The sequence below is a fragment of the Sphingomonas sp. Ag1 genome (genome assembly GCF_000980895.1).
GTDB classification, from domain to species: Bacteria; Pseudomonadota; Alphaproteobacteria; order Sphingomonadales; family Sphingomonadaceae; genus Sphingomonas; species Sphingomonas panaciterrae.
In genome coordinates this window covers 785468-1241272 of the sequence record NZ_LAZX01000094.1, presented here as the reverse complement: position 1 = coordinate 1241272, position 455805 = coordinate 785468, and the positions used below count along the sequence as shown (strand labels likewise).

General features: G+C 65.7%; 418 protein-coding genes, 12 tRNA genes and 5 pseudogenes (2 of these 435 only partly in view). 210 read left to right on the top strand and 225 right to left on the bottom strand.

Going from position 1 to position 455805, the window contains the following annotated elements; all coding sequences use genetic code 11:
• The 8 genes in view from XM50_RS18810 to XM50_RS18775 are tightly spaced (at most 11 nt apart) and all read left to right on the top strand, a layout consistent with a single transcriptional unit that may run on beyond the window.
• Window positions 1-586, top strand: the 3' portion of a protein-coding gene (locus XM50_RS18810; RefSeq protein WP_046411590.1) for an AAA family ATPase. Its footprint begins 548 nt before the window's first position; only the last 586 of its 1134 coding nucleotides appear in the window; its start codon lies off the left edge, out of view; it ends in the stop codon at window positions 584-586.
• Window positions 570-2210, top strand: a complete 1641-nt coding sequence (locus XM50_RS18805; protein WP_052742656.1) for a hypothetical protein — start codon at window positions 570-572, stop codon at window positions 2208-2210. Before XM50_RS18810 ends, XM50_RS18805 begins: the two co-directional genes overlap by 17 nt.
• 11 nt (window positions 2211-2221) lie before the next feature.
• Window positions 2222-3286, top strand: a complete 1065-nt coding sequence (locus tag XM50_RS18800; protein ID WP_046411587.1) for an AAA family ATPase — start codon at window positions 2222-2224, stop codon at window positions 3284-3286.
• 1 nt (window position 3287) lies between these two features.
• Window positions 3288-4127, top strand: coding sequence for an XrtA system polysaccharide deacetylase (locus XM50_RS18795; RefSeq protein WP_046411586.1), 840 nt, complete (start codon window positions 3288-3290; stop codon window positions 4125-4127).
• Window positions 4124-5149, top strand: a complete 1026-nt coding sequence (locus XM50_RS18790) for a FemAB family XrtA/PEP-CTERM system-associated protein (RefSeq protein WP_417158979.1) — start codon at window positions 4124-4126, stop codon at window positions 5147-5149. The genes XM50_RS18795 and XM50_RS18790 overlap by 4 nt, the downstream gene beginning before the upstream one ends.
• A 1-nt stretch (window position 5150) precedes the next feature.
• Window positions 5151-6290, top strand: a complete 1140-nt coding sequence (locus XM50_RS18785; RefSeq protein WP_046411583.1) for a TIGR03087 family PEP-CTERM/XrtA system glycosyltransferase — start codon at window positions 5151-5153, stop codon at window positions 6288-6290.
• Window positions 6287-7816, top strand: coding sequence for an exosortase A (gene xrtA / locus XM50_RS18780; RefSeq protein ID WP_046411582.1), 1530 nt, complete (start codon window positions 6287-6289; stop codon window positions 7814-7816). Before XM50_RS18785 ends, xrtA begins: the two co-directional genes overlap by 4 nt.
• Window positions 7816-9708, top strand: coding sequence for an XrtA/PEP-CTERM system amidotransferase (locus tag XM50_RS18775; RefSeq protein ID WP_046411580.1), 1893 nt, complete (start codon window positions 7816-7818; stop codon window positions 9706-9708). The genes xrtA and XM50_RS18775 overlap by 1 nt, the downstream gene beginning before the upstream one ends.
• A gap of 6 nt (window positions 9709-9714) precedes the next feature.
• Here XM50_RS18775 and XM50_RS18770 read toward each other — a convergent pair whose 3' ends face one another.
• A complete protein-coding gene (locus XM50_RS18770) occupies window positions 9715-11400 on the bottom strand; it encodes a M1 family metallopeptidase (RefSeq protein WP_046411579.1) in 1686 nt (561 codons plus the stop codon).
• Window positions 11401-11523: 123 nt separating this feature from the next.
• Between XM50_RS18770 and lon the strand changes: the two genes are divergently transcribed.
• The 3 genes from lon to XM50_RS18755 all read left to right on the top strand — a co-directional run bounded on the left by lon (window position 11524) and on the right by XM50_RS18755 (window position 14505).
• Window positions 11524-13920: an endopeptidase La gene (lon, locus tag XM50_RS18765; RefSeq protein ID WP_046411577.1), complete on the top strand. Its 2397-nt coding sequence runs from the start codon at window positions 11524-11526 to the stop codon at window positions 13918-13920.
• A 160-nt stretch (window positions 13921-14080) separates the two neighbouring features.
• Window positions 14081-14353 (top strand): HU family DNA-binding protein, encoded by a 273-nt coding sequence (locus XM50_RS18760; protein WP_046411576.1) that lies wholly within the window; start codon window positions 14081-14083, stop codon window positions 14351-14353.
• 77 nt (window positions 14354-14430) lie between these two features.
• Window positions 14431-14505: transfer RNA gene (locus XM50_RS18755), tRNA-Val, on the top strand.
• Window positions 14506-14668: 163 nt separating this feature from the next.
• Here the strand turns inward: XM50_RS18755 and XM50_RS18750 are convergent.
• A complete protein-coding gene (locus XM50_RS18750) occupies window positions 14669-15283 on the bottom strand; it encodes a class I SAM-dependent methyltransferase (RefSeq protein ID WP_046411574.1) in 615 nt (204 codons plus the stop codon).
• A 200-nt stretch (window positions 15284-15483) separates the two neighbouring features.
• Here XM50_RS18750 and XM50_RS18745 point away from each other — a divergent pair, with 200 nt between their 5' ends.
• The 8 genes from XM50_RS18745 (at window position 15484) to XM50_RS18710 (ending at window position 26143) form a co-directional block, all read left to right on the top strand.
• On the top strand, window positions 15484-16767 hold the full coding sequence (locus XM50_RS18745; protein ID WP_443024682.1) for an MFS transporter: 1284 nt from the start codon (window positions 15484-15486) through the stop codon (window positions 16765-16767).
• A gap of 43 nt (window positions 16768-16810) precedes the next feature.
• A complete protein-coding gene (locus XM50_RS18740) occupies window positions 16811-18034 on the top strand; it encodes an argininosuccinate synthase (RefSeq protein ID WP_046411570.1) in 1224 nt (407 codons plus the stop codon).
• Window positions 18035-18194: 160 nt separating this feature from the next.
• Window positions 18195-18458: a hypothetical protein gene (locus XM50_RS18735; protein WP_046411568.1), complete on the top strand. Its 264-nt coding sequence runs from the start codon at window positions 18195-18197 to the stop codon at window positions 18456-18458.
• 2 nt (window positions 18459-18460) lie between these two features.
• Window positions 18461-20053, top strand: coding sequence for a L,D-transpeptidase family protein (locus XM50_RS18730; protein WP_082103215.1), 1593 nt, complete (start codon window positions 18461-18463; stop codon window positions 20051-20053).
• A gap of 87 nt (window positions 20054-20140) precedes the next feature.
• Complete coding sequence (locus XM50_RS18725) at window positions 20141-21655, top strand: NAD(P)/FAD-dependent oxidoreductase (protein WP_046412021.1); 1515 nt, start codon at window positions 20141-20143, stop codon at window positions 21653-21655.
• Between the two features lie 31 nt (window positions 21656-21686).
• Window positions 21687-23573: a hypothetical protein gene (locus tag XM50_RS18720; RefSeq protein WP_052742655.1), complete on the top strand. Its 1887-nt coding sequence runs from the start codon at window positions 21687-21689 to the stop codon at window positions 23571-23573.
• Between the two features lie 18 nt (window positions 23574-23591).
• Entirely contained in the window at window positions 23592-25253 is a 1662-nt protein-coding gene (locus tag XM50_RS18715; RefSeq protein WP_443024681.1) for a hypothetical protein, read from the top strand.
• A gap of 152 nt (window positions 25254-25405) precedes the next feature.
• Window positions 25406-26143: a DUF2490 domain-containing protein gene (locus XM50_RS18710; protein WP_046411565.1), complete on the top strand. Its 738-nt coding sequence runs from the start codon at window positions 25406-25408 to the stop codon at window positions 26141-26143.
• Window positions 26144-26146: 3 nt separating this feature from the next.
• Here XM50_RS18710 and XM50_RS18705 read toward each other — a convergent pair whose 3' ends face one another.
• From XM50_RS18705 to XM50_RS18690, 4 genes are all read right to left on the bottom strand, one after another.
• Window positions 26147-27274 (bottom strand): GNAT family N-acetyltransferase, encoded by a 1128-nt coding sequence (locus XM50_RS18705; protein ID WP_046411563.1) that lies wholly within the window; start codon window positions 27272-27274, stop codon window positions 26147-26149.
• A 149-nt stretch (window positions 27275-27423) separates the two neighbouring features.
• The gene (locus tag XM50_RS18700; RefSeq protein ID WP_046411562.1) at window positions 27424-27888 is read right to left on the bottom strand and encodes a RidA family protein; all 465 of its coding nucleotides are present in this window, start codon (window positions 27886-27888) and stop codon (window positions 27424-27426) included.
• Between the two features lie 33 nt (window positions 27889-27921).
• Window positions 27922-28578, bottom strand: a complete 657-nt coding sequence (locus XM50_RS18695; RefSeq protein WP_046411560.1) for a hypothetical protein — start codon at window positions 28576-28578, stop codon at window positions 27922-27924.
• Entirely contained in the window at window positions 28575-28850 is a 276-nt protein-coding gene (locus XM50_RS18690) for a DUF3572 family protein (RefSeq protein ID WP_046411558.1), read from the bottom strand. The genes XM50_RS18695 and XM50_RS18690 overlap by 4 nt, the downstream gene beginning before the upstream one ends.
• Window positions 28851-28888: 38 nt before the next feature.
• On the opposite strand from XM50_RS18690, the gene XM50_RS18685 reads away from it, so the two are divergent.
• Complete coding sequence (locus XM50_RS18685) at window positions 28889-29251, top strand: response regulator (RefSeq protein ID WP_046411556.1); 363 nt, start codon at window positions 28889-28891, stop codon at window positions 29249-29251.
• 13 nt (window positions 29252-29264) lie between these two features.
• Here the strand turns inward: XM50_RS18685 and XM50_RS18680 are convergent, their stop codons facing one another.
• Both XM50_RS18680 and mgtE read right to left on the bottom strand, forming a co-directional pair.
• A complete protein-coding gene (locus tag XM50_RS18680) occupies window positions 29265-29669 on the bottom strand; it encodes a DUF1489 family protein (RefSeq protein ID WP_046411555.1) in 405 nt (134 codons plus the stop codon).
• Between the two features lie 39 nt (window positions 29670-29708).
• On the bottom strand, window positions 29709-31118 hold the full coding sequence (gene mgtE / locus XM50_RS18675) for a magnesium transporter (protein ID WP_046411553.1): 1410 nt from the start codon (window positions 31116-31118) through the stop codon (window positions 29709-29711).
• 137 nt (window positions 31119-31255) lie between these two features.
• Between mgtE and XM50_RS18670 the strand changes: the two genes are divergently transcribed.
• Window positions 31256-31711 (top strand): peptidylprolyl isomerase, encoded by a 456-nt coding sequence (locus tag XM50_RS18670; RefSeq protein WP_046411551.1) that lies wholly within the window; start codon window positions 31256-31258, stop codon window positions 31709-31711.
• 102 nt (window positions 31712-31813) lie between these two features.
• Here the strand turns inward: XM50_RS18670 and XM50_RS18665 are convergent, their stop codons facing one another.
• Complete coding sequence (locus XM50_RS18665; RefSeq protein WP_046411550.1) at window positions 31814-32704, bottom strand: LysR substrate-binding domain-containing protein; 891 nt, start codon at window positions 32702-32704, stop codon at window positions 31814-31816.
• 328 nt (window positions 32705-33032) lie between these two features.
• Between XM50_RS18665 and XM50_RS18660 the strand changes: the two genes are divergently transcribed.
• The gene (locus XM50_RS18660) at window positions 33033-35324 is read left to right on the top strand and encodes a CDC48 family AAA ATPase (RefSeq protein ID WP_046411548.1); all 2292 of its coding nucleotides are present in this window, start codon (window positions 33033-33035) and stop codon (window positions 35322-35324) included.
• Between the two features lie 54 nt (window positions 35325-35378).
• Here the strand turns inward: XM50_RS18660 and rlmN are convergent, their stop codons facing one another.
• The 3 genes from rlmN to XM50_RS18645 all read right to left on the bottom strand — a co-directional run bounded on the left by rlmN (window position 35379) and on the right by XM50_RS18645 (window position 37758).
• Window positions 35379-36560 (bottom strand): 23S rRNA (adenine(2503)-C(2))-methyltransferase RlmN, encoded by a 1182-nt coding sequence (rlmN, locus tag XM50_RS18655; protein ID WP_443024685.1) that lies wholly within the window; start codon window positions 36558-36560, stop codon window positions 35379-35381.
• 82 nt (window positions 36561-36642) lie between these two features.
• Entirely contained in the window at window positions 36643-37092 is a 450-nt protein-coding gene (locus tag XM50_RS18650) for a hypothetical protein (protein ID WP_046411547.1), read from the bottom strand.
• A 24-nt stretch (window positions 37093-37116) separates the two neighbouring features.
• Window positions 37117-37758 (bottom strand): histidine phosphatase family protein, encoded by a 642-nt coding sequence (locus tag XM50_RS18645; protein WP_046411545.1) that lies wholly within the window; start codon window positions 37756-37758, stop codon window positions 37117-37119.
• Between the two features lie 283 nt (window positions 37759-38041).
• Between XM50_RS18645 and XM50_RS18640 the strand changes: the two genes are divergently transcribed.
• Window positions 38042-38695 (top strand): outer membrane protein, encoded by a 654-nt coding sequence (locus tag XM50_RS18640; RefSeq protein WP_046411544.1) that lies wholly within the window; start codon window positions 38042-38044, stop codon window positions 38693-38695.
• A gap of 155 nt (window positions 38696-38850) precedes the next feature.
• Window positions 38851-39969, top strand: a complete 1119-nt coding sequence (gene dnaN / locus XM50_RS18635; protein WP_046412016.1) for a DNA polymerase III subunit beta — start codon at window positions 38851-38853, stop codon at window positions 39967-39969.
• Window positions 39970-40029: 60 nt separating this feature from the next.
• On the opposite strand, the gene recN is transcribed toward dnaN, so the two are convergent.
• Both recN and XM50_RS18625 read right to left on the bottom strand, forming a co-directional pair.
• Window positions 40030-41685 carry a DNA repair protein RecN gene (recN, locus tag XM50_RS18630; RefSeq protein ID WP_046411542.1) on the bottom strand — a complete coding sequence of 552 codons (1656 nt, stop codon included), beginning with the start codon at window positions 41683-41685 and terminating at the stop codon, window positions 40030-40032.
• Window positions 41686-41734: 49 nt separating this feature from the next.
• The gene (locus XM50_RS18625) at window positions 41735-42784 is read right to left on the bottom strand and encodes an outer membrane protein assembly factor BamD (protein WP_046411541.1); all 1050 of its coding nucleotides are present in this window, start codon (window positions 42782-42784) and stop codon (window positions 41735-41737) included.
• Between the two features lie 120 nt (window positions 42785-42904).
• Here XM50_RS18625 and XM50_RS18620 point away from each other — a divergent pair, with 120 nt between their 5' ends.
• The 5 genes from XM50_RS18620 to XM50_RS18600 all read left to right on the top strand — a co-directional run bounded on the left by XM50_RS18620 (window position 42905) and on the right by XM50_RS18600 (window position 47376).
• Window positions 42905-43729, top strand: coding sequence for a class I mannose-6-phosphate isomerase (locus tag XM50_RS18620; protein ID WP_046411539.1), 825 nt, complete (start codon window positions 42905-42907; stop codon window positions 43727-43729).
• 76 nt (window positions 43730-43805) lie between these two features.
• Complete coding sequence (locus XM50_RS18615; protein ID WP_231622025.1) at window positions 43806-44564, top strand: sulfite exporter TauE/SafE family protein; 759 nt, start codon at window positions 43806-43808, stop codon at window positions 44562-44564.
• A gap of 80 nt (window positions 44565-44644) precedes the next feature.
• Window positions 44645-45343 carry a cytochrome b/b6 domain-containing protein gene (locus tag XM50_RS18610; RefSeq protein ID WP_231622024.1) on the top strand — a complete coding sequence of 233 codons (699 nt, stop codon included), beginning with the start codon at window positions 44645-44647 and terminating at the stop codon, window positions 45341-45343.
• Window positions 45340-46095 carry a molybdopterin-dependent oxidoreductase gene (locus tag XM50_RS18605; protein WP_046412014.1) on the top strand — a complete coding sequence of 252 codons (756 nt, stop codon included), beginning with the start codon at window positions 45340-45342 and terminating at the stop codon, window positions 46093-46095. Before XM50_RS18610 ends, XM50_RS18605 begins: the two co-directional genes overlap by 4 nt.
• Window positions 46096-46146: 51 nt before the next feature.
• A complete protein-coding gene (locus tag XM50_RS18600; RefSeq protein WP_046411535.1) occupies window positions 46147-47376 on the top strand; it encodes an SAM-dependent methyltransferase in 1230 nt (409 codons plus the stop codon).
• 37 nt (window positions 47377-47413) lie between these two features.
• Here XM50_RS18600 and XM50_RS18595 read toward each other — a convergent pair whose 3' ends face one another.
• On the bottom strand, window positions 47414-48199 hold the full coding sequence (locus tag XM50_RS18595; protein ID WP_046411533.1) for an SDR family NAD(P)-dependent oxidoreductase: 786 nt from the start codon (window positions 48197-48199) through the stop codon (window positions 47414-47416).
• The gene (locus tag XM50_RS18590) at window positions 48196-48990 is read right to left on the bottom strand and encodes an enoyl-CoA hydratase/isomerase family protein (protein WP_231023644.1); all 795 of its coding nucleotides are present in this window, start codon (window positions 48988-48990) and stop codon (window positions 48196-48198) included. Before XM50_RS18590 ends, XM50_RS18595 begins: the two co-directional genes overlap by 4 nt.
• Window positions 48991-49123: 133 nt before the next feature.
• On the opposite strand from XM50_RS18590, the gene XM50_RS18585 reads away from it, so the two are divergent.
• From XM50_RS18585 to XM50_RS18575, 3 genes are all read left to right on the top strand, one after another.
• Entirely contained in the window at window positions 49124-49912 is a 789-nt protein-coding gene (locus XM50_RS18585; protein ID WP_046411530.1) for an SDR family NAD(P)-dependent oxidoreductase, read from the top strand.
• 73 nt (window positions 49913-49985) lie between these two features.
• Window positions 49986-51083 (top strand): acyl-CoA dehydrogenase family protein, encoded by a 1098-nt coding sequence (locus XM50_RS18580; RefSeq protein WP_046411529.1) that lies wholly within the window; start codon window positions 49986-49988, stop codon window positions 51081-51083.
• 20 nt (window positions 51084-51103) lie between these two features.
• On the top strand, window positions 51104-52303 hold the full coding sequence (locus XM50_RS18575; protein WP_046411527.1) for an acyl-CoA dehydrogenase family protein: 1200 nt from the start codon (window positions 51104-51106) through the stop codon (window positions 52301-52303).
• 125 nt (window positions 52304-52428) lie between these two features.
• Here XM50_RS18575 and XM50_RS18570 read toward each other — a convergent pair whose 3' ends face one another.
• The 4 genes from XM50_RS18570 to XM50_RS18555 all read right to left on the bottom strand — a co-directional run bounded on the left by XM50_RS18570 (window position 52429) and on the right by XM50_RS18555 (window position 54400).
• A complete protein-coding gene (locus XM50_RS18570; protein ID WP_046411525.1) occupies window positions 52429-52614 on the bottom strand; it encodes a hypothetical protein in 186 nt (61 codons plus the stop codon).
• 2 nt (window positions 52615-52616) lie between these two features.
• Window positions 52617-53753: a tRNA guanosine(34) transglycosylase Tgt gene (gene tgt, locus XM50_RS18565; protein ID WP_046411523.1), complete on the bottom strand. Its 1137-nt coding sequence runs from the start codon at window positions 53751-53753 to the stop codon at window positions 52617-52619.
• The gene (locus tag XM50_RS18560) at window positions 53750-54229 is read right to left on the bottom strand and encodes an EF-hand domain-containing protein (protein ID WP_046411521.1); all 480 of its coding nucleotides are present in this window, start codon (window positions 54227-54229) and stop codon (window positions 53750-53752) included. Before XM50_RS18560 ends, tgt begins: the two co-directional genes overlap by 4 nt.
• A 97-nt stretch (window positions 54230-54326) precedes the next feature.
• Window positions 54327-54400: transfer RNA gene (locus tag XM50_RS18555), tRNA-Gln, on the bottom strand.
• A 178-nt stretch (window positions 54401-54578) separates the two neighbouring features.
• Here XM50_RS18555 and XM50_RS18550 point away from each other — a divergent pair.
• Window positions 54579-55631, top strand: coding sequence for a Ppx/GppA phosphatase family protein (locus tag XM50_RS18550; protein WP_136452271.1), 1053 nt, complete (start codon window positions 54579-54581; stop codon window positions 55629-55631).
• Window positions 55628-56332: an RlmE family RNA methyltransferase gene (locus XM50_RS18545; protein WP_046411519.1), complete on the top strand. Its 705-nt coding sequence runs from the start codon at window positions 55628-55630 to the stop codon at window positions 56330-56332. Before XM50_RS18550 ends, XM50_RS18545 begins: the two co-directional genes overlap by 4 nt.
• 88 nt (window positions 56333-56420) lie before the next feature.
• Here XM50_RS18545 and XM50_RS18540 read toward each other — a convergent pair whose 3' ends face one another.
• The 3 genes from XM50_RS18540 to rpoZ all read right to left on the bottom strand — a co-directional run bounded on the left by XM50_RS18540 (window position 56421) and on the right by rpoZ (window position 59106).
• Entirely contained in the window at window positions 56421-57464 is a 1044-nt protein-coding gene (locus XM50_RS18540) for a ferritin-like domain-containing protein (RefSeq protein WP_046411517.1), read from the bottom strand.
• Window positions 57465-57474: 10 nt separating this feature from the next.
• Entirely contained in the window at window positions 57475-58470 is a 996-nt protein-coding gene (locus XM50_RS18535; protein ID WP_046411516.1) for a ferritin-like domain-containing protein, read from the bottom strand.
• A 291-nt stretch (window positions 58471-58761) separates the two neighbouring features.
• The gene (gene rpoZ / locus XM50_RS18530; RefSeq protein WP_046411514.1) at window positions 58762-59106 is read right to left on the bottom strand and encodes a DNA-directed RNA polymerase subunit omega; all 345 of its coding nucleotides are present in this window, start codon (window positions 59104-59106) and stop codon (window positions 58762-58764) included.
• Window positions 59107-59225: 119 nt separating this feature from the next.
• Between rpoZ and XM50_RS18525 the strand changes: the two genes are divergently transcribed.
• The 3 genes from XM50_RS18525 to XM50_RS18515 all read left to right on the top strand — a co-directional run bounded on the left by XM50_RS18525 (window position 59226) and on the right by XM50_RS18515 (window position 65093).
• Window positions 59226-60392 carry a phospholipase D-like domain-containing protein gene (locus XM50_RS18525; RefSeq protein ID WP_046412011.1) on the top strand — a complete coding sequence of 389 codons (1167 nt, stop codon included), beginning with the start codon at window positions 59226-59228 and terminating at the stop codon, window positions 60390-60392.
• 170 nt (window positions 60393-60562) lie between these two features.
• The gene (locus XM50_RS18520) at window positions 60563-62185 is read left to right on the top strand and encodes a hypothetical protein (RefSeq protein ID WP_046411512.1); all 1623 of its coding nucleotides are present in this window, start codon (window positions 60563-60565) and stop codon (window positions 62183-62185) included.
• Between the two features lie 94 nt (window positions 62186-62279).
• Window positions 62280-65093, top strand: coding sequence for a TonB-dependent receptor domain-containing protein (locus XM50_RS18515; RefSeq protein WP_046411511.1), 2814 nt, complete (start codon window positions 62280-62282; stop codon window positions 65091-65093).
• A gap of 45 nt (window positions 65094-65138) precedes the next feature.
• Here XM50_RS18515 and XM50_RS18510 read toward each other — a convergent pair whose 3' ends face one another.
• Window positions 65139-65801 (bottom strand): prolyl hydroxylase family protein, encoded by a 663-nt coding sequence (locus XM50_RS18510; protein ID WP_046411509.1) that lies wholly within the window; start codon window positions 65799-65801, stop codon window positions 65139-65141.
• Between the two features lie 129 nt (window positions 65802-65930).
• On the opposite strand from XM50_RS18510, the gene XM50_RS18505 reads away from it, so the two are divergent.
• From XM50_RS18505 to XM50_RS18425, 17 genes are all read left to right on the top strand, one after another.
• A complete protein-coding gene (locus tag XM50_RS18505; protein WP_046411507.1) occupies window positions 65931-66764 on the top strand; it encodes a type II secretion system protein N in 834 nt (277 codons plus the stop codon).
• Window positions 66761-68968, top strand: a complete 2208-nt coding sequence (gspD, locus tag XM50_RS18500) for a type II secretion system secretin GspD (protein WP_046411504.1) — start codon at window positions 66761-66763, stop codon at window positions 68966-68968. Before XM50_RS18505 ends, gspD begins: the two co-directional genes overlap by 4 nt.
• A 68-nt stretch (window positions 68969-69036) precedes the next feature.
• On the top strand, window positions 69037-70563 hold the full coding sequence (locus tag XM50_RS18495; RefSeq protein WP_046412009.1) for a GspE/PulE family protein: 1527 nt from the start codon (window positions 69037-69039) through the stop codon (window positions 70561-70563).
• Between the two features lie 38 nt (window positions 70564-70601).
• On the top strand, window positions 70602-71825 hold the full coding sequence (gene gspF, locus XM50_RS18490; RefSeq protein WP_046411502.1) for a type II secretion system inner membrane protein GspF: 1224 nt from the start codon (window positions 70602-70604) through the stop codon (window positions 71823-71825).
• A gap of 8 nt (window positions 71826-71833) precedes the next feature.
• Complete coding sequence (gspG, locus tag XM50_RS18485) at window positions 71834-72274, top strand: type II secretion system major pseudopilin GspG (protein WP_046411500.1); 441 nt, start codon at window positions 71834-71836, stop codon at window positions 72272-72274.
• Between the two features lie 36 nt (window positions 72275-72310).
• Window positions 72311-72811 carry a GspH/FimT family pseudopilin gene (locus XM50_RS18480; RefSeq protein ID WP_314470073.1) on the top strand — a complete coding sequence of 167 codons (501 nt, stop codon included), beginning with the start codon at window positions 72311-72313 and terminating at the stop codon, window positions 72809-72811.
• Entirely contained in the window at window positions 72804-73202 is a 399-nt protein-coding gene (gspI, locus tag XM50_RS18475; protein WP_046411498.1) for a type II secretion system minor pseudopilin GspI, read from the top strand. Before XM50_RS18480 ends, gspI begins: the two co-directional genes overlap by 8 nt.
• The gene (gspJ, locus tag XM50_RS18470) at window positions 73199-73831 is read left to right on the top strand and encodes a type II secretion system minor pseudopilin GspJ (protein ID WP_082103209.1); all 633 of its coding nucleotides are present in this window, start codon (window positions 73199-73201) and stop codon (window positions 73829-73831) included. The genes gspI and gspJ overlap by 4 nt, the downstream gene beginning before the upstream one ends.
• Window positions 73815-74792: a type II secretion system minor pseudopilin GspK gene (gene gspK, locus XM50_RS18465; protein ID WP_046412003.1), complete on the top strand. Its 978-nt coding sequence runs from the start codon at window positions 73815-73817 to the stop codon at window positions 74790-74792. Before gspJ ends, gspK begins: the two co-directional genes overlap by 17 nt.
• Complete coding sequence (gene gspL, locus XM50_RS18460) at window positions 74789-75892, top strand: type II secretion system protein GspL (RefSeq protein WP_046411496.1); 1104 nt, start codon at window positions 74789-74791, stop codon at window positions 75890-75892. Before gspK ends, gspL begins: the two co-directional genes overlap by 4 nt.
• 10 nt (window positions 75893-75902) lie before the next feature.
• Window positions 75903-76376, top strand: a complete 474-nt coding sequence (gene gspM / locus XM50_RS18455) for a type II secretion system protein GspM (RefSeq protein WP_046411494.1) — start codon at window positions 75903-75905, stop codon at window positions 76374-76376.
• A complete protein-coding gene (locus XM50_RS18450; protein ID WP_046411492.1) occupies window positions 76373-77098 on the top strand; it encodes a type II secretion system protein N in 726 nt (241 codons plus the stop codon). Before gspM ends, XM50_RS18450 begins: the two co-directional genes overlap by 4 nt.
• A gap of 100 nt (window positions 77099-77198) precedes the next feature.
• Window positions 77199-77275: transfer RNA gene (locus tag XM50_RS18445), tRNA-His, on the top strand.
• A gap of 92 nt (window positions 77276-77367) precedes the next feature.
• Entirely contained in the window at window positions 77368-78417 is a 1050-nt protein-coding gene (locus XM50_RS18440; RefSeq protein ID WP_046411491.1) for a Glu/Leu/Phe/Val dehydrogenase family protein, read from the top strand.
• Between the two features lie 157 nt (window positions 78418-78574).
• Window positions 78575-79300, top strand: coding sequence for a heme ABC transporter permease CcmC (gene ccmC, locus XM50_RS18435; RefSeq protein ID WP_046412001.1), 726 nt, complete (start codon window positions 78575-78577; stop codon window positions 79298-79300).
• Window positions 79301-79406: 106 nt separating this feature from the next.
• Window positions 79407-79841 (top strand): cytochrome c maturation protein CcmE, encoded by a 435-nt coding sequence (gene ccmE / locus XM50_RS18430; protein WP_046411489.1) that lies wholly within the window; start codon window positions 79407-79409, stop codon window positions 79839-79841.
• On the top strand, window positions 79838-80476 hold the full coding sequence (locus XM50_RS18425) for a tetratricopeptide repeat protein (protein ID WP_046411488.1): 639 nt from the start codon (window positions 79838-79840) through the stop codon (window positions 80474-80476). The genes ccmE and XM50_RS18425 overlap by 4 nt, the downstream gene beginning before the upstream one ends.
• Before the next feature lie 27 nt (window positions 80477-80503).
• On the opposite strand, the gene XM50_RS18420 is transcribed toward XM50_RS18425, so the two are convergent.
• The gene (locus tag XM50_RS18420; protein WP_046411486.1) at window positions 80504-80719 is read right to left on the bottom strand and encodes a DUF3072 domain-containing protein; all 216 of its coding nucleotides are present in this window, start codon (window positions 80717-80719) and stop codon (window positions 80504-80506) included.
• A gap of 145 nt (window positions 80720-80864) precedes the next feature.
• On the opposite strand from XM50_RS18420, the gene XM50_RS18415 reads away from it, so the two are divergent.
• The 3 genes from XM50_RS18415 (at window position 80865) to XM50_RS18405 (ending at window position 83452) form a co-directional block, all read left to right on the top strand.
• A complete protein-coding gene (locus XM50_RS18415) occupies window positions 80865-82772 on the top strand; it encodes a potassium transporter Kup (RefSeq protein ID WP_046411484.1) in 1908 nt (635 codons plus the stop codon).
• A complete protein-coding gene (locus XM50_RS18410) occupies window positions 82769-83311 on the top strand; it encodes a 2'-5' RNA ligase family protein (RefSeq protein ID WP_082103207.1) in 543 nt (180 codons plus the stop codon). Before XM50_RS18415 ends, XM50_RS18410 begins: the two co-directional genes overlap by 4 nt.
• 64 nt (window positions 83312-83375) lie before the next feature.
• A tRNA-Met gene (locus tag XM50_RS18405) sits at window positions 83376-83452 on the top strand.
• Window positions 83453-83662: 210 nt separating this feature from the next.
• Here XM50_RS18405 and XM50_RS18400 read toward each other — a convergent pair.
• Together XM50_RS18400 and rimO are read right to left on the bottom strand one after the other, a co-directional pair.
• On the bottom strand, window positions 83663-84205 hold the full coding sequence (locus XM50_RS18400) for a hypothetical protein (RefSeq protein WP_046411482.1): 543 nt from the start codon (window positions 84203-84205) through the stop codon (window positions 83663-83665).
• A 300-nt stretch (window positions 84206-84505) separates the two neighbouring features.
• Window positions 84506-85840, bottom strand: a complete 1335-nt coding sequence (rimO, locus tag XM50_RS18395; protein WP_046411480.1) for a 30S ribosomal protein S12 methylthiotransferase RimO — start codon at window positions 85838-85840, stop codon at window positions 84506-84508.
• Window positions 85841-85952: 112 nt separating this feature from the next.
• On the opposite strand from rimO, the gene XM50_RS18390 reads away from it, so the two are divergent.
• Window positions 85953-87056 (top strand): anhydro-N-acetylmuramic acid kinase, encoded by a 1104-nt coding sequence (locus XM50_RS18390; protein WP_046411997.1) that lies wholly within the window; start codon window positions 85953-85955, stop codon window positions 87054-87056.
• A 30-nt stretch (window positions 87057-87086) separates the two neighbouring features.
• On the opposite strand, the gene XM50_RS18385 is transcribed toward XM50_RS18390, so the two are convergent.
• The 8 genes from XM50_RS18385 to aroA all read right to left on the bottom strand — a co-directional run bounded on the left by XM50_RS18385 (window position 87087) and on the right by aroA (window position 94586).
• Entirely contained in the window at window positions 87087-87509 is a 423-nt protein-coding gene (locus XM50_RS18385) for a DUF4112 domain-containing protein (RefSeq protein WP_046411478.1), read from the bottom strand.
• 7 nt (window positions 87510-87516) lie between these two features.
• A complete protein-coding gene (locus XM50_RS18380) occupies window positions 87517-88896 on the bottom strand; it encodes an ABC transporter substrate-binding protein (protein ID WP_231622023.1) in 1380 nt (459 codons plus the stop codon).
• Between the two features lie 59 nt (window positions 88897-88955).
• Window positions 88956-89042: transfer RNA gene (locus tag XM50_RS18375), tRNA-Leu, on the bottom strand.
• A gap of 46 nt (window positions 89043-89088) precedes the next feature.
• Window positions 89089-89367, bottom strand: a complete 279-nt coding sequence (locus tag XM50_RS18370; RefSeq protein ID WP_046411477.1) for an integration host factor subunit beta — start codon at window positions 89365-89367, stop codon at window positions 89089-89091.
• A gap of 175 nt (window positions 89368-89542) precedes the next feature.
• Complete coding sequence (rpsA, locus tag XM50_RS18365) at window positions 89543-91255, bottom strand: 30S ribosomal protein S1 (protein WP_046411993.1); 1713 nt, start codon at window positions 91253-91255, stop codon at window positions 89543-89545.
• Between the two features lie 330 nt (window positions 91256-91585).
• Window positions 91586-92215, bottom strand: a complete 630-nt coding sequence (cmk, locus tag XM50_RS18360; RefSeq protein WP_046411475.1) for a (d)CMP kinase — start codon at window positions 92213-92215, stop codon at window positions 91586-91588.
• Complete coding sequence (locus tag XM50_RS18355; RefSeq protein ID WP_231622022.1) at window positions 92212-93198, bottom strand: alpha/beta fold hydrolase; 987 nt, start codon at window positions 93196-93198, stop codon at window positions 92212-92214. Before XM50_RS18355 ends, cmk begins: the two co-directional genes overlap by 4 nt.
• A 47-nt stretch (window positions 93199-93245) precedes the next feature.
• A complete protein-coding gene (gene aroA / locus XM50_RS18350) occupies window positions 93246-94586 on the bottom strand; it encodes a 3-phosphoshikimate 1-carboxyvinyltransferase (RefSeq protein WP_046411473.1) in 1341 nt (446 codons plus the stop codon).
• Window positions 94587-94687: 101 nt separating this feature from the next.
• On the opposite strand from aroA, the gene XM50_RS18345 reads away from it, so the two are divergent.
• Both XM50_RS18345 and XM50_RS18340 read left to right on the top strand, forming a co-directional pair.
• On the top strand, window positions 94688-95008 hold the full coding sequence (locus tag XM50_RS18345; protein ID WP_046411472.1) for a TIGR02300 family protein: 321 nt from the start codon (window positions 94688-94690) through the stop codon (window positions 95006-95008).
• A gap of 96 nt (window positions 95009-95104) precedes the next feature.
• Window positions 95105-95180 (top strand) — tRNA-Ala (locus XM50_RS18340).
• 258 nt (window positions 95181-95438) lie between these two features.
• Here XM50_RS18340 and XM50_RS18335 read toward each other — a convergent pair.
• The 4 genes from XM50_RS18335 to XM50_RS18320 form a co-directional block, all read right to left on the bottom strand.
• Entirely contained in the window at window positions 95439-95831 is a 393-nt protein-coding gene (locus XM50_RS18335) for an HdeA/HdeB family chaperone (RefSeq protein ID WP_046411989.1), read from the bottom strand.
• Between the two features lie 165 nt (window positions 95832-95996).
• Window positions 95997-97334, bottom strand: coding sequence for a ferredoxin reductase family protein (locus tag XM50_RS18330; protein ID WP_046411471.1), 1338 nt, complete (start codon window positions 97332-97334; stop codon window positions 95997-95999).
• Between the two features lie 104 nt (window positions 97335-97438).
• Window positions 97439-98035 carry an alpha-ketoglutarate-dependent dioxygenase AlkB gene (locus XM50_RS18325; protein WP_156167299.1) on the bottom strand — a complete coding sequence of 199 codons (597 nt, stop codon included), beginning with the start codon at window positions 98033-98035 and terminating at the stop codon, window positions 97439-97441.
• A complete protein-coding gene (locus XM50_RS18320; RefSeq protein ID WP_046411468.1) occupies window positions 98035-99297 on the bottom strand; it encodes a DUF763 domain-containing protein in 1263 nt (420 codons plus the stop codon). Before XM50_RS18320 ends, XM50_RS18325 begins: the two co-directional genes overlap by 1 nt.
• 198 nt (window positions 99298-99495) lie before the next feature.
• Here XM50_RS18320 and XM50_RS18315 point away from each other — a divergent pair, with 198 nt between their 5' ends.
• From XM50_RS18315 to XM50_RS18305, 3 genes are read left to right on the top strand one after another with little or no spacing between them, the layout of a single operon-like run.
• Window positions 99496-99753, top strand: coding sequence for a glutaredoxin domain-containing protein (locus tag XM50_RS18315; protein WP_231622021.1), 258 nt, complete (start codon window positions 99496-99498; stop codon window positions 99751-99753).
• The gene (locus XM50_RS18310; protein ID WP_052742654.1) at window positions 99750-100286 is read left to right on the top strand and encodes a TspO/MBR family protein; all 537 of its coding nucleotides are present in this window, start codon (window positions 99750-99752) and stop codon (window positions 100284-100286) included. The genes XM50_RS18315 and XM50_RS18310 overlap by 4 nt, the downstream gene beginning before the upstream one ends.
• A 24-nt stretch (window positions 100287-100310) precedes the next feature.
• Window positions 100311-101342, top strand: coding sequence for an MBL fold metallo-hydrolase (locus tag XM50_RS18305; protein ID WP_231622020.1), 1032 nt, complete (start codon window positions 100311-100313; stop codon window positions 101340-101342).
• A gap of 16 nt (window positions 101343-101358) precedes the next feature.
• Here the strand turns inward: XM50_RS18305 and XM50_RS18300 are convergent, their stop codons facing one another.
• Window positions 101359-102441 (bottom strand): ATP-NAD kinase family protein, encoded by a 1083-nt coding sequence (locus XM50_RS18300; RefSeq protein ID WP_046411466.1) that lies wholly within the window; start codon window positions 102439-102441, stop codon window positions 101359-101361.
• A 62-nt stretch (window positions 102442-102503) separates the two neighbouring features.
• Between XM50_RS18300 and gcvPA the strand changes: the two genes are divergently transcribed.
• A complete protein-coding gene (gene gcvPA / locus XM50_RS18295; protein WP_046411464.1) occupies window positions 102504-103898 on the top strand; it encodes an aminomethyl-transferring glycine dehydrogenase subunit GcvPA in 1395 nt (464 codons plus the stop codon).
• The gene (gene gcvPB / locus XM50_RS18290; protein ID WP_046411461.1) at window positions 103895-105409 is read left to right on the top strand and encodes an aminomethyl-transferring glycine dehydrogenase subunit GcvPB; all 1515 of its coding nucleotides are present in this window, start codon (window positions 103895-103897) and stop codon (window positions 105407-105409) included. Before gcvPA ends, gcvPB begins: the two co-directional genes overlap by 4 nt.
• Before the next feature lie 109 nt (window positions 105410-105518).
• Here the strand turns inward: gcvPB and XM50_RS18285 are convergent, their stop codons facing one another.
• Window positions 105519-106922, bottom strand: coding sequence for an aminotransferase (locus tag XM50_RS18285; protein ID WP_052742653.1), 1404 nt, complete (start codon window positions 106920-106922; stop codon window positions 105519-105521).
• A 187-nt stretch (window positions 106923-107109) separates the two neighbouring features.
• Here XM50_RS18285 and XM50_RS18280 point away from each other — a divergent pair, with 187 nt between their 5' ends.
• Window positions 107110-107883, top strand: coding sequence for an IclR family transcriptional regulator domain-containing protein (locus tag XM50_RS18280; protein WP_046411458.1), 774 nt, complete (start codon window positions 107110-107112; stop codon window positions 107881-107883).
• 90 nt (window positions 107884-107973) lie between these two features.
• Here XM50_RS18280 and XM50_RS18275 read toward each other — a convergent pair whose 3' ends face one another.
• The gene (locus XM50_RS18275) at window positions 107974-110184 is read right to left on the bottom strand and encodes a DPP IV N-terminal domain-containing protein (RefSeq protein ID WP_197075603.1); all 2211 of its coding nucleotides are present in this window, start codon (window positions 110182-110184) and stop codon (window positions 107974-107976) included.
• Between the two features lie 299 nt (window positions 110185-110483).
• Between XM50_RS18275 and XM50_RS18270 the strand changes: the two genes are divergently transcribed.
• Together XM50_RS18270 and XM50_RS18265 are read left to right on the top strand one after the other, a co-directional pair.
• A complete protein-coding gene (locus XM50_RS18270; protein ID WP_052742652.1) occupies window positions 110484-113315 on the top strand; it encodes a TonB-dependent receptor plug domain-containing protein in 2832 nt (943 codons plus the stop codon).
• Window positions 113316-113404: 89 nt separating this feature from the next.
• Window positions 113405-115183: a DUF885 domain-containing protein gene (locus XM50_RS18265; protein ID WP_197075592.1), complete on the top strand. Its 1779-nt coding sequence runs from the start codon at window positions 113405-113407 to the stop codon at window positions 115181-115183.
• Window positions 115184-115449: 266 nt separating this feature from the next.
• Here the strand turns inward: XM50_RS18265 and XM50_RS18260 are convergent, their stop codons facing one another.
• Window positions 115450-117138, bottom strand: coding sequence for a DUF885 family protein (locus XM50_RS18260; protein ID WP_156167298.1), 1689 nt, complete (start codon window positions 117136-117138; stop codon window positions 115450-115452).
• Window positions 117139-117428: 290 nt separating this feature from the next.
• Between XM50_RS18260 and XM50_RS18255 the strand changes: the two genes are divergently transcribed.
• On the top strand, window positions 117429-119066 hold the full coding sequence (locus XM50_RS18255; protein WP_052742650.1) for a DUF885 family protein: 1638 nt from the start codon (window positions 117429-117431) through the stop codon (window positions 119064-119066).
• Between the two features lie 21 nt (window positions 119067-119087).
• Here XM50_RS18255 and XM50_RS18250 read toward each other — a convergent pair whose 3' ends face one another.
• Window positions 119088-119996 carry a polysaccharide deacetylase family protein gene (locus XM50_RS18250; RefSeq protein WP_046411452.1) on the bottom strand — a complete coding sequence of 303 codons (909 nt, stop codon included), beginning with the start codon at window positions 119994-119996 and terminating at the stop codon, window positions 119088-119090.
• 86 nt (window positions 119997-120082) lie between these two features.
• On the opposite strand from XM50_RS18250, the gene XM50_RS18245 reads away from it, so the two are divergent.
• A complete protein-coding gene (locus XM50_RS18245; protein ID WP_197075591.1) occupies window positions 120083-121765 on the top strand; it encodes a DUF885 family protein in 1683 nt (560 codons plus the stop codon).
• A gap of 101 nt (window positions 121766-121866) precedes the next feature.
• Here XM50_RS18245 and XM50_RS18240 read toward each other — a convergent pair whose 3' ends face one another.
• Window positions 121867-122976, bottom strand: a complete 1110-nt coding sequence (locus XM50_RS18240; RefSeq protein WP_046411447.1) for an NADH:flavin oxidoreductase/NADH oxidase — start codon at window positions 122974-122976, stop codon at window positions 121867-121869.
• Complete coding sequence (locus XM50_RS18235) at window positions 122973-123932, bottom strand: dihydrodipicolinate synthase family protein (protein WP_052742649.1); 960 nt, start codon at window positions 123930-123932, stop codon at window positions 122973-122975. The genes XM50_RS18240 and XM50_RS18235 overlap by 4 nt, the downstream gene beginning before the upstream one ends.
• A gap of 142 nt (window positions 123933-124074) precedes the next feature.
• Here XM50_RS18235 and XM50_RS18230 point away from each other — a divergent pair, with 142 nt between their 5' ends.
• Window positions 124075-125211 (top strand): NAD(P)/FAD-dependent oxidoreductase, encoded by a 1137-nt coding sequence (locus XM50_RS18230; protein WP_197075590.1) that lies wholly within the window; start codon window positions 124075-124077, stop codon window positions 125209-125211.
• On the opposite strand, the gene XM50_RS18225 is transcribed toward XM50_RS18230, so the two are convergent.
• The 5 genes from XM50_RS18225 to XM50_RS18200 are packed head-to-tail and all read right to left on the bottom strand — an operon-like array spanning window position 125192 to window position 130703.
• A complete protein-coding gene (locus tag XM50_RS18225) occupies window positions 125192-125935 on the bottom strand; it encodes an amino acid ABC transporter ATP-binding protein (RefSeq protein WP_046411444.1) in 744 nt (247 codons plus the stop codon). The two genes, XM50_RS18230 and XM50_RS18225, sit on opposite strands and share 20 nt — an antisense overlap.
• Window positions 125913-126602 carry an amino acid ABC transporter permease gene (locus tag XM50_RS18220; RefSeq protein ID WP_046411442.1) on the bottom strand — a complete coding sequence of 230 codons (690 nt, stop codon included), beginning with the start codon at window positions 126600-126602 and terminating at the stop codon, window positions 125913-125915. Before XM50_RS18220 ends, XM50_RS18225 begins: the two co-directional genes overlap by 23 nt.
• Before the next feature lie 2 nt (window positions 126603-126604).
• Window positions 126605-128146 carry an ABC transporter substrate-binding protein/permease gene (locus XM50_RS19820; protein WP_197075589.1) on the bottom strand — a complete coding sequence of 514 codons (1542 nt, stop codon included), beginning with the start codon at window positions 128144-128146 and terminating at the stop codon, window positions 126605-126607.
• A 15-nt stretch (window positions 128147-128161) separates the two neighbouring features.
• On the bottom strand, window positions 128162-129931 hold the full coding sequence (locus XM50_RS18205; protein WP_052742648.1) for an FAD-dependent oxidoreductase: 1770 nt from the start codon (window positions 129929-129931) through the stop codon (window positions 128162-128164).
• 1 nt (window position 129932) lies between these two features.
• Window positions 129933-130703, bottom strand: a complete 771-nt coding sequence (locus XM50_RS18200; protein WP_046411439.1) for an SDR family NAD(P)-dependent oxidoreductase — start codon at window positions 130701-130703, stop codon at window positions 129933-129935.
• A gap of 101 nt (window positions 130704-130804) precedes the next feature.
• On the opposite strand from XM50_RS18200, the gene XM50_RS18195 reads away from it, so the two are divergent.
• The 3 genes from XM50_RS18195 to XM50_RS18185 are packed head-to-tail and all read left to right on the top strand — an operon-like array spanning window position 130805 to window position 133593.
• Window positions 130805-132232 (top strand): NAD-dependent succinate-semialdehyde dehydrogenase, encoded by a 1428-nt coding sequence (locus XM50_RS18195; protein ID WP_046411437.1) that lies wholly within the window; start codon window positions 130805-130807, stop codon window positions 132230-132232.
• A 9-nt stretch (window positions 132233-132241) separates the two neighbouring features.
• Entirely contained in the window at window positions 132242-132952 is a 711-nt protein-coding gene (locus tag XM50_RS18190) for a CoA transferase subunit A (protein ID WP_046411434.1), read from the top strand.
• Window positions 132952-133593 carry a 3-oxoacid CoA-transferase subunit B gene (locus XM50_RS18185; protein WP_046411432.1) on the top strand — a complete coding sequence of 214 codons (642 nt, stop codon included), beginning with the start codon at window positions 132952-132954 and terminating at the stop codon, window positions 133591-133593. Before XM50_RS18190 ends, XM50_RS18185 begins: the two co-directional genes overlap by 1 nt.
• A gap of 18 nt (window positions 133594-133611) precedes the next feature.
• Here the strand turns inward: XM50_RS18185 and XM50_RS18180 are convergent, their stop codons facing one another.
• A complete protein-coding gene (locus tag XM50_RS18180) occupies window positions 133612-134052 on the bottom strand; it encodes an Lrp/AsnC family transcriptional regulator (RefSeq protein WP_046411430.1) in 441 nt (146 codons plus the stop codon).
• Between the two features lie 140 nt (window positions 134053-134192).
• Between XM50_RS18180 and alr the strand changes: the two genes are divergently transcribed.
• From alr to XM50_RS18135, 9 genes are all read left to right on the top strand, one after another.
• A complete protein-coding gene (gene alr / locus XM50_RS18175; RefSeq protein ID WP_197075588.1) occupies window positions 134193-135317 on the top strand; it encodes an alanine racemase in 1125 nt (374 codons plus the stop codon).
• The gene (locus tag XM50_RS18170) at window positions 135314-136564 is read left to right on the top strand and encodes a D-amino acid dehydrogenase (protein WP_046411427.1); all 1251 of its coding nucleotides are present in this window, start codon (window positions 135314-135316) and stop codon (window positions 136562-136564) included. Before alr ends, XM50_RS18170 begins: the two co-directional genes overlap by 4 nt.
• A 14-nt stretch (window positions 136565-136578) precedes the next feature.
• Entirely contained in the window at window positions 136579-136929 is a 351-nt protein-coding gene (locus XM50_RS18165) for a RidA family protein (protein ID WP_046411425.1), read from the top strand.
• 91 nt (window positions 136930-137020) lie between these two features.
• Window positions 137021-139837 carry a monovalent cation/H+ antiporter subunit A gene (locus XM50_RS18160; RefSeq protein ID WP_046411423.1) on the top strand — a complete coding sequence of 939 codons (2817 nt, stop codon included), beginning with the start codon at window positions 137021-137023 and terminating at the stop codon, window positions 139835-139837.
• Window positions 139834-140190 carry a Na+/H+ antiporter subunit C gene (locus tag XM50_RS18155; protein WP_197075587.1) on the top strand — a complete coding sequence of 119 codons (357 nt, stop codon included), beginning with the start codon at window positions 139834-139836 and terminating at the stop codon, window positions 140188-140190. Before XM50_RS18160 ends, XM50_RS18155 begins: the two co-directional genes overlap by 4 nt.
• Window positions 140187-141716, top strand: a complete 1530-nt coding sequence (locus tag XM50_RS18150) for a monovalent cation/H+ antiporter subunit D (protein WP_046411421.1) — start codon at window positions 140187-140189, stop codon at window positions 141714-141716. The genes XM50_RS18155 and XM50_RS18150 overlap by 4 nt, the downstream gene beginning before the upstream one ends.
• Entirely contained in the window at window positions 141713-142201 is a 489-nt protein-coding gene (locus XM50_RS18145; RefSeq protein ID WP_046411419.1) for a Na+/H+ antiporter subunit E, read from the top strand. The genes XM50_RS18150 and XM50_RS18145 overlap by 4 nt, the downstream gene beginning before the upstream one ends.
• Window positions 142198-142467 (top strand): K+/H+ antiporter subunit F, encoded by a 270-nt coding sequence (locus XM50_RS18140; RefSeq protein WP_046411417.1) that lies wholly within the window; start codon window positions 142198-142200, stop codon window positions 142465-142467. Before XM50_RS18145 ends, XM50_RS18140 begins: the two co-directional genes overlap by 4 nt.
• On the top strand, window positions 142464-142877 hold the full coding sequence (locus XM50_RS18135) for a Na+/H+ antiporter subunit G (RefSeq protein WP_046411415.1): 414 nt from the start codon (window positions 142464-142466) through the stop codon (window positions 142875-142877). The genes XM50_RS18140 and XM50_RS18135 overlap by 4 nt, the downstream gene beginning before the upstream one ends.
• Window positions 142878-142915: 38 nt before the next feature.
• Here the strand turns inward: XM50_RS18135 and XM50_RS18130 are convergent, their stop codons facing one another.
• Window positions 142916-144166, bottom strand: coding sequence for a TetR/AcrR family transcriptional regulator (locus tag XM50_RS18130; protein ID WP_156167297.1), 1251 nt, complete (start codon window positions 144164-144166; stop codon window positions 142916-142918).
• Window positions 144167-144572: 406 nt separating this feature from the next.
• Between XM50_RS18130 and XM50_RS18125 the strand changes: the two genes are divergently transcribed.
• The 3 genes from XM50_RS18125 to XM50_RS21180 all read left to right on the top strand — a co-directional run bounded on the left by XM50_RS18125 (window position 144573) and on the right by XM50_RS21180 (window position 149392).
• Window positions 144573-147215: a TonB-dependent receptor gene (locus XM50_RS18125; RefSeq protein WP_082103189.1), complete on the top strand. Its 2643-nt coding sequence runs from the start codon at window positions 144573-144575 to the stop codon at window positions 147213-147215.
• A gap of 87 nt (window positions 147216-147302) precedes the next feature.
• On the top strand, window positions 147303-148766 hold the full coding sequence (locus tag XM50_RS18120) for an MFS transporter (RefSeq protein ID WP_046411410.1): 1464 nt from the start codon (window positions 147303-147305) through the stop codon (window positions 148764-148766).
• A 110-nt stretch (window positions 148767-148876) separates the two neighbouring features.
• On the top strand, window positions 148877-149392 hold the full coding sequence (locus XM50_RS21180) for a hypothetical protein (RefSeq protein ID WP_052742647.1): 516 nt from the start codon (window positions 148877-148879) through the stop codon (window positions 149390-149392).
• Between the two features lie 9 nt (window positions 149393-149401).
• Here XM50_RS21180 and dinB read toward each other — a convergent pair whose 3' ends face one another.
• The 3 genes from dinB to XM50_RS18100 form a co-directional block, all read right to left on the bottom strand.
• The gene (gene dinB, locus XM50_RS18110) at window positions 149402-150493 is read right to left on the bottom strand and encodes a DNA polymerase IV (protein WP_046411968.1); all 1092 of its coding nucleotides are present in this window, start codon (window positions 150491-150493) and stop codon (window positions 149402-149404) included.
• 63 nt (window positions 150494-150556) lie between these two features.
• Window positions 150557-153046 (bottom strand): ABC transporter permease, encoded by a 2490-nt coding sequence (locus XM50_RS18105; protein WP_046411408.1) that lies wholly within the window; start codon window positions 153044-153046, stop codon window positions 150557-150559.
• Window positions 153043-153720 (bottom strand): ABC transporter ATP-binding protein, encoded by a 678-nt coding sequence (locus XM50_RS18100; protein ID WP_046411966.1) that lies wholly within the window; start codon window positions 153718-153720, stop codon window positions 153043-153045. The genes XM50_RS18105 and XM50_RS18100 overlap by 4 nt, the downstream gene beginning before the upstream one ends.
• Window positions 153721-153818: 98 nt before the next feature.
• Here XM50_RS18100 and XM50_RS18095 point away from each other — a divergent pair, with 98 nt between their 5' ends.
• On the top strand, window positions 153819-154490 hold the full coding sequence (locus XM50_RS18095) for an arylesterase (RefSeq protein ID WP_156167314.1): 672 nt from the start codon (window positions 153819-153821) through the stop codon (window positions 154488-154490).
• A gap of 11 nt (window positions 154491-154501) precedes the next feature.
• On the opposite strand, the gene paoC is transcribed toward XM50_RS18095, so the two are convergent.
• The 4 genes from paoC to XM50_RS18075 form a co-directional block, all read right to left on the bottom strand.
• Window positions 154502-156721 carry an aldehyde oxidoreductase molybdenum-binding subunit PaoC gene (paoC, locus tag XM50_RS18090; RefSeq protein ID WP_046411406.1) on the bottom strand — a complete coding sequence of 740 codons (2220 nt, stop codon included), beginning with the start codon at window positions 156719-156721 and terminating at the stop codon, window positions 154502-154504.
• Window positions 156722-156725: 4 nt separating this feature from the next.
• Entirely contained in the window at window positions 156726-157676 is a 951-nt protein-coding gene (locus XM50_RS18085) for an FAD binding domain-containing protein (protein WP_046411404.1), read from the bottom strand.
• Window positions 157673-158326, bottom strand: a complete 654-nt coding sequence (paoA, locus tag XM50_RS18080) for an aldehyde dehydrogenase iron-sulfur subunit PaoA (protein WP_046411403.1) — start codon at window positions 158324-158326, stop codon at window positions 157673-157675. The genes XM50_RS18085 and paoA overlap by 4 nt, the downstream gene beginning before the upstream one ends.
• Before the next feature lie 206 nt (window positions 158327-158532).
• Window positions 158533-161313: a cation-transporting P-type ATPase gene (locus XM50_RS18075; protein ID WP_082103185.1), complete on the bottom strand. Its 2781-nt coding sequence runs from the start codon at window positions 161311-161313 to the stop codon at window positions 158533-158535.
• A gap of 137 nt (window positions 161314-161450) precedes the next feature.
• On the opposite strand from XM50_RS18075, the gene XM50_RS18070 reads away from it, so the two are divergent.
• Window positions 161451-162452, top strand: coding sequence for a 2-hydroxyacid dehydrogenase (locus tag XM50_RS18070; RefSeq protein WP_046411401.1), 1002 nt, complete (start codon window positions 161451-161453; stop codon window positions 162450-162452).
• A gap of 45 nt (window positions 162453-162497) precedes the next feature.
• Here the strand turns inward: XM50_RS18070 and XM50_RS18065 are convergent.
• Window positions 162498-162573 (bottom strand) — tRNA-Lys (locus XM50_RS18065).
• Window positions 162564-163070 carry a 2-amino-4-hydroxy-6-hydroxymethyldihydropteridine diphosphokinase gene (folK, locus tag XM50_RS18060; RefSeq protein ID WP_046411960.1) on the bottom strand — a complete coding sequence of 169 codons (507 nt, stop codon included), beginning with the start codon at window positions 163068-163070 and terminating at the stop codon, window positions 162564-162566. Before folK ends, XM50_RS18065 begins: the two co-directional genes overlap by 10 nt.
• A gap of 23 nt (window positions 163071-163093) precedes the next feature.
• Here folK and XM50_RS18055 point away from each other — a divergent pair, with 23 nt between their 5' ends.
• On the top strand, window positions 163094-163753 hold the full coding sequence (locus XM50_RS18055) for a uracil-DNA glycosylase (protein WP_046411400.1): 660 nt from the start codon (window positions 163094-163096) through the stop codon (window positions 163751-163753).
• A gap of 26 nt (window positions 163754-163779) precedes the next feature.
• Here the strand turns inward: XM50_RS18055 and XM50_RS18050 are convergent, their stop codons facing one another.
• From XM50_RS18050 to sdhC, 24 genes are all read right to left on the bottom strand, one after another.
• On the bottom strand, window positions 163780-164289 hold the full coding sequence (locus XM50_RS18050; RefSeq protein ID WP_046411398.1) for a CinA family protein: 510 nt from the start codon (window positions 164287-164289) through the stop codon (window positions 163780-163782).
• Between the two features lie 106 nt (window positions 164290-164395).
• The gene (locus XM50_RS18045; protein ID WP_046411396.1) at window positions 164396-165229 is read right to left on the bottom strand and encodes a S1/P1 nuclease; all 834 of its coding nucleotides are present in this window, start codon (window positions 165227-165229) and stop codon (window positions 164396-164398) included.
• Between the two features lie 156 nt (window positions 165230-165385).
• Window positions 165386-165459 (bottom strand) — tRNA-Gly (locus tag XM50_RS18040).
• 269 nt (window positions 165460-165728) lie between these two features.
• Complete coding sequence (locus XM50_RS18035; RefSeq protein WP_046411395.1) at window positions 165729-166145, bottom strand: cupin domain-containing protein; 417 nt, start codon at window positions 166143-166145, stop codon at window positions 165729-165731.
• A gap of 98 nt (window positions 166146-166243) precedes the next feature.
• Entirely contained in the window at window positions 166244-166765 is a 522-nt protein-coding gene (locus tag XM50_RS18030; RefSeq protein ID WP_046411393.1) for a phosphoribosyltransferase, read from the bottom strand.
• A 35-nt stretch (window positions 166766-166800) separates the two neighbouring features.
• Window positions 166801-167121 carry a DMT family transporter gene (locus XM50_RS18025; protein WP_046411392.1) on the bottom strand — a complete coding sequence of 107 codons (321 nt, stop codon included), beginning with the start codon at window positions 167119-167121 and terminating at the stop codon, window positions 166801-166803.
• A gap of 228 nt (window positions 167122-167349) precedes the next feature.
• Complete coding sequence (locus XM50_RS18020; RefSeq protein WP_046411390.1) at window positions 167350-169449, bottom strand: M13 family metallopeptidase; 2100 nt, start codon at window positions 169447-169449, stop codon at window positions 167350-167352.
• 170 nt (window positions 169450-169619) lie between these two features.
• A complete protein-coding gene (locus XM50_RS18015; RefSeq protein WP_197075586.1) occupies window positions 169620-171437 on the bottom strand; it encodes a DUF885 domain-containing protein in 1818 nt (605 codons plus the stop codon).
• A gap of 63 nt (window positions 171438-171500) precedes the next feature.
• The gene (locus tag XM50_RS18010) at window positions 171501-172277 is read right to left on the bottom strand and encodes an ABC transporter permease (protein ID WP_046411386.1); all 777 of its coding nucleotides are present in this window, start codon (window positions 172275-172277) and stop codon (window positions 171501-171503) included.
• Complete coding sequence (locus tag XM50_RS18005) at window positions 172274-173206, bottom strand: ABC transporter ATP-binding protein (protein WP_046411384.1); 933 nt, start codon at window positions 173204-173206, stop codon at window positions 172274-172276. The genes XM50_RS18010 and XM50_RS18005 overlap by 4 nt, the downstream gene beginning before the upstream one ends.
• Before the next feature lie 57 nt (window positions 173207-173263).
• Complete coding sequence (locus XM50_RS18000; protein WP_046411959.1) at window positions 173264-174226, bottom strand: L,D-transpeptidase; 963 nt, start codon at window positions 174224-174226, stop codon at window positions 173264-173266.
• A gap of 58 nt (window positions 174227-174284) precedes the next feature.
• The gene (gene odhB / locus XM50_RS17995; RefSeq protein WP_046411382.1) at window positions 174285-175535 is read right to left on the bottom strand and encodes a 2-oxoglutarate dehydrogenase complex dihydrolipoyllysine-residue succinyltransferase; all 1251 of its coding nucleotides are present in this window, start codon (window positions 175533-175535) and stop codon (window positions 174285-174287) included.
• Window positions 175536-175651: 116 nt separating this feature from the next.
• Window positions 175652-178630, bottom strand: coding sequence for a 2-oxoglutarate dehydrogenase E1 component (locus tag XM50_RS17990; protein WP_082103183.1), 2979 nt, complete (start codon window positions 178628-178630; stop codon window positions 175652-175654).
• Between the two features lie 198 nt (window positions 178631-178828).
• Window positions 178829-179713, bottom strand: a complete 885-nt coding sequence (gene sucD / locus XM50_RS17985; protein ID WP_046411381.1) for a succinate--CoA ligase subunit alpha — start codon at window positions 179711-179713, stop codon at window positions 178829-178831.
• 69 nt (window positions 179714-179782) lie between these two features.
• Window positions 179783-180745 carry a malate dehydrogenase gene (mdh, locus tag XM50_RS17980; RefSeq protein ID WP_046411380.1) on the bottom strand — a complete coding sequence of 321 codons (963 nt, stop codon included), beginning with the start codon at window positions 180743-180745 and terminating at the stop codon, window positions 179783-179785.
• 129 nt (window positions 180746-180874) lie between these two features.
• Window positions 180875-181969 carry a cell division protein ZapE gene (gene zapE, locus XM50_RS17975; RefSeq protein ID WP_046411378.1) on the bottom strand — a complete coding sequence of 365 codons (1095 nt, stop codon included), beginning with the start codon at window positions 181967-181969 and terminating at the stop codon, window positions 180875-180877.
• Window positions 181970-182132: 163 nt separating this feature from the next.
• Window positions 182133-182582, bottom strand: a complete 450-nt coding sequence (locus XM50_RS17970) for a PaaI family thioesterase (RefSeq protein WP_046411376.1) — start codon at window positions 182580-182582, stop codon at window positions 182133-182135.
• Between the two features lie 141 nt (window positions 182583-182723).
• A complete protein-coding gene (locus tag XM50_RS17965; RefSeq protein ID WP_046411375.1) occupies window positions 182724-183506 on the bottom strand; it encodes a succinate dehydrogenase iron-sulfur subunit in 783 nt (260 codons plus the stop codon).
• Between the two features lie 14 nt (window positions 183507-183520).
• Complete coding sequence (gene creD / locus XM50_RS17960; RefSeq protein WP_046411373.1) at window positions 183521-184900, bottom strand: cell envelope integrity protein CreD; 1380 nt, start codon at window positions 184898-184900, stop codon at window positions 183521-183523.
• Window positions 184901-184997: 97 nt separating this feature from the next.
• Window positions 184998-185570 (bottom strand): ClpP family protease, encoded by a 573-nt coding sequence (locus tag XM50_RS17955; protein WP_046411371.1) that lies wholly within the window; start codon window positions 185568-185570, stop codon window positions 184998-185000.
• 89 nt (window positions 185571-185659) lie between these two features.
• Complete coding sequence (locus tag XM50_RS17950) at window positions 185660-186634, bottom strand: C13 family peptidase (protein ID WP_046411370.1); 975 nt, start codon at window positions 186632-186634, stop codon at window positions 185660-185662.
• Between the two features lie 160 nt (window positions 186635-186794).
• The gene (gene sdhA, locus XM50_RS17945; protein ID WP_046411368.1) at window positions 186795-188597 is read right to left on the bottom strand and encodes a succinate dehydrogenase flavoprotein subunit; all 1803 of its coding nucleotides are present in this window, start codon (window positions 188595-188597) and stop codon (window positions 186795-186797) included.
• Window positions 188597-188977, bottom strand: a complete 381-nt coding sequence (gene sdhD / locus XM50_RS17940) for a succinate dehydrogenase, hydrophobic membrane anchor protein (RefSeq protein WP_046411367.1) — start codon at window positions 188975-188977, stop codon at window positions 188597-188599. The genes sdhA and sdhD overlap by 1 nt, the downstream gene beginning before the upstream one ends.
• Window positions 188977-189402: a succinate dehydrogenase, cytochrome b556 subunit gene (gene sdhC, locus XM50_RS17935; protein WP_046411365.1), complete on the bottom strand. Its 426-nt coding sequence runs from the start codon at window positions 189400-189402 to the stop codon at window positions 188977-188979. Before sdhC ends, sdhD begins: the two co-directional genes overlap by 1 nt.
• A 182-nt stretch (window positions 189403-189584) precedes the next feature.
• On the opposite strand from sdhC, the gene XM50_RS17930 reads away from it, so the two are divergent.
• The 4 genes from XM50_RS17930 (at window position 189585) to XM50_RS17915 (ending at window position 194087) form a co-directional block, all read left to right on the top strand.
• Complete coding sequence (locus XM50_RS17930) at window positions 189585-190940, top strand: methyl-accepting chemotaxis protein (protein WP_231622017.1); 1356 nt, start codon at window positions 189585-189587, stop codon at window positions 190938-190940.
• 71 nt (window positions 190941-191011) lie between these two features.
• Complete coding sequence (locus XM50_RS17925; RefSeq protein ID WP_046411364.1) at window positions 191012-192358, top strand: methyl-accepting chemotaxis protein; 1347 nt, start codon at window positions 191012-191014, stop codon at window positions 192356-192358.
• A 66-nt stretch (window positions 192359-192424) separates the two neighbouring features.
• Complete coding sequence (locus tag XM50_RS17920) at window positions 192425-193126, top strand: SDR family NAD(P)-dependent oxidoreductase (protein WP_046411362.1); 702 nt, start codon at window positions 192425-192427, stop codon at window positions 193124-193126.
• Between the two features lie 16 nt (window positions 193127-193142).
• On the top strand, window positions 193143-194087 hold the full coding sequence (locus XM50_RS17915; RefSeq protein WP_046411953.1) for a 50S ribosomal protein L11 methyltransferase: 945 nt from the start codon (window positions 193143-193145) through the stop codon (window positions 194085-194087).
• A 33-nt stretch (window positions 194088-194120) separates the two neighbouring features.
• On the opposite strand, the gene XM50_RS17910 is transcribed toward XM50_RS17915, so the two are convergent.
• Complete coding sequence (locus XM50_RS17910; protein WP_231622016.1) at window positions 194121-195635, bottom strand: acetyl-CoA hydrolase/transferase family protein; 1515 nt, start codon at window positions 195633-195635, stop codon at window positions 194121-194123.
• 109 nt (window positions 195636-195744) lie between these two features.
• Between XM50_RS17910 and XM50_RS17905 the strand changes: the two genes are divergently transcribed.
• Window positions 195745-196620 (top strand): LysR family transcriptional regulator, encoded by an 876-nt coding sequence (locus tag XM50_RS17905; RefSeq protein ID WP_046411359.1) that lies wholly within the window; start codon window positions 195745-195747, stop codon window positions 196618-196620.
• On the opposite strand, the gene phhA is transcribed toward XM50_RS17905, so the two are convergent.
• The 4 genes from phhA to XM50_RS17885 form a co-directional block, all read right to left on the bottom strand.
• Window positions 196590-197462: a phenylalanine 4-monooxygenase gene (gene phhA, locus XM50_RS17900; RefSeq protein WP_046411358.1), complete on the bottom strand. Its 873-nt coding sequence runs from the start codon at window positions 197460-197462 to the stop codon at window positions 196590-196592. The genes XM50_RS17905 and phhA overlap by 31 nt on opposite strands.
• Before the next feature lie 132 nt (window positions 197463-197594).
• Window positions 197595-198650 (bottom strand): ribonucleotide-diphosphate reductase subunit beta, encoded by a 1056-nt coding sequence (locus tag XM50_RS17895; protein WP_046411357.1) that lies wholly within the window; start codon window positions 198648-198650, stop codon window positions 197595-197597.
• 65 nt (window positions 198651-198715) lie between these two features.
• Window positions 198716-198916 (bottom strand): hypothetical protein, encoded by a 201-nt coding sequence (locus tag XM50_RS17890; protein WP_046411355.1) that lies wholly within the window; start codon window positions 198914-198916, stop codon window positions 198716-198718.
• Entirely contained in the window at window positions 198913-199209 is a 297-nt protein-coding gene (locus tag XM50_RS17885) for a hypothetical protein (RefSeq protein ID WP_046411950.1), read from the bottom strand. The genes XM50_RS17890 and XM50_RS17885 overlap by 4 nt, the downstream gene beginning before the upstream one ends.
• A 71-nt stretch (window positions 199210-199280) precedes the next feature.
• On the opposite strand from XM50_RS17885, the gene XM50_RS17880 reads away from it, so the two are divergent.
• On the top strand, window positions 199281-199532 hold the full coding sequence (locus XM50_RS17880; RefSeq protein ID WP_046411353.1) for a DUF2171 domain-containing protein: 252 nt from the start codon (window positions 199281-199283) through the stop codon (window positions 199530-199532).
• Between the two features lie 1591 nt (window positions 199533-201123).
• Here the strand turns inward: XM50_RS17880 and XM50_RS17875 are convergent.
• The 3 genes from XM50_RS17875 to XM50_RS17865 are packed head-to-tail and all read right to left on the bottom strand — an operon-like array spanning window position 201124 to window position 204962.
• Window positions 201124-203403, bottom strand: coding sequence for a xanthine dehydrogenase family protein molybdopterin-binding subunit (locus tag XM50_RS17875; RefSeq protein WP_046411351.1), 2280 nt, complete (start codon window positions 203401-203403; stop codon window positions 201124-201126).
• 12 nt (window positions 203404-203415) lie between these two features.
• A complete protein-coding gene (locus XM50_RS17870) occupies window positions 203416-204432 on the bottom strand; it encodes an FAD binding domain-containing protein (RefSeq protein ID WP_046411349.1) in 1017 nt (338 codons plus the stop codon).
• The gene (locus XM50_RS17865) at window positions 204429-204962 is read right to left on the bottom strand and encodes a (2Fe-2S)-binding protein (protein WP_052742646.1); all 534 of its coding nucleotides are present in this window, start codon (window positions 204960-204962) and stop codon (window positions 204429-204431) included. Before XM50_RS17865 ends, XM50_RS17870 begins: the two co-directional genes overlap by 4 nt.
• A 171-nt stretch (window positions 204963-205133) precedes the next feature.
• On the opposite strand from XM50_RS17865, the gene XM50_RS17860 reads away from it, so the two are divergent.
• Window positions 205134-205346: a DUF2945 domain-containing protein gene (locus XM50_RS17860; RefSeq protein ID WP_046411946.1), complete on the top strand. Its 213-nt coding sequence runs from the start codon at window positions 205134-205136 to the stop codon at window positions 205344-205346.
• 24 nt (window positions 205347-205370) lie between these two features.
• On the opposite strand, the gene XM50_RS17855 is transcribed toward XM50_RS17860, so the two are convergent.
• Together XM50_RS17855 and XM50_RS17850 are read right to left on the bottom strand one after the other, a co-directional pair.
• Window positions 205371-206684, bottom strand: a complete 1314-nt coding sequence (locus XM50_RS17855; RefSeq protein ID WP_082103279.1) for a YihY/virulence factor BrkB family protein — start codon at window positions 206682-206684, stop codon at window positions 205371-205373.
• A gap of 18 nt (window positions 206685-206702) precedes the next feature.
• Window positions 206703-206927, bottom strand: a complete 225-nt coding sequence (locus XM50_RS17850) for a hypothetical protein (protein ID WP_046411348.1) — start codon at window positions 206925-206927, stop codon at window positions 206703-206705.
• 30 nt (window positions 206928-206957) lie between these two features.
• On the opposite strand from XM50_RS17850, the gene XM50_RS17845 reads away from it, so the two are divergent.
• On the top strand, window positions 206958-208160 hold the full coding sequence (locus tag XM50_RS17845) for an MFS transporter (RefSeq protein WP_046411346.1): 1203 nt from the start codon (window positions 206958-206960) through the stop codon (window positions 208158-208160).
• A 27-nt stretch (window positions 208161-208187) separates the two neighbouring features.
• On the opposite strand, the gene XM50_RS17840 is transcribed toward XM50_RS17845, so the two are convergent.
• On the bottom strand, window positions 208188-211343 hold the full coding sequence (locus tag XM50_RS17840; protein WP_231622015.1) for a TRCF domain-containing protein: 3156 nt from the start codon (window positions 211341-211343) through the stop codon (window positions 208188-208190).
• 248 nt (window positions 211344-211591) lie between these two features.
• On the opposite strand from XM50_RS17840, the gene XM50_RS17835 reads away from it, so the two are divergent.
• Window positions 211592-211933: an SWIB/MDM2 domain-containing protein gene (locus XM50_RS17835; RefSeq protein WP_082103179.1), complete on the top strand. Its 342-nt coding sequence runs from the start codon at window positions 211592-211594 to the stop codon at window positions 211931-211933.
• A 54-nt stretch (window positions 211934-211987) separates the two neighbouring features.
• On the opposite strand, the gene XM50_RS17830 is transcribed toward XM50_RS17835, so the two are convergent.
• The 6 genes from XM50_RS17830 to XM50_RS17805 all read right to left on the bottom strand — a co-directional run bounded on the left by XM50_RS17830 (window position 211988) and on the right by XM50_RS17805 (window position 218934).
• On the bottom strand, window positions 211988-214903 hold the full coding sequence (locus tag XM50_RS17830) for a PAS domain-containing protein (protein WP_046411344.1): 2916 nt from the start codon (window positions 214901-214903) through the stop codon (window positions 211988-211990).
• 81 nt (window positions 214904-214984) lie between these two features.
• Entirely contained in the window at window positions 214985-215461 is a 477-nt protein-coding gene (locus XM50_RS17825; protein ID WP_046411941.1) for an OsmC family protein, read from the bottom strand.
• 81 nt (window positions 215462-215542) lie between these two features.
• Complete coding sequence (locus tag XM50_RS17820; protein ID WP_046411939.1) at window positions 215543-215863, bottom strand: DMT family transporter; 321 nt, start codon at window positions 215861-215863, stop codon at window positions 215543-215545.
• Window positions 215864-216034: 171 nt separating this feature from the next.
• Window positions 216035-216682, bottom strand: coding sequence for a TetR family transcriptional regulator (locus XM50_RS17815; protein ID WP_082103178.1), 648 nt, complete (start codon window positions 216680-216682; stop codon window positions 216035-216037).
• Between the two features lie 29 nt (window positions 216683-216711).
• A complete protein-coding gene (locus XM50_RS17810) occupies window positions 216712-217875 on the bottom strand; it encodes a CaiB/BaiF CoA transferase family protein (protein WP_046411936.1) in 1164 nt (387 codons plus the stop codon).
• Window positions 217876-218034: 159 nt separating this feature from the next.
• Window positions 218035-218934, bottom strand: coding sequence for an SDR family oxidoreductase (locus tag XM50_RS17805; protein WP_046411342.1), 900 nt, complete (start codon window positions 218932-218934; stop codon window positions 218035-218037).
• Between the two features lie 152 nt (window positions 218935-219086).
• Here XM50_RS17805 and XM50_RS17800 point away from each other — a divergent pair, with 152 nt between their 5' ends.
• Window positions 219087-220604 carry a class I adenylate-forming enzyme family protein gene (locus XM50_RS17800; RefSeq protein ID WP_046411340.1) on the top strand — a complete coding sequence of 506 codons (1518 nt, stop codon included), beginning with the start codon at window positions 219087-219089 and terminating at the stop codon, window positions 220602-220604.
• A 49-nt stretch (window positions 220605-220653) separates the two neighbouring features.
• Here XM50_RS17800 and XM50_RS17795 read toward each other — a convergent pair whose 3' ends face one another.
• Window positions 220654-222303, bottom strand: a complete 1650-nt coding sequence (locus XM50_RS17795; protein ID WP_046411934.1) for a S10 family peptidase — start codon at window positions 222301-222303, stop codon at window positions 220654-220656.
• A 195-nt stretch (window positions 222304-222498) separates the two neighbouring features.
• On the opposite strand from XM50_RS17795, the gene XM50_RS17790 reads away from it, so the two are divergent.
• Window positions 222499-223455, top strand: coding sequence for a manganese catalase family protein (locus XM50_RS17790; protein ID WP_046411338.1), 957 nt, complete (start codon window positions 222499-222501; stop codon window positions 223453-223455).
• A 157-nt stretch (window positions 223456-223612) separates the two neighbouring features.
• On the opposite strand, the gene XM50_RS17785 is transcribed toward XM50_RS17790, so the two are convergent.
• From XM50_RS17785 to XM50_RS17775, 3 genes are read right to left on the bottom strand one after another with little or no spacing between them, the layout of a single operon-like run.
• Window positions 223613-224812, bottom strand: a complete 1200-nt coding sequence (locus XM50_RS17785) for a CoA transferase (RefSeq protein WP_046411336.1) — start codon at window positions 224810-224812, stop codon at window positions 223613-223615.
• A gap of 1 nt (window position 224813) precedes the next feature.
• Window positions 224814-226016 carry an acyl-CoA dehydrogenase family protein gene (locus XM50_RS17780; RefSeq protein ID WP_231622014.1) on the bottom strand — a complete coding sequence of 401 codons (1203 nt, stop codon included), beginning with the start codon at window positions 226014-226016 and terminating at the stop codon, window positions 224814-224816.
• Window positions 226017-226027: 11 nt separating this feature from the next.
• The gene (locus tag XM50_RS17775; protein WP_046411334.1) at window positions 226028-226942 is read right to left on the bottom strand and encodes an SDR family NAD(P)-dependent oxidoreductase; all 915 of its coding nucleotides are present in this window, start codon (window positions 226940-226942) and stop codon (window positions 226028-226030) included.
• A 103-nt stretch (window positions 226943-227045) separates the two neighbouring features.
• Between XM50_RS17775 and XM50_RS17770 the strand changes: the two genes are divergently transcribed.
• Both XM50_RS17770 and XM50_RS17765 read left to right on the top strand, forming a co-directional pair.
• Window positions 227046-227816 (top strand): IclR family transcriptional regulator domain-containing protein, encoded by a 771-nt coding sequence (locus tag XM50_RS17770; RefSeq protein WP_197075583.1) that lies wholly within the window; start codon window positions 227046-227048, stop codon window positions 227814-227816.
• Complete coding sequence (locus XM50_RS17765) at window positions 227813-228976, top strand: acyl-CoA dehydrogenase family protein (RefSeq protein WP_046411330.1); 1164 nt, start codon at window positions 227813-227815, stop codon at window positions 228974-228976. Before XM50_RS17770 ends, XM50_RS17765 begins: the two co-directional genes overlap by 4 nt.
• Window positions 228977-229000: 24 nt before the next feature.
• Here the strand turns inward: XM50_RS17765 and pncB are convergent, their stop codons facing one another.
• Window positions 229001-230305: a nicotinate phosphoribosyltransferase gene (pncB, locus tag XM50_RS17760; protein ID WP_046411329.1), complete on the bottom strand. Its 1305-nt coding sequence runs from the start codon at window positions 230303-230305 to the stop codon at window positions 229001-229003.
• 106 nt (window positions 230306-230411) lie between these two features.
• Here pncB and XM50_RS17755 point away from each other — a divergent pair, with 106 nt between their 5' ends.
• On the top strand, window positions 230412-232298 hold the full coding sequence (locus tag XM50_RS17755; protein ID WP_046411327.1) for a gamma-glutamyltransferase family protein: 1887 nt from the start codon (window positions 230412-230414) through the stop codon (window positions 232296-232298).
• Here the strand turns inward: XM50_RS17755 and truA are convergent.
• Together truA and fmt are read right to left on the bottom strand one after the other, a co-directional pair.
• Entirely contained in the window at window positions 232295-233056 is a 762-nt protein-coding gene (truA, locus tag XM50_RS17750; RefSeq protein WP_046411326.1) for a tRNA pseudouridine(38-40) synthase TruA, read from the bottom strand. The two genes, XM50_RS17755 and truA, sit on opposite strands and share 4 nt — an antisense overlap.
• Complete coding sequence (fmt, locus tag XM50_RS17745) at window positions 233053-233964, bottom strand: methionyl-tRNA formyltransferase (RefSeq protein ID WP_046411324.1); 912 nt, start codon at window positions 233962-233964, stop codon at window positions 233053-233055. Before fmt ends, truA begins: the two co-directional genes overlap by 4 nt.
• A gap of 56 nt (window positions 233965-234020) precedes the next feature.
• On the opposite strand from fmt, the gene recR reads away from it, so the two are divergent.
• From recR to rmuC, 3 genes are all read left to right on the top strand, one after another.
• The gene (recR, locus tag XM50_RS17740; RefSeq protein ID WP_046411322.1) at window positions 234021-234617 is read left to right on the top strand and encodes a recombination mediator RecR; all 597 of its coding nucleotides are present in this window, start codon (window positions 234021-234023) and stop codon (window positions 234615-234617) included.
• Between the two features lie 60 nt (window positions 234618-234677).
• Entirely contained in the window at window positions 234678-235226 is a 549-nt protein-coding gene (gene def / locus XM50_RS17735) for a peptide deformylase (protein WP_046411321.1), read from the top strand.
• 62 nt (window positions 235227-235288) lie between these two features.
• Window positions 235289-236671, top strand: coding sequence for a DNA recombination protein RmuC (rmuC, locus tag XM50_RS17730; protein ID WP_046411319.1), 1383 nt, complete (start codon window positions 235289-235291; stop codon window positions 236669-236671).
• Window positions 236672-236723: 52 nt separating this feature from the next.
• Here the strand turns inward: rmuC and eda are convergent, their stop codons facing one another.
• The 8 genes from eda to XM50_RS17690 form a co-directional block, all read right to left on the bottom strand.
• On the bottom strand, window positions 236724-237329 hold the full coding sequence (gene eda / locus XM50_RS17725) for a bifunctional 4-hydroxy-2-oxoglutarate aldolase/2-dehydro-3-deoxy-phosphogluconate aldolase (protein ID WP_046411317.1): 606 nt from the start codon (window positions 237327-237329) through the stop codon (window positions 236724-236726).
• Window positions 237326-238294 (bottom strand): glucokinase, encoded by a 969-nt coding sequence (glk, locus tag XM50_RS17720; protein ID WP_046411931.1) that lies wholly within the window; start codon window positions 238292-238294, stop codon window positions 237326-237328. Before glk ends, eda begins: the two co-directional genes overlap by 4 nt.
• Before the next feature lie 83 nt (window positions 238295-238377).
• Window positions 238378-240213 carry a phosphogluconate dehydratase gene (edd, locus tag XM50_RS17715; protein WP_046411316.1) on the bottom strand — a complete coding sequence of 612 codons (1836 nt, stop codon included), beginning with the start codon at window positions 240211-240213 and terminating at the stop codon, window positions 238378-238380.
• A gap of 57 nt (window positions 240214-240270) precedes the next feature.
• The gene (gene pgl, locus XM50_RS17710) at window positions 240271-240978 is read right to left on the bottom strand and encodes a 6-phosphogluconolactonase (protein ID WP_046411930.1); all 708 of its coding nucleotides are present in this window, start codon (window positions 240976-240978) and stop codon (window positions 240271-240273) included.
• Between the two features lie 102 nt (window positions 240979-241080).
• On the bottom strand, window positions 241081-242544 hold the full coding sequence (gene zwf, locus XM50_RS17705; RefSeq protein ID WP_046411314.1) for a glucose-6-phosphate dehydrogenase: 1464 nt from the start codon (window positions 242542-242544) through the stop codon (window positions 241081-241083).
• A 69-nt stretch (window positions 242545-242613) separates the two neighbouring features.
• Window positions 242614-243528, bottom strand: coding sequence for an N-acetyl-gamma-glutamyl-phosphate reductase (gene argC, locus XM50_RS17700; RefSeq protein ID WP_046411312.1), 915 nt, complete (start codon window positions 243526-243528; stop codon window positions 242614-242616).
• A complete protein-coding gene (locus tag XM50_RS17695) occupies window positions 243525-243848 on the bottom strand; it encodes an SH3 domain-containing protein (protein WP_231622013.1) in 324 nt (107 codons plus the stop codon). The genes argC and XM50_RS17695 overlap by 4 nt, the downstream gene beginning before the upstream one ends.
• Window positions 243835-244173 carry a MarR family transcriptional regulator gene (locus XM50_RS17690; protein ID WP_046411308.1) on the bottom strand — a complete coding sequence of 113 codons (339 nt, stop codon included), beginning with the start codon at window positions 244171-244173 and terminating at the stop codon, window positions 243835-243837. The genes XM50_RS17695 and XM50_RS17690 overlap by 14 nt, the downstream gene beginning before the upstream one ends.
• A gap of 208 nt (window positions 244174-244381) precedes the next feature.
• On the opposite strand from XM50_RS17690, the gene secG reads away from it, so the two are divergent.
• The 3 genes from secG (at window position 244382) to XM50_RS17675 (ending at window position 247059) form a co-directional block, all read left to right on the top strand.
• Window positions 244382-244768 carry a preprotein translocase subunit SecG gene (secG, locus tag XM50_RS17685; protein WP_046411928.1) on the top strand — a complete coding sequence of 129 codons (387 nt, stop codon included), beginning with the start codon at window positions 244382-244384 and terminating at the stop codon, window positions 244766-244768.
• A gap of 85 nt (window positions 244769-244853) precedes the next feature.
• Complete coding sequence (locus tag XM50_RS17680; protein WP_046411306.1) at window positions 244854-246488, top strand: CTP synthase; 1635 nt, start codon at window positions 244854-244856, stop codon at window positions 246486-246488.
• The gene (locus XM50_RS17675; protein ID WP_052742644.1) at window positions 246481-247059 is read left to right on the top strand and encodes an NUDIX hydrolase; all 579 of its coding nucleotides are present in this window, start codon (window positions 246481-246483) and stop codon (window positions 247057-247059) included. The genes XM50_RS17680 and XM50_RS17675 overlap by 8 nt, the downstream gene beginning before the upstream one ends.
• 106 nt (window positions 247060-247165) lie before the next feature.
• Here the strand turns inward: XM50_RS17675 and XM50_RS17670 are convergent, their stop codons facing one another.
• Window positions 247166-247633, bottom strand: coding sequence for an Hsp20 family protein (locus XM50_RS17670; protein ID WP_046411925.1), 468 nt, complete (start codon window positions 247631-247633; stop codon window positions 247166-247168).
• Window positions 247634-247846: 213 nt separating this feature from the next.
• Here XM50_RS17670 and XM50_RS17665 point away from each other — a divergent pair, with 213 nt between their 5' ends.
• Window positions 247847-250348, top strand: a complete 2502-nt coding sequence (locus XM50_RS17665; RefSeq protein ID WP_046411923.1) for a TonB-dependent receptor — start codon at window positions 247847-247849, stop codon at window positions 250346-250348.
• A 6-nt stretch (window positions 250349-250354) separates the two neighbouring features.
• On the opposite strand, the gene XM50_RS17660 is transcribed toward XM50_RS17665, so the two are convergent.
• Window positions 250355-251242, bottom strand: coding sequence for a LysR family transcriptional regulator (locus XM50_RS17660; RefSeq protein WP_046411304.1), 888 nt, complete (start codon window positions 251240-251242; stop codon window positions 250355-250357).
• A gap of 129 nt (window positions 251243-251371) precedes the next feature.
• Between XM50_RS17660 and XM50_RS17655 the strand changes: the two genes are divergently transcribed.
• Window positions 251372-252085, top strand: a complete 714-nt coding sequence (locus XM50_RS17655; RefSeq protein ID WP_046411302.1) for a pirin family protein — start codon at window positions 251372-251374, stop codon at window positions 252083-252085.
• Window positions 252086-252193: 108 nt separating this feature from the next.
• On the top strand, window positions 252194-252796 hold the full coding sequence (gene wrbA / locus XM50_RS17650; protein WP_046411301.1) for an NAD(P)H:quinone oxidoreductase: 603 nt from the start codon (window positions 252194-252196) through the stop codon (window positions 252794-252796).
• Between the two features lie 47 nt (window positions 252797-252843).
• Here wrbA and XM50_RS17645 read toward each other — a convergent pair whose 3' ends face one another.
• Window positions 252844-253626 (bottom strand): M15 family metallopeptidase, encoded by a 783-nt coding sequence (locus XM50_RS17645; protein ID WP_046411299.1) that lies wholly within the window; start codon window positions 253624-253626, stop codon window positions 252844-252846.
• 49 nt (window positions 253627-253675) lie between these two features.
• Here XM50_RS17645 and XM50_RS17640 point away from each other — a divergent pair, with 49 nt between their 5' ends.
• From XM50_RS17640 to XM50_RS19300, 3 genes are read left to right on the top strand one after another with little or no spacing between them, the layout of a single operon-like run.
• A complete protein-coding gene (locus tag XM50_RS17640; RefSeq protein WP_046411298.1) occupies window positions 253676-254326 on the top strand; it encodes an RluA family pseudouridine synthase in 651 nt (216 codons plus the stop codon).
• Window positions 254319-254717, top strand: coding sequence for an alternative ribosome rescue aminoacyl-tRNA hydrolase ArfB (gene arfB, locus XM50_RS17635; protein WP_046411297.1), 399 nt, complete (start codon window positions 254319-254321; stop codon window positions 254715-254717). The genes XM50_RS17640 and arfB overlap by 8 nt, the downstream gene beginning before the upstream one ends.
• A gap of 50 nt (window positions 254718-254767) precedes the next feature.
• Entirely contained in the window at window positions 254768-255157 is a 390-nt protein-coding gene (locus XM50_RS19300; protein WP_052742643.1) for a hypothetical protein, read from the top strand.
• A 65-nt stretch (window positions 255158-255222) separates the two neighbouring features.
• On the opposite strand, the gene XM50_RS17625 is transcribed toward XM50_RS19300, so the two are convergent.
• Together XM50_RS17625 and XM50_RS17620 are read right to left on the bottom strand one after the other, a co-directional pair.
• A complete protein-coding gene (locus tag XM50_RS17625; protein ID WP_082103175.1) occupies window positions 255223-256443 on the bottom strand; it encodes a mechanosensitive ion channel family protein in 1221 nt (406 codons plus the stop codon).
• Between the two features lie 18 nt (window positions 256444-256461).
• On the bottom strand, window positions 256462-257412 hold the full coding sequence (locus XM50_RS17620; RefSeq protein WP_082103278.1) for a DNA topoisomerase IB: 951 nt from the start codon (window positions 257410-257412) through the stop codon (window positions 256462-256464).
• A 171-nt stretch (window positions 257413-257583) separates the two neighbouring features.
• Between XM50_RS17620 and XM50_RS17615 the strand changes: the two genes are divergently transcribed.
• The gene (locus tag XM50_RS17615; RefSeq protein ID WP_046411293.1) at window positions 257584-258135 is read left to right on the top strand and encodes a type 1 glutamine amidotransferase domain-containing protein; all 552 of its coding nucleotides are present in this window, start codon (window positions 257584-257586) and stop codon (window positions 258133-258135) included.
• Window positions 258136-258180: 45 nt separating this feature from the next.
• Entirely contained in the window at window positions 258181-258969 is a 789-nt protein-coding gene (gene fdhD / locus XM50_RS17610) for a formate dehydrogenase accessory sulfurtransferase FdhD (protein WP_046411292.1), read from the top strand.
• A 12-nt stretch (window positions 258970-258981) separates the two neighbouring features.
• Here the strand turns inward: fdhD and XM50_RS17605 are convergent, their stop codons facing one another.
• On the bottom strand, window positions 258982-259290 hold the full coding sequence (locus XM50_RS17605) for an HNH endonuclease (protein ID WP_046411918.1): 309 nt from the start codon (window positions 259288-259290) through the stop codon (window positions 258982-258984).
• Window positions 259291-259413: 123 nt separating this feature from the next.
• Between XM50_RS17605 and XM50_RS17600 the strand changes: the two genes are divergently transcribed.
• Genes XM50_RS17600 through XM50_RS17590 form a run of 3 tightly spaced genes read left to right on the top strand, consistent with a single transcriptional unit; the run spans window position 259414 to window position 262086 of the window.
• On the top strand, window positions 259414-260160 hold the full coding sequence (locus XM50_RS17600) for an SDR family NAD(P)-dependent oxidoreductase (RefSeq protein ID WP_046411290.1): 747 nt from the start codon (window positions 259414-259416) through the stop codon (window positions 260158-260160).
• Window positions 260160-261227 carry an oxidoreductase family protein gene (locus tag XM50_RS17595; RefSeq protein ID WP_046411288.1) on the top strand — a complete coding sequence of 356 codons (1068 nt, stop codon included), beginning with the start codon at window positions 260160-260162 and terminating at the stop codon, window positions 261225-261227. The genes XM50_RS17600 and XM50_RS17595 overlap by 1 nt, the downstream gene beginning before the upstream one ends.
• A 28-nt stretch (window positions 261228-261255) precedes the next feature.
• Window positions 261256-262086 (top strand): thioesterase family protein, encoded by an 831-nt coding sequence (locus tag XM50_RS17590; protein ID WP_046411286.1) that lies wholly within the window; start codon window positions 261256-261258, stop codon window positions 262084-262086.
• A 31-nt stretch (window positions 262087-262117) separates the two neighbouring features.
• On the opposite strand, the gene XM50_RS17585 is transcribed toward XM50_RS17590, so the two are convergent.
• The gene (locus XM50_RS17585; protein WP_046411284.1) at window positions 262118-263014 is read right to left on the bottom strand and encodes an alpha/beta fold hydrolase; all 897 of its coding nucleotides are present in this window, start codon (window positions 263012-263014) and stop codon (window positions 262118-262120) included.
• A complete protein-coding gene (locus XM50_RS17580) occupies window positions 263011-263808 on the bottom strand; it encodes an SDR family NAD(P)-dependent oxidoreductase (RefSeq protein WP_197075582.1) in 798 nt (265 codons plus the stop codon). The genes XM50_RS17585 and XM50_RS17580 overlap by 4 nt, the downstream gene beginning before the upstream one ends.
• 107 nt (window positions 263809-263915) lie before the next feature.
• Between XM50_RS17580 and XM50_RS17575 the strand changes: the two genes are divergently transcribed.
• The 4 genes from XM50_RS17575 (at window position 263916) to XM50_RS17560 (ending at window position 268402) form a co-directional block, all read left to right on the top strand.
• A complete protein-coding gene (locus tag XM50_RS17575) occupies window positions 263916-265253 on the top strand; it encodes a flavin-containing monooxygenase (protein ID WP_046411282.1) in 1338 nt (445 codons plus the stop codon).
• Entirely contained in the window at window positions 265250-266314 is a 1065-nt protein-coding gene (locus tag XM50_RS17570) for an acyl-CoA dehydrogenase family protein (protein WP_046411281.1), read from the top strand. Before XM50_RS17575 ends, XM50_RS17570 begins: the two co-directional genes overlap by 4 nt.
• On the top strand, window positions 266311-267510 hold the full coding sequence (locus XM50_RS17565) for an acyl-CoA dehydrogenase family protein (protein ID WP_046411279.1): 1200 nt from the start codon (window positions 266311-266313) through the stop codon (window positions 267508-267510). Before XM50_RS17570 ends, XM50_RS17565 begins: the two co-directional genes overlap by 4 nt.
• A 127-nt stretch (window positions 267511-267637) precedes the next feature.
• Window positions 267638-268402 carry an SDR family oxidoreductase gene (locus tag XM50_RS17560; RefSeq protein WP_046411278.1) on the top strand — a complete coding sequence of 255 codons (765 nt, stop codon included), beginning with the start codon at window positions 267638-267640 and terminating at the stop codon, window positions 268400-268402.
• A 1-nt stretch (window position 268403) separates the two neighbouring features.
• Here the strand turns inward: XM50_RS17560 and nth are convergent, their stop codons facing one another.
• A complete protein-coding gene (gene nth / locus XM50_RS17555) occupies window positions 268404-269081 on the bottom strand; it encodes an endonuclease III (protein WP_046411277.1) in 678 nt (225 codons plus the stop codon).
• Window positions 269082-269091: 10 nt separating this feature from the next.
• The gene (dapB, locus tag XM50_RS17550) at window positions 269092-269820 is read right to left on the bottom strand and encodes a 4-hydroxy-tetrahydrodipicolinate reductase (RefSeq protein WP_046411276.1); all 729 of its coding nucleotides are present in this window, start codon (window positions 269818-269820) and stop codon (window positions 269092-269094) included.
• 113 nt (window positions 269821-269933) lie between these two features.
• On the opposite strand from dapB, the gene XM50_RS17545 reads away from it, so the two are divergent.
• The gene (locus tag XM50_RS17545) at window positions 269934-270665 is read left to right on the top strand and encodes an NAD-dependent deacylase (protein WP_046411914.1); all 732 of its coding nucleotides are present in this window, start codon (window positions 269934-269936) and stop codon (window positions 270663-270665) included.
• Here XM50_RS17545 and era read toward each other — a convergent pair.
• The 3 genes from era to lepB form a co-directional block, all read right to left on the bottom strand.
• A complete protein-coding gene (gene era / locus XM50_RS17540) occupies window positions 270632-271528 on the bottom strand; it encodes a GTPase Era (protein WP_046411275.1) in 897 nt (298 codons plus the stop codon). The two genes, XM50_RS17545 and era, sit on opposite strands and share 34 nt — an antisense overlap.
• An 89-nt stretch (window positions 271529-271617) precedes the next feature.
• Window positions 271618-272307 (bottom strand): ribonuclease III, encoded by a 690-nt coding sequence (gene rnc / locus XM50_RS17535; RefSeq protein WP_046411273.1) that lies wholly within the window; start codon window positions 272305-272307, stop codon window positions 271618-271620.
• Window positions 272300-273148 (bottom strand): signal peptidase I, encoded by an 849-nt coding sequence (gene lepB / locus XM50_RS17530; RefSeq protein WP_046411913.1) that lies wholly within the window; start codon window positions 273146-273148, stop codon window positions 272300-272302. Before lepB ends, rnc begins: the two co-directional genes overlap by 8 nt.
• Before the next feature lie 157 nt (window positions 273149-273305).
• Between lepB and pgi the strand changes: the two genes are divergently transcribed.
• Both pgi and gorA read left to right on the top strand, forming a co-directional pair.
• Window positions 273306-274799, top strand: a complete 1494-nt coding sequence (gene pgi / locus XM50_RS17525; protein ID WP_046411271.1) for a glucose-6-phosphate isomerase — start codon at window positions 273306-273308, stop codon at window positions 274797-274799.
• A gap of 120 nt (window positions 274800-274919) precedes the next feature.
• Window positions 274920-276269 carry a glutathione-disulfide reductase gene (gorA, locus tag XM50_RS17520; RefSeq protein WP_046411269.1) on the top strand — a complete coding sequence of 450 codons (1350 nt, stop codon included), beginning with the start codon at window positions 274920-274922 and terminating at the stop codon, window positions 276267-276269.
• Window positions 276270-276292: 23 nt separating this feature from the next.
• On the opposite strand, the gene XM50_RS17515 is transcribed toward gorA, so the two are convergent.
• The 3 genes from XM50_RS17515 to XM50_RS17505 form a co-directional block, all read right to left on the bottom strand.
• A complete protein-coding gene (locus tag XM50_RS17515; protein WP_046411267.1) occupies window positions 276293-276748 on the bottom strand; it encodes a hypothetical protein in 456 nt (151 codons plus the stop codon).
• Window positions 276749-276800: 52 nt separating this feature from the next.
• Complete coding sequence (locus XM50_RS17510; RefSeq protein WP_052742641.1) at window positions 276801-277523, bottom strand: class I SAM-dependent methyltransferase; 723 nt, start codon at window positions 277521-277523, stop codon at window positions 276801-276803.
• Window positions 277524-277625: 102 nt separating this feature from the next.
• A complete protein-coding gene (locus XM50_RS17505) occupies window positions 277626-278075 on the bottom strand; it encodes a copper chaperone PCu(A)C (RefSeq protein WP_046411265.1) in 450 nt (149 codons plus the stop codon).
• A 169-nt stretch (window positions 278076-278244) separates the two neighbouring features.
• On the opposite strand from XM50_RS17505, the gene dnaK reads away from it, so the two are divergent.
• The 9 genes from dnaK to XM50_RS17470 all read left to right on the top strand — a co-directional run bounded on the left by dnaK (window position 278245) and on the right by XM50_RS17470 (window position 286772).
• Window positions 278245-280152, top strand: a complete 1908-nt coding sequence (gene dnaK / locus XM50_RS17500) for a molecular chaperone DnaK (protein ID WP_046411263.1) — start codon at window positions 278245-278247, stop codon at window positions 280150-280152.
• Window positions 280153-280219: 67 nt separating this feature from the next.
• Window positions 280220-281341: a molecular chaperone DnaJ gene (dnaJ, locus tag XM50_RS17495; RefSeq protein ID WP_046411261.1), complete on the top strand. Its 1122-nt coding sequence runs from the start codon at window positions 280220-280222 to the stop codon at window positions 281339-281341.
• Window positions 281342-281377: 36 nt separating this feature from the next.
• Window positions 281378-281749, top strand: coding sequence for a hypothetical protein (locus XM50_RS17490; RefSeq protein ID WP_046411259.1), 372 nt, complete (start codon window positions 281378-281380; stop codon window positions 281747-281749).
• Between the two features lie 59 nt (window positions 281750-281808).
• Window positions 281809-281885 (top strand) — tRNA-Arg (locus tag XM50_RS17485).
• 112 nt (window positions 281886-281997) lie between these two features.
• Window positions 281998-283023 carry an integrase gene (locus XM50_RS19810; RefSeq protein ID WP_082103173.1) on the top strand — a complete coding sequence of 342 codons (1026 nt, stop codon included), beginning with the start codon at window positions 281998-282000 and terminating at the stop codon, window positions 283021-283023.
• Between the two features lie 312 nt (window positions 283024-283335).
• Complete coding sequence (locus XM50_RS20235; protein WP_197075581.1) at window positions 283336-285141, top strand: hypothetical protein; 1806 nt, start codon at window positions 283336-283338, stop codon at window positions 285139-285141.
• Window positions 285142-285266: 125 nt separating this feature from the next.
• Window positions 285267-285797, top strand: coding sequence for a MucR family transcriptional regulator (locus XM50_RS17480; protein WP_046411257.1), 531 nt, complete (start codon window positions 285267-285269; stop codon window positions 285795-285797).
• Window positions 285798-286002: 205 nt separating this feature from the next.
• Window positions 286003-286347, top strand: a complete 345-nt coding sequence (locus XM50_RS17475; protein WP_046411255.1) for a hypothetical protein — start codon at window positions 286003-286005, stop codon at window positions 286345-286347.
• Window positions 286348-286586: 239 nt separating this feature from the next.
• A complete protein-coding gene (locus XM50_RS17470; RefSeq protein ID WP_046411253.1) occupies window positions 286587-286772 on the top strand; it encodes a hypothetical protein in 186 nt (61 codons plus the stop codon).
• Window positions 286773-287731: 959 nt separating this feature from the next.
• Here the strand turns inward: XM50_RS17470 and XM50_RS17465 are convergent.
• On the bottom strand, window positions 287732-288310 hold the full coding sequence (locus XM50_RS17465; RefSeq protein ID WP_046411251.1) for a recombinase family protein: 579 nt from the start codon (window positions 288308-288310) through the stop codon (window positions 287732-287734).
• Window positions 288311-288531: 221 nt separating this feature from the next.
• Between XM50_RS17465 and XM50_RS20230 the strand changes: the two genes are divergently transcribed.
• Complete coding sequence (locus tag XM50_RS20230; protein WP_156167294.1) at window positions 288532-290349, top strand: NACHT domain-containing protein; 1818 nt, start codon at window positions 288532-288534, stop codon at window positions 290347-290349.
• 536 nt (window positions 290350-290885) lie between these two features.
• Here XM50_RS20230 and XM50_RS17455 read toward each other — a convergent pair.
• The 6 genes from XM50_RS17455 to wecB all read right to left on the bottom strand — a co-directional run bounded on the left by XM50_RS17455 (window position 290886) and on the right by wecB (window position 297713).
• Window positions 290886-291623 (bottom strand): SDR family oxidoreductase, encoded by a 738-nt coding sequence (locus tag XM50_RS17455; protein ID WP_046411247.1) that lies wholly within the window; start codon window positions 291621-291623, stop codon window positions 290886-290888.
• A gap of 208 nt (window positions 291624-291831) precedes the next feature.
• A complete protein-coding gene (locus XM50_RS17450) occupies window positions 291832-293904 on the bottom strand; it encodes a catalase (RefSeq protein WP_046411245.1) in 2073 nt (690 codons plus the stop codon).
• Between the two features lie 181 nt (window positions 293905-294085).
• Complete coding sequence (locus XM50_RS17445) at window positions 294086-294328, bottom strand: hypothetical protein (RefSeq protein ID WP_046411243.1); 243 nt, start codon at window positions 294326-294328, stop codon at window positions 294086-294088.
• A 139-nt stretch (window positions 294329-294467) separates the two neighbouring features.
• Window positions 294468-295247: a metallophosphoesterase gene (locus tag XM50_RS17440; protein WP_046411242.1), complete on the bottom strand. Its 780-nt coding sequence runs from the start codon at window positions 295245-295247 to the stop codon at window positions 294468-294470.
• 68 nt (window positions 295248-295315) lie between these two features.
• The gene (wecC, locus tag XM50_RS17435; protein ID WP_046411240.1) at window positions 295316-296611 is read right to left on the bottom strand and encodes a UDP-N-acetyl-D-mannosamine dehydrogenase; all 1296 of its coding nucleotides are present in this window, start codon (window positions 296609-296611) and stop codon (window positions 295316-295318) included.
• On the bottom strand, window positions 296601-297713 hold the full coding sequence (gene wecB / locus XM50_RS17430) for a non-hydrolyzing UDP-N-acetylglucosamine 2-epimerase (protein ID WP_046411238.1): 1113 nt from the start codon (window positions 297711-297713) through the stop codon (window positions 296601-296603). Before wecB ends, wecC begins: the two co-directional genes overlap by 11 nt.
• Before the next feature lie 117 nt (window positions 297714-297830).
• Here wecB and galU point away from each other — a divergent pair, with 117 nt between their 5' ends.
• Window positions 297831-298703 carry a UTP--glucose-1-phosphate uridylyltransferase GalU gene (gene galU / locus XM50_RS17425; RefSeq protein WP_046411236.1) on the top strand — a complete coding sequence of 291 codons (873 nt, stop codon included), beginning with the start codon at window positions 297831-297833 and terminating at the stop codon, window positions 298701-298703.
• Here the strand turns inward: galU and XM50_RS17420 are convergent.
• From XM50_RS17420 to XM50_RS17390, 7 genes are read right to left on the bottom strand one after another with little or no spacing between them, the layout of a single operon-like run.
• Complete coding sequence (locus tag XM50_RS17420; RefSeq protein ID WP_046411234.1) at window positions 298692-299462, bottom strand: HesA/MoeB/ThiF family protein; 771 nt, start codon at window positions 299460-299462, stop codon at window positions 298692-298694. The genes galU and XM50_RS17420 overlap by 12 nt on opposite strands.
• Window positions 299453-299890 (bottom strand): hypothetical protein, encoded by a 438-nt coding sequence (locus XM50_RS17415; RefSeq protein WP_052742640.1) that lies wholly within the window; start codon window positions 299888-299890, stop codon window positions 299453-299455. The genes XM50_RS17420 and XM50_RS17415 overlap by 10 nt, the downstream gene beginning before the upstream one ends.
• A complete protein-coding gene (dut, locus tag XM50_RS17410; RefSeq protein WP_046411233.1) occupies window positions 299887-300324 on the bottom strand; it encodes a dUTP diphosphatase in 438 nt (145 codons plus the stop codon). Before dut ends, XM50_RS17415 begins: the two co-directional genes overlap by 4 nt.
• Window positions 300321-301553, bottom strand: a complete 1233-nt coding sequence (gene coaBC / locus XM50_RS17405) for a bifunctional phosphopantothenoylcysteine decarboxylase/phosphopantothenate--cysteine ligase CoaBC (RefSeq protein WP_046411231.1) — start codon at window positions 301551-301553, stop codon at window positions 300321-300323. The genes dut and coaBC overlap by 4 nt, the downstream gene beginning before the upstream one ends.
• On the bottom strand, window positions 301550-302659 hold the full coding sequence (locus XM50_RS17400; protein WP_046411229.1) for a hypothetical protein: 1110 nt from the start codon (window positions 302657-302659) through the stop codon (window positions 301550-301552). The genes coaBC and XM50_RS17400 overlap by 4 nt, the downstream gene beginning before the upstream one ends.
• 1 nt (window position 302660) lies before the next feature.
• Window positions 302661-304208: a 2-polyprenylphenol 6-hydroxylase gene (gene ubiB, locus XM50_RS17395; protein ID WP_046411227.1), complete on the bottom strand. Its 1548-nt coding sequence runs from the start codon at window positions 304206-304208 to the stop codon at window positions 302661-302663.
• 38 nt (window positions 304209-304246) lie between these two features.
• Window positions 304247-304978, bottom strand: a complete 732-nt coding sequence (locus XM50_RS17390) for a class I SAM-dependent methyltransferase (protein ID WP_046411225.1) — start codon at window positions 304976-304978, stop codon at window positions 304247-304249.
• Window positions 304979-305024: 46 nt separating this feature from the next.
• Here XM50_RS17390 and mutM point away from each other — a divergent pair, with 46 nt between their 5' ends.
• A complete protein-coding gene (gene mutM, locus XM50_RS17385) occupies window positions 305025-305840 on the top strand; it encodes a bifunctional DNA-formamidopyrimidine glycosylase/DNA-(apurinic or apyrimidinic site) lyase (RefSeq protein ID WP_046411222.1) in 816 nt (271 codons plus the stop codon).
• A gap of 95 nt (window positions 305841-305935) precedes the next feature.
• The gene (gene rpsT / locus XM50_RS17380) at window positions 305936-306199 is read left to right on the top strand and encodes a 30S ribosomal protein S20 (protein ID WP_046411219.1); all 264 of its coding nucleotides are present in this window, start codon (window positions 305936-305938) and stop codon (window positions 306197-306199) included.
• Window positions 306200-306310: 111 nt separating this feature from the next.
• Here rpsT and XM50_RS17375 read toward each other — a convergent pair whose 3' ends face one another.
• From XM50_RS17375 to XM50_RS17365, 3 genes are all read right to left on the bottom strand, one after another.
• Window positions 306311-307168 carry an SDR family oxidoreductase gene (locus XM50_RS17375; RefSeq protein WP_046411218.1) on the bottom strand — a complete coding sequence of 286 codons (858 nt, stop codon included), beginning with the start codon at window positions 307166-307168 and terminating at the stop codon, window positions 306311-306313.
• A 134-nt stretch (window positions 307169-307302) separates the two neighbouring features.
• A complete protein-coding gene (locus tag XM50_RS17370; protein WP_156167293.1) occupies window positions 307303-308829 on the bottom strand; it encodes a hypothetical protein in 1527 nt (508 codons plus the stop codon).
• A complete protein-coding gene (locus XM50_RS17365; RefSeq protein ID WP_046411215.1) occupies window positions 308826-309569 on the bottom strand; it encodes a MauE/DoxX family redox-associated membrane protein in 744 nt (247 codons plus the stop codon). The genes XM50_RS17370 and XM50_RS17365 overlap by 4 nt, the downstream gene beginning before the upstream one ends.
• 90 nt (window positions 309570-309659) lie before the next feature.
• Here XM50_RS17365 and XM50_RS17360 point away from each other — a divergent pair, with 90 nt between their 5' ends.
• Window positions 309660-310049 (top strand): MerR family transcriptional regulator, encoded by a 390-nt coding sequence (locus XM50_RS17360; RefSeq protein ID WP_046411212.1) that lies wholly within the window; start codon window positions 309660-309662, stop codon window positions 310047-310049.
• Window positions 310050-310114: 65 nt separating this feature from the next.
• On the opposite strand, the gene XM50_RS17355 is transcribed toward XM50_RS17360, so the two are convergent.
• Window positions 310115-310813, bottom strand: coding sequence for a class I SAM-dependent methyltransferase (locus XM50_RS17355; protein ID WP_197075579.1), 699 nt, complete (start codon window positions 310811-310813; stop codon window positions 310115-310117).
• Window positions 310814-311350: 537 nt separating this feature from the next.
• Window positions 311351-312358, bottom strand: coding sequence for a hypothetical protein (locus tag XM50_RS17350; protein WP_046411210.1), 1008 nt, complete (start codon window positions 312356-312358; stop codon window positions 311351-311353).
• Between the two features lie 880 nt (window positions 312359-313238).
• Here XM50_RS17350 and XM50_RS17345 point away from each other — a divergent pair.
• Together XM50_RS17345 and XM50_RS17340 are read left to right on the top strand one after the other, a co-directional pair.
• Window positions 313239-313643: a DUF1622 domain-containing protein gene (locus tag XM50_RS17345; RefSeq protein WP_046411207.1), complete on the top strand. Its 405-nt coding sequence runs from the start codon at window positions 313239-313241 to the stop codon at window positions 313641-313643.
• Window positions 313644-313705: 62 nt separating this feature from the next.
• A complete protein-coding gene (locus tag XM50_RS17340) occupies window positions 313706-313942 on the top strand; it encodes a hypothetical protein (RefSeq protein WP_046411905.1) in 237 nt (78 codons plus the stop codon).
• Window positions 313943-314025: 83 nt separating this feature from the next.
• Here the strand turns inward: XM50_RS17340 and XM50_RS17335 are convergent, their stop codons facing one another.
• Entirely contained in the window at window positions 314026-314226 is a 201-nt protein-coding gene (locus XM50_RS17335) for a hypothetical protein (protein WP_046411204.1), read from the bottom strand.
• A 143-nt stretch (window positions 314227-314369) separates the two neighbouring features.
• Between XM50_RS17335 and XM50_RS17330 the strand changes: the two genes are divergently transcribed.
• The 4 genes from XM50_RS17330 to XM50_RS17320 are packed head-to-tail and all read left to right on the top strand — an operon-like array spanning window position 314370 to window position 320598.
• Entirely contained in the window at window positions 314370-314555 is a 186-nt protein-coding gene (locus tag XM50_RS17330) for a type II toxin-antitoxin system ParD family antitoxin (RefSeq protein ID WP_046411202.1), read from the top strand.
• 1 nt (window position 314556) lies between these two features.
• Entirely contained in the window at window positions 314557-317394 is a 2838-nt protein-coding gene (locus XM50_RS17325) for a hybrid sensor histidine kinase/response regulator (protein WP_046411199.1), read from the top strand.
• Window positions 317391-318443, top strand: coding sequence for a PAS domain S-box protein (locus tag XM50_RS19295; protein WP_052742639.1), 1053 nt, complete (start codon window positions 317391-317393; stop codon window positions 318441-318443). Before XM50_RS17325 ends, XM50_RS19295 begins: the two co-directional genes overlap by 4 nt.
• Complete coding sequence (locus XM50_RS17320) at window positions 318406-320598, top strand: PAS domain S-box protein (RefSeq protein ID WP_197075578.1); 2193 nt, start codon at window positions 318406-318408, stop codon at window positions 320596-320598. The genes XM50_RS19295 and XM50_RS17320 overlap by 38 nt, the downstream gene beginning before the upstream one ends.
• A 330-nt stretch (window positions 320599-320928) precedes the next feature.
• Here XM50_RS17320 and XM50_RS17315 read toward each other — a convergent pair whose 3' ends face one another.
• On the bottom strand, window positions 320929-322398 hold the full coding sequence (locus XM50_RS17315; protein ID WP_046411198.1) for a helix-turn-helix transcriptional regulator: 1470 nt from the start codon (window positions 322396-322398) through the stop codon (window positions 320929-320931).
• A gap of 144 nt (window positions 322399-322542) precedes the next feature.
• On the opposite strand from XM50_RS17315, the gene XM50_RS17310 reads away from it, so the two are divergent.
• From XM50_RS17310 to XM50_RS17295, 4 genes are all read left to right on the top strand, one after another.
• Window positions 322543-322956, top strand: coding sequence for a YsnF/AvaK domain-containing protein (locus XM50_RS17310; protein ID WP_269430579.1), 414 nt, complete (start codon window positions 322543-322545; stop codon window positions 322954-322956).
• On the top strand, window positions 322956-323603 hold the full coding sequence (locus tag XM50_RS17305; RefSeq protein WP_197075577.1) for an OmpA family protein: 648 nt from the start codon (window positions 322956-322958) through the stop codon (window positions 323601-323603). Before XM50_RS17310 ends, XM50_RS17305 begins: the two co-directional genes overlap by 1 nt.
• 35 nt (window positions 323604-323638) lie before the next feature.
• The gene (locus tag XM50_RS17300) at window positions 323639-324493 is read left to right on the top strand and encodes a DUF2382 domain-containing protein (RefSeq protein ID WP_046411195.1); all 855 of its coding nucleotides are present in this window, start codon (window positions 323639-323641) and stop codon (window positions 324491-324493) included.
• 66 nt (window positions 324494-324559) lie between these two features.
• Window positions 324560-325924: a mechanosensitive ion channel gene (locus XM50_RS17295; RefSeq protein ID WP_052742637.1), complete on the top strand. Its 1365-nt coding sequence runs from the start codon at window positions 324560-324562 to the stop codon at window positions 325922-325924.
• 175 nt (window positions 325925-326099) lie between these two features.
• Here XM50_RS17295 and XM50_RS17290 read toward each other — a convergent pair whose 3' ends face one another.
• Window positions 326100-328253: a PAS domain-containing sensor histidine kinase gene (locus XM50_RS17290; protein WP_052742636.1), complete on the bottom strand. Its 2154-nt coding sequence runs from the start codon at window positions 328251-328253 to the stop codon at window positions 326100-326102.
• A gap of 334 nt (window positions 328254-328587) precedes the next feature.
• A pseudogene (locus XM50_RS17285) lies at window positions 328588-330004 on the bottom strand (IS3 family transposase).
• An 84-nt stretch (window positions 330005-330088) separates the two neighbouring features.
• Here XM50_RS17285 and XM50_RS17275 point away from each other — a divergent pair.
• The 3 genes from XM50_RS17275 (at window position 330089) to XM50_RS17265 (ending at window position 332362) form a co-directional block, all read left to right on the top strand.
• Entirely contained in the window at window positions 330089-330520 is a 432-nt protein-coding gene (locus XM50_RS17275) for a glycoside hydrolase family 15 protein (protein ID WP_052742635.1), read from the top strand.
• Window positions 330521-330732: 212 nt separating this feature from the next.
• Window positions 330733-331053, top strand: coding sequence for a 2Fe-2S iron-sulfur cluster-binding protein (locus XM50_RS17270; protein WP_046411193.1), 321 nt, complete (start codon window positions 330733-330735; stop codon window positions 331051-331053).
• A gap of 28 nt (window positions 331054-331081) precedes the next feature.
• Window positions 331082-332362 carry a cytochrome P450 gene (locus XM50_RS17265; protein ID WP_046411192.1) on the top strand — a complete coding sequence of 427 codons (1281 nt, stop codon included), beginning with the start codon at window positions 331082-331084 and terminating at the stop codon, window positions 332360-332362.
• Between the two features lie 37 nt (window positions 332363-332399).
• Here the strand turns inward: XM50_RS17265 and XM50_RS20595 are convergent, their stop codons facing one another.
• On the bottom strand, window positions 332400-333422 hold the full coding sequence (locus tag XM50_RS20595; RefSeq protein WP_197075576.1) for a HigA family addiction module antitoxin: 1023 nt from the start codon (window positions 333420-333422) through the stop codon (window positions 332400-332402).
• Window positions 333423-333716: 294 nt separating this feature from the next.
• On the opposite strand from XM50_RS20595, the gene XM50_RS20225 reads away from it, so the two are divergent.
• Entirely contained in the window at window positions 333717-333866 is a 150-nt protein-coding gene (locus XM50_RS20225) for a hypothetical protein (protein ID WP_156167292.1), read from the top strand.
• A gap of 3 nt (window positions 333867-333869) precedes the next feature.
• Here the strand turns inward: XM50_RS20225 and XM50_RS17255 are convergent, their stop codons facing one another.
• Genes XM50_RS17255 through XM50_RS17235 form a run of 5 tightly spaced genes read right to left on the bottom strand, consistent with a single transcriptional unit; the run spans window position 333870 to window position 336511 of the window.
• On the bottom strand, window positions 333870-334565 hold the full coding sequence (locus XM50_RS17255; RefSeq protein ID WP_052742633.1) for an HPP family protein: 696 nt from the start codon (window positions 334563-334565) through the stop codon (window positions 333870-333872).
• A 41-nt stretch (window positions 334566-334606) separates the two neighbouring features.
• Window positions 334607-334993: a DUF1971 domain-containing protein gene (locus tag XM50_RS17250; RefSeq protein WP_082103167.1), complete on the bottom strand. Its 387-nt coding sequence runs from the start codon at window positions 334991-334993 to the stop codon at window positions 334607-334609.
• A 13-nt stretch (window positions 334994-335006) separates the two neighbouring features.
• Window positions 335007-335408 (bottom strand): group III truncated hemoglobin, encoded by a 402-nt coding sequence (locus XM50_RS17245; protein WP_046411191.1) that lies wholly within the window; start codon window positions 335406-335408, stop codon window positions 335007-335009.
• Window positions 335405-335767: a hypothetical protein gene (locus XM50_RS17240; protein ID WP_046411188.1), complete on the bottom strand. Its 363-nt coding sequence runs from the start codon at window positions 335765-335767 to the stop codon at window positions 335405-335407. The genes XM50_RS17245 and XM50_RS17240 overlap by 4 nt, the downstream gene beginning before the upstream one ends.
• Window positions 335768-335821: 54 nt before the next feature.
• Window positions 335822-336511, bottom strand: coding sequence for an alternative oxidase (locus XM50_RS17235; protein WP_046411186.1), 690 nt, complete (start codon window positions 336509-336511; stop codon window positions 335822-335824).
• A 127-nt stretch (window positions 336512-336638) separates the two neighbouring features.
• Between XM50_RS17235 and XM50_RS17230 the strand changes: the two genes are divergently transcribed.
• The 5 genes from XM50_RS17230 to XM50_RS17210 all read left to right on the top strand — a co-directional run bounded on the left by XM50_RS17230 (window position 336639) and on the right by XM50_RS17210 (window position 341785).
• Window positions 336639-338141 (top strand): sensor histidine kinase, encoded by a 1503-nt coding sequence (locus XM50_RS17230; RefSeq protein ID WP_231622012.1) that lies wholly within the window; start codon window positions 336639-336641, stop codon window positions 338139-338141.
• Entirely contained in the window at window positions 338131-338742 is a 612-nt protein-coding gene (gene fixJ, locus XM50_RS17225) for a response regulator FixJ (protein ID WP_046411184.1), read from the top strand. The genes XM50_RS17230 and fixJ overlap by 11 nt, the downstream gene beginning before the upstream one ends.
• A 137-nt stretch (window positions 338743-338879) precedes the next feature.
• Window positions 338880-340091: an NO-inducible flavohemoprotein gene (gene hmpA, locus XM50_RS17220; RefSeq protein WP_046411182.1), complete on the top strand. Its 1212-nt coding sequence runs from the start codon at window positions 338880-338882 to the stop codon at window positions 340089-340091.
• A gap of 551 nt (window positions 340092-340642) precedes the next feature.
• On the top strand, window positions 340643-340825 hold the full coding sequence (locus tag XM50_RS17215) for a hypothetical protein (protein ID WP_046411179.1): 183 nt from the start codon (window positions 340643-340645) through the stop codon (window positions 340823-340825).
• A gap of 36 nt (window positions 340826-340861) precedes the next feature.
• Window positions 340862-341785 carry a hypothetical protein gene (locus tag XM50_RS17210; RefSeq protein ID WP_052742632.1) on the top strand — a complete coding sequence of 308 codons (924 nt, stop codon included), beginning with the start codon at window positions 340862-340864 and terminating at the stop codon, window positions 341783-341785.
• Window positions 341786-342097: 312 nt separating this feature from the next.
• On the opposite strand, the gene XM50_RS17205 is transcribed toward XM50_RS17210, so the two are convergent.
• From XM50_RS17205 to XM50_RS17180, 6 genes are all read right to left on the bottom strand, one after another.
• Complete coding sequence (locus tag XM50_RS17205; protein ID WP_156167291.1) at window positions 342098-342718, bottom strand: hypothetical protein; 621 nt, start codon at window positions 342716-342718, stop codon at window positions 342098-342100.
• 29 nt (window positions 342719-342747) lie between these two features.
• Window positions 342748-343314, bottom strand: coding sequence for a hypothetical protein (locus XM50_RS17200; protein WP_156167290.1), 567 nt, complete (start codon window positions 343312-343314; stop codon window positions 342748-342750).
• An 11-nt stretch (window positions 343315-343325) separates the two neighbouring features.
• Window positions 343326-343844: a hypothetical protein gene (locus XM50_RS17195; protein ID WP_046411173.1), complete on the bottom strand. Its 519-nt coding sequence runs from the start codon at window positions 343842-343844 to the stop codon at window positions 343326-343328.
• 7 nt (window positions 343845-343851) lie between these two features.
• Window positions 343852-344091 carry a hypothetical protein gene (locus XM50_RS17190; protein WP_046411171.1) on the bottom strand — a complete coding sequence of 80 codons (240 nt, stop codon included), beginning with the start codon at window positions 344089-344091 and terminating at the stop codon, window positions 343852-343854.
• A gap of 90 nt (window positions 344092-344181) precedes the next feature.
• Window positions 344182-344805, bottom strand: coding sequence for a hypothetical protein (locus XM50_RS17185; RefSeq protein WP_046411169.1), 624 nt, complete (start codon window positions 344803-344805; stop codon window positions 344182-344184).
• Window positions 344805-345317 (bottom strand): hypothetical protein, encoded by a 513-nt coding sequence (locus XM50_RS17180; RefSeq protein ID WP_046411166.1) that lies wholly within the window; start codon window positions 345315-345317, stop codon window positions 344805-344807. Before XM50_RS17180 ends, XM50_RS17185 begins: the two co-directional genes overlap by 1 nt.
• A 524-nt stretch (window positions 345318-345841) precedes the next feature.
• Between XM50_RS17180 and XM50_RS17175 the strand changes: the two genes are divergently transcribed.
• Both XM50_RS17175 and XM50_RS17170 read left to right on the top strand, forming a co-directional pair.
• Window positions 345842-346705: a hypothetical protein gene (locus XM50_RS17175; RefSeq protein ID WP_156167289.1), complete on the top strand. Its 864-nt coding sequence runs from the start codon at window positions 345842-345844 to the stop codon at window positions 346703-346705.
• Window positions 346706-347057: 352 nt separating this feature from the next.
• The gene (locus tag XM50_RS17170) at window positions 347058-347504 is read left to right on the top strand and encodes a hypothetical protein (protein WP_156167288.1); all 447 of its coding nucleotides are present in this window, start codon (window positions 347058-347060) and stop codon (window positions 347502-347504) included.
• A gap of 17 nt (window positions 347505-347521) precedes the next feature.
• On the opposite strand, the pseudogene XM50_RS21175 reads toward XM50_RS17170, so the two are convergent.
• The 7 genes and pseudogenes from XM50_RS21175 to XM50_RS17140 all read right to left on the bottom strand — a co-directional run.
• Window positions 347522-347659, bottom strand: a pseudogene (locus XM50_RS21175) (helix-turn-helix domain-containing protein); the annotation flags it as partial.
• A 447-nt stretch (window positions 347660-348106) separates the two neighbouring features.
• Window positions 348107-348814, bottom strand: a complete 708-nt coding sequence (locus XM50_RS17165; protein ID WP_046411160.1) for a hypothetical protein — start codon at window positions 348812-348814, stop codon at window positions 348107-348109.
• On the bottom strand, window positions 348811-349461 hold the full coding sequence (locus XM50_RS17160; RefSeq protein ID WP_046411157.1) for a hypothetical protein: 651 nt from the start codon (window positions 349459-349461) through the stop codon (window positions 348811-348813). The genes XM50_RS17165 and XM50_RS17160 overlap by 4 nt, the downstream gene beginning before the upstream one ends.
• Window positions 349462-349615: 154 nt before the next feature.
• Window positions 349616-351430 (bottom strand): site-specific integrase, encoded by a 1815-nt coding sequence (locus XM50_RS17155; protein ID WP_231622011.1) that lies wholly within the window; start codon window positions 351428-351430, stop codon window positions 349616-349618.
• Between the two features lie 85 nt (window positions 351431-351515).
• Window positions 351516-351591 (bottom strand) — tRNA-Glu (locus XM50_RS17150).
• A 71-nt stretch (window positions 351592-351662) separates the two neighbouring features.
• Window positions 351663-353036 (bottom strand): class II 3-deoxy-7-phosphoheptulonate synthase, encoded by a 1374-nt coding sequence (locus XM50_RS17145; protein WP_046411155.1) that lies wholly within the window; start codon window positions 353034-353036, stop codon window positions 351663-351665.
• Window positions 353037-353100: 64 nt separating this feature from the next.
• Window positions 353101-353880 (bottom strand): SDR family oxidoreductase, encoded by a 780-nt coding sequence (locus tag XM50_RS17140; RefSeq protein ID WP_046411884.1) that lies wholly within the window; start codon window positions 353878-353880, stop codon window positions 353101-353103.
• 119 nt (window positions 353881-353999) lie between these two features.
• Between XM50_RS17140 and XM50_RS17135 the strand changes: the two genes are divergently transcribed.
• The 3 genes from XM50_RS17135 (at window position 354000) to XM50_RS20220 (ending at window position 356609) form a co-directional block, all read left to right on the top strand.
• A complete protein-coding gene (locus XM50_RS17135; RefSeq protein WP_046411152.1) occupies window positions 354000-354476 on the top strand; it encodes a Fur family transcriptional regulator in 477 nt (158 codons plus the stop codon).
• Between the two features lie 61 nt (window positions 354477-354537).
• Window positions 354538-356457 (top strand): 1-deoxy-D-xylulose-5-phosphate synthase, encoded by a 1920-nt coding sequence (gene dxs, locus XM50_RS17130; protein WP_046411148.1) that lies wholly within the window; start codon window positions 354538-354540, stop codon window positions 356455-356457.
• Complete coding sequence (locus XM50_RS20220) at window positions 356454-356609, top strand: hypothetical protein (protein ID WP_156167287.1); 156 nt, start codon at window positions 356454-356456, stop codon at window positions 356607-356609. Before dxs ends, XM50_RS20220 begins: the two co-directional genes overlap by 4 nt.
• 33 nt (window positions 356610-356642) lie before the next feature.
• On the opposite strand, the gene XM50_RS17125 is transcribed toward XM50_RS20220, so the two are convergent.
• Window positions 356643-357308 (bottom strand): RBBP9/YdeN family alpha/beta hydrolase, encoded by a 666-nt coding sequence (locus XM50_RS17125; protein WP_046411147.1) that lies wholly within the window; start codon window positions 357306-357308, stop codon window positions 356643-356645.
• Window positions 357309-357487: 179 nt separating this feature from the next.
• Here XM50_RS17125 and XM50_RS17120 point away from each other — a divergent pair, with 179 nt between their 5' ends.
• The 5 genes from XM50_RS17120 to proC all read left to right on the top strand — a co-directional run bounded on the left by XM50_RS17120 (window position 357488) and on the right by proC (window position 360513).
• A complete protein-coding gene (locus tag XM50_RS17120) occupies window positions 357488-358222 on the top strand; it encodes a TlyA family RNA methyltransferase (protein WP_082103162.1) in 735 nt (244 codons plus the stop codon).
• Window positions 358223-358341: 119 nt separating this feature from the next.
• Window positions 358342-358863, top strand: coding sequence for a TspO/MBR family protein (locus XM50_RS17115; RefSeq protein ID WP_046411146.1), 522 nt, complete (start codon window positions 358342-358344; stop codon window positions 358861-358863).
• A 24-nt stretch (window positions 358864-358887) separates the two neighbouring features.
• Complete coding sequence (locus XM50_RS17110) at window positions 358888-359136, top strand: accessory factor UbiK family protein (RefSeq protein ID WP_046411144.1); 249 nt, start codon at window positions 358888-358890, stop codon at window positions 359134-359136.
• A 59-nt stretch (window positions 359137-359195) separates the two neighbouring features.
• Window positions 359196-359708 carry a YbjN domain-containing protein gene (locus XM50_RS17105; protein ID WP_046411142.1) on the top strand — a complete coding sequence of 171 codons (513 nt, stop codon included), beginning with the start codon at window positions 359196-359198 and terminating at the stop codon, window positions 359706-359708.
• 7 nt (window positions 359709-359715) lie between these two features.
• The gene (proC, locus tag XM50_RS17100) at window positions 359716-360513 is read left to right on the top strand and encodes a pyrroline-5-carboxylate reductase (RefSeq protein ID WP_046411140.1); all 798 of its coding nucleotides are present in this window, start codon (window positions 359716-359718) and stop codon (window positions 360511-360513) included.
• Between the two features lie 50 nt (window positions 360514-360563).
• Here proC and XM50_RS17095 read toward each other — a convergent pair whose 3' ends face one another.
• Window positions 360564-361070, bottom strand: a complete 507-nt coding sequence (locus XM50_RS17095; RefSeq protein ID WP_046411138.1) for a MarR family transcriptional regulator — start codon at window positions 361068-361070, stop codon at window positions 360564-360566.
• A gap of 64 nt (window positions 361071-361134) precedes the next feature.
• On the opposite strand from XM50_RS17095, the gene XM50_RS17090 reads away from it, so the two are divergent.
• The 9 genes from XM50_RS17090 (at window position 361135) to XM50_RS19285 (ending at window position 371907) form a co-directional block, all read left to right on the top strand.
• Window positions 361135-362226: a branched-chain amino acid aminotransferase gene (locus XM50_RS17090; protein ID WP_046411136.1), complete on the top strand. Its 1092-nt coding sequence runs from the start codon at window positions 361135-361137 to the stop codon at window positions 362224-362226.
• A gap of 46 nt (window positions 362227-362272) precedes the next feature.
• A tRNA-Gln gene (locus XM50_RS17085) sits at window positions 362273-362347 on the top strand.
• A 101-nt stretch (window positions 362348-362448) separates the two neighbouring features.
• Window positions 362449-364344 carry a DUF6538 domain-containing protein gene (locus XM50_RS19290; protein WP_156167286.1) on the top strand — a complete coding sequence of 632 codons (1896 nt, stop codon included), beginning with the start codon at window positions 362449-362451 and terminating at the stop codon, window positions 364342-364344.
• Between the two features lie 23 nt (window positions 364345-364367).
• Window positions 364368-365303, top strand: coding sequence for an HNH endonuclease (locus tag XM50_RS17075; RefSeq protein WP_231622010.1), 936 nt, complete (start codon window positions 364368-364370; stop codon window positions 365301-365303).
• A 244-nt stretch (window positions 365304-365547) separates the two neighbouring features.
• On the top strand, window positions 365548-368685 hold the full coding sequence (locus tag XM50_RS17070; protein ID WP_082103156.1) for a MobA/MobL family protein: 3138 nt from the start codon (window positions 365548-365550) through the stop codon (window positions 368683-368685).
• 250 nt (window positions 368686-368935) lie between these two features.
• Window positions 368936-369466, top strand: a complete 531-nt coding sequence (locus tag XM50_RS17065) for a hypothetical protein (RefSeq protein ID WP_046411132.1) — start codon at window positions 368936-368938, stop codon at window positions 369464-369466.
• A complete protein-coding gene (locus tag XM50_RS17060; protein ID WP_046411130.1) occupies window positions 369466-370098 on the top strand; it encodes a hypothetical protein in 633 nt (210 codons plus the stop codon). The genes XM50_RS17065 and XM50_RS17060 overlap by 1 nt, the downstream gene beginning before the upstream one ends.
• Window positions 370099-370158: 60 nt before the next feature.
• Window positions 370159-370695: a hypothetical protein gene (locus tag XM50_RS17055; RefSeq protein ID WP_156167285.1), complete on the top strand. Its 537-nt coding sequence runs from the start codon at window positions 370159-370161 to the stop codon at window positions 370693-370695.
• A 213-nt stretch (window positions 370696-370908) separates the two neighbouring features.
• Window positions 370909-371907 (top strand): AAA family ATPase, encoded by a 999-nt coding sequence (locus XM50_RS19285; RefSeq protein ID WP_052742630.1) that lies wholly within the window; start codon window positions 370909-370911, stop codon window positions 371905-371907.
• A 356-nt stretch (window positions 371908-372263) separates the two neighbouring features.
• Here XM50_RS19285 and XM50_RS20215 read toward each other — a convergent pair.
• The 3 genes and pseudogenes from XM50_RS20215 to XM50_RS17035 all read right to left on the bottom strand — a co-directional run.
• Window positions 372264-372353 (bottom strand): annotated as a pseudogene (locus XM50_RS20215) (IS5/IS1182 family transposase); the annotation flags it as partial.
• Window positions 372314-372724 (bottom strand): DUF4172 domain-containing protein, encoded by a 411-nt coding sequence (locus XM50_RS17040; protein ID WP_046411124.1) that lies wholly within the window; start codon window positions 372722-372724, stop codon window positions 372314-372316. The gene XM50_RS17040 and the pseudogene XM50_RS20215, both read right to left, overlap by 40 nt.
• A gap of 156 nt (window positions 372725-372880) precedes the next feature.
• Entirely contained in the window at window positions 372881-373177 is a 297-nt protein-coding gene (locus XM50_RS17035) for a hypothetical protein (protein ID WP_046411122.1), read from the bottom strand.
• Window positions 373178-373476: 299 nt separating this feature from the next.
• Here XM50_RS17035 and XM50_RS17030 point away from each other — a divergent pair, with 299 nt between their 5' ends.
• On the top strand, window positions 373477-374109 hold the full coding sequence (locus XM50_RS17030; RefSeq protein ID WP_046411878.1) for a tyrosine-type recombinase/integrase: 633 nt from the start codon (window positions 373477-373479) through the stop codon (window positions 374107-374109).
• 65 nt (window positions 374110-374174) lie between these two features.
• Here XM50_RS17030 and XM50_RS17025 read toward each other — a convergent pair whose 3' ends face one another.
• From XM50_RS17025 to XM50_RS19795, 5 genes are all read right to left on the bottom strand, one after another.
• Window positions 374175-374705: a hypothetical protein gene (locus XM50_RS17025; protein WP_046411120.1), complete on the bottom strand. Its 531-nt coding sequence runs from the start codon at window positions 374703-374705 to the stop codon at window positions 374175-374177.
• Between the two features lie 347 nt (window positions 374706-375052).
• Window positions 375053-375433 carry a hypothetical protein gene (locus XM50_RS17020; protein ID WP_046411118.1) on the bottom strand — a complete coding sequence of 127 codons (381 nt, stop codon included), beginning with the start codon at window positions 375431-375433 and terminating at the stop codon, window positions 375053-375055.
• Window positions 375430-375795 carry a DUF4431 domain-containing protein gene (locus XM50_RS20590; protein WP_197075575.1) on the bottom strand — a complete coding sequence of 122 codons (366 nt, stop codon included), beginning with the start codon at window positions 375793-375795 and terminating at the stop codon, window positions 375430-375432. Before XM50_RS20590 ends, XM50_RS17020 begins: the two co-directional genes overlap by 4 nt.
• A gap of 145 nt (window positions 375796-375940) precedes the next feature.
• The gene (locus XM50_RS20585; protein ID WP_197075574.1) at window positions 375941-376402 is read right to left on the bottom strand and encodes a hypothetical protein; all 462 of its coding nucleotides are present in this window, start codon (window positions 376400-376402) and stop codon (window positions 375941-375943) included.
• Window positions 376403-376619: 217 nt separating this feature from the next.
• Window positions 376620-377315 carry an META domain-containing protein gene (locus XM50_RS19795; RefSeq protein WP_197075573.1) on the bottom strand — a complete coding sequence of 232 codons (696 nt, stop codon included), beginning with the start codon at window positions 377313-377315 and terminating at the stop codon, window positions 376620-376622.
• Window positions 377316-378012: 697 nt separating this feature from the next.
• Here XM50_RS19795 and XM50_RS20205 point away from each other — a divergent pair.
• Window positions 378013-378384 (top strand): hypothetical protein, encoded by a 372-nt coding sequence (locus XM50_RS20205; protein ID WP_156167283.1) that lies wholly within the window; start codon window positions 378013-378015, stop codon window positions 378382-378384.
• A 262-nt stretch (window positions 378385-378646) separates the two neighbouring features.
• On the opposite strand, the gene XM50_RS17005 is transcribed toward XM50_RS20205, so the two are convergent.
• The 3 genes from XM50_RS17005 to XM50_RS16995 form a co-directional block, all read right to left on the bottom strand.
• Window positions 378647-380017: an AlbA family DNA-binding domain-containing protein gene (locus XM50_RS17005; protein ID WP_046411114.1), complete on the bottom strand. Its 1371-nt coding sequence runs from the start codon at window positions 380015-380017 to the stop codon at window positions 378647-378649.
• 70 nt (window positions 380018-380087) lie between these two features.
• A complete protein-coding gene (locus tag XM50_RS17000) occupies window positions 380088-382220 on the bottom strand; it encodes a CHAT domain-containing protein (protein WP_156167282.1) in 2133 nt (710 codons plus the stop codon).
• Window positions 382221-382747: 527 nt separating this feature from the next.
• Window positions 382748-383683: a helix-turn-helix domain-containing protein gene (locus tag XM50_RS16995; protein WP_046411111.1), complete on the bottom strand. Its 936-nt coding sequence runs from the start codon at window positions 383681-383683 to the stop codon at window positions 382748-382750.
• A 131-nt stretch (window positions 383684-383814) separates the two neighbouring features.
• Here XM50_RS16995 and XM50_RS16990 point away from each other — a divergent pair, with 131 nt between their 5' ends.
• The 7 genes from XM50_RS16990 to XM50_RS21170 all read left to right on the top strand — a co-directional run bounded on the left by XM50_RS16990 (window position 383815) and on the right by XM50_RS21170 (window position 389228).
• Window positions 383815-384333 carry a hypothetical protein gene (locus XM50_RS16990; protein WP_046411109.1) on the top strand — a complete coding sequence of 173 codons (519 nt, stop codon included), beginning with the start codon at window positions 383815-383817 and terminating at the stop codon, window positions 384331-384333.
• A 3-nt stretch (window positions 384334-384336) separates the two neighbouring features.
• On the top strand, window positions 384337-384942 hold the full coding sequence (locus XM50_RS16985) for a hypothetical protein (protein ID WP_046411108.1): 606 nt from the start codon (window positions 384337-384339) through the stop codon (window positions 384940-384942).
• A gap of 70 nt (window positions 384943-385012) precedes the next feature.
• The gene (locus XM50_RS16980) at window positions 385013-386023 is read left to right on the top strand and encodes a nucleotide kinase domain-containing protein (RefSeq protein ID WP_052742628.1); all 1011 of its coding nucleotides are present in this window, start codon (window positions 385013-385015) and stop codon (window positions 386021-386023) included.
• A 56-nt stretch (window positions 386024-386079) separates the two neighbouring features.
• A complete protein-coding gene (locus XM50_RS16975; protein ID WP_052742627.1) occupies window positions 386080-386898 on the top strand; it encodes a dCTP deaminase in 819 nt (272 codons plus the stop codon).
• Complete coding sequence (locus tag XM50_RS20200) at window positions 386891-387370, top strand: hypothetical protein (RefSeq protein WP_156167281.1); 480 nt, start codon at window positions 386891-386893, stop codon at window positions 387368-387370. The genes XM50_RS16975 and XM50_RS20200 overlap by 8 nt, the downstream gene beginning before the upstream one ends.
• Window positions 387367-388593: a nucleoside triphosphate pyrophosphohydrolase family protein gene (locus tag XM50_RS16965; RefSeq protein ID WP_052742626.1), complete on the top strand. Its 1227-nt coding sequence runs from the start codon at window positions 387367-387369 to the stop codon at window positions 388591-388593. Before XM50_RS20200 ends, XM50_RS16965 begins: the two co-directional genes overlap by 4 nt.
• 50 nt (window positions 388594-388643) lie before the next feature.
• Complete coding sequence (locus tag XM50_RS21170; RefSeq protein WP_443024684.1) at window positions 388644-389228, top strand: uracil-DNA glycosylase; 585 nt, start codon at window positions 388644-388646, stop codon at window positions 389226-389228.
• Window positions 389229-389415: 187 nt separating this feature from the next.
• On the opposite strand, the gene arsH is transcribed toward XM50_RS21170, so the two are convergent.
• The 5 genes and pseudogenes from arsH to XM50_RS16940 form a co-directional block, all read right to left on the bottom strand.
• Window positions 389416-390174 carry an arsenical resistance protein ArsH gene (arsH, locus tag XM50_RS16960; RefSeq protein WP_046411102.1) on the bottom strand — a complete coding sequence of 253 codons (759 nt, stop codon included), beginning with the start codon at window positions 390172-390174 and terminating at the stop codon, window positions 389416-389418.
• Window positions 390171-391235, bottom strand: a pseudogene (gene arsB, locus XM50_RS16955) (ACR3 family arsenite efflux transporter). Before arsB ends, arsH begins: the two are co-directional and overlap by 4 nt.
• Window positions 391235-391663, bottom strand: coding sequence for an arsenate reductase (glutaredoxin) (gene arsC / locus XM50_RS16950; protein ID WP_046411100.1), 429 nt, complete (start codon window positions 391661-391663; stop codon window positions 391235-391237). The pseudogene arsB and the gene arsC overlap by 1 nt, the downstream one beginning before the upstream one ends.
• A gap of 10 nt (window positions 391664-391673) precedes the next feature.
• Window positions 391674-392003, bottom strand: coding sequence for an ArsR/SmtB family transcription factor (locus XM50_RS16945; protein WP_046411098.1), 330 nt, complete (start codon window positions 392001-392003; stop codon window positions 391674-391676).
• Between the two features lie 152 nt (window positions 392004-392155).
• Window positions 392156-392986, bottom strand: a complete 831-nt coding sequence (locus XM50_RS16940; RefSeq protein ID WP_046411096.1) for an aldo/keto reductase — start codon at window positions 392984-392986, stop codon at window positions 392156-392158.
• Window positions 392987-393712: 726 nt separating this feature from the next.
• Between XM50_RS16940 and XM50_RS16935 the strand changes: the two genes are divergently transcribed.
• The 3 genes from XM50_RS16935 to XM50_RS20195 all read left to right on the top strand — a co-directional run bounded on the left by XM50_RS16935 (window position 393713) and on the right by XM50_RS20195 (window position 395303).
• The gene (locus XM50_RS16935) at window positions 393713-394246 is read left to right on the top strand and encodes a hypothetical protein (RefSeq protein ID WP_046411094.1); all 534 of its coding nucleotides are present in this window, start codon (window positions 393713-393715) and stop codon (window positions 394244-394246) included.
• A gap of 197 nt (window positions 394247-394443) precedes the next feature.
• Entirely contained in the window at window positions 394444-394722 is a 279-nt protein-coding gene (locus XM50_RS16930) for a hypothetical protein (protein WP_046411092.1), read from the top strand.
• A complete protein-coding gene (locus XM50_RS20195; protein WP_156167280.1) occupies window positions 394722-395303 on the top strand; it encodes a hypothetical protein in 582 nt (193 codons plus the stop codon). The genes XM50_RS16930 and XM50_RS20195 overlap by 1 nt, the downstream gene beginning before the upstream one ends.
• Before the next feature lie 301 nt (window positions 395304-395604).
• On the opposite strand, the gene XM50_RS16920 is transcribed toward XM50_RS20195, so the two are convergent.
• A complete protein-coding gene (locus tag XM50_RS16920; protein ID WP_197075572.1) occupies window positions 395605-399633 on the bottom strand; it encodes an Eco57I restriction-modification methylase domain-containing protein in 4029 nt (1342 codons plus the stop codon).
• Window positions 399634-399849: 216 nt separating this feature from the next.
• Here XM50_RS16920 and XM50_RS16915 point away from each other — a divergent pair, with 216 nt between their 5' ends.
• A complete protein-coding gene (locus XM50_RS16915) occupies window positions 399850-400395 on the top strand; it encodes a recombinase family protein (RefSeq protein WP_046411086.1) in 546 nt (181 codons plus the stop codon).
• Between the two features lie 158 nt (window positions 400396-400553).
• On the opposite strand, the gene XM50_RS16910 is transcribed toward XM50_RS16915, so the two are convergent.
• From XM50_RS16910 to XM50_RS16885, 6 genes are all read right to left on the bottom strand, one after another.
• Window positions 400554-401054 carry a DUF4411 family protein gene (locus XM50_RS16910; RefSeq protein WP_046411084.1) on the bottom strand — a complete coding sequence of 167 codons (501 nt, stop codon included), beginning with the start codon at window positions 401052-401054 and terminating at the stop codon, window positions 400554-400556.
• Window positions 401054-402247 carry a helix-turn-helix domain-containing protein gene (locus XM50_RS16905; protein WP_046411872.1) on the bottom strand — a complete coding sequence of 398 codons (1194 nt, stop codon included), beginning with the start codon at window positions 402245-402247 and terminating at the stop codon, window positions 401054-401056. The genes XM50_RS16910 and XM50_RS16905 overlap by 1 nt, the downstream gene beginning before the upstream one ends.
• A 41-nt stretch (window positions 402248-402288) precedes the next feature.
• Entirely contained in the window at window positions 402289-403968 is a 1680-nt protein-coding gene (locus tag XM50_RS16900) for a DUF6538 domain-containing protein (RefSeq protein WP_156167279.1), read from the bottom strand.
• Window positions 403969-404306: 338 nt separating this feature from the next.
• The gene (locus tag XM50_RS16895; protein ID WP_046411082.1) at window positions 404307-405602 is read right to left on the bottom strand and encodes a M20/M25/M40 family metallo-hydrolase; all 1296 of its coding nucleotides are present in this window, start codon (window positions 405600-405602) and stop codon (window positions 404307-404309) included.
• Window positions 405603-405822: 220 nt separating this feature from the next.
• Window positions 405823-406905 carry a winged helix-turn-helix domain-containing protein gene (locus XM50_RS16890; protein ID WP_269430578.1) on the bottom strand — a complete coding sequence of 361 codons (1083 nt, stop codon included), beginning with the start codon at window positions 406903-406905 and terminating at the stop codon, window positions 405823-405825.
• Between the two features lie 175 nt (window positions 406906-407080).
• Entirely contained in the window at window positions 407081-409429 is a 2349-nt protein-coding gene (locus XM50_RS16885) for a heavy metal translocating P-type ATPase (protein WP_082103149.1), read from the bottom strand.
• Between the two features lie 758 nt (window positions 409430-410187).
• Between XM50_RS16885 and XM50_RS16880 the strand changes: the two genes are divergently transcribed.
• Genes XM50_RS16880 through XM50_RS16870 form a run of 3 tightly spaced genes read left to right on the top strand, consistent with a single transcriptional unit; the run spans window position 410188 to window position 416437 of the window.
• On the top strand, window positions 410188-413157 hold the full coding sequence (locus tag XM50_RS16880) for a TonB-dependent receptor domain-containing protein (protein WP_231622009.1): 2970 nt from the start codon (window positions 410188-410190) through the stop codon (window positions 413155-413157).
• Complete coding sequence (gene ggt / locus XM50_RS16875) at window positions 413157-414884, top strand: gamma-glutamyltransferase (protein WP_046411080.1); 1728 nt, start codon at window positions 413157-413159, stop codon at window positions 414882-414884. Before XM50_RS16880 ends, ggt begins: the two co-directional genes overlap by 1 nt.
• Before the next feature lie 41 nt (window positions 414885-414925).
• On the top strand, window positions 414926-416437 hold the full coding sequence (locus XM50_RS16870; RefSeq protein ID WP_231622008.1) for an amidohydrolase: 1512 nt from the start codon (window positions 414926-414928) through the stop codon (window positions 416435-416437).
• A gap of 131 nt (window positions 416438-416568) precedes the next feature.
• Here the strand turns inward: XM50_RS16870 and XM50_RS16865 are convergent, their stop codons facing one another.
• The 4 genes from XM50_RS16865 to XM50_RS16850 form a co-directional block, all read right to left on the bottom strand.
• Complete coding sequence (locus XM50_RS16865) at window positions 416569-417435, bottom strand: aldo/keto reductase (RefSeq protein WP_046411079.1); 867 nt, start codon at window positions 417433-417435, stop codon at window positions 416569-416571.
• 153 nt (window positions 417436-417588) lie between these two features.
• Window positions 417589-418434 (bottom strand): type 1 glutamine amidotransferase, encoded by an 846-nt coding sequence (locus tag XM50_RS16860; protein ID WP_046411078.1) that lies wholly within the window; start codon window positions 418432-418434, stop codon window positions 417589-417591.
• Between the two features lie 118 nt (window positions 418435-418552).
• Complete coding sequence (locus tag XM50_RS16855) at window positions 418553-418879, bottom strand: hypothetical protein (protein ID WP_082103145.1); 327 nt, start codon at window positions 418877-418879, stop codon at window positions 418553-418555.
• A 191-nt stretch (window positions 418880-419070) separates the two neighbouring features.
• Window positions 419071-419147 (bottom strand) — tRNA-Pro (locus XM50_RS16850).
• Between the two features lie 208 nt (window positions 419148-419355).
• Between XM50_RS16850 and lepA the strand changes: the two genes are divergently transcribed.
• Window positions 419356-421152, top strand: coding sequence for a translation elongation factor 4 (gene lepA / locus XM50_RS16845; protein WP_046411076.1), 1797 nt, complete (start codon window positions 419356-419358; stop codon window positions 421150-421152).
• 182 nt (window positions 421153-421334) lie between these two features.
• Complete coding sequence (locus XM50_RS16840) at window positions 421335-423767, top strand: YecA family protein (protein WP_082103143.1); 2433 nt, start codon at window positions 421335-421337, stop codon at window positions 423765-423767.
• A gap of 199 nt (window positions 423768-423966) precedes the next feature.
• Here the strand turns inward: XM50_RS16840 and XM50_RS19280 are convergent, their stop codons facing one another.
• From XM50_RS19280 to aroQ, 8 genes are all read right to left on the bottom strand, one after another.
• Entirely contained in the window at window positions 423967-425004 is a 1038-nt protein-coding gene (locus XM50_RS19280; RefSeq protein ID WP_052742622.1) for a hypothetical protein, read from the bottom strand.
• Window positions 425005-425070: 66 nt separating this feature from the next.
• Complete coding sequence (gene purL, locus XM50_RS16830; RefSeq protein ID WP_046411862.1) at window positions 425071-427293, bottom strand: phosphoribosylformylglycinamidine synthase subunit PurL; 2223 nt, start codon at window positions 427291-427293, stop codon at window positions 425071-425073.
• Window positions 427294-427359: 66 nt separating this feature from the next.
• On the bottom strand, window positions 427360-428802 hold the full coding sequence (locus XM50_RS16825; RefSeq protein WP_046411075.1) for a phospholipase D-like domain-containing protein: 1443 nt from the start codon (window positions 428800-428802) through the stop codon (window positions 427360-427362).
• Window positions 428799-429119 carry an arsenate reductase family protein gene (locus tag XM50_RS16820; protein ID WP_046411074.1) on the bottom strand — a complete coding sequence of 107 codons (321 nt, stop codon included), beginning with the start codon at window positions 429117-429119 and terminating at the stop codon, window positions 428799-428801. Before XM50_RS16820 ends, XM50_RS16825 begins: the two co-directional genes overlap by 4 nt.
• Before the next feature lie 9 nt (window positions 429120-429128).
• On the bottom strand, window positions 429129-429818 hold the full coding sequence (locus XM50_RS16815; RefSeq protein ID WP_046411073.1) for a hypothetical protein: 690 nt from the start codon (window positions 429816-429818) through the stop codon (window positions 429129-429131).
• A 118-nt stretch (window positions 429819-429936) separates the two neighbouring features.
• A complete protein-coding gene (accC, locus tag XM50_RS16810; protein WP_046411072.1) occupies window positions 429937-431289 on the bottom strand; it encodes an acetyl-CoA carboxylase biotin carboxylase subunit in 1353 nt (450 codons plus the stop codon).
• A gap of 1 nt (window position 431290) precedes the next feature.
• Entirely contained in the window at window positions 431291-431779 is a 489-nt protein-coding gene (gene accB / locus XM50_RS16805; RefSeq protein ID WP_046411071.1) for an acetyl-CoA carboxylase biotin carboxyl carrier protein, read from the bottom strand.
• Between the two features lie 35 nt (window positions 431780-431814).
• Window positions 431815-432246, bottom strand: a complete 432-nt coding sequence (gene aroQ / locus XM50_RS16800) for a type II 3-dehydroquinate dehydratase (RefSeq protein WP_046411070.1) — start codon at window positions 432244-432246, stop codon at window positions 431815-431817.
• Between the two features lie 101 nt (window positions 432247-432347).
• On the opposite strand from aroQ, the gene thiS reads away from it, so the two are divergent.
• A complete protein-coding gene (gene thiS, locus XM50_RS16795) occupies window positions 432348-433355 on the top strand; it encodes a sulfur carrier protein ThiS (protein ID WP_046411069.1) in 1008 nt (335 codons plus the stop codon).
• Between the two features lie 45 nt (window positions 433356-433400).
• Here the strand turns inward: thiS and XM50_RS16790 are convergent, their stop codons facing one another.
• The 5 genes from XM50_RS16790 to rsmI all read right to left on the bottom strand — a co-directional run bounded on the left by XM50_RS16790 (window position 433401) and on the right by rsmI (window position 437255).
• The gene (locus tag XM50_RS16790; RefSeq protein ID WP_046411068.1) at window positions 433401-434015 is read right to left on the bottom strand and encodes a DedA family protein; all 615 of its coding nucleotides are present in this window, start codon (window positions 434013-434015) and stop codon (window positions 433401-433403) included.
• 122 nt (window positions 434016-434137) lie between these two features.
• Window positions 434138-435097 carry a glutathione synthase gene (gshB, locus tag XM50_RS16785; protein WP_046411067.1) on the bottom strand — a complete coding sequence of 320 codons (960 nt, stop codon included), beginning with the start codon at window positions 435095-435097 and terminating at the stop codon, window positions 434138-434140.
• Window positions 435098-435151: 54 nt separating this feature from the next.
• The gene (locus tag XM50_RS16780) at window positions 435152-435532 is read right to left on the bottom strand and encodes a YraN family protein (protein WP_046411066.1); all 381 of its coding nucleotides are present in this window, start codon (window positions 435530-435532) and stop codon (window positions 435152-435154) included.
• A 55-nt stretch (window positions 435533-435587) separates the two neighbouring features.
• Entirely contained in the window at window positions 435588-436280 is a 693-nt protein-coding gene (locus XM50_RS16775; protein WP_046411860.1) for a VIT1/CCC1 transporter family protein, read from the bottom strand.
• A gap of 129 nt (window positions 436281-436409) precedes the next feature.
• On the bottom strand, window positions 436410-437255 hold the full coding sequence (gene rsmI / locus XM50_RS16770) for a 16S rRNA (cytidine(1402)-2'-O)-methyltransferase (protein ID WP_046411065.1): 846 nt from the start codon (window positions 437253-437255) through the stop codon (window positions 436410-436412).
• Between rsmI and XM50_RS16765 the strand changes: the two genes are divergently transcribed.
• Genes XM50_RS16765 through XM50_RS16755 form a run of 3 tightly spaced genes read left to right on the top strand, consistent with a single transcriptional unit; the run spans window position 437254 to window position 440210 of the window.
• Window positions 437254-438495, top strand: coding sequence for a penicillin-binding protein activator (locus XM50_RS16765; protein WP_082103141.1), 1242 nt, complete (start codon window positions 437254-437256; stop codon window positions 438493-438495). The two genes, rsmI and XM50_RS16765, sit on opposite strands and share 2 nt — an antisense overlap.
• A gap of 36 nt (window positions 438496-438531) precedes the next feature.
• Window positions 438532-439182, top strand: a complete 651-nt coding sequence (locus XM50_RS16760; RefSeq protein WP_046411064.1) for a DUF47 domain-containing protein — start codon at window positions 438532-438534, stop codon at window positions 439180-439182.
• Window positions 439183-439196: 14 nt separating this feature from the next.
• Window positions 439197-440210: an inorganic phosphate transporter gene (locus tag XM50_RS16755; protein ID WP_046411063.1), complete on the top strand. Its 1014-nt coding sequence runs from the start codon at window positions 439197-439199 to the stop codon at window positions 440208-440210.
• Between the two features lie 101 nt (window positions 440211-440311).
• On the opposite strand, the gene XM50_RS16750 is transcribed toward XM50_RS16755, so the two are convergent.
• Both XM50_RS16750 and XM50_RS16745 read right to left on the bottom strand, forming a co-directional pair.
• Complete coding sequence (locus tag XM50_RS16750) at window positions 440312-440614, bottom strand: polyhydroxyalkanoic acid system family protein (protein ID WP_046411062.1); 303 nt, start codon at window positions 440612-440614, stop codon at window positions 440312-440314.
• The gene (locus XM50_RS16745; protein ID WP_046411061.1) at window positions 440611-441042 is read right to left on the bottom strand and encodes a VOC family protein; all 432 of its coding nucleotides are present in this window, start codon (window positions 441040-441042) and stop codon (window positions 440611-440613) included. Before XM50_RS16745 ends, XM50_RS16750 begins: the two co-directional genes overlap by 4 nt.
• 126 nt (window positions 441043-441168) lie before the next feature.
• On the opposite strand from XM50_RS16745, the gene lnt reads away from it, so the two are divergent.
• Together lnt and metK are read left to right on the top strand one after the other, a co-directional pair.
• Window positions 441169-442710, top strand: a complete 1542-nt coding sequence (gene lnt / locus XM50_RS16740) for an apolipoprotein N-acyltransferase (RefSeq protein WP_046411060.1) — start codon at window positions 441169-441171, stop codon at window positions 442708-442710.
• A 58-nt stretch (window positions 442711-442768) separates the two neighbouring features.
• Entirely contained in the window at window positions 442769-443977 is a 1209-nt protein-coding gene (metK, locus tag XM50_RS16735) for a methionine adenosyltransferase (protein ID WP_046411059.1), read from the top strand.
• Between the two features lie 64 nt (window positions 443978-444041).
• On the opposite strand, the gene XM50_RS16730 is transcribed toward metK, so the two are convergent.
• Window positions 444042-444686 (bottom strand): phosphatase PAP2 family protein, encoded by a 645-nt coding sequence (locus tag XM50_RS16730; RefSeq protein ID WP_052742621.1) that lies wholly within the window; start codon window positions 444684-444686, stop codon window positions 444042-444044.
• Between the two features lie 65 nt (window positions 444687-444751).
• Between XM50_RS16730 and trmB the strand changes: the two genes are divergently transcribed.
• Window positions 444752-445435 (top strand): tRNA (guanine(46)-N(7))-methyltransferase TrmB, encoded by a 684-nt coding sequence (gene trmB / locus XM50_RS16725; protein ID WP_046411057.1) that lies wholly within the window; start codon window positions 444752-444754, stop codon window positions 445433-445435.
• Here trmB and XM50_RS16720 read toward each other — a convergent pair.
• The 3 genes and pseudogenes from XM50_RS16720 to XM50_RS19275 form a co-directional block, all read right to left on the bottom strand.
• The gene (locus XM50_RS16720) at window positions 445432-446007 is read right to left on the bottom strand and encodes a CHAP domain-containing protein (protein ID WP_046411055.1); all 576 of its coding nucleotides are present in this window, start codon (window positions 446005-446007) and stop codon (window positions 445432-445434) included. The two genes, trmB and XM50_RS16720, sit on opposite strands and share 4 nt — an antisense overlap.
• Before the next feature lie 130 nt (window positions 446008-446137).
• Window positions 446138-446485, bottom strand: a complete 348-nt coding sequence (locus XM50_RS21165) for a M10 family metallopeptidase C-terminal domain-containing protein (protein ID WP_443024683.1) — start codon at window positions 446483-446485, stop codon at window positions 446138-446140.
• 65 nt (window positions 446486-446550) lie between these two features.
• Window positions 446551-448047: pseudogene (locus tag XM50_RS19275) on the bottom strand (right-handed parallel beta-helix repeat-containing protein); the annotation flags it as partial.
• Between the two features lie 420 nt (window positions 448048-448467).
• Between XM50_RS19275 and XM50_RS16705 the strand changes: the two are divergent.
• From XM50_RS16705 to XM50_RS16695, 3 genes are all read left to right on the top strand, one after another.
• On the top strand, window positions 448468-449319 hold the full coding sequence (locus XM50_RS16705; protein ID WP_046411054.1) for a polysaccharide biosynthesis/export family protein: 852 nt from the start codon (window positions 448468-448470) through the stop codon (window positions 449317-449319).
• Window positions 449320-449350: 31 nt separating this feature from the next.
• The gene (locus XM50_RS16700; RefSeq protein ID WP_197075571.1) at window positions 449351-450652 is read left to right on the top strand and encodes a GumC family protein; all 1302 of its coding nucleotides are present in this window, start codon (window positions 449351-449353) and stop codon (window positions 450650-450652) included.
• Between the two features lie 178 nt (window positions 450653-450830).
• A complete protein-coding gene (locus tag XM50_RS16695; RefSeq protein ID WP_125945814.1) occupies window positions 450831-451817 on the top strand; it encodes a CpsD/CapB family tyrosine-protein kinase in 987 nt (328 codons plus the stop codon).
• Between the two features lie 1514 nt (window positions 451818-453331).
• Here the strand turns inward: XM50_RS16695 and XM50_RS16690 are convergent.
• Window positions 453332-454141: a class I SAM-dependent methyltransferase gene (locus tag XM50_RS16690; RefSeq protein WP_046411052.1), complete on the bottom strand. Its 810-nt coding sequence runs from the start codon at window positions 454139-454141 to the stop codon at window positions 453332-453334.
• A gap of 49 nt (window positions 454142-454190) precedes the next feature.
• Between XM50_RS16690 and XM50_RS20190 the strand changes: the two genes are divergently transcribed.
• The 3 genes from XM50_RS20190 to XM50_RS16680 form a co-directional block, all read left to right on the top strand.
• On the top strand, window positions 454191-454382 hold the full coding sequence (locus tag XM50_RS20190) for a hypothetical protein (RefSeq protein ID WP_125945812.1): 192 nt from the start codon (window positions 454191-454193) through the stop codon (window positions 454380-454382).
• 124 nt (window positions 454383-454506) lie between these two features.
• A complete protein-coding gene (locus XM50_RS21005; protein ID WP_269430577.1) occupies window positions 454507-455127 on the top strand; it encodes a CatB-related O-acetyltransferase in 621 nt (206 codons plus the stop codon).
• Window positions 455124-455805, top strand: partial view of a glycosyltransferase family 2 protein gene (locus XM50_RS16680; protein ID WP_231622006.1) — the 5' portion only. It continues 197 nt past the right edge of the window; the window shows 682 of its 879 coding nt (coding positions 1-682); the start codon lies at window positions 455124-455126; its stop codon lies off the right edge, out of view. The genes XM50_RS21005 and XM50_RS16680 overlap by 4 nt, the downstream gene beginning before the upstream one ends.

Sequence of the window (455805 nt, the reverse complement as noted above, 5' to 3'; positions counted from 1 at the left end):
CGAGCGGTCCCGCACGATCCTGGTGGGGTCCGGCAAGCCTGGTGACGGCAAGACCTTCTGCGCGATCAATCTCGCGATCAGCCTCGCCGCCGAGCGCGATGTCGAGGTGCTGCTCGTCGACAGCGACTTCGCGAAGCCCGACATCATGGCCTCGCTCGGGCTCGATGATTCAACCGGCTTGCTCGACATCCTGGCGGACGAAACGCTCGATCCCGAGGCGTTTGTCGTCCGCACCGACGTGCCGCAACTGTCGCTGTTGCCCGCCGGCAAGCGCAGCCATTCCGATACGGAACTGCTCGCCAGCGCGCGGACCGGCGACGTGATCGATCAGCTGCTGGCCAACGATCCTCGCCGCATCATCGTATTCGATACGCCGCCGGCGCTCGCCGCGTCGCCAGCCTCCGTCCTCGCCCTGCTGGTCGGCCAGGTGATGCTGGTCGTTCGTGCCGACCGGACCACGGAAGCGGATGTGCGCGAGGCCGTCGCGCTGCTCGACGGTTGTGAACAGATCAGTCTGGTGCTGAATTCGCGGTCCTATGAGCCGGGCGGCGGCCGCTTCGGCAGCTATTATGGTCATCAGGGGTAACCCGGTGGGCGTGCGGCATCACTTGGCTGGCGGCGTCGCTCTGGCGGCGCTGGTCGCGTCCAACGCGGCTGAGGCGCGTACCCGCTATGTGCAGCCTTATGTTGAGCTTTCGCAGGTCGTTGCAGCGGATCTCACCAACGATGAAGTGCTGACCTATTCTCAGGTTGCGGTCGGGGTCGATGCCGGCGTCTCGGGCCGGAATGTCGAGGGGCAGGTCAGCTACCGCTACGAACGGCGGATCCAGTGGAACGATCGCTACGCCGACGATAGCGTGCACACCGGCCTCGCCCGTGCCTCGGCGCGGGTCGCCCCGGGCTTTTCCATCGAGGGCGGTGCCATCGCGACGCGGGCGCGCAGCGACATTCGCGGTGCGGCGCCAGGCACATTTGTCGGGCCGGCCGACAATCTGACCCAGGTCTATTCGCTCTACGCCGGTCCCAGCGTCACGACGCAGGCCGGGCCAGTGCGGATCGCAGCATCCGCCTTTGCCGGCTACACGAAGGTGGAAGCGCCGCGTGCGACTGGGGTCGCACCAGGGCAGCAGCGGCTCGATTACTACGATGATTCGCGCAACGTCGTGGCGCAGGCGTCGGCCGGCGTTGCGGCGGGCACCGTATTGCCCGTCGGCGTGACGGTCAGTGGCGCGTATGAACGCGAGGAGGCGGGCCAGCTCGACCAGGCATACGAGGGGTATTTCGCGCGGGGCGACGTGACGGTGCCGGTCAGTCGCACCGTCGCGCTCCGGGCGGGCGCGGGCTACGAAAAGATCGAAACGACCCAGCGCGACGCGCTGCTCGACGCGAGCGGCAATCCGGTGATCGATCGCAACGGACGCTTCGTGACTGATCCGGGCTCACCAGCGCGGATCGCCTACAACACCGACGGCCTCATCTACGATGCCGGGGTGATCTGGCGGCCCAGCCCCCGGCTCGAGCTTCAGGCCAACGCTGGATACCGCTATGGCGGCGACACCTATTTCGGCTCGCTCAACTGGAACATCGCGCGCGACAGCGGGCTCCAGATCGTGCTGTACGATGGCATCGGTACGTTCGGGCGACAGCTGCGCAACGGCCTGCGCGATCTGCCCACCGTCTTTCAGGGCTCGGCCAACCCGTTCGGTCAGCAGTTCAACGGCTGTGTCTTCGGCGGCAACCCCGGCGGAGGCGCCGTCGGCGGCGCAGGGGCATGTCTCAACGACGTCTTCCAGTCGATCTCCACCGCCAGCTATCGCGCGCGGGGCATCGACGGCGTGATCTCCACCCGTCGTGGCCGAACCGCATATGGCTTTGGCGCGGGCTACGCCAACCGCCGGCTCAACGTGCCGCAGCTTGCGGAGGGGACCGTCGCCTACGGGATCACCGACGAAAGCTATTATGCGCAGCTTTTCTGGTCACGCGCGCTCAGCCGCGTGTCGCAGGTCGATGCCAATCTGTTCGCCAATTATTATGAAAGCGGGCTGCCGGGCGCGGACGGCGTGTTCAACCTGGGCGCCACGGGCACCTACAGCCACCAGTTCGGCCGGATCGGCACGGTGGCGTCGCTGGGCGTTTACACCTTCGACCAGGAACGCTTCGATAGCCAATGGTCGGCACAGGCGCTGCTCGGCGCGCGTTATACCTTCTGAGGAAGCTTGGTATGTACGAGGATCATTTCGGCCTGACCGAACGCCCGTTCCAGCTGACGCCGGACCCGCGTTACTGGTTCGATTCGGCCACGCACAAGAAGGCGATGGCCTATCTCGGCTATGGCCTTGCGCAGGGTGAGGGCTTCATCGTCATCACGGGCGACATCGGCGCCGGCAAGACGACGCTGGTGGGCCACGTGACCGAACAGATTGATCCGGCGAACCTTTCGGTCATTACCATCGTGTCGACCGCGATCGAGGCGGACGATCTGTTGCGGGTGGTGGCGAGCGGGCTTGATATCGATCCCGTAGGCCGAACCAAGGCCGAGCTGCTGACGCTGATCGAACGCGGGCTTCACGCAGTCGCGCGGACTGGCCGGCGCACGTTGCTGATCGTCGACGAGGCGCAGGCGCTTCCTGTGTCGGCGCTCGAAGAGCTTCGCATGCTGTCCAACTTCCAGGCCGGCAACCGCGCGCTGCTGCAGATATTCCTTCTGGGTCAGCCCGAGTTCCGCGAGCGGCTGAACGGATCCGACCGGCTGGAGCAACTGCGCCAGCGCGTGATCGCCATCCATCATCTCGACCCGATGGAGCCAGAGGAAGTCGCCGATTACGTCGCCCACCGGCTACGCATTGCGGGGTGGAAGGGCACACCCGATTTCGCCGACAACGTGTTCCAGGTTTTGCACCGTGCGACCGGCGGCGTACCGCGGCGGTTGAACCAGTTGATGGGCCGTGTCCTGCTGCACGCAGCGATCACCGACGCGACGGTGATCGATGCGGCGCTGGTCAACACCGTGCGCGCCGACGCCGCCAAGGACCTGCCGAGCGCTGCACGGGTGACGCCGGCGGTGCGCGCCGTGCCCGACCCGATCCGGTCCGCGCCGTTGGAGGCCGTGTCTCCTAGCGCCGACACCGACGCCGAGCTGCGGCAGCGCATTGCCGCGCTGGAGTCGCGGGTGGAGGAGCAGGATGCCGCCCTGCGCCGCATCCTCACGCTGCTGGTCGACTGGGTGGAAAGCGACACGCCCGCCCCGCGCGGCAGCCTGGAGGCAGTACGCGGCGCGGCTGCATGACATGACCATCGTCAACGGAATGTCGGTCGACGTGGAGGAATGGTTCCAGGTCGGCGCCTTCGAACGCACCATCGACAAGAACGACTGGGACCGCCTCGAAAGCCGGGTCGTCGCGAACACCGGCGCCGTCCTCGACCTGTTCGGCGAGGCAGGGGTGACGGCCACATTCTTCACGCTCGGCTGGGTGGCGCATCGTCACCCGGCGTTGATCCGGCGGATCGTTGCGGAAGGGCATGAGGTCGCTAGCCACGGCTGGGATCATCAGCGGGTTTTCACCATGACCGCGGATCAGTTCCGTGCCGATCTGCAGCGGGCACGGATTGCGCTGGAGGATGCCGGCGGCGTCGCCGTGACGGGCTATCGCGCGCCCAGCTTCTCCATCGACACGCGCACGCCATGGGCGCATCCCGTGCTGGCGGAGGACGGCTATGCCTATTCCTCCAGCGTGGCCCCTGTGGCGCATGACCATTATGGCTGGCGGGAGAGCCCACGTTTTCCGTGGCGACCCCTCGCCGACGCATCGTTGATCGAGCTGCCGGTTTCCACTGCCGAGCTGGCGCGTCGGCGCATGGCCGTCGGAGGTGGCTTCTTCCGCCTGCTGCCGGCCGCGTTGACCGACACGGCGGTACGCCAGTCCAACCAGGCTGGCCACGCGGGCATGTTCTACTTTCATCCCTGGGAGGTCGATCCGGCCCAGCCGCGCGTCGCTGGAGCCCCGCTTCGCTCCAGGCTGCGGCACTACAGCCGGCTCGGCGCCATGGCCGGCAAGTTGCGCCGCCTGCTCGGACGCCATCGCTGGGGCCGTGTCGACGCCGTGGCCGTGCAGGAACGGCGCTGGTGAGCGGCGCGCTGGGTGCCGTCGCGGACCGGGTCCTCGTTCGCGATGCCGTCGGCGAGGATGAGCGTATAGATGCCTTCGTGCGCGCGCACCCGGATGCCACCCCCTTTCATCTGACCGGCTGGACGAAAGCGGTGGAGGTGGGTTGCGGGCAGCGTGGCCGTTTCCTGATCGCCGAACGCGACGGAGTAATTATCGGCCTGCTGCCGCTGACCGAGATGCGGTCCCCCCTCTTCGGCAAGGCGCTGGTATCGGCTGGCTTCGCCGTCGGCGGGGGCGTGCTGGGCGAAGGCACCCGGCCGCTCGCCGCCGCCGCCCGCGCGCTTGGCTGTCCCTCCGTGGAGTTGCGCGGCGGTCCGGTGCCGGACGGCTGGTCGAGCGACAGCAGCAGCTATCTCGGCTTTGCGCGACCGCTCGCGGCGGATGACGACGCCGAACTGCTCGCCATCCCCCGCAAGCAGCGCGCCGAGGTGCGCAAGTCGCTCACCAGCGATCTTGAGGTGGTCACCGGCGGCGCTGAACTCGCTGGCGAACATTACCGGGTATACGCCGAATCGGTTCGCAACCTGGGCACGCCTGTGTTTCCCCGCCGCCTCTTTACCGAGGCGCTGGCGCGTCTCGACAGTGACATTCTGACGGTGCGCTGGCAGGGCCGCGCCGTGGCGAGCGTCCTCAGCCTGTATTTCAACGGCGTGGCTTATCCCTTTTGGGGCGGCGGCACCGTGGCGGCGCGTGCGCTGCGCGCCAATGACCGGATGTATTTCGCGCTGATGGCGCATGCCCGCGCGCGTGGCTGCACGCATTTCGACTTTGGCCGGTCCAAGACGGGGACCGGGCCCGCGGCGTTCAAGAAGAACTGGGGGTTCGAGGGCGTGCCGCTGACCTACGCGCGATGGTCGGACGGCCCCGCGCGAGAGGTTAATCCCCTCAACCCGAAATATGCCCTGATGGTGCGCGGGTGGAAGAAACTGCCGCTTCCGCTGGCGACACTTGTCGGTCCCTGGATCAGCCGCGGGCTCGGCTAGGGTGGAGATCCTGTTCCTGGCGCATCGTGCGCCGTTCCCGCCTGACCGCGGCGATCGCATCCGCAGCTTCAACATCCTGTCGTATCTGGCAGCGCGGGCGCGGGTGCATCTGGTCGCCTTTGTCGAGGAGGACGGAGCCATTGCGCCAGAGCACCGAGCGCGGGTCGACGAATGCATCCTGGTGCGCCGGACCAAGTCGCAGGTGCGTGCCGCGGCCGAGGCACTCGCCACCGGTCGCCCAGTGTCGCTGACTGCCTTCGCCGACTGCCGGATCAAGACCGCGGTGAACGATCTGCTCGCCCGCCGGTCGATCGACGCGATCTACGCCTTTTCGGGGCAGATGGCGCAATATCTGCCGGGGCAGTTCCCGCGCGTCATCATGGATTTCGTCGATCTCGATTCCGCGAAGTTCGCCGCCTACGCCGCCGATGCACACGGACCGATGCGGTGGATGATGCAGCGCGAGGCACGGCTGCTCCACGCGTTCGAGCGGCAGGTTGCGGGTCGCGTTACCGCCAGCCTGTTCGTCAGCGAACCCGAGGCCGCGCTTCTTCCCGGAAGCCTGGCCGTCGAAAACGGCATCGACACGCTCCGCTACGATCCGGCGCTGGTCACGCCGGTGCCCGCAGCCCATCCGTTGATCGTCTTCACGGGCCAGATGGACTATCGCCCCAATGTGGACGCCGTTGCCTGGTTTGCCGAGCGGGTCATGCCGCTGCTCCCCGATGCGCATTTCGCGATTGTCGGTCGTGCGCCCACGCCCCGGGTTCGCGCATTGGCCGGCCCCCGCGTCACGGTGACGGGGGAGGTCGCCGACGTTCGCTCCTGGCTGGCCGCTGCGGACGTCGTCGTTGCACCGCTGCATCTCGCGCGCGGGATCCAGAACAAGGTGCTGGAGGCAATGGCGATGGCTCGTCCGGTGGTCGCCAGCCCTGCCGCGGCAGAGGGCATCGATCATGCCGGCACCCTTCGTGTCGCGGTGCAGCCGGAGGATTATGCGGCCACGATCCGCGAACTACTCGCCCGCCCTGAGCAGGCCGACCAACTCGGCACAGCTGCGCGGCGGCAGGTGATCGGCCGCTACGGCTGGGATGCCCGGCTGAAGCCGCTCGACACGCTTCTCGGTCTGGGGCCGGCATGAGGCTCGCGCTCTCTCGCCCCGCTGCCCCGGTAGCCGCAGCGTGGCGGGTGCACCTCTCTTTGCTTGTGCTGGCGTCGACGGCGATCCTCCTGCTGTTCCGCCGCGACGTTGCCGACCTTCTGACACTGTGGTGGACCAGTACGACCTACGGTCACTGCCTGTTCATCCTGCCAGTGGTCGGGTGGCTCGTCTGGACGCGGCGGCGGGAACTTGCCGTGGTGCGCCCCGCCGCTTGGTGGCCCGGCCTTGCGCTGGTGGCGGCTGGCGGGGCGGGATGGCTGATGGGGGAGGCCGCCGGGGTTGCGGCTGCGCGTCATTTCGGCGTTCTGATCACGCTTGAGGGTGCCGTCGTCACCATTCTGGGGCCGCATGTCGGCCGCGCGCTCCTCTTTCCTCTCGCTTACGCTTTTTTCGCGATTCCCTTCGGCGAATGGCTTGAGCCGCCGCTGCAACAGGTGACGGTGCGGATCGTCATGCCGCTCCTGCATCTGGCCGGTGTGCCGGCCGCGGCGGACGGCGTCCTGATCCATGCAGGCCCCTATTATTTTGAAGTGGCAGAGGCATGTTCCGGGTCGAAGTTCGTGCTGTCGATGCTCGCCTTCGCCGCGCTGGTGGCGAACACTTGCTTCCGGTCGCGCCGCCGCCGGGCTATATTCCTTGCGGTGTCGCTGGTTCTGCCGGTGCTCGCCAACGGGGTGCGTGCGTTCGGCACGATCTACGCCGCGCAACTCGTCGGGCTCCAAGCCGCCACCGGATTTGACCACATTGTGTACGGCTGGCTGTTCTTCGCGCTTGTCATGGCCGTTGTCATGGCGGTCGGCTGGCGGTGGTTCGACCGGGCGCCCGATGATCCCGCCTTTGATCCTGCCACGCTCCCAGCGCCTTCGACCAGGGTCATTACCGCGCCGGTCGCCGCCCTTCTAGTGATCGCCACCACCGCGATCTTTCCGGCATGGGCCGACGCACTTGGCGCGCGTACGCAACCATTGCCGAGAGAGATCGACCTGCCGGAGGTGCCGGGCTGGACGCGTGCACCGCTGAGCACCCGGGCGTCGTGGCAACCCTTCTATCCCTCTGCCGATCATCAGGTGATCGGCCGCTACGTCGATGCTCAGGGGCGCGCCGTCGACGTGGCAATTGCGGTGTTCGGCCACCAGGAAGAGGGCAAGGAGATCATCTCCTATGGCACCGGCGTCCTGCGCGAAGGGGATCGCTGGGTCCGTATCGCAAACCCGCCGCCCATCGACGGTGGTTCGGCCATGCGGATCACCGCGGCAGCAAGCGATGGGAAGCCGGTGGAGCGTCTCGTGGTCACATGGTACCGGGTCGGCGGAATCGTGACCAGCCAGCCCGCCATCGTCAAACTCGCCACACTGCGCGCCCGTCTGCTCGGTGGTGAGCCGGGGGCGGTCGCGCTTCACCTGTCCGCGGTGAAGGCGCCCGATGTCGATCCGGCAGCCGACGTGGCACGTTTCCGCGCGGCACTTGGCCCGCTCGATGAGGTAACCGCTGCGGTGATGCGCTGATGTGCGGCCTCGCCGGTCTCTATTATCCCGAGACGCCCAAGCCGGTCGATCCCGCGCGCATCCGCACGATGATCGACGCCATGGCCGCGCGCGGCCCCGACGGGGAGGGGGTGTGGACCGCGCCGGGCGTCGGCTTTGGTCACCGGCGATTGTCGATCATCGACGTCGAAGGCTCGCCGCAGCCGATGCACGATCCTTCGGGCGCGCTGTCGGTGCTCTTCAACGGCTGCATCTACAATTATCGCGAATTGCGCGCGGAGCTTGGCGCGAAGGGGTGGGCGTTCCAGACCGCGGGCGACACCGAAGTGCTGCTGGCGGCATGGTCCGCCTGGGGTCCGGCGATGCTGGACCGGCTCGACGGGATGTTCGCCTTCGTGCTGCACGACTCGAGATCGCAGCGTCTGTTCATGGCGCGCGACCGGCTGGGCGTGAAGCCGCTTCACTATGCCCGCCTTGCTGATGGCGCGCTGGCCTTCTCCTCCGAGCTGAAGGGGTTGCTGGCGCACCCGCTGCTGCGCCGCGTCGCAGACGTGCGCGCGGTCGAGGACTTCATGGCCTTTGGCTATGTGCCGGATGACGCCTGCATCATCGCCGGGGTGAGTAAGCTTCCGGCCGGCCACTACCTGTTGGTGGAGCGCGGCAAGCCTGTCCCCGCACCCATTCAATGGTGGGACGTATCCTTTGCCGATCGGCGGCGCGGCTCGGTGCGCGCGCTGGAAGAGGAACTGGTCGACCATCTGCGCACCGCGGTGCGGTCGCGCCTCGTCGCGGATGTACCATTGGGTGCGTTCCTGTCGGGCGGGGTGGACAGTTCGGCGGTGGTTGCCCTGATGGCGGAGGCGACCCCACAGGCGGTGCGCACCTGTACGATCGGCTTTGACGAGGCAGGCCATGACGAGCGTGGCTATGCTGCGCTGGTCGCGGATCGCTTTCGCACCGATCATAGCGAGCGGGTGGTCCGGTCCGACGATTTCGGTCTGATCGACCGCATCGTCGCCGCCTTTGATGAACCCTTCGCTGACGCTTCCGCGCTCGCCACCTATCAGGTCTGTGCCTTGGCGCGGGAGAAGGTGACCGTGGCGCTGTCGGGTGATGGCGCAGACGAGATATTCGCCGGATACCGTCGCTATCGTTTCCAGGCGGCGGAGGAACGCGTGCGCGCGATCCTTCCCGCTGAGTGGCGCCGCCGCGTCTTTGGAGCGGTAGGCGCCGCTTATCCGAAGGCGGATTGGGCGCCGCGGCCGCTGCGCGCGAAGACGACGTTGCTGTCGCTCGCGATGGACGGCGGGGAGGGATATGCACGCGCCGTCGGCGTGACCGATCCAGCGCTGCGACGCCGGCTGTTCACCGATGCCGCGCGTCGGGCGCTCGGCGGGCATCGGGCGGAGGATCGCTACGTCGCCGCCATGGCTGCGGCCCCCGCTCGCGACGCGATCGACCGGGCGCAATATGCCGACATCAAGATCTGGCTGCCGGGGGATATCTTGGCCAAGACGGATCGCACCAGCATGGCCGTCAGCCTGGAGGCGCGCGAACCATTGCTCGATCACCGGCTGGTCTCCTTCGCCGCGTCGCTCCCCGCCTCGCTTCGTCTGCGGCGAGGCGAGGGCAAGTGGCTGATGAAGAAGGCGATGGAGCGCTATTTGCCCAAGCAGGTGCTGTACCGGCCCAAGATGGGCTTCGTGACGCCGGTCAGCGCCTGGTTCCGTGGGCCGCTCGCCGGGGAAGCCGCGGCTCTCGCACGGTCGCGCACCCTCGCGGATACCGGCTGGTTCGATCTTGCCGCGCTGGCGGATCTCGCCGAAGCGCATCGCTCCGGCCGGGCCGAGCATGGACGGACCTTGTGGCAGTTCGTGATGCTGGAACGAAGCCTGCGGCGGCTGTTCGGCTGACCAGCACTACTGGCGCGCGCGCGCCTGCCACGTCTGATATTGCTCCACCGCTGACGAACGGCGCAGCACCCGCGCCATCGGGTCGATCACGACGTGCTGACCAGCGGGAACGGTCAAGGTGCCCCTGCCACCCGCCATCGCGACCCGTTCGACGCGATCGCCGATCTTCACCTCGATCGGCATCGGGAAGCGACTGCCTTCGCGCCAGTCCAGCCGCAACGTGTCACCGTCACGCCGTACGGTCAGGTCAGGCAGTTCGGCGCGGCGAAGATAGGCATCGAAGAACCAGCCGAGATCCTGGCCGCTTTCCTCCTTTACGATCCCTTCGAACTCTCGCGTAGAGCCGAACCGCGGCCGAAAGTTGCCGGGTGCAGGATCTTTACGGCCGTAGACCAGCCGGCGTACCGCACGATAAAAGGCGTCGTCACCGATCAGCCCTCGCAGCGTGTGCAGTGTCAGCGCGCCCTTATAGTAGATGTCGGTCCCGGCACCCCCGAGGGACGGCTCATACACCTCCTCCTCGCTCAGCAACTTGTCCCGGACAATCGGCGCGCGATTGGTGATCCGGTTGCGCTGTGTCTCCAGCATGGTGAGGTAACGCGCGTCGCCCTCGCGCCAGAGACCGTATAATGGCTGCATATATTGGGCAAAGCCCTCATGCAGCCAATAATCATCCCAGTTCCCCGCCGTTACTTGGTTGCCGAACCATTCATGCGCGAATTCATGGTGAAACAGCCAGTCGAAGCCTTCCGGTGCCTTGGCGTAATTGTTGCCATAGGCGTTGATGGTCTGGTGCTCCATGCCCATGTGCGGCGTTTCGACGACGCCGACCTTTTCATCGGCAAAAGGGTAGGGGCCGATGACTTGTTCGAAGAAGTCGAGGGTCGGCGCAAATTCGGCGAACAACGCCTTCGCCTGTTCGGTCTTTCCGGGCAAGTACCAGTAATACAGCGGGATTTCGTTGCCGTAGCGGCTGCGGTACGTGCCGGTGAGTTCCTCGAACGGTCCCACGGCGAGCGCGATGGCATAGGTATTCGGCTGCCGGGCGCGCCAGTTCCAGCGCGTCCGCCCGTCGCTGAGCGTATCGACGCCGATCAACCGCCCGTTCGACGGCGCCTTCAGCCCCGGTGGTACGGTGATGTGGAGATCGACCAGCGCCGGCTCGCCCGAAGGGAAGTCGAGGCATGGCCATAATTGGTCGCAGCCATAGCCCTGCGTGGTGGTGGCGACCCAGGGGCGACCATCGGGCGTGCTGCTCCAGACGATACCGTCATCCCAGGGGGCGTTCAGCGCGACGTGCGGCGTGCCGCCATAGGTGATCCGCGCCTGCACCTTCTCGCCGGCGGCCAACGGTTTCGGCAGCGCAATGACCAGCTGCCCCTCGGGATTGCTCCACGCCCGTTTCGACAGGGGCGATCCGTCGATCGCGATCGATGATACGGGAAGATTGCGATCCAGATCGATCACCAGCCGTGCCAATGGCGCGCGCGCGGTGAAGGTCAGGAGCGCATCGCCCCGGATGCGGCGCTGCCGCGGCACGACTTCGAACGACAGGTCGGCGTGGTCAAAGCGGACCGCAGTCTGCTCGGCCGGCCTCGGTCCGCCGGACATTCGGGTTTGGGCGGTCAGTGGTGGCTGGCCCTTGTCCGGCAGCGAGGATGCCGCCGCGATCAGCAGAAGAAGCGAGATCATGCAGAATAAGAATGCTGCAGCACGTTATCGGCTCCGCAAGCGACATGCGGCGATTGATGGACAAGCGCGCCACCCCATATACACTGCAAATCGCCGCCTGTTCGAAGCGGCGCCGGAGTTTGCATGACCCAGACCTACCCTCTTCTGCCCCTGCGCGACATTGTCGTTTTCCCGCACATGATCGTGCCGCTGTTCGTCGGTCGCGACAAGTCGGTCGCTGCGCTTGAGGCAGCGATGGCCGCGGACAAGGAGATTTTCCTCGTCGCGCAGCTTGATCCGGCCGAGGATGATCCCAAGGCGGACGACCTCTATGATATTGGCGTCACCGCGACGGTGCTTCAGCTGCTGAAGCTGCCTGATGGCACGGTGCGCGTGCTCGTCGAGGGCAAGCAGCGCGGCCGGCTCGGCGGTCTCGTCGACGCTGGCAGCTATGTGACGACCGAAGTGACTCCGATCGAGGAGGTTGAGGCCGAGGGCACCGAGGTGTCGGCGCTGATGCGGTCCGTGATCGACCAGTTCGAGAATTACGCCAAGCTCAACCGCAAGCTGCCCGCGGAAACCGCCTCGCAGCTGGGCGAGATCGAAGACGCCTCGCGCCTCGCCGATGCGGTGGCTGGCAACATCTCGATCAAGGTTGCGGACAAGCAGTCGCTGCTGATCGAGTCCGATCCTGCCCGCCGGCTGGAGATGGTCTATGCCTTCATGGAAGGCGAGCTCGGCGTCTTGCAGGTCGAGAAGAAGATCAAAAGCCGCGTCAAGCGCCAGATGGAGAAGACGCAGCGCGAATATTACCTCAACGAGCAGCTGAAGGCGATCCAGCGCGAGCTCGGCAACGAGGGCGAGGAAGGCGAAGGCGACGAGATCGGCGAGCTGACGCAGAAGATCGCGACGCTGAAGCTTTCCAAGGAAGCGCGCACCAAGGCCACGGCCGAGCTGAAGAAGCTGAAGACCATGGCGCCCATGAGCGCCGAGGCGACCGTCGTGCGCAACTATCTCGACGTGCTGCTCGGCCTGCCGTGGGGCAAGAAGTCGAAGCTGAAGAAGGACATCGCCGCGGCGCAGGCGATCCTCGACGAGGATCATTATGCGCTGGAGAAGGTGAAGGACCGGATCGTCGAATATCTCGCGGTCCAGGCGCGCACCAACAAGCTGAAGGGGCCGATCCTGTGCCTCGTCGGCCCGCCGGGCGTGGGCAAGACGAGCCTCGGCAAGTCGATCGCCAAGGCGACCGGCCGCGAGTTCATCCGCCAGTCGCTGGGCGGCGTGCGCGACGAGGCCGAGATCCGTGGCCATCGCCGGACGTACATCGGCTCGCTGCCGGGCAAGATCGTGACGAACCTGCGCAAGGCAGGGGCGGCGAACCCCTTGTTCCTGCTCGACGAGATCGACAAGCTCGGCCAGGATTTCCGCGGCGATCCCGCCTCGGCGCTGCTCGAGGTGCTGGATCCGGAGCAGAACAGCAAGTTCAATGATCACTATTTGGAGATCGATATCGATCTTTCGGACGTGATGTTCGTCTGCACGGCGAACACGCTGAACCTGCCGCAGCCGCTGCTCGATCGCATGGAGATCATCCGCCTCGAAGGCTACACCGAGGACGAGAAGGTGGAGATCGCCGAGCGTCACCTGATCGCCAAGCAGATCGAGGCGCATGGCCTGAAGGACGGCGAGTTCACGCTGACCCAGGAGGGCCTGCGCGCGCTGATCCAACGCTATACTCGTGAGGCCGGCGTGCGCACGCTGGAGCGCGAGATCGCCAAGCTCGCCCGCAAGGCGCTGCGCCAGATCCTTGAGGGCAAGGCGACCAGCGTCACCATCACGCCGGAGAACCTCCACGAGTTCGCGGGTGTGCAGAAGTATCGCCATGGCCTGTCCGAGGAGGAGAACCAGATCGGCGCCGTGACCGGCCTCGCCTGGACCGAGGTGGGCGGCGAACTGCTGACGATCGAAAGCGTGACGGTGCCCGGCAAGGGCGCGATCAAGCTGACCGGCAAGCTGGGCGATGTGATGAAGGAATCGGCGGAGACGGCGATGAGCTTCATCAAGGCGCGCGCGCCGTCCTACGGGATCAAGCCGAGCCTGTTCCACCGCAAGGACGTGCACGTCCACTTGCCGGAAGGCGCGGTGCCGAAGGACGGCCCGTCGGCCGGTATCGGCCTCGTCACCTGCATCGTTTCCACGTTGACCGGCGTGCCGGTGAAGAAGGAAGTGGCGATGACCGGCGAGGTCACGCTGCGCGGCCGCGTGCTGCCGATCGGTGGCCTGAAGGAAAAGCTGCTCGCGGCGCTGCGCGGCGGCATCACCACGGTGCTGATCCCGCAGGAGAATGAGAAGGACCTCGCGGACATCCCGCAGAACATCAAGGACGGCCTGAAGATCGTACCGGTGACGCATGTCGACGAGGTGCTTCGCCTCGCACTGACCGAGCCGCTCGAAGCGATCGACTGGACTGACGCGGACGAGCTGGCGGCGCAGCCGCCGGCCCCGATCGCGCCGGCCGGGGGGGAGCTTCACCACTAAGTTCCTTTAAGGCAGCGAAAACGGGACACGGCGGTTCATCGCGACCGCCGTGGTTTCGTTTGACACTGAACGGGCCAGCCGTCTTACTGGAACGAGCGGCCTCGCGCGGGCCGAATCCGTATTTTTTCGAATATCCGCAAAGCCAAACGGGGGTCGGTGCATGAATAAGCAGGAGTTGATCGCGACGGTTGCGACCGCGTCGGGACTCGCCAAGGGCGATGCCACGCGCGCGGTCGAGGCCGTGTTCGACACGATTACTGCGCAGCTCAAGAAGGGCGATGAAGTGCGCCTGGTCGGCTTCGGCACCTTCGCGGTGACCAAGCGCAAGGCGTCGACGGGTCGCAATCCGCGGACTGGCGAACCGATGACGATCAAGGCGTCGAGCCAGCCGAAGTTCAAGGCGGGCAAGGTGCTGAAGGATTCGTTGAACTAATTTGATGATGGCGGGCTGGACAGGCGGCGCGATGCCTCCTAAAGGCCCGCTTCCGGTTTCGAGCTGAAAGGCTCTCCGGGCGCGTAGCTCAGCGGTAGAGCACACCCTTCACACGGGTGGGGTCACAGGTTCAATCCCTGTCGCGCCCACCATATACAAAGCCCCGCAGGTCGATCGACCGGCGGGGCTTCCTGTATCACGGGGCCTGAGCTTCGTGCCTCAAGTCATTGTGGTGGCGCGACTTGTCACGCGGCCCGGCGGGCGAGGAGCGGCGATGCGCCTGCTCCCCCCAGACGGGTCAGATCCTCGCCGCGATCAGTCCTTCCAGCACCAGTAGAGCTGCGCCGGCGGGACGTTCCACCATTCCATGTCATGGTCGATGCGCGTGAAGTGCGGCGACAGGAAATCGCGCACCTTCGGGCTGAACTGATAGACGAGGAAGGCGCCGCCGGGGCGGATGACGCGGTGCGTCGCCTCCGCGATCGCCGGGCCGATCCCGGCCGGCAGCGTCGAGAAGGGGAGCCCAGACAGGACAAAGTCGGCCTGTTCGTGGCCATTTTCGGCCACGATCGCCTCAACGTCGGCCGCGGACCCGTGGACGGCCACGAAGCGGGAATCGACGATCGTGTGATCGAGATAGCGAACGAAATCCGCATTGGTGTCGATCGCAATCAGCGTCGCGTCCGGCGCCATCCGCTCCAGGATCGGGCGGCAGAAGGTGCCTACGCCCGGACCATATTCGACGAACACCTTGCAATTCGCCCAGTCGACCGGCGCCAGCATCTTGTCGATCAGCTTGGCGGAGGACGGGATTACCGAACCCACCATCACCGGATGCTTCAGGAAGCCGGAGAAGAACATCTGCCACGGCTTCGGCACGCCGGCCTTGCTGGTTCGGGCGCGGCGCACCGCACTGGTTGAGCTGGGCATGGAGGAAAAGTAACTCCCCGGAAAAGTCGTCAATTGTGCCGAACGCGGCACGGCCTAGACAGTTGCCATAGCGGGGTTGCGCGGCGCTCCCAAGCGCCTAATCGAGCGTCATGGTAGAGGAACGGGGGCACAAGCAGAGCGCCATCCCCAGGCGCCCGAGGATTCGACGCGCGTTCGACCGTCGGTTTGCGCTGATGTTCATGGTGATGCTGACCATCGCAGCGGGCAATACGGCACTGCAATCGGTACTCCCCGCATTGGGCCGCTCGCTGGGTGTGGCGGACAGCGCGGTCGCGGCGGCATTTTCGGTATCGGCGCTTCTGTGGGTGATCGCGGCGCCGTTCTGGGCCAATCGATCGGACCGTTATGGCCGACGGCTGATGATCCTGCTGGGCATGGGCGGATTCTGCGTGAGCCTCGCGACCTGCGGGCTGTTCCTGGCCGCGGGCATCAACGGGTGGATCAGCGGATCGGCGGCGTTCCTGCTCTTCATCATGGCGCGCCTGATCTATGGCACGTTCGGATCGGCCGCGCCGCCCGCGGTGCAGGCGATCGTGGCGGGCGAGACGACGCGCGAGGAGCGCACGCGCGCGCTGACGCTGATCGCCAGCGCGTTCGGCTTGGGCACGATCCTGGGACCAGCGATCGCGCCCTATCTGCTGCTGGGGCATATCGGGGAGATCGAGATCGGGCTGGCCGGGCCGGCGTTCGTGTTCACCCTGTTCGGCATCGCGATGTTCCTGACCGTGCGCACGATGCTGCCGGAGGATCGCGCCACGCCGCTGGGCGGCCACGGCGGGACGACCGGTTATCCGTCGATCGGCGGGCAGGGCACGGGGGCGAGCGTGCGCGGCGCCACGGCGCTCAAGGGCGGCGTCAAGGTCAGCTATTTCGATCGGCGGATCCGTGGCTGGATGATCGCCGGGCTGGTGATGGGCCATGCGCAGGCGATGACGGGCCAGGCAATCGGGTTCCTGGTGATCGACCGGCTGAACCTGCCGCCCTCGCAGGCGCTGGAGCCGACGGGCATCGTGTTGATGATGGGTGCCGGCACCGCACTGCTGGCGCAATGGGGCATTATCCCGACGCTGAACCTGGCGCCGCGCGCGCTGGTGCTGGTCGGCCTCGTCTTCGCTGCGGCGGGAACGGTGATGACCGGCTTTGCCACGTCGCTGTACGGCATCGCCACCGGCTATGCGCTCGCCAGCCTCGGCTTCGGCTTCACCCGGCCGGGCTTCACCGCCGGGTCGAGCCTCGCCGTCGGGCCCGCCGCGCAAGGATCGGTCGCGGGCAAGGTGACGAGCGTCAATGGCGCCAGTTTCGTGCTGGGGCCATCGATCGGCGTCGGCCTGTACGGCCTTTGGCATTCGCTGCCGTATCTGATCGCGGCGGTCGGCTGCGTCGCGCTGTTCGCTTATTGCTGGTTCGCGCTGCAGGAGCTCGATGAGCAGGAAGTCGCGGCATTCGACGACCCGGTGATCTAAACGCGATTGCCGTCAAGGCGGCGAGCGAATAGACGCGCGCGCCATGACCGACTCCTCCATCAAGCGCGTCGTGCTCGCCTATTCCGGCGGCCTCGACACCAGCGTCATCCTGAAGTGGCTGCAGCAGACCTATAACTGCGAAGTCGTGACCTTCACCGCCGACCTCGGCCAGGGCGAGGAGCTGGAACCAGCGCGCCGCAAGGCGGAGCTGGCCGGCGTGAAGCCCGAGCATATCTTCATCGACGATCTGCGCGAGGAGTTCGTCAAGGATTACGTGTTCCCGATGATGCGCGCCAACGCGACGTACGAGGGACTGTATCTGCTGGGCACCTCCATCGCCCGGCCGCTGATCGCCAAGCGCCAGATCGAGATCGCCAAGATGGTCGGCGCCGATGCCGTGAGCCATGGCGCGACCGGCAAGGGCAACGACCAGGTCCGTTTCGAGCTGGGCTATTATGCCCTTGCACCCGACATCAAGGTGATCGCGCCGTGGCGTGAATGGGATCTCACCAGCCGCAGCCGCCTGATCGAGTTCGCCGAGCAGAACCAGATCATGGTCGCCAAGGACAAGCGCGGCGAAGCGCCGTTCTCGACCGACGCGAACCTGCTGCACACCTCGTCCGAAGGTAAGGTGCTGGAGGATCCGTGGGAGGAAGTGCCCGATTACGTCTATTCGCGCACGGTGAACCCGGAGGACGCGCCCGACGCGCCGGAATATATCACGGTCGATTTCGAGCGTGGTGACGGCGTGGCGCTGAACGGCGAGGCATGTTCGCCCGCGACGCTGCTGACCAAGCTGAACGAGCTTGGCCGCAAGCATGGCATCGGCCGGCTCGACCTGGTCGAGAACCGCTTCGTGGGCATGAAGAGCCGCGGCATGTACGAGACGCCGGGCGGCACCATCTATCACCTGGCGCATCGCGGCATCGAGCAGCTGACGCTGGATCGCGGCGCGGCGCACCTGAAGGACGAGCTGGCGATCCGCTACGCTGAGCTGGTGTATAACGGCTTCTGGTTCGCGCCGGAGCGCGAGATGCTGCAGGCGGCGATCGATTATAGCCAGGAGAAGGTGTCCGGCACGGTGCGGCTGAAGCTGTACAAGGGCAGCGTCAACGTGGTCGGCCGCAAGTCGCCCAACTCGCTCTACAGCGAGAAGGTGGTGACGTTCGAGGACGACCAGGGCGCCTATGACCAGCGCGACGCGGAAGGCTTCATCAAGCTGAACGCGCTTCGCCTGCGCCTGCTCGGCCGTCGCGACCGCCTGTAATCGGCCTATCGCACGCCGGGGGAGGATTCCTGCCATCTCCGGCGTGCCGGCCACTGCGGACAACGCGTATGATCGTTGTCGATCAGGAACGATCCTGCCGCCATCGACGTTCTTTCCGCGCCTGGGGCGGCTCAAGGCCCCGAGTCTGAGGGAGATTGCGATGAAGGGTGCAACATTTGGCGCATTGCTGCTGGGGGCCACCGTGCTCACCGCCTGCGCCGAAAACCGCCAGGACGTGGTCGCTCCGGCGCCGCCGCTTGGCCCGGGTGCACTGGCCGGAACGGTCGCAGCTGATCGCAACGGCGATGGCCTGGTCGATGGCTATTACACGCCGGACGGCGTCTATGTAGCGTTCCAGGCGCCGCCGTGCCCGCCCCCGCCGCCGCCCCCGCCGCCGCCCACCCCGCGCGGCGAACGAGGCTGAGCTTGTCGGCCGGCGAGGGCGCGCCGGCGCGGCGCGCGAGCCGGCTGGCGCTTATCCTGTCATTGCTCCTGCCGGTGGCGGCGCTTCCCAGCGCCGCCGCCGCGCAGGACAATGTTCCCGTCGGTGAGGCGACCAACGCGGTTGCCCAGGCAATTCGCGGCCAGGTCGGCGGCCGGCTGAAGGATTTCTATCGCGCGCGCGGCTATTGGCCGCTGTGGATCGTCGATGACCGGCCCGGCCCGCAGGCCGAGGCACTGGTCGGCGTGATCGAAAGCGTGCGCGTGGATGGCCTCAACCCCGATCGCTATTCGCCCGATCGACTGCGCCGGTTGATCGATGAGGGGCAGGACGGCAATCCGCGCGCGCTCGCCTATCTTGAGGTGGCATTGAGCGGCGCGCTCGGCAATCTGGTTCGCGACATGCGCGAGCCGACGATCGATATCGAATATCTCGAGGAAACGCTGAAGCCGAAGCGCCTGCGCCCGGAAGAGGTGCTGCGGCGCGCGGCGCTGGCCAAGTCGATGGCCGATTATGTGCGCAACATGGGCTGGATGAGCCCGCTGTACGTGCAGTTGCGCGCGGCATTACCAGCGACGGCGCCGGACGATGAACGTGATGTGCCGGGGAGCGACGTCACCGTGCCCGGCGGGCCGTTGCTGAAGCCGGGGATGACGGGCGAGCGCGTGATGCTGCTGCGGCAGCGGCTGGGGCTGGCGGATGGCGACACTTACGATGCGGAGCTGAGGGCCGGCGTGCGCCGCTTCCAGGCGTCGCGCGGCTTGCCGGTCGATGGCATTGCGGGCGCACAGACGATCGCCGCGTTGAACGGCGAGGGCGGAGCGAGCGAGGACCGGATCGCGCAATTGCGGCTGAACCTGGAGCGGGCGCGGCTGCTGCCCGATGCCTATAGCCGGCATATCGTGGTCGACGCGGCCGCGGCGCGGCTGTGGTATTACGGCGGCGGGGCAGAGCAGGGCACGATGCGAGTCGTTGCCGGCACGCCCGAGACGCAGACACCGATGATGGCGGGGCTGGTGCGCTATGCGACGCTCAACCCCTATTGGAACGTGCCGGTCGACCTGGTGCGCAAGCGGATCGCGCCCAAGGTGCTGGCGGGTACCTCGCTGGAGCGGCAGGGCTATGAGGCGCTGTCGGACTGGACCCATGACGCCACCGTCATTCCCTCCTCCTCGATCGACTGGCAGGGGGTGGTGGACGGCACCGTGGAGCCGCGCGTGCGCGAGCTGCCCGGGCGGGGCAATTCGATGGGGTCGGTCAAGTTCATGTTCCCCAACGATCACGGCATCTACCTGCATGATACGCCGCAGAAGAATTTGTTCGCCAAGGCGGACCGGCATTTCTCCAACGGTTGCGTCCGGCTGGAGGATGCGCCGCGGCTGGGCCGCTGGCTGTTCGATCGCCCGCTGAGGCCCGACAGCTCCCAGCCCGAGCAGCACGTGCCCGTGCCTGAGCCGGTACCGGTGTATCTGATGTATTTCACGGCCAGCCCCTCCGAGACGGGACGCGGCGTGAAATATGTCGCCGATGTCTATGATCGCGATTCGCCCGCCCTGCAGCATCTCGCCAGCCGGTGATCTGGTGCGCCGCGCGGGCGGCGCATTAACCACGCCTCAATCATCGTCCTTCATTGCCGATGCTGCATTGCTATGGGGCAGCATCAGATGGCGAATCCTGTCGGCACGGTGGACGTGGCGATCATCGGCGCGGGACCGGCGGGGCTGACGGCGGCCTATCTGCTCGGAAAGGCGGGCTATTCCGTCACGGTGATCGAGAAGGACCCGCGCTACGTCGGCGGGATCAGCCGCACCGTCGAGCATGAGGGCTTCCGCTTCGACATCGGCGGGCACCGCTTCTTCTCGCGATCGAAGGAGGTGGTCGACCTCTGGAATGAGATCCTGCCCGACGATTTCATCGAGCGGCCGCGGATGAGCCGTATCTACTACGAGGGCAGATTTTACAGCTATCCGCTGCGCGCGTTCGAGGCGCTGTGGAACCTTGGCGTGTGGCGATCGGCGTTGTGCATGGCGAGCTTCGCCAAGGCCAAGCTTCTGCCCAACAGGAGCGTGAAGAGCTTCGAGGACTGGACCGTCAACGCCTTCGGATGGAAGCTGTATTCGATCTTCTTCAAAACCTACACCGAGAAGGTGTGGGGCATGCCGTGCGATGCGATGAGCGCCGATTGGGCGGCGCAGCGGATCAAGGGGCTAAGCCTGTGGGGCGCGGTGACCGACGGGCTGAAGCGGAGCCTTGGCCTCAACAAGCGGCCAAACGACGGGATGGCGGTGAAGACGTTGCTGGAAAGCTTCCGCTATCCGCGGCTCGGGCCGGGCATGATGTGGGAAGCGGCGCGCGATCATGTGGTCGCGCACGGTAACCATGTGCTGATGGATCACAAGCTGAAGCAGCTGGCGTTCAACGACGTCACGCAACAGTGGACGATGACCGCCACGGACGGCGAGGGTGCGCAGGTCGCGATAAAGGCGGCGCACGTCATTTCCTCGGCGCCGATGCGCGAACTGGCGAGCCGGCTCCATCCGCTGCCGGCTGCATTGCCGGAGGCGGCGAACCTCAAGTATCGCGACTTCCTGACGGTCGCGCTGATGATCCGCTCGCCCGACCTGTTTCCGGACAATTGGATCTACATCCACGATTCGAAGGTGAAGGTGGGGCGGGTGCAGAACTTCCGGTCGTGGTCGCCGGAGATGGTGCCCGATCCCGATCTCGCCTGCGTCGGCCTGGAATATTTCTGCTTCGAGGGCGACGGGCTCTGGTCAGCAAGTGACGACGAACTCGTTGCGTTGGCGACGAAGGAGATGGCGCAGCTTGGGCTATGCGAGGCGGAGCAGGTGGTCGGCGGAACGGTGGTACGGCAGGAGAAGGCCTATCCCGTCTATGACGAGGATTATGCCGCCAATGTCGAGGTGCTGCGCCAGGAGATCGAGACACGCTATCCGACGCTGCATTGTGTCGGGCGCAACGGGATGCACCGCTACAACAATCAGGATCACGCGATGATGACCGCGATGCTGACGGTGCGAAACATCGAAGCCGGCGCGCGGGTCTATGACATCTGGGCGGTGAACGAGGACGCCGAATACCATGAGAGCGGCAACGAGGGGGAGCGCGCCGCGCTCGCCAGCGTACGTGCGGTGCCGGAACGCCTGAAGGCGGCGTGACCTTGTGGGCCACCCGGCAGCAGGCGACGCGGTGACGGGCGCCCTCGTCGGGGGCGGGCGTGCGTCGGATGGACAAATCCTCGCCTCCCGCGCGCGAAAACGGGGCCGCGGGATCGTCCGCCCTGTCCTGATCGGGTGGCTGCTCTCCGCCATCGTTCTGCTGCTCGCCACTGCCGGCGATATTATGTCGCTGCGCTTTCCCGATCCCGATGACGCGATGCGCCTGATGGAGGTGCGCGACTGGCTTGCAGGGCAAAGCTGGTGGGATGTGGCGCAGCATCGGCTGAACGGCGGCGACTTTCCGATGCATTGGTCGCGGCTGGTGGACCTTCCGCTGGCGATTGTTTTGGCGGCGACGCGCCTCGTCATGAGCGAGGATGCGGCGACGCGCGTGACGATGGCGATCGTGCCCTTGCTGTCGTTGCTGGCCGTCATGGCACTGGTTGCGGCGATGACCCGGCGGCTCTCGGGCGCGGAGGCGGCGCGCTACGCCGTGCTGCTGGTGCCGCTGTCGGCGCCGCTGGTGTACCAGCTGCGGCCGCTGCGGATCGATCACCATGGCTGGCAGATCGTGCTGGCGCTGGTCGCGGTGGCGATGCTGATCAGGCGCGGGCGGGTGCGTGATGGCGCCGTGGCCGGCATTGCGCTGGCGATGCTGCTGACGATCTCGTTGGAAGGAATGCCGATCGCGGCGGCGATTGCCGGCGTCGCGGCGCTGGCCTGGGTGTGGCAGCCGGAGCGGCGCGGGTTCTTGCTTGGGCTGGTGTGGAGCCTGTTTGGCGGCGCGCTGCTGCTTCACGTGGCAACACGCGGGCCAAGCTTTTTCGCGCCGGCCTGCGACGCGGTTGCACCTAGTTGGCTGGCGATGCTGGGTACGGCGGCCGTTGGGACGAGCGTCGTGACGACGGTGTTTCAGCGCCGGCGGGCGGGCGTTAGACTCGGCGGATTGCTGGGGGTGGGGGTGCTGACCGCGGGGGTGTTGGTAGTGGTATCGCCGGGGTGTTTGGCGGGGCCGTTCGCGAGCCTGCCGCCGATCGTTCATGACATCTGGTATGTTGGGGTGAGCGAGGGGCGGCCCTTGTGGGAGCAGAAGCCGCACTGGGCGGCGATGACGATCGGGCTGCCGCTGGTGGGCCTTTTCGCCACGTGGCGCGGCTATCGTTCGACAAAGGGCGACGTCAGGGTCAGGTGGTTGCTTTTGCTTGCTATTCTAGCTCTTGCGACATTGGTGGCGGTGCTTGTCAATCGCGCGGGGGCGACGGCCAATGCGCTGGCCATCCCGGGGGCGGCGACGTTGTTGCTGACGCTGCTGAAGCGGGCGCGGGCGGTGCCGGGGGCCGGCAAGCGCTTGGTCGCGACGGCGGGGGCGTTGCTGGTCGCGTCCCCCGGACAGGTCGCGGCGATCGGCGTGGTGGCCGGGAAGGCAGTGGCCGCGGACGACCGATCGGCGGCGACATCCGGCCTGTCCCCGGCGAATATCGGCCGCGCCGGGACGGCGTCCGGCCAGCAGCGCCCGTCATGCGAAAAAGTCGGCGACGTTCGCGTGATCGGGCGGCTGCCGCCGGGCATTGTCTTTGCCCCCATCGACATTGGACCGGACATCATCGCGACCACCCATCATGACGCGATCGCGGGCGGATACCATCGCGCGCCGCGCCCGATGGAGCAGGTACTGACCGCCTTCACCGGGTCGCCCGAACAGGCGCGGGGGATCGTGATGGCGAGCGGGGCAGCGTATATCGCCGGTTGCCCGGGGCTGAGCGAGACGGAAATCTATCGCCGCGATTTTCCGGAAGGCTTCTGGGCGCGGTTGCAAGCTGGCGAGCGGTTCGACTGGCTGGAGCCGGTCGAGACCGGCACCCCGGCGCTGGCGTGGCGGGTCATTCGGCCCTTGCCCCCCGTCGCCCGACGCCCGTAAGGCAAAGCGATGGATCACATGGGGGCGCCCCTTCGTTGGTGGCAGACGCGCACGTTTGTCGTGATCGCGACGCTTATTTCGATCGTGCCGCTGATCTGGCCGGACATTCCGCCGCTGGTCGACCTGCCGGGGCATATGGGCCGCTACCGCGTTCAGCTGACGCCGGTGGAACAGGCGCCGTGGCTGGCCGAATGGTATAATTTCCAATGGTCGCTGATCGGTAACCTGGGGATCGACCTGCTGGTCGTCCCCTTTGCCAAGGTTTTCGGCCTGGAACTGGGCGTCAAGCTGATCGTGATGACGATCCCGGCGCTGACGGTGGCCGGTTTGCTGTGGATCGCGCGCGAAGTGCATGGCCGGATCCCGCCGACGGCGATGTTCGCGCTGCCGCTGGCCTATTGCTACCCGTTCCAGTTCGGTTTCGTGAATTTCTCGCTGTCGATGGCGCTGGCGCTGTGCCTGTTCGCGCTGTGGCTGCGGCTGGCGCGGCTCGGCCGGTTGCGGCTGCGCGCGATCATCTTCGTGCCGATCTCCTGCCTGTTGTGGCTGTGCCATACGTTCGGCTGGGGCGTGCTGGGCGTGCTCGCATTTTCCGCCGAGATGATCCGCCAGCACGATATCCGCAAGGATGCGGGATCGGGCCATTGGGTGGAAAGCTGGATCCGCGCGGGGCTGGGTTGCGTGCCGCTGGCGCTGCCGATGCTGCTGATGATCTTCTGGCGGTCGGGCGACCATGTCACCGGCCAGACGGCGGACTGGTTCAACTGGCAGGCGAAAGTCGCCTGGCTGCTGATGGTGCTGCGCGATCGGTGGGAGCTGTGGGACGTCGCCTCGACCGCGGTTTACCTGCTGCTGCTGTTCTACGCGGTGCGGGACCCGGTGCTTGGCTTTTCGCGCAACCTCGTGCTGTCGGCGCTGTTCCTGGCGGCGGTGTACGCGCTGCTGCCGCGGATCGTGTTCGGATCGGCCTATGCCGACATGCGGCTGGCGCCGTTCGTGGTGGCGGTGACATTGATCGCGATCCGTCCGCTGCCGGGAATGAGCGCGCGCAAGGCCGGTATCCTGGCGATGCTGGCGACCAGTTTCTTCGTCGCGCGGATCGCGGGCAATACGGTCAGCTACTGGCTGTTCGATCGCGATTACGACACCGAGCTTGCTGCGCTGGACGAATTGCCGGAGGGCGCGCGGGTCGTGACGTTCGTCGGCACCAATTGCCGCAACGAATGGAAGATGAGCCGGCTGGAGCATTTGCCGGCCATCGCGCTGACCCGGCGGCTGGCCTATGCCAATGACCAATGGTCGATGCCGGGCGCCCAGCTGCTGACCGCGAAATACAGCAAGGCGGGCATGTTCGCGCATGATCCCTCGGAGATCGTGACGCCGGGCTGGTGCCCGCGCGAATGGTGGAAGCCGATCGATTTTTCGATGGCGCGATTCCCGCGCGAGGCGTTCGATTACGTCTGGCTGATCCGCACGCCGCCGTTCAATGCGCGCTATGCCAGCGACCTCGATCGGGTCTGGCGGTCGCCGACCGGGGCGAGCGCGCTGCTGAAGGTGAACCGCGACCGTCCGACGCCGCAGATTGCCGACGAGGAACTGTACCCCAGATGGTTCCTCGAGCTGCGGGAGCGGCGGATGCGCGAGCGCAAGTCGGAGCTGCCGCCGCCACCGCGTTCGTGACGCCCCGAGCACTCGCCTGAACCCTCATAAAGCCGCAGCGCAAAAAAATGCGCCGCGCTGCGGCACCTTTCCGATCCTCAAGGTGTTGAAGAAGGAGAGGGGAGGACCGGCCTTTGAACCGATGCTGGGCGGCAGCTGTGGCTGCATGTGCGATGGGGGTTGCGCTACCGGTGGCGGCCGAGACCAACCACGGCGGGCAGATCTGGGGCGGGATCCAGGTGACGGCGCCGCTTTCCGACGATGTTTTCATCACCAGTGAGATACAGCCACGCTGGTCGACCAAGAATGCCGCGACCGCACCGATCACGGTCATCCCGCCGATCATTTCCTGGCGAAAGAGCGAGTCGCTGATCCTGTCGGCGGGGTATCTTTATGCCTTCATTGATGGTGCGCGGCTGCCGCAGGACCTGCACGAGAACCGGTTCCTGCAACAGGCATCCTATCGCATCGGGGCGATCGGGCGGGTCGGCGTCCGCGCGCAAACGCGCTTCGAGCAGCGCCAGCGATCGACCGGCAAGGACTGGAATTTGCGCGTGGCGCAGCAATTGCTGCTGGCGACGCCGCTGACCAAGAAGGAAAGCGGCGGGCCGGTGGGCGTCGTCTCGGTCGAACTGTACTGGAACCTGACCGACGCCGACTGGGGCGCGCGCAAGGGATATGACGACCTGTGGACCTTCGCCGGGGTGCGCACGCCCATTTCGGAGTCGGCGGCGCTGGAGCTTGGTTATCTGAACCAGCGACAGCGGGCAGTGAACGGCCGCGCCAACATGAACCATGCCGCAGTGATCGGCATATCGTTCCAGCTGTCCACCAAGATCGTCCCGCCCAAGGTGGTGCCGACGACCGGGCCGGGATTGCAGCCGCTGCCCGACCGCGAGCGCGTGCGGTAGCGATCAGCCCTTGCGGAAGGGAGTGAGCTGACCGAGGAATTCCTGGTCTGCCTCCACCGCGACGCGTTCGCGGGCGAGGAAATCGGCCACCGCGCGGCGGAAGCCGGGGTTGGGGAAATAATGCGCCGACCAGGTGGGGACGGGCGCATAGCCGCGCATCAGCTTGTGCTCGCCCTGCGCGCCGGCCTCCACCGTCGAAAGCCCGCGTTCGATCGCAATGTCGATCGCCTGATAATAGCACAGCTCGAAGTGCAGGAACGGCACGTCCTCCGTACAGCCCCAATAGCGGCCGTAGAGCGTGTCGGCGCCGATCAGGTTGAGCGCGCCGGCGATTGGCTGGCCGTCACGCTCTGCGAGGATCAGCAGCACGCGATCGCCCATCCGTTCGCCCAGCATCGGGAAGAAGGCGCGGGTGAGATACGGGCGGCCCCACTTTCGGCTGCCGGTATCCTGGTAGAAGGTCCAAAAGGCGTCCCATTCGCGCTTGCCGATCTGATCGCCGACGAGGTGGCGGATCGTCAGCCCCTCAACGGCGGCGGCGCGTTCCTTGCGGATCGCCTTGCGCTTTCGGCTGGCGAGGGTGGCGAGGAAATCGTCGAAACTGGCGAAGCCCTGGTTGCGCCAGTGGAATTGCGTGCCCTCGCGGATCAGCCAGCCGGCGGCCTCGAAGGCGTCGATCTGATCGGGGGCGACGAAGGTGGCATGGGCGGAGGACAGATCATGCTGATCGGTCACCGCCTCCAGCGCCGCAATCAGCGCCGGCGCGGCGCTGGGATCGCGCAACAGCAGCCGGGGGCCGGGCACGGGGGTGAAGGGGGCGGCGACCTGAAGCTTGGGATAATAGCGCCCGCCTGCGCGCTCCCACGCATCGGCCCAGGCATGGTCGAAGACATATTCTCCCTGGCTGTGCGCCTTTGCATAAGCGGGGGCGACGGCGATCGGCGCGCCATCCGCGCCATCGACGACGACGGGTACCGGCTGCCACCCGGTGCGACCGCCGACGCTGCCCGAATCCTCCAGTGCGGAGAGGAAGGCGTGGCTGACGAAGGGATGGGCGGTGCCGGCGCAGGCATCCCACTGTTCCGCCGAGATGCTGGCGACGCCGTGCATCATGCGGGCCGAGAGGTTCATTCGGCCACAGTCCCCGTCATGTCCGGGGGGCAGACAGGATGGAGGAAGCGCGCCAGCGCGCGGGGATAAGCCGCGGCTGGCGCCGATTCGGAAAAGATCTGGTCAGGCAAGCGCACGGCTTGGCCGGAACGACCGGGTAGCGCGAAGGTTCAGCGCGCCACTTCGATGATGGCATCGATCTCGACCGCAGCGTTGCGCGGCAGGGCAGCGACGCCGACCGCGGCGCGGGCGTGCTTGCCGGCATCGCCGAACAGCGCGACCATCAGGTCCGACGCGCCATTGGCGACTTCGGGCTGATCGCCGAAGCCGGGGGCCGAGTTCACGAACACGCCGAGCTTCACGATGCGCGCGACGCGCGACAGGTCGCCGAGCGCGGCCTTGACCTGCGCCACGACCATCAGCGCGCAAAGCACGGCAGCGTCCGAACCGGCGGCGACATCGAGATCGTCGCCGAGGCGGCCGGTCACGACCTTGCCATCGCGGAACGGCAGCTGGCCCGAGACATGGAGCAGGCCGCCGGCCTCGACCGTCGGGACATAAGTGGCGACGGGCGCAGCCGCCGTGGGGAGGGTGAGCCCGAGCTCTTCGAGCTTGCGATCGATACGGTCAGTCATGGTCCGGGGTAGAACACCAGCCGCCGTTCGCGGTCAACCGTGCGCGGCGGCGGTGCGCAGCGGGGTGGGCGCGTGCTGACCGCTGGCGAGACGATCGATGATCCAGGGAAGCGCATCCGGCCAGGCATCGATCCGCGCGTGCGCGGCCGGGGCGGCGGGCACGCCGGGGGCAAGCGCAGGCTCGGCCACCATGTGCAGGCGATGGACCTGCGGCGCATGTTCGGCGACCGATTCATGGTGCATCGGCAGATCGTCGACGAACACCGTTACCGGATTGCCATGCTCTGCGACGAGCGCGGCGACCGGGCCGCCCTTTGGCCCCTGGTTGCATTCCACGCGGTGCGCGATGCCGAAGGCGGCAAGCTGATCCATGCGGTGGGTGCGGCAGCTGTCCTGCAGGTTGGTGAGGATGACGATGTCAGCAACCTCGGCGATCCGCGCCAGCGCGTCGCGCGCGTGGGGGACCAGCGTCTGGCGGTGCATCTCGGCCGGGAAGAAGCCATCGAGGAAGCCGCGCATCTCCTCCCGGCTGGGGGCGTCGCCACCGCTGCGCCGGCGCATGTTGCGTCCCAGTTCCCAGCTCGAGGGCGTGAATTCGATATCGTGCGCCTCATCCAGCCAGTCGCCGAAATGGCGCACCATGTGGATCAGCACCTCGTCGCAATCGGAAATCAGCAGCGGTCGGGTCATAGCCTCTCCAGTTCGTGGCGGGCGCGCACCAGCGCCTCGGGTTTGCAATCCAGCACAGACGCGCAGGCGATGAGATCGGGTTCATGCGCCTCCAGAAACAGGAGGCAGGCGGCGAGGACGGAGGGCTCGCCAATGCGTTCGCGCAGATCATGGGGGTGAAGCCCGGTCAGCGCCAGCAGGCGTCCCGCGCGGTCGGAATCGGACAATGTCCAGGCCAGCGCCTGCAGCGCGAGCGCGTCGGCAGGTTCTCCGTTTGAATCGGCTATTTTCATTGCCTATTGTCGTTCACCAATCGGGGGATCTAACGCGCGTGGCAAAGAAGGTGCTCGTTGTCGAGGACAACGAACTCAACCTCAAGCTGTTCTGCGACCTGTTGCGGGCGCATGATTTCGAGGCAGAGCCGGTGCGCGACGGACGCGAGGCGGTGGCGCAGGCGCGCGCCTGCCTGCCCGACCTCATCATCATGGACATCCAGATGCCCTATGTGACGGGCTATGAACTGATCCTGGAGTTGAAGGCGGACGAGGAATTGCAGCGTATCCCGGTGATGGCGGTCACCGCCTATGCCGGGCGCGACGACGAGGAGCGGATCCGGGCGGCGGGGGCGGAAGCCTATGTGTCGAAGCCGATCAGCCTGGTGCGGTTCATGGAGACGGTGCGCGCGCTGATCTGATCGGCGCGCCCGCTTATACGAGGCCAAGCTCCGCCAGCTTGCCGAGCAGGGCGGGGGGCAAGGTCGCCATGCCGCTGCCGTCGCCGTCGAGGTCGGCGGGCGCATCGGCATCCTCAAGATAGCGCCAGCCCTGGTGCGCGCGCTTGGGCCGGGCGGCGACCATGCGAAGCACCGGATCGATGTGGATCGCGACGCGGCCGCCCTCCGCCTCGCCGAAGCCGAGGATCGGCGAACGGGCGACGAGCTGGTGCTTGATGATCCAGAACAGTGAGCCCTGGCCGGCGATCTCCTCATGCCGTTTGGGCAGATAGCGCGTGGTCAGGAACAGCGGGCCTTCCTCGCCGCGCTCACGCAGCCGATCGGCGAGATGCTCGACGGCCGTGTGGCCGAAAGCGACTTTCGTGATGTGAAGCGGCATGGCTCTCCGGCAGCAGGGGAGGCTGCCATGTGGGGAGTGTCAGCCCACCAGGCCAGAGGCGCTGGCGAGGCCGAGGAAGGCGAGGAAGCCGATCGAATCGGTGGTCATGGTGACGAACACCGAGGAGGCGACCGCGGGATCGGCGCGCAGCCGTTCCAGCACCACCGGCACGAGGACGCCGGCGAGCCCGGCGACGAGGATGTTGGTCATCATCGCCGCGGCAATCACGCCGCCCAAGAGGACGTTGGCGAAGATCAGCGCGACGCCGGTGCCGATTACCAGCGCGATGGTCGCGCCGTTGAGCAGGGCGACGCGGATCTCGCGGCCGATCGCGCGCGCGGTGTTGGATTGCGTCAGCTGGTTGGTGGCCATGGCGCGCACGGTGACGGCCAGCGTCTGCGTGCCGGCATTGCCGCCGACGCCAGCGACGATCGGCATCAAGGTGGCGAGCGCGACCATGCGTTCGATCGTACCCTCAAACCGGGAGATGATGAACGAGGCGAGGAGCGCGGTGAACAGGTTGGCGATCAGCCAGCGGACGCGCGCCTTGTAGCTGTCGAACACCGGCTCGTTGATGTCGCCTTCGCCAGCGCCCGAGAGCAAGAGCGCGTCCTCGCCGGCCTCTTCCTGAATGATGTGGACGATATCGTCGACGGTGATCATGCCGACCAGGCGGCCGGAATTGTCGACCACCGCGGCGGAAATCAGCGCGTATTTCTGGAAGCGGAGCGCGACCTCTTCCTGATCCATGTCGACCGGGATCAGCGTCTGTTCGCGCGCCATGACGTCCGAGATGGCGATCGCGCGCGGCGTGCGCAGGATCCAGGACAGCGCGCAGGTGCCGACCGGCTTGTGCTGCGGATCGACGACGAAGATTTCCCAGAAGTCGGTGGTGAGTTCCTCGTCACCGCGCAGGAAATCGAGCGTGTCGCCGACCGTCCAATGTTCCGGCACCGCGATCAGCTCGCGCTGCATCAGGCGGCCGGCGGATTCCTCCGGATAGCTCAGCGCCTCCTCGATCGCCGCGCGATCGTCGGGCTCCATCGCGCGGAGCACCTCGCGCTGGTCGTCGGCGTCGAGATCCTCGATGATCGCGACCGCGTCATCGGTGTCGAGTTCGGACGCGATGTCCGCGACCTGCCGCGCGTCGAGCGCGTCGATCAGCTGTTCGCGGACGTAATCGTTCATCTCGGCGAACACGTCGCCATCGAGCAGGTCGGCGACCGCCGAGGCCAGAGCGGCGCGGCGGTCCTCCGGCGTCAGCTCGAACAGGTCGGCAATGTCGGCGGGGTGGAGCGGTTCGACGAGGCGCTGCGCTTCCTCGGTATCGCCGCGCTCGACCGCATCGAGCACCGCATCGACAAAATCGGGCTTCAGCCGATCATCCGCGTCGAGCTGGCCTTCATCCTCGCCCGCGCGATCGGCATGACGGAGTTCGGTTTCGCTCATCGCTGGCCTCCTCCGGCGGGTTGATCCGTGCGGCTCCTAGCGGGCGGAAAGTCGCGTGCCAACCGCCTGCGGGTTTGCGTTCGGGAGGGCCGACGGGTAGGGCGCCGGCTTTCCGGATAACCCGAAGGAGGCTTGCGATGGCCGATACCTACAACACCCTGACGCTGACGCTGGATGGCGGCGACGTGACGATCAAGCTGCGCCCGGATCTGGCGCCCGAGCACGTCAAGCGCATCGCCGAACTGGCCAACGAGGGCTTTTACGACGGCGTCGTGTTCCACCGCGTGATCCCGGGCTTCATGGCGCAGGGCGGTGATCCGACGGGCACCGGCATGCACGGGTCGGACAAGCCGAACCTGAAGCAGGAGTTTTCGAAGGAGCCGCACGTGCGCGGCGTCTGCTCGATGGCGCGGACCAACGATCCGAACAGCGCCAATTCGCAGTTCTTCATCTGCTTCGACGACGCGCGCTTCCTCGACGGCCAGTACACCGTGTGGGGCGAAGTGACGAACGGCATGGAGCTGATCGACGCACTGCCCAAGGGCGAGCCGCCGCGCGAGCCGGGCAAGATCGTCAAGGCACGCGCCGAGTAAGCGACGGGTCACGCCGCCGGGTGGCTGCGTGACCGTTCCGCCGGGGTGCGGGCGGAGAGATCCGCCCGCGCCGTCCGGTGTTCTGCCGATACCCGCTGACAGTCAGACGTTCTCGGCCGCGAGCGTCGTCACGAGCCAGTCGCGGAAGATCCGCACCTGTTTGAGCTGCAGCGCCCGCGGGCGGCAGACGAACCAATAGCTGTACGGGCTCACCACCTCGATATCGAACAGCCGGACGAGGCGCGGGTCGGCCGCGTCCTGAAAATGGCTTTCGTGCATGAAGGCGACGCCGAGCCCCTGTGCCGCCGCCTCCAGCATCAGCGCGCCCGAATCGAAATGGTCGACCGCCAGCGGCTCGATATCGTGGAGCCCCGCCGCCTGGCGCCAGGCGGTGAAGGTGTCGGGCATCTCGCGATGGACGAGCGCGGTCAGCGTCGCGAGTTGCTGCGGCCGGACGATCGGGTCGGCGCGATCCACCAAGGTGCGGCTGCCGATGACATAGACGCTGTTGCGGTCGAGCCGGCGGGCATAGAGGCTGGGGTCAATGTCGCGGGCGAGCGCGATGACCGCATCGAGCCCCTCGCCGAGCCGGGCGATGCCGTGGGCGCCGGTATCGATGTCGAGATGGATTTCCGGGTGTGCGCTGCGCAACTCGCCCAGCCGCGGGAACAGGCGCTGCGAGGCGAACAGCGGGAGGACGCCGAGGCGCAGGCGCAGCACGTCGACCGCGCTGGTCATCGATTCGACCGCGTCGGACAATTGATCGAGCAGCGGCGCGATCTGCGCCAGCAGCCGTTCGCCATCGCCGTTCAACACCATCGCCTGATGCCGCCGGTCGAACAGGGGGCGGCCAAGGAAGCGTTCGAGCGTCTGGATCCGGCGGCTCAAGGCAGGATTGGACAGCGCCAGTTCCTGCGCGGCGGCCTTGATCGAGCCCAGCCGTGCCACGGCCACAAAGGCCTCGATCGCAGTCAGCGGCGGCAAACGGCGCATGGACTGATCATTCCCCTATATCCGGCCATCATGAGACCGGCCCGGTGCCGGAACAAGCGGCACGAGTGACGATTGCAGGTTTTGCATTCATCATTCGTTTCTTCGCACTTGCACAAAAGACACCCCGACGGCAATTAGGGCGGGCCTTTCAGGCATCCTCTCCTAAAAACTTTCATGGGCTGGTCTTCGGACCGGCCCTTTTTTTGTGCCTGTCGCGCGCGCGCGGGCACGTCGTCGGACCCGAAGCGTTACGATCACGGGTGGCACCCCTCTAAAAACGCGGGCGCGCTTCCATATCTATCGTCGCCTAGCCCGGAGGAGAAGTGCATTGGCGGACGTCGAGACACAGGCGCAAAAGCTGCAGGTCGCGAATTCGAGACCGGAGGACAGCGGCCGGGGCATCGCCCACCTGCCGCGTGCGTTCATGGCATCGCTGGGCCTGACGGAAGGCGATGTGATCGAGATCGTCGGCAAGAAAACGACTCCGGCGCGCGCGGTTGGGCCCTATTCTGAGGACGAGGGGCTGGCGATCGTCCGGATCGACGGCCTGCAGCGCGCCAATGCCGGCGTCGGCTCGGGCGATTTCGTGGAAGTGCGCAAGGCCGAATCGAACCCCGCGACGCGGGTGGTGTTCGCGCCGGCGGCGCAGAATTTGCGGCTGCAGGGATCGACGGTGGCGCTGAAGCGCACCTTCATCGGCAGGCCGCTGGCGCAGGGCGACGTGGTGGCGACCGCAGGGCATCAGCGCGTGGCGAACATGCCGCCGGGCATGCAGCAGTTCGTCAACGCGCCGGCCTATGCGCTGCAGGAGATCCGCCTGGTCGTCGTCTCCGCGGCGCCCAAGGGCATCGTCCACATCGACGAGAATACCGAGGTCGAGCTTCGGCCCGAATATGAGGAGCCGAACGAGGCGCGGCGTGCCGACGTCACCTATGACGATATCGGCGGCATGGCGGCGACGATCGACCAGCTGCGCGAGATGGTGGAGCTGCCGCTGCGTTACCCGGAGCTGTTCCAGCGGCTGGGCGTCGATCCGCCCAAGGGCGTGCTGCTGCACGGCCCGCCCGGCACCGGCAAGACGCGGCTGGCGCGCGCCGTCGCCAACGAGAGCGACGCGCAATTCTTCCTGATCAACGGCCCCGAAATCATGGGCTCCGCCTATGGCGAGAGCGAGGGGCGGCTGCGGCAGGTGTTCGAGGAGGCGTCCAAGTCAGCGCCGTCGATCGTGTTCATCGACGAGATCGATTCGATCGCGCCCAAGCGCGGGCAGGTATCGGGCGAGGCGGAGAAGCGCGTTGTCGCGCAGTTGCTGACGCTGATGGACGGGCTGGAGGCGCGGGCGAACCTGGTCGTCATTGCCGCCACCAACCGACCCGAGGCGCTGGACGAGGCGCTGCGTCGGCCGGGGCGGTTCGATCGCGAGATCGTGGTCGGCGTGCCGGACGAGCGCGGGCGGCGCGAGATTCTGGGCATCCACACCCGCGGCATGCCGCTGGGCGACAAGGTGGACCTGGGTGAGCTGGCGCGCACGACCTTCGGCTTCGTCGGTGCGGACCTTGCCGCGCTGACCCGCGAGGCCGCGATCGAGGCGGTGCGCCGGATCATGCCGCGGCTGAACCTGGAGGAGCGGACCATCCCGCCCGAGGTGCTCGACACGCTGGCGGTGACTCGCGAGGATTTCATGGAGGCGCTGAAGCGCGTCCAGCCGAGCGCGATGCGCGAAGTGATGGTGCAGGCGCCCACGGTGCGCTGGGACGATGTCGGCGGGCTGGACGATGCCCAGATGCGCCTGAAGGAAGGCGTCGAGCTGCCGCTGAAGGACCCGGATGCGTTCCGGCGCCTCGGCATCCGGCCGGCCAAGGGCTTCCTGCTCTATGGCCCGCCGGGCACCGGCAAGACGCTGCTGGCGAAGGCGGTGGCGCGCGAGGCGGAGGCGAATTTCATCGCCACCAAATCGAGCGACCTCTTGAGCAAATGGTATGGCGAGAGCGAGCAGCAGATCGCCCGCCTGTTCCAGCGCGCGCGGCAAGTGGCGCCGACGGTGATCTTCATCGACGAGCTCGACAGCCTGGTGCCCGCGCGTGGCGGCGGGCTGGGTGAGCCGCAAGTGACCGAGCGGGTGGTGAACACCATCCTCGCCGAGATGGACGGGCTGGAAGAATTGCAGTCGGTGGTGGTGATCGGCGCGACCAACCGGCCCAATCTGGTCGATCCGGCGCTGCTGCGGCCCGGGCGGTTCGACGAGCTGATCTATGTCGGCGTGCCGGACGAGGCCGGGCGGCGGCGGATCCTTGGCATCCAGACCGCCAAGATGCCGCTGGCGCATGACGTCGATCTCGACGTGGTGGCGCGGCGGACCGAGCGGTTCACCGGCGCTGACCTTGGCGACGTGGTGCGGCGGGCGGGCCTGATCGCGCTTCGCCGGTCGCTGGGTGCGCGCGAGGTCTACATGGGCGACTTCGAGGCGGCGCTGGGCGAATCGCGCGCCAGCGTTACCGACGAGATGGAGCGCGATTACCAGCAGATCGCGTCCCGGCTGAAGCAGGACGCGGCATCGATCCAGCCGATCGGCTTCATCTCCCCGGGGCAGCTCAGCCCACGCGGCGACCGCCGCGACTGAACGCAAGAAGGGGAGGGCAATGCCCTCCCCTTCATGGCGTTTGTGCCGATGGGATCAGGCGGCGGCAGCTTCGGCCGCTGCTTCGCGATCCAGCTGGGCGCGGCTCTTGCGCTCGGCCGCGGTCTTGAGCTGGCCGCAGGCGGCGTCAATGTCGCGGCCGCGCGGGGTGCGCACCGGCGCGGAAATGCCCGCTTCGAAGATGATGTTCGAGAAGGCGCGAATCCGCTCCGGCGTCGAACATTCATAGGCGGTGCCCGGCCAGGGATTGAACGGGATCAGATTGACCTTTGCCGGCAGGCGATAGTGGCGCAGCAGGCGCACCAGTTCACGCGCGTCATCGTCCGAATCGTTCTTGTCCTTCAGCATCACATATTCGAACGTGATGCGGCGGGCATTGTTGGCGCCGGGGTAGTCGGCGCACGCCTGGAGCAGTTCCTCGATGCCGTATTTGCGGTTGAGCGGCACGATCTCGTCACGCACCGGTTTCGTCACGGCGTGGAGCGACACGGCGAGGTTGACGCCAATCTCCGCCCCCGCGCGCGCCATCATCGGCACGACGCCCGAGGTGGAAAGGGTGATACGACGCTTAGACAGGGCAAGGCCGTCGCCGTCCATCACCACCGAGAGCGCGTCGCGCACATTGTCGAAATTGTAGAGCGGCTCCCCCATGCCCATCATCACGATGTTGGTGAGCATGCGGCCTTCCGGCTGGCTGGGCCATTCGCCAAGGCCATCGCGCGCCAGCATGACCTGACCGACGATCTCGCCGGCGGTAAGATTGCGCACGAGCTTCATCGTGCCGGTGTGGCAGAAGGTGCAGTTGAGCGTGCAGCCGACCTGGCTGGACACGCACAGCGTCCCGCGGTCCGCATCGGGGATGAAGACCATTTCGAAATCCTGGCCGTCGTCCGAACGCAGCAGCCACTTGCGCGTGCCGTCCGACGACACCTGCGCCTCGACCACCTGCGGGCGGCCGATGACGAAGCGTTCGGTGAGCCACGGATGCTGCGCCTTGGCGATGTCGGTCATGGACGAGAAATCGGTCGCGCCGCGATTGTAGATCCAGTGCCAGATCTGCTTGGCGCGCAGCTTTGCCTGACGCGGCTCAAGCCCGGCGGCGGCGAGCGTTTCGCGTAATTCGTCCTTGGACAGCCCGACAAGGTCAATGCGGCCATCGGCGCGCGGGGTGACCGCACGGGCAACGGGCACGGGATCGAAGTGCCCCGGGATGGGCATGGGCGCGGCCGACACTGTCTGCATCGCGCGCATATAGCGCAGGACAGGGGGAATTTCCAGCACGGCCGCCGGACAGCGGCGCCTAGCCGGCGCAGCCCAGCGTCGCGGCGTCGATGGCGGTAGCGGCGCCGCCCAGCGCATAGCTGTCGGCAAAGGGGCGGCCGGCGCGGTTGAGCGTCGAGACGCTCATGCTGCGCGCGCCGCGCATCGCCGCGACGATCGCGCGGTCGGTGGCGGCGTCGGGCGACCACACAGAGCGATCGTTGCCGGTCAGCACGAAGCGCCGCTCACCGATCGCCAGCGTGACCGGCGCTGCCGCATCGCGCGGGCGCGACAGGCGGACGTAGAGCGCGGGGCGGCGGCTGGTGCCGAAGCGCGCGGCGATGCTGGCGAAAGCGCCGCTGCCCGAGCGCACGGGAGAGGTGATCGCGTAACAGCGCGGCGGCGACCCGGTGCGAAACGCGCCCCACGCGTCGTACACGCCGATCGCCGTCGGCTCCCCGGCGAGCAGGAGCGCGGCGACGAGGATCATGCTCACAGGACCACGCGGCCAGGATCAGGCCGGGGCGTGGCCGGTGCCCAGATGCACCACCGTCTCGCGGCCGCGCTCGATCATCGTCACCGTGCCCTGTGGGTGGCCGGGCAGCACCGGCGCGCCGCACGGATCGATCGGCGCACCCGTCATCACCCCGCGCATCACGCGGCTGGAGATTCCATGCATGATGACCAGCCGATCGCCATCGTCGTCAGCGGTATCGGCGAGCCAGCCGCCGACCCGCGTCGCAATCGCCTCATAGCGCTCGCCGTCGGGGGCGCAGCGCAGCAGCCCACGTTCGTCGATTACCGGGCCGACTTCATCGACGACATCGGCGTAATAACGGCCACCCCATGCGCCCATGCCGATTTCGATCAGCCGGTCGTCGTGGCGCGCATCGTGCCAGTCGAGTTCGAGATGCTCGGCAATGATCGCCAGCGTCTGCAGCGCGCGACCCGTCGAGGAGGCCCACATGGTCAGCTTCGGCCTGGCGCCGAGATGCGCACGCAGCGCGCGGCCCATCTCCTCCGCCTGAGCGAAGCCGGCGCGGGTGAGGGGGGTGTGCGGGGCATCCCCCTGCAGCCGGCGCGCGGCGTTGAAGACGGTTTCGCCGTGACGGGCGACGAAATCGCGGCCACGCCGCTGGGTGGGATCGATTGCCATGGCGCTGCTTTTGGTCGGACGGGACGCGAAAGCAACGATTTTTGCCGATCGGGCGCGCGCGAAAACAGTCAAACCGGTCGTCAAGACGTCGCGTGTCCGAGCGAGGTTCCAACGAAACAAATGGCTTGTCCGGATAGGTCGGCAGGATCGTTGTTCAAGCCCCTGTGGCGCAAAAACAACGAAAATCCTTGTTTATCTGAGGTTCATGCAACGGCCCGCGAAATTCATCATTTGACCGTCACCCGCCCACGCTTGTGGGACGGAAACGCAAATGGAGTTGTTTATGCGTAAGCTTATCCTGGCGACGCTCGCCGCCACCACCGCTGCCGTTGCTGTTCCGGCTGCTGCGCAGGACGCCGGCCCGTTCACCGGCCCGCGCGCCGGCGTGATCCTGGGCTATGACGCGCTGCGCCCCGGCGACACGCAGGATTCTCTGATCCGTGGCGATCAGGGCAGCGACGGTTTCCTGTACGGTGGCGACATCGGCTATGACGTGGCGTTCAACAACCTGGTGGTTGGCGCCGAGGCCGAAATCACCGGTTCGACCGGCAAGGTGACCAACGATCCGCGCAACCCGAACGATTTCGGCTATGGCCGCGTGAAGGCTGGCCGTGACCTGTACATCGGTGGCCGTATCGGCGTGATCGCCGCCCCGACCACGCTGATCTACGGCAAGGTCGGCTACACCAACGCCCGCCTCGACCTGACCCGCGACGACACCACGACGGTGACCGGCCGCAACTTCAACCTCGACGGTTTCCGTCTGGGTGCCGGTGTCGAGCAGTCGCTCTCGCCGAACACCTACGCCAAGCTCGAGTATCGCTACTCGAACTACGGCGAGGCGAAGCTGCGTTACCCGAACGGCGCGACGACCGGCACGTTCGGCGTTGACACCGACCGTCACCAGGTGGCGGCCGGCCTCGGCTTCCGCTTCTGATGCGGACGGGCGCGGCCGTTGGCCGCGCCCGACAGGCGGTGGATGTGAACAATCCACCGAAAAGAGGGCCGGGGCGCTTGCTCCGGCCCTTTCTGTTTGGCTAGGAAACGGGCGAGTTGCCCCTGGTCGAATCCGGCGGGCCGGGGGATGAAGTGATGAAGGCGACGATCGAACGCGCAACGCTCCTGAAGGGGCTGAGCCATGTCCAGTCCGTGGTGGAACGCCGCAACACCATTCCGATTCTGTCCAACGTGCTGATCGAAGCGACGGCCGAGGGTGCGCTGCGCCTGATGGCGACCGACCTCGACCTGCAGATCAACGAGAGTGTCGCGGCATCCGTGGAACAGCCGGGCGCGACCACCGTGTCGGCGCACACGCTGTTCGACATTGCGCGCAAGCTGCCCGAGGGCGCGCAGGTGTCGCTGAGCGCCGCCGACGGCCGGATGACGATCGTCGCCGGGCGGGCGCGATTCTCGCTCGCGACGCTGCCGCGGGACGATTTTCCGGTGATCGCCGAGGGCGAGCTGCCGACCCAGTTCGAGATGCCGGCTGAGGCGCTGAAGCAGATCATCGACAAGACGCGATTTGCGATCTCGACCGAGGAAACGCGTTATTATCTGAACGGCATCTTCCTCCACGTGTCGGAGGATGGCGGATCGCAGCCGGTGCTGAAGGCTGCCGCGACCGATGGCCATCGCCTGGCGCGCGTCACGTTGCCGCGGCCCGAAGGCGCGGAGAACATGCCGGATGTGATCGTGCCGCGGAAGTGCGTGGCGGAGTTGCGCAAGCTGCTCGATGAGGTGGACGGTTCGGTCGGCGTGTCGCTGAGCGGCACCAAGATCCGGTTCGACCTGGGTCAGGCGATCCTGACGTCCAAGCTGATCGATGGTACCTTCCCGGATTACAGCCGCGTCATCCCGACCGGCAACGACAAGATCCTGAAGCTCGACCCGTCGGCGTTCATGGAGGGCGTGGATCGCGTGTCGACCATCGCCACCGAGAAGACCCGCGCGGTGAAGATGGCGCTGGATCGCGACAAGATCACGCTGTCGGTGACGAGCCCGGAGAATGGCACCGCAGCCGAGGAAGTGCCCGGCGAATATGTCGCCGCACCGTTCGAGATCGGCTTCAACAGCCGGTATCTGATGGACATCCTGGGCCAGATCGATGGCGACGTGGTCGAGGTGCACCTGGCCGATGCGGCGGCGCCGACGCTGATCCGCGAGAATGACAAGGCGCCGGCGTTGTACGTGCTGATGCCGATGCGGGTCTGAGCAGCGAGCGAGAATGGTGCCGGGGTGATGAGCCCCGGTGCCGACCTTAGGCGTTTCCGATCAGGCTGTTTCGATGAGGCGGTCGGCCTGCGCCCGGGCCTCGTCGGTGATCGTCGCGCCGGACAGCATCCGGGCGATTTCCTCGCGCCGTTCCGAATTGTCGAGCTGACGCACGCCGGTGCGCGTGACGATGCCGTCATTGCGCTTGGCGATCAGCAGATGCGCGGCACCGCGGGCGGCGACCTGTGGCGAGTGGGTGACCACCAGCAGCTGCGCCTGCGTGGCGAGGCGATGCAGCCGCTCCCCGATCGCCGAGGCGACCGCGCCACCGACGCCGCGATCGATTTCGTCAAAGATCATCGTTGCCGCGCCGCCTTCTTCCGCGAGCGCGACCTTCAGCGCGAGGATGAAGCGTGACAGTTCGCCGCCGGACGCGATCTTGATCAGTGCGCCGAAGGGCGCGCCGGGATTGGTCGCGATCTCGAACTCGACCCGATCCTGGCCGGCCGGGCCCCAGAGATCCTCGGGCAGCGGCGCGATGGTGGTGCGGAAACGCGCGGCATCGAGCTTGAGCGGGGGAAGCTCGCCAGCGACCGCGACGTCGAGCCGCTCGGCGGCGGCCGCGCGTGCCGTGGACAGGGACGCGGCGGCGGCGAGATAGAGGTCGCGCGCCGCCCGCGCGCGCTGCTCCAGTGCGGCGATGCCTTCCTCACCCGCCTCGAGCCGGTCGCGGCGCTCGCGCAATTCATCGGCCAAAGCGGCGAGATCATCGGGCTGTACGCGGTGCTTGCGGGCCATGCCGCGCAGGTCGAACAGCCGCGCCTCGTCCTGTTCGAGGTCGCGGGGGTCGAACGCCAGCGCGCGGCTGGCCTCGCTCACCTGATCGCCGGCGTTGCCCGTTTCCACCATCGCACGGTCGAGCGCGGCCAGCGCCTCGGTCAGCGCCGGATGGTCGGGGGCGATTCGGTCGAGGATGCGCGCTGCCTGGCGCATCCTGGCCAGTGCGCCGTCCGAGCCGTCGAGCGCGTCGACGAGCGCGTTCAGATCCTCGGCGATCTTTTCCGACCGTTGCATGATGCGCCGGCGCTCGGCGAGCGTTTCCTCCTCGCCGGGCTCGGGCGCGAGCGAATCGAGTTCGGTGACGGCGTGGTCGAGCCACTCGCGATCGCGGGCGGCAGTCTCGATTTCGTCCCGCGCCGACGCCAGCGACGCTTCGGCGGCGCGCCAGTCGTGCCAGGCGGCAGCGACGCCTGCGGTGTCGAGTCGCGCGAAGGTATCGAGAAGCGCACGGTGGCCGCGCGGGTTGAGCAGGCCGCGATCGTCGTGCTGGCCGTGGATCTCGACTAGCCGGCTGCCGAGTTCGCGCAGGAGCGCAGCCGAGGCGGGCTGATTGTTGACGAACCCGCGGCTGCCGCCGTCCGCCTTCACCACCCGGCGGATGATCAGCGGTTCGCTATCCTCCGCCTCAAGCCCGTTGTCGTCGAGCAGCGCGGCGATGCCGGCGGGCGGATCGAAGGTGGCGGTGACGCTGGCCTGCGCCGCGCCGTGCCGCACGAGTCCGCTGTCGCCGCGTGCGCCGAGCGCCAGGCCGAGCGCGTCGAGCAGGATCGACTTGCCCGCGCCGGTTTCACCGGTGAGCACGCCAAGCCCGGGGCCGAAATCGAGGTCAAGCGCCTCGATCAGGACCACATCGCGAATCGAGAGCGCCGTCAGCATGAAGGGCCCAACGCCCGAACGGCCGGGCGGTGCATCAGCGGTGCTGCGCTCACTGGTCCTGCGGCGGCGGGACGTCCGCTGGAGCGGGGGGCGTGCCCGGCTGCACGCCGGTCGGCGTCGCGGTGGACGGGGCGTTGCCACCCGGCGTCGCGCCGGCGCCGCCGCTGGTGGTTGCCGGCGTCGGGGCGCCCGGCGCCTCGGCACGCGGCGTGGGCGTTTCCTCGACCGGCAGCACCTCCACCTCCTTGCGGATCGGCGCCTCGGGCGCGGGGACGGTCGCCTGGGGAATGATCTGCTCGCCCGGGGCGAGCGGACGAATCGGCGTGGTCGGGTTCTCGCCCAGCAGATCGTAGGCGCGCTTGTACCACCAGGTTTCGGGATAGTTGGCGCCGAGCACCGCCGCGGCGCGCTTTGCCTCCTCGCGCACGCCGAGCGCCAGATAGGTCTCGGTCAGGCGCATCAGCGCCTCCGGCGTGTGGGTGGTGGTCTGATAATCGTCGATCACCTTGCGGAAGCGCAGCGTTGCCGCCAGCCACTGGCCACGCCGTTCGTAGAAACGGCCGATCTCCATTTCCTTGCCGGCGAGGTGATCGCGCACGAGATCCATTTTCAGCCGGGCGTCCGCGGCATAGCGGCTGTTGGGATAGCGGCGGGTGAGCTCGCCCAGCGCATCCTGTGCCTGCGCGGTGATCTTCTGATCGCGCGTGACGTCGTTGATCTGCTCATAATAGCTGATCGCGATGAGGTAATAAGCGTAGGGAGCGTCGCGATTGCCCGGGTGGACCGACAGGAAGCGCTGTGCGCCCTGGATCGCCTCCGTATAATTTTTCGCCAGATAGTTGCTGAACGCGCCCATCAGCTGCGCCCGGCGGGCCCAGACCGAATAAGGGTGCTGGCGCTCCACCTCGTCGAACAGCGCCGCCGCCAATTTGTACTGGCCCTGGTCCAGCTTCTGCCGGGCCGCGGTGTACAAGGTGCCCACGTCGCGCGCGACGTACGGGAGATCGCCGGCGGCGCGATTACGCGCACAACCTGCGATCGGCAGTGCCATCGCCGCAAGGAGCAGGGCGACGAGCGGACGGGACGGGAGTTTACGCATCGTTGTGGCCTTTAGCGCAGGGCCGCGCACGCGAACAATGCTGAAACGTCGTGAATGAAACGCATTGAGGGCGGCGGCGTTCGGCGGATAGGACTAAGCCTTATCATTATGGGACCTCATATGACTGCAACCTTGCTGGCCACCAAGCGGGTCGAGAAGCCGTGGGGGCGGCATAGGCTGTACCCGGGATTTCCCGATCCGGCCCCCGGGGGGGAACCGATCGGTGAGGTGTGGTTCCAGTCGCCGCATCCCGAAGAGCCGGAATTGCTGATCAAATATCTGTTCACCAGCGAGAAGCTGTCGGTGCAGGATCACCCGTCGGACGAGGAGGCGCAGAAGCGCGGCCTGCCGCGCGGCAAGGACGAATGCTGGCTGATCCTGGATGCCGAGCCCGATTCGACGATCGCGATCGGGCCAAAGCAGCCGATGACCGCGGACGAATTGCGCCAGAGCGCGCTGGACGGGTCGATCGAGGACAAGCTCGACTGGAAGCCGGTGAAGGCGGGCGACTTCTATTACTCGCATTCCGGCGTGGTCCACGCGATCGGCGCTGGACTGACGCTGATCGAGGTGCAGCAGAATTCCGACACGACCTATCGCCTGTACGATTATGGCCGACCGCGTGAATTGCATCTGGATGACGGCATCGCGGTCGCCGACCTGCAGCCCTATGTCGCGCCGCCGCGGCCGGGCGAGATTGCGCCGGGGCGAACGATCCTGGTCGAAGGGCCCAAGTTCGTGCTGGAACGCTGGGGCGGCGGCAAGCGCGAGATCGACCTTCCTGAGGGCAAGAGCGGGTGGCTGGTGCCGATCCGCGGCGAGGGTGTGGTTGGCGGCGTTGCCTGGCGCGCGGGCGAGTGCGTGATGGTGACGGGTCCCGAGCTGCTCCATGCGTCGGAGGATGCCGACCTGCTGTTCGCCTATACGGGTACCAGCCGAATCTGATTCGCGGGGGGCCGCGCGGTCCGTCGCGGCAACACGGCCCCTCGACAAGCAGGGCATGCGCGGCAAAGAGCCGCGCGTGCCTGATCTTGCCATTATTGCCCTTGTCACCGGTGCCGGATTCCTGGGCGGCGCCATGAATGCGCTCGCCGGCGGCGGATCGTTCGCGACCATGCCGGCGCTGCTTGCCATCGGGCTGCCGGCGAACATCGCCAATTCGACCTCCAATTTTGCTGTCCTGCCGGGCGCGGCGATGAGCAGCTGGTCGTTCCGGCATGAGCGCACGCCGCTGGGCGGCGTCGACCTGCGCGTGCTTGGCTGGGTGACGTTCGTCGCGGGGCTGGTCGGCAGCATGTTGCTGGTGCTGACGCCGGCGACCACGTTCGACGTGATCGTGCCGTGGCTGGTGCTTTACGCCTTTGTCGTGCTGGCGATCGGCAAGCGCGCGTCCGTGTGGCTCGCGCAGCGAGTGACAATTGGCGGGCGCACGCTGATCGCGGCGCAGGCGCTGCTGGGCATTTATGGCGGCTATTTCGGCGGCGGCGTCGGGCTGATGATGACAGCGACCTATGGCCTGCTCGCCGGGATGGACCCGCGGGCGATGTTCGCGCCGCGCACGCTGATGCTGGCGGTGGCCAATGCCGCGGCGGCGATCGTTTTTGTCGCGGCTGGGATGATCCACTGGGGATCCGCGGTGCCGATGCTGATCGGGGCGCTGGTCGGCGGCTGGGCTGGGGCGGTGATCGGCAAGATGCTGCCCGCGGCGGTGATCCGGTGGTGGACGCTGCTGCTGTCGGGCGCGACGACGATCGTTTTTTTCTGGCGCGCCTACGGCTGATTTCGGCGGCGGCGCGGCCGCCTTCCGGCGACAATCGGCCACGGATGGACGCCGCGCGGAATGATGGTAGCCTGCGGCCGATGCGCGCCGTTTTCCGCCACCGTCTCGCCACCCGATTGTGGCATTGGATCAATGCGGTTGCGATTTTCGTGCTGATCGGATCGGGGCTGGGCATCTCCAACGCGCATCCGCGATTGTACTGGGGGCGCTATGGCGCGAACTTCGATGCGGCGTGGCTGGAGCTGCCGCGCTTTCCCGCCTGGCTGACGATCCCGGCGAACTACAATCTGGCGCTGTCGCGGCGCTGGCATCTGTTCTTTGCGCTGGTGCTGGGCTTTGGCCTGCTGGCCTATATGATCGTCAGCCTGCTGAACCGGCATTTCGCCCGGGACCTGCGGGTGCGGCGGCGCGACTTGTCGCCGCACAACCTGGCCGCGGACGTGCGCGAGCATCTGGCGCTGCGTTTCCATGATCCGGCCGATCCGACCGCGTACAATATCTTCCAGAAGCTGTCGTACGTGACGGTCGTGTTCGTGCTGTTGCCGCTGGTGATTTTTAGCGGGATTGCGCTGTCGCCGATGATGAACGCCGGCTTCCCCTGGATGCTCGACCTGTTCGGCGGGCGGCAATCGGCGCGGTCGATCCATTTCCTGTGCATGGTGGGGCTGAGCGTGTTCATCGTCGGCCATCTGGCGCTGGTGATCCTTGCCGGGCCGGTCAACGAGGTGCGCGCGATGATCACCGGCTGGTGGCGGGTGCCCGAGGAGCTGCGGCCATGATCGTCGGACGACGCGGCCTGATCGCCGGCGGCGTGGCTGGCGGCGCGGCGATGCTGGCGGGGTGCGACAGGGTGCTCGAGCATCCCGCCGCGCGCCGCATCCTGTTCATGGGGGAGGATATGCAGCGCGGGCTGCAACGCGCGCTGGTCGACCGCAACGCATTGGCGCCCGAGTTCACGCCGGAGCAAAGATCGCCCTTCTTCCGGCCCAACGGCACACGTGACCCTGGAACGCCCGAATATGATGCGCTGCGCGAGGGCCGGTTTGCCGACTGGCGACTGCAGGTCGACGGGCTGGTAGCGCGGCCGCTGTCGCTGGCGCTGACCGACCTTGCCGCCTTTCCGCAGCGCGCGCAGATCACGCGGCACGATTGCGTCGAGGGGTGGAGCGCGATTGCCAAATGGCAGGGGCCGAAGCTGGGCGATGTGCTGAAGGCGGCGGGGATGCGCGACGGCGCGCGCTACATCGTGTTCACCTGCGCCGACATGTATGGCGGGGCGCCTTATTATGAGTCGATCGATCTGGTGGACGCGTTTCACCCGCAGACGATCCTGGCCTGGGCGCTGAACGACCGCTTCCTACCGGTGATGAACGGGGCGCCGTGCCGCCTCAGGGTCGAGCGGCAACTGGGCTACAAGCACGCCAAATATCTGATGCGTGCCACCGCGGTCGCCAGCCTGGCCGGGATCGGCAAGGGCAGGGGCGGCTATTGGGAGGATAATGTCGACTATGACTGGTATGCCGGGATCTGACGGGTAGGTACGTACTGGTAACGATCGGACGAGGCGGCTAGCAGGTGGCCCATGGCGCTGATCGATCTGTTTCTCTCGCGCGCGGTGACACGCGGTACCCTGACCCTCCATCGTCCCGATGTCGCGACCAAGACCTTCGGCACGTCCGAAGCCGGCTTCCCCGATGTGGTGATCCGCTTCACCGACAAGAATGTCGGCCGCTCGATCGTGTCCGACCCCGGGCTGGGCGCGGCGGAGGCGTTCATGGATGGCCGGCTGGTGATCGAGCAGGGCGACATTCGCGCGCTGGTCGAGCTGCTGACCTCCAACGATCCGTGGGAGGACGGGCGGTCGGCGCTGGCGGCGAGCCCGCTGCGCCGCGCCGTCGCGGCGGCGGCGCATCGCTTCGGCCGGATCAACATGGAGCGCGCGTCCAAGCGCAACGTGGCGCATCATTACGACCTGTCGGATCGCCTCTACGACCTCTTCCTCGACGCCGACCGGCAGTACAGCTGTGCCTATTTCACCGATCCGGCGAACAGCCTGGAGCAGGCGCAGGCCGACAAGAAGGCGCATATCGCCGCCAAGCTGGCGCTGAAGCCGGGGATGCGCGTGCTCGACATCGGCTGCGGCTGGGGCGGGATGGCGCTGTACCTGCACCAGAAGACCGGCGCAGAGGTGCTGGGGGTGACGCTGTCCGAGGAACAGCTGAAGGTCGCGCGCCGCCGCGCCGAGGAAGCGGGCGTCGCCGACAAGGTGCGGTTCGAGCTGATCGATTATCGCCACGTGACCGGGCAGTTCGACCGGATCGTGTCGGTCGGCATGTTCGAGCATGTCGGCGTGAAACATTATCGCGCCTTCTTCGGGAAGTGCCGCGAGCTGCTGACCGAGGATGGCGTGATGCTGATGCACACGATCGGGCGGCTGGGCGGCCCGGGCGTGACCGACCAGTTCACGCTGAAATACATCTTCCCCGGCGGCTACAACCCGGCGCTGAGCGAGATCGTTCGCGGTTACGAGGGGATGCGGCTGTTCCCGACCGATATCGAGGTGCTGCGCGTCCATTATTCCTGGACGCTGGACCATTGGTACGATCGCACGGTGACGGCGAAGGACGAGATCGTCGCGCTGTACGACGAGAAGTTCTTCCGCATGTGGACCTTCTACCTCGCCGGGGCGGCGGCGGCGTTCCGGCATGGCGGCCTGTGCAATTACCAGGTGCAGCTGACGCGCGGGCGATTCTCCGTGCCGGTGACGCGCGACTATATCTATGAGGAAGAGCGGCGCCTGCGCGCCGAATGACGGCCATGCCGGGCGGGGCCCGGCATGGCGTGTCCGATCAGCCGCCGCCGTGGAGGTTGATCTTCTGCCCGTTGGCATATTCGCCATCGGCCGAGACGAAATAGGCGACCGCCGCGGCGACATCCGCCGGGGTGGAGACGCGGCCGAAGGGCGATTGCGCGGCGAGATCGTGGATGTCCGCGACGCCGCGGGTCGCCTTCGCCAGCCGTTCGCCCATGTCAGTGACGGTGAGGCCCGGGGCGACGATGTTGGTGCGGATGTTGTTGCCGCGCTCCTCCTTCGACAGCACCAGCGCGAGCGCCTCGGCCGCGGCCTTGCCCATCGAATAGGGCGCACCATTGGGGGCATGATAGAGCGTCGCAACGCTGGAAATCATGATGATGTCGCCGCGACCCTTTTCTTTGGCGCGTTCACGCATCGAGGGGAGGACGAGCTTCGACATGTAGTGCGGCGCGAAGCAGTGGGTGCGCATGACACGCTCGAACTCGGCCGGGTCGGTATCGGCGACGCTCTGCCCACGGCTGGCGATGCCGGCGTTGTTGACGAGAATGTCGATCCCGCCGAAGTCGGCGACGACCGCGTCGACCAGCTTCTCGCAATCCTCGAAACGGTCGACCGAGCCGGCATAGGCCTTGGCGCGGCGGCCGAGGCCCTCGATCTCGCGCACGACTTCTTCGGCGGCCTCGGCGTCGCGGCGGTAGTTCACCGCGACGTCGGCGCCGTCGCGCGCCAGTCGCAGCGCGATCTCGCGCCCGATGCCGCGGCCCCCGCCGGTTACCAGTGCAACGCGTCCTTCCAATCCCCGCTCGTTATTGGCGCTCATGCAGCCTGCTCCTTCTTCTTGGTATAATCCGGGCGGCGCTTCTCGAAGAACGCCTTGATCCCTTCGCCGAAATCGGGGGAGGTCGCGCACAGGATCTGGTTGCGGTCCTCCATCGCCACCGCTGCCTCGAGGCTGGGCGCGTCAATCGACATGCGCAGGCACTCCTTGGTGAGCCTGAGGCCCATCGGCGAGGTGGTGAGCATCTGTTCGATCAGCGGCGCGGCGGCTTCCTCCATCTGATCATCGGGCACGACGCGGCTGACGAGGCCAGTGGCAAGCGCGCGATCGGCGGTGATGAAATTGCCGGTAAGCATGAATTCGGCCGCCACGCTCGCGCCGACCAGACGTGGGAGGAAGTAGCTGACGCCGATGTCGCAGGCGGAAAGGCCGATGCGGATGAAGGCGGCGTTCATGCGGACGGATTCGCCGGCGATGCGGATGTCCGACGCGAGCGCCATGGCGAAGCCGCCGCCGCACGCGGGGCCGTGGACGAGGCTGATGATCGGTTGCGGGCAATAGCGCATCTTCATCACGATCTCGGCGATCGAGCGCTGGTGCGCGAGGCGGTCGATCGTGTCGAATTCGGAACGGCCGCCCTCCTGCAGATCGAGGCCGGCGCAATAGGCGCGGCCGGCGCCCTTCAGCACGACGACGCGGCAGTCGCGATCCTTGTGGAGCGCGCCGAAATAATGGTTCAGTTCCTCGACATGGCGATCGTTGAGCGCGTTCAGGACGTGCGGGCGGTTCATCGTCACCCAGTCGACTTCGCCCCGGCGCTCGACCGAGATCATCTCATATTCCACGATGCCTCTCCCACTCATGCTTGTTGCGATGCTTGTTGACGGCGCACTCTACATAACTAAAGTTATCCTGCAATCGCGGACGGCCAATGGGGCCGCCGCCAGGAGTTTAGGGGAGAGGGGCGTGAAGCTCGGACCGGATATTGCTGCCGTCATCACCGGGGGGGCCTCGGGACTGGGGCTGGCCACCGCCAAGGCGCTGCGCGCGCAGGGCGTGAAGGTCGCGCTGTTCGACAAGAATACCGAGATCGGCCCGGGCGTCGCGGAGGAGATCGGCGCGGTGTTCTGCGAAGTCGATGTGATGGACCAGGCATCGGTGGACGCCGGCTTTGCCAAGGCGCGCGCGGCGAACGGCCAGGAGCGTGCGCTGGTGAATTGCGCCGGCGGCGGCTTCGGTGGGCCGAACAAGACGGTGGCGCGGTCGAAGGAGGACGGATCGATCGTGCCTTATCCGATCGAGAATTTCCAGAAGACGCTGGAATTGAACCTGGTCGGATCGTTCCGCTGCATCGTCGGATCGGTTGCCGGGATGATGACGCTGGACCCGACCGAGGACGGGGATCGCGGGGCGATCGTCAACACCGCCAGCGTCGCGGGCGAGGAAGGGCAGATCGGGCAGGTGGCCTATGCCTCCGCCAAGGCGGGCGTGATCGGCATGACGCTGAACGTCGCGCGCGACCTGTCGGCCGAGGGCATCCGCTGCAACACGATCCTGCCGGGCATTTTCGACACGCCGCTGCTGGCGCGCGCGAAGCCGCAGGTGAAGGCGGCGCTGTCGGCGATGGTGCCGTTCCCCAAGCGGCTGGGCATGGCGGAAGAATATGCCGCGCTGGCGGTCGAGATGCTGCGCAACGGCTATTTCAACGGTGAGGACGTGCGGCTGGACGGCGCGATCCGGATGCAGCCGAAGTAACCAACAGGATGGCAGCTTCCCGTTCGTGCTGGGCATGGCCGAAGCACGAACGGCGCGGGCGGGGAGAGTTTAGATGAACTTCGATTATTCCGACGACCAGAAGATGCTGAAGGACGAGGCGCGCAAGTTCCTCGCCGCGAAGTGCGACGCCAAGGTGGTGCGCGGCGTGCTCGACCATGACGACTGCGCCTATGACGAGGCGCTGTGGAAGGGCGTCGCGGAGCAGGGGTGGCTGGGCGCGGCGATCCCCGAGGAGTTCGGCGGGCTTGGCCTTGGCCATGTCGAGCTGTGCGCGCTGGCCGAGGAGCTGGGCCGTGCGTGCGCGCCGATCCCGTTCGCCTCCACGGTGTATTTCGTTGCCGAGGCGCTGATGAAGTTCGGCTCGCAGGAGCAGAAGGCCAAGTGGCTGCCGAAGATCGCCGCTGGCGAGGTGATCGGCGCCTTTGCGACGACCGAGGGCAAGGGGCCGGTGACGGCGCGGTCGATCAAGACCAGCGTGTCGGGCGGCAAGCTGACCGGCGAGAAGATCCCGGTGACCGATGGCGATGTCGCTGACCTGATTGTGGTGCTGGCGAAGGACGGGCTGTACCTGGTCGAGAAGGGCGAGGGCGTATCGGCCGAGGTACTGACGACGCTGGACCCGACGCGATCGGCGGCGAAGCTGACCTTCTCCGGCGCGCCGGCCGAGCGGCTGGGGGACGAGGACGGCATTGCGGCTATGCAGGCGGTGTTCGACCGCGCGGCGATCCTGCTGGCGTTCGAGCAGGTCGGCGGTTCGGACAAGTGCCTGGAGATGGCCAAGGCCTATGCGCTGGAGCGCCATGCCTTTGGGCGCGCGATCGCCGGCTATCAGGCGATCAAGCACAAGCTGGCCGACATCTATGTGAAGAACGAGATCGCGCGGTCGAACGCTTATTATGGCGCCTGGGCGCTCAATACCGATGCGGGCGAGCTGCCGCTGGCGGCGGCGACCGCGCGCGTCGCGGCCAGCGAGGCGTTCTGGTTCGCCGCCAAGGAAAATATCCAGACGCATGGCGGTATCGGCTTCACCTGGGAAGCGGACCCGCAGCTTTATTACCGTCGCTCGCGGCAGCTCAGCCTCGTGGCGGGTGCGCCCGCGACGTGGCGTGAGCGGCTGGTGAGCCAGCTTGAAATGAAGAACGCCGCCTGAGCGCGTGAGAGGATAGCGAGATGGACTTCAACGATACCCCGGAAGAAGCCGACTATCGCGCCAAGGCGCGCGCCTGGCTGGAAAAGAACGTCGCCGAGCACAAGGCGATGAACCACGCCGACGACATGGCGGCGGGCAAGGCATGGCAGCGGCGCAAGGCCGAGGCGGGCTATGCGCAGATCACCTGGCCCAAGGAATGGGGCGGGGCCGGCGGCACGCCGATCCAGTCGGTGATCTTTGGCCAGGAAGAGGCCAAGTTCCCCGTTCAGTACGGCTATTTCACCATCGGCCTTGGCATGTGCGTGCCGACGGTGATGGCGTTCGCCGATGCCGACACCAAGAAGCGCTTCGTCGGGCCGGCGCTGCGCGGCGAGGAGATCTGGTCGCAATTGTTCTCCGAGCCCGCCGGTGGCTCCGACGTGGCGGCGATCCGTACCCGCGCGGTGCGTGACGGCGACGATTGGGTGGTGAACGGCCAGAAGGTGTGGACGTCCGGCGCGCATTATTCGGACTATGGCATCGTCCTGGTGCGCACCAACCCGGACGTGCCCAAGCACAAGGGCCTGACGATGTTCTGGCTCGACCTGAAATCGCCGGGCGTCGAAATTCGGCCGATCCACCAGATGTCGGGCGGCTCGAACTTCAACGAAGTGTATTTCACCGACGTTCGCATTCCCGACGCACAGCGGCTGGGTGCGGTGGACGACGGCTGGAAGGTCGCGCTGGTCACGCTGATGAACGAGCGGCTCGCGGTCGGCGGGGCGAGCGGAGCGAGCCCGAAGGAGATACTGGCGCTGGCCAAGGATCTGGACGCGGCGGACGGCCCGCTGATCAAGGACAGCGCGTTCCGCCAGCGGCTGGCCGACTGGTACGTCCAGTCCGAGGGGCTCAAGAACACCCGGATGCGCACGATGACCGCGCTGAGCCGCGGGCAGACGCCGGGGCCGGAAAGCTCGATCGGCAAGATCATCGCCGCCAACGTGCTTCAGGACCTGGGCAATGCCGCGGTCGAGGCGGAGGATCAGTATGGGATCATCAACGATCCCGCGCTGCTGCCGCTGAAGGGGCTATTCCAAGGCGCGGTGATGAACGCGCCGGGCCTGCGCATCGCGGGCGGCACCGACGAGATCCTGAAGAACATCATCGCCGAGCGGGTGCTTGGCCTGCCGGGCGAGATCCGGACGGACAAGGATGCCGCGTTCAAGGATCTGGCGGGCTGAGGGGGAGCGGTGATCGGATCCGCGTGCCGCGGGGATGATCGCCGGTCGACCGGGGCGCCGTCGCGGCGGCGCAAACAGAAGCGAGGGCGTGTCGCTGGCCGAACCGGCGCACGCCCGTTGTCGCGTCAGTCCTTCTTGCGGGTGAAGAGGACGGCGGCCGCGATGGCGGCGGAGCCGATGCCGACGCCGAGCCCGATCTTGCCCAGATCCCAGCCACGCTTTTGACGCGCGGCCTTGGCATCCTTGGCGGCGGTTTCATGCTGCTTGGCGGCAGCGGCGGCGGCGAGAATTTCGTTGGGTTCGTCAGACACGCTTACTCTCCTTTGCCGCGCTGGTACCGCGACCGGAACGCATCGGCAAAGGCTTTGAGCCTCTGTTCGGCGATCGCAGAGCGCAGGTCGGCCATCAGCGTTTCGTAGAAGAAGATATTGTGCTCGGTCATCAGCATGGCGCCGAGGATCTCGCCCGCGCGGACCAGATGATGGAGGTAGGCGCGGCTCCAGGTGGCGCAGGTCGGGCAGCCGCATTCGGGATCAAGCGGACCCTGATCCTCGTTGAAGCGCGCGTTGCGGATGTTGATCGGACCCGAGCGGGTGAACGCCTGACCGGTGCGGCCCGAGCGGGTCGGCAGCACGCAATCGAACATGTCGATGCCGCGCTCCACCGCGCCGACGATATCGTCGGGCTTGCCGACGCCCATCAGGTAGCGAGGGCGATCGGCGGGTAGCTGGCCGGGGGCGAAATCGAGGCAGGCGAACATCGCCTCCTGCCCCTCGCCGACCGCGAGGCCGCCGATCGCATAGCCGTCGAAGCCGATGTCGATCAGCGCGTCGGCGGAGGTGCGGCGAAGCCCCTCGTCGAGCGCGCCCTGCTGGATGCCGAAGATGGCGTTCTGCGCGGCATGATCGCCGCCGCTGTCGAAAGCGTCGCGGCTGCGGCGTGCCCAGCGCATCGAGCGTTCCATTGCCGCGGCCTGCACCTCGCGCGTCGACGTGGTCGGCACCAGCTCGTCGAATGCCATGACGATGTTGGAGCCGAGCAGCCGCTGGATCTCGATCGAGCGTTCCGGGCTGAGCAGGTGGCGGGTACCGTCGAGGTGCGATTTGAAGGTGATGCCTTCTTCCGACCTTTTGGTGAGATCGGACAGGCTCATCACCTGATAGCCACCCGAATCGGTCAGGATCGGCTTGTTCCAGCCCATGAAGCGGTGAAGCCCGCCGAGCCGCGCGACCCGCTCCGCGCCTGGGCGCAGCATGAGATGATAGGTGTTGCCCAGGATGATGTCCGCGCCCGCCGCCTCGACATCGGCCGGCTTCATCGCCTTCACCGTGGCGGCGGTGCCGACCGGCATGAAGGCGGGGGTGCGGATGGTGCCGCGGTGCATGGCGATGCTGCCGGTGCGGGCAGCACCGTCAGTGGCGGCGATGGTGAAGGCAAAACGATCGGTCATCGGCGGGAGCGCTTCTTCTTCTTGCCGTCGGGCGGCAGATCGGGGGTTGAGCGCGTGGCGTTGGCGCGGATGGTGAGCAGTTCGGCCCGAGTCACGACCGCGTCGCGATCGCGATCGAAACGCGCGAAATAGCCGGCCAGCGTTGCCTGAAGCTCATCCAGCGTGATCCGGTTGTCGGCGTTGCGATCAGTCTCGAACGGGCTGGGCAGGGCATTGCGATCGCCCAGATACCGCTCCGCCCAATCGGCAAAGGCGATATAGCCAAGCGAGCCGGTGCGACCGGTGTCCATCGCCTCGAAGGTGCGGCGAACGCCGGCCTCAAGCTCCGCCTTGGTAACGCGGGCGTCGCCATCGGTGTCGAAGGTCGCGATCAGCATGCCGACCGGTTCCACCACCATGGTTGCGGGTGGCTGAGGCGGCAGGCCGGGCGTGGGCGTGGCAACCGCTGCCTGGAGCAGCAAGGACAGGATCAGCATGGGCAACCCGCGCGCTATTCAGGAAAACAGGGGGCGCCGTGGTGGCTTGCCAGCAGGAACGTCAGCGGCCTTTGGTGCGCCGGCGAAGATAGAAAGGTGGATGCCCGACAAGGATTCGAACCTTGATTGACGGAGTCAGAGTCCGCTCTCTTACCATTAGAGGATCGGGCAACAGCCGCGTCGCAGCGATGAAGCAGCGACAGGAGGGCGCCTCTAATCCCGCTGTTTCGCAAGGTCAAGCACCTGATTGCGTGCGCGGGTTGCAGTGGGGGGCGGTGCACGCTAGCTTCGCTACCAAGCACCGGGCGGGCCAACCCGCGACGGAAGAACAAAAGAAAGACGACGGCACGTGGCGCATCATCACGCCGACCTGCCGTACCGGCGCGATCATCGCCGCGCCCGTTCGGCACTGGAGGGTCACCAATCGGCCCCTTTTCGCCAGCATTTCGCGCGCCATTATGCCGCGCTGGATCTCGGCACCAACAATTGCAGGCTGTTGATTGCCCGGCCGCAGGGCGATGGTTTCGCGGTGGTGGACGCCTTTTCGCGAATCGTCCGGCTGGGCGAGGGGCTGGCGACCAGCGGGCGACTGTCGGACGCGGCAATCGAACGGACGATCGGCGCGCTTCGGATCTGCGCCGACAAGCTGAAACGGCGCAACGTCACGCTGGCGCGGTCGGTTGCGACCGAGGCCTGCCGGCGCGCCACCAACGGACCGGCGTTCATCGAGCGCGCTTATGGGGAAACGGGCATTCATCTCGACGTGATATCGGCAGAGGAAGAGGCGCGGCTGGCCGTGCTTGGCTGCCATGTGCTGCTGGAACCGGGCAATGCCCCGGCGCTGGTGTTCGACATCGGCGGAGGATCGACCGAACTGGTGCTGATCGATACCTCCACGACCGTGCCGACGGTGATCGACTGGCATTCGGCCCCCTGGGGCGTCGTGTCGCTGACCGAGAGCGCTGGCGGCGGCGACGGTGATGGCGCGGTGGGCCTGGCGAGCGCCTATGAGCGGATGTGCAACCTGGTGCGCGAAAGCTTTGCGCCCTTTGCCGCGCGGCTGCCGAAGGTCGAAGGGCCACGGCGGCTGCTGGGCACGTCGGGGACGGTGACGACGCTGGCCAGCGTCCACCTGGGGCTGGACCGGTATGACCGTGCGCAGGTCGATGGACTGATCGCGCCGGCGGCGTCGATGCGTGCGATCAGCCAGCGGCTGGCGCATCTGCCGATCGCCGAGCGCGCGAAGCTGCCGTGCATCGGCCGCGAACGCGCCGATCTGGTCGTCGCAGGATGCGCCATCCTGGAGACGATCCTGGACCTGTGGCCAGCCGAGCGGCTGGGCGTGGCGGATCGTGGCATTCGCGAGGGCATCCTTCGCCGCCTGATGGCGTCTGCGGCATGAGGGGTGGGGGCGGACTTCGCACGCGCGTGAAGACGGCGCGTGGGCGCACGGCGCAGTCGACGCGCTGGCTGGAGCGGCAGCTGAACGATCCGTACGTCAAGCGCGCCAAGGCCGAAGGGTATCGCAGCCGGGCGGCGTACAAGCTGATCGAGCTGGACGAGCGCTTCGGCTTCCTGCGTGGCGGCAAGCGGATCGTCGATCTGGGCATGGCGCCGGGCGGGTGGAGCCAGGTGGTGCGGCGCAAGCTGCCGGGGGCGGCGGTGGTCGGCATCGACCTGTTGCCGGTCGACCCGCTGGACGGCGTGACGATCCTGCAGATGGACTTCATGGCGGACGAAGCACCCGACCGGCTGATCGCCGAACTGGGCGGTGCACCCGACATCGTGCTGTCCGACATGGCGGCGAACACCGTCGGCCATCCGCAGACCGATGCGTTGCGCACGATGGCGCTGGTCGAGGCGGCGAGCGACTTTGCGATCAGCGTGCTGAAGCCGGGCGGGACGTTCGTCGCCAAGGTTTTCGCCGGGGGTGCGGATTCGACGCTGGTTGCGCTGCTGAAGAAGAATTTTGCCACGGTGAAACACGCCAAGCCGCCGTCGAGCCGCAAGGGATCGGTGGAGTGGTTCGTCGTGGCGCAGGGCTTCAAGGGCCGGCGCGGCGACGTGGCTGAGCGAGACGAAAGCGACGCCGATCAGGATTGATCGGCCGCGGAACCGGCAGGCTCCATAACAAATGCGGCCGCATCACGGGGGAGGTGATGCGGCCGCCGCTGGCTAAGGCTGACGAGGCTTACGGGCCGCCGCTGTCACGGATTGTCCCGTTCACACCCGAGGGGAAGAAGCCGCCGCCCTGCGTAGCCGCCGGGTTGAGATAGACGACGTTCAGCACTTGCCGCCCGGTTCGCCCGAGGACGAGGCCGCCCGGATCGGTCGGGACCAGATTGGCGACCGCTGCATTGCCGATGTCCTGATCGAGATCGAACGAGCCATCGAGCGCGTCGCGCCCGGCGGAGAGCCGCGCGACGGCATCGTAGATGGCGGGTACGGTCAGCCCGCGCCGCCACAGTTCCGCCCGGATCACCCCGTCATGGTAGCATTCGGTGGCGAGGATGCCGGCCGATGCCTCCAGGAAGGTCTTGTTGGTGATGAGCCGCGCCGCGCCGCGATAGGCGCTGACCCCGACGTCGGTGAGGAGATACGACCCGATCAGGAAGTTCTCGTCATTGGCGAAGGGATCGAAGATGGCGTTGGGCCCGACCACGCCCGCCGCCCGGGCCGCCGCGGTGAAGGCGCCAACCGGCGTTGCATTGCCCACCGTTACCGTTGCGCTGCCCGACAGGTTGATGACCGGTTGCGCCGTCGCTGCGCTGCCCAGGGCGCCGCGCAGCAAGGTAATATGGCCGATCTCGTCAAAGGCGATTTCGCGCGCATATTGCTGAACCACTGGATCGGTGAAGGACACCTGGCGTGCCGCGCCTGGACCCGTCCCTGTCACGACATTGCCCTGTGCGCCCGTGCCGGTCTGCAGCGCGGCGGGGATGCCCTGTCCGGAGACCGCATAGGAATAATAATTGCCCTCCAGATATTCGAGCTGCAGCGCGAAGTTCAGGACGTCCTGATCGGTCAAGGCCGGCGGGGTAGGAGAGGGGCCGGGCCCGGGCGGGGGCGGGGGTGGGAAGGGGCCATCGTCATCGTCGTCATCGCACGCCGCCAGCAGTGACAGGCCGCCGGTCATCGCTGCTGCTCCGCCGCACAGGCGGATGAAGTTGCGCCGCGCCTGCCGCTGGGTCTCGGCACGCTCCATGAGGTCGAGGAATTCCATCTTGTCGCTCATCGCCGCCTCCTCAGTTCGCGCCCGAGCGGCGCAGCGCCGGGTTCGGATTGTTGGTCCCGTTGGGGAAGAAGCCGCCCGATGTCGCCGCATTGGGCGTCAGGTACGCGATGTTGTGCACCTGTTCGGCGTTGCGGCTGAAGACGATCCCGTTGCTGTCGGTGGGGACGAAATTGGCGGTGAGGCCGAATTGCGTCTGCACCGGCGAGACACCGGAATCGTCATTGGCGACACGCTGGGGCGGTCCGGGCGAATTGACGTTGCCGTCGACCTGATTGCGCAGCGCGGAAATCTTGTCGGTGTCGGTCCACAAGGCGGGGATTTCCACCCCGCGGCGATAAAGCGCGCCGCGGATGATCCCGGCATGGAAGCCCTCCGCCGCGAGGATGCCGGCCGCCCCGTCGATATTGTCGATATCGCTGAGCAGCGGCGCCGCACCCTTGTAGGCTGTGACGCCGACATCCTCGAAAATATAGGCGGCGAGCAGGAAGTTATCGTCGCTGGCATAGGGATCGAACACCCCGCCGCTGGCCGACAGGTCGATCCCCGCCAACGTAGCGGCGGTGGTGAAGATCTGCGGCGACAGATCAATCGCCGGCTGGGCAACGACGGCGGAGCCCAGCACGCGCCGCAGCGTGGTGACATGCGCCAGTTCGTCCGAGGCGATTTCCCGCGCATATTGGATCACCACCGGATCCTGCAGGTTGGCCTTGCGCGCGCCGGTGGCGGCGCCCTGCGTCTGCGTTCCGGTCAGCAGATTGGGTGGAATGCCGGTGCCGATCGCGGCGAAGCTGTAGAATTGCGCCTCGAGATATTCGAGGTTGAGCGCGAAATTGAGGAGATCGGTATCGCTGGGCGCGGTGGATTGGGCCGCTGCACGCCCGGCGAGCCCGGCGGCGCCCAGACCGACCGCACCCGCGGCTGCCAGCTTGAAGAAGTCACGCCGCCCGGCGCCCCGCCGCGCCGCGCGTTCCTCGCGCATCAAGGTGAGTTGCTCGCTTTCAGCCATGGGTCTCTCCTTCCCGACATGCGCGATTCTGGCGGCCTGCTTCGTGCGCCACGCGCCGGAAGAGCTACAATCATCGAAGAAGGAAGGAGCCGCGATAGGGGAATAGACCTATCCGCCGTCGCGTAAGTCGCTGAATCCTCAAGCAGCTACTGGCGGACCTCGGCGACAGGAGGCCACGCCATCAACTCTGCGGGCAGCGAACGAGGACAACAAAAAAGCCGCGACGGATGCCGCGGCTTTTTTGGTTTTCAACGCTGGTGCGGCCGATCGCTGCGCCGGCCGACGCGGGCGTCAGCCGTCGTAGTCGGCACCCAGGTTCTGGTTGCGCGGCGGGGCAGCGGCGGTGAGGCGGAGCGCCTCTGCCGATGCGGCCAGCGAGCCGACGGCATCCGCCTCTTCCTCGTCGTCGATCTGGACGCGCTGCAGGCTCTGCACCACGGCTTCCTTCAGATCCTTGGGCTTGACCGTCTGTTCAGCGATCTCGCGCAGCGCGACCACCGGGTTCTTATCCCGATCGCGATCGATCGTCAGCTCGGCGCCACCGGACACCTGCCGCGCACGCTGTGCTGCGAGCAGAACCAGATCGAACCGGTTCGGGATCTTGTCGACGCAATCCTCGACCGTGACGCGCGCCATAGACGCTTCCTTCGCTTAACTATCGCTGGATGAAGGACGGCGATCTAGGGGAGGGGCTTGGGGAAGTCAAGAAAAGCGCGTCCTTGCCGCTGCGGGCCCGGACGGCCAAGGCAGGGCGGATGAACCATGCAGCGCCCTTCACCGTAGACGGAAACCGATTGCGCCTGCTGGTCGAGGGTCCGGAGCGGCTCGACGCGCTGATCGACCTGATCGCGGGGGCCACGCGATCGCTGCGCATTCTTTATTATATCTACGCCGATGATCAGGCGGGAGAGCGGGTGAATGCGGCGCTGATCGCGGCGGCGCGCCGCGGTGTCGACGTGAACCTGATCGTCGACGGATTCGGCAGCGACGAGGCCGCCGATCGGCGCTTCTTCGATCCGCTGGACGAGGCGGGGGTCCATGTCTGCCGCTTCGTACCGCGGCTGGGCCGACGCTACCTGCTGCGCAACCACCAGAAGCTGGCGCTGGCCGATGCGGAGGAGGCCAATCCGCGCATCATCATCGGCGGGTTCAACATCGAGGACGATTATTTCGGCACCACCGGCGACCAGGCGTGGCGCGATCTTGGCCTGTTGATGGAGGGGCCGGCGGCGGCGCGGATCGCCGGCTATTTTGACGCGCTTCGGGCCTGGGTGCGGTCCGATGACGGCAAGCTGCGCCACGTGAACCGTGCGTTGTCGCAGTGGAGCGAACATGCCGGGCCGGTGCGCTGGCTGATCGGCGGACCGACTCGGCGCCTGTCGCCCTGGGCCCGCGCGATCCGACGCGACATGAGCAAGGCACGCAGGATCGACATCATCGCGGCCTATTTCACGCCGAGCCCCAATCTGCTGCGGCGGATCGACAGGGCCGGGCGGCTGGGACAGCAGGTTCGTGTCGTCACGGCGCGCAAGTCCGACAACAATGCGACGATCGCCGCGGCGCGCTTCACCTATCGCGGGCTGTTGCGGCGGGGCATCCGGGTGTTCGAATATCTGCCGACCAAGCTGCACACCAAATTGTACGCGATCGACGATGCGGTTCACATCGGCAGCGCCAATTTCGACATGCGCAGCCTGTTCATCAACCTCGAGCTGATGCTGCGGATCGACGACCCGGCGTTCGCCGCCCATGTCCGGCAATATATCGATGGCGAGATCGCCCAGTCGGAGGAGATCACGCTGGACCGCTACATGGCGGCGACCGGCCTGTGGCAGCGGGCGAAGCAGTTCATCGCCTATCTGCTGGTCGGTGTCGCCGACCCGCTCGTCTCGCGCAGCCTGAACTTCGGCATCGACGAATAAAGCCGGCCGTGCGCTGTCACGGATCCGAAACAGTATCGTCACGCATCCGACCCTGAACCTCCACGCGGCTGTCACGCGCCGCGCCTAGCGGCGCTGGGGAGGGCGGCGGGCAATCAGCTCGACTCGCTTCCGGTCCAGGGGACGGACCGTCTGTTCAACGGGAGTGAGACATGCTGAGCTTCAGCCGCCGCAATCAGTTTCTTGCCGGTACCGCCTGCCTTTTGCTGGCCGCTTGTGGCGGCGCTGACGGCGTCGCTTCGCCGGGCGCGGGCAACATCGACGTGATCGTCACGCCGGCCCCGACCCCGACCCCCGCGCCGACCGGCACGCCGAACCCCGGCCCGATCACTGCGGCGCAGTTCGCGCTTGCGACGACGCAGAGCGGCGTCACCATCACCGCCGAAGAGCAGCTCGCCATCGTCAACGCGGGCGCCAACAACAACGTCAACGGCTTCGCGGGGCTGAACGGTGTCTATCCGGTCAGCGCGACCTCGCTGACCCCGGCGACGAACCCGGCCACGATCAACCCGTTCTTCACCGCGACGAACTTCGTCGGCGCGCTGAATGGCCCCAATGACACCTCGTTCCAGGGCTGGACCTGCAATTCGACCTCGGCGAATTTCGGTGGCACGACGGCTGCCTGCACCGCGGTGCCGAACATCGGCACGCTGGCGGCGGGCACGGCCTGCCCGACTGGCACGATCGATGACAATGTGACCGTCGGCGGCTTCAAGGCATGCCGCCTGCCGCAGACGATCACCACCAGCCTGACGCTGCCGAAGATCCCGGGGGTCTTCTACCGCTTCCGCGGGCAGACCGAAGTGGGCACCGATGTCGGCTCGACCGGCGCCGCCTCGGGCGTGGTGCTGACGATCGCGCCGGGCGTGGTGCTGGCGGCGGATTCGAGCGAGAGCTCCAACGACCTGATCCTCGTCAACCGCGGCGCGCAGATCAACGCGGTCGGCACCGCCGAAGCGCCGATCATCTTCACCGCGCAGCAGAATTTGACCAATAACGGGGTGTCGGAAGCCTCGCAGGGCTTCTGGGGCGGCCTCGTCATCCTGGGCCAGGCGCCGACCGCGGTGTGCGCCACGGGCACCGGCCCGAACAATGCAGGTGGCACCAGCACCAGCTGCCAGAACCCCATCGAGGGCGTGACCGGCCGCTTCTATGGCGGGCCGAACCAGGCGAGCAATTCGGGCACGCTGCGCTATGTCCAGATCCGCTATACCGGCATCGCGATCAGCGAGGGCAACGAGCTGCAGGGGCTGACGCTGGGCGGCACGGGCAGCGGCACGACGATCGACCACGTGCAGAGCCACAATTCGGCCGATGACGGGATCGAGATCTTCGGCGGCACGACCAACCTCAAATATTTTGCGGTGACCGGGTCGGACGACGACGCGTTCGACGTCGACAACGGCTGGCGCGGATTCATGCAGTTCATCATCGCCGCGCAGAAGCCGTCGGGCACGACCGCCGATTCCTTCGCGACCGAAATCGATTCGAACGGTTCGGAAGACCTGCTGCCGCGCACCTACGGCCGCTACGCCAACTTCACCTTCATCCAGACCACGCCGTCGGCGCCGGCCGCGATCCGCCTGCGTGGCGGTGCGGACTTCGCCTTCATCAACGGCGTGGTGAAATCCGCCGCCGGGCAGGCGTGCATCAACATCGTCGCCGGTGCGGGCGAGGGCGCGAACCGCACGACGATCCGGCCGGCGAATGCCGACCTGCAGGATGTCGGCCCGCCGACCTTCAACTCGGTCTATTTCCAGTGCCAGGGCCGCTGAGCCCCCTTCGGCATCCATGACCAAGGCGGGCCCCGGCGAGCGTTTCGACGCGGCCGCGGGCCCGCCCATTGCCATCTGACCGGAAGGCCCGACCATGCTGCGCCAGCGCACCGCTTATTCCACCCTGCTTCTTCTCACGACCACGCTGGTCGCGCCGGCCGCCCTGGCCCAGGTCGCGCCCTCCACGAGCACGCCTGCCGGGCCGCCGGCCACCAGCACCATGTCGACCGGCGTCGATCCCGCCCGGCCGCAGGTAGAAACCGCCGCTCAGCCCGACGCCGAACAGGGCGTCCCGGAGGTCTCCGCGCCGGGGATCGACGCCTCGTCCGGCGGTGACATCGTGGTGGTGGGGCGCAACATCCCCAATACGGTGCGCTCGACGGCGCAAGTCATCAGCGTACTGTCGAGCGCCGACATCGCGCGGACGGGTGAGGGCGACATCGCGGGCGCGCTGACGCGAGTCACCGGCCTGTCGGTGGTCGGCAATGGCTATGTCTTCGTACGTGGCCTCGGCGATCGCTATTCCTCGGCGCTGCTCAACGGATCGCCGCTGCCCAGCCCCGAGCCGCTGCGCCGCACCGTGCCGCTGGACATCTTCCCGACGACCATCGTCGGGTCGGCGCTGGTCCAGAAGACCTATTCGGTGAATTATCCGGGTGAGTTCGGCGGCGGCGTCATCAACCTGACGACCAAGGCGATCCCGGACGAGAATTTCGTCACGATCGGCGCGTCGGGCGGGATTGATACCCAGACCACCGGCAAGCTGGGCTATACCTATTACGGGTCCAAGACCGACTGGCTCGGTTATGACAATGGCGAGCGCAAGGTGCCGGATTTCATCCGCAACGGGGCGCAGGGCAGCGGCATCATCCCGACCGAGCAGGTGGCGCAGCTGTCCAATGCGCGCACCACGCTGCTCCAGCGCAACGGCGACATCCCGGCGAACTGGTCGGCCGACATCAACGTCGGCCTGACGGGCGATCTGGGAGCGGGGCGCGTCGGCATGATCGCGACCGGCAGCGTCTCCAACACCTGGCGCACCCGCGCCACGTTGCAGCAGGATACGATCAGCGAAGACGGCACGCTGCGCAACGATTTCAACACCGTCATCACCGACATGCGCGCGGTGGTGAACGGGATGCTCGGCCTCGGCTATGAGTTTGACGAGAACCGCATCCGCTGGACCAATGTCTATATCCACGACACGCTGAAGCAGGGGCGTGCCTCGGCGGCGACGGTGTACAACAATTCGTCGGGCAACCCGCTGTTCCAGCAGAACACCAACTGGTTCGAGCGGCAGCTGATCGAGACTCAGCTGGTCGGCGAGTTCAAGCCGGTCGAGGATCTGTCGCTGGACGTCCGCGGCGCTTATGCCAATTCCAAGCGCAATTCGCCGTACGAGCGGCAGTTCGTCTATAACTGCAACACCAGCTACAATGTGACGGGCGCCAATTCGGTCGGCGGGTCGGAGCTGCAATGCCCCGGCGTGTGGGAGGCGAGCAACTCGTTCGGCCGCTTTGCCACGGTGGTGTTCAGCGAGCTGAACGAGGATCTGTATTCGGGGCAGGCGGACGTCGCCTACAAGCTGCCGGGCGACCGGCCGTTCACGCTGTCGGCGGGCTATTATTACTCGCAGAACGAGCGGACCTCGACGCGCCTGCCCTACACCTACCAGACGGTCGCAGGCGGGGCGATCCCGTTCCCGTGCAACCTGTATCGCCCCGATTACCTGCTGTCGCCAGAGGTGCTGAACGGCTGCCCGGTGGCGACCACGGGAACACCGGCGAGCAATGCGGTGCAGCTGCGGTTCGATGCGGGCCTGAACGGATCGACCCGCTATGATGCGAGCCTGCTGATCCATGCCGGCTATGTGCAGGCCGAGGCGGAGGCGATCGACGGGGTGCGCGCGATCATCGGCGTGCGTTACGAAACCGCCAAGCAGACGGTGACACCGCTGGCGGCGCCGTCCACGCGGCTCAACAACGATTATTTCCTGCCGGCGGCGACGCTGACGTGGAATTTCGCGGCCGACATGCAGCTGCGGCTTGCGGCGGCAAAGACGATCGCGCGTCCGCAGTTCCGCGAGCTGGCGCCGCAGGCGTTCCGCGACTTCGAATCGGATCGCCTGTTCTTCGGCAACCCGTTGCTGCGCGACTCGGAGCTCTACAATCTGGAAGCGCGCTACGAATGGTTCTTCGACCGTGACCAGCGTCTGACCGCAGCGGGCTTCTACAAGAGGATCGACAATCCGATCGAGCAGGTCGGCTTCTATCCGACGCCGGATGCACGGTTGCAGACCGGCTTCACCTATCTGCCCAAGGCGACATTGTGGGGCGGCGAGATCGAGGCGCAGAAGTATTTCCCGCTCGATTTCATCTCGGAGAGCCTGGGCGGCAAGCGCGCGGTCCTCATTGCCAACTACACCTACACCCAGTCCAAGATCACGGCGAATTCCGAATGCGTGCCGAGCGTGCTGGGTGTGTCGCTTGGCGGATGCCCGGGTGGCTTCGCGCCGGCGAACCTCCAGTTCCGTGACGGCGCGCCGCTGACGGGGCAGTCCGACCATCTCGTCAACCTGCAGCTGGGCTATGAGGACAAGGACAATGAAACGCAGCTGACGCTGCTGTTCAACTACGCCAGCGACCGCGTGACCAACCGCGGGCCGTCGCTGCTGGGCGGTGTCGGGTTCCAGCCCGACATCATCGAGCGGCCCGGCATCCGGGTCGATTTCGTGGCGCGCCAGACGGTCGACTTCCTTGGCACGCGTGTCGAGATCAAGGGCGAGGCGCGCAACCTGTCCGGTACGAAATATCAGGAATATCAGACGTTCGAGGGCGGGCGCCGGGTGTATATCAACCGGTTCGAGCAGGGCCGGCTGTTCACGCTGGGCGCCAGCGTCACCTTCTGATCGGCCGGATGATACGGCTCTGCGCGCCCGGTGCGGCGCGCAGGGTCAGCCCCACGGGCGCTCGCGAAACCATTTGGTGATGACGTATTTGACGCCGGCGCGCACCTTCATCCCGTGGTGAATGGTGGCGGGATTGGGCGTGCCGTCGTCGCGGCGGTTGTTCCAGGCGACGAGCTTGCCCGGTTCGGGCTGGATCGTCTTGTCGAGCGCCTTGAAGCGGGTCGCGCCGCCGGCCTCGGGCGCGTTCAGATAGGCCATCACCGTCCAGGTGCGGTTTCCGGCGACCGCGCAGTAACGATGAAAGTCGATCCCGCCGGGCTCGAAATAGTCCGTGTGCGCCTTGAACTCCTGCCCGATCGCATAGCGCTGGCCCTGCAGCGGTTCGCCATAGGCGGGGTCGATCCCGGTCAGTTCGGCAATCGCCTGCTCCACGCGGTGAACCACCGGATGGGCCGCGGCAAGATCGCAGGTCTCGCTGGTGCGATATGCCGAATCGCCATTGGCGTCGGAGACGGTGGAGGGGCGGCGATCGGCCTCGATCAGCGCGATCAGCGCCGCGCAGGTCTCGGCATCCAGAAAGTCGCGTAGCAGGAACAGGCTGGCGCGCGGGGTAGGTACACGCTGCACCCCCGGGACAGCGGTGAGCCGTGCGGCGACGGTGCCATCATGGTCGCCGACGAGCCGGGGGTCGGGAGCAATATTCCGCATCGCCGCAGGGTGTGCCAGCCGATCGCGAGAGGGGCCAGTGCGGAATTATTACACTTGGCTGCAATCGCGCTGTAACATCACGGACATAGCGGCGGCCGGGCGGCGGCCGGGGCGGGGATTGGCAAGCACATGCGATTGAGTTTCGACGCTCGTGCGCGAGCGCTTCTGCGGCGGATCCCCGTGGTGAATGTGTATTCGCTGGCGGAACTGGCGCTGCTGGCGGCGCTGGCGGTGCAGGGCGCGCGGCTGGTGTGGACGGTGGTGACGCCGGTGACCCCGCTGGGTGAATGGCGGCCGGCGGGGCCGACATTGCCGATCGCGCCCGGCGAGGTGCTGCGCGGTTTCGATCCGTTCTACCGCATCAGCGGGGCGGCGAGCAGCGGTCCTGCCGTGGTGACATCGTTGCAGCTGAAGCTGTTCGGCACCCGCATCGACGAAGCGACCGGACGCGGCTCGGCCATACTGGCGGGCCCCGACGGGGTGCAGCAAAGCGTCGCGGTCGGCGAGGAGATCATCCCCGGCGTGGTGCTGCGCGCGGTGGCATTCGACCATGTCACGCTGGAGCGCGGCGGGGCGCGCGAGGACCTGTTCCTCGATCAGTCTGACGGCGCAGCGGCTGCCGCTGTCCCGGCTCCGGCGCCCGGCGTGCCGCAGCCGGCCGCCGCACCTACGACGGCAGGGATCACGGTCCAGCAGTTCCAGAACGAGATCGGCTTCGTGCCACGCGTCGAAGGCGGCCGGATGAACGGACTGGTAGTCCGGCCGGCGGGATCGGGCGCGGCCTTTCGGGCGGCCGGCCTGCGCGACGGCGATATCGTGACCGAGATTGGCGGGCGGGCGGTGCAGGGACCGGGTGACATCGAGCGGCTGTCCGCGCAATTTGCCGGTGGGGGCACGATCGGCCTGACGGTGGAACGAGGGGGGCAGACGGTGGCGTTGAGCGTTCAGGTGACCGGACAATGAAGCACTGGATCCTGGCATCGGCGCTCGCGCCGGTGCTCGCCGCAGCCGTGCTTGCCGCGCCGGTGCAGGCGCAGACCACGCTCAACGTGCGCGACGCCGACATTCGCGCGTTCATCGCCGATGCCGCCAAGGTCACGGGGCGTACCTTCATCATTGACAGCCGGGTGCAGGGCAAGGTGACCGTCGTCACTGACCGACCGCTCAGCCGATCGGAATATTTCGAGGTGTTCCTGTCCACGCTGCGCGCCAACGGGCTGGTGACGGTGCCGACCGCCAATGGCGCGCTGCGCGTCCAGCCGATCGAGAATGCCGCCGCCAATCCGGGGCGGATCGGCAGCGCGGGCGCGGCGCGCAACCAGTTCGTGACGGAGATCGTGCGGCTTCGTTCGGTCGATGCGCAATCGGCGGTGGATACGGTGCGGCCACTGGTGTCGGCGCAGGGATCGGTCAGCGCCAATCGCGCCGGCAGTTCGATCGTCATTGCCGATTTCGCCGACAATGTGCGCCGCGTGCGTGAAGTGCTGCGGCGGATCGATACCGACAACAATTCGACGCGGGTGATCGCGCTGCGCAATGCCGGCGCGCGCGATATCGCGACGGCGCTGCAGGGCCTGATCGGGACGCCCGCGCAGGGGCAGACGGCGACGGCCAGCGTGGTCGCGGTTGAAGGCGCCAACTCGGTCGCGCTGCGCGGTGACCCGACCACCGTCGCCCGGCTGGCGCAGGTCGCCGCGGATCTCGACCAGAAGGCAAAGAGCGGGACCGAGATCCGGGTCGTGTTCCTCGAACATGCCGATGCCGGGCAATTGCTGCCCGTCCTGCAGCAACTTGTCGGGCAAACGCCCGATACGATCCCGCAGAATCAGCTGAGCCAGTCGAATTTCGGCGCCTCTACCAATGGCGGAAACGCCGGCGGTCAACCCACGGTGAACACCGGCGGGCAAACGCAGAGCCAGGCGGCGCCGGGGGGCGGGGCCAGCGGCACGCCGGCGGTGCAGGCGCAGGGCGGCCGCGCGCCGGCGGTGGTGACACGCTTCGTCGGCGCCAATGCGATCGTCATCGCGGCGCCGGCCGATATCCAGCGCCAGTTGAGCGAGGTGGTCCGCCAACTGGATACGCGCCGCGAACAGGTGCTGGTGGAGGCGATCGTGGCGGAAGTGTCCGATCAGACGGCCAGCCGGCTCGGCTTCCAGTTCCTGCTGGGCAGCCTGTCGGGCGGGGCGTTCGGGGCGACGAGCTTCTCCAACACCGCGCCCAGCCTGTTGACCATCGCTGGCGCGGTCGCTGCGCGCGAGATCGGCGGGACCACCACCACCGTCGTCGGTGCCGATGGGTCGCGCACCACGACGAGCACGCCCAATCCCGCCGCCGACGCGCTGGCGCAACAGGCGCTGAATTCAGTGCTGGGGGCGAGCGGCGCCTTTGGCGGTTATGGCGGTACGCTGGGCGGCGACACGGTGTTCGGCGCGATCATCAATGCGGTGAAATCCGACACGACATCGAACCTGCTGCAGGCGCCGAGCCTCATCACGCTCGACAATCAGGAAGCGCGTATCCTGGTCGGCCAGGAAATCCCGATCACCACCGGCGAGGCGCTGAGCCAGAATTTCGACAACGCCTTCCGCACGGTGCAGCGCGAGAATGTCGGCATCCAGCTGGAGGTACGGCCGCAGGTGAACTCCAGCGGGTCGATCAAGCTGTTCCTGCACCAGCAGGTCAGTTCGATCGCCGGCCCGGTCAGCAACGACAATTCGGACCTGATCCTCAACAAGCGCGAGGTGGAGACCACGCTGACCGTCGACGACGGACAGATCGCGATCATCGGCGGCTTGCTGAGCGACGACGAGCGGCGCACATTGGAAAAGCTGCCGCTGCTGGGTGACATTCCGGTGCTGGGAAATCTGTTCCGATCAAAGGGCAAGCAGCGCACGAAGACGAACCTGATGGTCTTCATTCGCCCCACTATCCTGCGCACACCGGAGGACAACCGCCGGGTGACCGAGCAGCGCTACGGCTATCTGCGGTTGCAGCAGGGGCTGCATGATCCCGCGCGCGAGCCGTCGATCGACGAACTGGTGCGCGATTACATGGGGGCGGCGGCGCCGATCCCCTCCGCGCCGGTGCCGGGCAATATCGAGGATCCGAGGATCCAGGTGCCCGTGCAGCGCAATTCCGCCGTCACCATCAAGCGGCGCGACAGATGATCCGCACCGGGCACGACCTGTCTGTCGACGCGGAGGGGGCTGGTGTCGCCGGCACCATCCCTGACGCCATGGTCGTGCCCGATATCGGGGCGGATGCGCCGGACCCTGTGACCGGGTCTGCTGTCACCCCGGTGCTCGAGCTGGACTTTGTCGCGCTGCCCTATGCCTTTGCGCGCAAGTTCGGCGTGACGCTGTCGGGCGAGGCGGTGGCGTTGCGCGAGGGCGGAGATCCCAAGGCGCTGATCGAGGTGCGGCGTGTGCTGGGGCGTCCGTTCGACGTGGTCGTGCTGGAACCGGCGGCCTTCGACCGGCTGCTGGGCGACAATTATGCGATGGACGGTCAGGCGACCGCGCTTGCCGCCGTGGGCATGGGGGATGAGCTCGACCTGCTGGCCGACGGCATCCCCACTGCCGAGGATCTGCTCGACACGGCGGACGATGCGCCGGCGATCCGCCTGATCAACGGCGTGATCGCCGATGCGGCGCGCAACGGCGTGTCGGACATCCATATCGAGCCGTACGAGACCGGGCTGGTCGTGCGGATGCGGATCGACGGCGTGCTGCGCGAGACGCTGCGCATGCCGCCGCATGTTGCCCCGGTGGTGGTGAGCCGGATCAAGGTGATGGCGCGGCTCGACATTGCCGAGCGCCGTGTGCCGCAGGACGGGCGGATGGGGCTGACGCTGGGCGGCAAGCTGCTCGACGTGCGCGTGTCCACGCTGCCGAGCCGGGCGGGCGAGCGGGTGGTGCTGCGTATCCTCGACAAGGACAATGCCGGGATCGATCTCGACGCTTTGGGCATGTCGCGCGCGATGCACGATCTGCTGGAAGGGGCGATCAACGAACCAAATGGCATCGTGCTGGTGACCGGCCCGACCGGCAGCGGCAAGACGACCACACTCTACGCCGCGCTTCGTCTGCTGAACGACGGCAGCCGCAACATCCTGACGGTTGAGGACCCGGTTGAATATGCCGTCGAGGGGGTCGGCCAGACGCAGGTCAATGCCAAGGTCGGGCTGACCTTCGCCGCGGGACTGCGTGCGATCCTGCGTCAGGACCCGGACGTGGTGATGGTCGGCGAAATCCGCGACCGCGAGACGGCCGAGATCGCTGTGCAGGCCTCGCTGACCGGCCATCTGGTGCTCTCCACGGTGCACACCAATGACGCGATAGGCGCGATCACGCGCATGCGCGACATGAAGGTGGAGCCGTTCCTGCTCGCCTCCACGTTGCGCGCGGTGATCGCGCAGCGGCTGGTCCGGCGGCTGTGCCCGGCGTGCCGGCGCGCGGTGCCAGCGCATGACACGGTGGCACCGCTGCTGGGCATCGCGCGCGACGCGACCGTTTATGCTGCGCAGGGCTGTGCCGAGTGCAACGGCACCGGATACAAGGGCCGGGTCGGCGTGTTCGAGGCCATCCGCATCGACGATACCATACGCCGGATGATCAACGACGGGGCTGATGAAAGCGCCATCGCCGCCCATGCCTTTGCGCGCAGCGACACGCTGACCAGTGCGGCCCGCCGGATGGTGGAACAGGGCGTGACCACGGCCGAGGAGGCCGTGCGCGTGTCACGCCGTGATACCGATGGCTGAGCGACCCCTGGCCGGCGTCCGATCCATGGCGCGTTCGGATGGCTGATTTCGACTATCTGGCGATCGACACGCGCGGCCAGGAAATGCGCGGGCATATTGCCGCAGCGAGCATGGAGGCGGCGCGCGCGACGCTGGATCGCCGGCGGCTGTACGTGGTGAGGATCGCGCCGGGCAGTGCGCCGGCAGCGCGCGGTCGCCCGCTGTTCGGCCTGCAACTTGGCGCGCCGAAGATGTCGGCCAAGCAGCTGACGCTGTTCACGCGGCAGCTGGCGACGCTGTCGCGAGTCTCGCCGCTGGAAGAATCGCTGCGGACGATCACGCGCCAGACCGAACAGGACAAGGTTCGCGCCGTCGTGGAGAATGTCCATGCCGGCGTCGTCGAGGGGCGGCGGCTGGCCGATGCGATGGCGCGCGAGCCACGAAGCTTTCCGCCATTGTACCGCGCGATGATCGCGGCGGGCGAAAGCTCCGGCACGTTGCCGGCGATATTGGAACGGCTGTCGACGCTGCTCGAGCGGCAGACAGAAATACGCGGCAAGTTGCTGACCGCGCTCGCCTATCCCGTCATTCTCGCGCTTGTCGCGACTGGCGTGGTGGCTGCGCTGATGATCTTCGTCGTCCCGCAGGTGGTGGAGCAGTTCGACACGGTGGGGCAGCAACTGCCGCTGCTGACCCGCATCGTGATCGGCATCTCGGACTTGCTGGTCCGCTGGTGGTGGCTGATGCTGCTGGTGCTTGGCGCCGCGGTCGCCGGGTTTGTCGTCGCGCTGCGTCAGCCACCGATCCGGCTGGCGTTCGACAGCTGGTTGCTGCGGATCCCCTTGCTGGGACGGCTGCTGCGCGATCTTCATGCCGCGCGCATGGCGCGTACTCTGGCGACGATGGTGGCGAGCCGTCTGCCGCTGCTCGAGGGGCTCACGCTCACCGCCGGCACGATCCACAACCGGCGGCTGAAGCTGGCGTCGGATGAGATCACCGACGCGATCCGTGGCGGCGGCAGCCTGTCCGCGGCGATGCGGCGCGCCGGCGTATTCCCCCCGCTGCTCACCTATCTTGCGGCGTCGGGCGAGGCGGCGGGGCAGCTCGACGAAATGCTGGAGCGCGCCGCCGACTATCTGGAGCGCGAGTTCGATCGCTTCACCGCGACGGCGATGTCGCTGCTGGAACCGGCCATCATCGTCGTCATGGGCGGCGTGGTGGCGACGATCGTGCTAGCGATCCTGCTTCCCATCCTCCAGCTCAACACGCTGGCCGGGCAATGAGAGACATTATGCGAACACAGACCAACAAGCGTCGGAAGAAGAACGGCTTTACCCTCGTCGAGCTGATGGTGGTGATCGTCATCATCGGCCTGCTGGCGACGATCGTCGCGCTGAACGTGATCCCTTCGGGCGATACGGCGCGGGTGCAGAAGGCGAAGGCCGATATCGCCACGATCGAGCAGGCGCTGGAAATGTACCGGCTGCAGCAGAGCAATTACCCGACCACGGCGCAGGGGCTGGCGGCGCTGACGTCCGCGCCCGCCGGGCTTGCCAATCCGGCGGCCTATCAGGCGGGCGGCTATATCAAGAAGCTGCCGGATGACCCGTGGGGCAATGCCTATCTCTACGCCTCGCCGGGCAAGCATGGCGCGTTCGACGTCTGGACCAACGGCGCCGACGGGAAGGAAGGCGGCGAGGGGATCAATGCCGATATCGGATCCTGGCAGTAAGCGGCCGATAGAGGCTGGCCAGAGCGGCGAGGCCCGATGATGCGATCAGCCCGGTCCCGATACTGGACCCGCGAGCGCCCCGGTCCGGCGTGGCGGCGCGATGCGGGGTCGCGCGGGTTCACGCTGGTCGAACTGATGATCGTCATCACCATCATCGGCCTTGCCTCCGCCATTGCCGTGCTGGCGATGCCCGACCCGCGCGGCCGCCTGATCGATGAGGGCGCGCGCTTTGCGACGCGCGTGCGTGCCGCGCATGATGCCGCCGTCATTGGCGGGCGGCCGGTCAGCGTCTGGGTGGATCGCAGCGGCTACGGCTTTGACGAGCGGCGCGGTGGCCAATGGATGGCATTGGCGGACAAGCCGCTGCGCGTATCGCAATGGGGGGAGGGGACCGAGGCGCTGGTGGCCGAGCGGACGCGGGTGACATTTGATCCGACCGGCATGGCCGACCGCGCACTGGTGGTGCCGTTGCGGCGTGAGCGGACCCGCGTGACGGTGACGCTGGGGTCGGACGGAGGCGCGCGGGTCGATGGCTGAACCTGCTCCGCGAGGCGGCGGCAGCGCCGGATTCACGCTGATCGAGGTGATGGTCGCGCTGGCGGTGTTCAGCCTGGCTGCGCTGGCGCTGATCCGGCTGGAAGGCGCGACGATCCGCTCCACCGCACTGCTCGGCGATACGGTGGTCGCCCAGATGGTGGCGCGTAATGTCGCAATCGATGCGGTGACGTCGGCGCGCGCGCCGGCGCTCGGCCGGGCGGCGGGGGTGGAGCAAAATGGCGGGCGGGCATGGCGCTGGGTGCGCGATGTTCGCCCGACCGGCGACGCGCGTATCCTGAGGATCGACGTCGCGGTGGCGGATGCGCAGGGGCGGCCGCTGGGTCGATTGACCATGATCCGGCCGCCGCAGCTCGAGGTTCAGATATCGTGACCGCCCGGCCCGCCCGGCGCCGCGCCAACGGCTTCACCCTGGTCGAGGTGATGGTGGCGCTGATGATCTTTGGCATGATCGCCTCCGCCGGGGTCGGGCTGCTGGCGTTCAGCGTGCGTGCGCAGGGTGCGACGGTCGAGCGGCTGGACGATGTCGGGGCGCTGGCGCGCCTGTCGTCATTGATGGGGGCCGATCTGGCGCAGGCGATCGACCGGCCGGCACGTGACGAGCGGGGCACGCGCTTTCCCGCCTTTGTTGGCAACGAGAATAGCGTGACCCTGGTGCGTGCCGGCTGGAGCAATATCGACGCGCAACCACGATCGACGCTGCAGAAGGTCAGCTATCGGCTGGCAGGCGACGCGCTGGAGCGGATCGCATGGCCGATGGTGGACGGCGCGCCGGCGCTGCCGGCAGCGACGACGATCACCGGCGTCCGGGGCGTGCGGATGCGTTATCGGGTCGCTGGCGCCTGGAACGACCGCTGGGATGGCGTGCCGGGTGCGCCGCTGCCCCAGGCGTTCGAGCTGGCGATCCAGCGTGATGACGGCACGGTGTTTCGCCAGATGTTCCTGGTTGGGAGCGGTGCGCCGCCGCGGCCGCGTGAGCAACCCGATGCGCCGCAAACGTGAGGGGGAGCGCGGTGCCGCGCTGCTTACCGTCCTGCTGCTGGTGGCGATCATCGCGGTGATGGCGGCGACCGCGCTGGAGCGATTGCGGCTGTCGACACGGCTGACCGCCAACGCGGTCGCACTGGATCAGGCGCGCGCGCTGGCCTTTGCCGCAGAGGCGCTGGCCACGGGGCGGATCACCGACATGCTGCAACGCGAGCCCGGCCGGATCACGTTGGCAGGCGGCTGGAGCGACCGACCCTATACGATCCCGCTGCCGGGCGGGGTTGCCACCGCGCGCGTGACCGACGGGGGAAACTGCTTCAACCTCAACAGCCTGGTGACCGATCTTGATGGCGTTTATGTCGCCGATCCGACCGCGGTGACTCAGTTCGCGCGGCTTGCCCGGCTGCTCAACGTGCCGGGCGGCGACGGAATTGCCGCCGCCGCAGCGGACTGGATCGACAGCGATGACCAGCCGCTTGGCGCGGGGGCGGAGGATAGCGCTTATGGTGGGCTGGCGACGCCGTACCGGACCGGCGGCACGCTGATGGTCGACCCCAGCGAGTTGCGTGCGGTGGCCGGCGTGACGGCGGAGGCCTATGCCAAGCTGCGCCCGTGGCTGTGCACGCTGCCCACCGCCGAACGATCGCGGCTGAACGTGAACACGCTGACGCCGGAGCAGGCGCCCTTGATCGCCATGCTGTTGCCGGACACGCTGGGCGTCGATCAGGCGCGCGCGTTGCTGCTGCGCCGTCCGGCGGCTGGCTATGGCGAGATAGCCGATTTCTGGAAGCCCTTGTCCGAACAGGGGATTACGCCCGATCCGGCGGCGCAGCAGCAGGCCGATGTGAAGACGAAATGGTTCGACCTGCGGGTCGACGTGACGGTCGCGAACAGCGAATTGCAGGAGCGGGCGTTGATCGACGCGACGCGGCTGCCGGCACGGCTTGTTTCGCGGCAATGGGGGGAATTGTCATGACGGCCACGCTGCTTTTCCTGCCGCCCGGCGCCGATGATCCGTGGCAGTGGCTTCGGATCGACCGGGATGCGATCGTCGATCGCGGTGAGGGGCTGCCCGAGGGAGACGCGGGGACGGTGATCGCGGTGGCGCCGGCCGATGCGGTGACGCTTCACTGGGCGGATATCCCGGCGCGCTCCGCCGCGCAGGCCGCCGCCGCGGCGCGCATTCTGGTCAGCGATGCGAGTGCGTCGCCGATCGAGCGGCTTCATGTGGCGGTGGGGGCGGCCGAAGCGGGGGGCGGCGAGACCGACCCGCGCGAGCGCCCGATCGGCGTGGTGGCGGCCGAGCGGATGCGCGCGTGGCTCGACGCGCTGGCCGGAATCGGCATCGATCCGTCGGCCGTTATTCCGGCACCGATGCTGCTGCCGCGGCCCGATAGCGGATATGTTCGGGCACAATTCGGCCCCCAATCTGTGGTGCGTGGCCCGTCGAGCGGCTTTGCCGATGAAGCGCGGCTGACCGCGCTGATCACTGGCGACGATTCGCCCGAATCGTTGGGACGCGATGCACTGGATGCCGCCATCGTGTCGGCGGTCAGCCGGCCCGAGCTGGACCTGCGGCAGGGGCCGTTTGCGAAGCGTCGGCGGCGGGCGATCGACTGGCGGCTGGTGCGTCGGCTGGCGGTGCTGGGCGGGTTGATCCTGCTGGCCACGCTGGCGATCGACGTGGTTCGGATCGCCAAATATTCCGCCGCTGCCGACGCCGCCGACGCGCGGGCCGAGGCGATCGCGCGTGACGGATTGCCGCGCGGCGCGGATCAGGGCGATGCGGATCGATTGCTGGCGGAACGGCTGGCGCGGCTGCGCGGACCCGGCGCCGGCTTCACCGCGACCGCGGCGGCGCTGTCGAGCGCGGTGCGCGGCGTCGCGGGCACCGAATTGGTGGCGCTAACCTTCGAGCCCAACGGTACCTTGCGCGCGACCGTCGCGGCGGAAGGGGAGGCGCAGGCCAACCAGATCGTTGCCCGGCTGCGCGAGGCCGGGTTCGTCGTGACCGCGAGCACGTTCGAGTCGAACGGCCAGCGCCTGCGCGGCGATGTGACGGTGGCGCTGCCATGAGGGCCCTGCGATGAGCAATCTGATGAGCTGGTATCAGGGGCGGTCGCTGCGCGAGCGGCGGTTGATCCTGGTCATGCTGGCGCTGCTGGTGGTGACGATCCTGTGGGCCGGCGTGATCCGCCCGGTGCGCGACGGCCTGGCATCCAGCCGCGAGCGATATGCGACTGCCGTCGTTCGGCTGGGCGAGGTTCAGCGCGAGGTGGCGCAGGTGAAGGCGATTCAGCGCGCGCGGCCCAGCCCGATCGAAGGCCCGCTGCCCGATGCGATCCGCACGCGCGCCGACGAGGCAGGCTTTACGCTGACCACGCTGGAGCCGGACGGCAATGCCGTTCGCATCGCCATCGCCACCGCGAAGCCCGGCGCGCTGCTAGGCTGGATCGCCACGCTGGAAGCGGACGGGCTGCTGGTCGATGCGACCACGATCACCGGCAATGGCGACGGCACGGTATCGGCGACGATGACGCTGAGGGGGCGCGAGGCATGAGGCGTATCCGGCTGAAGACAGGACCCAACGCGCTGTTCCTCGCCATGTTCGTGGTGGCGTTGATCGTGTTCCTGCCGCTGCGGCTGGCGCTTGGCTGGTTCGGGCTGGCGGAGCAGGGGCTGACCGCGCGGTCGGTGAGCGGCAGCATCTGGTCCGGCCATTTGCGCGAGGCACGGTTCGGGCAGATCGCGCTGGGTGACCTGTCGGCCGGGGTGTCGCCGCTGCCGTTGCTGCTGGGGCGTGCGCAGGTCGTGCTGGATGGTGTCGCCGTGCCGCCGGCGCCGCGGCTCAGCGGGTCGATCGCGGTCAGCCGGCACAGCTTTGCCCTGGACGACATCACGGCAACGCTGCCGGTGGGAACGGCATTTCGCCCGGTTCCGGTGACGGTGCTGGATCTGGAGCAGGTCAGTGTGCGGTTCAGCGGCGACCAGTGCGAATCGGCCGAGGGACGGGTTCGCGCCACCCTTGCCGGCAACATCGGCGAATTGCCGGTGCCGGCGACGCTGACGGGCAATGCGCGCTGTGACGGCGGGGCGTTGATGCTGCCGCTGGTCAGCGCGGCCGGGAATGAAGGAAGCACCATCAGGCTGTGGCCGGACGGGCGGTACCGTGCCGAACTGACGCTGCAACCGAGCGATCCGGCGGCGGCGCTGCGGTTGCAGGCGGCCGGCTTCGTCCAGACCGACACGGGCATGGAACTGGCGATCGAGGGCAGGTTCTGAACGAACCACGCTGACGCCGCCGAGTGGGAGTTTTGAGGTTGGGGCGAGCCAAGTCCCTTGACGCCGCCAGCGCCCGGCCGTAGGGGCGCGCATTCTGACGGCGATCGTAGCTCAGTTGGTTAGAGCATCGGTTTGTGGTACCGAGGGTCGCGGGTTCAAGTCCCGTCGATCGCCCCATTTCCCCTCCTTGCAATTTCATCCTCGCCTTTTGGCGGTGGCAACATTATTGCGCCGGTCGACAATATTCGTACGACCACCGGAGGGTTGAAATGACCGCGTGGGGCTTCCCCGATTTCGACGACCATGAGGGCGTCCATCTGTTCACTGACCCGGCATCGGGTCTGCGCGCGGTCATTGCCGTGCATTCGACGGCGCTTGGCCCGGCCGCGGGCGGCGTGCGCTTCTGGCATTATGCGACCGACGCTGCCGCGATCACCGACGCGCTGCGCCTGTCGCGCGGCATGAGCTTCAAGAACGCCATGGCCGGCCTTGCGCTGGGTGGCGGCAAGGGCGTGGTGCTGGCCGACAAGCCGGGTGCGACGATCACCGAGGAGCAGCTGCGCGCGTTCGGCCGCGCGACCGAATCGCTGGGTGGCCGCTATGTGACCGCCGAGGACGTCGGCATGTCCGAAGCCCGGATGAAGGTGATCTCCGAGGAAACGCGCTACGTGTCCGGCCTGCCAGTGGCGAGCGGTGCGGCGGGCGGCGACCCCGGGCCGTACACCGCGCTTGGCGTATATCTGGGCGTGAAGGCCGCAGCGAAGCGCGGGCTGGGCGCAACCGACATGAAGGGCGTGCGCGTCGCGATCCAAGGTGTCGGATCGGTCGGTGGCGGCCTCGCTCGCCTGCTGGCGGCCGATGGCGCGGTGCTGACGCTGGCCGATGTGAACGCCGATCGCGCTGCGGCGCTGGCGGCTGAGCTTGGCGCGACGGCCGTATCGGCCGAATCGATCCTGGCGTCGGACGTCGACCTCGTCAGCCCCAATGCGCTGGGCGCGGTGCTGACTGAGGAATCGATCGCGGCGCTGAAGGTGAAGGTGGTTGCCGGTGGTGCGAACAACCAGCTTGCCACCCGTGAGGACGGCCGCCGCCTTCATGAGCGCGGCGTGCTGTTTGCGCCCGATTACGTCATCAACGCTGGCGGCATCATCAACGTCGGCCTGGAATATCTGGGGCAGGGTGACGAGGCCGAGGTGAAGGCGCGCATCGCCCGCATCCCGGATCGCCTGGTTGAGGTGTGGGACGAGAGCGACAGCAGCGGCGATCCCGCCGCCGACGTCGCCGACCGTATTGCGCGCCGCCTGATCGGCCGCGCCTGAGGTAACGGGTGGAGGCGGCCCTGGCTGCCTCCGCCGCTTTCCGGGCGCCGGCGTGTATCGCGACGCCCGCCAGGCCGGCCCCGGGGCGATCAGCGCGCCGGGCCGATGCGTTCAAGCAGATGACGCGCCGCCAATTTCCCCATATGGGAAGCCCATCGTGCCTGCCCTTCACGCCCTCGCCAATCCTGCGCGCTTTCTGAAGATCGCCCGCCCGCTGACCCCCGTCCTGGGGTGGCTGGGTCTCGTGCTGATCGCGGTCGGCAGTTGGGCGGGGCTGACGCAGACGCCGCCCGATTACCTGCAGGGCGAGACCGTCCGCATCATGTACGTCCATGTGCCGTCGGCCTGGCTGGGCATGGGCGGATGGAGCGGCATCGCGATTTCCAGCATCGCCTATCTCGTCTGGCGCCACCCGCTGGCTGACGTGGCGGCGCGCGCGATCGCCCTGCCGGGTGCTGCCTTTGCCGCCATCTGCCTGCTGACCGGCGCGATCTGGGGCCGGCCGACCTGGGGCACGTACTGGCAGTGGGACGGGCGGCTGACGTCGATGCTGCTGCTGTTCTTCGTCTATCTCGGCTATATCGCGCTGGCGCGGGCCGACCGCGAGCGCGGCGGCGACGGGCGGATCGCGGCGCTGTTCGGCGTGGCGGGGACCGTCCTGCTGCCGATCATCCGTTATTCGGTGGTGTGGTGGAACACGCTGCACCAGGGGCCGAGCATCGGCCTCACCCATTCGACGATCGACCTGTCGATCCTGTGGCCGCTGCCGATCATGCTGTTCGGGTTTTCGTTCCTGTTCGGCGCGGTGGTGCTGATGCGGATGCGCACGTTGCTGGCGGTGGCAAAGGCAGAGGCGCGGATGCGCCGGAAGGCACGCGCATGATCGCCTGGCCCTATGTCATTGCCGCTTATGCGGTCGCGCTGTCCGCGACGGCGGTGATCGTGCTCGTCAGCTGGCGCGCGATGCGCCAGGCGGAGAAGGGCGGCAAGTGAAGGCGAAGCATCAGCGACTATGGCTGGCGGGCGCCGCGCTGCTGGCGATCACGCTGGCGGCGCTGCTCGCGCTGTCGGGGCTGCGTGACCAGGCGGCGTTTTTTTATGCGCCGTCCGACGTGACGCAGGAGGTGCTCGCCTCCGACCGCGCGGTGCGGCTGGGTGGCATGGTGGCGGCGGGATCGGTGGCGCGCGCGGCCGACGGCGTGACGATCCTGTTCACGGTCAGCGATGGCCGCGCGACGACACCGGTGCAGTTCGCGGGGATCGTGCCGAACCTGTTCCGCGAGGGATCGGGCGTGGTGGCGGAGGGGCGTTTCCGCCCGGATGGATCGTTTATCGCATCCAACCTGCTCGCCAAGCATGACGAAAAGTACATGCCGCCCGAACTGGCCGGGAAGATGCACGAGACGAAGAGCCTGGAGCCGTGAGCGGCTTCATCGGCCTGGCGCTGGTCGGCGCGCTGGTCTTTGCCGCGCTGGTCGTGCTTCGGCTGCCGCGGCTGCTGTGGTCGTTCGCGGGAGCGGCGCTGTTCCTGGGCGCGGCGGGCTATGCCTGGCAAGGACGGCCGGGGCAGGCGGCGGCCCCGGCCAAGCCGCGAGTCGACGCGGTGGCGATCGAGCCGGAGGCGATCATGCTGCGCGAGCGGCTGATGGGCCGCTACACCGCCGATACCGCCTATATCGTCGCGTCGGACGCGATGCTGCGCGCGGGCGACAAGCGCGCCGCCGCGCAGGTCGTGCTGGGCGGGGTGCGGGCGTTGCCGCGCAGCTTCATCCTGTGGACCCAGCTGGGCAGCACCCTCGTGATCCTGGATGGCGACCAGATCTCGCCGGCGGCGAAGCTGGCGTTCGGGCGGGCGTTTCAACTGGCGCCCGAGCATCCGGCGCCGCCTTATTATGCCGGGATCGCTTATGTCCGCGCCGGCGACCTGCCGGCGGCGCGGCGGATGCTGGCGCGCGCGGTGAGCCTGTCGCCCGAAGGCATGGATTACCGCACCACCATCGCCAACCAGCTCAAGGTGCTGGACCAGTTCATCGCCGCGACGGAGCAGGCGGGCCGCTGATCCGCAAGCCCGCGGCGACGAATCGCCTCAGCGTCCGCGGCCTGTTTTCTCCTGAAGCGCGTCGATCCGCTTTGAGGCGTCGGCCTTGCTAAGTTGTTCCTCGAACGGTTCGCCGGCTTCCTCGCTCAACGTCTTCAAGTAACTTGCCTGCGCGCCGGTCATCGGCTCGTCGCCGGTCGTCCAGTCGTCGGGATCCTTTTCCGCGTTTGAAAAGGGTTCGCTCTTTGGGTTCGAGTCGCTCATGAAACTCTTCCTTTCAGGAGCAGCAACTCCTATGTTCTTGTAACGTTCCCGCTTGCGCGGATGGGAACAAGTGCTAGGCGCGCCGAGGCTTTGACAGGATGACGGTGGCTTTCTTCCCCTTGAACCTGGCGTCAGCGGCGCTTTGATGAGCCCGGCCGCCGGCGCAGCTGTGCCCCAAGCGCATGGCCATCATCACAGCGATTCGCTGCGCAAGCTGGCGCTGGGCGCGATCGGTGTCGTCTATGGCGATATCGGGACGAGCCCGCTGTATGCGATGAAGGAGGTGTTCGTCGGGCACCATCCGCTCGCCGTCGACCAACTGCATATCTTTGGCGTGGTGAGCCTCGTCTTCTGGTCGCTGGTGCTGATCGTCACGTGCAAATATGTGATGACCATCCTGCGCGCGGACAACAATGGCGAGGGCGGAAGCCTGGCGCTGCTGGCGCTGATCCAGCGGCGCAGCGGGGCGGGCAAACGGTGGGAGCCGGGGCTGGTCGTGCTGGGCGTGCTCGCCACCGCACTGTTCTTTGGCGACTGCATGATCACGCCGGCGATCTCGGTGCTATCGGCGGTGGAGGGACTGGCGACGGTCGAGCAGCGGTTCGACAGCTTCGTCATCCCGATTTCGGTCACGATCCTGATCGGGCTGTTCTACCTGCAATCGGTCGGCACCGCGCGGGTGGGGCGGCTGTTCGGGCCGATCATGACGATCTACTTCGTCACGCTTAGCGCACTTGGCCTGTACCATGTGGTGGCGCAGCCGGAGATCCTGCTGGCGCTTGATCCGCGCTGGGCGTTCCGTTTCGCCGCGGCCGACGGGATGCTGGCGTTCCTGGCGCTCGGCTCGGTCGTGCTGGCGGTGACCGGCGCCGAGGCGCTCTACGCCGATATGGGGCATTTCGGGCGCAAGCCGATCGCTTATGCCTGGCTGTGGTTCGTGTTCCCGGCGCTGATGCTCAATTACCTGGGGCAGGGCGCGCTGATGCTGAGCGACCCAACGGCGGCGAAAAACCCGTTCTTCCTGATGGCGCCCGAGCAATGGCGCCTGCCGCTGGTGATCCTGGCCACCATGGCGACCGTCATCGCCAGCCAGGCGGTGATCACCGGCGCCTATTCGGTGGTGCAGCAGGCGGTGCAATTGGGCCTGATGCCGCGCATCCGGATCGAACATACCAGCGCGTCGGCCGCGGGGCAGATCTACATCCCGTCGATCAACTGGGCGCTGCTGACAATGGTGCTGCTGCTGATCCTGGGCTTTCGCGAATCGTCCAACCTTGCGGCGGCCTATGGCATCGCGGTGACGGGGACGATGTTCATTTCCACCTGCATGGTCGCGGTGCTGATCCAGCGCGTCTGGCATTGGCCCTTGTGGGCGGTGGTGCCGTTCGTCGCGGTGTTCCTGTGCATCGACGGGCTGTATTTCTCATCCAACCTCACGAAGGTGCCCGACGGCGGCTGGTTCCCGCTGCTGGTGGCGATCATCGTCTTCGTGCTGCTGACCACCTGGGCCACGGGCCGCAAGCTGATGCTGGAACGGATGCGCGAGGGGGCGATGCCGATCAAGGTGTTCATCGGCTCCGCCGCGGGCAGCGCGACGCGGGTGCCGGGGACGGCGGTGTTCATGACCTCCACCCCCGAGGGCGTGCCGCACGCATTGCTCCACAACCTCAAGCACAATCGCGTGCTGCACGAGCGCGTGATCCTGCTGACGGTGAAGGTCAGCGACATGCCCTATGTCGCCGAAGAGTGGCGGTTCGAGCACAAGGCGCTGGGCGAGGGGTTCCACCGCGTGATCCTACGCTACGGCTTCATGGAATCGCCGGACATCCCTGCGGCGCTCAAATCGTTTGACGAATGCGGTGGCGAGTTCCGCATGATGGAGACCAGCTTCTTCCTGTCGCGCCAGACGCTGCTGCCCTCCGCCCGGCCGGGCATGGCGATCTGGCGGGAGAAGCTGTTCGCCTGGATGCTGCGCAACGCCGAAAGCGCGATGGAATTCTTCCGCCTGCCGACCAACCGCGTGGTCGAGCTGGGCAGCCAGATCGAGATTTGAGCGAGCCCGCGCCCATCCAGCCGCCGGGCCCGCTTGCGGCGCCGATCATCATCGCTGCCGTGTTCGGCAAAGCGGACCAGGCATGGTTCGATCAACAGCGCGCGGCGCACTTCCCGCCGGAGCGTAACGTTCTCGCCGCGCACCTGACGATGTTCCACCATCTGCCGCCCAGCATGGCGGCAGAGGTGAAGCAGCGGCTCATCGCGGAGACACGGGGTGTGCCCGCGCCGGCCGCACGCGTGGAAGCGCCATTCTCGCTCGGGCGCGGCGTCGCCTACCGGATCGCCAGCGACGAGCTGTGGGCAATCCGTGCGCGGCTCGCGGATGGCTTTGCCGGCGTCCTGACGCCGCAGGACCAGGCCGGATGGCGCCCCCACGTGACGGTGCAGAACAAGGTGGAGCCGGCGGTTGCGCGCGCGCTGCTGGCGCAATTGCAGGGCGGGTTCCGGCCGCGCGCGGTACAGATCACGGGACTGGCGGCCTATTGGTATCGGGGCGGCCCGTGGGAGTTGTTGTCGCGGCACATGTTCAGCGCTTGACGCCCCGCGAACCCCTGCTATAGCCCGCGCCTCGCGAGCGGTACTTGCCCCTTCACGAAGGCGCGGCGGAGTAGCTCAGCTGGTTAGAGCACGGGAATCATAATCCTGGGGTCGGGGGTTCAAGTCCCTCCTCCGCTACCACTCGCGACGTATATGAGGTTGGTGATCTGCTTCGCTCGCTAGTGGATTGCCTAGCTTCATTCGAGACAAGTTCAAGGCGTGGCTGCGAATACTTCCCCAGTCGAGACTGGGATCTCACTAAGCTCTATGGCGCGGGCTCAATTGCAGACGGAATGCAAGCCTACTATCAGTTTAGGTGGGAACGATCTGATGATAATTCGTTCATATGAATTATCTCAAGATAGTATATGTCAAATAGGCTATCACATAAACTCCAGCGAGTAGTACCGCGCACCCAGCGGTATGAATTGAATGGTTAAGATCGGTGGCGTTGCGTTCGGCCAAAGCTGCGTTCTTGACGATTTGACCGTTTATAGTGCGCGCCTGCTCTATTCGTGCCTGCCTAAAGTCTCGTGTTCTTCCGCTTTCCCAATGCTCGGGTAGCCAGTTCTGGGGAAGGTTACCAGGCATGCCGTATTTGCGTGGACGAACCGCCCGCACGGCGTAGTATCCTGAGATGGCCATGAGAATGGCGCCCGCCCCGGAAATTGCTGCAAGCGGTAGTTGTTTTCCGTCGATCGCAAGACTTGCGCTTCCGCCAATCGACGCAATTGCGATCGTAAGAACAAAGCCGGCCCAAGTGAGTGCACGTTGATCCGAGGCTGTGGCTACGCTGAGCTGTGCGGCCATCATCAGCTCGCCCTCCCTGACAACCTCCTTAAGGATGTCGTCGTCGAACTCTCTAAGCCCGTCGAGGCTCTTGAACTGATCCATGACATCTTCATACGTTGTGTCATGGCACGACCACCAGACGATCAATCGCGTAAGAAGAATGATTGGGCACGGCCCGCACCGCCGCCGCCGCCGCCGCCACCCCCGCCGCCACCCTCGCCTAAGAAGTAAGCGTACAGTGGAAGTTCGAGCCGCTCGCCACACGGCTCCGCCATCAGGTTCAAAAACATTCGAGCGGGGACACAGGAAGGTTGGCACCGCGCAGAGCGGTGCGCGTGCGTTGCTTGCCGTCGAACATGAGGGAGCCGGGGCGGCGCATTGCTGCGGCCGCCCGGCTGATTGTCAGTTGGTGACGGGTACGCCGAACAGGTCGTGTTCGTCGGCGTCCTCGATCGTGACGCGGACGATGTCGCCTTCGTTGAGGTGGCCGGCGTCGCGCAGGTGGACTTCGCCGTCGATTTCCGGCGCGTCGGCATAGGAGCGGCCGGTGGCGCCCTCATCGCCCACGGCGTCAATGATGACGTCGAAGCTGCGACCGATCTTGGCCTGGAGCTTGGCCGCGCTGATCGCCGCCGTCTTGGCCATGATGCGGGCGTAGCGTTCTTCCTTCACCTCCTCTGGCACCGGGTTGGGCAGCGCGTTGGCGCTGGCGCCCTCGACGGGTTCGAAGCGGAAGGCGCCGACGCGGTCGAGCTGCGCCTCGTCGAGCCATTCGAGAAGATATTCGAAGTCCGCCTCGGTCTCGCCCGGGAAGCCGACGACGAAGGTCGAGCGGATCGCGATATCGGGGCAGATCTCGCGCCAGCCGCGCAGCCGGGCGAGCACCTTGGCATCGTTCGCCGGGCGCTTCATCGCACGCAGCACGTTGGGCGCGGCATGCTGGAACGGAATGTCGAGATACGGGAGCACCAGCCCCTCGGCCATCAGCGGGATGACCTGATCCACGTGCGGGTAGGGGTAGACATAGTGCAGGCGGACCCAGGGCGCGATGCGGCCCAGTTCGCGCGCCAGATCGGTCATGTGCGCACGCACGTCTCCCCCGCCCTTGAGCGGGTAGCTGGCATGACGCAGGTCAAGGCCATAGGCCGACGTATCCTGGCTGATCACCAGCAGCTCGCGCGTGCCGGCCGCGACCAGCTTCTCCGCCTCACGCAGGATCGCGTCGGGGCGCCGGCTGACCAGGTCGCCGCGCAATGACGGGATGATGCAGAAGGAGCAGCGGTGGTTGCAGCCCTCCGAAATCTTAAGATAGCTGTAGTGACGCGGGGTCAGCTTCAGCCCGGCATCGGGGATGAGATCGATATAGGGCGACAGGTTCGCGGGCGCCGCCTCATGCACCGCCTCCACCACCTGCTCATATTCATGCGCGCCGGTGATCGCGAGGACGTTGGGGAAGCGGGCACGGATGACATCGGCTTCCTTGCCCATGCAACCGGTGACGATGACGCGGCCGTTCTCCGCGATCGCTTCGCCGATCGCCTCCAGGCTCTCCTCCTTCGCCGAATCGAGAAAGCCGCAGGTGTTGACGAGCACGACGTCAGCGCCGGCATAGTCGGGCGACATCTGATAGCCGTCTGCGCGCAGCTGGGTGAGAATACGTTCGCTGTCGACCAGGTTCTTGGGACAGCCGAGCGACACCATGCCCACGCGGGGCGGTGAGGGAAGACGCGTTGCCATGAGTGGTGGCGCACATAATGTGCAATGCACCATTTTGCCATATCTGCGCCGCTATGCGCGTTGAAAGGCTGGCCTTATCGCGGGACAGCGCAGGCAAGATGGGGACAAGATGATGCTGGCGATCGGGCTGATGTCCGGCACGTCGCTCGACGGGATCGATGCGGCGCTGATCGAAACGGACGGCGAGGCGATGGTGAGGGCGGTCGCATTCCGTGGTGAGCCTTATTCGGACACGGCGCGCGCGCAGCTTGCCGCGGCGACCGCGTTGGCGCTGACGTTCGACCGGCCACGCGCCAACCCCGACATGGTGGCGGCGGCGGAGCTGATCACGCGGACGCACGTGCTGGCGGTGCAGAAGCTGCTGCGCGACGCAGGGCTGAGCGCCGCCGATGTCGACGTGATCGGTTTTCACGGGCAGACCGTGGCGCATCGCCCCGATCGTGGCTGGACGTGGCAGATCGGCGACGGACAGGCACTGGCGGATGCCACCGGGATCGTCACGATCGCCGATCTAAGGAGCGCGGACGTGGCAGCGGGCGGGCAGGGCGCGCCGCTGCTGCCGATCTATCACGCCGCGCTGACTGCCGGACTGCCGCGGCCGCTGGCGGTGCTGAACCTGGGCGGGGTCGCCAACATCACCTGGATCGGCGCGGACGGCGAGCTGGTGGCATTCGACACCGGCCCCGCGAACGGGCTGATCGACAGTTGGGTCGAGCAGGAGACGGGGGCGCGGTTCGACGCCGATGGCGCGCTGGCGGCGAGCGGGCGCGTCGACGAGGCGATCCTTAACGCGATGCTGGACCATCCGTTCTTCGGGCAACCGGCGCCCAAGTCGCTCGATCGCAACGATTTCACCGTGCAGCCGGTGCGCGGGCTGGGGGCGGCCGATGGTGCGGCCACGTTGACGGCGTTCACCGCAGCGACGGTGACGGAAGCGCTGTCGCACCTGCCCGAGCGGCCGCTTCGCCTGCTGGTGGCGGGCGGCGGGCGGCACAATCCGGTGATGCTGCGGATGATCGCGGAGCGGACCGGCCTGGTGCCGGAGCCGGTCGATGCCTTGGGGTGGAACGGCGACGCGATGGAGGCGGAAGGCTTCGCCTATATGGCGGTGCGTACGCTGCGCGACCTGCCGATCTCCTTCCCCGGAACAACCGGCGTGCCAGCGCCCATGACCGGTGGGGTGCAGCACGACCCGGCGAGCGCGAGCGCCGGCTGAGCGGCGGGACGGCAAGCCCCGCCAATTCGATCAGCGCTCGACCGTCACCGTCGAGGGGTGATGGCGGTCGAGGTGGCGCCTGATCGTCTTCAGATTGCGGGTGTTGGAACGATAGAAGAAATCCGCGGCGTCGCCGACGAACGGGACGATGCCCAGCAACGTGTCAAAGCCGACGCGCGCGCCCATCCGCGCGAGTTGAAGCCGGCTCATCCCGAGGTTGCGCGCTTCCCATACGATCCACGCGCCGAGCGCCGCAGCCACCGCATCGCCGACCACGGGGATGAGGCCGAGGAAGAAGTCCAGCCCCACCTTGCGGTTCATGCCGGGGACGTCGACCACGCCCTCCAGCAGGCGCTCCATCGCCTCGATCCGGCGCCTGACGGACTCGGGATCGCGCCCGAGCGGCAGCGTCGCGGCGAACGCCATGGGCGAATTGGGATCGGCTTTGATCATGATGATATCAATTGGGGGCGCGGCGCAGCAGGTTCAACGGGTGCCACGCGCGGTCGTTGGGCTGCCACGCGCGCAGCCGCTGCGCCACCAGCGCCCAGCGGAACGGCCGGGCGAGCGGGATGAAGGCGACATCCGCGGCGAGCGCCTCGTCCGCGGCGGCAAGCTCGCGCGCGCGGATCGCCAGCGTTGGCGCGACTCGCGCGGCCTCGATCGCGACGGCGGCGCGTTCGTCACACGGCCGGCAGGCCTGGTCCACGTACCAGCGGGCGCTGTCATAGGGGGCGACCAGATCGACCAGCCGCAGGTCCGCGTCGTCAGTGGCGCTCACGCGGACCGGGCGCACCCCGATCGCGAACAGATCCGCCGCCAGCCGCGCCCACAGCAGCGTGCCACCCGAGCCGCCGGGTAGGGCCAGGCGCAGCGTCGGGACGGGATTTCCCGCCTCGCGCCATGCGCTGACGCGGGCCTGCGCGGTGGCCACCCGGTCGGCCGGGCGAACCGCCTGCCAGGCCCCGTGGGCAGGCGGCGCGGCTGAATCGAGCGCGGCCGGCAGCAGGTCCTCCGCCGGGCGCCAATCCTGGCTGAAGCTGCGGGTAAGCGCGGTGCGGTCAATCGCCATGGCGATGGCGGCGCGATTCTCAGGCAGCGCCAGGAAACCCTCCCGCCGGCTGACGGCCAGCCCGAAGACGCCGGCCGCCGGATCGACGCGGATGTTGACCTGCGCCACGCCGGCCGCGGCGACCAGCGGCCATTCGGACAGTCGCCCGCCGGCGAACAGATCGGATTTGCGCTCCGCGAAGCGGGCGATGCCCGCAGCAGGACGCTCGGCCACCAGCAGAACGTCGTCCTCGGGCACTGGCTCGTGCTGTTCGTCGGCGGCGCGGTTCGGGTCCGGACGCGGGGTGAGGCGCGTGACATTGCCGGCCTGGCGCACGATCCGCATCGGGCCGCTGCCGATCGCGCGGGCGGGGTCGACCAAGGTCATCTCTGGCTGGGCGAACAGCTTCAGCAGATCGGGGCGGGGGCGGGACAATTCGACCTGGATGACCTGCGGCGTCATCTCCACCACCGAATCGACCGCGGTGAGATAGTCGGCGAGCGGGTTGCGCGCGCGCTGCTGCAGCCGGCTGCGCAGGATGGTGACGATCTCTGCCGCGCGGACCGGGCGCCCGTTGGTCCATGTCATCTCGCGCAGGCGGAAGATGTAGGTGCGCCCCTCGTCCGTGACGATCCAGCGTTCGGCAATGCCGGGTTCGATCTGCCCGGCGGCGTCGAACCGGACCAGCCCCTGCGCTGCGGCATCGGCCAGCAGAAGCCCGGCGAGGTCGTCCGGTGCCGGGATCACCGGGCTCAGGCGCGGCGCGGTGCCGGCAGCGCTGACGATCACCGCGCCGACATCGGGCCGACGCTCACAGGCCGTAGTGGCCAGGAGCAGGGAGAGAGCGATGGTGCGGACGGCGGGACTCGAACCCGCACGCCCCTGAGGGCAGAAGATTTTAAGTCTCCGGCGTCTACCGGTTCCGCCACGTCCGCGCATCACGCCCGACGAAAAGCGGCAGGGAAGCGCCGCCGTCAAGCGTTACACGTTCAAGCGAACGCGCATTTCCTTGCCAGGCTTGAAATATGGGACGCGCTTGGCGGTCACTTCGACCACCTCGCCAGTGCGCGGGTTGCGCCCGGTACGCGCGTCGCGGGCCCGCGTCGAGAAGGCGCCGAAGCCGCGCAGCTCGACCCGGCCGTTCTCCGCCAGGCGGCGCACGATCTCGTCAAAGAACGTGGAGACGATCGCCTCGACCTCGCGCAGGGAGAGGCTCGGGTTGGCCTCTGCCAGATGCTGCACCAGTTCCGATCGGATCATCTGTCCCGTCCTTGATCTGCCCGTGGCCGTCGCCGGCTTCGATTCACCTTAATACAGATAAAGCTTTATCAGAATAGGGCCGAAACGAAAGTTTAATTATTACGCCCGTGAAACGACAAGGGGCCGGGCGGCATGTGCCACCCGACCCCCCTTTCGGTAATCCTGGGATGCAGGATTACTGCTTGTTCTGACGAGCCTTGAGCGCTTCGCCCAGGATGTCGCCGAGCGAGGCACCCGAGTCGGACGAGCCGTACTGCGCCACAGCCTGCTTCTCCTCGGAGATCTGCATCGCCTTGACCGAGAAGGTCGGCTTCTTCGAACGATCGAAGCCGGTGACCATCGCGTCGAACTTCTGGCCGACCTGGAAACGCTCCGGACGCTGCTCGTCGCGGTCGCGGCCGAGATCGGTGCGCTTGATGAAGCCGGTCGCGCCATCGTCGCCCGCCTGAACCTCGAGGCCCGCGTCGCGGACTTCGAGAACGGTGACGGTGACAACCTGGTTCTTCGACAGGCGATCGCCAGCGGTGGCACCGCCCACGACCGGTGCGCCACGCTCCAGCTGCTTCATGCCGAGGCTGATGCGCTCCTTCTCCGGATCGACGTCGAGCACGATCGCCTGAACGGTCTCACCCTTGCGGTGCAGGTTGAGCGCGTCCTCACCCGACACGCCCCAGGCGATGTCGGACATGTGGACCATGCCGTCGACGTCGTTGTCGAGGCCGATGAACAGGCCGAACTCGGTCGAGTTCTTGACTTCGCCCTCGACGGTCGAACCGACCGGATGCTCGGCGGCGAAACGCTCCCACGGGTTCTGCTGCGCCTGCTTCAGGCCCAGCGAGATGCGACGCTTGTCGGCATCGACCTCGAGCACCACCACGTCGACTTCCTGCGAGGTCGACACGATCTTGCCCGGGTGGACGTTCTTCTTGGTCCACGACATTTCGCTGACGTGCACCAGGCCTTCGATGCCCGGCTCCAGCTCGACGAACGCACCATATTCGGTGATGTTCGTGACGCGGCCCGACAGCTTCGCGCCGACCGGATACTTGACCGATGCGCCATCCCACGGATCGCTCTCGAGCTGCTTCATGCCCAGCGAGATGCGCTGCGTGTCCTTGTTGATGCGGATGATCTGCACCTTCACCGTGTCGCCGATGTTGATCATCTCCGACGGGTGCTGGACGCGCTTGTAGGAGAGGTCGGTGACGTGCAGCAGACCGTCGATGCCGCCCAGGTCCACGAAGGCGCCGTAATCGGTGATGTTCTTCACCACGCCTTCGATGATCTGACCCTCGGCCAGGCTCTGGATCAGGCCCGAACGCTGCTCGGCGCGGGTCTCTTCCAGAACGGCGCGACGCGACACGACGATGTTGCCGCGCTTGCGGTCCATCTTCAGGATCTGGAACGGCTGCGGGATGTCCATCAGCGGCGTGACGTCACGCACCGGACGGATATCGACCTGCGAGCCCGGCAGGAAGGCCACGGCGCCGTTCAGGTCGACGGTGAAGCCACCCTTCACGCGGCCGAAGATCACGCCCTCGACGCGCGCGGTCTTGGCGAATTCGGTCTCCAGCTTGTCCCATGCAGCTTCGCGGCGTGCGCGGTCGCGCGACAGCATCGCTTCGCCATGCATGTTCTCGACGCGGTCGACGTACACTTCGACTTCGTCGCCGACCTTCAGCTCGGCCTTCTGGCCCGGCGCCGGCGCGAATTCGCGCAGCGGCACGCGGCCTTCGCTCTTCAGACCGACGTCGATGACGGCGAGGTCATTCTCGATGCCAGTGACGGTGCCGAGCACCACGCGGCCCTCGAAGCTGTCGGCGCCGCCGAACATGTCATCGAGCATCGCCGCGAAATCGTCCCGCGTGGGAGCTGCCGTTGAGGCCATAAAATCGTTCGTCCTAGTCAGTTCGTTTCCGGCCAAGCGGTTGGTTCCGCTGGTCTTGGCCATCGTTGCCGCGGCAGCCGCATGCCGTCGCAGCATCCGTGCAACCGGGGTGGGAAGGGCCAAGACGCACGAAATGCGAAAAGGGCGCTGGAGTGCTCCTCCGCGCCATGCCTCCACGAACCCAGGTTCGCCGGACGGTGCGCCATACTGCAAAGGAGGGGCGGGAGCAAGGTTGGCGTAGCACCGGCGTGGGAGCAAGGTGGGGCGGACAAGCGGGGCGATATTGCGGGGCGCTCACCGCGCCACCGACCAACCCCTGGCCCCGAGTCGTCAGCCCTCCTTGCGGCGCCGTGCCTCGACCAGGGCGATCGCCTTTTCGATCGACGCCTCGATCGACAGGAAGCTGGTGTCGAGCAGCGCCGCGTCATTCGCGGGCACCAGGGGCGCGGTCGAGCGGGAGCTGTCGCGCGTGTCGCGCGCCCGGATGTCGGCGAGCACCTGGTCGAAGCTGACCGATGCGCCGTGGGAAATCAGTTCATTGTGGCGGCGGCGGGCGCGGATCGTAGGCGTCGCGCGGATGAACAGCTTGGCATCGGCATCAGGCGCGATGACGGTGCCGATGTCACGCCCGTCGAGGACGGCGCCGCCCTCCTGATGTGCGAACCTTTTCTGCCGCTGGAGCAGCGCGGCGCGGACCAGCGGATGCGCGGAGACGACGGAGGCGAGCTTGCCGATCTCCTCCTCGCGCAGCACCGGGTCTGCGAGCGTCAGTTCGTCGAAGTCGCACGCGGCGACGGCATCGGCCTCGCGCGTCGGATCGAGTTCCAGCCGGCGCACCGTCGCGGCCACCGCGCGGTACAGCAGCCCGGTGTCGAGATGCGGGAGATTATAGTGGCGCGCCAGTGCCTTGGCGATCGTGCCCTTGCCCGACGCGGCGGGGCCATCAACGGCGATGATCATGCCAGCACGTCCTGCCGGGCGAGCCAGGCACGCAGCATGCCGATCGTCTCCGCCGGGCGATCGTTGAACAGGCCGTGGGCGGCCCCCGGGACGACGCCGAAGCCGGCGCCGGGCACCCGCGCGGCGAAGGCGCCGACGGTGACGGGGCGTGCCTCGTCATACTGACCGCAAAGGAACAAGGTACGCTTCCCCTCGAGCTTGGCGAGCAACGGCTCGCCATCATAATCCTTGAGCGTCCCCGTCGAAACGAACTCGCTGGCGCCCCACATCGCGCGATACAGCTCCGCGTTGAAGCCGCGACCCTGCCCCGTGTAGGCCTTGATATCAGGTGCCGGCGGCTCGCGCCGGTTGAACGCCGCATAGAATGCACGGGTCGGCTCGTCGCAGCTGGGCGGCGGGGCGGGCAGGGTGAGCGCGCCGCAGCGACGCAGCTCCTCCTGGATGGGGGCGGGCAGTTCGCCGATCAGCGCGCGCGCATCGGCCAGCCAGCTGCGGGTCGAGATCAGCGGGCTGGCGAGCACCAGCCCGGCGAGCGCCGCCGGCCGGCGGGCGCCATATTCGAGCGCGATCGTTCCGCCCCAGCTTGCGCCGAGCATGTGCCAGCGAGCGACACCCAGCGCGGCGCGGATCGCCTCCAGCTCATCTACGAAGCGCGAGACGCGCCAGTTGGCAGGATTGTTGGGGTGATCGGAGCGGCCGGAATCGAGCTGGTCGTAGAGGATCACCGCCCGCTCGCCAGCGAGCGCGAGCGCTTCGAGGAAGCTCGCGTGCGTTCCCCCGGGGCCGCCATGGGCCATGATGATCGGCGCGCGCGCGCCGGCGAGGTCGCCATCGACGCGGACATAGACGCGCCCGCCCTCGACCGGGACCATCAGCTCGCGCGTCGGCCGCGCGAGATCTCGCGCCCGCGCGGGGCCGGCACCGGCCAGCGCGACGCCCGCCAGGCTGGCACCGCCAGCGATCAGCGCGCGGCGGTCGATCAATGAGGCGCCGGTCGGCCTCCTGTTTGGCCCCCTGTGCAGGCCCGTGCTCAGGCCCATGTGACGCGGCCGCCAAGCTGGGTCAGCAGATCGAAGAAGCTGGGGAAGCTGGTGGCGACGGGGCTCGCGTCGTCGATCGCGACCGGCTGCGCGGCGTGGAGGCCGGCCACCGCCATGCTCATCGCGATGCGATGGTCGAGCCGCGAGGCAACCGTGCCGCCGCCGGGGATCGGGTCGCCGCCCGTCCCCTCGATCGTCAACCCGTCCTCATGCTCCTCGCAGGGGACGCCATTGGCCTCCAGTGCGGCCTTCATCACCGCGATGCGATCCGATTCCTTGACGCGCAGCTCGTCCGCGCCACGCGCGATCGTCCGGCCGCTGGCAAAGGCGGCGGCGACGAACAGCACGGGATATTCGTCGATCATCGACGGCGCGACATCATGCGGCACCTCGATCCCCGACAGCGCGGCGTGGCGCACCCGCAGGTCGGCGACCGGCTCGCCGCCGACGACGCGCGGATCCTGTTCGACGATGTCCGCGCCCATCAGGCGAAGCACGGTGACAAGGCCGGCGCGGGTCGGGTTCAAGCCGACGTTCTCGATCACCACGTCGCTGCCCGGGACGATCGACGCGGCGACCATCCAGAAGGCGGCGGAGGAGGGGTCGCCCGGCACGACGATCGACTGTGGGCGAAGCTCCGCCTCGCCCGTGAGCGAGATGATGCGCCCTTCATCGCTCTCCTCGACGCTGATCTCCGCGCCAAATCCGGCCAGCATCCGCTCGCTATGATCGCGCGTCGGCACCGGTTCGATGACGCGCGTGATGCCGGGCGTGTTGAGGCCGGCCAGCAGCAAGGCGGACTTCACCTGCGCCGAGGCGACCGGCAGGCGATAGGTGATCGGCACCGCAGGGCACAGGCCGCGCACCATCAGCGGCAGCCGGCCGCCCGGCGAGGCGGTGAACTCCGCGCCCATCGTCGAGAGCGGATCGATGACGCGGTTCATGGGCCGCGTTGACAGCGACGCGTCGCCGGTGAAGGTGGCGGTGATCGGATGGCTGGCGACCAGCCCCATCAGGAGGCGCGTCGAGGTGCCCGAATTGCCCATCTCGAGCGCGGCCTGTGGCTGGAGCAGCCCACCGACGCCGACGCCGTTGATCCGCCAGATTGCGTCATCGCCGCGTACGATGGTGGCGCCCATCGCGCGCATCGCGGCGGCAGTGGCGAGCACGTCCTCCCCTTCCAGCAGTCCCTCAACCTGGCTTTCGCCAACCGCCAGCGCGGAGAGCATCAGCGCACGGTGGCTGATCGACTTGTCGCCTGGGACGCGAATGCGGCCGGCGAGGCGAGGGGCCGAATGAACGGAGACGGGACGGGGATCAGGGTGCGCCATTGCGCGCCGCGCCTTGCCAGCGGGGTTGCGCTATGGCAAGGCGCGCGCCACTTCACAGGTCAATACCTGCTGAACCAATTTTCCGAAAGGCAAGAGACGGCATGATCAAGCCGGAATGGGGCACGAAGCGGACGTGTCCGAAATGCGCGACGCGTTTTTACGACCTGCAGAAGGACGAGCCGGTCACGTGCATCGAATGCGGCTACGCATGGGAGCCGGAGCCGATCCTCAAGTCCAAGCAGCCGATGCCGTTCGAGGCGGCGAAGTCCGAGAAGGCAGCCGACAGCGATCTCGCTGGCGATGACGATACGGATCTGGTCGAGAACGAGGACGAGGAGCCCAACGCTGACGACGAAGTCGATCTGGGCGGTGACGACGATCTGGGCGTGGAAGCGCCGACCGACGACGACGACAACAACTGATCGTCTGAAGAAAAATAGGCTGGCAGGCGGCTTTCTTCAAAAAGGCCGCTTGCCAAGTCTGAAGCGCCCCGTTAGTGGGCGCCTTCCCAACGGAATGGGGCCGTAGCTCAGCTGGGAGAGCGTCGCAATGGCATTGCGAAGGTCAGGGGTTCGATCCCCCTCGGCTCCACCATTTCCACCACATTACGATCCATCCACCAGCGCGTGATCGCGCGGTGAGGCGCACTTGCGAGCCACACGGCTGCAGCGTGCCGCGGCGGCTAAACCGTCGCCATCCCATCGGAACGATCACGATCCCAAGTTCGTGCGAGCGTCAGTCCGCCAAGACGGTACCGTCGTGCGCGATCCGTGCCGGCCATTATCGATCGGGTTCACGCAACCGCGCCAAAAAGTGTGCCGACGCGGTCAGCGCCGGCACCGAGGCGGGGAGTTAACGTTTCATGCCGGCACGCTGCTGCGCCATGGCACGGCGGACGGCGGCGACGAAATTGTTGCCCGGGGTTGCACGACAAGCGTCCACCACGACTGGCACGACGCTGGCGACGCCGTCGACGGTGACCGACGGATCGGACATCTTTCCCTTCGGGCCATAATTCGCGGCAAAGACGACGGCCTGCGGGCGATAATTGACGTCCACGAGGTTGAAGTCGCGGCAGGTGATCGTCTCCATCTTCTTGTTCACCTTGAACACGTCGATGTAGGTCATGCCGTCCTTCTGCGGCACCTGGGCCTGCCGTTCGATCTGGGGCGTCGTCTGGGCCGAACCGGTGGTAGCTGCGCAGGCGGCCAGGATTGCCCCCGCGATTACAAAGCTTCGCGTCATCGGAAACTCCTTCGAGTAGGGCAGCACGGGTTGAACGCTGTCCCGAAACCAGAGTTCAGCGGATCAGCGCCGAGGTCTAGTGAGGGGATGCACGGATGGCTCGGGTGGCCGTGGCCATTACAGGGCACGACGACAGGTGCTGCCGCCACGCGGCTGGGCAGGCGGCTAGCGCAGCTCAAAGAATTCCTGATGGAAGCGGGACGCCGGAAAGCCGTTGGCGATCATGCCGCCGCGCATCGCATCCCCGAAGGCGGCGGGGCCGCAGAACCAGACATCGGCACATCGCCAGTCGGGCACCATTTCCTCAAGGCGTGGAACCGTCAGCTGCGGGTCGGGCGGGGTGACGAGCAGGTGCAGCCGCACGCCGGTGCGATCGACCAGCTCGGACAGACGATGCAGCAGTGCATCGTCGCGCATCCTGGTGGAATAGATCAGGTCGACGCTGGCTGGCCGATCCTCATCCGCCAGCCATTCGAGCCCGGCGACGAAGGGGGCGATGCCGATCCCGCCGGCGATCCACAACTGGCGGCGGCCGGAATCGAAATCGAACCGGCCATAGGGCCCCTCGATCGTGACGGTCTGTCCGGGAAACAGGCGGTCGGGCAGCGCCTTGGTATAATCGCCCAGCCCCTTGATGCCGAAGCGGAGACGGCCGTCATGGCGCCAGGCAGAGGCGATCGAAAAGGGGTGCGCGCCCTCCCGGTCGCCAAAGTCGACAAAGGCGAACTGGCCGGCAAGATGCCCGGGCCAGGCAGTCGTGAGGCGGACGACCACCTCGGTCACGTTGCTGTCACGATAATGCTCGACCGCCTCGATCGTACCCGTCGCACGGCGCGATTTGCCGATGCGGTGGAACAGCGATGCCATGGCCGCGACCGATGCGGCGGCCATCAGCACGCTCAGGAAAGGCCCGATCGGCGCCGCCCAATAGGTGCGCCCCATGAGGATCGTGGCGTGGAACACCAGCACGAGAAAGACGACCGAGAGCAGCCGGTGGGTGGTGAAGAACAGCCGATAGGGAAAGCGTTTCCACAAGGCGATCAGCACCAGCGCGATCATCAGGTACAGCGCAGGCTCCGCCACGCTGACCGCGGCGCCATGCCAGTCGCGGAACGGGTCGAAGCCGGCCGGTACTGCGGCGCCGCTTCGTGGGCGGCGCACGGGTGCTTCCAGCCAACCCCAACGCACAAAATTGCGCGGCAGGATCTCGATCAACCAATGGATGATCGCGACGATCGTCGCCGCGATCCCGAACCATTTGTGCAGGCGGTAGTATTTATCCAGCCCACCCAGGAAGCCTTCGATCTGGACGGGGCGCGCGGCCAGGATCAACCCGACGGACATGAGCCCGATCGCCACCAGCCCGGTGTAATTGATCAGCGTATGGCGAACCCCCCAGAAGCCGCCGGAGCCTGGGGTGCGCATCATGCTGAAGGCCCACAGGATGCTCAGCAACAGCGGTACGGCGACAAACGCGAGCACGATCCGCGCGCGATGCGCCATCTCCTGTCCTCCGCTCCCGTTGGCTTTTTGTCCGCTGTGCGGATCACAGGGAATGACAGGCCGTGCGCGCGGGTGCGCTCAGCAATCTTACGGAGGGGCGACCGTCAGCGCGCGTCTCCGGCCGCAGTGCGCAGGCTGCGCAAGGTGATTGACCAGCGGGTTTCCTCCATCGCGGCGATGCTATGTTCCCAGTCGTCGCGTGCCATGCCGCTGAGGTGATAGGCGCCGCGCGGCGCCAGCGGCACGGTCACGCGGGAGAATTTCGCGCCTGCCCGGCGACGAAAGCGCATCGCGGCCGGCGCGCCGAGCGAGATGCCGAGCACATGGCCGAAGGCAGGCCGGTCGCGATGCCAGCCGATGCCAGCGCCGGGATCGTAGCGGATGAGGAGCGCCTGGACGAGATCAGTGGCGGCAATGCCGGCAAAGGCGGCGGCCCGGTCGCGGATCGGAATCAGCCAGTCGGGAAAGGGCACCCCCGGCTCCAGCCGACCGCGATCGAAATCATAATGCCAGCCAAAGGAGCTGGTCAGCCGCTTGCCGGTCCAGCCTTGGAAGCGGAATGGCGCGAGCGCCGTCGCATCGATCGCGGCGATCAGTTGCTGCTCCTCCGCTGCCGTGACCAGATCGCTGGTGGTGGACAGGCCGGGAAGGGCAGGCTGCGCAGGCATGGCAGGCAGGTCGAACAGCATGTCCATGGCCATCATTGTGCCCCGGCGTCGCGCGGCGCGACTTCATGGCCGAACACGCTGCGGCCGCCGTAGGCGTGCGACTGGCGGCGTTCCTCGGCGATGAATGCCTCGACTGACGGGCCGCGCGCACGCGCCTCGAGCCGGCGTGCCTGTCGATCGAGGCGGCGGAGCGCGGCGCTTTTCTCATCCTGCCCGAGCCGTGCGGCCGTGACGGCCGCCTTCATCACGCCGATCGTCTGATCATAAACGTGCGTCGGCACCGGGAAGGGGTGGCCGTCCTTGCCGCCATGCGCCAGACTGAAGCGTGCCGGATCGCTGAACCGACAGGGTGCGCCGTGCACGACCTCCGCCACCATCGCGAGCGCGCGGACGGTACGCGCACCGATGCCGGGGATCAGCAGCAGCTCCGGGAAGTCCGCCGGCCCGCGCTCAGCCGCAGCGGCAAGCGCACCATGGAGGCGGCGGGTGACGACGTTCTCCGACCTGACATCGTGATGGGCCGGCATCGCGAGATGCGGCAGCATCGCCTGCGGATCGGGCGGCGCGGGTCGGTGGCCGCCCGCTTCCGGATCGATGTCGCGGAGCAGCCCGACAACGCCGTCCGGGCCCTCATCACGCAGCAGCGACAGTTGCCGGTCGCGGGAGGCGGCGGCGCGGGTGTCTGCCAGGTTCACGATTCGCCCGCGGCTGTTCCCCTCGATTGCGGCATGGGGCGCATCGAGGAAGCTTTCCATCCCTTCCGACAGCCAGTGGTAACGCCGGGCCTGACGGCGATCGCCATTCATCCCCTGCTGGATGACCACCCAGCGCCCGTCGTCGCCGACGATGAAGCCGTGAAGATAGAGATCGAACCCGTCCTGCACCGCCGCGCTGTCCACCTTGGCGACCAGCCGGCTGGCGCGGGCAAGCGCGTCGCCGTCGATACCGACGCGCGCACCCACCGCGGCGAGTTCCGCCGGCGTGGCGCGGCTATGGCGGCCGCGCCCGCCGCAGACGTGGAGGCCAAGGTCGCCCGCGCGCGGCGCCGGCCCCCGCTTCAGCGCGCCGAGCACGCTGGTGGTGATGCCGGAGGAATGCCAGTCCATCCCCATCACCGCGCCAAAGGATTGAAACCAGAAGGGGTGGGCCAGCCGGCGGAGGAATTCGTCGCGCCCGTATTCGATTACGATCGCCTCCGCGATAACCGCGCCCAGTCGCGCCATCCGCTGCCCCAGCCACGCAGGCACGCGGCCGCCATGCAGCGGCAGATCGGCACTGCCCCCGCGCCGCGCCATCAGCGGTGATCCGCCAGGAGCGCGCGGTGGGGACGGCGGGTGATCGGCCGGCTCGGCATGGCAGCGGCTATAGCCGATCCGGAACGAAGGTGGAACATCGAATCGCCGCTCATGGTCGGTGGCTGACCGGGGCGGGGCGGCCATGGGAACTGACGACGCCATCCTGCGCTGTGTTCCGGGACAAGGATCATTGATGTGATGGAGACGCTGGTGGCGGATCAAAAGTCTGCGATTTTGTACCGGATGGTGCTGCCCGACCATGTTTGCCCGTTCGGGGTGCGTGCGAAGGAGATGCTGGAAACGGCGGGATATGCCGTTGACGATCGCATTCTCTCGACGCGCGAAGAGGTGGATGCGTTCAAGGCGGACCAGGGTGTGGAGACCACGCCGCAGGTCTTCATCGATGGTGAACGGATCGGCGGCAGCGACGATCTGCAGCGGTATCTCGGCGCATGATCGCCGCCCGCACGCAGCCCGCGACTGGGCTTTCGCGCGTCGCCGCAGCGACGATCGTTGCTGGTGTCATGGGCGTGAGCGCGCTGGTCGGTCGACGCAACGCCCCTGACAAGAGCCACCCCGGCATCCGCGGGTGGTATCGCCGGCTGGACAAGCCGTCGTTCACCCCGCCCGACGCCGCCTTCGGTGCGGTCTGGCCGGCACTCGAAGCGAGCCTCGCGGTCGGCGGCTATCGCCTGCTCCGCGCACCCGCGAGCACGAGCCGTAATCTGGGCGTTGGCCTGTGGCTGCTCAACACCGGGATGATCGGCGGCTGGACCGAATTGTTCTTCCGCAAGCGCGCGCTTGGCGCGAGCACCGCGGCATCGGCGATGATGATGGGCACCGGCGCAGGCTATGTCGTCGCGGCGAGCCGGGTAGACCGACCGGCCGGGCTGCTCGGCGTGCCGTTCGTCGCCTGGCTCGGCTTTGCCACCCTGCTCGCCGAACAGGTGTGGCAGCGCAATCCCGATCGCGGCGCGGCGGCGGCGTGAGCGCGATGCGCGCGGGCGTCACCTTTGCTGGATCGGTCGAGCGTCGCTGACGGCGTGGCGCGCAACCGTTGTTACCACGGGCCCCCGACCGACCATTTCGACGGCACCCGCTTCTTCAACCCCGGGCAATCGGGGCCGGAGGGCGGGCTGCGCGCCATCTTGCGGTGGAAACTGGCGGGGGGCGCAGCACGCTGGCCCGAAACGGTGCCGGTATCGCCCGCGGTCCCCGACGCGCACGTGCCAGGGATCCGCATTACCATGGTCGGCCATGCCTCCACGCTGATCCAGGCGGCGGGTTGGAACATCCTGACCGATCCTGTGTGGTCGCCGCGCGCCAGTCCGTTCAGCCGGCTCGGGCCCCGACGTGTGACGGCGCCCGGCATCCGGTTCGAGGATCTGCCGCCGATCCACGTCGTGCTGATCAGCCATGCGCATTACGATCATCTGGATATCGCGACGTTGCGCCGGCTGCAGGCGGCGCATGATCCGCTGATGGCGATGCCGCTGGGCAATGACGCGATCGTCCGCGCCGGCGTGCCCGGCGCACGCTGTCTCGCGGGGGATTGGTGGGACACGCTGCGGCTGGGCGAGGGCGTGGCGACGACGCTGACCCCCGCCTATCATTGGGCGAACCGCTGGCCGACGGACGTGCGCATGTCCTTGTGGAGCGGCCATTATCTGACGACGCCGGCGGGGACGATCTGGTTCGCCGGCGACACTGGCTATGGCGACGGCGCGATCTTTGAACAATTGCCCGAGCGGCTCGGCAGCCCGGACGCCGCGCTGATCCCGATCGGCGCCTATGCCCCGCGCTGGTTCATGGCGCCCCAGCATGTTGACCCGGCCGAAGCCGTGCGCATCTGCGAGCAGGTCGGCGCGGCACAGGCAATCGGCATCCACTGGGGCACGTTCCAGCTCACCGACGAACCGCGTGAGGAGCCACCGCGGCTGCTCGCCGCCGCCGCGCGTGCGATGGGCTTTGCGCCGGACCGGTTTGTCGCTGGAGAGCCCGGCGATGCATATGACATCAGGCGCTCATCACCGCGCGGGGCGTGAGCAGAAGTCGCCTGGCTCAAGCGGCGCGCAGCTTCATCATCATCGAACGGCCGGGCGCGGTCCGCACGCGGACATAGCCCTCCATGGCGCGGTCCAGCGCAGCGTCGCCGCTGTCGACCAGCAATGTCGCATCGCTGAGCGCCGCCAGCTTCCCGGCGTCCGCCAGGACGATCAGGCCCTGCGGCGCAGCGCGGGCGATCACCGCGGCGTCGATCTGCTGGTTGCCGCGGCCAAGGACGAAGCCCTGCCCGCCGATCACGCCCAGCACGAGGCGCGGCGGCGTATCGGCGGTCAGCCTGCGCAGCGTCGCGGCACGGGCGTCGATCGCCACCGGCTCGCCATGCGCAAAGGCATCGACGCCCAGCAAGGTGCCGCATCCCGCCAGCGCATGCTTCACCATCATCATCGTGGCGCCAGGACCGATGATCGCCAGCGGTTCGCCGCGCAATTCGCGCGCCAGCGCGGCGGCGGCACGCTCCAGATCAGCGGCCGAGGTACTGGCCGATGTTGCCTTGGCCGCCTGCATCCCGCGCGCCCGCGGCACATGCAGTACGCCATATAGCGTGATAGCACCCCGGTCATCGCGATCCATCACGTCCGCCGCAACGGGCGGGCGACCGTAGCCGGTGAGGCAGCTTTTCAGGATGGTGCCAGCCGTCGCGGGACTCGTCGCAAAGACCGCACTGTGCATCTTCACCCCGGCGGGTATGCCGATGACGGGCAAGCACCCCAGGTCAGCGGCAAGAAGGTCACGTGCCGTGCCGTCCCCCCCTGCAAAGACCAGCAGGTCGACGCCGGCGGACAGGATCGCTCGCGCTGCCGCAATCGTGTCGGCTGAGGTGGTCCGCTCGGCAGCTGCCGCGTGGGCCAGGTCGCACGGTAGGGAGGCGGACCGGGCGGCATCCTCGCCCATCGCGCCTGCGCTGGTCACGATCGTGCACGGTTCGCCGGCAAGCGCGGCCAGCGCCGCCGCGGCACGCGCCGTTGTCAGCGACGGAGCCGTCGTCGCCAGCGCGGAGCCGCTCACGCCATCGGATCCCTTCAGCGCGAGCGGCCCGCCAATCCCGGCGACCGGGTTGACAATCAGGCCGAGGCGCACGCAAGTCCTGTTCGCACAGCAATCATAATGTGCGCTGTTAGCACAAATCCATGAGAGACTCCATGCCAGCACCGGATCGCGCGCATCCTTACATGCCCAATTCGACGGCCGAGCAACGCGCAGACCTGCTGCGGGCGATTGGCGCCGACACGACCGAGGCCCTGTTTGGGCAAATCCCAGATTATCACCGCCTGCGCACGCCGATCGAAATGGCGCCGACGCTCAGCTCCGAGGTGGAGCTGGCGCGGCATCTTGACGGGCTGTTGGCGCAGAACCGGCCGGCGGCGTCGATGACGAGCTTTCTTGGCGGGGGCTGTTGGCAGCATCACGTCCCCGCCGTGGTGGACGAGATCGTCAACCGCGCCGAATTCCTGACGCCGGTGTGGGGCACGCCCTCGTCCGACTTCGGGCGCAACCAGGCCTGGTTCGAATTCACCAGCCAGCTCGGCGCGCTGCTCGAGCTCGAGATGGTCGGCCTGCCGGTGTACAGCTGGGGCTGTGCCGCCGGGCACGCGCTGCGCATGGCGGCGCGGCTGAACGGCCGACGCCGCGTGCTGGTCCCGGCGCGGATGTGCCCGGAGCGGCGCGCGGTGCTCCATTCCTATTGCGCCTCCGCCGGTGCCGACCGCGGGATCGTGGTCGAGACATATCCGTGCGACCTGCTGGGCCGCGCCGATGTCGATGCGCTGCGTACGCTGGCGGATGACGGGATCGCGGCGGTCTATTTCGAGAATCCTGCATTCCTCGGCGGGCTGGAGCATCGCGTGGCCGATATCGTCGATATCGCGCACGCCGTGGGTGCCGAGGCGGTGGTTGGTGTCGACCCGATCAGCCTGGGCGTCATTGCTGCACCGGGCGCCTATGGCGCGGACATCGCAGTTGGCACGATCCAGACGCTGGGCATCCACATGCATGCTGGCGGCGGTCTGGGCGGCTTCATCGCGTCGCGCGACGAGGAACGCTACACCGCCGAATATCCGACGCTGCTGAACAGCATCACCGAGACGGTCGATGGCAAGATGGCGTTCGGCATGATGCGGTTCCACCAATCCTCCTACGGTTCGCGTGAGGAGGGGAAGGACTGGACCGGCAATTCGACCTACCTCTGGGCGGTTGGCGCCAGCGTGTACATGGCGCTGCTCGGCCCGGCCGGCTTTCGCGAAGTGGGTGAACTGATCCTCGATCGATCGCACCGCGCCGCCGAGCGGCTGGCCGGGATAGCCGGGGTCTCGGTTCCGGAGACCGAAGGGTTCTTCAAGGAGTTCCCGCTTTCCTATGATCGCGCCGATGTCGCGAGCGTCGACGCGGCGCTGCGCGCGCGCAACATCCTGGGCGGGATCGACGTGGGCAAGCTGTGCCCCGAGCTGCCGTCGGCCGCGCTTTACGCCTTCACCGAAATTCATGACGACGCCAGTGTGGATGCGCTGGGCGTCGCGCTGCAGGAGATCCTGGCATGACGCTCCGTCGCTATCACGCACCCGTCTGGGACGAGCCGATCATCATGGAAATGGGCGCGCCGGGCCGGCGTGGACAGCATTTCCCGCGCGTGGAGGGCGGCGCCTCCCGCGTGCCCGCCGCGCTGCGCCGTGCGAACCCGCCAGCGCTGCCGGAAAATTCCGAGCCGGACGTGCTGCGCCATTACCTGCGCCTGTCGCAGGAGACGATGGGCATGATCGGCATCAGCCTGTTCGGCACCTGCACGATGAAATACAATCCGCGCCGCGGCGAGCAATCGGCGATGCGGCGCGAGATCGCGGGCGTCCATCCGGCGCAGCATCCCGATACGATTCAGGGCCTGCTGGCCGCGGTTCATGGGATGGAAGAGGCGCTGCGCGCGCTGTCGGGCATGGACGGTTTCACTTTCCAGCCGGCGGGCGGGGCGGACGCCGCCTATACGCAGGCGTGCATCACGCGCGCGTGGCACGCGTCCCGTGGCGAGGCGGGGCAGCGCACCGAGATCATCACCAGTATCCAGTCGCACCCGTGCAACCCGGCGACCGCCGCGACCGCCGGTTTCGATGTCATCACGCTTCCGCTGGGGCCGAACGGTTATCCCGAACTGGACGCGCTGCGCGCCGCGGTGTCGTCAAAAACGGCAGCGCTGATGATCAACAACCCCGACGACATGGGCGTTTATAACCCCGAGATCGATGAGTGGGTGCGCATCGTGAAGGCCGCCGGTGGCCTCGCTTTCTACGATCACGCCAATTTCAACGGCGTGATGACGAAAATCCGGGCGCGTGACCTGGGCTTCGATGCGTGCATGTTCATGCTGCACAAGACGTTCGGCGTGTCGAAGGGCGGCGGCGGTCCGGCGGTTGGCGCCTACGGCTGTTCGGCGGAACTGCTGCCGTTCCTGCCGGGGCCGCGCGTGGTGCGTGCCGAGGATCGCTTCACGCTTGAGGACGGATCGGTTGATGCGCCCAAGGTGCGCGAATATCTCGGCAACCTGCATCAGGTGTTCAAGGCATATGCCTGGGTCCGGGCGATGGGCGTCGAGGGGCTGTCCGAAGCGTCCGACATGTCGGTGCTGCTGAACAATTACATGGAGAAGCGCCTGCTTGAGGTGCGCGGTGTCACCCGCTCACACCCGGACATGCCGGGCTGGCGTCTGGAAATGACGCGCTTCAGCATGGAGAAGCTGTTCGAGGAAACCGGCGTCAGCGCGCTCGACGTGCAGAACCGCATGGGCGATTTCGGCATCGACGCCTTCTGGCTGAGCCATGAGCCGTGGCTCGTCCCACAGCCGTTCACGCCGGAGGCGGGCGAGATGTGGTCGCGCGAGGACGTGGATTACTGGATCGACGTGCTCGCCCATGTCGTGGACGAGGCCTATCGCGATCCGGAGATGGTGAAGACCGGCCCTCACAATCAGGTCGTGAAGCCGCTGGCCCCCCGCAACCTGGATGATCCGGCGATCGGTTCGACCACTTGGGCCGCGCATCAACGGAAGAACGCCCGCGCCTGAACGGCAGTCGTGACCGCAGATGGAAAGGGGCGCGGACCGATATGGTGCGCGCCCCTTTTCGCTTGTCTGTGCCGCCGCTTTTTGGGGTGCGGCGGCACCGAGTTTCAGATCAGGCGTCGCCACTGCCGCGCAGCTCGGCCAGAACCTGATCCGCGGCATCGCGGAACGCAGCAACCGAGCGATCGATCTCTTCGCGCTGGATGACGAACGGGGGCGAGAAGGCGACGGTGTCGGCCGACGGCAGCGCGCGGCCGATAACGCCGCGGTCCAGCGCGCCCTTCACGATGCGCGCGGCGACCTTCAGCGCCGGATCGAAGGCAACCGGCCCGGTGTCGCGGATTTCCTTCACGAACTCGACCGCGCCGATCAACGCTTGGCCGCGCACTTCGCCGACCAGGGGATGATCCGCAAAGGCAGTGCGCAGCGCCGCCTGCATATGCGCACCCTCGTCGGCGACGCGGGCGAGCATGTTCTCCTTGTCGATCAGGTCGAGGTTGGCGAGCGCGGCGGCCGCGCCCAGCGGGTGGCTGGAATAGGTGTAGCCATGGCCGAAGGCGCCGAACTGGCTGCCCGCGCCGCTCAGCACGTCCCACACCCGCTGCCCGACGATACAGGCGGAGAGCGGGAAGTAAGCGGAGGTCAGGCCCTTCGCGACGGTGATCATGTCTGGCTGCATGTCGAGCAGCTCGGACCCGAACATCGCGCCCAGGCGCCCGAAGCCGCAGATCACTTCGTCGGCGATCAGCAGGATGTCGTGGCGGCGAAGCACGTCGCGCATCGCGGCATAATAGCCCTCCGGGGGAGCGATCACGCCGCCGGCGCCCATCACCGGCTCCATGATCATCGCGCCGATCGTGTCCGCGCCCTCGCGCGCGATCAGTTCCTCGAGGTCCGCGACCAGCTTGGCGGTGAATTCCGCGTCGGTCAGGCCATGGCCTTCCCACAGGCGGCGCGGGGCAGTGGTGTGGCGCACCATCGGCAGCGGTAGGTCGAACCCGGCGTGGAGGCCCGGCAGGCCGGTCAGGCCGGCGGTCATGATCGTCACGCCATGGTAGCCGCGCTGGCGGGCGATGATCTTCTTCTTCTGCGGGCGGCCCAGCGCATTGTTGTAATACCACACCAATTTCACCTGGGTGTCGTTGGCGTCCGAGCCCGAATTGCCGAAGAACACCTTCGACATGCCGGCGGGTGCCATGTCGATCAGCCGCTGGGCGAGCAGGGCGGGCTTGTCGCTGCTCATCGAGGAAAAGGCGTGGCAATAGGAAAGCTGATTGGCCTGATCGCGCAGCGCGTCGGCAATCTCGCTGCGACCATAGCCGACGTTGACGCACCACAGGCCGGCCATCGCATCGACATAGTCGATACCGCGCTCATCGGTCAGGACGGCGCCCTTGCCGTGCGTGATCACCACGGGTGGGCCGCTGCGCTCATGGTCGGCCAGCATGGTGAAGGGGTGGAACACGAACTTGCGGTCGATCTCCGCCGTGCTGAGACCGGAACTGCTCACTGCCATTACGTAAAACCCCTCGCTCGTCACGCGAACACATGTGCGCTATGTGGTAATAATGCCGCGGGGCGCGATCGCGCAAGGGGATGGCGCATTCTGCGCTGCGCGGAATCGACGCAATGGCTGAAGCATTGTAGGCCGGGTTCAAACAACGCCGCCTCGATCGACGGTCGGGCACGGCAAAGGAGTGAATATGGTTTCAGCCGAACAGGACGTCAGTGATCGCGATTATGTCAATTCGCTGGCCCGCGGGCTCGAAGTGATATCGTCCTTCACGCGTACACGGCCGAAGATGACCTTGAGTGAAATCTCCCGGGCGACTGGTATGACGCGCGCCACGGTGCGGCGGTTCTTGCTGACGCTGGTGCGCGAAGGATATGCCGAAAAGGACGACAAGCTTTTCAGCCTGAAGCCCAAGGTGCTTGAGCTTGGCTATTCGGCGCTGTCGTCGATGGGTATTCTCGACGTCATCCAGCCCGTCATGAATGACCTTTCGCGAGAGCTTCAGGAATCGGTCTTCGCCGCGGTCCTGACGGGTGACTACGTGACCTATATCGCGCGGGCGACATCCGAACGGCTGGTGAACGTAAGCATCACGATCGGCAGCACGACTCCCGCCCATGCGGTGTCGACGGGGCGCGTTCTGCTGGCGGCCGAGCCGAACGATGCGCTGGAACGCTATATCGATCGCGTGAAGCTGGAGCCGATCACGCCGCACACGGTCACGTCCAAGGTCAAGCTGCGTGCCGAGATCGAAAAGGTCCGGCTGGAAGGCTATAGCTTCGTCGACCAGGAACTGGAGATCGGGCTTGGCTCGCTGTCCGTCCCGGTGCGCAACCGAGAGGGCCGGGTGCTCGCCGCCCTCAACGTCTGCTGCCCGACGGCGCGCGTTACGTCGGAGGACATGCGCAAGAACATCCTGCCGGAACTGATCGCGGCGTCGCAGACGGTGACGCGCGGCATGTAAGGAAATCGCCTCCCGCCGGCGTCATGCGGGGCGGGGGGCAGGAGGACGAGCGGCCGGCGAAGTACGCCGGTCCGCTCGCCTCCCGATCGATCAGTTCGCGCTTGTCAGCGCGGCGCGTGCCGGCGGCGTGGCATCGCTCCGGTTGAATTTGGGCGTGCTTTCCCCGCGCAGCGTGCGCACGAAGAAGCTGTACTGGCGACGCAGCACGTACTCCATCGGCTCCTCCGACCGGCCCACGCCGTGATCGGCGCCCGGTACCACCAGCAGGTCGAAATCCTTGCCCGCCTTGATCAGGCGATCGGCCACCTGCATCGTCACCGCCGGATCGACATTCATGTCGAGCTCGCCGGAGATCAGCAGCAGGTCGCCCTTCAGGCGCCAGGCATTGTCGACGTTGGACGACCGCGAATAGCTTTCGTCGATCGGCCAGCCCATCCACTGTTCGTTCCAGCTGACCTTGTCCATGCGGTTGTCGTGGCAGCCGTTGTACGCCACCGCCGCCTTGTAGAAATCGGGGAAGAACAGCAGGCCGCCCAGCGCGTTCTGCCCGCCCAGCGAGCCGCCGTACAGGCCCACGCGATCGGCATCATAATAGCTGTACTTGGCCGCGGCGGCGCGGTGCCACAGGATGCGATCGGGCGCGCCGCCTTCGCCGACATTCTTCCACGTCACGTCATGGAACGCCTTTGACCGGTGCAGCGTGCCCATGCCGTCGATCTGGACGACGATGAAGCCGAGGTTCGCCTGGGCCTGCATGCCGACCACTTCGTCGCCGCCGGCGTGGAAGCCGAACGGCCACCATTTCTTCGGCACGAAGGCGTCGAAGCCGGCGCCGTAAATGTTCTCGATCACCGGATATTTCTTGGTCGGGTCGAAATCGGCCGGGCGGACGATCACGCCCCAGATGTCGGTCTTCCCGTCACGGCCCTTGGCGACGAACGTCTCCGGCGCCTTCCAGCCAGCGGCGAGCAGGCGCGAGATGTCGGCTTTCTCGATCGTGTCCACCAGCGAGGCGTCGGCGGTGCGGCGCAGCTCGGCGACCGGCGGCATGTCGGTGCGCGAATAGATGTCGACATAATGCTGCCCGTCCGGCGAGAAGACGACATCGTGGAACGCGTCCGCCTGCGTCAGCCGCGTCAGGCCGCGGCCGTCGAAGCCGATGCGGTAGAAATGCTGGAGATATGGATCGCCGCCCTCGCGGCCATTGGCGGTGAAGATGATCGTGCGGGTCGCGGGGTCGACGCTGACGATGCGGCGCACCACCCAGTCACCCTTGGTGATCTGGTTGCGGATCCTGCCCCCGCGCCCGTCGACCAGGTAGAGGTGGTTCCAGCCGTCGCGCTCCGACATCCAGATGATCTCGCGCCCGGTGCCATCGACATCGCGATGGTCCATGCGGGGCGCATAGACGAAGGTGTCGGACTTCTCCGCCATCACCTCGCGCGGCTTGCCGGTACGCGCATCCACCTCGATCAGCCGGTACACCGCATGACCGCGCTGATTGTAGGTGAAGGCGAAGCTGGCGGAATCCTTGCGCCACGTCACCTTGCCCAGCTGATAGGGATTGTCGAACAATGCCGGGTCGACGTCGATCTGCTTGGCGGCAGCGACATCGAACAGGATGGGGCGATCGATATCGATCACGTCGCCGGGCTTCGGGTACAGCTGGGTGATCAGCTTGGGTTCGAGCTGGTCGGTGGGCGAGCTCGCCACGCGATAGATCTCGCGGCGATGCCCCGGGCGCACGCGGTTGATGACGAGGCGCGCGGAATCCGGCGACCAGGTGATCGTTTCCGGATCGTAGAAATTGCCCGGTGAGCCGTCGCCGCTGCGGACCAGCTCGCGTCCGTCGGCCGTTGCGCGCACCACCAGATTGTCGCCCTCAACCATCGCGACGTAGCGGCCATCCGGTGACACGCGCGGCGTGTTGTCGGCCGGCACGCTGAGGTCACGCAGCACGCCGATCGCCTTGGGACGACCCGGCGCGGTCGAGGTGGGGCGACAGACATAGGTGTCGAGCGCGCAGGTGAGCCGCCGGTCACCAACCGCGATCAGGATCGCGCGATCGTCGGGTGAGAGCGCGAACTCGCTGAACGGCAGGCGATCGGCGCGATAGGTGTCGCCAGTGATCTTGCCGATCGCACCGCCAAGACGCGCATGATCGAACGCGTCGCGCTTCTCCCTGTCCGCCAAGCGAACACTGATGAAGCGAAAACCGTCCTTTTCGGTCCGACGATAGTGGAAGTGGCTGCCGTCGTTTGACCAGACGGCCGCATCCGCCACCCCATCGGTCAGGTACATCGTGCGCTCACGCAGGCTCAGCGCGTCCTTGTAGGCGGCTTCGTTAGGCTGGGCGGCAGCCGTCCCGCTGCATGCCAACAAAAAAACGCCGGCTGTTGCAGCCCGAACTAAGCGCATCAGATCCCTCCAAAAAGTTCCACGAAGTGCGAGGAAATCGCAAATTTGTTGTGCCCCGCGTTCGAACTACGCAGGAAAATGCTTGACGACAAGTGCGCTCTACGAACAAAACTGCGCCTTGCGAACGAAAAGAGCAAAGGGGTTTGTTGATGACTAGGGCTTCCGCAGCCAGGCGTATCCTGTTGACCACTGCTGCGCTGTTTGTGTCGATTCCGGCGGCCGCGCAGGACGTGGGCGGTGAACTGGCGGGCCAGCCCGCCGCGGACAATGGCGGCGGCGATATCGTGGTGACCGGCTCGCGCATCGCCGTGCCGAACCTCCTGTCGAACAGCCCGATCAACACCACGGATTCGCAGGAACTCGCGCTTCAGGGCACTGTCAACGTTGAGGATTCGCTGGTCGAAATTCCGCAGGCGACGCCTGGCACCAGCAGCACCAACAACAACGGCAGCAACGGTACGACGACCGTCAACCTGCGCGGCGTTGGCGATATCCGCACGCTCGTCCTCGTCGATGGCAAGCGCTGGATGCCGTCGGGCAACACCGGCGTGGTCGATCTTAACACCATCCCGGTCGCCCTGCTGAAGCGGGTCGAAGTCGTCACCGGCGGCGCATCGGCCGTGTACGGCTCGGACGCGCTGGCTGGCGTCGTCAACTTCATCTTCAACGACCGCTTCGAGGGGGCGCAGCTTGGCCTGACCTCGCAGATCACCGAGCGTGGCGACGGGCATCTGTTCGACGCAAACCTGACGGTCGGCGGCGAATTCGCCGACGGTCGCGGCCACATGACCATGTGGGGCGGCTATACGAAGCGTGAGCCGATCTTCCAGGGCCAGCGCGAATTCTCGCGCTACGCACTGCAGCCGAGCCGCGACCGCACCAGCCTGATCCGCGCCGGCTCCACCACTTCCTTCCCCGCGAACATCGTGCTGTCGGCCCCGGGTAACCGCGGCATCGACGCCGATGGCGACGGCACCGTCTCGTTCGGTCCCGGCGGCACGCTCAACGGCGAGGCGAGCTTCTACAACACCAATCCGGTCAACTATTTGCAGGTCCCGCAGGAGCGCTGGCTGGGCGGTGCGAACGTCCGCTATGACGTGACCGACGATATTGAGGCGTTCGGCCGCTTCACCTTTGCGCACAACCGCGTCTCCACGCAGCTTGCGCCGAGCGGCACCTTCTTCGCCTCCTTCGGCCTCAATCCGGACAATCCGTTCCTTGCGCCGGCGACCGTCGCGGCGCTGCGGGTCGAGGCGGGTGCCGGCGGTGTCGACGCCAACGGCAATCTGCGCACGCAGATCGGCTATCGCTTCGCCGCGCCGCGCTTCTCCGAATTCACCCGCAACGCCTTCCAGGTGCAGGGCGGCCTGCGCGGCAAGGTGGGCGGCTGGAACTGGGAAGTATTCGCCCAGCATTCGCGCACTGACCTCAACACCCAGCTGACCGGCGACGCCAACCTTGGCCTCATTCAGCAGGCGCTGCTGGTGCGTGACGTCAACGGCACGCCGCAGTGCATCGATCCGACCGGCGGCTGCGTCCCGCTCAACATCTTCACCAACGATCCCTCGTCGGTGAGCCAGGCCGCGCTCGACTTCATCTCGCTCGACCTTCAGGTCCAGGCGATGACCCGTCAGACGGTCGCCGGCGGTACGCTGTCGGGTGACCTCGGCAACATCCGCTCGCCGTTCGCCGACAATCCGATCGGCCTCGCCTTCGGTGTCGAATATCGCGAGGAAGGGTCGAGCTATCGCCCCGACGCCAATTACGAGGCAGGCCGGTCGGCCGGCTTCGGCACCGCGGCGACCGTCATCGGTAACTTCAACGTGAAGGAAGCCTTTGGCGAAATCCGCATCCCGCTGATCGAATCGCGCCCCTTCTTTGAGGCGCTGTCGTTCGAAGGCGGCTATCGCATCTCGGACTATTCGACGGCCGCCGGCACGGTCCACACCTTCAAGGCAGGCGGTGACTGGGCCCCGGTCCGCGACATTCGCTTCCGCGGCCTGTACCAGCGCGCGGTTCGTGCCCCGAACATCAACGAGTTGTTCCAGCCGCGCGTCGAAACAGCCGTCACCGGCATCGATCCGTGCGCGGGCATCAGCCCGACTGCCAGCCAGTCTTTGTGCGAGGCGACCGGCGTCCCCGGCGGCCGCTATGGCGCCGTGCCGCTGCCCCCGGCCGGCCAGTTCCAGGGCTTCACGGGCGGTAACCCGAACCTGAACGTCGAGAAGTCGGACACCTATACGATCGGCGCGATCTTCCAGCCGTCGTTCATCCCGCGGCTCGTCGTCTCAGTCGATTATTACAGCCTGAAGATCGTCGATGCGATTGAATCGCTGGCGGGCGGCGCACAGAACGCGCTCAACGCCTGCTATTTCAACACGCAGAACATCAATTCGGTGTTCTGTCAGTCGATCCTGCGCGATCCGATCAACGGTTCGCTGTTCGGTGGCAATGAGACCGGCGTTTACGCCACGCTCGTCAACACCGGCCGGATCGAGACCAAGGGCTTCGACTTTGCCGTCAACTATTCGGTGCCGATCGGCTCGGGCCAGGTCCGCTTCGGCGGCAACGCGACTTATGTCGACAGCTTCATCCGTCAGGGCGGCGAAGGGCTGCCGGCCTATGAATGCTCGGGCCGGTTCGGCGCGATCTGCAACGGCCTGATTCCGCAGTTCAAGTCGACCAGCCGTCTCGCGTACGAAAATGGCGGCACGATCGTGTCGCTGCGCTGGCGCCACATCGGCAAGGTGGAGCTCGATCGCTTCGCGCTCGGCACCGATACGCGTCCGTCGCCGGTCACCAGCCTGCGTGCGGCGAACTACTTCGACCTCGATACCTCGCTCAACGTGTCGGAAGCCTTCACGCTCACGGCAGGCATCTCGAACCTGTTCGATCGCCAGCCGCAGGTGTTCGGCAACGACGTGGGCGGCCTCGGCGCCACCGCGAATACCTATCCGGGCACCTATGACGGCCTGGGCCGCATGTTCCGGATCGGCGCTGTCGCGAAGTTCTGAGGCAAGGAAGCAGTAAGATGATGGATCGGCGGAGCCTTCTGAAATCCGGCGTTGCGTGTGCCGCAGTCGCCGCACTTCCCGGCGGGGCCATGGCCCGCGCCGGGAAGGGGGCTCCCCGATCCGATCCTGCCACGGCGGCGCGGCTCGATGCTCTTTATGCCCGTGTGTGGCGCGAAGAGATCGCGTCGTCGCCGCAGCGGCTGACCTCGCTCGGGCTGGACCGCGGCGCGGAACATGCCGCGGCACGGCGCCTGCTGAACGACCGGTCGGAGGGCGCGTTCGCCCGCTCGATGGACACGCTGCGGCGTGCCCGCACGGAGCTGGCGCAGATCGACACGACGAAGCTGGCCGGGATCGACCTGGTCAATCATCGATCGATGAAATTCTACGCCGACATCACCCTCGAGGGGTATGACCGGTTCAAATATGGCGAGCCGGGTTACCCGCGCGCCTATGCCGTCAACCAGCTCGATGGCACGTACAACAACATCCCCGACTTCCTCGACACCGCTCACCGGGTCGAGACGGCGGAGGACGCCGAGGCTTATCTCAGCCGCCTGGATGCCTTCGCGACGGTGCTGGATCAGGACACCGAACGCTCGCGGCGCGACGCCTCCAATGGTGCGTCGGCCCCCGATTTCATCCTCGATACGTGCATCAGGCAGATTTCGCTGCTGCGCGGCGTGCCCGCGGCGCAATCGATGCTCGCCACGTCGGTGGCGCGGCGGGCGACTGCGCGCGGCGTAACGGGGGACTGGGCGAAGCGATCGACCGAGCTGGTCGAGAAGCGCGTCTATCCCGCGCTCGACCGCCAGATTGCTGAGCTGCAACGCCAGCGACAGACCGCCAATCACGATGCCGGCGCGTGGCGCCTGCCGGATGGCGAGGCCTATTACGATTGGGGCATCCGCCTCTTCAACACCAAGGCCTTCAGCGGTGACGAGATCCACCGCCTTGGCCTGGAGATGGTGGCGCAGAACACCGCCGATATCGAGGCGATCCTGAAACCGGGCGGCTATACCCGAGGCACCCTGGGCCAGCGCATCCACGCGATGGCGATCGACATGAACGGCGTGTACGAGAATTCGGACGCCGGCCGGGAGAAGATGCTGGTCGATGCCACGCGCCAAATCGAGGAGATCAGCGCGCTGCTGCCGCGCTATTTCCGCACCCGGCCACGCGCATCGGTTGTCGCCAAGCGGATCCCGCAGGCGATCGAGGCCGGCAAGGCAGGCGGCTATTACAGCCGCGGCAGCATCGACGGCAGCGTGCCGGGCTCCTATTTCATCAACATGCGCGAGATGGAGGATCGCTCCATCGTCGGACTGGCCACGCTCACCCATCACGAGGCCGTTCCGGGCCACCACATGCAGATTTCGCTCTCGCAGGAGAATGAAAGCATCCCGATGTGGCGCCGGACGATGGAATGCAGCGCCTATGTCGAGGGCTGGGCACTCTACGCGCAGACCGTCGCCGACGAGATGGGCGTGTTCGAGAAAGATCCGCTTGGTCGCCTCGGCTATTTGCAGAGCGAATTGTTCCGCGCGGCGCGCCTGGTGGTCGACAGCGGGCTCAACCACCATCGCTGGAGCCGTGAGAAAGCGGTCGATTATATGGTCGCGGCCACGGGCAGCAGCCGCGATTCCGTTACGTCGGAGGTCGATCGCTATTGCCTGATCCCGGGGCAGGCGCCGAGCTACAAGATCGGCCAGCGCGAATGGATCCGCCTGCGGGAGGACGCACGTCGCCGGCTCGGCGCGCGCTTCGACATCCGCGCCTTCCATGATGCGGGGCTGTTGTCGGGCATCATGCCGCTCGGCGTGCTGGAACAGCGGATCGAGGAATGGATCGGCACGCAAGCGATCTGAACAACCACATCAGGCAACGGAAAAGGGCGCGGGGGCTGATGCTCCGCGCCTTTTTTGTGCTTGTCGCCAGTTAAGTGCTTGACCCGCCGATTTAACAAGTCACAAATGACACATCACGTCCGGCCCGCGGCCGGGACGAAAAAAAGGGGGCCGACCATGGCCGGTCAGCACCCCTGAGTTTCTGGGTTCCCCCGGCGCGGGAACATGCATGATGACACCGGGGAAAGGTGCCGCCATCGCTGGGGAGCGATGGCGGCCGTTTCCGACTACGCCCCTCCGGGGAGAGGGTCGCGTCGCCAGAAAGTGGACACTTCGTCGTCGTTGCCGGTCATCTCGAATCGGATCAGCGACAAGGGTATGCGGCCGATCGTCATCATGCGATCGTGGAAATCGCGGAGGACGAACTTGTCGCCCTGGTGCCGGCGAACGTCACCCAGCAATTTCTGCATCTCGACCATGCCGATCGTATAGCCCAGGCCGTAGCCGGGCGGCCGCCGCAGGTAGATTTCGGCGTCGACACGCGCCACGTCCGCATCGAGCCAAGGCGTATATTTCTGCCACTCGGCCACGACCTGCGAGACATTGGCGCGGTTGAGCTGCAGGTCGAGGTCGCCGGCGACGCGTACCGCGCGGAAGATGCCGAACAGGTCGATCAGCTCACGCGTGCGCGCGCGATCCTTGTCGAAGAAGCCGAGCCGCTGGGCCGCTTCCTCCAGATACGTGCCCCAGCCTTCGGTCCGCACGCCATCGTCGATCTTGCTGCGGATCGGGTGGGTGTCGCGCTTGTCCATCTGCCCGTCAAAGGCGTGGCCGGGGATGGTGGCGTGGAACAGGTCGGGGCTGGGATCGCGATACTGGATCTGCTCCCAGAAATTCGGCCCGTTCGGCCGCACGATCCACGGAACGTTGACATAGAGATAGCCGATGTCCGCCGGGACGGTGATGATCTCCTCGTCCTTCAGGAAGGCGTGGATGTCGCGCAGCGTGTCGGCCTTGCGCTTTTCATAGTCCGCCTCGCTCGCCGGCAGCGGCAGCTCGGGCAGGTTGCGGTTCCGATGCTTCTCCAGCGCATGCATGCCCCACAGTCGCTCGGTCTCGCGGTTGCCGATCGTGCGCAGCTGGTCCGTATTGTACGGCAGCAGCTTCACGTTCTTTACATACCAGTTGAAATTCGCCTCGCCGACGCCGGCCGGCGCGGTCATCTTCGGCCGCTCCGCTTCCAGCCACGTGCGAAGGTCCGCCGCGGCGGCGCGCGCGGCGCGAATGTCGGGGAGGATCGCCGGCTGCGTGGTTTTCGCACGCGCTTCCAGATCGTCGAACCAGCCGATGATGCCGGCGGGCGGCACCTCGCGATACGGATGGCCATGGCCGACGCCATCGGCGTTGGTCAGGTTGTGCAGCGCCAGGTCGGCATAGTCGCCGGGCACGTTGCGCAGCGTTGCCTTGGCGCGCGCTACGATCGCCGGCATCTCCCGCAGCTGGCCGCGCAGCGTGATCAGCGCGGCGCCCTTGGCGGGCAGTTCGGTGAACGACACGCGCAGCATCTGGTCGACGTAGAAACCGGGATCACGCTCCCACGGCTTCGAGACGCGCAGGAGGAAATCCTCCTCGTTCATCTTGGCGCGCGCGGCGAGCCAGTCGACCTGCTGCGCCCGCTCCCAGCCGGCGACGTTCATATTCTCCATCGCGCTGAGGTAGCCCCCCACTTGCGCACGCCTTGCCTTGGTCGCGACGGGGGTGAAATCCCTGCTCTTGGCCTGCGCGGTGCGCCATTCCAGGAACTCACCCCAGGTCCGCAGCAGGTCCTGGTAGCTGCCTTGGCCCGAGGGCGGGCGTGCGGTGGTGGATGCCGCGGCGAGCGTCGTTCCGCCCTGAGCAACGGCAATGCCCGGCACCGCGGTCGTCACCAGTGCGGCAGCGATCACCAGCGTCATTGGCCGGCGTTTCAAGGACATGGCATCGACTCCTTTTAGCATCTTGTTGCTTCGCGCAGTGTGCACGTCGGCAGGTCCGGGCGCCGATCCAACCGTGGTCGCTCAGCGAACATCCTGCTCTCTGTGCGTACTATCGTGTGGGGGCATCCGAACTGTCAAGAAAGATATCATCAGGCGAACACATAGCCGCTGTGCGCACATAGTGTCTGGTGTGACCACTGCTGCTGTGTCATGGCCGGCAAAGGCAAGATGCCGGTGCGCCTGATGGATGACCGGCGGGTGCCCGGTACCGCGCGGGAAGGGGATGGTAGATGAAACATGGTTTGTTGCTGGCGGCGGCGATGATGGGGACGATGGCGGCGCTCGCCGTGCCGACCCCGCTGGCGGCGCAGGTACGGCACGACACGCTGGAGAGCGTGTTCCGCGACTGGCGCACGCTGCAGCTTGGCGAGGTGAAGAACGGCGCGACGGATTACAGCGCCCCCGCGCTGGCGCGGCAGGCGGCGGGGCTGAAGCAGCTTCGTGCCCGGCTCGACGCGCTGCCCACCACCGGCTGGACCGTGTCGCAGAAGGTCGATCGCGAGATCATCCGCGCGGAGATGAACGGCCTCGATTTCGACCTGCGCGTCGCGAAGCCGTGGGAACGTGACCCCGCCTGGTACCTTTCCGTCTGGGCGGCGCAGAGCGATACGCCCGCGCACGAAGGCCCGGTCCACCCGATGCCGGTCGAACTATGGACCTACAGCTTCCCGCTCGATGCCGCCGCGTCGAAGAAGTTGGCGGGCGAGCTGGCGCATATCCCCGAGCTGCTGCGCCAGGCGCGCGTCAACCTGACCGGCAACGCCCGCGACCTGTGGACCGCGAGCCTCGTCACGCTGGGCGGCCAGCAGGAGGCGCTCGACGACCTTCAGCGCAAGGTTGCCGGCGGCGATCCGAAGCTGGTGCGCGCCGTCAGCGATGCCGCGACCGCCACGCGCAGCTTCATCGCCTGGGTGAAGGCCGAGGCGCCGCGCAAGACCGGCCCGTCGGGCGTTGGCATCGAGAATTACAACTGGTTCCTGAAGAACGTTCAGCTGTCGACGCTCACCTGGGCCGACGAGGTCGCGATCATGCAGCGCGAGCTGGATCGCTCGCACGCCGCCTTGCGCATGGAGGAACAGCGCAATCGCAACCTGCCGCAGCTGGTCGGCGCCTCCACCCCGCAGGAATATGACGCGCTCGCCGCCGCATCGGTGCGCAAGTACATGCAGTTCCTGAAGGACAAGGACATCCTGACCATCCGGGACTATATGGAACCGGAGCTGATGAAGCGGGTGGGCAGCTATGTCCCGCCGGAAAAGCAGAACTTCTTCCACATCGTGATGCACCGCGCGCCGATGACGCTGTGGACGCATTATTATCACTGGTGGGACCTGCGCATGATGCAGGCCGATCCGCACCCGAGCGAGGTGCGCCGCGGGCCCCTGCTGTACAATGTGTGGCTCAACCGCTCGGAAGGCATGGCGACTGCGGTCGAGGAACTGATGCTCCACGCCGGGCTGTTCGACGATGAGCCTCGGTCGCGCGAATTCGTGTGGATCATGCAGGCGCAGCGCGCCGCGCGTGGCCTCGCCTCGCTGTATGCGCAGGCCAACATGATCGACCTGAAGGCGGCGATGGACATGCAGGTCGCGCGCACGCCCAACGGCTATATGTCGCCGACGCTGCCGCTGCTCGGCTTTGAACAGCAGATGTACCTGCGGCTGCCGGGCTACGGCCCCAGCTACATCACCGGCAAGGCGATGGTCGAGCGGCTGCTGACCGAAATGGCGGAGGATCGCGGCCAGCAATTCCGTCCGCGCGAATTCTTCGACGGCCTGAACCGCCACGGGATGATCCCGCTGTCGCTGATCCGCTGGGAAATGCTGGGCAAGACCGACGAACTCGAAAAGCTGGGGATCAAGCCGTAACCGATGAAGGGCAGCCGGTGGCTATTCGCCCCGGCCGCCCAGCCCGCCGGCGTCGCGCACCCAGCGCGCGATGTCGGCATGGGTGGCGAACCACGCGCCGCCCAGATCCTTCGCCGCCTCGATCAGCGCCTCCAATATCCAGATGCGCGATCGGTAGCCAATGACGAAGGGGTGCATGACCAGCTGGAACACGCTGCCCTCGACCGCCGCGGCTTCCAGCTCGCGTTTGAAGATTGAATAGACGTCGTCAGGGGTCATCCACGGGCGGGTGGCGGGCGTCCGGTTGAACATCATGTAGACGGCATCGTCGCGCAGCCATTCGACCGGTATCTCGACGACCCCCGTGGCCCGCCCGTCGAGCAGCAGCTCGTACGGGACCTCGTCCGCCATCAGCGAACTGTCGTACAGCAGCCCCATTTCCGCGACGATCGCGATCGTGTTGGGTGACAGGTCCCAGTTGGCGGAGCGGAAGCCGACCGGCGGCGACCCGATCAGCGGGGTGAGCACGTCATGCGCGCGCAGCATCAACTCGCGCTCGGTCGCCGCGTCGAGCAGGCTGTTATTCTCATGCACCCAGCCATGCATGCCGACCTCGTGACCCGCGCCGATCAGCCCACGCGTCTCGTCCGGATCAAGGATGGCGCACAGCGCAGGCATGAAGAAGCTTGCCGGCACGTCATGACGACGCAGCACGTCCAGCACGCGCGGCAGGCCCACCCTTCGCCCGAACTCGCCCCAGGCGAGGCGCCCGATCGCACGCCCGCCGGCGCCGATCTCGAACGATTCATGATCGCAGTCGAACGACAGCGCGACGGCGAAGCGCGCCCCGTCCGGCCATGATGCGGGCTGCAACGTTCGTCCCGCGCGTACGCGGTTGATCAGCGAACGTAACTCGTCCTGCGGGATCATCCACGGCTTGGCATCCTGCATCGCCGATCCTTCTCACTTAAATGCGCCATGCGAACTTGCGTTCGCACTGTGATCGTGTTTCGGTTGGCGGACAAGGGAGGGGTTTGATGAATAGAATGTTCCGGGGAATGATGAGCGCGTCGCTGGCGCTGATGGTGCCGCTCGCCCCAGCTATCGCGGCTCCCGCGGCGCTTCAGGCCGCGCCATCCATGACGACGCCGACAGGCAGCGTGCGCACGCATGACGGTCTGGTCGCGCTCTATCAGCAGGCGCGCAAGAACGTGGACTTCACCGTCCGCAACCATGTGCCCGACGTGTCCGAAGCGGCGATGGCCGCGCGGCAGCAGGCGGCGCAGCGTGCGGTCGCTCAGATCGGCGCGATTGATGACAAGGCGTGGCCGATCCCGCAGCGCGCCGACCTGATGCTGGCGCTTGCCGAAATGCGCGGGGTCGATTTCGAACACCGCGTCCTGCGCCCGTGGGCGCGCGACCCAAGCTGGTGGTCGACGCTCGACCTTGGCTGGGGACCGAAGGTGAAGACCGCTTTTTCCCCGCCCAAGCTGCCGATCACCGACGCGGCCGCAAAGGCGACATTTGCGGCGCAGTTGCGGGCAACGCCGACGATCCTGGCCAATGCGCGCCTGACGCTGACCGATGCGCGCGGCGACCTGATCGACCTCGGCATCATGCACCATGATATTGAGACGCGCGTCTATGGCCGGATGGCGCGCGATCTGGCGAAGCATCACCCAGAGTTGGTCGGCCCGGCGCGTGCCGCAGAAAAGGCCTCGAGCGACTTCGCGGCATGGCTGCGCGCCGAAAAGCCGCGGGTGAAGCAGCATGCCGGCATCGGCGTTGCGGACTTCGATTGGTACATCAAGAATGTCATGCTGATGCCGTGGACCTTCGCCGAGCTGAAGGCGCTGGGCGAACGCGAATGGGAACGCAGCATGGCCTTCCTCGCGCTTGAGGAACATGAGCATAAGGCGACGCCGATGCCGGCGCCGGTGACGTCGCTCGAGGGGTTCGAGGCGCTTCGGCGTGAGGCGGATGAGGATCTGCTGCGCTTCCTGAAGGAACGACGGATCATGACCGTGCCCGACTGGCTGACGGTGCCGCCGCCCGAGGGCCCCTATGTCATGCCCGCCAACCAGGACCCCGCGGTGCCGGGGCCGTTCGACGCGCCGATCGACCGCAACTTCTTCCGCGAGGCGGAGGATCGCGATCCGCGCAGCCTGCGCGCGCACAACCTGCCGGGGCACATCTTCGACAGCGCCTATCGCAAGCGCGACACCCGGCCGATCCGCGGCGACGAGCGACTTGGGTTCATCGACAGCGGACGGCTGGAGGGCTGGGCCTTCTATCTGGAGGAAATGCTGCTCCAGTCCGGCTGGCTCGACGATCGGCCCAAGGCGCGTGAGATCCATTATGTGCTGCAGGCCAATCGCGGCGCACGGCTAAAGGCGGAGCTGCTGGCGCAGGCGAATGAATGGACGTTCGACCAGGCGCTCGAGTCACTCTCCGGTCGCACCCCGCGCTGGATGGAAAAGACCGACGACACCGCGATCTACGACATGGCGCTCTACCTGCGTCAGCCGGGACTTGGCATGAACTATTATTTCGGGAAGGTTCAGCTCGAACAATTGCTGGCCGAGGAGCGGCTGGCCAAGGGCGACGATTTCGATCTGACCAAATTCCATGATCGCTTCATCCAGTCGGGTATCATCCCGATCGCGCTGATCCGCTGGGAAATGACCGGCAAGGACGATCAGGTTCGCACGATGCGCTGATCGCCGGAGCCCCGTCGGTAATACCGGCGGGGCTCGGGACGAAACGAAGACGCCCGCGCTGCCAGGGGCGACGCGGGCGTTTCCTTGTCGGTTAAGCGATCTCAGCGATACCGCCGACGCTCCAGGAAGAAGGCGTAGTTACGCGGGAACACCGCATTGGGCCGCTCCATCCCCAGCTCGGCCGCGGCGCGATAGGCAAAGTTGCTGTCGGCCAGCAATTCGCGCCCGATCGCGACCAGATCGGCACTGCCCGACGCGATCGCCTGCTCGGCAATTTCGGGCGTGACGATCAGCCCCACCGCCATGCTCGCGACGCCGCCTTCGGCACGGATGCGCCCTGCATGGGGCACGAGATAGCCGGGGGAGGGAGGGGCATCGGCCACGCCCGAGCTGCCGCGTACGCCGCCCGACGAACAGTCGACCACGTCGACCCCCGCCGCGCGCAGCGCCGCTGCCAGCCGCACCATGTCATCGACCGTCAGCCCGCCGTCGACGCCGTCGAACAGCGACAGGCGATAGAAGATCGGCATGCCCTCGGGCAGCTCGGCGCGCAGCCGCCGCACGATCTCCAGCGGCAGCCGGAACCGCCCGGCCTCGTCGCCGCCCCAGCTGTCGCTCCGCTGGTTGCTCAGCGGCGAGACGAAGCTGTGGATCAGATAGCCGTGCGCGCCATGCACCTCGACGAAATCGAAGCCAGCAGCGACCGCGCGCTGCGCAGCGGCAGCGAACGCATCGATGACGCCGGCAATCTCATCCTCGCTTAGCGCATGCGGCGTCGGCCAGCCATCGAGGAACGGCAGCGCGCTCGGCGCTACCCTCTGCCACGCGCGCGGGTCCGCCGGGTCGATCGGCTGCGCCCCGTCCCACGGCACCTCTGCGCTCGCTTTGCGGCCGGCATGGGCCAGCTGGATGCCGACGGCGGCACCATGATCGTGGTACAGCCTGGTGATCGTCGACAGCCCGGCGACATGATCGTCGGACCAGATGCCAAGGCACCCGGGCGTGATGCGCCCGTCCGCCGTGACGCCCGTCGCCTCGACCAGCGCGCCGCCCACGCCCCCCAGCGCGAGCCGCGCATGGTGGGCACGGTGCCAGTCGGTGACGTGCCCGTCCTGCGCGACATATTGGCACATCGGCGACAGGATGATGCGGTTGCGGAACGCCACGCCCCGGCACGCAAAGGGCGTGAAGAGGACGGGCGTCTCGCTCACGCGGCGGTCCCGACGGTGTCGGTCTTGCGCGCGTCAATGTCCTTCATCAGCGCGTCGATCTCCTCGAAGATCGCGAGGATCGCGGCCAGCTTCTGCTTGCCCTCATCCCCCAGGCTGGCGAAGGTCGTCAGCGGCTGGCGCACATCGCCGACTGGATGGCCGACCGCAGCGGCCAGCGCCTTGGAATAGCATTGATGGCCATAGGTCGGGTGGCCCTCCGCGATGATGCGATCGGCGCGGTGCACCAGATGCTGGATCGCGGCGGCATCGCGCACGCGCCCTTCCTCCAGCAGCTCCCACATCCGCGTCGTCGAATAGGGCAGGTAATTGCCGTAAGGGTTCACATAGCCGACCGCGCCTAGCAGGAAGCTTTCCACCGGACGCTCGCCGGCGAACACGTTCATCACCCCGCCGGTTTCCTCGACGATGTCGTACACCCGGGCGACGTCCATGCTCGCCTCCTTGATGTAGCGGACCTGCTCGAACGCGGTCGTCAGCCTGGCGATCAGCGCCGCGCTCATGTCGCGGTTCGACGTCACCGGATTGTTGTACACCATGATCGGCACGGTGACCGCGTCGCAGATGGCGCGATAATAGGCGAAGATCTCGTCGTCGGTCGGCGTGTAATAATAAGGCGGGATGATCATCAGGCCATCGGCGCCCAGCGCCTGCGCCTCTGCGCTGTGCGCGACGGCGTTGGGCGTATAGGCATCCATCGTGCCGACCAGCACGTCCATGCGGCCATCGACATGCTTCACCGTCTCCTCGACGATCGTGCGGCGTTCCTCGCGGCTGATGGTCAGGAACTCGCCCGTGGTGCCCAGCATGATGATGCCGGGCACGCCGCAGTCGATCTGCCAGTCGAGGAAGGAGCGAAGCGCGCCCACATCGACGGTGGCGCCATCGGTCGAGAACGGCGTGACCGCGACGGTGTAGCTACCGCGGAATTTCTTCATGAACCTGCTTTCTGTCTGGGGACGCATGACGGATATGCTTTCGTCATGCGATGCGATAAGCGAACACTTGTAACCATAGCGCCCAACTTTGCAGTGGCAAGATGGGAACGTTACGGTGTTGGTTAATAACGGGAGCATGCGCGTGGACGAGGTGATCGTGGTCGGCGGCGGAATCGCCGGATGTGCGACGGCCTATTATCTGGCGCGTGATGGCGTTGCCGTGACGCTGGTCGAACAGGCGGGGCTCAGCGGCCTGGCGAGCAGCGCCAATGCCGGGAGCCTTCACGCCCAGATCCCGCACGATCCCTTCCGCAATCTCGGCCCGGAATGGGCGCAGAACTATGCGCAAGCGATCCCCTTCTACATGGCGTCGCTCGACATCTGGCGCACGCTGGAGGCGGAGCTTGGCACCGATCTCGAAATCGGCTTCGGCGGCGGCCTGCTGGTCGGCGCGACCGAGGCGGAGATGGCGGAGATCGCGGCCAAGGCGCAGGTTGAGCGGGTTGCCGGGCTGCCGATGGAACTGCTCGACAGCCGTTCGCTGCGCGAACACGCACCCTATCTTTCCGAATCGCTGATCGGCGGCGCGCTTTGCCCGATCGAGGGGAAGGCCAATCCGATGTTGGTCGCCCCCGCCTTCGCCCGCGCCGCGCAGGCGGCGGGCGCGCAGATCGCCAGCTACAGCGGCCCAGCGGCGCTCCGGCGCGAGGCGGGGGCCTATACCGTCACCACCGACACTGGCCGCTACACCGCCGATCGGATCGTGATCGCCGCCGGCTCGGCCAGCGGCGCGCTGACGCAGTCGCTGGGCGTGACGCTGGGCGTTCAGGCCTTCCCGATCCAGGTGAGCGTGACCGAGCCGGCCGCGCCGCTGATCAAGCATCTCGTTTACAGTGCTGGCGAAAAGCTCACCATGAAGCAGACGCGCGCGGGCAGCATCTTGATCGGCGGCGGCTGGTCGGCGCGGCTCGACGCGGAGGGGCGGCCGGTGGTCGATATCGAAAACCTGGCGCAGAACCTGTCGCTCGCCCGCGCTGCGGTGCCGGCGATCGGCGGGCTGAAACTGGTGCGCAGCTGGGCGGCCTTCGTCAACGGCACCGATGACTGGCTGCCGATCCTGGGCGAGCTGCCCGGCGCGCCCGGCGTGTTCCTGAACTATGTGCCGTGGATGGGCTTCACCGGCGGCCCGGCGGCGGCGCGCGCGATCGCCAGCATGGTGCAGGGCAAGGCGCCCCCGATGGCGGCGCCCTTAGACGCCTTCAGGCCGCGTGCCGGATGACGGCACCGACAAAGGCACGCGTCCGCTCCATCTTCGCGGCGGTGAAGATCTCCGCCGACGTCCCGGTCTCCACCACCTGCCCGGCATCCATCATCACCACGCGGGTCGATATTTCGCGTACGAACGCCATTTCGTGGCTGACCAGCAGCATGGTGATGCCGTCCCCCGCCAGCGCGCGAACCGTGTCCAGCACTTCGCCGACACGCTCGGGATCAAGCGCTGAGGTCACTTCGTCGAGCAGCAGAATCTCCGGCTCGACCGCCAGCGCCCGGGCGATCGCCACCCGCTGCTGCTGGCCGCCCGACAGCTGATCGGGATAGCTGTCGCCCTTGTGCCCCAGGCCGACCTTCTCCAGCAGCGCCATTGCGCGCTCCTCCGCCTCGCGCTTGGGCACGCCGTGCACCTTCACCGGCGCGATCGCGACATTGGCCCGCGCGGTCATGTTCTGGAACAGGTTGAACTGCTGGAACACGATCGACATTCGGCTGCGCAGCGCGCGCAGGCTGCGCTTGTCGGCATAATCGACCGCTGTGCCGCCGATGCAGACCGCCCCCGCCGTCGGCGGCGTCAGGCCGATCAGGACGCGCAGCAGCGTGCTCTTGCCCGATCCCGACGGGCCGATCAGGCTGACGACCTCGCCCTTGTCGGCGGACAGGGTAACGCCGCGCAGGACAGGGTTGCCGGCATAGCTGGCTTCAAGGTCACGGACGTCGAGATGGTGCAAGGCGGTTCTCCAGGCGCTTGGCGAGCAGGCCGAGCGGCCAAGACAGAAGGAAATAGAGGATCAGGACCGCGCCGAAGCCCAAAGTCGGCGGGAAGCCGCGGTTCACCAGGATCTTGCCCGAAAAGGTCAGTTCCACGACGCCTAGGTGCGAGGCGAGCGAGGTATCCTTGATGAACATGACGATGAAGGCGGTGGCGGGCGGCAGGATGATGCGCCAGCTCTGCGGCAGGACCACCAGCCAGAACACCTGCCAGGCGTTGAAGTTGAGCGCCTCGGCGCCCTCCACCTGGGTACGCGGCACGGAATCGAGGCCGGCGCGGATGATCTCGGACAGATAGGCGGTGGCATAAAGCGTGATCGCCACCGTCGCGATGCCGAGCAGCGACAGCTCCGGCGCGATGATCTGCGTTGCGAACAGCGACAGGATCAGCAGCACCAGGAAGGGCAGGCGGCGGAACGTCTCGACGACCAGCATCGCGGCGAACCGCAAGGGCGCCAGCGCCGGCGCGCGGGTGCGCCGCAGGACGGCCAGTCCCATGCCGAACGCAAAGCCGAGCGAGCAGCCGATCGCCGTCATCACGATCGTTCGCCACAGCGCGCCGAGCAGGAACAGCGCGACGCCCGGCGTGAAGAAGCGCGGCGCGCTTTCGACGATGGACTCGATCATGGTCAGGCCCCCGTGCGGACGCGGAAGAAGGTGCGCCCGAACCACGCCAGCGCCGCGGAGGCGATCAGGGTCAGGGCGATGTAGATGAGGCCCGCGACGGCGAACGTCTCGATCGTGCGCAGGCTCGTGGTGCTGACGTTGATCGCGCGGCCGGTCAGTTCCTCGACGCCGAACAGCGCGGCCATCGAGCTGCCGAGCACCAGCACGATGAAGAAATTGGCCAGCGGGCGGTACACCGTGCGCAACACGTGCGGCACGATGACATGAGTCATCACGTCGCGGCGGTGGAGACCAAGGACGCTCGCCGCCTCGAGTTCCGCCGGCCGCACCGATGCGACGCCCGCGCGGATGATCTCGGTCAGATAGGCGCCGGCGTTAAGCGTCAGGCCAATGACCACCGCAGTGAACGAGCCCAGTTTGATCCCCGCGTCCGGCAGCGCGTAATAAATGAGGAAGATCTGCACCAGCGCAGGCGTGTTGGTGAATAGCGTCACATAGCCGCTGACGAAGCTGCGAACCGGCCCTGCCGCATAAAGCAGCGCCATCGCGCCGCCGAGGCCGATCGAGGCGCCGATGATGAAGGCGAGGAACGCGATCTGCAGCGATATCGCCGCGCCGCCCAGCAGGTAGGGGATCTGGCCGATCACCCCGCTGAAATCGAAGGCGTAGCCGCTGCTCTCCGCCTGCGTGGCGGCGGGACGATCGCGCAGCGCGGGCGCGATCTGCTCCTCGCCCACCGGCACGCTCATGTCCGCGGCATAATGGTTGCGCCACATGGCGGCGATGCTGCCGTCCTTGTGCAGCGCATGGAGCACGCGGTCGAGTTCGGCCTGAAGGCTGGCATTGCCCTTGGCGACGCCAATTCCGCACCAGGCGGCGAAGATGGGGTCGGGCAGGACGCGCCATTTGACCTCGGGATAGTTGCGCGTGAAGCCCAGGAAGAAATCGGTGTTCTCGATCAGCGCGTCGGCGCGCCCCTGCGCGATCGCGCGGATCGTGTCGGCGTTGCCGTCGACCAGCAGGCGGCGGGGCAGGGGCAGCTTTTCCTGCAGCACGCTGACCGACTGGTTGCCGCGCATGTTGACCAGCGTGATGTCGGGGCGGTTCAGATCCTCCCAGCGCTCCGCCTTCACGCGATCGGTGGTGATGACCCCCATCGCTTCCGAATGGAGCGGAATGGTGAAATCGATCAGCGCCTGGCGTTCGGGCGTGATGGTCAGCGCGCCCATCGACATGTCGATGCGGCCCGACACCAGGAACGGGACCCGCTGCGCGGCCTCGGTCGGCACCAGCGTCAATTTGACGCCGAGCGCGTCGGCGATGCGCCGCGCCACATCGACGTCGAAACCGGCGAGCCGGTTGTCGTCGCCATAGCTGCTCATCGGCGGGAAATTGGGGTTCACCCCGACGCGGATCTCACCCGATTGGCGGACATCCTCCAGCGTGCGCGCATGCGCCATCCCGCCTGCCACCACAGCAATCAGAAACGATACGATCCAGCACAGGCGCAGCACGGCAGCCCTCCCCGCTGCGTCGAATGACAATGACCCTCCGGCCAGTCAATGTTCTTCTGTCGAACTTTCGTTCTTTATGCGACCATTCGTTGCGGTAGCGACGATCTGATCGATCGTCGTCGGCTTGAACGGGGCGCGCGGCGCAAAGCCCGGCAGCGCGGTGGCCACGTTGCCCTCGCCGGCCGCTTTCAGGCGCGCTTCGATCACGGCGGCGCAATATCTTCCCCCGCACGCGCCCATGCCCGCGCGGGTTGCGCGCTTGATGGCCGAAATATCCCGCAGACCGGCCGCCAGCAGCGAATTCACGGCCGAAACAGGCACGCTTTCACACCGGCACAGCAGCGCATCAGGCCGCAAATTCGGCAGCCCCACGGGCGCGTAGATGCGCCACAGCGCATCCTGGAACACACGATGCCGCCCCAACTCGCGAACCGCCTTCGCACGCTCCGCGGCGGCAACAGGTCGCCCGCCCAGCGCCTCCACCAGCGCCGCGCCGCCAAGCACGCCCTGCGCCATCGCGATCCGCGCGCCGCCCAGCCCGCCGCCGTCGCCGATCACCTGAACATCCTCGATCGTGGTGTGCCCGGCATCGTCGCGCACGACGCGGATCGTGCCGTCGGCGCTGCTCTCCGTCGCGCATCCCAGCGCCCGCGCCGCCTCCGCTTGCGGCAGGAAGCCATAGCCCAGGCACACCGCATCAACCTCGAACGACCGCTCGCTGCCGGGGACGATCGTACCGTCGGCATCGGTCCTCGCGACCGTGACCCTCTCCGCTTTGTCGAAGCCCTCGATCCCGGTCACCACATGGCCGTACAGCATCGGCACCTTCGCCCGGCGCAACGCAGCCAGCATCCCCGCGCCATCCATCACCAGCCTTGGTGCAGCCTTGGCCATGCGAAGCACATCGAGCGTGCGTCTGGGCCCCGGTGCCGGTGCAGCCTCGACCAGCGCCACCACCTCACATCCTGCGCGCAGCAATTCGCGCGCAACCTGAATGTTGAGCGGGCCATTGCCCGCCACCAGCACGCGCCGCCCCGGCGCGGTCGCATAGGCGCGCAGCAACGTCTGCGCCGCCCCCGCCGTCATGACGCCCGGCAGCGTCCAGCCGGGCACCGGCCACGCCCGCTCATAGGCGCCCATCGCCAGCACCAGCCGCTTCGGTCGAACCACCACCGCGCCTGCATCACCGGAAAGGCTGATCGACAGCTGCCCCGCCTCGTCTCGTGTGGCGGCCCACATCGTACGCCCATGCAGCAGGCGCGCGCCGGCCGCCAGTGTCTGCCCAATGAGCGCTCGCCCCTCGGCGGTCTGCCGATCGCTGCGTTCAGGATCGATCGCAAAGGCACCGGCCGGCTGCTTGAAATACTGCCCGCCCGCCATTGCGCGCTCGTCCGCGATCAGGACGTCGAGCCCGGTGGCTGCCGCGATGCGCGCGGCGGACAAACCCGCCGGTCCAGCGCCGACGACCAGCACGTCGGGGGTCTCCACCGTAGCCGCGCGGGGGGCGGGCAATATCGTCCTTTCGCCTGCCACGACGCGGTTAGGCGCCTGCTTGATCTGCTGGTCAGGTTTCGCCGGGGTCATGCAGGCGAGGCGCACTGCGCCGTCCACCTCCACCCGGCATTCGCCGCACACCCCCATGCCACACCACATGCCGCGGCGCGCGCCGGTAGACGCCTCCCGCAGCGCGCGCTTGCCCGCCGAGGTCAGCGCAGCGGCGACGCTTTCGCCCGGCCACGCCTTGATCGTCTCCCCATCAAAGGTCAGCTCGAAGGGTGAGCCGCGGCGTTCCGCTCCGGGCAGGGTGATGCGCATGTCAGCGGATGTACGTCGCGCCGTTCACGTCCAGCGTCGCGCCCGACAGCTGCCGCGCCGCGCCGCTGGCGACGAAGGCGACGATGTTGCCGACTTCCTCAGGTGTGACCCATTCGCCGCTCGCCAAGGTGGCGTTGACCGCCTCCTCGCCGCCCTGGCTGGCGGCAAACTCCTCTGACAAGCGCGTGCGGACGACGCCGGGCGCGATGATATAGGCCTGGATATTGTCGCGAGCGTAGGCGCGCGCGATCGACTGGGTGGCGGATCGCACCGCCGCCTTCGACGCACCATAAGCGATGGTGGCCGGATTGGTGACGCCGCGCTGCGCTGCCCAGCTCGAAATGGAGACGATCGCACCACCTCCGGCCTCTTTGAAGTGGTTCACGGCCGCGCGCATCAGTCGCGCTGGCCCGCGCACGTTGACCTCCAGCGACTGGTCCCACGCCGCCTCGAAATCCTCATCCGGCCCATCGAAGGCGCCGTTGAACGGCATCACCGCCGCATTGTTGACGAGCACGTCGATCCGCCCACGCCACGCAAGCGCCGCATCCCACAACGCCAGCGTCGATGCGCGGTCGCCGAGGTTGGCGGAGAGCAGCGTCACGCGGTCTTCGGGATAGCCGTCGACTGCCCGCCGCGCGCCGGCTTCGTCGCTGCCATAATGGGCGATCAGGTGCGCGCCGGCATCGAGCAGGATGCGCGCCGTTGCTGCCCCGATGCCCTTCGACGCGCCGGTCAGAAGGATGGTCTTTCCGCTAAGTGCTTCAGTCATGGTAGAGCCATATCGCCGCGAATTTTGCTCGTAAAGCGAACTTTCCGGCGCTATGCGAACATCAACAGTCGGGGCGCAACGATCGTCCCGCGCGGAGGATTATGGCTTACGATACTGAATTGCAGTTGTTCGTGGACGGCGCGTGGCAGGGCAGCGAAGGACGCGACGCGCAGCCCGTGCTGAACCCGGCAAACGGCGATGCGATCGCGGCGGTACCGCTCGCCTCCAAGGAAGACCTCGACCGGGCGCTGGACTCGGTCGGCCGTGGTTTCGTGACGTGGCGCAACACCGAACCTGCGCAGCGCGCGGCGGTCCTGCACAAGGCGGCGACGCTGATGCGCGAGCGGGTGGAGGCGATCGCCACCTTGCTGACCACCGAGCAGGGCAAGCCGATCGGCGAGGCGCGCGGCGAAGTGGGTGCCAGCGCCGAACTGCTCGATTTCTATGCGGCGGAAGCGACGCGGATCGACGGACGGGTGCTGATGCGCCCGGCGGGGTCACGTTCGATCGTGATTCGCCAGCCGGTGGGCCCGGTGGCCTCGTTCACGCCGTGGAATTTCCCGGTTTATCTGATGATCAAGAAGCTGGCACCGGCGCTGGCGGCGGGCTGCTCGGTCGTGGCCAAGCCGCCCGAGGAGACGCCCGGCTGCACCAGCGCGGCCGTCCGCTGCCTGCTCGACGCCGGCCTGCCGGGCGAGGTGCTGCAGCTCGTCTTCGGTGATCCGGATCTTGTCAGCCGGCACATCCTGGGATCGCCGGTGGTACGCGCGCTGAGCTTCACCGGATCGGTGCCGGTGGGACGTCATTTGATGAAGCTGGCGGCGGAGGACCTGAAGCGTACGACGATGGAATTGGGCGGTCATGCGCCGGTCCTGATCTTCGACGATTGCGATCTGGAGCGTACGCTCGACATGGTCGTGCCGCAGAAGTTCCGCAACGCGGGCCAGGTCTGCGTGTCGCCGACGCGCTTCTACGTCCAGCGCAGCATCTACGAGAAGTTCGCCAATGGCTTTGCGGCGCGTACGCGCGGCGTTGCCGTGGGCAACGGCATGGACCCCGACACCAAGATGGGGCCGCTGGCGCATGGTCGCCGGCCGGATGCGATCGAGGCGCTGGTTGACGATGCCGTGTCTCGCGGCGCGCGGGTGATGGCGGGTGGCGGCCGGATCGATGGCGGCTTCTTCTATCAGCCGACCGTGCTGGCCGACGTGCCGCTGGAGGCGGACATCATGTCGAACGAGCCGTTCGGCCCGGTCGCCCTGATCCAGCCGTTTGACACCGAGGAAGAGGCGATCAGCAGCGCCAATCGCCTGCCGTATGGCCTGGCATCGTTCATGTTTACCGAGAACGGACGCCGTGCCGCGCGTGTGTCGGATGCGATCGAGGCAGGCATGGTGGGCATCAACAGCTTTGCCATCAGCGGCGCGGATTCGCCGTTCGGCGGGGTCAAGCACAGCGGCTTCGGCAGCGAGGGCGGGCGCGAGGGGCTGGAGCCGTTCCTGAACGTCAAGGCAATCCACCAGGCCTGAGGCACGGCGATGCGCTCCAAGATCTACGACAGCCCGGCAGCGGCGCTGGAGGGCGTGCTGTTCGACGGCATGACCATCATGTCAGGCGGCTTCGGCCTGACGGGCAACCCGGAGAGCCTGATCCCCGAGATCAGGGCCTCCGGGGTCCAGCGGCTGACGGTCATCTCGAACAACGCGGGCGCGAACAACTTCGGCCTGTGGATGCTGCTCCAATCGCGGCAGATCACGAAGATGATCGCGTCCTATGTTGGCGACAACAAGCTGTTCGAGCAGCAATATCTGTCGGGCGAGCTGGAGCTGGAGCTGACGCCGCAAGGGACGTTGGCGGAGCGCATCCGTGCGGGCGGGGCTGGCATCCCCGCCTTCTACACCGCAACGGGGGCGGGCACCCTGCTGGCCGAAGGCAAGCCGGCGGAGATGTTCGAGGGGCGGGACTATGTGCGCGAGACTTGGCTGCGCGCAGACCTTGCCATCGTGAAGGCGTGGAAGGCGGACCCCGCGGGCAATCTGGTGTTCCGCCGCACCGCTCGAAACTTCAATCCCGAGATGGCGACCGCAGCCCGAGTCACGGTCGTCGAGGTGGAGGAGATCGTGCCCGCCGGGAGCATCGACCCCGATCTGGTCCATACGCCCGGCATCTACGTCGACCGCATCGTCCAATGCACGATCAACGAAAAGCGCATCGAGAAGCTGATGACTCGACCCCGGGAGGTGGCGTGATGGCCTGGACTCGCGACCAAATGGCGGCGCGTGCCGCGCGCGAATTGCGCGATGGTGATTACGTCAACCTGGGCATCGGCATTCCGACGCTGGTGGCCAATCACATTCCGGCAGGGATCGACGTGATCCTTCAGTCGGAAAACGGCATGCTGGGCATGGGGCCATTCCCCTATGACGATGAGGTTGATCCCGACCTGGTCAATGCGGGCAAGCAGACGATCAGCCTGCTGCCGACATCAAGCTTCTTCTCCTCCGCCGACAGCTTCGGGATGATTCGCGGCGGGCATATCGACCTGACCATCCTTGGGGCGATGGAAGTCTCGGCGCGCGGTGACATCGCGAACTGGACGATACCGGGCGCGATGGTGAAGGGCGTCGGCGGGGCGATGGACCTGGTGGCCGGCGTGAAGCGCGTGATCGTGGTGATGGATCACGTGTCGAAGCATGGGAAGCCGAAGGTGCTGGAGAATTGCACCCTGCCGCTGACCGGCGCGCGCTGCGTCGATCTGGTGATCACGGACCGGTGCGTCATGCAATGCGGTGAGGAGGGGCTGACCCTGGTTGAGCTGGCACCCGGCGTCACGCGGGACGAGGTGCGCGCATGCACCGGCGCGCCGTTTCGCGAGCTTGCCGTCGCCTGATCCAGGCGCCGCGTGACCTCAGGCCTTGCGGTGGCTGCGCATCGCGAAACTGGACGTGATGCGCGAGACCCCCGGCAGCCGCGAGAGCACTTCGCGGTGGAAGGTCGCATAATCCTCCATGTCGGCGATCTGCACGCGGAGTAGGTAATCGCCCATCCCGGTGAGCAGGTACCATTCGCGAATCTGGGCATGTTTGCGCATCGCGGCCTCGAAGCGGGAGAGATATTCCTCGGACTGGCGCAGCAATTCGACCTGGACGATGGCGACCGTCCCCTCATCCGTATCGACGCCAGCGACCACGGCAGTGTAGCCGCGGATGACGCCCGATTTCTCCATGATCTTCAGCCGTCGAAGGCAAGCGGATTCCGACAATCCGACCTCCCGCGCGAGGGCCGTATTCGTGATCCGCGCGTTGAGCCGCAACTGGTTCAGGATGCGACGATCCACCGCGTCGAGCATGGTTGCAGAATCCTTCGAAGATTGAGCGGTTTTTGCTAATGAACACCATATTTCGCAACATCCGTCGCAGAAAGGAGCGGACATTTGCAGGTGCCGCATCCACCATGCGCGCAATAATGCCAAGGGCGATGACGCACGAAATGACCTTTTCCAGCGAGCTGACGATCGATCTGGACGCGCTCGCGGCAAACTACCGGAACCTGCGCGATCATGTCGCGCCCGCGCAATGCGGCGCCGTCGTCAAGGCGGACGCTTATGGCCTTGGCGCACGGCGCGCCGTACCGGCCCTGTACCAAGCGGGATGCCGGACGTTCTTTGTCGCGCAATTGTGCGAAGCAATCGAGCTTCACGACGTTCTTGGCGACGATTGCACGCTCGTGATCCTGAACGGGCTCGATCCGGGGGCAGAGGACCTCTGCGCAGACCATGGCTTCGTTCCGGCGCTCAATGCGCCCGGCGCGCTCCAGCGGTGGCGTGAGGCGGCGCGTCGGCGCGGGCAGCGTTTGCCGGCTGCGCTGCAGTTCGACACCGGGATGTCGCGTCTGGGCGTGGATGGCGCCACAGCGCGGCGGGTGGCCTGTGATCCGGGCTTTGCCACGGAGGTGGAGCTGCGGCTGGTGATGACCCACCTCGCATCGGCCGACGAGCCGGGTGCGCCGAGCAATGCCGCGCAATTGAGCACCTTCGATGCGCTTACCGCGCTATTCCCCGGCGTGCCGCGATCGATCGCGAACAGTTTCGGAAGCGCCTTGCCGGCGGCTTTCCACAATGACGTCGTGCGTGCCGGAATTGCCCTGTACGGCGTGCCACTGCCGCCGGGCGCGGCGGTGATCCAGCCGGTGGTGGGCCTGCGCGCGCGCATCCTGCAGACGCGCCAGATCGCTGCTGGCACCGGCGTAGGCTATGGGTTGACCTACACCGCACCGGATACGCGGCGGCTGGCGACGCTGGCCATTGGTTATGCGGACGGCTGGCCGCGCGCGCTGAGCAACCGGGGCGCTGCATGGCACGACGGCAAGCGACTGCCGATCGTCGGCCGGGTCTCGATGGACAGCATCATGGTCGATATTACCGCGCTGGACGAGGGCGCGCTGGGCGAGGGTGACCTCGTCGAACTGATCGGCCCTGGGCAGAGCCTGGACCAGGTCGCCGCGGATGCCGGCACCATCCCCTACGAAATTTTGACAAGCCTGGGCCGGCGGCACGCGCGCTTCTACAAGGAGCACGGCATGGCCACCGCCTGCATCGCTGGAGAGGTACGTTGAAGGTCGTCGTTCTCGGCGCCGGTGTGATCGGCGTGACTGCTGCTTACTATCTTCGGCAAGAGGGGCATGAGGTGGTCGTGGTCGACCGCCAGCCTGCCGCCGCGCTGGAAACCAGCTTCGGCAATGCGGGCGAGATTTCGCCCGGTTATGCCTCACCCTGGGCAGCGCCCGGCATCCCGGCAAAGGCAATCAAATGGCTGATGATGCGCCACGCGCCCTTGATCCTGCGGCCCAAGCTGGACCCGCAGATGCTGGCGTGGCTGGCGATGATGCTGCGCAACTGCACCGAGCAGCGTTACGCGCTGAACAAGAGCCGCATGGTGGGACTGGCGGAGTTCAGCCGCGATGAATTGCGCGCGCTGCGCACGAGCCTGGGCATCGCCTATGACGAACGGGCGCAGGGTACGCTGCAGCTGTTCCGTACGACCAAGCAGGTTGAGGGCAGCGCGAAGGATGTCGAGGTGCTTCGCTCCTACGGCGTACCATTCCAACTGCTGGACGCCGATGGCTGCGTGCGGGCGGAGCCGGGTCTTGCCTCGTCGCGGCACCTGATCGCCGGCGGCCTTCGTCTGCCCAATGATGAGACCGGGGATTGCCACATCTTCACGACCAAGCTTGCCGAGCGATTGGCGGCCGAGGGGGTGGATTTCCGCTGGTCCACCAACGTGGAGGCGCTGGAGCAGGCAAGCGGAGCGATTACCGGCGTTCGGACGAGCGCCGGGGTGATCCGCGGCGACGCCTATCTGGTGGCGATGGGCAGCTATTCGCCGCACGTCGTCGCGCCGGTTGGGCTGCGGGTGCCGGTGTACCCGGTCAAGGGTTATTCGATCACCGTGCCGATCACCGATACGACGCGTGCACCGGAATCAACGCTGCTGGACGAAACGTACAAGATCGCGATCACGCGATTGGGCGATCGGATCCGCGTCGGGGGCATGGCGGAGATTTCCGGATTTGACCGCTCGCTCCCCCCGCGCCGCGAGGCGACGTTGCTCCATTGCCTAAACGATCTCTTCCCGGGCGCGGCGGAAACGCGCGAGACCGGGTATTGGAGCGGGCTGCGCCCGATGACGCCGGACGGCCCGCCGATCATCGGCGCCACAAAGGTGAAGAACCTGTTCCTCAACACCGGCCACGGCACGCTGGGGTGGACGATGGCGTGCGGATCGGGCGCGGTTGCCGCGGCGATGATCAGCGGAAAGCAGCCGCCCATTCCCGTCGATGGGCTGGGCCTCGACCGCTACTGAAGGGAAGAAACGCGATGACGATTACCCGGATCGACCAGGATGGCCGGATGAGCCAGGTCGTGATTCACGGCCGTACCGTGTATCTGTCCGGCCAGGTGGGCAATCCCGGCGAGGACATTTCGGCCCAGACCCGGACAACTTTGGCCGAAATCGACGCACTGCTGGCCCTGGCCGGGACCGACAAGTCGAACCTGCTGCATGCGACGATCTGGCTGGCGGACATCGCCGACTTCGACGCCATGAACATGGTGTGGGAAGAGTGGATCGGCGGCGGCAATGCCCCGACCCGCGCGACGGGCGAGGTGAAGCTCGCATCCCCGGACTATAAGGTGGAGATCATCGCCACCGCCGCCCTGCCAGACTGACACGTCACGGCGCTGGCTTGGTCGGCGGATCAACGCAGGTCGACCTGAGCGCGCAGGCATGTAAGAGGGGCCAGACGATGCAGGATCTCGTTTGACCCTTCTTGTTCTTCTGGCGCTGCCGTTCGCAGCCGCAGTCGCGATCGGCCTGTTGGCGCGCTTTCCGCGCTCGGTGCACGTCGCCATTGCGGCGTCGGCCAGTGCGACCGGGCTGGCGCTGCTGCTGTCGCGTGCGCAGGAGGTTCTGGCAGGCGCGCCGATTGCGGTGCAGGTGCCGTGGGTACCGGCGCTCGGCCTCGACGTCAGCCTGTGGCTTGATCCGCTGGGGCTACTGTTCGCCGGGCTGATCCTTGGCATCGGCCTGCTCGTCGTCATCTATGCGCAAGGATATCTGGCGCGGGCGGAGGCGACGGGGCGGTTCCTGTCGTTCCTGATGCTGTTCCAGGGCGCGATGATCGGCATTGCCCTGTCGAGCAACCTGCTGCTGATGCTGATCTTCTGGGAACTGACGAGCCTGTCGTCGTTCCTCCTGATCGGTTTTTGGCGCGACCGGGCCGACGCGCGACAGGGCGCGCGGGTGGCGCTGGCCGTGACGGGCGGCGGCGGGCTGGCGCTGATCGCCGGGGTGCTGCTGCTGGGGCAGGTCGCCGGCTCCTATGAGCTGCCCGCAGTGCTGGCTCAGCGCGAACTGGTGCAGCAATCGCCGCTCTACCCGGCAATACTGACGCTGATCCTGCTGGGCGCGTTCACCAAATCGGCGCAATTCCCGTTTCACTTCTGGCTGCCGCACGCGATGGCCGCGCCAACCCCGGTGAGCGCCTATCTGCATTCGGCGACGATGGTGAAGGCGGGCGTGTTCCTGCTCGCGCGGCTGTGGCCGGTGCTGGCCGGTACCGATTTGTGGTTCGCGCTGGTGGCGACCACCGGGCTGGTCACGTTGATCTTCGGCGCGAGCGTCGCATTGTTCCGTGACGATCTGAAAGCGATCCTGGCCTATTCGACGATCAGCCAGTTGGGCCTGATGGTGATGCTGCTCGGCTTTGCGACGCCCGCGGCGGCAGTGGCGGCGATATTCCACATCCTCAACCATGCCGCGTTCAAGGCTGCGCTGTTCATGAACGCGGGTATCGTCGATCACGAGACCGGAACGCGCGACATCCGTCGGCTGGGAGGGCTGGCGCAGTTGATGCCGCTGACCGCAGTTGGCGGCACGCTGGCTGCCGCGGCGATGGCCGGGCTGCCACCGCTTGGCGGGTTCATTTCCAAGGAAATGATGCTGGAGCAGAGCGCCCATACCGTGGCGTTGGGGCAGCCGTGGCTGGTACCGGCGCTGGCGGCGATCGGTGCGACGCTGTCGGTGGCCTATTCCTTGCGCTACGCCATCGGCCTCTATGTCGGACGTACGCGCACCGGCGATGTGCCGGCGCCGCATGACCCCGGCGCGCTGATGCTGGGACCCTCGCTGCTGCTGGCTGTCCTGGCGCTGGCATTGGGGCTGCTGCCGATGGCGATTGCCGGGCCGCTGGTGATCGAGGCCGCAGCGGCAGTGACCGGTGGCGCAGCGGTGAAAGTCGACCTTGCGCTTTGGCACGGGGTCAACGTCGCCCTGGTGCTGAGTATCGGTGCGGTACTGGTCGGTGCCCTGCTGTTGTCGGGTTATCCGCTGCTGGAACGACGCGTCCGGGCGTGGAAGACGCCAGATGCGAAGACCCTGTTCGAGCATTGGCTTGAGGCGTTGATAGCCGCCACGCGGCGGATGACGCTCACCATCCACGCGCCGTCGCTGCAACGCGCGCTGCTGATGGTTTTCGCGGTCGCGGCGCTGTTCGCCGTCGATGGCGCCGGCGTGGCCGGCACGATCGTCACCGGCGACCGGGCGACAACGCCGGCGAGCATGACCGCAATCATTGCCTGGCTGCTGCTGCTGGTCGCGACGCTGGCGGTTGTCCTGATGCATCGGCAGCGGTTCCTGGTGCTGATCTTCATCAGCGTCATCGGGCTGGTGATGGCGCTGGCGTTCATCCATCTGTCCGCGCCGGACTTGGCGCTGACCCAGATCGCGGTCGAAGTGGTCACGATCCTTTTGCTGCTGCTCGCGCTTCACCTGATGCCCAAGACGCCGCGGTTGCTGTCGGGCAGGGGGCGGCGAGTGCGTGACGGGCTGCTCGGGCTGTTCGTCGGCGGCGCCGCTGGCGTGGGCGCCTGGGCGATCATGACGCGGGTGCAGGGCGACACGATTTCCGCCTTCCATTGGGCGAACAGCTACGCCGGTGGGGGCGGGACCAATGTGGTCAACGTGACCCTCGTCGATTTTCGCGCCTTTGACACGTTGGGCGAGATCATCGTGCTTGGCATTGCCGGGCTGGCGATCTTTGCGCTGCTAGAGCCGGCGGTGCGCGGCGTGGCGGGGCGGCGGCTGCGCGCGTGGCGCAGCGACATGCCGCATTCGCCCGAACGCCACCCGGTGATGTTCGTGATGGTGACGCGGCTGCTGCTGCCGATCGCATTGTTGGTCGGCATTTACATCTTCCTGCGTGGCCACAATCAGCCCGGTGGCGGGTTCGTCGCGGCGCTGGTGTTCGCCATCGCCATCCTGCTGCAATATCTGGCGTCCGGTTTCGACTGGACCGACGAGCGGCGGAAGATCGGCGAGCATCCGCTGATCGCCTTTGGCGTCCTGATCGCGGTGGCGACGGGGCTCGGCTCGCTCGCCTTTGGCGCGCCGTTCCTGTCGAGCAGCTTCGGCTATTTCCACCTGCCGCTGATCGGCGAGTTCGAGCTGGCGACGGCAATGCTGTTCGATACGGGCGTTGCTTGCGTGGTGCTGGGCGCGGTTACCATGGCGCTGGCGCAACTGAGCCATGTGGCGCAGCGCGCGGCACGCCAGCCCGACGACGGGGGCGCGTCATGAGCCTGGAATTCCTGGTGGCGACCGCCATCGCCGCGCTGGTCGCGGGCGGCGTCTATCTGTCGCTGCGGGGCCGCACCTTTCAGGTCGTGCTGGGGCTCACCCTGCTGTCCTATGCGGTAAACCTGTTCCTGTTCGCGGTCGGGCGGCTGATCGTCAATCGGCCGCCGCTGTATGACAAGGCGGTCGCGGAACATACCGATCCGCTGCCCCAGGCGCTGGTCCTGACCGCGATCGTCATCACCTTTGGCATGACCGCCCTGGTGGTCATCCTGTCGCTGCGCAGCTTCCTCGAAAGCGGCTCCGACCAGGTCGATGGCCGGATCGAGCCCGACGAGATCGAGGGCCAGCCATGACGCTGGTCGATCAACTGGTGATCGCGCCGGTGGTGCTGCCGGCGATCACGGCGGCGGTGGCGCTGCTGGTGATGCGTCGGCGCCGGCATCTGGGCGCGGGCGTGTCTTTGATCGGCTGCATCCTGTCGCTGCTGGCGGGCATCGTCCTGTTCGCGCAGGCGGCCGACGGGGTGATCCGCACCTATCCCCTGGGCAATTGGCCGGCGCCGTTCGGGATTGTCCTGGTGCTCGATCGCCTGTCCACCGCCATGCTGGTGCTGGCGGGGGTGCTGGGCGTGATCGTGATGATTCATGCGCTCGCGACCGGCGCTGATCGGCGCGGCTGGCATTTCCATCCCTTGTTCCAGTTTCAACTGCTGGGGCTGAACGGCGCATTCCTGACCGGCGACCTGTTCAACCTGTTCGTGTTTTTTGAGGTCCTGCTGATCGCATCCTATGGCCTGATGCTGCACGGGCAGGGCGCGGCGCGGCTGAAGGCGGGGGTGGCCTATGTCATCGTCAATATTGTCGGATCCGCGCTGTTCCTGATCGCGCTGGGCCTGCTGTACGGGCTGACCGGTACGCTCAACATGGCCGATCTGGCGAGCCGGGTGGCGGAGGTGCCGCCTGGCGACGCTGGCCTGATGCGGGCGGCGGGGCTGCTGCTGACGGCGGTTTTTGCGCTGAAGGCGGCGGCGGTGCCGCTGCACCTGTGGCTGCCGCGGACCTATAGTGCGACCATGCCCGTCGTGGCGGCGTTGTTCGCGATCATGACAAAGGTGGGTGTCTATGCCCTGATCCGTGTGGTGCCGCTGATCTTCGGCGCCGGGGCAGGCGCAGCGGCATGGGTGCCGTCGCCCTGGCTGTTTCCCGCCGCGCTGCTGACGGCGGCGCTCGGCTTTGCCGGGGTGCTGGCGGCGCGGGGCTTGCGTGAGCAGGCGGCGTTTGCGGTAATGGGATCGACCGGCACGGTGATGCTGGTCCTGTCCGACTGGACGCCGGTGACCACGGCGGCCGCGATATATTATCTGATGCATTCGACCTTTGCCGGCGCGGCGCTGTTCTTGGTCGCGGACGTGACGCTGCGGCTGCGCGGTCAATATGGCGAGGCGGCGGTCGCGGCCCCGCGCTTCGCAGGGCAGCAGGCGACGGGATTCCTGTTCCTGGCGGCGGCGATCGCGGCGGCGGGGCTGCCGCCCTTGTCGGGCTTCATCGGCAAGCTGCTGATGCTGCGTGCCACGGCGGACATGCCGGCCCAGGCTGCGATCTGGGCAACCATCCTTGTCACCACCTTGCTGGCGGTGATCGGGTTCGCGCGCACCGGCAGCACGATCTTCTGGAAGGCGGCGGCGCCGGGTGCGGCGGCGATCACCGCCGCGCCATTGTCGCGCGCCGCGTTTCTCGGGCCCGCACTAGCGATTGCCGCGCTGGTTGCGCTGACGATCGCGGCGGGCACGGCGAGCGGCTGGGCAGTGGCGGCGGCCGACCAGCTTTTCGACACGCAGGCCTATATCACGGCGACGCTGGGATCGGCGGACGGGCGATGAGGAAGCTGTTGCCCCATCCCGGCCTGTCGGCCCTGCTGCTCGTCATCTGGCTGTTAATGGCCAACACCCTGTCGGTCGGGGCGCTGGTGCTGGGCGCCGTCTTCGCGGTGGTGCTGCCGCGCTTCACCGCGCCGTTCTGGCCCGACCGGCCGAAGGTGCGGTTCGGCCGCGACCTGCTGGTCTATACGGCCATCGTGCTGTTCGACATCGTGGTCGCCAATTTCCAGGTCGCTGCTGTCATCCTGTTCCGCCGCAATCGCGACCTGCGCGCGCGCTGGCTGGTGATTCCGCTGGAGCTCGACACGCCCGAGGCGATCACGGTGCTGGCGGGGACGATCAGCCTGACGCCGGGGACGGTGTCGTCCGACGTGTCGGCGGACGGCCGCTTCCTGCTGGTCCATGCGCTGGATGTGCCCGATCCCGAAGCCGAGATCGCGCGCATCAAGCAGCGGTACGAGGCGCGGTTGCAGCGGGTGTTCGCATGATCGGGACGGCGCTCCACCTCGCCTTTGCCGCCGTGTCCCTGGCGCTGTTGTGCAATTGCTGGCGGCTGATGCGCGGTCCGGCGCTGGGCGACCGGATCGTGGCGCTGGACACGATGGTGATCAATGCGATCGCGATCATCATCCTGATCGGGATGATCGGGGAGACCAACGCCTATTTCGAGGCGGCGTTGCTGATGGCGATGGTAGGGTTTGTCGGCACGATCGCTTATTGCAAGTTCGTGCTGCGCGGGGACATCGTGGAATGAGCATGGCGGTGGAGGCCCTCATTGCCTTGCTGATCCTGCTGGGCGCGGCGTTCGTGCTGATCGGCAGCTGGGGGCTGGTGCGCCTGCCGTCGACGATGGAGCGGCTGCACGGGCCGACCAAGGCGACGACGCTGGGACTGGGAGCGCTGCTGATCGGATCCATGATCTTCTTCCAGGCGCGGCTGGGGGTGTGGACGGCGCATGAGCTGCTGATCTGCGTCTTCCTGTTCATCACTGCGCCGATCTCCGCCAACATGATCGCCAAGGTGCACCTGCACCGGCTGCGGACCGGGGCGATCGTCGAGCCGAACAGTATTGCGGGCGATCCGCCGCACCCGGGCGGGGAGGGCGACTGGGCGACGTTCGAGGCACCGCCCCCGGGCCCGGCGGCGACGGCGGCGGATCGATAGCGGAGACCATTGGCCTCGCCTGCGTCAGCGGCGGCCGCCTAGTGGAAAATTCCGGCCCGCAACGGTTCGAGATAGGCCTGCACCGCCGCGACCGGATCGCGCGCCTGCGCCCAGCGCCGCATGTCGGACGCCGCGCTGACCGCCGCCATGACCGTCTGGCTGGCGACCAGCGGGTCGACCGGCCGGATCGAGCCATCGGCAATGCCGTCCGCGATCGTGCCGGCGACGTGGCGGGTGAGCTGCCCGGCGAGCGCGAGCATGTCGCTGCGAAGCTCCAGTGGCAGCGCCTGATAGGCGCTCATCCGCAGCAGCGGGCTGTCGTCAGTGAACTGAAGGCCGATCAGCGACGCGAGGCTGATGCCGAGGCGCTCGCCCTCGTCATGGCCGAGCCTGTCCCCTTCGGCCTGGGCGGCCTCGATTGTGTCGAACGAGCGCCGGAAGCAGGCGAGGACCAGATCGTCCTTGTTGTCGAGATGGTGGTAGAAGCTGCCGGTGCTGACCCCCAGTTCGGCCGCGATCCGCTCCACGCTGGCGCCGGCATAGCCATGGGCGTTGATGAGACGGGTGGCGGCGGCGAGGAAGCGGCCCTGCGCGCTGTCCGCCGCATCCACCGGCAGCGGTTCGACGCTGGCCGGCCAGGGCGCCGCGCCGCGCGCGAGGCCATGCGCGAGAACGTCGTAGAGCCGTTCCTCCACCCGTGGGAAATCACGTGTCTGGTAACGGTCGATCCAGGCGGGGAGCCATTGCAGGCTGGCGGCGAGGTGAGTCGCCGCAATCGCCGAGCCCGATCCCGACGCCGGCGTGCCGGCGGGGGCGAAGAAGCCGCGGATGATCGCGAAGCTTTCGAAATAGGCCGCCTCCAGCGGCTCGCGGATTTTGGCGTCCAGCGCGCCGATGTCGGACAGGACGGCGAAGTCGCCGGCCTTCCCCTCGCGCGCGCGGCGATAGAGATCGAATTGCGCGGCGATCAGGTGGCGGACCCGCGCCTCGGCGGTCGGCTGGCGTGCTGCCTCCCGCGCCGTGTCGAGCGCCCAGTCGAGCGTTCGTTCGTAGCAGGCGGCGGCGAGCTGATCCTTGCGCTTGAAATAATAAGTCACGCTGCTGGTATCGAGGCCGAGCGCCCTGGCGACGGCAGTCAGCGTCATGCCGCGCGCGCCGTGGCGGTTGATCTGCGCCGATGCCGCATCGAGGATCTGCGAGCGCCGCTGCGTGAAGCGGGCGGTACGATCGTGATCCGAGGAGATCCTGCGTGTCACGGCACGAACATAGGCCATTTCGGCGCGTGGCACTACCCATAGCCATTATTGAAACTTGACAGTCGCGACAGTTCTTCCAAAACTGGTTACGGAGAGGAAGATCATGCGGCGGTACGCGGAACCATTCGCGCCGGCCATCGGTCAGGCATGCCGGATCGGGCCCATCGGGCCGTCGATCGGCGCAACGATGCCGCGAGGCATCGGCCACCACGCGTGTGATCCTTCACTCTTTCGTCTCGACCCTTCGGCATCGAACATCCTGCCGCGCACAAGCAGGTGGCGGTGGCTGGCGTGGTCGACGACGGCATCCCGCATCGCGCGTCCGAATGGCGCGGTGAGCCCCTCAATACATGGAAACGAGAAGCTGATGACCTTGGTCTAGCGGACACGGGAGCGACGCGAGCGCCCCCGGCCGCCTCTTTCAGGAGGAGGAACGGCGATGAAGGCGAGGATGCGGGCAGGCGCGACAGCGATCGCGCTGCTGAGTGGGCATGCGGCGGCGCACGCGAGCGAGCAAGGGGGCGTGCAGGCGGTTCCCCCGAGCGACCCCGGCAATCCCCCGGCGCCAGGAGGCGTTGCCGGCGCTCCACAGGCTGGGCCACAGGCGGGGCCACAGGCGGGGCCACAGGCGGGGCCGCCGGCGCCATTCGATCTTGCGACAATCAACGACATCGTCGTCACCGCGCAACGCCGGGCCGAATCGATCCAGGACGTGCCGATCGCGATCAGCGTCTTTGAGTCGAGCGACCGGGACCGGCGCGGCATTCGGTCGATCCAGGACTTTGCGAACTTCACGCCCGGGCTGACCTTTTCATCGTCGCTCGACCGGCTGTCGCTGCGCGGCATCGGGCGGCTGACCAACACGATCGGATCGGACCCGGGCGTCGCGATCTACAATGACGGTTTCTACACCGCGTCCAATGCCGAGGCATCCAAGACGCCGATGTTCGTCGAGCGGGTGGAGTTCCTGCGCGGGCCGCAGGGAACGCTCTACGGCCGCAACTCGGTGGGCGGTGCCATCAACGTCATTTCAAAACGGCCTACGGAAGAGCAGGCCGGAGAGTGGCGCTCGTCCGTCGATAATCTGCAGCTGGTATCGGAAGGATATCTGTCGGGGCCGATCGTGGGCGGGCTGAAGGCCCGGCTGTCCGCGCAGGTCACGCGGGCGACGGGGTCGCGGTACGAGAATATCGCGCGCACCGCGACGTCCCGCGACGAGGGGTTCGTCAATCGCTTCTTCCTGGAAGGGCAGCTTCAGTATGATTTTTCCGACACCACGCAGTTGTGGCTGAAATACAGCCATGCCGAGTGGAACGACAGCAATCCGATCGGCGCGCAGGTCAGCCCCTATGTCACCAATGACATTGACGGGGCGACGGACAATTCGCTGACCCCGGCAGCGGCATTCGGCTATGGTGTTCCCAATCCATCGGTCACCGACCCGCGGCGGATCAACAGCAACACGCTGAACCAGTCGCTGCTGAGCGACAATCATACCATCGTCGCGAACTTCACCGCGGATATCGGCGGCGTGGCGCTGAAATATGTCGGGGGGTACACACAGTATAAATATCAGGCGTTCGCCGACCTGGATTATACCGCCAACCAGCTGGTGGTGACCAATTTCGGTTCTGCGCCGATCCCGGCATTGGCGCCATTCGGGCTGGCCAATGCGTTTCGTACCTATTCCTACAATGCAACCTATGTGCAGGATTATCAGGAGGACAAGAAATACTACACCAACGAGCTGACGTTATCCAATGCGACGCAGGGCCGCTTCAACTGGATCGTCGGCGCGTATCAATTCCACGAGAAATACTTCCAGCCAGTCACCTGGTTCGTCGATGGGGACAATAGCGACACGCTGAGCCAGCGGATTGCGGCGCCGATCTGCGTTGCGCCGGGGACCTTCGCGATCGTGCCCAATTGCCCCACCAATCCGCGGCGCGCCTTTTACGACGGATCGGGGGATTTGCGCACCGACGGCCTCGCGGGGTTTGGCCAGGTCGATTACGAGCTGGTCGATGATCTGAAGGCGACCGCTGGCCTGCGTTATTCCTGGGACAAGAAGCGCGGGTTCGAAAGCTATCGCGTGATCCAATGGCAGCCGGCGGGCGCGGCGACCTATTGCACGCTGACGCCGGGGGCAGATGCGGCCGTCGTCGGGCTGGGCGCGTGCGGCGCGGCGGCGGCGGCGCAGGACCTGACCCGCTTCCTCCTAAACCTGCCGGGCGTCGGCGCGGCGACGCGCGAGCTGGAGGACAGCTGGTCGGGCTTTTCCTGGCGGCTGGGGCTCGACTGGAAAGCGAACAACGACACGCTGGTGTTCGGCAGCTACAGCCGTGGCCTGAAGGCGGGCGGATTCAACCTGGGGAGCTATGCCGACAGCCCGGTGGTCGACAAGGAGATCGTCGACGCATTCGAAGTGGGCGTGAAGAGCCGCCCGCTGTCGTCGCTGATGCTGAACGTCACCGGTTTCTATTACGATTACAAGAATGCGCAGATTCCGATCGTGGTGGTGCGGCCGGGATCGACGCTGACCACGACCAATTTCTTCAACATCAACAAGTCGCGGTCGTGGGGCATCGAGGTGGAGAGCGCGTGGAACGTCACGCGGTCGCTGGAAATCTCCGCCAATTATTCGTTCAACGACACCAAGATCCTGCGCGCGCCGCGGCGGTTCGACGATGAGGGGATGCCGGGCAACATCCTGGAGGACATCACCGGCAACCGGCTGCCCGCGGCATCGAAGCACAAGGTCGCCATTTCCGGCCTCTACGATATCGAGGTGGGCGCCAACGACCACATCTTCCTGGCGGCGAGCTACGCCTATCGGTCAGACGCTTATTATTCGGTGTTCGAAAGCCCGATCAGCCGTGCGCCGGGGTGGGACCAGGTCGATGCGCGCATCACCTACACACGGCCGGACGATGGCATCACCGTGATCCTCTACGCCCGCAACCTGTTCGACACGCTGGGCTATGACGGTGCCTTCTCGACCGGCGCGGCGACCAATTACCGCCAGGTCTACAGTTACACCTTCCCCCGCCAGGCCGGGGTGGAAGTGCAATTCAGGTTCTGAAGTTCCGCAGCGGACGCCCCAGCATTGGGGGCGCCGCTGCACGGCATTGCAAGCCTGGGGCATCCAGGCGCACGGTAGGAGAGGATCATGGCCACCATTGCAGCCGGCGTGGCGGAGACACCGAGACGGCCTGCGCCCGCGTCCCTGCCGTTGTCGACGAAGGTCGCGCATGGTTCGGGCGCGATCGCGGGCGGATCGATCATCTATCTTCGGTCGCTGATGCTCCTGTTCTACAGCCAGGTCGTCGGGCTGGAGGCGTGGACGGTGAGCCTTGCGCTGGGCATCGTCATCGCCTTCGATGCGGTGTGGGACCCGGCGATCGGGCATTTTTCCGATACGCTGCGATCGCGCTGGGGGCGGCGGCACACGTTGATGTTCGCCGCACCGATCCCGACCGCGATCCTGTGCGCCATGTTGTGGAACCCGCCGGTCGGCATGTCGCCCGGCATGACCTTCGCCTGGCTGCTGGCGTGCGCCATGCTGCTGAACCTGTGCTACAGTTTCTTCGAGGTGCCGGCCAATGCGCTGACGCCGGAACTGGCGCCGGGATATCATGTGCGCACCAATCTGGTCGCCTGGCGCTGGGTGCTGGGCACGGTGGGGGCGATGATCACCGCCTTCCTTGGCCTCGGCTGGTTCCTGTCGCCCGAGGCCGGCGCGGTCGGGCAGCTGGTGCGATCAGGCTATGGCAAGCTGGGAATTGCGTCCGCGCTGCTGATGCTGACCGCGATGTTCGTCAACGCATTCGGCACGCGGCGGTACCGCAGCGTCTTGTACGAGCCGCCCGAGCGCACCGGCGGGTGGCGCCAGTCGCTGCGCGAGGCGGCGGAGACGCTGCGCAACCGGAACATGGCTGTGGCGGTGGTCGCCGGGGCGCTTGCCGGCATCGGCTTTGGCATCCGTACCGTGCTGGAGGCCTATGTCGCGACGTTCATCTGGGGGCTGCCGGCGTCGGCCTTGCTGCTCACCACGGTCGCGGGGTTCGTCGCGACGCCGTTCGGGGCCATCGTCGGCGCGATGCTGTCGCGGCGGTTCGGCAAGAAGCCGGCATGCATGGGGCTGTTCTTCGTCGGGACGATCCTGGTCAACACGCCGCTGCTGCTGCGGCTGTCCGGCCTGTTCTTCGACAATGGCGATCCGCGGCTGCTGCCGACGCTCGTCGGCTTCGCCTTCTCCTCGGCGGTGCTCTATTATGGCGGGTTCATCCTGGTCAGTTCGATGATCGCGGACATCGTGGAGGATGCGCAGGCAAAGACCGGGCGGCGGTCGGAGGGGCTGATCACGGCGGCCGACCAGTTCATCCAGAAGCTGATCACTGCGATGGGAACGGTGATGGGGGGCTTGATCCTGACGCTGATCGCCTTTCCGCCCCGCGCGCTGCCGGGGCAGGTGCCAGCGGAAACGCTGGCGTCGCTTGGCTGGACGTTCCTGACATTGGTCACGGCGCTGAGCTTCCTGTCGATCGCGGTGTGGAAATTCTACCGCATCGACCGCGCGGGGCATGAGGCGCGGCTGAGCGCGCTCGATGTGCCGGAGGCGCGGGGGATCTAGGGAAGAGAAACCCTGACTCAGGTTAAGAGCGCAGGCGGGATGCGGAACCGGGATGCGGCGTCACGGCTTGTTCCGTGACGCAGAAACGATAGCCGCCAGGAGGCAATCCGATGGCCGACCCCGACACGCGCATCTATGGCATGGCGGATTCCTCCAACCACCAGGCGCCTGGCGACAATGGCATGCGCGGTGAGGGCGCGGCGGATCGCGCGGCACCGGGCTATCACCGAACGGTCGACACGGTGGACGAGGTCATTGTCGTCGAGGAGGTGTCCGGCGTCGCCTATGCCGAAGCGCTCCGCCCCACGCCGGGCGGTCGCGATCGGGCCCGGGAGACGCGCAGCACCATGCTGCCGTGGATCCTGGTCGCGCTGGTGCTGGGCTATGCCGCCGGACGCCTGCGCCGCGAGGAGGATGACGAGGACGATCGTCGCGACCAAGTGGCCTCCGCGCCGCCCGCGGCACTGGCCCGGCCAGCGGGCGAACAGGGCGGCTTCAGCCAGGTGCGCGACGCTGGGCCCGAGGCGATCCGCGATCCGCAGCCGCGCTGGTCCGAAGTGGACGAGGCGTCGGACGAAAGCTTCCCCGCGAGCGATCCGCCGTCCTTTTCGATGCCGGGGCGCTGATCCCGCCGATCAGGACGTGGCGGCGTCGAACAGCGGCAGATCCTGGGGATCGTCGCGGGCGGCAGTGTCGAAGTTCGAGACGGTGACGCCGACCAGCCGGATGCCGGTTTCGGGCGGGTAGATCGAGCGGACGAGATCGAGGCTGGCGCTGACCAGCAGGTCGCGGCTGTCCACCACCTGGCTGTGGCTGCGGCTGCGGGTGATCTGGCGGAAGCTCTGGAACTTGATCTTCACGGTCACGGTACGGCCGAAGGCCTGCGCCTTTTCGCACCACGCCCAGACGTCGTCGGCCATGCGGATGATGCCGGCCTCAATCTCCTGCGGGTCGGTGAGATCGCGGTCGAAGGTGGTTTCGGAGCCGGAGGATTTGCGCACCCGGTTGGGGTTGACCGGGCGGTCGTCGATGCCGCGTGCGATGGCATGATACCAGCCGGCGGAACTGCCGAAATGCCGTTCGAGGAAGTCGCGCGACTTGGCGCGCAGATCAGCGCCGCTTTCGATGCCGAGCCGCTTCATCTTTGCGGCGGTGACCGGGCCGACGCCGTGAAAGCGCGAGACGGGAAGCGTTTCGACCCAGGCGGCGCCCATGTCGGGCGTTACCGCAAACTGGCCATTTGGCTTGCGATGGTCGGAGGCGAGCTTCGCCAGGAACTTGTTGTACGATACGCCGGCCGAGGCAGTGAGGCCGGTTTCCTCCAGGATGCGCGCGCGGATTGCCTTTGCGGTGGCCCAGGCGGTGGGGAGGCCGGCGCGGTTCTCGGTCACGTCGAGATAGGCCTCGTCGAGCGACAAGGGCTGAATGAGGTGCGTGAATTCGGCGAAGATCGCATGGATCTGCCGCGAGACGGCCTTGTACACATCGAAGCGTGGCGGGACGAAGATGAGGTCGGGACAGCGGCGGAGCGCCGTGACCGAAGGCAGTGCGCTGCGCACGCCAAAGGCGCGCGCCTCGTAGCTGGCGGCGGCCACCACGCCGCGCGCCGCGGCATGGCCGACCGCGACGGGACGGCCGCGCAGCGCGGGATCATCGCGCTGTTCCACCGACGCGAAAAAGGCGTCCATGTCGACATGGATGATCTTTCGAGTCGGACCGCCGGACATGCGGCACGCCATAGCAGCGCGAGAACGGACAGGGAACGATGATCGTCGGGCTGGGCGCGTGCCTCAGTCGCTACGCAGCCCCTCTGCGGGGGAGGCGCGCAGTGCGGGCAAGCTGCTGAGCACGCCGATGCCAAGCGTGGCGACGATCGCGGCGCCAAGCGTCAGCGCGATCACAAGCGGGTCGGGCGCCCATGTCAGATCGAGCACCTGCGTGACGACGTACCAGCCCCCCGCCATGCCGATGAGCAAAGCAACCCCGGCGAGCAGGAGAGCGAGGAGGGCATATTCCAGCGCCTGCCCGGTGAGCAGCTGCGCGCGGCTGCCGCCCAGCAGCTTCAGGATGATAGTGTCGTATCGCCGCGACTGTCCCGAGGCGGTTACCGCGCCGATGAGGACGACAATGCCGGCAACGACGGTGACGGCGGCCGCGGCGCGGATCGCGATGGCGACGCGGCCGAGCAATTCGCTGATCTGGCCGATCACGTCGCCGGTGCGGAGCATGGTGACGGAGGGGAGCGCGCGGGCCACTTCACCCGCGATCGCGCCGTCGCGGCCGGCGGGGGCATAGACGCTGGCGAGAATGCCGTGGGGTGCTTCCTCGATATAGCCCGGCGAGAAGATCAGCGCGAAGTTGAGGCCGAGCCCCTGCCAGTCGACCTTGCGCAGCGCGGCGATACGCGCGGGGACATCGACGCCGAGTACCGCGACGGTGATCGTGTCGCCGACCTTCAGGCCGAGCTGCTGCGCGGCGCGATCCTCCAGCGAGATGAGCGGGGGACCGCGATAGTCGCGCGGCCACCATTTGCCCGCCACCACGCTGTTGCGCGGCGGCACGGTGGCGGACCAGGTGATGGTGCGGTCGCCGCGGACGATCCATGCATCCTCCGGCAGATTCTTCATGTCCGCCACGCGTTGCCCCTTGAGCGCGACGATCGAGCCGCGCAGCGAGGGCACCGCCTCGATCGTCGCGGCAGGGGCGGCGCGGCGGACGGCGGCACGGAAGGCAGGTTCATCCTCCGGCTGCACATCGATGGCAAAGAAGCGGGGGGCCTTGGCCGGCGCGGCGCTGGCGAGCTCGTTCGACAGGCTGGTGTCGATGACGGCGAGCGCCACGAACAGGGAGAAGCCGAGGCCGAGCGCAACGACCAGCCGGTCGGTCTGAGCACCCGGACGATAGAGGTTGGCGAGCGCCAGCCGGAACAAGGGGCGACGCGGACGGGGAAGGCGGGACAACGCCGCGCGCAACGCGATCCCGAGCAGCCAGAGCAGCGCGAGCACAGCCCCGGTTGCGGCGGTGAAGCCCAGGGCGATCGCGCGGTTGCTGGCGGTCAGCACGGTCAGAGCGACCAGCAGCGAAAGGACGACGCCCATGCCGGCGAGGACGCGGGACGACGGCCGCGTCACGCTGCCGATGGCGTCGCGCAGCAGGCTGGCCGCCGGGACCGAGCGCGCGCGCGCAAGGGCGGGCAGCGAGAAGAGGAGGGCAACGAGCAGGCTGAGGCCAGCCGCGACCAGCAGCGGCGCGGGATAGATGCCGAGGCGTGGTGGCACCGGCAGCGCGTCCCCCGCGAGCTGTGCGACCAGCCACGGGATCGCGGTGCCGAGCGCCAGCCCGGCGACCACCGCCAGCAAGGCCACCAGCCCGAGCTGGATCAGGAACACCGCGGCGATGGTGCGCGAATGCGCGCCCAGCACCTTCAGCGTGGCGATCATCCGGCTCTTGCGGTTGAGATAGGCGCTGACCCCGCTGCCGATGCCGATGCCGGCGATGACCAGCGCGGCGAGCCCGACGAGCAGCAGGAACTGGCCCAATTGGTCGATGCTGCGCTTCACATTGCCGGAGGCGTCCTCCGGCGTCCGCGCGCTCCACCCGGCGCTGGGGTAGCGGCGGGTGACGGTGTTGCCGACCGATGCCGGATCGAGGCCAGGGCGCAGCAGGATGCGGGTGCGCGCCTGATAGAGGCTGCCGGGTTGCAGCACGCGGGTGGCGTCGAGCCCCGCCATGTCGACCAGGGCCGTCGGCCCGAAGCTGAACCCGAGGGCATCGGGTTCGTCGGCGATCAGGCCGATGATGCGCATCGGGGCGGCGCCGATCCGGACGGTGTCGCCGACCTTCACGTTCAGCCGCTGCGCCAGTGCGGGGGCGATCGCCACCTGGTTGCCGGCAGGGCGTGGGCGCAATGCCCCCGGCTCCAGCGTGAAGCGACCGATCAACGGCCAGGCATGGTCGACGGCGCGCAGGTTGATCAACGCCGGGGTGCCGCCGGTGAGCGGCTGGGCCATGGTGTTGACGGCAATCGTTTCCGACGTTCGGCCGAAGCTGGCGAAGGCGGCGTTTTCCTCCACGGTGGCGCGGCGCTGCGACACGCGCAGTTCGAGATCGCCGCCGAGCAGCTGGCGGCTTTGCGCGTCGAGCGCGCCAGTGATCGAGGCCGACAGCGACCCAATGCCCGCCAGCGCGGCGGTGCCGAGGAAGAGGCAGATCAGCAGCAGCCACAAGCCGCGGCCGCCGGCGCGCAGATCACGCAGGGCGAGCCGCCAGGCGTTGGTCATGCGGCGGCGTTGTCGCTGACGATGCGACCGTCGGCTAGGGCGATCACGCGTCCGCAGCGCGCGGCGAGCGCGGGATCGTGGGTGATGACGAAGAGCGTGGTGCCGGCGGCGGCATGGCGCGCGAACAGCAGGTCCATGATCGCGGCCCCGGTTGCGCCATCGAGATTGCCGGTCGGCTCGTCCGCGAAGAGGAGCGCGGGGCGCGGGGCGAGCGCGCGGGCGATCGCGACCCGCTGCTGCTCGCCACCCGACAATTGGGAGGGGTAGTGGGTCAGGCGATGGCCGAGGCCGACGGCGGTCAGTTCCTCCTCGGCGCGGGCGAACGGCTCCGCCATGCCGGCAAGTTCCATCGGCACGGCGACATTTTCGAGCGCGGTCATCGTCGGCAGCAGGTGGAACGCCTGCAGGATGATGCCGATGCGGCCGCGCCGCGCGATTGCGAGCTGATCCTCGCTCAGCCGGTCGAATTCGAGCCCGGCGACGCTGACGCTGCCGCCGGTGGGCCGTTCCATGCCCGACAGGAGCGCCATCAGCGACGATTTGCCCGATCCGGACGGGCCGAGCAGCGCGACGCTTTCCCCTTGCCGCACCGTGAGGTCGATACCGCGCAGGATCTGCGTGCGGGCCGGCGGACGGCCGAGCGCCAGCGTCAGATTGCGCGCGTCGATGACGATGGTATCGCCGGGTCTGCCGTCCGGGCGGTCATCCGGGCTGGCGCCGGTCGGCGAAGGAGAAGCGGATGCTGTCACAATGGCGCGGATACAGGGCGATGATGGCCGCTGTCCAATCCCCGGCTGTCGCATTGCTGGCCGTCCCGTTGCTGATCGCGGGCGTGCTGCTGGTGGCGACGCCGGTGCGGGCGGAGCGGCTGGTCTGGGCGTTCGGCGACAGCCTGACGGCCGGCTATGGCCTGCCACCGGCGCAGGGCTTTCCGACGCGGCTGGAGGCGGCGCTGCGCCGGTCGATGCCCGACGTAACGGTGCGCAATGGCGGCGTCGCCGGCGACACCTCCGCGCAGGGACGGGCGAGGCTGGCCTGGGGATTGCGCGGGTTGAAGCGCAAGCCGGACCTGGTGATCGTCGAGCTGGGCGCCAACGACATGCTGCGCGGCCTGCCGCCCGCCGCGACGGAGAAGAACCTCGACCTGATCCTGACCGAGCTGAAGCGGCGCGACATCCCGGTGCTGCTGGTCGGGATGCGCGCGGCGCCGAATCTTGGCAGTGATTATCGGCGTGCCTTTGAGGGGCTGTATCCCCGGCTGGCGCGCAAGCATGGCGTGCCGCTCTATCCGTTCTTCCTGGAGGGCGTGGCGGGCAACCAGGCGCTGTTCGAGGCGGACGGGCGGCACCCCAATGCGCGCGGGGTTGAGATCATCGTTCGCCGCATCGTGCCAGCGGTGCGCCAGGCCCTGCCGGCCCGGCGCAGCGCCGCCACGCGTCGCTGAAGCGTCGCCGGTCAGGCGACCGCCGGCAGCTTGTCGAGATATTTGTCGAGCGTGAGCGGGTAATCGCGCACGCGCACGCCGGTGGCGTTGTAGATCGCGTTCGCCACCGCCGCGCCGACGCCGCAGATGCCGAGTTCGCCGACGCCCTTGGCCTTCATCGGATTGGCCTTGTCATCGGCCTCGTCGAGGAAGACGACCTCCTGATGCGGGATGTCGGCATGGACCGGCACCTCGTAGCTGGCGAGATCGTGGTTGACGAAGAAACCGAAGCGCTTGTCGACGGCGAGCTCCTCCATCAGCGCCGAGCCGACGCCCATCGTCATCGCGCCGATCACCTGGCTGCGCGCGGCCTTGGGATTGAGGATGCGGCCCGCGGCGCAGACCGCGAGCATGCGGCGGACGCGGGTGACGCCGGTATAGGCGTTGACGCCGACCTCGACAAAATGCGCACCGAAGGTCGACAATTGCCATTCGTCGTCGAGCTTGCCGAACTCGATCTTCTCCTCGGCGACCAGCTCACCCTGGGTGGCGGCATCGCGCAGCGCGGCGGCGCGATTGCCGCTGGTGACTCGGCCGGCGTCGAACACCGCATCGGCCGAGTTGAAGCCGAGCCGCTGGGCGACCTGCTCGCGCAGTTTCACGCAGGCGGCGTACACGCCGGCGGTCGAGTTCGCCGCGCCCCATTGCCCGCCCGACCCGGCCGAGACGGGGAAGGAGGAATCGCCCAGTTTCACCACGACCGCCTCGGCCGGCACGCCCAGCATCTCGCCCGCGGTCTGCGCGAGGATCGTGTAGGTGCCGGTGCCGATGTCGGTCATGTCGGTTTCGACCGTCACGATGCCGTCCGGCGACAGGCGCACACGCGCGCCCGACGTCATGTTGAGGTGGTTGCGGAAGGCGGAGGCGACGCCCATGCCGATCAGCCACTGGCCATCGCGCACCTGCGCCGGCTTCGCCTGGCGGCGGTCCCAGCCGAAACGCTGCGCGCCGTCGGTGAGGCAACGGACGAGTTGGCGCTGCGAGAAGCGGCGCTGCGGTTTCTCGGGATCGACCTGCGTGTCGTTCTTGATGCGGAAGGCGACGGGATCCATGCCGAGCTTCTCGGCCATTTCATCCATCGCGATCTCCAGCGCCATCATGCCCGGTGCCTCGCCCGGCGCGCGCATGGCATTGCCCTCAGGCAGATCGAGTACTGCAAGGCGCATCGCGGTCATGCGGTTGGGGCCCGCGTAGAGCAGCTTGGTCTGCTGCACCGCCGTCTCCGGGCCTCCATCGGGCAAGTCGCCCGAGCCGCTTTCATGGGCGATCGCGGTGATCGTGCCGTCCTTCATCGCGCCCAGCCGGACGCGCTGATGCGTGGCGGGACGATGCGTGGTGTTGTTGGCGATGAGCGGGCGTTGCAGCGCGACCTTCACCGGGCGCTTCGCCGCGCGCGCACCAAGCGCCGCCATCAGCGCGTCGGCGCGGACGAACAGCTTTCCGCCGAAGCCGCCGCCGATATAGGGCGAGATCAGGCGGACCTTGTCCTCCGGCATGTTGAGCGTCAGCGCGACATCACGCTTGCTCCAGGCGATCATCTGGTTCGATGTCCACAGCGTCAGCTCGTCGCCGTTCCACGCCGCGATCGAGGCGTGTGGCTCCATCATCGCGTGGCTGTGATCGGGGGTGTGATATTGCGCGTCGAGCTTCACCGGGGCGGCGGCGAACGCCTCCTCGAACTTGCCGACGCGCTCCACCGGCGAGCTGCCGCTGTTCGGGCCGCCCGACCCGCCGACGAGCGGCGCGACCTTCAGCTGTTCGGTGAGGTCATAGCGGCCATTCGCGCGCGCATAATCGACCCGTACCAGACCGGCTGCGGCACGCGCCTGTTCGAAGGTTTCGGCCACCACCAGCGCGACCGCCTGATGGTAATGTTCGACCTCGGGGCCGGCGAGCAGCTTCGCCGTGTTGTTCTTGCCCTTGCCGAGCTTGCCTGCATCGGCCGCGGTCACGATGGCGATGACGCCGGGTGCGGCCTTTGCCGCCGCGGTGTCGATACGGGTGATGCGCCCCTTCGCCACGCCGGCGCCGACGATATAGCCATAGGCCGGATTCTCGATCCCCTCGTGATGCTCATAGGCGTAGGGCGCAAGGCCGCTGGTCTTGAGCGGGCCGTCGATACGGTCGTGCGCACGACCGACGACCTTCAGGCGGTCGATCGGGTTCTGACCCTCGGCAGTTTCGAACTTCATGGGATCAGGCCTTCGCTTGAGCGATCACGGAAGCCAGCGCGCGCGTGGCGAGCGGCAGCTTGAACGCATTGTCCTTGGTGGGGGTGGCGCCCTGGAAGGCGCGCGCGGTAACAGCCGCCGCGCCCTGCGGCAGCAGCGCCTCCGCCTCCTCCACGCGCCACGGCTTTGGCGCGACGCCGCCAAAGGCGACGCGGCCGGTGCCATCGGGCTGGATCACCGCCGCGACCGAGACCAAGGCAAAGGCGTAGGAGGCGCGATCGCGCACCTTTTCATAGAAATGCTTGCCGCCGAGCGGGGCGGGAAGGGTGACCGCAGTGATCAGCTCATCGCGACTGAGCACCGTATCCTGTTCCGGCCGGTCGCCCCACAAGCGATGGAAATCGGCAATCGGGATCGAGCGGCGCTGCCCCTGCGGGTCGACCGTTTCCACCACCGCATCGAGCAGCCGGAGCGCCACGGGCATGTCGCCGGGGAAGGTGGCGATGCATTTGTCGGACACGCCGATGACGCCAAGCTGGCGCGAATAGCCGCCGATCGCGGCGCAGCCTGAGCCGGGCTTGCGCTTGTTGCAGGGCATGTTGACGTCGTAGAAATACGGGCAGCGCGTACGCTGGAGCAGATTGCCGGCGGTCGACGCCTTGTTGCGCAGCTGGCCGCTGGCGCCGGCAACGATCGCGCGGGTCAGCACGCCATAATCGCGGCGTACGCGATCGTCGGCGGCGAGCGCGGTGTTGCTGACCAAGGCGCCGATGCGCAGGCCGCCCTCGGGCGTCGCCTCGATCCGGTCCAGGTCGAGATCCTGCACGTCGACAAGATGGGTCGGTGTTTCCACCTCGATCTTCATCAGGTCGAGGAGGTTGGTGCCGCCGGCGATGAACTTTGCCCCCGGCTTCGTCGCAACGATGCGCGCGGCGGCGACGGGATCGGTCGCCCGTTCGTAAGTGAACGCCCTCATGCCTTTGCCCCCGCGACGTCAGCGCCAGCGACCTCGGCCATGGCATCGGCGATGTTGGAATAAGCGCCGCAGCGGCAGATGTTGCCGCTCATCCGTTCGCGCATTTCAACGGTGGTGAAGCCCGGACGCTGGGCAACGTCTGCCTGAACGTGGCTGGGAATCCCGGCCTTGATCTCCTCCAGCACGGCGACCGCGGAGCAGATCTGACCCGGGGTGCAATAGCCGCATTGATAGCCGTCGTGCTTCACGAAGGCGGCCTGCATGGGATGCAGCTTCTCCGGCGTGCCGAGCCCTTCAATCGTGGTGATCGTGTCGCCTTCGTGCATCACCGCGAGGCTGAGGCAGGAATTGATCCGCTGCCCATCGACGATCACGGTGCAGGCGCCGCACTGGCCATGATCGCAGCCCTTCTTTGTGCCGGTGAGCGTGAGATGCTCCCGCAATGCATCGAGCAGGGTGGTGCGCGGATCGAGCGTCAGCGAACGCGGTTCGCCGTTCACGGTGAAACGGACGGGCATCATCGGCGCCTCCGGCTTCCTGGGCGGGGGAAGGGGCGCACCATGCGCCGGCGTGGCAGCGACCGCGACCGTGGCGGCGCTGCCGGCAAGCACGCCGCGGCGGGACACGCCCATTTCAATCTTGTCCGACATGGACAGTAATTCTCCTATTGGATCAGCTTTGCGGCAGCGCGCTGGACATGCGCATGTGCAGCATAACGTCGGTCATGGCGATTGGAGCCGTAAGCCGGTCAAGACGCAAGAATAAACACCGATCGTGCATCGGCCCGCGGTAATAGAGAAAAGCAGCGTTTCCGTCTTACCTCAGGCCGTCGAGTGTTCGGGCTCGACAAGAGGGATCAATCGCGCAGTTCGGAGAACCAGCCGAGCCGCCGCATCAGCAGCTTTTCCAGTTCCAGCACGATCATCAGCGTGGCACCGACGGCAATGATCATCATGCCATCGACCAGGGTCAGCGGACGACTGCCGAACACGCGGTTCATGAATGGTGCGAAGGTGAACAACAATTGCAGCGCGATCAGGACGGCAATGGACAACAATACCAGCGGCGTTCCGAGCACGCCTGTCCAGCTGAACGACGTGAGGTGAAGGTAACGCACGTTGAACAGGTAGAATATTTCGCCAACGACGAACATGTTGACGACCATCGTGCGGGCGACCTCAAGCCCTCGCCCCTGATCCAGCGTGTAGAAAAAGATGCCGAGCGTGGCGATCGCCAACAGGATCGACACGATCACGACCCGCCATAACAGAAAAGGCGAAAGCAGCGGCGCGTCACGACGGCGGGGCGCTCGCTGCATCACGCCGGGCTCCGACGGCTCGAAAGCCAGGACGAGGCCGAGCGTTATTGACAGCACAAGATTGATCCACAGGATCTGCGTCGCGGTCATCGGCAGTGCAAAGCCAAGGATGATGGCGAGGACGACCGTGAGCGTTTCCCCCCCGTTGGTGGGGATTTCCCAGGTAATCACCTTGCGGATGTTGTCGTACACGGTGCGCCCCTCGCGCACCGCGCTGACGATCGAGGCGAAATTGTCGTCGAGCAGCACCATTTCTGCGGCTTCCTTGGCCGCAGCGGTGCCCTTGATGCCCATGGCGACCCCAACGTCGGCCTGCTTGAGCGGGGGCGCGTCATTGACCCCGTCGCCGGTCATCGCGACGGTCAGCCCGTGCGACTGGAGCGCGCGCACGATGCGCAGCTTGTGCTCCGGGCTGGTGCGCGCGAACACCGCGGTGCCACGCACATTGGCGGCGAGCGTCGCGTCGTCCATCGCCTCGATCTCGACGCCGGTCAGCGCGCGCGGATCGAGCGCGAGATCGAGCTGGCGCGCGATGGCGAGCGCCGTGGCGGCGTGATCCCCAGTGATCATCTTCACATCGATGCTGGCCGAATGCGCCTGCGCGATTGCCGACGCGACCTCGTCCCGCGGGGGATCGATGAAGCCGATGATGCCGAGGAAGGTGATCCCGCTCCTGACATCATCAAAGGTGAGGGTGCCGTGATCGTCGGCAAAGGTCTTCATGCCGAAGGCGAGGACACGTTCACCCGAGGAAGCGGCGTCGGCCGCACGCTGCGTCCATCGGTTGATGTCGAGCCCGGGCGCCGCCATGCCGAACAATGTTTCAGGCGCGCCCTTGATATAGGCGACACGGCCGCCGTCGGGATCCTGGTGGAGCGTCGCCATGAAGCGGTGCGCCGCATCGAAGGGGATGGAGTCGCAGCGCGGCCAGCTGCTGCGTACCGCGTCGACATGCTCCCCGGCTTTGCGGGCGAGGACGAGCAGCGCGCCCTCCATCGGATCGCCCTCGACCCGCCATTCGCCGTCCTCCTGGTGCAGCTCCGCGTCGTTGCACAGTTGCGCGCACCACAGAAGCTCCGCCCCCGCCGCGGCGATTGCGGGCGTGCCGCGCACCTCGCCGGCGGCGGGATCATAGCCCGCACCGGTGATCGACCACTGCCCCGTGGCGGCGATCACCGAGCGGACGGTCATTTCGTTGCGCGTCAGTGTGCCCGTCTTGTCGGTGCAGATGACGGAGGTGGCGCCGAGTGTCTCGACCGCGGGCAGCTTGCGAATGACAGCGTGGCGATGCGCCATCCGTCGCACGCCGATCGCCAGCGTGATGGTGATGACGGCGGGCAGCCCCTCCGGCACGATGCCGACTGCGATCGCCACCACCGCGATCAACGCGTCGATCCAGTCATAGCCGCGCACGGCAACGGCAAAGGCGAACAGAAGGACGCCGCCCATCAGAACGAACCAGGTGAAGCGCCGGGCAAAGTGATCGATCTGTTCCAGCAGCGGCGTCGCCATCGGGGTGACGGCGTGGATCATCGTGCTGATGCGGCCGATCTGGGTCGCGACGCCGGTCGCGACCACCACGCCCGTCGCTTGGCCCGCGGCGACCAGCGTACCGGAGAATGCCATGTTGTGCCGGTCGGCAAGCGGGGCGTCGGCGGGAAGCGGCGCGACGTCCTTGCCCGCGGTGACGGATTCGCCGGTCAGCAGTGCCTCGTCCACCAGCATGCGATGTGTTTCAATCAGGCGCAGGTCGGCGGGGACGCGATCGCCTGCCTCCAGCAGCACGATGTCGCCGGGCACCAGATCGGCGACCTCCACGGTCACGCGGTGGTCCTCACGCAGGACCGAGGCATGGGGCGCGACCAGTTCTTTCAACGATTCCAGCGCACGCTCCGCGCGGCCTTCCTGGATGTAGCCGATCACCGCATTGGCTAGCACCACCGCGATGATCACCGCGGCGTCGATGGCATGATCGAGCAGTGAAGCGGCCAGCGCACCGCCGAGCAGGACGTAGATCAGCGTGTTGTTGAACTGCGCAAGGAAGCGCATGAGCGGGTTGCGGCGAGGCGGGGCGGGGAGGAGGTTCCGGCCGTAGCGTTGCCGGCGCTCCGTGATGCTGTCCGGAGAAAGCCCGCCCGGGCCGGTTTCAAGCGTGGCGCAGACGTCCTCTGCGGCCAGGGCGTGCCATGCGTGATCGTTTCCCGCGTCCGTCAAGACGCCGCCGCGCAGCCGTTGGCGCTTGTCCTGCGCCGGGTTGCCCGTGCGATCGCTGCCATCATCACCCGCTTCTCCCCGGATGTCGCCGTCATTCCAACGCATGGTGTGGTAAAGCGCTCCCCCTTCGGCCGCCCCGGCGTGCGGGCATCGTGCCGATCACGCGGTTGTGCCGTGCCGCTGGGCGTGCTGCTATCCGTGCGGTCCGCACGTTGACGATCACGAACCGAGGGAGATGACAGGTGAAGATCGCGGTTTTCAGCGCCAGGTCGTACGACCGCACGTTCCTGTCGCAGGCCAACGAAAGGCTGGGCAACCAGCACGAACTGGCCTTCCTGGAGCCACGGCTCGAGGCCAAGTCGGCGACGCTCGCGGCGGGGGCGCCGTGCGTCTGCGCCTTTGTCGACGATCACCTCGATGCCGAGACGCTGGCGACCCTGCATGACGGGGGGACGCGGCTGGTGGCGCTGCGCAGCGCCGGGTACAACAACGTGGACCTGGCGGCGGCGCGCGCCCTGGGGATCGTGGTCGCGCGCGTCCCGGCCTATTCGCCCGAGGCGGTGGCGGAGCATACCGTCACGCTGATGCTGTCGCTCAACCGCAAGATCTATCGCGCGCGAGACCGGGTGAGGGAGGGCAATTTCGCGCTCGACGGGCTGATCGGGTTCAACATGCAGGGGCGGACGGTGGGGATCATCGGGACCGGCCTGATCGGCCTGGCGACCGCGCGCATCCTCGCCGGGTTCGGGTGTCGCCTGCTGGCAAGCGATCCGGTGCACCAGCCGGCCTTCGAGGCGCTGGGCGGCAGCTATGTCGAGGTGCCGGAGCTGCTGCGGGAATCGGATATCGTCACGCTGCACTGCCCGCTGACCACGACCAATCATCACCTGATCGATCATGCGACGATTGCCGGCATGAAGCGCGGCGCGATGCTGATCAACACCAGCCGCGGCGGGCTGATCGATACGCGCGCGGTGATCAACGGGTTGAAATCGGGTGCGATCGGCACGCTGGGGCTGGACGTCTATGAGGAGGAGGACGGGATGTTCTTCTCCGACCAGTCCAACAGCATGATCCAGGATGACGTGTTCGCGCGGCTGCTCACCTTTCCCAATGTGCTGGTCACCGGGCATCAGGCGTTCTTCACCGTGGAGGCGATGACCAGCATCGCCGAGACCACGATCCGCAATGTGAGCACGTTCGAGGCCACGGGACGCCCCGATCACGAGGTGCAGGCCGACTGAGCGCCGGAACGGCGCGAGGAGGGCGCTGCGGATCGAGGGGGATGCTGGTGGGTCCGCCGGGGCTCGAACCCGGGACCTCTCGATTAAAAGTCGCTTGCTCTACCGACTGAGCTACGGACCCGCACCAGCGCCGCTGCGCCTAGGCAGAGCGCGGCGGCTGGTCAACCGGGCATTGAGCTGTCGCATGGTCAAACCGCTGATCGGATCGCGCCAGCCGGGCACGATCCGCACCAGCGGGCCCAGAACGAAATCGCGGGTGCGAAGCGCGGCGTGCGGGATGATGAGGCCTGGTTCTGCCCAGCTGCCCCCGCTCCACAACAGGATGTCGAGATCGATCACCCGCGCGCCCCAGCGTTGTCCACGCCGGCGACCGAAGGCCCGCTCGATCGCCTTAAGGCGGCGGAGGAGGTCGCCGGGCGCGCAATCGCTCTCGATCACGGCGACCGTGTTGGCAAAGCGCCTGATCGAGGGGCCGAGCGGCGCAGTGACGATGATCGGGGCAAATACGACGAGGCGGCCGGGAAGCGCGGCCAGCGCGGCGGCAACCTCCGCGGTAGGGGAGCCATGTCGCCCGCGCCGGTTTGAGCCGATTCCCACGACATAGGTTGAGCGCGTCATGCCACTGCGCCTATCGGACGGCGATGGATCACGCACCCTCTGCCTTGCCAGCCACCGAACCGCCGCACGATTGCCCGCTGTGCCCACGCCTCGCCGCCTTCCGCGACGCGCTGCGCAGCGAATACCCGGGTTGGTGGAATGCGCCGGTGCCAGCGTTCGGCGACCCCGATGCGTGGCTGGTGATCGTCGGGTTGGCGCCGGGGAAGCATGGCGCGAACCGCACCGGTCGCCCCTTCACCGGCGATTATGCGGGCGAGTTGCTGTACGCAACGCTCGCCAAATACGGGTTGAGCGAAGGGACGTTCGAGGCGCGACCTGATGACGGCCTGCAGCTTCGCGGGGCGATGCTGGTCAATGCCGTCCGCTGCCTGCCGCCCGAGAACAAGCCGACGCCGGAGGAAATCCGCACCTGCCGCCCGTTCCTGGAAGCACCGATCGCCGCTTTGCCAAAGGCGAAGGTGTTCGTCGCGCTGGGGCAAATCGCGCATCAATCGACGGTGAAGGCGCTGGGCGGGCGGCTGCCGAAGGCGAAGTTCGGCCATCTGGCGGAACATCGCATGCCGGACGGACGGCTGCTGATCGATAGCTATCATTGCTCGCGCTACAACCAGAACACCGGACGCCTGACGGCACCGATGTTCGAGGCGGTGTTTGAACGCGCGCTGGCCTGCCGCGACGGCTGAGACTGGTAGCGGTGTCGCGGGCACCGTCAGACGGGCGTTGGGGCGGGTGCGGCCTTCAGCGTGTCAACGAGGAAGGTGAGGGCGGTCCGGGCAAACGCCTCCATGTTGGCGATGCGGTCGGGCGATCCGGTGTCGACCGTGATTGCCCGCGCGACGTCCGGCCCCACCACTGCGATGCAGCTGCGGCCCGTCGGCGCACCGCGTGGATGCTGATCGGGGCCGGCGGAGCCGGTTTCGGCGATGCCCCAGTTGGCACCGAAACGGTCGCGGATGCCTCGCGCCTGGAGAAGCGCATAGGCTTCGGTGACGGACTCCATGCCGGTCAGCGCTTCACGCGGCAGGCCGAGCAGGATGTCGCGCCCCTTCAGCGAATATATGACGCCCCCGCCGCGGCAGAAGCGCGTCGCGCCCGGTACCGTTAGCAGCCCTGCCAGGATCAACCCGCCGGTTGCACCATCAGCGACCGCAATCGTCTGGCGTCGCTGGGTCAGCAGCGTGGCTGCTTGTTGCGCGAGCGGGTGAAGGGCGTGGAGCATCGAAGAGCCTTCGTTGTTGGGGCGACACGACCCACCATCCGCGAGTGGGAGCGCAAGCGCAAACCTCGATTAACGTATGGCCCGCTCGGCGGCTGATCCGATGCAGCTATTCCGCGATCGTCGATGATGAATGCGGCGACTTGTCGGGGGCGCCCGGCGAGAACAGCCAGTTCAGGTAGCTTGCGATGCGTATGCCCGCTTGCTTGAGGCGGCCGTCGAGTGCCGAACGATGCTGGTAGGCGTACGACCAGGAGAGTTTGGGGTCCTGCGGGTAGATCTGCTCACGCAGCTTCACGCTTTCGGTCATCCAGGTGTCCGGGCGCGGATCGCTCCAGGCAATGACATCCTCTGGGGTGATCGCGCGCGAGAGGAAGCTCGCATATTCCGAGAAGGACAGCTGCTTCTGTTCGATCAGGCCAGAGTCCCAAAGCGAGTGCAGGTTGGTCGGTCGGTTGAAGAAGGCCACCGGCGTATCGTTGCCGCCGCGATCGTTACCGCGACCGACATGAAGCGGCTGATGCAGGTCGCCGATGATGTGAACGACAAAGCGCAGCGCGGTGCGCTTGTCCTCGATCGACGCCGCCGGATCCTGCAGCGTTGCGGTGAACGCGCCGAGCGCGGTAATCGCGTCGCCTTCGGGTGGCGCCATGCTCGCCTTGTAGGCGTCGCCATGGGCGACGGTGACATAGTGCCACGGGCTGGCCGTCTTCTGCCAGAACGGCGCGGGATCCGACTTCATGTCGTCCGGCCATGTCGCAGCCTCCGCCAGGGTTTCGGATCCAATCAGCAGTTGCACATTGGCCTTCGCCAGCCCGCTCAGATTCTGTTCGGCGATAGCGCCGGTGATGCGGTGGCCGTTGGCGCCCCAGGCGAGGGCGGGGAAGGCAGCCAGCAGCGCGCCGGCGGTAATCAGGATACGCGTCAACATCGCCGCGCGCATAGCGGCGGGAAGCTGAACGGCCGCTATCTGACGGGCGGCGGGATAACGCGGCGTCGATTATATTAGCGGCCGGGAAGCGCCCGGGATCGTGCCTGCTCGTCCCGGTGGATCAACGTTGGAAGGCTAGACCTGGTGCGCGCTTTTCAGATGAGCGGCTGGAGCGGGTGAAGGGAATCGAACCCTCGTCGTAAGCTTGGGAAGCTTCTGCTCTACCATTGAGCTACACCCGCCTGACCAGCGGCTGGCCGCTGATGCCTGATCGCGTCCGCAGTCTGGAACTGCCTCGCGACGGGCGAGCAAGTGCCACGGTTCGGGGTGGGTCGTCAACGTGGATCCGCTGGCTTCGTTCACCGACGGAATGAGTCTCTTGGACGGACGAGTTCGGAAGCCACAGGAGGAGGTTGGCTGTGGCGTAGTAGAGCCCTGAGCCTTGGTTCGGCGAAACGGCGTAATTGGTGAACGGCGCCGCGGGATCGAAGGCGACGCCGTTACGGAGCGGTCAGCGGCCGACGGCTTCCTTTACCTTGTCGGCGGCCTTGGCGAGGAGGCCCTTTTCAGCCTCTTCCGCTTCCGCCTTGGTCTTGAAGGCGGCGCCCTCCGGTTCGGCGGGAGGCGCGTAGACCGAGAACAGTTTCAGCGCGCCGCTGCCCTTGTTGATGATATTATGCTCCGCGCCCTTGGGGATGACCACCATGTGGTTCGCGGTCGCCTTGGTCCGGTGGCCGTCCACGGTGACCTGCGCCTCGCCGGCGACGATGAAGGTGGTCTGGTCGGCAGGGTGCGTTTCGAGGCCGATTTCCTCGCCGGCGGGAATGCTCATCAGCACGACCTGGATCTTGCGATCGCGATAGACCTCCTTCTGCCACAGGTCGTTCTTGGTCGCGAGTTCGATCATGTCCTTGTTGAAGATCGCCATTCCCGGTCCTTTCGATGCCGCAATGCCGCCCAAACGCGCAGGGGAGCGAAGGGATGCGAGCGCCGCGACTGGTGCCGCAGGCCGGATGCCAGAGAGCTTCAGCTGGTGCGTTCGGGTATCTCGGCGGCATCCTGTGCGATTGCGTCTGCGGTGGCGACCGCTTCCCACGGGAAGACGAACCAGTCCTTGACCACGCGGCGGTCGATGACGCGGGCGCGGTAGGACACCTGTTGAGCGGACACTTCATTGTCGAGCAGAGTGGCGAAACGGACCGAGCCGGGCTGAGCGCCGGCCTCGTCTACCCAGGTGCGCAGCAGTCCGAGCGTGCGGCCGGTGTCGTTGATGTCGTCGACGAACAGCAAGCGTTCGCCGTCACGGGTGCGAGCGGCGAGGCGGGTCAGCAGATCATCGCCCGCCTGCGGGGTTTGCGCGGACAGATCGTAGGATGCCATGGGAAGGCCGGTAGCGTGGCTGAGGTAGACGGCCGGCACCAGGCCGCCGCGGCCGATGCCGACAATCAGCGTCGGCTGCCAGTCGGTCGACATCGCGAGCGCTGTCGCCAGCGCCCGAATGTCGGCAACGAAGTCGTCATGGCTGATGAAGGTGTAGATCGGCTGCACAAGTGCCTCGCGTAGATGAAAGTGTCGCCGGGCGATCAGCTGTCGGCAAAGGCCTTGGTTCCGACCACGCCGATAATGATCAGCGCGATAAAGGCGATCTGCACCGCGTTGACCTTTTCATTGAAGATCAGCGTGCCGAAGATGGTGACGCCGACGGCGCCAAGCCCGGTCCACACGGCGTAAGCGGTGCCCGCGGGCAGGCCTCGCATCCCCAGCGCGAGCAGGCCCATGTTCACGAAGCTGAGCGCAATCGGGATCGCCGAAGCGGCAAGGCTGGCCTGCATGGCGGCCCATTTCAGGCTCAAGGCCCAGATGATTTCGGTCACGACGGCAACAGCCAGAATCAGCCACGCCATAGATTTCTCCTGATGCGGGCTCGAATTGGACGTGTCGGCCGGAAACCCGAAAGAGGCCGGACAGCGTGGGCTTGGACACATGGGTCACGAAGCGGATGGCGCGATAAGGTTGTCGGGCGCGCGCGTAAAGCCCGGAGTAGCGCGACATCGCGCGCTATGGGGAAGGGGGGCTGCCCCCGTCCCACCGCATAGCGGCAGGACGGGGACAGGCACCCGATCAGCGACGTCTTACCAGATGCGAACGCGGTCGCCGGGGGCGACATATTGCTTCTGGTCGGGCGTGATCTTCCACGCGGCATACCAGGCGTCGATGTTGCGCAGCGGATTGACCGCGCGGATCTGGCCCGGTGCGTGCGGATCGCTGACGAGCTGCTGGCGAAGTGCCTCGTTGCGGAACAAGGTGCGCCAGACCTGGCCCCAGCCGAGGAAGAAGCGCTGCTCCCCAGTGAACCCGTCAAGCACCGGCGCCGGCTTGCCGCCCAGCGAGGCATGATAAGCGTCGAGCGCCATCAGCACGCCGCCGAGATCGGCAATATTCTCGCCCATCGACGCCTTGGCGTTGATGCGCAGGCCGGGCAGGCCCTCGAACTCATAAGCCTCGTACTGCGCGCCATAGCGAGCGGCCTGCGCCTCGAACTTGCGCGCGTCGTCCGCGGTCCACCAGTCGCGCAGCACGCCGGCGCCGTCCGACTTGCGGCCCTGATCGTCGAAGCCGTGGATGATCTCGTGACCGATCACGCCGCCGATGCCGCCATAATTGATCGCATCATCCGCCTTGGGATCGAAGAACGGCGGTTGGAGGATCGCGGCGGGGAAGACGATCTCGTTCTTCACTGAGTTGTAATAGGCGTTCACCGTCTGCGGGGTCATGCCCCATTCGGCCTTGTCCACCGGCAGCGCGATGCGGTTGCGGCGGTAATCCCATTCGAACCGCGCGGCCCGCTCGGCATTGCCGACGAGGTCACCCGGAACGATGCGCAGGGCGGAATAATCGCGCCACTTGCTGGGATAGCCGACCTTGACGCTGAAGCCTTCCAGCTTCTTGAGCGCTTCCTGCTTGGTCTGCGGGCTCATCCAGTCGAGATTGCGGATGCGACCGGCAAAGGTGCCACGCAGGTTGGAGACCAGCGTGTCCATTTTCGCCTTGGATTCAGGCGGGAAGTAGAGCGCGACGTAATCGCGGCCAATGCCCTCACCGATGCCGTTTTCGGCAAAGGCGACTGCGCGCTTCCACCTTTCGCGCTGCTGCGGCTGGCCGTTCAGGAACTTCGAGCGGAAGTCGAAATGCGCGTCCACGAAGCGCTTCGACAGGAGCGGCGCGATGGCATCGGCCGTGCGGAAGGCCTCCCACGCCTTCAGCGTGTCGAGATTGGTGTCGGCATAGACCTTTGCGATCCCCGGGAAGGCGGTGTTCTGCGCGACGATCACGCGCTCCGCCTTGCCGATGCCGGCGGCCTGCCAGAACGGATCCCAGGCGAAGCCGGGCGCCAGCGCCTTGAGCTCGGCCAGCGTCATCAGATTGTAGGTCTTGTCGCGGTTGCGGCTTTCCGCGCGGGTCCAGTGCGCCTGCGCGAGCTTGGTTTCCATCGCCACGACGTCGTTGGCGGCCTTTTCCGGGTTCGGCCAGCCAGCCATGGTCAGCATCTGCGCGACATATTGGCGATAGCGCGCGACCTGCGACTGGAACTTGGGATCGACGTAGAGGTCGCGATCTCCAAGGCCGAGGCCCGACTGGCGCAGGTAGAGCGCATAGGTGTCGGGGTTCTTCGCGTCATCCGACACGCCCGGGCCGAAGAAGCTGGCGCCGAAGCCGCCGATCGAGCGGCCCATGACCGTCGCCATGGCGTTCTTGTCCTTCACCGCCTTGATCGCGGCGAGGCGCTGGACGAGCGGCTTCGCGTCGAGCTTTTCCGCCGCTGCCTCGTCCATGAAGCCGCGATAGAGGATCGCCGCCTTCATCCGGTCGGGATTGGCAGCGTCGTCGGCGCGATAGCTTTCGACAAGGGTGCGCAGCCGCTGTTCGGACAGATCGCGCAGCACGGCGAAGGCACCGTAGGACGAGCGGTCGGCCGGGATCTCGGTCTTGTCGGCCCAGCTGCCGTTGACGAAACGGAACCAGTCATCGCCCGGACGCACCTTGCGGTCCATGCCAGCAATGTCGAAGCCCCAGCTGCCATAGCTTTCAGCGGCAGCAGAAGTGGCGGGCGTGGCGGCCGGTGCGGCTGCCGGCGCGTTCTGGCCAGCGCCCTGCGTGCCGCGGCTGAAGGCCGGCGCGCCGAGAAGGGCAAGGGATCCGGCAGCAGCAAGAAGGATGTGCTTTTTCGTCAAGAAATGAACTCCTGTAGCGCCGCGAAATCGTCCGCGGCGCTGGTGTCGGTCGAAGTGGATGCGGGCGTCCTAGCCGACGCCAGCGTGACAGAAGCTGAACGAGTGATGTCCCGTCGACAGATGCCGATGGTCCGCCGCCGCGTTATGGGCACGCGGCGGCGGATCAATGGTCAGGTGCGGGCGGCAGCGATGTAGGCGTTCACCTGCGCCTCGAGCAGATCGAGCGGGAGTGCGCCCTGGCTCAGCACCGCCTCATGGAAGTCGCGGATGTCGAACTTGTCGCCAAGCTCCCGCTCTGCCTTGCGGCGCAGTTCAGCGATTTTCAGCTGGCCGACCATGTAGCTGGTCGCCTGGCCCGGCCAGTTGAAGTAGCGGTCCACCTCGCGTGCGATGTCGGTGTCGGAGACCGAGCTGTTCGCCTTGAAATAGGCAATCGCCTGCTCGCGCGTCCAACGCTTCGAGTGAATGCCGGTGTCGAGCACCAGCCGGATCGCGCGCCAGACCTGAAGCGACAGCATGCCGAAGCGATCATAGGGATCGGTGATGACGCCCATCTCGTCGCCGAGCCGCTCGGTGTAGAGGCCCCAGCCTTCCATATAGGCGCCAAAGCCGCCGAACTTGCGGAACTTGGGAAGGCCGGTCAGTTCCTGCTGACGCGCGATCTGGAAGTGGTGGCCGGGCGCGCCCTCATGCACCGAGATGCCGGCGACCTGAACCTTCTGCGTCTGGTTCATGTCGACCAGATTGACGTAGTAGATGCCGGGCCGCGACCCGTCGGCCGAGGGCGGGTTGTAGAAGGCGGTGGAGGCAGTGCCCTCGCGCCATTTCTCGACCGCGCGCACCTCCAGCGGTGCCTTGGGCAGGACGCGGAAGTAGCGCGGCGCGACCTCCATCACCGAGGCAATGATCTTGCGCGCGTCGGCCAGATATTGCTCACGACCGGCGTCGGTGTTCGGATATTTGAACTTCGGATCGGTTCGGATGTGGTTGAAGAATTCTTCCAGCGTGCCGGTGAAGCCGACCTGCTTCTTGATCGCCTCCATCTCCTGCCGGATCGCGGCGACCTGCTGCAGGCCGATGTCGTGGATCTGATCGGCGGTGAGGCTGGTGGTGGTCGAACCCTTCAGGCGATCGTTATAGTAAGCTGCGCCGTCGGGGAGGTTCCAGGCGCCGAAATTCCCCTTCGACAGCGGCTCGATCTCGTCCAGTGCGACGAACAGCATGTCATAGCCGCGCTTGAACGGGCCGGTCAGCGCAGCGCTGGCATCGGACAGCAGCTTCTGCTTCGTCGCGGCGGGAGCATCGAGCGCAGCGACCTTCTTGCGGAAATCCGCCATCACCGTGGAGTCGGCGCCACCGTCGAACGGCGCGCCGGTGACGACCTTGCGCGCGTCGGCGCGGGCAGGGGCGAAATTGACCTTGTTGGGGATGATGCCGGCCGCCGCCTGCTTGCGCATCGTCGCCGTCACTTCGCGCATCACGCGCTCCGTCTCGCGGAGGCGGGCGATATACGCCTGGGCATCGGCGACACTGTCGACTTTGTGATTGTTGATCAGCAGGACGGGGATGGCACCCGCGGGGCTGCCGTTGGTCGACACTGGGAAGCGCAGGTTGCGGAAGCGGAAGGATTCCCGATCCCGCTCCACCTGATGTTCGAAAAGGCGGTAGCTGACCCGCGCGCTTTCACCCAGTTGCTCCGGCTTGAAGCGGGCGCGCATCTCCTTGAGCTGCTGCTCCGCCAGGTCGCGCCGCCTTACGTTCGCCGCGTCCGTATAATCGTCGAGCTTGTCGTAGTTGGTCTTGAACCCGAGGTGGGTCTGCGATTCCGGGCTGAGCGCGAGCTGGGCGTCGAAGGCAGCGTCAAGGAACTGAAGCAGCGCGGCGTCCTTCGCGCCCGGCTGCGCCGCAACCGGCGCCTGGGCGGCGGCGGGAACGGCCGCAACGACAGGAAGCAAGGGAAGAAGCATGAGGGCAAGCGTGCGACGCATCGAAATCTCCTGAAGATCAGATGCTTCTTGCCGCCCGCGCCCGCCGGCGCAATGCCCCCCGCGTCAGTTCTTCAGGCGATAGCCGGTGCGGAAGATCCACCATACGGCGGTGAGGCAGACGGCGAAGAACGCCGCCGTCACCGCGAGGCTTGCCGGCGGCGACACATCCGCCTGCCCGAAGAAGGTCCAGCGGAAGCCGTTGATCAGATAGGCGATCGGGTTGAACAGCGACACCGTGCGCCATGGCTCCGGCAGCATGTCGAGCGAATAGAAGGCGCCGCCGAGGAAGGTGAGCGGCGTAACGATCAGCAGCGGGATCACCTGCAACTGCTCGAATCCCTTTGCCCAGATACCCAGCACGAAGCCGAACAACGAAAAGGCGCAGGCGACCAGCACCAGATAGGCCAGCATGATGACGGGATGCGCGATCTCAACGTCGACAAAGAGGTTGGCGGTCAGCAGGATCACCAATGCGACCATCAACGCCTTGGTCGCTGCCGCCCCGACATAGCCCAGCACGGTTTCGAACGCGGACATGGGGGCGGAGAGCAGCTCATAGATCGTGCCGGTGAACCGGGGCATGTGGATGCCAAAGGCGCCGTTGAAGGTGCTTTCCTGAAACAGCGACAGCATCATGAGGCCCGGCACGATGAAGCTGCCGTAGGGGATGCTGCCCACCTCGGTCATTCGAGAGCCGATCGCCGAGCCGAACACGACGAAATACAGGGTCGTGGTGATGACAGGGACGGCAAGGCCGGTCCACAGCGTTCGCCGGAAGCGGTGCATCTCGAACCGATAGAGGGCCCAGACGCCGGCGGCGTTGAAACGGGGCGCCTTCATGCCGCGCGCCTTCCATGAACGAGGTCCACGAATATTTCCTCGAGCGAGCTTTGATGGGTGCTGAGGTCGGAGAAGTTGATGCCGAGATCGCGCAGACGGCCGAGCAGGGAAGGAACGCCGGTACGCTCCGCGTGACGATCGAAGACGTAGCGCAGCTCACGTCCCTCCGCCGTCAGCTCGAGATGCCAGTCGGCGAGTTCGGGCGGGATTGCGGGAAGCGGCTCGGCGAGTTGAACGATCAATTCCTTGCGCCCCAGCTTCTTCATCAGCACCGATGTTTCTTCGACCAGGATCAGCTCGCCGCCAATGATCACGCCGACGCGGTCGGCCATCTCCTCGGCCTCCTCGATATAATGGGTGGTGAGGATGATGGTGACGCCGCGATCACGAAGTTTGCGAACCATCGCCCACATGTCGCGGCGAAGCTCGACATCGACGCCAGCGGTCGGCTCATCGAGAAACAGGATGTCGGGTTCGTGCGCCAGCGCCTTCGCGATCATCACGCGCCGCTTCATGCCGCCGGACAGCTCGCGAATCTCGTTGTCGCGCTTGTCCCAAAGCGACAGGTCGCGCAGCACCTGTTCGACCAGTGCGGGATTCCTCGGCCGTCCGAAGAGGCCGCGGCTGAACGCCACCGTCGCGCGAACGGACTCGAACTGGTCGGTATTCAGCTCCTGCGGGACAAGGCCGATGCGCGCGCGGGCCTCCCGATAGTCGCGCACATTGTCATAGCCGTCGACGGTCACGCTGCCGCCGGTGGCGTTCACCAGGCCGCAGATGGCGCCGATCATGGTTGTCTTGCCCGCGCCGTTCGGCCCAAGCAGCGCGAAGATCTCACCGCGCCTTATGTCGAGATCGACACCCTTCAGCGCGCGGTGACCGGATGCATATGTCTTCTGAAGGCCCTTGATCGAAATGATCGGCTGCATGGAGATCCCGGGAGCTTCCTGCGCCAGGACGGCGCGCATGAGGAGGGTAGCGTCCCCTTATTTGGAGTCGGTCACCAGAACCGCAAGCTTGCTACCGGTCCCGCTGGTCGCAAGCGTTTCGCGCGTCACCAGCATGGTGGCGCCGGGGGCGAGGATCCCTTCCAGTTTCTGCCGAAATTCGTCTGGCACGTGCCCCTTGGTCCGCTCGTCGGCGGTCAGCTCGCCGCCGGTTTTGTTGGTGCCGTCGGGAAGCGGCAGGCGCATCCAATGCGCGCCATCCGCGTCGATCGCACGCAGCGTGAACGCCTCGGTATTCGCGACCGGCACGTCGAGTGTTACCGGCGCGGAGCCGATTTCCTTGCCATTGCGCAGCACCACGATCCGGCGATCGCGCCCGCTCACGATGATCGAGACTGGGCCGGTGGGCGAGCGTTCGGGGGCCCAGCTGTAGCCCGCCTGGTTGAAGTGTCCGTCGGTCGTGACCGGCGGCAGCGGGCTGGCCGCCGGGGATACTTCGGGAACGAGGCTTTCGTCGGTGATGACCACCGTCAGACCAAGGTTGGTCACGCCGTAGAGCAATTTGGCAAAGGCCATCGGCAGGCGGACGCAGCCGTGGCTGGCGGGATAGCCCGGCAGCGCGCCGGCGTGGAGCGCGATGCCGTCCCACGTCAGCCGCTGCATGTAGGGCATTGGCGCGTTGTTATAGAGGTTGGATTTGTGATCGACCCGCTTTTGCAGGATCGTGAAAACGCCCGTTGGCGTTTTGTGACCCGGCTTGCCGGACGAAATGGTCGTGACGCCGATCGGCACGCCATTGCGGTACACATAGGCGCGCTGAGTCTTCAGGCTGACGATCATCGTGACCGGGCCGGCGGGCGCGATCTGTGGCGCCCAGAAGAATTCGCCCGGTTTCAGCCGCTCGATCGCGCCGGCTTCCATCATCGGGCCGCGCTGCTGCTGGGCGGCAGCGGCCGGGGCGATCAGCAGCGCCAGAGCGGCGAAAGGCAACAAGCGACGCATCTTCACCCCCGGCGCGATCAGAACTCCCGCCGGCATCCTACCGGCGGGAGCGATCGATTTACAGGTCGATCAGGATACGGGTCGGATCCTCGATCGCATTCTTGAGCGCGACGAGGAAGGTCACCGCCTCGCGGCCATCGATCAGACGGTGATCGTAGCTGAGCGCGAGATACATCATCGGGCGCACCACGACCTGGCCGTCGCGAACCACGGGGCGATCCTCGATGCGGTGCAGGCCGAGCACGGCCGACTGTGGCGGGTTGATGATCGGGGTCGACATCAGCGAGCCGAACACGCCGCCGTTGGAGATGGTGAAGGTGCCGCCCTTCATCTCGTCCATCTTGAGCGTGCCTTCCTTGGCGCGCTTGCCGAAATCGCCGATCGTCTTCTCGATGCCCGCGACCGACAGGTCCTGCGCATCGCGGATCACCGGCACGACGAGGCCGCCCGGCGAGGACACCGCGACCGAGATGTCGGCATAATCGTGATAGACGATCTCATCGCCCTCGATCGAGGCGTTGACGGACGGGATGTCCTTCAGCGCCATCGTCGCGGCCTTCACGAAGAAGCCCATGAAGCCAAGGCGGACGCCGTGCTTCTTTTCGAACAGATCCTTGTACTTGGCGCGTGCCTCGATCACCGCGGTCATGTCGACGTCGTTGAACGTCGTCAGCATCGCTGCGGTGTTCTGCGCGTCCTTCAGGCGCTTGGCGATCGTCTGGCGCAGGCGCGTCATGCGCACGCGCTCTTCCTTGCGGCCACCGGCGGCCGCGACCGACGGGGTCGGCGCAGCGGCGGGGGCGGGAGCGGCGGCCGGACGCGAGGACGCGGCGGTTGCGACGTCTTCCTTGGTGATGCGGCCGTCGCGGCCGGTGCCCTTGATCGTTGCAGGATCAACGCCATGCTCCAGCACCGCGCGGCGGACCGACGGGCTGAGCGCGGCGGGGGCGTTGCTGTCGACCGGGGTGGCGCCATGGTTGCCGTAACCGCCGGCCGCCGGCGCAGGCTGTTCAGCCGCCGGGGCCTGAGTCACGGCCGGTTGCTGGGCGCTTTCGGCCGCGGGCGCACCATCGCCGGCCTCGACCGTCGCGAGCATCGCGCCGACCTGTACGGTGTCGCCGACGGCGACCGCATGCTGGCCCATGATGCCGGCGACCGGGCTCGGCACCTCGACCGACACCTTGTCGGTTTCGAGGCTGGCGATCGGCTCATCGGCGGCGACCTTGTCGCCCGGCTGCTTCAGCCACTCGCCCAGCGTTGCTTCGGTGATCGATTCGCCCAGCGTTGGGACCAGAACTTCGGTTGCCATTCCCGTTTCCTTCCACCCCGCCTTTTGCCGGGGCCCTGTTGCGAGCGGGTGTTGCTACCCGCGCCGCTTGATCAACGTTTCGTGCACCGGCGCCCGATGGCGCCGGCACCATGCGCTCAGCTCGCCGCCTTGCCAGCCTTCTTGGTGGTCTCGGCCGAGCGGGTGCGGCGGATTTCCTCGCGCACGCTGTGGCCGAGTGCGTCGGCGATCAACGCGCCCTGTTCCGCCTGGTGGCGCTTCATCAGGCCGGTTGCCGGCGACGCCGCCGCCGCACGGCCCGCATAGCGGGCGCGCTTGATCGCGCAGCCGGCCTCGGCCAGCGCGTCCTCGATGAACGGCTCGACGAAGAACCAATAGCCGTTGTTGCGCGGCTCTTCCTGCGCCCAGACCACGTCCTCGAGGTTGGGCATCCGCGCGATGCGCTTCGCCAGCGCCTCGGTTGGGAAGGGGTAGAGCTGCTCGATGCGGACGATCTGCGTATTCTCGTCACCAGCCGCGTCGCGCGCCTCGATCAGGTCATAGGCGACCTTGCCGGTGCACAGCACCAGCCGCTTCGTCGCCTCGTCCGCCGCGCCGTTCGTGTCCGAGAGGATGCGGCGGAAGTGCGAGTCACCGACGAAGTCCGCGCGGCTCGACACCGCCAGCTTGTGGCGCAGCAGCGACTTGGGCGTGAAGATGATCAGCGGCTTGCGGAAGCTGCGGTGCATCTGCCGGCGGAGCAGGTGGAAATAGTTCGCCGGGGTGGTGCAGTTCGCGACCTGGATATTGTCCTGCGCGCACAGCTGCAGGAACCGCTCCGGCCGTGCCGAGCTGTGTTCCGGACCCTGGCCCTCGTAGCCGTGCGGCAGCAGCATCACCAGGCCGTTGGCGCGCAGCCACTTGGCCTCTCCGCTGGCGATGAACTGGTCGATCATGATCTGAGCGCCGTTGACGAAGTCGCCGAACTGCGCCTCCCACAGCACCAGCGTCTTCGGATCGGCGAGCGCATAGCCATATTCAAAGCCGAGCACGCCATATTCGCTCAAGGGGCTGTCGAGCACCTCGAAGCGGCCATGTTCGATGTTCCACAGCGGCACGTACTTGTGCTCGTCATTCTGGTCGACCCAGACGGCATGGCGCTGCGAGAAGGTGCCGCGGCCCGAATCCTGACCCGACAGGCGAACGCCGAAGCCCTCCGACAGCAGCGACCCGAAGGCGAGTGCCTCACCAGTGGCCCAGTCAAAATTCTCGCCGGTGGCGAACATGTTGCGCTTGGCATCGATCACGCGCGCCAGCGTCTTGTGGATCGCGAGGTCCTCGGGAACGGTGGTCAGCGTGCGACCGATCGAATCGAACAGTTTCTGTTCGATCCCGGTGTCGAAGCTGCGGCGCGCGGTTTCCGGGTCAGCCGGCACCGACAGGCCAGACCAGCGGCCGGCGAACCAGTCCGCCTTGTTGGGCTTGTAGCTCGCGCCAGCCTCGAACTCGCCTTCGAGCAGGGTGGTGAACTGCTTGACGTTCTCGTCCATCCACGCCTGGTCGACGACCTTCTGCTCGATCAGGCGCTTGCCGTAGATCTCGCTGACGGGCGGGTGGTTGCGGATCGCCTTGTACATCAGCGGCTGGGTGAAGCCCGGCTCGTCGCCCTCGTTGTGGCCGAAGCGGCGGTAGCACCACATGTCGATCACGACATCGCGGTGGAACTTCTGCCGGAATTCGATCGCCATCTTGGTGGCGAAGGTCACCGCCTCGGGATCGTCGCCGTTGACGTGGAAGACTGGCGCTTGGACGCCCTTTGCGACGTCCGACGGATAGGGCGAGGAGCGCGCGAACTGCGGGCTCGTCGTGAAGCCGATCTGGTTGTTGATGACGAAGTGGACGCAGCCGCCGGTGTTGTAGCCCCGGATGCCCGAGAAGCCGAGGCATTCCCAGACGATACCCTGGCCGGCGAAGGCCGCGTCGCCGTGGATCAGCACGGGCAGCGACTTGGTATGATCGGTAAGGTCGCCGGCGATCGTCTGGATCGCGCGCACCTTGCCCAGCACCACCGGATCCGCCGCCTCGAGGTGCGACGGGTTGGCGACGAGCGACATGTGGACCTTCACACCGTCGAACTCGCGGTCGGTGGAGGTGCCAAGGTGATATTTCACGTCGCCCGAGCCGCCGATGTCGTCCGGATTGGCCGAGCCGCCGGCGAATTCGTGGAAGATGACGCGCAGCGGCTTGCCCATGACGTTGGCGAGCACGTTCAGGCGGCCACGGTGGGCCATGCCGAACACGATCTCGTTCACGCCGGCGGCGCCGCCGTACTTGATGACGCTTTCCAGCGCCGGGATCATCGATTCACCGCCGTCGAGGCCGAAGCGCTTCGTGCCGACGTACTTGCGGCCGAGGAACTTCTCCCACTGCTCAGCCTCGATGACCTTGTTCAGGATCGCCTTCTTGCCCTGCGGCGTGAATTCGATCGCCTTGTCCTTGCCCTCCATGCGCTCCTGGAGGAAGCGGCGCTCCTCGACATCGGCGATGTGCATGTACTCAAGGCCGACGTTGCCGCAGTAATTGGCACGCAGGATGTTCACGAGCTCACGGATGGTGGCCCATTGCAGGCCCATCGTGCCGCCGAGATAGACCGGGCGGTCGATGTCGGCGTCGGTGAAGCCGTGATATTCGGTGCGCAGATCGGCCGGCAGCTCGCGCTGGGTGTTGAGGCCGAGCGGGTCGAGATTGGCCGCCAGGTGGCCGCGCACGCGATAGGTGCGCACCAGCAGCTGGGCGCGGATCGCATCGCCCGCCGCGCGGACGATCTCGTCCTGAGACGGAGCGGCGGCTGCCGGGGCGGCCGCGGCGGGCGCGGGCTTGCCACCCTTGGCGGGCTTGGGCGCGGGCTCCATCTGGGTCGGGTCGAGCGCCGCGGTCAGATCGTCGGTGGTGGTGAGCGGCCAGCGATCGTTGCGCCAGCTGGGGCCGGACGTGCCGCTTTCCAGCCCTTCGAAGAAGCCGCGCCAGCCGGGCTCGACGCTGTCGGGCGAGGCCTTGTAGCGCGTGTAGAGCGCGTCAATGAACGCCGGCGATACGCCGCCGGCAACGTCCAAGAAATCCTGACCTTCGTAGCCCATCACCAACTCCACTCCCTTCCCTCCGGCAGAGGGAGAGGGTCGCGCGGACGACGCCCAAGCGGGCACGTCCAAGCCGGGAGAGGGGCAGGGGTCACTGACCTCGGCAGGCACTGGCCTGCACGACCCCTCTCCATCTTCGTCTAGGCAACGACTTGCCTCGACTTAATATCCCCTCCCCGGCGGGGAGGGGGTGTCCAATCAACCCTTCAGCACCGACAGCAGCGTGGAGCCGAGCTCGCTCGGGCTTGCCGCCACCTTGATGCCGGCAGCTTCCATCGCCGCGATCTTGTCCTCGGCGCCGCCTTGGCCGCCCGAGACGATCGCGCCGGCGTGACCCATGCGGCGGCCCGGAGGCGCCGTACGGCCCGCGATAAAGCCGGCCATCGGCTTCTTGCGGCCACGCTTCGCTTCGTCGCGCAGGAACTGGGCTGCTTCTTCCTCGGCGCTGCCGCCGATTTCACCGATCATGATGATGGATTCGGTCGCATCGTCAGCGAGGAAGAGCTCGAGCACGTCGATGAAGTTCGTGCCGTTGACCGGGTCGCCGCCGATGCCGACCGCGGTGGTCTGACCCAGGCCGGCGTTCGAGGTCTGGAACACCGCCTCATAGGTCAGCGTGCCGGAGCGCGAGACGACGCCGACCGAGCCCTTCTTGAAGATGTTGCCCGGCATGATGCCGATCTTGCACTCACCCGGCGTCAGCACGCCCGGGCAGTTCGGGCCGATGAGGCGCGACTTGGAGCCCGTCAGCGCACGCTTCACGCGCACCATGTCGAGCACCGGAATACCCTCGGTAATGCACACGATCAGCGGCACTTCGGCGTCGATCGCCTCAAGGATCGAATCCGCGGCGAAGGGCGGCGGGACGTAGATCACGCTGGCGTCGGCGCCGGTCTTCTCCACCGCCTCGGCAACGGTGTCGAACAGCGGCAGGCCGAGGTGGGTGCCACCACCCTTGCCCGGGGTAACGCCGGCGACCATCTGCGTGCCGTAGTCGAGCGCCGCCTGGGTGTGGAAGCTGCCGGTGTTACCGGTCATGCCCTGCGTGATGACCTTGGTATTCTTGTCGACGAGAATGCTCATTGGCTCTCCAATCACTCAACCCGGCGCGCGCGGCCGGATGCCGGCGCGCACCGGGTATTCAATCCGGCGTTATGCCAGGCTCTCGTCGATGCCCTTGCAGGCGACGAGCAGTTCCTTGACCGCGTCGACCGACACCTGAAGGTTGCCCTTGGCTTCGTCCGACAGCTTCACCTCGACGATCTTCTCGACGCCGCCGGCACCGATCACGACCGGGACGCCGACGTACAGGTCGTCGATGCCATACTGGCCGGTCAGGTGTGCTGCGGCCGGCAGGATGCGCTTCTGGTCATAGAGATAGGCCTCTGCCATCGCGATGCCGCTGGTGGCGGGCGCGTAATAGGCCGAGCCGGTCTTCAGCAGGGCAACGATCTCGCCGCCACCGCCGCGGGTGCGCTTCACGATCTCGTCGACCTTCTCCTTGGTGGAGAAGCCCATCTCGATCAGGTCGCTGACCGGGATGCCGGAGACGGTCGAATATTCGAGCACCGGGACCATCGTGTCGCCGTGGCCGCCGAGCACGAAGGTGTTCACGTCCTTCACCGACACCTTGAACTCGTCGGCGAGGAAGTGGCTGAAGCGTGCCGAGTCGAGCACGCCCGCCATGCCGACCACCTTGTTGTGCGGCAGGCCGGAGAATTCGCGCAGCGCCCAGACCATCGCGTCGAGCGGGTTGGTGATGCAGATGACGAATGCGTCGGGCGCATTGTCGCGAATGCCTTCGCCGACCGCCTTCATCACCTTCAGGTTGATGCCGAGCAGGTCGTCGCGGCTCATGCCCGGCTTGCGGGCGACACCGGCGGTGACGATGATCACGTCGGCGCCAGCGATGTCCTTATAGTCGTTCGAGCCGATGATCTTGGCGTCGAACCCTTCGACCGGGCCGCACTGCGACAGGTCAAGCGCCTTGCCCTGCGGTACGCCTTCGACCACGTCGAACAGAACGATGTCGCCAAGCCCCTTGAGGGCAGCGAGGTGCGCGAGCGTGCCGCCGATATTGCCGGCGCCGATCAGCGCGATCTTCTTGCGGGCCATCCAATCCCTTTCCGTAACGTGAGGTCGTGATTGGAGAGGTCGGGTACGCCCTTTGGTCGGTCGGCACAAGCCACTAAAGGCGCATAGGACGCTTTTAATCGATAATCGTTCGCAATAGCAATAAGGCTGTCACTCGGCGCCGTGGCCTTGTGCCAGATAGTCCTCGGATCGCATTTCCTCGAGCCGGCTGACGGTTCGCTGGAATTCGAACCGTCCGTCGCCAACGGGGTAGAGATCGGCCGGTTCCGCATCCGCCGCGGCGAGGAGCTTCACCTTATATTCGTAGAGCGCGTCAATCAGGCTGACGAAGCGTGCGGCCTCGTTTCGGTTCTCCGGGCCGAGGACGGGGATGCCGACGAGGATCACGGTGTGGAAGCGGCGCGCGATGGCTAGATAGTCGGCGCTGCCGCGCGCTTCGCCGCACAGCTTCTTGAAGCTGAAGACGGCGACGCCCTTCAGCGATTTTGGGACGCGCAGCGAGCGGCCCTGAACGATGAGGTCCTCGCTGGGCACGTGGTCGCGATCTTCGGGCGGATAGTCGGTGAGGCGGAAGAACGCTGCCGACAGTTGCGCCGTCGCCTCCGGCCCGTTGGGCACGAGCCAGGTGTTTTGCTGGCCCAAGCGATCGCGGCGGTAATCGACCGGGCCGTTGAGCGCTAGCACGTCAAGCCGCTCCTGGATCAAGGCGATGAAGGGCAGGAAATGCTCGCGGTTGAGGCCGTTCTTGTAGAGGTCGGTAGGGACGCGGTTGCTCGTCGTCACCACCGTCACCCCCGCCTCGATCATCGCAGTGAACAGGCGCGAGAGGATCATCGCGTCGGGCGAATTGTTGACGATCATCTCGTCAAAGGCGAGCAATTGCGCTTCCTCTGCCAGCGCGGCGGCTACGGGAAGGATCGGGTCGCCCGCCTCCTTGCGTCGCTCCGCCGCGATCCGGCCGTGCACCTCCAGCATGAACTCGCCGAAATGGACGCGGCGCTTTCGGGCGACGTTCACGTTGGCGAAGAACAGGTCCATCAGCATGGATTTGCCGCGGCCGACGTCACCCCACATGTAGATGCCGCGCGGCGGAATCACTTTCTTGCGGAAGAAGCCGGTGGTGCGGGGATGTTCGAGCTCGACGGCCAGCGAGTCGAGCCGCGCCGCCGCGGCGGCCTGTTCGGGATCGGGCCGCAACTCCCCGGCGGCAATCAGGGCTTCATAGGCGTTGAGAACTGCGGCCACGACAAACTCCGTTGGGGGAAGGGGGCTCCCCACTGCGCCGACATGGGAGCGCCGGCGAGTTTCGCGCAGGGGCGTGCGGACGGATCGTGCCTGAGGTGCCGGTCCGCCGCGGCCGCGCGAGTATTTTGCGGGCCCTTTAGGAGATTGTGCGCCGCGAGACCAGTTAACGCTTCGTCGGCTTCCGGATCGTGCCGGAAAACTCCGCCACCGGGCCGTCGCCCTGGACGACCAGGCCGCGCATGAACAGCAGGCGGCCGGTTTCGCGCAGCAATTCGACCTGCGCCTCCAGCGGGTCGCCGATCTTTCCTGCGCCGACGAAATGCGTGTTCAGGTCCAGCGTCACCGCGGTGCCCGCCTCGATCAGGCCGAAGCTGCGCGCGGCGGCGAAGAGCGCGACGTCGATGAACCCGAGCATCGCGCCGCCGTGCACATTGTTGCCGAGGTTGGAGTGGCGCCGTTCGGGCAGCATGCGGACACGGCAGGTGCCGTCCTCGACGCGGACCATCATGTCGCCGAGGAAGGTATTGTAACGATCCGAATTCTTGAGGCCCCAGCGGTGCCACCCGGGATGGTCGGGATGTTCCTCGTACAGAAATTCCGGCTTGTCAGTCATGGCGCCGCTTGTCCTGAGCGTGTCGGCTGGCGTGTCAGGGATGACACGGCGGGGGCGTGCGTCGGGAGGACCGGCACAAGCGGGAGAGATGGCTCCCGACAAAAAGAAGGGAGCCGTGCGGCTCCCTTCTGGATGCGTGGATCAGAGAACCCGCTCGACTTCCATCTTCTTGATCTCGGCGATCGCCTTGGCCGGGTTCAGGCCCTTGGGGCAGGTGTTCGCGCAGTTCATGATCGTGTGGCAGCGATAGAGGCGGAACGGATCCTCCAGGCTGTCGAGCCGCTCGCCGGTCATCTCGTCACGGCTGTCGGCCAGCCAGCGATAGGCCTGGAGCAGGATTGCTGGCCCCAAGAACTTGTCGGAGTTCCACCAGTAGCTCGGGCACGAGGTCGAGCAGCAGGCGCACAGGATGCACTCGTAGAGACCGTCGAGCTTTGCGCGGTCCTCCGGCGACTGCAGTCGCTCCTTGCCGGCGGGCGGCGGGGTCACCGTCTTCAGCCACGGCTGGATCGAGGCATATTGCGCGTAGAAGTGCGTGAAGTCGGGGACGAGGTCCTTGATCACGTCCATCGCCGGCAGCGGGGTGATCTTCACCTCGCCCCTCACATCCTCGATCGCGGTGGTGCAGGCGAGGCCGTTCTTGCCGTCGATGTTCATCGAGCAGGAGCCGCAGATGCCCTCACGGCACGAACGGCGAAACGTCAGCGACGAATCCTGCTCACTCTTGATCTTGATCAGCGCGTCCAGAACCATCGGGCCGCATTCGTCGAGATTTACCTCGAACGTGTCGTATCGCGGGTTCTCGCCGCTGTCCGGATCGTAGCGGTAGATCTTGAAGTTGCGCATCGTCCCGCCCGGTTCAGGCGAGGGAATCTTGCGACCGCCCTTGATCTTGCTGTTCGCCGGCAGGGTGAATTCGGCCATTTTCCGTTCCCGCTTCAGTCGGTTGAGGACTGGGCGCGCAAACCGCTCCAGTCGAGGTTACGCGTCAGATACATAACACCGGCCAAGGCCGCAAACAGAAGCAGCGATCCGATGAGCAGCGAATAGGCTTCGAGGTTCAGCAGGACGTAGAGAATGGCGTACAGCGCCGCCAGCAGGGCCGCGATGTAGCCTGCGCGGCGCCAGCTGCGGAGGACCGCAGCGGAATAGCTGGTGAGGAGCGCGATGATCGCCCCCGCCGCGATCAGATAGGCCAAGGTGAAGCCCACGACCTCCGCAAAGGCGAGCAGGAGCGCGAAGAACAGCACCAGGCCGGCGCCGACCAGCAGATATTCGACCGGCGACACGCGCACTCCGCCGATCACGTCGAACAGCAGAAAGGCGAGAAAGGTGAAGCCGATGAACAGGAAGCCGTATTTCACCGACCGGTTGACCTGGCTGTAGAGATCGACCGGGGAGACGAGCACGACGCGGGCCTCGTAGGCGTTGGCCGGAGTCGCCACTGGCTGACCATCGGACAGGTCGGGGCGCGACTCGGGCACGACATCGCCGGACGAGACGAGGCTGCGCCCCAGCGCCAGATTGCCGACGCGCCAAGTGGCGGCGAAGCCGTCCGTGTTCACGCTTTGCGCGGTGGGAAGAAAACCGCCCTGGAAGCTGGGATGCGGCCAGGTGGAGGTCACGCGCCAGCGCGTGTCCCCCGCCTGCGGCGCCAGCGCGAGCCAGCCATTGCCCCGGAACGCGAAGCTGTACTGCACGCGGAGCGGCCGGCTGCGGATGCTGCCGGCGTCGAGCCAGGTGAAAAAGCCGGCGTTGTTGGTCGCCGGCGAGCCCTTTCCGGGTTGAAGGCGCAGTTGCTGGCCATCCACCGACACCATCGGCGGCCGCCCGAACAGTCCGCGCGGATCCTGCAGCCCGAAGCGGAGTTCCGCGCGATCGAAGGCGAGTTCGTCGGGGGTGATCCCGAAGCGGGCGAGATCCGGTGGCAGATCGAAGCGCGCGGTGCCCGTGGCCGCGGCCTCGAACACGACGGCTTCGTAGATCGACCGGCGCCGTCGTTCGGGGGTGAGTTGCGTGCTGAGATCGGCGACTTGAGGGGACAGCGTCAGCTCTCGCCAGACCTGAGTGGTGCGGGTGACCTGACGGCCGCCCTCCGTGACCGTCTCGGCGGCTTGGGCCTGATAAGGGATGACGAGCACCGGCCCGGCGATCGTCTGCGGCCCGCCCCAGCCTCGCGCTATCGAGGCGCGGGCCGTGGCGGACTGATCCTGCCGATCATATACCAGCAGGTAGACGGCAAACAGCGGGATCGCGAGCAGCATGGCGATGAGGATCGCCATGCCCAGCTTGCGCCCGGGGGTCGGGTCTTTGCTCATTCCGCCTCGCTCGGTTGCCGGTTGCTTATCCGGCGGGCGCGGGTGCGTGACAAGGTGGAGATGGGCAAGGTGGAGGTGGAAGGCTGCCCGGGCAGCGTCAGATCAGGTCGAGGACCAGGCCAAGATCACGCGCCTCTTCCGCCTCGATATACCAGTTGGACGGCGCCTTTGCCTTCAGGGTTTCGAGCGTTACCTGCGAGCCTTCGACAAGGGCGGCGAACCCTTCGTCCTGGATGCGGATCGAATCCTCGATCTCGTTCAGCTTGGCCAGCAGGACGGGGGCCAGGGTGTTGAGCGGGCCGGACAGCTGGATGGTCGAATTCATCAGCCGTTCGTGGATCATCAAACGCGTGCCGCGCGTCAGGAAGCGCTTGTCGGCGGGGAAAGCGGACATGAAGGTGGCGCCGGCCGAGTAAACAGCGACCTTGCCAAGAAAAAGCGTCTCACGGCCGGTATATTCGCGCAGCAGGCGTACCGTATCGCCCATCGCGCGGGCCATTTCCGGATCGCCCCCCAAGGTTGTGATCGAGAAGATCAATGGGCCATCGGATGGTGCCGCGGCGACCTGATCCTTGAAGCTTGCGTACATGGCCTCGTCGACCGTGCCGTAAAGCTGGACATGCGGGCTGGCGAGGAGCGGATAGTTGCTGGCGTTGCCGGTGGAGTTCATGGCGACGCGAACCGCGAATGGGGCGCACCGGTTCCGAGGTGGCGGAAAATATCGCGCGCTGCGGTGGCGGTTTGGTTTCACAGCGGGGGCTAATGCTGCGCCATCAACACCGCGTTGGCGGGGCGGCCGACCGGCGCGGTTGCACTGCGCGGCGCGCGGGCGTCGAGCACCGCCAGCCAGCGCGCCGCACCGGCACCAATCGCGACCTGCGGCTGCGAAGGCTCAAGCTGGCCGTCGCGTTCCCATGTCGCGATGGTGCTGGTGGCTTCTTCGACGGCGGCGGCCAGCGGCTTTGGCTGGCGGAGCGCGCGATTGACGAGCGCGTCACCAAAGAAGGTCCAGTCATTGTCGGCGACACAGCCGAAGGAGCTTCGATCCGACGAGGCGGCGGTGATGATCGCGGTGGTATCACTGGAGAGGAGCGGTACGAAGACGCCGGCGTAACAGGCGGAAATCATGATCAGCCGATTGCGGATGCCGAGCTGGGACAGGGTCTGCCACAGCCGCGCCGGCGAGATCGCGCCAAAGCCCTGGTCGGCGTCATTGTAGACGATGCCGAAGCGTGCGCCGTGGCTGGTGGTGTAGAGGATCAGCACATCCTCGTTCACGTCCATAAGCTCGGCCACGCGGGCGAGCGCGACGTCGAGATTGGAAGGGGAGCCCATGGGCAACGCGCTGTCCGCCCTGCCGTCGGTACCGGCGAGGACGATCGTGCGTCCTTCGGCGCCATAGCGGCGCGCCAGGACCTTCGCCGCCTCTCGCGCCTCGCGGCCGAACACCGGGTCACTGTCCAGCGCGGCGCTGATGACGAAGGCATCGGTGGTACCCTTGCGGTGCGGCTGCACCGTGGCGAGCATGGCGGCGAGGCGGCGATGCTCGGCCAGCTGCCACCCGGCCTTGCGATCATATTCGATCGCGCCGCCCTGATCGGCGAGCTGGACAAGTTCCGCCTCGCCACCGCGGGCAATCAGCGGGGCGGGGCGGCTGTGCTGGGGAGGAATATAGGTCTGCGCCGGCACCGAACCGGCGCAGGCGGCAAGAAAGACGGTCAGCAACCTCTTCATCGCGAGCCCCCTCCACAATGGAAGGAGTGTCGCGGTGGGCGGCGATCGGAGTCAATAGTTTACCACCGCGCAACATTCGAAATGTTGCGCGCCATGGCAGCAGATATTTGAGTTCGTGTCCCGGAAAGGAGGCGCGGCCCGGTAGGCCGCGCCATTTGCCTTAGTACACCCGCTTCTTCGGCTTGATGTACTCGGCGTCGTCGGTGAGCGTGTAATCGTGCACCGGACGGTAATCGAGCGAGCAGCTGCCGCCCTTGCCGCCCCAACCATCGAAGGTCGCGATGGTGTGCTTCATCCAGTTCACGTCGTCGCGCTCGGGATAATCCTCGTGCATGTGCGCGCCGCGGCTTTCCTTGCGGTTCTCCGCACCGCGCATCGTCACGACCGCCTGGCTGATGAGGTTGTCCAGCTCCAGCGTCTCGACGAGGTCGGTGTTCCAGATCAGCGAGCGATCCTTGATGCCGACGTCCTCCATCGACTTGTAGATCGCGTCGATCTTGGTAACGCCCTCGGAAAGCAGCTCGCTGTCGCGGAACACCGCGGCATGGCGCTGCATCGTCTTCTGCATCTCGGCGCGGATCTTCGCCGTCGGCGAGCCACCCGTTGCGTTGCGGAAATGGTCGAGCCGGCCGAGCGCCATCTCTTCCGAACCCTTGGGCAGCGGATTGTGCGGCGTGTTCGGCTTCAGCGTTTCCTTGAGGCGCAGGCCGGTGGCGCGGCCGAACACGACGAGGTCGATCAGCGAGTTGGAGCCGAGGCGGTTCGCGCCGTGCACCGACACGCAGGCCGCTTCGCCGACCGCGAACAGGCCCGGGACGACCGCATCCGGATCACCGTTCTTCAGCTGGACGACTTCGCCGTGATAGTTCGTCGGGATACCGCCCATATTGTAGTGGACGGTCGGCGTGACGGGGAGCGGCTGGCGGGTGAGATCGACGCCCGCGAAAATCTTGCCCGTCTCGGTGATGCCCGGCAGGCGTTCCGCCAGCACCTTCGGATCGATGTGATCGAGGTGAAGGAAGATGTGATCCTTGTCCTTGCCGACGCCGCGGCCCTCGCGCATCTCGGCTGCCATCGATCGCGACACGACGTCGCGGCTGGCAAGGTCCTTCGCGCTCGGCGCGTAACGCTCCATGAAGCGCTCGCCCTCGGAATTGGTCAGGTAGCCGCCTTCGCCACGCGCACCCTCGGTGATGAGGACGCCCGCGCCGTAGATGCCGGTCGGGTGGAACTGCACGAATTCCATGTCCTGCAGCGGGAGCCCGGCACGCAGCGCCATGCCGTTGCCGTCGCCGGTGCAGGTATGCGCCGAGGTCGCCGACTGGTACACGCGGCCACCGCCGCCCGTCGCCAGCACGACCGCATGGGCACGGAAGCGATGGATCTGCCCCGTTTCCATGTTCAGCGCGATCACGCCGCGGCACGCACCGTTCTCCATGATGAGATCGAGCGCGAAAAATTCGATGTAGAAGTCCGCGTCATACTTCAGCGACTGCTGGTACAGCGCGTGGAGCATGGCGTGGCCGGTACGGTCGGCCGCAGCGCAGGTGCGCTGCACCGGCGGGCCTTCGCCCATGTTCTGCATGTGGCCGCCGAACGGACGCTGGTAGATCGTCCCGTCCTCGTTGCGGCTGAACGGTACGCCGGCGTGCTCCAGCTCGTACACCGCGGCCGGGGCCTCACGCACCATATATTCGATCGCGTCCTGGTCACCGAGCCAGTCGGAACCCTTGACGGTGTCGTACATGTGCCAGGACCAGTGGTCCGGCGAGTTGTTGCCGAGGCTCGCCGCGATGCCGCCCTGCGCCGCCACTGTGTGGCTGCGGGTCGGGAACACCTTGGTGATGCAGGCGGTCTTGAGGCCCGCCTCCGCGATGCCCATCGTGGCGCGGAGGCCAGAGCCGCCGGCGCCGACGACGACCGCGTCGTACGTATGGTCGATGATCTGGTAAGCGGCGGGCATCAATTTGCTCCGAAGGCGATCTTCAGGATCGCGAAAAGGGCGGTGCCGGTGACGGCAGCAGTGAACAGGTTGAGGAGGACCATGGCGACGACGCGGCGTTCGTCACGCTGGTAATCCTCGATCACCACCTGAAGCCCGAGGCGGAAGTGGTAGAAGACCGAGACGACCAGCAGGATCATCGGGATCGCGACCCAAGCCGAGGACAGCCAGTCGCGCATCGTGCCGTAATCGTAGCCGGGGCGACGGGCGAGCGAGATCATCAGCCAGCTCATCAGCAGGATGTTCGATCCCGCCGTGATCTTCTGATGCCACCAGTGATGCGGACCTTCGTGCGCGCTGCCGAGGCCGCGGACGCGGCCAATCGAGGTTCCCGTACCCATTACTTGGTTCCCACGTAGAGCCAGAAGGCGAGGGTGAGCAGCGTCGAGCCGACGAAGGTGAGCCGCGCGAGATTGCGGTTCAGCTTCAGCTCGAACGCGGCGCCGGTATCCAGCACGAGGTGGCGGATACCGCTCATCATGTGCTGAAACAGGCTGAACGTCAGGCCGACTCCGATGACCCAGCCCAAGATGTTCAGACGGCCATCCGACAGGGTGAAGACGTCACGGAACGCGGCATAGGCCTCTGCCCCCGACGCCAGCGCGGCGAGGAACCAGACGAGCAGCAATGCCCCCAGTGTCGCCATCCCGCTACCGGTGGCGCGGTGCAGGATCGACACCGTCATCGCCGCGCTCCAGCGGTAATGGAGGGCGAGCGGGCCGCTGAAGAGATGCGGACTTTTGGGGCGGGCGGGTTTTGTGGCCAAGGCTACGGTTTCCTGCGGTAAGCCGACGGTTTGGCGCGGTCTATGAGACCCGAGGGCCGATGTTGCAAGCGGGAGTGACCTCCTGCGAATGAATCGCATGGCGGATGGGCGCCGCGCCTCAACCAGCACTTAACGATCAATCCCCTATGACCCGGCCGATAATGAACCGGGAGCGCAACAACTTGTCCGCCGATCTGCCAGCACCGGGCCAACTGGCCCGCTCGATCGATCTCGACACCCGCCTGCGGGCGTTCGACTTTGACGGCACTCTTTCGACCGCGTCGCGAGAGGTGTGGGACGTGCTGGAACCCGAGGTGCGCCAGATCGCCGAGGCGTATTGGGAACATGGCCGGCGGTGCTTCCACGAGGAGAAATCCTGGGTCGAACAGGACGCCGCCAGGATGATCGATCTGGGCTGTGCGTTCTTGCAGGATCGTTTCCTGCGTACCGACCAACGTGCGTGGGTCGAATCGATCGAGCGATCGGTGGCTGCCGCCTATCAGAGGCAGGTCTCACCGCTGGCGTTGCTGTCGATGATCAGCGCAAGCGATCGCGCGGCGCTGCGCGTCCTGATGGCGCGGTGCGAACCAGCGGACCCGCGCCTGCCGGTCATGATCGACACGCTGATGCGGCTGTCGGCGCTGGAAGGGGAGATCACCGTCGCGCTGTACGGCGACTATCGCAAGCACAGCTCGCAGACTGCACGCGATCGCCTGGCGGCGGATTTCCGAGGGGGAATCGCGACGACGGTCGGCGATGCGACGGCCGAGGGGGCGACGCTGCGCGACCAGGCATCCACCGCCTCCCGGTCGGCGCGAGGCGTTCTGGGGAAGGCGAGCGAGGTGGCGGCGGCGGCCGAACAATCCGCGCTGGCGATGCGCGATGCAGCCTCCACGGCCGCGGGGCTGATCCGCGCGATCGGCGATGCACGAAGCGAGGTGGAGGCGGCGGCGGATATCGCGACGCGGGCGGCGGTCCAGGCCGACGAGGCGGTCGGCGTGACGGAGATGCTGAATGACCATGCCAAGTCGATCGAGTCGATCCTTGGCCTGATCCGCGACATTGCCGGGCAGACCAACCTGCTTGCGTTGAACGCAACCATCGAGGCGGCACGCGCGGGGGACGCGGGACGCGGCTTTGCCGTGGTGGCGCAGGAGGTGAAGAGCCTGGCCAGCCAGACGGCGCGCGCCACGGACGATATCGCCGCGAAGATCACCGCGATCCAGACCGCCACTCAGGTGACCGTGAACGCCAATGTCGGCATTCGCGCGACCGTCGACGAGGTGCAGGTGTCCGCGACGCGCATTCGCGACGCGATGGAGGCGCAGGCGCATACTGTGACGGCAATCACTGCGGCGGTCGACGAAACGGCGCTCGCGGCGGATTCCATGTCCAGCACGATCGCAGCGATCCATTCGGACACCGAAGCGGTCGCAGGTGAGATCGACTCGCTTGGCGCCGGGTTCGACCGACTGGCGGGGCGCCTGGTCCTGCTCAATCGAAGCGCCGGTGACTTTGCCGAGCGCGTGGCGGCCTGACGATAGGGCAGGATGGACGATGCCCCGGCGGAGACACGGGGCACGCGAGATAATCAAGGGGAGGAACCACGATGCCGATCTGGGACAGTGTGGCCCGTTCGATCGCGGCGCAGGTTCGCGAATATGACTGGGATGGCACCATTGGTGCCGCGGCGGCGGACATCGACGCTCTGCTGACCGCTGCCGATTGCGAGGATATCGCCCACGCATTCTGGCAGCAGTACCGGAGCCTTCCGGCGACGAAGAAGATGCTGGAGGGGATCGAGGACGTCTGGCTGCAGCGCCAGCTGGCGCGGAGCGCACGCTACATGCGGATGAAATATTCTGCGCCGTTCGATGAGCAATGGGGGCGGTCGGCCACCAAACATGCGGAGATGACGCGCGAAACGGGCGTGCCGCTGGCGGCGCTGCTTTCCGCGCTGGCCTTTGCCCATGCCCGGACGCTGGCGATCCTGGAGACTCGCGTTGAAGGGGACGTGGCGCGGATGCGGCGCTTGTCCGATGTTGTTCAGCGACTGGCGCTGATCGAGGCGGATGTCATGGCGGCGCATCTTGGCCGTAGCGAGCGGGCGCAGGTGGCGGAGGAACGCGCCGCCCATGCTGCGGCCTTTCGCCTGCATATCGCCGATGCGATCGAGGGGGCGGCGGTACTGGGGGAACGCGTGCGTGCGCAGGCGGCGAGTGCCACACAGTCGGTCGGATCGATGGTCGGGCGCGGCGCCGAAGTGGCGGCCGCGGCCGGCGAGTCGGCGCTTGCCATGCGCGATGCGGCGTCGACCGCAGCGGGGCTGATCCTGGCGATCGAGGATGCGCGCGGCGAAGTGGAGGCGGCAGCCGACATCGCGTCGCAGGCGGCGGCGCAGGCGGACCGGGCGGTCACGGTCAGTGAGGCGCTGAGCGCCCATGCCAAGTCGATCGAGTCCATCCTGGCGTTGATCCGCACCATTGCGGGGCAGACCAACCTGCTGGCGCTGAATGCCACGAGCGAGGCGGCGCGGGCGGGGGATGCCGGGCGTGGCTTTGCCGTGGTGGCGCAGGAGGTGAAGAGCCTGGCTAGCCAGACCGCGCGGGCCACCGACGATATCGCGGCGCAGATCGGCGCGATCCAGGCCGCAACTCAGGTCACGGTAGAATCGAGCGCCAGCGTCCGCGCGACCATCGATGACGTGAAAACGTCGGCCACCAGGATCCGGCGGGCGATGGAGGCGCAGGCGCAGACCGTGACCGCGATTACCGCTGCCGTCGACGAGACCGCGCTGGCGGCGGACGCAACCGCGGGCAACATGACCGCGATTATGCGCGAGGGGGCGGGCCTGGCACGCGACGTCGATACGCTGGGCACCGAATTCGCGGCGATCGATGATCGGCTTGCCTCGCTGCGCAGCGCGGCGGAGGAATTCAGCGCGAAAGTTGCCTGACGGTCGTTTCTGTCAACGAGGCGGTGCCGGGATGACGGGCTGCTTGCCAGCTTCTATGGACGCGGCATGACCAATGTTCTTCTTACGGGTGCTTCGCGCGGCATCGGGGCTGCTGCCCGCAGCGCATTGTCCGGCAGCGCGACGGTTCTGGGGCAGGCGACGCGCGACGCGGACGGCCTGATTGCCGCCGATCTGGACACGCCGGGTGCTGCCGCAGCCTTGTGGGCGGAAACGATCGAGCGTCTGGGGCATGTCGATGTGCTCATCAACAATGCTGGCGTGTTCGAGGCCAATCCACTCGACAGCGCGGATGACGAATGGCTTGCCGGGTGGGAGCGCACGATGCGCATCAACCTGACCGGCGCGGCGCAATTGTGCCGCCTCGCGGTGCGTCACTGGCACGAGCGCGGTGTCGGCGGGCGGATCGTCAATGTCGCCAGTCGCGCCGCCTATCGCGGCGACAGCCCGGCGCACTGGCATTACGCCGCGTCAAAGGCCGGCATGGTGGCGATGACGAAGACGATCGCGCGCGCCTATGCAAAGGACGGCATCCTGGCGTTCGCCATCTGCCCCGGCTTTACCATGACGGGCATGGCGGATGATTATCTCGCCAGCCGCGGGGGCGACAAATTGCTGGCGGACATTCCGCTCGGCCGGGTCGCCATGCCTGATGAAGTGGGCGAGATGATCCGCTGGCTCGCGCTTGATGCGCCCGAGTCGATGACGGGCGCGGTTCTGGACGTGAACGGGGCCAGCTATGTCCGCTGAGGAGGCAAATGCGTCCATGAGCGGCGCGGTCGACAGCTGGCGCGTGTCGCTGCCATGCACGCGCGCGGAAGCCGAGGCGATCGACGCGGCGGATGACCTCGTGATCGACGCCGTCCTGATGACCACCGAGGAGGTGGAGGACGATCGCGAGCGGTGGCGGCTGGACGCTTATATGGAGCGCGAGCCGGACGCGGCGGCGCTGGCGGCGATTTGCGCGCTCGTGCCCAGCGCGTCGGGCACGGCGCCAACCGTCACTGCCCTCGCCGAACAGGATTGGGTGGCGCTGTCGCAGGAGGGGCTGGAGCCGATCCGCGAAGGACGGTTCGTCGTCCATACCAGCGCGCATCCCACGGCGGCGCCGGAGGGAGGATGCGCGCTGCTGATCGACGCTGGCCGCGCCTTCGGCACGGGGCACCATGCGACGACCAGCGGCTGCCTCGCGATGCTCGACGGGCTGGCGGAGAGGAGCTTCGCACGGATCATCGACGTGGGCACGGGTACCGGCGTGCTGGCCTTTGCCGCTGCTTTCCTGTGGCCGGACGCGACGATCGTCGCGACGGACATCGATCCGGCGGCGGTCGAGGTGACGCGTGCCAACGCCGCCGCGAACGGGATCGCGGATCTGGAACTGCTGGTAGCAGACGGCGCGCTGCACGACGCGATCACGGAACGCGGGCCGTATGACCTTGTGATCGCCAATATCCTGGCCGGGCCGCTGGTTTCGATGGCGCCGGAACTTGCGGCTATTGCGGCACCGGGAGCAGCCATCGTCCTCGCCGGGTTGCTGGAAACTCAGCGCGGGCAGGTCATCGAGGCCTTTGCCGCGTGCGGTTGTACGCTGGAGGCGGTCGACCGGCGGGGGGACTGGACGATCCTGCGGCTGGCCGCTGGCGCCACGCGCTTCGTCCCCGCAACGCCGCCCGATCCCAAGGGGCGGGACGGCTGGGCGCTGGACCTCTGACCGTCCTCGGTCTTGCGTGAAGATGCGGACGGGTCAGCCCGTCCGCATCGTTCCGTGCTCCATGAACCGCTGGTGCCATGACAGCGCCTCGCCCGGCAGCGAGGGGGCATGGCGGCCGTAGGCGCCGCGTAGCGCGCGCTCATAATAATCGCGCAGGCCGTCGCGATAATCGGGATGGGCGCAGCGTTCGATCACCAGCGCCGCGCGCTGCTTGGGCGGCAGGCCGCGCAGGTCGGCCAGGCCCTGCTCGGTCACGAGTACCGCGACATCCTGCATGATGTGATCGACGTGCGAGACCTGCGGTACGATAGCGGAGATCGCGCCGCCCTTCGCCGTCGAGGGCGTCATGAAGATCGAGATGAAGGCATTGCGCGCAAAGTCGCCGGAGCCGCCAATGCCGTTCTGGATGCGCGATCCCATCACACAGGTGGAATTGACGTTGCCGTAGATGTCCGCCTCGATCAGCCCGTTCATCGCCAGGCAGCCGAGACGACGGATCAGTTCGGGGTGATTGCTGATCTCCTGCGGACGCAGGATCATCTTGCTGCGATACCGCACCATCTCATCGTTGATCCGCTTCGCCGCGTCCGGGCTGAGCGAGAAGGCGGTGGCGGATGCCATGCGCAGGCGACCCGCGTCCATCAGGTCCAGCATGCCGTCCTGGATCACTTCGGTGTAGGCGGTCAGATCGTGGAACGGACCGTCCACCAGGCCGGTCAGGACAGCATTGGCAATGTTGCCGACGCCGGACTGGATCGGCAGCAAGGATGACGGCAGGCGTCCCTTGGTCACTTCATGCGCGAGGAACTCCAGCAGATGCTCCGCGATCGCCTTTGCCGAGGCGTCGGGCGGCGCGAAGGGGAGGTTGCGGTCGGGTGCGTCGGTCTCCACCACGGCCACGACCTTGTCCGGGTCGCAGCGCAGGTAAGGATCGCCGATGCGGTCGTCCGGGCGCAGCAGCGGGATCGGCACGCGGTTGGGCGGCAGCGCCGTGCCGTAATAGATGTCGTGCATCCCCTCCAGCGCCGGATTCTGCCAGCGGTTGACCTCAAGGATCACCGACTTGGCGCGATCGAGCCACGTCTTGTTGTTGCCGACTGAGGAGGAAGGGACGACGCTGCCGTCGGCGCGGATCGCCGTCACCTCGACGACCGCCACGTCGAGTTGGCCCAGAAACCCCTGCCAAGCCATCGGCGCGACCTGGCTCAGGTGCATGTCGAGATAGTCCATCTCGCCGCGATTGATGCGTTCACGCGCGATCGGATCCGAATTGTACGGCAGGCGAAGCTCGATCCCGTCGGCCTCTGCCAGCGCGCCATCCAGTTCGGGCCCAGTGGACGCGCCGGTCCACACCTTCACCCGCATCGGTCGCCCGGCGGCGTGTTCGGCAGAGATCCGCTTGGCGAGCGCGGTCGGCACTGCTTTTGGATAGCCGGAGCCGGTGAAGCCGCTCATGCCGACGGTGTCGCCCGCCTGTATGAACATCGCAGCGTCCTCCGCGGACATCACGCGGCTGCGCAAGGTGGGGTTGGCAATACGATCGATCACGTCTGGCTCCTCTCCGACCCCTCACGCGGGCCGTGCTGCCCTCATCATCTTAACGTTTGCGATAAACAATAGGTGCTTTCCGTGCAGCGCTTGAACTATATTCGTTCAAATGTCGGACCTGGTACGCACACTTCGCCTATTCCTGAACCTGCGTGACCAGGGCAGCTTTTCCGTCGTGGCCCGACAACAACGATTGAGCCACACGACGGTGGCACGCGCGATCGACGAACTGGAGGAGCGATTCGGCGTGCGGTTGTTTCACCGTTCGACCCGGCGGCTGCGCCTGACGCATGACGGCGAGCGGCTGGCCGAGCATGCGTTGCGGATCCTTGAGGATGTGGCCGCGGCGGAAGCGGATCTTGCCGGTGTCGTCGCGGCACAGGGTTTGGTACGTCTTGGTGTCACGACCGCGCTTGGCCTGCATTATGCGAGCAAGCTTGTCCGGCTGCGTGAAGCTCATCCGGGGCTGACGATCGAATTGATGGTGGCTGACTGGCGGGAGATGGCGGGCAATGAAGCGCTCGATCTCTGGCTGCGCGTCGGCGATGAGCCGGGCGGGAAGCGGCTGGGAGACGTGCCGCGCATGCTGGTTGCGGCGCCGGCGTATCTCGCGCCGCGCGGCAATCCAGAGGCGGCGGGCGATCTCGCCGCACACGATTGCCTCACCTATGGCTATGCGGCGCGGCCGGGCGGGTGGCCGATCGACGGCGCGACAGTTCGGCCGCGCGCCTGGCTGCGCGCGAACAGCAGCGAAGCGGTGCATCGGGCGGCGCTAAGCGGCCTCGGCATCGCGTTGCTGCCACACCTGCAGGTGGCTGAGGACCTTGCGGCAGGGCGGTTGGTGCCCGTGTTGCCGCAAGCAGTCATTCCGGCGATCCCGATCACGCTCATGACGGCGGCGCCGGCCGATCGCCTGCCGATCCGGGTGAAGGTGGTCGCCGATTTCCTGGCTGACTATTTTCCGGATGCGCGAGAGCGGGCGTAATCCTGCGTGCCGCGGGTGATCACTTCGTCGTCGCTGATGATCTGCGCGACGGGAATGTCCGGCTGTTCGCGCAGGCTGTCGTAGAGCGGTGCGAAATCGGTCTCGACGGTGACGCGCAGCAGTTCGTCAAAGCTGGGAATGACGAAGTAATTCTGCTGGAAATCGTCGATGCGATAGTCGGTGCGCATGACGCGTGCGAGATCGAAGCGCAGCCGATGCGGCGACGGATCATCGAGCGCGAAGCGACTTTCGGCATAGCTGGAGACAATGCCCGAGCCGTAGATCCGCAGCCCGTCCGGTTCCGCGATCAGGCCGAATTCGACCGTGTACCAGTACAGGCGCCCGAGATATTTCAGCGCGTCGTGCTGCATCGCCCGCTGACCGCCGCGACCATAGGCCGCGAGATAATCCGCGAATACCGGGTCCGCGAGCATCGGGACGTGGCCGAACACGTCGTGGAACACGTCGGGTTCCTGCAGATAATCCAGCTGATCCGGGCGGCGGATGAAATTGCCGGCGACGAAGCGGCGGTTGGCCATGTGATCGAAGAAAATCTCGTCCGGAACCAGGCCGGGCACGGCCACGACCTGCCAGCCGGTGAGCTTCATCAGCCGTTCGGACAGTTCCTCGAAATCGGGGATGCCGGGCTTCGAGAGTTTCAGGACATCCAGCCCGCGCAGCCATGCGTCCGACGCGCGGCCGGGCAGCAGCTTCGACTGGCGCGCGAAGAGCGTGTCCCAGGTGGCATGTTCCTCCGGCGTGTAGTGCGACCAGTTCTGCGGGACGGTCCAGTCCGAAGCAGCGCCCGGCGGTGGGGAGAGCACGGTGGAATGATCAGCCATCGGATCGACATAGCACAGGCCGGTCAGCCTGCAAGATGGTTGCATATGTAACCACCGCCCGGTTCGGTGGCAGTGGCGCCGTTTCGGTCCCACTGCCACCGTTTCCCTGCGCACCGCTGCCGGGCGGCGGTGTTACTCCGCCGCGACGCCGGCGCGGGAGAACATGTCGCCTTCCAGCGCCAGATCTTCGTTCGCCGCCGGCACGGACTTCGCTTTCTGCCGCTTGTCGAACGAATCCCAGACGTCGCTCCACTGGCCCTTGGTCGCTGCCTTGGAATATTCGGTCGCGCGGGTTTCGAAGAAGTTCGCATGCTCGACGCCGTTCAGCAGCGGGGTGAGCCAGGGGATCGGGTGTTCGTCGATCATGTAGATCGGCTTCAGCCCGAGCTGCCCCAGCCGCCAGTCGGCAATGTAGCGAATGTACTTCTTGATGTCCTTCGCGGTCATGCCGTTCACCGGGCCCATCTCGAAGGCGAGATCGATGAACGCATCCTCCAGCCGGATCGTCGTCTGGCACTGATCGGCGATATCGTCCTTCACCGCTTTGGTCAGGCAGTTGCGCTCCTTCACGAAGGCGTGGAACAGCTTGATGATGCCTTCGCAGTGGAGGCTTTCATCGCGCACCGACCAGCTGACGATCTGCCCCATGCCCTTCATCTTGTTGAAGCGCGGGAAGTTCATCAGCATCGCGAAGCTGGCGAAGAGCTGAACGCCCTCCGTGAAGCCGCCGAACATGGCGAGGGTGCGCGCAATATCCTCGTCATTGTCGACGCCGAACTGCTGCAGATAGTCGTGCTTGTCCTTCAACTCGGCATATTCGAGGAAGGCGCCATATTCGCTTTCCGGCATGCCGATCGTGTCGAGCAGGTGGCTGTACGCCGCGATATGCACCGTCTCCATGTTGCTGAACGCGGTCAGCATCATCTTGACCTCGGTCGGCTTGAACACGCGGCCGTACTTTTCGTGGTAGCAATCCTGCACCTCGACGTCCGCCTGGGTGAAGAAGCGGAAGATCTGGGTCAGCAGGTTGCGTTCGTGATCGGTCAGCTTCTGCGCCCAGTCACGACAATCCTCCCCCAGCGGCACTTCCTCAGGCAGCCAGTGGAGCTGCTGCTGACGCTTCCAGTACTCGAACGCCCAGGGGTATTCGAATGGCTTGTACTGCTTGGAGGCTTGGAGGAGGGGCATGGGTTACTCCGACCGGAAATTGTGAAAGTTCATAAAGATTGCGCGTGTGAGGGATAGATGGGGGGTCATGCCTCCATGCTCCACTGCCACATGGCGGTGGCGCTCATCGCGAGGACGGCGGCGCCGGCGAGGGCCATGATGCCGACCATGCGGAAGGCATAGACCTGACCGGCGGTGCGCGGACGGGCGAGGGCGACCAGCAGCGCCGTGCCGACGATCGCGAGCGCCAGCGCGACCGCATACATGACGGGGACCTGCCAATTCATCGCCGCACCCGACGCGTGACATGGACGGTACGCGTGCTGCGCGCGCCGACGCCGAGGAACACGATGCCGACGAAATAGCCGAAATCATACCAGCCGCCATTGTTGGGCACGGCATAGATGGCGACGTCCGGCATGAACAGGCTGAGCACCCAGGCGGCCGGGAAGATGAAGCCGTGCCACAGGCCGAGCAGGAAGCCGGGCGTATCGGGCGTGTGCGCCACCGCGGACGGCGCCTGCGTGGCGCAGCCCGCCAGGAACAGGGCAAGCGCGACAAGGGACCAGCGCGCGATCATGCCGCCACCCGCGCGATGCATCCAAAGCGGCGATCTGTCGTTGTGTTGCCGACCCCAAGAGGAGATCCACGATGCACGATCACAGCAACATCAAGGAGCATATGAAGGTCATCGGCGCGGACGGCGTTCACGTCGGTACGGTGGATCACGTCGACGGTGAGCGGATCAAGCTGACCAAGCAGGACAGCCCGGCCACGCAGGACGGGACCGGCGCCAAGCACCACTATCTGCCGGCGGGCCTGGTGGCGGCGATCGAAGGCGACACGGTTCGCCTGTCGGCGACCGCGCAGAACGCCGTGGACATGTTCGAAGAAGCGGAATGACGCTGTTCCCGCGCCACGGCGCGGGGCGAACCGGGCGCTGCCCCCGCGAGGCGTAGCGCCAGACGGGCGAGCGACGGCATGAAGAGGGGCGGTTCCGGGAGGCCGGAGGCGCCCCTTTCGATCGCTTGTTGTACGATCATGATGACCCGTGAAGGGCCGCGCTGCGACGCGTTGCAAAGCTGCCCTCCGGCCCATGATCTGATCCATCCGCCGCACGCCTCTTGCCGAACGGTACCGCGACTCTCATGATCCGTGAGCGAGCCCCGGATCGGACGGACTTGATACCGTTCTTCGCCCCGCAGTGCCACGGCTAAAATGCAATATCTGGTAATTGGCGCATCCTTGCAGCCCCACATCTAGACACGGACGCGCCGGGCGCCGCGTCGCGCCAAGCCGCCTGCCGATTCGTGATGTTCGCATAATGTTCCATGGGCGCTTCCTTGGGTCAAGCCGGCGCGCGTGCGCCTGCGTTGATCCCATCAGCGATGCCACGGCGTACGGGCCCTCGACGGCGGCTATCAAGGAACCGCTAGCATTAGCTTCGATTGCCATGATCGCATCTACACGTGCAGCTTCGAGAGCAGGAAGGCTGAGGCCGTGCGGAAGCTGGTGATAGCGCTCGGAGGTGTCGCATGAGCGGCATGACCCTCAACGATTGTTGACTGGAAGCCATTGACGCGAGCAAGGAACGCGTCGCCTTCCCCGAAAGCTATCCCAACAAGTCGATCAACAAGGGTAGTAAGACCAAATACGCCGACTGGTGTGACAAGCATAGCCTTCGCGTGGAAAGAGGGTCCGAAGAAGTGATTTCGTATCTGCGCCGCCGCTTGTCGACAGTCTCCTTGTCGACTTTAGCGTGCGTCCTGTAGGATATGCACCATACCGGCAGCACAGCCGCGCTTAGAAGGTGCGTATCTGACGGCCAAAGCGGCGGCTACAATAAGGGCAGGTAATCGGTAGGTTATCAGAGCCGTGAGGCCCATCCAGGGATGCCCCGACGAGGTGAATAGCTTCACCGTCTCTGTTTCACGCGATCGGGTGAACCGGTGTATGAGGTCGGGATAGTGGCGCCTCGTGAAAATATACAGGCAAACACCATCCCCGACCAAACAATGTCAGCGGCCACTTCCAGCCGCCACCCACAACGAAGCCCCGAAAGCCGTCACCCGGCCTCGGGGCTTTCCTTTGCTGCGCCTGCCGCGCCTTCACATAGATCTAAGTCAGCGACGGTAGATCATCCCTGTCCGACAATTGTGCTGCGCCCATTCGATAATCCTGATGGCGGACCATAAGAGCGATGCGCGCGACGGTCGTTTTGCGACGCGCGAGACCCATGGGGCGCTCGGCGGCGGCTACCAAAGGGCTGCTACCGTCATGATCGGCCAGAGGGTGGGGCTAAGCCGCGGCGACTGCCGCGCATAGCGGGAGTGCGAGCATATCCCCCGGCAGCGCCTGCGGCATGAGGCGAACACGCGCGACTGCCGCCCGGGGCGCTGCGGTCCAGCCGAGGATCATTCACGGTGATGGGCGGGATGTGGTCACGCGCGGGCAGGAGCGGGCCCGACGGATGGGTCAGGCCCGCTTGCCGTTGTCAGTCGGCGTCAGCGGCGAGCAATTTGTCGATCGTGATCGGGAGCGAGCGGATGCGCTTGCCGGTGGCGTGGTAGATGGCGTTGGCGATCGCCGCGGCGGTGCCGACGATGCCGATTTCGCCGAGGCCCTTCACGCCGAGCGGCGTCACCTCGGGATCGGGTTCGTCGACGAAGATCACGTCAATGTCATGGACGTCGGCATGGGCGGGCACGTGATATTCGGCGAGGTTGTGGTTCATCCACCGGCCGAGCTGGCGGTCGGCGAAGGTTTCCTCATGCAGCGCCATGCCGATCGCCATGACGACGCCGCCCAGGATCTGGCTGCGCGCGGTCTTGGGATTGATGATGCGTCCGGCGGCGACGGCGTTGACGACGCGGGTGACGCGGACCTGGTTGAGTTCCTCGTCCACGCGCACCTCGCAGAAGATCGCGCTGTGCGTGTTGCGTGACTTGCGCGCCATCGAGATCATGTCGCCGACCCCCGGAGTCGCGGTTTCCTCGACCTCGATGGAGGGGAGGCCAGCGGCGCGCATGATCTCCGTAAAGGGCATGGCGGCGCTGCCGTCGCGCAGGCGAAGCTCGCCGTCGGCGCAGGTCACGTCATCGAAGGAGGCGTGGGCGAAGGGGCTGTCCTTCAGCTTGTGCGCCGCCTTGAACAATTGCTTCGCCACGGCCTCGCACGCCAGCTGGACGGCGGCACCGGTCGAGGCCGCGGCCCACGAGCCGCCCTGGACGGGGGCGGTCGGCAGGTCGCTGTCGCCGAGCCGGGCGGTGATCCGCTCCGGCGGCAGGCCCAGCGTGTCGGCGGCGACCTGCGCCATGACGGTATAGGTGCCGGTGCCGATGTCCGACGTGGCGCTTGCGACCTCGAGATCGCCGTTGGCGCTCAGTTTTGCCGAGGCGGCGGTCTTGGAGAATTGCGCGTCCCACATGCCGGTCGCGACGCCCCAGCCGATCAGTTCGCGCCCGTCGCGCATCGAGCGGGGCTCTGGCGAACGGCGTTCCCAGCCGAACCGTGCCGCGCCCTCGCGATAGGCCTCGCGCAGCGCCTTCGACGTGAAGGGCGTGCGGTTCATATTGTCGATGTCGGAATAGTTGAGCAGGCGGAATTCGAGCGGATCAACCTTCGCGCGATAGGCCATTTCGTCCACCGCGATCTCGAACAGGGTCATGCCGGTCGCCGCGCCCGGCGCGCGCATGTCGGCGGAGGTATAGGTGTCGCGCGGGGCGATCGTATATTCGCCGTGGATGTTGGGGCTGGCGTAATTCATCATGCCCCAGGTCACGATATCCTCCATGTTGCTTTCAAAGCGCGAGGTGGAGGTGGTGGCGTCGCCGAGCACGGCGCTGAGCTTGCCATCGGCATCGGTGCCGAGCCGGATCGAATAGGTGCATTCGGGGCGATGCGCGTGGGTGAACATCTGCGCGCGCGTCATGACCACGCGAACCGATCGTTCGAGGTGGATCGCGGCCATGGTGGCGAGCTGCACCTGCCATTGCGGGCGCAGGCCGGAGCCGAAGCCGCCGCCGACATAAGCGTTGACGACGCGGACGTTCTTCTTGCCGAGGCCGAAGGCGCTGGCGAGATAGGCCTGGACGCCCTGCGAGCCTTGCGTCTTGTCATAGACGGTGATCGTGCCGTCACCGTGCCATTCGACCGTCGAGGCGTGCATCTCCATCGGATTGTGATGCTCGGTCGCGAGATGATAGGTCGCGGCGTGCTTCAGCGGGGCGGCATCATAGGCGGCCTGCGCGTCGCCATGGTTCTTGGGCGGGTGGAAGGAATTGCGCCGGCGCAGCGGGAGCGGGAGGAATTTCTCCGCCAGCGAGGCCTCGAAATCCACGTTGTGCGCCTGTTCCTCGTAGGAGACGTCGACGAGGCTGGCGGCATATCGCGCCGCCTCGAAGCTTTCCGCGACGACCACGGCGATCGGCTGGCCGGCGAAGAGGATTTCGGCATCGTGCAGCGCCTTGAACGGGTCGCCCGGAATGGCGAGTTCATCCTTCCAGTTGCGGTCGAGCCATGCCTGTCTGGGGCGGTTATTGTGGGTGATGATGTCGACCACGCCGGGGACGGCGCGTGCCGCCTCCTCGTCGATCGCGGTGATCCGCCCCTTGGCGATGCGCGACGAGACGGCAACGCCGTAGAGCAGGCCGGGGACGTGATATTCGGCTGCATATTTGGCCGTGCCGGTCACCTTGGCGAGGCCGTCGACGCGCGACAGGGCGGTGCCGATGCCGACCGGGGCGGCGGGAGCGGGGGATGCGTTGCTGGTCATCGTATCGGCTCCTCAGGCGATGCGCTTGTCGATCTGCGACTGCGGCGTGCCGGCCGCGGCCTGGGCGAGCGCGCGCATGATCGCACGGCGGGCGAGATCGATCTTGAAGTCATTGTCGCCCTGGCCGCGGGCGCCGGCGAGCAATGCGCGGGCTGCGGTGTCGAACGCCTTTTCGCCCGGCGGCTCATTGCGGATCGCCTCTTCCGCCTCGCGCCGGCGCCAGGGCTTGTGCGCGACGCCGCCGAGCGCGATGCGCACGTCGCCGATGCGGCCATTGTCCTCCAGCCGCATCGCCACCGCGACCGAGACGAGCGCAAAGGCGTAGGACAGGCGATCGCGCAGCTTGAGGTAGGTGTAATTGTGCGTGAAGCGCTCGGCCGGAAGGTCGATCGCAGTCACCAGTTCGCCGGGGCGTAGCGTGTTGTCGCGCCACGGCTCATCGTCGGGCAGGCGGTGGTAGTCGGCGAAGGGGATGGTGCGGCTGCCGTCGGGGCCGGTCACCTGTACCTGCGCCTCCAGCGCGGCGAGCGCGACGCACATGTCGGAGGGGTGGGTGGCGATGCACTGCGGGCTGGCGCCGAGGATCGCGTGGATCCGGTTCACCCCGCCAATCGCGCCGCAGCCCTCGCCGGGGTTGCGTTTGTTGCAGGGCGTGTCGACGTCGTAGAAATAATAGCAGCGGGTGCGCTGGTTGAGGTTGCCGCCATTGGTGGCGGCGTTGCGCAACTGCGGCGAGGCGCCGGCGAGGATCGCGGAGGACAGCAGGGGATAATGCTGTCGCACGCGCAGGTCGTAGGCGGTGTCGGCATTGGTGACGAGCGCGCCGAGGCGCAGGCCGCCGTCCTCCCGTTCCTCGATCTGATCCAGCGGCAGGCGATTGATGTCGATGACGTGGAGCGGCCGGGCGACATTCTCCTTCATCAGATCGACGAGGTTGGTGCCGCCGGCGAGGAACGCGGCGTGCTGGTCCCCCGCGGCGCGCACCGCCTCCGCGACCGCCGTGGGCCGGGCATAGTCGAAGCGGATCATGCCTGCTTCTCCTGCCCGAGCACGTCGAGCACCGCGTCGGCGATGTTGGTGTAGGCGCCGCAGCGGCAGATGTTGCCGCTCATCAATTCGCGCACATCGTCGCGGCTGCGCGCCTGCCCTTCGTTGATGAGGCCCTGCGCCGAACAGATCTGGCCCGGGGTGCAATAGCCGCACTGGAAGGCGTCCCGCTCGATAAAGGCGGCCTGCAGCGGGTGGAGGCTGTCGGCGCTGCCCATGCCCTCGATCGTGGTGATCTCGCTGCCGTCGAGGGTGACGGCGAGCTTGAGGCAGGAATTGATCCGTTTGCCGTCGACCAGCATGGTGCAGGCGCCGCACTGGCCGTGGTCGCAGCCCTTTTTGGAGCCGGTCAGGGCGAGCGTTTCGCGCACCAGATCGAGCAGCGTCGTCCAGGGTTCGACCGCCAGATCATGCGGCGTGCCGTTGATCGTCAGGTGGATCGAGACGGTGCCGATCGGCCGGGCGGCGACCTTTCGGGCGATGGTGCGGTCCAATGTCGCGGTTTGATCCATGGTCGACGCACTCCTCGATCGGGCAAAGGGGGCGGGCGCCCCGGTCGCAGGGGAGAACCTTTGGTCAGGCATTCGGTTCACGGCCTTTGAAAACGGCGCAGCGCCCGCACGCATGCGGGAGACGGATGCCGGGCGGCGCGTTTGCCGCTCATCACTGCCAAGGAGCGGCGCATGACCGACAAGACCTTCACGTCCGGCGATCACGTGAAATGGGACACGCCGCAGGGCGAGACGCACGGCAAGGTCGTGCGCAAGGAGACATCGACCGCCAAAGCCGGTGGGCATGTCGCCAAGGCGACCAAAAAGGACCCGCAATATCGCGTGAAGAGCGACAAGTCGGGCAAGGAGGCGATCCACAAGCCCGAGGAATTGCGCAAGGCCTGAGCCCGGCGGGATCAGCCGGCGGGGTCAGCGTCGTGCGCTGCCCCGCGCGGCCGGCTTTGCCTTGGGTCGCGTGATCCAGCGCAACCCGCCCGACGTGGCGAGAAGCGTGACGCCCAGTGCCGCCTTGTCACGCCGCCCGATCAGCGCGAGGCCGCAAGTGGCAAGCGCGGTGGGGAGAAGACCGGCCTTTCCAACCCGCGCGATGCGCAAGGCGCGATTGGTGCCCTCCGCCGCGAGGAGGCTCTGGCGCATCCCCGGCGCGGGTGGGGCGGCGCGGGCCGGCTTCGCTGCGGCGGAAGGGGGCGCGGGCTGCTGGTGGGCGGCGAGCCCGGGGGCGGATTGCGCCTCCGGCCCCTCGGCCACCGTATCGGCAGCGAACGCGCCGCGGCTGCCGAGCGGCTGTTCCGGGCCAGTGGTGGTGTCGCGCGCCGTCTGGCGTTCAAGCTCGCAATTGAACTCCGCGCCGAGCAGCAGGACATAGGCCGACAGATACAGCCAGGTGAGCGTCACCACCGCGGCGCCGAGCGAGCCATAGGTTGCGTCATAGCTGCCGAAATTCGCGACATAGATGCCAAAGCCAAAGGTCATCAGCACCCAGCACAAGGCGGCGAGGACCGAGCCCGGTGTGAGCCAGACCCAGCGCGCGTGGCTGCGGTTGGGCGCGAACCGATACAGGCTGGCGGCGGCTGCCGAGCCGACCACCGCCATCAGCAGATAGGGTATCAGCCGTGCGAGGAAGGCGAGCGGGGCGGGAAGCTCGGGAAATAGCGTCTCGACAGCCGCCATGGCGGTGATCGAGAAGATGGCGAGCACCGCGACCAGCACGGCGCAGGCAGTGATGCCGAGCGCCACGAGGTTGAGGTGGATGAAGCCGCGCGTCTCCTCCTCATCATAAGCGACGTTGAGCGCGGTGATGATCGCGGTCGCGCCCTTCATGGCGCCGTAGAGCGCGATCGCCAGCGCGATGAGGAGGCCAAAGCCCTTTTTCCCGTCCGACGTGCTGACGATATTGGCAAGCTGCTCGCCGATCAGCCGGGCAGCCTCGGCCGGCATGACCGAGGTGAGCGAGCGGACATTGGCGAGCACAGTGTCGGGGGTCGCGATCAGACCGTAACTGAGCACCACCGCGCCCAGCATCGGCACCATGGCGAGGATGGCGCAGAAGGCGACGCCCGACGCGATCAGGCTGATATTGTCCTGCCCGGATTCCTTCCAGCTGCGCAGCGCAACGTCTTTCCAGCCGCCCGCGGGGATCGCCCAGGGACGCGTTGCTGCATGTCCGTGATCCTGTCCGGTCGGCTGCCGGTGCCCATCCCCATCGATCGTCGCCTGCGTCATCAATCCCATCCCTGTGTGTCAGACGAACCGGTTGGACAGGCGAGCGTTCCACAGGCGCGGGGAATTGCCGAGGCGGCTTGAGCCATGGCGATCCGGCAGGCGGCGTTGATTTTGCAGTGCAGCATGACGATAATCGGGCGGCAGACGCACGGTGAAGTGCCCGACGCCTGGCGAAGCCCGGCCAACATCCCCATCGGAGAACAGCATGCAGCCGCCGTCACGGGCCCGCGTGTCCATTGCCATTTGCCATTGCGCCGCGTGCGGGGCCTGAGGATGTCGCATCCTGCCAATGCCGCCGCCGGGCATCACGTCAACGTTCCCATGGCGTTGCTGGCGCTCGCGATGGGCGGCTTCGCAATCGGCACCACCGAATTCGCCTCGATGAGCCTGCTGCCGCAGCTCGCCGGCGGGCTGGGGATCGACGAGCCGACGGCGGGGCATGTCATCAGCACATATGCGCTGGGCGTTGTCGTCGGTGCGCCGCTGCTGGCGGTGCTGGGCGCGCGCATGGCGCGGCGTACCTTGCTGATCGCGCTGATGAGCTTCTTCGCGCTGGCCAACGGGCTGTCGGCGCTGGCGCCCGACCTTGGCTGGATGCTGGTGTTCCGTTTCCTCAGCGGATTGCCGCATGGCGCCTTTTTCGGGGTCGGCGCGCTGGTCGCTGCCGGCATGGTGCCGCACGAGCGGCGCAGCCAGGCGATATCGCGCATGATGCTGGGGCTGACGCTGGCGACCGTCGCTGGCGTGCCCTTCGCCAATGTAGTCGGTCAGGCGCTCGGCTGGCGCTGGGGCTTCGGCATCGTCGCGCTGCTGGCGGTGGCGACCGCGGTGATGCTGTTCGCCTTTGCGCCGCGCACCCCGGCCGATCGTACGGCCAATCCGATGCGGGAGCTGGGCGCGCTGCGCAACGGGCGGGTGTGGTTGACGCTCGCCACCGGGGCGATCGGCTTTGGCGGGTTGTTCTGCGTCTATACCTACCTTGCCTCCACCATGACCGCGGTCACGGGGGCGCCGGGGCTGATCCCGGTGGCGCTGGCGCTGTTTGGCGTCGGCATGACGCTGGGCACGATCCTGTGCGCCTGGGGCGCGGACCGCGCGCTGATGACCACCGCGGGGCTGACGCTGGCGTTCAGCGCCTTGTCGCTGTCGCTCTATCCGATGGCGGCGCAGCAGAGCTGGTCAATCTTGGGGGTGGTGGTGCTGATCGGCATGGGCGGCGGGCTGGGCAGCGTGCTCCAGACGCGGCTGATGGACGTGGCGGGCGAGGCGCAGATGCTGGCCGCCGCGCTCAACCACAGCGCGTTCAACGTCGCCAATGCGCTGGGGCCGTGGCTGGGCGGGATGGCGATCAGCGCGGGGCTTGGCTGGACCTCGACCGGGTGGGTCGGGATGGCGCTGGCGCTGGGCGGGCTGGCGATCTGGGCGGTGTCGCTGCTGCTCGACCGGCGGCGGCCGACGCGCGCCGCCGCCGCCTGATCGCCGGACCGGCCGCCTCGCCAGCGGTCAGGCGAGCAGGGCCGCCAGCCGCTCCAGCCGCTCGGCCGCATCCTCATGCGGCTCCTTGAGGAGGAGGCGGCCATCCTTTTCGACAAGGCCGTCGATCTCGCCCAGCGCGGGCGGTGCGTCGCGTCGGGGGGTGAGGGCGATGGCGGCTGGGCCAGCGTCGATCCGGGCGATGCCCAGTGCGCGAGCGCGCTCCCGCACCCGGGCAATCGACAGGAGCAGCGCCGCTTCCTCCGGCAATTCGCCGAAGCGGTCCTCCAACTCCGCCTCGAAGGCGTCGAGATCGGCATCGCTGCGCAGCCGGCCGAGGCGCGCGTAGAGCGAGATGCGCAGATCCTCGTCAGGGATCCACTCGGCAGGCAGGCGGCCGTCGATGCCGAGGCGAAGGTCCGGCGTCCATCGCTCCACCGTCTCGCCGCGCGCGGTGCGCAGCGCGTCCTCGAGCAACTGCTGGTAGAGTTCGACGCCGATCAGCCGCATGTGCCCGGCCTGCGTGTCGCCGAGCAGGTCGCCAGCGCCGCGCATGTCGAGATCGCGCGCGCTGATCGCGAAGCCAGCGCCAAGCCGGTCGAACGCCTCCAGCGTGCGCAGCCGCTTCAGCGTGCGCGGGGCGATCGCATCGTCAGCCTCGGTGAACAGCAGCACCTGACCGCGGCGGTGCCCGCGCCCGACGCGGCCGCGCAACTGGTGAAGCTGCGACAGGCCGAACCGGTCGGCGTGGATGATCGCCATGGTGTTGGCGCGCGGCACGTCCAGCCCGGCCTCGATGATGTTGGTGGCGAGCAGCACGTCGCCGTCGCCATGGCCGAAGCGGACCATCGTGTCGTCGATGTCGGCGGCCGGCATCTTGCCATGCGCGTGCAGGATCTCGAGCTCGGGAACGAGCGTGGCGAGCTTCTCCGCGAGCGGGGCCATGTCGGCGATGCGCGGGACCACGACGAAGCTCTGGCCGCCGCGCGCGCGCTCACGCAGCAGCGCGGCGCGCAATGTCTCGGGCGCGAAGGCGGAGACGGCGGTGCGGATCGGCTGGCGCCGCGCGGGGGGCGTCGCAATGACGGACAATTGCCGCAGGCCGACGAGCGCCGCCTGAAGCGTGCGCGGGATGGGGGTGGCGGACAGCGTCAGCACATGCCCGGCGGATAATGCCTGTAGCTTGTTCTTGTCGGCGGTGCCGAAACGCTGTTCCTCGTCGATAATGACGAGCGCGAGATCCTTGTAGGCGACGCCCTTGCCGGCGACCGCGCCGGTGCCGATGACGATATGGATACTGCCGTCGGCGAGCCCCGCCTTCACGCGGCGCTTGTCGGCCGCGCTGGTGAGGCGCGACAGGCCGGCGACGACCACGTCGGTGCCTTCGAACCGTGCCGTGAAGCTTTCGAGGTGCTGGCGCGCGAGAACGGTGGTGGGGGCGGCGATCGCCACCTGCTTGCCGGCGAGCGCGGCGAGCGCGGCGGCGCGCAACGCGACCTCCGTCTTGCCGAAGCCGACGTCGCCGATGACCAGCCGGTCCATCGGGCGGCCGGAGGAAAGGTCGTTGCGTACCGCCTCGATCGCGGCGAGCTGATCGGGTGTTTCGGAAAAGGGGAAGCCCGCGGCGAACCGCTCATAGGCGGCGACGGGGGGATCAAGCACGGGGGCGGTGCGGGTGGCGCGCTTCTCCGCGAGTTCGGTCAGCCCGCGCGCGGTTTCGGCGATGGCGGCCGCAATCTCTCCGCGGCGGTCGTGCCAGCTCTTTCCGTCGAGCGTGTCGAGCGTGACGGCGTCGTCCTCCGCGCCGTAGCGCCACAGGCGGTCAGCCTCCGCGACGGGAACGAGGCGGACGGCGTCCTTGGCGTAGATGAGCTTGATCGTGTCGCCGCCGACCCCCTCGCCGGCGGGCAGCGGCTCGATCCCGTCGACGACGCCGATGCCGTGATCCTCATGGATGACGGTGTCGCCGACGCGGATCTCGGCGCTGTGGACCAGCGACAGGTCGACGCGGTGCGCGCTGCCGTCCTCGCGCTCCGCCCGGCTGCCGATCAGGTCGGCGGCGGCGATGGCGAGCACGCCGTCGCGGCGGAAGCCCTGGTCGGCGGGGCCGGTGAGGGTCAGCAGGGTGCCCGGCGCGGCGGCGCCGACCCCGGCCCAATCCGCCACCGCCTCGGCCGTCAGCTTCAGCCGCTGTTCGATGCGGCGGGTGAGGAAACGAACGTCCCGCTCGCCACCGATGAGGACGACGCGCTCGCCGTCGGCAATGGCGGCCTGCGCGGCGCGGGCGAAGGCGGCGAGCGGCGCGCGCTGTTCGACGAAGCGGGCGGGGGGCTCGCCGGCGCGGTCGAGCGATGCAGCGTCGCGGGCGGCCAGCGCCTTCTGCCAGGCGGCATCGGCGATCATGTCGGCGGGAGCACGGCGGCTGCCGCGCTTGGCCGTATCCGCGCTGAGCAGCAGCAGGCGGCGGCGACGCTCGTCGGCCGCGGCGGTGACGACCACCAGCGCGCCGGGAAGGTGATCGAGCAGCGTCGTGCGATCGCCGTCGAGCGGCGGCTCCATCACGCGGCCGAGTTCGTGGCGTTCCATTTCGTCGGTGCTGCGCTGGTCCGCCGGGTCGTAGCCGCGGATGCCGGCGATCACGCCGTCGACGACCTCGATCCTGAGCGGCAGGTCGCTGTCGGCGGGAAAGACATCGAGCACCTGGCCGCGCAGCGCGACTTCGCCAGGCTCGTCGACGCGTTCGTCGGCGACATAGCCGAGCGACAGCAGGTCGTCGTGCAACTGCGCCAGATCGCATGGCTGACCCACGGCGACGGAAGGGGGCTCGGCGTCGAAGGCGGCAGGCGCCGGATAGGCGCGGGCGAGCGCCTCGCCCGACGTGATCAGCGCGATCCGGCCGGGCGCCTCCGCCTCCAGCGCGCGGCGTATGGCACGGAGCGCGGACACGCGCTGCCCGACATTGGCGGGGGAGGCAGGGGCATTGTCGCCGGGGAGCGCGTCACTGCCGGGGCAGAACATGGTGGTCGCATCCGGGACGAGCGCCGCGACCATCCGCGTCAACGCCAGCGCGCGAGTCTCGTCGGCGACGGCGACGATGACGTTCGCGTCGGCCAGAAGCTCCGCCACCGCCGCGCTCGCCTCCGCGATGCTGAGCGTCGGGGCGGGCACGTCGGCGCGCGGAGTCATTACGGCAATCTCCGCTTCGGATCGGGGGCGCATGCCGGGTGGTTGCATCCGCTGTAGTGAGGTTCACCGAACGGGCGGCGCGGCGCGGCGTTCCCGCGACCGCAGCGAGGATGCGCATCGTCCTGCCGCCCGCCAGCCACGCCGGGGCTGCCGCTCGCCAGCGACAGGGAACCATGAAGGGCGATGGCGCTTAAGGACGGTGGCTCCGCCGCCCAGTGCGCGGTGGGTGGCAGAGGAGGATGAATATCATGGCCCGTACGGCGGAAAAACGCGGCAAGGACGAAACCAAGGCGGCCGAGAAGAAGGTCAAGTCGACCGGGAAGTCGGCCGGCGGCGCGCGCGGCGGCATCACCGCGCCCGTGACCCCGTCCGCCGAACTGGCCGAGATCGTCGGCAAGACCGACCTGCCGCGCAGCGAAGTGGTCAGCAAGGTCTGGGACTATATCAAGAAGAATGACCTGCAGGACGCCAAGGACCGGCGGCAGATCAACGCCGACGACAAGCTGGAGAAGATCTTCGGCAAGAAATCGGCGAGCATGTTCGAGATGAACAAGCATCTCAGCAAGCATCTGACCGCCAAGAAGGATTGACGGCAATCCCGGCCGACGCGCGGCGATGCTGCCCGCGTGCGCGTCGGCGGGTGATCAGTCCATGATCTCGCGGATCCGCGCGGCGAGCGCATCCATCGCGAATGGCTTCGTCACCAGCGCCATGTTGGGCGCGAGCTGATCGCTGCCGATCACGGCATTTTCGGCATAGCCGGTGATGAACAACACCCTCAGCGTGGGCCGCAGGCTGAGCGCCGCGTCGGCGATCTGGCGCCCGTTCATGCCGCCGGGCAGCCCGACATCGGTGATCAGCAGGTCGATGCCCGGATGCGCCTGCAGGATGCGCATCGCGCTCTGGCCGTCGAACGCCTCCAGCACGTCATAGCCGAGATCCTCGGCCACCTCGACGACCAGCATGCGCACGGTGGGTTCGTCATCGACGACGAGGATGCAGCCGGCATCCGCCTGCGCATCCTGTTCCAGCATCGACGATCCGGTTCCGGCCTGCGCCGCCTCCACATCCGGCGCCTCCATATGGCGCGGCAGGTAGATGCACATCGTTGTGCCCGCGCCCAGTTCGGTGTCGATCCGGACATGGCCGCCCGACTGGCGCGCGAAACCGTAGATCATCGACAGGCCAAGGCCCGTTCCCTCGCCGATCGGCTTCGTGGTGAAGAAGGGGTCAAAAGCGCGTGACACGACATCGGGCGGCATGCCGGTGCCGGTATCCGTGACCGAAATGGACACATATTCGCCCGGCGCGAGATCACGCTCCCGTGCGTCACGATCGTCGAGGCGGCAATTGGCGGTCTCGATCGTGATACGCCCGCCGTCGGGCATGGCGTCCCGCGCATTGATGCACAGGTTGATGATCGCGTTTTCGAGCTGGTTCGGATCGACCAAGGTCGTCCACAGGCCGGTCTTGCCGGCGGTTTCAACCTCGACATGCGGGCCGACCGTGCGGCGGATCAGTTCCTCGACATCGAAGATCAGCCGGTTGACGTCGGTCGGGCGGGGATCGAGCGTCTGCCGGCGCGAAAAGGCGAGCAGCCGGTGGGTGAGCGCCGCGGCGCGGCGCACCGCACCCTGCGCGGCGACGGAATATTTCTCCAGCTCCGCAACCCGGCCCTGCGTGATGCGCACCTGCATCATCTCCAGCGCGCCCGAAATGCCGGTCAGCAGATTGTTGAAATCATGCGCCAGGCCGCCGGTGAGTTGGCCGACCGCCTCCATCTTCTGCGACTGGCGCAGCGCCTCCTCTGCGCGGTCACGCTCCGCCGTGGTCTCCTCGATCTCGTGCACGAGCCGCTGGTGTTCCTGCTCCAACAGGCGCTCGGTCGCCTTGCGCGCCGTCACGTCGAGGAGCGCGCCGACCATGCGGATCGGCGCGCCATCGCCGTCGCGGATCAGATAGCCGCGGTCGAGCACGTCGGCGTAGCTGCCATCCTGCCGCTGGAAGCGATATTCGTCCGACCAGTCGGTGCCCTGGCTGTCGATCACCAGATGGATGCTGGCATAGACCCGGGCGCGGTCGTCGGGATGAATGTGGTCCAGCCACCACTGGCTGGTCTCCTCCGTTTCTGACGGCGGGTGGCCGTAGACCGCGTGCAGCGCCTCGTTCCAGGTCACGTGATCGGTTCGCAGATCCCAGTCCCAGATCGCGTCGTTGGTCGCCCGGCTGGCGAGGCGCAGGCGTTCGCTCACCTCGCGCAGCGCGGCGGTCGCCTCGCGGTCGCGGGTCACGTCCTGCACCGTGCCGATGAGGCGGGTGGCAACGCCATTTTCGAAGAAGGCGAGGCCATGCGCGCTGACGTAGCGCAGCACGCCATCCTCGATGCCGATCGTGCGATATTCCGCCGCGAACCGGCCCGGCCCGGCGGGGTCGAGCGCGGCGTTCACCGCGGCGACCGCCCCCGCCAGATCATCCGGGTGGACGCCGGCCATGAAGGATCCGTCGTAGCTGACCGGGACGCCGGGCGAGAGGCCGAACAAGGCGCGGCAGCGATCATCCCATGTCAGGCGTCCTTCGCGCGGCCGATAATCATAGCGGCCGAGATCAGCGGCGGCGGCGGCGGCCTCCAGTTCCTCCCGGCTGCGTTCCAGCGCGCGTTCGGTGCGCTTGCGCAGGGTGAGGTCGGAAAAGAGCACCGCGACATGATGCTCCTCGGGCGCGTCGAGCGGGTAGGCGTTCACCATCAGCCAGCGCCCGTCGCGGGTCGTGGCGGGCAGTTCCACCTGCTCGGGAATGCCGGTCTTGGCGATCCGGCCGTATAGGTCGAACCAATGCTGTTCGTGATCGGGCGCGATGTCGCGCATCCAGCGGCCACGTGCATCGGCAATGCCGGTCTGCGCGGCGAACGCATCGTTCACCTCGAGAATGCAATAATCGCTGGCCCGGCCATCGGGATCGAAGCGCACCTTGATGACGCAAAAGCCGATGTCGATCGCGTTGAACAATTCGCGATAGCGTTGCTCGCTGGCGCGCAGCTGCCCCTCCGCACGCGCGCGGTCGAAGGCGTCACGCACGCGCAGCGCGACATCCTGCACCAGCGTCACCTCCTGCGCGGTCCAGGCGCGGGGCGAAGGCTCCTGCACATACACCACCGCGTCGAGCCTGCCGTAGCGAAGCAGCGGGAAGACGATCATCGCCTGGGCGCCACCGGGGACGTCACCCTCGGATTGCGGGTCGGCGGTGACTTCGGGAATGATCAGCGTCTCGCCAGCGCGCAGCAGCGCCAGCGACGGCGCACTGATCAGCTTCGCGCCCGGTATCCGGCCCATGAGTTCCGGGAGGGCGGGGGACCAGTCGGCCTCGATCTGAAGCGTCGCGCCGTCATCGCACACCGTCGCATAGCCGCAGCGGCCCACGCCCAGCTTCTGGCCCAGCGCGGCGAAGGCCGTCGCCACGATCTGCTGGGGATCGCTCAGGTCGTGCAACTGATCCAGCAGCCGAAGCTGGAATGTCTGTCGGTCGAGCAATTGCTCGCGGCTAAGCTCTTCTGATCGCGACATTCGGCGTAGGCCTATCGATGGACGGGCAGAGATACATGGTTTGTTCCGCAAAAAGCAATCGGGGTGCCCCGCAGGCAGCGGCTAGGTCGCGGGCGCCACTTCGATGACGGGCGTGTGGTGGATCGGGAAAGCGACAGACCGGGCGATGAAGCACATGGCATGGGCGCGTTCGTGCAGCGCGGCCGCCAGGGCCGGGTCCGAACTCGCGGTGATCGTCACGGTCGGGGAGAGCGTTACCGCGGTGAACTGCCCCGCGCCGTCCGGCTCCTCTTCCATGACCCCTTCCGCGCCATCGCGATAGGCGAGCACGGTGACCCCCGCCTGCGCGCACAGGCCAAGGTACCAGAGCTTGTGACAGGCGCAGATCGAGGCGAGCAGCAGCTCCTCCGGGTTCCAGCGTGTCGGATCGCCGCGAAAGGCGGGGTCGGAGGAGCCATGGATCGGCGGCTTGCCGGGCACAGTGATGCGATGATCGCGGCTGTAGCCAGCGATCGTCCGGGTGCCTTCCCCGCGATTGCCGGTCCATTCGACATCCAGCGCGTAGCGATGAACCTTCATCGGGGCCTCCAACCGTTCGCGATCGACGGGCGAGAGGATGAAGTCCCGCGCCGCCGCGATCAAGCGGCAGCCAGGCAGGTGTCAGGCGGGGGAGGACAATTTCATCAGGACAAGGCCGCCGACGATCATCGCGGCGGCCAGGATGCGCATCGGGCTGGCCTGTTCGCCGAGCAGCAGCACGCCCGCGACAAAGGCGCCAACCGCACCGATCCCGGTCCAGATCGAATAAGCGGTGCCAAGCGGCAGGGTGCGCATCGACAGCGACAACAGGCCGAAGCTGACGAACATGGTCGCGAAGGTGATCAGCGTCGGCTGCCATTTGGTGAAGCCGTCGGACTGCTTCATGAAGAAGCTCCAGACCACTTCGAGAATACCGGCAACAACAAGATAGATCCACGCCACAGCAGCCTCCATTCAGGACTGCCGGGCCGTCCCGGACTTGACACCCTTGGCGGGGCGGGAACGTGGTCGCCGCGGTGCGGCGTCTAGCGGCGCGGCGCCGACGGGTCAATCGCGGAGAGCTGGCCGTGACCTGCGCCCCGCGATCAACGCCCCGCGATCAACCCCCAGGGATCAGGCGCGAAGCCCGTTCAGGATCACGTCGAGCACCGCGGACGGGAAATCATGCGCGAACGCCTCGTCGCTGAGCTTGCCGTCCATGATCTCCGTAAAGGCGACGCGTGAGGAGAACAGATATTGGCAGGCGCCGACGATGATGAAGTAGAGCTTGTCCGGGTCGATCGGGCGGAACTGCCCGGCCGCCACGCCTTCCTCGATGATCCGCCGCTGCGCGTCGATCAGCGGGATCACGAAATTGGCCTTGATCTGGTCCGACCCCTCCGTGCGGGATTCGCGCAGCAGGTGGTTCAGGAGCCCGACGAGATAGGGGTAGCGGCTGTAGGTGCGCACGATGCCGGCGATGTGGATCTTCAGCTTCGCCAGCGGATCGATCGCCATCGCGTTCAGCCCGTCGAGCTGCGCCAGCGAGCGCGACGTGTCGCGTTCGACCAGCGCCACCAGCAGCCCCTCCTTGCTGCCGAAATAATATTTGACGAGCGGGGCGGTGACGCCGGCGCGCCGTGCAATGGCGTGGAGCGATACTTCCGGCGTGCCTAGTTCGATCATCAGGTCGCTGGCGGCCTGTAGCAACACCTCCCGCGCCGGTCCTTCGCTCCGCCCATTATGTGCCCCCGGGCTACTACTTTCGACCGCTTTCGCCATTCTGTCCCCTTGTTCGGCCTTTACGACCGTTATGCCGCCGTCTTGGCGGTCTCGATACCGAGTTCTTCCCGGATTGCATTGCCATCGGCATCCAGTGCAGGCGCGAGCCGCGCGGACGGGCGGTGGGATTCGAAATCGATCGGCGTGGCGGGGAGGCGGATCTCGCCCTGCGGCCCGGCGACGTCGACATAGCAGCCGGCGGCGAGCGCCTGCGGATCACGGGTGGCCTGCGCCACGCTCTGCACCGGCCCGAAGATCACCTTCTCCGCTTCCAGCGCGACCTGAACCTCGGGCCAGGTCATCGCGCCGAATGCCTCATCGAGAATGCCGACCAGCGCGGGCCCATTGCTGCGGCGATCGCGCACGCCGGTGAAGCGCGTGTCCTCCAGCAATTCCGGGCGGCCGATCGCGCGGGCGATGCGCGGCCAGTCGCCCGACCCCTGGCGTGGCACCATGACGAACCACTGGCCGTCCGCGGTCTTGAAGAAATTGTTGAGCGGATTGACCGCCTCCGGCCGCGACTTCGTCGAGGCGAGCTTGTTCATCTGAAGCTGGATCGCATGTTCGCAGGAGGCGGCGTAGATGCCCATGCGCAGCAGCGAGGTTTCCAGTTTCTGCCCCTCGCCCGTGCGCGCGCGGTGGAACAGCGCCCCCATGATCCCGGCGACCAGGCCCATTGCGGCCATGTGATCGCCGATGCCAGTGCGCAGTTGCGCCGGATCGCCGTTCTTCACCGTGGTAAGCGAGCAGAGGCCGGAGCGCGCCCAGAAGGCGGTGATGTCGAAGCCCGGCTTGTCCGCCTCAGCACCCTCGCTGCCATAGCCGGTGAAATTGGCGAAGATCAGGTCCGGCTTGATCGCCTTCAGCTGCTCCCAGCCGATGCCGAGCCGTTCCAGGCTGGCGGGGCGGGTGTTGGTGACGAAGACATCGGCGGTCGCGACGAGGCGGCGCAGCACCTCGGCATCCTCCGCATTCGTCAGGTCGAGCGCGATCGAGCGCTTGCCGCGATTGTCATTGTCGAACACGCGGTTTTCGGTGTTTTCGAGACCGATCGAGCCGAAGAACTGGCGGAAGGGATCGCCCGCTGGCGGCTCCACCTTGATGACCTCTGCGCCCCAGTCGGCCAGGATCCCGCATGCGCCTGGCGCTGCAACGTAGCTGGCCAGTTCGACCACCCGGATGCCCTGCAACATGATTTCCACTCCCGTCCTGCGCCCGGCTGTCGCCGATCGCTTGTGCACCATTTAACGTGCTGGTTTCTGATTGTTCAAGCAAAGCCTGAACGTTGGCGTAAAAGTTTCGCGTGCCGTAAAGTAATCGGCGGCACGGCAATATCGCGCGCGGCGCGATGGTCAGGCGGTTCGTGCGGCCTTGTCCTTCGCGGTGGTGGCGCGGATCGAATCGCGCGCCGCGGCCCATTGTTCGTCGCTCCACGACCGCATCGAGGAAAAGTTGCCGCCGGTCGCGAGATAACGCGCGCCGTCGATCGCGATCGTCTGGCCGCTGACATATTCCGCCTGCGGCGACATGAGGAAGGCGGCGAGATTGGCCAGTTCCGGCATCCGCCCGACGCGACCCATCGGGTAATCAGTCGTGTCGCGGAACGCCTGCTCGCCATCGGTCGGGCGCAGCCGGGCGGACATGCCCTCGGTCGGGAAGGTGCCCGGTGCGATGCAGTTGAGACGGATGCCGCGATCGGCCCATTCGACCGCTAGGCTCTGCGACATTACGTTGACGCCCGCCTTCGACATGGCGCTGGGCACGGTGAAGGCCGAGCCGTTCCACACCCAGGTGGCAAGGATCGACAGCACGGAGGCGGAGACGCCCTGGTCGATCCAGCGCTTGCCGCAAGCCAGCGTCATCGCGAACGACCCGCGGAACACGATGGAGGAAATAGCGTCGAAACCGCGCATTGAGAGATCTTCGGTGCGGCTGACGAAATTGCCCGCGGCATTGTTGACGAGGCCGGTGAGCGCGCCGCCATTGTTCCAGATACGGTCAAGCATATCCTCGATCGCGGCTTCGTCGCGAATGTCGCAGGCGAGGCCGACCATCTTGCCGCCATGCGCGTTCATCAATTCATCGGCCGTCTGATCGAGCACGCTGCCACGACGCCCGCAAATGAATACGTCGGCGCCGAGGATCAGGAACGCCTCCGCCATCACTTTGCCAAGGCCAGTGCCGCCGCCGGTGACCAGGATGCGATGACCCTCAAGCAGATTGTCGCGGAACATCAGATCGTCGCGGTTCATCGTCTCTCTCCCAACATCGGGCGGGCAGCGTGCCATGCGCATCCGCTCCCTTGCCAATTTGTCTTTATGGTCGTTAAAACAGGCGGAGGGGAGCCGCAAGCCGAAATGCGCCTGTGGTTTTACCGGATGGAAAAAGGCGAGAGGAAGCTGCGGTGAGCGACGAACATCTGTCCACCCTATCGAACGTGATTGCGCGGCGCGCGGCGGGCGCGCGCGATCACGTGCTGCTGATCAGCGACGACGCACGGGTGACCTATGGCGAGATGAACCGGCTGGGTGCCCGGATTGCGGCCGCGCTTCGTCGATCAGGCGCCAGCGCCGGGGACACGATTGCGGTGCTGGCCGCGAACGGGCCAGCCTATCTGGCGCTGATGGTCGGGGCGGCGCGGGCCGGCATGGTATTGGCGGCCATTCCCGTGTCGGCGGAGGATGGCGCCAAGCAGGCGATGATCCGCGATTCCGGCGCGACGCTGCTGTTCACCGACGAGGCGCTGCCGTTCAAGGTTTCAGCCGAGGTCGTGATGCTGGGCGAGCCGTTCGACCGGTGGCTGGCGCAGGACGGCGCGGCCGATGCGGACGATGCGGCGCCGGTCGCGGTGGATGGCGATGCGCCGATGACGATCATCTATTCCTCCGGCACCACCGGCACACCCAAGGGAATCGTCCAGCCGTTCCGCTATCGCGCGCGGATGCTGGAGAGTGGCGGCGCACGGGGGTACGGCCCCGATGCCGTGACGCTGCTGGCGACGCCGCTTTATTCCAACACCACGCTGTCGGCGCTGGTGCAGACGATCGGCGCGGGCGGGACGATCGTGCTGATGACCAAGTTCGACGCCGGCCGATGGCTGGCGCTGGCCGAACGGCATCGCGTAACCCATGCCATGCTGGTGCCGGTGATGTGCGCCCGGCTGCTGGCGTATCCCGATTTCGACCGTACCGACCTTAGCGCGTTTCGCGTCAAATATTGCACCTCGGCGCCCTTCGCGCCGGCGATGAAGCGCGAGATGCTGGATCGCTGGCCCGGCGGGCTGGTCGAATATTATGGCATGACCGAAGGGGGCGCGAGCTTCGTTCTGTTCGCGCATGAGCATCCCGACAAGCTGCACACGGTGGGCCGGATCGCGCCGGGTGGGGGCGAGGTGCGGCTGCTGGATGATGATGATCGCGACGTTGCGCCGGGCGAGCAGGGGGAGATCGTCACCCGCTCCGCCGGCATGATGATCGGCTATCACAATCGGCCCGGGGAAACCGCGGCCAGCCGCTGGATCGCGCCCGACGGCAGCGTATGGCAGCGCACCGGCGACATCGGGCGGATCGACGAGGACGGGTTCCTGACGATTGTCGACCGCAAGAAGGACATGATCATTTCCGGCGGGTTCAACATCTACCCCTCGGATATCGAGGCGGTCGTCGCAGCGCATCCGGAGGTGCAGGAGGCGAGCGTGGTCGGCGTGCCGAGCGAGACCTGGGGCGAGACGCCGGTCGCCTTCGTGGTCGCCCCGGGTGCTGACGCGGGTGCGATCAAGGAGTGGATCAACGCGCGCGTCGGCAAGATGCAGCGCGTGGCGGACGTGAGCATCGTCGAGGAATTGCCGCGCGGCCCGATCGGCAAGGTGCTGAAGCGTGAGTTGCGCGACCGCTATGTCGGTGCGTTGAAACTGGCCGCCTGACGCCGCCGGGATACCCGCTCACCATGTGGCGAGCGGGTATCCGGCAGGTTCAGTTCGGCGTGTTGCCGGTCATCGTGCCGGCCTGACCCGACACTGGCACCGGCGGGGTGGAGGAGCGCGCGTCGCTCACCGCCTCGTCATACCAGCTCGCCAGATCACGCTTCATGTCGCGCAGCGCGTCCGGGTTCAGATAGGTCATGTGGCCCGCCGGATAATAAGTGTACTTCAGGTTGGCTTGAAGCGCGGGTTCCAGCATCATCCGGCCGAGATCGTTCTCGGTGCCGAAGAACGGCGTCGCCATGTCGTAATAGCCGTTCAGCGACAGCACTTTCAGATAGGGATTGGTGCGCATCGCGGCGGCGAGATCGATCGCGGTGTTGGGATTGTTCTGGCTGCCATAGCCGCCGCCCGGTGCCCGGTGCGCCCAGTTCCACTTGAACCCGGCGCCGTCGCGCGCCGACAGGCGATACGGCAGGTCGGTCTTGTAGCCGAGCGTCGAGTGCACATAGTCCTGGAACGAGGCGATATATGCCCCCGACACCGCGTCTGACGAGGCATCGGTTTCCGGACGTTCGCCCACGGCATCGGTATCGATCCCCATGTAGCGCGAATCGAAGCGGCCGACGGTGCGGTTGGAGCCACGCAGCAGCTCCTTCTGGAAGCGCGGCAGGTCGACGCGCAGGTTCGCCCGCTTGATGAAATCGGCGCTGAGGCCGGTCAGCTGGCTCATCTGCTCGGCCACCTGATCGCGCTCCTGCGGGGAGATCAACTGCCCCTTGGCGAGCGCGGCCATGTACGGCCCGGTGGCAAAGGCGCGCGCCTGGGCGACGATCGTGGCGACATCGGCGGGGCGGTTCTGCACGCGATTGTGATACCAGGCGGTCGCGGCGTAGCTGGGCAGGTAGTTGATATAGACTTGGTCCAGCCCCGGCTGGCGATAGCCGTAGTTCATGATCGAGCTGAGCAGCATCACGCCGTTCAGCGCCATGCCGCGATCCTGCAGCTGATACGCCAGCGCCCCGGCGCGCAGCGTGCCGTAGCTTTCGCCCAGGATGAACTTGGGGCTCATCCAGCGGCCGTATTTGGTGACGTAGCGCATGATCGCGCGCGCGAAGACGTCGACGTCCTCATCGACCCCATAGAAATCGCCGGGCTTCGCATCCCCCAGCGGCCGCGAATAACCCGAGCCGATCGCGTCGAGGAAGACGAGGTCGGTCTTGTCGAGCAGCGAATCCGGGTTGGGGCCGACGTCATAGGGCGCCGGGCGGACGAATTCGGGATTGGTGGTGCGGATGCGGATCGGGGCGAACGATCCCATGCGCAGCCAGAAGGAGGGCGAGCCGGGGCCGCCGTTGAACAGGAAGGTGATCGGCCGCTTCGTGCCCGGCTTCGTCCCGTCCAGCGTATAGGCGGTGTAGAACATCGAGGCGGTCGGCTTCCCCTCATTGTCGCGGGTGGTCAGCGTGCCGGCGGAGGCGATGTAATTGTACCGCTTGCCGTTGATCGTGACGCTGTCGCGCGTGCGGGTCTCGGTTTCCTCCACCGGCGCCTTGGCCCAGCCGGCCTCCGCCTCCGCCTTCACCGTCTCGGCATAAGAGCGGGCGGGGGGCTGCTTGGCGTCGGATTTTTCCTGAGCTGCGAGGGGGGCGGCAGAGAGGGCGGACGTGGCGATGAGCGCGAGAAGGAAGTGCTTGGTCACGAACAACTCTTCTTGTGGAGATAGGCCACCTCCATTGACCCATCCGCTGGTGCACGCAAGGCCGCCATGCCCTGGAGGAAGGGATGGCAAAGGATCGGAATAGATGCTGCGGAATGTTTTGAGCGCGGCGGAACGCTTATGTCGCTGGTTCGCTCTGGCAGGGCGAAAAGTCGTTACTTTGCCGGAGTTTAACCTATGTTTATGCATAACAAGCGCCTGCAATACACCGTGCGCGTCGCCGAGCCGAACCCGCGACTTGCAACATTGATGATGGAGCAGTTCGGCGGCGCCGATGGCGAGCTGGCCGCGGCGATGCGCTATTTCACGCAGGGGCTGGCGGAGGATGATCCCGGCCGCAAGGACATGCTGCTCGACATCGCTACGGAGGAACTCAGCCACCTCGAGATCATCGGGTCGATCATCGCCATGCTGACCAAGGGCGTGAAGGCGCAGCTGGCCGAAGGGCAGATGAAGGAGGCCGAGCTGTACCAGCTGGTCGGCTCGACCGGGACCAGCGCGAAGGAATCGATCCTGTTCGGCGGCGGCCCCGCCCTGTGCGACTCCGCCGGCGTACCGTGGACTGCGGCCTATGTGGATTCGCGCGGCGAGCCGACCGTCGACCTGCGATCGAACATTGCCGCCGAGGCGCGCGCGAAGATCGTCTATGAGCGGCTGATCAACATCACCGACGATCCCGGAATCAAGGATGCGCTAGGCTTCCTGATGACGCGCGAAGTGGCGCACCAGAAATCGTTCGAGAAGGCGCTCTACGCGATCGAGAACAACTTCCCGTCGGGCAAGCTGCCGGGCGTGGAGAAATATGCCAACATGTACGTCAACACCTCGCAGGGGGAAGGCGACACCACCGGGCCGTGGAATAGCGGTGATCAATGGGAGCGGGTGGACGACCTGCAGCAGGTGATGCCGGCCGATGGCGGCGACGGCACGGCCAGCGTGACGCTGCCCGCCAAGGACAAGAAGGTCGCCACCAAGATGGCGGAGCGCACCATGTCCGATCCGACGGCCGATCCGACGACGGGCGCGGACCTTGGCGCCGGACCGGGCGCTGGCCGCACCAAGGGCGGCGACATGGGCGGCGCGCCGGACATTCATTCGGCGCCGGCGATGGCCGAGGCGACCGTCGGCAAGTGAAGGAGGAACCAGCGCCCGCCGATCGCGGGCGCTGGTTTCTGCGCCAGATCCCGTCAACGCGAGATCCGTAATGGACCGCAGCGTTGCTTCGGTCTTTCGCGCTACGACACGGTAAGACCGGTCGACCGCAGAGATACGGCGGCCCCCGTCGCGGCCTCTACTTGGTCGTGGCGGCGATGCCCGTGTCGAACAGGCGCGCGATTTCGCCGGACGAGAGGCCGAGCGTTTCGGCAAGTATCTGTTCGCTGTGCTGGCCGTTACGCGGGGCGGGCGCGGGCGGGCGGCGATCCTCGGCGGGGAGCGTCGCGAAGGCGCCGACCGCGGGGTAGCGCGTGCCGCTGGGGTCATCGGTAGTGCCGAAGATCGGGTTGTTGGTGACCAACCGGGGATCACGCACCGCATCCGCCATGGTGCCGTAAGCAGAGTGGACGATGCCGCCCGCATCGAAAGCGGCGGCGAGATCATCATGGTCGCGCGCGGCGATGGCGGCCTCGAACAGCGGGAACAGCGCGTCGCGATGCGTGAAGCGGAGGCCATCGTCGTGCGCAAAGCTGGCCCCGCGGTCCGCCTCTACCCGCGCGATTGCATCGCCGAGGTTCAGCGCGGCGATGAGGTTGGCCCATTGGCGATGCGTGACGACGACAATCATCGTCCGCTTGCCGTCGCGCGTCGTGAAATCGCGCCCGAACAGGCCGAAGACCGTGTTGCCGAGGCGTGGGCGATCGGTGCCGGTGTGCATCACCTCGGCAATGCCGCCGAGATTGGCGGCCGTGCCGATCGCGACGTCGGACAGCGGTATGCGGATCTCGCCACCTTCGCCCGTCGTGTCGCGGCGGCGCAGCGCGGCCATCATCGCGAAGGCGGCATAGGCGCCGGTCAGAAGATCCCAGGCGGGGAGGACGTGGTTGACCGGGTCGGGTCCCGCCCCGGTCAGCATTGGATAGCCGACCGCATTGTTGACGGTATAGTCGAGCGCCGGGCTGCCGTCCGGCCAGCCCATCACGCGTACGGTGATGAGATCGGGACGCCCCTGCGCCAGTGTTTCATGCGCGAGGAAGCCCTTCACCGGGAAGTTGGTGACGAACTGCCCGGTCGCGCGGACCAGCGCCTGGAGCAATTCGCGCCCCTCCGGCCGGCCGAGATCGAGCGCCAGGCTCTTCTTCGCGCGGTTGAGATTTTCCCAATAGAGGGAATCGCCGCCTTCCGTGACCGGCCAGCGGCGGAAATCGGGCCCGCCGCCGATCTGGTCCACGCGGATAACCTCCGCCCCCATCTGCGCCAGATAAAGCCCGGCGGTGGGCGAGGCGACGAAGGACGACGCCTCGATCACGGTCAGGCCGGGGAGGAGGTTGTACATCTCAATTCACTCCGGCGTTGAACTCGCGCAGCATGTGCTTGGCGATCTGCAGCTGCAGGATCTGGGTCGTGCCCTCGTAGATGCGGTAGATGCGCGCATCGCGGAAGAAACGCTCGGCGTCATATTCGGCGAGATAGCCCGCGCCGCCATAGATCTGCACCACGCGATCGACTATCCGGCCGCATGCTTCGGAGGCGAAGACCTTGGTCGCCGCTGCCTTGCGCAGCACCGGCTCGCCAGCGTCGACGCGGCGGGCGCAATCGGCCAGCATCGTCTCGGACGCGTAGATCTCGATATCGCTGTCGGCGAGCATCTGCTGGATCAGCTGGAAATTGGCGATCGGTTCGCCGAACGCCTTGCGCTCGGTGGCGTAGCGAAGCGCCGAATCCACCGCGCGGCGGGCATAGCCCATCGAGGCCGCAGCGACCGACAAACGGCCGTTGTCGAGGCTCTTCATCGCGGTGACGAAGCCCTTGCCTTCCTCAAGCCCGAGCAGCGCGTCGGCGGGAAGGTGAACGTCCTCCAGGATGATGTCGGCGATATGCGTGCCGGCCTGGCCCATCTTCTTGTCGGGCTTGCCGACCGTCACGCCCGGCGTGTTCATCGGCACGATGAAGGCGGAGACGTGCGCGTTCTTGGGCAGCGCCTCTTTCGACGTGCGCGCCATGATGACCGCCATCTCGGCGTCGGGCGCATTGGTGATGTAGCGCTTCGTACCGTTCAGCACCCAGCCGTTGCCGGTACGCACCGCCATCGTCTGCATGCCGGCGCTGTCGCTGCCCGAACCGGGCTCGGTCAGGCCGAAGGAGACGATCATGCCCGCCGCCATCTTGGGCAGCCACTCGGCCTTCTGCTCCTCGGTGCCGCCGTTGCGCAGCGCCGAATTGACCATGCCGATGGTGATCGAGATGATCGAGCGGAAGCACGGCATGGCATAGGCCAGCTCGCGGATTGTCTGGGTATATTGATAGGTGTTCATCCCCGCGCCGCCATATTCCTCGGGGATGGTGAGGCCGAACAGGCCCATCTCGCGCATCTCGTTCAGGATCTCGTCCGGGATGCGGTCGGTCTCGAGGATTTCCTTCTCGGCCGGGATCAGCCGGTCGCGCACATAGCGGCGCAGCTGGTCGATGAACTGGTCGAACGTCTCGGCGTCCATGCCGGGATTCGGGCCGCTGTTCGGGGCGGGGTTGAGGGTGGACATGATGATGGTCCTCAGATCGGATCGTAGGGGAAGACGTTGGCCGACACTTCGTCGGCCCGCGCGAAGCTGGGGCGGAAGGAGGGGATCAGCTCATCCGCGATCGCCTGCGCCGACCAGCCCTCAAGCTTGGTCATCGAGCGGATCGGGCGCGGCTTGGAGAAGAGCACGATCTCGTTCTTGCGCACCGCGAAGATCTGGTTGCTGACGTCCTTCGACAGGTCGGATGCGAGGAAGGCGACGAGCGGCGCGATCTTGTCCGCGCTCATCGTCTGGAGGCGGGCGACGCGCTCCTTGGCCTCGGGCGTTTCGGCCGGGATGGAGGCGGTCATGCGGCTCCACGCGAACGGCGCGATGCAGTTCGACCGGACGCCGGCGCGTGCCATGTCGAGCGCGATCGATTGCGACAGGCCGACTATGCCGAGCTTCGCCGCGGAATAATTCGCCTGGCCGATGTTGCCGATGAGGCCGCTGGTCGAGGTGAAGTGGACGAAGCTGCCCGATTGCTGCTCGCGGAAATAGGGCGTGGCGGCCTTGGACACGTTGAATGCGCCGTTCAGGTGAACGTCGATCACCGCGCGCCAATCCTCATGGCTCATCTTGTGCCAGATCGAATCGCGCAGGATGCCGGCGTTGTTCACCACCGCATCGATGCGGCCGAACTGCTTCACCGCATCCTCGACGATCGTCGCCGCGGCCGCGGGATCGGCGACGCTGGCGAGGTTGGCGATCGCCTTGCCGCCAGCGGCGACGATGTCCGATGCGGTCTGCTCCGCCGGACCAGCCTCGCCGCCTTCGCCGCTGCCGCCGACGCCCGGATCGTTGATCACCACCGCGGCGCCCTCACGCGCGCACAACAGGGCGATCTCACGCCCGATGCCGCGGCCTGCACCCGTCACAGCCACGACCTTTCCGTCGAGAATGCCCATGCTCCACCTCCTGAAACTGATCGCCGACGGGTTACGGCGCGGGGGACGCTATTTCAAGATGGCGCATTGCGGTTTCACTCCAATGAAGTTTATGCATCGGGTGATGAGTTCGCCAGTCCCCTCGGTCGTTCAGGCCTTTGCCATCATGCGCGCGCTGGCGGACGGCCGGGCGCTGACGCTGTCCGAAGTGGCGCAAAGCTGCGGGATCAGCCCGTCGAGCTGCCTTGGCCTGCTGCGCACGCTGGTGGGGGAGGGCGTGCTGTCGCTGGGCGAGGGCAAGCGGTACGCGCTGTCGCCGCCCTGGTCGGAAATCGCCGCGAGCGACCTCGATCGGTCGACCCGGCTTGTGGCGCGGGCACGGCCATTGCTGGAGCGGGCGGCGCGTAGCTGGCACGCGCCGATCGGCTTGTGGCGCGTCACCGGGCGGGACCGGCTGCAACTGGTCGCACTGGGCCAGAGCGTCGCCGCGACACGGATCCATATGGAAGAGGGACAGCGCCAGCCGATCGGCAGCGGCGCGGTGGGCCGTGCGCTTGCCGCCGCGCAGCGCGTCGGCCGCGAGGAACTGGCCCGGCGTTTCGCGGCGGTGCGCTGGCAGCGAGCGGTGGCCTTTGAGGATTATGCTGCCCAGGTCGCGGCGGCGGTATCGCAGGGCTACGGCGTCGACGACGGGCTGAGCTACGCCGGCATATCGTCGATCGCGGTGTGCCTGCCGGATGAGGCGCAGTCGCTGTGCGTCTCCGCGTCCGTCTTTGCCGGATCACGCAGCGAGGCGGAGTTCGCCGACCTTGCCGCCGCACTGGTCGCGCTTGCCGCCGAGATCGCGGCGCTCGACCACAAACCGTCACCGCCGTCCAGAAAGGCCCGTGCATGATCCCCGCCGCCCGCAACGATTTCCCCGAAATCCGCGATGCCGTGCGCGCGCTCGTCCGCGAGTTCGGCGACAGCTATTTCCGCGAGGTGGATGACCAGCGCGCCTATCCCGAGGCGTTCGTCGACGCGCTGACCAAGGCGGGCTGGATGGCGGCGCTGATCCCCGAAAGCTATGGCGGCGCGGGGCTTGGCCTGACCGAAGCGTCGATCATCATGGAGGAGATCAACCGCGCGGGCGGCAATTCGGGCGCCTGCCACGGCCAGATGTACAATATGAACACGCTGCTGCGGCACGGATCGGTGGCGCAGAAGCAGCGCTTCCTGCCCGAGATCGCGAGCGGCGCGCTGCGCCTGCAATCCATGGCGGTAACCGAACCGACCACCGGCACCAACACCACCGAGCTGAAGACCCGCGCCGAGCGCCGCGGCGACAAGTATGTCGTCAACGGGCAGAAGGTGTGGATCAGCCGGATCCAGCATTCCGACCTGATGATCCTGCTCGCGCGCACCACCCCGCTCGACGAGGTGAAGAAGAAGGCCGACGGCCTGTCGATCTTCCTCGTCGACCTGCAGGCGGCAATCGGCAATGGCATGGAGATCCGGCCGATCCGCAATATGGTCAACCACGAGACCAACGAGGTGTTCTTCGACGATCTGGAGCTGCCTGCCGACAGTTTGATCGGCGAGGAGGGCAAGGGTTTCCGCTACATCCTCGACGGGCTCAACGCCGAACGCGCGCTGATCGCGGCGGAGTGCATCGGCGATGGCTATTGGTTCGTCGAACGCGCGGTGCAGTACGGGTCGGAGCGGATCGTGTTCGACCGGCCGATCGCCAAGAACCAGGGCGTTCAGTTCCCGATCGCGCAGGCCTATATGGAGGTCCGCGCGGCGGACCTGATGCGCTACGAGGCGTGCCGGTTGTTCGACGCGCATCAGCCGTGCGGCGCGGAGGCGAACATGGCCAAGCATCTGGCGGCGGAATCATCGTGGAAGGCGGCCAATGCCTGCCTTCAGACGCATGGCGGCTTCGGCTTTGCGGCGGATTATGACGTCGAGCGCAAGTTCCGCGAGACGCGATTGTATCAGGTCGCGCCGATCAGTTCGAACCTGATCCTGAGCTTCGTCGGCGAACATGTGCTGGGGATGCCGCGAAGCTTCTGAGGCACGGGCGCGCCCGTCACGCGGTTAGACCCTGACCGTCTGGTCGACCCGCCCGGCCTCGCCGAACACGCGCAAATAGCGGGCGATTTCGGCGGGGTCGCCGGTCGCCTTGGCCGGATTGTCGGACAGCTTGACCGCCGACCGGCCGTTGACGCGCGTCACCTTGCAAACGAGCGACAAGGGGGCGAGCGGCGCGTCGCCCTCCGGATCGCAGCCGCGGAAATCGTTGGTCAGGTTGGTGCCCCAGCCGAAGCTCATCCGCACCCGGCCGTCGAAATGCCGGTACGTCGCCGCGATACTGTCGACATCCATCCCGTCGGAGAAGATCAGCAGCTTGCCGCGCGGATCGCGGCCCTTGTCCTGCCACCAGCGGATGATCTGCTCTCCCGCCTCGATCGGTGGCAGGCTGTCGGGGCGAAAGCCGGTCCAGTCGGCGACCCAATCGGGCGCGTCGCGCAGGAACGCCGCAGTGCCATAAGTGTCGGGGAGGACGATCAGCAGGTTGCCGGCATAATCCCGCTGCCATTCCTCCAGCACGCGGTAGGGGGCGTGGGCGAGCGCGGCATCGTCCGCCGCCTCGGCTGCGGCGACCATCGGCAGTTCATGCGCATTGGTGCCGATCGCCTCCAGGTCGGCGTCCATCGCGAGTAGGACGTTGGACGTGCCGATCAGCCGCTCGCCAAGCCCCTCTTTCAACGCCTCGACGCACCAGCGCTGCCACAGGAAGCCGTGGCGGCGGCGGGTGCCGAAATCCGACAGCGCAAGCTCGGGAAGGTCACGCAGCCGTTCCACCTTGCTCCACAGCCGCGCCTTCGCACGCGCGTACAGCACGTCGAGCGCGAAGCGGCCGCGATGGCGAAGCGCGGCGCGCGATCGCAGCTCGTTGACGATCGCCAGCGCCGGTATCTCCCACAGCGTCACGTCCATCCACGGGCCGGTGAAGCTCAGCTCGAATTGGCCGTCGACGCGGCGTAGCTCATAGTCGGGCAGGCGATAGCGCGCGAGCCAGGCGATGAAATCGGGCCGGAACATGCGCTCCACGCCATAGAAGGTGTTGCCGGCGAGCCAGATCAGCTCCTTCTTGGTAAAGCGGAGCGTGCGCGCATGATCGAGCTGTTCGCGAAGCTCCGCCTCATCGATTACTTCCGCCAGCCGGACGGTGCGGGTGCGGTTGATCAAGGAGAAGGTGACGTTCGTGTTCGCGTGACGCGACCAGATCAGCTGAAGCATCAGCAGCTTGTAGAAATCGGTGTCGAGCAGGCTGCGGACGATCGGATCCAGCCGGAAGCTGTGATTGTAGGTGCGTGTGGCCAGATCGGTGACGGTCATCGCCGATGGAGTGCCCGAGCGGCCCCTTTCGTTCCCTGATGTCGGGGCCGCTGCTTGCGGCGCCCGGCGTTTGTCGCGACAAGGTGCTGAAAACGGGGAGCCTTCCATGCGACGTAGAACCTTTGTTGCCACGCTGCCGGCGCTTGCCCTTGCTCCATCGCTCGCGCGGGCGCAGCAGGGGACGCCCAGTCAGTCGCAGGGGACCGAGGGGCCGGGGCAGGGCGGCGCGCCGCAGCCCGCCACCGCGAAGGCGGGCGATCAGCCGAAATATTGGAAGCCGGGCGAGGATCGCTTCATCCGCCCCGATGTCCATGCCGGCGACCGGCCGGTCGGCGCCAGCTTCGCCTCGCGTACCGCCGTCTATGGCCTGAACGGCGCGGCGGGGACGGCGCATCCGCTCGCCACGCAAGCCGGCATCGACATGCTGAAGCGCGGCGGATCGGCGGTCGACGCGGCGATCGCGATGAACGCCTGCCTCGGCCTGCTCGAGCCGACCGCCAGCGGGATCGGCGGCGACGTCTATGCGATGATCTGGGATCCCCGGCAGAAGAAGGTGGTCGGCCTCGCCGGATCGGGCGCCAGCCCGCGCGGCCTGTCGCTGGAAACGGTGCGCGGGCGTGCGAAGAACGGCTCGCTGCCGCCGCTGGGCGCGATCACCGTCTCGGTGCCGGGAACGGTCGACGGCTGGTGGACGATGCACCAACGCTACGGCAAGCTGCCGTGGAAGGTTCTGTTCGAACCGGCGATCGCGATGGCGGAGGCGGGGACGCCGGTACCCGACATCATCGCTTATTATATCCGCCGCAGCATGGCGAACTTCGCCCGCCCCGGGAACGGGGTGGAGGAGACTGCCAATGCGCTCAAGACATGGGGCATGGCGGACGGCAAGGGGCCGGCGGCGGGGCAGGTGTTCCGCAATCCCGACCTGGCGCGCACCTATCGCGCGATCGCTGCCGGCGGGCGCGATGCCTTCTACGCCGGCGATCTGGCGCGCACGATGGACCGCTATTTCAAGCGGATCGGCGGCTGGCTGCGCTATGAGGATCTGGCGGCGCACCGCTCCGAATGGATCGAGCCCAGTCACACCGATTATCGCGGCACGACGGTCCATGCACTGGGGGCCAATACCCAAGGCATCGCAACGCTTCAGATGCTCAACATCCTCGAGCATTTCGACCTGAAGGATGCGGGCTTCCAGTCGCCCTTGTCGATCCACCTGCAGGCGGAGGCGAAGCGGCTGGCCTATGAGGATCGCGCGCGCTTCTATGCCGATCCCAAATTCGCCGACGTGCCGGTCGATTGGCTGGTGTCGAAGGAATATGCCGCGCAGCGCGCCAAGCTGATCCGCCCCGACCGAATCCTGACGCCGGTCTATCCGGGGCAGGCGCCCAGCCGCGGCGACACCACCTATTTCTCCTGCGCCGACGCGGACGGCATGATGGTGTCGATGATCCAGTCCAATTTCCGCGGCATGGGATCGGGGCTGGTCGCCGATGGCCTCGGCTTCATGTTCCAGGATCGCGGGCAATTGTTCAGCCTGAAGGACGGCCACCCCAATATCTATGCGCCGGGCAAGCGGCCGTTCCAGACGATCATCCCCGGCTTTGCGACGCGCGGCGCGGACCCGTGGATGAGCTTCGGCGTGATGGGCGGCGACATGCAGCCGCAGGGTCAGACGCAGATCATCGTCAATCGCGTCGATTACGGCCTGGAGGCGCAATCCGCCGGCGATGCGCCGCGCTGGCACCATGAAGGATCGTCGCAGTCGATGGGCGAGGATGATCCGGGGCTCGGGCCCAAGGGGCGGTTGCGGCTGGAAAGCGGCGTGCCGCTGGCGACGCGGCAGAAGCTCGCCGAGATGGGCTGGTCGATCGGCGATCCCGACGGCAGCTTCGGCCGCTATCAATGCGTCGAGCATCGCATGGACGGTGCGACGCGGGTCTATGGCGCGGCGAGCGAAATGCGCGCCGACGGCTGCGCGCTCGCCTATTAGGCCGCCGCTTCGGGGCGCGCGGGATAGCGCGCGCCCATGAAGAACAGCCCGTCGGGCGGGGCGTTGAGGCCGAGCCGGGCACGATCCGCCGCCTCCAGCGCGTCGCGCAGGTCAGCGGCGGACCAGCGGCCCAGGCCGACAAGCGCGAGGCAACCGACCATCGAGCGCACCTGATGGTGGAGGAAAGATCGCGCCGCCGCCTCCACCATGATGCGGTCGCCCTCCCGCCGGACGGCGAGCCGGTCGATCGACTTCACCGGGCTGGCCGACTGGCAATGCGCCGAGCGGAAGGTGGTGAAATCGTGCCGCCCGACCAGCAATTGCGCGGCATCGTGCATCGCCGCGGCATTGAGCGGCTGGGCGACCTGCCACGCCAGTCCCTTTTCCCATGTCAGCGGCGCGCGGCGGTTGACGATGCGATATTCATAGGCGCGGCCAAGGCAGGAGAAGCGCGCGTGCCAACCGTCGGGCACGATCTCGCAGGCGAGGATCGCGACCGGGTTGGGGCGAAGCCGGGCGTTCAATGCCTCGCCCAGCCGGAAGGCGGTGATCGGCTTTGCGATGTCGACATGCGCGCGCATCGCGGTGGCGTGGACGCCGGCATCGGTGCGCCCGGCGGCATGGACCGTGGTGCGCTCGCCGGTGACGGCAAAGGCCGCGTCCTCGATCGCCTGTTGAACGCTGGGGCCGTGATCCTGCCGTTGCCAACCCATGAAGGGCCGGCCGTCGAACTCGACGGTCAGCGCGAAGCGGGTCACAGGCGGGTGCCGGCGGGGATCGCAAAGCCGCGAAGCAGTTCGTCGACGCTCATCACGCCGCGCCCGGCGCGCTGGACGCGGGTCGGCCGCAGCGCGCCGCTGCCGCAGGCGATCGTCAGCCGATCGTCGACTACCTCGCCGGGCGCCGCCGGGGCGCCGGCATCCGCGATCACATCGGCCGCCAGCAGCCGAACCCGCTCACCATTCACCTCGAACCACGCGCCGGGCGGGTTGAAGGCGCGGACCTGCCGTTCGACCACCTCGGCACCGGGCGTGAAATCGAGCCGCATCTCCTCCTTGGCGATCTTGGCCGCATAGGTGACGCCGTCCGCCGGCTGCGTGACCGCGGGGTGCGCATCGAGATCGGCCAGCACCTCCACCATCAGCCGCGCGCCCATCTGCGCCAGTTCGTCGGTCAGCTCTCCCGCGGTCTTGCCGGCGATCGGCGTGCGACCTTCCAGCCTGACCGGGCCGGTATCGAGCCCGGCCTCCATCTGCATGATGCCGACCCCGGTCTCTGCGTCACCCGCCAGGATCGCCCGCTGGATCGGCGCCGCCCCGCGCCAGCGCGGCAGCAGCGATCCGTGGATGTTGAGACAGCCGAAGCGCGGCGCATCGAGGATCGCCTGCGGCAGGATCAGGCCATAGGCCGCCACCACCGCGACGTCCGCCTCCAGCGCGGCGAACGCCGCCTGTTCCTCGGCGTTGCGCAAAGACACGGGCGTATGCACCGGAATGCCGCACGCCTCGGCCGCCGCGTGAACGGGGGAGGGCACCAGGGCGCGTCCGCGCCGCCCGCCGGGCCGTGGCGGCTGGCTATAGGCCGCGACGACCTGATGACCGGCGGCAACCAGCGCTTCCAGCGCCGGCACGGCGAACGCGGGCGTGCCCATGAAGATGATCCGCATGGGGCGCGCTTCAACGCGCTGGCGGACGCGGACGCAACCCCCTATCTGTTCACGCGATGGCATCACAGGAGATCGAGGCGCTGACGGGCGCGTTGGCGCGGCTGCCCGGGCTGGGGCCGCGATCGGCACGGCGGGCGGTGCTTCACCTCGTCAAGAAGCGCGAAGGCGCGCTGATCCCCTTGCTGTCCGCGCTTCAGGCGGTGGAGGAACGGCTGGCGACCTGCTCGATCTGCGGCAATGTCGATACCGTCGACCCCTGCGCGATCTGCGCCGATCCCCGCCGTGATGCGCGTTCCTTGTGCGTGGTGGAGGAGGTGGCGGACCTCTGGGCGCTCGATCGATCGCGCTTGTTTCCGGGGCGCTTCCACGTGCTGGGCGGGCGATTGTCCGCGCTGGAGGGTGTCCGCCCGGAGGATCTGACGATCGATCAGCTCGTCCGCCGGATCGAGGCGGGCGGGATCGACGAAGTGGTGCTGGCGATGAACGCCACGCTGGAGGGGCAGACCACGGCGCATTACATTGCCGAGCGGCTGGAACGCTATCCGGTGCGGCTGACTCAGCTGGCGCACGGCCTGCCGGTCGGCGGCGAGCTCGATTATCTCGACGAAGGAACGCTGGCGCAGGCGCTGCGCGCGCGCCGTCCGGTGGCGTGATCGGGGCGCGGCGCACCCCCTTCGCTTGATTCGGCGGACTGCTGCCAATATCTGCCCGCCATGGCCGTTCTTCCAATCGTAGAGATTCCCGATCCCCGCCTTCGCCAGATGTGCGAACCCATTGCCACGATCGATGACGAGGTGCGTCAGCTCGTCTCCGACATGAGCGACACGATGTATGACGCGCACGGGATCGGCCTTGCCGCGATCCAGGTCGGCGTGCTGCGCCGCGTGGTCGTCATCGACCTGCAGGACCGGCAGAGCGACGAGCCGGTGGAGGAGGGCGAGGCGCCCACCACCGTCCGCGATCCCAAGGCCTACATCAATCCCGAGATCCTGTGGGTGTCGGACGAGCTGTCGCGCTATCAGGAAGGCTGCCTGTCGATCCCCGAGCAATATGCCGAGGTGGAGCGCCCCGCGCGCTGCCGCGTCGCGTGGCTCGACGTCGATGGCAATCGCCACGAAGAGGAAATGGACGGGCTGCTCGCCACCTGCATGCAGCACGAGATCGACCATCTGAACGGCGTGCTGTTCATCGATCACATCACGCGCCTGAAGCGCGACATGCTGCTGAAGAAGCTGGCGAAGGCACGCAAGAACGCCGCCTGAGGCGGCTTGCCACAACAGGATGTGCCGGATAGGTTCGCGCTTCGTTCCAGATTGGAGGAAGCGTGGAGCCTGTCGCCGTCCTGCTCATCTTCGTGGCGCTGGTGCTTGGGCTGGCCGCGGGCTGGTGGTTTGCCAGCCGCACCGCTGCCACGCTCCGGGCCGAGCGCGATGCCCGCGCCACGGAATTCAAGAAGGCGATTGTCGATCTGGCCGGCGCGGAGGAGCGCGCCCGGGCCGCTGACGCGCTGCGTCAGGAACTCGCCGCGATCCGCGACGATCGCGATGCCGCGCGCGCTCATATCGCGCGACTGGAGGCGGAGGCGCGCGGTTTCGACGCGCGGCTGACCGAGCTTCGCGAGGCAAAGGACGCGCTCGCCGCGCAATTCGGCCAGGTCGGGCAGAAGCTGCTCGCCGAGGCGCAGGACCGCTTCCTTCAGCGCGCCAACGAACGCTTCCGCGAGTCAGAGGAAACCGCCGGGCAGAACCTGAAGGCGATGCTGCAACCGGTAAGCGACCGGCTGCAACGCTATGAGGAAGGCGTGGCGAAGGTCGAGGCCGAGCGCCGCGACGCCTTTGGCGAGCTTCGCGGTCAGATCGAACAGATGCGGCTTGGGCAGGAAACGGTGCGCAGCGAGGCGGCGCGGCTGGTCAACGCCTTGCGCAATGCACCCAAGGCGCGCGGGCGCTGGGGCGAGCAGCAGCTACGCAACGTGCTGGAAAGCTGCGGCCTGTCCGAACATGCCGATTTCCAGACCGAAGTGTCGGTAACCGACGCGGAAGGTGCGCGCTTCCGCCCCGATGTGATCGTGCGGATTCCCGGCGGCAAGTCGCTGGTCATCGACGCCAAGGTGTCGCTCAACGCCTATCAGGATGCGTTCGGCGCGGTGGATGAGGCGGAACGGACCGCCGGCCTCACCGCCCATGCCGCCGCGATGCGCGCACACGTCAACAGCCTGGGTGCCAAGGCCTATTGGAACCAGTTCGAGGACGCGCCCGATTATGTCGTGATGTTCGTGCCCGGCGAACATTTCCTGTCCGCCGCGCTGGAGCATGATCCGTCGCTGTGGGACTATGCCTTCGACCGCAAGGTGCTGCTCGCCACACCGACCAACCTTATCGCCATTTCGCGCACCGTCGCGGCGGTGTGGCGGCAGGAAATGCTGGCCAAGGAAGCGCGTGAGATCGCGCAGCTGGGGAAGGACCTGTACGCGCGGCTGTCGGTGATGGGCGGCCATGTCGCGAAGCTGGGCAAGAACCTCGACACCGCGATGACGGCGTACAATCAGTTCGTCGGCAGCCTGGAATCGCAGGTGCTGACCCAGGCGCGCCGGTTCGAGGCGCTGAAGATCTACACCGCGGGCAAGGCGATCGAGGCGCCGCCAGTGGTGGAACAGGCGGCGCGCCCGCTCACCAAGCTGATCGCGGAGGCAGACGCCGCCGAGTGAATGCCGCCCCGGCCGCGCACCGCAATGGCGCGGCCCGCGGAGGGGAGAGGCGTCAGCCGCGCAGCGCGGCGGCGGCGCGCGCCTTGGTCTCGATCTTCGCCGGGGTGCCGCTGGCGACCCAGCTGCCGCCGACGCACAGCACGCGATCGAAGCCGAGCCAGGCCGGCGCGCTTTCCTCGGTAATCCCGCCCGTCGGGCAGAAATGGCATTGGTAGAAGGGCGCGGCGAGCGCCTTCAGCGCCTTCAGTCCGCCCGATGTCTCGGCCGGGAAGAACTTGAAATGAGTCAGGCCGAGGTCCAGCCCGCGCATGATGTCGCCCGCAGTGGCCACACCCGGGAGGAACGGCACGCCGCTGGCGATGATCGGATCGGCCAGCCGCTCGGTCAGGCCGGGCGATACGATGAATTCGGCGCCGGCATCCATCACCTGAACGAACTGTTCGTTCGTCACCACCGTGCCGGCGCCGACGATCGCGCCGGGCACCTGCTTCATCTCGCGGATCGCGTCGAGCGCGGCGGGGGTGCGCATCGTCACCTCCAGCACCTTCAGCCCGCCGGCGACCAGTGCTTCGGCCATCGGCCGTGCGGCGGCGGCGTCGTCGATGACGAGCACCGGGATCACCGCGCTCGTCCGCATGATGGTGCCGATCTCGCTCATGCCGTATGTTCCTGTGCAAAGGCAGCGGCGGCACCGAACAGGCCCGGCTGCGGATGGGTGACGAGCTTCACCGGAATGCCGCTCATCATGGATTGGAAACGTCCCTTGGCGACGAAGCGGTGAGCAAAGCCGGAACGCAGCAGCCGATCCTTGATCCTGAGGCCAAGGCCGCCGCCGATCACCACGCCGTTGGCGCCATGCGCCAGCGCGAGGTCACCCGCCGTCGCGCCCAGGGCGAGGCAGAAACGGTCGAGCGCCGCCAGCGCGATCGGATCGGTGCCCTCCAGCGCCTCGGTCCAGATCGCCTTGTCGTCGCGCATGCGCACCGGGCGGCCTTCCATCTCGGCCAGCATTTCATAGATGGCGACGATTGCCGGGCCGGCGCAGATCCGCTCGGCCGACACGCGCGTGTAGCTGCGCCGCAGCCGCTTGAGCAGCGCGTCCTCGATATCGTCCAGCGGGGCGTAATCGATGTGGCCCCCTTCCGTCGGCAGCACGTGATAGCTGCCGCCGGTCTTGAATACCTGCGCCACGCCCAGCCCGGTGCCCGGGCCGCAGACGGTGGTCACGCCGCTGGAGGGGAGGGGGATTTCGGGGCCGCACAGATGATCGAAATTCTCATCGGGAAGCTGCGCCACGGCATGGCCGATCGCGCCGAAATCGTTGATGATCGTATAGCTGTCGACGTTCAGCCGCTCGGGGATCAGCGAGGGGCGGATCACCCAGGGGTTGTTGGTCAGCCGGATGATGTCGCCGGTGACGGGCGATGCCACCGCGATCGCCGCGGCGCGCGGCACCGGACGGTCCAGCTTCTTCTCGAACATCTGCCACGCGGTCTGAAGGCTGGCATATTCGGCGGTCTTCAGCGTGATCGGCTCGCCCAGCGACACGACGCGGCCGTTTTCCACTTCCGCGATGGCGAAGCGGGAATGCGTGCCGCCGATATCGACCGAAACGATGTCCATCATTCAAACTCCCAAGCCGCGCGGCACCGCCGTACGCAAAACACTGTCATCGACGCGCGGCGGTCATTGCGCGCGGCTTCGGCTTACAGCCCGGCACATGCCAGCACGGCGGACGCGCCCTTTTCCGCTTCGTCCGCCAGCCCGCGGAACATGCCGAACAGCTCGCGCCCGAACCCGTCGGCCGCGGGCGGCGCCTCGGCCGGGGTGCGCGCGGCCCACTCCGCGGGGTCGACCAGCGCCTCCAGCGTTCCCGCCACGGCGTCGACCCGGATGATGTCGCCGTCGCGGATCAGCGCGATCGGCCCGCTGACACCATTCAGCCCCGGCAGCGCCTCCGGCGACACATGGATCGCCGCGGGCACCTTGCCCGACGCGCCCGACATGCGCCCGTCAGTGACGAGCGCCACGCGATAGCCCCTGTTCTGCAGCACGCCGAGCGGCGGGGTCAGCTTGTGCAATTCGGGCATGCCATTGGCGCGCGGCCCCTGGAAGCGGACGACCACCACCACGTCACGGTCCAGTTCGCCACGCTGGAAGGCGGCGAGCACCGCTGCCTGGTCGCAGAAGACGGCGGCTGGCGCTTCGACGATCAAGCGGTCAGGGTCGACCGCCGACACCTTGATGCAGGCGCGGCCGATGTTGCCCGCCAGGATGCGCATGCCGCCGTCGGCGGAGAAGGGCTTGTCCGGCGTGCGCAGGATCGTGTCGTCGCCGCTCGGCCCCGGATCGCGCCAGGCGAGCCGGTCATCCTCCAGCACGGGCTTGGCGGCATAATCGGCCAGCGACGTGCCGCCCGCGGTCAGGATGTCGCCATGCAGATGGCCGCTGGCGAGCAGCTCCCGGATCACGAACGCCATGCCGCCCGCCGCCTCGAAGCCGTTCACGTCGGCGGCGCCATTGGGATAGACGCGCGCGATCAGCGGCACCTCGCTCGACAGCCGGTCCATGTCCTCCCAGTCGATGACGATGCCGGCCGCGCGCGCGATGGCGGGCAGGTGGAGCAGGTGGTTGGTCGAACCGCCGGTGGCGAGCAGGCCCACGGCGGCGTTCACAATCGCGCGTTCGTCGACGCAATGGCCGATCGGGCGGTAATCCTCGCCGCGCCAGCCAAGCCCGGCTACGCGATGCACGGCGGCGCGGGTCAGCTCCTGACGCAGCTTGGTGCCCGGATTGACGAAGGCGGCGTTGGGAATGTGGAGGCCCATCACCTCCATCATCATCTGGTTGGTATTGGCGGTGCCGAAGAAGGTGCAGGTGCCGCGCGTGTGATAGGCGGCGATCTCGCTGTCGAGCAGCTCCTCGCGATCCGCCTCGCCGACGGCGAACCGCTCGCGCACCTCGGCCTTGCTCTTGTTGGAAATGCCGCTCGGCATCGGGCCGCCCGGCACCATCAGCATCGGGAGGTGACCAAAGCGAAGCGCACCCATCAGCAGGCCGGGCACGATCTTGTCACAGATGCCGAGCAGCAGCGCGCCCTCGAATGTGCCATGGCTGAGCGCGATCGCTGTGGACAGCGCGATCGTGTCGCGGCTGAAGAGCGACAACTCCATGCCGGCATAGCCCTGGGTCACGCCATCGCACATCGCCGGCACGCCGCCCGCAACCTGCGCCGTGGCACCGACCTCGCGCGCCCACACCTTCATCTGCTCGGGATAACGGTAATAGACCGCGTGCGCCGAGAGCATGTCGTTATAGGCGGTGACGATGCCGATGTTCATGCCCTCGCCCGTGCGCATGGCGGGGCGGTCCTCCTCCGTCCCGGCATAGGCATGGGCAAGGTTGGCGCAGCCAAGCGCCGGGCGGCCGATCCACTGGTCGCGCTCGCGCAGCAGAAGGTCGAGATAGCGCGCGCGGCTGTCACGCGATCGCGCGATCACGCGATCGGTGACGGCGGATACGATGGCGTTCAGCTGGGGCATTGTTGCACTCTACTTCCGTTCACACGAGCCTGATGACGCGCCAGCGCCCGCCAGGCGCTATTCGGCCCAGTGGATGTCGACCGGCAGTTCCGCGTCGGCCAGCACGCGGCCGATCGGATAGGCCGAGCCGGCGCCCTGAGCGATTGCGTCTTCCAACACCTTGCGCTTGCTGGCGCCGGTGACCGCGATCATCAGCGCCTTGGCCGAGATGATTCCCGCGCACGACAGCGTGACGCGGGCGACCGGCGCCTCCGGCGGCAGCGGATCGGGCATGACGCCTAGCGCGCGGCGTTCGCGCGGGCCGTTCAGTGCCTCGTCATAGTCGGGGCCCGGGAAGATCGACGCGGTGTGCCCGTCACCGCCCACGCCCAGCAGGCACAGGTCGAGCGGCCAGTGCAGGTCCTGCATCAGCGCATCCGCCGAGCGGCCGGCGGCCTTGTAGTCGTCCGTCGCGCCCGGCACGATCGGGATCACGCGCGCGCCCTTCGGGATGAAGGTCTTGCCGATCATCGTCACGTTGCTGAGCGGATCGCCCAGCGGCACGATGCGCTCGTCGGTCGGCACGATCGTCACGCGCTTCCAGTCGAGCTTCGCCTCCGCCAGCTTCTTGTAGATCGGGATGGGGGTCTTGCCGCCAGACAGCGCGACGACGGCCGCGCCGCGCGCGTCAATCGCGCTTTCGATGATGAACTGGATGTCGCCGGCTACCGCCTCCGCCATCTCCTGCGCGTCGTCATATTCCCACCATTCGATTTCGTCGCTCATGATGTCACTTTCGTTGTTCCGCACGGGGCGGACCCTGTTCTGGAACCGTGCCCCCGATGATGGAGGACGAACGGCCGAGGGACCGTGCAAGGTCCCCGCTTGTTAATCGTCCTGCCAGCTCACGCCGTCACGCTCGGTCAGCGCGATCGAGGCGGCGGGCCCCCAGGTGCCGGCGGCATAATGTTTGGGCTTCATGTCGTTCGCCTTCCACCCTTCGCGGATGGCGTCGATCCAGGTCCATTGCGCCTCCACCTCGTCACGGCGGACGAACAGCGTCTGGTCGCCCTCGATCAGGTCCAGCAGCAGGCGTTCATAGGCGATGCGGCGGCGCTTGCCGGCGAATTCGGCATCGAGGCTGAGGTTCAGCGGCACTTCGCGCAGGCGGATGCCCTCGCGGTCCAGCCCCGGCTCCTTCGCCATCACCAGCAGCTGGATATATTCCTCCGGCTGCAGGCGGATGATCAGCATGTTGGGCTGAAGCAGGCCGCCGCGGCCGGCGAACATCGAATGCGGCACCGGCTTGAACTGGATCGCGATCTCGCTGCGCCGGGTCGGCATGCGCTTGCCGGTGCGCAGGTAGAAGGGGACACCCTGCCAGCGCCAATTGTCGACATGCGCCTTCAGCGCGACGAACGTCTCGGTGTTGGAATCCTTGCCCAGCTCCTCGTCATATCCCTTGACGATCTCGCCGTTGATCGCGCCGCCCAGATACTGGCCGATCACGCTGTTCTGCGGGACCTCCTCCGGCTTCAGCTGGCGCAGCGAGCGGAACACCTTGGCCTTTTCGTCGCGGATCTCGGCCACATCATATCGCGCCGGCGGCTCCATCGCGATCAGCGCGACGAGCTGCAGGATATGGTTCGCCACCATGTCGCGCAGCGCACCCGCGCCATCGTAATAGCTGGCGCGATCCTCCAGCCCGACGGTTTCGCTGACGGTGATCTGGACGTTGTCGATCCCGCGCGCATTCCACACCGGTTCGAAGAACGAATTGCCGAAACGCAGCGCCATGATGTTCTGGACGGTTTCCTTGCCCAGATAATGGTCGATGCGGAAAATCCGCTCCTCCGGGAAGGCGGTGGCGACGGTGTCGTTGATCTCGCGGCTGGAGGCGAGGTCATAGCCCAGCGGCTTTTCCAGCCCGATGCGCACCGTCTCGCCGGCAAGGCCGGCGCCCTCGAGCCCGCGGATCACCTGCTCGAACAGGGACGGCGCGGTCGACAGGAAAATGGCGAGCCCGCCCGACACGTCGCCGACCTTCTTGGCCAGCGCGTCGTAATGGTCGGTGTCGGTGGCATCGAGCGGCTGATATTGCAGCCGCGCGACGAAGGTGTCGATCGTGTCCGCATCGCAGCGATCCTTGGGCACGAATTCGTCCAGCGCCTTGCGCGCGAACTCGCGGAAGCTGTCGTCGTCATGCTCCGAACGCGCGGTGCCGGTGATCGTCAACCCATCGGGCAGCAGCTTGTCGGCGTGGAGGCCGTAGAGCGAGGGCAGCAGCATGCGCTGCGCCAGGTCGCCCGTCGCGCCAAACAACAATAGCTTCCCGACCGGGTTGCGCTGCATGTTTGCTTCTCCTGTTGGCTGTCGGCGTTCGCCCTTGGGGAACGCGCGACGACTTATGCCGGTCGCGGCTTAATAGACCAGCCCGGTCAGCGGGTCGGCCCCGATCATCAGGTTCAGGTTCTGGACCGCAGCGCCCGACGCTCCCTTGCCGAGATTGTCGAGCGTGGCGACGAGCCGGAACTGATCCCCCGCCGGGCTGCCGAACACGTGCAGCGTCATGCGGTCGGTGCCCGCGTCATCCTCGATCCGGATCAGGGTCACGTCGTCGGTCGACACGCGCACCAGCGGCGTATCGTCGAAGGTGGCGGCCAGCGCGTCGCGGATCGCCGCGACCGTGGTGCCGGGGGCGAGCTGCGCCGCGTGGATCGGCACCTCGATCACCATGCCGCGATGGATGTTCGCGACCGACGGCAGGAAGATCGGCGCACAGGCAAGCGCGGCGTGGCGCGTCATTTCCGGCACATGCTTGTGCCCGAGGTGCAGCGCATAGGCGCGGTGGGCCGAGCCATTGCCCGCCTCGAACTCGGCGATCATTGCCTTGCCGCCGCCCGAATAGCCCGACGTGCCGTGCACGACGAGGCCAGCGTCCGGCATGATCAGCCCGGCGCGCACCAGCGGCGTGACGAGCGCGAGAAAGCCGGTGGGGTAGCAGCCCGGGTTTGACACGCGCTGCACGTCGGCAACGTCGAAGCCAAGCTCTGGGAAGCCATAGGTCCAGCCGTCGGCGACGCGGTGCGCGCTGGACGCATCGATCACGCGAACGCGCGGGTTCTCCACCAAGGTAACCGCTTCCTTCGCCGCCTCATCGGGCAGGCAAAGGATCACGGCATCGGCGTCGTTGATCGCTTCGCGCCGCGCGGCGACGTCCTTGCGCCGATCCTCGCCCAGCGTGACCAGCCTGATGTCGCTGCGACCTTCCAGCCGCTCCCGGATCTCAAGCCCCGTCGTGCCGACCGCGCCATCGATGTAAACGGTTGCAGTCATGGCTGCTCCTCGAGCGCCGCGGCCGGAACATAGCCGACAAAGCCGGACGCGGGGGCAATGCCCCATGCCGTGTCGCCGGTGACGTCGAGCAGTTCAAACGCATCGCCTGGCGCGAGGGTCGCGAGCACACCCGAATCGGCCGCGCGCGCAGTGCGCAGATCGGCGGCAACGGCGGCACGGCGCGGCTGGTGCGCGGCATAATGCGGGGCGAATACCTGATCGGCGAGCCGCACGTCGGCAAGGTCGCTGCGCACGGCAAAACGAGTCGGATCAAGCGTGCGCGAACGGCCGACCAGCGCGAACGATCTACGCGCTGGCACCTGCGGTTGCGCTGGCGCGGCTGGGGACTGGCTCATCGCCGTCGCCGAGAAACTGGCCGAACTCCTCAAGAAAATTTGCCCCTTCGGATGTGCGTGCGACAAAGATGTTGCGCTTGTCGCTGTCGTCGCGTTGGCGGCGCAGATAGCCGAGCGCGCCAAGTCTGTTCAAGGCGCGAGTGACGACCGGCTTCGACACGTTTAGGATCCGCGCCAGGCCGCGCACCGTATGCGGGCCCGGTTTCAGATAAACGACCAGCAGAAGCGCCATCTGGCGGTTGGTCAGGTCGGGCTCCCCCGAGCGGACATAGTCCACCAGGGTGTTCATCCAGGAGCTCAATTCGGAATTCGCGAGAACTGCCACAATGCGTCATCCGGATACCAGGCGGCTGATGCGCGCCGTTCGCAACAGATAACGTCCACCCGCGCGGCTGGTTTCAGTACTGTCACGAAATCCGGCAATGGTTGATCGCGCGGCTCGCCGCGCCTATGTGCGCGCATCGGCCAGCCAGCGCCGGCACAACATCGGATTCGACATGTTCACCTTCCTTCTCGTCGTTCAGGCGATCATTGCCGCCGCCCTCGTGACGGTGATTCTGATGCAGCGATCGGAAGGTGGCGGCCTGACGACTGGCGGTAGCCCGTCGGGCCTGATGTCGGCGCGCGGCGCGGCGGATTTCCTGACGCGGGCGACTTCGGTGCTCGCGGCGCTGTTCGTGCTGATGTCGATCGCGCTGGCGGTGCTGGCGGCAACGCGTGGCGGCACCAGCGTCGACACCTCGCTCGAGCGGCGTGCCCCGGTCAGCCAGACGGCGCCGCAGCCCGAGGGTGATGCCGGCCTGTCGGCGGCAGAAGCCGCGGCGGCGGCAGCGGCGGCGAACCAGACGGCCCCGGCCGACAACGGCGTTCCGCTCGCCCGCTGATCCCCCCGGTTCGCCGGAATTTCATCGCGTCCGTGAAAGCGGGCGCTTGTCCCCCATGTTTGTTCGAGGCTAAGTCGATATCCCCATGGCGCGGTTTATTTTCATCACCGGCGGCGTGGTCTCCTCGCTCGGCAAGGGTCTCATGGCGGCGAGCCTCGCCGCATTGCTTCAGGCGCGCGGCTATCGCGTGCGGATCCGCAAGTTCGATCCCTATCTGAACGTCGATCCGGGCACGATGAGCCCGTACCAGCATGGCGAGGTGTACGTCACCGACGACGGGGCGGAGACCGACCTCGATCTTGGCCATTATGAACGCTTTACCGGCGTCGCGGCGCGGCAGAGCGACAACGTTACGTCCGGCCGCATCTATCAGCAGATCATCGCCCGCGAGCGGCGCGGCGATTATCTGGGTGCAACGGTGCAGGTGATCCCGCACGTCACCGATGCGATCAAGGCATTCGCCAAGGACCAGACCGACGACCTCGATTTCGTGCTGTGCGAAATCGGCGGGACGGTCGGCGACATCGAGTCGCTGCCGTTCATCGAGGCGATTCGCCAGCTGAAGAACGAGGTTGGCCGCGGTAATGCGATCAGCGTCCATGTCACGCTGGTGCCATACATCGCCGCCGCCGGAGAGCTGAAGACGAAGCCGACGCAGCATTCGGTGCGCGAGCTCGCGGCGCTGGGCGTGCAGCCCGACGTTCTGGTCTGCCGCTGTGAAAAGCCGCTGCCGCCGTCGGATCGCGCCAAGATCGCGCTGTTCTGCAACGTGCCCGAAACCGCGGTCATCCCGGCGCTCGATGCGAAGAGCATCTATGCCGTGCCGCTGCAATATCATGGCGAGGGGCTGGATACCGAGGTGCTCCGCGCCTTCGGCATCACCCCGTCCTCCGCGCCGGACCTGTCGCGCTGGACCGAGATTGTCGATCGCCTGACCAATCCGGAAGGCGAGGTCACGATCGGCGTGGTCGGCAAATATGTCGGCCTGCAGGATGCGTACAAGTCGCTTAACGAGGCGCTGGTCCATGGCGGCATCGCCAACCGGGTGAAGGTCAACATCAACTGGATCGACGCCGAGCTGTTCGAGAATGACGACGCGGAAATCGCCGCGCAGCTCGAGCCGTGCGACGCGATCCTGGTGCCCGGCGCCTTCGGTGAGCGCGGCGCGGAAGGCAAGATCGCCAGCGTGCGCTTCGCTCGCGAGCGCGAGATTCCCTATCTCGGCATCTGCTTCGGCATGCAGATGGCGTGCGTCGAGGGCGCGCGCGATCTGGCCGGGATCAAGGAAGCCTCCTCGACCGAATTCGGCCCCACGACCGAGCCGGTGGTTGGCCTGATCACCGAATGGATGGGCCGCGACGGGCTGGAGAAGCGCGAGGCCGAGGGCGATCTGGGCGGCACGATGCGGCTTGGCGCCTATGAGGCGAAGCTCGCCGGCAACAGCGTCGTCGCCTCCATCTATGGCGACACGACGATCTACGAGCGTCACCGCCACCGTTACGAAGTGAACACGGCTTATAAGGAACCGCTGGAAAAGGGCGGCCTGGTGTTCTCCGGCATGTCGCCCGACGGCACCTTGCCCGAGATCGTCGAGCGGCCCGACCACCCCTGGTTCGTCGGCGTCCAGTTCCACCCGGAGCTGAAGTCCAAGCCGTTCGATCCGCATCCGCTGTTCGCCAGCTTCATCGCCGCGGCGGTGAAGCAGAGCCGGCTTGTCTGACACGCGCGAGGGCGACCTGCCGGCATGGCGGGTCGAGGCATCGCGGCTGGTGGTCGATGACCGCTGGCTGCGGGTGCGCGCCGATGATTGCGTGACGGCGGAGGGGGTGCGGATCGCGCCCTTCTTCGTCACCGAATATCCCGATTGGGTGATCGTGGTCGCGCTGGACGAGGCGGGCGACCTGCTGCTGGTCGATCAATATCGCCACGGCTGGGGCGTCACCTCGCGCGAGCTGCCGACCGGCGCGATCGATCCCGAGGACGCGGACCCGATCGCCGCTGGCCAGCGCGAATTGCTGGAGGAAACCGGCTTTGGCGGCGGCGCGTGGCGGCTGGCCGCGACGCTCGCGCCCAATCCCGCGACTCAGGCGAACCGCTGCCACACCGTTCTCGCCACGGGCGTTCGCCGGCTGGCCGAACCGGTGGACGAGCCGACCGAGCGGCTACGCCTGTCGATCAGGCCGGTGGCGGAGGTAATCGCGCAGGCGCGCAGCGGCGCGATCGTACACGCAATGCACGTTGCCGCGCTCGCCATGGCGCTGCCGCAACACTGGGCCGCGCCGCTGGATTGAGCGCAAGCGACGCGCGCCACGTGATCCCGACAAAGCGAAGGCGCCCGAGCCGATTGGCCCGGACGCCCCACGACGCCTCGAAAGGGAGCAAAGAGGCGCCGAACAGTTACGCGGCCTGCGCGGTCTCGCCGGACTTGTCCTCGACGACCGTCGGCTTCTGGCCGGTCTTGATGGCGATGCTCTTGGGCTTCATCGCCTCAGGCACTTCGCGCACCAGGTCGATCACCAGCAGACCGTCGTTCAGCCGAGCGTCCTCGACAAAGACGAAGTCCGCCAGTTCGAACCGGCGTTCGAAGCTGCGGGTGGCAATGCCGACATGGAGGAAGTTCGGGCCAGTGGCCTTGTCGTCCTTCTTGCCGGACACCAGCAGCAGGTTCTGCTGTGCCGTGATCTCGATCTCGTCGCGAGAGAAGCCGGCCACGGCAAGCGTGATCCGGTAGCGATCATCAGCGACGCGCTCGAGGTTGAAGGGGGGATAATTGTCGCTCGCATTGCGGGCGTTGGTTTCGATCAAGTCAAACAGCCGGTCGAAGCCGATGGTCGAACGGCGGTAGGGGGTAAGGTCAAGACGCATCTTCAATTCCTCCAATGAGCGAGTTGAAAGCGGAGGCGCACGACCAGCGTCGCGCCACCGTCTGTACGGCCCGGCATCGGCGCCGCACGGAGGAAATCTGGTAAGGTCAAGACATATTTCAAGAGGCCTCTCAAAATCCCTCTAAGTTGATCGGGTATTGCAATCCCCACTTTGTTGATGGACGTTGCATCAACAGTTCAGGGGACGATGTCGATGTCGATTACGCTTGCCATCCTGTTGGCCGCTCCGGCCGCTTCTCCATCCGAAAGCGTGACGCAAACGGCACAGGGACAGTCACCGGCGCCGGCCGCGGATCAGGACCCTGCATCAGTGCCGGAGACGGAGACGGGGGCGGCGGGGCGGCTCGGCCCCGCGCAGCAGGGCGGCGGCGACATCGTGGTCACCGCGCGGCGCCGCGCCGAAACGGTGCAAAGCGTGCCAATCGCCATGTCGGTGATCGGGGGTGAGGCGTTGGCGGAAACGGGCGCCTATAACGTCAATCGCCTGACCCAGCTTCAGCCCACGCTGCAATTCTATTCGACCAATCCGCGCAACTCGGCGGCCAACATCCGCGGGCTCGGCGCGCCGTTCGGCCTGACCAACGACGGGATCGAGCAGGGCGTCGGCATCTATGTCGACCAAGTCTATTACAGCCGCATCGCCTCTGCGACGTTCGACTTCACCGACACCGAACGGATCGAGATCCTGCGCGGCCCGCAGGGGACGCTGTACGGCAAGAACACGACCGCCGGCGCGATCAACATCACCACCCGCCGGCCCAGCTTCGATCCCGAGGCCCGGGTCGAGGTGAGCGGCGGCAATTACGAATTCTTCCAGGGCAAGTTCTCGGTGTCCGGGCCGATCGTCGCCGATGTGGTCGCCGCCCGCATCTCCGGCTCGATCACCACGCGGCGCGGCACGGTGTACAACACGCTCCAGCGCGAATGGCAGAACAGCCAGGACAATGTCGGGCTGCGCGGCCAGATGCTGTTTCGCGCCAGCCCTGACCTCGATGTCACCTTGTTCGCCGACTACAACCGCCAGAACCCCAATTGCTGCGTGCAATATTATGCGCGGGTAGGGACGACGCAGCGCCCGGTCAGCCGGCAGTTCGCCGCCCTCTCCGCCGCCTTCGGCTATGCGCCGCCGTCGACCAACGCCTTTGACCGATTGACCGACGTCGATACCGATCTGCGCGCCGAGCAGGAGCTTGGCGGCGCATCGGCGCTGGCCAATTGGACGCTCGGCTCGGGCACGCTGACCTCGGTCACCGCGTGGCGCTTCTGGCACTGGAACCCATCCAACGACCGCGACTTCATCGGGCTGCCGATCACCCCTGTTTCGGCCAACCCGTCGCAGCAGAGCCAGTTCACGCAGGAGATCCGCTACGCCTCGGATACGAAGGGGCCGGTCGATTATACGGTGGGCGCATTTTACTTCTACCAGACGATCGACACGCAGGGGCTTCAGTCACAAGGGTCGGCGGCCAGCCGCTTCCTGCTCAATCCCGGCAATCCGCCCTTCGGCCCCAATGGCTGCGCCACGCCGACGACCGCCGCGTGCAATCCGGCGGTGCTGAACGGGCTGACCTCGCGCAACACGATCGGCTTCAAGAACACCTCGGCCGCGCTGTTCGGCAAGCTGACGTGGCAGGCCGCCGACCGGCTGGAGATCGCGCCGGGCCTGCGCGTCAATTACGACAAGAAGGAGGGCGATTATGTCGCCACCGTCACCAATGGCAGCGGCAGCCCGGTACTGACCAACGACCAGCGCGGCGTGTTGGCGCCGCAGAGCTATCAGCCCGAATTCGACAATTGGAACATCTCGGGCGACATCACCGTGTCGTACGATTTCACTCCCGACATTCATTATTATGCGACCTATGCGCACAGCTATAAGTCGGGCGGGATCAACCTGTCGGGCCTGCCGCTGGATGCCGCCAACAACCCGATCCTCGCGGTCCAGACGATCGATCCCGAAACGGTCAATCACTTCGAACTGGGGCTGAAGACGCAATTCTGGGATCGCCGCGCGACCGTAAACCTCGCCGCCTTCTGGACCGAGATCGACGATTACCAGGCGACGGTGAACAACCAGCAGGTCGGTGTGCTGCGCGGCTATCTTGCCAATGCGGGCAAGGTGCGCACGCGCGGGATCGAGGTGGACAGCGCGTTCCGGCCGGTGAGCGGCCTGAACCTCTACATCAACGGCGCCTATACCGACGCCAAATATGTCCGCTTCGTCGATGCGCCGTGCCCGCCCGAATTGTCCGGCGGCCCCGCCGCGGCGCCGGGGCAGCGGCCAGGCCCCGCCGGCGTCCCGGGCGCGCTCAGCCCGCCGTCGTGCGACATTTCGGGGCAGGTGCTGCCGGGCGTGTCCAAATGGGCGTTCAGCTATGGCGCGGAATACGGCATCCCGACGTCGATCGCCGGCCGCGAGGGGCAGGTCTATATCGGCTATGACGGCAGCTATCGCTCCCGCTTCTCGTCCAATCCCTCGCCATCCGCTTATACCTGGGTTGATGGCTATGCGCTGTCCAACTTCCGCCTCGGGTTCAAGACGGACGACGGGCTGAACCTGTTCGCCTGGCTGCGTAATGCCTTTGACGAAGATTATTACGAGCTGCTCGCCACCCAGTCGGGCTCGACCGGGCTGATCGTCGGCCAGCCGGGCGACCCGCGCACCTGGGGCTTCACGCTGTCGGCCGCCTTCTGAGCGGGCTCAATCCCGCAGGCGCTCGCCCAGGAACGCGATCAACGCTTCGACCCGGGCGGGGCGCAACGGGCTGGGCGGGGTGAGGAGGTGGAGGCCGACCGGGGCGGGTCGCCAGTCGGGCAGGATTTCCACCACCTGCCCGGTCTCCATCGTGTCGCCCAGGATGAAGGCGGGCAGGCGGGCGATGCCGAGCCCGGCGACCAGCGCAGGGATCAGCGCCTCGCCGCTGTTCGCGGCCAGCGGCCCTTGCGCCTTCACCGATACCTCGGCGCCGCCAGGACCGCGGAAGCGCCAGGGGCCGGACAGATTGGTGTAGCCGAGCAGTTCATGCTCCCCCAATTGGCCCGGATGGGTCGGAGTGCCCCGCCGCTGGAGATAGGCGGGCGCTGCGACCAGATAGGATTGGATCGAGCACAGCCGCCGCGCCCGCAGCGAGCTGTCGGGCAGTTCGGCAATGCGCAATGCCACGTCAAACCCTTCCGCGACGATATCGACCCGCGCGTCGGACAGGTGCAGCTCCACCTCGATCCCCGGGTGCGCGCTCAGGAAATCGGCGAGCAGGGGGGCGACATTGCTGACGCCGAAGGTCATCGGCGCGGCCAGACGGACCCGGCCTACCGGTGTGCGCGCCGCGTCACGTGCCGCCTCTTCCGCGGCATGTGCCGATGCCAGGATCATCGCGGCACGTTCGGCGAGCGGGCGGCCCGCCTCGGTCAGCGCCAGGCGGCGCGAGGTGCGGTGGAACAACGACTGGCCCAGATCACTTTCCAGCCGCGCGATCGCTTTCGACACCGTGGCCTTGCTGAGGCCCAGGGTCTCGGCTGCTCCGGTGAATGACCGGTGTTCGGCCACGGTGGCGAAAATGGCCCAGGCCTCGAGGTCGGGTAAGCGCATCTGTGGCGTCTCCAAAGAACGTCACCCCGCATAGCCTCAACCTCACTACGGAAACAATACGTTTCAATCGTTTCTGTTTTCGCGATGCAGGGTTGATCCTATCTCCGCAGCAACACTTCGGAGGTTCTCATGACCGACATCCGCACCCGCATCGAACGCCGGCCTTTTGCATCGCTTGGCCATGCCGACCACGGCTGGCTCGACGCCCGGCATCACTTCAGCTTCGCCAACTACTACGATCCCGCCCGCATGGGATGGGGCGCAATCCGGGTGTGGAACGATGACACGATCGCGCCGCAGACCGGCTTCCCGCCGCATCCGCACCGCGACATGGAGATCATCACCTACGTCCGCAGCGGCGCGATCACGCATCAGGATTCGATGGGCAATGCCGGTCGCACCGGCGCCGGCGACGTCCAGGTGATGAGCGCGGGCTCCGGCGTGCGCCACGCGGAATATAATCTGGAGAATGAGCCGACCACGCTGTTCCAGATCTGGATCGAGCCGCGCTCGACCGGCGGCAGCCCCAGCTGGGGCGCGAAGCCCTTTCCAAAGGGCGACCGCTCCGGCCGATTCGTCACGCTCGCCAGCGGCTTTGCCGAGGATGCCGACGCGCTGCCGATCCGTGCCGACGCCCGCGTCATGGGCGCGACGCTGAACGCCGGCGAGCAGGTGACCTATACGGTGGGTGAGGGGCGCCACGCCTATCTGGTGGCGGCGCGCGGCGCGATCACCATCGACGGTGAGCCGTTCGACGCGCGTGACGGCGCGGCGCTCGGCGGCGGCACGTACGAGATCGTCGCCCGCGAGGATGCCGAACTGGTGCTGGTCGACGCTGAGTAAGCGGGCCGGGCCAGCCGGCCGCAATAGGTCGTTCTACACTTAATCGGGCCCCTGGCCCGGCAAATCAAACGCCTTTCCGGCGCGGAAAGGGAGCAAGGAGCAATCACGATGACCAAGGTTCTGGTGCTATATTATTCGTCCTACGGCCACCTGGCGAAGATGGCGGACGCTGTGGCCGAGGGCGCGCGCGAGGCGGGCGTCACGGTCGACGTGCGCCGCGTGCCGGAGACTGCCCCCAGGGAGGTGGCGGAGGCCGCAGGCTTCCAGGTCGATACCTCGCATCCCGAGATCGAGGGCGTGAACGCGCTCGCCGATTATGACGCGATCATCATTGGCGCGCCGACCCGCTTTGGCCGCATGCCGAGCCAGATGGCCGCGTTCCTCGACCAGGCCGGCGGCCTGTGGGCGAGGGGCGCGCTGAACGGCAAGGTTGGCGGCGCCTTCACCTCCACGGCAACCCAGCATGGCGGCCAGGAAGTCACCCTGTTCTCGATCATCACCAACCTGCTGCACTTCGGCATGACGGTGGTCGGTCTCGACTATGGCTATCAGGCGCAGATGAACATGGAGGCGATCCACGGTGGTTCGCCCTATGGCGCGACGACGCTGGCCGCCGGTGACGGCAGCCGCCAGCCGAGCGACATCGACCTGGGCGGCGCGCGCTATCAGGGCAAGCGCATTGCCGAGGTTGCGGCCAAGCTGAAGGCCTGATCACGAGCTTCCCTCCTGCACGATCCTTGGCGTGCGGGGGGAAGACATCAGTCGCGGCGTCGCTCCTTGCGGCGCCGCTTTTTCTTGCCCTTCTCGTCAGCGGGCGCCTGCTCGATCGTCCGCACCACCACCGGGGGTACGACGCGCGGCAACACCGGGTCGATCGCCGGATTGGCGGGAAAGGCCGCGCGCGCCTTGGCGAACAGGAAGCGCGCGCGCGCAGCGCCAGGCTCTGCGCTCGACGTGCCCACCCAGCGCCAATGCCACGGCTCCCATTTCACGCCCTGCTTGTTGCTGGTGGGGAAGGACAGTTCGAAGCCGAAGCGGGGGGCATTGGCGGCGAGCCAGCGAAACGCGGGCTTGGCCGCCATGCACGCCTCGGCATCGGGGCAGCCGTCGGCCGGGCGCACGGTGAAATCCACGGCATAGCCAGTGCCATGTTCGCTGTGCCCGGGCGGCGCGGCGGAGATGGCGCGATCGACGCCAGTGGCGCTCTCGCGCGTCCGGCAGAAGGTCCATTGCTGGTGAACGAGCGAGCGATGGCAGGAGAAGGCGTAGAGCCGGCCCTGCACCGCCGGATGCCCCGCCGCGGCGGTCAGCAGGCGCTGCAGCGCGGCGGCGGCTTCGGGCCGCAACCGGCATGCGCCGATCGCCATCGACGGCAGTACCGCCATCAGAGCGTCGGGAGCAGCATCGCCATAGGGAAAGTGGCCGAGCGCACGGCCGTCCGGGCTTTTGGTGATACTGACGCCATTGCACAATTGCGCCTGCGCCGGCCCACCGGCGACAAGTGCGATCGCGGCGAGAGAAAGAGGAAGGTGTGGTTGCATCCGTGTCTCTCTCTGGCCTCCGCGCGGTCGCGATGGCAAGGGCAGTCTCATGCTGAATGAACGGGTATTGTTCCTCGATGGCGAGGCGTTGATCATCGACAAACCGGCGGGGCTGCCGGTCGATCCCCCGCGCGCCGGGGGCATCAGCCTGGAAAACCATCTGGCGAACCTCACCTTCGGGTTTCGCCGCTGGCCCCGCGCGGTGCACCGGCTGGATCGCGACACCAGCGGCTGCCTGCTCCTGTCGCGCAATCCGAAGGCGCACGCGCGATTGCAGCAGGCGTTCGAGGCGGGGACGGTGCGCAAGCGCTACGTCGCCATCCTCGACGGCGTGCCGCAGGGCGCGGAGGGGGAAATTGACTTGCCGCTGGTCAAGATTTCGTCGGCCGAGCGTGGTTGGCGCATGACGGGCGATCCGGCCGGCAAGGCAGCGCGCACGCGCTGGCGCCTGCTGGGTGAGAAGGACGGCAAGGCGCTGGTCGAGCTTCATCCCGCGACCGGGCGCACCCATCAGATCCGCGTGCACGCGCTGGAGGGGCTCGGCGTGCCGGTGCTGGGTGACCCGGTGTACGGCACGGCGCATCCCGCGGGCATGATGCTCCACGCCGCGGAACTGGTCGTGCCGCGCCCCGGCAAGCCGGACGCGGCGGCGCAGGCGCCATGGCCGGCGCGCTTTGCCGAGATCGGCTTCGATGGTTGATGTGCCGGAGGAGGCGCTGGAGGAGCGCTTCCTCGCCGCCACCGGGCCGGGCGGGCAGAACGTCAACAAGGTCGCGACGGCGTGCCAGCTGCGCGTCGACGTCTCTCGGCTGGGGCTGCATCCCGAGACGTTTCGCCGGCTGAAGCTGCTGGCGGGATCGCGGCTGACCGCCGCCGGAACGCTCGTTCTCACCGCGCGGCGCTACCGCACGCAGGAGGCCAACCGCGCCGACGCGCGCGCCCGCCTCGCCGAATTGCTGGAAAAGGCGGAGGAACGCGAGGCGCGGCGCGTGAAGACAAAGCCGTCGCGCGCCGCCAAGGCGCGCCGCGTCGATGCCAAGAAGGGGCGCAGCGCGGTGAAGGCCGGCCGCGGCAAGGTGCGTGACTATTGAACAAGTTCGTTGGTGTATTATGTTGCCGAAACACCAGCGGACAGGACGGTATGGCGAAGAAGGACAAGAAGGGCTTTCGGATCCCCAAGGAAATCGGCGGGATCAAGGTGCCCAAGGAAGCACGTCGTGCCGGTGAAGCATTGATCGAGAAGGCGAGCACCCCGGCCGGTCGCCAGGCGATCGCCTCCGGCCTTGCCATGGCAGCGACCGCCGCTGCGGCCGTCGCGGCACGGCAGGCGCGCGAGCATGGCTGCAAGAATGATCAGCGCGCCGCCGCCAGGGACCAGGCGACCGGCGCGGACAATGCGCCCGGGGCGGACGCTGGCGCTGCCGGCGCTCCCGGTACCGGGGGTACCACGGTTGATCCCAGCCGCGTGGTCGACGCGCTGAGCGATGCGGCCGGCGTTTTCATGTCGAGCCTGTTCGCCAAGCAACGCTAAGAAAAAAGGCACCATGCTGCTCGCATGGTGCCCTCTTTCCGTCTCAATCCAGCGGTCAGTCGTCCTCAGACGATGTTGCTGCGCTTCCCGCTCGCTCGTTCCGTGTCGCCATGGCCCGGCGCCGTCACGTCGCGGATCGGCTGGACGTCGGGGAAGGGCATGATGAGCCGCCCGTCGGGCGCGGCGGTATAGGTGGTCTGCGTCGGATAGGGGATCGAGGCCCCCTCCTGATCCAGCCGGCGATACAGCGCCATGCCGACATTGTGCCGCCCATCATATGCCTCCTGATAGTCTGCCGACGGCGACTCAAATTCCAGCTCATAGTCGAGCGACGAGGCGCCGAAGGAGACGAACCCGGCGCGCACGAACGCCAGGCCCTGTTCCTCGACCACTTCCTTGAAGATCTCCGGCAGACGCTGGAGCACCTCGCGGTCGGTCTCATAGGCGACGCCGATCGCCAGCTTCGTGCGGCGGCGCTCCCGCTGCGAATTGTTGATGATCTCCTTGTCGAGCAGGTTGCGGTTGGAGATGATCCGCTGCTCGCCATTGACGCCGCGAATGCGGGTCGACTTCAGCCCGATCTCCTCGACCGTGCCCGAGCTTGAATCGTAGGTGATGGAATCGCCGCGACGGAACGGCCGGTCGAAGATGATCGCCAGTGCCGCGAACAGATCGGCGAAGATGCCCTGCGCCGCCAGACCGATGGCGATGCCGCCGACGCCAAGGCCAGCGACGAGACCCGTCACGTTGACGCCAAGGTTGTCGAGGACAACCACCAGCGCGATCGCAAAGACCACGATGGTCACGAGGAGGCGGATCAGCCCCATCGCGTTCATCAGCGCCTCGCCGGAGTAATTCTCCGCGCGCGTACGGTGCTCGATGGCGCCCAGGATCAGCTCGCGGGCCCAGATCGCTGCCTGGAAAACGGCCGCCACGGTGAAGAGGAAGTGGATCGTCCGGGCGACGATCTCGGGCGGGTCCGCATAGCCGACGACGAGGCGGGCGGCGACCATGACGATGAAGAAGGTGCTCGTGCGCGCGATCACCCGGCCGATGATCGCGGACCAGCCGGCGCCCGACGTCGATCGTCGGGCGAGGCGTGGCCCCAGGTTGCGCAGCCAAAGCAGGGCAAGAACGATGCCGGCGCCAATGGCGGCGGCAATCGTGATCTGCAGCCAATGATCCTTGATCCAGTCGATACTGGTGAAGGAAAAGGTGGAGATCTGCCGCTCGACCTCTTCCGAGGAAATCTTCGGTAACGACGCCTCGGTTTTCTTTGCTGTCATTATGACCTTCTGGTTCAATCAGGCGGCTTGCTGCGCGCTGCCGTTCTCACCCGTTTCAAGGAAGGCGATCAAGCCGCGTTCGGCGCGGCTGAGCCAGCGGGTCGAGCGCGGCAGGTGCAGCGCGGCGCGGAACGCCTCCTGCCCATCCTTGATCAGCGCGATCAGCGCCGGGTGGACATAGGATTTGCGCGCGATCGCCGGCGTGTTGCCCAGCTTCTCCGTGACGGGGGCGAGAAGCGTCTTGAGGCTGATGTCCTTGTCCGCCTGCGCCAGCGTCTCGAACGCGATGACGCTGGCGCCCCAGGTGCGGAAATGCTTGGCGGTGAAATCCCCCTTCATCGCTTCCTTGATATAGGCGTTGACGTCGCAGGAGGTGACCGGACGGGGCTCGCCGTCCGCGTCGACATATTGGAACAGCTTCTGCCCGGGCAGGTCCTGGCACTTCTTGACGAAGCGGGCGAGGCTGCCGTCGGTGATCGTCAGCGTGCGCATCTTTCCCGACTTGGCGCGATATTGCAGGCGCAGCGTGCTGCCCTTGATCCGGGCATGACGATCACGCAGCGTCGTCACGCCGAAGCTCTTGTTGCTCTTCGCATAGGTCTCGTTCCCGATCCGCAGGTGCGCGGTGTCGAGCAGCTTGACGATCGCGGCGATCGTCTTCTCCTTGCTGTGCCGGCGGCTCTTCAGGTCCTGCTCGACCCGCTCGCGCAGTCGCGGAAGGCCGCGCCCGAATGCCGCGCACAGATTATATTTCTCATCCTCGCGCGCGGCGCGGAATTCGGGATGGTAGCGATATTGCTTGCGGCCCTTTTCGTCCCATCCGACGGCCTGGATATGGCCCATCGGGTCGGGGCAGAACCACGCGTCGCGATAGGCGGGGGGCAGGCCGATGCTGTTCAGCCGGTCGATCTCCTCGCGATCGGTGATGCGGGCACCATCGGGGTCGAAATATCCCCAGCCATGCCGCATCTTGCGCCGGGTGATCCCGGGTTCCTCATCGTCGTGATAAACGATTGTCGTCGATGCCACTGGAAAGACCTCCGCGTGGCACAGGAAATGCGCGGGCTATCGCACGGTTCCGGAACGGCGGTCCCGCCGGCGGGTTGTGAAGGGCAATTCCCCGAGACAGGAGCTACCCCTATGGCCGATCTTTCGCGTGCCCGCGTCCTAATCCTGGCAACCGATGGCTTTGAGGATTCCGAACTGTTCGAACCGCGCCAGGCGCTGCTGGATGCCGGCGCACAGGTGACGCTGGCCTCGATCAAGACCGATCCGATCCAGGGTGTGAAGGGTGACAAGGATCCCACGCGCACCATCACGCCGGACCTGACGCTGGATCAGGTCGATACGGAGGAATTCGATGCGCTGCTGCTACCCGGCGGCGTCGGCAATCCCGACACGATGCGCATGAACGATCGCGCCGTGTCGATCGTTGGCGAATTCATGGACGACAACAAGATCGTCGCCGCCATCTGTCACGCGCCCTGGCTGCTGGTCGAGGCCGACGTGGTCGAGGGGCGCCGCGTGACCAGCTGGCCATCGGTGCGCACCGACCTGGAGAATGCCGGCGGCGATGTCGTCGACGAGGAAGTCGTGATCGACGAGAACCTGATCACCAGCCGCAAGCCGGATGATATCCCGGCCTTCAACCGCGCGCTCCTGTCCGCGCTGGAGGAGGAACTTGCCGGCTGAGCTTCATGCCTTGCCCCGCCCCCGGCGCGGGCGCAGGGTAATCTCATGACGCAGCTGCTCGATGATCGTACCGCCGCCGCGCGGCCGTTTCGCCTGATCGTCGCTGACGGGGCGCAATCAGCGGCCACGCGCCCGGTACCGGAAGAACGGCCGATCGCGATCGAGTGCAACGGCATCGGCTATGCCGTGCTGATGGCGACACCGGACGCGCTCGAGGATCTGGCCGTCGGCTTCGCCCTCACCGAGCGGTTGATCGACACGCCGGAGGATGTCCGCGCGATCAACGTTCACGAGGCCGGGGGCGGCGTCGTCGTGCGGCTGACGCTCGCCCGGCGCGTCGCGCAGCGGGTCAATGATCGCGTGCGCCATCGCGCGTCGGACGCCTCCTGCGGCCTGTGCGGCATCGCGACGATGGAACAGGCGATGCGGCCGCTGCCCCCGGCCGCGCGCTGGGCGGGGGAGGATGCGGCGATCTTCCGCGCTTATCATGCCATCGCCGCGCACCAGCCGCTGAATGCCGCTACCGGCGGGGTGCATGCGGCGGCGTGGTGCAGCGCCGACGGCACGATCCTGATGGTTCGCGAGGATGTCGGCCGGCACAATGCCTTCGACAAGCTGATCGGCGCCGGTGCCCGGGCGGGCCTCACCTGGAACGGCGGCTTCGCGCTGCTGACGTCGCGCTGTTCCTACGAACTGGTGGAGAAGGCTGTTCTCGCCCGCTGCCCCCTGCTGGCGACCATTTCCGCACCGACGCGCCTCGCGCTGGATCGTGCGGCGCAGGCGGGCCTCGCGTTGCGGGTGTTGGTACGCGGGGATTCGCTGCTCGCCGGCTGAGATCGCGGTGGGTCAGCGCGCGCGCCGCGTCGGCGCATGAAAGTCGGCCGGCTTGTGCGCGATCCACTTCAAGAACCGCGCGATCGCTGGCAGGCTTTTCAATGCGGCAAGATCACCCAGCCGCGCCAAGGTCGCATTGTCCGCCGCGGCGTGAATGGCGCGGTGGCAGATCGGGTGCAGCGGCGCGGTCTGCGTACCACCCTCGCTCCGCGGCACGACATGATGCCATTCGGTCCGCACCCCCAGCGGCCGATCACACAGCGCGCATCGCTCGGGCGCGCTGGCAGCCACCCGCCGCTCGGCCTCCCGCAGCCCCATCATCCGCTTCACGCGTCCCATCGCCGCCAAGATAGGCATCGCCCGCGTCACTTGCAGCCGCCGCCGCAATCGGCATAACACACTTAAGTCAGCCGGCTTACGATCGGCGACGCTTAGGAGACGAGGATGGCCGTACCACATCCGTTGTTCGACCTATCGGGCAAGGTTGCGTTGATTACCGGTGGCTCCCGCGGGCTGGGGCGCCAGATGGCGCTCGCCTTCGCGGATGCCGGCGCAGACATTATCGTGTCGAGCCGCAAGGCAGACGCCTGCGAGGCGGTGGTTGCGGAGGTGGAGGCGAAGGGCCGACGCGCCGTCGCGATCCCGGCGCATGCGGCGAAGTGGGACGAGATGGATCGGCTTGCGGACGAGGCATGGGCTGCGTTCGGCAGGCTCGACATCCTGGTCGCCAACGCCGGCATGGGGCCGCTGGTCCCCAGCCATGAGGTGTCGGAGGCGCTGTTCGACAGCGTCGTCGGCCTGAACTTCAAGGGCCCGTTCCGGCTGATGGCCAACATCGCCCATCGCATGGCGGAGGGGAAGGGCGGGGCGATCCTCGCGACCTCGTCGATCGCCTCGTTGCGCCCCACCCCGCGCGTTGTGCCTTATGCCGGGGCGAAGGCGGCGCTGAACGCGATGGTGGTCAGCATGGCGCATGAATATGGGCCAAAGGTGCGGATCAACGGCATCGCCGCCGGGCCGTTCCTGACCGACATTTCCAAGGCCTGGACCGAGGAGGCGCGCGAAACCGCCGACAACGCCGCTGGCCGCCCCGGACGTCCCGAGGAGATCGTGACCAGCGCGCTCTACCTCGCGAGCCCAGCGTCAAGCTTCGTCACCGGCAGCGTCATTCGCTGCGACGGGGGCTGCTGATGAGCGCCGATCTAGAGGCAGGCGCCGTCGACGCTGCGTGGCTGACCAAGCGGCTGCGCGGGGCAGGCGTGTTGCAGGAGGCCAGCGTCGTCGACGTCACCGCGACCCCGGTCGGCGTCGGCATGCTCGGCGATTCGATCCGCTTCGAAGTGCGCTATGACCGCGACGAGGGGGCGCCCGGATCGTTCGTCGGCAAGTTCGCCAGCGCTGATCCCACCAGCCGGCAGACCGGCGCGGGCTTCGGCCTCTATGAGCGGGAAGTCGGCTTCTACCGGCATATCGCGGATTCGGTGGCGATCCGCTCGCCCGGCTGCATCACGGCCGAGCATGACCCGGCCGACGGCACCTTCGCCTTGTTGCTGGAGGACCTGACGCCTTCACGGCCCGGCAACCAGCTGACCGGCTGCGACATCGCCGATGCCGAACGCGCGATGGAGCAGGCGGCGGCGCTGCACGGGCCACGCTGGAATGACGTGACGCTGCGCGACCATGCCTTCCTCAACGTCAGCGGCGCGCGCGATTTCGTGATCAGCGTTTTTCCCGACTGCCTTGCCGAGTTCCACCGCCGCTATGACGGCATCCTGGAGCCGGAATATATGGCGGTGTGCGATCGCTATGGCGCGTTGATCGCCAGCGCGAAGACGCCGGAGCCGGGCAATTTCACGCTGACCCATGGCGACTTCCGGCTCGACAACATGCTGTTCGACGCCCGCGATGGCGAGGTGCCGCTGGCCGTGCTCGACTGGCAATCGCCGGCGATCGGGCTCGGCGCCGTCGACGTCGCCTATTTCATGGGCCTCGCCATCTCGATCGAGGATCGCCGCCGGCATGAGCGGCACCTGCTGGAATATTACCTCGATCATCTTCGCAGCTATGGCGTGCAAGATTATGATTACGACGACCTTTATCGTGACTATCGCCTGACGCTGTTGTCCGGCGTGTCGACCGCGGTTTTCGCCTCGGCATCGACCAAGCGTACCGAGCGCGGCGACGCGATGTTCCTGGCCATGGCGCGGGGCGGGTGTGCGCAGGCGATCGACTGCGATGCTCTCGCGCTGATGGCATGATGCGGCGTACCGCGAAGGGCGTCGCATCATGGCAGGGCTGATCGAGGCAACCGCGCTACGGGCGGCGGGCGATGGCTATGTCGCCACGCTTGATCGCGACTGGGAAATCTGGGGGCCGGCCGGCGGCTACCTTGCGGCCATAGCGTTGCGCGCCGTGCGGGAACGGGCGCTGGACGGCCACCGGCCCGTGACTCTGACCGGCCAGTTCGTGCGCGTGGCCCAGCCGGGCGAGCTCCAGATCTCGATCACGCCGCTCAAGGAAGGCGCGTCGGCACTCTATGCGGTCACATTGTCACAGGACGGGCAGCCGATCTTCCTGTCTCAGGTGTGGACCACCCGGCGTGCCGAACCGTCCGCTCCGATCCAGCCGGTGATGCCGGACGTTCCCCGCCCGGCGGTGCTGCGCAACCAGGAGGAGCTGAGCGCCGAGCGAGGTATCCAGCCCGGCAAGTTCTGGAAGAACCTGGAGGGCCGCCCGGTCGAGTTCCGCCTCCACGATGATCCGCCCGCGCAGCATCCCAACCAGCGCCGCTGGATGCGGTTTACGCAGTGGGACGAGGGGCAGGCCGATGACCTGTTCTTCGATGCGATGCGGACCGCGCTGTTGATCGACCTCGGCATCTGGCCGGGGCATTGGCATCGGCTGGAGGGAGCGGCCGGCTATCTTGCCCCATCGCTGGACCTGACCGTCTATTTCCACGGCAGCGAGCCGGCGGGCGCGTGGCTGTTGAGCGATGCCGACAGCGACGTGTCCGGCGACGGGCTGATCAGCGGGCGGGTGCGCATCTGGAGCGAGGCGGGCAGGGCGCTCGCGACGGGCAGCGGGCACTGCCTCGTCACCACGCCGCGCAGCCGCTGAGCGGCCCCGCGCCGGCCCGTCATGCCCGCGATCACTCGTCCGCGCGCGGCAGCCAGTCCATCAGGATCGCATTGACCTTTTCCGGGGCTTCCTGCTGCACCCAATGCGATACGCCGGGCAGGCGACGGATGGTGAGGTCCGCGACGTAGCGGTCGGTGCCGTCGAGCGTTTCCAGACCGAGCGCCTTGTCCTGCTCCCCCCAGACGATCAGCGTCGGCACATCGACCTTGCCGTCGCCGATCCGCATGCTCGCGCGATGGCGGGCAGCGGCGCGGTACCAGTTGATCATGGCCGTCAGCGCGCCGGGGCGCTGGGCGGCCTCGGCATAGACGTCGAGGACCTGGTCGGGGAACCGGCTCTTGTCGATCGCCATGCCGCGGAATGACTCGCGCACGCCGCGCGCATTGCGGGCACCCATCATCCGTTCGGGCAGGAACGGCAGCTGGAAGAACGCCATGTACCAGCTGCGCCGGCGCTGCGGCCCATGCTTCAGCGCCTCGGCAAAGCACGCGGGATGGGGCAGGTTCATCACGATCAGCCGCTCGATCGGCCGTTTCTTCCAGATCGCGAACAGCCAGGCGATTGCCCCGCCCCAGTCATGCGCGACCAACGTCAGCTTCCTGGCGCCGCTGGCGTCGAACAAGGCGGCGGCATCCTCGACGATCTTGTCGGCCGTGTAGGATGCGACCCCCTTGGGCCGGTACGACGCGCCATAACCGCGCTGGTTGGGCGCCCACACGCGATATCCCATGCCGGCCAGCAACGGCATCTGGAAACGCCAGGAATAATTGAGTTCGGGAAATCCATGGAGGCACAGGATGAGGTGATCACCCTGGCCAGCCTCCGCCACTTCAAAGGTCTGGCCATTGGCGACGACCTCACGAATGGTGATGCCGCTTTCGGGGGCGGGGGACCAGCTGGGCGTCATGCGGTTTCTCCTGCGGCGGCTGATGCGGTTGCGGCAAAGCGTAGAAGGTTGGGCTGGCCGGTCCAGGCGGTCTGGCCACCATCGGCGACGACAATCGCACCCGTGACATAGGAGGCCGCGTCAGAGGCGAGGAAGGCGATCACGTCCGCCATCTCCTCGGGCGTGCCCGCGCGGCCCATCGGGATGGTGTCATGCCATGCCGCCTCCAGGCCCGGCATCGCCTTCGCACCGGCAGTGAGCGGGGTGGCGATCAGGCCCGGGCACAGCGCGTTGACGCGAATGCCCTCTCGCGCATGGTCGATCGCCAGGCTGCGGGTGTAGTTGATCACCCCCGCCTTCGCCGCATTATAGGCGGTGAAGCCATAGTCGCCGGCCATGCCGGAAATCGAGGCGGTGTTGACGATCGCCGCCTTCCCCCCGGTCATGTGCGGGATTGCGGCACGGCAGGCGTAGAAGACCGCGTTGAGGTCGATCGCGATCACCCGTTCCCAGTTGTACGGCGCGAGATCGGGCGTCCGCCCGAAACAGCCGATGCCGGCATTGTTGACCAGGATGTCGATCCGCCCGTGGCGATCCACCGCGGCCTCGACGAACGCCTCCACCGACGCGCGGTCCGCCACGTCCGCGGTAATCGCGGTCCCGCCAATCTCGTCCGCGACAGCGCGCGCCGGCGCCTCGGCCAGATCGACCACCACGACCTTCGCCCCTTCGCGGGCCATCAACCGCGCCGTTGCTGCGCCGATGCCGGAGCCGCCGCCCGTGATCACGGTGACCCTGTCCTGAAACCGCATCATCCTCTCCCCTGCATCCTCTTCCGCCGGCGCCTGTTGATTCGGCCTCCGCTTCAGGCCATCATAACTTTCGTTATGGCTGCCGGGAAAGAGCAGCCGGGGAGAGGGAAATGACGACTAGCAAGCGCGCCTGCATCATCGGTGCCGGCTGCTCGGGGTTCACGACGGCGAAGCGGTTGCAGGATGAAGGGATCTCGTTCGACTGTTTCGAGATGTCGGACGATATCGGCGGCAACTGGTATTATCGTAATCCCAACGGCCGGTCGGCCTGCTACCAGTCGCTGCACATCGACACGTCGAAATGGCGGCTCGCGTTTGAGGATTATGCGGTCCCGGCCGACTGGCCCGATTTCCCCAGCCACGCGCAGCTTTGCCAGTATTTCCGCGACTATGTCGATCATTTTGACCTGCGTCGGCAGATCACGTTCAATACCGAGGTGACACGCGCGTCGCGGCGCCCCCGCGGCGGCTGGGACGTCACCCTGTCCACCGGCGAGACGCGAAGCTACGATGTGCTGTTCGTCTGCAACGGCCATCACTGGGACCCCAACGTGCCGGAATATCCCGGCACGTTCGATCGGCCGCACTTCCACGTTCACAGCTATCGCGATCCCTATGATCCGGTCGACCTGCGCGGCAAGAACGTCGTCGTCGTGGGCATGGGCAATTCGGCCATGGATGTGGCGAGCGAATTGTCGCAGCGGCACCTGGCGAAGAATCTGTGGGTGTCGGCCCGCCGCGGCGTGTGGGTGCTGCCCAAGATGGCGGGCGGCAAGCCGATGGACAAATCCGCCATGCCTACCTGGATGCCGCGCAAGCTCGGCAAGGCGCTGGCCCGCCGCGCGATCAAGAAACTGGTCGGGCGAATGGAGGATTATGGCCTGCCCAAGCCCGACCACGAGCCGCTCGACGCGCACCCCAGCGTCTCGGGCGAGTTCCTGACCCGGGCAAGCTGCGGCGACATCAAGTTCAAGCCCAATATCAAGGCGCTGGAGGGCACACGTGTCCGCTTCGATGATGACAGCGTCGAGGATGTGGACGCGATCATCTACGCCACGGGCTACCGCATCAGCTTCCCGTTCTTCGACGATCCGGCGCTGCTCCCCGACGCGCAGAACCGGTTCCCGTTGTTCAAGCGCATGGTGATCCCGGGCATCGACGACTTGTTCTTCATGGGCCTTGCCCAGCCGCTGCCGACGCTGGTCAATTTCGCCGAGCAGCAGTCGAAGCTGGCGGGCGCCTTCCTCGCTGGCCGCTACGCCTTGCCCAGCGTCGAGGACATGCGCCGCATTACTGCCGAGGATGAGGCGGTGGAGCTGGGCGATTACTACCAGTCCACGCGCCACACGATCCAGGTCGATTTCGCGCGCTACGTCGCCGATCTCCACAAGGAGATCGCCAAGGGCGAGCGGCGCGCCAAGGCCCGCACGGGCAGGATTGCGGCATGACCGACACGTTGGTGCGTGCGGCCGCGCCGGTCGCGCTCGATGCAGGCGAGCGGGCGGCGTTGGTCGATACGGTGCGGCGACTGCTGGCGGAGCGGTGCACCGAGCAGGACGTGCGCCGGATCATGGACAGCGAGAGCGGGCACGATCCGGCGCTGTGGCGCGCCCTGTGCGATCTGGGCCTGCCGGGCTTGCTGGTCCCCGCAGAGGCGGGCGGCACCGGGCTTGGCCCGATCGAGCTTGAACTGGTGATGGAAGAGGTCGGCGCCGCGCTGTTGCCCGCCCCGATCATCTCGTCCGCGATTGCCGCCACTTTGTGTCCCGACTGGCCGGGGCTCGCCACCGGATCGTGCATTGCGGCGGTTGCCTTTGCCGGGCGGCACGACTGGGCAGGGCATAGCACGGTCGCCTGGAATGGGGAGCGGCTGACCGGCGTCGCCCGCTTCGTGCCGGACGCCGCCATTGCCGACACGGTGTTCGTCGTCTGCGATGACCAGATAGTCGCGGTCGCGCGCGATGCCATGACTGTCACCCCGCTGCCGGTGTTCGACCGCACCCGCCGCGTGGCCGACGTGACGTTCCACGGCCCGGCTGAGCTGGTGTCGGATGCCGCGCGGATCGCCGCGGCGAAGGACATCGCGCTCGTGGCGCTCGCCGGTGAGCAGGCCGGGGGCGCCCGACGGATACTGGAAATGACGGTCGCCTATGCCACGGAGCGGCATCAGTTCGGCCGCGCAATCGGCAGCTTCCAAGCGATCAAGCATATGGCCGCCGACCTGTTGCTCGAAAGCGAGTCCGCCACCTCCGCCGCGCGAGACGCCGCGCGCCAGCTGGCCGAGCGGACGGAGACGAAGGACGCCGCCATCGCGCTCGCGGCCTTCGCCTGCGCCGACGCCTTTGTCCGCGTGGCGAAGGACGGCATCCAGATGCACGGCGGCATCGCCTTCACCTGGGAGCATCCGGCGCATCTCTATCTCCGGCGCGCGCGATCGGCGGCGCAGCTCTACGGCGACAGCCAGGTCTGGCGCGAACGCTACCTTCAGGCGCTGGAGGCGCAATCATGAGCGACGACGTGACGAACGACGATCTGCGCGCGGAGGTGGAGGCGTGGCTCGCCGCGCACTGGACCGGGCTTCCCGCCCACCACGAAAGTTTCGGCCGCGATCCGCGCAGCAAATGGCTGGCCAAGGTGCGCGACGCCGGCTGGGCCGTGCCGCGCTGGGCGCCCGAATGGGGCGGGCGAGGGCTGTCGAACGAACAGGCCCGCATTGTCGAGCGCGCCTTTGCCGCGGCCGGCGCACCGGGCGCGGGGCAGGACCGGTCGAACCTGTGGGCCAACACCGCGCTCGCCCACGCGACCGACAGCTTCAAGCGCAAGATCGTGCCGCAACTGCTCGCCGGGGAGGTCGGCATGTGCCTCCTCTATTCGGAGCCGGGCGCGGGCTCCGATCTGGCCGCCGTCCGCACGCGCGCGGAAAAGGTCGAGGGCGGCTGGCGGGTCACCGGGCAGAAGGTGTGGACCTCGGGCGCCGCGGTTGCCGATTACGGCATGCTGATCGCCCGCACCGACTGGGACGTGCCCAAGCATCGCGGCATCAGCTTCTTCTTCCTGCCGATGCGGCAGGAGGGCGTCGAGGTGCGCCCGCTGCGGCAGATCACCGACGAGGCGCATTTCAACGAGGTGTTCATCACCGACGCCTTCGTGCCGGAGGAGAACCTTCTGGGGCCGCTGAATGGCGGCTGGGGCGTGCTGCAGACGGCGCTCGCCTATGAGCGGTCGGTCATGGGCGATGCGGCGCGCGGCCCGCGATCCCGCGCTGGCGGGCCGAAGGGTGATCATGCGCTGCTCGGCCTCGCGCGGGAGGCGGGGCGGCTCGCCGACCCGGTCGTGCGGCAGGACGTGGCGCAGGTCATCGCCTGGCGAGCGCTCAACAAGCTGAATACGCAGCGCGCCAAGGCGGAACTGGCACAGGGCACCTCGTCGCCGATCATGTCGCTGGGCAAGCTGGCGATGAGCCGCATCCTGCATGAGGAGGCACGCGTGCGCACCATGTTGCTGGGCGCGGAAAGCCTGCTCGAAGGGCCCGATCATCCGCGCGCGGAGGACGCCAACTTCCTCACGCTGAACGCCTATTTCACCTCCATCGGCGGCGGCACCGACCAGATCCAGCGCAACATCATCGGTGAGCGCGTGCTGGGGCTGCCGAAGGAGCCGGAAGTCGATCGGACGATCCCCTTTCGGGAGGTCCGCGCGGGATAGGCGACGGCGTGCGGCTCGCGCGCGATGGGCCGCACGCCATCGCACGACAGGCACAGGCACAGGCACAGGCACAGGCACAGGCACAGGCACAGGCACAGGCACAGGGAACGGGCGGGGGAGGCACGATATGCGTTCGATCTTCATCACTGGCGGCGCGTCGGGGATCGGTCTAGCGGCGGCACGGCGCTTTGCCCGCGAAGGGTGGACGGTCGGGATCGGCGACATTGACGAGATCGGGATGCGCCGCGCCGCCGAAGAATTGAACCTCTCCACCTATCCGCTCGACGTGCGCGACCGGGGCCAATGGCGCAGTGCGCTGCAGGAGTTCGTCGGGACGACCGGTCGCCTCGACATCCTCCTGAACAATGCGGGGATCGCGCGCTACGGCATGTTCGAGGATGTGACCCCCGACGAAAGCGACCTGCAGATCGACATCAACGTCAAGGGCGTGGTCAACGGTGCCTATGCCGCCCTGCCGCACCTGAAGGCGACGCGCGGCAGCCGGCTGGTCAACGTGGCGTCGGTCGCCGGCATCGTCGGATCGCCCGGCCTCGCGGTCTATTCGGCCACCAAGCACGCGGTGCGCGGTCTGACCGAGGCGCTCGACGCCGAATGGAGCCGGCATCGCGTCGACGTCACTTGCGTCATGCCGTTCTACGTGGAGACGCCGATCCTCGACGCGGGGTCGAAGGGCAGCAACCAGACGATCCGCGACGCGATCGGCAATTCACCCGTCTATACCGTGGAGGAAGCGGCCGAGATGGTGTGGCAGGCGGCGCATGGCAGCGAGCGCGAATATATCGTCGGCAAGGCTGGCCGGCAGGCGCATTTCGCCCGCCGCTTCATGCCCGGCCGGCTACGCAAGCGGCTGAAGGCGGCCTTCGCCTCCTGATTCAGGGGGCGGTCGCCGCAGCCACCTTGCTGGGCGGCGCTGCGGGTGCCGGGGTCTTGGGCCGGAACGCGCACAGGTCCGCCACCGGGCAGCGCCAGCATTCGGGCTTGCGTGCCTTGCAGATGTAGCGCCCGTGCAGGATCAGCCAGTGGTGAGCGTGGAGGCGGAATGGCTGCGGCACCACCTTTTCCAGCTTCAGCTCGACGGCGAGCGGCGTCTTGCCCTTGGCGAGCCCGGTGCGATTACCGACGCGAAAGATATGGGTATCGACGGCGAAGGTCTCCGCGCCGAACGCGACGTTCATCACCACATTGGCGGTCTTGCGACCGACCCCGGCAAGCTGCTCCAGCGCCTCGCGATCCGCCGGCACCTCGCCGCCGTGCTGGTCGACCAGCGCCTGGCTCAGCGCGATGACGTTCTTCGCCTTCGCGTTGAACAGGCCGATCGTCTTGATGTGCTCGCGCAGCCCCTCTTCGCCCAGTGCCAGCATTTGCGCCGGCGTCTTCACTTCCGCGAACAGCCGGCGCGTCGCCTTGTTGACTCCGGCATCGGTGGCCTGCGCCGACAGGACCACCGCGACCAGCAACTGATAGGTGTTGCCGGATTCAAGCTCCGTCTCTGGGTGCGGGTTCGCCTCCGCCAGCCGTCGGAAGAATTCGAAGACGTCGGCGCGCTTCATCGGGCGGGCGTCACAGCCCCAGCACCTCTGCCATGGAATAGCGTCCGGCCGGCCGGTCGGCGAGCCACAGCGCCGCCTTCACCGCGCCGCGCGCGAAGATCGATCGATCCTCCCCGCGATGGCCCAGCTCGATCCGCTCACCCTCGCCGGCGAACACCACCAGATGGTCACCGACGACGGTGCCGCCGCGCAGCGAGGAAAAGCCGATCGTCCCTTCGGTGCGCGCGCCGACCAGACCGGCGCGGCCATCGACCCGCTCCTCGTTCAGCGTCGTGCGGCGCCCACGCGCCGCCGCTTCGCCCAGCAAGACGGCAGTGCCGGATGGCGCGTCCACCTTGTGCCGGTGGTGCATCTCGACGATTTCGATGTCCCAGTCGGACCCCAGGCGCTGCGCGGCTTCCTGCACCAGGATACCCAGCAGCGTGACGCCCAGCGAGGTATTGCCGGTCTGCAGCACGGCGATCTCCTGCGCCGCGCGGTCAATCATGGCGTGATGCGTCGGCAGCAGGCCAGTCGTGCCGATCACCATCGGCGTGCGCGCGGCGACGGCGGCGGCGAGATGAGATTCCAGCGCTGCCGGGGTGGAGAAATCAACCAGCACGTCCGCTGCATGGGCCAGCGGGACGGGATCGCCACCCGCATCGACGCCGCCCGCGATCCGCGCACCTTCATCTTCCGCGATGGTGGCGATCACGCGCCCCATGCGGCCTTCGCTTCCATAGATTCCGATCGCGGTCATGCGCGTCCTTCGGTGTTCATGCGGGCTCCCGATATCGTTGCTGTTCCGGCACGTCGAGTGGGACGCGGCGGTTGCAGTCGCGTGTCGAGGACCGAACGCTTATGCTGCCACCGATGAACGAAAAGAGAAGCATCCTGATCCTCACCGGCGCAGGGATTTCGGCAGAGAGCGGCCTCGCCACCTTTCGCGGTCCCGGCGGCTTGTGGGAAGGGCATCGCGTCGAGGATGTCTGCACGCCCGACGCGCTGGCCGCCGATCCGGCGCTGGTGCATCGGTTCTACGATCTGCGCCGGGCCGCGCTCAACGCGGTGGCGCCCAATGCGGCGCATGAGGCGCTGGCGCGGCTTGACGCCGAATGGGGCGGGGATCTGCTGATCGTCACGCAGAATGTTGATGACCTGCACGAGCGTGCCGGGGCGCGGCGCCTGCTGCACATGCACGGCGAGCTGCGCTCCGCCTTGTGCCCCGCCTGCGGCGAACGGCGGGCGTGGCCCGATCCCTTGCTGCCGGGGGTGCGATGCCCGGCGTGCGCAGCGGGGGACCTGCGTCCCGACATCGTGTTCTTCGGGGAAATGCCGTACGGCATGGAGCAGATCGAGGCCGCGATCGCGACCTGCGACCTGTTTGTGTCGATCGGCACGTCGGGCGCCGTGTATCCGGCGGCTGGCTTCGTCCAACTGGCCAACCATCATGGCGCCCGGACGCTGGAGCTGAACCTCGATCAATCCGCCGGCAGCGGCTGGTTCGATGAAAGCAGGCTCGGCCCGGCCAGCACATTGGTGCCGGCCTGGGTGGACGAATTGCTGGCGGGTCAGTCGACCCAGTCGAGCCCGATGTCGCGATAGACCCCGCGATCCTCGTCCCAGCCCGGCTTCACCTTCACATGAAGGTAGAGGTGGACCGGGCGGTCGAGCAGCACGGCAAGCTCCGCGCGTGCCTTGGCCCCGATCTCCTTGATGCGCGCGCCGCCCTTGCCCAGCACGATGGCGCGCTGCGTCGGCCGTTCGACCAGGATCTGCTGGTGGATCTCCGCCGCACCATCGGCGCGATCGGTGAACTTCTCGGTCTCCACCGTCGCCGCATAGGGAAGCTCGGCATGGAGCTGGAGGTAGAGCTGCTCGCGCGTCACTTCCGCGGCCAGCGTCCGCTCGCTGGCGTCGGACACCTGGTCCTCCGGGAAATGCCACGGCCCCTCGGGCATGGCGGCGGCCAGCGCATGCTTGAGCTCCGGCAGGCCATCGCCGGTCGCCGCGCTGATGAAGAAGGTCTGCGCGAAGGGGACAAGCGCGTTCAGCTTTTCGGCGTGGACCAGCAGCTTGGGCTTGTCTGCCAGGTCCACCTTGTTGAGGATCAGGAACTTGGGCTCGGGCCGGTCCTTGATCCGCTCCGCAATGTCGGTGACCTTGGGGCCGAGGCCACCCTTGGCGTCGACCACCAGCGCAACGACGTCCGCGCCTTCCGTTCCGCCCCAGGCGGCGGCCACCATGGCGCGGTCGAGCCGGCGCTTGGGATCGAAGATGCCGGGGGTATCGACCAGCAGGAGCTGCGTGTCGCCTTCGATCGCGACGCCCAGCAACCGCGTGCGGGTCGTCTGCGCCTTCGGACTCACGATCGCCACCTTCTGCCCGACAAGCGCGTTGACGAGGGTGGACTTGCCGGCGTTCGGGGCGCCGAGCACGGCAACAAGGCCGCAACGGGTCATGGTCATTCCTTGCATTCTTCGCCATCGCCATACTGGCCGCGACGGTCAGCGTCGAGGCCGTAGCGCTCCGCAGGCAGGCCGGCGGGCGGCCGATCCTAGGCCTTCTTGCGCTTCGGCGCGGCCGCCGTCAGCTCCTTCAGCAGGGTGCGTGCGGCATGGGTTTCCGCCTCCTGCTTGCTGCCCCCGTCGGCGACTGCCTCGGCGAGTTTCGGGATCGTCACCCGGATCGTGAAGCGCGGCGCATGCCCCGGTCCGGACCGGTCGACCACCTCATAGACCGGCGGCTTGCGATTATTTGCCGCCGCCCATTCCTGCAGTGCCGACTTGGGATGCTGCGGCGCAACGGCTTCGGCATGGAGCCGCGAAGCCCAGAGCCGCCGGACGACCGCGCGGGCAGGATCAAGACCGCGTTCGCGGAACAGCGTGCCGAGCAGCGCTTCCATGACGTCGCCCAGAATATTGTCGCTGTCGCTCGCCCCATCGTCGCGCGCCTGCTTGCCGAGCCTGAGATGCGCCTGCACGCCGATTTCGCGAGCAATGTCGGCGCACACGATGCCCGAGACGAGCGCGTTCAGACGCTTCGACAGCGCGCCTTCGGGCTCATCCGGGAACTCATCGAACAGCCATTCGGCCATCGCGAGGCCGAGCACGCGATCACCCAGAAATTCCAAGCGTTCATAGTGCACGTCGCCGCGGCTCGCATGGGTGAGCGCGCGTTCCCAGAGCTTCAGATCCTGGGGGGATTCACCGAAATTGTCGGTGATCCATTGCCTGAGGTCACTCAAAGCCGCCGCCCAGTCGATCCCACCGCGCCGCGGTGAACCACGTCCATGGCAGCAGCCAATTTGCCGAGCCGTCGGTCGACCAGAAGATCACCAGCGCCTTGCCCTCGACCCGCTCCATCGGGATGAAGCCCATGCCCTGCACCTGGCCCGGCAGTGCTTCCTCTGCCGCGGGGAAGCGGCTGTCGGCGGAGTCGTCGCGGTTGTCGCCCATCAGGAAGACGTGACCCTCAGGCACCGTGTAGACGCCCGTGTCGTCGGCATCGGGGATGTAATGCTGGTCGAGCACATAATAGCTGCGCCCGCCCGGCAGCGTTTCGCGGTAGCGCGGAATGCGGCAGGTCGGTCCCTGCACGTCATTCTTGACGAAATCCGCCTCGCATTCGCGCGTGGTGAAATTGGGCGAGAGCGGCAGGACGAAGTCGGCCACCCGCTGCTTCGGGATCGCCTGACCGTTCAGGACCAGACGGCCCCCGCGCATCTGCACCGTGTCGCCGGGAAGGCCAATCACCCGCTTGATCACGTCATGATCGTCAGCGCCCTTGGATCGGAAAACGACCACGTCGCCGCGTTCTGGCGTATGGGGAAACAGGCGTCCGGGTACCGGCGGGAAGCCGAACGGCATCGACCAACGCGAATAACCGTAGTTCCACTTCGAAATGAACAGATAGTCGCCGATCAGCAGCCGCGGCAGCATCGACTCCGACGGAATCGAGAAGGGCGCGAGGACGAAGCTGCGAAAGATCCACACGACGAGAGCGAGCTTCAGGAGGAAGCGGATCGTCTCCGACATTTCGGACTTTTTCGCGGGCGAGGCACCCGTGGCGGGTTTGGGATCGGCCATGGATCGCGCGTTGCCGAACGCGGGCTGCACGTCAAGCGGCGGAACGATATGTTGCGCCTCCCGTTCGCGCTGAACTTGCCGTACGCCGGCTTTTTCGTTCTTACGAAGAACGATGCCGCGGGGCCAAATCGAGATCCCGCCGAATGGAGTTAGCAGCATGGCCGACTGGTCCACGATCGAAGCATTGCCCCAGACGAGGATCGAGCGCTTGTTCGCCGACGATCCCGAGCGGCTTAGCAAATTGTCGCTGGACGTCGCCGGCATTCATTTCGACTGGTCGAAGACGCACCTGACGTGGGACGCGATCAAGGCGTTCGAGGCGCTGGCGGCGGAGCAGGACCTGGCGGGCAAGCGCGAAGCGATGTTCGGCGGCGCGCACGTCAACGTGACCGAGGATCGGCCAGTCGAGCACACCGCGGAGCGCGGCGAAGGCAATCCGGAGAGCGTGGCGCGGGCAGCCGATTACCACGCCCGTATGCGGATGCTGATCGATGCGATCGAGGCGGACGCTTTCGGCCCGGTGCGCCATGTGCTGCATGTCGGGATCGGCGGCTCCGCGCTGGGCCCCGATCTGCTGGTGGATGCGCTTGGCCGGGATTACGAGCGGTACGACGTTGCGATCGTCTCCAACGTCGATGGCATGGCGCTGGAGGATGTCTTCGAGCGGTTCGATCCTGCTGCAACGCTGCTGGTGGTCGCGTCAAAGACGTTCACCACGACCGAGACGATGATGAACGCGGAAAGCGCCATCGCCTGGATGCAGCAACATGGCGTTGACGATCCCTATGGCCGGGTGATCGCGCTCACCGCGTCGCCGGACAAGGCGATCGAATGGGGCGTCGACGAAACGCGCATCCTGCCGTTCTCCGAAGGGGTGGGCGGCCGCTACTCCTTGTGGTCGTCGATCGGTTTTCCGGCCGCGATCAAGCTGGGTTGGGATCAGTTTGAAGAGCTGCTGGAAGGCGCGGCGGAGATGGACCGCCACTTCCGCCTGACTGCACTGCATGAGAATGCGCCGGTGATCGCCGCCTTTGCGGACCTGTACTACACGCAGGTGCGCGGCTGCGAGACGCGCGCACCCTTCGCCTATGACGAGCGGCTGCGGCTGCTGCCGAGCTATCTTCAGCAATTGGAGATGGAATCGAACGGCAAGGGCGTGACGGCGGACGGCACGCCGGTGGGGCGCCCGACCGCACCGATCACGTGGGGCGGCGTCGGCACTGACGCGCAGCATGCGGTGTTCCAACTGCTGCATCAGGGCACGCACCTCGTTCCGGTCGAATTCCTGGCCGTGATTGAGGCCGGCGACACGCTTTCGGATGAGCATCACCGCCAGCTGCTGCTGAATGCCTTTGCGCAGGGCGCGGCATTGATGAAGGGGCGGGCGAACCCTGACGATCCCGCTCGCGCCTATCCCGGCGATCGTCCCTCCTCCACCTTGTTGCTCGACGTGCTCGACGCGCGCACGCTCGGCGCGCTGATCGCCTTCTACGAGCATCGCGTGTTCGTGAACGGCGTTCTGCTGGGCATCAACTCCTTCGACCAGTTCGGCGTCGAACTGGGCAAGGAGATGGCGAAGGCGGCAGCGAAGGGCGGTGGTGACTTCGATCCCTCCACCACCGATCTGATCAACCGGGCCGGGCTGGCGTAACCGGCGATCGCAGGTTCCGACCAGACGTAGCATCTGGCGGCGCGCTGGTAGGCGCGATCCCATCTGCCTTGGTCCTTTCCTGTTCCTCTATATGCGGGCGCCAGCCCAGCGGAGATCCTTATGCCCGATTTCGACTATGACCTTTTCACGATTGGCGCCGGATCGGGCGGGACGCGGGCGTCGCGCGTGGCGGCGGCGCATGGCGCGCGCGTTGCGGTGGCGGAGGAATATCGCGTCGGCGGTACCTGCGTCATTCGCGGCTGCGTGCCCAAGAAGCTGCTGGTCTATGGCGCGCATTTCGCCGAGGACTTGAAGGACGCGCAACGATTTGGCTGGCGCGTGCCCAACGAATGCGAATTCGACTGGAAGTGCTTGCAGGCAAATGTCCTCGCGGAGGTCGATCGGATCAATCAGGCCTATACCACCACGCTCGAGTCCAACGGGGCGGAGATCATCCACCAGCGTGCGACGATCGTGGGCCCGAACGAGATCCGGCTGGCAGACGGCACTACGAAGTCGGCGAAGAACATTCTGGTGGCGACCGGCGCGCGTCCGCATGTGCCAAGCTTCCCCGGGTGCGAACATGGCATCACGTCCAACGAAGTATTCCACCTGGACGCCATTCCGCGGCGCGTGCTGATCGCGGGTGCGGGCTATATCGCCAATGAGTTTGCCGGGATCTTCCACCAGCTTGGCGCGCATGTGATCATTATGAACCGCACCAAGGACATCCTTCGCGGCTACGACCTGCAGATTCGTGACCGGCTGTTGCAGATCAGCATGATGAAGGGACTGGAATTTCGTTTCGACGCTACGTTCGAGAAGATCGAGAAGCAGGACGACGGCTGCCTGAAAGTCCATATGATGGGACACGAGCCGGTCGTGGTCGATTGCGTGATGTATGCGACTGGCCGGGTGCCCAATACGGAGGGGCTGGGGCTGGACGCTGCCGGCATCGACGTGGACGACAAGGGCGCGGTACCGGTCGATGACGACAATCGTACGTCATGCCCGTCGATCTATGCGGTTGGCGACGTCACCAACCGTATCCAGCTGACCCCCGTGGCGATCCGCGAGGGGCAGGCATTTGCCGACAATCTGTTCGGCAAGGGCGGGGTGAAGGTGGATTATGATTGCGTGCCGGCGGCATGTTTCAGCCATCCGCCGATCGCCGGCGTCGGCATGACGGAGAGCGAGGCGCGGCAGAAGCTGGGCTCGGTGAAGATCTATTCGTCCGATTTCCGGCCGATGAAGAATGTGCTTGCCGGACGCGACGAGCGATCGCTGTACAAGATGGTATGCGATGCTGAGACCGATCGGGTGGTCGGCATCCACATGATCGGTCCCGACTGCCCCGAAATCATCCAGGCGGCGGCCGTCTGCGTGAAGGCGGGGCTGACCAAGGCGCAATTCGATGCCACCGTCGCGCTTCACCCGACGATGGCGGAGGAGTTGGTGCTGCTGAAGTAGCCCGACGGGAGGGGCTGCACTGTTCAGCGGAAGACGGATAGCAGCCCCTCATATTGGCTGAGCGGCGGGGCGCCGAGGATCGTTGCGCCTTGCCGCAGCATGAAAGCGTGACGGACGATCTCCGCCTGCTGTTCGACCCCGTAGCGCTTGAGCGGCCAGCCGGGCACGAAGCTGTAATGATAGCGGCAGAAGGGGTGGCGCGCGAGCGGCAGGAAGACGCCGCGCTGGTGCTGCCAGACGTGACACATCTCATGCACGAACAGACCCTGCAGCCCGAGATGTTCCTGGCTGAAGTCATCGCTCCAGGTGGTGGCATCGGGATGGAAGTGGATGTGCCCGCGCGGCGCCATGACAATGTCACGCGGCTGGAGGAACCACCAGCGCCGGCGCCGGACCTCCACGCGATCAAGGTCGATCGCATCGGCAAAGATGGATCGGGCGAGTGCGCGTTCGCCGATCGTCAGGCTGCGGCTGGTCATCGCCTTCAACGTAGGAAGCGGCGCGGCATGATCCAGTCGAAGCGAACGGCTTCTAGCAAGCGGGGGTGTAGAGAACCCAGTCGCTGCGATCCGCGGCCGCCGTCCAGCGCTGACCATCCTCGAACGCGCTTCGGTTGAGCGGGTTGACGTAAACGATCACCACCGGATCACCCTGCGCGGCGCGCGTCTCCAGGCGGCTCAACACTTCGCGTAGGATCACAGTGCCGAAGCTGTTGTAGATATAGGCGAAGATCGGGCCGGTCGGGGGTTCGTAGCTGCCCGCGTCGCCGAGGATGAACTCGCAGCGTGTGCTGGATCCGCCAGCGGACGTGAACCGGCGGCCATTCGCGAGTGCGATGTCATGCAATTCGGGCGCGAATTCGACGCCGATCGCGCGCTGAAAGCCCCGCGCGGCGGCGATCATGACGGCCCGGCCCTTGCCCGAGCCATAATCGATGAAGCTGTAGCGCGCCGGATCGATGCCGGCCCTCGTGACGGCTTCGTCCAGTGCCACACCATTGCTGGCCTGGTAGCCGAAGCCGAGCAGCGCCCGGTCCCGCGCGACGCTGAGTGCCGATAGATTGACCGTGCCACTCGTGTCGGTGCCCCAGCGGCGGTCAAAAGCCTGATCGGCGCGGCGCGCGCGTGCAGCGGCCGGGCTGATGCCGCGGGCGGTATGACGCACCGTCTTCAGCGTCAGTGAGACTACTTCGGCCGGCGTACGTCCGTGCAATCGGCGTTTTACATCGTCGATGATCGAGGAGAGCTTGGGCATAGCTTTGCCCATAGACGTTCAAAGGTTACGGAGGCGTGAGTTAAATATTTCCAATCAATGCTGGCGCTTCATGACTGTGGAAGGTCAGCTCTCCCGTCAGTTTTAGCTGCCGGCAGGCACCGGATCTGCGGGGCCAACGACCCGCGCCTTCTGCTCGACACGCTTGCCGTCCGAGAAGGTGAAGGCAAAGGTCAGCGTCCCGCCCGGCTTAACATTCGGCGATACTTCGAACAGCATTGCGTGCTTTCCGCCAGGCGCGAATACAACACGTTGGCCAGCCGGCACCGGAACGGAGGAGAGCGAATCCATCGCCATGCCGCCACTTTGGGTCATGCGGCTTTCGTGCAGCTCGGTACGGGCGGCCTCGGCCGTGGACACGCTGGTCAGCGATGTATCGCTGCCGCCGCCCTGAATGGTGAAATAGCCTGCGGCAGGACGACCATCGACGGCAGCCAGGCGAACCCATGCGTCGGTGACCTGCAGCGACTTCTGCTGCGCGCATCCCGCGATGGCCACCGAAGCGAAAACAAGCGTGGCAGCGACGCGGAACATGGGCCTTCTCTCCAACCGAAACGATGCGTGCGCGCTACTTCGGCCGGTGCCTTGCGGCAAGCGGAGCGTCACCTATATCGCGAAGCGTCAACGCTGTTCCGTCGCCGTAACGGGGCGTGACAGCACATCTTTTTGGTTTTTTGTTCAAGCAGGGGCTGGAAGAGCACTCATGGCAAAAGTTATCGGTATCGATCTCGGCACCACCAACAGCTGCGTGGCAGTGATGGAGGGCGGCAAGCCCAAGGTGATCGAGAACTCGGAAGGCGCGCGCACGACGCCGTCGATCGTCGCCTTCGCGAAGGATGGCGAGCGACTGGTGGGGCAGCCGGCGAAGCGTCAGGCCGTCACCAATGGCGACAACACCATCTTCGCGGTGAAGCGCCTGATCGGCCGCCGTTTCGACGATCCGGTGACGAAGAAGGACACCGAGCTGGTCCCCTATCACATCGTAAAGGGCGCCAATGGCGACGCGTGGGTGCAGGCCGGTGGCAAGGACTATTCGCCGTCGCAGATCAGCGCCTTCACCCTGCAGAAGATGAAGGAAACCGCCGAGAGCTATCTCGGTGAGACCGTCACGCAGGCCGTGATCACGGTGCCGGCGTACTTCAATGACGCGCAGCGCCAGGCGACCAAGGACGCCGGCCAGATCGCGGGCCTCGAAGTGCTGCGCATCATCAACGAGCCGACCGCGGCTGCGTTGGCCTACGGCCTCGAGAAGCAGGACGGCAAGACGATCGCGGTCTATGACCTTGGCGGCGGCACGTTCGACGTCTCGATCCTGGAGATCGGCGACGGCGTGTTCGAAGTGAAGTCGACCAATGGCGACACGTTCCTCGGCGGCGAGGATTTCGACAACAAGCTGGTCGATTTCCTGGCAGAGAGCTTCAAGAAGGATGAGGGCATCGACCTCACCAAGGACAAGCTCGCGCTGCAGCGCCTGAAGGAAGCTGCCGAGAAGGCGAAGATCGAGCTGTCCTCGGCCGCATCGACCGAAGTGAACCTGCCGTTCATCACCGCCGACCAGAACGGTCCGAAGCACCTCGTCAAGACGATCAGCCGCGCGGACCTCGAGCGTCTCGTTGACAGCCTCATCCAGCGCACGATCGAGCCGATGAAGAAGGCACTCGCCGATGCCGGCCTCAAGGCCAGCGACATTTCGGAAGTGGTGCTGGTCGGCGGCATGACCCGCATGCCCAAGGTGCGCGAAGCGGTGAAGAACTTCTTCGGCAAGGATCCGCACACCGGCGTGAACCCGGACGAAGTCGTCGCCATGGGTGCGGCGATCCAGGCCGGCGTGCTTCAAGGCGACGTGAAGGACGTGCTGCTGCTCGACGTAACCCCGCTGTCGCTGGGCATCGAGACGCTTGGCGGCGTGTTCACCCGCATGATCGATCGCAACACCACGATCCCGACCAAGAAGTCGCAGACCTATTCGACTGCCGATGACAATCAGCAGGCGGTGACGATCCGCGTCTTCCAGGGCGAGCGCGAGATGGCGGCCGATAACAAGCTGCTCGGTCAGTTCGATCTCGTCGGCATCCCGCCGGCGCCGCGCGGCGTGCCGCAGATCGAGGTGACGTTCGACATCGACGCCAATGGCATCGTCAACGTCTCCGCGAAGGACAAGGGCACCGGCAAGGAGCAGCAGATCCGCATCCAGGCATCGGGCGGTCTGTCCGATACCGATATCGAGAAGATGGTGCAGGAAGCCGAGCAGTTCGCCGAGGAAGACAAGAAGCGCAAGGCAGGCGCCGAGGCGAAGAACAATGCCGAGAGCCTGATCCACACCACGGAGCGCCAACTCGCTGACAATGGCGACAAGGTGGACGAGGCGCTGAAGGGCGAGATCCAGTCCGCGATCGATGCCGCCAAGGCAGCGGTCGAGGGCGGTGACGTCGATCAGATGAACGAGAAGAGCCAGGCGCTGGCACAGGTCGCGATGAAGCTTGGCCAGGCGATCTACGAGAAGCAGCAGCAGGCGGAAGCGTCGCCGGCTGCCGACGCCGGTACGGCGCCGAAGGACGATGACGTGGTCGACGCCGAATTCTCGGAAGTCGACGACAACCACAAGGCGTAAGCGATGATCGAGCCGCCATTTGCTTCGGCGAGTGGCGGCTCGTTCTGTCGTTGCGCGGGGGCGCTGAATGACTGAAGTCGATTTTTACGAACTGCTTGAGGTCGACCGTTCGGCCGATGCCGGCACCATCAAGTCGGCATACCGCAAGCTTGCGATGAAGTATCACCCGGACAAGAACGCCGGGTGCAAGGATTCCGAAGCGAAGTTCAAGGCGGTGAGCGAGGCATATGAATGCCTCAAGGATCCGCAGAAGCGTGCGGCCTACGACCGCTTTGGTCATGCCGCGTTCCGCAATGGCGGCGGTGGCGGGGGCGGCCATTCGCAGGACTTCTCCGGCTTTTCCGATATCTTCGAGAGCGTGTTCGGTGAATTCATGGGCGGCCGCGGTGGCGGGCGCCAGCAGGTGCGCCGCGGCGCGGACCTGCGCTATGATATGGAGATCACGCTGGAGGAGGCCTATCATGGCAAATCAGCGGAAATCACCATCGACGTCACCGCGGTGTGCGATACCTGCGAGGGCAGTGGCGCACGTGCCGGCAGCCATCCGCACACCTGCAACACCTGTGCCGGCCACGGCAAGGTGCGCGCCCAGCAGGGCTTCTTCGTGGTCGAACGCGCCTGCCCTGTCTGCAACGGCTCGGGTCAGGTGATCGACGATCCGTGCCCGGACTGCCGCGGGGATGGACGGGTCGAGCGCACCAAGACGCTGAGCGTGGAGATACCGCCCGGCGTCGATGAAGGCACGCGGGTGCGCATGACGGGCGAGGGTGAGGCGGGTGCTCGCGGTGCCCCTCCCGGTGACCTCTACATCTTCCTTCACGTGAAGCGGCACAATCTGTTCGAACGTGAAGGCACGACGTTGTTCGCGCGCGCGCCGATCAGCTTCACCACCGCTGCGCTTGGCGGATCGCTGACGATCCCGGGCCTCGACGGCCGCAGTCACGAACTTCGCATTCCGGCCGGTATTCAGTCCGGCAAGCAGCTGCGCCAGCGCGGGGCAGGGATGCCGGTACTGCAAGGACGCGGTTTTGGTGACTTGGTGGTCCAGATCGACGTCGAGACGCCGACCCGCCTCAGCACGCGTCAGCGCGCCTTGCTGGAAGAGTTTCGCGAAACCGAGACGGGTGAGGAATGTCCTGAAAGCCAGGGCTTCTTCGCGCGGCTAAAGAACGCGTTCGCAGGAGATTGATCCGGCGCGGAGCCGGGACTGCAAAGGAGAAGGGTCATGCGTTTGCTCTTTCCGGCCGCCTTGGCGCTGGCAGTGGCGGCGGCCCCAGGGGCGGCGCGCGATCGCAATGCCGTCCCGGCTGCGACCCCGGCGGGGAAGCCGCAATCGTGCATTCCGCTCCGTAACATTCGCGAGACGCTGGTGCGCAACGACCAGGTCATTGATTTCCGGATGACGGGTGGCCGCTATTATCGCGTCACCCTCGACCAGCCTTGTCCTCAATTGGGGTTTGAACGGCGCTTCAGCTACGCGACGTCGCTGAGCCAGTTGTGCCAGCAGGACATCATTACCGTGTTGGTGGGTACGACGGCAATGCCGGGTGCGAGTTGCGGCCTGGCGCCATTCCAGCCTGTCACGCTGGCAAAGTAGCGCCGCTAACGAAAATCGCTGGCGCCCTCGATCCGCCCCTGCTAGGCGCATCGCTCCCAGCACCCGTAGCTCAGCTGGATAGAGCGCTGCCCTCCGAAGGCAGAGGCCACAGGTTCGAATCCTGTCGGGTGCGCCAAAGCTAAACTGCTGATAGCTTTGGATTTGTGGAGTTGCTGACACGGCAACTCCTCCGTCCAGAATGGCTTTCGACCGCTCCTGTACACATCCGTGACACAGGAGGCCGCCGAATGGCGACAATCACAAAACGAAAAAATGGCTGGTTCGCGCAGATTCGCAGACAAGGGTATGAACCCGAGTACAAAACGTTTCGCTTGAAGACCGAGGCCCAGAAGTGGGCTAGAGAGCGGGAAGCTAGGATCGACCAAGGAGCACCGGCGGTAAGTCAGCGGGTTCTTCGTGGAACTACCCTTGGCGATTTAATCCGTAGATACATAGATGAAGTGACGCCCACGAAGCTTGGGGCGGAGAGTGAGCGATTAAGGCTCTCTAAGCTGCTCGCAGCACCTATGTGCGACATAGCGCTTAGCGACCTCACTAGCGCCCCCATAGCTGCCTACAGGGACGCTCGGGCTAAGGTAGTTAAGCCGGGCACCATCGCGCGCGAATTAGGTCTCCTACGGACGATAGTTGAGGTAGCACGGCTTGATTGGGGCGTAAGCATTGCCACCAACGTTGTGTCGCAGGTTCGCCGTATACCGGTGAAGAATGCCCGCGATCGAAGGCTTAATCCTGGCGAGTTCGATCGTTTGATGGTTGCCCTTCAAACCACAAGGAACAAGCAGGTGCGCCCGGCGGTCTTGTTGGCAGTAGAAACGGCCTTAAGGCGTGGTGAACTGCTGAACCTAAAGTGGAGCGAAATAGACCTAGAGCGTAGGACAGCGAATATACCGCATACAAAGACGGGTTACGCTAGAACCATACCGCTTACAGATGCTGCCTTAATGGTCCTGTCTTCTATGCCCCGCGACGGAGATAGGTTGTTTCATATAACAGCTATGTCCCTGCGTTTGGCTTGGAACCGCGTTAGGGAGCGGGCCGGAATGCCCGATCTTAATTTTCATGACCTCCGGCACGAAGCTATTAGCAGGTTTGCTGAAATGGGTCTTACGACCGTCGAGTTAGCTGTAATCTCCGGTCATCGTGATATGCGCATGTTGATGCGCTACACGCACCTTAAACCTGCTGACCTCGCCCGGAAGCTGGCAGGAAGGTCTTGGAACATAGAATCCGGTCACAGCAATGTGAGCGTCTAAGTCTCGACATAAAACAGGCTGGAAGAAGACGTTCCGCAACACTTTTCACCGATGAAAACGACGTTGTTAGTGATCTCTCTCGTTAAAACACGCGGGGCAGTGTTTCAGAATTTAAGTTAAATTCATTCTCTTCACGGTTTAACTTGAATGTTAGTTAAATAAATTAAACCCTAGTGCCCCCGGCGCTATAGACATTCCGAAATCTCGAGCCTAGATCGTTGCCAGCCGCCAAGTCTGGCGGCGAAAGTTCGCATGTCGCTCTATAATACTCTTAGAGAGAAAGGAGAACTTTTATCAAGCAAGGAAACTAATATGACAACTACTACTATACATGATTTATCGAAAGACTCATTGGCTTATTTCAATTTTTCAATGTCTTCATTTGGAATATTCCAGGATAGTGAAACCCAAGATTCCATCGAAGAACTGATGGAGGCTTATTCCAAGGCCATGCATGGTGCTTTGGAAAGGAAATACTATCTTTCCTCTCTTGATCCCGGATGTGGAAAAACAGAGTCTATTATATCCTTTTTGAAGGCTTGGAAGAATGAGGGATACAGTCCTGCTAGTGGGGTCCTAATATCCTTTGGTTCTAAGGATCAGATACTCTCCTTCATTGGGAGATTGGATTCTCTGAAAATCCCTTATTCCTGCTTAACTTCTGATGACGATATCAACAGGTGTGGAAATGGTGTATATAATACCGGTAGTTCTCATGTTCTAATAACGACTCATCAGATGATACGCTCCCGGTGCAAGGGGACGTCGTTTGAGCATTTGGAAGAGTTCTTCTTTGATGATAAGCCTAGAGCCTTGCGGATTTGGGATGAGGGCTTGGTTAAGGCAGAGCCATTGTCCATCAAGGTTCTAGATTTGCAGTTTGTAGCCTCAATTTTGCGGCCTCCCTATCGCCGGTTTGCAGAAGATTTGGTCAGCCTTGCCGCATCTGCGATCAATGGTAAGGCTGGTGATAGGTTCACCGTCAGCGGCGATATGACATCCTCGGCGCGGGCTATTTGCATAGCCAAGCCGGGCTATCTACCAAAAGAAGCATTAAGAACTCTTGAGGCCATCGCGAAGGCTCGGGGTATCAGCCTGCGGCTAGGCTCCTATGGCGGTACTAGTTCTCTTGCCCTTGTCGGAGCGTGTGACCCTCTGCCTGATGACTTCGCACCAGCATTCATCCTCGATGCGTCGGGGAGGGTTCGCGGCACCTACGCGATATGGGAAGATACCTGCGGTGATCTGGTGCGCCTGCCCAGTAAGGCTAATGATTATAGCAGTTTGACAGTTCACCTGTGGCGTATCGGGAGCGGGAATGATGCTCTTTTGGATGCGGATAGGAGCCGAACGATTTTTCGAGAGGTAGCAAAGGTAATAGAAGAAGACCGCTACGAACCGACGTTGCAAATCAGTAAGATGCCAGATGATCGCCTTGATACGTTTAAACTTACAAAAGACCATTTATCACGGCACGATGATGTAGAATTAGAGTTCCTTCATTGGGGAGGGCATTTAGCTACAAACAAGTATAATACAATTGAGCGAGTCATAATGATTGGCGCTTATGACTATGGCAGGCAGGCTAGAGACGCTTTGGCATCCGCTGCTGCCGGATGTACCGGCATTGCACCCGACGAAAAGGTCGCAAAGTCGCTATTGAAGTCGGAGTATCAACATAATCTGTTGCAGGGATTGATGCGCAGCAATGCCAGGAACGCCAAGAAAGGTGTCTGTGGTAAATGCGAAGCATATGTAGTTGTGCCAGAGTACATCACTCCTGCTGATATCGAGAAGGTATTTCCGGGGTGTACGGTCAAAATATGGTGTGATCCCCCAGCACTATCTACCGGAGAGCAAAGGATGGTAGATGCAATCAGTAGACTTCTGTCGGCCTCTTCTACGGGAAAGATCCGGAAGGGACTAGTAACGAAAGAAGCCGGCGTCGACAAAAGCTTCATTTCGCGTGCATTGAAAAAGCTGGAAGTAAGAGAAAAGCTTCACTCTCTAGGTATAGAATGGAATACTAGACACTTCTATAGAGGCCGTGACGGCAAGGTTGTTGCCCTGCGGCGAACTGATGATAGTTCAAGTCGGCAGATAAATCTGCCCCTATAATGTCTTTAGAAGCCCGTAGAGCGCGCACGACCACCGTAGGCTACCCAGCTAGCAAAAGGGCGTACTTCGCGTTGTACGGGCTTCAAAACGCAATCTAGAGCATGTTTCAAGGTAGAGGGTTCTGCATGAGCAACGAAACCACCAGCCACGTCGAACTCGCAACCGATGTTACCGTTGCATGGCTGTCTAATCCCAACACGCGCGCCGACGTGGACGACATACCGACGTTCTTGAAGACGGTGCATGATGCCCTTGGCGCACTAATAACACCTGTCGTTGATGCGAGCGACCAAGAACCCGGAGTGGAATACACGCCTGCTGTTAGCGTGCGGAAGTCGCTGGCTGATCCGAACTTCATTATCAGTTTGCTTGATGGTGGACATTACAAGGCGCTCAAGCGGCACCTTGCTGCCCACGGGCTTACGCCAGCCGAGTACCGTCAACGCTACGGCTTGAAGGACTCCTATCCGCTGGTAGCGCCAGCTTACTCCGAGGCGCGCCGCAAAGTGGCGAAGAAGCTGGGGCTAGGGCGCAAACCGGGGCAAATGGTTTGGAACGAAGCTGCCGCCGCCGCTAAGCCTATAGGCAAGAAGCGGAAGAGCGCCGCCGACGCAAAGGCGGCTGCCGTGGCTCACCTTCGCGGCGGCGCCGAATAGCCCGCAGCCAAGAGATGGAATGGTAAGTCGGTTGCCGAAGCCAAGGCGGCGGCAAAGGCTCACCGTAGTGGGGGCTCCGAACGACTTCGCTTCGGAAATGCGCCGCGCGTCGGCGCGGTATCGCTTTGCAACACATTGGAGAGTATCCGGAATCAGTGAGCGCACGCGCGATCTTGCTCTGGAACGTAGTAAGCTGGGGAAAGCCATGAAGATGAAGGTTGCGTTCGCTTTGAGTGGAGCGGCTATAGCGGCAAGTGGAGGCGGCGCCTATGATTTGGCAAACCGCATGAAGAGCCCGGAGGGCTTCATCGAAGGGCCGCGTTCCCTGTTTGATGCAGAAGAGTGCATCGTGCTCAATGTAGACGCGACGTTCGCGCCCGTTGTCTATCGGCGACCAGATCGACCGGACGAAACACTCATATACTACGCTAATCGGGGATCGGAGCCTGTAGCGTTCGGCCTCAAACGAGTGGGGGCCGTCACGAAGGTGACGATCTACAACGGTCTCAAATGGAAGGTGCCGGTTCAGCGCTGTTTGGATGCAGAATAGCGCCGCACGTCGCCGCCGCCGAGTAGCTTTGCTTACAGGATGACGCGGGGAAAGCGCGCGCCAGGCTTAACCGCACTGCAACTGCCAGCACGATAGATCGCTCTTTGCACCTGTGATGCGCATCAGGGTTTGCCGATATAATCCCCGCCAACCCGGTTGATGGTAAGATCGCCCACCAAGGCGCTGTCTAGGCTCGACGTAGAAGCATAAGGATCGTTGAGAGAGCGCATTAGCATCCCTTGCGGCAGCGCCTCGGCAACGCGGGTGCGGCGATTGCCACCAGCCTGATGCGCTCGCTGCCCCAGCGGATCGGTATCGCCATCTGGTACCATGCATCCAGCAAGCGGGGTACGTTGGTGGCGCCACCGATTGCCGCATGGAACGGCGTCACAATCGATGACAGCCACATCCTGCGGGTGGTGTGAGGCTGCGGTTAGAAATGGGTCGGCAGAGACTTGGCTCCGTTGTCCGCTACTCGCCTCCTTCTAGGAGTTCGGCTTTTTGCAGGCGGAACACCCTCGATCATAGCTGCCGGGTCGACCTTCAACGCCTGTACGATGGACAGCAATAAGCACACGCCTCGACGGTCCTTAGATCGGGATGCCTGGCGATTTAGGCAGTGCACATGCGCAGTAGGGGATGCGGATCAAATACCTCCATCACTGGCGAGGCCTGCGCTCATCACCCGCATGATACGAGCCCTTGAGTAGATGGCCGCCATAGTGGCGTAGATGCGCTATGGGCTTCTTAGGACAGATCAAGCAGCGCATATCTTTATCCGCTGATCGCCGCGCGCGAGACGCCGTATTTAGCCGCCATGGCGTCGAAGGAAGCGCCTTCGGCACGCGCTGCCCTGATTTACTGCTGCGATATGCTATGAATTAGTGACCGACTAGCGCTTGGCAAATAGCGGTCTATGTGATACTTGCCACGTACCATTCTAATGAAAGTTCGGCAATGAGGCTCGGACTATAAGTAGATCGGAGAACTTAGACGAAGAAATAAACGAATATGACTAGAAAACAAGCTATGGATGCCCATTGTTCTGGCTGCGGATACGATCCATTTTCATCGGGCACCGCCAAGGAGCAGGTTGCCCTTTGCGTATCTGTTGATTGCAACCTCCACCCATTCCGACCGATGCCGCGCCACTGTCGGAAGAACGGCGTAATCGATAAGGCGGCAATCAACGCGATTGCGGAAAAGCTAGACGCTGCCGAAGCGCGTAGGGTCAACCGGTAAAAACCATCCGATTTTTGCAGGGAAAGCCTGTCAAAATGCGCGCCACAGCCGCGATCGGAAGGTTTAAGGTGTCTCGGGTACCTAGCCAGCGATCTACGCTGTGGCGCTCAAAATTACAGGTTTTTCGCAAGGCCTCGAAGGCTCAATCGGGCGAGCAATAACGCTTCACGGTGGCGGTCGACAGTCCGAACTGCGCCGCTGTCTCGGCGATGCTGGCATCGTTCACCTTCCGCCATGCGACGACCTCATCACGATCCGCCGCCATCGGCCTACCAAGGCTTACCTTTCCCTTATGCGTCCTGCCGGTCGCAATTAGCGAGGCCCGGGCAGCGGCGCGACCAGCATCGCAGCGCTCCTTGATCCTCTGGCGCTCCATGTCGGCGATTTGCGCAAGAACCGCGACGATCAATTCGCCAACACCTTTGCCGATAGGGCCAAGCCCCCGCACGTCAACCGTGACGCCCTTCTCTAACAAGCGGCGAACCGTTGCCTGTACATCCAGCGCATCACGCCCAAGGCGATCGATCGAATAAATGCAGAGGGTGTCGCCCTCGCGGGCATACGTAAGCAATGAGGCGAAGCCAGGACGATCGGCAGCAAGGACGCTACCGCTTACCCCTTCGTCTGCAAACTCCTTGTCGAAAGAACCGCCAAGCGCGTTGCGCTGTGCTTCGATGCTCTGATCAGAAGTGGAAACACGGAAGTAGGCTAGGCGGCTCATAGATCAGCGACTCGCTCATAAGATATGTCTCCATTAATGAGCCTAGCACTTAACGAGTCAACATATCTTATGAGCCGATCCGCCACCGCCGATATAACCTAGCGCAGAACGTACAACTTCTGTCTCGTCACCTCCGCTACGTTGCAACAGAGACCCATAAGCGCGCATACGTAAAACTCGTCGGGTATATAGCGGCGCATAGACCTCAACGGAGCGCGATAGTGGCACAACTTGAAAAGTTTCTAGACAAATTCGCCAAGCTAGGAGGCGATGCGGTTAAGAGACAGCGTGCCGAAATGTTTCGAGCGCTTCAGCCCGAGCTTATAGCCACCATACGGCGAGTATCCGAGATCAAGAACCTTCTGTACCGACAGAAGTCCGCTCCGCTAAGAAGCGTTTTTGTTGAGCCAGTTATTGTCTTCGAAGAAGAAAGCTTTGGCCTAGATAAAATATATAGTGAGTTCCATAATAGAACTAGACTGGTGCTTAGGGGTTCCGCAGGTTTGGGGAAAAGCGTTCTTCTCAAATATATGTGTCTTCACCACATAGATAAAAACTCGGAGTTTGCTCCACTCTTTTTGGAATTGCGCAAGATCGACTCTGCCCATGCCATGGACATTGTAGCCGCTCTTCACGCCGCATATTCTGGTTCGAAAAGCTCTTTGAACTACGATGATTTTAAGAAGGCCATATCGGAAGGTGTTTTTAGTGTCCTTCTGGACGGCTTTGACGAAATTCAGCCAGACATAAGGGAGAAGGTTGAAGGCGCAATCTTACGCTTTGCCTATGATAATCCGGGAACACCCTTAATAGTATCAGGTAGAAGTGAGCGCAGCTTTCTTTCGTGGGAACAGTTTACCGTTGTAGACATCGCGCCTATGACGCAAGAGCTTACGGTGAAGTTGATAAACAAACTTGAATACAATGAGACATTAAAGAAAAAGTTTATAGACAACGCTATACCAAAGCTTTACTCGAATAGAGACAGAAGCTTTGTGCAAACCCCGCTTCTTGCGATACTCATGTTGCTGACATATGAGACGTACGCTGACGTTCCCGATAAGATGTACGTTTTCTATTCAAACGCCTTTGAGACATTGATAAGAGAACATGATGTAACAAAATCTCAATTCAGGAGGCCGCTTTCTAGCGGACTTGCAGAAGAGGATTTCAAAAGGCTTTTTGCAGCTTTCTGTGCCGCTACATATTCAGCTAGGCGTTTTGAGTTTTCGCGCTCCGACATAGAAGGCTATATCTTAAAAAGTCTTAGAGCAACATCCCTAACGGCAAGTGCAAGCAAAGTGATAGACGATCTAACTCTTAGTATTTGCGTTATGCAGTATGAAAACTTGGAGTACAGCTTTGTTCACCGCTCTTTTCAGGAGTATTTTACCGCCGTATATCTGCGAGACTCTCCGTTCTCCGTGGTCAGACTTTTCTTGCAGCGAAATAGGTCGGGATCACGAGAAAACGTTCTTCCGATGCTTATGGGGATGGATCGAGATCGCATCGAGAAGGAATGGTCGTACGACGCGATCAATGAGCTACATAAAGCTATTTCTGGTAGTGATATAGAAGATAGAGTCATTGCGGTATTCCAAAACTACTGGGTGGGCATGGAGTTTGGAATCGACGCGTCGGGAGACGTTATATACTTAGGCGTTCCGGAAAGTGAGTTATTCCGTAAAACTTCGGTTTTAGACTATATGTACCCGGTTAACGAACATTACATGTGGTGGCTGCAAGACTTTGCATCTTTAGCTAAGTGCTATCAGAGCTATCTTCAATTAAGTAAAGAAGAAGGCCTGCCGGTTGAAACCGTTGAACGAAAAGAGAAAGACGAATTGCGAAATGACAACAACATGGCGTATCGGATACCGGGTTCTGCAATAACTCTTGAGACCGCTAAGAAGACGGGTTTATACGATGTTGCCGTCTATTTGATTAATACTGTAGATAGATGCAGACGTGACATAATAAAGCGTGTTGAGTCAAGGGACTCCTTTGCAGATAATCTGTTTGGCGATGACAACAGCTAGGAACTATCGATGTAGGGCCGGTTTCGTTGACACGGCAGTGCTTAAGACTTCTAGTTTAGGATGGAGGGGCAGGGGCAACGCCATGGATATATGCAAGGAGTCGTTTGCTAGCACTGCTGTACCGCAGAAGGATTTCAACGCAGGTTTTTAGTTTGTTGGGTGGGGTGTTGGTGCGCCCTCTAAAGGGCAGTCATTGATGTTACGTGAGCAGTGACTTAGGAAAAGGGGGGGGTGCCGGAGCGGGAGGGAGCTCGTCGGGTCACTCGCCCATCAATGGTCCGCTACATCGTGTCGATAGGTTCAGGGCATGTGACGCAAAAGCTAGCACAAGAGTGATCTTGAAGAACGGCTACGGGTTGCGGTATCAGGAACGTAGGAGTGATCGAAACCAAGCGCTGTCAGTAGCTTAAGTTTTGTGCTTTCCCGCGCCTCCCCTCCGAAGGCAGAGGCCACAGGTTCGAATCCTGTCGGGTGCGCCAGCTTCCCTTGCCGATGTTTCGGCAGTGAATGCCACAGGCTCGGGCAAAACTTTCCTCTCAAAAGTGCGCTAGATAGCCCCCGTCGACGGCCAGGACTTGTCCGGTCACATAGGATGCGGCTGGCGAGGCGAAGAAGAGGACGGCGCCCACAACCTCTTCCGGGCGGCCCCAACGGCCCAGCGATGTGCGGCGCTGGAGATGTTCGGCAATGGCTGGATCGGCAATCATGGCCACATTGGCTTCGGTGGCGAAATAGCCGGGCGCGACTGCGTTGACGGTGATCTGGGCGGGGCCGAGTTCGGCGGCGAGCGCACGTGTCAGTGCCTCCAGACCACCTTTCGACATGGTGTAGGCGGCGTCGCCGGACCGGGCGATTTGGCCGGCGATTGAACTGATGTTGATGATGCGTCCGCCGGGTTGCATCCCGGCGCTGAAGCGACGGGCGAGGTCGAAGGGGGCGACGAGATTTGTCTCAAGCAAATCTCTGACCGACGCCCGATCGATCATCTGCAGCGCGCGGCGGTCGCGCTGGCCGGCATTGTTGACCAAAATATCGACCGCGCCGTGGTGAGCGAGCAGCGTCGAGGCCGCATCATCCGCGCGAAGGTCTACCGCCGCAACGGCTGCCGATCCACCCAGCGTCGTCAATGTCTCGCCTAGAGCGGTAAGCCGATCCAGATTGCGTCCTTGGAGGATGACATGGGCGCCCGCCCAGCAGAGGCCGCGCGCGATCTCTGCGCCCAGTCCGCCGCTTGCGCCCGTCACCAATGCGACCTTGCCGTCCAGCTGGAACACGACTCTTCCCGTAATTGCGCCGACCGTCGGCGCCCGGCTGGAGTGGCCGCAATCCACATCCCTTGCAACGCGTCTGCCTGATATCGGGCGCAGCGTTTGTGAGAAGCTCTGCTCGTCGTGATCACCGATGTGCAGGGGAATGGGAGGGGCTGCCCTTCCCAATCCCGTACGCTCGGCGATGCGAGCGTGCGGGATTGAGGGAGCCAGATCAGGCAAGCATCCGGATCGCAGGCTCCCGGTCGTAGAAGCGGCGTTTGGCCGCCGACACGAAGCTGCCGTCCGGCGTGGTCACACCTTCGTCCTTCTGCACGTCAGCCTTGTCCAGCAGTGGCTGCGCCTCCGCGCTGGCGCCGATCGCCTTGAGGTGCCCGAACGCATCCATGACAAACTGAACAGCGGCGGCTTCCTTCAACAGCGCTGCACAGCCGTCTTCCGAGACCACTACCGCAATCGCGTCGAACAATTGGGAGGGCGTTCCGGCCAATTGTCCATCGGCCTTTCTTTTGCTGCCGTCTGACAGGGGGGCGCCATTTACCTTTGGAGAGACCAGTACCGCTTTGCCGCCTTCCGCTTCAACAGCGGCGACCAGGCTATCGAGTGTCGATGCGTCGCTTCCTTCTGCGAAGAGGATGCCGACGGCGCGCCCGTCGAGGGTTTCCTTCATGTTCTTGTGGATCGACAGAGCGCCGGAGGATGGCAGGTCCACTGGCTCACGTGCGGCTGGTGCCTTTTCCGGAAGGTCGATTCCGAGCCCGTCCGCGACACGCCTCGCCAGATCTTCGTCAACGTTGCGAAGGTTGGCGACCATGCGGGGCGGTACCTGATCAAGCAGGCCGACCTTCGACAGTTCGAACACGAATGATGAGGCTATATGCGCCTGCTCGGCTGGCGTCTGCGAGCGGTAGAATAGCCGGGCCTGGCTGTAATGGTCGGCGAACAGCTCGGCCCGGACGCGCAGCTTCTCTCCCTGTTCGTCGCTGCCGGATGGCGCAGTGACGGTGCGAAAGCCACGATCCCGGGATTCGCGAGGACCACCTTCCTCTCCATGCGCTGCCAGGCTGTTTGGCTCGTAATTGGCGCGGCCCTTGGGGACCTGTGTCTGCATCTTTCCGTCCCGCTGGAAATTGCCGAAGGGGCAGCGGGGCGCGTTGATCGGAATTTGATGGAAGTTTGTGGTGCCGAGGCGCGAGTTTTGCGTGTCGAGGTAGCTGAACAGACGTCCCTGGAGCAGCGGATCATTCGTGAAATCGATGCCGGGGACGATGTTCGTTGGCAGGAAAGCCACCTGCTCGGTTTCCGCGAAAAAGTTGTCGGGGTTTCGGTTCAGCGTCAGCGTACCGACGATCCGGACGGGAACATCCTCTTCCGGGATCAGCTTCGTTGCATCAAGAACGTCGTAGGGCTGCGCTTCGGCGAAGGCTTGGTCGAACACCTGGATTCCAAGATCCCATTGCGGGAATGCCCCCGTGTCGATCGCTTCCCACAGATCGCGGCGCTGATAATCATTGTCTGCCGCCTGCAACTTCAAAGCCTCGTCCCAGATCGTCGATTGCAGGCCCAGTCGAGGTTTCCAGTGGAATTTGACGAAGCTGGCGTGTCCGTCGGCGTTGACGAGCTTGAACGTGTGGACGCCGAAGCCCTCCATCATCCGGAAGGAGCGGGGAAGGGTGCGGTCCGACATCGCCCACATCAGCATGTGGGTGGATTCGGGCATCAACGACGCCCAGTCCCAGAATGTATCGTGCGCGCTTCCGGCCTGTGGATAGGCGCGATCGGCCTCCATCTTTACCGCATGCACCAGGTCCGGGAACTTGATGGCATCCTGTATGAAGAAAACGGGTATGTTGTTGCCGACCAGATCCCAATTGCCTTCGGTGGTGTAGAACTTCACCGCAAAGCCACGCACGTCGCGCGGGGTGTCGACCGACCCTGCGCCGCCGGCGACAGTCGAAAAGCGAACGAACACCTCGGTTTTTTCGCCCTTCTTGAACACTGCTGCCTTGCTCAGTTCGCTGATATCGGCAGTGGCCTCGAAGAACCCATGCGCGCCGGAGCCACGAGCGTGTACGATGCGCTCAGGGATGCGTTCGTGATCGAAGTGGAATATCTTCTCCCGAAGGACGAAATCCTCGAGAAGGGTAGGTCCGCGCCGCCCGGATTTCAGGCTGTTCTGGTTGTCGCTGACAGGCACGCCATGGTTGGTGGTGAGCACCTGCTCGTCACCGCTAGCCTGCTGGTGCGGCTCGCCACCGGCACCGTGGTTCGTTGCGCCGTTGCTCATTACCGTTTCCTTGCCTCAATTACCTGGATCAAGGCTGCAAACGAATGGGGTCGCGAAACGGTGCTGGCTGACGCGGTTATTCTTTGAAGGAAATGACGTCCAAAGGGCCGTGTGGGCTCCCGCCGTTCAGACAAAAAAATAGCGGCCCGAAAGCCGCTATTTCATCATCCTGAGTCGAGACTCAGTTGCTGTCGGAGTCGTCGTCCGAGTCAGCGATGATCACGATGCCGGCGATCACTGCAGCAGCAGCGAGAACGGCAACGATCACGCCGCCGCCAGCAGCCTTGTCGGCCTTGGCGGTGGAGGTGCTGGCGCGAGCAGCCTTGGCAACCGACAGGCTGGATGCCGAGGTCGGAGCCGCAACAGCAGGAGCTGCAGCCAGCGAAGCAGCGGCAACAGCCGCGAGGTAACCACGAACCTTCATCACGAACTCCCTTTTTTGTCCGTCACGGCCATCTGACAGAGTTTGCAGTGCAGCGCAATCTCATATGTTGGTCAACAGCGCTCAGAACGCTTTCCAATCAAGGCATTTCCGCAACACTTTAGCGGAAATGTGATGAACCTCACGTGCCACTTTCATGATGATCAACAGTATCGATGATCCAACGGTGCTCGCCCTCGATTCCAAGCGCGGTTAGCCGGCCCGTTCGGTAGGCGCCCGTATCTATACCGATTCGGTTGACCCGCTCATCTACCCCATCCGTGATGGTGTGGCCGTGGACGACGTACTTTCCGTGATGACCGCCATGTTCGAGGAAGGGCTGCCTTATCCAGCGCAGGTCGCGGGAGGTCTGCTGCTCCAGCGGTAGCCCCGGGCGTATGCCAGCGTGAACGAACAGATAATCTCCTTCCAGGAGATAGTCGTCGAGAGACCGGAGGAAGGCGATCTGCTCTGCCGGTATGTCTCGGGCCATCATGTCGACGAGTTCGGGTATGGTGGCCTGATCGATGGCAGCTGCTTTCATGCCGTAGCTGAGCAGCGTTTCGTGCCCGCCTGCCCGGAGCAGGAGGCGAACGAGGTCCGGATCCCCGTCATAGGCGCCGAGGAAGATTTCCTCATGATTGCCGCAAAGGCATCGCACGTCCTGTCGACTGGCGCACATCTGCCGAACGCGCTCCACCACACCAGCGGAATCAGGCCCGCGATCCACGAGATCGCCGAGCAGGATGATTCCTGTTTGCGCTCCGCCGCGCGACGCGTCGTCAGCGTCGATGCGCCGTAGTAGTTCGTCAAGAAGATCAAGTCGGCCGTGCACGTCGCCAATCGCATAGAGGCGCCGGCCCGCCGGAAGCTGGGCAGGTGGTGCACTCGGACGACGGCGTGAAAGCAAACGCGAGAACATGGCAGGCAGATCTTTGTGCAAAGAGCCGACCAACTAGCCGAGCGGGTCAGCCCCCGCAACAACGCCGATCAGCTTGTCCGTCGTCCTAGTGGAGCGTCCGAACGTAGCGGCGGTTGGTCGGGCCAGATGCCGCGGGTATCCAGAACGCGCTTGTCGGCGCGTTCCTCGAGCGGAATCGATCGGAATACGTCATGGTCGACGAGGACGATCATGATTGGACACGTTTCGATTGCCGCATCCACGTCAATTAGCCGCGCACCGGTTGCCTCGAAGGCGTTCGGCAGATTCCGGGCATAGGGTTCGACAATTTTGATCTGGTCGGGGAATTGCCGCGCCAGCGCCAAGGCGACTTTCAGCGCAGGGCTTTCGCGGAAATCGTCGATATTTGCCTTGAAGGCGAGCCCCATGCACGCGACGGGTACACCGGGGTTGGTGGCTATCATCGCCGCCGCTGCTGCGATCACGTGGTCTGTCTTGCCGTCATTCACCTCGCGCGCCGTCCGGATCAACGGCGTATTCTCCGGGTCCGCTGCGACCAGAAACCACGGATCGACGGCGATGCAATGACCCCCTACGCCCGGTCCGGGCTGAAGGATGTTGACACGCGGGTGACGATTGGCGAGCCGGATGACCTCCCAGACGTCAACGCCCATCGTGTCGGCAACCAGGCTCAGTTCGTTGGCAAAGGCGATATTCACGTCGCGGAACGCGTTTTCGGTGAGCTTCGTCATCTCCGCTGCCCGAGCGCTGGTCGTGATACATGCGCCTCGAACAAAACGGCGGTAGAAGGTGAGCGCCTTGCGCGCACAACGGGGTGTGATCCCGCCGATGACCCGATCATTGTCGATCAATTCGACGAGAATGCGACCAGGCAACACCCGTTCGGGGCAGTAGGCGACCGCATAGTCCGAGCTTTCGCTGATGCCCGGCGCACGTAGCTCGGGGCGCAGCTCAGCGAGCAAATCGCGCACGTGCTCGGTGGTGCCGACGGGGGAGGTTGATTCAAGGATCACCGTGTCTCCAGCCTTCAAGACGGAGGCGACCGCGCGCGCCGCCTCGAGGACAAAGCCCGTGTCGGGTCTGCGATCCTCGGCGAAGGGCGTGGGAACGGCGATGACGAACACGTCCGCCGGTTCCAGCGCGGTTGATGCGCGAAGGTAGCCCCGCCAGACCACACCCGAGACGAGCCCGTCTAAGTCCACTTCCTCGATGTGGACCTTGCCCGAATTGACCGTGTCGACCACGTTCTGATGAACATCAATGCCAAGCACGCTCGCGCCAGTGCGAGCAATCACTGCCGCGGTCGGAAGGCCGATGTACCCGAGCCCGAGAACCGCGACCTTGAGCTCGTTATCAGACAGCATTGGCAATGATCTCCGCGATCCGTTCACTCGCACGGCCATCGCCAAAGGGATTGTGGGCGCGGGCCATTGAGGCGTAGGCGCGCTTGTCATCGAGAAGCGTGAATACTTCGGAAACGATCCGCTCCTCAGCAGTGCCCACCAGTTTAGCGGTCCCAGCCACTACACCCTCAGGTCGTTCCGTCGTGTCTCTCATTACCAGCACAGGTTTGCCGAGCGCGGGCGCCTCCTCCTGAACCCCGCCGGAATCGGTGAGCACCAAGGTGCAGGCGTTCAGCGCTCGGATAAAGTGGGGGTAATCAAGCGGTTGGATGCGCGCCACGTTAGCGCGAGCGCCAAGCGTCTTTTCCATGACGGAGACGACGTTAGGGTTCGGGTGCATCGGAAACAGCACTGCAGCGTCCCGATCCTCGGCGATGCGGGCGATCGCGCGTGCAATGGCCGCCATACCGTCGCCGAAGTTTTCCCGCCGATGAGTGGTAATCAGCACAATCCGGCGGTCAGCAAAGCGGCTCAGGATGGGGTCCAATCCCGCGGCGAGCGAAGGATCAAGTGAGATCCTGTCGTTCGTCCAATGAAGGGCGTCGATCACGGTGTTCCCCGTGACATGGACGCCCGAGAGGATGTTCTCACGCGCGAGCGCCTCTGCGGCGGTCGCGGTGGGTGCGAAATGAAGATCTGCGATTGGCGCAACGATGCGGCGATTCACTTCCTCTGGCCACGGATGGTAGATGTTGCTCGAGCGAAGGCCCGCCTCCACATGAGCAACGGGAATCTTGCGGTAATAGGCCGCCAGAGCGCCTGTCATCGCCGTCGTGGTGTCGCCCTGCACGATGACGCGGTCTGGCTGCTCGCGATCGAGCACCTCGCCAATTCCTGCCAGCAAGCGGCTGGTCAGCCGGTCGAGAGTCTGGCCAGGCTCCATGAGGTCGAGATCGATGTCCGGTGAAAGCCCAGCGATCGCCAACACCTGATCGAGCAAGCCGCGATGCTGGGCGGTGACGCAGGTGCGAACCTGAACGCCTGGCTTCGCCTCTAACGCCCGCACCACGGGAAACAATTTGATTGCCTCTGGCCGGGTGCCGAAAATCACCAAGGTCTTCATGGCGGACACCTAGCACATGGCGCGTTAAGAGCAGACTAAATCCAAATTTGCGTCAGCGGCTTTGCCCTTCACCGCAGCCTCGCTAAAGCTCACCGCAACTATCGGGAGAAAACAGCGATGTCCTCTTTCAAGCCGGTGCGTAAGGCCATTTTTCCTGTGGCCGGGCTTGGGACGCGCTTCCTTCCGGCCACCAAGGCGATGCCGAAGGAGATGCTGACCGTCGTCGACAAGCCGCTGATCCAATATGCGGTCGAGGAGGCTCGAGAAGCTGGGATCGAGCAGATCATCTTCGTCACCGGTCGTGGCAAGGGGACGCTCGAGGATCATTTCGATGTGTCCTTCGAGCTAGAGGCAACGATGAAGAGTCGCGGCAAGGGCCTGGAGTTGATCGACAATATCCGGCAGGCGCCGGGTTCTCCCGTCTATGTCCGCCAGCAGGAACCCTTGGGTCTGGGCCATGCCGTCTGGTGTGCGCGTGAGATCGTGGGCGATGAGCCCTTTGCCGTTCTGCTGCCGGACGAGCTGATGGTCGGAACGCCGGGCTTTCTGGCGCAGATGGTGGAGGCGTATGAGCGCGTCGGCGGCAATCTGATCGGCGCGCTCGAGGTTTCCCCCAGCGAGACTCACAATTACGGGATTATCACTCCTGGTGCCGTCGACGGACCGCTAACGGAGATTTTGGAAGTTATCGAGAAGCCTGCGCCGGGAACTGCCAAGTCAAACCTGATGACACCGGGCCGGTATATCCTGCAACCGGAAGTGATGAAGATCCTCGATACTCCGGTGAAGGGCGCGGGCGGCGAGATACAGCTGACCGATGCCATGGCGCAATTGATCGGCAAACAGCCATTTCACGGCTACACCTTTTCGGGACGCCGGTTCGATTGCGGGGGGAAGTCCGGCTTCATCAAGGCGAATCTTGCCTTGGCACTTGAGCGGGACGACATTGGGCCCGAGGTGCGCGCCTTTGCGGAAGCGTTACTCGCCTGAGCGTGGAGAACAGGCGGGGCAGGCCGGATCCTTCGGCACACGGATGGTACGAAAGCGACAGTCCAGCAGGTCGATCAGCGTCAGCCTGCCCGCGGGATCGGCGCCGAAAGGGGTGATGGCGCGGATCGTTTCCAGTGCCGCCATGCTGCCGAGGACGCCGGTGACCGGGCCAAGAATGCCCTGTTCTGAGCAGGTTGCCTCGTCGCGATCGGGTGCGCTGCCGACGAGGCAGCGGTAGCAGGGGAGGTCAGCTTCCCAACCGCGGTATACGGCCAATTGCCCCTCGAACTGGCCGACTGCAGCGGAGACAAGGGGGATCTGGAGTTGTAACGCCGCATCGGCAACGATGAGGCGGGTCGCGAAATTGTCGCAGCCGTCCAGAATAACATCGGCCCCGTGCAGCAATTCTTCCGCATTGCCGGCGTTGATCCGGCGAACAATGGCCGCGGCTGTCACGAAGGGGTTGCGGCTTTCGGCCGCTTTTGCAGCCTGTTCGGCCTTGAACGCGCCGGTGTCGGCCACGTCGAACAGAATCTGGCGTTGAAGGTTGGAAATGTCGACGCGATCCTCGTCGATGATGCGAATTTCGCCAAAGCCGGCACCCGCGAGATAGGCGATTGCCGGCGCGCCAATCCCGCCAGCGCCGATCACCGCGACCGTAGCCCCTTTCAAGCGTCGCTGACCCGAGCCGCCGATTTCGCGCAGGATGATCTGACGCGCGTAGCGCTCGCGCTCTTCCGGCCCGATCGTTACTGCCACTGGAACAGCAGGGATGTGCGGAACCAGCGAGTTTCGCCGACCGGCAGAAGGTTGGCGCGCGCCATGCTGAGCATCACGCCGGACGCATATTGTTCGACGGTGGGGCAGCCGATCGCTTGCGGATGGATCCGGCGCAACTGGCCGTCCTCGGCGACAAGCACTGCAAGATTGACCCGCAACCTTTTGTCGGCCGCCTCGCAGCGCCGCGCCGCGACCTCATCCCGGACGAAGGAGGAGAGGGCGGGCGGCATCGCGCGCCGGCGACGGAACTTCAGTTCGGGAAGACCGGACAGGTCGCCCGGGACGCTGGCGGCGCTTTCCTGCGTCGCAGCCACAGTCAGCGCCGGCGGGGCCTCCTCGCCCTCTGACCGGGACACGAACGCCGTCACCTGCGCCGCTTGCGCGAGTGCCAGGAGGATGACGCTCACCGCCCCGTCGACCCGAAGCCGCCACTGCCGCGATCCGTCTCGTCCAGGTCTGCGCTTTCGATCAGCGCGGCCCGCGTGACCTGCGCCGGGACAAGCTGCGCGATGCGATCGCCACGTTTGACCTCAAAAGGTGCATCGCCAAGATTGGCGAGGATCACCTTCACCTCGCCCCGATAATCGGAATCGATCGTGCCGGGGGTGTTGAGGCAGGTTATTCCATGCTTGAGCGCGATGCCGGAGCGGGGGCGCACCTGAACCTCGAAACCTTCCGGAATCGCGATCGCAAATCCCGTCGCCACCGCATGCCGTGCGCCGGGCGCAAGGGTGACATCCTCCGCAGCGACCACGTCCATGCCAGCCGCGCCCGAGGTTGCATAAGCAGGAAGGGGGAGGTCGGCACCATGCGGCAAACGACGAAGGCTGATGGTGATCACGACACATTCTCCAGCGCGTCAGCAATGCGCGCGGCGAGACGATCCGCCACGGCCTGCTTCGGCATATGTTCCCACGTTTCTACTGCGGCCGCGGACACGAGGTGGACCGCATTGGCCTCGCCGCCCATGACGTCTCCCGAGACGTCATTGGCGACGATCCAGTCGGCGCCCTTTCGCGCGAGCTTGGCCTGGGCGTGAGGAACGACATTCTCGGTTTCAGCGGCAAATCCGATCAGGAGACGTGGACGCTGTGAGCCACGACCGAGCCCGGCGAGGATATCGGGATTCTCCACGAGACGCAGATCCGGAAGCGTTCCCGTGCCGTCTTTCTTTATCTTCTGCTCGGCCGCGCCGTCCGAACGCCAGTCCGCAACCGCCGCCACCAGCACCGCGGCATCGGCGGGAAGGGCGGCGTCGACTGCGGCGTGCATCTCGCGCGCGGTCTCGACATCGATACGGCTCACACCAGGTGGGGTCGGCAGTGACACCGGGCCGGCAACGAGCGTCACGCGAGCGCCAAGCGCCGCCAGTGCGCCGGCGATCGCGAAGCCCTGTTTGCCGGAGGAGCGATTGGCGATGTACCGCACCGGATCGATCGGCTCATGTGTCGGACCGGCGGTGACCAGCACATGCTTGCCGGCAAGGCGAGCGCCCGGTGCCGTGATCTGACCGACGGCATCTGCGGGCGCCGGCGCCAGGCCAAGCTGTCGCTCCACCTCGGCGACGATCGCTCCCGGCTCCGGCAGTCTGCCGGGTCCGAATTCGCCGCACGCCATCGCCCCTTCATCGGGGGCCATGATCCCGACTCCGTCGGCGCGCAGCCGCGCGACGTTGCGCTGGGTTGCGGGGTGCTGCCACATGCGCACGTTCATCGCAGGCGCGGCAAGCACGGGCTTGTCCGTGGCGAGCAGGAGCGTGGTGGCGAGATCGTTCGCCAGTCCGCCGGCCATGCGGGCGAGCAGGTCTGCGGTGGCCGGCGCGACGAGCACCAGATCGGCCTGCCGGCTGAGCTGGATATGGCCCATCTCCGCCTCGTCCTTCAGGTCCCACAGCGTGGTGTGGACTTCCTGTTCCGACAAGGCGGCCAGCGTCATGGGCGTGACAAAGTGGCTGCCGCCCTCGGTAAGGACGCAGCGGACACTGTGCCCGCCCTTGCGGAGCAAGCGGATGATCTCACACGCCTTATATGCGGCAATTCCGCCGCCGACGATTAGGAGGATGCGGCTCATGAAGCCGTTCTTGTCACGGTGATGCGGCGTCTGTCGAGCGCTGCGCGCAGCAGATCGCGCAGCGCATCAGGGATGAAGATGAGCCCGATCAGCGAAACAGGCGCAACAAGATTGGCAGGGTCCGACAGGTCAGCCGGCGCCACGAGCGACAGGAAGAGGAGATATCCGACGAGCGTCGCCAGCACGCGCGCGGCGAGGGGATTGCGCCAGGCGGTCCATCCGGCAATTGCCAGGCCCATCGCGATAGCCGCGAGGGACAAGGGCGCGATCGACAGGAGCGTCGCCATGATAAGCGAGCGAACCGCAAAGCCGAAGCCCAGGATGCCGGGCCACCCGATCCACGGCTGATCCAGCGGTCCGGTGACGGCGCCGACGGCGCGGGCATGGAACCAGAGCGCGGCGGCAAAGACGATGGCCGCGATGGCCCAGCCCAGCATCTCGCGCCCATTGCGTTCCGCCAGCGCGAACGCAGCCATGATGATGGCGAACAGCGCAGCGCCCTCATGAATCAGCATCGCGCACAGGCCGATCGCGACTGACGCCATGGTGCGTTCCGGCAAGCGAATGGCCAGTGACAGGGCGATCAACAGCCCTGCCCATAGTTCGTGTCCGGTGACCTGCTGCCCGAGCAGCGCCGTCCCCATGCCAACCGCCGCCAACAGCGTCGCGGCGAAGCGGGGGATCGGGCGCGGCAGAATGTCGCGAAGGCGGCGCCACCATGACGCGAGCGTCAGCAGGGCAAGCGCGTAGAGCAGAAGCGCCGCCGCGACGCGGCTGACGCCGGCCTGGATCACCGACAGCGTGGGGAGCCGCACCGCGACCCAGGGCCGGACCGGTTGGTCGCCCGCACGCAGCGCGTCGATGACCGCGGAATAATAATCCGCGCCGTGGCGCAGCGCGTCGACCGTCGAGCCATAAACGATGGCACCGGCCTGATCGTCGACCGGGGCTGCGGCCTGTTGCAGCGACGGCGTGCCGAGCGCCGTCAGAGAGGCGAGCAGAAGCAGCGCCAGCAGCGCCAGGAACAGGCGCGCGCGCGGTCGCGGCAATCCCGCAAAGCGGGACGGCGCGGCGAGCAGGAGAGGGCGGCCGACGGCCGTACGCATGTCAGCCGATCATCGTCCAGGTTGCGGCAATCCCGGCGAGCGCGCTGGCGAGGCCAACCGCGGCATAGCGCCAGCCACCGCCGATCCGCACGACCTCAATCTCGCGCAGCGGGGGCGCTGGCGGCGCGCCACCGGGCGGCGGGAAGCGTGCCTCGATGCGGCGGACCAGTTCGGGCAGGCGGTACAGCGTCTTTACGTCCGAGACGATGCGGTCGGCGATGGCGGCTTCCGGCCCCAATTCGGTGCGGATCCATTCCTCGACCAGCGGACCGGCGGTCTCCCAAAGGTTGATGTCGGGATCGAGCGCGGTCGCGACACCTTCGACCATCACCATCGTCTTTTGCAGCAGCAGAAGGTGCGGCTGGGTGACCATGTCGAAGTCGCGGGTGATCGAGAAGAGCCCATCGAGCATCATCCCGATCGACATTTCCTTCACCGGGAGGCCGCGCATCGGCTCACCCACGGCGCGCAACGCGGTGGCGAACTCGGCGACATCATGGTGCGGCGGGACGTAACCCGCCTCAAAGTGAATCTCGGCGACGCGCCGGTAATTGCCGGTGATCAGCCCGTAGAGGATCTCGGCGAGCCAGATTCGCGCCCGCCGATCGATCCGGCCCATGATGCCGAAGTCGACCGCCGCGATGCGGTTGCCGGGCAAGGCGAAGAGATTGCCCTGATGGAGATCGGCGTGGAAGAACCCCTCCGCGATCGCCTGGCGCAAAAAGGCGTGGATCAGCGTCTGGGCGAGCAGCGGAAGGTCGTAGCCGGCAGCCGCGAGCGCCTCGCGGTTCGACAGCTTGATGCCATCGATCCATTCGAGCGTGAGCACCTTTCCTGATGTGCGTGCCCAGTCGATCGCCGGCACGTGGAAATTGGGCTCCGAGGCCATGCCCTCTGCCAGTTCGCTGGCGGAGGCGGCTTCGCGGCGGAAATCGAGTTCGCGCGCGGTCCAGCGCTTGAAGGTGGCGATGACGAGTCGCGGCTGGAGCCGGGTGATCTCGCCGCCGCCGTTGCGATCCGCGGCCTCAAGCTGAGCCGCGGCCCATTCATAGGTGTCGATCGCTTCGGCGAAATCAGACTCGACGCCGGGGCGCTGCACTTTGACCGCGACGGAACGACCGTCGATAGTGACGGCGCGGTGGACCTGCGCGATCGACGCGGCGCCGACTGGGGTTTCGTCGAAGCTGGCGAAGAGGGTTTCCAGCGGGCGGCCGAGGCTCTTCTCAATCTGCGGCTTGATGACGCTGAACGGTAGGGGCGGGAGCGCGTCCTGCAGGCGCAGGAGGTCGAGCGCCGCCTCGTCGCCGACGATGTCGGGACGGGTGGCGAGCGTCTGGCCGAGCTTGATCGCGGCGGGGCCGATCGCCTCGAACGCATCGGCATAGCCCGGCTGCGCGGGCACGCGCGCGCCGAAGCGGGCGAGGCGCAGCATCCGCCGCACGCGGGGCGGCGTGTTCGGATCCTGCTCCAGGCCGCGTAGCGCACCGTGACGGGCGAGCGTGCGGCCCCATTTGAGCAGGCGCCAGCTATGGACGATCGAACTGGTCACTTACCTCTCCCGCGCCGGGGAGAGGGGACGGGCAGCGATCATATCTTCCAGCCGCTGTGGATCGCGACCAGCCCGCCGAGCAGCGGCTCCACCTTCGTCTGGGTGAAACCGGCGTCGCGGATCATGCCCTCGAACGTCGGCATGTCGGGGAAACGGCGGATCGATTCGATGAGGTAGCGGTAGCTGTCGGCGTCCTGCGCCAGCAGCTGGCCCAGCTTCGGCACCATCTTGTGCGAATAGGTGTCGTACACCTCCTTGAACCCCGGCCAGGTGGTGGTCGAGAACTCAAGGCAGAAGAAGCGGCCGCCACGGCGGAGCACGCGATGTGCCTCGCAAAGGGCGGCGGGAATGTCGGTGACGTTCCGGATGCCGAAGGCGATGGTGTAGGCATCGAAGAAACGATCCGGAAAGGTCAGCGATTCGGCGTTCGCCTCCGTCCAGACCAGGCCGTCGATGCCGCGGTCCTGCGCCCGCTTCATGCCGACCTCAAGCATCGCGGGGTTGATGTCAGCGACGGTGATCGATGCGCCGGATGTCGCGAGCCGGAAGGCGATGTCGCCGGTGCCGCCGGCCATGTCGAGGATCTGCTCCCCGGCGCGCGGCTTCACGCGGCGCACGAAGCGGTCCTTCCACAAACGGTGCATGCCGCCTGACATGGCATCGTTCATCAGATCGTAGCGGCTGGCGACGTTGGTGAAGACGCCGCCGACGCGGGCGGTCTTCTCCGTGGCGGGGATGTCCTCGTAGCCGAAGGAGACGGTTTCGCTCATGGTCGCGGCTCTAGCCCGGTGCAGCGCAGCGGGCTAGGGGGCGCAGGTGCCGGAATTACCTGAAGTCGAAACCACGGTGAGAGGGCTGCGCCCCGTGCTGGAAGGCGCGCGGGTCGTCTCGCTGGAGCTGCGCCGGCCCGATCTGCGCCGGCCCTTCCCGGATGACCTGAGGCAGGTAATGACCGGCGCGACGATCACGAGCCTCGGGCGACGGGCGAAATATGGCCTGATCAATACCGATCGCGACCAGGCGATGATCTTTCACCTGGGCATGTCGGGGCGGTGGCGGGTCGATCCGCAGGAGCTGCTGCCGCACGACCACCTGGTGATCGAGACCGACGCAGGGCGCCGTGTCGCGCTGAACGATCCGCGCCGATTTGGCTCGGTGGACCTGTGGCCGAGCTCGGACATCGGGTCGTTTCCGGCGTTCATCGGCCTGGGTCCGGAACCACTTGGCCCCGAACTGACCGCCGGCGGCCTTAAACAGGCGCTGCATGGCCGGCGGGCATCGATCAAGCTGATGCTGCTCGACCAGCGCATCGTCGCGGGCCTCGGCAATATCTATGTCTGCGAGGCGCTGTACCTGGCGCGCATTTCCCCCAAGCGCGCGGCGGGGCGAATATCGCTGGCGCGACTCGAGCGACTCGTCGAGGCGATTCGGGCGGTTCTGCTGTCGGCGATCAAAGCGGGCGGATCGTCGCTGCGCGATTATGCCCGGCCGGACGGCGAACTGGGGTATTTTTCCAAGCAATTCGCGGTTTATGGCCGCGAAGGGCAGCCGTGCGCTTGCGGCGGAACGGTGCAGCGTTATGCAGAGGGCGGACGTTCCACCTTCTGGTGTCCGACGTGCCAGCGCGGTTGACCAAGACGAGCGATATCGTTAAGGGCAGCGGCTTCCAGGGCCGATGGGTGTTCCCGCCGCCCTTTTTTCATCGACCGATATTTCGAGGACTGTAAATGGCGAACACGCCGCAAGCGAAGAAGCGCATCCGCCGCAACCAGCGCCGGGCCGAAATCAATGGTGCGCGCGTGAGCCGCATCCGCACCTTCGTGAAGAAGGTCGAGGCAGCGCTCGCAGCGGGTGACAAGACGGCCGCATCGGCAGCCCTTGCAGCGGTTCAGCCGGAACTGCAGCGTGGCGTCGCGCGTGGCGTGCTCCACCGCAACACTGCCAGCCGCAAGTTCTCGCGTCTGACCAAGCGCCTGTCGGCGCTCGCCTGATCCAGCGGGCCTTCCCGGAAAAGGGGAGGCCGAGGATAGCGAAAAGGCCGGGTGGCTTTGGTGCCACCCGGCCTTTTGCCGTGCGCGCTCGTCGCGTCGCAACTCGCCCGATCAGAGGAAGGCGCGGCCGCCGGTGACCGGGATGGTCGCGCCGGTGATGTAGCTGGCCTCGTCGCTGGCGAGCCAGACATAGGGCGGAGCCACCTCTGCCGGCTGGCCGGCGCGGCCGATCGGCGTGTCGCTGCCGAAGTTCTTCACCTTTTCGACCGGCATCGTGGACGGGATCAGCGGCGTCCAGATCGGGCCCGGCGCGACCGCGTTCACGCGGATCTTGCGATCGGCCAGCATTTTCCCGAGCCCGGCAGTGAAATTGTAGATCGCGCCCTTCGTCGTCGCATAGGCGAGCAGTTGCTCGCTGGGATCCTCGGCATTGATCGAGCTGGTGTTGATGATCGAACTGCCCGGCTTCATGTGCGCGACGGCTGCCTTCGCCAGATAGAACATAGAATGGATGTTGGTGGCGAAGGTCACCTGCCATTCTTCGTCGGAGATATCCTCCAGCCGGGCAAAGGTGGCCTGATGGGCGGCATTGTTGACGAGGATGTCGATCCGCCCGAACGCCTCTGCCGTCTGGGCGACGATGGCGCGGGCATGGGCGGGATCGCTGATGTCGCCGGGCAGCAGGATTGCGCGACGGCCAGCGTCCTCCACCAGCCGCTTGGTCTCCTCGGCATCCTCATGTTCGTCGAGATAGCTGATCGCCACATCGGCGCCCTCCCGGGCATAAGCGATCGCGACGGCGCGGCCGATGCCGCTGTCGGCGCCAGTGACGAGGGCGCGTCGGTCGAGCAGGCGGCCGTGGCCAACATAGCTATCCTCGCCATGATCGGGGCGGGGATCCATCGGCGCGGTGCGGCCGGGCATAGGCTGCTGCTGTTCGGGGTAGGGCGGTTCGGGACGGCGGGGCATGGCATTCCTCATGATGGGGATGCCATCAACAAGTCGCGGGAACGGTGGCCGTTCCGCGCGATCCACGCTCCCTAAACACAGATCAGCCTATCCGGCGGCTGCGGGCACGCAAGATGCCGGCAGCCGCCGCGTGCCTAGCGCAATGAGCGATTGCCGAAGTTGAGCCGGGTATAGACCATGAAGCTCTTCAACCCATCGTCGCCGTAGAAGGGCTTCAGCGCGTCGGGATAGGCATAAGCGCTGGCGAGACCACCGAAGGCGAGGCGCACATCGCGGGTGACCGGCACTTCGACCTGATAGCCGAGGCTGAGCTTGTTCACCGTGAAGATGTCATGGTGAAGCGGGTTATCCTCCCCGAACAGCTCGCCCTGATCGTTGCGTTCTGCGCGGGCGTAGACGGTGTGCTTGTCGTCCCAGCGAATGAGGCTTTCGGCGAGCCAGGCGTTGAGCACCGGGCCGGGCTGCAGATCCTTGCGGCTCCACGCGACGGTCGTGGCCCAGTTCGCGCCCGGCCCGAGCGGCTTGTTCCACGTCGTCGAGGCGGTGGTGCGCTGCTCGTTTTCGTCAGGGTGCAATTGTTCGGGCGATTTCAGGAAGCCGGTGGACGCCTGGAGCGACAGATTGGCGGTCGGGTTCCAGAACGCACGGACCGACCAGCTGTCGAGCCGTGGTGTTTCGATGTCCCAGCGCTTTTCGTCCGGCTCGCGGCCCTTGAAGGCGCTGGCCTCGATCTTCCAGGTGCGGGTGGAGAAACCCGCCGTGATGACGCCCCAGGTGATGTGGGTCGAATCGAACCAATGGTGGCCGAGCGGCGCCTCCGGATTATCGAGACCGGAGAGGCGGTGCATGAAGGTGGGCGGGCCCAGCGCGGGCTCACCGGGGAGGCCGGCATAAAGGAATGCCGCGCGGCCATCGCCCAGATCGTGCGAATAGCTGACCGCAAGCTCCATGAACAGATCGTGCGGGTGCTGGCGATCGACCAGCTTGTTCACGCCGTCCGCCGTTTCGCCAACCGCGAACAGCAAGGGATAGCCGCGGCGACCCATCAAGGGATCGAGCGACAACATGCCGCGAAGGCCCAGCCGGCCATGCTCACCGATCGGGCGGTTGGCCATGACCATCGCCATCGACTCGACGAAATTGTGCCGGTCGCCGCGCGGGCCGCCCTGGTCGGAATGAACCAGCGTCGCATTGCCCTGCGCCATGCCCATCCAGTCGCCGGCGTGGAACATGGTGGCGAGCACCGGCGAGCTATCCGGCTGCCACGCCGTTCCCGATGCCTCGCGGCTCATCCCATAGGGGCCAAGCATCGCCGGCATCTGATGATCCGCGCCATGGTTCATCGCGGCGGCGCCATGGGCGGCATGATCCATCATGGGCGCGTCGTGTTGCGGTTGCTGGCCGTGGCTGCTGTGGGCGGCGTGCGCGCCCGCCTGAGGCGTTACGGCCTTGCCCATCTCGTGCCCGGCGTGGGGGGCGCCCTGCGCGGCCGGGGTGGCGGGTGAGGGCGGTGCTGCCGGCGTGGCAGGGCCGGTGTGATGATGGCCATGGCCTTGTGCCGTATGGGCCGCGGCGGCGGCGGCCTGCGCTGGCTCCTGCGCACGGGCGGCCGCCGAGAGGGCGATCGCAGCGCCGGCGACCAACGTCATCATCGTCTTCATCGTACAAGCATCCAGATCGCCATCCCAAGCATGAAGAGGTTTTCGGTAAGAGAGACAAAGCCAAGCGGCACGTTGCTCGACCCGCCGACACAGGCGCATTTCAGCGTGCGCCGATCGATATAGACCGCCTTGAACACCGACACCGCGCCGACGCCGCCGAGCAGCAGCGCGAGCGGGATCGAGATCCAGTCGAGCACGCCCGCCGTCATCAGCACCCCGGCCAGCGCCTCCCCGAAGGGATACAGATAGGCATAGGGCACCCAGCGCCGGGCGAGCAGGTCGTAGGAGAGGAACATGGTCGAGAACCGTTCCACGTCCTGCAGCTTCAGCAGCGCCAGCACGCACATCGACAGGCTGACGAACCACATCGCCGCCTGTTCGGTAAAGGGACTGCCGAAGGCGGCGAGGCTGGCGGCAAGCGCCATCAGTGCCGTCATCGCAAAGACCGCGATCACCGGGCGGTAGCTGGTCTCTCCCGGCGCGGGCATCCGCTTGCCCAGGAAGCGTGTCAGATCGTCGTTGCCGCCGATGCGCTGCCCGTCGATGAAGGTCTGCGGCGTGGTCTGTACGCCGTGCGCCGCCTTGAACGCGTCCACCTCCGCGCGGGTGCGCAGCGGGCGATCCTCGACGACATAGCCATGACGTTCCAGCCGCCATTTCAACTTCAGGCCGGAGGGGCACAGATGGTCGGGCAGCACCATCCGGTATAGAACGGCTGTCTTGTCGCGCCGCATGGTCATTGAAGCTCCTTACGCGCCGGTCCTTGTTCGGTGCGTTCGGAGGCCGATATAGGTTCTGTACTATGGTACGGAGTCAATGGGGTGGCAGGCATGGGATCGATGACGATTGCCGGACTGGCGCGCGAGGGCGGCGTCGGGGTCGAGACGATCCGTTATTATCAGCGCCGCGGACTGCTGAGCGAGCCCGAGCGGCCCGCCAACGGCGTGCGACGCTATGACGGCGAAGATGTGCGGCGATTGCGCTTCATTCGCGCGGCGCAGGGTGCCGGTTTCTCACTGGAGCAGATCGGGGAATTGCTGGCGTTGGACGCTGCACAGGACCGGGCGCGTGCCCGGGCGCTGGCGGAGGAGCGGATTGCCGAGTTGGATCGCCCGATCGCGGACCTGCAGGCGGCGCGCAACTGGCTGAGCGAGTTGGAGCGCGACTGCGCCTCGGGCAATGCCGGGCCGTGCCCGATCCTGAAGGCGTTTGCGGGGTAGCGGGCTCACGTTCTGGTGCGCTCGCCGACAAGGAAATGAAGGGCGCTGACGCGCGCCGCCGGGCGTCAGCGAATGGCGATCAGTGACTTGGTCAGCCCCATAACGCGTTCGCGCTCGATGACGGCATCGGGAAAGAGATGCTGCATTTGTCGTGCGGTCAGGAGGTTGACGGACTGCACGTTCGCGATCGCTGCACCCACGTTGTCCTGGCGGGCGCGAAAGCCAAAGCCGCGGCGCATCAGCAGTTCCATTCGCAACGCCTCCGGCAACCAGTGAAACCCGAGGGTGCGGAAATGCGGCTCCAGCGGGAACCACATGTTCGGGGTTTGAACAAAATAGTGTGGGGCGAGGCGGCGGACTTCCGCAGCCATTGCCGTCATCTCGCGCCAGTGACCGACATGCTCGATCACGCTGTTCGAATGGACGATGTCGAACGTGTTCGCGGGATGATCTGCCATGTGGCAGGCGTCGCCGGGGCGCAGGTGATAACATCCGTCATCCAGTGTCGGGGCGCCCAGGTTGACGATGGTGATATCGAGATCGAGCCGTTCCCAGACTGGTCTGGTCGTCTGCCAATAGGCCTTTGACCCGCCCAGATCGAGCACCCGGATCTGTCGCCCATCCGTCAGACAGTGCCGTTCCATATGATCGACAAAGCGCTGGAGCCGCCTTCGCCGGTAGGATGAGCCATCGATCTCTGCCTCGATCTCCTTGTCGGCGCGAGTCGTGGGCGCAGCGAGACTCACCATCGCCGACTCGCGCATAGACCACGGGCGCCGAGGGCAGCGAACAGCTTGTCGGGGTAGGCGGGATTATTCCTCCCAGTCGTTTCGTCGCGCGCGTCAAGCCACCGCATGAAGTCCCCCCTTGGTCAATCGTCGCCGGGTTGCAGCACGGTCACCTGCGGTCGGCAAGGTTGCAGGTCGGTCTTCTCGCCCGATACGGATGAGAAAATCCGGCGAGCTCTGTTGGATACCGCTTGCGGCGGGAGACGCCGTGATGCGGTTGATCTTGATCGGCGGCGGGAGACGCCTTGCACCGGCAGCGTGGCACGCCCGGAGGCTGTGCGCTGGTGACCCCTACGGGAGGGGTGACCTACTCAGAAAATCGCCGCTTTTGGCGCGTTTCCGAATAGCACGCTGCCTGGCTGTACCTGTTCGCTGTACCAGTTTGCTGGCTCTATTTAGGTGTAGCGTAGCATTCCGTAAAGAACCGGCGGGGACGGAGCCGATCTGCCAACGTGAGCACCGGGTGTAGGTCGGGCAGGGCGCGCCGCCTTGGTTGGGACGGCGCGCAACGTGTCAGCAGGACCCGAGGAGTTCCCCGTTCGCCGTGAACGGGATCGGGGAACAGGCGAGTTTCACCATCGCGCACCCCTGCCAGGAGTTGAAAACCGCCGCAATCACGGCGTCCTGAAGCAGCGGGTGCCGCGAGAACTCGCCAGCGGCCCGGCCGGCCGATGTGGCATCGACGGCCGTGTCCCGCAGGATCACGTGCTCGCCCGAAAGCTCGACGCCGCCGCCGAGGTCGGCGACACCGCGCACGATCCCGTCAGCCCAGAAAAGGCCAACGTGACCGCGCTCGCCGCGCACACCAGCGCCGTACCAGCTCTGCTCGAGCGTACGGGCGATCGTCCGCAGCGCAGCCTGGCGGCCCTGCGGAATCCGGTCCAGCGCCACGAGCGCGAGCGGATCGACAAAACCGATCGCGCCGACGGCGAGCGCGGCGTCGCGCGCTGCGCTCCGACCACGTTGCCGATCGCGGAATCGCGCGACGTCTTCGGCGACGTCCTCGAGCGAGTTCACGTGCCACTGATCCCGGAAGGGACGCAGCATGTTGCACGCTTCGCCTTCGACGACGATCTCAACCCGGCCGAGGCCGAACGCCGACGGCAGATCGATCGGGCTCAACCGAGCCTCGATCACGCGGCCGCGAACGCCGGATCGAGCCAGGCGGCGCAGGCGCGCGCGCGCATCCTTCTCGGCGGCTGCGCGCAGCGCGAGCGCATCGTCGAGGCGTGCAAGCACCTCCGCCAGGCGCGAGCGCACCTCGTCCACGCTGTCGCGCAGCTCGGCTTGGTTGGGCGTGAACGCCACGACGATCCGCTGATGCCCGCCGGGAGCGAGGTGCAGATCCACCTCGAGGCCGAGGTCGCCTTCAGCAAGCGCGCGCACACGATAGTCTTCGGGATACGGCGCGAGCAGATCGTTGTGCTTCAGCGAAGCCAACGCCTCCTCGAGCATCTCCGAGAACGTGTGCACCGCGTTTGCAACAGCCATCGGCTGAAAAAATTCGAACTCGTTCGACATTTTTGATATCCTGATATCAACTTCGGCACTGGTTGCCGTCCCGGTTTTCATCCCTCGGATGATCCCCGTTCGCGTCATCCAGACGCCTTCGTCCGTCGCCTGCAGGCGACGCGGGCGCTGCCTTCGCAGCGCCCGATAACGCGCGCATGAGGGCTTGACAGGTTTTCGAACGTCGGTAGAATTGAAAAGTATTTCATCTCACGCCTCTGTCTCACGTGAGTACTGATCAAGCATCGGGCTTCGTAGCCGTGGCGCTGTGATCTCCGACCGATACTTGCAAGGTTGCGCGGGGAGGGGCGACCACTCAGGCTACCTGTTCCTCGCGTCGCCAGCCATAGTGTTGCGAGTACCAATGCGATCCCCAGATCGTGGTTGGTGCCGCTCCAACGTCGGCACATTCGCGACAAGCGATCTGGCGCCAGGATCTAACAAGCATACGCGAGCGCTGCCGTGAAGCGCCCGTCGGCGCTGCGCAACCTCGCCGCGAACCGTCCGCTTCGACGCATACCCGGTCATTCACGCGCCCCTTCCCGCTGCCCGAGACCTGCCGCTCGCTCATATGAGCGGACGGATCGCTTGGAAACGCCTTGCCAGTACCGCGGAATGACTGAGATTGGGGACTTTTCTGCCCGGCAGCTATCGGCACCTTAATGTAGATAGCCGCCGTAGGCGGAGCTCTCCTGCATATTGTTTCCCGAAATGGGTTGATGAACGTTGGCCCGCGGTAGGGGCGGCTCGAACACCGGGCAGCGGGCGCGTTAATCCCGTATTCGTAGGTGATCCATCGCGCTGCGTTCGAGTTATCGTTTGAGAATCACCTCGCGGAAGAACACCGAGCTTATATTCTAGTTGCCATGCACCCGCTTTTTAGGACCGCGTAATGACCAGCGAAGGGGATTGGATTCATCTCGTCACCCGAGTTGTCGAGATCGTCGGCATCGCCATCATCGTAGCGGGTTCCTTCGGTGCCTTAGCTGTTTTCCTGTCTAGGATGGCGAAGGGCGGCGCGCCCCGGGAGACCCTGGTCGCGGCGTTCCGCTCCAACCTCGGTCGCTCGATTCTGCTCGGGCTGGAGTTCCTGGTCGCGGCCGACATCATCAACACCGTTGCCGTCGAACCGACCGTTCACAGCCTGATCGTGCTTGCTGGCATCGTGCTCATCCGGACGTTTCTCAGCTTCTCCCTCGAGGTGGAAATCGAGGGGCGCTGGCCCTGGCAGAAGGCCGTGAAGCCGGCCGACGCTGATAAGGATCAAGGTCATTCCGGCGACCAAACCGGGTCATGACGGCAAACATTGGAACGGGAAGCGGCATCCGCCAGTTCGCATCGGAAAGCAGGAGTTTAACGATGCAACAGCCGGGTCTCCACGGTCGCCATCGCGACAAGAACGACGAGATCAGCCGCAAGCACGGCAACACGTTAGTAAGCACCCTGCGCAAGATCTACGGTTCGTCGTTCGCATCCGGTGCGCAGCCGGGAGAAACGCTGTCCGAGGTACTTGCTGAGATGGATGAGCCATCTCTCTCCAAACTTGTGCACGATCACGAGCGTGGCGATTTCGAACACAGGATTTCTGCCGCATAGGCTTGGAGCAGAGAGACGGAAGACGTTTGTTTATCGCGGTCCCAAGTTGCGGCCGCCGCGAATAAACCCGTGCTGTCGCGACATCACCGCATTTGGGACCACTGCGTCCACCACGGCAGAGTGTCTGGAAGCATGCCCTCCCGATCGGCGAGCTCCTCAAGGGCGAAACGGAGATGCCCGACTATCTGCCCGATCAGCAGCGCGGCGTCCGTTCCCTCCAGCTCAGCGCAAGCTCGCGAGAGGTGGGCAATGTCCGCTGCCAGTGTCTCAAGGTCGGTGAGCATCGATCCTACCTCCTACGAGCCTGCTAGCGCATTTAGCGCCTGGAAAGGTTGTTGCACATCGGAAGTGGACGCTGTCGAGACCCACTTCCCGGAGCGCCCATAACAAAGATTGACACAACTAGGCTTCTGCCTGAGGGCGTGACATGGCTATCCGGCAAACCCGTAACGTATCCCTGACCCCAGAACTCGATGCCTATATCGACGCGCGGGTTTCCGCCGGTGACTACAACAGCGCCAGCGAGGTCGTGCGCTCTGCGGTGAGGCTGTTGCGCAAGCATGAGCCCGCGTCGCAATCGCCTGTCACCATGGTTGTCGCCTCAGCGAACTGACATGCCAAACAATCCGAAACAGCAGGCTGCGCTCGCGCGCGCGGTCCTCACCAGCGCGACCGATTTCGCGATCATCACCACCGACCTCGCGGGTCTCATCACGAGCTGGAACCCGGGCGCCGAGAAACTGCTCGGCTGGTCGGAAGATGAACTCTGCGGTGAGCACGCCTGCATCTTCTTCACGCCCGAAGATCGGGCGGCGGACCGCTGCGAGCTGGAGATGGTGCTCGCCCGCGATCAAGGCCGCTGCGAGGACGAGCGTTGGCACATGAAGAAGAATGGCTCGCGCCTGTGGGCGTCGGGTCTGATGATGCGCTTCGAGGATGATGAGACGGGCGAGCATATCGGCTATCTCAAGATCCTGCGTGACCGGACTTCGCAGCATGAAGCCAACGAGGTCATGCGCGAGAGCGAACGCCAGTATCGCGCACTGACCCAGGCGCTGCCGGGCTTCGTGTTCGCGACCGATACCGCTGGTCGCAACATCTTCTCCAACGAGAACTATCAGGATTATACGGGCCGGGATCTCGCCGGACTGGCGGGTGAAAACTGGGCCGACACCGTCCACCCCGACGACCGCGACAGCATTGTGCAGATGTGGCGAGCCGCGGTGGAAAGCGAGGGCAACTTCGCCGAGAGCATCCGCTTCCGTCGCCACGATGGAGCGTATCGCGCGTTCCGATGCCGCGCGATCCCGGAACGGAACGATGCGGGCGAGATAACGCGCTGGATCGGCACCTGTGTCGACGTCGAGGATCAGCAGCAGGCGGAGAGCGACCTAGCCTATGAGAAGGGTCTGCTCGATGCGGTGGTGAGTCAGGCACCGATTGGTATCTCGATCGCACCCGCCTCGCCCGATCGCCAGCCAGTCATCAACGAGAAGCTCAGGGCGACGCTTGGTCATGGAGCGAAGGGCGAAGGTCTCGAGCGCTACTCCAATTACGGGGCCATCAGGGAAGACGGCAGTGCGTACGAGCCGCGGGATTATCCGACTGTCCGCGCGCTGACGACAGGCGAGCGTGTGGACCGCGAGTTGATGCGCTACCGCGTCGGCGAAGAGGGTGACCATCCCGCCGGTTCGCTTCGGCGGCTGGAGGTAAGCAGCGGACCGGTACTTGATGGGGGCGATGCCATCGTCGCGGCTGTCACCGTCATACAGGACATCGAAGACGCGCTCCAGGCTGCGGACGCGATGCGATGTCTGGAAGCCGAGCGCGAGCGCAACCGTGCCGAGCTCCAGCTCGCGCTCGATGCCGGCAAGCTCGGGACGTTCTCGATCAGCGTTCCCGACCAGGTGCTCACCACCTCGCGCCAGTGCCGAGTCAACTATGGCCGTAATCCTGACCTGCCCTTCACGTTCGAAGAGCAGCAGGCATGCATCCACCCGGACGACCGTGAAGACCGGATGCGCGCGATCCAGCACAGCGTCGACACCGGTCAGGAATATGACATCGCCTTCCGGATCCGCTGGCCGGACGAAACCGAGCATTGGATTCACTCGCGCGGACAGGTGGTGCGGGACGCAAACGGCGCGGTTATCGCGCTCGGCGGGGTCAGTGCGAACGTCACCGCCGAGAAGATGCAAGAGGTCGCCCTCAACCGGCTGAACCTGGATCTCGAGCATGCTGTCGACCGCCGGACGGGCGAGCTGCTCGCCAAGAACGAAGAGCTGCTGGCCCAGATTGCGGTGCGAGAGCAAGCGGAAAGCGCGCTCCGGCAGGCGCAGAAGATGGAGGCGGTGGGCCAACTCACCGGCGGTGTCGCACACGACTTCAACAATCTGCTGACGATCATCAAGTCGTCGGTCGAGCTGCTGTCGCGCCCCAACATCACGGAGGAGCGCCGCAAGCGCTACACCGACGCGATCTCCGAAACCACAGACCGCGCAGCCAAGCTCACCGCGCAGCTCCTCGCCTTTGCGCGTCGTCAGCCACTCAAGGCCGAACATTTCGACCTCGGCAATCAGTTGCTGTCGTCGCTCCCGATCCTGCGCACGACGACCGGATCGCGGATCAACATCGTGACGAGTGCCATCGCGGTCGGTGCCGGGGTGGAGGTTGACCGCAACCAGTTTGATACGGCCATCCTCAACATGATCGTCAATGCCCGGGACGCGATGCCCGAGGGCGGTGAGATCCTGATCTCGACGGGCCAGTCCGACCGTATTCCGGCGGTGCGCAACCATGTCGAGGCGATTGGCGATTATGTGACGGTGACCATTGCCGACACCGGGACAGGCATGGATGCCGGTACGCAAGCGCGCATCTTCGAGCCCTTCTACACCACCAAGGAAGTCGGCCGGGGCACAGGATTGGGACTGAGCCAGGTCTATGGCTTTGCCAAGCAGTCGGGCGGTGAGGTCATCGTGAGGAGCGAGGCAGGCGTCGGCACCGAATTCATCCTCTATCTGCCTCGCGCGCAGGGCGCGTCCAGTACGGTGAGCGTTGCGGCGCCGCATGAGGAACGGGTCTCGTCGCCCGGAGAAGGCTGCGTTCTGGTTGTCGAAGACAATCAGCTCGTCGGTGAGTTCGCGACCCAGTTGCTGGAGGATGTCGGTTACGGCACCGTGTGGGCGCCTAATGCGCAGGTCGCGCTCGACCGGATCAACGAGCAGCCGGACCGCTTCGATGTCGTATTCACCGACGTCGTGATGCCGGGGATGAGCGGGATCGAGCTGGCGCAGGAACTGCGCCGCCTCCATCCCGAGCTGCCTGTCGTGCTCACCTCGGGCTACAGCCAGGTGCTGGCCCAGGAAGGTGCACATGGCTTCGACCTGCTCCAGAAGCCCTATAGCGTCGGCAAGGTTGTCGACGTCCTCAACCGGATCAAGCGCGGATGACCGAGACAAGTCAAACCGGCCTCATGGCTGATCAGGACGATCGCGAACGCCGTCGCTTGGTGGCGCTCGAGCAGTATGGCGTGCTCGACACCCCGCGCGAGACAGCCTTCGACGAGGTTGCCGAACTGGTGGCGGCGATCTGTGAGGCCCCGATTGCCGTCGTTAACTTCATCGCCGACGGTCGCCAATTTTTCAAAGCGGAAGTGGGCCTTGGCGTGCGCGAGACGCCGCTCGAGACGTCCTTCTGCGCGCGTGCGATCCTCGAGGAGGACTTCCTCCTCGTGCCGGACGCGACCCAAGACCCGCGGTTCGACTGCAACCCGCTCGTGACGGACGAACCGCATCTGCGCTTCTATGCGGGAGCATTGCTGAAGTCGCCCGATGGGCTGCCGATCGGTACGTTGTGCGTACTCGACCACAAGCCGCGCGAACTGACCGATCTCCAGATCAGGACGATCAAAGTCCTGGCGCGGCAGGTCATGGCGCAGCTCGAGCAGCGCGTCGCCGCGCGGCGTACTGCCAACACCGAAGCACGCCACCGTGCCATCGTGGACAGCGCACGCGATTTTGCGATCATCGCGATGGATCTGGGCGGCATCATCGTCGAATGGAGCCATGGAGCAGAGCAGGTCCTCGGCTGGACCGAGGCCGAAGCTCTGGGCCGAGATAACGCCCTTATCTACACCGAGGAGGATCGCGCTGCCGGCGTACCCTTGCGAGAGATCGAGTGCGCGAGAGAGGAAGGACGGGCGGTCGACGAGCGCTGGCACGTTCGCAAGGGCGGCGAACGCTTCTGGGCGAGTGGTGAGCTGTCGCCGCTCAACGACAGGTCGGGCACCCACACCGGCTATGTGAAGATCCTGCGCGACCGCACCGAGCAGCATCTCGCCGGTCAGGCGCTCGAGGCAAGTCAGCTGAACCTCCGCTGGGCTCAGGAGGCCGGCGGGGTTGGCGTGTTTCACGTCGGTATCGATGGCATCCTGCACGCCACCCCTGAGTTCTGCCGGCTCTATGGTATGGATGAATGTGCATCCAGCGCGGGTCTTTGAAGATCTCGTGATCTCCGAGGACCGGCATCTGGTGTCGGACCTTGAGTCCCGTGCGGGCGGCTCCGCTCCGACAGATGTTGAGTACCGCATTCGCCGGGCCGACACCGGTGCACTGCGCTGGATCGCACGCAAGGGTTCGATCCAACGCGATGAAAGTGGGAAGCCGGTCAGCTTTGCCGGCGTTGCCCGTGACGTGACCGATCAGCGTGCTGCGCGCGATGCGCTGGCGCGCAGTGAGGAGCGCTTCAAGACGATCGTTGAGACAATCGAGGCGGCCTTCGCGGTCGTCGAGGTCAAGTTCGACGCTGACGATCGCCCGATCGATTACCGGTTCCTTGAAGCCAATCCCGCCTTCGAGCGCCAGTCGGGGGTCGACCTGCGTGGAAAGTGGGTCACTGAGTATGCGCCGGACCTGGAACAGTTCTGGTTCGACACCTACGGCCACGTTGCCAAGAGCGGCGAGCCTGCGACCTTCGAGAGCTATGCAGAAGCATTCAAGCGTTGGTTCGATGTCCGCGCGGTGCGCGTCGGCGATCCAGCCGATCGGCAGATCGCCATTTTCTTCAGCGACAGCACTCCTCGCAAAGACGCAGAACGGCGTCTCGTTGAGCTGAAAGATACGCTCGAGCAGGAGGTTCAGGCACGCACGACCGAGTTGAACCGGCTTTGGCAAACATCGCCCGATCTCCTGCTGTTGATCGACTTCGAGGGCTATTTCCGCCGGGTAAATCCTGCATGGACGAGCATGCTCGGTTACGAACCGGACGAACTGATCGGCCACCATGTCAACGAGTTCGTCCTGACGGACGATCACAGTGAGACGGTCGACGCCTACACGCTGGCAGCCGAGGGCGGCATGCCGCGTATCGTCAACCGATATCGCCACAAGGACGGCTCCGTGCGCTGGATCTCCTGGGTTGCGGCGCAGGGAGAAGACGTCACCTACGCGACCGGACGCGATGTAACGGCCGAGAGACAACAGGCCGCGGAGCTGGCGCAGGCGCATGAGCAATTGCGTCAGGCGCAGAAGATGGAGGCAGTCGGCCAGCTCACGGGCGGCATCGCACACGACTTCAACAACATGCTGACCGGCGTGATTGGGAGCCTCGATCTCATCCAGCGCCATATCAAGACGGGCAGGATGGAGACGGTTGATCGCTATGTCGATGCGGCGAACACGTCAGCCCAGCGCGCGGCAGCACTGACTGCACGCCTCCTCGCCTTCGGGCGCCGACAGTCGCTCGACCTCAAGCCCATCGACGTGAATGGGCTGGTGAGCGGCATGGAGGATCTGCTGAGGCGGACGCTCGGCGAACAGGTTGCGCTCGAAACCCACTTCGCAACCAACCTTTGGGCAGGGCACACCGATGCGCACCAGCTCGAGAGTGCGCTGCTCAATCTGTGCATCAACGCGCGTGACGCCATGCCGGACGGAGGCAAGCTGACGGTCGAGACCGCGAACACCCACCTCGACGAACGCTATGCGCGCGAGCACACGGACGTGTCTCCCGGCGACTATGTCGTCATCTGCGTATCGGACACCGGGATCGGCATGGCGCCCTCAACGGTCGAGAAGGTATTCGAGCCCTTCTTCACGACCAAGCCAGTGGGTCAGGGCACAGGCCTTGGCTTATCGATGATCTACGGCTTTGCTCGTCAGGCAGGGGGGCATGTCCGCATCTATAGCGAGCTTGGTCAAGGCACGACCATTAAGCTCTATGTTCCCCGCTTCGAAGGAGAGGTCGAGGTGGCAGCCGGCGAGGGACGGCAAGCCCCAGACGGAGACGGGGAGACCGTGCTGCTCGTTGAGGACGATCCCTCGGTGAGGATGATCGTACTCGAGGTGCTCGAGGAGCTGGGTTATGTCTCGATCGAGGCCTCTGACGGACGCGCGGCCATTCCGATTTTGCAGTCGGATCGCAAGATCGATTTGCTGATCTCCGACGTTGGCCTGCCTGGCCTGAACGGGCGACAGATCGCTGAGATTGCGCGCGAGCACCGTCCCGAGCTGCGGGTCCTGTTCATCACTGGCTATGCACAGAATGCGGCGGTGCGTGGCGGCTTCCTTGACCGTGGTATGGAGATGATGACGAAGCCCTTTGCCGTCGACGCGTTGGCGACCAAGATCCGGCAGATGCTTCAAGGCAGAAATTAGCGCCCGTCTTGGGCTGTTGAAAAAACCGGTCGCCGCACGTCAATCTCTCTCGTTTTGGAAGGTTCAGGGAGACCGCCAAGGTAGGATCCGTTTTCCAATGCCTCCGGCTGGGCCGTTTTCTCAAAGCCTGTTCCCGATTGCGTTTTCCCGGAATGGTCCGTTGAAAATGGAGAAACGGGACTGCTGCGAGTTGTTGGAACGGCCGGTTAAGGGATGTCGCGCCGATCTACCCAACGGCCGGGAATGGTCGTGAGCTGCTACGGGTGGCGGGCCGCTAAGGCGTACTCCGTCGAGACGCTACGTTCAGGAACGTGGGACGGAGGAGCCTGCTCAAGCAAGCCCGCGCTCCCGCGCCCAGACGATGGCGCCAGCACGACGGTTCACCCCGATCTTTGCATAGATGCTGGCAACGTGGTTGCGGACGGTGTTCGATGAAAGCGAGAGCCTGCCCGCGATCGCCTTGTCGTCTAGGCCTTCGCAAATGAGGCTCAGAACCTCCCGTTCCCGAGTTGTAAGCTCCGCAGAGGGTTGCCGCTCTTCCGACCCTCGCGGGTTCTTCAACGTGGCGAGCTTGTCCATGATGGAGCGGCTGAACCAGCTCGCATCCTTCATCACGGCCTCGATCGCACTGACCAGGTCGAGTTCGCTGCTCCGGCGATCGCTGATGTCCTGGAACAGCCAGAGCGTGCAACGTTCGCCGCGAAGAGTCATCCGCTCGGCAGAGAGCAGGCAGTCGACAGCCTGTCCGCTGGCGTCGAGCAATCGCACGTCGCGATTGCGCACGCCACCGCCGCGATCGATCTCCGCCTCCGCCGCATTGCGCTCGCCGACGTCGGCCCAGAGCTCCGGATCGCCCGCGGTACGCCCGAGGAAACCCGCTGAGGTGTAGCCCGTAAGCTGCCAGAATGCGTCGTTCGCCTCGATCATCCGGTGGCCGTCCGGCGAGGTCAGTGCCATTGCGACGGGCGCCATCCTGAAGAGGGTGGAGAAGTGTTCCTCACCGTCGCGCAATGCACGCTCTGCGCGCCTCCGTGGCTCCAGGTCGGCAAAGGTGAACAGCATGCACTTATCGTCGCCGACCTCGATCGGCTGGCCCGCCAGGATCACGAGCTTCGTATGCCCGTCGGGCATGGGCAGTTCCGCCTCCATCTGCGGAATGGTGCGGCCCTCCTTGAGGCGCTGCTTCGCAAGCTCCAGACGTTCGGCCTCGTTTAGGATATCGAACTCGTAGAGGCTGCGCCCGATGACGCCCGTGGGGGCCTGCCCGGTCATCTCCAGGAAGCCGCGGTTGGCACGGACGAAGCGCTGATCGCTGAGCCGCAGGATCAGGGCTGGCGCTGGATTTGCCTGGAACATGGCTTCGAAGCGGGCTTCCGCCTCACTCTGCTCGGACAGGTCCTGGATAACGAGCGCCAGGCAGTCGGGTTCGTCGTCGTCGCCGCTCATGACCACATCGCGGATGTGGTGAGTCCAGCGCGGCTCGTCCGTTCCGGCTGCTGCGACCCGGACGACGAGATCCGGGCAGCTCTCGCCTGCAAGCACCCGCATGACTGGATATTCGCGGCTAGCGAGGCGATGCCCGTTGGGCATCGTGAGCGCGAACCGCTTCACATATTCGTCGGCTGTACCGCCGAGATCCCCGGTCTTCTCGACACCATGCATGCTCAGCGCGGCATCGTTGCACCAGACGATCGAACCCGAGAGATCAATCAGGATCACGCCGGCGGTAAGGCCGTCGATCAGCTGTTCCAGGTGACGCAGCGTGCCGCCGGCCAAGGAGGTGGGGAGAGGGGCAGCCATACTCCGGGAAGCGCCCGCCGCTTGCCGTTGTTCCGCGGCAGGACGCCAACGCAGGTCGAATATCTACTGGTCAGTCTAGTACAGCTCTACCAAGTCTAACCCGCATAATCGACGCACTCCGGGAGCTATCGGAGCGCCCGGCAGTTGAGCGAACGAACTGCAAGGCAAGCCATGTCCGACGATCTGCATATCCCGATTATTCAGGAGGAAGCCCACGTCACCAAACGTGCGGTCGAAACCGAGCATGTCCGGGTGCAAACATCCTTGGCGGAGGAGAAGGTAGTCGTTCGGGACGCCCTGCGCCGTGAGCATGTGGAGGTCACACGCGTACCAGTCGACCGCGAGGTGGCCGAGGCGCCGCCCATCCGCAGCGAAGGCGACGTCACGATCGTGCCGGTGCTGGAGGAGCGTCTGGTAGTCGAGAAACGCCTGTTTCTCGTCGAGGAGCTCCATCTCCGCCGGATGGTGACCACCGAAGGCGTCGAGCTCCCCGCGACGCTGCGCCGGACGCACGTGGAGGTCGAGCGGACCCAACTCGATCAACAGGAGAACACTTGATGCCCGCACCCAACGACCATCGCGACGGCGCGCCTAGCCACATCCACATCGAGAAGAAGAAGGGCTTCAACTGGCTGCCCTGGGTTCTCTTGGCACTCGGCCTGCTGGCGCTGCTGTTTGCGCTTAGCCGCTGCGGCCGCGATGATGCAGCCATCGCCCCGGTAGCAACGTCGACAGACACGACGGCGGCCGCCCCGGCGACCAACGGCGCGGTGGTCGCGACGACGCCCAATGCGGCGACTTCCGCTGCTGCCGTAGGAACCTCCGCCCTCGGCGGTTACCTCGCTGGCAGCGAGCCGGCACCGCGCACCTTCACGTTCGAGAAGCTCAACTTCGACACGGCCAAAAGCAATATCCGACAGGCCGATGCCGCAGAGGTGAACGAGGTGGCCGCGGCCCTCAAGCAGTATCCGAACGCCAGAATCCGCATTGCGGGCTACGCCGACGCGCGCGGCGGCGATGCGGCCAACATGGCGCTCGGCAAGGCTCGCGCTGATAGCGTCAAGTCGGCGCTGGTCGCGCAAGGGATCGATACCGGCCGTATCGAGACCGTCTCCGGTGGCGAGACCGATCCGGTCGACACCAACGCCACCGCCGGCGGTCGCTTTGAAAACCGCCGCACCGAACTCGTCGTGACGGCGAGGTAAGCCGCCAATCCGTTTTCAATCGCAGGAGAAAGATCATGTCCAGCACCATCACCGCCCTGTTCGACAGCCGAGCCGACGCCGAGGCCGCCAAGGACCGGCTAAAGAGCGCCCGGGTCGACGCCGACCACATCCATATCCACGACAAGTCGAGCGCCGGCTACAAGGAGACAGGCTACTCGACGCATGAGGACCGCGGCTTTTGGGACTCGATCAAGAACGCGTTCGTGCCCGACGAGGACCGCCACACCTACGAGGAAGGCGTGCGCCGCGGCGGTGCGCTGCTGACCGCTGACGTCGATGATGATTGCGTCGACGAGGCGGTGCGAGTGCTCGAAGAGGCCAACTCGATCGACATCGATGACCGTTCGAGCCAGTGGCGTTCGTCGGGCTGGGATTATCCCGGCGCTGGTGCCGCTGCAGGCGCGACCGGAGCCGCTCTCGGCAGCTTCGACCGTCGCGAAACCGCCGGCCGCACGGCCGAGCAGGAAGAGGTGATCCCGATCGTCGAGGAGCAATTGGTTGTCGGCAAGCGTGACGTGAGCCGCGGCGGGGTGCGCGTCCGCTCCTATGTGACCGAAACGCCGGTTCACGAGCAGATTCGTCTCCGCAACGAGCGCGTCAACGTGGAGCGTCGCTCAGTCGATCAGCCGCTTTCGGCGGCCGATACCGACGCGTTCCGCGAGAGGACGATCGACATGACCGCGACCGGTGAGGAAGCGGTGGTCGGCAAGACCGCTCGCGTCGTCGAGGAGGTCGTGGTTTCCAAGACGGCCGAGGAGCATGTCGAGGAGGTCGACGACACCGTGCGCCGCACCGACGTGGAGGTCGATCGCGACACCGACGCCGAGACCCGCGGCTCGACCTTCCGAGACACCGACAAGCGTATCTAGTCGGTGGAGCCCGGCGCGGTGACAGCCGCGCCGGGCTCACACGCCTTGCCAACAGGGGAGACGGCGATGAACCCGAACTATGTGACAGCGGACGGCATGATCGCCGGCACCCGCAACTTCGGCGACACCGCCGTTCTTTATCTTCAGGAGTGGGGGCCGCGCGTTCTTGCCGCGGCCGTCATTCTCCTGATCGGCTACCTTCTGGCGAAAGCGGCCAAGTGGGGCGTCGCCGCGCTGGTCAACAAGACGCCGCTGGCGCGTCAGGCGCACCGGCAGTCAGGCATCCCTGAGACGGGTCGCAATCCCAAGAGCGTCGGCGCGCAGGTCGGCGACGCGGCGTTCTGGATCGTGATCCTGATCGCGCTCGTGCTTGCCGCGCAGCCGCTCGGCCTGGCCGCTGCCACCAGCCCGGTCGGCCGCATGCTCAACCAGTTCGGCGCCGCCATCCCCAACATTATCGGCGCGGGGCTGATCTTCTTCGTCGGCTACATCGTCGCTAGCGTCGCCAAGAAGGCGGTGGAGGCGGTGCTGACCGCAGCGCGCACCGAACAGCTTGCCGAGCGCGCCGGCATGGCCAAGGCCGATCCTTCGACGCTCCCGCGGATGGTTGGGGGCATTGTGTTCGCGCTCATCATCATCCCGGTCGCAATCGCCGCGCTCGATCAGCTCAACATACGCGCGATCTCCGAGCCGGCGACCGCAATGCTCCGGATCATTCTCGACAGCATCCCGCATGTCGTCGCGGCCGCGATCATTCTCGCGCTCGCCTATGTGATCGGCCGCTTTGCGTCGCAACTGCTCAGCCAGTTCCTGAGCGGCACCGGCTTCGATCGCACGATCAGCGCGCTTGGCGTGTTCCCCTCAAGCACGACGCCCGCCCCAGGGGTCCCATCGACGTCGGCGGGAACGCCGGCAACCCCGGCGCTGGTGCCGTCGAAGCTGCTCGGCCACGCCGTGTTCGTCGCCATCATTATCTTCGGCCTGATGGAGGCGTTCCGGCAGCTCAACTTCGCTTATGGCTCGCGTATGATGGCGGAGATCCTGACCCTGCTCGGCTCGGTCATCTTCGGCGCTGTCATCATCGCCGCAGCAATCGCCATCGCGAAGCTGGTCTCGACAGTCGTGCGCGCGAGCGGCGGGGCTAATGCGGAGCTGACGGCGAAGATCGTGCATATCGCGATCATCGTACTCGGCACCGCCATTGGGCTGCGTTTCATGGGACTCGCCGACGACATCATCAATCTCGCCTTTGGCCTGATCTTGGGTGCTATGGCTGTCGCATTCGCGCTCGCCTTCGGCCTTGGTGGACGCGAAGCGGCGCGGATGATGGTGCAACGCCTTTCTGGCACGACGGGAACGCCCGGCATCCCTCCTCAGGCACAGACAACGCTCCGGCCGCAGTCACCCGAAGGATCACCTCGCGACCTCTAATCAGTTGTGGGCGCGTACGCGAGGCGGAGGATCAGTTCCTTCGCCTCGCAGCCGATCCGAATGGACGGCAGGTTTCAGGCGACGTGCGTTGATCAACGAAGGCCGAGGTCGGGTCGATAGCTGCCGACACGCGCGCCCGGGCGGCACCCACAAGCCGTCAACGTAATGGCTCGGTTCAGGCAGCGCCCACCACGTCCTGCACCGCCACCAGCGGCACCTGGAACAGACAGGTCACACCTTCCGGCGCATAGTCGATGTTCACCGATCCGCCGAGCTGAGCGCCAAGGCTGCGCTCGAGAAGCCGGGTGCCAAAGCCCTTTCGCGTCGGTACAGCCACCGCAGGGCCGCCTCGTTCCCGCCAGCGCAGCTGGAAGTTCGCCTCCGCATCGATCTCCCACTCGATCGTGACGTGGCCGCCCTCGACCGACAGCGCACCGTATTTGGATGCGTTGGTGCAAAGTTCGTGGAGCGCCAGCGTCATCGCCAGGGCGGCGCGGGCAGCGATCTCGATCGCAGGACCCGAAAGGGTGAAGCGCTCCGGGCCGGCGCAATGCGGGATGGTCGCCCCGGTCACCACATCCTCGACCGGCGCGGCGGTCCAGCCGGCCTTTGTCAAAACGTCGTTCGCATGCGCAAGCGCGACCACGCGATTGGCGAACGCGCTCTGCGCCTCGGGCGTGGCTGCATCCTTGAAGGTCTGTGCCGCAATCGCCTGGATCATCGCCAGCGTGTTCTTGACGCGATGCTGAAGCTCGTTGGCTAGCAGTCGCTGGTGATCCTCCGCCCGGAGCCGCTCGACGGCATCACGCGTACGCTGCGCCACGTCACGCACGAAGTCGACCTTGGCCCGCGACCAGTGGCGCACCTTGTTGTCGTGGAGGAAAAGGATCCCGACCAGCCGCCCATGCTCCATCACGGGTACGTTGAAGAGTGCGCGAATACCGAGCCGCCGCAAGCGCGGCAGATCGCTGCTAGTGCGGGGATCCTCTTCGACGTCGTCGATGACGACGGTGCGGCCCTTGCGCAGGTCTTCGTTGAACGAGCCGTAGTCTGCGAAACGATGCCGCCCGGCGATGCTCTGGACGTCGGACGCCGTCCAGTCACGGTCCACCTCGACGAAGCTGCCGGTAGGATCGACCGAGCCGTAGCCGCCCCGGGTCAATCGCAGCACCCGGCCGAGCACTTGCGCCGTGATGGCAGTGATCTCCGCCGTGTCCTCGACGTCCCGAAAGCGATCACTCAGCTCGACCAAGGCCGCCTGCCGGTCCTCGGCGAGTTTACGGTCGGTGATGTCGATGCTGGCGCCTGGGAAGCGCACCGGCGTCCCATCCGCGTCGCGAACCACGTTGCCGCGGGCGAGCAGCCAGCGAAACGAGCCATCGGCCTGTAACACGCGATATTCGTGCGAAAACGGTGTCCCGTCCTCCAGCGTCTTCTTCAGCGCCAACTCGAAACCCGGCAGGTCGTCGGGATGAAACCGATGCGTATAGTCCGCCAGGGGCGCACCGCGCCCGGCGAGCTCCGGATCGATGCCGTAGATGCTGGCAAAGTTGGCGTCCGCGTAGATCAGGTCGGTCGCGAACTCCCAGTCCCAGATACCGACCATGACGGCGGCGCCGAGTGCCAGCTCGAGCCGCTCTTCGATGCGGCGGCGATGCTCCTCCGCCTCGCGTTCCTGGGTGCGGTCACGAAGGATCTTGAGGAAGCCGCGGACCTCGCCGTCGACCTTGAGCGGCATGAGCAGGCCGGCAGCCCAGAAGCGGCGGCCATCCTTGCGCATGTGCCAGCGCTCGTCCGAGGCGCGTCCGTCGCGCAAGGTGAGGCTCATCTCGGTCTGCGGCCGCCGCTGCTCCCGGTCCTCAGGCGTAAAGATGATGTCAGCCCGGGTTCCGAGCAGTTCCTCCTCGGGCCAACCGAGGATCTGGCGGGCGCCCTCGTTCCAGGTGGTGATCACCCCGTCCAAGTCGGTGGCGATGATGGCGTAATCGGTGGAGCTGTCGAGGATCGCGCGATAGCGCGCCTCGCTGAGCGACAGCGCCGCACCGATCTGGCCGAGCCAGTCGTTGAGCGCCTGCAACTCGTCACGATGCGCTTCGACCAGGTCGTAACGGCCCTGAGCGGCCTCAGCGGCGCTGCCCGCCTGCTCCTCCGCTTTCCGGGTGTTCGCATGCCTCGCCGCGAACGCATCTGCGTGGCCTAACACGGATAGTGCAGCGTCGGCTTGCGCGCGCTCGGCATCGATCCCCGCCTGCACGAGCAGCGATCTCAGTCTGACGATCTCGTCACGAAGTGCGTCGGCGTCGAAGCCGGCAAGTTCCTGATTGTCCAAAGCCCGTCCCGTTTATGCCAGCGCTATCGATCCCCCGCGGGCCCAGATCTTATAACTGGTTGGCTTACCTACGACAATCTCACAGCGTCGAACCCACGAGAGCTTCGAGCCGTGCCCGTAAAAGGCCGCGCCTGCGGGACCCGGATGGCTGCCGCGACGTTAACACACATCGCAAGAGGGAAACGCGCCAGTGTGTCACGTACTGATCATCGAAGATGAGCCGTTCATCGCGATGATCCTCCAGGACCTGCTTGAAGAAGTGTCCGTCGTCAGAACATTCGGCACAACTCGCGGCGTAGATTAGCGGAGTGCGGACCTCGTCAGGGGGTTGATGTTAGGCGGCGAACTTGCGGTGCTGCAAGCGCCGATGTTCGATGGTCTGTCGCTTGATCCTTTCGCGCAGTTTGATGATTGCCGGAGCCCTGCCGAAGTAGGCGTCGGCAGGCGTCACGTTGGCCAGGCTCTCGTGGTATCGCTGGTGATTGTAGTGCTCGACGAAGGCCTCGATGTGGGCTTCGAGGTCGCCGGGCAGGAAGTAGTTTTCCAGCAAGATGCGGTGATGTGGGCTTCGAGGTCGCCGGGCAGGAAGTAGTTTTCCAGCAAGATGCGGTTTTTCAGGGTCTGGTGCCAGCGCTCGATCTTGCCCTGGGTTTGGGGATGACACGGGGCGCCGCGCACATGGCTCATCTTCCGGGCCTCGATGTATTCCGCCAGCTCACCCGCGATGTAGCTGGGGCCATTATCGCTGAGTAGCCGGGGTTTGTGCAGCACCGTGGCGCTGTCGCAACCAGAAGCCGCCAGGGCGAGGTCCAGCGTGTCGGTGACGTCCTCGGCTCGCATGTTGGTGCACAGCTTCCAGGCGATGATGTAGCGCGAGAAGTCGTCGAGCACGGTCGACAGATACATCCAGCCCCACCCGATGATCTTGAAGTAGGTGAAGTCGGTCTGCCACATCTCGTTCGGCCGCGTGGTTTTCGTGTGGAACTGATCGGCAGCCTTGATCACGACATAGGCCGGGCTGGTGATCAGGTCGTGGGCCTTCAACAGGCGGTAAACCGTGGATTCCGACACGAAGTAGCGCTGCCCATCGGTGAAGCGCACGGCCAGTTCCCGGGGGCTCAGCTCAGACTGTTCCAGCGCCAGCTCGATGATCTGGTCGTGGATGCCCGCCGGGATGCGGTTCCACACCCGGCTCGGCGCCGATGGCCGATCTTCCAACGCCTCCGGCCCGCCTTCGAGGTAGCGATCATACCAGCGGTAGAATGTCCGACGAGGGATGCCGAGTTGGTCCAGCGTGCGCTTGGCCGACAGGTGCGACTGCTCGACGGTTCTGATGATCTCGAGCTTCTCGGATGCGGGATATCTCATTCGTCGTTGCCCCCATCCGCGACCATGCTTTTTTTGAGCAGACGGTTTTCCAGTGTCAGATCGGCCACGCATTCCTTCAGGGCCCGGGCTTCGCGGCGCAGGTCCTGGACCTCTCCGGTGGTCGCGGCACGGGCGGTGTCGCCGGCCAGGCGGCGCTTGCCAGCTTCCATGAACTCCTTCGACCAGGTGTAATACAGGCTCTGGGCAATGCCTTCCTTGCGGCATAGCTCGGCGATGCTGTCTTCCCCGCGCAGGCCATCCAGCACGATGCGGATCTTGTCCTCGGCCGAAAAGTGGCGCCGCGTCTGCCGCCGGATGTCCTTCACCACCTGCTCAGCAGGGGCCTTCGCCGACGATTTTGCATTGGAGGATCTGGGCTTCATCTCGTTCCTTCGTCACTACGACGAAGCCTAGATCCTCCTTAAATCACAACCTCAAATCTGTGCCATTGGTGCTGACGGCGGACAGTGCAGGAGCGGGGCGGGCGCGAGCTGGACGCGGCGTTGCTGATGATGCCCCTCGTCCGCTTCGTATCATCGACCGATCCCGTGTGGCTTCAGACGCTCGATGCGATCGGCGAGCAATTGTGCGATGACGGGCTGGTCTACCGCTACCGTGTCGACGACGCGCTCGAAGGCGATGAAGGCGCCTTTACGACATGCACATTCTGGTTTGCGGAGTGCCTGGCGCGCGCCGGCCGCTTGGATGAGGCGCGGATGCAGCTTGCCAAGGGTGCGGCTTATGCCAACCATCTCGGCCTGTTCGCCGAGGAGGTAGACGTGCGCGGCTTGTCGTCGGGAAACTTTCCCCAGGCGCTCACCCATCTGGCCTTCATCAGCGCCGCGCACTTCCTGGATCGGCGTTTGGACCCAGCGTACCGGCCAAGCTGGCAACCGTAAGGAAACCCCGCTCGATGCGCCGGCAACTGTTACTCACCTTGCAACGCTGGGACGCGCTGTTCGATGGGCCGAGTCAGGTAAGCCGCCATCTTCACGATGCGCGGATGCGACCTCACGACCCGACACTCTCCTATTGTCACGGCTGTCAGTAAGGATTACGCCTGTATCAACAGACCTTCCACTTCGTGGACGAACGGCACCGAGAGGAACCGATGGCAACGATCATCTACGTCGAGCACGACGGCACGCGTCATGAACAGCAGGTCACCGACGGCTGGAGCGTGATGGAGGGCGCGGTAAAGAACGGCGTGCCCGGTATTGATGCCGATTGCGGCGGCGCGGCCGCCTGTGCAACGTGCCACGTTTATGTCGATCCAGACTGGCTGACGGCGACCGGTGAGCGCACCGAGCAGGAAGCCGAGATGCTGAACTTCGCTGAAAACGTGGAAAGCAACAGCAGGCTGTCGTGCCAGATCGAGGTTACGCCCGCGCTCGACGGGCTGATCGTCACCATGCCCGAAAGCCAGCACTGAGCCCCATCATCCCGGAAGGATCCGTCGCATGAGCACCGCCGCCACTGCCGCCTTCGCCGCCACCAATCCCGCCCGCGACGCCGCCTATGCGACCCCGCTCGACAAGCTGGATCCGTCGCGCCCCGAGCTGTTCGCTGCCGACGAGATGTGGTGGAATTTCGAGCGGCTGCGTGCCGAGGCGCCGGTCCACTACACCGCCGAAAGCGCTTATGGGCCGTTCTGGTCGGTGACGAAATATAACGACATCATGGCGGTCGACATCGATCACCAGACCTTCTCGTCGGAGCCGGGGATCATGATGGTCCCGCCGCTAGCGCCCGGCGAAACGCCGCAACTCGAAGGGCTGGCGATGTTCATCGCGATGGACCCGCCCAAGCACGACGTGCAGCGCAAGGCGGTCAGCCCCGCCGTGTCGCCCACCAACCTTCAGATCCTGGGTCCGTTGATCCGCGAGCGTGCCGCCGCGATCCTCGATGGGTTGCCGATCGGCGAAGAGTTCGACTGGGTCGACAAGGTGTCGATGGAGCTCACCGCGATGACGCTTGCGACGCTGTTCGGCATGCCGCAGGAGGATCGCCGCAAGCTGACCTATTGGTCCGATGTGGTCACTGCGGAGCCGGGGCATGGCGTGGTCGAGACGCGCGAGCAGAAGATGGGCATCTTTCGCGACTATCATGCCTATTTTACGCAGCTGTGGAACGAGCGCGTCAATGCAGAGCCGACCGGCGACCTCATCTCGATGCTCGCGCATGATCCCGCGACACGCGGTATGTCGCCGATGGAATATTTTGGGAACGTCATGCTGCTGACGGTGGGCGGCAACGATACCACACGCAACACGATGACCGGCTCGGTCTATGCCTTGTCCAAGAACCCCGATCAGTACGCCAAGCTGATGGCCGATCCGTCACTGCTGCCGTCGATGGTGTCGGAAACGATCCGCTGGCAGACGCCACTGTCGCACATGAAGCGTCGCGCCACCCGCGATGTCGAATTCCGCGGCCAGCAGATCAAGAAAGATGACACGGTTGTCATGTGGTACGTCTCGGGCAATCGCGACGATGAAGTGATCGAGCGCCCGAACGACTATATCATCGATCGTCCCCGTCCGCGCCAGCACATCTCGTTCGGCTTCGGCGTCCACCGCTGCGTTGGCAATCGCCTTGCCGAACTGCAGCTGCAGATCGTGTGGGAAGAGATCATGAAGCGTTTCCCGGAGATCAATGTGGTCGCGGAGCCCAAGCGCGTCCGCTCGAACTTCGTGAAGGGCTATGAATCGATGCGGGTCGTTATCCCGCGCCGGTATTGACCGTTACGCTGCCTACTTGAGGCACGTTTCGGTTTTGTCACTCGACCGGGCGCTTGTCGTCAAGGAGGTCTCCGCCCTGGGTTTCGGCGCGTTCCTCGTCGACCAGCTTGGCGATATGCGCGTCGGGCGCAGCATCGTGCGCGATCCTCTGTTGCGACACAGCCGGTTTCGGTGGTTTGGCGACTGGGGCGTTCGACGCGCTTTGGGTCGGAACGGCGGCACCCTGATCAAAACGCAGGCGGTAAATCGGTTCGGGCAGGGCAAAGCCGTGAGCTTCCAAACTACGCTTGGCTGCATCTAGCGCCAAACTGCGCCCTTTCAGATAATCGGTGCGCGACTGGTTCACCCAGCCGAAGAAGCGCAGGACAATGTTCGAATCCCCCACGTCGCGGATGATCGCGCTGGCGGCTGGCGCGTCCAGCACGAAGTCGAGATCACGGATCGCCTGCAGCCCCACCGCTATGCCGTCCACCGGATCGTCATCCGCGTCGATGCCGAGATCGAACTCGAACCGCCGCTCGGGATCGGCCTTGCCTTTGATGTCTTCGGTGACGCCAAACTCCCAACCGGAATGGCCCGATGGCACCCAGGGTGTCGCCTGCGTTGCCGTAACCTCTCCATCCCAACCAGAGCGCTCGCTATCGTCATTGCCGGGGAACTCGACCTTAATCAGGCCGACCCCAGTCGAGTTCACCAACGTTCTGATGAACACAGCCAGCCGTTGGCGAGGGGTGACGCCCGTCGTCGCCCACCGGGTGATGTCGGCACCCTTAATCTGCAAAAAGGGCGGCACATAAGACTTGGTAATCGCCGCCGAGCGGGCTGTGGTTTTGGCAGCGTCCCACGCGCTTTGAACGTCAAGTAAAGTGCGGGCAGATACGCCGAAAGCTCGTTCTAATCGAGCTGCCATCTCGGTTGAGAGATCCGCTTTCCCGTTGAGAAAGTTTGAGAGCGTTGGACGGCTGACATCGATCAGCTTGGCCGCTGTGGTGACGTTGGTGCCAACAGGAATGACGTTGGTTCGGACATACTCGCCCGGATGGATAGATTCATTTTTCATACGTGTAGTGCATGACGCTACACGATGCATGTCGATGGCAATGTAGCGTGATGCGCTACACGCTACATCAAGGTTTAGGCTAATGTCATTTCCAATCCGTGCCGACATCAACGCTCAGACCATTCGAAGTCTGCGGCTGCCGACTCTCACGCCGAAATGCGCTGACTGCTGACGGTCAAGTTTCGCCGTCGACTGAGAATAGGATGGTTTACGTCCGATCCGCTCGTTCGAGTGCCGTAACCTGCCAGTCCAAAACCGGCCCACTTCCAGCCGCTCAGCGCGCCGGATGTTAGGATGGCAGCTCCTGGGCCGCTTGCCGAATGTCCGCTTCGCGGTGAGCAAGCCTGGAAAGCGGCCGATCGGCTGGAGGCGCATTTGCCGAACGGCTATGCCTCGATCACGTCAGCCGTGCTGGAGCGGTCTGGTCGTGAAGAGTCCAACTAGCCCTCAACGTGGCTGGTTCACCCGCTTATCGTCCGCACGGCTAACGAGCTCCAAGTAGAGCATCTCGAGATCCTTCCGGCTGATGTCGAGTACCTCTCCGTAATCGGCGAGCACCGCGTCGAAATCCGCTTCGGTCAGCAGGTTCGCCGGATGCGCGTGCGGATGCTGCGTTGCGTGAGCGCGATGCGGATAGGATCGGCCCAGCGCCCGATTGCAGATGATAGCCGCGATCACCAGCAGCACCGAGTTGATCAGCACCGGCAAGAGGACGAAGAAGAAGCCTTCTCCGATCGTCTGCGGCATGGCGAGGACGGCCGTCAGCGCACAAGCACCGCCTGGAGGATGCAGGCACCGCAGCAGCGACATCGCGGCGATGGCTGCGCCGACAGCCAGGCTCGCTGCCAGAACGGGTGACGACTCGGACATCGCAATCCCCACACCGATCAAAGTGGAGAGGACATTGCCGCCAAGAACCGCCCAGGGGCGCGCCAGCGGGCTGGCGGGCACCGCGAACAGCAGAACGGCGGACGCCCCCATAGGGGCCATCAGGATCGGCAGGCTTGATGAAGGGCCCACGACCAACGTCGTCAACGCGCCCATGGCGGCAATGCCGATCAACGCGCCGGCTGCATTGCGCGGCCATTCCCCCGCCACCACGCGAGCGAAGGTCGATGGAAGGCGGCGGACGAAATGACGCATGGCGCGGCCCGTTGGCACCGGTCGGCCGCGATTTGAACCTCTTAGCGGCGGGAGCGTTCACGATTCTCCTGCTTCGCCAACTTCTCATGCTGGCACAGCGGAACGGGCGTGGCAGAGTTGCGCAGGAACTCGACGTGAAAGCGCACCAGCCCGATCGGCTCCACGTGATGCAGGATTGTCGGCTCGACCACGCCGGGACCGGTCTCCGGCGTCAGGTCCCGCTCGGTCGGCAGGCGGCGCGGATCGGTCACGCGGTAGCGTAGCACGCCCTGCTCGACGCAAATTAATCCCCAACTTCCCGCCTTGGTCGTGTGGTCCTTCCGCAGGCCGGCCGGCAGCGTCTCCTCGGTGAACGAGACGGTGCGGCTGTAAGATTCGAGCCCTTCAGGAAGGTGGGTTGCCGGCGCTACGGGTTGGTCGCTCGCCATCTCCAGTCTCCGTTCAATCCGCCGCCGCGAGTTCGGCCTCGCGGGCCTGGTAAAGCTGGATGCCGAGCGCCAGGCTCTCCGCGATCCGCTCAGCCCTGTCCTGCATCGCCGCCGCCGCTTCGGCCGGCAGAAGCTCCCGCGTCGTCTCGTCCCACAGCTCCAGCCAGCGGGCGAAGGCAGCGGGCGTAATCCGCGCCGCATGGCGCACATGGGCGGGCATCGGCTGCCCTTTGTAGCGGCCGCTGGCCAGCATGACGGAAGACCAGAAGGCCTGCAGCTTCTCCAGATGCTCCGGCCAATCCCCGATCGCGTCGTTGAAGATCGGGCCGAGCATCGGGTCCTTGCGCACCTTCGCGTAGAAGGCGGGGATCACGGCGGCGATCTCCGCCTCTGAAACCACGCCGATGCCAATCATGCTGCCTCCTGCTGCCGGACCACGCTCCGAAGCGCCCGTGTCAGATCGTCGGTCAGCAGCGGTTTTTCCACCAATGTGATTCCGGCCGCGTCCGCCCGATCCCGTATGGCGCGGGTCGGATTGGTCGCCAGAAGCACGGCCGGAGCCGAGCATCCGCTGGCCCGAAGTTGCTTCAGATGGCCGAGCCCGTCGCCCGAACCATACCGCTGTTCGATGATCAGGCATGCGGCTCGGCGCGGATCGGCCTGGGCGCTCGTCCCGTCGAGCACGCAATATCCCTCCAGCGTCAGGGCGAATTTGAGCGAGGCGAGGACCGATCGGTCCTGCTCGTACACCAGGATCGGGCGCGAAGGGATCATGCTCGGTTCTCGCCAAAGGATGGGGCCGGCAGTCGCCCGCCGGCCCGTTTCGGTTCAGGCCGCCTGCTTCCAGGTCGGCTCCAGCGCCACGTGCGGCGGGCATTCGGCCACCTTGCCGACGGGAAGCCCGGCCAGCTCGTTGGCGTAGCCGTGGTTCACATCACGGTGGTGTGCCTCGTCCGCCCGCACCACCAGTACCACGTCGCGCAGGGTCGCGTCCTCGGCCAGGCCCCAATAGCGCTTGGCGATCTCCGGCGCCGACACGTTCGGGCTGCGGCCCTCATCGATCTCGGCGAGGTAATGGGTGTAGCTGATCACCGCCTCTTCCTCGAAATAGCCGACCACGCGGTGCGCCGTCTTCGAGCTGACGAGATAGAGGGCGAAGAAGAACAGGTAGAACACCCACTGCACGCCGATGATCACCGCCCGCTCGAACATTGTGGGCTTGGAGATCTCGATGAAGGTCATCAGGTGCATGCGCTCATTTTCGGCCTCATCCATGAGCGTCTTGATCCAGCCCTTGTCGTCGCACATGCGGCGCAGGCACGCGAGATGGTTGATCGTCGCGCCGACCATGCCGGGCACCGCGGCGACCGTCTCCAGCACCACCGCGCGGTGGCCGTAACGCTCCGCGAAGAAGGTGTCGGCGCACCAGCGCAGCGCCTTGGTGAAGCCGAACGCGACCCGGTCGGAAAGCCCACGGGGCTTGTGATGGACGCCAAGGTCGATGAAGGGGGCAACCATTGATAGTCTCCGTCTGAGGCGGCGCGTTCACTGGTGCGTCGCTGTTGGAGGCCATCTACGCTTGCCGAGGGAGCCGGAACATTTGGATCTTGTCCCTACCCCTCATCCCCTAAGGGCTATCCCGGAGGTGGGGCGGGCGCGCTTCGCCAGCCGTTTCCTGCCGCGCCTGTCGGTCTCGACGGCGCTGGTCCTGGCCGTGTTGGCGATCGCGGCCGGGGCGGCCGTGCGCCTGGTGTTCGGCGAAGAGCTGGGCCAGCGCGCGACTTACATCTTCTTCGTGCCCGGGGTCGTGGTGGCGAGCGCCCTCTCGGGTCTGCGCGCCGGCGCGGTGGCGGCGGTGGTTGGTGCCGGCGTGGGGCTGTGGTGCGACTGGCTCAGCGGGCCGATCGAGAACGGCAGCTTGGTCGCGGCAGCGGCATTCGTGGCGATCGGCCTTGCCGTGGCCCTTGGCGGCGAGTGGTTTCAGCACGCCCGGACGGAGACCGAAGCCGCCGCCGCGCAGCTTGCGCGGCGCGAAACGCATCTGCGTTCAATTCTGGACACCGTGCCGGATGCGGTGGTGGTGATCGACGAGCGCGGGCTGATGCACGATTTCAGCCCAGCGGCCGAGCGGCTGTTCGGCTGGACCGCGGAAGAGGCGAAGGGGCGCAACGTCGCCATGCTGATGCCCTCCCCCTACGCCGAAGCGCACGATTCCTACCTGGAACGCTACTATCGCACGGGCGAGCGCCGGATCATCGGCACTGGCCGCGTAGTGGTCGGCCAGCGGAAGGATGGCACCACCTTTCCGATGGAGCTGGCTGTGGGGGAGATGCGGCTGGACGGGCGGCGCTACTTCACCGGCTTCATCCGCGACCTGACTGAGCGGCAGCAGACCGAGACGCGTCTGCAGGAGTTGCAGAGCGAACTGGTCCACGTCTCCCGGCTCACCGCCTTGGGCGAGATGGCCTCCGCCCTCGCTCACGAGCTGAACCAGCCGCTCTCCGCCATTGCCAACTACCTGAAGGGCAGCCGCATGCTGCTCGCGCGCGAGGAAGTGCCGCACGACAAGGTCGCCGATGCAGTCGAGCGCGCCGGCGAGGAGGCCCTGCGCGCCGGCGCCATCATCCGCCGCCTGCGCGATTTCGTCGCGCGCGGAGAAACGGAGCGCACGGTGGAAAGCCTGCCCAAGATCATCGAGGAAGCCAGTGCATTGGCGCTGGTCGGCGCGCGGGAACACGGCATCCACATCCACTATTCCTTCAGCCCGGAGCTCGATCTTGTGTTGGTGGACAAGGTGCAGATCCAGCAGGTGGTGGTGAACCTCGTCCGCAACGCGGTCGATTCCATGGTCGCCGCCGATTTGCAGCGGCGCGAACTCACCATCCGGGTCGAGCCTGACGGCGACGAGATGGCACAGATCACAGTCGCCGACACCGGCCCCGGAATCAGCCCCGACGTGGCCGATCAGCTGTTCCAGCCGTTCGTCACCACGAAGCCCACGGGCATGGGGGTCGGCCTGTCGATTTCCCGAACCATCGTAGAGGCGCATGGCGGCCGCATCCGGGCGGAGGCGAACGAAGGCGGCGGCGCGCTGTTCACCTTCACAGTCCAGCGCGTGGGGAAAGAGGAGTTGTTCGATGGCGAGTGAGCCGGTCGTCTATGTGATCGATGATGATGAAGGCGCGCGCCATTCGCTCGAGTTCCTGATCGACTGCGCCGGGCTGAAGGCGCGCTCCTTCCCCTCCGCCGATGCCTTCCTCAAGGCGGATCCGCCGCTGGAGCATGCCTGCGTCATCACCGATGTGCGCATGCCCGGCATGAACGGCATAGAGCTCGCGCAGGAGCTGAAGCGGCGCGGAAGCCATGTGCCGGTCATCGTCATCACCGGCCATGCAGACGTGCCGCTGGCTGTGCAGGCGATGCATGCCGGCGTCTCCGACTTCATCGAGAAGCCCTATGATGATGAGACGATGCTGGGTGCCATCCGCACCGCCATTACCCGCCAGGCCGATCGCGATGAGCTGCAATCGGAGCGGGACCGGGTGCAGGAGCGGCTCGCGACACTCTCGATGCGAGAGCGGGAGGTGATGGAGGGCCTCGTCGCCGGAGAGGCGAACAAGGCCATCGCCTATGACCTCGGGATCAGCGCGCGGACGGTGGAAGTCTACCGTGCCAACGTCATGCTGAAGATGCAGGCGAAGACCTTGTCGGAACTGGTGCGGATGGTCACGATCGCCCGCCTCGCCTGACCCGGCGGGCCGCCGCGCACCTCCGGTACGGCCCGTAGGGACATGACCCAAAATGACGGTTTGCGCCGCTGCACCTAGGTGGATGCAAGGGCGATACACCGCCGTGCATCTGCCAAGCAAACCAGGAGCAAACCCCCATGTCCCGCACGCTCAGCGAGCAGACCATCGCCATCGTCAAGGCCACCGTTCCGGCGCTGGAGGCGCATGGGCTGGACATCACGCGCGCCATGTATGCCCGCCTGTTCCAGGACCCGGCGATCCGCGACCTGTTCAATCAGTCCCACCATGGAGAGACCGGCTCCCAGCCGAAGGCGCTTGCCGCCGCGGTGCTCGCCTATGCGCAGAACATCGAGAACCTCGGCGTCTTGGCCGAGGCGGTGGAGCGGATCGCGCAGAAGCATGTCGGCCTGCAGATCCTGCCCGAGCACTACCCTGCCGTCGCCACTGCCCTGCTCGCCGCGATCAAGGATGTCCTCGGCGACGCCGCGACGAACGAAATCCTCGAAGCCTGGGGCGAGGCCTACTGGTTCCTGGCCGACATCCTGATCGGCCGCGAAGCGCAGCTTTATGAAACGCTGGCCGATCAGCCCGGCGGGTGGCGCGGCTGGCGGGACTTCGCCGTGGTCGAAAAGCACCAGGAGAGCGAGATCATCACCTCCTTCGTGCTGCGCCCCGTCGATGGTGGAGCCGTCGTCCGGCACAAGCCCGGCCAGTACCTCACCCTCTGGCTGGACATCCCCGGCGAACACCCCCTCAAGCGCAACTACAGCATCTCCGCCGCGCCAAATGGCGAGACCTACCGCATCAGCGTGAAGCGGGAGCCTCAGGGCATCGCCTCCGGCTGGCTTCACGATCATGTCGAGGTTGGCGCAACGCTCAAGGTCTCCGTCCCGGCGGGCGAGTTCTTCCTTGCCGACGCGGCCGAGCGGCCCATCGTCCTGCTGAGCGGCGGCGTCGGCCTGACCCCGATGGTCAGCATGCTGGAAAGCCTGGTGCGGGAAGGCGCATCCGTGCCGATCCACTACGTCCACGGCACGCTCAACGGCTCCACCCATGCGATGCGCGATTATGTCCGGGCACTGGCGGAACAGAGCAGCGATGTGCGCGTCACCACCTTCTATCAGCAGCCGCGCACGGAGGACGTGCAGGGCCGGGACTATGACCAAGAGGGCCTGATCACCGGAGACTGGCTGCGCGCGAACACTTCGTTCGCCGCGGCCAATTACTACCTGTGCGGCCCCAAGCCCTTTCTGCGAGCTTTCGTGGGCGAGCTGACCCTCGCAGGCGTCCCGCGGGATCGGATCCACTTCGAGTTCTTCGGCCCCGCCGACGAGTTGATGGCGGCCTGAGGCTAATTTGCAGGACACGCAAGTTTCGGAATAGCCGACAAAGGGCACGCGGCCGAGCTCCTCGCACACGGTCCGACATCCACGATCGTGCGTCCGCTGCGCAGCTGGTACGAAAGCGACGCACCCGCAAGCACGCCCTCATGGCCCCCCGAAGCCGCGACGAACTTCGAGCCGGCCGCTCCACTGCTCTGCGGTGCCGAAGCTCTTCTCGACGAAGCCGCCGAGCTCGGCCGTAGCGTCCACATTCCCCAGACCAACCAGTGCATCTGCTGGCGGTCGCGCTCTTCCCCCTTTCGCTCGCGACGCCGACAGGCAGCTTTCAGGCACGCTGCAGTGGGGGGTAAGCGACCGAAATTGGGCGCATAGCTGCCGACCAACCGGGCCTGAACGAAGGGCCGCTTACGTTGCTTTGGCGCTCCAAAGCGGTCGGGCTGTAATCCCCCAAACTTTGCCGAAGGCAGTCGCAAGGCTGTGCGAACGCACTGGCATTGATCTAGTAGCGGTCAGCAAGAAGGCTTGAAAGAACATCACGGGAACGCTATAAGGATCGCGTGTCCAATGTGCTGATCGGCCTTTTGCAATTCGACGAGACGGTCGAGCCGGATGCGTTTCGCCGCGCGCGCGTGGGCGCCGATGAACGCAGCTACGACACTCGTCCTTCGTTCGAACATACGGCGACGGCCACGCTCTGCCGCACCGTGATCCGACCACCAGCGGGATGGCAGGCCTCGTAGTTTCTTCTCCAGAACTCAACCTTTCTGGAGAATGTCATGACAATCAAATCCTACGCGCCTTCGGTGAAGGTGCCCGCCACGGGCGAGCTGTCGCCGAAGCTGCTAGCCAAACTCGCAAAAGGTGCTGACAATTTTATTGCCTCGCGCCTGAACGGCAGAGCGCGCACGCCCGCTGCGCTCGTCAACAAGTTGGAGCAGGTGTACACGAGCATCCGGTTCGCCGTGTTCATGCGCCATTACATCGAGCGGTACTTCTCGCTCGACGACCACCAGGTGGTGGATCCTTGCGGAGGCGACGGAGCGATCGCGGATGTAATGCCCGCCGATACGATCGCGATGGATGTCGATCCGCAGTTCCACACCATCATCAAAGCGAACTATCTCGCAACGACGATCGTGTCCGACCGGCAGATCGCCGTCGTGGGTAATCCGCCGTTCCGTCTGGCTGTCCCGTTCTTCAATCACGCGGCAAAGCAGGCGAAGGTCATCGCCATGATCGTGCCGTGCACCTTCCGCAGGGACACGGTGCTTCGTCAGCTCCACGACAACTTCCACCTCGTCGCCGAGACGGACGTTCCGGCATGGGCGTTCTTGCGGGCAGGTGCTCCCTGCGACGTGCCGGCCATTCTCCAGATCTGGGAAAGGCGGCCCACAAAGCGCGTGAAGCCGCCCCTGATCACGCGCCACAGCGATTTCGTCTTCGGTGCCTCAGAGGGCGCACTGATCGGCATTCAGCGGATCGGTGCCAACGCCGGCCGCCTACATCACGAATTCTACCGTGAGAACAACGCGCACCTCATGACCAAGGCGTCAGATCCGCAGCGCAGTTCGCTTGTGGAAGCCATGTTCAACACCCTTGATCTGGCCGACATGGCGAAAAACACGTCTGCCGTGCCGTTCATCAGCCGGGCCGAGATCTACGCTATGTACAGCGAGCTCGAGCGCACCATCGGTCGTTAGCTCGAGATCGACGATTATAAGCTCGCATCGCAGAAGGCGACATTGTCCTTTGCGATGCGAGCCAATCTATCGTCCAGCGGAACGCTGCCCGGTCCAGCATATGTGCGCCGTCAGCCACGTTGAGCGACTTTCGTCGATCAACGGCTGACGGGCACAACCATGCAGCCAGCGCGCGCACATGGTACGTTTCGGCTCCTGCTGCCCGATGCCGGGTGAGTTGACCCGTGATCGCGGCCGTGAGCAGCATGGCAACGCTGATCCGGAAAACGAGTGGCATCTGTCGTAACCAGTTGCCGCATCGACAATTCGCCTTCATGCGGCCTCGACCTTGGGCATGTTCGGTCGGTTGGCACGGCACCAGTTCTCCCATGCGGCCTTGCCCGCGGCGTTGCTGCGGGGCGAGCACCATTGGTGCCGCAGCGAATGCCACAACTGCTCGGTGCGCGGCGTGGGGATACCGAACATGCAGTTCAAGCCGTTCTGCTCGTCTCGATCCGCCTTCGTTCGGCGCTGGCGCGCCGCAAGCAGCATGCGGCCCATCCGGTATTCGGCAGGCGCCTCGAAGAGCGAGTCCCAGACCTGATGCCGAGTGCGCTCCGCGACGACCTGCGCGGCTCGCTCGATCTCGTCGCGATCCTTGTCGGTCGCGTGCTCGCGTGCGAGCTGTTCGAGATCGCTGAGGAAGTTGTCGCGATCGACGATGACCGCGCGGTAACCGGCTTCGAGATCCGCGGCGAGCTGCCGAAGCGCCGCTCCGTAGCTCTTGGCACCGCGGGAGGCCAGCTTCACCATGGGCCGGAGCTCGAGCTGGAAGCGGCCATCGGCATAACGGTGGACGATCAACGCGTCGTCGATCGCGGTCAGGTGGCGGCGGTATTCGCGCGCGGTGTACATGGGGTGGATGACAACGAGCTTGGGCGGGTGGGTGTCCATGGTGGTGCTCTCTTGTGTTTGTAACCGGGTCAGCGGTCGAAATTGCGGGGGAGGGGGGTCGCGAAGGGCGAGCCCGCGAAGGTGAGATGCTGCAACAGCGCCTGACCGGTGGCGATGCCGACGGTCAGGTCGGCCTTGCTGCGGAAGGGCGACATCCCGACCGGGGTGAGACCACGGGCGTCGATGCTGATGACCGGGTCGTCACCCTTTGGCGCGACGAGGTACGCGCCGCGCTTCTCGACCAACCACAGCCGCAGCGACGGATAGTGCACGGCGTCGCCGTCCTTGCTGAGGACGACGTCGATCTCGAACTGGTGCCCGGACAACATCTTGTCGGTCCAGGTCGCGACGACGTTGAGATTCTGCTCGATCGCGAACGCCTTGAGCGCGTACGGGTCGAGCGCGTTGCTCTCATCCCCGGCGGCGATCGCTAGGTGCTGCGGCGACAGCACGAGCGCTCTGGAGACACGAGGGAAGTAACGCTCCTTGCCGTCGTCGCTGACGAGGCTGGCGAGCGCGTTGATCGCGTGATCGCGGCAAGCGCTGGGATATCTGATCATCTGGTGGCCTTCTGTTCTCGCCCGCGGCGCGGGCATTTCACCGACCCTCACCGGGTCACCACCTGAGCCACCGTCTCCATCCAGGCCGCCGCACGGCCGAACCCTGAGTCCCGCTCGCCCGTGAACGCCCACGGTGCGGGCGCCGCGTGGTGCAGCGCGTTGACGAGCCGGAAGCCGAGCACCCCGTTGTCGGCTTCGGTCGGCACCAGCCACGGCTCGCCGGCCTCACCGAGCCAGAGTGCGAGCGGGGTAGTCCACACCGTCTCGCGCCGCGCCCACGTCGCCATCGCGAACGCGGGCGTGCCCTGATCGGGCAGCGAGACGATCAGGGCGTCGCTGCGGGTTTCGCGCACCACGGGCTCGACCTGCCGGACTGCAAACTCGGTGCCGCTGGTCGTCGGCACGAGCAATAAGTGCGCCGCCTCGACGTAGAGAAAATGGGTGAAGCTGGAGCGCGGCAGCGGGCCGCGATCGAAGCGCCATCCCGTCTTGGCGGCGAGGACAAGCGCCAGGTGCAGCGCGCGGGCTTCCGCCGCGGCGCGTCGTCGGAACAAGGACATGATCATTTGCCTTTCAGGAGTAGGTGTCGGGCACCCGCCACATCTTCACTCTGGGCAGCGGCAGCGTGCCCGCGATCTCACGCAGCTGACGAAGGCGGGCGATGTCGATCGACTGACGCAGCGCATTGCCGATCGACTGCCCGTCGAGCTCCGGAGCCGATCGCTCCAGCGCGGGCGAAATCGTCCGGCTGCTGTGGCGGCAGCGAGCGCGGCCATATCGCCCGCGTCCGCCGGGCACCGCGCCTTGCGGCATCGATCGCCAGTGCCGAGCACGCCAGCATCGCGGCGAGCCGATGAACGTGAAGAAGGCGGCCGATCTCGGCCACCTTCCACATGACGTTGATCAAAGCGTCGCGAGCAGCCCGTCAAAGCGCGCTCGCACCATCGACCAGACCCGGTCGCCGTTCAACGCGGCGACGTAGCCGCCCCAGCCGATCGCCGTCAGCGTGCGAGTGCCGAAGAGGATGTGGCAGTGCGGCGTGGCCGTGTTGGCGACAAGCTGCGGCACGTGCTGCACCACCAGCGCGGGGACGGCGTACTCCTCGACGAGATCCGCTGCCAGCACGCGGGCGAGCCGCCAGGCGTGATGCAGGCGCGCCGGCGTCCAAGTCAGCGTGACATAGGTGAGAAGCGCCTTGCCGTGCGGCACGTGCGCCGCGTCGATGTCGGCGAACAGTACTTTCGGGCAGGTGAACCGGTCGTCGGCATCACGTGGCAGGATGACCTCGTGCCGATACGCGCGGGACCGCCACGGCTGATCGGCCGCGTCGACGTCGATCAGCAGCTTGGCGGCGGCGAACGCGGCGGCGCTGTTGGTGCGCTCGCGGTGGACCGGGCGAAGGGTGCCCGCCATGCACCGGGGCTCCGCCACGTCGGCGGGATCACCGTTGAGGATGAGCCAACTATGCGGATTGCTCTCGCTCACCGGGGTGTCGCCGTTAATCACGACCGGCTTGGACGCACCCATCAGCGCACCTCCACCGGCTGGAGGATGCGCGCCACGTCGCCAGCGGCTCGCCTGACCCCACGCTCGCGCTCGGCAAGGGTGGAGAAGGGCGGCATCATCTCGAGGAAGAAGCCGGCGGGCGTGATCGACACCGAGGGACCGACCCGCTCCGGCACGAGCCACAGGCCGCTCGCGTCGCGGTACAGCGCGAAGTCACGCTCGACCCAGACGGCGCACGGCAGCGAGCCGAGCGCGAAGTCGGCACCGGTCACGCCGCGCGCAGTCTCACCGATTCGGAGCAGGACAACGTCGAGCCGGTGCTCGGCTGCGATCGCCTCCAGGCTGCCGGTGAACATCGGCGAGGCGGCGGTGGTCACCGCGATGAGCGCGTCGCGCTCGGGCACATGTAGGGCCAGCGCCGGCAGGCCGCGGACCGGCACATAATCGTAGGTATCGCTGGCGCCGAGCGCTTCCAACAGCAGCCCGGTCGCGACGCTCGCCGGGCTGCAGCCCAGCGGGGTGGTCATATCCATGTTCAGGGACTTTCGCTTGCGTGGCCGCCCGCCATCGCGGCGAGCGGCAAGCCCCTTCGAATTTCACTTCACCATCGGGGCTCGATCGAGCCCACACCTTCTAACCGTCACTTCACCGGTGCCGAAGGCAGCGCCGCCTTCCGGAACCCGTCGCAGCCGGGTGGAGGACCTGACGCGGCCACGCGGCACAAACCCGGTCAAATCGATGGTCGATGCAACCGGCAGGGTAGGGGGCTTCGACCCCGATCCCCTCGCGCGCACGCGCGCGTGAGAGCAAGGTAAACATGCCTGCGGCATATTTACGGTATTGCGCCCGACTTTCTAAGCGTGTCAGAATCGACGATCTGACATGTCGTAGAAGCACTTTCCTCATCATAGAACACGAATATGACACGCTGTTTTCGTGTTAGCACGCCGCGACGAGGTGCGTGTCAAATCAAAAGACTACGTAGGGCTGGTTGACGTTTTAACTGACTTGGGTCCTCATCATGGCGCGAAACGCCGGGGTGCTATGGAGAATCGTTGTGTCGATTGAAGGCGAAGCTGTCAGTTATCCGTTTGGATTGATGGACGGCGAGGCCAGCGGTCAAGACGAGCGCGATGAGCAGATCGCGGCTGTTTCCGCAACAGGCGGTAGCAGCGCTCTCGTATTCAATCTGCACATATTGCCGTTGCTGCGCACAGAGGAGGATCGCGTAGCGTACCTCAATGCAGTTGCGACGGCGATGACGCCTGATCGGATCGACCCGAAGTTGTGGGAGCGCTGGCTGGGCGGGGGGCCAGGGCCTTACGACCGGTCGGCGCCTAAGCGACCAACGACTCACGGACAATCCTTATCGCGTGACCTGGAGCGGCAGTCTCAAACGGTTTCCCGTGCGGACTACGACGTCACCAAGGCCAGGGAGTCCCTCAAGCGGGCGCAGGAGCGGGTCGACTTGGCTGAAGCTGCGCTGGTCAAGGCAAAGGCGGACGATCAAGCCACTCTGCAATCAGCGGTGTATAAGGCGCTACGCTCAGAGATGGAGCCAATGTTCGCGATGGGTCCGGCGTGGGCAATCATGCGCGCGTTGAGCGGCGCTGTACCATCCGAGGAAATGGCAGATGAACTACGCCTTGAGCGGAGTGAGGAGAAAAGAGCGAAGTTAGAAGCTGTTGTCCGGGAGGAACGTCGAGCAGAAACCGCGCAGATCATGTCGGTGCTGTACGCGTGGGTCGGCGACTACGCGTTCGAGCGCCAACTGCGAGATGCTATCCTTGGCGTCGTTAAAACACACGAAAAGCTCAACCCTCCGCGAAGCAGTCAGGACATGCAGAGCTTCAAGCGTGCCGGGATCGTGCCCGGTGAGGCGACGGCAGATCGCGATGACGTGCTCGATGGCTTCTCTTGAGCGTCACACCGGATTGAGGTTCTCGACGCTGTCTGGAATAGTTCGGGGGGAATAGGTTCCGCTACAACGGAGTGTGGGGGAAGCGAGCACGAACTAGGGGAGCAGGTTCCACTTTGGTGGAGAGCGGCCTGTCCGTTCACGGAACGAGATCGTTGTAAACAACCGTTCGTTCAGGTGGGGGGGACAGGGGGGGGCGACTAATCCCTTTGTGTTGAGACCGTAGCTCGGCCGGTTGCATGCGCCGTTCCCTTAATCGGCCGGGCGTTCAGCCGAAGGTGGTTGGTTGGCTTCGCCGAGCTGCCATTCAGCAGCTGGCGAGGACGGCGGGTCGGACAAGCGCGACGAGCGTAAGTTGCCCGTCCTCACCACGTTCGCCGCCGGCGTCCAGCATCCCTCGGATGATCGCCGACACATCGGCGGTCGCGACGAGGAGGCCCGGCTGTCGCGGAAGATCGGGGCGGGCGAGAACATCTCCAAGGAGTGCGGAGAACCTGGCCCGGACCGATTGAATTTGCTCGTCGAAGGGCAGCCGCGCCTCCTCGAAGTCGAGGAGGCGCGCCAGTCGGGGACGGCGGACCTGATGCCTGGTGCCAGATGCCTGTCAGCGGTCCCGACGTCCTTGACGGCGTCGACGATCGAGGCAACGACGCCGTCGGCGGCCGGCAGCGTCGCGACGGCGGCTGCGAAGGCGGAGCCCAAAGCCGGCTCGGCGGCGATGACGAAGCGGATCGCCCCAACCGGCGGCATCAAGGGCGCTTCCGCGTCGAGCGCGGCGGAGATCTCGCGGGCGCCGTCGTAGTAGCGGCGGCCGAGGGCGGTCGGCTCGAAGCTGCGGTTCGACCGGTTGATGAGGGTGGCGCCAAGTCGCTGCTCGAGTTCTCCGAGTCGCCGGCGGACAGCCGACTTCGCGATCCCGATCGACGCGGTGGCGGCGTTGACGCCCCCGCAGTCGATGATCGGGACGTGGTTCCTCAGGTCCTAGAACTTGTCAGCCACACGGTCCCCGTTACGGTTTCCGGATGAAGATCGCCTCGGGGCGACGCTAGCACCGGCTGCGGCCGATTTCATCCGTCGACTGACGCTTGGGCGGCGGAAAGCGTCGGAACCGACTGAAAACCGACCAAGATCACAGTTCGGCTTGTCGCTTCCGGAGTGACGCGGCAGGATCGGAGCGCGGCGCCAAGGGGCGCGACGGGGGGAAGAGGTCATTGGCGGGATGGACCTGGTGAAGGGCGACCAGGGGGTATTGCCGACGTGCATCCGCTCGACGCAGTGCGCGCGGGCCGCTGGACGCGCGCGCTTTTCGGGACATACGCCCTGAGCTTGGGGTTCTTCGAGGCCGCGCCGCTGCGCGCGCTCCGGCGGGTCGGCGCGAGCGACGTCCGCATCCTCGCGGACGTGTCAGGCGTGGCAGCTTCGCTCGGCGAGGCCGGCGCCCGCGAGGTCGGTCGCAACTACGCGGTCGATGCGGTGGCGGCGCCCGGCGGCTGCTTCCATCCGAAGTTCGTGCTGCTGGACGGCGATCAGGGGCCGCGCCTGCTGGTCGGCTCGGGAAACCTCACGTTCGGTGGCTGGGGTCGCAACCTTGAGCTTTGTGAGATGCTCGGACCCGCCAGGCATGCTGCTGCGCTCACCGATATGGCGGACTTCCTTGAGGCCCTGGCGACCTCGCCCCGCCTGGACTTCCCGGGTTCGGATGTGGCGGCCTCGTGGTCGGCGACGCTGCGCGCCGCCGTCGCGCCAGGCGGGCCGGACGGTGTTCGGATCATTCACAGCGTCGACCGGCCGATCGCGGATCAGCTGGTCGAGATGGCCGATGCCGCCGGCGGCGCGACCGATCCGTTCGAAATCACGCGTGGGAAACCACATGAGCGTGTCGAAGGCGAAGCGATAATGTCCTACTGTCTTGGCACGTCCGTGACGAAAGTTCCATGTGTCGGTCCGGCTCCCAGCCACCCCGATCATGACGATCGCCTCGTCATTGAAATCGGGGACTTGGGGGGACTCTCGGAACCCGGGCACCGGGTCGAAGCACGTGGCCTTGAAGCGCTCGATCTCCGCCGGCGAGCCGTAGACGTCGACGCTGTTCCACATCTCGTCACAGATCATGCCTTATCTCCCAGCAGGATCTTGGCGACTGCGGTGAGTTGCTCCGCGTTGAGTGATTTCCAGTGATGGTATTCCGCGCCGTACACCGTGTGGAGCCGATCGGCAGCCGTCGCTACGTCGGCGTAGAGGCCGTCCCTACGGTGTTCGCCTTGCGCTGCCTTCACCTCTTGACTGCGTTGATCCTCCATCTCGAGTTCGGCGGTTGCGAAGTCCCGCTTCACGATAGCCGCCATGAGTAGAGGCGCCAGCCGCTGAATGGCCGTCTCGTTCTCGAGAATGAGTGCCCTCAGAGCTTGCTTGCGCACGCCCGGATAAGCGGTCGTAAGTCGCAGACTGTTGAGCCGTTGCTCCGGACTATCACCCCGCTGCGTGTCGATGATCCCTGCGTGCTTACGAACGAGCGTGACAAGCCGCGCCTGAACGGCTTCGAAGTCTTTGTCATAAGCGTCGATGATCGACGTCGCACCAGTAACGTCGGCCTCGAGTTCGGCCTTCATCGTGTCCAGCAGAGCGCGACCTAAACTTTGCATGTTCATGATGTCCTCCAGATACAATTGAGCTCTGAAGGAGGGGATTAGGAGGCTTGCCAGCCCGCTGGCGGTCGTAAGGTCATCCGCGACGAGGCTGCGCTGATCAGTGCTGCGCATGTGGGGCGTTTGTCACGGCTGATCGCATCGGCCCGCCTGAGCACGAGCGGGTACTCGCGCAAAAGCGCCTCAAGGATGAGATCAAGAAGGGCAGAGAGGATGGCGGCCACGTCCAGAAATTTACGATCGCTGCTTTGCTCTTGCAATATCCCCCTCAGTTATCGTCTGGAATTTGCGTATTCGCGTTCCACGCGGCAACCGAACTCGCCTGCCTGATTGCTGACCAATCGACGAAGCTCCAGTTGATCTGGTGCAGAAACTTGCTGAGGGCAGGGAGTCGTACTCCCGAGCCGTACCGTCCGCCGATCGTGGTCGGCGCATGGCCGGTAATCTGGTCGGCGACGCGGTCGGTGATCCCTGCCTCGAGCGCGAAGTCCTTGAACTGGTGCCGGAAGCTGTGAAAGCGGAGGCGCCGGTCCTTGGACACGAGCTTGTCGATTAGGCGGTTGCTCGCGCGTGAGGCTTCCTTGGTACGCTTGCCGAAGCGTCCCGGCGTGAGGTCGGGAAAGAGCTGGACCTCGCCTGCATCCCGCAGCATCGACGCATAGCGCTGAAATCCCAGCCTCTTCAGGTTATCGTGAACGGGAATGACGCGCCGGGAGTTTGCGTTCTTGACCGACTTGGCGACATCCTCAGCCTCGTCGTCGGTCACATAGTCATCCACGTCGATGTAAATGACGTCACCATCGACCTTCACGTCTGTGAGGAGTGCCTGTCCGAGCTCCTCGATGCGGGCACCGGTGGTCAGCGCGAGGAGGAAGAGCCAGTACAGCGTCCGGCTCGACACCTTGCGATCGCTTCGCCAGGTGGACAGGTCCGTGAAGAGCGGAGCGGCGAACAGTCGTGCGATCTCGGCCTCGTCGAGGCTGTTCGGCTTAAGCCCGCCGGTCTTGGAATAGCCCTCGATCTGGATCCCGACCCCCACGTTCGTCGCGATCCACTTCTGCTTGAAAGCGAAGGCGAGGAACGCCTGGATCGCGCCGACGCGCTTCTTCAGCGTCGGTGGCTTCACCTTCGGGAACGTCGTCTCGTGTTTCGCGACCCGGCGAGTGAAGGGGAGGGCGCGGTCGACCCGAGGCATGGAGCGGGGCAGCTTAAGTGCCTCGTCGCGATAGTCGAGAAGGTCATCCGGGGTGACCTCGGCCGCGCGGACGTCACCGAACATCTCGATAAAGTCACCAAGCGACTGCTCGTACTCGTGCGCGGTCTGCTCGGAGGGCTGGAGTGCGGTCTTCCATAAGCCGAACAGCTCCGTCATGCGCATGTCGGGACGCAGCCTCGAACCGGGCGGGCGCGACCGGCGCTCGCGTGGCGAGGAGACGGGCTGATCGTTGAAGAAGCTGGCGATCGCGCCGGCAAGCGTCGGCGGGAGCTGCGACGCGGGTATGCCGCTGAAGCGGGCGATCTGAGCCGCGACGCGGTAGATCTGGCGGCTTCGCGCATCCGCCGCGAAGGCGTCGTCGCGCCAGTGCCAGATCGTGCCGGGCGGATGCTGCTGGACGGGGCGGCGGCCGTTCCAGCCGCGGTACATAGCCGCGTTGTTGGTCAGGTCCCACCAGCTGTCCTCCTCAGCCGGCTGCGGGAACGACATCCCGTTCTCGGTTTCGTTCCACAGGCCGCGATCGACCTCGATCCGCGCGAGTTCGAGCCGTTCGGCGCCATCCAGCCCGCCTTCCATGAACTCCGGCCCGTTAAAGTAGGCGAGTACCAGCTGCTCGGCCTGATCCTGCAACGAAGGTCCGGCACTGCCGGTCTTGCGCAGCCGGCGCCGCGCCTCTTCGAATTGCCGCTCGAGCTTGGCGTTGGCTTCGAGGAAGAGGATGGCGGCCTTCGCGACGTCCTTGGTGCGCAGCGACTGCTTCTCCAACGCCTTGCCGCCGAACGCGGGCCGAAGCTCCTTCGGGATCTGCCGTCGAAGATAGTAGACACCCGTATCCGGGTGGAGCCACGGCGTCGCCATCTGCACCATTCTCTCGCCTCGCTGTACCATATCGCTGTACCAGCAGACAGGCAAATTCGGCAGAATAGCGCGTTTCCGGGCATTAAAGCCCAGTTGGTGACCCCTACGGGACTCGAACCCGTGTTTTCGCCGTGAGAGGGCGACGTCCTAGACCGCTAGACGAAGGGGCCGTGCAAGCGGGAGCGGCGCCTCTACGGGGGTCGCGGCGGGTCGTCAACCCACCGCGACATCCTTTTTCATTTCAGGCGGCTGCCTTGCGGCGCTCCGCCATCTCCGCGTTAAGCATTTCGGCGAGCAGGAAGGCCATCTCCAGGCTCTGCCCCGCGTTGAGGCGCGGGTCGCAATGCGTGTGGTAGCGGTCAGCCAGCGTCTGTTCGGTGACGTCGACGGCGCCGCCAGTGCATTCGGTGACGTTCTGCCCGGTCATTTCGGCGTGGATGCCGCCGGCGTGCGTCCCCTCTGCGCGGTGAACCGCGAAGAAGCCGCGGACCTCGGCCAGGATCCGCTCGAACGGGCGGGTCTTGTAGCCGTTCGCTGCCTTCACAACGTTGCCGTGCATCGGATCGCAGCTCCAGACCACCGGATGCCCTTCGCGCGTGACGGCGCGCAGCAGCTTGGGGAAGGCCGCCTCGATCTTGTCATGGCCGTAGCGGGTGATCAGCGTCATGCGGCCGGGGATGCGGCCGGGATTGAGCGTGTCGAGCAGGCGCAGCAGCACGTCGGGCTCCAACGTCGGTCCGCACTTCACGCCGATCGGATTGCCGATCCCGCGGAGGAACTCGACGTGCGCCGAGCCCTCGAACCGGGTGCGATCGCCGATCCACAGGAAGTGCGCGGACGTATCGTACCAGTCGCCGGTTAGCGAATCCTGCCGGGTCATCGCCTCCTCATAAGGAAGCAGCAGCGCCTCATGGCTGGTGTAGAAGCTTGTCTGCGCGAGCTGGGGCACGGTTTCGGGATCGATGCCGCACGCCGCCATGAAATCGAGCGCCTCGCCGATGCGATCGGCGGTTTCGGCATATTTCGCCGCCCACGGGCTGCGACCCATGTAATCCAGCGTCCAGCGATGCACCTGCGCGAGATTGGCGTAACCGCCCTGCGCGAAGGCGCGCAGCAGGTTCAGCGTCGCGGCGGATTGGGCATAGCCCTGCACCATGCGCTTCGGATCAGGGGTGCGAGATTCCGGGGTGAAGCCGATGTCGTTGACGTTGTCGCCGCGATAGCTGGGCAATTCGACGCCATCGATCGTTTCCGTCGGGGCGGAGCGCGGCTTCGCAAACTGGCCGGCCATGCGGCCGAGCTTCACCACCGGCAGCTTCGAGGCATAGGTGAGGACCACCGCCATCTGTAGGATGACGCGGAACGTGTCGCGGATGTTGTTGGGATGAAACTCGGCGAAGCTTTCCGCGCAATCGCCGCCCTGCAGCAGGAAGGCGTCGCCGGCCGCGACACGCGCGAGCTCAGCGGTCAGATTGCGCGCTTCGCCGGCAAAGACGAGCGGGGGGAAGCTGCGCAGCGTATCGGTCGCGGCGGTCAGCGCGGACTGATCGGGGTAGTCGGGGAGTTGGCGAGCCTCGTGAGAGGTCCAGCTATGAGGGGCCCAATTGGAGGCCATGGCAAGTTTCCTTTCGGCGCGCGGCCATGCAAGAAAATGTCGCAGCGCGCAAACAAGCTGTACTTTATAGCACGCCCGGGTAGGCGCCGCCATCGATCAGGAGGCTCTGCCCGGTGATAAAGCCGGCGCGATCCGAGCATAAAAAGGCGCAGGCTGCGCCAAATTCGGCCGGATCGCCGAACCTCTTGGCCGGGATGCGATCGCGGCTGCGCGCCTCTGCCGTCTCGACATCGATCGACTGCGATCTGGCGGCGAAGTTCATGACGGCGGGCAAGCGGCGGGTGGCGAACAGGCCGGGGAGGAGGAAGTTGATCGTGACATTGGCGCTCGCCACTTCGCGCGCGACGCCGGCGAGGAAGCCGGTCAGCCCGATGCGCGCGCCGCTGGAAAGATCAAGGCCGCCGGCGGGCGCCTTCACTGACCCGGAGGTGATGCACACGATGCGGCCGAAGCGCCGTTCGATCATCCCGTCGACGACCTGTTGAACGAGGCGGATGGGCGTGACCATATTGGCATCGAGCCCGGCGTGGATCGCAGCCTCGTCAAGATCGCGGAAACCGCGCGGGGGCGGGCCGCCGTTGTTGTTGACGAGAATGTCTGGCCGACCGGCGGCGGCGACCAGATCGGCCTGCACCGCCGGATCACCGATGTCGCCGGCGATGGCGATCACCTCCACGCCGGCATCCTGCCGCAGCTTCGCGGCTGCTTGCTCGACCGCATCGGCATCGCGGCCGTTGATGACGAGACGGCAGCCGGCGCGGGCAAGTTCCTGCGCGCAGGCGAAGCCCAGCCCTTGGCTGGACGCGCAGACGATGGCGGTTTTGCCGGACAGGCCAAGATCCATGAACATTCTCCCGATCGAGGCCGGATCATAGGGGAGAGAGGCAGGCGGCGTCACCATCGCAAGGGCGCGGGCGGTATCGCGTGCTTGCTGCGCGGTGCACGCCTGCCTAAATCCAGATCATGGCGCATGCTCATCACGATCATCACGAACCGCAGGGTGCAGACCTGGCCGAGGCAGCCCAGGCAACGTTGGAACGTGCCGGGGAGCAATGGACCGCGATGCGCGCCAGCGTGTTTGGCGCGCTGGCCGGGTTCGATAAGCCGGCGAGCGCCTATGATATCGCCGACGCCGTTTCCAAGGCGGAGGGGCGGCGCGTTGCCGCCAACAGCGTGTACCGCATCCTGGATCTGTTCGTCGGAACGAACCTGGCCCGCAAGGTGGAGAGCGCCAACGCCTATGTCGCCAATGCGCACCCCGATTGCCTGCATGACTGCATTTTCCTGGTGTGCGATTCGTGCGGGCAGACGACTCATCTTGACGATGACCGCCTGACCGGCGGGGTCCGCGACGCGGCCTCTGCCGCTGGCTTTTCACCGGTGCGCCCGGTGATCGAGGTGCGCGGCCGCTGCGCCGCCTGCGCCGGTACCGCCCGATGATCGACGTGGCAGGAACCCGTACCATTCGACACGATCCAACCGCTGGGGTAAGCGCCGCACGATGACCGATCTGCCTCAGACGCCGTTGCTCGATACCGTTTCGACGCCGGCCGACCTTCGAAAGTTGGCCCCTGAACAGCTTCGCCAACTTGCCGACGAACTGCGGGCCGAGACGATCTCCGCGGTTGGCTCCACGGGCGGGCACCTTGGTTCGGGGCTGGGCGTGGTCGAGCTGACGACCGCGATCCACTATGTGTTCGATACGCCGCGCGACCGCCTGATCTGGGACGTCGGGCACCAATGCTATCCGCACAAGATCCTGACCGGGCGGCGTGACCGTATCCGCACGCTGCGGCAGGGCGGCGGCCTTTCCGGCTTCACCAAGCGCAGCGAGAGCGAATACGATCCGTTCGGCGCGGCGCACAGTTCCACCTCGATCTCGGCCGCGCTTGGCTTTGCCATCGCCAACAAGCTGGCCGACCAGCCGGGCAAGGCGATCGCGGTGATCGGCGACGGCGCGATGTCCGCCGGCATGGCCTATGAGGCGATGAACAACGCCGAGGCCGCAGGCAACCGGCTGGTCGTGATCCTGAACGACAATGACATGTCGATCGCGCCGCCGGTCGGCGGGCTGTCGGCCTATTTGTCGCGCATCGTTTCCAGCCGCGAATTCCTGTCGGTGCGCGAGTTGATGAAGAAGCTGGCGCGGCGTCTGCCGCGGCCGTTTCACAATGCAGCGCGCAAGACCGACGAATTCGCCCGCGGCATGACGATGGGCGGCACGCTGTTCGAGGAGCTGGGCTTTTACTACGTCGGCCCGATCGACGGGCATAATCTGGAACACCTCATCCCGGTGCTCGAGAATGTGCGCGACGCGGAGGAAGGCCCGATCCTGGTCCATGTCGTGACGAAGAAGGGCAAGGGCTATGCCCCGGCCGAGGCGGCATCCGACAAATATCACGGTGTGCAGAAGTTCGACGTGGTGACTGGCGCGCAGGCGAAGGCGCCGCCGGGGCCGCCGGCCTATCAGAACGTGTTCGGCGACGCGCTGGCCAATGAGGCGGATCGCGACCCGCGGGTCTGCGCGATCACCGCGGCCATGCCGTCGGGCACTGGGGTCGATCGCTTCGCGCAGCGCCATCCCGATCGCGCGTTCGACGTGGGCATTGCCGAACAGCATGGCGTGACCTTCGCCGCTGGCCTTGCGGCACAGGGCATGCGCCCGTTCTGCGCGATCTATTCGACGTTCCTGCAACGCGCCTATGACCAGGTGGTCCATGACGTGGCGATCCAGAACCTGCCGGTGCGCTTCGCGATCGATCGTGCGGGGCTGGTTGGCGCTGACGGCGCGACGCATGCCGGATCGTTCGACATCACCTATCTGGCGAGCCTGCCCAATTTCGTGGTGATGGCGGCGGCGGACGAGGCCGAGCTGGTCCACATGGTCCATACCTGTGTCGAGCATGATTCCGGCCCGATCGCGGTGCGATATCCGCGCGGCAACGGCACCGGCGTGCCGCTGCCCGGGACCCCCGAACTGCTGGAGATCGGCAAGGGCCGCATCGTGCGCGAGGGCAAGACGGTGGCGATCCTGTCGCTCGGCACCCGGCTGGCCGAGGCGCTGAAGGCGGCGGATCAGCTGGAGGCCAAGGGCCTGTCGACGACGGTGGCCGATCTTCGCTTTGCCAAGCCGCTGGACGAGGCGATGATCCGTCGCCTGCTGTCCAGCCACGAAGTTGCCGTGACGATCGAGGAAGGATCGGTTGGCGGCCTCGGCGCGCATGTCCTGACCATGGCATCCGACGAGGGGCTGATCGATGGCGGGCTGAAGCTGCGCACGCTGCGCCTGCCGGATGTCTTCCAGGATCAGGATACGCCGCAGGCGCAATATGCGGCGGCAGGGCTTGATGCCGATGGGATCGTCGGAACCGTGCTGAAGGCGCTGCGCTGGAACGAAACCGGCGCCGCTGTGGGCGCGTGAGCGGCTGGACCAAGGTCATCCTCGCCACTGCCATATTGGTGGTGGCGATGGCGGGCTTCAATCTCGCGCTGTGGCGCCGCCTGAAGGAAGCGCGGCGGATCGCGGCGTTGCGCGCCGAACAGGAAAGCGACGAGGCGCTGCCACCTTCCTGATCGCGTCGTGGCCGGTGGCCTCGACCATCTGCCTCAGTTGCGTGCCTCATGCGCAGTATAATCATGCGGGCGGGCGAGGATCGCGCGGGCATCGCCGGGCGCCCTGACTTCGCCATGCGGCCCGCCGGCGGCCTCTATCACTCGGTCGAGCAGGGCCTGACCCTCGGGCCACCAGCCAAGTCCGCTGGCCGCGTTGAGATGGCCTTGTGCGCCAGCATCGACGAAGTAACTGCCCCAATCCGCCGCCAGGCTGTGCGCACGCTCGATCGAGACCCAGGGATCGTCGGTGCTCGCAACCAGGATCGAGGGGAAGGGCAGGGGGATTCGGGGTGCGGGGGCGAAGGTGTTCAGCTCCGCCGGTGCGCCCTCGCGATCCACGTCGGCAGGCGCGACGAGCAGGGCGCCCGCCACTGGCCATCCATAGGGTTGCGGGCTGAGCGACGCCCACCAGGCGATCGCCTGGCATCCCAGGCTATGCCCGACCAGGATGACGGGGGCCTGCGCGCTGGAGATTGCCTGGTCGAGCTTCGTCACCCAGGCGTTGCGATGCGGAGTATCCCACATGCCGAGATCGACACGGTCCGTGTCGAGGCGGCCTTGTTCCCACAAAGTCTGCCAATGCGCCGGACCCGAATTGCCGAGACCGGGGACCGTAAGAACGGTTGGCGGCCGCGCGATGCTGGACGAAAAATGGCCCATGATGGTGCTCCTGTCCGTCGGGGCGAGGCCGCGGTGCCAGTGCTCTAGGGGGACGCCCGGCATCGCGACCTCGACCTCTACCTATATCCTATCAAATCCATGGGCAATGACTCAGTTCCGCCACAAGGCCGGATCGAGCAGCGCTTGCGACGAAGCGATCGGGGGGCGATAGGGCCGGCATGGCAAAGTCTCGCGTGGATCAGATGCTCGTCGATCGCGGCCTCGCCGAATCGCGCACCCGTGCGCAGTCGCTGATCATGGCCGGGCTGGTCTATGTCGGTGATCGCAAGGTGGAGAAGCCGGGGCAAAGCTTCGCAGAGGATGTGACGCTCGACGTGCGCGGCCGGGACCATCCCTGGGTGTCGCGCGGCGGCATCAAGCTGGCGCATGGGCTTGACCATTTCGGCTGGGACGTGACTGGGAACGTCGCGATCGACGTCGGTTCATCGACCGGCGGGTTTACCGACGTACTGCTGAGTCGCGGTGCGGCGCGCGTGTATGCGGTCGACAGCGGCACCAACCAGCTCGCCTGGAAGCTGCGGCAGGACCCGCGCGTGATCGTTCATGAACAGACCAGCGCGCGCATCCTGACCGATGCACATATTCCCGAGCCGGTCGACCTGATCGTGTGCGACGCGAGCTTCATCGGCATTGCCAAGGTGCTGGAGGTGTCGCTGCGCTTCGCCAAGCCCGCCGCCCGCGCGCTGACGCTGGTGAAGCCGCAGTTCGAGGCGGGCCGCGAGGAAGTGGGGAAGGGCGGCGTGGTGCGCGACCCGACCGTTCACCGGCGCGTCTGCGACGAGGTGGCGGCCTGGTTCGAAACGCAGGGGTGGCGTGTCGAAGGCGTGAGCGAAAGTCCGATCACCGGGCCGGAAGGGAATGTGGAGTTCCTGCTCGCGGCTGTCCGCAATTGAGGCACTTGCGCGATTGATGATGATCGTGCGCGGTTTACGATCGCTGCGGGCCATGGTTAGGCGACGCAAAACGCCGCGGAGGAAATGTGGGGGCATTAGCGTCCAAGAGCCAGTTGCGCATGTCGTTCGTGCGATGGGCGCTCGTATGTGTCCCGCTGATCATGCTGCTCGGCTTTCTGTCGGGGCGCAGTGTCCCTTCGGGTGATCAGAACCTGTGGTATCAGGCGCTGGCGAAACCGGCGCTGACGCCGCCGGGATGGGTATTCCCGGTCGCCTGGACGACGCTCTATATTCTGCTCGGACTTGCGCTTGCTGCGATCCTGAACGCGCGCGGGGCACGGGGACGGGCGGCTGCGGTGGGGCTGTTCGCGGCTCAATTTGCGCTGAACCTTGCCTGGACTCCGCTGTTCTTTGGTGCGCATCGGGTTGGCGCCGCGCTGCTGGTGATCACGGTGATGCTGCTGCTGGCGATCGCCACCACCTTTGCCTTTGCCCGGATCCGCAAGGCGGCGGCGTGGATGATGGTCCCCTATCTGGTGTGGCTGAGCTTTGCCGCGGTGCTGACGTGGCGGATCGATCAGCTCAACCCCGACGCGGAAACCCTTGTGCCGAGCGCCCGAACCTCCCAAGTCATTGGTTGATTCTCTACCGAAAGGCTTTGGCACATGCAGTCCGAAAACCGGCTGTTCGATGATCTGGCGAAATTGGTGAACGGCGCGGCCGGGACGTTGGCGGGTGTAGGGCGCGAGGCGCAGTCCGGCGCGCGGGAGCGAGCGCGCGAGTGGATCGGCGGCCTGGACTTCGTCAGCCGTGACGAGTTCGAGGCGGTGAAGGCGATGGCGGTTGCGGCACGTGACGAGGCCGATGCGCTTCGCGCGCGACTGGATGCACTGGAAGCGCGCCAGAACGGCTGATCTATCCACAACTGTCTGCGGCGCGTGCTTTGCGTTGCGGGGCTAACCCGTGCGATAAGATGGTGATGCTCGACGAAGCCGATCACGATCACGAACCCGAAGCCCCGCTGGACATGCTCGAAAACTATTTCTCGGCGCATGGCTGGTCGTACGACCGCCATGACGACGAGATCAGCGCGAGCGTGAAGGGCAGCTGGACCGAATATGAGCTTCGCGCCCTGTGGCGCGAAGAAGATGGCGTGTTGCAGTTCCTGGCGTTTCCGGACGTGAAGGTCGCGGAACATGCGCGCGCAGCGGTATACGAGACGATCGGCCTCGCCAATGAACAGCTGTGGCTGGGCCATTTCGAGATGTGGTCGTCCAGCGGGATCCTGCTGTACCGCCATGCCGCGGTGGTCGATCAGACCGAGGAGGAGGCGACGCTGTCGCTCAACGCGGCGCAAGTGCTGGTGGAAACCGCGATCGACGAATGCGAGCGCTTCTATCCGGTGTTCCAGTTCGTCCTGTGGGGCGGGAAATCGCCGCGCGACGCCATTGCGGCGGCGCTGATCGAAACGCAGGGCGAGGCCTGAGCCGGTCATGGGCCTTCCCAGTTCCTTGTGGTTGATCGGTTGCGGCAACATGGGCGGCGCGATGCTGCGCGGCTGGATCGCGCAGGGCCTGCCGCCATCCGCGATCACCGTTGTCGATCCGGGCGCGCCTGACGTTCCGGCGGGGGTACGGATTCTCGCCGCGCCACCGCAGGAGTCTGCGCCGGAGGTGATCGTGCTCGCCGTCAAGCCGCAGTTGCTGGACACGGTCGCCCCGTCGATCGCGAGTATCCGCCCTGCGATCCTCCTGTCCATCCTGGCGGGAGTTGAGGAATCGGCGCTGGCGGCGCGCATCGCGGCGGGCACGATCGTGCGTGCCATGCCCAACCTGCCGGTGGCGATTGGCAAGGGGGTGACGGCGCTTCATGCGACGTCCACCGACCAGGCGGTTCGAGACACCGCGGAGGCGCTGATCCGTCCGCTCGGTCAGGTCGAATGGATCGCCGACGAGGCGCTTTTCGACGCGGTGACTGCCCTTTCGGGTTGCGGTCCGGGGTTCGTGTTCCGGTTCATCGACGCGCTGGCTTCCGCCGGCGAGCGACTGGGCCTGCCGCGTGAGCAGGCCGCGCGCCTTGCGCTCGCCACGGTGGAAGGGTCAGCAGCGATGGCCGCCGGCGCGGACGTCAGCCCGGCGGTGCTTGCCGATCGGGTGGCGAGTCCCGGCGGGTCGACGCGCGAGGGGCTCAATGTCCTCGATCGTGACGCGGCGCTCAATCACCTGCTGGAAGCGACGCTGAGCGCGAGCTTCGAACGGAACCGGGAATTGGCCGCGGCGGCGCGCGGCTGATCTGACAAGCCGACATCCACCGGCCGCTGTTCGGCGGCCGGGGCGACGGCTCAGCCGCGCAGTGCGTCGATCCGGGGACGCTCTTCCTCGGGGATCAACCCTTGCAGGACGGCCCAGAACCCGCCCACGGCACCCTGGCCAGCCTCCAGATAGGCGGCAGCGAGCCGTTCGCGGAGCGCGTCGTACAGCCCGGCCTCGAACGCTTCACCTTCCTTGGTGAGGCGCAGGAGCCGTTGTCGGCGGTCCCGCTCGCCAGGCCGCGCCTCGACATAGCCGCGCTCGGTCAGTTCGCTCAGCACGCGGCCGAGCGACTGTTTGGTGATCCCCAGCAGCGCGAGCAGATCGGAGACCGCCATGTCGGGCTTCCGCGCGATGAAGTAGAGCGCGCGATGGTGCGCCCGTCCGAGGCCGTGACGCGCCAGGCCGCGATCGATCGACCGCGTGATATGGGCGCTTCCGAAGTACAGCAGCTCGATACCGCGGCGAATTTCAGGCTCGCGCAGGAAGAGCGGAGAGGCGGAGGACGTCGGGGCAGCCATGTTGACCGGCATTGCCATCGGGCCTACCCGACCGCAACCCCGTCAACGGCGCGGTTGTTGCGCCTGCCAGGAGCTTTTTTCCGTGCCGACGCCTGCGCAATTCGCCTTTGAACCCAATTCCTCGCCGATCCCGGCGTCCGAACGCACCGCCCAGATCAGCGACCCGGCGTTTGGCCGCGTCTTCACCGATCATATGGCGGTGGTGCGCTGGAGCGAAGCGAAAGGGTGGCATGATGCGAAGATCACCGCACGCACCACGCTGTCGGTCGATCCGGCAACCGCGGTGCTTCATTATGCGCAGGAGATCTTCGAAGGGCTGAAGGCCTATCGTCATGATGACGGGTCCTTCGCGCTGTTCCGACCCGCCGCCAATGCCGCGCGGTTCCGCGATTCCGCCCGCCGCATGGCGATGCCCGAGCTGCCCGACGATCTGTTCATCGGTTCGATCGAGGCGTTGGTAAAGACCGATGCCGACTGGTTCCCGGCGGTGGAGGGCGGGTCGCTGTACCTGCGGCCGTTCATGATCGCGAGCGAGGTGTTCCTGGGCGTGAAGCCGGCCGGGGAGTATCTGTACATGGTGCTGGCGTCGGCCGCCGGATCCTATTGGAAGGGCGGCGTCCGGCCGATCTCGCTGTGGGTGAGCCATGATTATTCGCGTGCCGCACCTGGCGGCACCGGCGCTGCCAAGTGCGGCGGAAATTACGCCACCAGCCTCGTCGCGCAGCAGGAGGCAATCCGCCGCGGATGCGACCAGGTGGTGTTCCTCGATGCGACGGAACGCCGCTGGATCGAGGAACTGGGCGGCATGAACATCTTCTTCGTGTTCGACGACGGCTCGATCCAGACGCCGCCGCTGACGGGAACGATCCTGCCGGGCATCACGCGCAACTCGATTCTCCAGCTTGCCCGTGACGCGGGGCTCACCGTACGTGAGGAGCTGTATTCGATCGATCAATGGCGTGCGGATGCGGACAGCGGGCGGCTGGTCGAAAGCTTCGCCTGCGGTACCGCGGCCGTCGTAACCCCGATCGGGCAGGTCTCCGGGCCCGATTATGCGTTCACCATCGGCTCGGGCGGCACGGGGCAGATTACGCAGCGGTTCCTCGACAGCCTGACCGCCATCCAGCGCGGCCGCGCGCCTGATCCGCACAATTGGCTGCATCCGATCGCCTAAGGCCATTGCACTTCGCGCGCGCCCGTTATAGGCGCCCGCGTTCTGCTGGGGCGTCGCCAAGTGGTAAGGCACCGGTTTTTGGTACCGGCATTCGCAGGTTCGAATCCTGCCGCCCCAGCCAATTTGCACTTAAGGGCTTGATCTCGCTGGCTTCTTGCTTGTGAGACGGAACGATTGTGCCATCGCCTGTGCCAATCGTCTGTCCGGAAGGTCGGATGCTCTGTGGCCTCGGTCCAGCATGTCTATCGGCGCGGCGCCATTTTCTGGTGGCGGCGCTGTCTCCCTTTGTTCTCATCTCGGAAACTTGATATACGTTTATCCCTGCGCACGGCCGATCGGCAGGAGGCACGGGAAAGAGGCGCCGCGCTGACCGCCGCGACGCGGGAGGTGGTAAGGATGGTGGAGGACCGCGTAAGGGCGGCGGACGCGCGCCCGACCGAAGACGAGCTCCAGGCAATGGCCAGGCAGGCGTACGCGGAGAAGCTGGCGCAGTTCTGCGATGATCAAAGAGCTTACCCGCATCATGCGGTCGATCATGAGCGCGCCAACCGAACGTGGGCCGATTATTACGACCGGCTCGTCCGCAACGGCGGCCATGCAGCAAGGCTGGATGGTGAGGAACAGGCGTGGCGGATGATGGGCTGGGACGCGCAGCGGGTCGCCAATCTGCGCGTCGCGATCGCGCACGTCGAAGAGGGAAATCCGCCGATCTCACGGCGCTTCGTCGATCATTACCTTCGCGAATTCGGATACGAGCCGCATAATGGCCTGCGCCGCATGGTCGAGCGGGCACTCCATCCGGCCTATCGCGACGCCTGTCTTGAGGCCGAGCGACGCCGGCGGGGCGCGATCGAGCCGGCTTCGGCATCGCCTTACGCGGAGCCTGCTCAAGCCAGTGCGACCGCGACGGCCGTAGACCGATCATCGGCCGACCAGGGGGCGTATTTCAGCGACTTTATCGAGGCGGCGATCGCCGCCTTGGTCGCCAATGAACGATGGGATGGGAAATCGGGACGTCAGGCGCGCAGTACCATCGCCCTGTTCGAACTGCTGATCGGTCGCAAGAAGCTGGGGGCTTATCATCAGGATGACCTGACCGCGTTCATGAAAAAGCTCCGGTTCGTGCCCAAGCAGTACGACATGACGAGGGCCGAAAGTCGTATAAGCATCCTCAACCATGTGGCAGCGGGGGAGGCGGCGGCGGAGAAGGCTGATGGCAAACCTATTGCCGGCGAACGGTCAAACCGGACACGGAACCGACACCTTTCGAGCCTTGCCGCGATCGTTCGCTGGGGCATTACCAACAAGAAGGGCAAGCCTGACATCACGTTCGACAAGCAGTTCGCGATCGTATCCAAGCGCAAGCGCGCTCGATCGGAACGTCCGGCAACCTCCAAGGACGATGTGGCAGCGCTCTTCGCCATGCCGACTTGGACGGGCTCGCAGCCTCATCGTGGCGGTACTGGCGCAGCCGTCTTGAGAGCACGCGTTACGCCTGGAGATGCGATCGTCCATGATGCGTTCTATTGGGTGCCACTTCTCCTCTACTATACCGGTGCCCGGCGGGAGGAAATCTGTAAGTTATGCCCGGGTGACGTGAAGCTGGCTCCCATTCCGCATATCTTCATCGACTTTACGGATTTTGGTCGCATCAAGAACGACCAATCGGTTCGCCCTGTGCCATTGCATCGCGAATTGGTTCGTCTGGGTTTCCTTCAGTTCGTTGAGGAATGCCGAAAGCGGGGATATCCGGTCCTTTTCCCCGAGCTGACGCCGACCAACGACGTGCAGAAGTTCGGCGACATCTATTACAAGAACGTCTGGGCCAATCTGAAGCGGGCTGCAAAACTTGCCGACGACGCGACAAATCACGGTATGCGGCATCGTTTTTCGACGGACCTGAAGGCGAAGAAGGTCTTCAGTGAGTTCCGCCGCGACGTGATGGGACAGGGCGGCCTCGACATCAACGAGGAACGGTATAGCGATACGGCGGCGATGGAGATCCTGAAGGGGATTATCGAGGAATTGCCATCCGTCACGGACGCACTCCAACCGGGCAAGGCGATCGTGCCGCTTAGGGTAATCCGCCGCCCGAAGCCGAGCATGCGTCGTAAGTAAGGCCGTAACTTTGCGGTTGGAAATTGACGGCGCGGGTGTGCGCGTTAGGCATCCGTATGGCTTTCGGCGTCTTCATCCACCGGTCGGACTCAATCTACGATGACACGCCGGCCGAGCGCTATCAGTTCCCGCCTCAATATCTCAGCCGGGTCCGCGCCTGCATCGGCGACTGGATCGTCTATTACGAGCCGCGCAAGGTGCCCGGCACGCGCGGGTATTTCGCCGTGGCAAAGGTCGAGCAGGTGATTGCCGACCCAAGCGCTCCCGGCATGTACCTCGCGCTGATCGAGCTCGGCAGTTACCTCGACTTCTCGAACCCGGTTCCCTTCGCCGACGGTGATGGGGCCGTGATCGAACGCGGCGTGCTGAACGAAGCTGGTCGTATCTCGGGTCGGGCCCAGGCGGCTGTGCGAGGACTGTCCGCCTCCGACTTCTCCCGCATCGTCGGCCTTGGCCTGGCGGAGGAAAATCCGCTGTTGCCGCGGGTCGGCGCCTCCGAAGCGCCGTCGGCAGTCCGAGAGGAGCGAATGCCCTTCGGGTTCGACGAGACGCGCGAGCGTGTAAGCATGCTCGTTTCCCGCGTCGTGCGTGACCGTGTTTTCCGCCGAATCGTGCTGCGCGCATATGACGAGCGATGCGCGGTCACGGGGCTCAAGCTAATCAACGGCGGCGGGCGGGCCGAGGTCGAGGCCGCGCACATTCGGCCGGTCGAGGCGGACGGGCCGGATATCGTGAGCAATGGCTTGGCTCTTTCCGGCACGGCGCATTGGATGTTCGATCGCGGGCTCATCAGCCTGGCTGACGACGCCAGCATCCTCGTCTCTCGTCAGGCGAACGATCCGGACAGCATCCGCTCGGTCATCAATCCGAGCGGGCGAGCGATCTTGCCAGGCCGCCCCGGCGACCGGCCGCATCCGCATTTCCTGCGCTGGCACCGGGAGAACTGCTTCAAGCTGTGAAGGTGCTAACGACCGGAAATTCGGAAGGAAGGTCGGTTCAGCAGCCGACGATGCGTTGGCGCGACCAAGGGGGAGGAAATTCAGGCGCAACAACGCAATTTGGCGGAATGCCAAATTGCGGGCGGCGGCCGAGCACCGCGTCTCGGCCTGTAAATGTCCTCCAACCTTACGGTTTCCGGAAGGCGAGAAGATCTGTTCGTGGGGGGTATTGTCATTTGCCGTGACGGCCCGGACACTATGAGACATGGGCGAAGGTGGCGCAAACAAACAGGAAGCTGCTGTGTTTGCTCATCACTTGCGAGCATTGTTGGCGCGCCAGGCACAGGAAGATCGCGAGGCGATCGGCGCCCACCTGCGTCGAGCCGGCTTTCAAGTGCAGGATCTTGAAAATCGGACAGCGATCAAAAGGCGAGCGAACGGTCCTTCCGTCGACTTCTTTACCGCCAGTCCGCTAACCGGCCGCGATCGCCAGACTGGCGGCTTTCGCATCCCGCATGTCGACTTCAAGCCGATCACGCCCACGATTGGTCCGACCAGCAAGGACGGCATACAACGGTCGCACAAGGTCACTCACATGACCGCTATCCAACATTTCGATTATGTCACGGACGGGGCGAAGGTCGAATTCGCCTCGCATTTGGATTACATCGCCCGCGTAACCGGGGCCGCTGATCCCTTCGGTGAACTGAAGTGCGACGCGCTCGACGAGCTCGCGGATCGCAACGAGAAGAACGCGCTAAGCTTTTATACCAATATTCCCGGCGGAAAGGCGCGAGCGCGCAGTCTGTTCCAGGCAGCCGAGGAGGTGGTGCCGGCACCGAAGACCTACGAGCTTCTCGTCTCCACAGGCGAATGGGAGACATTTGCCGACAGGGCGCAAATGGCCGGATCGCCCGCATGGTTTCTGCGGATGGAGCAACAGCTCCGCGCGGAGCGAGATGCGATAGTCGAGCGAGCGGCTATCGAGGGGAAAGCCATCAGACACCGGCAGGTTGTTGTCGATCGCCTAAGTTCGGCGGATGCGTTCGACCGCCTTGAGCTACTGGACGGTTACCCTGATCTGAAGGGCAAGATTGCCTGGAAGCAGGGGCGGACGGAGCGGTGCCAGTATCGCTTCGTGGGTGAATTGCCGGACGGGCTATCAACGCGCGACCGACACGCCATCCTCTCTGACTTTTGCGATCAACTCGGTGAGGATGGTTGGATGGTGGTCGGCGCAATCCATCAGCCCGACGCGACCAATGACAAGCGCAACTACCACGTTCACATCGACCTGTACGACCGCAAGGCGCAGTGGCTGGAGCGGGAAGGATGCTGGGATTTCGCATACTCAGCTAGAAGGAACGGGAAGCCGACGCACCCGTATCGGCAAAACAAGGTCCGCTATGAAAAGCGCGGCGCCGACGGAAAGCTGCGCAAGTTCGACGTCGCAGGCTTCATGCGATCGCGCTTCATCGAAGCGGTAAACGCCGTGGGGGAGAAGCGAGGCGTCGTCCGATATCTGCACGGGACCTACGAGGACAACAACATCGATCTGACGCCGTTGGAGCATATGGGCAACCGCGCCATGGGCCTCGAAAGGCGCGGCACCGTCACCGAAGTCGGATCGCGTAATGCGAGGCGGATCGCCGCCGATGAAGCATCAGCTTGTGAGAAGCGGGCAGCCGCGGCGGAAGCTGCTCTGGCAGAGGAAATGGCGCGTATCCGGAGCACAGCAGTGCACAATCAGCAGGCGTTGCGAGAGGCCGAACGCCATGAGCTCTTGCAGCGCCGGTTGATCCGCCGGCGACTTCAGGCGGACCTTGTTGATAACGTCATCGCGATGGCCTGTTCGCGGGCGGACGCCGTCGTGCGCACGCTTACCCCGGCGCCGGGCCATCGGATCAAACTCAATCCGGGTGACGCGGAGCTCCTCGCCGAAGCACACCTTCATCTGGATTGGGTTCGGCGAACCGGACCCTCGCCGCGCGACCGCGAGGTCGAACGGCAGTCGTTCGCGACAGCAAGGCACCGTGCTGTCGCTCAAAAAAAGATCCTGGAGGAAGCCATTTCTCGCGCGGCTGCCGCCCAGAACCCGGTGGGGATCATTTATCATCGCCGTCGACACGAGACCGGGCATGCCCCTGCCGCCGATCCTTCGTACGACGACATGAAGCGTTCACGTTTGGCCAAATGGTTGGAGAAGCATGCGACCGATCCAAACAAGCTAGCCTTCGTCGGCAATGAGGCTCGCCTGGGCAAAGCTGTGCCGCCGTCCATCGATACGCTAATGGCACGCTTCGCCAGTGAACGGCCGTTCCAGCAGAAGTTGTCGGCGGAAAGGGCACGGCGTGAGATCGCAGCGGCCTCCCGTCTCCCGGAACCCGCAGCCATCGCTGCTAAGGATCAGCCAACCATCCAGCAAAGCTGGGCCGAACAACCTAAGGCCACACAGCTGGAAAGCACGCATACTGAGCAGGCGGTAGCGGCGTCTGGGGCGATGAAAGATGATTCCGTGCCATGCGCGCCTCGGCCTCTCGTTGAAGCGTCTTTAACCGAAGGTCGTAAAGAAGCACGACGACATGGTTATACTGATGTCAACGAAGCCGACCGGGCGGCTCTGGAAGCTCGCAGTCCGCCATCCACAATATCGGTCAACGCCCGCCCGGAAGGAAGGAGCGTTGATGATCGCAGCAACTTGCAGAAGGTCGAAGAGGGGAATGTTAAAAGAGCGCTCGTGAGGCTCCAGCGCACGGCCGCGCCAATCTCGCGAAATGAAGCAGGCCGGTATGATGCAGATCTCTCAAAACTAGGACGATTCGAACGGGGCGCACTTGAGCGGCAGATAATGGCGCCGCACGTCCAGTCTGCACTGGCTGCCATGTTCAGTCAGCAGCACATGGATCCCTCGCGCACGTCTCTGGAGGTTCAGATGAACTCCGGCGTGCCTGAACATGAAAACCTTCGTACAAGCGAGAAGATTAACAATGACAGACAATACTCGGGGCACAATCAAAGGCTTCGTCGCGGGCCTTTCGGTGCCGGCCCCTTCCGGGGGATGGCCGGCATGCGCGGCCTGCGATCATTCGATGTGGATAGTCGATCAGAGGAAGCCGATGGCTTCCTGCGATATACTCGGCGTCATGACATTCGGTCTGGACAATCGGTTCATATCCCGCTGCGAGAAGTTCGTTCAAGGCAAGTGACCGGCGAAGCCGATCATGCGAAGGCATCGAAGGAGAATTCGCCTGACGGGTTGAAGACAGCGCATGGTCGAGGAGTGCTTGGCCAAGCGAATGCTCTTGCCGGGAACGGTCAGCAGCCTCTCGCGCGACCAAAAGGGCCAGGCACAAGCCGTGAGTTCTCCCTGCCTGTGCGGGGGCGGAGCGGCAACGAGCGTTAGCCGCCACCCCGTCGCAAGACCAACGGCCTGCAGCGACATGACCCGTTTTCCAGTTTGTCGACTGTAACTGGTCGGACAGGCACTTAGCTGCTGGTTGGAATACGCCTCCTGTGCAGGAAGGCGGAGATGCGGCCGTGCCGCCCGAAATAAGCTTGGGAATGAGCCTGCGGCTGTGCCGTAGAGGCGAAATCAAGATGCGCGAAGGCGCGGCGAGCAGCCCGCCGACCTTCCGCGCGGATGAAGGACTCCCATGTATACCGTTACCCCTGAGCATAGGCTCGCAGAGGCGCGCGCCCTGTCGGGCGCACTGGCGCTCGCCGATCTGGCTGGGTGGAAGATCAGCTCCTCGTCGTCGCTGATCCTGCCGCCGCCGTTCCGCAACTACCTCCATGTGGAGCAGGCGCAGCTGCTGCTGGTGCCCTCGATCGAACCGTCACGCTGCGATCTTGAGATTGTTGGCCGCGGCATGCGCGAGGCGCGCTGCGATGCGCTGGTCGTGAAAGCGTCAAGCGAGGGGCGCCGTACGCTGTACTGCGCGCTCGGCAAATGGGGACGACAGGGTAATAATTGGCATCACTCCCGTCGCTTGTGGCTGTCGCGTCACAATGAGGCGTGGCTGGTGCCCGATCCGGCAGAGCCGGTTGAGGTTGATCTGTTCTACCGCCTGACGCCCGGTCCTCTTCGTATCGGGTTTGAGCCATTCGTTTGCGCCGAGCCCGATATCGACGCCGGACTTGATCGAGCCGACGCCTATCTTGCCGCTGTGTGGGGAGATCGCTGATGAGCGCGCTCCCGTGGATCAGCCCGGCAGATGTCGACGCCATGCTTTACGACGATCCCGACGGCCCGAGGGAAAATTTTGGTTTCGCGCTGTGTAGGCCGCGCGCGAAAGGGAATACCAACCTCACGGCCGATCTCGCCCGCGCCAAGCTTCAGCCGACCCGCCCTGCTGATGCCGACTGGCAGGCGGACGGACTGTGGCCGATCACCTGCACGTTGCACCGCATGGTCACCGCGCCGCAGGTTGCAATCGACGCTGGCGCGTTCGAGACGATCTTCCACGGCTATGATGCGAAGATCAAACCGCACCAGCGCCTGCTCGCCGCCGTGCTCACGATGCGCATGGATCATGATTGGCAGCCAGCCGACATTCTGTCGCTGGTGGGCGGATATGCGCTCGAGAAGCTCGCGCTTGAGCGCAGGCTTACCAGCATGACGGTGGTACACATGCCCGGTGAAGAGCTGTCCGGGCGCCGGCCGCATGCCCATGTGATCGTGCTTGCTCGTGTTCACCGCGCCTCAGGCTGGGGTGCAATGCATCCGGATCTGATCGCCAAGACGGCCCAGGGCAAGTTCCAGGCGGAATGGGAGGCATATCGCGACCTCTGGGCGCCGCGCTTTGGTCAGCGCTGACAATCACGGGGGGCCGCACACCGGCTCCCCGCCTGCCGGGGGGCGAGAAGAAAGCGAGTGATGGTGATCCCCGAGTTAGGGATGAAAATGAGGAAGAACGCCATGACCGCCGAGAACACCGAAATCGTCCGCCGCCACGTCGAAGCTGTTACCCAGATGCTGCTCGGCAACCGAACCCTGCAGCCTGGGGCGATGATCATCGCCGGTGAACTGACGGACGGAAGCGGCCGGATGGCGCTCGCTCAAATGGCGGATGCGTTGGGCAAGGACCTCGTCTTCCTCGCCTTTGGCGATACCGCTGATGGCTACAGCCTTACCGATATCGCGGTCGTCGCCCTGCGGAATGGGGTCTGCCATAACCGGCTCGGCTGTCGCTTCTACTTGCCAAGGACGGGCGCCCGGGCGGTGCTCCTGCCGAAGCCAAACGTCCGCGGTCACTTCCGCCTGGCGCCGGGTGAATTGATGCACGTCGACCGCAAGCCCGCTGACATCGAGGATGGCGTCGTCCGCGCCACCGCCCGGCTGGCACAGCTGGTCGAGCGTGGCGTCGATCTTGACGGTCGCGCCATCATCAACACCTACCCGGTCGCCGCGTGACCCGACCCGACAACGACGGGGCGCCCGAAAAGATGATCAAGACGTACAACCTGACCTGGCCGGCCACAATTCCCGCGCCGTGGCGGCCGATCATGCCAGCGGCCTCGTGGCATGGGAGCAGCCGAGTGCCACGATCAGTATCATCGTCGCGCGTGATGATCACGATCCCGCGCGGCGCCGCGATGGGAGGCAAACTGGCGATAGTGGTGCGCAATGATCCGTGACGCCGACACCATCGAGCCGAACATTTCGGAGGCTTGGCCATCTCGTCCTACCATCGAGACCGTCGCCCACCTGCAGGTGTGCGACCGGATCGAGTCTGAGCGGGGTACAATCGAGGCAATGCGGTTCGAGACGCCGCTGGCGGAACACTGGTCGGCGCTGACCGAGCCACTGCCGTTGGCGGGCGTAACCGCGATGCGCCCCGCCGCCGATGGCGGGTTTCCCGCGCTCGACGCAGTGAGCGCGGCCGCGCCGTGGGCGAGCGCGCTCGTCGTCGACATTGCACATGGGCTACGGCTCCAGCTGGCGCTCGGCCGGGCGTGGGTACAGTTCGATCCTATCCTGCTGGTCGGCCCACCCGGCGTGGGCAAGTCGTGGCTGGCCCGCCGCCTGGCGAAGGCCCTCAGCTTACCCAGCGCGGTGTTGGAGCTCGGCAACGCCACTGACGACCGCCAATTGTCTGGCACGGCGCGGGGATTCAGCAACGCCCAGCCTGCCTGGCCGGTGATGACGATTGCTGCGACAAAGTGCCCGAACCCGCTGCTGATTGTCGATGAGATCGACAAGGCGGGCGGCTCGGCGCAGTACGGCCGCCCGCATCATGCGTTGCTGTCGATGCTTGAGCCGGGCTCGGCAAAGAACTGGACCGATCCGTGTCTGCTGGCTTCATGTGATCTAAGCGCCGTGAACTGGATCGCGTGCGCCAACACAACCGATCCGCTCCCGAAGGCGCTGCTGTCGCGGTTTAGGATGGTCGAGCTGGCAATACCCGAACCATCGCACTTCGATGCCGCGCTCACCTCCGTGCTCGGTGACCTCGCCGCCCGATGGGACTTGCCCGCCAATCTCGACATGATGCCCCCGTCGCGGGCGGTACGGCTGCTCCGCCGACAATTCGCCCGGCACCGCTCGGTTAGGCTACTCGCGCGGCACGCCACCGCCGTCGTTGGCGCCATGCTGGCGGACGGCGCGATCATCACGCGGCAATGACGTTGCGAGCTGGGCGGCCAAGCGATAATTTTAATGAAAGGGTTGCAATCCCACCCGTATTGGCGGCAGCGCAGCATTGCTGCCGAGTGGGCGCCAGACCCTCGGCGTCTCGTCAGAAGTCGTAAGTCATCGGCATGAGACGCCTTCGAGGCGCGGCCATTAGTGGGAAACGCTTGGGCTATGGCACCTTCCGCTACGCGCCTATGATTGGACGTTTCAGACGGCGTCCGTACGAGCCGAAAACTGCCGTTTGCTCGTGCGGTCGAGATCGCCTCGAGAACGACGGCCATTGAGACAAAGCGGTCGATCCGGCGGGTCAGCTCGATCGTTCACCCCTACCATAATCGGCGGCCGTGTACCCCCAGGCTTGAAGCCGTGCGGTGCGCCTTGAGATAGGTTGCGTCGATCATGACCGTCTTCGGTTCGGCACCGACCGCAGCCAGACCAGACGATGCCAGGCGCACAGTATTTCGGTGGTGAGGTCGGTGCTGAACGAGCTAGCAACAGCGGTCATCAGCTCGGCGACGCCGTTCTCACGTTCGCGTTGCCGGAAAGGAGCTGATAGGCCGAGACTGCGACGTAGCGACGATTGGACGCTTTCGCGATCGAGAATTTCGTCCTCGATCAGTGAGGTGTCGATCGCCTCTTCCTCGAAGAGGTCGATTTTAATCGCTGTCTTGCGATCTTCGGGAAGATGATGGATCGTTCCGACGGCGACGCCGCTGAGATGAAGATAACGGTCCTCAAGCCCGCGGAGCGCGGGAACGTTATAGTTTAGGCTGGGCCATCCCGGCTGTTCCCAGATCCACTGCGTCATCGGATAACCTCTCTATTCCTCATGCATCGCGGCACTATACGAGGAATGGAAGCCATTCTATTCCTCACGAGTGGCGGGCATTCTTTACCGAACGGCATAAGAAAACCCGCCTCGGCGCATCGCCGGGCGGGCCTATTCTGGTTAGCGTGGATGGTCTCAGGCGGCCAGACGGTTACGCCGCACGAGTGAGGCACATGCGAGATCCTCAACGCGTGTGAGGCCGGCGACCCGAACACGGCCACCGCGCAGCTGGCGCTCAGGCAGTCCGGTGCGCGGGTTGCGATCCACCCAGACGTTCGTCGGGATGCCGTCGGCCCAGTCGGCCCAGTCGGCCCAGTCGGCCCAGTCGGCGCAAGTGGCATTGACGTTGTCGGCGAAACGGATGCGGCTCCGGCCCTGGGTGATGGTGAAATTGTCGCGCAGATCCCGGGCGTATCGGCCGATGCCGGGCATGATGTCGCTCCGTTGCAGAGGGATACCCCTCAGCGGACCGTCCAACGCTAGCCAATCGGTAACACAGCAAATGCAAAGCTGATCGGACCAATCCCATCCACCGTCAACCGTTTACATCGTGGAGGCTTCCCCGGCCGCAGTCACGCTTTTACGGAAGTGGTGTAGTTGCCTTTCACGCGTTGATCGCGGTGGTACCCGCGAACAGATGACCGCTCCTGGAAAAGGCAGCGCCGCCGCTTCGAAAACACGCGGGGCCACCAACCTCGATCCGCGGCCAATGACGGCCTTGGAGAGGAATGATGGGAAACTCACATTATGATCCTGCTGTGCAGAACCGGCCGGCATGGAATTCGGGCAAGAAGATCGGGGCAAAGCGACCGCTAACGCAGAAGCAGATCTGGGCCGTTCGCTTCTTCCTGGATCGAGAACGCCGTGTTCGCGACCGGGCGCTCTTCGATCTTGCAATCGACAGCAAGCTGCGAGGCTGCGACCTAGTGAAGATCAAGATCGGTGATCTTGTGTCCGGAGCCGATATCCGGACCAGATCGATCGTCATCCAGCAGAAGACAGGAAGGCCTGTGCAGTTCGAGCTCACTGCCGATGTAAGAACGAGCCTGCTGGCGTGGCTCGAATGTCGGGGTGGCAACGCTCAAGACTACGCCTTCCCAAGCCGTATCGACCGTGCGGGCCACCTCAGCACGCGACAATATGCCCGGCTCGTGGACGAATGGGTTGATGCCATCGGCCTGCGTCGCACCGAATACGGCACGCATTCGCTTAGGCGCACAAAGGCGTCGATGATCTACAAGGCAACCGGCGACCTTCGCGCAATTCAAATCTTGCTGGGGCACACAAAAATCGAGAACACCGTGCGATATCTCGGTGTCGACATCGAAGATGCCCTCATCCTCGCAGAACGCACCGAAATTTAACGCCGGGGCGGCCCATCTAAGCTGAAGATGGGCCGCTCTAATGCTGGGCTGGAAGGTTTCTCCCGTTATCGTTCGGTGAAGCCCTTTGCGGTGACATCATAGGCCCGCATGTCGTTGCTCGTGATCGTCTTCATGTCTCGCCACACGGCATCAGATAGTTCCTTGGTGAGCCTCGCGGACGAAGCACGCGCGCGCGCCTCTTCAAGCCAGAGCGCCGCGATGATCAACCGCATCTCTGATTCCTGCTGACGCCGGGCATGACTCTGACGAAGGAGCGGGGATGACTGCAGACCGCTCGTCGTCTGACGGAAGATGGCCGCATTCTGCGCGGGCGATAGTCGTTGCCCGTTTGCCAGCTCCCAGCCGATCGCAAGGAAAAGCGCGGTCGCGCCGCTGACGGAATTCTCCGGCAGTCTTCGCGCTTCCAGCTCTCGCCGATAAATACTGCGGGTCCCGGCAGTCTTCACGAAGCGGGACGGGTCATTCATGCGGAAGCGCAGCGACACCAACTGCGGCAGCCGCGTTGCGACACCTTCTTCAATCTGGCCGGTCAGATCCGCCGAGCGCTGGAAGGAGAGCCTATCAGCAGTGCGCATCCTGTGTTGAGCCGATGCCCTGGCACTGTCACCCGAATCACGACCTCGCTGTCTCGTTGCTTCCTCCGCATGACGGAGTGCCGTTTGGCTCAGTATTCCGTTGCCCCAGATATCGACGTTGACCCATTCCTGTGACGAAACGGGAGCGGATAAGAACGCAGCACAAAGGGCAAGGATACAAACTCGCATTCGATCTTCCTCTCCTTAACAGACTGCCGCAACTTACTACTCTGCACACGGAGCGTTTGACGAAAATGTTCTATATACGTCCAAAGCGCGACCGTCTTGTTTGGTTCGCAACTCCCGTGCGTTCAGACTGCGCTATCGCTGAACGCCGTTTATTGCCGTCAGCATGACCCCACGACGCGGTCGACGCGCAGCACTGGGTGATCGTCCTCGCCAGGGATCAGTCGTCCATCAATGGCGAGGCATTGCCGTTCTTCCCAGCTCTGCCTGATAGCGGTGAGATCAGCCGGATTACCAAGCATGGGCGGCGGCGGCTTGCTGCCATCCAGGTCGACATAAAGCATGCGCTCACGTGTTGCATGGCTATCCGGCGACTGCGGTTCAAATAGCGCGCGGCTGGGGCATGGAAGGCGCACGCACCGAATACCGGTGTCGCCGATATGAAGGCGGGACGCGGCCGCTTTGCCGTCATTCGCAACCAGCGGCGCGGGCGCGGACTGCGCCGCCACAAGCGCGAGCAGGACGACGATGGGCGCAATCATTCTGGTTTCCTCACCGGCCTATTCTCCGCGCCCTTGCTGCGGTTCTCGCGCACCTCAACTGCACCCGCGAACAGGACCATAGGCGCGCGATGATGGCCCGTGTGAGCACCCACCGCTCTTCCCATCACGGTGACCTCATGTCCGACCGCGCGCTGAAGGGTTTGTATCAGGTCGGGCTCAACGGCGTAGACGTGGACCCGGTCGAAGCGCTCACTGCCATCCGCAAATTCGCCATCCTCGAGGCAGATGCGGCGCGGCAGTTCCAGGATAAAGGCTTGCTCCTCCGCATCACCTTGGGCGATGCTTTCGTAATTCGGTGGCCCGGCAAAGGTCTGGACGGTCAGCTTGCCAGCGATTGTCACGGCCGCTTCGGGTCGGGCCGCATAGATGCAGCGCGGCGCACTCTCCTGCAACCAAGCCGCAACACTGGGATCAGCGGAGGCGAGTAAGAGCAGTGCGGGAATGGCGCTCCACGAGCAGATCGCTGGGAGTCTGGAGGGCGGGAGATCATCTATTGGGAAGGCCATTGCGCGTCCTTGTCTCGCGGATCTCCTGCTTGCGGGCCAACATGTCATCGCGCAGCCGTTGCAATCCCGAGCGCACGTCTGCGAGTTCCTTGGAATATCGCTGCTTTGAGGTGAAAGCGTTGGGATGCGCCGCATCCCAGGCCAGCGCGGCATCGATCTCGGCGACGGCCGCATCCACATCGCCGAACGCATATTCATTGATCGGCCGGCCGACGGATTCGCTCAGGGCGAAGAAAAGCGGCTGATCGTTGACCATGGTCGCCGGCTTGGTCGCAAGATGAAAGCGGTAGCGCAGCTGGCCGATATAGAACCAGCGCACGGCATCATCCATGCGGCCTTCTCTCATCAGTTTGGCGGATAGAATATAAAGCGTGGCTGGATGGACGTTCTCGGCCTGGGCGATGATTTGTGAGGGTGTTTGCTTAGCGGGATCAGGGGTCATCGATCGTTCATCCTGTGCGACGCCAGCTACAGGCGCGGTCAGTAGCAAGACCGAAGACAGGGAAATTAGTTGCTCGTGCGGCATGGAGGCGGTCCTTTAGGTCGTTCTCTCTGTGCCAACGCACGGCGGCTTGCAGGATCGTCGACGCCGAGCTTCAGCTTCTAACGCGCTATCGTGTTCAGCCTCCCCGTTCGTCGTCGACGCGAATGGCGCTAATCTAGCGGCCTTCACCCGCCAGAACGATTTCGCCGTTCGGACCTGTTGCGAGCGTCGGATTAGAGCCGAACACCTCTCGCAAGGCCTGGCCGATCGTCTCGGCGCCCACTTCACAACTACGGTTTGCAACTGCAACATTGCTCGTCAGCAGGGTCGCCTCCTGCAGCTTCCATGTACCTGTCACCGTTGTGCAGACAGATCGAGCACGCCAGTCTGTTGGGGTAAATGACAAGGATGGTCTTACGCGTGAGCCGGCCGACCCCAAATACGTGCCGTCCACCGACTGGATCTCAAACCGTTTGCCCGCCAGGATAAGCGCGGACACAGAGGTGGCCGCTGCATTGGCCGCTCCAGCATCGCGCTTCAGCCTGATCTCGTGACCCCCGCCGGTCATCATCATTTCGCCCGGATCGTTCATCACGATTTCCGGTGCTGCACGCGATAACGCCTCCAGAAGCGCTTCCTGCTTGAGAAGCTCACCCTTGCATCCAATCTCGGTTTGCGGGCCTGGCATGGTATAGAAACGCGTACCCCGCAGAGCGCCCACACCGCTCAGCGCGTTGCATCCACTGTTCGCGCTATAAGTCGTCCCTAGAAAACTGATCGATGGGCTGCGCGGCTCGTTGCCGGTTTTCTGCGGTGGCCTTCCGTCAAACGCTGTGATTATCCAACGTCCCTGAAGGGTGTCGCTATTCACAAAGGGCGCCGTGCTAGTCTGCGTCGACTGGTTCAGTCCGGTAGGTCCGGAGGAAGGGCCAACTCCGCTGCATCCCGCAAGAAGCACCGCGAGTGCGGAAGAGAGGCACACGACGGCAGGGGAGGGCAACTGAACCACAATACGTCCTCTAAGCTAGCCGATCTGAAAAATTAAACCCCCGCTGGATGAGGCTGGGCTGGGGGTAGAAGGAGCCTAGGGTTAGCGCTGCTACTCTAGCGGCAGACCCCTTGCTGCTTCAGGCGCTTGTACCAAATGTCAGCTTGGGACTGAGACCACTGATCCGCTTGGCGCCTTCCCTCCACTTTCACTTTCCGGCGATATTCGGCCTCTATTTGTCTGTAGGCGGCGTCCGGAACATGAGCCTCACTGCACGCCTGCAGTTTGTTTGTTTGCCGCGGCACCGCGGCCTTGCGCGGCGGCATCCTGCGTGAGCGGTTCTGATGATCTTGAAGGCGCTGCCAACTTTGCTGTTCTAGGTGCCGATCGAGCGTGTTCAAGTCCTGTGCCCCGGCAGACCCGGCGGGGGCAATAATCCCCGCGCCCGCCAAAACGAATAAAGATCCTCGCATGCGCACACCTTTCAGCGGCAGGAGCCTAGAGTGTCGAACTGAACCTAAGGTTACTGCGCTTTGGTGACAGGCAGAAGCATCACGTTGCACTCCCCACATGAGCTTCGATGGCCTTTTTGCGAAGGTTGAACACGCAAGTGCCGGCGAGGCAATCCCTGCTTAAAGCTGCTAGGTATCTGTTCCAACACAGATGTTTTACGGACATACAGGAGCACGGCAGTGCCCGAAAGCTTGGAGAGCCGGTTTTTGTTGTGCCGCCGATCCAATTGCTGGTCGACACCTGGTGTCGGTTGAAAGTCGGCTTTCGACGCCTGCTCCCCATCACCGGCCAGTCTGCTGTTGGCCCCAAACCGGCAGGGCTGGTTGAGCAGTATCTGCCCTTCAACAAAGCGCCCGCATATCGGCCGTACAGCCTCATCTGGAGTGATCCCGAAACCTGCCGTTCGTTCATCTGCTTGAGCGGTAGCGGGAACGACTGATTATTATGGAACCTTGCAGCCGCTCCTAGGGGGGCATTGAACGACAGCTTGTAGCAGGAGCGGACCTTCAGGCGTCCGCCGGTGCCGTACCTGCGAATGGGCAAGCCTTGGCGGGTAGCTGCTGGCAGTTTTAGGCTTAGAAGCGGCGAAAGGAGGCAATTGAGCGGCTTAAACCGAACTGCACAACGCCTGTCGCAAGCTGCGATGCTGGGCAACCTTCTTGGTGATCGAGCGCCCCCCGCCGCACGGCTGAATCCCGAAGTCAGCGGTCTCTAGCCAGCTCGGAGCGAACATAATCCGGATTGATATCCCACCCGTCGAAAAGGCGGAACATGGGCCCCAGCAGGGCAGCGGTGGCGCTGTCGGGGTCAGCCACCAACGCCTCTACCGGGAGAGTCGTCGCGAAGCGTCTGGCAGGCACCGCCGCGACGTAGCTCCGGCTGAAATAACGGCCCGCCGCAGGCTCCTCCACGTTGCGGCCCTCCAGGCCGGAATAGTCTATCAGTAACTCGCAGTCCGTGGCGTCGGGGTAGGACGCGGCGAGGTTCCGGACGAACGCCACCCGTTGCGCCACACCCTGAATCTGGAAGCGTGGCGACAGCTTGGCGCCCGCGGGCCAGCGCCGCGACCCGCGCCCCTCGACGGACTGGCGGAGGTAGGCGGAGTCCTCGGGCAGGATCGTAACGTCCGCGCCCATGCCCTCGGCGGTCACCTGCCAGATCGATGGCAGATCGCTGGCGTCGACGGCTGCCGCGCGGCAGAAGTAGCCCTCAACTTCCCCGAACACTGCGACGGTCGGACGCCTGTCCATCCGCCATCCAGAACCATACGCCGCAAGCCCATCGTTGACTTCGTCCGCCGCTCGGGCTGAGGCTGAGCGGATCCGCTCCTGCAAAGTGCCCACGTCCAGCGCCTTCGGTGCACTGCCATCCGGCGCGCTAAGCCTGAAACCGAAAGCGACCCGATTCTGCGCGGGGTCGACCGGCCACTCCGGCGCCTCGACCTTGGCCCATCCTACCAATGTTTCGTCGACGAACGGTGCGAGCGACGACGACAGTGTCTCCCGGCGTGGTTGCTGGAAGAGCCTGCCGATTGACCCAAGGAGCGCGTCGCGCTCCGCCAACACGCAGCGGTGAAGCACATCCCGCCAGCGCTCGGGCGAGTCAATGGCGATGGACTTGGGGCCCTGCTCGCGGATGTAATGCATGCCGGCACGAATCCCGACCGTCCGGCCTTTCGCGTCCTGCGGGCCGTCGCGCTTGGCGCAGACCGGCTGGGCGCCGTGACTGGGCACGCGCACGACTGGATAGGTCCTTCCAGTCGCCGCCGTGACGGCGTGCACCGCGACATGGAACGCGGGCTGCAGGTAGCTCCCAACGATCCCATTGAGCAGATCCTGCGAATAGCCCGAAAGGTCGGCAGGATGCGGCTCGCTCGGCTTGCCGTCATCGTCGAAGCCGAACACGAGGTACCCGCCCCCGGAGTTCGCCAGGGCGCAGAGGTGCCGTGCAACTTTCGCCTTGGCCTCATTCTCCGAAAGCGACATCCAAGCCTTGTATTCGACGGACGGCGTTTCCAGCCGCTGCTCGACCAAGTCCTGCAACAGCAGGTCGTCTGTCAGTGAGGTCGCCATCAGAATGTCTTAGCGCCACAGGCGCGCCTTGGCATGCCTGTCATCTCACTTCCGCGGATCGGGACGACGTTCATGTCAGCAGCACCGGTGCGCCCCATGCCATCACGTTACTGATCTGGGCGTCCTGATGCGCAAGCCGTTCGTGGATCGCCAGCCCGGATCCAAGCCGGCTAATGAGATCGGCGCGTAGCGCCGCGGGATCGCGCATCCCGGCGACCGTTCGCGCATAGGCCTCCGGGGCGGGAACCGCGGACAGCTCGAGCGCGAATTTCGCGCCGAACGCCAGCCCGGCATACATACCCACCGGCCATAGATGCGCTGCCACTTGCTGCCGCGGACCCGTCAGCTCCTGACCGATCCCGATGCGCGCCATTCCGCCCCGCACCTGAGCCGTCGCGCCGCTGCAGACATTGAGCACAAGCAGTCGCCGGCCCTCACCCGCAGGCGCCAGCCCGCGCAGCCTTTCGGCCGTGACGAGCTCTTCGCCGATCACCAGGCCCGAACCCTCGACACGGTGCGGGGAATGCTCGCCATGGCCGATGACCCACAGCAGGTCCGGAGCCAGATCGGCGTAGAAGCGCTCGAAGGCGGCAACGTCGCCGCCTTTGACGTCGATCTTCCAGCCGGCGAGGGCGGCGACGCGCTCCAGCGCCTCCACCTCGAAACCCTCGTGCATCGTCCCGCCCTGCCAGACTGCCACGCGACCGATAGGTCGGACAGGAAGCGGCTGGCGGAGGCTGACCTCCTCGGCCGCGATGACGCCCCCCTCGGTCGCGAGCAACGCGAGGACCGGGGCGGGCAGCGACGGGACGGTGACCACCGAACGGATCAACCGGCCCGGAAGCGCGGCGGCCAAGCGCGCGGGTTCGAAGTGCGCGCGCGCCGCGGCCTCAAAGCCGGGGCCAGCCGCCTCGTCGGGCTGCCCCATCCGGCGGAAGTCGATGTCGGGCATGTCGTCGCCGACCCCGGTGGCGCGGTGGTATTCACGCTGCGCGAGCGAGGATGCCGCCAGAACCGCGTCGAAGGTGGTCGGACCTTCTCCGCGCGGCAACGCCAGCCGCCCACCGGGCCAGAGGTAGACGACGCCGTTCATGTGGCCGGACGCGACGAACAGGACGTCGCCGTCGCAGGTTCGCTCGCCCTCCTTCACATACCAAGCACCGAGGACGTCGAGCACGTCGTCGACCTCCCCACGCTCGGTGAGGAACCAGATGAGCGGGTGGATAATGGAGACCCGACTCTCGAGAGCCTGCAGCGCGACCGTCTCGTCGTCGCCCGACTGCTCGCGGTATGAGCGCGACAGTTCGACCGCCGAGGACAGAATGCGATCACGTCTGTCCCGCCAATCCTTGATGGTCCTTAGAGAAGCCGCCAGTACCTGCAACTCCATGTGCTCGATCAGGACGTGCGACCAACGTTCGAGCATCTCGTCGGCCCACTCTTGGGGATCGCGGCCCGTGAAACGGTGCGCCGGGCTCATCATGACGATGCCGATCTGGGCGCGGTTAGCGTCAGGCATTTCGCAGGACCAGAGTCCGAGCAGATACTTCACCCATGCCTCCGCCTGCGGTTCGTCTGCGTTGCTCGCCCAATTAGTCAGGGACGTCAGCGCCTCCAGGCACTGCCCCACGTCGACCCCCGCCCTGAGCATATTCTCCGACAAATCCCAGCACATCGGCGCAATTCGTCGCGCGACGTCGTCGACACCACCGAATTTCCGCGCCAGCATGAAGAAGGCCGCGGTCCAGCGCGGCAGGTTGGCGATCGCAAGATCCCTGAACTCGGGTGCGGCCTGCGAATCCGGCGCGAAGAATGAGTAGGCGGTGTTGAAGACGCGGTCGTCACGGTCAACGTTGCGGGCCAGCGACCACATCGCCCAGCCGTGGCACTGGCCGTTCAAGCCCCAGACTAAGCAGAGCTCCATCGGCTTCAGGGCGAAGAGCAGGCGATACTCGTCGACGGTGTCGGGCTCGTATCCGACGACCCGGTCCTCGACCATCGCGCCGACGTCGTCGCCGACTGCGGCGCAGTAGTCGAGGAACTCCCGCTGCCCCTCCAAAGCGAACCGGTTCTGAAGCTGGATGAGCATGATCGCCATCGCCTTCGAGACAGGATCCGCCCAGTCGAACGGGCCGCCCCAAGGCATCAGGTCGGGATAGGCCGCGCTAGCGCGCGGGAACCTATCCTTCATCGTCACCGTCATGCCGTCACCCACCCCACCGTCGTTCGACTCCCCACACTGAACAAGCCCTCCCCTTCACCATACCCGCATAAACCCGCCCGCGGACCCATGAAAACGAAGGACAGCTTCGGGCCATTTGATAGTCCGTGACACGACTGAAGTTGCTGCCTGCTGCACAGCAGCCTGACCGCAGGCGAGCGGCCGGTTCGAGTGCAACCGGCCGTTCACACGCCCGTCGCGGAATGACCTAAACTGGTTGTTGCCCGTCGTTCGAGGATACCTCGCACTAACGGCAGCTATCGCGTGGTGGCGGTCCAAAATCGGACTGGCGGCTAGCGGCCCATGAGCCGGTGGGCAGGTACTGGCATCAGCTGCCGGTCAGGAATGCGCCCCAATCTTGGCCATTCGGACGTCCCGGAATTGATCCCGAAAGCCGACACCGCTTTGGTTATCAGCCGCGCTGAAGAGCGCACATTTTGCCGATTAGAGTTGGCGGCCAGTGAAGCGGACCGTCGAAGTGACGATGAGCGAGAAAGTGCCCGATGATGTCAATTCTGAGCCAAAGCAACCCGCTTCCCCCGATGGTCGCGCCAAAGGCCGAGCCTCTTGATGCGATAGTCCACCAGTTCAGGTGAGGTTCCGAACTGATTGGCTATTTCTGAAGAGCTGCGGCGGTTTATGACCGCCTCACAAATGGCTTTGCGCGGGAGCAGGGTAGCCGAAGCCAAGTAGTAAGCATCGTGCTCTTCGGCGCTGTCATAAGTCCGCCCATAAGATTCTGCCACCTTCGCAATCTTGGTTAGCCTATGGCCGAGAAGGATGTGCCAGATCTCTTCAAGAAGCGTGACGCGCTGTCGCTCTATACTATGGCAATCGTTTAGCAATACTGACCACCGCTCATGAGACAGATCAAGCGGAACGCTCATCGCGGACCACTCCCCGCATGCATCTGAGCTGAGCTTTTCTCGCGTGATAGAACCTATGCATTCGCTTTGGCGCAGGCGTACTATCTCAACTCCTTCAATTTCCAAAAGAAGTGAGTCTAATGGTTGTTCGTCGTGGAGCCCCAGGTCTTCGCGAAAACTTTCAGCGACTCGCTCTAGTTCCTCCTTCGAAAGCGAGAGAGCTCCGCTGTCAGCAACGACAGCAGGCGTGTGCTCCAGGTACGAAAGACCAGAGTTCCGTTTCAAGCATTCGGCGGCCTGCAAAAGCGCCTGTATAGTACCTGATTGAACATTCTTTCCCGCTCGGAAGTGCACCAAGGCCACGTTCTCCAAGCGAAGCCCCTCCTCATCGGCAGCGGGCCCCAACCATTCGAGCAAGCGAATCTTAGAGTTATTGTCCGGGAGACCTTCACCACGTTCGATTCTAGCCAAAGTGGAAAAGCTTATACCTACGACGGCCGACAAAGCCCGAAGGCTGAGGCCGTCCGCCTCCCGCTTGCGCTTAACGGCCTCGACAAGTCTGACTTCAAACTGCTTCATGCTAATCCGTGCTAATGACACATGTTGACACAGCTGGCGTTTTCGCCGAGCTTGTGTGGGTAACACAGATTCGCACAGTGGGTGGAGTAAAGCAATCTTCCTGAGCGCGCGCTGTGTCGCAGGCGGTAGGCATGCGCCATCAAGGCGCCGATACTCAGGAGGCTGTGATCGTGAAGGTCTATATTCATTCTAGCGTTATGGGGCAGTCGCGGGACGAACTTGAAGGCTTGCTCGATGATATCAAGTGCGAGGTCGTCGAGGCGCTTGAGGATCTAGACGCCGGAGATGAAGCCGGGGAAGGGTCTTCTATGCCCGCCGAGGCTGGAACCGAGCGACATGAGGTTGACGAGGGCGATGAGGGTACTGAGGCGCCACCGCTTGCGCCTGTCTGCGTTGTCGTACTGACGCCGGGCCTCACCGAGGCCGAACTCGAGCCAGAGTTAACGGAGGTCGTTAAGCGCGGCTGCCGCGTAGTTGGCGTCTGGGGATCGGGCGCTGACGGAAACGCATCTTCTCTCGCGGACTACGGCGCCGACACCGTGCCTTGGGAAAGGGATCGTGTGCGAGACGCGATTTGCGGGGTCCCGCAACATCGAGGACCATCCGGTGCCAGGATGCCGAAGCCGAAAGGCACGCACGGTGGATGCTAAGACATGACCGTTTACAGCTATGTAATAGAACATGATTACGGGTTTGCTCCGAATCCATTTCATGGCCCGTGCACGTTGGCCGGATGCAAGCCAGACATCCGCAAAGCGGCAAGGCTGGGCGATCTGATCATTGGTACCGGCGCCGCCTCGACCGGATTTGATCGACACATGATCTATTGGATGAGAGTTGGGGAAATCACGGATTTCGCGCGTTATTGGAGGGATCGGCGGTTTCGCGCCAAGCGCCCGGATATGGAGGCGCCGGGAAAGATCGATCGGTTCGGAGACAACATCTACAGCCGAGACCCAAGTTCGGGCCTTTTCATCCAAGCTTATTCCTTCCACAGCTACGCGGACGGTAGCTGCAACGAGAAGAACCTGGAGCGGGATACCAGTAAGACGGATCGCGTGCTGATAGCGCAGGATTTCGCCTATTTCGGAGTGAACGCGCGGGAGATTCCCGAGGAGCTGCGGGATCTCATCAAGAAGGGCCCAGGCCATAAGTGCCGGTTCGCACCGGCGCGCGCTCAAGCTTTCGAGGCTTGGGCGACCAGCCACCCGGAGCGCGGTTATGTCGCCAAGCCGACGCACTGGGCATCACTAAAGTAGACAGGACCGTGGCTGTCCTGCGATAGCGCAGCTCACATCTCTCACAGTGAGCCGCCGATCTCAGGAAATCATGACCCCTACCCCCGTCTACGATAGCTATTGGAACTTTGCCGCGGAGCGTCACGCCGTCTACGAGCGCCGCTTGGCTCAGCCACAAGGGCCGTGGACAGACGATCCGATCCTTGCTGCCTACCGCTTCACCAACACCTATCGCGCCGCAGACCGGGTCAGCCAGTATCTGATCCGGGAGGTGCAGTATCGGCCAGGCCGCTCCCAAGCGCCCGCGGAGCTCTTCTTCCGAACCCTGCTGTTCAAGATCTTCAACAAGATCGAGACCTGGGAGCTTATCGAGGCGCAACTGGGGCCCGTCTCCTGGCAGAGCATCGATCTTGACGCCGTCAGCGCGCTGCTCGATCGGGCCATGGCTAACGGTGCCCGCATCTACTCGGCGGCTTACATTATGCCCTCACCTCAGCTGGGCCACGCACGCAAGCACGCCAACCATCTGGCGCTCCTCGCGCGAATGATGGACGACGGACTGTCCGCTCGGGTGGAGCGCGCGAGGAGCCTCGCGGAGGTGTACGAATTGCTTAGTCCGTATCCCGGCCTTGGACCATTCCTCGCCTTTCAATATGCGATCGACCTTAATTACTCGAACCTGCTCGATCTCTCGGAAGCGGATTTCGTCGTCGCTGGCCCCGGCGCGCTTGACGGTATTGCCAAGTGCTTCGAGCACGCCGACGGTCGCTCCGCGAGAGAGGTGATCGAATACATGGTCGACGTGCAGGACGATGAATTCGCCGCGCGCGGGATCAACTTCAAGGGACTTTTCGGGCGCAAACTGCAGCCTATCGACTGTCAGAACATCTTTTGCGAGATCTCGAAATATGCGCGGGTTGCGCATCCCGAGGTGCCGGGCGTCAGCGGGCGCACTCGCATCAAGCAGTTGTATCGGCCCTCTGCTCGGGTGGAGCCTGCTCCCTTTTTCCCGCCACGGTGGAAGCTGCAGATTCCGATGAGAAGCCCGGAGTTCAGGGGAGGCAGGCAGCCGGTTCAGGGGCAGTTGTTCCCGGCCGCCTAATCACTTACGGGCCAAGCTGACAAGAGGCAGCACGGGCGCGGGGAGGCGTTTTAGCGGTGCTAAAGTTCCTGAAGGGCGAAAAGGGTGATCAGGGACCGAGAGGCGGCTTCTGGTCTGCTCAACGGATTCGCACCCGACACAAGGAGCATGGCCTTTTTTGGGAGCCTGAGGCCGAGACCAACGCAGATCCTGGCGGATACGAACTGGTCGAGGACCGATTGAAGGCAGCCTCCTACAACTTGACGATGGGGCTCGAGGCCTACGTCACGCCAGTCAGCGACTGCGATCCCAAAAGCATTCGCGGGCTTACGCCTGGAGGCGCCTTCCGGATTCCTCCCGGTCAGTTCGCGTTCTTGCTGACGCATGAAGCCGTATGCGTTCCAAGGGACGCGTTCGCTCTTGTTGCTCTCAGAGCCAGAGAGCTTCAATTCAAAGGTTTGATTAATGTATCCGGGTTTCACATCGATCCCGGGTACAACGGCCGGCTAGTATTAGCTGTCTACAACGCCGGACCGAGTGAGGTTCACCTCCGAGCCGGTCAGGTTCTCTTTGAGGTGTTCTTTGCGGATCTCGACGAGGAGACAGAGAAGCCGTATGGAAAGGGCAACAGCAAGAAGCCGCTTTTTCATATCGAGCCGGAAGCAATCTCGGCAATCGCCGGCGAATTCGAGACGCTGAAAGGGCTGAAGAACAAGATCGAGGACGTCGAGTCCGAGCTGGACGACCGCATCCGCTCGCTCGAGCGCGAGCAGACTGTCATGCGCTGGGCAAGCGCCCTTATCCTAGGCGCATTGCTGGCCTTCGGGGTTCGAGAATGCTCGCCAAGGAGTGCATCGGCTGCGCAGTTTGCAACGGGAGCCGTTGCTCATGAGTAATCCCAGCGATCCGCTGCCTCGAGAAAAGGCGAGACTTCGTAGAACAGGTCGTAACTACCGGGCGAGGTGGATCACAGTTGCCGCGATTCCTTTCGCGCTCGCCGTGCTGATCATGGTGCTGACTTTGCCTTCAGACTGGGACACCATCGCCAAGGCAGGGTTGGTGCAACCTGCGGTGGCGGCGCTAATTGCCCTGGCCATCGTCCTCAGCATGCGTCTTACCTGGGGACGGTACTCAAACGACAGGCGAAAAGGCGTGATTTCAGCGTCGAGCGCGACCATCGCGGTAAAGCTCTGGGCGTTATGCTTCGCTCTGCTGTTCGGATCGATGATGCTGGGATCCGTCGTCAACAAATGGACCGGCACACCGTCTGGGAAGAGCGAGGCACCTCCAAAGGCTGTGGAGACCCAGCTTGAAGTGAGCACGAATGGATCCGCTCCGGCCGTCGCTAAGGCAAAGGTCATCCGATGACTGCATTGATGGGTCTTGACCAGGTGCGGCGACAGTTGGCGCCGCGCCGCAACTTCACCGGCGATTTGATGCTCGACGAGTATCAACGCTATGCTGGAGGGCTGAACCGGACAGGTCTGAGGGACGACGCTGCGCGTGATTTTCTCATGATGGGCCTGTTTGGAGAAACCGGAAGCTTGCTCAGCGAGGTGAAGAAGAAGCAGCGGGATAAGCGCGCCTATCTCTCCTACCGCGCTTCCTCAGTCGAGGAGTTGGGCGATGTGCTCTGGTACTTTGCCAACGTCGCGAAGCTAGTCCCGGTAAAATTGTCGGACCTCGCTGCGCGTGCCGTTCAGAGCCGCGGCTGGGGCTTCAAAGGATCGCAGCATCGCCCCCGTACTTTCACCGCGCTCCAGGAGGCCGGACGGAACTTCGGCGAGCCGGCAAGCGGCCGGCAAGTCGAGCGTCGGCTGCTTGTTCTGGCTGGTCGTGTCGGCGCCCTCGTTGAAATTGGTCGCGGCCCGAATGCCGAGCGCGAGAGGATCATCCAGGTGTTGGTCGAGATACTGCGCGGGCTCATCGCCGCGGCGGATATCGCTCACCTCAGCCTCGACGAAGCTGCTCAGTTCAGCCTCGCCAAGTCGCTCGACCGTTTCCCTAGCGCTCGCACTTGGGGTGAGCCGTTCGACAACGACTTCGATGCCGACGAGCAGCTCCCGAGGCGGATGGAAATTACTTTTCGGGAGAAGCTGACACCGAACGGCGCGCCGTACGTTATCCAGCAATGGCACGGTATTAACATTGGCGATCGGCTCACCGACAATGCGGTGGTACCCGACGACTACCGCTATCACGACGTATTCCATCTCTCCTACGTCGCCTTCCTCGGCTGGTCACCGGTGATGCGGTCTCTGCTCCGCTTGAAGCGCAAGAGCCGCCCAGAAATCGACGAGCAGCAGGACGGGGCCCGGGCGATCATCACAGAGGAAGGCATTTCCAACTGGATTTTCGCACACGGGCTGCGGCATCACGCGTTTGAAGGCGTAACGGGGCTCGACTACGGTCTGCTGAAGACAATCCGGCAAATGGTTAAAGGCTATGAAGTGGAAGCCCGGCCTCTTTGGACGTGGGAGGAGGCGATCATCCGAGGGTTCGAGGTGTTTCGCGAACTCCGCAAAAACAAGGGCGGCGTGGTCGTTGCCGACATGATCCGGCATCGCCTTACCTATCGGGCGTTGAAGTGAGCATCGCGCCGGCGGTGGATGAATTCGTCGGAGCTATCGCTGCGCTTCGGATGAACGACTGCTTCAACCCTTATGCGGACCGTTATGATCCTTTCGATCTTCAGGACGCCCCGACGATTCGCGCGTCCAATCTGCGGCACGTCCTCGGGGCCGCTGCTGATACCGGTGTAGCCGATCTTTGGATCGGGCTCGAGCTAGGCCACAACGGAGGACGCCGAACTGGTCTAGCTATGACTGATGATACGCATCTGCATGCGCATGGTAGTCGATTCGGGGTGGCAGACCGGTTGCGTCCTGCAACGCGGGCAGGTCCGGCGAAGGAGATGACAGCCGGTGCCGTCTGGGAAGCGCTAAGCAGTATAGAGCGGCCTGTGTTTCTCTGGAATGTGGTTCCCGTTCATCCGCATCGTCCCTCAGAGCCCCTTTCTAACCGGCGGCATAACGCGACCGAGCGCGAGGTTTGTGTACCGCACTTACATACCCTAGTGAAATTGCTCCGGCCTAAGCGGATCGTTACGGTCGGCAACGACGCGGCGACTGCACTTAAGCGGTGCGGATATCCTCACGTGCCGGTGCGCCACCCCGCCTTTGGAGGAAGGCGCCAGTTCCTCAAGCAAGTCGCCGATCTCGAGTAGTTGCGTGCGAGTGTGCCTGGCATGCGCAACCCGCGATGTCTGGCTTTCCTCAATCTCCGCTCAAAGCCGACATTCCACAATCGGCCCACTTCCTGCCGCATCGTTTCACTTGAATGAGCGACCGCTTTAGGGACGCCTTCAACCGGAGGCGAACGACCGACATTGGGTCAAAGCGAGGCGACGAATGTCACGACGTCGCAACCGGCTGCGGCCTAATCGCGATGGCCGAGTGGTCCTCAGCTGCGTAGGCGATCCCGGCAGACTTCCGCTCGGAATATCGGTCGACCAGCTGCGTCGCGTGCGGGCGAAGCAGGACCGTGAAGCGAACTAGCTCCTCCATCACGTCGACGATCCGGTCGTAATAGGCGGATGGTTTCATGCGCCCGGCTTCGTCGAACTCCTTGTAGGCCATCGCAACCGACGACTGGTTCGGGATGGTGAACATCCGCATCCAGCGCCCGAGCAAGCGAAGCGTATTCACGGCATTGAACGACTGCGAGCCGCCCGAGACCTGCATGACCGCGAGCGTGCGGCCTTGGGTCGGGCGCATGCCCTTCATCTCGAGCGGCAGATGGTCGATCTGCGCCTTCATGATGCCGGTGATCTGGCCGTGCCGTTCGGGGCTGCACCAGACCATGCCCTCCGACCAGAGCGCATGGTCGCGAAGTTCGTGGACGGCGGGGTGGTCATCGCCGGGCACCTGACCGGGCAGTGGCAGATCGCGTGGGTCGAAGATGCGCGTCTCGCCACCGAACAGTTGCAGCAGCCGGGCCGCCTCCTCAACCGCGAGGCGCGAGAAGGAGCGCTCCCGCAGCGAGCCGTAGATGAGGAGGATGCGCGGCGGCGGTTGATCCTCGCCCAGTCCCGCAGCGGGTCGCCGGATGACGAAGGTGGGATCGAGCGCGGGCAGATGGTCGGCGTCGGTCAGTGTGCGCAGGCGGCTCATGCGCTTGCTCCTTCATACCATCCGCGCGTCCGCTTCACGATGGCGACGACGCTGAGCATCACCGGAACCTCGACCAGCACGCCGACGACGGTAGCAAGCGCGGCGCCACTCTTCAGTCCGAACAGGCTGATGGCAGCGGCAACCGCCAGCTCGAAGAAGTTCGAGGCACCGATCAGTGCAGCGGGCGCTGCGACGCACCAGGCGACACCCAGCCGCTTCGAAAGCCAATAGGCTATGCCGGCGTTCAGATAGACCTGGATGAGGATCGGCACCGCGATCAGCGCGATGACGGCGGGTTGGGCGAGGATCTGCTCGCCTTGAAAGCTGAACAGCAGCACCAGCGTCGCGAGCAGCGCAACAAGCGATACCGGGCCGAGCGTCGCCAGCACCCGATCGAGCGCCGCCTGTCCGCCCGATGCGAGCACCGCCCGGCGGACGACCTGCGCCGCGATCACCGGCACGACGATGTAGAGCGCGACCGACAGCAGCAGCGTGTCCCACGGCACCGTCACCGACGCGACGCCGAGCAGCAGTCCGACCAGCGGCGCGAACAGAAAGACCATCAGTACGTCGTTCAGCGCCACTTGGCTCAGCGTATATGTCGGCTCCCCGTCGCAAAGGTTCGACCAGACGAAGACCATGGCTGTGCACGGCGCGGCGGCCAGCAGGATCAGCCCGGCGATGTAGGAGGGGATCTCGCCCGCGGGCAGCAGGGGCACGAACAGTTAGCCAAGGAAGAAGGTGCCGAGCGCCGCCATCGAAAACGGCTTCACTGCCCAGTTGACGAACAGCGTGACGCCAACGCCTTTCCAGTGCTGGCGCACCGATCCGAGCGAGCGGAAGTCGATCTTGAGCAGCATCGGCACGATCATCAGCCAGATGAGGCCGGCGACCACAAGGTTGACCCGTGCCACCTCGGTCGCCGCTATCGCAGCAAATGCACCGGGCAGGAGATGGCCCAACCCGATCCCGGCGACGATGCAGAGCGCCACCCAGATCGAGAGGTATCGCTCGAACGTCCCAATACCGGGCCGCTGCGCCTCGCTTGCCAGCGTTGCCATCAGCGCACCCGCTGCCCGGCGGCGTCGACGACCTGCTCGCCGTCTTCCTTAGCGAACGCCGCGCGCTGCGGCTCAAGCAGGATATCGAGCACGACCTCGGACGGCCGGCATAGCCGCACGCCGAGCGGCGTCACCACCAGCGGCCGGTTGATAAGCACCGGATGCGTCATCATCGCGTCGAGCAGCGCCTCGTCAGACAGGCTCTCGTCGCCCAAGCCAAGCTCGGCATAGGGCGTGCCCTTTTCGCGCAGCAGCGCGCGCGGCGTCAGCCCCGCCCGCTCGATCAGCTCGATCAGCAACGCGCGCGACGGGGGCGTCTTCAGGTATTCGACGACGTGCGGCTCGATCCCGGCATTGCGGATCATCGCCAACGTGTTGCGCGACGTCCCGCAATCGGGGTTGTGATAGATGACGATGTCGGTCGGCATGTCGGCTCTCTCAGCAGCAGGTCAGATCGGCGATCAGCGGCTCGCACAGCTCAGCACGGCCCTCGCAGCAGTCCTTGGCAAGGAAAGTCATCAGCTGTCGCAGGGTATCGAGGCGGGCGTGCTGAATCTGCTGCCGTCCGCGCTTCTCGGCGGACACGAGGCCGGCCTTTGCCAGTACCGCGAGATGGGTCGAAAAGGTGCTCTGCATAAGCCCGCTTGCCTCCACGAGCGCGCCTGTCGGCAAACCGTCAGGGGAATGCCGCACAAGCAACCGAAACGCATCCAGGCGTGTCGGATGGGAAAGCGCGGCGAGCGCCGCTAGCGCATCAGGTGTATCCATTCATCGGCTTTATCCGATAGGTCTAGCCTGTCAATTCTAATCGGGATATACCGATGGTTTGGAAGTGAGAGTTGCCTGAATGAACGTCCGCTACCGGGATTTGCTTTTAGGCAGGTGAACGACCGCATGTGGGTCGTCTCCGCCTCGCCTCCTTACAGCATAGCCAGCGGCTCGGATGTGCGAGGTGGTGCGAACAGGGAATCGAGCTGCTTGAGGTCGGCGTCGGAAAGGTCGACGTCCAACGCCGCGCGGTTCTCGCGGACATGGTCCACTGATCCAGCCTTGGGAATGGGGATGACGCCGTCCCTCGAAAGGAGCCAAGCGAGCGCAAGCTGTGCAGGCGTAGCGTTACGTTTCGCAGCGAGTTCAGCGAGACCGGGGTGGGAAACCAGTCGGCCCTGTTCGACGGGGCTATAGGCCATGATCGGCATGCGGCGTCGCGCCAGCCAAGGGATCAGGTCATATTCGGGACCGCGCCGCGTCAGATTATAGAGGATCTGGTCGGTCTGGCAGCTATCGCCACCGCTGGCGATCAGTTCCTCCATATCGGCAATGTCGAGATTGCTGACGCCCCAGCGCAGGATCTTGCCTGCCGCGACGAGCCGCTCCATCGCCTCGACCGTCTCGGCCAGCGGCACATTGCCGCGCCAGTGCAGCAGGTAGAGGTCGAGCCGATCGGTGCCGAGCCGTTCGAGGCTCGCCTCGCACGCGCGGGGCAGCCGGTCGCGTGAAGCGTTCTGCGGATAGGCCTTGCTGACAAGGAACACATCATCGCGCGCACCCGCGATGGCTTCGCCGACGAGGCGTTCGGACTCGCCGTCGGCATACATCTCGGCGGTGTCGATCAGCGTGAGGCCGAGTGATAGCCCCTCGCGCAACGAAGCGATCTCCTGCGACCGCCGGCCATCATCCTCCGCCATCATCCAAGTGCCTTGGCCGAGCGCAGGGACGGTTGTGCCGTCGGGAAAGCGAATTGTCTTCATGCGGCAAGGAACGCCTGACGTCGTCGATCGGATCACCTCGCGGGGCTGGCCGGAACGCTTAATAGGGCGTTTTCGAATGCGTCAGCTGACTCCCAGCCTGCACGCCGCCGATTGTGCGTCTCCGGGCGAATCAGAGCACCAAAACAGGTATGAAAACACCGTTTGCGGACTGTGCCAATTCACTGTAGCAACGGGCTGTGCAGACGGTTTCTGCATGTCAGTAAAATCAAGCACTTAACTGTGCCTTGTCTGGGGCGTGGAATCCTGCCGCCCCAGCCATCACCAAAATGTTGAGCAATTTCAACGAGTTATACGTATCGCTGCAGCAGTGAATTGTAGCAGTCCTTGTAGCAGAGGTAAGTGTCAGCTGCGGTGAGCTCAACCAGCGTCGTCTCCGCCCTCTCCACCGACTCAACATCGATGATTGTGGAGTTTCGCCGGGCGGTGCGATAGCGAGCCGCCCGTTATGCATAATTCAGGGACAGCTCCTTGAACGCCCATCGAAAAAGTGGAAGTCGGGCCGCTCGCGGGCGGGAAGCCAAGCGGCTCAACCGAGACCGCAAAATCTACAGGATTCTGCGGCGAACACGCCTAACGTCCGAGCTGTTCCATCACCTATATCGTGAGCCAGTAGAGCCCTTATCAGTATATGGTGGTAAACCCGAGACCAAGCCGGGGCTGACGCTGACCAGGTTCCCCATACGCAATCAAGCGAATGGCCGGCCCATGCCGCACTGGGACGATCTGTCTGGGTGGATGAAGGTTCAGCTCGCGATCATGGCGATGAACAACTGGGCGGTGCAGACCTTCAACATTCACATCCATTCGGATCTAGAAGCCGCTTGGATAGCAGCTGGTAAGGACCCGCGCGTGATGATGCGTGACCGAATGCGAAAAGAGTTCGACAGGCTCGTCCGTCCGCGTCTCGACTGGTTCTTTATCATCGAAGGCTGGAGTCAAAAGACGAACGCTCCGACGATCCTGCATGTCCATGGTGCCGCGGTGAGCTTCGAGCCTGGCGACGACCGGAAGATCATGGATGCCGCGGCGCGGGCTGCTGGGCATGGTCTCAAGGGATATGCGCCTATGCCGCGAGCGGTGCATGGTCGCCAATTCACACGTGAGCGTGCTGCCTACGCCAACTACCTGTTCAAGGCTGCGCGGCGGCGAGATGATCGTCTGGGTAGCAGGCGCTTGACGATGTCCCGTAGCATGGTTGGGGGCGCAAGAGAGTTCTGGGAGATGATCACAGGGCAATAACGTGCGCCCGACACGAGAGACCTGACAGAGCCCCGTAGAACGCCGTAGAACGCGTTCGGGGGCAACTACGTGCTCAGTTGCCCTGCTACCCCCGATCTGCTGTGGCGCGCGCCTAAGCCGCTCTGCGCGTCATTTCCCACCCGCGTCCAAGCTCGGGGTGCACCAAGGTCGATCGTCATCAACAACGAGAGACAGACATGCACATTTTCGAGGTTATCGGGGCGGGCACTCCAGGGGTGATCATATTCGCGGCGAGCTATGACGAGGCCGTCGACATCTACATGGCTGACTGGCTCGCACGACTAAGCGACGAGCTACCTGATCTTGAGGTGAAACAGCGCGCCACCGCCTGGCCCGGCATGAACCGTGCGGCGCTTGTTGAAGCGCTTGCGCTCGGCATCTGCGGCGTCGGCAAGCCCCAACCTGACGGTAGCTGGCGCATCCTCACGCCCGGCCAGCTCGAGGAGGACGAGTAATGGTTCTCGCGGCATTCGACATTAACGACCAAGTCGCATTCTCGGCGGTGGTGTTCGCGCGGGATGGCAATCATGCTCGCCGCCTTGGTCACGAGCACCGAGCATCTTTTCGCAGTAGCGCAACCTCGCCTTTGACGATCATGGAGCGCGTACCTCCTCTCGGCGGGCCGGCGGGAGATCATCACCTCGCCGCGATCGAGGCTGACGTGCCCGGCGTTGGTCATCGTCAGCAAGACGGTAGCTGGCTGGTGCTTCCACCGGGCGTTCGGCCAATCCAAGCTCATCCGGCCAAGCCGACGCGCATGTATCACTTCAGCGATGATGATGGATACGAGGTGGTGCTGTTTGCTCGGGACCAGGAGCGCGCGGGTGAGCTCTATGACGCAGTCGTGCTCGATTATCGCGTCCTTCCGCGCGAGTGGCTGGGGTCCGAATGGGAGGCTTGGTCAGCGATTGGCATTGTCAGGCATGCCGCCCAAGCAGAGGCGCGCGGCGTAGAGGGCGTAGGCACATACAACGCGGAGGGGTGGTTGATCCTGCCGCTCGACTATAAAGCTTTGGGCGTCGCGCCTCCAGAGTGACAATCCCGGGGAAGTGGTCATCCAAGCGGGCCGCTCCCAGCGCCCTTAGGTGTGGGCCACTCCAGCATATCACATGTGGTCAGGTCGGGGGTCTGCTCACATCGCAAAGATCAACCTTGCGCATTTCTGCCCTACATGGGCCGTCATCGAGAATGGCTGTTTTCCGTCACTTTCTACGTCAGCGAAGACTCGGTCATGGTTGACGCGTCAACCATGACCTCGAGTTATCAAGCCTGAAATGGTAAGGCGAAAACGGTAAGCCAATTTCGGTAAGGCACCGCGCTGCTGTGCAGCGCATCGATTACCCGTCGATCTCTGCATCGGGATGCCCGGCGTTGAGAGCATTGATCCACGCCAACGTCAGGTCACGGCTGCGATAGCGACCCCAACGCGCCGTCTCCTCGCGCTCGACGATCGGGAAGGTCGAGAAGATATAGCGTACATCGTCGCGATCGGTGACGCCGTACAGGATGAAGAACAGGGCATCGAGCCGCGCGCGTAGTCGCAGCCTGCGTTCCTCGTCCCACGCGAACGGCGGCAGAACGGCGCCGCTCGCATCGACATGCCCAAGGTCGCGCGCGAACGGGGCGAGGTCATGTGCGGTGTAGCTGAGCTCTAGCACGCTTGCCTGGACGATCTCGGCGGCGGTGCGATCACCGAAGCGGATGTTATAGGCAGTGGGTGGAGCAACGGGGAGCTGCTCAACAATATACCAGTTAAGGTGCGTACTCTGCGCTTTTTGTCGAGCAACGTAGTCGAAGACCAAACTATTCAAGTTGCCCAACAAAAGCGCTTGCCGATCATAGCTCATGTCCGACACGATCAGTGGTGCCGTGTTGCCGGCTGCCTTGCTCGGTATCATAGACGCGATCATCGTTCGTATGTCGGTGGCACGCGCTATGTCACGGAACGCGATCGTCGGTCGGTTATGATCTTCGTCGCTCGTTGCCACCCAGAATTGCGAGGCCGGCAGGAAGGTCGGATCAGTCTTCTGCACGAGAGTTACGTCGCCACTGAATGCAGCGTTGTGCAGGTTGTCAGCGTTCACCATGACCGAGGCAGCTCGGTGATCGAACTGGTGGATCATCCGACCGACATACAGCGGCACCCAAGCGCCGGCAGCTGATGCGAAGCGGTTTCCGCCGGTGGGCCATGCGCCCTCACGCTCGTCCAGCTCTGAGCGTGTGCGAAACAGATGGCTGTCATTGGTCATGTCGAACATGCGAGCATAGCGCACTGGCCATGCCGCAACTGCTCCATCGCCCGATCGGTCCACTAGCACCGGCAGGCGTGCATAGATGCCGCTGGTCAGTTCCATGTCGCGCCGAGAGCGAAAGATGGGCGCGGTGCCAGTGTTGGGGTTAACGGCTGCGAAGCAGCTCGACGGGATGGCGAAGCACCGCTCGGGGTCGGCGATCTCAGCTACGTCTTTGAGGTAGAACCCGCAGAGGGCGGCTGCAAAGGTCCGGCCGGGGCTGGATACCATCGCAGCAAACTTGAAGCTTCGATGGACGTCTGGGAAGAAGACGCCTCGGTTCTCGAAGTCGAATAGGGCCTTGAGGTGCCCGCCGGTTGCGACGCCACGGAAGAAGGGCGCAGCCGACAGATCCGAGGCAATGCCGCTAGGTGTCAACAGCCCGACCATGCCGTCCGGCTTCACCAGCGCGTGTGCCCGCTCCACGAACAGGCTGTAGATGTTCACGTCGCCACGGCCCAACAGCGGATAGGTGGTGCGCGCCATCCTCAGCGCGCCGCTCGCGCGCTCGTCAGCCAAGGCAAAGTCGGCGGCGAGCGGGTCACCATCTGCCTTCAACATCGCAATCATTCGTGCCCGATCAGACGCACGGGTGGCACGGGCGATCTCCGGTCGGCGAGCAGCAAACCATTCGACCTGTTGCAGCTTCATCCGATCCCACGGTGGGTTGCCGACCACGGCATCAAAGCCGCCGCGGCGTTCCCCGCCCGACCATTCAGTCCAGACGCCAGGGAAGGCGACCTGCCAATTGAAGAAGCGTTCGTCTTCGGCCAGCGCTCGGGCGCGAGACAGGATCGTGCCGAACCGTTCGCCGTTCTGACGATCCCGCTCCAGCAGTGGTTCTACGCGACCGCGCGCGATGTCAATTGGGTTCCCGAACACCCCGTCCAGCCAAGCGCGCACCGCTGCCTTGTCCTCACGCCCCTTTAAATTGAGCCAGTCGAATGCGTGGAGCAGCGCCATGAAGCCGTCGAGTGGCGCCACCTGCTGCTGCACGCCGTAGAAGGTATCAGCGGACTGATGAGCCTCAGCGATCTCGGCATCGGTCAGCCGCTCGATAATCTGCATCGCTGCCGCTGCCGACTGTGCTTCTCGCAAGGGGCCGGCATAGAGCAGTTCGCCACCGCCCCAGCTGTTGGCGCTGTCGATCGCATCGCGCACCCAAAAGCCGAATAGGCTGTCCCCTGCGCGCAGGTGATGGTCGACAAACGATAGCGGCGCGCCGACGGTGAAGGTGTGCAACCACAGTGCCACCTTCGCCAGTTCCACAGCCATCGGATTCTTATCAACGCCGTAGATGCAGCGTTTCAGCACCATGCGGCGAACGATGTGCCGATCGTCGAGCTGCGCTTCCTCGATCGCCCAATTGGCGGCTCGCGCGTTGCCCAGAATGCGGTTGCGCGTCTTGACGATCTCGGTGGCAAGTGGCGACCGATGGTCGAGCGCGGCGCCTGCAACGGCGACCTCGGCCATGGCATCGAGGACGTGGTCGGTCAGCCTATCGACCAGGCTCACGAGGAAGTGCCCCGACCCCATCGCTGGGTCGAGGATCCGCAACGCAAGGATAGCCTCAGCGGGATCCGCAACTTCCAGTTCTCGTCGGCGGGAGTCCTCGCTGTCGGCCGGGCGCAATGAAGTTAGCGCCTTGGAGAAGGCGTCGCGACGCTCAGCAATCAAGGGCTCGAGTGTCTGGTCGAGGATCAGCCGCACCAGCGCATCCGGCGTGTAATAGCTGCCCGTGTTTTTGCGCGCGAAGGCGTTGGGGCGGACGCTGATCGTACCGCCCTCGATCGTCAGTTCATGTTCGAGCAGCCGTTCGTAGATGCTGCCGAGCTGCTGCACGGACAGATCGCGATAGTTGATGTAGCGCCGTAACATCCCGGTGCGCTCGAACGACAGCGCGTCGATCGCCAGCGCCATTACTTGGTCGGGGATGCGTAAGCTCTCGAGAAGGGGCGTCTTCTCGCTTGAAAATAAGCCACCGTTGTACGGCGGCAGGCCGACCGAGGTGTCCCCCTTGTCGATCATCCGTGACAGGTCGCTGATCTTGTTCCAGATCGGCGCAGCACTGGACGAGAAGGCGTCGCCCTGGCTCATCCGACGCCCGATCTCCTCCCGCAGGGGGCGAAGCGCATAATCGTCGTATCGACGATCGCGAATCGGCAGCAACCCGCGATCCTCGGCGTAGAGCAGGAACAGCAAGCGATAGAGCAGAACGAGGCTCGCATCGCGTACGTCCTGTAGCGGCGTCGCCGGCGCTGCACGGGCTATAGCCGAGGCGATGGCGGGAAACACCTCGGTAAAGACCAGCGTCGCCAAGCTGGCGGCGACTCGTTCCTCGTAGTAGGTCGCGTGCCGCTGGGCACGACCATGGAAGGTGAGGCCTCCCGCATCGGGGAGGAACGCTGCACGACCGAACATCACCGCGAAGACGCGTAACCAGTGCTCGCGATCGTGCGGGTCGGCGAATAGGTCATCGCCCGAGCGGCCGAGAACGCGGGCAAGATCGATCTCGAGAAACTCCTCTGAGACCGAGCGTGCACCGGCCCAGTAGAGCCGCCAGCGCCCGCCATTGGTGAGGATGCCCCAACGTAGCCGCCCATGGGTCAGGTCATCGATACGGCGCAGATAACGCAGCATCTGTGTCGAGGGGGCGGTGGCCTCGTCGCGACGCCCTGCGCGGTCGAGCGGCCGGCCCCAGCGCTTACTTTCGACGACCGCGAGGCCGTGGCTATATCGCTGCCACTCCTGCCGGTCGGTGTTCGCTTGGGCCTTGGCTTCAGCGTTGGGGAACAACAGGCCGTCCGGAACGTCTTCTCGGCCGGCGACGGTCAGGTTTTGTTGACGTAGCACATCGGTCCAGCCCAGCGTGCTGAGGACCGGCCAGATCAGGTCATCTTCGGTCTGCGCTTCATTGGGCTGGGTCGCATAAGGGAAGGCGTCGAGCAGCGCGCCAAGCGCGACCTCCAGACCCGCTGTGTCAACGGCGGCGTAATCAGCAGTCTCGGTGATGCCTTGGGTCAGGTAGTCACTCGTGAAGAGGTTCCCAGCGGTGAACAGCATCGTGTCGGTCAAGCAGGTCATCTCCTCCAAGGCCTCCTAGCCGCGGCGACGTTGGCGGGCCAGAGGGTCCGTGTTCCAATCGGACCGCTGCTTCAATGGGAGGTCTCAATCGAGTATACCTCAGAGAGACGGTGCGGGAAGGCACGTAACCCGTCTCATATGGGTTGACCCATGATAACGAGACATATAATTCGTAATCTTCTAGACCCTATCGAGACACAGAGGGCCATGACAAGCATTATCGGGTACGCACGCGCCAGCACCGAAGATCAGGACTGCGCCATCCAGGAGGCTGCGCTGCGCAGCGCTGGGTGTGCGCTCGTCCGAGCCGAGCGCAAGAGCGGGACGACCCTCGAAGGTCGCGAGGAGCTTACTCTCTGCCTCGAATTTCTGCGCGAGGGAGATACCTTGATGGTGACGCGCATCGATCGCCTGGCTAGATCAGTTCGCGACTTGGAAGCGATCGTCGACAAGGTGCGTGAACGAGGTGCGTTCCTGCGCGCTACCGAGCAACCGGTCGACACATCTACTCCAGCGGGCAAAGCGTTCCTCCAGATGCTCGGTGTCTTCGCCGAGTTCGAAACCGCGCTTCGTCGGGAGCGGCAGCTCGAGGGCATCGCCAAGGCCAAGACTCTCGGCGTTTACAAGGGGCGCAAGCCGTCGGTTGACGTTGAGGCCGTTCGTGCGATGCGGGAGGAGGGGGTAGGTGCGAGCGAGATCGCGCGGCGCTTGGGCATTGGTCGAGCCAGCGTATATCGGGTGCTTGAGCGCTGAACGGCCTCCGCGTGGTCACCACAAGGCGTCAAGCGAAGTCTTAGGATTTGGCGAGGTGACTGATCCGGGTAGTGCCTAAGTGCCTGCAACGCGCAAGCAGGAGCCATCCACAGGCGCTGCGAGCAACAAGAGTACTGCGGCCGACCATCAATGTGATCTTAGGCGGCCTTGCTCTCCCAATCGGTCGAGAAGTCGAGCTCGCCAATAAATGTGACCGGGTGCATCCAGCTTACGCCACAGTCGTCGCAGATGTCAGGAACATGCCGTCGAGGACCCGTTCTCGACGGCCTCGAAACTTCCGCGGTGACTACTCGTCGGTCGTCATAGCCGAGCGCTGCGGCGATCAAGAAAGGATCTTGACCCATCGTAATTAGATCAGCCTCAGTCAGCGTGTCGCCGTAGAGGCTCATGATGACTTGAATGCTGTCGGCATTACTAGCCTCGTCGAGCAGAAGTGCCCGCTTCGTCGCCGCATCATGCATCCATACGGCGAGTTCGTCCGTACCGCTCTCCACCTCTGCATAGATCTCGACGGGCATCTTTACCACGCCCCGCTGACCCAGGTGCAGGAGCCAATGCCAGAACTCTGGGACACGTCTTTGTCCGTACCACGTGTTATGCGCGGTGATCAGCGCGTTCGCGTCCAGCAGGTAGAGCATCAGGCCATCACCCGCCGCGTCTCAGCGAGTAGTGGGTAAACATTCATGGGCTTCACGCCGAGCATCCTTGCAGCTCGCGTAGGGGTCAACGAGCCGTCAGACATTCCCTGTCTGGCCAATGCGAGGATCGCAGCGCCTAGACGATGCCGCCTGACTACATACCAATTGGGACCACCTTCCCTGCCACGACTCTTCTCCCGCTCGCGTTCCTTCTGAGCAATCCAGTGCGCTCGGAATGTATCGCGCAGTTCACCCCAGCGACTTGCATTGATAATGCCGACACGGAAGAGCTGATAAGCGACCATCGTGCGGCTTATGCGAGCGCGATCTGCGAGCGCGTCTATGTGCGCGATGTCCTCCGCGCGACCACGGAGTAGGCTCTGAAGTGCAACAATCTCGGCCTCATCAACCAACACTGCCGCGGCGGCGTCATTGCACTGTTGCTCGATGCCGGCGCTCGGAGCGCCACCGCTGACGCCTGTTACGCCTAGAAGAAGGTGGGCGAGCTCATGTAGGAGCGTGAACGACCAAGCAGCTTTTGCATCTTGATCATTGACGACGATGAAGGGGGCGAGCTCGTCCGAGAGCGCAAAGCCACGAAATACGCTGACGTCGATCGCGGTCGACCAATGCCCGCAGTCTCCGGCGAGCAGCACGTACACGCCGGTTGCTTCGATCAATCCGCGAAGATAATTGAAGGCGTCCTCAGCTCGTCCTTGAGCACGATATGTTGCTCGGTCAAAGCCGACCGCCTTCACCATCGCATCCGCCAACGCGGTTGCGGTGGTCACACCGGCGGCCGCCCCTACCAGCGAAACCTCAGCGGCGTCCTCGTCGTCCTCGAGCACCTCTCGGACGAGCGCTTGTCGCGCTTTCACATCACGAAGCAACGTCGCGAGGAGCACGTTAGACGTGTCGCCTCGGTCAGGTAGGGTGCGAAAATCCTCCCCCACCTGCGGTGGCGCAGGCACCTTAGCTAGGTAGAAGGTCAGCAGTGGACGATGATACTGAGCAGCCATGCGACGCAGCAGGGACGGGGAGGGAGCGATCTCGCCGGCTTCTATCGCGGCGAGGCGCTCCTCGCCGGGTACGCCTTTGGCCGACTTTAGGCCGATCTTCCTGGCAGCCGTCACCCGGTCGAGACCGGCAGTCTCTCGCGCCCAGATCAGGATCTCGGGGTTAGGCCCAGCCACGCTCTCACCATGCACACGAGAGAACTAAAGTTCTACAGCGATCAGCCACGTGGGTGCGGGATGTTGATGCCCGGGTAGCTGATCAACCCGATGATCTCGGCGCGCCGGGTCATGCTGATGCCGTCGGGGTTGTAGACCCTGTACGTGAAGCCGCGCTCGTGGCCAAATATCTGAGCCCAGTCGTTATCTGGCACTTGAGCGCGCTCCATCATGCGTGTCACGTTCTTGCGAAACGAGTGAAACGCCTTGACCCGGCTCTGGAAGCCGCGGGACGCTTTGAAGCGTGAGAACTCTCGACCGGCATCAGCACCCGGCTTCTTCGCTCGTCCCTCTTCGTTGAAGGTCGGCCAGATGCGATCCTCGTCCGCGCCGCGTGCTCGAGAAAGCAGCCACGACAGATCGCTGTGCACCGGCACTTTGCGGTTCCCAGCGGGGGTTTTTGCGTCCTCGACCTGGAAGTAGGGGATACTGGCGCCGCCTTCTTCGGTGGCCCGCAGCTGACCCCATGTGAGGGAAGCGATCTCGTCTAATCGCATGCCCGTGAACATGCCGACGAGGATGAGCTCCAAGAGGTCTGAGCGCCTGGGGGTTGGTTCAAGAAGCTGACGTAGCTCAGCATCCTCCCAGGCTAGGTATGGGGCGACGTTATAACCGGGGCGCAGCTTCTTGTGGAAGCCGTGGAACGGGTTCTCACCTTCGCAGTGGCCGCGCTTCTTGGACCATGCCCAAAGCTCTTGAAGCACTTGGAGGTGTCGGTTCATCGTCGCATCTGACAGTCCCCGGTCGCGATCGCCGTAACGTTCGATGAGCTGCTGCCAAGGCAAGCTCCGCGCAGCGGGCGACCGAGCCCAATTTGGGTCAAGAAGACGCAATATGTCGAAGAACGTCGCGGCGTCCTCTGGCCGAACCCCGCGGATCGGTCGATCGTCGAAGAAGCCGCTGAACAGGCGGAACGTGGCGCGCTTCTGCGGCTCGGTGTTCGTCTCCTTTGTGCTGCTGCGACCTGCAAGCCATTGGCGCATGAAGGCGTCGGCGAGATCTGAGAACCTGATGTCCTTCGCGGCGGCCGCGGGTTCGATCGGGTCCAACGCTGCCTTGACCACCGACGTCGTTGGCTTCGGGTCCAGCACTCCCTCATCACCTCGGATCGCGACACCCAGCGCGTCAAGCACGGCGGTCGCTACGCATTGCACGAGGTCATCGAACCACGACGACTCTCGGTCTACGACGACTCCACGGTTAGCAAGTAGCCGGTCGGTCACCGCGACGAACCTAGTGAGGTCGCCCGCTCGGACCTCGCGGTTCAGCTCGCGGGCCATTTTACGACGGTGCTCTGAGCTTTCGTCGAAGGCGGCGCGATCGCTCAGGAAGCGCGCATTGTCGCGTGCTTCGAGTTCGCCGAGGACCTGCTCGTATGCAGCTCGGACAACGGCTCGCTTGACGCTCTCGGGGGGCTCGCCGGCGGTGGCGAGCGCGCTGGGTAAGATCGTTCTTGTCGCAGTCCCGCTGCGCAAGGCGCTCCATTGCTCCTCCAAGTCACCAAGGATCGCCAACGCGGCGATGGTCGCTAGGCGATCGTCGCTCGACCCTAGAGACCGAGTAACCACCTTCCGACCGAAAGCACGCTGCACGTCGGCAGGCACGGGCTTGCGCAGCTGCCAGATGTCTATGCCCGGTCGCTTCCACATATATCGAGCGAGGATCGTCGTTGTAGCAGCCATTGTAGCGGTGCACTGTAGCACCTAGCCAGTGACGTCAATGGGTGCACGCCCCTCGAGAGAGAGAAGCTGTAGCAGGTTCGAATCCTGCCGCCCCAGCCAGATCTCAGCTAAGTGATTGATCTGACTGGCACATGCGGCTCGGCCGAGCTCGCATGTGGCCGCGAGCGTGCCATGTGGCCGGTCGGGGAGATCAACGCCCTTCCTCTTTGCCCTGACTGCGGGCGAAAGAATGGGAAAGCCCGTCGCTGCTTGCGTCGAAATTGGACGCGCGCATTGGCTTGGCGGACTCGCGTAGCGCGAAGATAGCCTCGCGATATCCGCCAAGCAGATTCAGATCGTCAGCGGCGGGGCGCGCGGCCGGCGAAGGTGACGATGCTCTCGGCGCCGTTCGGGCCGATCGCCGACACGCCGAAATAGTGATCGTCGACCGACACTTCCTTCAGCACCTGCTGGGTTGCGCCGGAAACCTCGCGCGCATCGGTCCAGGCGGGCTTGTCGGTGCGGCGCCAATGGATCTTGTAGCGCGCCGCGCCGGGCACCGGTTGCCACGCGACGGTCGTATCGCGGGTCAGTTCGCCGGCGACGTTGACGCCCGCCGGGGCGGCCGGGGCGGCGGCAAGCTGCCCGATGGTCGCGACGTTGATGGCGGTGACTCGTGCGAGATAGGGGAAATCCATCCCCTCGATCGTGTCGCCATAGACGCGGCCGTTCTCGGTGCGCAGATCCTGGTGCTGGCGATTCCAATTCTCGGCGCCGACGGTGAAACGGACCGCGGGATAGCCCTGGCGGAGGAACGGCTCGTGGTCGCCGCCCCGGCCGAAGCGATCGGGGCGGCGATCGACGAACACGTCGAACTTGCCGGGCAGGCTATCGGCGATGCCGTCGATCGCCTTGGCCAGTGCGCGGCTGGGGCCGTCGTCCTCGCCGCCGATCGCGCGGCGCTCCATCGCCTCGGCGAGGCTCTCGCTGGCGCGCACGCCTTCGGAGAAGACGCGCACGCGATCGGCGACGCGCAGGCCATTCTGGCCGATCGAATTGCCGACGATATCGTTGTTGAGCATCGCATCGACCTGCCAGCCGCGTGCCTTCGCGGTTTCGGCCAGCAGGGTGGCGCCGAGCAGGCCCTGCTCCTCGCCCGAGAAAGCGACGTAGACGATGTTGGCGGCGAACTTCTCCTTCGACAGGATGCGCGCGGCCTCCAGCACCAGCGCGACGCCGCTCGCGTCATCGTTCGCGCCGGGGGCATCGGAGGTTGCGTCCATCACGTCGGTGCCGCGGCTGTCGATATGGCCGCCGACGATGATGTAGCGGTTGGGATCGGTGCCGCGCTGGATGCCGAGCACGTCCTCAATCACGACGCCGTTCGGCGCGCGCGCGTTGACGAAGCGGCGCTGCAGGCGCTCGACCGTGATGCAGCCGCCGCAGGCCGCGCCGATGCGCTCGAACTCGGACGCGACCCAGTTGCGCGCGGCACCGATGCCGCGCTTCGGATCGGTCGCCGAGGATAGCGTGTGGCGGGTGCCGAACGAGACGAGCTTCTCCACCGAGCCGCGCAGCCGATCCGGCGACGGTGTATCGCGTGCCGCGGCAGGGGTGGTGAGCAGCAGGGCGGCGAAGGGAAGGATGCGGATCATAGCGCGGTGTTGGCGGTAAATAGCGGGTCAGACAAGCGCGACCCTGACGATCCGGCAACACCCGGTCGAAGGCGGTGCTGCTTGTGTCGAACAAGATGCAGTTGCCGGGGATGATCATCAACGGCACCGTCCGCCGCAGCGCCGAGCACGAACGCTGCGACCTACAGCCGCGGTGCTGGGCGCGGAGGTGATCGGCGAGCGCGATCGCCCGTTTTGGAGTCTATGAAAGCTGAACGATCTCTCCGATCGTTATGCCATTCAGCCCGAGCCATGCGGCAGGCTGATCAAGTTCGTGAGCCAAACGCTCGAGGGTCTCGGCAGGGGCGCCAGGTTCGATGGTCACACGGTGCGCCCGGAGCATGCCAGCCTGGCGATCTGCCTTCAGGTCCACAAGGGCGACGAGTGCCTCGTCCATGAGGAAGGGGAGGACGTAATAGCCATGCGTCCGCCTCTCCGGCGGTACGTAGATCTCGATGCGATAGCGAAAGCCGAACAACCGCTCCGCGCGGCTCCGCTCCCGGATCAAGGGGGCGAACGGTGCCAGCAGCGAGGCGGCGCGCACGCTGCGCGGCGTGGGGGCGTCGCGGTGCATCCACGCCCTTTGGCTCCAGCCCTCTACCCGAACCGGGATGAGCGTGCCTGCTTCTGCTTCGGCCGCGATGGCATGGTCCGCCTCTTCGGGTTTCAGGCGAAAATAATCGCGCAGGTCCGCGGCCGTCGCAACACCCAGTGCCTGCCCGCTGCGCGCGATCAAGGCCCGCTGTGCGCTCGCCGGGTCGGGCGTGGGAAGGTCCAGAACAGCCGTGGGCAGAACGCGTTCGGGCAGGTCATAGACACGGGCGAAGCTGCGGAGGCGTGTCGCGGTGGTGATTTTGCCGGCCCAGAACAGCCATTCCAGTGCGTGCTTGGTGTGGCTCCATTCCCACCAGCCGCTCTTGCTCGATCCGTTTTCGAAGTCGGCGGCGGTCATTGGCCCCTCCGCGGTTATGCGATCGAGCACCGCCTGAGCCTCCGCCCTTCGCTCGACAGCAAAGCGCCGGAGCCCTTGGTATCCGATCTCGCCCCGTTCGGCGCGGGCCATGCGCCAGCGCAGTAGAGGGTGCAGGTCGAGCGGAAGCAGCGAGGCCTCATGCGCCCAATATTCAAACATGCGCCGCTGCCGCTTCGGCCCCCACGCGTCACGCGCGATCGCCTCTCGATCGTAAGGGCCAAGGCGCGAGAAGGCCGGCAGATAATGTGCTCTGACGAGCACGTTGACGCTGTCGATCTGGAATAGCCCCAGGCGACCGAGTGTGCCGCGCACTCGGCTCGCGCTTGGCCGCGCTGGACGAGAGATGCCGAAGCCCTGGGCCGCAAGCGCGATCCGTCGCGCCTCCCCGAGTGAAAGATTGATCCCCACAACATGGAGCTTGGCCGCTGGGTCCGAAGCGCGTCAACCCGAGCGGCACGGCATGCCGCGGTGCGACGCAGTGCAAAACTTACAGCTTCACCGCGTTCAGGCGGAGCGCGTTCAGCACGTCGGTGAAAGACGACAGCGCCATCGCTGCGCCAGCCAGCATCGGGGAGAGCAGGATGCCTGCAGCCGGGTATAACACGCCCGCCGCGACCGGCACGCCGATGCCGTTGAACACAAAGGAAAAGAACAGGTTCTGTCGAATGTTGCGCATCGTGGCATGTGCCAGCTTGCGGGCGCGGACGATGGCGGACAGGTCGCCGCGGGTCAGCGTCATGCCGACGCTCTCGATCGCCACGTCGGTGCCTGTGCCCATCGCCAAACCGACATCGGCCGCGGCGAGGGCGGGGGCGTCGTTGATCCCGTCGCCGGCCATCGCTACCCGATGGCCGCTCGCCTTCAGCTCGCCGACGATGCGCGCCTTGTCCTCGGGCTTCAGATCGGCGCGGATATCGTCGAGCCCGCCCACCGCCCGCGTCACGGCCTCGGCCGTGATCTGATTGTCGCCCGTGAGCATGACGACGCGCAGTCCGCTGTGGCGGAGCGCGGCGATCGCCCCCTGTGCCGCCGGGCGGACGGGATCGGCCACGGCGAGGAGCCCGGCCAGCCGCCCATCCACCGCGACCAGCATGACGCCAGCGCCATCGCGGCGGTGCCGATTGGCGACCTCGTCCAGCGGGGCAGGGTCAGCCCCAGCTCGTTTCATCTGTGCGGCATTGCCGACCACCACGGTACGCCCGCTGACATTAGCGCTTACCCCCAGGCCGGTTTGCGAGGCAAAGTCCTGGACCTTGGTCATCGTCAGCCCTCGCGCGGCGGCAGCCGTTACGATCGCATGGGCGAGCGGATGCTCCGACTGGGCCTCCACCGCAGCGGCAAGCGCCAGCAGCTCGGCTTCGCTGAAGGGGTTGACGGGCTCGACGGCGACCAGCGCCGGCTTGCCCTCGGTCAGCGTACCGGTCTTGTCGATGACCAGCGTATCAACCTTTTCGAATGCTTGCAGGGCTTCGGCATTCTTCACCAGCACGCCAGGCCGGGCGCCCCGGCCGGTGCCGACCATGATCGACATGGGCGTGGCGAGCCCGAGGGCGCACGGGCAGGCGATTACCAGGACGGCGATCGCGTTCAGCAGTGCGTGGCCCATGCGCGGCGCCGGGCCGAGCAGTGACCAGACCACGAAGGTTGCAATCGCAATGAGCACGACGAGCGGCACAAACCAGCCGGACGCGCGATCGGCGACTGCCTGGATCGGCGCGCGGCTGCGCTGCGCCTCCGCGACCATCCGCACGATTTGCGCCAGCATCGTATCGGCGCCCACCGCACGGGCCGTCATGATCAGGCTGCCGGTGGTGTTGACCGTACCTCCGGTGACGGGCGCGCCGGGCTCCTTGGGCACCGGGCCTGGTTCTCCGGTGAGCATGGACTCGTCGACGGAGGAGTGGCCCTCCAGAACCACGCCGTCGACGGGGATCGCTTCGCCGGGGCGGACGCGCAGCCGATCGCCCGCGGCCACTTCGGCAAGGCTGACTTCTGCTTCCGATCCGTCGGCGCCGATGCGATGTGCGGTCTTGGGCGTCAGGTCCATCAGCGCACGGATTGCCCGACCCGTTGCGGCGCGGGCGCGCAGCTCCAGGACCTGGCCAAGCAGCACCAGCGTCACGACGACGCCGGCCGCTTCGTAATAGACGGGCACCATGCCCGCGTGCGTCCGGAAGGTGTCGGGGAAAATCTCAGGGGCAAGCGTCGCCACCAGGCTGTAAACGAACGCCGTCCCCACACCCATTGAGATCAGGGTGAACATGTTGAGGTGGCGGCTCCGGATTGACTGCCAGCCACGCTGGAAGAACGGCGCGCCGGCCCACAGGACGATCGGGGCAGTGAGCCCGAGCTGGACCCAGGGCGACATGGCCGGGCTGACGATGCGCAGGCCCAGCATATCGGCAATCATCGAGACGAGGAGCAGCGGCACGGTCAAGACGACGGCAACCCACAGCCGCCGGGTGAAACACACCAGCTCAGGGTTCGGGCGGTCGTCCAGCGACGGATCCTCTGGTTCGAGCGCCATGCCGCAGATCGGGCATGTCCCCGGTCCTTGCTGGCGGATCTCCGAATGCATCGGGCAGGTCCACATCGCGCCGGGCGTGGCGCTCGGCGCGGGGAACGGCTTGGTGCCCAGATAGGCGTTCGGATCGGTGACGAACCTGGTCCGGCAACCCGCACTGCAGAAGTAGTAGGCCTTGCCCTGATGCTCGGCATGATGCGTGGTTTTGGCGGGATCAACCGTCATGCCGCATACAGGATCGATTGCGGCCGCGTGCTCATCGGAGCGAATGCGGACTGCCTTATGATGGGCATCGGGATGAGGGTTGGTCATCGCGCAACTCTTTCAACCCGACATGATCCAGGATCGGACGGCGCTGATCATAGCGCGCTGCCGCCGGGAGGGCGCGTGCGAGATACCCTTATCCATGACCCAAGAGGTGTGCAGTGGTCGGGCTCGCTAAAATCGACAAGCTTTTCACGCCCGAAAGGGATTGTGAGCGGCAGGACGACGACTGCAGCCAAATCGTGTCTAGTGCTTGTGGCGTTGTTGAACTTGATCGGGTCGGCGGCACGACCGGGACGCACCGCCAATCGCCTGCCCGCAAAGTCGCGACCCATCGCTCGAATCTATGCCCCTATTCGATCAAACTATTGATTTCAGAGGCAGGATTGTCGCTCCGTGCAGAAAAGAGAACCTTCGCGCCTTATAATTTTTGTCACCGATGAGTGGCCGTGCAACGGCTTCAATGCGCCATGCGCATCCTAAGATTCTGATATTTCAGCATAGTCACCTCTTATCGCACGCAACTTAAATGTTGCTGCTTTGCATCAGTCGCAACGAAATGGCTTTTCGAGCCTAGACCGCAGCGCGCGGTGCCGCGACATGGCCTTGGCCCATGAGGCTCGAGGATCCTCCGGGGGAGAGGGTCCAATCACAAAATATCAGGGGGTGTATCGGTGATCACACGCGGGTTTTTTCTGGCGACCACGGCATCGGCTTCAATAATCATCAGCAGCTCCGCCCTTGCGCAAAGCCAGCCCGCGCCCTCGTCCGACAAATCCGCCGCAACCCAGGCCGTCGAAGCCGCCGTGCAGGGCGATCCGGTCGCGCCGGCCGATGATATTGTCGTCGTAGGCAGTCAGATTCGGGGCAGCTCGGTCGCCGCGGCGCTGCCGGTCACGGTCGTGGGTCAGGAAGATATGGCGGCGATTGGCGCGACCTCGGGCGACGAACTGCTGCGTTCGATCCCGCAGCTGGGCGACGTGACGTTCAACGCCAGCTATCTGCCTAACAGCTCGAACGCGGCGCGCGGCGACGTTGGCTCGGTGAACCTGCGCAACCTGGGCGTCGGCAACACGCTGGTGCTGCTGAACGGCCGCCGCGTCGTCAATCACCCGACCAGCCGCGCGAACGAGAATCTCGTCCCCGTGCTGACCGTCAACAGCAACACCATCCCCGCATTCGGCATCGAGCGGCTGGAAGTGCTGCGTGACGGCGCGGCCGCGATCTACGGCTCTGACGCGGTCGCCGGCGTGGTCAACACCGTGCTGCAGAAGGACTTCCAGGGCGTCCAGATGGAGGGCCAAGTCGGCTTCGGCGAAGACACCAACCTGCTCGAAACCAACCTGAACCTGCTCGCCGGCACCCGGCTGGGCGATCGCGGCAACATCACGATCTTCGCCTCGCGGGAGTCGCGCACCATGATGCGCGCCGCGGACCAGGATTATACCGCCTCGGACGACAAGAGCCCGTTGTTCGTCGGCACCGCGCTGGAGGGGCTGACGCTGATCGACGGCCGCTCGACGATCACGCCCTGGGGCGTGTTCACCACCCGCGGCGGCGTACCGGTGCGGCAGGGCAGCGGCACCACCGGCGCGCTCGTGACCAGCGCGGCCGGCGTGTTCCACATCCAGCCCACCACCAACGGCGGCTGCACCGCGGGTGTCCCGTCGAACGCGGCGATCTGTATCGACGATGGCAACAACACCGCACTGGGCGATCGCAACCTGCGCTTCGACCAGACCCGCGCGTACAACCGGACGATCCTGCCCAAGGTCGAACGCTACAATCTGTTCGCCAACGGCAATTACGAGCTGACCGACACGCTGGAGGTGTTCGGCGAGGCGGCTTATTATCGCGCGACGACCAACAGCATCCAGAGCTCGCCGGGCACGCTCGCCGCGGGGCCGATCGTGATTCCGGCCAGCAATTACTACAATCCGTTCGGCGCAGTGGGCAGCGCGGGGCGCATCCCCGGCCTGAACACGCCGGCGGGTGGCCTCGACGTCACGCTGACCAGCTATAACTTCTCCGACTTCGGCCCCAACATCGTCGACGTCGACAATGAACAATGGCGTGCGCTGGCCGGTGTCCGCTTCAACCTGTTCGGCATCGATTTCGAAAGTGCGGCGCTCTATTCGGAAGCGACCGTTACCGACACCTCGACCGGCATCAGCGCCACCCTGCTGCAGCGCCAGCTCGGCCTGTCGACGCCGGATGCGTACAATCCGTTCAACGGCGGCAACCTCGGCTCGCCCAGCCTCGCCGACACGACGCTGTCGAACCAGGCGGCGATCGACGCGATCCGCATCAACACCACGCGCCGCAGCAAGGCGACGCTGGCCCTCGCCGACCTCAAGGGGTCGAAGGCTGACCTGCTGGCGCTGCCCGCCGGCAACCTTGGCATCGCCTTCGGCATCGAGGGGCGGCGCGAGACGCAGCTCGACGATCGCGATCCGCGCGTCGACGGCACCATCCAGTTCCGCGACAGCGTAACCGGCTTCGTCAATCCGTCGGACCTCGTCGGCACCAGCAACTCGCCCGACACCCGCGGCAGTCGCAACGTCTTTGGCGCCTATGTCGAGGCCGCCGTCCCGGTGATCTCGCCGGACATGAACATTCCGCTGGTCAATCGCCTCGAATTCCAGCTGGCCGGGCGGTTTGAACATTATTCGGACGCCGGCTCGGTCGCCAAGCCGAAGATCGCCGCCGCCTGGGATGTCGTCTCGGGCATCCGCCTGCGCGGTTCCTATGCCGAAAGCTTCCGTGCGCCGAACCTGGAACAGGTCAACGCCCAGCTCGTCACCCGGTCCAACACCCGGCTCGATCCGATCCGCTGCGAGGCGCAGCTGCGCACCGGGGCGATCAGCTCCTTCACCAATTGCACGCAGAGCTTCGCCACCACCGCACAGCGCGCCGGCAACCCCAATCTGAAGCCGGAACAGTCGACCAACTGGACCGCCGGCGTCGTCCTTCAGCCGACGTTCCTCGACGATGCGGTGGGCCGGATCACGTTGACCGCCGACTATTGGAACATCAAGCAGCGCGACATCGTCGGCATCTTTGGTGAGGCCAATGCCCTCATCAACGATTACCTGCTGCGTGTCGGCGGGTCGAGCGATGCGAACGTCATCCGCAGCGCCCCCACCGCGGACGACATCGCGCTGTTCAACGGCAGCGGCATCGCGCCGGTCGGCCGCGTGCAGTTCGTCAACGACCAGTATCAGAACCTTCAGCCGCAGAGCGTGTCGGGCTGGGACTTCGGGATCAACTGGCGGGTGCGCGATTTCGGGATCGGCCGGATCGTCGCCAACGTCAACGCGGCCTATCTGAAATCCTATTTCCTGACGCCCTCGCCCGGCGTGCAGACGCTGATCGACGCGCGTGCCGCCGGCACGATCAACCGCGATATCGTGATCGTCGACGGGGGTGAGCTGGTGCGCCAGAACGGGAAGCCGGAATGGCGCGTCACCGGATCGCTGACCTGGTCCGCCGGGCCGTTCCAGGTCGGCACCTTCACCAGCTATACGAGCGATGTCTACGACACCGACGGCACCGTGAACGGCGTGCCGTGGCGGGTCGACGGGCGCACCACGATCAACCTGTATGGCCAGGTCGAGTTCGGCGACCGCAGCCGGGGCGAGGGGCAGCACCGTTTCCGCATCGGCGTGCGCAACCTGACCGACAAGCAGCCGCCGCTGGCGACGAACGGGTTCCTGGGCTCGCTCTACACGCCCTATTCGCGCTACTGGTACGCCAACCTGCGGTCGACCTTCTGATGCGCCGTTTCGCCACCGCCGCCGCGCTTCTCGCGCTTGCCACACCGCTTCTGGCGCAGGAGGGGGCACCGCGCCCCCGCACCGGAACCGGCGGCGACATCGTCGCCTATGACCAGATCCACAAGCCGGTGATCGGCCGCGGGGGCATGGTCGTCAGCCAGAATGTGATCGCATCGAAGGTCGGTGCGGAAATCCTGCGCAAGGGCGGCAATGCCGTCGACGCGGCGGTCGCGATGGGCTTCGCGCTCGCCGTCACCCTGCCGCGCGCGGGCAACATCGGCGGCGGCGGCTATATGCTGGTCCATATGGCCGCCAAGGACGGCAAGCCGGCGCAGGACATTGCGATCGATTATTACGGCCAGGCCAGCCGCCATACCAAGCCGGACCTGCTGCTGGGCGCCAATGGCCGTTTCGATCCGGCCAAGGGCTATTCGATGAAGGGCGTGGCCATCCCCGGCACCGTCGCGGGCCTGTGGGAAGCGCACAAGCGTTTCGGCTCGATGCCGTGGGGCACGCTGATCGCCCCGGCGATCGCGATGGCGGAACAGGGCGTCATCCTGTCCGACGACGAGGCGAAGGCCAACGCCGATCAGAAGGACGCGATGGCCGATGATCCCGCCGCGCTGGCGATGTTCTTCAAGCCCGACGGCAGCGCCTATGCGCCCGGCGAGCTGTGGAAGCAGCCCGATCTTGCCGCCACGCTGAAGGTGATCGCCGCCAAGGGCCGCGACGGTTTCTACACCGGCCCGCTCGCCCAGCGGCTCGCCGCCGGGATCAAGGCCGGCGGCGGCGTGATCGATGCCAGGGATCTGGCCAGCTACAAGGCGATCGTCTCGGCGCCGATCTGGTCCAGCTATCGCGGGCAGAAGATCGCGTACATGCCGCCGACCGCGTCGGGCGTTAGCGTCGCGGAGGCGATGAACATCCTCGAAACCTTCCCCGTGCGCGAGCAGCGCTGGGGATCGGTGGCGAACCTTCACCTGCTGTCCGAAACGATGAAGCTGGTATCGGCCGATCGCCGCCTGGTGGGTGGCGGGCCGGACTGGCGCTCCCCGACCAAGGGGCTTGCGTCCAAGGGCTATGCCGCCGAACGCGCCAAGCTGATCCGCCCCGATCGGGCGATGGGGACGAAGGAAGCCGCCGACGGCAATCCCTACCCCTATGAAAGCCAGGACACGACGCATTATTCGATCGCCGACGCGGCCGGCAATGCGGTGAGCAACACCTATACGTTGTCGGCATCCTATGGCGCGCATGTCGTGGCGCCGGGGACTGGCGTGCTGCTCAACAATTCGCTGGGCAATCTCGCCTGGGGCCGCAAGGGCGACGATAAGGCGACGCTGCCGGTGCCCGGCAAGCGCGTCGGATCGACGATCACGCCGATCATCGTGTTCAAGGATGAAAAGCCCTGGCTGGTCACCGGCACGCCGGGCGGCGGATACATCATCGCGACGATGGTGCAGCTGTTGTCCAACGTCCTCGATCACGGCCTCAACGTCGCCGAAGCGGCGCAGCGGCCGCGCGTGAACCAGGGTGGCGGCGATGCCCCGCTGGAGCTGGAGGAAGGCTTCTCGCCCGACATCATTCCGATGCTCGAGGCGCGCGGGCACAAGGTGCGGCCGTCGAACACGATGGGCAGCACCCAGTCGATCATGGTCGACGGCACGCGTTTCCTCGGCGCCGCGGATTCCCGCCGCCCCGATGCGGCCGCGATCGGGGTGAAGTAAGCGCGCCCGACCTCACCAACCATCAGACCCAAGGATCGCTTATGATGCGCATTGCCAGCCTATTGTTGAGCGCGACCGCGCTGTTGCCCGTCGCTGCCCAGGCCCAGGCCCAGGCCCCAGCACAGGCACAGGCCCCAGCACAGGCACCGGCACAGGCGCTGCCCGATGCGCAGCGTGGCGCGATCATCGCCAATGTCGACGGTCGCGGCGATGCGCTGGCCGCCACCGCCAAGGCGATCTGGGACCTGTCGGAGGTCGGCTATCAGGAGACGAAAAGCTCCGGGTTGCTTCAGGCGCAGTTGAAGAAGGGCGGCTTCACCGTGACGCCGGGCGTGGCGGGGATGCCGACCGCGTTCGTCGCCTCGTTCAAGAACGGCCAGGGCCCGGTGATCGCGGTGCTGGCGGAATTCGACGCGCTGCCCGGCCTCGCGCAGACGACCGCGCCCGAGAAGCAGGTGATCCCCGGCAAGGTTGCCGGCCATGCCTGCGGCCACAACATCTTCGGCGCGGCGAGCGTCACGGCGGCGCTGGCGATCAAGGACTGGATGGTCGCCAACAAGGTGGCGGGCGAGCTGCGCATCTACGGCACCCCGGCCGAGGAAGGTGGCTCGGGCAAGGTCTATATGGTCCGCGCCGGGCTGTTCGACGATGTCGATGCGACGCTTCACTGGCATCCGGGCGATTCCAACAGCGTCAGCGTGGGCAAGAGCCAGGCGAATATCTCGGGCAAGTTCCGTTTCCGCGGGCTCAGCGCGCACGCCTCGGCTGCCCCCGACAAGGGCCGCTCCGCGATGGACGGGGTCGAGGTGATGAACGTCGCCGTCAATTACCTGCGCGAACATACCCCGATGTCGACGCGCATCCATTATGTCGTGACCAACGGCGGCGAGGCACCCAATGTCGTGCCCGACTTTGCCGAGAGCTATTATTACGTCCGCCATACCGATCCGGCGGTGGTGAAATCGGTGATGGCGCGGGTGCAGAAGGCCGCCGAGGGTGCGGCGATCGCAACCGGAACGACGCAGGAGTTCGAGGCGACCGGCGGCGTCTATTCGATGCTCGGCAACGATACGCTCGCGGCCGTGATGCACCGCAATCTCGCCGCGGTCGGCGCGCCGAAATGGACCCCGCAGGAACGCGAATGGGCCGCCACGATCCAGAAGACGCTCCCCGCGCAGAAGCCGCTGACCAGCGCGGCCGGGGTCGGTGAGATCTGGCGCGGCGACGGCGGCGGATCGACCGACGTATCGGATATCAGCTGGGTTACGCCGACCGTCGGCCTCGGCACTGCTACCTGGGTGCCGGGCACGCCGGCGCACAGCTGGCAGGCGGTCGCCGCATCGGGCAATTCGATCGGCGCCAAGGGCGGCGTGGTTGCGGCCAAGACGATCGCGCTGACCGCGGCCGAGCTGTTCCGCAGCCCGCAAGTGCTGGCGGAGGCCAAGGCGGAGCTGGTGAAGCTGCGCGGTGCCGACTGGAAATATGAGGCGCTGCTGGGCGATCGTGCGCCGGCGCTCGATTATCGCAAGCCGATGGCGGCCGGCGCGGAATAAGGCTGACGGGTGTTCGGTTTGCCGCTTGGCTTCCTTGGCGGCACTCTCCGTTCATGCCGGCACGTGCCGCTGGACGGGGGGCGCTGCGCCGCGTGAATTGTGTTGGCGCGTTTGGCGCCACGCTGCCCGCGCTAAACGCGCTTCCTTCTAAAAACCGGAAAGCGTGCTGCCTCGCCATAGTCGATCTCGTCCGTGGCACCCTTCAATTTCGTCATGTCTTCTTCCGAAATGACGAAATCGACGTCGGCATTGTCACGCAGGTGGATGATGTTGGCCGTCTTGGGTAACGGAACGAGATCGAGCTGCAGGCAGTAGCGAATGCATAATTGCGCGACCGTGACGCCGTAATCTTCCGCCATGGCCGCCAGCTTGCTGCTCTGCAGCGCAGCCCCGTGCGCGACGGGGGAATAGGCTTCGACCAGGATATTGCGGGCGCGGCAATAGTCGATCAGGTCGAACGGCGTATTGCCGACATGGGCAAGCACCTGATTGACCATCGGCGCTACGGACCCGAATTCGATGAGGTTGTCGAGATCGGCGGGTTCGAAGTTCGACACGCCGATCGCGCGCAGGGTGCCACTGGCATAAACCTCTTCAAGTGCGCGCCATGCTTCCAGATTGCCTTCGAAGAAGCGCTCGTCTTCGCGAAAGGCCGCCCATGGTTGCGGGCTGTGGATCAGCATCAGGTCGATATATTCGAGACCCAGGGCGTCGAGCGATCCATAGATTTTCTCGCGGGCATCTTCGAAGGTCTTGCACTCCGCGACGAGCTTGGTCGTGACGAAAAGCCGCTCGCGCTCCACGCCGCTCTCGCGGATGCCCTGGCCGACGCCACGCTCGTTTTCATAGGCTTGGGCCGTATCGATGAGGCGGTAGCCCATCGCAATGGCGTCCTGGACCACCCGGGGCGCGTCGTCATTGGGGATCTGCCAAGTGCCAAGGCCCAGCCGCGGAATGTGGTTGCCGTTGGCGAGGACGGCGGTTTCGTCGAGGAGCATGTCTCTCACCTGTTATCTGGCCCCGTGCGACACTCCGACGTGCACGATCGGCGCCGCGACCATCATCGGTTTCTGGGCCGTTGTAGATGCGGGTTTCCACTTGGGTCAGCCGCCCGCCTTGGCGCCGCGGCATGGCCGCCTAGCGTGGCGGGCTTATCTGCGATCGATCGCGGGCAGCGCGGCGATGAAATTGTTGAGCTCGCGCCGCCGTCCCGTTTCGTCGGCAAACTCGCCATTCACGCCCAGCATCCAGCGCAGCGACCGTGACCGAGGCGCGTTGTGCAAGCGTTCCAGCAGGACGGACCGGCCCTCCACGTCCTCCTCCTGCTCGGCAAGGCCGGCCTCGATCAGCGTCGCTGCCTGCCGGCGCAGGGCAACGGCGATTTCGCGTAGAGAGAGTTCGGGGTGATATTGGACGCCCCAGAAGATGCCGCGTTCGTGGCTGATCTCGGCGGCCTGCACGTTGGTCACGTCGTTGCCGGCGAGATGGATCCCGCCATCGGGAAGCCGCTCGACCTCGTCGGTGTGTACCGCTGGCGCATCCCAGGTGGGCGCGCGGCCATGCAGCAGGGGATGGTCCTGTCCTGCGGGCGTGCGGGTGATGCGGCGCGAGATGGCGGCTTCCATCCGCTGCGGCATGGCGCGCACGCTGCCACCCGCGGCGGCGACGGCAACCTGCAGGCCGGCGCACGAGCCAAAGGACGGGGTGCCCGCACGGAACACGGCGTGCATGAAGTCCAACTGACGCTCGACCGCGGGAGTCTTCTGGTAAACGTGGAGCGGGGAGCCGGAGAGGAACACCGCGTCATAGCGTTTCAGCTCGTCCGGCCGGAATGAGGGGGCGCCCTCATCGGCAGGCTCGACCAACTCGATCGAACAGCCCGGTGCGAGCTGGCGCAGCGTTGCGGCGTATGTCTCTCCAGCGCTCTTGCCGACATAGCGGCGCCGCGCTTCACGCTCTTCGGGAGTTTCGCTTTCTGCGACGAGGAAGTGGTTCAACGTGCGGCCCGGATGATTGAGCCGGGATAACGCATGAAAGCCAAGATGGGCCCGTGGCTGGCGATGCCGGCGGCGGCTGGGTGAACCCAGCCGCCCTTTCGGATCACTCCTGGATCAATCAGCGATAGCGGCGATCGTAATAATAGCCCGGCCGGCCATAATAGGCGCGGGCGCGCTCGGCACGGTAATGGCGATAGGCCCGCGCCCGCTCGGCGCGGTAATTGCGGTAGCCCCGCGGATCGCGATAGCCGCGATAGGCGCGCTGGTTGTAGTATCGCCGCGGACTTTTCTTGTAGTGACGGCGGTCACCACGATAATGGCGATGAGCGCGGTCGCCGCCGCGATACGACTGGGCTTGCGCCTCGGTCGTGGTGACGACGCTTACACCAACTCCGGTGAACGTCATGGCGAGGGCAGCAAAGAGCCCCGTGAGCTTGTTACGCATCTACACGTCTCCTGGCGCTTAAGGCGCCTATTGAGGGAACGGGCACGGGGAGGCCATCGTTCCGGGCAGGAGAACAGTGCCTTTCGGCAGACGGGCACGAATGTACGATGAGCGGGGCGGCACGGTGAGTCCGCGCCGCTCACCGGCGTGTGCCGGAAAAACGGCAATTTGAGAGATGATGGAAAGTTAAATGGTCGGGGAAAGAGGATTCGAACCTCCGGCCCCTGCGTCCCGAACACAGTGCTCTACCAGGCTGAGCTATTCCCCGACCAGGGTGCCAACCGGCAGGTGCCGGTGACAGGCGGCGGCTTATATCAACGAAATTTTGCGGGGCAAGAGGCTAAATTTGCGGGGCTGAACGAACGTGTTTTGGCTCGTTCGGCCGGGTGTTCAGCGCGCCGCGGTGGCGGGATGCTTTGGCATTGGGCGTGGGAGGTGCTAACGCGCGCGGCACTCACTCAAGCTGGCAGAATTCCGTGGCGACCGAGCTTTCCAAGATCCGTAACTTCTCGATCATTGCCCATATCGATCATGGCAAGTCGACGCTGGCCGACCGGCTGATCCAACGTACCGGGGGGCTGACCGACCGCGAGATGTCGGCGCAAGTCCTTGATAACATGGAGATTGAAAAGGAGCGCGGGATCACCATCAAGGCGCAGACGGTGCGCCTGGAGTGGAAGGGCCATGTCCTCAATCTGATGGACACGCCGGGGCACGTCGATTTCGCCTATGAGGTGAGCCGCAGCCTGGCCGCGTGCGAGGGCGCGTTGCTGGTCGTGGACGCGGCGCAGGGCGTCGAGGCGCAGACGCTGGCCAACGTGTACCAGTCGATCGAGCATGACCACGAAATCGTGCCCGTCATCAACAAGATCGATCTGCCCGCGGCCGAGCCGGAAAAGGTGCGCAAGGAGATCGAGGACGTCATCGGCCTGGACGCGTCGAACGCGATCCTTGCCAGCGCCAAATCGGGCATCGGCATCGAGGAGATCCTGGACGCGATCGTCGAGCGGATCCCGGCGCCCAAGGGCGATCCCAACGCGCCGCTGAAGGCCATGCTGGTCGACAGCTGGTACGACCCGTATCTGGGCGTCGTCATCCTGGTGCGCGTGATCGACGGCACGCTGAAGAAGGGCCAGCAGGTCACGTTCATGCAGGCCGGCACGCAGCATCTGGTGGACCGCGTGGGGTGTTTCCGCCCCAAGATCGAGCAATTGGCGGACCTGGGGCCGGGCGAGATCGGCTTCATCACCGCGCAGATCAAGGACGTGGCGCAGGCGCGCGTCGGTGACACGCTGACCGATGCGAAGAAGCCCGCGGCCGCGCCGCTGCCGGGGTTCAAGGAAGTGCAGCCGGTGGTGTTCTGCGGGCTGTTCCCGGTCGACGCCAACGACTTCGAGAAACTGCGCGAATCGATCAGCAAGCTGCGGCTGAACGACGCGTCGTTCAGTTTCGAGATGGAGACGAGCGCGGCGCTGGGATTTGGTTTCCGCTGCGGCTTCCTGGGGCTGCTCCATCTGGAGATCATCCAGGAGCGGCTGACGCGCGAATATGACCTGGACCTGATCACCACCGCGCCGAGCGTGGTGTATGAGATCGAGCTGACGCACGACGGCGGCATGATCGAGCTGCACAACCCGGCCGACATGCCCGATCCCAACAAGATCGCGATGATCAGCGAGCCGTGGATCGAGGCGACGATCTACGTCCCCGACGAATATCTCGGCAGCATCCTGAAGTTGTGCCAGGACCGCCGCGGCATCCAGAAGAACCTGACGTACGTCGGCGGGCGCGCGCAGGTGACGTACGAACTGCCGCTGAACGAAGTGGTGTTCGATTTTTATGACCGGCTGAAGAGCATCAGCCGCGGCTATGCCAGTTTCGACTATCACCAGATCGGCTATCGCGAGGGCGACCTCGTCAAGATGAGCATCCTGGTCAACAACGAGCCGGTCGACGCGCTGAGCATGATCGTCCACCGCGGCACCGCGGAGACGCGCGGGCGCGGCATGTGCGAGCGGCTGAAGGACCTGATCCCGCGCCACATGTTCAAGATCCCGATCCAGGCGGCGATCGGCGGCAAGGTGATCGCGCGCGAGACGATCGCGGCGCTGCGCAAGGACGTGACCGCGAAATGCTATGGCGGCGACGCGACGCGCAAGCGCAAGCTGCTGGAGAAGCAGAAGGAAGGCAAGAAGCGCATGCGGGAATATGGCTCGGTGAGCATCCCGCAGGAGGCGTTTATTGCGGCGCTGAGGATGGGGGATGACGCGTAGCGCCCGAGGCTAACACGTCGATCGCGCAGCGATCGGCGGGTTAGGCGAGGATCAGCGCAAGCGCGGCCGACGACCGCCCGGGCCCACCGGGCGTGTCGATCGACGACGCGGCTTTGCCGCGGCGTTGAGGTGCTGTGCGCCCCCATAAGTGCTACTCGGTGGCGCAATAGTTGGAGGCGCGAATGGGACGTCGACGCAAGAGCGGGAAGCGCGGACCGACGCCGGACGATTATTTCGCTAGCGGGCCATTCGAATTGGCACGCTTCGGCCGCGTCTTGGTCGGTCGAATGAACGCGAGCGAGAGCCAGCACGCCGAAATGACAGCACGGATGGCGGCCAGCTATCCCGAAATCGTCGCGAAGATCGATGCACTGGTGGCCGCAATTGCTGCGCGGGTCGCACGCCTTCCCGCCATTAGGTTGCTTCATCGTGCTTGGTGGGAACACAGCGCGGTGGTCCTGATTGGAGGCAATGACCCCGCAGATCAAGGCGCGGCCTTACGCATGATCGACTACATCCAGAGCATCATTGTATCGGTTGCGCCGACTCCCGACGATGTTGAAGATGTCAGCGAGGAGGAATGGCAGGCGCTCAAGGAAGACGTCAGCCAATTATTTTACACGTTGACCTTGCCTTACCAGATGGCGGCAAGCGCTCACCGTAAGGAGCATGATTCCGAGCACAACATGGCTCTGGAAGAGTTTCAGGTTCGTGCGGAAATGATGTGGATGAACGTGCGCGGCCAGCGCTATCATCTGCATGAACGCCAAGCCTTGATCGACACGATCATGCCGCACAGTGACGTCATAGAGCGGCTGTTCGGGATTAATGCCCTGTCGCTAATCGAGCAGCTCGACAAGATTCTGGCCAAGCTGACCGGAGGGCTTCAAGAACTCTTCACCCACCTTGAGGAGGTTCGCGAGCGCACGCTCGATCGGATGGTCGAGATCAGCACCACGGAGGCGATCGACGACTTCGAGATCCTCCGTAACAAGGTGTTCGAGGATGAGGAATTGCGGGACGCCAGCGGGCGCATTGCTGGCGGGCTGCTCGGCTATGACCTGTTTGATGTCGAGCGGAACACCACGCTTCCCCGCGCGCTCCTCGACGCGCTGAGCTATGCCCCAAGCGAGGAAACCGAGTTCTTTGCGCCTGGCCCGTTCGCAGGCTGGCCCCTTAGGGTGTGGCCGGTGATGAAGCGGCCGTTCATCCGGCTGGATGGCCGCACATATTGCTTCGACATGTTCGCGCTCTTCGACAATTTCTATCGCGTACTGCAGCGTGCAATTTTCCGTCTCGCGCCCGACTACAAGCAGACATGGAACGAGCGGCAGCAGGCTGTGTCGGAAACCTTGCCGTTCGACTATCTCAAGAAGCTGCTGCCAGGCGGCACGACTTATCGCCCGATCTATTATCGTTGGAAGGTAGGCAACAGCCCGCCGCAGTGGCACGAGGCCGATGGCCTTTTTCTTTACGACGATCATATGTTCGTGGTCGAGGTAAAGGCGGGCGCGTTTACCTATACCTCGCCAGCGACCGATCTGCCGGCGCACATCGCATCGCTCCGCAATCTCGTTCTTAACCCGGCACGGCAAGGTGCGCGATTCGTCGATTATCTGGAAAGCGCTGAGGAAGTGACGATCCACGATGCCGAGCATCGCGAAATCGGACGACTACGGCGCAGAGATTTTCGGCACATCGCGATCTGCGCGATTACACTCGACCCGTTCACTGAGTTGGCGGCGCGCGCAAATCATCTAGGCGATGTCGGAATTGATATTGGCGATCGGCCGATCTGGGCGCTGTCACTCGATGATCTACGCGCATATGCTGATCTGTTCGACGACCCTTTGATCTTCCTGCACTTCGCGGAGCAACGCATGGCGGCGGCGCGATCCGACTTGGTCGAACTGACCGACGAGTTCGATCATCTCGGCATGTATCTCGTCGAGAACGACTATGCTCGCTACGCCGTCGAGATTCGCGGCAAGGGGAACGCGAAGCTCAACTTCAACGGCTACCGCACAGACATTGACGCCTATTTTAGTAGCGTGCTGCAAGGCGAAGCTCCTCAACGACCGAAGCAGAGGATGCCAGAGCGGATCGCGGAGCTTGTGCGGGTCCTTAGTAACGGCACCAAGCCTGGTCGCTCGATGCTCGCTAGCTTCCTGCTCGATGCTGCCGGCGACCATCGAGAGACCATCGCCAGGATGATCGACGAGGGATTGGGCGATCACCTAACACTTGGGCGTGTCCGGCCGTTTTCGACCTACGGCGAGCACGCATTCACTTTGTTCACTTGGTCGCCGCTTGTGCCGCGTAACTCTACGAACGCTCTTGAGTTCACGCGCAATGTTGTTGCTCAGGCACAAGAGAACAACCGTCTCTTAGTTGAAATCGACACCGACGCCATAGGCGCGATAACAGATGTTAGCTGGAGCTTGGTCGGTCTTGACGGCTTGTCGGATACCGATGTTGCCAGGCATCGGGAAGCGGGACGTCAGTTGGGCAGACGGAGGGTCGAGCTGGCGCGTGCGCGTGGCAAGATCGGCGTTAATCAACAATGCCCTTGTGGGAGCGGCATAAAATACAAGCGGTGCCATGGCCGCCGTTAGCGCTTTGCTCGCAAATCCATTGCGACCCGGCAAGGCAGGTCTACCCTGCCAATTTCCGGTGAAAAGCGCTTACTTCGCTTGCAGCTCAGTCTCAACCTCTCCCACCCGCCCCACCAAAGCCACCTCACTAACCAACACGCCCGGCACAACCGGGCAATCGTCGGCCGGGGCCGCTTCCGCGACGGTTGCTAAGCTGCGCCTAGCGCCCTGAAGCGGCCTTGAACGCCGCCCACTTCTCCTCCGTCCCGCTCGCCTCCCATAGCGCCTGCCCCTCGGCGAGCAGGCGCTTCGCCCTCTTGCGGGCCCATTCGCGTTCCTTCGCCGCGTCGCCCGAATAGCCGCTGAGCGACCAGTCGCAATTCGGGTGAAGGTCGATCTCCAGCCGGGGCGGTTCGCCGGCTTCCTCCCATGCCTGGCGGCGGAGCCTGTCGAGATGGGGGGTGAGGCGGCTGGGCTCGGCTTCGACGGTGTAGATGGGCAGCTCGCGGCCGTAGTCGCGCTGGTACATCTGGATGAGGTTGTGGCGCACGCCGCAGCCTTCGAGGACCAGCTCGAAGTAGGACAATTGGCGCAGGTACAGGTCCGCCGCGGCGATATCTCCCTCGAGGCGGGCGCGGCGCTCGGCCTGGGCCTTCAGGTAATAGGTGCGGATGAGGTTGTCGAAGAAGGCCTTGTCATCGAACTCCGTCTGCCAGGCGTTCTTCCGGGCAAGCTCCGCATCCGCCTCGGCGCGCTCGCGGCAGACGGGGCATTGCTTGGCCGCCTCGCGCGCGATCGTCTCGGGATGCCGGGTGCCGGGGGCGAGCGCGGGGGTGTTGTAGCGATCGGGCTGGTGGTGCTTCAGCATGAACATCAGCAGGCGATCATTGTACCAGCGGCGCTCGCCGACCTGCTCGCCCTTGTGAAAGACGGGGATGGGAACGCCCTCCACCGCGCGCTCCATGGCGATATCGGTGAGGCGCTGGACGCCGCTGGCGAGCGCGGCCTCCCACGCGGCGCGGAAGCTGTCGGCGCCGGGGTGCAGGCGCATCTGGTACGCGCCCTCCGTAGTCTTGCCGATGCGGCGGGCGGCGGCCTTTACCGATCCGGTTTCGGCGAGCGCGCGGATGAAGCCGCGCTGCCGCTCCGCCGTCCAGCCATCGTGGCGGGCGCGGCGGGGGACGGGGGTGAAGGCGAGCGGGTCGGGCGCCGCGGGGTGGGGCTGCGCCGGGGGCGGGCTGGGAAGGGCTGGCTGCATGTCGCGGAACGTAGCGCGAACATGCAGCCGTAGGACAGAGGGGCCGGGGAGGGGCGGGAGGGCCGGTCAGCCCTCCAGCGATACCTCCGCGCTCATCAGCTTCGGGAAGAAGCCCTCGTGCGCGTCGCGCAGCGTGTCGAGCGTGACGACATCGTCGCGGTCGGGCCGCTCGAAGATCAGCCGCTTGCCGCCGGTGCGGCCCATCGGCTCCGCCTCGACCCCGGCCTCGAGCGCGGCCTGGAGGAAATCGGCCAGCGCGTGATCGTGGACGGTGACGATGTAGACGCCCTGATCCTCGCCGAAGAAGGAATGCGCGCAGTCGAACGGCTGCTTGCGGTCGATGATCGCGCCGATGTTGCCAGCGAGCGCCATTTCGGCGAGCGTGACGGCGATGCCGCCATCCGAGACGTCGTGGACGGCGGAGAGCTGACCGAGGTCAATCGCGTGGCGGATGAGATCGCCGGTGGCCTTCTCCTGCGCCAGGTCGACGCGGGGCGGGGGGCCTTCCTCGCGGCCGTGGACTTCGCGCAGCCAGAGCGACTGGCCGAGATCGCCGCGGCGGGTGCCGACCGCCAGGATGACGTCGCCCGCGCCCTTGAAGGCGATGGTGGCGCTCTTGGTCCAGTCCGCCATCAGGCCGACGCCGCCGATCGCGGGGGTGGGGAGGATCGCCGAACCGCCGCCGGTCGCCTTTGATTCATTGTAGAGCGAGACGTTGCCGGAGACGATCGGATAGTCGAGCGCGCGGCACGCCTGCGCCATGCCATCGAGGCAGCCGACGATCTGGCCCATGATCTCCGGGCGCTGCGGGTTGGCGAAGTTGAGGCAGTTGGTGATGGCGAGCGGTTTTGCGCCGACCGCGGTGAGGTTGCGCCAGGTCTCGGCGACGGCCTGCTTGCCGCCCTCGACGGGGTCGGCGTAGCAATAGCGCGGGGTGCAATCGGTGGTGATCGCCAGCGCCTTGTCGGTGCCGTGGACGCGCACCACCGCGGCGTCGCCGCCCGGGCGCTGCACGGTGTCGGCGCCGACCATGTGGTCATACTGTTCCCAGATCCAGCGACGGCTGGCGATGTCGGGCGAGCCCATCAGCGTGACGAGATCGGCTGCGATGTCCTTGCACTCCGGCACGTCGACCAGCGCCTTGGCCGGCGGGGTGGGGACGTGCGGGCGATCGTAGAGCGGGGCCTCGTCGGCGAGCGGGGCGAGCGGGATGTCGCAGACCGTGTCGCCCTTCCACTTCAGCACCATGCGGCCCGTGTCGGTGACATGGCCGATGACGGCGAAGTCGAGTTCCCACTTGCGGAAGATCGCCTCGGCAAAGGCCTCGCGGCCCGGCTTCAGCACCATCAGCATGCGCTCCTGCGATTCGGAGAGCATCATTTCATAGGGCGTCATGCCCTCTTCACGCTGCGGCACGTCGTCCATGATCAGTTCGATGCCGACGCCGCCCTTGGACGCCATCTCGACGCTGGAGGAGGTGAGGCCGGCGGCGCCCATGTCCTGGATCGCGACAATCGCGTCGGAGGCCATCAGTTCGAGGCAGGCCTCGATCAGCAGCTTTTCGGTGAACGGGTCGCCAACCTGGACCGTGGGGCGCTTCTCCTCCGCATCCTCGCCGAAATCGGCCGAGGCCATGGTCGCGCCGTGGATGCCGTCGCGGCCGGTCTTGGAGCCGACATAGACGATCGGATTGCCGATGCCGCTGGCGGCGGAATAAAAGATCTTGTCCTGATCGGCGACGCCGACCGTCATCGCGTTGACGAGGATGTTGCCGTCATAGGCGGGGTGGAAGTTCACCTCGCCGCCCACGGTGGGGACGCCGACGCAATTGCCATAGCCGCCGATGCCATGGACCACGCCCGAGATCAGGTGGCGCATCTTGGGGTGATCGGGGCGGCCGAAGCGAAGCGCGTTCATGTTCGCGATGGGGCGCGCGCCCATGGTGAAGACGTCGCGCAGGATGCCGCCGACACCCGTCGCCGCGCCCTGATAGGGCTCGATGTACGAGGGGTGGTTGTGCGATTCCATCTTGAAGATCGCAGCCTGGCCATCACCAATGTCGATGACGCCGGCATTCTCGCCCGGGCCGCAGATCACCCAGGGAGCTTCGGTGGGCAGCTTCTTCAGGTGGATTCGCGACGACTTGTAGGAGCAATGCTCCGACCACATCACCGAGAAGATGCCCAGTTCCACCAGGTTCGGCTCACGGCCGAGCGCGTGGAGGACGCGATCATATTCCTCGGGACTAAGGCCGTGCTCGGCGACGACTTCTGGCGTGATGGCGGTCATGCGCGCGCGATAGCGGCCAAGCCCGCCGGTGTCACCAGCCACGCGCAGATCAGCGCCGCAACCGCCTCACCGCCGCTGGCGCCGCCGCCCGATCCGCTGGCGCAGCCGGCCGAGCAGCGGCTTCCGCGCTGACAATGCCTCGAACATTTCGCCCGGCCCTTCGGGATCGAGGATCTTGTTGTCGGCCAGCCATTCCTCGACGCTCGACAGGTCGGGCACCTCATAGGGGATGAGCGTCTTGCCCTGGCCCCGCAGCCGCTCGATCGCGCCGATCAGGCCATGCTGGGCGATAGCGGCGGTTACCTCGGCCGGTTCGACCGCGAGATGCTCGGCGATCAGATCGTCGCGGATTGCGGCGATACGGTCGCCGTCATGTTCGATCGTCACGTCGCATTCGGTGTCGAGCCGGAGCGAGCGATTGTTGAAGTTGGACGAGCCGACGCGGATCACGTCCTCATCGATCACCAGCACCTTGGCGTGGACATAGATCGGCGTGCCGCCGGCGGTGTGCGGATGATACATGCGCAGCCGGTTGTGGGTGTCGCGCTGCTTCAGCGCCTGGAACAGCCGCGCGCGGGCGGTATCCATCGCCACCGGCTCCAGCCAGCCCTGCGCCGTGACCGGATTGATGATGACGATCTCGGGGCCATCGGGCTCATCCAGCCGCTTGCCGATCGCCTCGGCGACACGGCGCGAGGCGAAATACTGGCTTTCGGCATAGATCCGCCGCTTCGCGCGGCCGATCAGTTCGAGATAGAGATTCTCGATCTCGCGCACCTCGGGCTGACCGCCGTGATCGGGCTGCGAGCGGGAGATGGCGACGTCGATGTCGCGGAAATCCGGTTCGAGATCCTGTGGCCAGCAATCATTCTCACCGACCGGCGGCGCGATCGGTTCGCCGCCGGCGATTTCCCAGCGTGCGCGACACAGTTCCCCCAGCGCGGTTGCGACGGGGCCCTGCAGCGCAGTGGTGGCATCGTGCCAAGGCGCATTGGCAAAGCCGTTGGGCGACGTGCGATGCGGGTCCTCGTCACGATGCTGGCGCGTGTCCCACCGCTCGTCGGTCATGTCGATGCCGCCGCAAAAGGCGAGGCAATCGTCAATCACCACGATCTTCTGATGGTGCGAGGCGCCGATCGGATGATGCGCGTCGAGCTTCAGATGGATTCGCTTGCGCAGGAAACGCCATTTGGTGAGCGTCAGCAGCGTCTTGCCGCGAAACAGCGTCTTGAGCGCCCCCTTGTCCCAGCGCAGGATATAGACGTTCAGGTCCGGCTGGCGCTTCACCAGCCAGTTGATGAACTCGCCAACCTCGGTCGGGACGCCGGGCGGCTCGTTCTTCCACGCCAGCCGGATGCGGGCATCGAAATCCCAGCCGACCAGCAGGATCTGCTTTTGCGCCTTCATCATCGCCGCGCGGGCGAGGCGGAAATAATCATCGGCATCGACGATCACGGCCGCGCGGGAGGCGCGTTCGATCCGCCAGCGGCTCTTTTCGTCGAGCGTCACAGAATGTCGCGAAGCCGCTCGGGCGGGCGGGCCAGGACCACGCCCTTCTCCGTTTCGACCAGCGGTCGTTCGATCGTCGCCGGATCGCTGGCCATCAGGTCAAGCGCGGCGGCATCGCTGTCGACCGCCGGCGCATCCTTGCGCAGCGCGTCGCGGGGGGCGATCCCGCCGCGGGCATAGAGCCGCGCCAGTTCATCGCGCGTCGGCGGCGCCTTCAGATATTCGACCACCGTGACGCTCGCGCCCGCCTCCTCGAGCAGCGCGAGCGCCTGCCGGGACTTGGAGCAGCGGGGATTGTGCCAGATCGTCGCCTTCATTGGCCCCGTCTATAGCGTCCGCAGGCGTGGACCAAGCGCGAAGCGACGGGTGCGGCCGACCCAGGTCGCGAGCAGCGCAAGCACGGTGAAAGCGGCCAGCGCGGTGAGCGGCAGCGCGGGGTGGATCGGGTCGACGATGCGGGTCGGCGGCGCCGCGGACCAATCGACCAGTTGCGCCGCCAGCATCGCGGCCGCCAGCGTGACGAGGGCAAGTGTCGCATAACGCCCCGCGGGGCGCGTGCGTCTCACGTACCAGGCGAAGGCGGCGGCGGTCAGCGCCAGCTCCAGCGGGCGGGCGACGAGCGGGGTCGCCCAAAGGCCAAGGCCCAGCTTTGGCGGCTGGCCGGCGAGCGTAAGGTCGGGAAGATGGACCAGCCAGTCGATCGGCCAATGCGACAGCACCACCAGCGCGCCGATCATGGTTGCGTGCCACGGCACATGCGACAGCCGCGCGCCGGCGACCCAGAAGGCGGCAAAGGCCGTCGTGCCGAGCAGGCTGTGCGTATAGGGCATGTGATACAGATCGAGCGAGGTCTGCGCATTGCTGCCGGGCACCAGCCGCAGATGTTCGATGTTGAGCAAGGTCAGCGCGAAGAAGGCGAGATCGACCAATTGGGCGGCGACGAAGAGCGTGCCGAGCCGCGGCGCATGTGGCAGGGCGGCTGCAAGAAGTGCCGGCGCGTAATGGCCGATGAACATGGTTCCTCCCGTGCGTGAGGGGGGAGCCTAGCGCAACGCAATGCGCGCGTCATGTCGAGGGGGCGGGCGGTGGCCCCGCGGCGCAGGCATCCATGCGCGGCCGCGGGGAAAGGCGTGACTAGGCCTGCTGCTTGGCCAGCCAGTCCTCCAGCCACTTGATGGTATATTCGCCCTCCTGGAACTCCGGATCGTCCAGCAGCGCCTGGTGGAGCGGGATGGTGGTCTTCATCCCGTCGATGACGAATTCCTCCAGCGCGCGACGCAGGCGGCGAAGCGCGCCCTGGCGGGTGGTGCCATAGACGATCAGCTTGGCGATCATGCTGTCGTAATAGGGCGGCACCTTGTAGCCGGCGTAGAGGCCCGAATCGACGCGCACGTGCATGCCGCCGGGGGCGTGATATTGCTTCACGAGGCCAGGCGAGGGCGCGAAGGTACGCGGATCCTCGGCATTGATGCGGCATTCGATGGCGTGGCCGCGGAAGATGACATCCTCCTGCCGCAGCGTCAGCGGATGCCCCTCCGCGATGCGGATCTGCTCACGAACGAGGTCGAGGCCGGTGATCGCCTCCGTCACCGGATGCTCCACCTGCAGGCGGGTGTTCATCTCGATGAAGTAGAACTCACCGTTTTCCCACAGGAACTCGATCGTGCCGGCGCCGCGATAGCCCATGTCGGCCATCGCCTTGGCGACGATGCCGCCCATCCGCTCACGCTCCTCGGCCGTGATGACGGGCGAGGGCGCCTCCTCCAGCACCTTCTGGTGGCGGCGCTGCAGCGAGCAGTCACGCTCGCCGAGGTGGATGGCGTTGCCCTTGCCGTCGCCGAACACCTGGAATTCGATGTGCCGCGGATTGCCGAGGTACTTTTCCATGTAGACGGTGGCGTCGCCGAACGCGGCCTTCGCCTCGCTGCCGGCCTGCGCCATCAGCGTGTCCATCATGTCCTCCGACGGCACGACCTTCATGCCGCGGCCGCCGCCGCCCGATGCAGCCTTGATCAGCACCGGATAGCCGATGTCGCGTGCGAGGCGCTTGGCCTCCGCCGAATCGGTCAGCGCGCCGTCCGAACCGGGGACCAGCGGCAGGCCGAGCGCGCCGGCGGTGCGCTTTGCCTCCACCTTGTCGCCCATGGTGCGGATATGCTCGGGCTTGGGGCCGACGAAGATCAGCCCGTGCGCCTCGACGATCTCGGCAAACTTGGCGTTTTCGCTGAGGAAGCCATAGCCCGGGTGAATCGCATCCGCGCCCGAGATCTCGGCCGCGGAAATGATGTTGGCGATGTTGAGGTAGCTCTCCGCCGCGGACGGCGGGCCGATGCAGATCGCCTCATCCGCGAGGCGGACATGCATGGCGTCCGCATCGGCGGTGGAGTGCACCGCGACGGTCTTGATCCCCATTTCGTGGCACGCGCGGTGAATACGCAGCGCGATCTCACCACGATTGGCGATCAGGAGCTTCTTGATCTCGGGCATCTTACTCGACGACCACCAGCGGCTGGTCAAACTCGACCGGCTGGCCGTTGTCGACCAGGATCGCCTTGACCGTACCGGCGCTGGGCGCGGTGATCGGGTTCATGACCTTCATTGCCTCGACGATCAGCAAAGTGTCGCCCGCCTGCACCTGCTTGCCGATCGCGACGAACGCCGCGGCGCCCGGCTCGGCGGCGAGATAGGCGGTGCCGACCATCGGCGAGCGGACCGCATTGGCAAGCGACGGCTCGGCAGCGGCCGGCTCTGCATGCGGCAGCGCGGCGGTGGCCGACGCCGGTGCCGGCGCGGCAGCAGCGGCGGGCGCCGGTGCGTGGTAAACGGCCGGTGCGGCGGTCACTTCCCGCGCGACGCGGATGCGGCGGTCGCCGTCCTCGACCTCAATCTCGGTGAGCTGCGTTGCGTCGAGCAGCTCGGCAAGCTGGCGGACGAGATCGACGTCGACCTTCATCGCTCCATGTTCCTTATCGCTCATTGCGACCCCTTCCCTGTAACAGGGCGCGCGCTGTGTCAGAATCGCGCCGCCGCTTCAAGCGCGAGCAGATATGACATCGCGCCAAACCCGGCGATAGTTCCCCGTGCCGCACGCCCCACAAAGGAGACATGGCGAAATTCTTCGCGATTGTGCGGATTGGACAAATGCACCTCGATCACCGGGGTGCGGACGGACTTGATCGCGTCGTGAATCGCGATCGAGCTGTGGGTGAAGGCGCCCGCGTTCAGGATCACGGCACGCGCGCCCTGGGCCTGCGCCTCGTGCAGCCAGTCGACCAGATGCCCCTCGTGGTTGGACTGGCGCATGTCGATTTCGAGGCCGAGCTCGCGACCGCGATCTTCGAGCTGGCCGGCGATATCGTCCAGCGTGTCATGGCCGTAGATCTCCGGCTCACGCGTGCCGAGCAGGTTCAGGTTCGGCCCGTTCAGGACATAGACGAGAGGCAAAGGCGGCTCCTTCCTTGAACGCCATGTGCGCCAAGCCTAGGTGGAAGGCAAATCACCCCGCCTGCCAGAACGATGGGGCGCGCAGCCCCGCAAAGGATATCATGCCCCACACCGACGGAACCGTATCGATCACCGTGAACGGCGCGCATCGCCGTGTCAGCGCCGGCCTGACCCTGGCGCAACTGGCGACCGAACTCGGGCTGGTGCCCGAGAAGGTCGCGGTGGAGCGCAACCTGGAAGTGGTGCCGCGTTCGACCCTTGCGGATGTGTGTGTCGAGGATGGCGACGATATCGAGATCGTCCATTTCGTCGGCGGCGGCGACCATGCCGTCTCCGACGGCGACGACACGTGGAGCGTTGCCGGCAAGACGTTTCGATCGCGGCTGATCGTGGGCACCGGCAAGTATAAGGATTTCGCGCAGAACGCCGCCGCGCTGGAAGCATCGGGGGCCGAGATCGTCACCGTCGCGGTGCGCCGCGTCAATGTCAGCGATCCCAAGGCGCCGATGCTGACCGACTTCATCGATCCCAAGAAGTTCACCTATCTGCCCAATACCGCGGGCTGCTTCACCGCGGACGAGGCGATCCGCACGCTGCGGCTGGCGCGCGAGGCGGGCGGCTGGGATCTGGTGAAGCTGGAAGTGCTGGGCGAGGCGCGGACGCTCTACCCCGACATGCGCGAGACGCTGAAGGCTACCGAGGTCCTGGTGCAGGAGGGCTTCAAGCCGATGGTCTATTGCGTCGATGACCCGATCGCCGCGAAGCAGCTGGAAGATGCGGGCGCGGTGGCGATCATGCCGCTGGGCGCGCCGATCGGATCGGGGCTTGGCATCCAGAACCGGGTGACGATCCGCCTGATCGTTGAGGGCGCAAAGGTGCCGGTGCTGGTCGACGCCGGCGTCGGCACGGCATCCGACGCGGCGGTGGCGATGGAGCTTGGCTGCGATGGCGTGCTGATGAACACTGCGATCGCCGAGGCGAAGGACCCGATCCTGATGGCGGCGGCGATGAAGTCCGCGGTGGAGGCGGGGCGCCTGTCCTATCGCGCCGGCCGGATGGGAATCCGCCGCTACGCCGACCCGTCCTCGCCACTCGCGGGCCTGATCTGATGTTCTGCCCCCGCGCCGCCGCGTCCTGCAGCGCGGGCGGGCCGGTCAGTTGCCCGGACGCTCGCCGCTCGGTTTCCAGGTGATGACCCGGTAGAGATAGCCGGCAATGATCAGCACGGTCAGGCCGATCGCGACCGGCCCGACATAGCGATCAAGCTCCTCGAACCGCCGGCCGAGGAACAGGCCGGCCCCGGCGAGCACGGTGTTCCAGATCGCGCTGCCCACAAAGGTGAACAGCAGGAACTTCCACAGCGGCATCTTCGCCATGCCGGCGGGCAGCGAGATCAGCGTGCGGAAGCTGGGCAGGAAGCGGAAGACGAATACGACCCAATGGCCATGGCGGTGGAAGAAGCGGTTGAGCCGCTCCACATCCTCCCAGTCCATCGTCAGCCATCGCTGGTGCCGGTCGACGAACGGCTTGAACCGCACCACGCCCATGCGGCGCCCGATTTCATACCAGAACATGTTGCCCACGGTGGTGCCCGCGGTGCCCCACAGGATCAGCGGGATCATCGCCATGTCGCCGCGCGCGACGGCGATGCCGCCGAGGCCCATGATCACTTCCGACGGGACGGGCGGCACCACGTTTTCCAGCGCCATCAGCAGGAAGATGCCGATGTAGCCGCCCCAGGCGATCCAATCGATGATGAATTCGGTCATGCGCCTCTGAGAAGATCACCGGTCCATGCAGCACATCTGCCGGTCGGCCATGGCGGGGTGATCTGTCCCGCGCAGGGCCAGCCCGGTCGATCGAGCGTGTCGCAGGGGCGAAAGCGCGCGTCCTAGCGGGATCGTTCCGCGATGCGGCGCTCGATCGCGTCCCAGATCAGGCCGGCGACATCGGTGCCGTCGAACCGCTCGATCGCGACGATGCCGGTGGGGGAGGTGACGTTGATCTCCGTCAGCCACTGCCCCGCGATCACGTCGATCCCCACGAAGATAAGCCCGCGTCGCTTCAGCTCCGGCCCCAGCGCGTCGCAGATTTCCCGCTCTCGCGCCGTAAGCTCGGTCTTTTCCGCCGAGCCGCCGACCGCTAGGTTGCTGCGGAACTCGCCCTCACCCGGCAGGCGGTTGATCGCGCCGGCGACCTCGCCATCGACCAGCACGATCCGCTTGTCGCCTTGCGCCACGCCGGGAAGGAAGGCCTGCACCATGTGCGGTTCGCGCCACGTCTGGTTGAACACCTCGATCAGCGCGGAGAGGTTCTCGCCCTCCGGCCCGACGCGGAAGATCGCCTTGCCGCCATTGCCGTGCAGCGGCTTCACGACGATCGCGCCATGTTCCTTCAGGAAGGCGCGCGCCTCATCGAGCGAGCGGGTGACGAGCGTCGGCGGCATGAAGCGCGCATAATCGAGCACGAACACCTTTTCGGGGGCGTTGCGCACGCTGGCGGGATCGTTGACGACGAGCGTGCGGTCCGAGATCCGCTCCAGCAAGTGAGTGGCAGTGATATAGCCGAGATCGAACGGCGGGTCCTGGCGCATCAGGACCACGTCCGCCTCCTCGCCCAGATCGAGGCTGACCGGGGCGCCGGCGGTGAAATGGTCGCCCGCTACGCGCTGCACCGTCACGGGCCGCGCCTTGGTCCACAGCCGGCCGTGGGACCAGTTCAGATCCTCCGCGGCATAATGGAACAGGCGATGGCCGCGCTGCTGGGCGGAGAGCATCAGGGCGAAGCTGGAATCGCCCGCGATGTTGATCGTTTCGAGCGGGTCCATCTGGACGGCGACGGTCAGGGCCAAGGTGTTCCTCCACACAGGATGCGTCGCGGGAGGTAGGCGCGCGGCGCCGGATTGTCACCCGATCCAGGCATTCTCGATATGGCGCGGCGCGGTGCCGGGGGCGAGCAGGACGACGTCGACGCGGATGTCTTCGCCGTCCAGTGCATAGCGCGGCATCAGATATTCCGCGGCCGCGGCGACACGCGCCAGCCGGCGCTGGTCGATTGCCATGTCGAGCGCGGCGGCGGTGGCGCGGGTCTTCACCTCAATAAAGGCGATCAGCGCGCCGCGCTTCGCTACCAGATCGACCTCCCCGGCGGGTGTGCGGACGCGCTGGTCGAGGATTTGCCAGCCTTTCAGTCGCAGCCACCAACCGGCGAATCGCTCGCCGCGTCGGCCGGCGGCGTCGGCGCGGCGGCGATCGTCGCTGCTGCGGGAGGGCGGGGCGGGCGGCATCAGGCGCAGTGTGGCAGGCGCGCGTGGCGGCGCAAGTGCTGGTCCGCCCGCGCGATCAGACGGCGGCGCCGAACAGCTTCCCGACGAGCGAGGTCAGCGCCATCGCCATCGCACCCCAGAAGACGACGCGCACGACTGCGCGCATCATGGGGGCGCCGCCGGTGCGCGCGCCGATCGCGCCGAGCAGCGCAAGGAACAGGATCGATCCGATCGCCACGCCCGGTCCTATCGTGGCGAGCGGCAGCGCGGCGGTGAGCGCGAGCGGCAGCGCCGCCCCCACGGTGAAGCTCGCGGCGCTCGCCATGGCAGCGACGACCGGGCGGGCGATCGTCTCGTCAGTGATGTGGAGCTCATCACGGGCGTGCGCCTGAAGTGCGTCATGCGCCATCATCTGCGTGGCGACCGTGCGCGCGGTGGCGGGGTCGACGCCGCGATCGATGTAGATGCCGGTCAGTTCCTGCAGCTCCGCCTCCGGCTGGGTGGCGAGTTCGCGGCGTTCACGCGCAAGGTCCGATTTCTCGGTGTCGGCCTGGGAGCTGACGGAGACATATTCGCCCGCCGCCATCGACATCGCGCCGGCGACCAGCGAGGCGACCCCGGCGGTCAGCACCGCGCCATGGCTGGAGCCCGCCGAGGCGACGCCGAGGATCAGGCTGGAGGTGGAGACGATCCCGTCATTGGCGCCCAGCACGGCCGCGCGGAGCCAGCCGACTCGCGTGACAAGATGGCTTTCCTTGTGCGTCCGCATCATGCTGCCTCGCCCATCGCCTGCGCCAGCCCGAGGGCGCAGAAGCGATGCTAGCGCGCCCGGAGGAGGAGGGCGAGGGGTGATGCGAGCGACGCCCTCAGCCCCCAACGAATCGGGAGTGGTCGGTGGCTAGGCGTCCTTCAGCGCGAGGGCCCGGGCGTAGAGTTCTTTGCGATCGAGCCCGAACTTTTTTGCGACCTCCCCGGCAGCCTTGGCGACCGGGAGCCGGGTCAGCGCCTCGACCAATGCGGCGTCGGCATCCTCGGAGCTGGCGGGGGGCGGCTCACCCGGCGGGCCGACGACGATCACGATCTCCCCCTTGGGCGGGGCATCGGCATAGCGCGCGGCAAGGACGGGGAGCGTGCCGGTCACCGCTTCCTCATAGCGTTTGGTGATCTCGCGCGTGACCGCGGCGTCGCGATCGCCCAACCCTTCCGCCAGCGCGGCGAGCGTCGCGGCGAGGCGGGGGCCGCTCTCGTACAGCACCAGCGTCGCGCGGATCGCGCCGAGCTCCGCGATCGTCTCGCTGCGCGCCTTTGCCTTGGAGGGCAGGAAGCCGGCAAAAAGGAAGCGGTCGGTGGGCAGGCCGGCGAGCGTCAGCGCGGCGATTGCGGCGCACGGCCCCGGGATGGTGACCACCGCATGGCCGGCGGCGCGGGCATCGCGCACCAGCTTGTAACCGGGATCGGAGATCAGCGGCGTGCCGGCGTCGGACACCAGCGCGACCGCTTCGCTCGCCATGCGGGCGATCAATTGCGGCCGCATCTGATCGGCATTGTGATCGTGATAGGGGACCATCGGGCGCTTCGTCCCGATGTGCCGTAGTAACACAGCTGTAACACGAGTGTCTTCTGCAGCGACTACGGCCGCGCGCGACAGAATATCGGCGGCGCGTGGAGACAGGTCCCCGAGATTGCCGATCGGGGTTGCGACGATGTACAGGCCGGGACTTAGGTTTTCCACGAGGAGTGTCATGGCAGAGGCCGCAACCGTATCGCAACGGGCGAACGTGATCGTTCGTGGAATTCCCGGAGGCGTGTCATCGCCGCGCCGCATCGCCGGCCCGGTGGCTGTCGCGCTCACCGCGCTGCTGGTCTCTGCCTGCTCCACCGTTGTCCCGCGGGGCCCCTCCGCGCCGCCGCCGACCAAGGCGCCGCCGCCCAGCACCCGGCCCGATGTCGGCGTGGAAGCGGGCATCCCGCGCGATACCGCGCGCAATCGGGTCGCGCTGCTCGTGCCGCTGTCGGGCGCCAATGCGGGAGTGGGCAAGAGCCTCGCCAATGCGACGCAGCTGGCGCTGCTCGACACCAAGAACGAGCAGATTCGCGTCACCAACTATGACACCGCGCAAGGCGCCGCAGCCGCCGCCCAGCGCGCGGTGGCCGATGGGGCGCAGCTGATTCTCGGCCCGCTGCTGGCCGATGACGTGCGCGTGGTGGCGCCGATCGCGCGGCGCGCGGGGGTGCCGGTGCTGTCATTTTCCAACGACGTCAGCGTCGCGGGGGATGGCGTTTACCTGATGGGCTATACCCCGTCGCAGTCGATCGAGCGGGTGGTCGATTATGCACGCAGCAAGGGGGTCACCAATTTCGGCGGGCTGGTCCCTAACGCACTTTATGGCACCCGTGCCTCCACCACCTTCCTGCGCGCGGTCGAGGCCGCCGGCGGGCGCGTGGTGGCGCTGCAGACCTATGACCGCACCCCCGGCGCGATCGGCGCCGCGGTGACGCGGATGGCCAAGGACGCGCCGTTCGACGGGGTGCTGATCGCCGATTCGGCCGGGACCGCGGCCACCGCCGTGCCGCTGCTGCGCAAGACCAGCCCGGACATGAAGGTGATGGGCACCGAATTGTGGAACACCGACAGCGGCGTGGCTGCGCGTCCGGCGCTGAACGGCGCATGGTATGCCAGTGTTTCCAATGGTTTGTACCGCCAATATGCGACCAAGTATCGCGCCCGCTTCGGCGCCGCACCTTATCGCCTGTCGAGCCTTGGCTATGATGCGGTGCTGCTGACGGCACGCATTGCGCGCGACTGGAAGGTCGGCGCGCCCTTCCCCGAAGCGCGGCTGCGGTCGGGCGAGGGCTTCTCCGGCATCGATGGTGCCTTCCGCTTCGGCCGGGACGGCATCGCCGAGCGCGCGCTGGAAGTTCAGGAAATCCGCAGCGGCAACACCGCCGTCGTGTCACCGGCGCCCGCCAGTTTCGGGCGCTGATCCCTATTCCTCTGTTTCTCTTCAAGGATTCTCTTGATGTTCGCCTGGTTCCAGCGCCTTCTTCCCAAGCGCGGCAATTTCTTTGAACTGTTTGACGCGCATGCGGCGGTGACGCTGAAGGCTGCGGAGGCCACCACCAAGATCTTCGCCGGTGACGGCGACATCGACGCGCTGATCGCCGAGGTGAAGGATTATGAGCACCAGGCCGACGATATCACCCGCACCGTGCTGCAGACCGTCCGCGTCACCTTCCTGACGCCGTTCGATCGCAGCGCGATCAGCGATCTAATCAACCGCATGGACGATGCGATCGACGCGATGGACGCGGCACTGACCGCAGTGAGCCTCTACGGCGTACGCAGCTTCGCGCCCGACATGCACGCCATGTCCAAGCTGATGCTGGAGGCGTCGCGCGTCTCGGTCGAGGCGATGCAATTGCTGCGGGATGTCGCCCGCAACGGCCCGCGCCTGCACACGCTGACCGAGCGTCTGGTGCGGCTGGAGGGCGAGGTTGACGGCCTCCACGAACAGGGCCTGCGCCGCCTGTTCGAAAAGCATCACCATGAGGGCGGGGACGCGATGCAGTTCGTCGTCGACCGCGAAATCTACAAGCATCTCGAGAAGATCTCTGACGCGTTCGAGGACGTGGCGAACGAGATCGACGGCATCGTCATCGATCACGCCTGAGCGATCGCAGCCCCATGCATGAACTCGCGTTCCCGCTGCTCGTCGGCCTGATCCTCGTCGCGCTTGCGTTCGATTTTCTAAACGGGCTGCACGATGCAGCCAATTCCATCGCCACCGTCGTTGCCACGCGCCTGCTGTCGCCGGTGCAGGCGGTGGCCTTTGCCGCCTTCTTCAACTTCGCCGCCTATTTCGTCACCCTTGCCTTTCCCAGCTTGCATGCTGTCGCAGAAACGATCGGCAAGGGACTGATCGATCAGGATGTTGTCACGCCAGCCGTCATCTTCGGTGCGCTGGGCGGGGCGATGTTCTGGAACGTCGTGACGTGGCAAAAGGGTATCCCCTCATCGTCCAGCCACGCGCTGGTCGGCGGGCTGGTCGGTGCTGGCGTGACCCATGCCAGCGTGCACAGCATCCATGTCGGCGGGCTGACCAAGACCATGGTGGCGATCGTCGTGTCGCCGACGCTGGGCATGATCCTGGCGCTGCTGGTGATGCTGGCGAGCAGCTGGGCGCTGCGCCGCTATACCGCCCGCCAGGCGGAACGAACCTTCCGTTCGCTGCATCTCGTATCGTCGGCTGCCTATTCGCTGAGCCACGGGCTCAACGACGCGCAAAAGACGATGGGGATCATCACCGTGCTGCTGTATTCGACCGGCCAGCTGACCGGCGAGTTCGAAGTGCCGCACTGGGTGGCCATCAGCTGCTATGTCGCGATCGCGCTCGGCACCTTGTCGGGCGGGTGGAAGATCATCGAGACGATGGGCTCGCGGATCACCAAATTGTCGCAGCATCAGGGTTTTGCAGCCTCGACCGGCGGATCGATCGTGCTGTTCGCCGCCTCGGCGATGGGCATCCCGGTGTCGACCACCCACACCATCACGGGCGCGATCATCGGATCGGGCGTCGCACGCCGCACCTCCGCGGTGCGATGGGGCACGGCGAGCAACGTGGTGGTCGCGTGGATCATCACGATTCCGTGCTCGGCGATCGTTGGCAGCGCCTTTTATGGGCTTACGCTGCTGTTCTGATTATCGTTTAACCAAAACGACTTGCCTGCGCTTCGTGATGCGTTGGCATAAAAAAAAGGGCTGCGCTTCCACCCGGGAGCGCGGCCCTTTTTCATCCACGGCTATTGGAGGAGCTTGGGCGCCTCACGCTGCAGCTTGTCGCGGATCTTGTCGGAGAACATGGCGAGGAACGCCGGCAATTCGAAGGTGGCGTGGACGTTGCTGTCGCTAACGTCGAGCCGGGCGCCGACGCGCTGCCCCAAACCCTCCACGGTGAAGGTCAGCGAATCGCCCTCCCAGCGATGTTCGATGATCGCGCCGCCGGGAATGAAATCCGCCAGCTTGCCGAAGCTGCTGCCGATCCGCTGCTTGGCGGCGGCGGTGCCGAGCTGGTGCGGGATATCAACTTCGATCGGGGCGCTCATGCCGTGAACTCCGTGGCAAACAATTGGGCGTCGTCGGCAAACGCCTTGAACTCCAGCGCGTTACCGGAGGGATCGCGAAAGAACATCGTCGCCTGCTCGCCGGGCTGCCCCTTGAAGCGGACGTGCGGCGCGATCCCGAACGGCACCTCGGCCGCCTCAACCCGAGCGGCCAGCGCCTGCCAGTCCGCCATCGTCAGTACCACGCCGAAATGCGGCACGGGCACGTCATGCCCGTCGACAGGGTTGCTGGCGCCGGCCGGGCGCGCGGTATCGTCGAGATGGGCGACGATCTGATGCCCGCCGAGATCGAAGTCGATCCAGCGGTCGCTGGAGCGACCCTCGCGGCAACCGAGCACGCCGCCGTAGAAGGCACGCGCGGCGGCGAGATCATGGACCGGAAAGGCGAGGTGAAAGGGGCGCAGTGTCATGCGCGGTTGATACACCAACTGCGGCGCCAGCGGGAAGGGGGTGAGGGCGGCACTGCTTCTGCGCGGTGAGCCGCCGCGCGTATCGCCTCTCCCCGCCGGGCGCATCATTTGGTAGCGGGACGGGCAATGATGTCCCTCCTCGATAAATATCCGCGGCTGGCCGCGCTGCTGCTGGGTGCGGCGGCGGCCTGTGGCTTTGCGCCGTTGCAGCTGTGGCCGCTGACCATTGCCGCCCTCTCGCTGCTGATCCTGCTGGTGCATCGCGCGCCCACGTTGAAGGCCGCACTGTGGCGCGGGTGGATGTTCGGGCTGGGGCATTTCACGATCAATAACAATTGGTTCCAGCACGCCTTTACCTTCCAGGATGCGATGCCGGCGGAGCTTGGCTATGCTGCGCCGATCGCGCTGGCACTGTATCTCGCCGTCTATCCGGCGCTCGCCGCGGGGCTGGCGTGGAAGATGCGCGGGACCCGTGTGGACGCCGCCTATGTGCTGGCGTTCGCCGCGGCGTGGATCGTCGCCGAATGGCTGCGCAGCGTGATGTTCACCGGCTATGCCTGGGATCCGATCGGCGTGATCTGGGTGCCGGTGCAGCCGGTCGCGGCGCTGTCGGCCTGGGTCGGCACCTATGCCCTGTCGGGGCTGACCGTGCTGCTGGCGGGAAGCCTGCTGCTCCTGCCGCGTCGGCCGGCGCCGGTCGCCACTGCGCTGGCGGGATTTGCCGCACTGATCGCGGCGCAGCTGTTCAGCTATCGCGACGCGGACGGGCCAGTGGCGATCGACACGCCGCGGGTGCGGGTGGTGCAGCCGAACGTGCCGCAGGACCAGCGTGGGGAGAGCGACGGGGAGATGATGCTCACCCGCCTGTCGGAGCTGTCGGGCCGGCCGGGTGAGGCGCCGCGGCTGATCCTGTGGCCGGAAGGCGTGATCCGTGACTATTTCGAGGATGGCTATCCCGACTATGTCTATGATGCCGATCCGTTCTGGCTCCGCTGGCGGATGGCGAAGCTGCTTGGCCCGCGGGACATCCTGCTGACTGGCGGCACGGCGCTCCAGTTCGACAAGGCGGGGACGGCGACCACCGCGACCAATTCGGTCTTTGCGATCGATCCGCGTGCGCGCATCCGCGGCCGCTACGACAAGGCGCATCTGGTGCCTTATGGCGAGTATCTGCCGATGCCCTGGCTGTTGAAGCCGCTCGGGCTGGCGCGACTGGTGCCGGGTTCGATGGACTTTGCCGAGGGGCCGGGGCCGCGCGCGCTGGAGGTGCCCGGCTTCGGGTCGATCGGGATGCAGATCTGCTATGAGATCATCTTCTCGGGCGAGGTGGTCGATCCGGCGCACCGGCCGCGGCTGATCTTCAATCCGTCCAACGATGCCTGGTTCGGCAGCTGGGGACCGCCGCAGCATCTGGCGCAGGCACGGATGCGCGCGATCGAGGAAGGGCTGCCGGTCATTCGCGCCACCCCCAACGGCATTTCCGCCGTGATCGCCGCGGATGGCCGGCTGGTGGGCACGGTGCCGCATCAGAAGGCTGGCGCGATCGAGGTGGCGATTCCCGAGCCGCTGCCGCCGACCTTTTTCTCGCGGTGGGGCAACTGGCTGGCGGGGCTGACGGCGCTGCTGCTGGCGGGGGCAGCCATTGCCATCCGCCGCCGCCATCGGTAGAGCCATATAAAGCTATCTTTATATCCTTATCTCCCTCACCAGCTCAGGCGGAGTAACCATGCGCCAATCGTATCTGTTCACCAGCGAATCGGTTTCCGAGGGCCACCCGGACAAGGTCGCCGATCAGATCTCCGACGCGATCGTCGATCTGTTCCTGTCCAAGGACCCGGAGGCACGCATCGCCTGCGAGACGCTGACCACCACGCAGCTGGTCGTGCTGGCGGGCGAGATCCGCTGCAAGGGCGTGTACGAGAATGGCGAGTGGGTGCCGGGCGCCAAGGAAGAGATCGAGGCGACGGTCCGCAACACGGTGAAGCGCATCGGCTATGAGCAGGAGGGCTTTCACTGGGAGAGCTTCCGCTTCCAGAACAACCTGCACGGTCAGTCGGTGCAGATCGCGCAGGGCGTCGATGCGAGCGCGAGCAAGGACGAAGGCGCCGGCGACCAGGGCATCATGTTTGGCTTCGCCTGCGACGAGACGCCGGACCTCATGCCGGCGACGCTCTATTACAGCCACCGCATCCTGCAGCGCATGGCCGATGACCGTCACTCCGGCGCGGCACCGTTCCTGGAGCCGGACGCCAAGAGCCAGGTCACGCTGCGCTTCGAGGATGGCAAGCCCGTCGCCTGCACCGCAATCGTCGTTTCGACGCAGCATGCCGCCGGCTATGACAAGGGCGAGCAGGAAGCCGAGCTTCACGCTTATGTGAAGAAGGTGGTGGCCGATGTGCTGCCGGCAGAGCTTCTGTCCGACGCCACCGTCTATCACATCAACCCGACGGGCAGCTTCGAGATCGGCGGGCCGGATGGCGACGCTGGCCTTACCGGCCGCAAGATCATTGTCGATACGTACGGCGGCGCGAGCCCGCACGGCGGCGGCGCGTTCAGCGGCAAGGATCCGACCAAGGTCGATCGCTCGGCGGCGTACATCACCCGCTATCTGGCCAAGAACATCGTCGCGGCCGGCCTTGCCAAGCGCTGCACGATCCAGCTCGCCTATGCCATCGGTGTCGCCAAGCCGCTGTCGCTCTATGTCGATACGCATGGCACCGGCACGGTGGGCGACGACAAGATCGAGGCGGCGATCGCGGGCATCGCGAAGCTGGGCGACCTGACGCCGCGCGGCATTCGCACGCACCTCGGCCTCAACAAGCCGATCTATGAGCGCAGCGCGGCCTATGGCCATTTCGGTCGTCAGGCCGAGGGTGACTTCTTCCCGTGGGAGAAGCTGGACCTGGTCGATGATCTGAAGGCGGCACTCGCCTGACGACATGATGAGGGGGCTGCCGGAAACGGCGGCCCCTTTCTTCTAACCGGCGGGATATCGCGGGTCAGCTCGGATGCGCCTCCGCTTCGGCGAGCGCGCCCGCATCTTCCTTGTTCTGCCGCAGGCGATCGATGGCGCGTTCGCCCGCGTTGATCGCCAAGCCAGCGATCCTGTCGGCGACCCAGCCGATCCCGGCCCCCACCGCGACATCGCTGGGATAATGCGCGCCGCGCGGCAACTGCACCGCCGCGACGAACGCCGCGCCGCCGCGCGCCGGCGCGGCATAGGTCGGGGCGGTGCGCGCGATTGCCTCCGCCACGCTGACCGCGCCCGCGGTGTGGCCCGATGGAAAAGAATTGAACTCGGTATCGTCGCTGCCGCTGCCGACGCGCGCCTCATGCTCTCCATCCTTCAGCGCGCGGCGCGGGCGCGAGCGGTCGATCGCGCGTTTCAGCACCGTCTTGCCGGCGGTGGCGAGTGCATGGGCGAGCAGCATGCGCGTGCCGGTGCGAGTCACATCGCGCCGGCGCAGCATCAGACCGACGCCGATCGTCGCGAGCGACAGGGCGACGAGCGGCGGCTGATCGGCAATTTCGCTCGCCTTGCCGGCCAGCGCGACGGGCGGGTGGTCGGCCGCCTTTGCCGCGGCGCCGATTGCGTCATGCTCTGCCTTGGCGAGATCGCGCGCCTTCTTGTGCTTCTTTCCCATAGCGGGCGGAAAACGATGCGCGGGCCGCTTTGCTCCCGCCGCTCAGGACGCTATCGCGCCGGCCGATGAACGATCCCGCTACGATCCGTCGGCTTTATGGGCGCGCCCAGGGCCACAAGCTGCGCAAGGGCCAGGCCGCGCTGGTCGAGGAATTGCTGCCGCGCGTTGCCGTGCCGGAGACGGGGCCGCTCGATGCGATGCGCCTGTTCGGCGACAATCGCCCGCTGCGGCTGGAGATCGGCTTTGGCGCGGGCGAGCATCTGGCCGGGCAGGCCGCGGCGGCGCCGGATACCGGCTTCATCGGCTGCGAGCCGTTCCTGAACGGTGTGGTGGGCGCGCTCGGCCATATCCGCGATAGCGCGCTGGAGAATGTGCGGCTGCACATGGGTGATGCGCTGGACGTCGTTGAGCGACTGCCGGACCAGTCGCTCGACACCGTTTACCTGCTCCATCCCGATCCGTGGCGGAAGGCGCGCCATGCCAAGCGGCGGATGATGAACCACGGGCCGTTGGACCTGATCGCGTCCAAGCTGAAGCCGGGGGCTGAGTTCCGCCTCGGCACCGATGATCCGACCTATTGCCGCTGGTCGATGATGATCATGGCACAGCGGACGGACTTCACCTGGCTGGCGCACCGGCCGGCGGATTTCCTGGAGCGCCCGGCGGACTGGCCCGAGACCCGCTATGAACGCAAGGCCCGGCGGCAGGGCCATGAGGTCTGGTACTTCCGCTACCGCCGCGCGGATTAACGCGAGGCGTGTGCGCTGCTGCCGGCTCCCGCCCCAGGCACATAGGCGTCGATCAGCGCGCCGACGTAATCGGGGTTCTGCGCGGTGAGATGTTCGTGCGGGCGCCCAGGCGCGTAGATGAAGCCGTGCACCGTATAGATCGTGCCGCCTAGGCCGTTCGAATCGCGGTACCAGACCTTCACCCGGCTCCAGTCATTCGCCTCACTGACGTCGAATACGGTGACATCCTGTTCGGCGTGGCCGCGCGTACCGTCGATGCGTGACCAATTGGCGTGGGTCAGCATCAGCACACGATCCTCGACGATCCGGCTGACCACGGCGACATGGCCGAGCGGAAGACGCGACTGACGCGCGAAGGCAATGACCGAGCCGACCTTCGGCTGATCGCCGCGCTTGTACCGACCGTGTGCCTGATCCCACCAGGTCCAGGCATCGCCATAGATCTGGATGCCTGACGCCTGGCGCGCGAAGGGCACGCATTGGCCATTATAGTCCAGCAGCGATCGCGCATGCGCGGGGGAGCCGAGGGCACAAACGAACGCTGCGACGAGAGCGAGGGGGGAGCGCTTCATCACGGGGCAAAAACTAACCGCCGTTTCTATGCGAGAGGTTGCGCAACATGGTTAACCAATGCCTTCCGGCCTCTCGTGCGCGGTGTTGCGAAGGCGTAACGATCACGCATTTTGTTCGCTGTCGCGAGCGCTAGAGGATGAAGGCGTCGCGACTCAGCCAATCGACCCCTTCGATGAGGATGGTGAAGTCCGCGCGGCCATCCCCGTCCACATCGCCCGACAGGATCGCGCCCGCGGCGCTGGAGTCGTAGCGCAGCTCGCCGGCCTGACCCGAAAATGCGTCCGTGCCCAGGAAGCGGAACGGATCGTCGGTCGCCGTGCTGATGTCCGCATCGATCGGCGACAGGCCGATCCGATCACCCTGACGCTGTGAGAAGTCGGCGATCGTGTCCTGGTCACCCAGAGTGTCGGCGCGGAACAGGAACATGTCCGGCCCGCTGCCGCCAGTGAGGACGTCGTTGCCGCTGCCGCCGTCCAGCGTGTCGCGCCCGTGCCGCCAAGCAGCCGGTCACCCCCCGCGCCGCCGATCAGGAGATCGTCGCCCGAGCCGCCCTCGATCCGGTCGGCACCGTCGCCGCCGTGCAGCGTGTCGTTGCCATTGTCGCCATGAAGGTGGTCGTCACCGGCGCCACCCTGGATCAGGTCATGCCCAGCGCCTCCGTACAGCCGGTCCTGTTCGTCGGAGCCGATCATGCGATTGTCGAGTACATTGCCGTGGACGGTAAGGTCCCCCGCGGTGAGCCGTACGGTCTCTATATGCGCGGCCAGGGTGTAATCGACCGACGTCCAGACCGTGTCGTTGCCGCCGCCGGCGCGCTCGATCACCCGATCGCGCGACGAGGCGACGACATAGGTGTCGTCACCATTCCCGCCGTCCATCCGTGTCTGGCCCGCACCGCCGGTCAGGTGATCGTCTCCATCGCCGCCCAGGAGGATGCTGTCCCCCTTGGCCGCCGCCACTAGTCGATCGGCACCCGGCGTCCCCTCGATCGTGGTGACCGGGCCGGCGGGCGGCCGGGGGCCCGTTAGGTCGAGGAGGTCGGCGAGTCCTTCCGCCAGCACCGGCGATTCGGCCGCCATCGTGACCCAGTCGCCATGGCTGGCGAGCCAGGCGCCGATCAGCCCGGCTCCCTTGTCGAGGGCGGGCAAGGTCGCCTGATTGCCGGCCGGCGGCCATTTGATGATGCCGTCGATGATATAGACCTGTGCCACGTTCCCCACGATTCGATCCACGTCGGACACACGAATCCAGGACGGCTGATCGAGATACCCCGCCACGACATTGTCGGTGAGCGACAGGCCGTCGGCGCGTTCCACATAGATGCCGTTGAACATCCCGCCGAGCACCAGATTGTCGGCGATGGTGACGTCGACATAGGGCCTGGCGCCATTCTCATCGCCCATGAAGATGCCCTGCACGGCCGCACCCGCCCCGCGAAGGATGACATTGTCGGTGATGGTGATCGCGCTGGCGCTGTTCGGCTGGTTCAGCGTCCAGAACTGGATGGCGTCGGGGTGATCGCCGAATGCCGGTCGGAAGTTGGTGAAAAGATTATCAGAGACCACGATGTCCGACACGCCGCCGCCGCGCACCCCGTCCGAGCGCAGGTCGTGGAAGTAGTTGCCGCGCACCGTCACCCCGACGCTGTCGAGCATGTTGATGCCATGTCGCAGGTGAGTGAATTCCGACTGGGTAATCGAGATGTCGATGCTGTCCCGGATGATGAAGGCGTTGGTGTCGTAACCGCGCTCCCCCGGCGGGCCGTGGACGAGGATCTGGTCGAACGCCAACTGTGCGGCCTGCCTCACCTCGAAACCGAACAGCCCGCCCGGTTCATGATCGGCCAGCACTAGATTGCGAAAGGTGATGTTCTCGACCCCGAACGCCTTCAGCCCCGTAAGCTGGGCGGGTCGCGCGGGATCGGCCGAGGTGATGATGACTTCACCGTCAAAGCGCAGATCGCGCAGGGCGACGCGATCGTAGCTGCCGGGGGCCAGCGCGATCACGTCTCCCGCACGTGCCGCGCCCGCGAGGCTCATCAACTCGGCGGCAGTGGATGCCATCAGGGTGGCCATAATGATCCTCTCGTTCATGCGTGCACGGACCCGGCGGGCTACTTTCCAGGCACGTCGCCAAGGCTAAGGGACGCGATCCGACTGCGTCGTGCGGCTTACCATGCCGTGTATATCCGGCGCCGCCGCTCAGTCAGTGCGGCGAGGCATAAAGCAAATGGCGCGCGGGCATGAATGGAGCCTCTGTTCTGGACCAGTAACCGGGGCAATTGATCCAGAACGGAGCGAGCAGTCCTGCGGAGGTGTTGAGCAAACGCTCCCTGCCTGTACCACGGTCGACACGCGCTGTTCTTCTGTTCGCTTGTCAGGGATGGTGGTCGATCAGGCGGCGCAGAAGCGGATGGCGATCAACGGCAGGATTCATCCGGCCGGGCAGGAGCGGGCGGCATGCAGACGATGCGACGTTGGATCATGGCGACAGCCTTGGCTGGGGCCACGCTGTGCTCGCTGGCGCCGTCGTCGGTGGCGGCTCAGGCGAGGAATGACGCCGCGGCCGGCACGCGGGAGGGGACGACGTCGCCGGTGGGGACTGCTCCTGCCGCGACGGGCTACCTCCTTGGCACGGGCGACGTGATCGAGACGGCGGTGCTGGGCCGCAGCGACTTTACCGCGCGGGTCCAGGTGCAGGAGGATGGCACGGTCCAGCTGCCCTTCGTGAACAGCGTTCCGGCGGCTGGGCGCAGTGTGCTGGAGCTGCGCGATGATCTGCGCGCCCGGCTGCAGCAGGGCGGTTTTCTGGAGAACCCGGTGGTCAGCGTGATGGTGGCCAGCTACGGCAGCCGATATGTCACGGTGCTGGGGCAGGTGAACCAGCCGGGGGTGGTGCCGATCGACCGCGCCTATCGCCTGACGGAGATTGTCGCGCGGGCCGGCGGGCCCAGCGACAAGGCGGCGGACGCAGTAACGCTGACCCGCCCGGACGGTTCGTCCCGTGCGCTGTCGCTGCGGACGCTCGCGACCAGCGCGGTCAGCGATGATCCGACGGTGGAATCGGGCGACAAGGTGTTCGTCGCCGCGCCTGCCACCTTCTTCATCTACGGGCAGGTCAATGCGCCCGGCAGCTACCCGATCGATCGGCCGCTGACTGTGGAAATGGCGTTGGCGCGGAGCGGCGGCCTTACGCCGCTTGGCTCGGTGCGGCGGGTGAAGCTGGTTCGCGGGGGCAGTGAGACGAAGGTGGCGCTGAGCGAGAATTTGCGTCCCGACGATGTGCTGGTCGTCGGCGAGCGGTTTTTCTGAGGCCCCTATGCGACCGCAACAGATCCTTCGCATGCTTCAGGCGCGCTACTGGTTGATCGTGCTGCTCGCCGTGATCGGTGCGGTGGCCGGGCTGATCGCCGCGCGGCAGATTCCCAAACGCTACGAGGCGCGGTCCCGCGTGGTCGTCGACCTGCTGCGCGCCGACCCGGTGACCGGGCAGGCGCTTCCGCCCAAGACGATGGAGGCCTTTCTGGCCGCGCAGGTCGAATTGATCCGTGACCCCCGAGTTACGCGGCGGGTGGCGGACCAGTTCGGGTGGACGCAATCGCCCGAGCTGCGCGCGAAACATGCCGCGGCGCAAGCCGCGGGGTCCCGGGCGGGGCTGCGCGACTGGCTGGCGGAACAGGCGTCGGCCAGCACCAGTGCCGAGCTGATCCGCGGTAGTCCGATCCTCGAGATCGCCTATGTGTCCGCCGTGCCCGAGACCGCGCGGCGCGGCGCGGACGCGGTGCGCGAGGCGTTTCTGGCGGAGGCGCTCGACAGCAAGCGGCGTGACGCGGCGCAGAACGCCGGCTGGTTCGCGGGGCAGGCGGCGTCGCTCAAGGCGCGCCTGGCCGCTGCCGAGGAGCGCAAGGCCGCGTTCGAACGGGCGAACAACATTGTGCTGCAGGATGACAATATCGACGCAGAGTCGTCCAAGCTGCGCGCACTGGCCAGCAGTGCCCCGGCGTCGGTCGCGCCCATTGCCACCGGGCCTGTGGTGGCACCGTCGGCCGGGCAATTGGCGCAGGTCGATGCCCAGCTTGCGGCGGCGCGCCAGACGTTGGGCGTGAACCATCCGGAGATGGTGGCGCTCCAGCGGCAACGCGGCGCGCTTGCTGCTGCGGTCGCGCGAGAAATGGGCAGCATGCGTGGCGGGTCGGGATCATCGGGGAATCGTCAGGCGGCGGAGTTCGGCGCCCAGACGCAGAAGGTGCTGGCGCAGCGGGGGCTAGTGGATGCGGCACGGCGACTCGCGGGCGATGTTGTCGTGCTTCGCGAGCAAGTGGCCAAGACGATGCAGCGCGCGGCCGATTTCGAGCTCCAGGCGCAATCGACCGATGCCGGGTTCAGCCGGCTTGGGGCTGCGGCGACCCCCCGCTCGCCGATCAATCCGCCGCGCTGGATGCTGGTGCTGGCCGGCAGCATCGCAGGGATGATCCTGGGCGCAGTTCTGGCGATTGCCGCCGAATTGTTCGCCCGGCGGGTGCGCGGGGCGGAGGATCTGCAGCAGATCGACGGGTTGCCCCTGATCGGGATGCTGGATCTGCCGCGCCCGACGGCGACCGCCGGATGGCGCGGCCTGTTTGCACGGCCGCAGCGCGCATGGTGACCGCCGCCGCCTCGGGCGCTCCCCCCGCTGCTCGCCAAGGCATGAAGGCAGTCACGCACGGCGAAGAGCGCGCGGAGATTTCTCCGGGCGGGGCGCGATAGGGCGGAGCGCCGGAATGACCAAGGGCGATCGTTCGGCTCATCGGCGCGACGCCGAAGGCGATGGGGGAAGAAGCGACATGGACGCTCAAACGATGACGGTGCCGGCAGCCAACGGAATGGACCACCGCCCTTCGGCACAGGCGCTTGCGAGCGAGGCGACTGCGCTGAACGTCGCTGATCACCGAGTGGCGGGACGGGAGGAGGCTGGCGTCCGCGGGGAGGCGGGCGGCGGACAGGACCATGAAGTGGAGGGCGACCGTCCCTTGGCGCAATCGGCCGTCTCCACCTCTGCTTCAGTGCCCGCTGCTGCTGCTACCGCGATGGGCCCGACGGAGGACGGCAGGGCCGATGCCGAGGCCAGGGGGGGCGAGCACGAGAAGGTGTCTGCTGACGATGCTTCGGAGCCGCCAGTCCGGGGCACGTTTGACTACAGCTTTTCCCGACGCATCGCTTGCCTTTCCGAGCCCGCCGGCGTGGCGGCACGGGGATATCGCGCCCTCCAGACGCATCTGCTCGCCGGCCATGTGCGCGATGGACGGCGGGGATTGGCGGTATGTGCGCCCACGCCGGCCTGCGGCTGCACCAGCGTGGCGGTGAACCTCGCGGTGGCCTTTGCCCAGGCCGGGATCAACACGCTGCTGATCGACGCCAATCTGCACCGCCCGGCAGTGCAGGACTTCATCCGCCCGGAGCAGCCCGCACGCGGTCTGGTGCAGATGCTGTCCGTTGGGGCCGAGCAGCGATCCGACGAGATCCGGCGAGAGGTGCGCCCCAACCTGTCGGTGCTCTATGCCGGTGGCGCATCACCGCGCGCGCACGATCTGATCGCCAGCCGCCTTTTCAAGCAGATCATCGATGACTGCATGCGCGCCTATGAGTTCACCATCGTCGACACCCCCGCAACCGACGGCAGCAGCGACGCGCGGCAGATCGCGATGGGCGTTCGCTACGGCCTGATCGTTGCGCGGCGCGACATGACATTGCTCACCGACGTCCATCGCACGGTGGCCGAACTCTCGAGCGATCGCGTGCGACTGGTCGGGAGCTTTCTCGCCGCGTTTTGACCAAGTGCGGGTTCGGGAGCAGCGGCTACCGGATTGGTGACCGTCAGAAGATGCGGCAGACCAGCACCGTACGGCGTGACCAAACGAAGCGACATTGGTCATAGATCAGGAAGCGTCAGAACGATGTTGGCGAGTGGCAAAGCTTAAGCAAGCGGTTGGCTGCCGCACGTATCAGGGTCAGCACATGTCAGGCCGCGTTGCGCCGATTATGATGATGAGGCGCCAAACTCAACCCTCTATTCGCTGGGCCAAAGAATCAGAAAATCTGGAATCATAAGATTAGGCCTTTTGCACAAGCAAAAGCCACTAGGACAAGAGTCGGAAGGCGGATGCGCCATATCGCGAGAGCTATCAGTGCTTTCCAATGATGACCCGAAGCGGTGAAGAGTCTTACCGTTTCAACCTTCGCGGAGCGGCGGGACCGGCCAGCTATCAGACTATGGTATTGCCACATGCTTCACTTATGCAGCCAATGTAGAGCCCCGACCAAGCGGGGAGTGTATAACAGACTCTACATATAGCCTTGGTGACGCCCCGCGATGACTATGGGTGCGGAACTCGACGAGGCTTCTCAGCGCAGCGATCTACGGCCCTTTGTCATCATTCGCGAAAGCACGGGAGCGATTCGATGACCCCCGTTCAATGACTCTGATCGCACGCGCTGGCAGCGATGCGCAGCTGCGATCTGCCAAAAATAGACTGAGCGGCGTGTCGAGCTTCACCTGACCCGAGAGAAGGTCGCCAACGTTCTTTGCTTCCCCAAACGGTGGCTGTCGCAGCCTCTCCCGCAGCTTCGGCGGCTTTGCCAGAATGCAAGCAGAGACATCGCTGCCTCGAGCGCTGTCGTGACGCTCCGTCCGGCTGAAAGCCGAAGGTTTCGGTTAGAGCAGCCGCTCAAAATCGTGACCGCCTCGTGACTTTGATGTCGAGGCATCATGGTGAAGCAGACAAACGGCGCGGTCGACCGCGTTGGCGGCAGGCGTGCCTCAGGACGCGGTTGGGGATCAATTGTGACCAGCACCGAAGCGATCAGCGGGGTTTGGTAATACTGCGGTCAGCAGGCAGGACCGATCACGTCGCTCTGCTTATAGTTCGAGACAACAGATAAACCTGCGCCCGCACATACGTCCGTGGCCAAGACCGTGGCACGAGCCAGAAGGCTCGGCGGAGCGACGGCGTTTTCAGCTCCGATCCCGGTTGAGCGCTCTTATCGGCTGACGAGACAACGCTCCCGCTGCGCAAGTACCCGGCATCTTTCCGTGAAAGCGTCCGATGTGCGGGGCGACGCACGACCCGGCGCAACATTCAGCCGGGCGCAACCAAGGCGACCTCGGGGACACGCCGTCGGAGCGTATCCGCGGAGATGAGCGCGATCGCGTACCAGTGCCCGCTTCCTCAAACGGCGCTTCGAGGAGAAATCGTTCCCAGCCGGGTACTCGTCCATCCGGCAGGCGACGCGAGGTGGGCAGGCGCTATGCGGCGCCTGACCGTTCCCGCCTCGCCCGGTCTTCCGCTCAGCGCGGCTTGACGAACTTCAGCGTGAAGCGGTCGCTCTCGCCGATCCCTGCGTATTTGGCGCGATCGACGTCCTTCAGCGCGAGCGTCGGCGGGAGGGTCCACACACCATTGGGATGATCGTGCGTGTCCTTGGGATTGGCGTTGATCTCGCTTTCGCCGGCCAGCTTGAACCCGGCCTCTTCGGCAAGCTGCACCACCGTCGATCGCTTGATGTAGCCGCTTTTCTTTTCCAGCGCGGTGTCCATCGTTTCGGGTAGGCGGTGGTCAGTGATGCCCAGCACCCCGCCCGGCTTCAGCATCGTGAAGAACGCCTCGAACGTGCGCGCGGCCACTGCGGGATCGTCGTTCATCAGCAGATTGTGCACGTTGCGGAAGGTGAGCACCACGTCGGCGCTACCGGCCGGAACGGTGCTGGTGCCGGTGGCGGGATCGATCGTGGCGACCGTCGCCGGGCCGAACCACGCCTGCTTCGCCGTCAGCATCTTCTGAGCGCTGTCGACGCCGCGCTGGTTGACCAGCGCGACATAGCGGCCCTTGCCCTTGGTCATGGGCGCGAGGATTTCGGTGTACCATCCGCCGCCAGGGCTGAATTCGACGATCGTGTCGGTCGGCTTCACGCCAAAGAAGGCGAGCGTTTCGGCGGGGTGACGATATTGGTCGCGTTGCCGGTTGGCGGCGCTGCGTTGCGCATCATTGACGGCGCTGCTGATGGCGCCTGAGGGTTGCGGTGCGGTGGGCCGTGCCGTCTGGGCGGAAACCGCCGCGGCGCTGGCAAGCAGGACGGTCGCAATGGCGATGGTGCGCATTATCTTTATCTCTCCCGGCAAGACGCTGGTGGGGTGTGGAGGCAAGTGAATGTCAACGCAAGCGATGCTGTACGGGGTGGCGGCATCATGCGCAGCGGCGGCCGCGGGCGCGGCCTGGGGCGATCGGCGCCGGACGCAGCGGCACGATCCCGATGCCGTGGGCGTGATCGACTGGCGAACGGTGCAGCTGATCGCGATCGTCGCCGGGCTGGTGGTGGCTGCATTCGCCGTGCGCAGTTGATGATGCCGCCACCAATGGTCTACCGAAATTAGGTCCATTTCCGACCGGCTGGAGCGGCATCTCCGTTCCGGCGCGGTATGCCACCTCGCGTGTTGGCGGTTGAGGGCAAGTGATGCGGCGATTGGTGGGACGCGCGATCGAAAAGGCGCGTTTATGGCGCTGGCAACGCGATCCGCTGCATAGCCTGGCGCTGCGTCGCTGGTTACGGGAACGCTACCGGGTTGACGTCGGGCTCTACACGTACGGCTGCTTCGATCCGTGGCGGATGCCAGGCCCGCTGGTGATCGGGCGGTACTGTTCGATCGCCAAGACGGTCCATTCGGCGCCCATCAACCATCCCATTGCCGCGATCTCGACCCACCCGGTGCTGTACGAGCGGCAGTTCGGCGTGGTGGATGCCGACCTGCATTATGATTCACCGCAGGTCATCGAGGACGACGTGTGGATCGGCCACAATGCGGTGATCCTGCCTGGATGCCGACGGATCGGCCGGGGCAGCATCATCGGGGCGGGGGCGGTCGTGACCCGCAACGTACCGCGCTATGCGATTGTCGCCGGCAACCCCGCGCGCGTGCTGCGCGAGCGCTTCACGCCGGAGGTTCAGGCCGTGCTGGAGCGAAGCCAATGGTGGCAGATGGATCTCGCGCAGCTGCGTGACTTGGTCCTGCGCGACCCCGAGTTCGTGTTTGACCCGGCGGGGCGCGCGCACGTCGCCACGGCGGCGGGGCTGGCGAGCGCCGCATGAGCACGATGATGGAGGTCAGCGTCATCATCCCGCATCATGATGATCTGGCGGGGCTTGATCGCTGCCTGGATGCACTGTCGCGGCAGACCATGGCGCGCGACCGGTTCGAGATTATCGTGGCCGATAACATGAGCATGTGCGGGGAGGACGCCGTGCGTGCGCTGGTGGCAGGGCGAGCGCGGGTGGTGTTGGCGCGGGAGCGCGGGGCCGGGCCCGCGCGCAACGTCGCCGTCGCGCAGTCGCGCGGCGCGGTGCTTGCCTTCACCGATGCGGATTGCGTGCCGGCCCCCGGCTGGCTCGAGGCGGGATTGGCCGCGCTATGGGATCATGACTTTGTCGGCGGGCAGGTCGATGTGCTGATCGACAATGACGGGGAGAAGACCGGGTCGGAGGCGTATGAGGCGGTCTTCGCCTTTCGCAACCGGCGCTATGTCGAGCAGCAGGGTTTCTCCGTCACGGCCAATTTGTTCTGTCGCCGGACGGTCTTCGCCGCTTCTGGTCCGTTTCTCGCCGGCACGTCGGAGGATCGCGACTGGTGCGTCCGGGCGCGGGCGCTGGGATTTCGGATTGGCTACGCTCCGGCAGCGGTGGTGGGGCACCCCGCGCGCGGCGACTGGCCAGCGTTGCTGTGCAAGTGGCGCCGGCTCAACGCGGAGATGTTCGCCTTTGCCCGCGAGC

Excerpts from the sequence above, each read along its gene's own strand:
- XM50_RS18695 (WP_046411560.1), bottom strand. The coding sequence starts at position 28,578 with ATGACCCGACCGCTGCTGATTTCCGATTGCGACGAGGTGCTGATCCAC.
- glk (WP_046411931.1), bottom strand. The coding sequence starts at position 238,294 with ATGGACATCGTTTCGGTCGATATCGGCGGCACGCATTCCCGCTTCGCC.
- XM50_RS16940 (WP_046411096.1), bottom strand. The coding sequence starts at position 392,986 with ATGAAGACAATTCGCTTTCCCGACGGCACAACCGTCCCTGCGCTCGGC.
- XM50_RS17615 (WP_046411293.1), top strand. The coding sequence starts at position 257,584 with ATGGCCGATCTTTCGCGTGCCCGCGTCCTAATCCTGGCAACCGATGGC.
- XM50_RS17665 (WP_046411923.1), top strand. The coding sequence starts at position 247,847 with ATGTCGATTACGCTTGCCATCCTGTTGGCCGCTCCGGCCGCTTCTCCA.
- XM50_RS17865 (WP_052742646.1), bottom strand. The coding sequence starts at position 204,962 with ATGGATCAAACCGCGACATTGGACCGCACCATCGCCCGAAAGGTCGCC.
- XM50_RS17850 (WP_046411348.1), bottom strand. The coding sequence starts at position 206,927 with ATGGCAATGGACACGCGGGCCCGTGACGGCGGCTGCATGCTGTTCTCC.
- cmk (WP_046411475.1), bottom strand. The coding sequence starts at position 92,215 with ATGATCATCGCCGTTGATGGCCCCGCCGCGTCGGGCAAGGGCACGATC.
- XM50_RS16695 (WP_125945814.1), top strand. The coding sequence starts at position 450,831 with ATGGACGCTCAAACGATGACGGTGCCGGCAGCCAACGGAATGGACCAC.
- XM50_RS18665 (WP_046411550.1), bottom strand. The coding sequence starts at position 32,704 with ATGCGCCGTTTGCCGCCGCTGACTGCGATCGAGGCCTTTGTGGCCGTG.
- XM50_RS17295 (WP_052742637.1), top strand. The coding sequence starts at position 324,560 with ATGAACCCGAACTATGTGACAGCGGACGGCATGATCGCCGGCACCCGC.
- sdhD (WP_046411367.1), bottom strand. The coding sequence starts at position 188,977 with ATGGGTACGGGAACCTCGATTGGCCGCGTCCGCGGCCTCGGCAGCGCG.
- XM50_RS16930 (WP_046411092.1), top strand. The coding sequence starts at position 394,444 with ATGCACATTTTCGAGGTTATCGGGGCGGGCACTCCAGGGGTGATCATA.
- XM50_RS16755 (WP_046411063.1), top strand. The coding sequence starts at position 439,197 with ATGCATGAACTCGCGTTCCCGCTGCTCGTCGGCCTGATCCTCGTCGCG.
- XM50_RS16855 (WP_082103145.1), bottom strand. The coding sequence starts at position 418,879 with ATGCGTAACAAGCTCACGGGGCTCTTTGCTGCCCTCGCCATGACGTTC.
- XM50_RS17775 (WP_046411334.1), bottom strand. The coding sequence starts at position 226,942 with ATGGGCATTCTCGACGGAAAGGTCGTGGCTGTGACGGGTGCAGGCCGC.
- gspK (WP_046412003.1), top strand. The coding sequence starts at position 73,815 with ATGCGCCGCAAACGTGAGGGGGAGCGCGGTGCCGCGCTGCTTACCGTC.
- rpoZ (WP_046411514.1), bottom strand. The coding sequence starts at position 59,106 with ATGGCGCGCGTCACGGTCGAGGATTGCGTCGACAAGATCCCGAACCGG.
- recN (WP_046411542.1), bottom strand. The coding sequence starts at position 41,685 with ATGCTGACGGCGCTCTCGATTCGCGATGTGGTCCTGATCGAGGCGCTT.
- tgt (WP_046411523.1), bottom strand. The coding sequence starts at position 53,753 with ATGACCGATCGTTTTGCCTTCACCATCGCCGCCACTGACGGTGCTGCC.
- XM50_RS18275 (WP_197075603.1), bottom strand. The coding sequence starts at position 110,184 with ATGTACCTGACCGATGGGGTGGCGGATGCGGCCGTCTGGTCAAACGAC.
- XM50_RS18800 (WP_046411587.1), top strand. The coding sequence starts at position 2,222 with ATGTACGAGGATCATTTCGGCCTGACCGAACGCCCGTTCCAGCTGACG.
- gorA (WP_046411269.1), top strand. The coding sequence starts at position 274,920 with ATGCCCGATTTCGACTATGACCTTTTCACGATTGGCGCCGGATCGGGC.
- XM50_RS18420 (WP_046411486.1), bottom strand. The coding sequence starts at position 80,719 with ATGAGCGACTCGAACCCAAAGAGCGAACCCTTTTCAAACGCGGAAAAG.
- XM50_RS17360 (WP_046411212.1), top strand. The coding sequence starts at position 309,660 with ATGGGATCGATGACGATTGCCGGACTGGCGCGCGAGGGCGGCGTCGGG.
- aroA (WP_046411473.1), bottom strand. The coding sequence starts at position 94,586 with ATGGCGCACCCTGATCCCCGTCCCGTCTCCGTTCATTCGGCCCCTCGC.
- XM50_RS17925 (WP_046411364.1), top strand. The coding sequence starts at position 191,012 with ATGCCGATCTGGGACAGTGTGGCCCGTTCGATCGCGGCGCAGGTTCGC.
- XM50_RS16745 (WP_046411061.1), bottom strand. The coding sequence starts at position 441,042 with ATGACACTGCGCCCCTTTCACCTCGCCTTTCCGGTCCATGATCTCGCC.
- XM50_RS18075 (WP_082103185.1), bottom strand. The coding sequence starts at position 161,313 with ATGCGTTGGAATGACGGCGACATCCGGGGAGAAGCGGGTGATGATGGC.
- XM50_RS18005 (WP_046411384.1), bottom strand. The coding sequence starts at position 173,206 with ATGCAGCCGATCATTTCGATCAAGGGCCTTCAGAAGACATATGCATCC.
- XM50_RS16700 (WP_197075571.1), top strand. The coding sequence starts at position 449,351 with ATGCTTCAGGCGCGCTACTGGTTGATCGTGCTGCTCGCCGTGATCGGT.
- XM50_RS17465 (WP_046411251.1), bottom strand. The coding sequence starts at position 288,310 with ATGAGCCGCCTAGCCTACTTCCGTGTTTCCACTTCTGATCAGAGCATC.
- accC (WP_046411072.1), bottom strand. The coding sequence starts at position 431,289 with ATGCCCGAGATCAAGAAGCTCCTGATCGCCAATCGTGGTGAGATCGCG.
- XM50_RS17325 (WP_046411199.1), top strand. The coding sequence starts at position 314,557 with ATGCCAAACAATCCGAAACAGCAGGCTGCGCTCGCGCGCGCGGTCCTC.
- XM50_RS17160 (WP_046411157.1), bottom strand. The coding sequence starts at position 349,461 with ATGCGCAGCACTGATCAGCGCAGCCTCGTCGCGGATGACCTTACGACC.
- XM50_RS18320 (WP_046411468.1), bottom strand. The coding sequence starts at position 99,297 with ATGGCGCGGCGCGGGGGCAGTGCCGATCTGCCGCTGCATGGCGGCCGC.
- XM50_RS16885 (WP_082103149.1), bottom strand. The coding sequence starts at position 409,429 with ATGACCAACCCTCATCCCGATGCCCATCATAAGGCAGTCCGCATTCGC.
- XM50_RS17165 (WP_046411160.1), bottom strand. The coding sequence starts at position 348,814 with ATGATCTGTGACGAGATGTGGAACAGCGTCGACGTCTACGGCTCGCCG.
- XM50_RS16780 (WP_046411066.1), bottom strand. The coding sequence starts at position 435,532 with ATGCCGCCCGCCCCGCCCTCCCGCAGCAGCGACGATCGCCGCCGCGCC.
- XM50_RS17320 (WP_197075578.1), top strand. The coding sequence starts at position 318,406 with ATGGTATGGATGAATGTGCATCCAGCGCGGGTCTTTGAAGATCTCGTG.
- XM50_RS17880 (WP_046411353.1), top strand. The coding sequence starts at position 199,281 with ATGCACGATCACAGCAACATCAAGGAGCATATGAAGGTCATCGGCGCG.
- XM50_RS17605 (WP_046411918.1), bottom strand. The coding sequence starts at position 259,290 with ATGATGGGGCTGCGGGAGGCCGAGCGGCGGGTGGCTGCCAGCGCGCCC.
- XM50_RS17885 (WP_046411950.1), bottom strand. The coding sequence starts at position 199,209 with ATGATCGCGCGCTGGTCCCTTGTCGCGCTTGCCCTGTTCCTGGCGGGC.
- XM50_RS18595 (WP_046411533.1), bottom strand. The coding sequence starts at position 48,199 with ATGAGCGCCAATAACGAGCGGGGATTGGAAGGACGCGTTGCACTGGTA.
- XM50_RS17355 (WP_197075579.1), bottom strand. The coding sequence starts at position 310,813 with ATGCGCGAGTCGGCGATGGTGAGTCTCGCTGCGCCCACGACTCGCGCC.
- mgtE (WP_046411553.1), bottom strand. The coding sequence starts at position 31,118 with ATGAGCGAAACCGAACTCCGTCATGCCGATCGCGCGGGCGAGGATGAA.
- XM50_RS17400 (WP_046411229.1), bottom strand. The coding sequence starts at position 302,659 with ATGCGTACGGCCGTCGGCCGCCCTCTCCTGCTCGCCGCGCCGTCCCGC.
- XM50_RS18735 (WP_046411568.1), top strand. The coding sequence starts at position 18,195 with ATGAAGGGTGCAACATTTGGCGCATTGCTGCTGGGGGCCACCGTGCTC.
- XM50_RS17905 (WP_046411359.1), top strand. The coding sequence starts at position 195,745 with ATGTCGGACCTGGTACGCACACTTCGCCTATTCCTGAACCTGCGTGAC.
- folK (WP_046411960.1), bottom strand. The coding sequence starts at position 163,070 with ATGACGCGCTCAACCTATGTCGTGGGAATCGGCTCAAACCGGCGCGGG.
- XM50_RS18180 (WP_046411430.1), bottom strand. The coding sequence starts at position 134,052 with ATGCTCGACGCGGTGGATCGTCGCATCCTGAACCAGTTGCGGCTCAAC.
- XM50_RS18255 (WP_052742650.1), top strand. The coding sequence starts at position 117,429 with ATGAAACATGGTTTGTTGCTGGCGGCGGCGATGATGGGGACGATGGCG.
- XM50_RS16705 (WP_046411054.1), top strand. The coding sequence starts at position 448,468 with ATGCAGACGATGCGACGTTGGATCATGGCGACAGCCTTGGCTGGGGCC.
- XM50_RS17065 (WP_046411132.1), top strand. The coding sequence starts at position 368,936 with ATGTATACCGTTACCCCTGAGCATAGGCTCGCAGAGGCGCGCGCCCTG.
- wecC (WP_046411240.1), bottom strand. The coding sequence starts at position 296,611 with ATGCTGTCTGATAACGAGCTCAAGGTCGCGGTTCTCGGGCTCGGGTAC.
- XM50_RS18415 (WP_046411484.1), top strand. The coding sequence starts at position 80,865 with ATGAGCCCGGCCGCCGGCGCAGCTGTGCCCCAAGCGCATGGCCATCAT.
- XM50_RS17490 (WP_046411259.1), top strand. The coding sequence starts at position 281,378 with ATGCGTTTGCTCTTTCCGGCCGCCTTGGCGCTGGCAGTGGCGGCGGCC.
- XM50_RS18370 (WP_046411477.1), bottom strand. The coding sequence starts at position 89,367 with ATGATCCGATCGGAACTGGTGCAGCATCTGGCAGAGGCCAACCCGAGC.
- XM50_RS17155 (WP_231622011.1), bottom strand. The coding sequence starts at position 351,430 with ATGGTGCAGATGGCGACGCCGTGGCTCCACCCGGATACGGGTGTCTAC.
- XM50_RS18155 (WP_197075587.1), top strand. The coding sequence starts at position 139,834 with ATGAGCCTGGAATTCCTGGTGGCGACCGCCATCGCCGCGCTGGTCGCG.
- XM50_RS18190 (WP_046411434.1), top strand. The coding sequence starts at position 132,242 with ATGCGCTCCAAGATCTACGACAGCCCGGCAGCGGCGCTGGAGGGCGTG.
- gspI (WP_046411498.1), top strand. The coding sequence starts at position 72,804 with ATGGCTGAACCTGCTCCGCGAGGCGGCGGCAGCGCCGGATTCACGCTG.
- era (WP_046411275.1), bottom strand. The coding sequence starts at position 271,528 with ATGACCATGACCCGTTGCGGCCTTGTTGCCGTGCTCGGCGCCCCGAAC.
- XM50_RS17190 (WP_046411171.1), bottom strand. The coding sequence starts at position 344,091 with ATGCCGCAAGGCGCGGTGCCCGGCGGACGCGGGCGATATGGCCGCGCT.
- XM50_RS17845 (WP_046411346.1), top strand. The coding sequence starts at position 206,958 with ATGTCGCATCCTGCCAATGCCGCCGCCGGGCATCACGTCAACGTTCCC.
- XM50_RS18250 (WP_046411452.1), bottom strand. The coding sequence starts at position 119,996 with ATGCAGGATGCCAAGCCGTGGATGATCCCGCAGGACGAGTTACGTTCG.
- XM50_RS16985 (WP_046411108.1), top strand. The coding sequence starts at position 384,337 with ATGACCGTTTACAGCTATGTAATAGAACATGATTACGGGTTTGCTCCG.
- XM50_RS16730 (WP_052742621.1), bottom strand. The coding sequence starts at position 444,686 with ATGGGAAAGAAGCACAAGAAGGCGCGCGATCTCGCCAAGGCAGAGCAT.
- lnt (WP_046411060.1), top strand. The coding sequence starts at position 441,169 with ATGATGTCCCTCCTCGATAAATATCCGCGGCTGGCCGCGCTGCTGCTG.
- paoC (WP_046411406.1), bottom strand. The coding sequence starts at position 156,721 with ATGAAGTTCGAAACTGCCGAGGGTCAGAACCCGATCGACCGCCTGAAG.
- XM50_RS18620 (WP_046411539.1), top strand. The coding sequence starts at position 42,905 with ATGACTGCAACCTTGCTGGCCACCAAGCGGGTCGAGAAGCCGTGGGGG.
- XM50_RS17110 (WP_046411144.1), top strand. The coding sequence starts at position 358,888 with ATGCAGTCCGAAAACCGGCTGTTCGATGATCTGGCGAAATTGGTGAAC.
- XM50_RS17895 (WP_046411357.1), bottom strand. The coding sequence starts at position 198,650 with ATGCCCCTCCTCCAAGCCTCCAAGCAGTACAAGCCATTCGAATACCCC.
- XM50_RS16910 (WP_046411084.1), bottom strand. The coding sequence starts at position 401,054 with ATGCTCTACCTGCTGGACGCGAACGCGCTGATCACCGCGCATAACACG.
- XM50_RS17060 (WP_046411130.1), top strand. The coding sequence starts at position 369,466 with ATGAGCGCGCTCCCGTGGATCAGCCCGGCAGATGTCGACGCCATGCTT.
- XM50_RS18575 (WP_046411527.1), top strand. The coding sequence starts at position 51,104 with ATGGACTTCAACGATACCCCGGAAGAAGCCGACTATCGCGCCAAGGCG.
- XM50_RS16895 (WP_046411082.1), bottom strand. The coding sequence starts at position 405,602 with ATGATCCGCATCCTTCCCTTCGCCGCCCTGCTGCTCACCACCCCTGCC.
- XM50_RS17915 (WP_046411953.1), top strand. The coding sequence starts at position 193,143 with ATGAGCGGCGCGGTCGACAGCTGGCGCGTGTCGCTGCCATGCACGCGC.
- creD (WP_046411373.1), bottom strand. The coding sequence starts at position 184,900 with ATGAGCAAAGACCCGACCCCCGGGCGCAAGCTGGGCATGGCGATCCTC.
- XM50_RS17040 (WP_046411124.1), bottom strand. The coding sequence starts at position 372,724 with ATGACGCAGTGGATCTGGGAACAGCCGGGATGGCCCAGCCTAAACTAT.
- wrbA (WP_046411301.1), top strand. The coding sequence starts at position 252,194 with ATGACCAAGGTTCTGGTGCTATATTATTCGTCCTACGGCCACCTGGCG.
- XM50_RS18000 (WP_046411959.1), bottom strand. The coding sequence starts at position 174,226 with ATGCGTCGCTTGTTGCCTTTCGCCGCTCTGGCGCTGCTGATCGCCCCG.
- XM50_RS20595 (WP_197075576.1), bottom strand. The coding sequence starts at position 333,422 with ATGAAAAATGAATCTATCCATCCGGGCGAGTATGTCCGAACCAACGTC.
- XM50_RS17475 (WP_046411255.1), top strand. The coding sequence starts at position 286,003 with ATGAAGATGAAGGTTGCGTTCGCTTTGAGTGGAGCGGCTATAGCGGCA.
- XM50_RS17765 (WP_046411330.1), top strand. The coding sequence starts at position 227,813 with ATGATCCCCGCCGCCCGCAACGATTTCCCCGAAATCCGCGATGCCGTG.
- pgi (WP_046411271.1), top strand. The coding sequence starts at position 273,306 with ATGGCCGACTGGTCCACGATCGAAGCATTGCCCCAGACGAGGATCGAG.
- XM50_RS18035 (WP_046411395.1), bottom strand. The coding sequence starts at position 166,145 with ATGGCGATCTTCAACAAGGACATGATCGAACTCGCGACCAAGAACGAC.
- rlmN (WP_443024685.1), bottom strand. The coding sequence starts at position 36,560 with ATGCCCATCCCGGGGCACTTCGATCCCGTGCCCGTTGCCCGTGCGGTC.
- XM50_RS17300 (WP_046411195.1), top strand. The coding sequence starts at position 323,639 with ATGTCCAGCACCATCACCGCCCTGTTCGACAGCCGAGCCGACGCCGAG.
- XM50_RS18505 (WP_046411507.1), top strand. The coding sequence starts at position 65,931 with ATGCGATTGAGTTTCGACGCTCGTGCGCGAGCGCTTCTGCGGCGGATC.
- XM50_RS18625 (WP_046411541.1), bottom strand. The coding sequence starts at position 42,784 with ATGCGTAAACTCCCGTCCCGTCCGCTCGTCGCCCTGCTCCTTGCGGCG.
- XM50_RS18235 (WP_052742649.1), bottom strand. The coding sequence starts at position 123,932 with ATGAAGAAATTCCGCGGTAGCTACACCGTCGCGGTCACGCCGTTCTCG.
- metK (WP_046411059.1), top strand. The coding sequence starts at position 442,769 with ATGCGCCAATCGTATCTGTTCACCAGCGAATCGGTTTCCGAGGGCCAC.
- gcvPA (WP_046411464.1), top strand. The coding sequence starts at position 102,504 with ATGCCAGCACCGGATCGCGCGCATCCTTACATGCCCAATTCGACGGCC.
- XM50_RS18805 (WP_052742656.1), top strand. The coding sequence starts at position 570 with ATGGTCATCAGGGGTAACCCGGTGGGCGTGCGGCATCACTTGGCTGGC.
- XM50_RS18515 (WP_046411511.1), top strand. The coding sequence starts at position 62,280 with ATGCTGCGCCAGCGCACCGCTTATTCCACCCTGCTTCTTCTCACGACC.
- XM50_RS18520 (WP_046411512.1), top strand. The coding sequence starts at position 60,563 with ATGCTGAGCTTCAGCCGCCGCAATCAGTTTCTTGCCGGTACCGCCTGC.
- XM50_RS18310 (WP_052742654.1), top strand. The coding sequence starts at position 99,750 with ATGATCGCCGCCCGCACGCAGCCCGCGACTGGGCTTTCGCGCGTCGCC.
- XM50_RS18690 (WP_046411558.1), bottom strand. The coding sequence starts at position 28,850 with ATGAAAATAGCCGATTCAAACGGAGAACCTGCCGACGCGCTCGCGCTG.
- XM50_RS17365 (WP_046411215.1), bottom strand. The coding sequence starts at position 309,569 with ATGACCATGCGGCGCGACAAGACAGCCGTTCTATACCGGATGGTGCTG.
- XM50_RS20195 (WP_156167280.1), top strand. The coding sequence starts at position 394,722 with ATGGTTCTCGCGGCATTCGACATTAACGACCAAGTCGCATTCTCGGCG.
- XM50_RS18450 (WP_046411492.1), top strand. The coding sequence starts at position 76,373 with ATGAGGCGTATCCGGCTGAAGACAGGACCCAACGCGCTGTTCCTCGCC.
- nth (WP_046411277.1), bottom strand. The coding sequence starts at position 269,081 with ATGAAGCGCGCCGACGTCTTCGAATTCTTCCGACGGCTGGCGGAGGCG.
- XM50_RS17135 (WP_046411152.1), top strand. The coding sequence starts at position 354,000 with ATGGCGCATGCTCATCACGATCATCACGAACCGCAGGGTGCAGACCTG.
- rimO (WP_046411480.1), bottom strand. The coding sequence starts at position 85,840 with ATGGCAACGCGTCTTCCCTCACCGCCCCGCGTGGGCATGGTGTCGCTC.
- arsH (WP_046411102.1), bottom strand. The coding sequence starts at position 390,174 with ATGAGCCGCCTGCGCACACTGACCGACGCCGACCATCTGCCCGCGCTC.
- XM50_RS17860 (WP_046411946.1), top strand. The coding sequence starts at position 205,134 with ATGACCGACAAGACCTTCACGTCCGGCGATCACGTGAAATGGGACACG.
- XM50_RS17570 (WP_046411281.1), top strand. The coding sequence starts at position 265,250 with ATGACCGACACGTTGGTGCGTGCGGCCGCGCCGGTCGCGCTCGATGCA.
- XM50_RS17345 (WP_046411207.1), top strand. The coding sequence starts at position 313,239 with ATGACCAGCGAAGGGGATTGGATTCATCTCGTCACCCGAGTTGTCGAG.
- XM50_RS17660 (WP_046411304.1), bottom strand. The coding sequence starts at position 251,242 with ATGCGCTTACCCGACCTCGAGGCCTGGGCCATTTTCGCCACCGTGGCC.
- XM50_RS18140 (WP_046411417.1), top strand. The coding sequence starts at position 142,198 with ATGATCGGGACGGCGCTCCACCTCGCCTTTGCCGCCGTGTCCCTGGCG.
- XM50_RS18545 (WP_046411519.1), top strand. The coding sequence starts at position 55,628 with ATGAGGGGTGGGGGCGGACTTCGCACGCGCGTGAAGACGGCGCGTGGG.
- XM50_RS17440 (WP_046411242.1), bottom strand. The coding sequence starts at position 295,247 with ATGTTCTCGCGTTTGCTTTCACGCCGTCGTCCGAGTGCACCACCTGCC.
- rpsT (WP_046411219.1), top strand. The coding sequence starts at position 305,936 with ATGGCGAACACGCCGCAAGCGAAGAAGCGCATCCGCCGCAACCAGCGC.
- XM50_RS17450 (WP_046411245.1), bottom strand. The coding sequence starts at position 293,904 with ATGAGCAACGGCGCAACGAACCACGGTGCCGGTGGCGAGCCGCACCAG.
- XM50_RS18385 (WP_046411478.1), bottom strand. The coding sequence starts at position 87,509 with ATGATCAAAGCCGATCCCAATTCGCCCATGGCGTTCGCCGCGACGCTG.
- XM50_RS16865 (WP_046411079.1), bottom strand. The coding sequence starts at position 417,435 with ATGCTCCTCGACGAAACCGCCGTCCTCGCCAACGGCAACCACATTCCG.
- XM50_RS18095 (WP_156167314.1), top strand. The coding sequence starts at position 153,819 with ATGGCCGCTGTCCAATCCCCGGCTGTCGCATTGCTGGCCGTCCCGTTG.
- XM50_RS19300 (WP_052742643.1), top strand. The coding sequence starts at position 254,768 with ATGGCGAAGAAGGACAAGAAGGGCTTTCGGATCCCCAAGGAAATCGGC.
- thiS (WP_046411069.1), top strand. The coding sequence starts at position 432,348 with ATGCCCCACACCGACGGAACCGTATCGATCACCGTGAACGGCGCGCAT.
- XM50_RS18010 (WP_046411386.1), bottom strand. The coding sequence starts at position 172,277 with ATGAAGGCGCCCCGTTTCAACGCCGCCGGCGTCTGGGCCCTCTATCGG.
- XM50_RS17505 (WP_046411265.1), bottom strand. The coding sequence starts at position 278,075 with ATGTTCCGCGTCGCTGCCACGCTTGTTTTCGCTTCGGTGGCCATCGCG.
- XM50_RS18560 (WP_046411521.1), bottom strand. The coding sequence starts at position 54,229 with ATGCTGATCCTGTCCTTGCTGCTCCAGGCAGCGGTTGCCACGCCCACG.
- XM50_RS17390 (WP_046411225.1), bottom strand. The coding sequence starts at position 304,978 with ATGAGCGAAACCGTCTCCTTCGGCTACGAGGACATCCCCGCCACGGAG.
- XM50_RS18535 (WP_046411516.1), bottom strand. The coding sequence starts at position 58,470 with ATGGCTGAAAGCGAGCAACTCACCTTGATGCGCGAGGAACGCGCGGCG.
- XM50_RS17305 (WP_197075577.1), top strand. The coding sequence starts at position 322,956 with ATGCCCGCACCCAACGACCATCGCGACGGCGCGCCTAGCCACATCCAC.
- XM50_RS17575 (WP_046411282.1), top strand. The coding sequence starts at position 263,916 with ATGACGACTAGCAAGCGCGCCTGCATCATCGGTGCCGGCTGCTCGGGG.
- gcvPB (WP_046411461.1), top strand. The coding sequence starts at position 103,895 with ATGACGCTCCGTCGCTATCACGCACCCGTCTGGGACGAGCCGATCATC.
- XM50_RS17690 (WP_046411308.1), bottom strand. The coding sequence starts at position 244,173 with ATGAACACCCTGGTGGACTATGTCCGCTCGGGGGAGCCCGACCTGACC.
- argC (WP_046411312.1), bottom strand. The coding sequence starts at position 243,528 with ATGACTGCAACCGTTTACATCGATGGCGCGGTCGGCACGACGGGGCTT.
- XM50_RS17515 (WP_046411267.1), bottom strand. The coding sequence starts at position 276,748 with ATGACCAGCCGCAGCCTGACGATCGGCGAACGCGCACTCGCCCGATCC.
- XM50_RS17645 (WP_046411299.1), bottom strand. The coding sequence starts at position 253,626 with ATGCAACCACACCTTCCTCTTTCTCTCGCCGCGATCGCACTTGTCGCC.
- XM50_RS18700 (WP_046411562.1), bottom strand. The coding sequence starts at position 27,888 with ATGACTGACCGTATCGATCGCAAGCTCGAAGAGCTCGGGCTCACCCTC.
- XM50_RS18125 (WP_082103189.1), top strand. The coding sequence starts at position 144,573 with ATGAAGGCGAGGATGCGGGCAGGCGCGACAGCGATCGCGCTGCTGAGT.
- XM50_RS17565 (WP_046411279.1), top strand. The coding sequence starts at position 266,311 with ATGAGCGACGACGTGACGAACGACGATCTGCGCGCGGAGGTGGAGGCG.
- recR (WP_046411322.1), top strand. The coding sequence starts at position 234,021 with ATGGCATCACAGGAGATCGAGGCGCTGACGGGCGCGTTGGCGCGGCTG.
- wecB (WP_046411238.1), bottom strand. The coding sequence starts at position 297,713 with ATGAAGACCTTGGTGATTTTCGGCACCCGGCCAGAGGCAATCAAATTG.
- XM50_RS17205 (WP_156167291.1), bottom strand. The coding sequence starts at position 342,718 with ATGGACACCCACCCGCCCAAGCTCGTTGTCATCCACCCCATGTACACC.
- XM50_RS18050 (WP_046411398.1), bottom strand. The coding sequence starts at position 164,289 with ATGCTCCACGCCCTTCACCCGCTCGCGCAACAAGCAGCCACGCTGCTG.
- sdhA (WP_046411368.1), bottom strand. The coding sequence starts at position 188,597 with ATGCCCGCCGCTTACCAGATCATCGACCATACGTACGACGCGGTCGTC.
- XM50_RS18480 (WP_314470073.1), top strand. The coding sequence starts at position 72,311 with ATGATGCGATCAGCCCGGTCCCGATACTGGACCCGCGAGCGCCCCGGT.
- XM50_RS17330 (WP_046411202.1), top strand. The coding sequence starts at position 314,370 with ATGGCTATCCGGCAAACCCGTAACGTATCCCTGACCCCAGAACTCGAT.
- zwf (WP_046411314.1), bottom strand. The coding sequence starts at position 242,544 with ATGCAGCGCAACCCGGTCGGGAAGCTATTGTTGTTTGGCGCGACGGGC.
- XM50_RS17825 (WP_046411941.1), bottom strand. The coding sequence starts at position 215,461 with ATGAAGGTTCATCGCTACGCGCTGGATGTCGAATGGACCGGCAATCGC.
- XM50_RS17340 (WP_046411905.1), top strand. The coding sequence starts at position 313,706 with ATGCAACAGCCGGGTCTCCACGGTCGCCATCGCGACAAGAACGACGAG.
- XM50_RS16840 (WP_082103143.1), top strand. The coding sequence starts at position 421,335 with ATGGGACGTCGACGCAAGAGCGGGAAGCGCGGACCGACGCCGGACGAT.
- XM50_RS18715 (WP_443024681.1), top strand. The coding sequence starts at position 23,592 with ATGGGGGCGCCCCTTCGTTGGTGGCAGACGCGCACGTTTGTCGTGATC.
- XM50_RS16870 (WP_231622008.1), top strand. The coding sequence starts at position 414,926 with ATGATGCGCATTGCCAGCCTATTGTTGAGCGCGACCGCGCTGTTGCCC.
- XM50_RS16990 (WP_046411109.1), top strand. The coding sequence starts at position 383,815 with ATGCGCCATCAAGGCGCCGATACTCAGGAGGCTGTGATCGTGAAGGTC.
- XM50_RS18085 (WP_046411404.1), bottom strand. The coding sequence starts at position 157,676 with ATGAGGGCGTTCACTTACGAACGGGCGACCGATCCCGTCGCCGCCGCG.
- XM50_RS17000 (WP_156167282.1), bottom strand. The coding sequence starts at position 382,220 with ATGACGGTGACGATGAAGGATAGGTTCCCGCGCGCTAGCGCGGCCTAT.
- XM50_RS17375 (WP_046411218.1), bottom strand. The coding sequence starts at position 307,168 with ATGCCCCGCCGTCCCGAACCGCCCTACCCCGAACAGCAGCAGCCTATG.
- XM50_RS18185 (WP_046411432.1), top strand. The coding sequence starts at position 132,952 with ATGGCCTGGACTCGCGACCAAATGGCGGCGCGTGCCGCGCGCGAATTG.
- XM50_RS17655 (WP_046411302.1), top strand. The coding sequence starts at position 251,372 with ATGACCGACATCCGCACCCGCATCGAACGCCGGCCTTTTGCATCGCTT.
- XM50_RS17255 (WP_052742633.1), bottom strand. The coding sequence starts at position 334,565 with ATGCGTCATTTCGTCCGCCGCCTTCCATCGACCTTCGCTCGCGTGGTG.
- XM50_RS17480 (WP_046411257.1), top strand. The coding sequence starts at position 285,267 with ATGAGCAACGAAACCACCAGCCACGTCGAACTCGCAACCGATGTTACC.
- XM50_RS18580 (WP_046411529.1), top strand. The coding sequence starts at position 49,986 with ATGAACTTCGATTATTCCGACGACCAGAAGATGCTGAAGGACGAGGCG.
- XM50_RS17105 (WP_046411142.1), top strand. The coding sequence starts at position 359,196 with ATGGTGATGCTCGACGAAGCCGATCACGATCACGAACCCGAAGCCCCG.
- XM50_RS17240 (WP_046411188.1), bottom strand. The coding sequence starts at position 335,767 with ATGATCCCTTCGCGCCCGATCCTGGTGTACGAGCAGGACCGATCGGTC.
- XM50_RS18285 (WP_052742653.1), bottom strand. The coding sequence starts at position 106,922 with ATGGCAGTGAGCAGTTCCGGTCTCAGCACGGCGGAGATCGACCGCAAG.
- dapB (WP_046411276.1), bottom strand. The coding sequence starts at position 269,820 with ATGACCGCGATCGGAATCTATGGAAGCGAAGGCCGCATGGGGCGCGTG.
- XM50_RS18150 (WP_046411421.1), top strand. The coding sequence starts at position 140,187 with ATGACGCTGGTCGATCAACTGGTGATCGCGCCGGTGGTGCTGCCGGCG.
- pgl (WP_046411930.1), bottom strand. The coding sequence starts at position 240,978 with ATGAGCGACGAAATCGAATGGTGGGAATATGACGACGCGCAGGAGATG.
- XM50_RS17445 (WP_046411243.1), bottom strand. The coding sequence starts at position 294,328 with ATGAAGGTTCGTGGTTACCTCGCGGCTGTTGCCGCTGCTTCGCTGGCT.
- XM50_RS18440 (WP_046411491.1), top strand. The coding sequence starts at position 77,368 with ATGACCGCGTGGGGCTTCCCCGATTTCGACGACCATGAGGGCGTCCAT.
- dnaN (WP_046412016.1), top strand. The coding sequence starts at position 38,851 with ATGAAGGCGACGATCGAACGCGCAACGCTCCTGAAGGGGCTGAGCCAT.
- XM50_RS18260 (WP_156167298.1), bottom strand. The coding sequence starts at position 117,138 with ATGTCCTTGAAACGCCGGCCAATGACGCTGGTGATCGCTGCCGCACTG.
- XM50_RS17780 (WP_231622014.1), bottom strand. The coding sequence starts at position 226,016 with ATGTCCACCCTCAACCCCGCCCCGAACAGCGGCCCGAATCCCGGCATG.
- XM50_RS21180 (WP_052742647.1), top strand. The coding sequence starts at position 148,877 with ATGGCCGACCCCGACACGCGCATCTATGGCATGGCGGATTCCTCCAAC.
- gspG (WP_046411500.1), top strand. The coding sequence starts at position 71,834 with ATGCGAACACAGACCAACAAGCGTCGGAAGAAGAACGGCTTTACCCTC.
- XM50_RS17965 (WP_046411375.1), bottom strand. The coding sequence starts at position 183,506 with ATGGCCGAATTCACCCTGCCGGCGAACAGCAAGATCAAGGGCGGTCGC.
- XM50_RS18200 (WP_046411439.1), bottom strand. The coding sequence starts at position 130,703 with ATGACTGAAGCACTTAGCGGAAAGACCATCCTTCTGACCGGCGCGTCG.
- XM50_RS16760 (WP_046411064.1), top strand. The coding sequence starts at position 438,532 with ATGTTCGCCTGGTTCCAGCGCCTTCTTCCCAAGCGCGGCAATTTCTTT.
- XM50_RS18775 (WP_046411580.1), top strand. The coding sequence starts at position 7,816 with ATGTGCGGCCTCGCCGGTCTCTATTATCCCGAGACGCCCAAGCCGGTC.
- XM50_RS17585 (WP_046411284.1), bottom strand. The coding sequence starts at position 263,014 with ATGACGCCCAGCTGGTCCCCCGCCCCCGAAAGCGGCATCACCATTCGT.
- alr (WP_197075588.1), top strand. The coding sequence starts at position 134,193 with ATGACCTTTTCCAGCGAGCTGACGATCGATCTGGACGCGCTCGCGGCA.
- galU (WP_046411236.1), top strand. The coding sequence starts at position 297,831 with ATGTCCTCTTTCAAGCCGGTGCGTAAGGCCATTTTTCCTGTGGCCGGG.
- ggt (WP_046411080.1), top strand. The coding sequence starts at position 413,157 with ATGCGCCGTTTCGCCACCGCCGCCGCGCTTCTCGCGCTTGCCACACCG.
- gspM (WP_046411494.1), top strand. The coding sequence starts at position 75,903 with ATGAGCAATCTGATGAGCTGGTATCAGGGGCGGTCGCTGCGCGAGCGG.
- XM50_RS17335 (WP_046411204.1), bottom strand. The coding sequence starts at position 314,226 with ATGCTCACCGACCTTGAGACACTGGCAGCGGACATTGCCCACCTCTCG.
- XM50_RS18705 (WP_046411563.1), bottom strand. The coding sequence starts at position 27,274 with ATGAACCTCTCGGCCCGCATGATGCACGGCGTCGCCAGCATCTCGGCG.
- XM50_RS17870 (WP_046411349.1), bottom strand. The coding sequence starts at position 204,432 with ATGATCCGCTTCGACTATGCCCGGCCCACGGCGGTCGCGGAGGCGGTG.
- XM50_RS17640 (WP_046411298.1), top strand. The coding sequence starts at position 253,676 with ATGCTGAATGAACGGGTATTGTTCCTCGATGGCGAGGCGTTGATCATC.
- XM50_RS18205 (WP_052742648.1), bottom strand. The coding sequence starts at position 129,931 with ATGCGCATCACCCTGCCCGGAGCGGAACGCCGCGGCTCACCCTTCGAG.
- XM50_RS18710 (WP_046411565.1), top strand. The coding sequence starts at position 25,406 with ATGGGGGTTGCGCTACCGGTGGCGGCCGAGACCAACCACGGCGGGCAG.
- XM50_RS18750 (WP_046411574.1), bottom strand. The coding sequence starts at position 15,283 with ATGCCCAGCTCAACCAGTGCGGTGCGCCGCGCCCGAACCAGCAAGGCC.
- XM50_RS17670 (WP_046411925.1), bottom strand. The coding sequence starts at position 247,633 with ATGCGTCTTGACCTTACCCCCTACCGCCGTTCGACCATCGGCTTCGAC.
- XM50_RS17005 (WP_046411114.1), bottom strand. The coding sequence starts at position 380,017 with ATGGCGACCTCACTGACAGACGACCTGCTGTTGCAGGACTTGGTCGAG.
- pncB (WP_046411329.1), bottom strand. The coding sequence starts at position 230,305 with ATGACCGTCACCGATCTGGCCACACGCACCTACAATCACAGCTTCCGG.
- XM50_RS17070 (WP_082103156.1), top strand. The coding sequence starts at position 365,548 with ATGGGCGAAGGTGGCGCAAACAAACAGGAAGCTGCTGTGTTTGCTCAT.
- purL (WP_046411862.1), bottom strand. The coding sequence starts at position 427,293 with ATGACCGCCATCACGCCAGAAGTCGTCGCCGAGCACGGCCTTAGTCCC.
- XM50_RS18055 (WP_046411400.1), top strand. The coding sequence starts at position 163,094 with ATGGATCACGCACCCTCTGCCTTGCCAGCCACCGAACCGCCGCACGAT.
- XM50_RS18600 (WP_046411535.1), top strand. The coding sequence starts at position 46,147 with ATGGCGCTGATCGATCTGTTTCTCTCGCGCGCGGTGACACGCGGTACC.
- XM50_RS18390 (WP_046411997.1), top strand. The coding sequence starts at position 85,953 with ATGCTGGCGATCGGGCTGATGTCCGGCACGTCGCTCGACGGGATCGAT.
- XM50_RS19295 (WP_052742639.1), top strand. The coding sequence starts at position 317,391 with ATGACCGAGACAAGTCAAACCGGCCTCATGGCTGATCAGGACGATCGC.
- rpsA (WP_046411993.1), bottom strand. The coding sequence starts at position 91,255 with ATGGCCTCAACGGCAGCTCCCACGCGGGACGATTTCGCGGCGATGCTC.
- XM50_RS18025 (WP_046411392.1), bottom strand. The coding sequence starts at position 167,121 with ATGGCGTGGCTGATTCTGGCTGTTGCCGTCGTGACCGAAATCATCTGG.
- XM50_RS18540 (WP_046411517.1), bottom strand. The coding sequence starts at position 57,464 with ATGAGCGACAAGATGGAATTCCTCGACCTCATGGAGCGTGCCGAGACC.
- XM50_RS17210 (WP_052742632.1), top strand. The coding sequence starts at position 340,862 with ATGACAATCAAATCCTACGCGCCTTCGGTGAAGGTGCCCGCCACGGGC.
- XM50_RS17770 (WP_197075583.1), top strand. The coding sequence starts at position 227,046 with ATGAGTTCGCCAGTCCCCTCGGTCGTTCAGGCCTTTGCCATCATGCGC.
- XM50_RS16915 (WP_046411086.1), top strand. The coding sequence starts at position 399,850 with ATGACAAGCATTATCGGGTACGCACGCGCCAGCACCGAAGATCAGGAC.
- XM50_RS18245 (WP_197075591.1), top strand. The coding sequence starts at position 120,083 with ATGAATAGAATGTTCCGGGGAATGATGAGCGCGTCGCTGGCGCTGATG.
- XM50_RS17315 (WP_046411198.1), bottom strand. The coding sequence starts at position 322,398 with ATGGCTGCCCCTCTCCCCACCTCCTTGGCCGGCGGCACGCTGCGTCAC.
- XM50_RS16935 (WP_046411094.1), top strand. The coding sequence starts at position 393,713 with ATGCCGCACTGGGACGATCTGTCTGGGTGGATGAAGGTTCAGCTCGCG.
- XM50_RS17815 (WP_082103178.1), bottom strand. The coding sequence starts at position 216,682 with ATGGCGAAAGCGGTCGAAAGTAGTAGCCCGGGGGCACATAATGGGCGG.
- edd (WP_046411316.1), bottom strand. The coding sequence starts at position 240,213 with ATGCCCCAGCTGAACGCCATCGTATCCGCCGTCACCGATCGCGTGATC.
- sucD (WP_046411381.1), bottom strand. The coding sequence starts at position 179,713 with ATGAGCATTCTCGTCGACAAGAATACCAAGGTCATCACGCAGGGCATG.
- XM50_RS18495 (WP_046412009.1), top strand. The coding sequence starts at position 69,037 with ATGGTCGTGCCCGATATCGGGGCGGATGCGCCGGACCCTGTGACCGGG.
- dnaK (WP_046411263.1), top strand. The coding sequence starts at position 278,245 with ATGGCAAAAGTTATCGGTATCGATCTCGGCACCACCAACAGCTGCGTG.
- eda (WP_046411317.1), bottom strand. The coding sequence starts at position 237,329 with ATGAGCGAGATCGGCACCATCATGCGGACGAGCGCGGTGATCCCGGTG.
- XM50_RS17115 (WP_046411146.1), top strand. The coding sequence starts at position 358,342 with ATGTCGTTCGTGCGATGGGCGCTCGTATGTGTCCCGCTGATCATGCTG.
- XM50_RS18680 (WP_046411555.1), bottom strand. The coding sequence starts at position 29,669 with ATGCCGCTTCACATCACGAAAGTCGCTTTCGGCCACACGGCCGTCGAG.
- XM50_RS18525 (WP_046412011.1), top strand. The coding sequence starts at position 59,226 with ATGAACCATGCAGCGCCCTTCACCGTAGACGGAAACCGATTGCGCCTG.
- XM50_RS17560 (WP_046411278.1), top strand. The coding sequence starts at position 267,638 with ATGCGTTCGATCTTCATCACTGGCGGCGCGTCGGGGATCGGTCTAGCG.
- XM50_RS17810 (WP_046411936.1), bottom strand. The coding sequence starts at position 217,875 with ATGTTGCAGGGCATCCGGGTGGTCGAACTGGCCAGCTACGTTGCAGCG.
- XM50_RS17020 (WP_046411118.1), bottom strand. The coding sequence starts at position 375,433 with ATGATTGCGCCCATCGTCGTCCTGCTCGCGCTTGTGGCGGCGCAGTCC.
- XM50_RS17180 (WP_046411166.1), bottom strand. The coding sequence starts at position 345,317 with ATGGATATGACCACCCCGCTGGGCTGCAGCCCGGCGAGCGTCGCGACC.
- XM50_RS17580 (WP_197075582.1), bottom strand. The coding sequence starts at position 263,808 with ATGATGCGGTTTCAGGACAGGGTCACCGTGATCACGGGCGGCGGCTCC.
- gspD (WP_046411504.1), top strand. The coding sequence starts at position 66,761 with ATGAAGCACTGGATCCTGGCATCGGCGCTCGCGCCGGTGCTCGCCGCA.
- gspF (WP_046411502.1), top strand. The coding sequence starts at position 70,602 with ATGGCTGATTTCGACTATCTGGCGATCGACACGCGCGGCCAGGAAATG.
- XM50_RS16945 (WP_046411098.1), bottom strand. The coding sequence starts at position 392,003 with ATGGATACACCTGATGCGCTAGCGGCGCTCGCCGCGCTTTCCCATCCG.
- XM50_RS18760 (WP_046411576.1), top strand. The coding sequence starts at position 14,081 with ATGAATAAGCAGGAGTTGATCGCGACGGTTGCGACCGCGTCGGGACTC.
- dxs (WP_046411148.1), top strand. The coding sequence starts at position 354,538 with ATGACCGATCTGCCTCAGACGCCGTTGCTCGATACCGTTTCGACGCCG.
- arfB (WP_046411297.1), top strand. The coding sequence starts at position 254,319 with ATGGTTGATGTGCCGGAGGAGGCGCTGGAGGAGCGCTTCCTCGCCGCC.
- XM50_RS17120 (WP_082103162.1), top strand. The coding sequence starts at position 357,488 with ATGGCAAAGTCTCGCGTGGATCAGATGCTCGTCGATCGCGGCCTCGCC.
- XM50_RS18645 (WP_046411545.1), bottom strand. The coding sequence starts at position 37,758 with ATGGCAATCGATCCCACCCAGCGGCGTGGCCGCGATTTCGTCGCCCGT.
- XM50_RS17055 (WP_156167285.1), top strand. The coding sequence starts at position 370,159 with ATGGTGATCCCCGAGTTAGGGATGAAAATGAGGAAGAACGCCATGACC.
- XM50_RS18770 (WP_046411579.1), bottom strand. The coding sequence starts at position 11,400 with ATGATCTCGCTTCTTCTGCTGATCGCGGCGGCATCCTCGCTGCCGGAC.
- XM50_RS17510 (WP_052742641.1), bottom strand. The coding sequence starts at position 277,523 with ATGCCCAAGCTCTCCTCGATCATCGACGATGTAAAACGCCGATTGCAC.
- XM50_RS17805 (WP_046411342.1), bottom strand. The coding sequence starts at position 218,934 with ATGAACCGCGACGATCTGATGTTCCGCGACAATCTGCTTGAGGGTCAT.
- XM50_RS17095 (WP_046411138.1), bottom strand. The coding sequence starts at position 361,070 with ATGGCAATGCCGGTCAACATGGCTGCCCCGACGTCCTCCGCCTCTCCG.
- XM50_RS17950 (WP_046411370.1), bottom strand. The coding sequence starts at position 186,634 with ATGAAGAGGTTGCTGACCGTCTTTCTTGCCGCCTGCGCCGGTTCGGTG.
- proC (WP_046411140.1), top strand. The coding sequence starts at position 359,716 with ATGGGCCTTCCCAGTTCCTTGTGGTTGATCGGTTGCGGCAACATGGGC.
- XM50_RS17790 (WP_046411338.1), top strand. The coding sequence starts at position 222,499 with ATGTTTATGCATAACAAGCGCCTGCAATACACCGTGCGCGTCGCCGAG.
- xrtA (WP_046411582.1), top strand. The coding sequence starts at position 6,287 with ATGAGGCTCGCGCTCTCTCGCCCCGCTGCCCCGGTAGCCGCAGCGTGG.
- XM50_RS20235 (WP_197075581.1), top strand. The coding sequence starts at position 283,336 with ATGACAACTACTACTATACATGATTTATCGAAAGACTCATTGGCTTAT.
- XM50_RS18045 (WP_046411396.1), bottom strand. The coding sequence starts at position 165,229 with ATGCGCGCGGCGATGTTGACGCGTATCCTGATTACCGCCGGCGCGCTG.
- XM50_RS18400 (WP_046411482.1), bottom strand. The coding sequence starts at position 84,205 with ATGGATCAGTTCAAGAGCCTCGACGGGCTTAGAGAGTTCGACGACGAC.
- XM50_RS17350 (WP_046411210.1), bottom strand. The coding sequence starts at position 312,358 with ATGTCGAACGAGTTCGAATTTTTTCAGCCGATGGCTGTTGCAAACGCG.
- XM50_RS18105 (WP_046411408.1), bottom strand. The coding sequence starts at position 153,046 with ATGACCAACGCCTGGCGGCTCGCCCTGCGTGATCTGCGCGCCGGCGGC.
- XM50_RS16720 (WP_046411055.1), bottom strand. The coding sequence starts at position 446,007 with ATGAAGCGCTCCCCCCTCGCTCTCGTCGCAGCGTTCGTTTGTGCCCTC.
- secG (WP_046411928.1), top strand. The coding sequence starts at position 244,382 with ATGTTCACCTTCCTTCTCGTCGTTCAGGCGATCATTGCCGCCGCCCTC.
- def (WP_046411321.1), top strand. The coding sequence starts at position 234,678 with ATGGCCGTTCTTCCAATCGTAGAGATTCCCGATCCCCGCCTTCGCCAG.
- XM50_RS18640 (WP_046411544.1), top strand. The coding sequence starts at position 38,042 with ATGCGTAAGCTTATCCTGGCGACGCTCGCCGCCACCACCGCTGCCGTT.
- XM50_RS18220 (WP_046411442.1), bottom strand. The coding sequence starts at position 126,602 with ATGATCGAGTCCATCGTCGAAAGCGCGCCGCGCTTCTTCACGCCGGGC.
- XM50_RS18015 (WP_197075586.1), bottom strand. The coding sequence starts at position 171,437 with ATGCGTCGCACGCTTGCCCTCATGCTTCTTCCCTTGCTTCCTGTCGTT.
- accB (WP_046411071.1), bottom strand. The coding sequence starts at position 431,779 with ATGAGCGATAAGGAACATGGAGCGATGAAGGTCGACGTCGATCTCGTC.
- lon (WP_046411577.1), top strand. The coding sequence starts at position 11,524 with ATGACCCAGACCTACCCTCTTCTGCCCCTGCGCGACATTGTCGTTTTC.
- XM50_RS17890 (WP_046411355.1), bottom strand. The coding sequence starts at position 198,916 with ATGAATTGGCAGGTCCCCGTCATGTATGCGGTCGCGCTGGCGCTCGCG.
- XM50_RS17185 (WP_046411169.1), bottom strand. The coding sequence starts at position 344,805 with ATGGGTGCGTCCAAGCCGGTCGTGATTAACGGCGACACCCCGGTGAGC.
- XM50_RS16765 (WP_082103141.1), top strand. The coding sequence starts at position 437,254 with ATGGCAGAGGCCGCAACCGTATCGCAACGGGCGAACGTGATCGTTCGT.
- XM50_RS16820 (WP_046411074.1), bottom strand. The coding sequence starts at position 429,119 with ATGAAGGCGACGATCTGGCACAATCCCCGCTGCTCCAAGTCCCGGCAG.
- dinB (WP_046411968.1), bottom strand. The coding sequence starts at position 150,493 with ATGTCCGGCGGTCCGACTCGAAAGATCATCCATGTCGACATGGACGCC.
- XM50_RS16980 (WP_052742628.1), top strand. The coding sequence starts at position 385,013 with ATGACCCCTACCCCCGTCTACGATAGCTATTGGAACTTTGCCGCGGAG.
- XM50_RS18510 (WP_046411509.1), bottom strand. The coding sequence starts at position 65,801 with ATGCGGAATATTGCTCCCGACCCCCGGCTCGTCGGCGACCATGATGGC.
- XM50_RS17835 (WP_082103179.1), top strand. The coding sequence starts at position 211,592 with ATGGCCCGTACGGCGGAAAAACGCGGCAAGGACGAAACCAAGGCGGCC.
- XM50_RS18740 (WP_046411570.1), top strand. The coding sequence starts at position 16,811 with ATGACCGACTCCTCCATCAAGCGCGTCGTGCTCGCCTATTCCGGCGGC.
- XM50_RS18325 (WP_156167299.1), bottom strand. The coding sequence starts at position 98,035 with ATGGCCATGGACATGCTGTTCGACCTGCCTGCCATGCCTGCGCAGCCT.
- paoA (WP_046411403.1), bottom strand. The coding sequence starts at position 158,326 with ATGTCGGACAAGATTGAAATGGGCGTGTCCCGCCGCGGCGTGCTTGCC.
- XM50_RS17195 (WP_046411173.1), bottom strand. The coding sequence starts at position 343,844 with ATGATCATGTCCTTGTTCCGACGACGCGCCGCGGCGGAAGCCCGCGCG.
- XM50_RS17600 (WP_046411290.1), top strand. The coding sequence starts at position 259,414 with ATGGCCGTACCACATCCGTTGTTCGACCTATCGGGCAAGGTTGCGTTG.
- XM50_RS17840 (WP_231622015.1), bottom strand. The coding sequence starts at position 211,343 with ATGACTCCGCGCGCCGACGTGCCCGCCCCGACGCTCAGCATCGCGGAG.
- XM50_RS18135 (WP_046411415.1), top strand. The coding sequence starts at position 142,464 with ATGAGCATGGCGGTGGAGGCCCTCATTGCCTTGCTGATCCTGCTGGGC.
- XM50_RS18590 (WP_231023644.1), bottom strand. The coding sequence starts at position 48,990 with ATGATCTCGGTCGAGCGCCGGGGCGAAGTCGACTGGGTGACGATGAAC.
- XM50_RS17970 (WP_046411376.1), bottom strand. The coding sequence starts at position 182,582 with ATGACTGACAAGCCGGAATTTCTGTACGAGGAACATCCCGACCATCCC.
- XM50_RS16775 (WP_046411860.1), bottom strand. The coding sequence starts at position 436,280 with ATGCGGACGCACAAGGAAAGCCATCTTGTCACGCGAGTCGGCTGGCTC.
- fdhD (WP_046411292.1), top strand. The coding sequence starts at position 258,181 with ATGACGCAGCTGCTCGATGATCGTACCGCCGCCGCGCGGCCGTTTCGC.
- XM50_RS17370 (WP_156167293.1), bottom strand. The coding sequence starts at position 308,829 with ATGAAGACGATGATGACGTTGGTCGCCGGCGCTGCGATCGCCCTCTCG.
- XM50_RS16965 (WP_052742626.1), top strand. The coding sequence starts at position 387,367 with ATGACTGCATTGATGGGTCTTGACCAGGTGCGGCGACAGTTGGCGCCG.
- XM50_RS17035 (WP_046411122.1), bottom strand. The coding sequence starts at position 373,177 with ATGCCCGGCATCGGCCGATACGCCCGGGATCTGCGCGACAATTTCACC.
- XM50_RS17990 (WP_082103183.1), bottom strand. The coding sequence starts at position 178,630 with ATGGGCTACGAAGGTCAGGATTTCTTGGACGTTGCCGGCGGCGTATCG.
- XM50_RS17830 (WP_046411344.1), bottom strand. The coding sequence starts at position 214,903 with ATGTCGCGATCAGAAGAGCTTAGCCGCGAGCAATTGCTCGACCGACAG.
- XM50_RS17875 (WP_046411351.1), bottom strand. The coding sequence starts at position 203,403 with ATGACCAGCAACGCATCCCCCGCTCCCGCCGCCCCGGTCGGCATCGGC.
- XM50_RS17245 (WP_046411191.1), bottom strand. The coding sequence starts at position 335,408 with ATGATTGGCATCGGCGTGGTTTCAGAGGCGGAGATCGCCGCCGTGATC.
- coaBC (WP_046411231.1), bottom strand. The coding sequence starts at position 301,553 with ATGAGCCGCATCCTCCTAATCGTCGGCGGCGGAATTGCCGCATATAAG.
- XM50_RS16815 (WP_046411073.1), bottom strand. The coding sequence starts at position 429,818 with ATGTTCATCGGCCATTACGCGCCGGCACTTCTTGCAGCCGCCCTGCCA.
- XM50_RS18725 (WP_046412021.1), top strand. The coding sequence starts at position 20,141 with ATGGCGAATCCTGTCGGCACGGTGGACGTGGCGATCATCGGCGCGGGA.
- XM50_RS17785 (WP_046411336.1), bottom strand. The coding sequence starts at position 224,812 with ATGTACAACCTCCTCCCCGGCCTGACCGTGATCGAGGCGTCGTCCTTC.
- XM50_RS20200 (WP_156167281.1), top strand. The coding sequence starts at position 386,891 with ATGAGTAATCCCAGCGATCCGCTGCCTCGAGAAAAGGCGAGACTTCGT.
- XM50_RS18145 (WP_046411419.1), top strand. The coding sequence starts at position 141,713 with ATGAGGAAGCTGTTGCCCCATCCCGGCCTGTCGGCCCTGCTGCTCGTC.
- gspL (WP_046411496.1), top strand. The coding sequence starts at position 74,789 with ATGACGGCCACGCTGCTTTTCCTGCCGCCCGGCGCCGATGATCCGTGG.
- fmt (WP_046411324.1), bottom strand. The coding sequence starts at position 233,964 with ATGCGGATCATCTTCATGGGCACGCCCGCGTTCGCCGTGCCGGCGCTG.
- XM50_RS17855 (WP_082103279.1), bottom strand. The coding sequence starts at position 206,684 with ATGACGCAGGCGACGATCGATGGGGATGGGCACCGGCAGCCGACCGGA.
- XM50_RS17920 (WP_046411362.1), top strand. The coding sequence starts at position 192,425 with ATGACCAATGTTCTTCTTACGGGTGCTTCGCGCGGCATCGGGGCTGCT.
- XM50_RS18315 (WP_231622021.1), top strand. The coding sequence starts at position 99,496 with ATGGAGACGCTGGTGGCGGATCAAAAGTCTGCGATTTTGTACCGGATG.
- rsmI (WP_046411065.1), bottom strand. The coding sequence starts at position 437,255 with ATGACACTCCTCGTGGAAAACCTAAGTCCCGGCCTGTACATCGTCGCA.
- XM50_RS17265 (WP_046411192.1), top strand. The coding sequence starts at position 331,082 with ATGAGCACCGCCGCCACTGCCGCCTTCGCCGCCACCAATCCCGCCCGC.
- XM50_RS18745 (WP_443024682.1), top strand. The coding sequence starts at position 15,484 with ATGGTGATGCTGACCATCGCAGCGGGCAATACGGCACTGCAATCGGTA.
- XM50_RS17955 (WP_046411371.1), bottom strand. The coding sequence starts at position 185,570 with ATGAACTCCACCGGCAACGCCAGCAACTATCCGCTCCTCGCCAGCCCG.
- XM50_RS17590 (WP_046411286.1), top strand. The coding sequence starts at position 261,256 with ATGGCAGGGCTGATCGAGGCAACCGCGCTACGGGCGGCGGGCGATGGC.
- hmpA (WP_046411182.1), top strand. The coding sequence starts at position 338,880 with ATGTCCCGCACGCTCAGCGAGCAGACCATCGCCATCGTCAAGGCCACC.
- lepB (WP_046411913.1), bottom strand. The coding sequence starts at position 273,148 with ATGGCCGATCCCAAACCCGCCACGGGTGCCTCGCCCGCGAAAAAGTCC.
- XM50_RS20205 (WP_156167283.1), top strand. The coding sequence starts at position 378,013 with ATGGCCTTTTTGCGAAGGTTGAACACGCAAGTGCCGGCGAGGCAATCC.
- XM50_RS20225 (WP_156167292.1), top strand. The coding sequence starts at position 333,717 with ATGGCAGCTCCTGGGCCGCTTGCCGAATGTCCGCTTCGCGGTGAGCAA.
- XM50_RS16900 (WP_156167279.1), bottom strand. The coding sequence starts at position 403,968 with ATGGCTGCTACAACGACGATCCTCGCTCGATATATGTGGAAGCGACCG.
- XM50_RS17235 (WP_046411186.1), bottom strand. The coding sequence starts at position 336,511 with ATGGTTGCCCCCTTCATCGACCTTGGCGTCCATCACAAGCCCCGTGGG.
- XM50_RS18650 (WP_046411547.1), bottom strand. The coding sequence starts at position 37,092 with ATGATCCTCGTCGCCGCGCTCCTGCTCGCCGGGGAGCCGACGGCGATC.
- XM50_RS20585 (WP_197075574.1), bottom strand. The coding sequence starts at position 376,402 with ATGACCCCTGATCCCGCTAAGCAAACACCCTCACAAATCATCGCCCAG.
- XM50_RS17620 (WP_082103278.1), bottom strand. The coding sequence starts at position 257,412 with ATGCGGCATGGCTGGGGATATTTCGACCCCGATGGTGCCCGCATCACC.
- XM50_RS16790 (WP_046411068.1), bottom strand. The coding sequence starts at position 434,015 with ATGACCGAATTCATCATCGATTGGATCGCCTGGGGCGGCTACATCGGC.
- XM50_RS17250 (WP_082103167.1), bottom strand. The coding sequence starts at position 334,993 with ATGGCGAGCGACCAACCCGTAGCGCCGGCAACCCACCTTCCTGAAGGG.
- XM50_RS19810 (WP_082103173.1), top strand. The coding sequence starts at position 281,998 with ATGGCGACAATCACAAAACGAAAAAATGGCTGGTTCGCGCAGATTCGC.
- XM50_RS17270 (WP_046411193.1), top strand. The coding sequence starts at position 330,733 with ATGGCAACGATCATCTACGTCGAGCACGACGGCACGCGTCATGAACAG.
- trmB (WP_046411057.1), top strand. The coding sequence starts at position 444,752 with ATGAACGATCCCGCTACGATCCGTCGGCTTTATGGGCGCGCCCAGGGC.
- XM50_RS18345 (WP_046411472.1), top strand. The coding sequence starts at position 94,688 with ATGATCAAGCCGGAATGGGGCACGAAGCGGACGTGTCCGAAATGCGCG.
- XM50_RS18330 (WP_046411471.1), bottom strand. The coding sequence starts at position 97,334 with ATGGCGCATCGCGCGCGGATCGTGCTCGCGTTTGTCGCCGTACCGCTG.
- XM50_RS18265 (WP_197075592.1), top strand. The coding sequence starts at position 113,405 with ATGGCCCGCGCCGGGAAGGGGGCTCCCCGATCCGATCCTGCCACGGCG.
- XM50_RS19285 (WP_052742630.1), top strand. The coding sequence starts at position 370,909 with ATGATCCGTGACGCCGACACCATCGAGCCGAACATTTCGGAGGCTTGG.
- XM50_RS20190 (WP_125945812.1), top strand. The coding sequence starts at position 454,191 with ATGTCAACGCAAGCGATGCTGTACGGGGTGGCGGCATCATGCGCAGCG.
- XM50_RS18795 (WP_046411586.1), top strand. The coding sequence starts at position 3,288 with ATGACCATCGTCAACGGAATGTCGGTCGACGTGGAGGAATGGTTCCAG.
- XM50_RS21170 (WP_443024684.1), top strand. The coding sequence starts at position 388,644 with ATGAACGACTGCTTCAACCCTTATGCGGACCGTTATGATCCTTTCGAT.
- XM50_RS17030 (WP_046411878.1), top strand. The coding sequence starts at position 373,477 with ATGGGAAACTCACATTATGATCCTGCTGTGCAGAACCGGCCGGCATGG.
- XM50_RS17125 (WP_046411147.1), bottom strand. The coding sequence starts at position 357,308 with ATGGGCCATTTTTCGTCCAGCATCGCGCGGCCGCCAACCGTTCTTACG.
- XM50_RS17025 (WP_046411120.1), bottom strand. The coding sequence starts at position 374,705 with ATGCGCACTGCTGATAGGCTCTCCTTCCAGCGCTCGGCGGATCTGACC.
- XM50_RS18280 (WP_046411458.1), top strand. The coding sequence starts at position 107,110 with ATGGTTTCAGCCGAACAGGACGTCAGTGATCGCGATTATGTCAATTCG.
- XM50_RS17545 (WP_046411914.1), top strand. The coding sequence starts at position 269,934 with ATGAACGAAAAGAGAAGCATCCTGATCCTCACCGGCGCAGGGATTTCG.
- phhA (WP_046411358.1), bottom strand. The coding sequence starts at position 197,462 with ATGGCTGATCATTCCACCGTGCTCTCCCCACCGCCGGGCGCTGCTTCG.
- XM50_RS19280 (WP_052742622.1), bottom strand. The coding sequence starts at position 425,004 with ATGCAGCCAGCCCTTCCCAGCCCGCCCCCGGCGCAGCCCCACCCCGCG.
- XM50_RS18195 (WP_046411437.1), top strand. The coding sequence starts at position 130,805 with ATGGCTTACGATACTGAATTGCAGTTGTTCGTGGACGGCGCGTGGCAG.
- XM50_RS17680 (WP_046411306.1), top strand. The coding sequence starts at position 244,854 with ATGGCGCGGTTTATTTTCATCACCGGCGGCGTGGTCTCCTCGCTCGGC.
- XM50_RS17145 (WP_046411155.1), bottom strand. The coding sequence starts at position 353,036 with ATGGCCTCCAATTGGGCCCCTCATAGCTGGACCTCTCACGAGGCTCGC.
- XM50_RS18120 (WP_046411410.1), top strand. The coding sequence starts at position 147,303 with ATGGCCACCATTGCAGCCGGCGTGGCGGAGACACCGAGACGGCCTGCG.
- XM50_RS18165 (WP_046411425.1), top strand. The coding sequence starts at position 136,579 with ATGACGATTACCCGGATCGACCAGGATGGCCGGATGAGCCAGGTCGTG.
- XM50_RS18335 (WP_046411989.1), bottom strand. The coding sequence starts at position 95,831 with ATGACGCGAAGCTTTGTAATCGCGGGGGCAATCCTGGCCGCCTGCGCA.
- XM50_RS16750 (WP_046411062.1), bottom strand. The coding sequence starts at position 440,614 with ATGAGCGCCCCGATCGAAGTTGATATCCCGCACCAGCTCGGCACCGCC.
- XM50_RS16690 (WP_046411052.1), bottom strand. The coding sequence starts at position 454,141 with ATGCGCACCATCGCCATTGCGACCGTCCTGCTTGCCAGCGCCGCGGCG.
- mdh (WP_046411380.1), bottom strand. The coding sequence starts at position 180,745 with ATGGCCCGCAAGAAGATCGCGCTGATCGGCGCCGGCAATATCGGCGGC.
- XM50_RS17755 (WP_046411327.1), top strand. The coding sequence starts at position 230,412 with ATGCGACGTAGAACCTTTGTTGCCACGCTGCCGGCGCTTGCCCTTGCT.
- XM50_RS16995 (WP_046411111.1), bottom strand. The coding sequence starts at position 383,683 with ATGAAGCAGTTTGAAGTCAGACTTGTCGAGGCCGTTAAGCGCAAGCGG.
- XM50_RS17140 (WP_046411884.1), bottom strand. The coding sequence starts at position 353,880 with ATGGATCTTGGCCTGTCCGGCAAAACCGCCATCGTCTGCGCGTCCAGC.
- XM50_RS18605 (WP_046412014.1), top strand. The coding sequence starts at position 45,340 with ATGATCGTCGGACGACGCGGCCTGATCGCCGGCGGCGTGGCTGGCGGC.
- odhB (WP_046411382.1), bottom strand. The coding sequence starts at position 175,535 with ATGGCAACCGAAGTTCTGGTCCCAACGCTGGGCGAATCGATCACCGAA.
- XM50_RS18610 (WP_231622024.1), top strand. The coding sequence starts at position 44,645 with ATGCGCGCCGTTTTCCGCCACCGTCTCGCCACCCGATTGTGGCATTGG.
- XM50_RS17595 (WP_046411288.1), top strand. The coding sequence starts at position 260,160 with ATGAGCGCCGATCTAGAGGCAGGCGCCGTCGACGCTGCGTGGCTGACC.
- dnaJ (WP_046411261.1), top strand. The coding sequence starts at position 280,220 with ATGACTGAAGTCGATTTTTACGAACTGCTTGAGGTCGACCGTTCGGCC.
- XM50_RS18670 (WP_046411551.1), top strand. The coding sequence starts at position 31,256 with ATGGCCGATACCTACAACACCCTGACGCTGACGCTGGATGGCGGCGAC.
- XM50_RS17200 (WP_156167290.1), bottom strand. The coding sequence starts at position 343,314 with ATGCCCGCGCCGCGGGCGAGAACAGAAGGCCACCAGATGATCAGATAT.
- fixJ (WP_046411184.1), top strand. The coding sequence starts at position 338,131 with ATGGCGAGTGAGCCGGTCGTCTATGTGATCGATGATGATGAAGGCGCG.
- XM50_RS17625 (WP_082103175.1), bottom strand. The coding sequence starts at position 256,443 with ATGACAGCAAAGAAAACCGAGGCGTCGTTACCGAAGATTTCCTCGGAA.
- arsC (WP_046411100.1), bottom strand. The coding sequence starts at position 391,663 with ATGCCGACCGACATCGTCATCTATCACAACCCCGATTGCGGGACGTCG.